Here is a 461,373-nt window from a genome sequence, read left to right on the forward strand (position 1 = left end):
TCGCCCCGGCACGGGCACGGGACGTGGCAGGGGGGGGGTGGAAGAGGGCCCCCCCCGGGGGGGGGTTTTTCGGCTCTCTCTTCCCGGGGGAGCCCCGGGGGGGGGGGGGGGGGGGGGGGAGGTTCGGGAGGCTGCCCGGGTCAAGAAAGCTGTGATTAAGGTTAAGCTGGATTAACGAAACTAAAATCTTACCAAACATAAGCTCCGGAATATGTCCTTGCGACGGTTCAGGAGCTTTTTGGCGTTTGCCAAGGCTCAAAAACGGTCATTTTGCCAGGTTAGTTATCAATTTGGGTATTTAATATGAGTCATAAATAACGAAATTAGAACAATAATATGAGTATTATATATTGATTAAATTCGATTGGTGACTTATATTGAAAATACATTAAATTCAACGAGGTGGTATTAATGTCGGGAATGGTCAATTATGATGACACAATATCTTCAAGTGTAACTTCTAATGAACTTGGAATCGTACTGTGTAAATATTGTTCGTCGATGATCGGCACGTTGCCGACGAACGGATTCAAGAAGCTCTACGGCGTATGCGATAGCGAGGAATGTCAAGGCGAGAATCGGAAGGGGAACGGGTATGAGCGTTAAGCAAGTGTTTGATTTTCATGAAGGCAATGCAAGCATGAAAAGCGTTCTGGGGGGCAAAGGGGCCCATCTCGCCGAGATGACGCGCGCGGGGCTTCAGGTGCCTCCCGGCTTTACAATTTCAACGGCCGCATGTCTGTCTTATTTTCAAGGGAATGAAGGATTGTCGGAGGAACTGTGGCAGGAGACGCAGTCCGCACTGAGGAGACTGGAGGAACGCAAAGGACAGAAACTGGGCAACGCGGACAATCCGCTGCTCGTCTCTGTCCGCTCGGGTTCCGTCACTTCGATGCCGGGAATGATGGATACGCTGCTTAACTTGGGGCTCAACGACGAGACGGTGCAAGGATTGGCTCGGCAGACCGGCAATGCTAGATTCGCCTACGATTGCTACCGCAGGCTGCTGCAGATGTTTGGCGAGGTTGTGCTGGGGATCGAGGGGTTCCGTTTCGAGAAAATACTAAGCCGGGTTAAGTCGGCGCGCGGAGCGGAGACGGACCAGCAGTTGTCGGCGGATGGGCTGTGCGAATTAATCGAGGAATACAAGGGATGCATTGTTGCCCGGGCCGGCCGGCCGTTCCCCGAGGATGTTCACGAACAGCTTCGCCTGGCGATTCAGGCTGTTTTCAGCTCGTGGCATAATCCCCGCGCGAAGTTTTACCGCCAATTAAACCGGATTCCCGACGATCAGGGAACGGCCGTTAACATTCAGAGCATGGTGTTCGGCAACCTGGGAAGCGACTGCGGTACCGGGGTCGTGTTTACGAGAAATCCGTCCACCGGAGAGAAAGACTTGTATGGGGAATATCTAATCGACGCCCAAGGCGAGGACGTAGTCGCGGGTTCGAGAACGCCTCAGCCTGTCGCTTCGCTGCGCAACGACATGCCGGATACATACGAAGAGCTGCTGCGGGTGGCGAAGCGGCTGGAGAATCACTATAGAGACATGCAGGATATCGAATTCACGGTCGAGAAAGGCAAACTCTATATTCTTCAGACGAGAAACGGCAAGAGGAACGCGCAGGCGGCTGTCAAAATCGCGGTGGATTTGGTCAAGGAGGGCGTCATCGCGAAGGAAGAGGCTCTCCAAAGAATCGAGGCGTCCCACCTCGACCAGCTCCTGCACCGCGGCATCGACGAGAGCGCGGTCGCTGACGTGCTGGCTACGGGACTGCCCGCTTCTCCCGGAGCCGCATCGGGGCGGGCGGCTTTCGATGCGGACACCGCGGCGCGGTGGAGCAGAGACGGGATCAAGGTACTGCTCGTTCGTCCCGAGACGACGCCGGAAGACATACATGGCGTACTGGTATCTGAAGGTGTGGTTACAAGCAGGGGAGGCATGACCAGCCATGCCGCCGTAGTCGCCAGAGGCATGGGCAAGCCGTGCGTATGCGGATGCGAAAGTCTCGATATCGATGAGGAGCGTGGACAGATGACCGTAGGTTCTCGAACGGTCAAGGAAGGAGATCTGCTAACGATCGACGGCGCCAGCGGCCGCGTAATCGTCGGAGAGGTCCCGCTTCGCGAACCGAAGATGACCGAGCAGCTGTCGGAGCTATTGGGCTGGGCGGATGCGATACGCACGTTGGAAGTGCGCGCGAATGCCGACAACCCTGACGATGCCCGGACGGGCAGGCAGTTCGGAGCGCAAGGCATCGGACTGTGCCGGACGGAGCATATGTTTTTTGCGCCGGACCGTCTTCCGGTCGTGCAACGGATGATCGTGGCGGACGACGACGCGGAGCGCAATAAGGCGTTGGCTCAGCTTCTTCCTATGCAGCAATCGGACTTCGAGGGAATGTTCGAGCAGATGAACGGACTGCCGGTAACGATTCGGCTGCTTGATCCTCCGCTTCACGAGTTTCTTCCGCAGGAGAAGGAGCTGCTGAAACGGCTGGAGGAACTGGCGGATACGGTCGAGCCCGGCGAAGCCGAGAAAGCCGAGAAAAAGGCGATTGAAGCAACGCTTCGTAAAGTCAGGTCATTGGCCGAAGTGAATCCGATGCTCGGTTTGCGGGGGTGCCGGCTCGGTCTCGTTCATCCGGAAATATACGATATGCAGGCGGAGGCGATCTTCAGAGCCGCTTCCCGCTGCAGGGAGCGCGGAATTTCGGTCGAATTGGAAATCATGGTGCCGTTGGTCGGCCATGTGAACGAACTGGAGATTCTTCGCAATCGTATCGATCATGCGGCTAGACGCGTGAAGGAAGAAGAGGGCGGAATAGACGCCGCGTACAAGGTAGGAACGATGATCGAAGTTCCGCGGGCGGCGCTGACCGCCGGTCAAATCGCCCGGCATGCGGATTTCTTCTCCTTCGGCACGAACGATCTCACTCAGATGACCTATGGCTACAGTCGCGACGATGCGGAAGGAAAGTTCCTTACGCATTACCTGGATCACAAGCTGCTGCAGGTCAATCCGTTCCAATCGCTGGATACCGACGGCGTAGGAAAGCTGATCGAATGGGGCGTCTCCTCCGGCAGAGCGGAGAAGCCCGAGCTCAAAACGGGAATATGCGGAGAGCACGGCGGAGACAAGGAGTCGATTTTCTTCTGCCACCGCGTCGGACTGAACTACGTGAGCTGTTCGCCGTTCCGCTTGCCGATGGCGCGTATTGCGGCGGCTCAGGCGGCGATCGCGTATGGCCGTCCGCAAGGAGACGCGGCGAAATCCTCGAGCTCGGTTTCATCGTTGCCCGCGGTTTGATAGAATATAGGGATGAAGGTTAGACGAGGGGGCAATCGCCATCGAACTGACATCCCGCCAACAGCAAATATTGAAGATCGTCGAGGAAGATCAGCCGATTTCCGGCGAGCAAATCGCCGAGCGGCTCAACTTGACAAGGCCCATGATCCGTTCGGATTTGGCTATGCTGGTCATGCTCGAATATTTAGAAGCCAAGCCCAAGGTGGGTTACACCTTGGGCAGCGGTTTTGTACATAAGAAAGGGGCGTCGTTGGAACGCCTGTTTGAGATGCGGGTAGGAGACTATCAGTCCGCGCCCGTTGTTATCCCCGAGACCGCGACGGTCGGAGACGCGGTCGTCTCGCTGTTCCTGGAGGATGTCGGCACCCTGTTCGTGATCGATGCGGCGGGTTGCCTAGCCGGCGTCGTATCCCGCAAGGACTTGCTGCGGATCACGATCGGCAACGCTGCCGCGGCTTCGATGCCGATCAGCCTTGTTATGACCCGCCAGCCGAATATTCACACGATCATGCCCGACGAGCGGCTGCTCGCCGCCGCCAGCAAAATGATTTCCTACGAGGTGGACAGCCTGCCTGTCGTGAACGCTGCAAGCGTTCCGGGCGATCCGCACAAGTTGGAAGTGATCGGGAGAATCACGAAGACGACGATTACGAAAGTGTTGCTGGAGCTTGCGCTCGACTAATTCGTTTTACGTATTCGCTTGGATTGCAGCCATATTGTTTGCGAAAGGTCGTTGTGAAATTGCTGGCGTTGCTATAACCGACAGAAGCTGCGATTTCGCCAATGTTCAATCGTTCTGCTTCTATATACGCAAGGGCCTTCTCCATCCTTTTTTGACGCACAAGCTCGAAGATCGTCATCCCAAACAATTCGCGAAACCCTTTTTTTAGCTTGAATTCATTCATTCCAACCCGCCTGGACAACTCCCTGATCGATAACGGTTGTTCGAAATGATGCTGCACTAATTCGCGGGTTTGCTGCAATTTGGCCCTATCGTCATGGCGAAGCGTCATGCTTCCGCCAACAGTCCCGTATTCGTCCGATTCGCCAAACAATGCAATAAATTCAAGCGCTTTGCTTTCCAGATATAGCCGTTTCATCGTTCCCAGATGCGTGCAATTCATCATGTCCGAAACGCATCTTTGGATGGCTGGAGTGTCCGGATAACGATCGATATTTCCGCGATAATGGCTAAGCCAGGTTTCCATTTTCCGTTTCTCCGTCAAATCCCCTGCATAATACAACAGCTCGTCCGGGGTCAGCCTGATTTCCACCATTTGATTCCGGATGCCTGCTTTCTTCTCCTCATAAACCCGAACATCTTCCAGAAAAGTAACATTGCCTGTTTTTGAGCTTGTAAGACTCCTCTTGCCGTTCCATTCGTAATTCATTTCTCCGCTTACGCAATAACTCAATTCAAACAGCTGGCAGGATTCTTGAAGCTGAAGCTTCATATCTTCTTCGAACGTAATATCCGTAATCATGATTTCCATACCCGGACGAATTCGCGTCCTGGTCATGAATCCTTTGCCTATATGAGCGGGAATGGTAAGCCGCTGTTCCTGATTGCTTTGCTGAACGTGTCCCTCGACCATTCTCGTAAATTGATCAAATAATTCATGAATCGTAGTGATATTTAATAACATCGCAAAATCACCTCCTTGGCATTTACATAATTGAATTCTACTGTATCCCGCAATTTACATTCAAGCAAGCTCCATCAATAGGGAATTGAAGTTTTCTCCCTTAGCAGGGAATCGGTCTCCCTCGGCAGGTAGAGAAAAAAATCAAGGTGAATGATAATGATAGTTGCCGGATTTAATAAACCGGTGGGCATTTGAGGAGGGAATACAATTTGGCAAATCATCCATCAATTACATTGCAAGCAGACGATAAACTTCAGCTGCAGGTTGATCCGCGGCGTTGGTACGCGCTGGCGGTTATTCTTCTGCCCGTACTGCTTAATTCCTTGAACACCTATATGATTCAGGTCGCACTCCCGTCTATACAAGATAGCTTGAATGCCAGTTTTTCCGATGCACAGCTAATCGTCGCCGGCTTTTCTCTCAGTTTGGCTGTAGCGCTTATTGTCGGCGGGAAACTTGGCGATATCTACGGGAGAAAACGGCTGCTGCTTATCGGAGTGAGCGGATTTACGATTATGGCCATGCTCGCTGGATTGACCTCGAACCCAACTTTGCTGATTGTCTTTCGGATTGTACAAGGGCTCGCCGCGGCACTTATCCAACCCCAGGTGTTATCCATGATGCAGGTTAATTTTCTGCCGCGGGAAAAGGGGCTTGTATTCAGTATTTACGGCGCTTTGATGGGATTCGGGTTCGCATTCGGTCTCATCCTGGGAGGAATTCTCGTCAATTGGAACGTGTACGATCTTGGTTGGCGGACCGTTTTTTTCTTCAATGTCCCCTTCGGCATCCTTGTCCTTCTGTGTTTGCCGCTTCTGTCGGAGTCGAGCGGCGGAAGGCCGCAAAAAATCGATTGGATCGGCACCTTATTAATTATAGGAGGATTGTTTCTGCTCGTTTATCCATTGTCCGAAGGGCAAAAACAGGGCTGGCCGTTTTGGATATGGGGCTGTCTGATCCTATCGCTTTTATTGTTGTCCGCCTTTATCGCATTTGAGATTCGCAAACAAAAAGGGGAGGGGACCGCGCTTGTTGATTTAACCATTTTCAAACGGCGTTTATTCGGGATAGGGATGATTTCGGCCGTTTTGACCTATTTCAGCATGTTCTCCTTCTTTTTTCTCTTAACCTATTATTTGCAGTTCGGCCTGCACTTTGATGCACAAGGGACGAGTCTCGTTTTTCTGCCTCTGGGCGGCGGCTTTTTCCTGACTTCTCTGCTGTCATCGCGAATGATAAACAGGTGGGGAATGATTGTGCTGAAAATAGGGGCCTTGGTATCGGGGATATGTTTTTTCTTATTTATTTGGTTGCTTCATATTGATTCGGTACATCTATTGAGTATTCAATACCTTGTGCTTCTGCTTGTGTACGGCTTGGGGCTTGGTCTTGTCACAACTCCTCTTACTCGAGTCGTACTGGGCACGGTTCCGTCCAAGGATGCAGGAACAGGCTCGGGTTTGTTTAATACGTTTATGTATTTGTCCAATTCGCTCGGAGTGGCGTTGATCGGTATTTTGTTTTCCGCTTCATTGGGACAGCCTTTGGGAAGTGCTGATTTGTCGGACTATGCAAGAGCGTTTGCCGTCTCTTTAGCTGTATGCGGAGTACTTGCAGTGGCTGCGTTTGTTTGCCTTTGTTTCCTGCGTGAGCGGAATTAAATTTTTGACGGCCCGTAAATCTTAACCCAGTTCATTTTTAATCCTTCCAAAAGCTGATAGGATAAAAACATGATCAACTTCAAACAACAATTTTGGGAGGTACAGCCTTGCAGACAAACCCAGTAGAGCAATCTAACGAAACTCGGATCCCGCAAAAAATATGTACGTTTAACGATGCATGGACGGAATGGTTGCAGGGAAGCAAGTTCCCGATTGCTTTTTTCGGAGACAGTACGGTCGACGGCGCGAATACGACGGGATGGGTGGCCAATACGATTGGAGTAGACGGCGCTTCGCCGAACGCCTTCTCGAAGAAGCTGGAGGAATTGCTTCGTCAAGCTGCGAACAACGAGGTATTGCGCATCTATAACTCGGGTTTTACCGGAACGAATGCTAGCTGGGCAGTAACGATATTGGAGGAACAGTATGGCGTAACGTCCGCTTATCATGACACGCGGATGATCGGAATTGGTTTTGGCATCAACGACCGGCTTCTCTATCCGAACGAAAAAGCCTATCGAGACGGGTTCAAAGGATCTATCGAACAAATCATTAACTGGTGCTACTCGAAGAACATCCAACCTTTTCTGCTGACAACTCAAGCGATACTCGAACCCGGGGTGAAAACGGAATATGCGGACGACTATCCGATGAGAACGAGCGAACATGTCGCGAGCATAGCCAACGAAGTGAAGAGGGAGCTAGCGGAGAAGTACGGACTCCAGCTCGTCGATATGAACAAATATACGGAATCCTTCCTACTGTACTCCTCTATCAGCGTGCAGAAGATCATTTCGGACCGGCTGCACTTCGGAGACATGGGTCATCGGTATGAAGCGGAAGTTCTGTTCTCCTGTCTGTCCCCTCGTACGATCGTCGCGGACGGGTACACCAAAATCGATTATTCCAGTCAGAAAATCAAAGACAGCGTACCCGACGACTGGTTGACAATACCCGAGGCGCCGACGGATAGTTTTAAAGTTTACGTGGAACATACGAAGGCGGACACAACCGATAGGAACATCATGTCCGCATGGGTTTTCGTTAACGCCAGACGGAAGCTGACGCTAAGGGCCTATAAAGGAAGTTCGCCGGATACTTATGTCAAAATAAACGGCAACAACCGAAGCTTGGACGGTGAGGAGACGATCATCGATCAATTGGATTTAGGCTTATATTATTTGGAAGTGTTCACGGGATCGTCATCAAAAGTGGACTTTAAAGGCTTTATTCTCGATTAGTGAAACTTGCAACGAACAGCTCCTATCTAAATTAGATTAGGAGCTGTTGTTTTTGTTGAGGACGAATTAGTCGCATATAAGACGGTTTGATAGTTTGCGCGATATTGCGATGGCGATAAACCTTCCAGCTTTTTGAATGTTTTGCTGAAGTACAGAGGGTTCTCGAAGCTTAATTCAAAGGCGATATCCTGCACGGACTTCTCGGTTTCCCGAAGCAAATACTTCGCTCGCTGTATGCGAAGCTGTTGCAGATACAGGTTAATCGTGATGCCGGAATATTTCTTGAAGATGTTGCAGAGATACTCGTATTTCCGGTCGAGCATTCTCTCGATCGACGCGGCGGTGCATTCCAGCATGTAGCTTTCGTTCAAAATTTCCACGAGCCGTTGGAAAGTCACGATGGATGCGGGCAGGTTAATGTCGGACATGACTTTCTCCAGCAAGTCTTCAGCGGATATTTCGATTAATTTAGCCAAGCAGCGATTTAAACGATAATGGTAATATCCTTTCGGTTTGGTGAATTCGTTGGTCATGATTTCGAACGTATGCATGCATTCATACCGACGAAACGGCGTATAAAGACGGGGAATGATCAGTTTCCCTGCCTGTTCGTTCGTGGAGGTGCGTAAAAAATTTGAACTCGTATGGCAAATCTTAAGCAGCGAGGTTAAATTATCGCCGGCATCTATTAATTCAAGAGGCGGATCGGACGTGAATTGAACCCAGAAGAAGCTTCCGCCTCCGGGCTTCCAGGCAAAATGCTCCTCCCAAGGCAATAAGAGCAGGCAGTCCCCGCCGTTCAAAGTATATTTCTCTTGTCCGACCTGAATGAATACAGGACCATCCGCAACCATGATCAATTCATAGTGCGGATTTGCTCGCGGGATCAAGAAGTTTGGGTCAATATTGTACATTCGCGACCATTTCACGTCTAGTCTGGAAAGTCCATTTAAGGAAAAGTAATCCATTCGCGACCCCTCCCTCTTTACACATTCTTCACCAAGGAAACATTAATCCAGACAATGTTGTTCTGAACTTGAAAGTCCTATAATGAAAACACTTACAATTCTACAGAAGAGTCGCCTGTTGAGTCAATCCATTCGACGAGATGGTGATGATGAGTTGTAAATAGTGAACATATAGGGAGGTGAGCGGATTGAAAAAAAGCGTATTAAATGAACAAGATTATTATCGCAAAGTATTCGGTGGATGGCTCGGCAAAAATGTCGGCGGTACTTTGGGAGGCTATGACGAGGGAAAGCCTGAATTGTTGAATTTGACTTTCTATCCTGAAATTCCGGATAAGCCCACTGCAAACGACGATCTCGATTTGCAACTCGTCTGGCTGCATGCGCTGGAGCAGTATGGCGCAAGAATCACTTCAAAGGAACTGGGACAGGAATGGGTCGAACACGTTTTCTTCCCCTTTGACGAATACGGTTATAGCCTCACGAACTTGCGCTATGGTTTGCAAGCGCCGGTAAGCGGATGGTTCAACAATCCGTTTACCGATTGCATGGGATCGCCCATTCGCTCGGAAATATGGGCAATGGTGGCGCCCGGGGCGCCGGGAGTGGCGGCGTATTACGCTTATCAGGACGCGATTGTCGATCATGCCGGAGGTGAGGGCGTATACGGCGAAATGTTCTTTGCGGCAATCGAGAGCGCTGCGTTTCTCGAATCCGACAGAGACCGACTGATTCAAATCGGCTTATCTTTTATTCCGGAACAATGCCGGATTGCGAATGCGGTTAAGGATATCCTTCATTGCAAGGAAATAGGGAAATCGTGGATCGAAGCACGGGAAATGATCGTGGGCAAATATGGGAATTACAATTTCACGGATGCCCCCCAGAATGTCGCCTTTACGATTCTTGGCTGGATCTACGGCACGGATTTCGGGGATTGTATCCTTAAGGCCGCCAACTGCGGCTATGATACGGATTGCACCGCCGCAACGTTAGGCGCGATTCTAGGAATCATTGGCGGAGCTGAAAGCATACCGGAACGATGGGTCAAACCGATCGGGCATAGTGTTGTCGTTAGCCCGCAGATTAAAGGGTTCGCCGTTCCCGCCGATCTCGATGAGCTTACTAGACGCACGCTTCAAGTCAGTAAAGAGGTCATCGCCATATGGAATATTCCGGTTACGATTGATAGTCGCAGTGCTACTTATGTTGAGGAGGATATCATACGCATCCCTGGCGAATGGATCGGCGACTATAATCCGCGCGGACTTCTGGAGCAGAGTGTGAGCGTTAATCGTTACCTGCTTCCGGAAGGAGCCGCGTTAAATCAAGGCTTGGAAGTTTCGATAGATTATGGGCACGGCGGGCCAACCGTCGGAATGACGGAGCGGAAAAAACTGATCCTCACACTAAGCAACCAATCGAAGGAAATGTGGGAGGGGAAGCTGGGGTTAGAAGCTCCGTCCTCATGGAGTACGGAAAAAGCCCCCCATTATCAGCTCCAGCCAGGTGAAAAGCTGGAATGGGAAACGGTCATCGAGACGGGCGGCGATAGACAGCCGTTCTACGAACTTTCGTTCCATATTCATCGTTGGCACGACAATTCTCTATGGAATAGTCATACCGTCCGCTTTATTTTACTATCGGCCGGCTATTGGAAGCTATGGGGGCCAAGCAGCACGCAAGCTATCGAAGCTGTCGTGCCCGGCAATCTGCTTTCTTTCTCCAAGCTGCTGGGAACGGAAGAGCCTGGAATTTATAAAGCGCAGACTCTGTTGATCAACCCGCGCAAGCGCAATGTCAGGTTAATCGTGGGTACCCCGTTCCCTGTTAAAGTGCATTTGAATGGTGAAAACGTGCTGGAAGATCATGAAATGAGAGATTTTGTCCCAGGCTATCATCGAAGCTATATGCACAGATTATTCGAGATTGAGCTTGCCGAGGGTAAACACGTACTGGACATTCAAGTCCAGAAGGGGGAAGAACTCTTGGAACTGTTCGTGCTCCCAGTAGCCTTCACCAAGACGAAGACACCCGGAGGCAATTATTATTTCACGGATATCCTCTTTGGATCAGCCGATGAGCAGTGGGATATATCCAACGTATATCAATAAAGGATAGGACGAATCTCGGTTATTTGGTAAGATCAATTCAAACGAAAAGGGGAGAGTAGACTATGACGAAGTACGGGTTATTCAATGTTATGAAAGTGCTTACAATTTGCTTGCTAACCGTGGTTATGGTGGCTTGCAACAGCAACAATGAACCGCAGCAAAGCACGGGTACGACGGAACCGACCAAGCCATCCGAGCCAAGTCCGGTAGAATCGCAAGCAACGTCTGAATCACATGAGCCCATTACGCTAAGAGTGGGTTGGGTCATTCCGCCGGAAAATCAGGATTGGCCTAAAATGTTCGAAGCGTTCACCAAGAAATTTCCTTGGATAACGGTAGAGGGCGTTTATGCCGAGAATGGCGAAGACGAGCTTATTAAAAGCATTGCGGCGGGACAACCGCTCGATGTGATCTGGAATACTTCACTGGATCGGGCAATTGAAGAGGAGCTAATCGAAGATTTAACGCCTTACGCCGAGAAGGATGCGGAATTCCAAAGCTATCCGTATCGCGAAGGGTATTTGGACAACTTCAAGAGAGACGGCAAGCTGTACGCGCTGAGCCGCGGCAATGACGGGTTCTTCATCCTTTACAACAAAGATTTATTGAAGCAGTACGGCCTGGAGAAGCCGAAGCTGGATTGGACGTGGGAAGACTTCAGAACGATGGCTAAAGCCGCTACCAATCCGGGGGCAGGCCACTTCGGCGTAGCGAACAGCGTATGGTGGTATAACTTCGTATCGATGGCAATGCCGATGGCAAATGGGCATGCGCCTAACATGGCGGCGATGAATGAGGATTTCTCGAAAAATCTGGCCGACGGTTCCGTACCCGAAGTATTGGATGATTTGAACTTCTTTCATGATTTGATGGTTAACGACGGATCCCTCTTAAATACGAAACGCGCAGCCGAAGTCAAAATCGAGATGAATTCGTTCCATATTGGCCAGTCGTTATTTTTCACAGCCATCGGCCCTGTTCTCCCAGGCTTCAAAGCACAATTCCCATTCGAATGGGATATTGCGACTATGCCTAAAGGGACAGCCAAGCAAGTTAATTTCGGCTGGTTGAGCCCGATGTCGATATCGAAAGCCAGTAAGCATAAAGAAGCGGCTTGGGAATTGATCAAATTCTGGGATGCGACCAAGGAAGGGCAGAAAACGTTGTTTGAATTCGGCGGCTCCTTCCCGAACTCCGATGACCCGGAATTGGTTGAAGCGTTCGCGAATGCGAAGGTATATGAAGGCTTCGATAAAGAGGTATTGAAGTATACGCCGGGAATTACCCGTTTCGATCCGGCAAGGTTCATCCCCGCGAGTCAAGAACTCTCGCAAACTTTCACAGATTTCGGAGCAAAAGCCTATGAGGAAGAGATCAGCGCGCACGACTTCTTCCCGTCCAGAATGCAGAAGGTAAACGAAATCCTGCAGCAAAAGCTGGCCAAATAAAGAAAAGCTTAGCAGCGGCGAAGATGACGTTAAGCTCCGGGTAAATCCGGAGCTTGGCGAAGCATAAGGGGGTAGCAACGGTGGCAAAAGTATTGTTTCAACACATTCATAAACAATACGCCGGGGAGAAGCGGGTAGCTGTTAAAGACTTTCACCTGGAAATTGAAGACGGCGAGTTTCTGGTGCTTGTCGGTCCTTCGGGCTGCGGCAAGTCCACCTTGCTCCGGATGTTGGCCGGCTTGGAGGATATAACGGAAGGAAATATTTATATCGGCGACAGGATCGTCAATTATATCTCTTCCAAGGAACGCAATATCGCCATGGTCTTCCAGAACTACGCGCTTTATCCGCATATGACTGTATACGAGAACATAGCTTTCAGCCTCAGACTGAGCAAGCTGCCGAAAGCCGAAATTCACGAGCGCGTGAACCGCGCCGCCAAAGTATTGGATATCGAATCGCAGCTGCATAAGCTGCCCAAGCAAATGTCGGGCGGACAACGACAGCGCGTTGCCTTGGGGCGGGCCATTGTCCGCGAACCCGAAGTATTCCTCATGGACGAACCCTTGTCGAATTTGGATGCGAAGCTTCGTATTCAAATGCGTGAAGAAATCGGGAAGTTATATCGCAGGCTGCGTACGACGACGGTATACGTTACACATGATCAAGTAGAGGCGATGACGATGGGAACGCGAATCGTCGCGATGAAGGACGGGGTTATTCAGCAGGTAGCCAAGCCGGAGGAAATTTACAAACGGCCTGCGAATCTGTTCGTGGCCGGTTTTATCGGATCGCCGCAAATGAATTTCATAGAAGGAACGGTACGGATTCGCGATGGGCTTTGTTTCTTTGAAACTCGCAAACACAGGCTGAGCGTACCGGAGGATAAAAGCGAATTCCTCCGCGACAACGGATTTATCGGCAAGCCGATCGTTCTTGGCATTCGGGCGGAAAACCTGCTCTATCGGAATGAAGATTTGGCGAAGCCCGAACTGCAGTTGAACGTATTCGAAGCCATTATTGAAATCAAGGAATTGTTAGGCTCGGATACTTATTTATATACAAACAACAAAGAGCAGAGAATCGTCGTGCGCGTCGATCCGAATTCCCGATTTGAAGAGGGAGAAAAGATTGACGTTGGCCTTGATATGAATCGGGCGCTTTTCTTCGATAAACACTCGGAGGCTTTAATATGCTGAAGCGTTGGAAATACCAGAAAGCCGCGTTATTGTCTATCATTCTCCTATTCTCGTTTACTAGTCCAACACCTATGCAGACCGTGAGGGGGGACCCTCACAAGGAACCCAAATCGCTGCCGATTGAGCAAGCCGACGGAATGCCTACCTATTTGCAATGGCTAGCGTTTCCGCCGTCGGGTGCAAAGAATTCAAGCTTGCTGAATCAGCCTCTCTTTCTGCATGCCGACGACAATTCGGCCATGTCCGATTCGCAGAAATACGAACCTTTGGCGGATGACGCAGGCTGGTTATCAAAGGGAGGAGAAGGTTGGATCGAATGGAAGGTGGATCTGCCGGAGAATGGCTATTACAACATAGGGTTGATCTACGATAGCGCCGATGATCATAAGACCGATTTAGGGCTTGGAATTCAGGTCGACGGAGTATCTCCTTATGTCGAGGCCCAACGTATCGTACTTAAACGGCATTATTCGGACAGCGTTTATCCACCGGTAAGAGATGAATTCGATAACGATCGGAGACCCACTTCCGTTGAGGAGAAAGGCTGGAAAAACGTTTTGCTCACCGACTATTCGGTTGACCCGAGACCCTTGAAATGGTATTTCACTCAGGGAACGCACACGATTCGGGTTGTATCCGGTCGGGATGCCATAAAACTGCAGGCACTCTATGTCGTATCGCCTCAGGATCCAGTAAGTTCAAATTCTCCAACTCAGGAAAAGGATCAATCCGAAGCAGTAACGCCAGCGTCAGGCGAATGGATGCAGAAAATTGAAGCCGAGCAAGTTTCGCTGAAATCGAATACGTCGATTCAATTGCAATCGACGGATAGCGCACTGATCTCTCCGGCAACGGATGGTCATATTCGTTACAACACGATCGGAGGCGACCAGTTCCGCAGAAGCGGGGAATGGATAGAGTGGGAATTCAATGTGCCTAAAGACGGCATTTACCATATCGGCTTTAAATATTTACAGGCATACTCCAATAATGCTTATGCTTACAGGACCATTACGATCGATGGCAAGTCCCCGTTCAAGGAGCTGCAGCAGGTCGGCTTCCCTTACAATTCATCATGGAGCTGGGACGGATTGACGCTGTCGGATGAAGAGGATCAGCCCTTGCCGATTCGTCTGACGCAAGGGAAGCACACGATCAGAATGACGGTTAGTTCCTCTCCGGTTATGCCGGTTTACGAAGGGCTGCTGCGCAACTTGCAGAAGATTGGCAAGTTGGAACAGACGATACGCAAGATTACGGGCAACTTCGAGAAATCTTATCGTACAGGGGGAAATACGGACCTTAATCGGGATTGGGATTTGGAGAAATACATTCCCGGTCTCCACGAGCAAATGGCGGTCATTATTGAGGATTTATCCGAATTGTCGGGCATGCTTGCCGATGTAACCGTGGGGCGATCGGATATCGAGAATGCGTTTAACGCGGCTGCCAGGGATTTGGCTGATTTGCGGGATCATCCGCGAACGATTCCGAATCGCTTGAATCTATTCGCGACGATACAGAACAATTTGGGGACGTGGACGTTTCGTATGCTCGATCAGCCGCTGTTGCTGGATTATCTCTGGATTGCCGAGCCCGGCGCGCAGCTTCCCAAGATCAAATCCAATTGGTCGCAACGTACAGGGCATTTGCTGGGGGGGTTCTTTCGATCCTTTACGAACGATTCCGATAATGTACGCGACAAGCCCGATGCGATTGACGTCTGGGTCAATCGAAATCGGGATTACGTTAACGTGATTCAACAATTGACGGATGAAGAGTTCACGGCCAAAACCGGCATCCCGGTTAATATCAATATCGTGCCTGATCCGCAGCTGTTTATTCTGGGCAATCTATCGGGCAGACAGCCCGATGTGGCGTTGGGCGTCGATGCGGCCATGCCGATCGACTTTGCCACGCGCGGAGCATTGACGGACTTATCCCAATTTTCCGATTATGACGAGGTCGCCAAGCGTTTCCAACCCGGCGCGTTATCGGTGTTTCATTACGACAAGAAAGATTATGCATTGCCCGAAATACAAGGCTTCAATGTTCTGCTTTATCGCACGGATATCATGGATCAATTGGGCTTAACTCCCCCGGATACATGGGAAGATGTCCTGCGGATGCTGCCGACGCTTCAGCAGAACGGATTCGATTTCTACATTCCGCCTAAGGACGGATTGCCGTTCCTGTATCAGCATGGCGCATCCTACTACACAGCCGACGGATTGAGCTCCGCGCTGGACAGCGAAGAAGCTCTGGAAGGCTTCGAGCAATGGACGGATATGTTCAATTTGTACCAAATGCCGAAGGAGGTGCCTAGTTTCTATAGTCACTTCCGAATTGGCGATATCCCGATTGGCGTCGTTGACTTCAATGCCTATCTGCAAGTTCAGTTCGCCGCCCCCGAGCTTGCGGGACGATGGAAGATCGCTCCGATTCCCGGCGTTAAACAGGCAGACGGGACGATTGTTCGATGGTCGGGCGGGGTTCTGCAGTCCGGCGTTATCTTTCAGAAGTCCAAGAAGCAGCAGGACGCATGGGAGTTTCTGAAATGGTGGACTTCCACGGACACCCAGCTGCGCTTTGGGAATGACATCGAAGCGTTGTACGGACCGGAGTATCGTTGGAATACGGCGAATAGGGAAGCCTTCCAGCTCCTGCCTTGGCCGGAGCAAGACCTAAAGACGATAAGCGAGCAGCTCCAATGGTATAAGGAAATTCCTCAGCTTCCAGGCGGGTATTTTACGGGCAGGCATCTGGAGATCGCTTGGAACAAAGTCGTGCTAGAGCGGCAAAATCCGCGCGTCGTCATGGAACAAGCGGTTATCGATATCAATCGGGAAATGATGCGGAAGCAGGTCGAGTTCGGGCTGAGGAACAGAGAGGGCGAAGTGCTGCGTACGCTTGATATTCCGCAGATTACTCAACCGTGGAGAGGAGGAACCCCATGAATTCCGGATCATCAATCAAACGAGGGCGGCAGGCGATACTGGCTACGCTATGGAAGCAGCGGGTTTCCTATCTTTTCATCGCTCCCTTTATGATCTGTTTCACGGTCTTTATCGTTATTCCCATCGTATTGGCGAACGGATTGGCGTTCTTCTCGTTCGATGCCATTTCTAGGCCGACGTTCCTTGGATGGGATAACTTTTTGGCCATTTTGACGCAGGACCGCATCTTTCTGCAAAATGCGATTCCGAACACGTTCAAGTTTGCGATTATCGTCGGTCCTTTAGGGTATGCGCTTTCTTTTTTACTGGCATGGTTGATTCATCAGCTTCCCAAGCGGATTCGCGATCTATTCACCATAGCGATTTACACGCCTTCCTTATCCGCAGGCGTTGCCATGTCGGTCGTATGGCTGGTCATCTTCAACGGCGACCGAATCGGCTACTTGAATAACTTCCTGCTGTCGGCCGGTATCGTGAGAGAGCCGCAATTATGGCTTCAGGATCCGCAATATTTCATGAACATTATGATCGTCGTTTCCTTGTGGGCAAGCATGGGCGTAGGATTCCTGGCTATGCTGGCCGGCCTGCAGACTGTAAATACCGAATTGTACGAGGCAGGCGCAATCGACGGAATTTCGAACAGGCTCCAGGAAATTTATTATATTACGATTCCGTCCATCAAACCGCAGATGTTGTTCGGAGCGATCATGTCGGTTGTCGGGACGCTGAAGGCGGGATCGATCGGAGCCTTGTTGGCCGGTTCGCCGATAACGCCGCAATACTCCGGTCATCTCATAACCAACCATATCGAAGACTATGCGTTTATCCGTTACGAGCTTGGATACGCTTCGGCGTTGTCCGTCGTGCTGCTTCTTCTCGTCTACGGAACCTCCAGGCTGTCTTTCCGGTTATTCGCCGCGAAGGGAGATGAATAAGGTGGAGCTGAGAAAGCTCGATCCGTTTCAAGCATTTACCATGCTGGGGCTCACTGTGCTGGCGCTGTTCATGCTGCTGCCGATCGTGTTTATTATCAATCATGCGTTTAAACCGATTAGCGAATTATTTCTGTATCCGCCCAGATTTTGGTCCAATCAACCGACGTTGTTCAATTTTCAACAGCTGATCCTGAAATCGCAGACGACGGTTATTCCGTTTTCCCGTTACTTGTTCAACAGCGTGCTGACGACCGTACTTACGGTAGCGGGAACGATTTTCGTCAGCTCGATGGCGGCTTACGCGTTTGCCAAGCAACGGTTCATAGGCCGTGAACTCTTTTTTTCCTTTACGATTATTGCCCTTATGTTTGCTCCGGAGACGGTAGCTATTCCGCGGTATTTGGTCATCGCTAATCTGGGGATTATGGATACCTACTTGGTTCATGTGCTGCCGCTTCTTGCCGCGCCCGTTGGCGTTTTCTTGATGAAGCAGTTTATGGATCAAATCCCTAACGAGCTGATCGAAGCCGCGAAAATCGACGGGGCGAAGGAATTCGTCGTATTTTTCCGAATTGCGCTGCCGATCTGCATGCCGGCGGTTGCCACCATCGGGATACTCGCGTTCCAAGGGTCATGGTCGCAGACGGAAACTTCGGCGCTATTCACCTTCACCGAATCCATGAAAACCCTCCCTTATTACACGTTGACGTTAACGAACGGGTTGGCCAACAACGTGGTCGGCCAAGGGGTTGCCGCTGCAGCGGGATTGATAATGTTCGTTCCGAATTTGGTCGTCTTCCTGCTATTCCAACGCAGAGTGCTGAATACGATGGCTCATTCGGGCATCAAATAGAGGAGTGGAACGATGCTTATAAGCAGCAAGACGCTCAGGCAAATGATAAGAATTGGGATAGCGGCAGTCTTGGGAGTCGTTCTTCTCCAGGGAGCGGATCGCCCGGTTTATGCCGAACTGCCCTATACGACCTATTCAAGCGATATGAACAAGTGGATAAGAACGCCCAATGCCTTCGTTCCGAAAGGGGTGTGGGGGGGCCTTAACCATCCGGAGGATTTATTCATAACTTCGAGGGACGAATTGTATGTCGCAGACACGGGAAACAACCGCATCGTGCAGCTTGACCTGGAAGGCCATACGGTTAGAACAATTCCTGATCCGACTGACCAGGATCCAAAGGCAAAGCTGCGGAAACCGGAGGGTGTATTCGTAACGGAAGATGGCGTCATTTATGTGGCGGATACCGGAAGCCGCAGAATCGCCATCTTCGACCGCGACGGGAGGTACATGCAAGAGCTGCTTGCCCCGTCTTCCGAGCTGCTGCCGGCAACGTTCGTGTATGCTCCGCTGAAAGTGGTCGTCGATCAGCGCGGTTATATTTACATGGTTACGAAAGGCGGATATCAGGGGCTGCTGCAGTTGGCTCCCGATGGATCCTTCGCGGGTTTCTACGGGGCTAATAAAGTTCCGACCAGTTGGTTGGACAGCTTGAAGAGAAAATTTTTCACCGAGGAGCAGCTGAAGGAAGAGCTATCGCGCTTGCCGGGTGCGGTTACGAATGTCACTCTTGACGCCCAAGGCTTTATGTTCACGGTTAACAAAGACTTGAAGAGCGGTCAGTTGAAGCGCCTTAATTTCGGCGGAGTCGATCTTCTGATGAATCGTAATTTCGCGCCTTGGGTGAAGCCTCTGGACAAGTTTTCATTTCAAGATGTACACGTGGATTCCCATGGGGTTATGTCGGCGGCGGAAACGACCGAGGGAAAAATATATCAGTATGATAAATACGGCGAGCTACTGTTCGTATTCGGAACGGCTTCCGTCGGCTCGGAGCAGCGGCTGGGGATGTTCAAACGGGTGACGAGCATCGTTGCGGACTCGCACGGCAGCTTATATATCGCCGACGGGGAACAGAATCGCATCCAAATCATGAAACGCACGCATTTTGGAGAACTGGTCCATCAGGCCTCTTATATGGATAACCAGGGAAAGTACGAAGAGGCTCGGGAGCTGTGGGAAGAAATTCATCGCCTGAACGGGATGTACGACAGGGCCTACTTGGGCATAGCCAAAGCCAAGTTCAAAACCGGGGATTACGAACAGGCTATGACGTATTTCGAACAAGCGAAGGATAAGGACGGCTATTCGGAATCGTTCTGGCAGGTGCGAATGAATTTCCTGCTGCGGTATTTCGGTACAGGAATGACGGTGCTGGCTATTGCTCTTATCGGCTTTTTCCTTTATCGGAGAATCATCCGAAGCCGCAAGAAACGTAGGCTTATTCGTGATCAGAGCGAGGACTCGTCGCAAATCCTTCCGCAGGAAAATAGGCGATGGGCGCATCGGGCGCGAAATTTGGCAGAGCCGTGGAAGATGATGCTCGGCATGCTGAGGCATCCGATGAACGGGATGTACGACATAGCCGTTTCGACGCAGGTAAGATGGCGATTCGCACTGTTCTTCGTCGTACTCGGGTTTATTCTCCTCATTGCCGGAAAAGCGGTCGTAAGTATGCTGTTCGCCGCCCAGCGGTTTGAGACCTTGAATTTGACTATGGAGGCAATGAAATACTTCCTGCCCTGGCTATCCTGGATCATTGCCAATTATTTGACGGGATCGGTCATGCGCGGCGAAGGCTCGTTCGGCAAAGTATTTGTCGTGAACAGCTATGCGTTGGCGCCGTATATTCTATTTATTTTACCGATTCAATGGTTGTCTAACGTGCTGACTTTGCAAGAGGGGATTTTTTACGCTGCGGCTAATTACGTGATTGTATTATGGGTGTTGATCCTGATCTTTGTCGGCACCCAGAATGTGCATAATTACAATTTGAAAGAAGCAATCGGCATGATGTCGGTTTCCATTGTCACGTTTCTCTGCCTGTGGGTATTCGGTTTCGTCCTGATCGGATTGATCTACCAGGCGACCGATTTTGTAGCTGGTTTTGGGCGGGAGGTGTGGTTGCGTGTTCGATAAAGCGAAGAAGATATTTGATCGGAAATATTGGAAAAAAGGGGTTGCGGCGGCCGTCATTCTGATTCTCATCGTTGTTGGAACGGTCTGGTGGATGAACCGTCCTCAATCCGTAAACGTGAATTCGGACATTCAATCCAAGGCGGATGCCGCGGCCTTTTTCTCAGGCTTGGACGTGACAGCGGACTTGCCTAAAGGAGAGTCGCGTAACTTCGATGGCGTGCCATGGTTCAAAGCATATGAGCAGAAGAAAACAGCCCTTTGGTTCGATCCGAAGAGCGGGCAAGTAGCCGTCGAGGATAAGAGCAACGGAAAGATTTGGCGCAGCAATCCGGATTCGGCAGCTTTGGCGAAGGATACAACCAAAGGATTATGGCGCTCCCATCTGGAGTCTCCCCTCGTTCTGAGTTACTTCAACGCCGAGCGGACATTAATCAAAGATACCAATCTGAAGGAATTTCCGACTACCGTAAAATGGCAAAGCATCGACGAAGGTGTAGCCTTGATGTACGTTGTCGAGGAACTCGGCTTCCAGTTTTACGTCGAATACCGTCTGGAGGACGATCAATTGGTTGCCCGTATCCCGGAACTAGGGATATTAGAAACGAAAGAGAGCTTGTTGATGGAGCTTCATCTCCTTCCGTTTATGGGGGCATCCCTGAATGGGACCGAAGGCTATTTGCTGGTGCCGGACGGTCCGGGAGGTTTGATCCGATTCAACAAAGCAGATCTCGATTTAATAAATGCCTATAATTACCCGGTATACGGATATGACTGGTCGATTCCCGCCAGTACTCCTTCAACGAGAAGAACGTCCGTTTCCTATCCGGTATTCGGTCTCAATTCGGGGCAGGGGGGATATGTTGCCGTTATCGAGGAAGGGGCCGCCAGGGCGAATATCATAGCAACACCGGCCGGTATCTCAACGCAATTCAACGAAACGCATGCGAAATTCGTGTACCGGCGAATGTACAATCAGCCGACAGGTCTAACATCGAGCATCCTATCCTATGAAAAAACGAAGCCGTACGAAGCTGTTTCGGTGCGCTATATTTTCCTCGATCAGATGGATGCCGACTATGTGGGAATGGCACAAGCCTACCGGGACTACTTGATGTCGCATCGAAAAATAGAGAGGCTCAATCCGAATGTCAAGCAGTCGCCATTGCAGCTTCAGTTCATTATCGGCGCAGGCGAAGCTAATCCACTGGGCGAGAAGCTGAGGATCGCAACGTCGTTCAAGCAGGTGGAGGAAATCGTTCGAAGCCTTGCTAGTCAAGGCGTCACCAACGTCGAAGTCGGATTGGCAGGCTGGCAGAGCGGCGGAGATCCCGGGAACTTGCCGAAGCGATTCCCGATGGAGGAGAAGGCGGGAGGAGAAGAGGGGCTTCGGAATCTAATAGCCGATTTGCGTGAGCAAGGCATTCAAGTAAATCTTAACGATCGTCTGGATTCGGCCTCCAACTCGCGTAATAATGGGTTTTCTCCCGACGAGGATGGGATTCAATCCATTGTAGGCACGCCGCTAATCTATTCTAATGCCGCAGACGAAATCATTTACAAGATCAGTCCGGTAAGAAATGTGCAGAAATACTTGCCCGACCTGATCGAGAATTGGAAGGGACTCGGGGTTGAGAGCGTCAATCTGGTTAACATGGGGACCGATCTGAATAGCGACTTTCATCCGAAGCGTAAGATCAGCAGGGAGCAATCCCTCTCTTACTCCCTTCAAATGACGGATACCGTACGCCAAGCGTTAGGAAATGTCAAAGTATCTGGAGGGTTCGATTATTTATTGGGTCACGTGGATCATATGTTCGACTTTCCCCTTGAATATAATTACGATCTGATCGTGGATGAGCAGGTCCCGTTTTATCCAATAGCCGTACATGGTCTAGTGCCTTATTCTTCAGGCCCTGCCAATCTGAGAGAAGATCAAGCCGTACAATTTTTGCGGGATATCGAATATGGGGCGGTTCCACGGTTTACACTGACTTCCGAGGATCCGCGGTTGCTCAAGAGGACATCGTACGAGAACCTGTTCAGTTCCCAGTATGAAGTGCTTGAACAACGAATTGTGGCCGAATACGAGGCGTTATCGAAGACGGGAGCCAGGAATAGCTTCATTACCGGACACGATAAGCTGGCCGAGGGCGTATTTGAGACCACCTACGAGAATGGGCGCAAAGTTCGGGTGAATTACAATGAAGTCCCCTATCGGGGGGAAGGATTTACGATTGAGCCTATGTTCTACCAAGTTGCGGGGGAGGGGGGGAGATGAGCCGAATGAACATGGGTTCCGTAATGACCAAAGAAGATCATGCGCGACAAAAAAGACTGCAGTCGTTTAAGGACGCCTTGCGCGGATATCTATTCCTCCTGCCCTGGATGTTGGGGATCGTTATGTTCGTCGCCTACCCGCTCATTTATTCCTTCTTTATCAGCTTTCAAAAAGTAGGCGTCAAAAATGACGGATCAGGCTTGAAATACGATTTCGTAGGGATGGACAATTATAAACATGCTTTTGTCGTCGATAACGTCTTTCCGGTCGAAATGTTTCTCTTTATGCGAGAAGTAATGCTGGTCGTGCCTATTACCGTCCTATTCGCTCTTCTGATCTCCATCCTGCTGAACCAGAAGTTCAAGGGGAGAATGCTGTTCCGAGCCGTTTTTTTCTTGCCCGTTATTTTCGCTTCCGGGCAGGTGCTGCTTGAACTGTTCAATCAAGGGCAGGGCACATTGCCTCTTGTGGAGAGATACAACCTGGCGGATGTGATCTACGATGTACTGCCGATAACCGCTGCAGGAACCGTTATGGACTTATTGGGCAAGTTCGTCATTATTCTCTGGTTCTCCGGCGTGCAGATCATTTTGTTTTTGGCGGCATTCCAGACCGTCCCCAGAACGACTTACGAAGCAGCGCAGATCGACGGGGCGACGCCATGGGAATCCTTTTGGAAAATTACGTTTCCCGCCATTTCTCCGTTTATTATTTTGAATCTCATTTATACGTTGGTGGAGCAGTCTTCCAACCCGTTTAATCCCGTTTTAAGCCATATTCTGAAAAATACGACGGATGCCAATACGGGATACGGTTATGCGAGCGCTTTAGGGTGGATTTACTTTGCGTTCATGATGTTGCCCATATTAGTACTTGTGTTTATTGCAAGACGCCAAAGCAAGAGAACGGGGGTGACGAGATGAATGCCGGACAGATACCGACTAGCGAAAAAAGAAGAATGGGGCATTCAACCGTAAAGCGTATGGCTGATTGGCGCGTTAGGCTAAGGTCAAGCGCGAGAATGCAGAAAGGCCGCATGCTGATATTCGGAAGGCATTTTAATGACGGATGGCTATTCAAGCTGGCGATCTACATCATCCTATCCGCAGCCGCGTTGCTGTATCTGAACCCCGTCGTCTATATGCTGACGACTTCCTTGAAGCAAGGAACCGATCTCGTGAATCCGATGATTCAGTGGATTCCGAGCAAGCTGGAGTGGTCCAATTATGCCTCGGCTATCATCGGCTTGCATTACTGGAAGTCCATCGTGCAGACGGGATGGATTTCGATAGCTGCTTCGCTCTTGCAAATGGGGTCTTGCGCGATCGCGGGATATGCCTTTGCCAGAATGAAGATTCCGGGAAAGTCTATCTTCTTCTTCATCGTATTGATGACCTTTCTGATCCCGCCGCAGACGTTGTCGATTCCGTTATATGTGCTTTATTCCAAGCTGGGATGGCTGAATACGCCGCTGCCCCTGCTCATTCCCGGTCTGTTTGCACAAGGGTTGAAGGGCGCGATATTTATTGTGATTTTTCGCCAGTTTTTCGCGACTTTGCCGAAGGAACTGGAAGAATCCGCCCGTATGGACGGAGCGGGTCCGCTAAAGACGTTCTGGAGAATTATGCTGCCTTTGGCCAGACCCGCTCTGCTGATCGTCTTCCTGTTTTCCTTCGTATGGCATTGGAACGATTATTACGAGCCGGCCCTGTATTTGAAAAACGGAGATTTCACTTTGTTGGCCCAAAGCATGCAGTTCCTGCAGGGAAACTTGAATGCGGCTGCCGCTACGGGTTCTTCGATGGGCGGAAGTTATTTCAGCTTGAACGAGTCGATTACGATGGCGGCAGCTTTCTTGATTGTTGCTCCGCCTCTAATCCTATACATGTTCGCGCAAAGATACTTTGTCGAAGGCATTGAACGTACGGGTATTGTGGAATGAGGGAAGAGGATGATTGGAAGAACGAGGAGGAGATGCGGGAATGAAGTCGGGTGTGAGCACTTACAGTTTGGTAGATAAAATTGCATCCAGACAGATGAGCGTGCTGGACGTTATCCAATGGATAGCCCATCAAGGCGGCGAGCATGTCGAGATTGTTCCTGCGGGGTACGACTTGGAAAACAACATGGAGCTTGTCGATGCCATTCGCGGCAAGGCGGAGGAATTGAAGCTGGACATCTCCAACTATGCGATCACAGCCAACTTCGTCGCGGGGGATGAACGGGCTTGCGAAGCTGAAATCGCGCGCGTCATGAAGCATGTCGATATCGCCGATCGGCTCGGCGCGAAGCTGATGCGCCATGATGTAGCGTTCCGCCCCGTTGGGGAAATGACCGAGGCTTACTTCGCTGCCGATCTGGATCGAATGGCGGATGCGTGTCGCCGGATTGCCGATTATGCCGTGCAATACGGTATAACAACAAGCGTTGAAAATCACGGCCACTACGTTCAGGCAAGCGAACGGGTGGAACGGCTGCTTCGCCATGTCGATCGGACTAATTTCAGAACGACCGTGGATATCGCCAATTTTATGTGTGTGGACGAAGATCCGGTCGAAGCTTGCAAGCGAAACGCGCCGTATGCATCGATGGTTCATGTCAAAGATTTCTACGTGCGTCCGTCAGGCTTCGATTATGGAGAAGGGTGGGGCCAATCCGTGGGAGGCAACGCTCTTCGGGGCGCTATTTTGGGCAATGGAGACGTTAACGTAAGGGAAATCTTGCGCATAATCAAGTCTTCCGGTTATGACGGCTACTTGTCATTGGAATTCGAAGGCATGGAGGATAGCCTGACTGGCACTAGAGTGGGGCTGGACAATCTGAAGCGGATTTGGGCGGAAGTATAAACTTAGTGGATTAAGAGAGGGATGGAGCTAGAGATGAGGATCAGAATCGGATTTATCGGCGTGGGCGGCATTGCCCAAGACCATATTCGCGTGCTTAAGAAAATGGAAGATACAGAGATTGTGAGCCTATTTGATCCGAATGCGGACAACGCAAGGCGGGCAGCCGAAGCGACCGGAGCCCAGATCATGGACAGTGCGGATCACGTGCTGGATAAGCAGCGCATCGATCTTGTCTTCATTTGTACGCCGCAGTTTGCCAGGGGAGACTTGGAGATCGTTGCGGCCCGCCGGGGAATTCCGTTCTTCGTCGAGAAGCCGCTTGGCGTTGACGCGGAGGTGGTCCGGCAGAAAGAAAAGCTCATCCGCGAGACGGGAATTATCCATACGGTTGGTTATGTGCTGCGCTATTACGATACGGTTCAGCAAGCGAAGCGCTATTTGCAGGGAAGACGCCCTCATCTCATTCAAGGCGTCCGGATAGGCGGCTCACATCCAGCCAAGTGGTGGAAGCAGCTCGATAGGTCAGGCGGACATTTGGTAGATACCGCCACCCATCAGGTCGATATGATTCGTTATGTCGGCGGCGAAATTCGCGAGGTGCAGGCTGTGTTCGGACGCGTGTCGTTCGAACAAATCGAGCCGGATAGCACGATTCCCGATGCCGGAGCGATGAACTTCGTGATGGACAGCGGGGCCGTAGGTTCGCTCACGGAATCCTGTTTGTCGCCGTTCCATGCCGGGTCGGACATTAAGTTTTTCGGGGCCGATTTCTTTGTCCATTTGAGTCAGAACGGCAGCCAGTTAACGCTGATCGACAATGAGCAGAGCCTGACGGTAACGGCTGAGCGGGATCCCGGCTATGAGCAGTGCAGAACGTTGGTCGACGCCGTGAAGTCCGGCAATCCGAGCTTGATCTTATGCGACTATGCCGATGCGCTTCGGACGTTGGAGGTTACGCTGGCCGCAAACAAATCCGAACAAAATCGGATTAAACCTTAACGAGGAGGAATTACGATGTCTATTTTGCGATTTGCGGTAGTGGGAACCGGTTGGGTGGCGGGTGAATATTTGAAAGCGATACATGCCCGCCAAGATGCGGAGGTGTATGCCGTCGTCAGCGCCCATCAGGCGCATGCTCAGCAGCGGCTTGCTGAGCTAGGCATAATTGCGCGAATCTTCGAACGTTACGAGGATGCGGTAGCGGATCCGCAGGTAGATGCCGTCGTTCTCTGTTCCACGCCCGGCATTCGTCCGGAGCAAGCGGTGCTGGCCGCGCGCCAGGGCAAACACATCGTCTTCGAGAAGCCGTTGGCCATGAATCGGGAAGGCTTATGGGCAATAGCGGAGGCGCTTGAAGCAAATCCGGTGCATACGGTCGCCGGATTTGTCTTGAGGTGGAACCCCTCCTTCAACAACACGAAAGCGTTGATCGAAGACGATGCGATCGGCCGGGTGTTCATGGCGCAGATTGATTACTGGCACAACATCGGTCCGCATTATCCGCAGTATCGATGGAGCAAGACGAGGGCGCTCGGCGGCAGCAGCATGCTGTCCGCCGGCTGCCATGCAGTGGATGCCGTCCGTTACTTCGCTGGAGAAATCGAAGAGGTGACCGCGTACGGCTGCCGGACCTGGGCGGATTCGGAATACGAATTCGATTCGAACGCGATTGCCATATTCAAGCTTAGAAACGGCGGTATCGGCAAAGTGTCGTCGTCGCTGGAATGCAAGACGACGTACAAGTTCAACATTCATCTGCTCGGCGAGAAAGGCGCCATTATGAACAACCAATTGTATAGCCACAAGCTGCCGGGGCAGACAGAATACGCGACAATCCCGACGATTCTGCCGGACAGCGGGGACGTTTCGCATCACCCTTTCGCTGAAGAGATCGACGATTTCATGCAATCGCTTCGAGGGAAAACCCGGTCGCGCTGCGATTTTTTCGATGCGATGCAAACGATGGAGGCGTGTTTCGCCATTGACGAATCCCTAGCGAGCGGACGGAAGGTTTCCTTGCCGCTGGTTAGATCGTAGAAGGAGCTGCATAAAGAAATGATAGAATCCCGTCAAACCGAACCCAATTGGAACCGCATTTCAGGCTTGTTTCCGCGAACTCGATCCAAACGCATCTATATTCATCCTCCCCTGTCGGACACTTTGGTTGAAGTTCGGCCGGATTTCACCTTGTTGATCAAGGATGCACTTGGTCGCAGAGGAGATTTACGACGAGGGCACGGCTTCTTTATCGGCGAGGAGCAGGGAGCAAAGCCGCGGTTTTTCGATTATCGGAACGTCGAGCAAGCGCTATTGGCACCCCAGGAGCCGATTCTGCATTCATCGATCAAGCAAGCGGATTTTGACCACAACCTGACCAGCTTAACGTTAAAAGCTTCGGATGGAGGCCTGCGCATCTATCAATTTTTGACGGTAACGAACCTGCATCCGACACAAGCGAGAACAGGCGAGTGGTACTTCCTGAACGTCGAGGCTAGCCATCGCGATTTCTATCGCCATGTAAACGAGGACTACGTGCCCTACGAAAGTAGGGCTGAGGCTTGGTTTAGCGGAATGCCTTTAGCGCAGCGTGCGATCAACGAAACGTCCGGTTGCTTGATCGGTGGGGAGGGCGAAACGATCCTTCGTTACAAAGCCGATCCGACCTCCCACGTGGAGTATGCAGCGGAAGCCGGCGATTACCGGAACGTCCTCCAATTCCAAATGCATCTCGCTCCAGGCGAGACCAAGCAAATCCAGATCGAGATTTTCGACACGTTTGTTCATAAGAGGGGCAGTCCGGAAGCAAGCGGGAATGACCGCTTCCTTGATGAGCCATCTGCGATTCGGCAAAGCCAGGAAATCTGGAGAAATGCCTTATCGGGAATGGCAGGCATTCAAGTTCCTGAACAGGTAATTCAGTCGATATTCGATACGGCCAAGACGAATACACTGCAGCTGATCGCCCAGCAGAACGACGGATCGGCTCTTCCGGGGCAAGGGGGCTTTAATGATTATACGGTTGTATACACGTGGGAAGTGTCCAACTATTTACGGATACTTAGTCGGTTAGGCGCCACGGATACCGTCAAGAAAACGATGCAATACTTCTTAAGCACGCAAGCCGGCAGTATCGGCCCGGAGGGGGACATCCTGTCGCCGGAAGGTTCGTTCCGCGCGCATATATTCTGGATGTGCGAGACGGGCTCGGTGCTAGGATTGCTGGCGGATTATTATTCGATGACCAAAGATCGGGAATGGTTGGAAGCCAATCTGTCCATCATTCTTAAAGCCTGCGACTGGGTCAGTCAAGAGCGCAATGCCACAAAAAAGTACGAAGCAGACGGCACGAAAGTGGCCCACTACGGTTTGCTGCCCAAAGGGCGCGTTCATGATTGGCCGGATAGCGGCTATTTCTTCTTATCTAATGCGGCGACGTGGCAGGGCTTGGACCTCATGGCTGCGGCTTTGGCCGATATCGACCATCCGGCTGCCGCCCGGTATATCGCCGAGGCTAACGATTACAAGCAATGCATTCTAGCTTCCGTGCAGCAAGCAACCTACGAGCTGCCCGAGGAGGGGCACGTTAGGTGGATATCCAACGAAGTGTACACGAAGCCCGATATCCGGGCAGCGGTCTATGCGATCGACGGTCCGACTTATTTAATGGATACGGGACTTATCGATCCTTCGGATGAGATCGTTCCAGAGATCGAATATGTGATGCGCAAGCGCTATGCCATGAGCGATTTGTTTGCCGTTAAGCTGCCGGAGATGGAGGATGCGGAGCTGGGGGAGCTGCAGAAGACATGGGCCGGGGCGCCAATTGATCTTTATTACGTGAACAATACGGAAAAGATATGGCACCGCGTCTGGAGCTTACGGGGCGAGAGGGAAAAAGCGCTGCGCTATTTCTATGCGACGATGGCTTTTTCTACGACGCTGGATACGATGCACGTGCATGAACGATTTAGCCCGCAATTGCAATGGCTGTCTCCGTGGCAGCCGAACGGCAGCGGGAATGGCCGGATTATGGAGATGATATTGAACTCCCTCTATGTATTGGAGGGAAATAAGCTTCAGCTTCTGCCCTGTATTCCTGCGGATTGGTTGGATGTGGGTAAAGCCGTGCAAGTCAGAGGAATGGCTACATTTTACGGAGAACTTTCGTTCCGCGTGGAAAGAAGTTCGCAGCTTTCAATTGACGTGGAGCTTCACCTGCCTGCCGGAATCAAGGAAATGATCATAAATCTATTTACGAAAGACGAGTACGTCATACAAGCGGTAGAAGCGTTAAGCATGGATGGTCAGGCAGCGGAGTGGAGCGGAAGCCTGAGCGCGAATGCGCTGAGTTTGACCGCTCCCTGTCGAGAACTGAATTTTAAGGTGGCGCTGTCGGGAAAGGCGGTGATGCCCCAATGATCGCGTTTGATCGCTGAAAACCGGATATTCAATGGGAAAGGAGGAAGCTTCATGGCGGGAATTGGGACGACAGGTTTGATCATCATCATCTTCGTGGCCTTGCTTTTGTTCGGTCCAAGTAAATTGCCCGAATTGGGAAAGGCATTCGGCCGAACGCTGAAGGAGTTTAAGAACGGTGCCAAGGATCTTGCATCGGACAATGAACTTAAGTCTGAGAGCAAAGAAATACCGCAAATCGAGAAATAGCAGGTTCCTTTTCGTACGATGGGGAGGGGAGCGAGTTCATCAAGATGCCGGGTATTGAGAAAAAAACCTTAACTTTGTTGGCGCATATGAATGAATTGCGCAGGCGTTTGATCTGGATATGCGCTTGCTTTACCCTAACTGTGATCGGGGGAATGTTTTTAGCCAAACCTATGTTTCAATTTCTGCTGGCTCAACCCCCGGCCAACGGGATGAAGATGAACGCATTTTCACCTTGGGACGCGATCGGGATATGGATGAAATTCGCCCTGCTCATTGGGCTGATCGTATCCTTGCCAATCATTATGTATCACGTATGGGCATTCGTGAAGCCCGGCCTGCACCGCTCGGAGCAGAAAGCAACCATGAAATACATTCCCTTCGGAGTGATTTTCTTTGTGCTGGGATTGGCTTTTGCCTATTATATCGTGTTTCCGATGGCGTTTTACTTCGCATCCCGTTTATCAAAAGAGATGGGGCTGCAAGAAACCTACGGGATAGGCCAATATTTGAGCTTCATGTTTAATCTTTTGCTGCCTATCTCCCTGTTGTTTGAATTGCCGATTATGGTTATGTTCTTGACGCGAATAAAGTTGTTGAATCCCAAGACGCTAAAGAAATTCAGGCGAATCGCCTATTTGGTCTTGGTCGTGATTGCAACGATTATTACGCCTCCGGATATCGTTTCGGATTTTCTCGTTATTATTCCGTTAATCGTTTTGTTCGAATTCAGCGTGCTGCTCTCCATTATGGTGCATCGCAAGCAGCACTCGGTTATTGGAGAGATTAATGCAGCGCCCATGAATGCAAATTGAAAAATGAACAATAAGGAGGATGTTAGATGAGAGAAGACAATCAGGATCAACGGTTATTCGAACAAGAGGGGAGTCAAGGTACAGGAGGGGAATTAATTAGCAGAAGGAAATTGCTAGGCGGGATTGGGGCGGTAGGCGCGGTCACGGCAGGCGCATGGCTCTTGGGATCGTTAGGGGGAAATCTGCCGACCGTACGTGCAATGGAGGACAAGAGCGGCGAGGAATTAGCAGATTGCTGCAAGATGGTTACGATCGCGCAGTTGAGAGCGCTAACATCGCCGGAAACCGATCATGTTTATTATGTGAAAGATCGCGACCAGGAAGGTCCTTTTTATTACGATAATACCGATACGACTTCTGCAGACAATACAGGGATCATCCTCGTATCGACTTCGGGCGCCAGATTCAGGCGGATTTTTGACGGACCTGCCCATGTCAAATGGTTCGGGGCGAAAGGAGACGGTACGACGGACGACACGGCGGCCATTCAATTGGCGATTGATTCGTATTCTCACCTTTATTTCTCCCCTTCCTCCTACAGAATAACGGATTATGTATTTTTGCAGGATAATTCCCGCATCGAAGGCACCCGAGCCTCCAAAATATTTATGTCGACGAACCCGGACGGCGTAAACCTAATATCCGCGAAGGACAAAGTGAATGTTACAATCGATAACCTCTGGATTGAGGGTGTATACGGCGTTGGCAATCCTTTTCCGGTTCGCGGGGTCATGGAAGGTCAGGGCGTTACGCTCGCAGTCTACGGATGCAGGAACGTGGTCATAACCAATTGCTATTTTACTTATAACGGATTAGGTTCAGGCAATGTTTACGTATCCAAATGCAAAGATGTCGTGGTTACGAATAACTATTTAGAGAAGTCGATGAATGGGATTTGTTTCGATAATTGGTACGGCGAGGATGACACGCCTGGCGGAACGCATGTGGAAAATGTGACTGTCGCGAACAACGTATTAAGCGATATGGGCGGCAGAGCTATCGCATGCGACTTGGATGAGGCTCCGGCCAGAAATTCTAACATCGTGATCGTTGGCAATACGATTAGGGGCGCTGCGTATGCGGCAATTGCCGTTAATGCCAGGGGCGTTTCGGTCGTAGGCAATATTGTCGATGGCAAGAGAGATGGCGGAATCACTACCGTGGGCGGTCAGCAGTCTTTGCCAACCTATTACGGAATTTTATCGAATTTCGATTGCGAGTATATTCATATAGCGGATAACGTATTTAAGGAAATGTTTATGAACGGCGTTAAAATTCTAAACGGATCCAATGTATCGATCATGAACAACACCTTTGATTTTGCGGTGAACTATTTGAATCAGAATAATAACCAGGTACTAGACTTAAATGAGCCTAATAATCAAATGATTTGCTTGGAATGGGATACGAATGCGTACATCGCGCCTTATACGATTCGAATCGAGGGCAATACGATCGTTAATGACAGAAATCCGACGGGCGTAGAGCCAATCGCTGAACTGATCTACTTAAAGGATACAACAAATAGCGAGGAAAAGGCAGCCGCTTCATTTATCCATGTGACCAATAATCAAATTCGGTCGAAGAAAATTTCTACCGCCATACAATATACCAAATCGTTGGCTCAAGACTGGGGAACAGGGAAGTTGTATATTACCGGCAATACCATCTATTCTCCCGTCAAGTCGGGAACCGCCATCACGGCTATGAGATTGGACGAGCTTCACATCGAAGGAAACAAAATCAACGGTATCGCCATCGCGATCGAGACGGGAATGGGGGGCCTTACGAACTTTAACGGCAACGTGATTCGTAATTACAACACGGCTTATTTCTTCTACGTTGCAAATCTATTAAACGAGATCGACCAGCTCATCGTTCAAGATACGATAATAGGCAATCCCGGGGAAGGATCGTACGTCTTTACCGGAACGGTGAATAATCCTTACATCGTAGCTTCATCGAATGGCGCCGGTATGAAATTTATCGATGTAAACGTGGATCAAATCAAGGGAACTTATTATCCGGCCAACCTTGTGGTCGAAGGCTCCGATTCGCCTCCTACGGCGGGGAGATGGGCCGTCGGCGATCGCATAACGATCCAAAACGTCACCGCGGGCGGCTATTCGGGATATATCTGCACGACGTTAGGTACGCCAGGTACGTGGAAACAGTACGGCGCGATACTAGCTTGAAAGAATGATTGTAGATAAAAGGATGGGAAAACATCTTTGGATTGAAAAAAGATGTTTTCCCGTACTCTAAATGAACGGTTAGAATTCGGATACCTCCTCCAAACCCCATTTTCTCCTGAAAGTTATATCATACCCGCTCAAAGACTTCTCTCCAGCAACGCGCCAGCTTGTTCGGCGATGACTTGGGGAGGATACGGCATGCCGTTTTTAATCCACCATTCAATAATCCCTACATAAGCGTTGCCGGCAAACTGCAAAATGACCTCTTCGTTTAAGCTCGTATTCCGGCCGCTGTCTCTGTCGATTTCGCCTCTGAAGCCGTCCATGAAGGAAGCGAGAAGCTGGGATCTAAACGAAGACGGAGCTTCTTTGCTGGCCAGCATCGTGGAAAAGAATAAATAATTTTTTTGAAAATATTCAAAATAAGGCACAAGAGCTTCTTTCCAATCCAACTCGCATGCCCATTTATCCATTTCCCCCAATTCGTTAAAATGCACTTCTATGAGTTTGTCCAGCAGATCGAATTTGTCTTGATAATGAAGGTAGATGGTGCCGCGATTTAAGTTTGCGCGATCCGCAATGTCCTGGATGGTGATTTCGTCGAATTTTTTTTCGCTCATCAATCCGATCACGGCCTGCTTCAAAGCTTCTTGCGTTTTAAGCACTCGCCGATCCGTTTTAGCCATAGTAAGCCCCCAATCTTCTGAAGATAATGAACATTTTCTGCTCATATGTTGATATCTCAACACAATCCGTGTTTTTAACTATTGCATACAACTTCTACAGCCCTATAATAATAAACACCCGTTGATTAAGCAATCATGTTTGATTATTTCATCTTGGAAGAGGTGTTGCATTGCCAAAGCAAAATCGTTTACTAATAGGGATACTAACGTTAGGAGTCTTCGGGATCTTAAATACTGAGATGGGGATTATCGGTTTATTGCCGTCCATTGCGGAGCGCTTCGAGGTGAGCGTGTCTCAAGCCGGATGGCTGGTGAGCGCGTTTGCTCTTGCGGTGGCTCTTTCTGGCCCGATCTTGCCCTTACTGCTTTCAGGGATCGACCGGAAGAAGGTCATGCTGCTTGTGCTGGGCGTTTTCGTGCTGGGAAATATGGTGGCCGTATTCACCTCCAGCTTTTGGGTGGCATTAGCCGCTCGCGTAATTCCCGCCTTTTTTCATCCGGTATACTGTTCATTGGCATTAACAGTTGCGGCGGCTTCTGTTCGGAAGGAGGAAGCTCCAAGAGCAGTTGCCAAAGTCTTTATAGGCGTATCGGCCGGGATGGTCGTCGGGGTGCCAATTGCCAGTTTTATTGCGAGCGCCGTTTCCTTACAAATGGCATTGGCCTTCTTTGCCGCTGTAAATATCCTGGTTTTCATAGCTACAGCGTTATTCGTTCCCTCCTTGCCCGTCGTGGAGAGAGTCGCATACGGAGAGCAATTATCCATCTTGAGGAAGTCGTTAACCTGGCTTTCCGTTGCGGCTATTATTTTTATCAATTCTGCTATATTCGGAGTATATAGTTACCTTGCAGAGTATCTCAAGACGGTTACTCATATGCCAGCCAACTGGATTAGTATACTGTTGTTCGTCTTCGGCGCGGCCAATATGATTGGCAACGTAATTGCCGGGAAGCTGCTTGCCAAGCAGGCGATGAAGTTTGTCTTTCTGTTCCCTTTTGCATTGGGGGCTGTGTATATTCTATTATTTTTTACAGGACAGCTTAGCTGGCCGATGGCGATTATTACTTTGGTCTGGGGGATATTGGCGGGGATCGGGGCGAATATGAATCAATATTTAATGATGTCCGCCGCTCCTAAGGCGCCTGATTTCGCTAACGGATTATTTTTGACGTCTGCTAATTTAGGGGTAACCGTTGGCGCGCCCGTAGGCGGATTGTTCATAGCGCAAATGGGTACGCCATACGTCGTGTTAGTAGGGATATTATCTTTAGTTTTCGGTTTTGTAACTATAGTTGCAAGAAATTCCCGGATTTTAGCTGGCAGACAGCTTTCAAGGTAAGTCCAATAAAACTCAACTTTCAGGAGGTAAAAGGATGATCGCTGTAAATGCACGCGCTGTTTTTAGTCCGGAAGGTCCGTTTAAGCTGACGACAATCGAGCGCAGAGACCTTAAGCCGCATGATGTCCTTATTGAGATCAAGTATGCGGGAATTTGCCACTCCGATATTCATACGGCTCGCGGCGATTGGGGACCGGTCGACTACCCGCTCGTACCGGGACACGAAATCGCGGGGATCGTCGCCCAAGTGGGGGCGGACGTTACCCGATATGCGGCCGGCGATCGAGTCGGGGTAGGCTGTATGGTGGATTCCTGCAGACAATGCGAGCCCTGTCAAAATGGAGAAGAACAGTACTGCGAAAGCGGAAATACGGGAACCTATGCAGCGATCGACAGGTATGGCCAATATACGCAAGGCGGTTATTCTACGCATATTGTGGTGACGGAGGACTTCGTTGTTAAAATACCCGACGGCATTGCGCTTGATGCCGCTGCCCCGTTGCTGTGCGCCGGTATCACAACCTATTCGCCGCTCCGCCATTGGGGAGCCGCTCCCGGCAAGAAAGTGGCTGTTATTGGGCTAGGCGGACTTGGGCATATGGCGGTGAAGCTTGCGCATGCGATGGGAGCGGAAGTTACCGTTTTATCGCAAACGTTGAAGAAAAAAGAAGACGGCTTAAAGCTGGGAGCAAGTCATTATTATGCCACTAGCGATGCGGAGACGTTTAAGAAGCTGGCGAATTCGTTCGACCTTATCATCAATACCGTAAGCGCCAAAATCGATATTAACGCCTATCTGTCGCTGCTTGCGCTAGACGGTACTTTGGTTAACGTCGGCGCGCCGTCGGAGCCTCTTCCAGTTCAAGTTTTCTCGCTAATTCCTTATCGTCGCTCTTTCGCAGGGTCGACGATCGGCGGAATTCGCGAAACGCAGGAGATGCTGGATTTTTGCGCTGAACACCGCATTGTTCCGGAAATCGAGATCATCTCCGCCTCGCAGATTGATGAAGCCTGGGAGCGCATACTGGCCTCGGATGTTCGGTATAGGTTCGTCATCGACATCGGCACGATGGAGAATGAATAATCCTTAATTGCAGAGGCTGTCCCATAAGCGTTTCAGGTTACCCTCAAAATTAATCGGTGAGTAAGATGCAAGATTTGAAGGACCGTCAGGGCGAATTTCCTGACGGTTTCTCGAAAGTCGAAGAAATGCTTGACCTAATCAGAGATATTGTGGTAAGATATTGAACGTTGACGCCAAACAACAAGCAACACATGCGGTCATGGCGGAATTGGCAGACGCGCTGGCTTCAGGTGCCAGTGGTAGCAATACCGTGGAGGTTCGAGTCCTCTTGACCGCACCACCTTACGAATGTACGAGCTCTTGAACTTGTCCTTGTGACGGTTCAGGAGCTTTTTGTTTGATTGGGATTTGCAACGTGCTGCTCATGACTTGCGCTGACGAAACCTTGGAGCTGTAATCCAGGTGAGCATAAATGTTAGCCGTCGTGGAGTAATGACTATGCCCGAGCCATTCCTGAATTTCTTTCAGGCTTACACCATTTGCAAGCAACAAACTCGCACAACTGTGGCGAAGATCGTGGAAACGAATATGCCTAAGCTCGTGGTTTTTAAGAACAATCGGAAAATGTTGCGTGATATATCCCGGCTTGATTCGATCTCCCAGTTTGTTCACGTAGATGTAATCGCTTTCCTTCATAGGATACGGGAATGACGGTATGGCGTATGGAAATCGTTTGATGCTGAAAGTCGATAGCGCTCCACTTCAATCCGACAATTTCGCTTCGTCTGATGCCGTAAAACGCGGCTAAATACACGCCCAATTCCACAGGATCATCTTTTACGACTTAAAATGGCTGATTAAGTTCCTCACAATTTTGCCCTTCATATTAAAGGAATAAGCCGCATGAGTAGTCACTTCAACCTGATACTTCATCACTTCAAGCCACTCCAACATGAAATCTGCGAACAGAATGCCGGCTGGACGTTGTTCATCAGTTGCTGCTTCTTCTACAACAGGTGGCGCTACTTCCTCCTCAACGGACTCAGAAGGAATTTCAAAGTTCTTTCGTGCATCTTGCAGCATCCCCTCTGCTCTCTTCTTATTGCCCTTTATAGGCAACCCTGTTGCTATCCACTTGGTTTTCCGTTTACCCTTTTCAACCTTGTAGTTTAGAACAATATAGTAATTGCCTTTTTTTTCTTGAAGGTGGCCTGCTACCATTTTGTTTCCCTCCCAGGATAGCAACCCTGGCTTACTACCATCGACACTTAGATTATAGCAACGGAATCAATAATGGTTCAAAGCTGCAAAGTGTCATGATCTCGCGGTGTGCCAAGGGCCATGATTTCCCGCAAATAATAGATGATGTTTAGCTTCGGGATTCTGTAAAAGCGACCGATGCGAAAGTGAGCGATACGCCCTGATGGAAGTAATTTGCGGCCTGTTTTGGTACTGATGCCGCCTAACATAGTACACATTTGTTCGACCGTTACGACATGGGGCATGGCCTGAAAGAGGAGCTGGTAAGCGTCAGTTTCAATAACATGTTGCTTTTCATCATTCGACATGGGCGATCTCCTTATTAAATGGCAAGGTACATAGAGGTTCTGAAATATTCCTCTATTACCGTTTCATTTTTTTGATGAAATCGGACGTCTCCAAGAAAGACTTTTTTCTGGATACACTGAAAACACTTTGTATTATGAATGAAAAACGATGGGGGGCTTGTAGTATGTGAATTGAAGAAATGAAAGCTTTTGGAGGAGAGAAGCACACAGGGAGAATTGGCTCTACGTATTTTAAGAAATCAACAAAAAGAAAGCTGGCTCAGCTATGGAATATATTCAGTTACACAGGGAGTGTTTCAATTTTATAATAATACTAAACAACCGTGCATGATGAAAAAAAGATTACAGAAACCTACATAGCGGTAATTGCTTTATAAGAAAAGGAAGTATAAACACTTTAGCTGTTATATAGCCGATTAAATAAAAAAAAGCGATGCCTACTCGAAAATTCGGAGTAAGTGTCGCTTTTTTCATATCCATAGCAGGAACCTACCGAAAAAAAGTTAGTTCTTCAGCGGCCTCGAAATTCCAGCGGGTGTCGTACTAACTTACGACAGATTAAACGCTACTATTTTCTCGGCCGACTCGATCAGTTTACCTTTTCCAGATAGGAGGAACACCTCGAGCTTCATCATCTGGCCGTTCATGCCTTCCGGTTTGATTAACGGAATCGAGAAGGAACCATTCTGGGCAATGCGGTCAAGATAGGCTGTCCCCGCTTCGAACAAATCCCCGTTTGCTTTGTAAATGCGATACCCGATCCAGATCGTCTGATCTTTCCATTTCTTCATAGCCTTCGAATTTACCGCTCCATACAACAGAAATTCGTTCGTGTTCAAGTTTTCTGTCAGCTTGGCAACCGAGAAATGCTTGCCCTTAAAGCCGTCTAGCGCTTTCTCGAGCACGGCATCGCCATCGGTCAGCTTGCCGACGATCCGCCAGATGTCGTAAGTAAACTCCGCTCTTCCGGTCAAATTCGGAGCAGCTTCGCTATCCGTAAAATACGCCCCGATCGAGTTCGGATCCGGAAGCGTGCCATGTACAGTGCGCAGCAATCCTCCGTTATGATTCCTCGGGAAACCCGTTGTCGAAGGGCTAATTGTCCCCTCGATTTTCCACTGTCCTCCCCCGCCCCATACCGATCCGCCGTCGATACTGACGATCTGCTGGCCATCGGTGATATAATTCGGATTCCCGGAAGGATAAGGATGCAGTTCTCTTATCGCGTAGAAGCGATCGCGGGTCGGATCATACGCGATATCGAAGTTGTTAAGAAAGTCGGGTTGATCGCTTGCGTTCCTTAACCCGTCATTAGTCAGCCGGATTGGGGGTCCGATAGACGGACTAGCCATTTGAATTAAGTTCATATCGATTCGATACGCCTCGGTAGCCGTCGGACCTCCTTTCGTGAAGAAGAGTAAGACCCTTCCTTGCCCGTCTACGCTTGTCGCCGAAGGCTGGCCAACTCCCCAGAAGCCGTCGTTCGGGTACTCCACGAGCGGATTCGGATATTTCACCCACTCGCCTGCCAGATCATCGGAGAAGGCGACGCCGATCTGATTGTGGGCACTTCCGTTCACGTCGTTGCCCAGATAGAACAACGCATAATCGTACTCCGCCCCGTTATAATTGAATTTCCCCGCTACGACGCTCGGATCGCATACGTGATTGCTGTCCCAGGAACCCGTGGGACCCGCCTGAAGTACGGACTTGGACTCGGTGACGACTCCATTCTCCGTTCTGGTATAGTAAATATGGTCTTTGATGACGCCATCGGCATCATTATGGCATGTCCACATATGCTCGACATCGCCCTCGCGAATGATGGAAGGAGCGTACGCATACCGGTCGCCTGCCGGATCGTATACCTTCGTTAACGTATGCTTATTCCATTCAACGGCAGCGCTTGCGCCCGTTAAAGGAATGGTGGCAACCAGGATCGTTAATAGTATAAGCAATAGCGGTTTTCTTTTTTCCACTATAAACATCCTCCTGACAGGACAACGAGATAGCGGCCCCGGGAACCGCTTGCTTATATCTTAGGTGCCGAATTTCGGAGCGGTCTACTTTGATCTTTTGACTGTCTTTTGTTTACCTCGGATATTAAATAAGATGTAAACAAAAGATAGAGGAAATAGCCGGCGACCGTGCAATATTGAAGTAGAGAGATAAGAAAGTAGGGACAACTATGAGATGGCTGCCTTTCAAGCGCCTGCCGACGTCAGGATTCAACATTTTCCAGAAACTTCTTGTCGCCTTCCTGCTCGCCATCATTCCGATTTTGCTCATCAGCATGCTTATCAATCGATCAGGGGAATCCTCTGTGTCTAAGGAGATCACGAACTCGCTGAAATCCAACGCCCGCTTCTACTTAAGCTCGTTCGAGCTGGAGATGGAACGGGTTATTCGAATGAAGCAGCAATACATTCTGGACAACGATGTCCAGGATTTGATGATGTTTCACATGATCTACTCCGATGCAGATATCGTGTACGCGATTCAAGATATTAAACGCAGGCTTCAGCAATTTCAAGACTCGAGCCTGTTCGTTCATGAACTGAAGCTATATATGCCCGAGCTTAATACAACGATTCACAACCGTCTCATCGATAAGGAGTTGCCCGAACTGGATTTGCAAGCGCTCGAGAAGCTATACGAATCGGACAAACGCATCTACCCGCTAGGAGATCACCTGATCCTGGGGGAGAGATATCCCCAGAGAGGTCCGAACGAGTTGCCGGCCAAGCTCTGGCTTGAGGTCGTGCTTTCGAAAGCAAACATGGAAAGTTCCTTAAGGGAAATTTCTACCTATAACGGAGGTGAGTCTTTGATCGTCGACCATGACGGAACATGGTCGCTCGGATCGCTTCCGCAGAAGGACATGCCGCTCGGCGAGCTTCTCCATCTGATTCCGGTGGGCGGGGAAAGGAAGGATCCGCAGAGGGGCTTCGGGAGATTTACGATCGGAGATAAACCGTATATTTACGCTTATGAATCCTCCAAGCTCCTCGATGCGTCGCTAGTCGTTTACGTACCTGAAAACAGCTTCCTAGGTCCGATCAAATGGTATAAGCAGCTATATTGGCTGCTCGCCGTCACTTCGCTCTTGGTCATGATCTTTTTCTCCACTTGGATTTACAAGCTTGTGCATCAACCGATGTATAGGCTGACCGGCGCATTCAGGCGACTTGAGAAAGGCGATTTCGACTCTCAACTGACTGACGATCGCAAGGATGAGTTCAATTATTTATATCAACAGTTCAATAAAATGTCGGGCAGACTGCAGCAACTGATCAAAGACGTCTTCGAGCACGAGCTACGTCTCAATCGGGCGGAGCTGAAGCAACTGCAAGCACAGATTAATCCGCACTTCTTGTACAACATTTTCTTCTTGTTGAATCGGATCATTCAATTGGACGACATGGACAATGCGAAGAAGCTTACGCAGCATTTGGGTCAGTTTTTCCGATTTATTACGCGCAATAAAGAGGACGAGATTCAGCTCGGCGAGGAAATGGCGCATATCGAAGCTTATACCGGCATCCAGAAATTAAGGTTCGGCAGTAAATTATCGGTCGAGATAGAGACGCTTCCCGACGGAGCCGGGAACCTGGAAGTGCCTAGGCTTATTTTACAGCCGATCGTGGAGAATGCGTTCGAATATGGCTTGGAAGACCATCTGGACAAAGGCGTTTTGCACATATGGCCGGAGCTGGAAGAACTCCATCTTACAATCCACGTCGAAGATAACGGCGAAAACCTATCGAACGAGAAGCTTGCGGAGCTGGATTTGCTGATCAAGGATACGAAACGGGATATCGAGACGACAGGCGTTGTCAATATCCATCGAAGGCTGCAGCTCAAATTCGGAGATTCTTCAGGGTTAACGGTGAAAAGAAGCTCGCTCGGAGGACTTCACGTCGCAATTCGATTGCCGCTCGGGACAACGTTAGAAACTTTAGGGGGAAACCTTCATGTACCGACTATTGATCGTTGACAACGAAGAATACGTCGTTAACGGACTCGTGGAATTGTTCAATTCGGACGAACATCAGGAACTGGAAGCAGCCGGAGCGTATTCTGCGGCGCAAGCATTAAACGTTCTAATGACGACCAAGATGGATATCGTCATCACTGACATTCGGATGCCGGGGATGAACGGTCTCGAGCTTCAGAAAATCATTGCCGCCAGATGGCCTTATTGCAAGGTCATTTTTCTGTCCGGCTATGACGACTTTAGCTATGCACAAGAAGCGATCCGAAACGGCTCAATAAATTATATTCTCAAGACGGAGCCTGACAACGTCATTATCGACGCCGTCTATCGCTCGATCGACGTCATCCGGGGCGAAAAAGAAACGCAGAATGTCATCGAGAAAGCCCAAAACCAATTGAAACAAGCATTGCCCGCTCTCCAGCGGGAATATCTCCAAAGCCTTCTGATCGGGGATAAGCAAGCCTACCAATCGTTGGATAGCCAGCTTGAACAGCTAAATATTCCTCTATCGCCGGACAAGCCGGTCTACGTCGTCGTCGGCAAAGTCGACGAGTGGCCTCAGGATTTCTCCCACTACTCGCGTTCGCTGCTACTGTATGCCGTTCAGAACATTTCGAATGAATACTTGTCGCTTTCCACAATACATTATTCTTTCATCCACGAAAGGTTTAGAATCGTTTGGCTCATTCAATCGAAAGCCGAGCCTTGGATGGAGAAGCTGCAAAGCGAAAATAAATTGACGATGACCGCTCATTTCGTATACGGCACTTTCGAGTGCGTCCAATCCTCGTGCTTAGACGTTCTTCATCTGCCGCTTTCCTTCGCGATCGGCAATCAAGCCGTGCCATGGCAAGAGCTCGGAGAAGAACTTGAGTCGCTCCTTGATCGGATCAAATCGACGGTCAAGAAGCAGCAACTGTTCATGGAGCAAGAGAATAAGCGGGAGGCTGAGACGAACAAGGTCTATTCCCTTCAGCACGAGGTATTCAAGCATTACGAGCATCTCAGTTATTGTTTGGAGCACAAGAACAAGGAAGATTTTTTCCGTAAACTCGACTTCCTGATCCAAGCCGGCGAGAAAGCCCGGAACTCGAATCAGCCGATGGTTTGCGTTCAGATCGCCAGCTCCGTGCTCTCCATCCTGTTCGGCTATTTGGAGAAGCTACGCATCGAAGACATCCCCGCGCCGATCGCGGATATTAAAGCAAGCTACGAATCGGGCAAGCTTGATCAATGGGAAGGACAGCGCGAGCAGCTGCGGACGATGGCGGAATACGTGTTCATGGAGCACGTACACGCGGAGGAGAGCGAAGAAAACCGGATCGTGCAGAACATTCACGCGTATCTGGCAACTAACTTGGGCGGCGATCTTTCGTTAAAGACGATGGCTTTCTCCATCGGACACAATCCTTCCTATTTGTCGCGCTTGTACAAGCAGAAAGCAGGCAAAGGACTATCCGAAACGATCATGGAGCTGAAGCTGTCGAAAGCGAAACAACTACTCGCGGAGCCGCAATACCGAATTCAGGATATTTCCAAAGCGGTCGGGTTCCTTTCCGATCATTACTTTTACCGCTTCTTCAAGAAAGCGATGAAGCTTACTCCTCAGGAATACCGGGAGCAGTTGAATGTAAACGGAAGATAGCCTTGGTAGTAAAAAGATCAAAGTAGATCGCCTTATAAAAAAGGACTTACAATTGAGGTACGGTTATAGGCCTAGCCGACAGCATCGAATACACAAGGGAGGCTCATGAATGAAAGCAATGAAATCCAAAAAAATATCGATAACGCTTCTATCTCTCGTAATGGCGATTTCCATCGTCCTTGCCGGATGCTCGGTCAATAAAGGCAACTCGAACAATGCCAAAGAATCGCAAGCCAATCCGTCTTCAAGCGCTTCTGTCGAAACCGCAGGCGCAAGTGGGGAACCGGCTAAGCAAGGTTATGACGACGTACTCAATATCGATTGGTACGTCAATCTGTCCTGGTGGAAATATCCCGGGGACTACGGGAAAGACAAGTTCTCGCAATACATTCGCGATCGGTTCGGGTTGAACATCAACTTCATCACGCCGGCCGGAGACGGTTCCGACCAAATGTCGGCGATGATCGCGACGGGAGAAATTCCCGATCTGGTCACGGTCGAATCTTGGCTGGACTACAAAACCAAACTCGCCAAAGGCGGATATTTGGTTTCGATCAACGAACTCATCGAGAAATACGTCCCCGACTTCAAGCCTTACCAGGACATCTTCAATTGGTACAAGGAATCCGACGGCAAGACGTACGCGCTGCCGAATTACGCTTACTCGAGTCAAGCCTTGAAGCCGGGCGAACAGCTAGAACCGAATAGCGCGTTCACGCTCCGCAAAGATATTTACGATAAGCTCGGCCGTCCGGATATTTCAACCGCCGACAAGTTCTTGGACGTTCTTGAACGCGTGAAGAATGAAGTGAAGACCTATGACGGCAAATCGCTCATTCCGCTGCAATTGTACGAGTTCACGGCAAACGGTAACGGCTCGGCGAGTTGGTTGAACGAGTATTTCGCCGTCCCTTACGAAGACGAGAACGGTAAACTGATTAACCGCACCTACAATCCGAAATATTGGGAAGTCATCAAATTCCTGAACGAAGCGTACCGCAGAGGTCTGATCTCCAAAGACAACTTTACGGACAAGCGGGATCAAATCAACGAAAAAATAGCGAGCGGACGCGTTTTTGCGAGTTTAACCGCGCCGCAGGATTTCTCCGATCCGATACGAACGCTATATACTGCCGACAACAATGCGCAGTATGAAGCGTTCGCACTGCGCAACTACGAAGGGGAAAATCCTGTTCTGACCGATATTCGCGGATTTGGATGGCTTGTCACTTTGGTCGGCAAAGACTCCAAAGCGCAAGAACGCATCGCGAAGCTGCTTTCTTTCCTTAACAGCAAGGAAGGTCAGCATATGGTCCATTTCGGCTGGGAAAACGAAACTTACACGTACAATGCGGATGGTACCATCCAATGGACCCAGGAGTATAAGGATGCGATCGCCAAAGGCGACAGCTCCGAGAAGAAGTGGGGAATGGGCTTCAATCTGCAGATGGATTGGTATTCTGTCAAGGACTTATTCCCGCAGCCCGAAAAGCCGGTAGACATTTATCTGGCCGAGAAAAACATGAAGAAACCGCTCGTTCAGTACAGTTTTGATACGAGCGCAGTAGGAGGCAAGCCGAACCCGGATCATCCGGATCGCGACAAAATGCTCGAAACGAGCAACCGTCTATCGTTGTACTGGGGCAAAGAGCTTCCGAGAATCATCTTGGCCGATTCGGAAGAGAAAGCTCGCGCCATCTTCGAAGATACGCTTAAGAAGATGGACGATATGGGCCGCGTTAAGCTCGATAAATACAATGACGAATTGTTCCAGGGAGCGAAGCAAGCGCTTGGCATCGAACGTTCTTGGCCGCCGTTCCGGAAGTAACATCCTAGTTCTCGTTCATGCCGGCGTCGTCTGAAGTCGGCATGAACTTTCATGAATCGGAAAGGGGAGCTTCTCCGTTGCATCCTGAAATGCACCCATCGGCGGCGCTTAAGAAACCTCGCCAAAATTTGATCTTTCGTCTGCTGAAGCAATGGCAAATTCAAGCGATGGCTTTATTCGGAATTATGTTCGTTCTCGTGTTCAACTACGCTCCCATGTTCGGAATCATCATTGCTTTCAAGAAGGCGGACTACTCCGTCAACCTGATGAGGAGCATAACCGAAGCACCTTGGGTCGGTTGGGATTATTTCAAAGAATTCATCCTCGATTATCAATTCCGGGATATTCTGCTGAACACCGTCGGCCTGAATTTGCTTCAGCTTCTGATCAACTTTCCCGCGCCGATTATTTTCGCGATCTTAATTAGCGAGATTGCTCATAAACGGTTCAAGAAGCTCGTACAATCGATCAGCTATTTCCCGCACTTCATTTCCTGGATCGTCTTCGGGGGCATTATCATCAACATGCTGTCCGTCGAGACCGGCGTCGTCGTATCGGCCCTGCTAAAGCTCGGGATCATCAGCGAGCCGGTATCGTTGCTTGGCGAACCGAATGCTTTCTGGCCGCTGATTATCATTACGTCGATTATTAAGGGACTCGGCTGGGGATCCATCATCTATTTGGCGGCGATTACCTCCATAGACCCTACCTTATACGAAGCGGCAACCATTGACGGAGCAGGTCGGTTCAGACGTATCTGGCACATTACTTTGCCCTCGATCTCTGGCACGATTATCGTCTTTTTCCTGTTATCCGTCAGCAATCTACTCAACTCGTCCTTTGATCAGTTATGGGTTTTCCAAACTCCGTTAAACCTGGAACGAAGCGAAGTGATCGATACGTTCGTCTACAAGATCGGAATCACGCAGATGCGTTATTCGTACACGACGGCAGTCGGCTTGTTCAAATCGGCTGTTGCGTTGATCTTGCTCGCGGGCGGCCATTTGATCAGCAAAAAAGTCGCCGGGCGCGGTATTTTCTAGGAGGGAACGCGTATGGCAACCAAGCGATTCGATTTATTTACGATTTGCAATTACGCCTTTTTGGCCATCTTCTGTCTGATTACGATTTATCCGGTGTATTTCGTCCTGATCGGCTCCTTCAATGATGGAAACGACTATATGCGAGGCGGCATTTTCCTGTTCCCGAGAGAATTCAGCCTTGCTAACTACCAAGTTGTTATTCAAGACGAAAGGCTATACACCGGGTTCAAGATCAGCATTCTGCGAACCGTAATCGGGACGATAACCAGCGTATTCTTCACAGCCATGGTGAGCTATGCCATGTCCCGCAAAAATTTGATCGCCCGTGGTCCTTACTATTGGATTCACTTGGTTACACTTTTTTTCGGGGGAGGACTTATTCCCTATTTCTTGGTGTTAAAGAACTTGCACCTCGTCAATTCCTTTTGGGTATTCGTCATTCCAACTATGTTCTCCGTCTTCAACATGATTATCTTCAGCTCCTTCTTCCGGGAAATTCCTGAGGAAATCCATGAATCGGCAACGGTGGACGGTGCGGGCGATTTTCGAATTTTCATCTCCCTGTTCATTCCGCTGTCGGCTCCGGTACTGGCAACCGTTGCGTTATGGAACGCGGTCGGGCACTGGAACTCGTTCTTCGACGCGATGATCTTCACGACCAAGGGGGATTTAATGCCACTGCAACTGTTCTTGATGAAAATGATTCGGGAAGCGGACGTGATCTCTAACAGTCAATACGTGCCTCCCCAAGTGCAGAAAAAAATCAGCGTACAGACGATTCGCATGGCCGCAATCATGATCAGCACGGTGCCCATTCTACTCGTGTATCCGTTCTTGCAGCGGTTTTTCGTGACGGGATTCATGGTTGGTTCTCTTAAAGGATAAGGCAATTAGGATTCGTTGAGGGGAGCTTGGAACATGCAGGCACAATTGGCCTACCGATTATTCGACGACGCGGATGGAATCTACAATTACTGCCCTTCTCCGGTGCTCATGGATGAAACGACAATGTATATTTTTTATTGCGCCAATGCGTGGCCGGGCCTCGTCATCGACGATATTTACGCGCGCAGGGGTAAGCTGGAGAACGGACGTTGGACGTTCGGAGACAGGTTTCGGGTGCTCCAGCCCGACCGGCTTGGCTGGGATTGCATCCATGTGTGCGATCCCGATGTGATCAAGGGAGAATTCCGCTATCGGGGCGAGACTTACTCCTGGATGATGGTTTACTTGGGGTGCGATATTCACCATTGTTATCACAATCAGGTCGGCATCGCCTTCGCGAAGGAAATAGACGGACCTTATATCAAATACGATCGCAATCCGATCGTTCGGTACGACGAATTGTTTCATTGGGGAGCCGGGCAAGCCAGCGTCGTATCGCTGGACGGCAAAGGTAAGTTCCGTATGCTGTATTCGCAGACGGTTCACGAATATGAGCGACGTCTGCAAGGGTGCCGTACGTTCTGGAAGGACTTCGATCTATCCGATGCCGAACGTCCGATCGTAGGCGAAGAAGTCGCCATGCATGTAGGCGGCATGGACAATCGGGACGGCGAAGGGGAAGTCGCCGCGTTTAACCCGACGATCGTGTGGGACAGGAACAACGATCTGTACTATTTAACCCGGGAAGGCACGCCTTTCGATAAGACCCGATCGCCGGACTTCATCGCTCCTTATACGCAAGTGTCGGTCATTTCCCGTTCCGATTTCGAGAAAAACGAAGGCGGCTGGCAAACGGTCTACAACGTCGACGGAAAGGATACCGGTTACGAACGCAACCATAATGCCGGCCTCGTGAAAGATGCCTATGGTTGGTTGGCCCGGCAAGGCGTATTGCCCGTGGCGACCACGATATCGGAGCTGACGGATCGAGATTTTCTGTGGACGTACCGGATTTACTATCAAGAATTGGCACTACCTACTTTATGAGCTTGGAGGCGAATCGCGATGTCTAGGATTTATGTTCTGCAATCGCCTAGAATGGCCGTGGCAGCCGCAAGGATGAAGGCTGACGTTAATTTCTTGGGAGCCGTTGACGATCAAACGGCAAATTGGCTCTCGGATAATCATGTTTTCCTTCGCGATTCATGGGCGCAAGGAGGTGTGACGGTAAAACGGCTGCAAAGGCTGTACCATCGTTTGTTTCCGGGAGATTTGCTTATAGTGGACGGCTCGTTACCGGACGAACTCATGATGAAAGCAGCCTTATATGCCCGGGAGTTGGGAGCTCGGGTGGTCATCGGGCTCAAGGGCGCGGGGATATCGTCCGAATCGAATGACGCGAAGGATGTCGGAGATCTAGCCGATATTCTGGTGCACGCCCCGAATGCAATGTGGAACGGTGATCCCAGAGCGATCGTATCACTCGAAGCCCCGGACAATCTCGAAGCGTGGGTCGGCGCCATGTCTCTGTGTTTGATGAACGGTCTGGGCTTAGAACAGTCGTGGTCTTTCTGCAAACGGGCCGCGGCTTCCGAAGAACTTCCTTGGTACGACGAGGTTGCTTACGGCTGATGTTTTATGATCACGTATCACGCAACAGACAGAAAGAATATCACATTTATTGGAGGGTATAATTTCATATGATCTCATTTCCGACTATTCCCGCGGACCAATTAGTCCGACGGCTGGAGCATCCCGGCCGCAAAATCCGTATGGTGCTCGATACCGACACCTTTAATGAAATCGACGACCAGTTTGCGATCGTGTATGCCTTGAAATCCCCCGAGAACATGACCCTCGAAGCCTTGTATGCCGCGCCTTTCTATAATGAGCTGTCGACGGGTCCAGCTGATGGAATGGAGAAAAGCTACCAGGAAATTCTCAAGATCCGAGGGATCATGAATAGAGAGGACATTCCCGTATACCGCGGCTCGACTGCTTACTTGCATGCTGCCGATCGCCCCGTAGAGAGCGAAGCTGCGCGCGATTTGGTCGAACGCGCGATGGCCAGCGATCCATCCGATCCGCTCTATGTCGTATCCATAGGCGCGATTACGAACGTTGCGTCCGCGCTGTTGATGGAACCCCGGATCATTGAGCGCATCGTACTCGTATGGCTCGGGGGCAATGCGCTGCACTGGGCGGATACTAAAGAATTTAATCTCATGCAAGATTTGCATGCCTCGCGTCTCGTATTCGATTGCGGCGCACCTCTTGTTCTCGTTCCTTGTCTCGGAGTCGCGACTCATCTTCAAACCTCGCTTTCCGAATTGCGGGATTATGTTAAAGGCAAAAGCGATATCGGGGACTATTTATATGAAACCTATCAGAACTGCTCGAAGGATCATTTCGGGTATTCCAGGGTCATTTGGGATATTTCAGTTATCGCTTGGCTTAATAACCCGGAGTGGTGTTGGAGCTCCCTCGCGCACAGTCCGCACATTTCGGAAGATCTCAGATGGAGCGCGGATTCATACCGGCATCTGATTCGTTGCGTGAATTTCATTCGCCGGGACGAAGTGTTCCGGGATCTGTTCCGCAAAATCGCGGATTAGTCGGTTGTCCGAGTAAAGAATAAGAGGTGTTCGTTATGAATCGACCCCGGATAGCGGTCGTAGGAAGCTTGAATATGGATCTGGTCGTTTCGACCGAAAGGATGCCGAGAGTCGGCGAGACGATATCCGGGAAGACGATTCATTATATCCCGGGAGGCAAAGGGGCCAACCAAGCCGTTGGATGCGCTAGACTCGGCGCAGAGGTGCATATGATCGGCGCGGTCGGAGACGATATGTTCGGATCGGTTCTGATGACCAACATGAAAGATAATGGCGTATGTACCGACGGAATCGGGATCATCGAACATACGCCTACCGGAATCGCCTCTATCCTGCACACGAGCGAAGATAATTGCATCGTCATTATTCCGGGAGCGAACGGCGCGATGACCCCGGCGAGGGTAGAGCAATCCGCTAGATTCATTGCACAGGCCGATCTTGTGCTCATCCAATTGGAGATTCCGTTGGAATCGGTTTATGCGGCTTTGCGAATTGCCAGGTCAGCCGGAGTACGAACGGTATTGAATCCAGCACCGGCACGGGATTTATCGGCGGATCTGCTTCAGCTAGCCGATTGTATTACTCCGAATGAGACCGAGTTCGCCAGTCTAGGCGGTTTCATGGAAACGGATGGGCAGGACGCTTGGCAGGACGGGTTATCGAATTGGGAGAAACGCCATGACCATAAGGTTATCTTGACTCGGGGGAAACATGGCGCATCGTATCGAAACAATGGACAGCCGGTGACGATCCCCGCGCCCGTCGTGGCGGCCGTGGACAGCACAGGGGCTGGAGATTGCCTGAATGCAGCGTTCGGGTTCGGTCTCGCTTCCGGTTGGAGCATTGAACAATCGCTTAAATTCGCCGTGAAAGCTGCCTCTTTGTCGGTAACCAAATTCGGAGCTCAGGCGGGTATGCCTACAATCGAGGAAATCGAGCGAATGGATATCTGACGCGGTCACCACTTTGCGCGAATGGTTGGTCAAGGAATCGGACCAAGGGGTAGTATTGATTGCTATCGGTCCGCAGCCTAACCTACGGAAATTGCTGCAATCAGTAGCGGAAGAGCATTCCGCTCTTAGCGGCATTGATCTCGTGAAGGAAAAAGTATCGCAAATTGTCATAATGGGTGGAGCCTTTCCAGAAGGGAAGGAGTGGAATTTCGAAATGTGCCCACAATCGGCTCAATATGTCGTGGCACATTCGCCGATCCCAATTATGTTTACTGGGTTTGAAATTGGATACGACATTATGACCGGTGCCCGCTTGTGCATGGAAGCGCCGGAGGACCATCCAGTGCGTAAAGCGTATGAACGTTTTTTAGGACAGGCGGGAAACAGACACAGTTGGGATCTGACCGCCATCTTATACGGCGTGCGCGGCTTGGCTAATTACTGGGAAACTACAGTAGCAGGAGGCTGTATTGAGGTTGATTCGAACGGCACGAATCGCTGGTTGAGTAATCCTGATAAAGGCCATCGCTATTTGCAGTGCAAGATGGCTCCACAAGCAATTAGTACAGTGTTGGATGAGTTGCTTGCGGGATATCTTCGTACATAGGCAGTGAGGTTTATGCTCCCAAGAGCGCGGAAAAGAGCAGTTTACGACTTGGGAGTATAGATTTTATTCTATTTTAAGGATGGAGCGAGATGACTTGAGCCGGTTTGCAGCTATGTGACTACCAAAAATAATTGTCATATTTATTGCACTCCTTATGCCGATCTACTTGATTAATTTAATGACGAATATGTCCAGCATGTTTCCCTTGAAAGAGCAGACGACGCACGCCGCGACATCGAATCCGCAGTTTTAAGCTAAGCAATCGGAGGATCAAATTGCCTTTATCCGCATTCAGCAGCACCAGCTGCTGAACGACTCCAGCCTACAAAAGCTTAACTTTATGGCGAATACGCAGATTTTGTCGATGGCAGTGGAGCAGGGGGGCTTGGTCATGTTCTCTCCGAATTCTCTCAAACATCCAATTTTGCTCACTTTTTAATGAATTCCCGAGACGCTTTGCGGTACTAGGGAATGGCGATGAAAAACCCAATACCCCTTGTTTTATCCACTGAGTTCCCTTTAGCACGCAAGTTTCAGGTCCGTGTGGGCTAATACCCCGTGGAGGTTCGAGTCCTCTCGACCGCACCATACCTAAAAAATCAGGCTCATAAATTGCGAAGACGCGAATTATGAGCTTTTTTTGTATGCCCGGAATTTTGTGGAGCAGGCAGGGCCAATGCATTTATTCAATTGGGGGATTGCCAGTCTTCACGAGAATACGTACGGCACGAACTTCTCGGATATTTACGGTAAATTAAAAATGGCGCCCTATAGCGACAAACAGTTCCTGGCCAAGCAGTTCACGGAGTCCCGCACTTTGTTTACCTTCGCTTCCAAGAACAAATTGCAGCTGATGGAGATGCATTTCCTGCCGGAGTAAGCAGCGTTCGAACGGGAAGAATGGCAATAGACGGAGAGCTGCGATGGGTAAGAGGAGGAGGGGGGCTAAGGCTAGCCGCCCCCGCCCCCGGTCTGCTCGCATATTTCCTCTTGGCTGAACAGCCTCTCGGCCCTCACCGAGCGTTGCCTCCCAAGCAATCGAATCACTCTTTTACGAACACTTGAACGATATGATACTTTTGAAGCAATGCCACCTTCGCCTCCGTTAACACCGTCCCCGATCTCATTAGGAGCACGCCTTTTTTGTCGGTAATGTCTTGTGCGACTTGTTTTCCGATTAACGCTTTTCCTAAAAACTTTTTTTCCATTGCCCTATGACCTCCACATCGCTCTATCGCTTCTCGGCATGCGCCGAGGTTTGCGGACAAGGATTTCCTTATACCGCCAAACTCGCCTTCCTCCTACTTGCGCTCAATTTCGAAAGACTACTTGAGCGTGATGGAAGAGAGGCTTCCATTTTTCGCGAAGTCTTCGGAGTAGGAAACCGTCGCCTTTGCCGTTATCGTGCCGTTCGGACTTTTAATCGTTATCGTGGGCGCCGAAGAATAGCCGGAGCCGGGGTTCGTGATGGAGATTCCCGTAACGACGCCGTTGTCCACGATTGCGGCGGCGGTTGCCGGAACGATCTTCCAGGTTTGCGATTGCTGTCCGTTATACCGATAGTAGTCGGATACTTCGTCCAATCTGTCGTTGGTGATGCCGTAAGGAGCCAGTACTTTTAGCAGCGCCGCCTTATTGCTTTGCGCCTCCTCGGCGGTCGGACCGCCGCTGCTCAGTTCGGCTGGCGTTACGCCGCTGAACGCTTCGCGGAATACTTCGGTCGGAACCCCGAGGGCGGCAGCGATGAGAACGACGGGGCGACCATGATCTTGCGGGTCGGTCTCATAACCCCCCGACACAGTGACGGAAACGGTGCCGTCCTTGGTAGTAGTGACCGTAGTCAAGTTGCCGGAGGCCGGGGCGGCAGCTTGTCCGCCTGCGCTGGCTCCGGATTGTTTAGGCGGGCGAGGGTGATCTGGATTGCGCTGCCCGTCGTGTCCGCTAGGCGGCGGTGGCGCTTTACCGGTGCCCCCCGAAACGCACTCGTTCTGTCCAGAAGGAGCGGCCATCGTGTGATTGGAACGATCAAGCGCCGTCCCCCCACCGATAATTACCGCTGCCGCCAACGTTGCCGCCATCCATTTTGCCGTCTTCTTCATGTTCATCCTCTTCCTTTCATCGTGGGTTTGTTGTTGCTTGATCCCGATGTTACCCGGAGTTGGTGAAAATATAGTGAAAGCGCGAGCTCTATCGAATATACTTTTTTTAGTAGAGTGATTCGGAAAGAGGGGAACCGCCTTGAAAATATTGCTGGCGGAAGACGATGTCCGGTTAGGCGAGTTGACCGCGCACCTGATCAGGAGGAAAGCCGGCTGCACGGTCGACTGGGTGACGACGGGCCGCGACGCTTACGAGTATGCGACCGCTTCCAGCTACGATGTAGTCGTCCTCGATTGGATGATGCCGGATGGGAATGGCCGCGACGCCTGCGCGAAGCTGCGCAAGCTCGGGTACGCCGGGGCGATTCTGATGCTGACGGCAAAGGATGCGCTGCAGGATCGCGTTGAAGGTCTCGATGCGGGGGCGGACGATTACTTAGTTAAGCCGTTTGAGATCGAGGAGTTGCTCGCGAGGCTGCGGGCATTGTCGCGCAGAACGTTCGTCCCCCTTCAAGAGGACGTTATCCGGATCGGCGATTTGGAGCTGCACAGAAACAACCAGATTGCCAAGATTGGCGGCGAAGAAATGAAATTGTCTCCCCGCGAGTTTCAAATCTTGGATTTGCTCGTACAGAATAAGGGGCTTACGTTGTCGCGGGAAGTGATATTGGACAAAGTATGGGGGCTCGACGCCGAGGTGAATTTGAAGACGATCGATGCCACCGTCAAATTAATTCGCAAGAAGCTCGGGTCGTCCTTTGCGCAGGAGCTCATCAGGAGCGTGAGAGGCGTGGGGTATCGAATTGAAGCCTAAATGGACAATCCAAAGGCGGACGGCGAACGGCGACCTGTTCGCCATGACGCGTAACAAGCTGACGCTTCAATACAGCGGCATGCTCATTTTATTTCTGAGCCTGTTCATTATCGGCGTGTATGCCCTGCTGTACGGGGTGATTTGGAGCGAGCAGCGATCCGCTCTGGGCGCAATCGCCGATAGCGAATTTCAAGCGCTGAAGCAATGGAGCGATCAAGGAGGCGATTCGACCCGTCCGCCCCCTCGCGACGTAGAGGATGCTTTCTCGATTAGCAACGATCAGTCGTTCTATTATTTGATCGGCGATGGCGGGCATGTCCAACTGGGCGGCGAAATTCAGTTTCAATTGCGCGAGCAAGTAATGCAGGCGATCTCGCAAGGACAATTCGTACGGGACGATTATACTCGAATGGCGATGCAGATCTTCAGCGGCTCGTCGGCCCGCGATGCGAAATTTTTGGTTACGGCCCGCGAATTGGCGTTTAACGGGGATCGGAGCAGCATGTTATACATCGGGAAAGAGGTTACGTTCCAACACAACTTGTTCCGCTGGCTGCTCATTCTGCTGGTCGGCATGGCGCTTTTGTTCTTTTTACTGGCTTTAGGGTTCAGTTATTGGATGTCTCGCAAAGCAATGGTCCCGATCGCTCGTTCTTACGCGAGACAGAAGGAGTTTGCAGCGGACGCTTCACATGAGCTAAGAACGCCGCTTAGCGTGCTTTTAACCTCGATTGAAGCGCTCCAACTGGAGCTGGAAGAAAGCGCCGCAGACCTTCCTCTCGCTCACAATCTCTTATCGGGAATGAAACAGGAAGTCGGATCGATTGCGAAACTAACGGGAGATTTACTGCAGCTTGCACGTTCCGATTCCGGAGAGCTTGCTCTTAACCGATCGCCATTTCATGCCGGCTTGGCGGCAGCGAAGGCCGTCGATCGCCTTCGGCCGTTGGGGGATAGCAAGCGCATCGCCATCGAGCTGGATGCTCCGACTGACCTCGTTGTGGAGTGGGACGAAGAGAGATTCGCGCAGCTGCTTATTCTGCTTGTCGATAACGCCGTGAAATATTCGCCGGAGAATAGGACCGTGCAAGTCAAGCTCGCCGAAAGGACGGTAAAAGGGGAACGGATGTTGACCGTCGAGGTCAAGGACAACGGGATCGGCATCGCAGCCGAAGCGCTGCCCCGCATCTTCGACCGCTTCTACCGGGAGGATCGATCGAGGACGCGGCAATCCGGCGGACACGGCCTGGGGCTCGCGATCGCTCATAATATTGTGAACGCCGGCCGTGGTACGATCCATGCGGAAAGCGTCGTCGGCAAGGGCACTACATTTACAGTGCGCCTGCCGCTGTAAGGGCGGCTGCCTATATCGGTCAGCGTTGCAAAAGCGTTGTCCCGCAAGCCGACTGATGCCTAAATTGATAGTTGTTTTTTCCTCGTTTTTTGGCAATGTACATCGCTTCATCGGCGAGTTTGATCAAATCTTGCACATCCTGGCCTTGATCGGGATACAGACTGATTCCTATGCTGCATGAGATTTCGATGCTGCAATCGTTGATTCGGTAGGGTTTAGATATCGTTGTAAGGAGTGCTTCCGCCAGACTCGCCGCCTCCCGTTCGGTATGGATTTCAGTAAATAGTATAAATTCGTCGCCGCCAAATCGGGCAATGTTATCGCTGCTGTCGGCTTGAGTGAATTTGATTCTTCCGGCAAACTCCTGCAGCAGTTGATCGCCGACAAGATGCCCGTAAGAATCGTTCACCCCTTTAAATCCATCCACATCCAAAAACATAACGGCAATTCTGGACTGGTTTTGCTTTGCTTCTTCGAAAGCCTGGATCAATCGGTTATGAAAGAATTCGCGGTTCGGCAAAGCCGTAAGCGAATCGTAATAAGCGCGATAACGCATTTTTTCTTCATTTAATTTCCGCTCGGTAATATCCTCCATGATTGCGGCGTAGCATTCCAGCTGTCCGTTGTCACTATAAATGGAATAAACCCGCATATTGAGCACATGAATGAGTCCGCTCCTATGCTTGTTTCGTATTTCTCCTTGCCAATATCCGCAGTCTATTAATTTTTCCCAGACTTCATTAAGGAAACCGGGGCTGAACTGTTCCGACAGGAGCAGCGACAAATTTCTACCCTGGGCTTCCTCTTCTCTATATCCGGTTAAACGAGTAAATGCCAAATTCGTGGTCATAATATTGCCGTTTAAATCGGTTACAATAACCCCTTCGTTCATGCACTTAATAATTTTAGCGGAAAGCTGCAGCCTCTTGTCCGATTCTTTTGGCGTTATTTCCAGAATTGTCGCTAGCCTCGTATGAACTGCCGCTTTGAAGACCAGAACTTGCGTCAAGACTTTCCATTTGTAAAAGAAAACGGCGAATAACGAAACAGAGACGAGCAAACTTGCGGCTAGCCAGAAAATGACGATCATATACGGTGAATGGTACGAAACAAGATGGGGCATCATTTTGTAAATAATCTTGGGATTAGAAGTTTCAATCATGATTATGTGAACCACATCGTTTCTTCATTTTTGAATAGCTCAAAAAAATACTCCGGAATTACTAGTTAATGGTTCTATTTGCCTACTCGATTGCTTGGTTGTTCTGGATTGTTGGGGTTTATTCTGCTGTTCGAGTCGTATTCCAGCTTCTCAATCCCAGTCGAATAGGAAGAAAGACTTAGTCAGACTGTCACAATATGTAGTCTTGTGGAAGATTATACCCCAAAGTATTTAAAGCTACAATTAGATAAACTGATTGTAGTTTAAAGACTCTCCAACCTTCAAAGTGGGTAAACTACACTTTATTTGGAGAGAGGTTGTGAGGTTTGAGAATGGGGACGTTAGCGGCGTTAATCGGAGCAAAAATACGTTTGCATCGTTTGGCACGTAACATGACGCTGGATCAGCTTGGGGAAACCATTGGGATGGCTGGCACATACCTCGCTCAAATCGAGCGCGGCGAGAAAAATGTCAAGTTAAGCACAATCGAAAAAGTGGCCACCGGTTTGCATATGACTGTTTACGATTTATTTGATGAGAAGGAGGGGAGCTTGCAAGAAAAGAAATGGGTATGGGCAAGCGTCCTTCTCCTGTTGCAGCATGATGAAGTCAAGCATCGTCAAGCTTATCGCATATTAAAGGCTTTGCTTATTGAGGATGAAGCCTAATAATGAGGTAATTTCAGGGAGCGGCCGGTTCACGGTTGCTCCTTTTTGCTTGCTCAGCCCGGTCCTGCGATCGTTGGGCACATCGTTCGGATAATATTCCAACTACATTTTTCGACAAATGAATTGACAAACGATCGTATCATGATAATATAATGTTATAACAGGTTAGAGGTTGACCTTTTCGCGAAAGGGGAGCTTATCGTGATCGATAAGAGCAATCCGCTGTCATTATACCATCAACTTAAGCAAATTATCTCCAACAAAATTCAGGAAGGCGAATGGAAGGTTGGGGACAAGCTGCCTTCCGAAGCCGAGCTATGCGATCTCTATCAGGTTAGCCGCATAACGGCAAGACGTGCGTTATCCGAGCTTGAACACGAGGGCATGATCGAGAAGAAGACAGGCAAGGGCACTTTCGTCCGCTTTTCCGGCATTAACCAGGAACTGAACCGGTTCTACAGCTTTACGAACGAAGTTAAGCTGCGGGGGTATACGCCTTCCTCCAAGCAATTATCTCTTGAAAGGGTTTTCCCCGACAACGAAGTTCGGCATGCCTTGACCTTGCCCGAGGGCGAGCAGGTTTACTTGATCAAGCGGCTTCGGATGGCCGACAACGAAGCGATCGTCATCGACCGCTCTTACTTGCCGTGCCGGCTGTTTCCCGGATTGGATCAATACGATTTCGGGCAGCGTTCCTTGTACGAGACGCTGAGCGAAGTCTATAACGTAGCCGCCAACATGGCCGAAGAGACGATCGACGCCGTATTGATCAGCAAGGAAGAGGCGGATTTACTCGATATTAAGAAAAGCTCTCCGTGTCTGTTAATTAAGCGGATTGCTTATTTCGGCACGCTTCCGGTGGAGTTCAACTATCGGATCGTCAACCGCGATAAGTATAAATATAAAATCCAGTTGAAGTAACGCATGTAGATTCGAACTAGGGGGGATGTACGCTCTACAAGCTCTGTTTTCAAAGGGGCGGAGCACGGTTTTAAAAGTTTGAAAAATCAGAATATTATGAAAATTGGAGGCAAAAAGTATGCGTAAAATGGTCTTTTTACTGCTTATCGTGGCAATGACGGCATTGACAGCTTGTTCAAGCACAAATGAAAGCGGAAACAATACGGGGGCCAAAGGAAGTCCGTCTGCCGAAACCGGCGGCGAAGCCGCAAACAAGAAGCTGAAAATCGGTTTTACGGTCGCCAATCTGGCGAATACGTATTTCGTCGACTTGTCGGAAGGCGTGAAGGCAAGGGCGCAAGAGCTAGGCTACGACGTCACCGTTCATGACGGCAAAGGCGACGCGGTGCAGCAAGTCAACGCGATCGAGAACTTCATTACCCAGAAGCTGGACGTCATCGTGATCAGCCCGGTTGACGACAAGGCTTTGGAGCCGGTAGTCAAGAAAGCCAAAGAAGCCGGCATCACCGTCGTCAGCTCTAACCAGAACGTAGCCGGCTCCGACGCTTTCCTTACTGTGCCGGAATACGAATACGGGATGGCGATCGGCGAACAGGCGGGACAATGGATTGCCGACAAGCTGGGCGGTACGGCGGAAGTTGCCATTATCGATTACCCCGAACTGAAAGTCATCATCGAACGGGCCAACGGAATCAAGGACGGCATTCTGAAGCATGCGCCGGATGCCAAAATCGTGGCCAATCAGTCGGCGAACACGGTTGAGAAAGGAATGCGGGCGATGGAAACGATTCTCCAGGCTCACCCGAACGTCAAAGTCGTCGCGGCCGTTAACGATGCCGGCGCGCTCGGCGTCTACGAAGTCGTGAAAGCGGCTAAGAAGGATACGCCGGACTTCTTTATCGGCGGATTGGACGCAACGCAGGAAGCGCTGAAGAAGATCAAGGAAGACGGCATTTACCGCGCGACTATCGACATCGCTCCGGTCGGAATGGGGCGGCAAATTGTAGATACGGCAGTGAAAGTCATCGCAGAAGGCCCGATTGCCGAACCGATCGCGGTGAATATGATTCCCGTAACGCTTAGCAACGTGGACGAATTTATCCAGTAACAGATGCGATTCCATCCGCAGACCTTCCTCCATAGGTACACCGCAGCAATTACGGGAGAGGGTCTGTGGAAGATAAAGGAGGCCGGCCGCGATGGGCGAACCCCTATTGGCTCTTCGGGACATCAGCAAATATTACCCTGGCGTTAAGGCGCTGGACGGCGTTTCAATCGATTTTCGGCCAGGAGAGGTGCATTCGATCGTAGGCGAGAACGGCGCGGGCAAATCGACGCTGATCAAGACGATCACCGGCGCCATCGAGCCGACGTCGGGCAGCATTAGGTACAATGGCGTTGAGATGAGCGGCATGAACCCGATCTATGCGTTAAAGGAAGGGATCAGCGCGATCTATCAGGAGTTCAACCTGATTCCGAGTCTGACGGTAGCTGAAAATATTTTTTACGGCAGGGAGCTTGGCGGCAGATTCATGATCGATAGACGCGAGATGAATGCCCGGTCGTCGCAAATTTTAAGTCAGCTCGGCGTGAACGTGCGGCCCCAGAGCTTGGTTAAAGATTTGAGCGTCGGTTTCCAGCAAATCGTAGAAATTGCCAAAGCGATATCCGGCAATGCCAAAGTGTTGATTATGGATGAGCCTACGGCCCCGCTGACGAGCAGCGAAGTCGAGAAGCTGTACGAAATCGTCGACAAGCTGAAGCGGCAGGGGATGACGATTATTTATATCTCTCACAAATTCGAGGAAATCTTCCGTCTCTCCGACCGGATTACAGTCATGAGAGACGGCAAATATATTCGAACGCTGCAGCGCGAAGACACGAACAGATCCGAATTGGTCAGCCTGATGGTCGGACGGGCGTTGGGACAGCATTATCCGCCCAAAGCTTCCCGGACGGGAGCTGCGGTGCTGGAGGTCAAAGGTCTCTCCAATCCCCAGGTCAACGACATCTCTTTCACCCTGAAGGAAGGAGAGATATTGGGAATCGCCGGCCTGGTCGGCGCCGGGAGGACGGAGCTGGTACGCGCCATATTCGGCGTCGATCCGATATCTGCAGGCGAGCTGCTGATCAGGGGGAAACGCGTCAAGATTCGTCATCCGATGGACGCCATCGGCTATAAGATGGGACTCATTCCGGAGGACAGAAAGCAGCATGGCGCGCTGTTGAACATGGACGTGAAATTTAACATCTCGTACGCTTCGCTTGATAAAATCGCTTCCTTCGGTTTTCTGCACAAGAAGAAAGAGAAAAATCTGGCCACGGATTATATCGCGGCTCTGGCCATCAAGACGCCCGGGGAGCTGCAGGCGGTCAAAAACCTGAGCGGCGGCAACCAGCAGAAGGTCGTTCTGGCCAAATGGCTGGCGACCCAGTGCGATATTCTGATCTTCGACGAGCCTACGCGCGGCATTGACGTTGGGGCGAAGCAGGAAATCTACGCCTTGATGCGAAATCTGGTCGGTGAGAATAAGTCGATTATTATGATTTCGTCCGAAATGCCGGAGCTGATCGGCATGTCCGACCGGGTGCTGGTCATGAAGGAAGGATCGCTAACGGGCGAAGTTGCAGGCGATGAAATGACGCAGGAACGCATTCTGACGATGGCTACGGAATAACGGCCGTCGTTCTTATCCCAAATGTAGAGCGGAGGTCAACCCGTGCCGATCAGAGCCATACTCGTAAAATACGGAATTTACATTGTGCTGCTGCTTCTCGTCTTCTTTTTCTCGGTCGCCTCGGATGCTTTTTTGTCCGTAGATAACCTGCTGAACATTTTAAGACAAGTATCGATAGTCGGAATCGTGGCCGTAGGCATGACGTTCGTGATTTTGACAGCGGGCATCGACTTGTCCATCGGTTCGATCATCGGCGTTTCCGCGGTATTGGCCGCGAAGCTGATGCTGTTCGGCGTCCATCCGGCGCTGGCGTTCGTACTGACGCTCGTTGCCGGTATCGTGATCGGTCTCGTCAACACGTATTTTATTCATGAGATTCAAATTCCGGCGCTAATCGTGACGCTGGCGACTTTAACGGCGCTAAGAGGGATCGCCTACATCATTACCGGAGGGTTGCCCGTATACGGCTTGCCCGAAGGCTACTCTTTCATCGGACAAGGTTACGTGATGGGGATTCCCGTTCCCGTCATCCTGATGCTTGCCTGCTTTGCGGTCGGTTACTTCGTGCTGGAGAAGACGCGGTTCGGCAGGTACGTCTACGGAGTCGGCAGCAATGAGGAGGCTTCCCGCCTGTCCGGGGTTAACGTTCGCAAAATCAAATATATCGCCTATTGTCTGAGCGGCTTCCTAAGCGCGCTTGCCGGACTGGTGCTGCTCTCCCGGGTAAACAGCGGCCAGCCTACGGCGGGAACCGGTTATGAGCTTGACGTAATTATCGGCGTCGTATTGGGCGGCGTCAGCATGAACGGGGGCGAAGGCCGGATTAGCGGCGTCATTACCGGCATTCTGATTATGGGCGTGCTCACGAACGGCATGATTCTGCTTAACATCAGCGAATATTACCAGCTTGTCGTCAAAGGAGCCGTGCTGCTGTTGGCTGTGAGTCTGGATTACGTATCGAAAAAACGGAGGGTTAAAGTTGCGCATACATGAACTTAAACGAGGATTATTCGTATCTTGTCAGGCACAGCCGGACGAGCCGCTGTTCGGATCGGAATATATGGCCAGAATGGCGGTGGCGGCGGAGATGGGCGGAGCGGTAGGCGTACGCGTCAACACGATTCCGGACATCGTAGCAGTCAAGCAAGCGGTCGCGATTCCGGTCATCGGCATCATCAAGCAGGAGTACCCGGATTGCTATCCCTACATTACGCCGACAATGAAGGAAGTCAGAGAGGTTGCCGCAACGGGAGCCGAGATCGTGGCGATCGACGCGAGCAAGCTGACCAAGCCGGACGGCAAAACGACGGAGCAGTTCATTCACGATATCAAAAGCGAGCTGGACATTCTGGTTATGGCGGACGTGTCGACGCTTGAAGAAGGCATCGCGGCCTGGAAAGCCGGCGCGGATCTGATTTCCTCGACGCTGTGCGGGTATACGCCCTACACGCGCAAGGAATCGAACGTGCCGATCGAGCTGCAGGAGCCCAATCTGGAAATTATCGCGGCGCTGGCCGATAAGATCGCAGCTCCAATTGTCGCGGAAGGCCGTTTCTGGGACTATCGCAATGCGGTTAAAGCGCTCGAGAATGGCGCCCATTCCGTAGTTATCGGGGCCGGCATTACGAGACCGCAGATCATTACTTTGAAAAACGTGACGCAGATCAACGCGTATTTGCAGACGGTATAAGCGATTGAAGACGAGGTGAGGACAATGATCGCGCTTGGCATAGACATCGGCGGAACGAAAATCGCCGGCGGAATCGTCGACGATAACGGATCGCTGCTTGACGTCGAGTATCGGGCGACGGATGCTTCCAAAGGGAAAGATTATGTTTTGGAAGGAATAGACGAGCTGATTACCGAGCTGTGCAGCCGCTGTAAGCCGGATGCGATCGGTATCGGCAGCGCGGGGCGGATCGACGTGGATTCGGGCAGCGTCTATTACGCCACATCGAATCTTCCGAATTGGACCGGGCTGAATCTGAAGCGGCATATCGAGGACAGGCACGGCATTCCGACGATCGTCGATAACGACGTCAACACGGCCGGCATCGGAGAGATGTGGCTGGGAGCGGGGAAAAACGAACAATCGACGGTGTGCGTGACGCTGGGCACCGGAATTGCGGCAGCGGTATTCGTCGACGGAAAAATCGTCAGGGGCGGCCGCTGGAGCGCCGGAGAGATCGGCCATATGATTCTATACCCCGGCGGCAGGCCGTGCAATTGCGGACAGCGGGGCTGCTTCGAGCAATACGGCTCGGGAACCGCTCTCTATAGAAGCTACAACGAGCGCCGCGGCGAGGAAGCGATCGCTTCGGGCAGACAGTTCTTCGAATTGCTGGCAACCGGCGACATTGCCGCACGCGATACGCTCGACGCCTTCATATCCGATTTGGCTGTAGCGTTTATCAGCTTGGCGAACGTGTACGACCCGGATCTGTTCATCGTTGGCGGCGGGCTGATCGACACCAAAGAATGGTGGTGGGAGAGACTAGAGCGGCACATTCGCGAACAGGCCAACCCGGCCGTGGCAAGCATGAAGCTCGTTCCCGCCGCCTTCAAAAATCAAGCGGGGATGCTTGGCGCGGCGAAGCTGGGCTTCGAGTATGTAGCAGAGCTGAACGCATCGAAGTAGACAGCGCAGCAGAAGGACGAAAAAGGGGCTGTCTCATAGGCTCTTCGAGTTGCTCTAAAAGATAATCGATAATAAAGGTGCAAGGTGTATATACCTCCCTCCGATGCTATACGCTCCTGAAATTTGAATGGGTAAACCCGTCACAATGTGATTTCAGGAGCGTATGAGGCAGTCTACGGGAGGTATATACACCTTACTTTACATATCGATCATCTTAAGCAGTTCTACCTATGAGACAGCCCCTTTTTGCCGATAGGTGCGGTTCCGCTAGTCAAAATTGCATTCGGCACAGCGCTCAATTCAGAGAATGCCATTTTTTGCGGAAGGCTAATGGCGTCGTTTCGACCCTGCTTTTAAATAAATTAATGAAATGCGTGACATTGTCAATCCCGATTCGAGCCGCGATTTCTTCCACCGGAACGTTGGAATACTTCAGCCATTCTTTCGCTTTGTTGATCCGCAGGTTGATGACGTATTCGTTCGGAGTATCCCCCATATATTTCTTAAACGTCTTGGCGAGATGGAATTTGTTAAGCGCAAACTGCTCGGCAAGCTGCTCCAGGCGAATTTTCTCCGTGTAATGCTTGTCCAGAAAGTCGACGATGGGCGCGATAAAATGAGGCAACATGTCCATATCCCCTTGAGGCTGGCTCGCCGACAACAGCAATTCCGTCAATAGAGAGACCAGCAGCCGCGAACTAAGCAGCTCGGTTCCGTAATCTTTCTGCTGATGAAGCCGGATCAGTTGCCCCAGCATGTCGGGAATCGGCGACGCCGCGTCCAGCGAGAGGATCGGGTTCGAGCTTTTGGCGAATTGTTCGTAATACCCCCGGCTCGTGCCCCCGTAGAAATGAACCCAGACCAGCTCCCACAGGTTTTGCCGATCCGTTGTATAGTAGTGGTGCTCCATACAGTCAATGAAAAACAGTTGGCCGGGCCCAAGCGTATAGGAACGATTCCGGTATTTCAAGGTTCCGGTTCCCGCAGCCGTATATACAATTAAATAAGAATTCAAATGCTCCCGTTCCGTAAAATATCCGGGCAGCGTCTGGAAATGGCCGACCTCCTGCACGTAGAAAAACGAGGATCTGGCGGTTTTGCTCGGCGTCGCAATAAGGCGCACGGACGATTCCGTCCAGAGGGAAGCGAAATTTTCGCTGAATGAGGTCATCTTATAACATCTCCGTCAAGATACTAGGATTTTCTCTCAACTTCCTGTGATGCGTTTTGGAATTAAACCGGATACACTTGAGTTGTCAAACTATTATTTCACAATCGCCGAATGGGTGCAAAGGAATTCAAAAGAGATTACGCGAGACGGAGGATGACGGAGATGAGCGAACGGAAAGAGATGGATTGGCGCGGCAAGTTTGTCGAGCCGACTTCGGAATATCGCCCGGCCCCTTTGTGGGTATGGAACGATGAGATGGAGCCCGAGTCTATTCGCCTTCAATTGCAGAAAATGGCGGACAAAGGCTACGGCGGCGCGTTCGTGCACCCGAGGCCGGGCTTGATTACGCCGTACTTGTCCGAGGAGTGGTTCTCCTTGTGGGGGATTGCTTTGGAAGAGGCGGAGCGTCTCGGTCTGAAGCTGTACATTTACGACGAGAACTCGTATCCTTCCGGCTTTGCCGGCGGACATGTGCCTTCGGAGCTGCCGGATTGTCTGGCCAATTGCGTTCTGTTCAAGGAATACAAGCTCGAAGAGCTGGATCGGCTCACGCGAGTGCCTTCCGCCATGCTGAACCGGCCCGGCAAGCCGATCCGCGCTTTCGCGATGCGTCGCAATGCGGAGACCTGGGAAATCGCCGAGGACGTCACGCTGCTGCCCGCCGCAGAGTGGGCGAGCCGCGGGGAAAGCTTCTGGGTGTTCGAGCTGGGCACGCCGGAGACGAACAACTGGCTCGGCGGCTTTGCCTATACGGACCTGCTGCGTCCGGAAGTGACCGAGCATTTCTTGCGGACGACGCACGAACAGTATCGAAGCCGGTTCGGCGACCGGTTCGGAACGTCGATTCCCGCTCTGTTCACGGACGAGCCGGAAATATCGCCGGGCAACCTGTTCCAAGAGGGAGCGGATTTCCTTCCGTTCAGCTACTGGTTTGCCTCCGAATTCGCCAAGCGGAACGGCTACGATCTGCTTGATTATTTGCCGTTCCTGTTCCGCGATGCCGTAAGCGCGAACCCGGAGAGGGACGCGGCCCCGGTGCGGTACGATTTCTACGCCACGATTCATCAGCTGTGGACGGACAATTCGGTGCGTCCGATTTCCGAGTGGTGCGAGCGGAACGGGATCGCCTACACCGGCCACTATCTGGAGCACAACTGGCCTCATCCGTTCCATCGGAGCTCTCCGGCCGTCATGTCCATGTACGAGTACATGCATTGGCCGGCGATCGATATGCTCCTGACTCATATGTTTCGCGATAATGCTCCGGCTGACGATCTCATGGCCGAGACGAGCCATCTGGCGATCGGGATCCGGGAGGTCCACAGCGCGGCCAACCAATTCGACCGTCCTCGCGTGCTGTGCGAAGCGTTCGGCGCGGGAGGCTGGGACGCTTCGTTCGAGGATTTCAAGCGAATCGGAGATTGGCTGTACGCCAACGGGATCAATTTTCTGAATCCGCATTTGACGTATTCGACGATTGTCGGCGCGCGCAAGCGGGACCACCCGCAATCGTTCGATTGGCGGCAGCCTTGGTGGGACGAGCTGCGCGGCCTGAACGATTATTTCTCGCGGCTATCCTTCGCGCTGTCGGAAGGCAAGACGTACAACCGGATTCTCGTGCTTAACCCGACGACGTCGTCTTTCCTGTTCACTCCGGGCGATCTGGAGAATAACGAAAGCTATAAGCTCGGCATCGTTCAAACCCGGGAGCTGGCCCAGCGCTTAATCGACGCGGGCTGGGATTACGACTGGTGCGACGAGTATATAATGGCGCGTCATGGCGCGGTTTCGGGAGCGCAAATCCAAGTCGCGAACCGGACATACGACGTCGTGATCGTGCCGCCCGGCATGCTGAATGCGAAGGGCGAGACGGTGGAGCTGCTGCGCGGATTTATGGCCGGCGGCGGCAGGGTGATCGCCTGGAACGACGGGCTGAGCCGGAAGGAAGGACGAAGCTGGCAGGCGTCCGAGCTAACGGGCATGCAGGGCTGGATCGCCGTCGACGGCTTCGCGCAGACGGATTCCGCTTTGCGGGAGACGCTTCGTCCACGGTCCATATGGCAGTCCGGTGTCCGGGAGCGAGCCGGGGTTACGCAGCTGCGGCGCGAGATGGACGACGGGAGCACGTTTCATTTTATCGTTAATAGCTTTGCGCAAGGGTTCGAGGACACCTTTGTCGTTCCGGGACGTTACGGAGAAATCTGGGACCCTCTTACCGGCTCGGTGACTTCGCTTTCGGAGGGGCTCGATATCCCCGCGGCTCAGGCAGATTACAGCCCGGTGGCTTCGTTAGCGGGGGCGGAGCAGGGACAGCTTGCGATCCCGGTTTCGCTGGCCGGTTCCGGTTCGCTGCTCATCCGCGTGTATCCTGAGAAAATTAACAATGCTTCAGCAGCCGTTGACGGCATGCATGCGTCGGGAGACGCAAACGCGGCGAGCAGCCGTCTTTCGACGGAACCATCGGTCGTCACGCCCGAGCAGCCGAACATTTTCCCCATCTCCTACTGCGATCTTACTTTGGGGGAAAAAACCTATTCGGGGCTGTACACGACGCAAGCGAACCGCTTCGCCTTTGAGTATCACGGCTTTTCAATGAATCCTTGGGACAACGGGGTACAGTTCAAGCGCCGGCTGCTCGACCGGGAAGCGTCGTTCGACGAGCGGACGGGGCTTGCGGTACAGTACCGTTTTCGCATAGCGGGGGAAGGAATTCCCGAGAAAATCGAGCTGATGGTCGAGCGTCCGGAGCTGTACGACATTCGCGTCAACGATGTTGCTATCGAAATGAGTCCGGGCACCTGCTGGCTGGACCACCATATGGGGCAAGCCTCGATTCGCGAAGCCGTCCGGGGTGGAGAGAATGTGATTCGGCTTGAGGCGAAGCCGTTCTCGATCTTTATGGAAATCGAGGCCGTGTATGTGACGGGCGACTTCGGTGTAACGGAGAATGAAGGGGAATGGGTCATCGGCAAACCTGAACGCGCGCCTGCAGCCGGTACATGGAAGGAGCAGGGATACCCGTTTTACGGTTCGGCGTTTACCTATACCAAGCAAGTACCCGTTCCGGACGCCGCCCGCGAGATCAAAGTCTCGTTGCCCGATTGGAGAGGAACGATTGCCAGCGTTCAAGTGAACGGCGAGAATGCCGGAATGATCGGTTTTGACCGCGAGAACAGCCTGGACATCACGCCATACGCGCAGCCCGGTTCAATCGCCGAGGTGACTGTCCGCGTCTGCGGATCGTTCAAAAACTTGATGGGGCCGCATTTCGATCCGATGAAGCCCCGCAATACCGCCTGGCCCGGCAACTGGAAGAAATCCCCGATGTTCGGCCCTCCACCGGCAGAGGAGTTTGATCTGATCGACTACGGATTGTTCGCCGACTTCGTTGTCGAGGTAATAGAGTAAACAGTGCGAAAGAAAGCATACGCAGGGGATGTTCTGTACAGTCATGTGAGACGGCTGGGGACATCCCTTGTTTGTTGGTTCAGCCGAAATGCTGTTCCAGCAACGAAATAAATTGTTTGGCAGCGGGGGAAAGGTGCTTGCTGCGATGATAAATATAGCTGATTCCGCGATGAAAACGAATGTCCGCCAACGGAATTTGGACTAATAATCCGCTTTTTAGCTCCTGCTGAACGGCAAAGTTCGAGACAAGCGATACGCCAAGCTCGTGGATCACCGCTTGCTTGATGCCCTCCGTATTGCTAATTTCCATATATTTCGGAGGGTTGAAGCCATACTCTTGGAACTTCATTTCCAAATAGGTGCGAGTGGCGGATTTGTCCGGTTTCATAATAAACGTGTCGTTGGCGAAATCCGTTAAGGTACACTCTCGTTCCCCGGCTAGCGGGTGGGACGGCGGCACGATCAGCACAAGCTCGTCCTCATAGAAAACCTTCTTTTCGAAGCTCGCTTCGTCCATGGCGATCCGGTCGGAGATGACGAGAAGCTCCACTTTGTTTGTTTCCATCATGCGAATCAGATGACGGGAAGAAGTGATGTTCATATTAATGTTGATGTTCGGGAAGGCTTTGGAGAAGCTTCGCAAAACTTGCGGGAGCAGATAGACTCCGACGAAGTTGCTCGCTCCGAAGGACAGCGTTCCGTAGCTCAAATCCTCCAATTGCCGGATATGGTCCTTCGCCGAATGGAGCAGGTTGACGATTTGCTCCGCATAGGTCTTAAAGTGCTCGCCCTGCTTGGTCAAGTACAGCTTTTTACCGATTCGGTCGAAGAGCGGAACGCCCAGTTCGTCCTCGATGCTCTGGATCTGCATGCTGACGGACGGCTGGGAGCAGTAAAGCAGCTCGGCCGCTTCGGTGAAGTTTAAGCACTCGGACAACGTAATGAAGGTTTGCAGCTTGTTGATATTCATTCCATTCGTCCCTTCTAACCATAACGTTTTGTTATGGTTATTAAAATTAAATCAAATTGTATTATACTACTCTGTCGGCTAAGATGAAAGCGATAACATCAGCGATATGAGGAGGATATTAGATGTCGGAAGTGCATGCGTCTGCGGATAAGAACGGGAAAGAGCCGTCTTCCGAGAAAAAAAGCAAGGTAGAGGAGACGATGAAGAAGATCGGAATTCCGCTCGCGATCCTCGTGGCGCTGCTGCTCTTCTTCATGCCGACACCTGAAGGACTTGGCGTGGAGGCGCAGCGCGCGCTGGCTATTTTTACCGGAGCGTTGATCCTATGGATTACGACGCCCATTCCGATTTATTTGACGTCGATTATTGCGATTTTGCTATTGCCTTTGGTTGGGGCGGTCAAAGATCAGGGAGTTGCATTCGGAACTTTAGGGTTCGACGTGATCTGGCTGATGGTAGCCGCATTTATTTTGACGTCGGCGATGGTGAAGTCCAATATGGGCAGAAGATTGTCCCTGTGGATGATAACGAAGTTCGGCAAAACGCCCAAAAGAACCTTGTTCCTGCTTGTAGTCATTAACTTTATTCTGGCCTTCTTCGTTCCGTCCACGACGGCAAGAGCAACGCTAATGGTGCCGATCTGCTTGATCCTGCTTGAGGTTTACAAAGCGATTCCGGGCAAAAGCCGTCTGGGCAAAACTATGATGCTTCAAGGCGTACAGGCGGATGCGCTGGCGACCTCGGGCGTTATGACGGCGACGTCCGGCAACATTATCGCGGTCGGGTTCATCAACGAACAAGCCGGAGGCCATATCGGATATATGGATTGGCTGCTGGCCTCCATGCCTACCGCGATCATTACGATGACCATTACGTTTTTTATTGGATTAAAGCTGTTCTCCGTGAACAGCGAGACCGGCATTAATAACGTCAGGGACACGCTGAAGGAGGAGCTGGACAAATTAGGCCGCTTCTCTCTGGCGGAGAAGAAAGCGCTGGCCATCTTCATCTTTACCGTCCTGCTGTGGGCTACCGGAGATTATCATCAAGGCTGGTTCGGATTCGAGATCAGCACCGAACAGACGGCCGTGCTTGGAGCGCTCCTGTGCTTGCTGCCCAGAGTCGGGATGATGACCTGGAAGGAAGCGAATATCAAGTGGGAGCTGATGATTTTTGCCGCAGGCGCGTATGCGGTCGGGAACGCGCTGGACAAATCGGGAGGCGCGGAATGGATCATCGGTAAAGTGGTCGACGCGCTGGGCCTGGAGCATATGAATCATGCGCTCGTCTATATTTGCGTCATTTTCCTAAGTATGTACAGCCATCTTATTTTCACGAGCAAAACGGTTCGCGTAACGATCCTGATTCCGGCGTTTATTGCGCTGGCCAAAACGTTGGGCATCGATCCGGTGCCGCTCGCCTTGGCGGCCGCCATGACGATGACTTACACGATTACGCTTCCGCCGCACTCGAAGGTGAACACGATTTATTTCGGAACCGGCTATTTCTCCGTATGGGATCAGGTAAAGTATGCCATCGTCACTTGCTTTATCGGCGCCAGCGTCATCAGCTTGGCCGTGTTTACCTGGTTCAAGGTGATCGGAATATAGAAGCATTCAGGAGGAGACCATGCTGCATAGAAAAGTCATTATAGCTATTGCCGACGGAATCGGAGACAGGCCGATTGCTGAGTTGGACGATAAAACGCCGCTGGAATACGCCGATACGCCCAACCTGGACCGAGTGGCATCCGCAGGGATTAACGGCATGATGGACCCGATCGCTCCCGGCATTCCGGTAGGCACGGATATGGGCCATCTGATTTTATTCGGTTACGAGCCGCAGGATTATCCCGGCCGCGGACCGATTGAGGCGCTGGGAGTCGGGATGGAGGTGCAGCCCGGAGATATCGTACTCCGCTGCAATTACGCCACTGTCGATTCCAGCGGAATCGTACTCGACCGCAGAGCCGGCAGAATTCGCGAAGGCACGGACCGGATCGCCGAGACCATAAGCGGGATAGAGATCGACGGCGTGACCTTTTATTTGAAATCGGCTACAGAACACCGGGCGGTGCTCGTGCTTCGCGGAACGGGGCTAAGCGATCGGATTGGCGATTCCGACCCGAAGGCTCCGAATGACGGGAGTCCGTACCATAAGGTCAAACCGCTGGACGACTCGGACGAGGCGAAACGGACGGCCGCGGTGCTGAATCGTTTTTTGCAGGAGGCTCATCGGCTGCTGTCCCGCCACCCGGTCAACGAAGCGCGGGTGCAGCGCGGAGAGAAGCCGGCTAATTTCATCCTAACGAGAGGAGTCGGACGGATGACGGAGCTGACGCCGATTAGCGAGCGGCTGAACATCCGCGGCAGCTGCATCGCAGGCGAAAGCACGGTGCTGGGCGTCGCTAAGCTGGCCGGCTTTAAGCCCGTCACGGATTCCCGCATGACCGCCAACATGGATACCGACATCGAATTAAAGGCCGAGCTGGCGCTCCGCGAGTTGGCCGACTGCGATCTGGTGCTCGTTCATATGAAGGCGCCCGATCTGAAAGGTCACGATAACGAACCGCTGGAGAAGGCCAAAGCCGTCGAGCTGTTCGACCGGCTGGTCGGCCTTCTGCTTCGGGATATGCCCGAGGACGCTTACTTGGCGCTGGCGGCCGATCACTCGACCCCTTGCGAAGTCGGAGAGCATTCGGGCGAGCCTGTTCCGATTGCGATCTGCGGGCCCGGAATTCGCAAGGACCGCGTTCTTCATTACAATGAATGCGATGGCGGTTACGGAGGGCTGGGACGCCTGTCCGGAATGGATTTTGTCCGAACGCTGCACGATTTGATGGGCAGGGTGAAAAAAAAGGGGAATTAACCAGAAGCGGACCAGAACGTCATCAAGGCAGGTTCGAACGGCGTCGGTCGGATTTTTGAATTTTGTACTAAACGTCATACAAATCAGCCGGAGTTGACCGTCAGAGGTTGATTTTATACGATTTATCGTCCAAAGCGCCGTAATCGGCGGCTCGAAACGGGATTTTTATACGGAAAATCATACAAAAAAGGTTTGGCGGCCAACCGAAGCCGGCACGCCCCGATGATCCTGCACTACGCGGGATTGTCGGGGCTATTTTATTTTAGTATGCCGACAAATTGTCCAAGGGGCTGCAAGGGATTTTGATCGGGTCGCGTCGAATTATGTTGAAAAGAGCTTATAGGGGGAGGCGGAACAGGCGATGATCAAGGGACAGAAGAGCGATGTGACGAAGGGGAGGAATGTTCGCGAGCTGGACGTTATTTTCGGCTGGCAGTGCGACAATCCCGGAATCGGCATCGATGCCGCCGGATTTGTGCTGTCGGAGCGGGGGCGGTGCGAGCGGGACGAGCATTTCGTTTTTTACGGCAATCCGCATGCGCTTGGCGGAGCGGTAACTCATTCCGCCTCGGGCGGAGAAGGTCGGGAGACGCTGCGAGTGTCGCTTCCCGATCTGCCGGAGGATGCCGATAAAATCGCGATGACGGTCACGATCTACGAAGGCGAGCAGCAAGGGCACACAATGAGCAATGTATCCAGCTTGTATATTCGGCTTGTCGATACGGCCGCCGGAGAGGAAATCTGCCGCTTCGACTTCGGCGCGGAGTTGGACAAGGAGACTGCGGTCGTGGCAGGCGAACTGTACAGACATCAGGGAGAGTGGAAGTTTCGCGCGGTCGGGAGCGGCTTCTTCGGCGGTCTGCGCGCACTGTGCGAAAGCTTCGGACTTGAGGTGCGCGAGGAGGAGAACGCAGTTTCCGAGGCTGCGGCTGCGGCCGAACCGTTAATGCTGTCGACCATCGATCTACGCAAAAAAACAGTCGGACTGCTGCTGGAAAAGAAGAAGCTGTCGGGTATCGTCGCCAGAGTCGGCCTGGTGCTGGATATCACGGGATCGATGAGAAAGTTGTACAACAACGGAACCGTGCAAGAGGTTGTAGAGCGAATACTGGCGATCGCCTGCAAGTTCGACGACAATGGCGAGCTGGACGTCTGGGTGTACGACCATGAGTTCAGCCGGCTGCCATCCGTTACTGAACGCGATTTCGCGGGTTACGTGCAGTCCCGCATACTTGGCGATCCGTCGATTCACAAGTTCGGGAGAAATAACGAGCCTCTCGTGATGGAGGACATCGTTCGCAAGTATACGAAGGAGGAGCCGGATTCCACGCCTGTCTTCATTATTTTCATTAATGACGGCGGCGTGGTGAACCCGACGAAAAAGACGCTGACGGAAGCGGCCGTTCATCCGATCTTCTGGCAGTTCGTCGGCATCGGCGACTCGGATTTCGAGGTGTTGAGTCAACTGGATACGCTGCCGGGAAGGGTTGTCGATAACGCGAATTTCTTCCCTATTGCCGACATTACTACGATTACGGATGAAGAACTGTACGGCAAGCTATTGAACGAGTTTCCGTTGTGGCTAAAGGAAGCGAAAGCGATAGGCATTCTCCGCTGAGACATGGGGTTCTCGGGAGTGACGGCAGGGTACGAATATGATACGACGGGATGAGGTTGACGGGATGGGGCGTAAGTCAGGGGAATGGAAAAAAGCAAACGGACTGATCAAATGGGCTCGCCTGTTGCTTTTGCTAGCTGCGACAGCGCTCTCGGGCTGCAGTCTTGAGGATGCAGAACCCGCGTTTTCGAGCGGAGCGGGGAGCGCTGTCGCGGGAACGTCTGTGGCGGCAGCAGAGGAACAGGATGCGGTTGAGCCGGAAGCGATAGGAACGGCAGGCTGCGAGGCTTACGAGGAGGAAGCGGAGCCCGGCGTCTGCAGCTATATCGTCGATTGCGGCGATGCCGACGAGTGCGAGCTTTGGTCCGAGCGTATGATCGGAGAAATGGAGGAGTGGTTAGGCGATCTGACGTATTCCGAGGAATGGGACGTGGACGAGTTGGATAGTCAGAAGGAGGCCGATGTGCTGGCTTCCTATGAAGTTGAGGGCAACGAGCTGGATTTGACGCCGTCTGATGAGGAAGAGGAATATTACGCCTGGCTGTGGGATCGCTTCGCCTGGATAATTCCTTCCGATCATAGACAGATGGTGAAGAACTTCGAGCTGTACGATCATGCCGATCTGCTCGCTTACGTCATTCAAGACGATGAGGATTACGAGAATTGGACCTATGCCGCCAATCAAATCCAATCGACCTACGAGACGGAACGCGTCATGACCGACATTCACGAATTCGGCCATCTGCTGTCGCTGAACGCGGAGCAGGTCGATCCGTACGCGGACGAAAGCGAATGCGATACGTACATGCTGGACGAGGGCTGCCCGTATCAAGACTCGTACATTTACCAGTTTTATAAGCAGTTCTGGAAAAAGGCCGTCAGCGAGGATGAGGAAGATTACGTGACGGGTTATGCCATGACCAGCGTATATGAGGATTTTGCCGAGTCGTGGTCCTACTTCGTGATGACCGTGCGCCCGGAAGGGGACTCGCTTGCGGATCGCAAAGTTCGTTTCTTCTATAATTATGACGAGCTGGTGCTGCTAAAGGCGAGCATCCTCGGACGAGCCGCCTCCTGGATCGACCGCAATGCCGTTTGGGAGTAACGGTTGAGCGTAGCTTCGCGGCCACGGCCTGTCTGCGGACGAGCCGTCGCCGAAGATTTCGATAATTGTCCATTGCGGATTTACGATTAGTGTATTGCTTATAGAGCACCGCTTGTTAAACTAGTAATCGAGAATGATTATCGTTATTACTATGTTTAGGAAGAAGGTAGCAGCAAGCGATGGCAAATAAGCAACTATGTATCGGATTTCATTTATCGGCAACCTGGATGAAAGGACACGGCTGGAGACATCCGGACAGCGGCGTGGAGCGAATGGACTCCATCGACTACTATATCGAGCTGGCCAAGCTGGCGGAGAACGCCAAGCTGGACTTCTTGTTCAGGGCGGATTATCTCTATATCAGTCCGCAGATGCTGGGGGATTCCGCCAACTACGGAAGTCCCGACCCTACGCTTATGTTTGCGGCGATTGCCCGCGAGACGAAGCGAATCGGACTGGTAACGACGGTGTCCACCACGTTTAATCCGCCGTATGTCGTAGCCCGGCAGCTTCAATCCCTGCATTGGCTCAGCAACGGACGCGCCGGCTGGAACATTGTCACTTCGATCGAAGGAGCGGAAAATTTCGGCGATTCGCCCATGCCGTCTCCGCAAGCGAGGTATGCGCGGGCCAAGGAATTTACCGATGTCGTGCGCAGGCTTTGGGCAAGCTTTCCGCGCGAAGCGATCGTGGTCGACCGCGAGTCGGGCCAATTCACCGATCCCGACAAAGTATCCGCGATTCATCATTCGGGCGAGTTTTACAATGTCAAAGGACCGCTCACGATGCCTGCCCATCAAGCGGGCGCCATTCCGTTGTTCCAAGCGGGCGCTTCGGATATCGGCCGCGATTTCGCCTCTTCCATAGCGGATGCCATCTTTGCGGCAATGCCGGATCTGGAGTCCGGGGTGGAGCTGCGCGGGGATCTGAGAAGAAGAGCGGAGGGGCACGGACGCAGTCCGGATGCGGTCAAGGTTTTGCCCGGACTGTACTTTTTCTTGGCCGATACCCGCGAGGAAGCGCAAGCCTTGTTCGCAACCGCCAACGCGCATTTAAGCACGGAGCGCAGGCATGCAGCGCTTAAATCCGTGCTGGGTCTCGATTTGACCGCTTGCGAGTTGAACGATCGCGTGACCGCCGAGATGCTTCCCGACCCGAATCTGCCGGTCCGCAGCCGAACGCATGCCGAGCTGCTGCGCAGATTTATCGCCAATAACGAGCCGACGGTGGCGGAGGTTCTAGCGAGGCCCGAGGTTGTCGGCTCGGCGCACTGGGTATCGGTCGGGACGGTCGAGGACGTTCTAGGCGATATTTTGCAGCGGTTCGAAGCCGGCGCTATCGACGGGTTTATCGCTCTGCCGGGCGGCTCGGAAAGGTCGATGGAGCTGTTTTTCGAGAAGTTGCTGCCGCAGCTGACGGAGCGAGGCTTGTTCAGAAGCGAATACGCCGGATCGACGCTGAAGGAGCATTTGGGTATTTAATATTCCGCGGTCGGAACCCGCGAAAGCTTCGGAATCCGCCAAGCTTTCGCGGGTTTTTCGTGCCGATATTCGCGGCTGCCGGATGTTGATAACAATTCTCATTGGTGTTACGATACAAACAACCGCTTTGAGTCGCCATTATTAACGGCATGTGAATGAGGTGTCACGGATGAAACAAATCATACAGTCGCGCAATGTACACGGCTATTTCGACGGGCTGGCCGATCTTTACGGAAGCAATACGGTAACGAGGGACGAGCAGCGGATCGTGCTGCCGCCTCTCGTAGGCGAAGGCGCGATAGCCCGAATGAAGATTAGGCCCGGGGTCGAAGTGGTCGCTTCCGATATGACCTTGGAGGAGGACTGGCAGCTGTGCATCGAAGAGGACAAGCTTTTTGAAATCACATACTGCTTCAGCGGACGCTCCGAAGGCTATTTGAAGGGCTGCCATTTCATCACTCGGGAGCAGGCCGGAAGCGCGTATTCGGTGGAGGATAGCGAGGTTAGAGTATCGATCGATTCGAAGACAAGGCATCAATGTCTGGAAATTCGCATGACGCCCGAGCAGGTGCTGGACTATTTAGCGGACGATTGCGCAAGACTGGAGAGCTGGTTCGCGCAAGAGGCGGGGAAGATCCGCCCGATTGGCGATTCCCTTGCGCTGAAGCGGGCCGTTCACGACTTGGCAGCTTCCCCCTATCGCGGCGCGTTAAAAAGGCTGTATATGGAGAGCAAAATCATGGAGATCATCGTGCTGGCTTTCGAAGAGCCTATGCGCGGTAGCGAGCCGGTTCGCGGCACTTGGCTAAAAAAGCGCGACATCGAAAGGCTCCATGCGACCAAACAACTCATCGTCGACTGCATCGAAAATCCGCTGTCGCTAAAGGAGCTGGCCAGAGCGGCGGAATTAAACGAATCCAAGCTGAAAAAGGGCTTTAAGGAACTGTTCGGGATGACGGTGTTCGAGTACGTTCGCGACCGGCGTCTGGAGAAGGGCGCAACCTTCATGCTGACCGGACAGATGAACGTGGGCGAGGCGGCCGTCGCCGTCGGGTACAGCAATCCCAGCAACTTTTCGGCCGCATTCCGCAAGAAGTACGGCTGCAAGCCGATTCAATATGTTAAAGATCGCCGCTGACCTTCCGCAATGAAGGCGGCGGCGTTTTTTTGTCCATTAGGGGCGATCGTACAAAAAAACCGTCCGCAGGTTAAAAAAAACCGCCTGCAGGTAGAGAAATAAGAGGTCGTAAATGATAATCGTTATCAGAGGGACAACACAACAGGAGGAGGAATCAAGGCATGGGAGAGAACGCCAATACGTGTTTCGATGTGACGATTATCGGCGGAGGTCCGACAGGGATGTTTGCCGCCTTTTACGCAGGGATGCGGGATATGAAGACGAAAGTGATCGAGGCCGCCTCTTTTCTCGGAGGGAAGCTGCCATATTATGCCGAGAAATTTCTGTACGACGTCGGCGGTATCGAAGCGATTACGGCTTGGAACTTAACGAAGCAGTTGGAGGCGCAGGCGCGCACGTTCGAGCCGGTCATCGTTTTATCCCAGTTGATCGACCGGATGGAACGGCTTGCCGACGGTACTTTTCGCTTGACGAGCCGGACCGGTGAAGTGCATCTCACCCGAACGATCGTCGTGGCGATCGGAGGCGGAACGCTTGTAAATCAGACGCTGGAGGCGGAAAACGCCGAGCGGTACGAAGGACGTCACGTTCATTACTCGGCCGATAGTGTGGAAAGGTTTCGCGGCAGGAGAGTGCTTATTTCCGGAGGAGGAGATTCGGCGGTGGACTGGGCGCTTACGCTGACTAACGTTGCGGAATTCGTCGGCATCGTTCATCGGAGGGAGACGTTTCGAGCTCATGAAGGAAGTGTGGCCCAAATGCGCAAATCTCCCGTTCACGTGATGACTTCATCCCGGATAAAGGAGATTCAAGGGGATGGCGACCGCGTCGAAGGCGTTACGGTCGAGCGGCTCGAAACTGGAGAGAACGTCTTGCTCCGCACGGACGAGATTATCGTATGCCATGGGGTAAGGCCAGACTTGGGAGGAATTAAAAACTGGGGGCTCGAAATCCAGCGCGATCGAATCGTCGTCGATAGCTGGATGCAGACGTCTATCCCGGGTATTTTCGCGGCGGGGGACGTCGCGGAATACCCCGGCAAATTGCCGGGCCTGATCGCGGGAGGCTTCATGGAGGGGCCTGCCGCGATTAACCGCGTCAAAGCGTATATCGAGCCGGGGAAAGAAGTATTGCCGATCTGGTCCACGGAGCATGACAAGTTTCGCGCGCGGTGACCTGCCGATTCGAGAAGCATCGGGCGCTAACGTTTGCTCGTATAGTTAAAGCCGCCGAATTTTGGCTCAATCGGAGAAGAAGGAGACGATTCGGTCCATGAACGCTTTGGCCGCCAGGCCGAGATAACGGTCGGAGCGGTACAGAATTTCCAGGCTTCGGTACGGCGTCTCCTCCACAATTGGAACGCAGATCAGCTGGGGATCGTTGATCTGCTGAATGAGCGGGTAAGGCTGGACGGTCGCTCCCGTATTCGCTTTAACCAGATTTAGCACCGAGGTGGCCGACGTCGTCTCCATCGTCGTATTCAGCGTAAAGCCGCGCTTTCGCGTGAAGCTCTCGACGATGTCCCGCCCGATGTAGCCTTCCGGGTACATGATCATCGGAATCGTCCTCAGCTCGTCGAGACGGAGCGGCTCTTTCCTGCTCTGGAGCGGGTGGCCGCCGGACACGACGATCGCATATTCCTCTCGGCATAGCGGAATTCTCACCAGCCGGTCGTCCGGCGGCCCTTCGAGACTGATGCCGATATCGACCTCGTTGTCCAGCACAAGCTGCAAAATGTCGACCGAGGCGAATACCTGCAGCTTGATTCCCGGAAATTGGCGGTGGAATTCCGTCAGCAGTCCGGTAATGCGGTAATCGAGATCCGACGGAAGCACGCCGATGCGCAGAGCGCCCCGCTGCGCTTTGCGCAGATCGGCAATCGCATCTTTGGCGTTCTGCAGATCGCGAGCGATCTGGGAGCTGTACTGAAGCAGCAGCGAACCCGCCTCGGTCAGCGCGATTTTTTTGCCCAGCCGATCGAACAGAGGCGTATTCAGCTCGTCCTCCAGCGCGCGAATCTGCTGGCTGAGCGTCGGCTGGGAAATTCCGATCCTCTCCGCCGCCTTGGTAAAGTGCATTTCCTCGCACACGGCCATAAAATACTGAAGCTGCCGGATTTCCAACAGGAATCGCCTCTTTATCATTGGTTTTACCAATGATAATAATAGAAATAATAGTATTGATCAATCGTATACTCCGCTATACACTGTTAACACCAACCTTAAGGCATTTGGCAACAAGATCGGATGGAGATGAGTATACGATGCGTTTCGTTTTTTTGCTTGCCGCCCTATTTCTTGCTTCTCTGAATTTGCGTCCCGCTATTTCCTCCGTATCCCCGCTGCTCGGAACGATCCGGGATTCGCTCGACATGAGCGGATCCGCAGCCAGTCTGCTTACTTCCCTTCCCGTGCTCTGCATGGGTTTATTTGCGCCTGCGGCCGTCAAGCTCAGCTCGCGCTGGGGCATCGAACGAACGGTCGCCTACAGTCTGCTGCTGATCGGCGCGGCGACGGCGGCGAGATACGCCGCTTCCACCGAATGGCTGCTGCTGGCGACCGCGCTCTTGGCCGGAGTCGGCATCGCCGTGACCGGGCCGCTGCTGTCCGGCTTCATCAAACGGCATTTCGCCAACCCGTCGGCGATCGTAGGCGTATATTCGATGTCGCTTGTCATCGGTGCCGCGCTTGGCGCATGGCTGGCCGTTCCGCTGCAGACGGCATTCGACTCCTGGCAGGCGTCGACCGCCTCTTGGGCGGTACTGGCATTCCTCGCTCTGTTCTTCTGGTGGAGGCCGGCAAAGTCGGCTCTGCCTGCGGGCGAAGCGGCCAACACCCGGAGCAAAGCCGGCGCCGGCAGCGACGCAAAGTCGCACGGACGGGCGTTGCTCCGCAGCAAACGGGCTTGGCTCCTGACCGCCTTCTTCGGCATCATGGCGATCATGTTCTATTCGATGACGGCTTGGCTGGCTCCGATCGTAGAGGAGATGGGCTTCGACAGGCAGACGGCGGCATCGGTGCTGACCTTGTTCACCCTGATTCAGATTCCGGTAAGTCTGCTTATTCCGTTGCTGATCGGCCGTTACGGGAGGAAGGCGGTATGGCTGGTCGCTTGCTCCGCCTTGGAGCTGATTGGCTTGCTTCTATTGTTGGCCCATGCTTCTCCATGGCTAATCGCGATTCTGCTCGGCATCGGCGCGGGCGGTCTGTTTCCGATCGCGCTAATGCTGCCCATCGACGAATCGGGAAGCGCGGAGGAGGCGAGCGCTTTGTCCGCCATGACGCAATCCGGCGGCTACACGATCGCCTCGCTGGGACCTTTGTTCGTCGGCGTTGTCCATGACGTCGCGGACAGCTACGTTCCAGCCATTGCGGGCTTGGCGGCGCTCGTCGTCATGATGATCATTCAACTGAGCATCGGACGAAAGTCGGATGTCCGCCCCCTAACGGCGAAGAGAGCCATTTGAGCGAACAAGCCGCGTCATAAGGAAGTCTGAGCGACATTGTAAATGCTCCCCATACGGTGAACAAGCGAAATCAGAAAACCCGTTCGGGCGAAGGGGGGAGATTAGCCGCGAATTTTCACAGGCTGTCCGGTCTTGACGGATTCGTATCCCGCAAGCGCCACTTCAGCGGACCGCATGCCGTCAACGCCGGAGATCGGAGCGGGACGGCATGCGATGAGCGCGTCGACAAAAGCTTGTATCATATAGAAATCCATCGAATCTCCCCAAGACAAATACAGGCCTTTGCCCGACTGCTCGCTGTAAAAGTCGTTCTTCGAATTGAAGCTGTCGACGGATATGGAGCCTTTAGTGCCTATGATTTCCAGCGTTACGTCGCCCCATGCCGGGAATGCTTTCGGCCGCGACCAGCTCGTATCGATGACTCCAAATACCCCGTTATCGAATTTGACGTGGATCATCCCGGTATCGTCAACTTCTAAATCCTCATGGAAAAGCGTCGCCGCATAGGCGTATACTTCATTGACCTGTGCTCCCGTGAACCAGTTCATAAGATCCATGACATGGACCGTATGGTCGAGCAGCGCTCCGCCGCCGGACAGCTCCGGCTTAACGAACCAACCTCCCGGCATAGAACCGCGGTTCGTTCCTTTGATGGACAGGATCTCGCCGATATCGCCGCGATCGATGGCCGCCTTTGCATCGATCACCGGAGCGATATAACGGCAAGGGAACGCGGTAAACAACGTCACATTGTTATCGTTACAGACGGAGATCATCCGCTCCATCTCGTCAATGGAGATACCCAGCGGTTTTTCGCAGATCACATGTTTGCCCGCTTGAGCGGCGTCGATTGTAAGCTTGGCGTGATGGATATTTTCCGAGCAGATAATAACTGCATCCATCTCACCGTCGGCAAGCAAATCTTTGTAATCCTCGTAATAGCGTAATCCGTTTGCTGTCGCGACTTCATCAACACGGCTCTTGATTTCATCGGCAATTCCGACCACCTCGACCTGCGGCAGCTTAAGCAGGACGTCTAGATAGGAGAAGGCGTGGCCGTGGGCGAAGCTGATCATTCCGACCTTTAGTTTATTCATTTCGAACCCTCCCGAACACCGTGATTCAATAAAATGGCTTGCCCGCTTTGCGAGGATTCCATGACGGCAAGGCCGATTTCCATCGCTTTATAGGCGTCGTGCGCCGTAACGACGGGCTTGCTGTTATTTTGAATGCAATCGAGGAAATGGCGGATTTCCAGCTCATACGGACTGTTAAACACCGGGCTATTAGGAACTTCAACGAACGGACCTGTGGAACCGGGGGAAGCGGCTTTGCGAATATGGAGCGAGACGGATTTGGAGCTGTCGCTGCGAATGACGCCGCCGCTGCCGGCAATATCCGCCGCTGTCGTGAACGGGCCGGGGTAGCCCCAATACGCCTCAACATTGGCAACCGCACCGCTTTCAAAAATAAGGGTTGCCAGCGCATGATCTACGTCTTCCTTGCGTTTGCGTACGCCATATACCGAGCGGACTTCGCCCAAGGACCAGCGCAGGAAGTCAAGGTCATGGACCATTAAATCCAGTACAACGCCGCCGCTCAAGCTGTCGTACGTATACCAGCTGCGAGCGTGGCCGGGATGACCGCCGATCCGTTTCAGGTGGGCGACGCCGATTCGGCCTAGAGCCTGACTCGCCACCTGCTCCTTCATTTGTACATACTCCGGGAAAAAGCGAACGACATGGCCGATGTATAAATGTACGCTATTTTGTTCACATACTCGCAGCATCTCCGCCGCATCCTCCAGATTTAAGGCCATCGGCTTTTCGCAGATGACATGCTTCCCCGCCTGTGCGGCTTTGCAGGTCATCTCTTTGTGCAGGTAGCTGGGCACGGTCACGCTAACCGCCTCGCAGCCGGATTGTTCCAGCATCTCTTCATAAGATGAATACGGCTTCGCACCGATTCGTTCGGCCATCTGCAGCATATTTGCCGTCTCGGTGTCGTAGACGCCGACAACAGTTACGCCCGCTATTTTCGCATAGGCGCTTGCATGAACGTTGCCGAGTCCTCCGCAGCCTACAATCGCGACTTTCATGGCAATCCCTCTTTTCGTAATCGTTATGAGATAGATATAATGAAAACGTGTTACCGTTACGATACAATTATTAAGATGGCAGGTATACGTCGGGTTTTGTCCGATTTATATCCAATTTCGCCATGCCGGTTAACGGAGGATGCTTTCGCCGATGGAAATCTTCAAAGAACCGATTCACTACCAGGATCCCGTATTGTGCCTCAAAGTATGGCAATTCGAGGAAAGGGATGGAACGGCTCGGCAGGAGGAGTCGATGCTGCCGGCTACCTGGCATTATCATAAAGAGGTTGAATTCCTCTTGGTAAAGCAAGGCGCCCACAACATGTTTACGCCAAACCGTTCCTATACGCTGAATGAAGGGGACGTGATGGTCATCGGCTCGTCCCAGCTTCACAGAGGACGGCCGATAAGTAAGGAACTCGTGTATATCGTACTTCACTTCGATTTGGAAACGTATTTCGATCCCTCTATGATGCGCTACTACCGTCATTTCTCGGAGGTTTCCTGCCCGCTGGAAGAACTGAACTACATCTTTCGGGAAAATGCCGCCTTGCGCGCCGAGGCAGGATCTATCATCGAACGCATTCATTCGGAAATCATGGAGAAACCGGTAGGTTACGAGATTGTGGCCAGTATGCAAATCAAGCATTTGCTGCTCACTTTGCTGAGAGGGGATTCACGCGGACTGCTTCAAGCCCAAGGCGGCTCGAATTCCGACGCCATGAAGCCGGTATTGGAATACATTGAGCAGAATTTCTCAGACAGGATCGAGCTGGAGGAAGTCAGCAGGCTTGCGGGAATGAGCTACTCGTATTTCTCGAAGGCGTTTAAGAAAACGATGGGATTGTCCTTCACCAGCTTCGTCAACCGCAAGAAAATCGCCAAAGCGGAGCGTTTGCTCGCTACCAGCGGCCGAAATATCGACGATATCGCCAGAAGCGTCGGCTTTGAGAACATGGCGCACTTTTTCAAGCTGTTCAAGCGATTTAACGGATGCACCCCGAAGGAATTTAAACAAAAGATCAATGCCATTGTGCCTGTCAGGGAATAGCGAATGAGATCATAAGCTTCATCCCCTAGCAACAAGATGCGGCGCCTTATCCGAGATTCGGAGCAGGTGCCGCATTTTTCATACGAGTGAGCCTCTTTCATTTGCCAACAAGAAAAGAGAGTGCCAAGTAGAAACTTTAGAGTCGATTTTCCGGTTCGTTCATTTTACGATTTGGACAGGCGCAATGTCTGATAGAGTCGCCTTAAACAAATCAATCAAGGAGGAGTAATCGTGACAAGGTTGAAGTTGTCGTTTGTGCTCGGACTTATTGTCGCATTAACGCTGGGGGGTCTCCCTTATTATGAAAGCGCAAACAAAGTTTATGCCAGCTCGACGGTCGACATTGAACTAAGGAACAATAGCCCGGCCTACGGCGGTACGACGCTCGGAATGGGCGGGACGATCATGCCTTTCGGCTATCATGCTTCTTGGCAGGTGAAGGATTTTAACGACGACGATCTGGCGGCGATCATGACGCAGTTTAAGAAGACGGGCACGACGGTCGCTCGCCTATGGCTTGACGGTTCATGGTGGGAGCCCGCGAACGACAACAACGATCCGGACGTGATGCTGGATTCCGGCTTTACGTGGGACAGCATCGAGATGCGTTCCCTGTACAAATATCTGGAGGCCTTCAAGGCTATGGGCGTCGACGTATTCGTCGATGTTATGGTGGACGACCCGAGAGTCATGTATCCGTGGCTGATCGCCGAAAATAAAGTCAATACCGGCCCTAACGTCGGTCGGATTCCCGAATATGCCGAACACATTGCGGCCATGGTGAAGCACTTGGTCGTGACGAAGGGGTTCACGAACGTAAAATACGTATCATTCTCCGGGGAGCCGAACAACTTCTTCCTTGCTCCTCCCGGCGTGAGCAAGCTGGACAATTACAAGGCTTCCATGACGGCGGTCCATGACCGGCTGCAGCTTGAAGGCATGTTGGCTTACGTCAAGCTGATCGGTCCGGAAATCGGCTACAGCGATCACGATACCGCCGCCTGGCTGGACGACTTGTCGCTGAATATTCCTTCCAGCCTCGACGCCTACACGATTCACTCCGGACAGACGAAAGCCGAAGCGACGGACGGCTCGTATGTCGCTCTGCTCCAAAGCTTTATCGATATCGTCAAGAGCAACGATCCGGACGGCGCCGACAAGCCGATCATGATTACGGATTATACGCCTACCGGCACGATTCGCAGGCCGGAGGACGGCCTGAATGCGGTGGCGCTAATCGCCAACGGCTTAAGGACCGGGGTGAGCGAGTTCGGCAGATGGTCGTTCGCGGACGATATTTGGACGTGGCCCCCCGGCTCCAACCAAACCTCGACCAGCTTCGGCGATTATGGATTCGGCATGATCGGCAGCAAACAGGAGAACTTCACGCCAAGGCCGAATTACAAGGCGACGGCGCTCGCCTACAAGTTTGTACCCAGAAGTTCGACGACGTATGAGGCCGTCACGAGCGACGAAGCAGTCATCCCCGCCATGATCCGTACGGCGGAAGGCAAGCATACGATTATCGCGGTGAACTGGTCGGACAACGATGCGAACGTCAGCTTCGCGCTGGACAGCGCATTGAATACAACCTTCAAGAAGTATCGTTTTTCTTCCGCCTCGCTGGACCTGGTGGACAAATTCGGCGAAATTCCGTCCAGCTTCGGGACGAAGACCGTTAACGGCGTTTCGTTCACCGATACGGTACCGGCCAATACGATTTATTTTTATACGGATATTCCCGACGATTCGGCTCCCGGACAAGTGACCGGACTCAGCGCCGCCTCCGCAGATTTCAAGAAGGCGACGCTGTCGTGGACGGCGGGAACCGAAGCGGATCTGTCCTACTACAGAATCTATCGGGGCAATACGAGCGGCTTCGCCCCGTCGAGGGACAACAAGGTCGGGGAGATCTGGATTCCGGCCGGAGACGCGCCTGCCTTCAACGATCGTAACGTCGAGCAAGGGCAGACGTATTATTACAAGGTTTCCGCCGTGGATACTTCGGAGAACGAGGGGGGCTATTCGTCGGAAGCTTCCGTAACGATTGGCTCTGAAACATACTCTAATACTTTGTCTATGACCGATTCGACGGACTACGATTATTACGAGATCGACTCCGATTACGAGAACGGATACAAAGTCAGAGTGTACAAGAATGCGGGAGTTATCGGTTATGTACAAGACAAGCTCGGTTACAATAGGCAAAACCTAGGCCTGGATATTTTCAGTGCTCCGATGGTTTTCAAATACGACGCCAACGCGTACTCCGATAAAATCGTGAACGGGGGTGCGGAGAACGGCACGACAGCTCCAAGCGATTGGCATTCATGGAACAATGCGAACGGCACGTTTACGTGGGACTCCTCCGTGAAACACAGCGGCAGCCGATCGCTTAAAATTCACAATTCGGCGCAGACAGCCAACTCTACTTGGTACCAGCAGACGACGAATTTCGTTCCGGGCAAGCACTATGAGGCTTCTTATTGGATCAAGACGGACAATCTTATCGGACCCAACAGCGCCGGACGAGGCGCCTATCTGAACATTCAATTTTTGGATTCCTCCGGCAACACGATCAGAGCGACTGGCGGCGCAGACGCTTATTCCAACGTGGGAACTCAAGATTGGACGTATTTCACCTCGGACGTGACCGTGCCGCTCGGTACGGCGACGATCCAAATCGGGGCGAACCTGTACGAGAACAGCGGCACGGTCTGGTTTGACGATATCCGGTTCGAGGAACAGCCGGAGGTGGCTCTGGCCGGCCAGCATGGCGGTTATTATGCCGCGGATTCGGTGACCGCCCAATCGATATCCGCAACGCATAAGCAAATCGTAACGGTAGCGGGCGACGAGACGATGGTCTACGATTTTTACCCGGATCGGATCGAGATGAAGGTCCAAGGTCCCAATCCGGGCGGTTATTTCGTCGAGGACGGGGGCATCGTGCCGCGGAATGTTACGACTGCTTACTGGTCGGACGGCAGCGCGAATACGTTGAGCGATACTTATGCCGGGACGTTAATCGAGAAAACGACGACAAGCCTTGCTTTCTATCAGCCGCCTTCGCCTCAGACGATTCGCTACGAATTTGGCTCGCCCAAGCCGTTAACTGTCAAGAACGGCGCTCGATTCAGAGGCTATTACCCGAGATTTCAGATCGACAGCAACGAAGCTTTTACATTGAAGTTTCCCAAGAAGATAGACAATCCGAACGGAGGCGCCGAGAACGGCTCTGGAGCTCCGGCGGATTGGACCATGTGGAACCAGTCGGGGCACGGCGCGTTGACATGGGATGCAGGTACCTTCCATTGGGGCGGCAAATCGCTGAAAATCAGTCATGCGGCAACCGATAATTCCGCTTGGTACGCACAAGTGGAGGTGTCTGCCCCGACGCCGTCGATTCAACTGTCGGCATGGATCAAAACGTCGGCGATCTCGGGCAGCCAAGGCGCTTTCATCTCGGTGGAAGCCAAAGATGCGGCGATGAACGTGCTCGCTACCTATCGGACGCCGTTCGTGACGGGAACGACCGATTGGAAGAGATATGCATTAAGCTTAAACCCGCCGGCCGGCACGGCATATCTGTTCGTGGAAGGCAACTTGTTCGCCGCGACGGGTACGGCCTGGTTTGATGATTTCGAGCTGAATTCGGCCGATACCGGCATCGCCAACCCGGGCACGGAGGTCGGTTCGGGAAGTCCTGCGGATTGGTGGAGCTGGACGTCCTCCGGCACGCCTTTCGAATGGGACGGTACAACTTATTATAGCGGGAAGAAGTCGCTTAAGATTACGAATACGGCAAACCAGACTTCGACCTGGTATACGAAAAGAAGCAATCTGCAAATGAGCAAGGAATACGAATTCGGAGGCTGGGTGAAGACGTCGGGCGTAAGTCCGGGCAGCATGGGGGCCCAGTTCCAGGCCATCGCGCTCGATTCGAACGGAAAGTGGCTGCAGGCGAACATTGCTCCGAACGTGCTGCACGGAACGAACGACTGGACGTACGTCAGCGGTAAGATCACGCTTCCTCCGATGGCAAGCTCCTTGCAACTTGAGGCGCAGCTATGGGGGGTCAACGGGACGGCCTGGTTCGACGATCTGTTCATCAGACTAGTTGACAAATCCTGATCGCCATTATAATCAAGGCAGAGATAGTCGACTATCTCTGCCTTGATTTCTCTATTGCCGGGCTAACTTGGAGGTATTCGCTTATGAACGCAATCTGGAATCCGCAACGGCTGTCCATCTATCCGAAGATCGTCTTTACCTTTCTGATCGTTGTCATTCCGGTATTCGCGGTCAGCCTAATCATCAATCAGTCTGCGGCGGGCAACATGCGCGAGGAAATTCGGGGCGCGATGCAATCGAACGTTCATTTCTACTTGAGCTCGTTTCAAGCCGAAATGAACCGCATCGAAGCGCTGCAGAGAGAGTATTTGTTCGACGACGATTTCCAGAAGATAAGCAATATGGCCCATTTTATGCCCGTGCTCGATCGGACGAACGCTTTTCTGCGAATCGAGAAAAAGCTCGAGCTGCTGAAAAACTCCAATCTTTACGTTAACGAAGCGAGCGTTGACGTTCCCTTGATCGGAAAAATTATTCATTCCACCCGGTATGATGAAACGCCGATGCCCCTTGAGAAGGTGGACGCTTTGTCGCGTAAAACCAGATCCCCGCTTATCCGCTGGGACGATCGTCTCTACTTAAGCAGCGCATACCCTGAAAGCGATGACGACGAGGTTGCGCCGGTGTTTCTCATTGCCGTCGAGCTTTCGGAACGGCAGATCAACGATTCGCTAGACCAGATAGCCGGCATGGAAGGCAGCGGAGCCGCGCTTCTGGCCGATGACGGCTCTTGGATCGTGGATGGCGGGGCAAAATCCGGATTGGACGAGGCGCTGGCCGCGGAACTGCCCTCTTTCGCTTACGATTCCTCAGGACGCGGACAAGCGAAAATAAAGCTGGAAGGCACCTCCTACTTAATCACCTACGAGCGGTCTCAGGCGCTCGGAGCTATATTGCTGCTCTATTATCCCGAACGGCAAATTCTCAATCCGCTAAATGTCTATAAAGTTCTAATGTGGGTTCTGTCCGCATTTTCATTGGCGGTTATTGTCGGCTTCTCCTATTGGCTGTATCGAATTATCCATCGTCCGCTGCGGCAGTTGGTTCGCGCGTTCCGGAGAGTCGAGCACGGCGATTTGGGCGTTAACGTGCATTATCGCAAGTTCGACGAATTCCGCTACTTGTATAATCAGTTCAATACAATGGTCAACCGCCTCAGGGTGCTGATTCACGAGGTGTACGAACAGCAAATTCGCAATCAGCGAGCGGAATTAAAACAGCTGCAATCCCAGATCAATCCTCATTTTCTGTACAATAGCTTTTACGCCTTGTATCGCATGGCCAAAGCGGAGGATCTGGGCAATGTCGTAAAGATGACGCAGCATCTCAGCAAGTATTACCATTTTCTGACGAGAACGGGGATGGACGAGGTTTCCCTGGAGAAGGAGATCGACCACGCCAAATCCTATGTTGAAATTCAAATGATCCGCTTCCAGGGCCAGATCGAGGTGATCTGGCAAGCTGTTCCGGAGGATTGCAAGACGATTGCCGTCCCGCGAATGATTCTGCAGCCCCTTATCGAGAACGCGTTCCAATACGGTTTGGAGGAGCGGAAGGACAACGGCCGGCTCCATATCGTCTTCGAGCGGGAGAAAGACTGCTTAATTATCGACATCGAAGACAACGGCAACAATCTGACCGATCGAAAGCTATCGGAATTGAAAAGCTTGATGCTGACCGAGGATTTCACCGAGACGACAGGCATCATCAACGTGCACAAGCGCCTTCGGCTCAGATTCGGAGAATCGGGAGGATTGTGCCTCGCTCGGGGAGATAGCGGCGGCTTGCGGGTCACTCTACATATTCCTTACCGGAAAGAAGGATAAATCTACATGTACCGATTGCTTCTGGTAGATAACGAACGTCATGTCGTAGACGGGTTGTACGAGCTTTTTACTCAGGAATGCCAGCTCGACTTGGAGGCATACCGAGCGTATAACGGCGAAGAGGCCTTGAACTGGCTGGAACGGACAAAAATCGATATCGTCGTGTCGGATATCCGTATGCCGGAGATGAGCGGCTTGGAGCTGCAGAAGGAAATCGCGGAGCGATGGCCGCGGTGCAGGGTCGTTTTTCTGACGGGCTACAGCGAATTCGACTACATTCAGGACGCAATGAGAAACGGCGCATGCCAATATTTGCTTAAGACGGAGGGAGACGAAGCGCTGCTCGAAGCGGTGGAACGAATCATCGCCGACATTGAAGCGGAGCTTCGGCAGGACATTCTGGTCGAGCAGGCGAAGCGTCGTCTGAAGCTGGCTCTGCCGACGCTGCAAAGACAGCATCTGCTGGACCTGCTTCAGGAGAGCGCCTCGTCCGCACAGGACTTGGAGCAGTTTAAAGCACTGGAAATTCCGCTGGACTGCAATATGGACGTTCTTATCGCGATCGGGCGAGTGGACGATTGGAACGGATACCGGAGCAACTACGATCGTGCCCCGCTGTTATTCGCCATTCAGAATATCGTGGAAGAGTACTTCGCCGAGTCCGTCAATCTGGTGACGGTACCGTATGAAAGAACCCGGCTCATCTGGCTTATGCAGCCCAAGCCGCTGCCCGACGGAGCCCAACCCTCGGCAGGGGAGTGGAATCGCGCGATTCGGTTCGTGCACGGCATGATGGAGAGCGTTCAGCGAACGTGCAAAAGCCTGCTGAAATTGCCGCTATCGGTTACAGTGGCAGGCAAGGCGGCGGAGTGGCGCCGCGCAGGAGAGAAGTTCGACCGGCTTAAGCTGCTGTCAAGCCATGGTCTCGGCATGGGGCAGGAGCTTCTGCTGATTGAACCGGAACGCGAAGAGACGCACCGCGGGGATGCAGACAACTGGACATACAGAAGCCGTTTGCAAATCCGTCGAATCGAATTGCTTGCGGAATATTTGGAGAATGGACAGCGGTATCAATTTTTTCAAGAGTTTCCGCAAATCGTCGCAATCGTTTCCTCCCTGCCTGCCGCCGCAGAGTCGCTGACGCTGGAATTAAAATACGCATTCGGCCTGCTGTTCGTCCGCTTCCTGAACAAGTGGAGCCTGTGGGACGAGCTGGGGAAAACAGTGGACGTCGGACGACTGGCCTCGCTTGGAAACGCCGCGCCTTGGCCGGATACGGCGGAGTACTACGCGGAAGTCGCGGAACGGATTTTCCAATACAAGTCCGCCGGAAGGCAGCAGCAGGAAAATGATGTAGTGCAGCAAATCCACCATTACGTGCAGATGAATATTGCGGGAGATGTGTCGCTCACCAGAATCGGCGAAGTCGTAGGCCATAGCTCCGCCTATGTTTCCCGCTTATACAAGAACATCACTCAGACGAACCTTTCGGATTATATCCATGAGATCCGAATTGGCAAGGCGAAGGAAATGCTGGGCCAATCCCGCTTCAAAATCCAGGAGATCGCCAAGCTGCTCGGGTTTGAGAACGATCGTTATTTTTACCGGTATTTCAAGAAGGCGACAGGTCTGACTCCGCAAGAGTTCAGAGAGTCGCAGGAGCGTCGGCACGGTTACGACCGACAAGAAAAGTGAGTAAGAAGTAGAATCTTTAGAGTCGTTTCGCCGGCTCTTTTTCTTTTATGCTGAATACAGGAAGAGCAACGCGAACTTCCAGATCAATCTTTTGGGGGACATGACATGAAGACAAGCAAAATCGCATTGACAGCAAGCGCTGTAATCATGACGTTATCGCTCGTCATGACGGCCTGCAGCTCGAACAACCCGGCTTCGACAGGGACGCCCTCGGCCTCGAGTACGCCCTCCGCTTCCTCGACAGCGGCTGAGCCGGGGGCGACATCGGAGGCAAGCGAGTCGCCGAATCCGCTTGGCAAGTACGATACGCCGATCGAAATTACGTCCGTTCGCAATTATAACCAGGGGACGAAATTTATCGAAGGGGACAACGAAAACGTCAACACGTGGACGAGAGCTTACGAGGAAGAGCTCGGCATCAAGCTGAAATACGACTGGATTACGACGGGCACCTCCGACCAGTACTATCAGAAGCTTAACCTCTCGATCGCATCCGGCGACTTGCCGGATACGTTCGCGGTCGACGCGAAAACGCTGAAGCAGCTCGTTGAGGCGGATCAGCTCGAGGACTTGACGGAAGCGTACGAGAAGTACGCCTCGCCGCTGTTGAAGGAAGCGATCGCGGAATACGGCGATGTCGGCCTGGGCGCTTCTACGGTTAACGGCAAGCTAATGGCGCTCCCCGTGACGGGCAGCGGCGACTATTCCGGAAGCGAAGTGCTTTGGGTTCGCCAGGACTGGCTGGATAAGCTCGGCCTTCCCGAGCCGAAGACGTGGGACGACGTCCTGAACATCGCCCAAGCGTTCACGGAGCAAGACCCGGACGGGAACAGCAAGAAGGATACGTACGGTATTCCGATCAGCAAGGACATTAACGGATATCCCGATCTGCAAGGCTTCTTCAATGCCTATCAGGGGAATCCGTCCAACGTGGCCTGGAAACAGTACATGTGGATCAAGGACCCTTCCGGGGATGGATTGGCGTACGGAAGCATTCAGCCGGAAGTGAAGACGGCGCTGGCCAAGCTGCAAGAGCTGTACAAAGCGGGCATTGTCGATCCGGAATTCGGCGTCAAGGATACCGCCAAAGCGTTGGAGGGCATTACCGGAGGCAAGGCGGGGATGTATTTCGGCTACGGATGGGCGATGAACTGGCCGCTCGGCGAAGCCGTGCAGAAGGATCCGACGGCGAATTGGGTCGCTTATCCGATTCCGACGGCGGACGGTCAGCCGTTGAAGCTGTCTTATTACTTCCCGTTGAACCAGTGGTACGTTGTGAAGAAGGGCTCGGCGAATCCGGAAGCGATTATCAAGATGGCCAATCTCTATCTGGAGAAGCTTGCTCCGCAAACCGTCACGGTCGAGAGCAACCTGAAGTACGGCAAGTCGGAGGACGGCATTGAAATCATCAACATGGCGCTGATCAATTCCGCTTTCGTTACGGCTAACATGAACTCCGCGGCAACGATTCGCGCGGCCGTTGAGGCGAAGGATTCCTCCAAGCTGAAGTCGGATCAAGCCGCAACCTACGACGAAATCATGAAATATATCGAGACCACGGACCCGAAGTATTGGGTTCAATATTCCTTCATGAAAACGATGGAAGTCGTGGACGGCTATATTGCCGGCAATCATTATAAAGCGTCGCTCTACGGCGGGCCTCCGACCAAGACGATGGTGCAGAAGCAGGCGATTCTCGACAAGCTGGAGCTGGAGACGTTCACCAAGATTATTATGGGCGCCGCCTCGATCGACGAATTCGACAAATTCGTGGCACAGTGGAAGCAACTGGGCGGAGATCAAATTACGGCGGAAGTCAACGAGTGGTATGCGGCCTCTCAGTGACGCACGGGAGGAGGTTGGAGGATGATCTCGGGAAAGCTGCGACGGGAAGTGCCGCTGTATCTCATGCTCGTTCCGGGATTGGCGATTATTCTGATTTACTGCTACGTGCCGATGGCGGGCATCGGCATCGCTTTCCAGCATTTTATTCCGGCTAAAGGCTTCTTTAGCTCCGAGTGGGCGGGCATGGACAACTTCGAGTATATCGTGAAGCTGCCGGATACGTTCCGCGTGCTGTGGAATACGGTAATTATCGCGGTCATGAAAATGATTCTCGGACTTATCGTTCCGCTAGTCGTGGCGCTGCTGCTCAACGAAGTGACCAGAAGCGGCTTCAAGCGAAGCGTTCAGACGATGATCTATTTGCCCCATTTTTTGTCCTGGGTCATATTGGGCGGCATTCTCGTCGATATTTTGTCGCCGTCCGAGGGTATCGTGAACGGGATCGTTACAGCGTTCGGAGGAAAGCCGGTTTTTTTCCTCGCCGATAATTCCTGGTTCCGGTTCATTATTGTCGTAACCGATATTTGGAAGGAGTTCGGATTCGGAACGATCGTGTTTTTCGCCGCCTTGACGGGCATTAACCCGACCTTGTACGAAGCGGCCGCAATCGACGGAGCGTCCAGATGGAAGATGACGTGGAACGTGACGATTCCGGGCATCGTGCCGATCATTATTTTGCTCGCGACTTTAAGTCTGGGCAACGTGTTAAACGCGGGGTTCGATCAGATTTTTAATCTGTACAGCCCGATCGTCTATGAAACCGGAGATATTCTGGATACGATGATCTATCGGATCGGTCTTGTCGACGCGCAGTACAGCTTGGCTACGGCCATAGGCCTGTTCAAGTCGGTCGTTTCTTTCGTCCTGATCTCGGTGTCCTATTGGCTCGCTTATCGATTCGCCAATTACCGGATCTTCTAACGCAACGAGAGGAGAGCAAGAGGATGAAAGGTCAACGCACGCCGAGCCGCCAGGCGTTTATCGTTTCGAATTACTTCTTTTTGTCGGCGTTGTCGCTGCTGTGCATTTTGCCGCTCGTGCATGTATTAGCCGTTTCCTTAAGCTCGAGCGCCGCCGCGACGGCCGGGCAGGTCAACTTATGGCCGGTCGATTTCACTTTGAAGTCCTACCGATTCGTGGCGAGCAATCCGGCTTTTCTGGAGGCATTCTTCGTTACGCTTCAACGGGTGGGGCTGGGGATAGCGGTCAATATGCTGCTTGTGCTTCTAACCGCTTACCCGTTGTCCAAGGAGACGAAATCTTTCCGGGCACGAACCTGGATGGTGTGGCTTTTCGTATTCACGATGCTGTTTAACGGCGGACTTATTCCGACTTACATGACGATCAAATATACGCATTTGCTGGATAGCATCTGGGCATTGGTCATTCCGGGGGCCGTCCCCGTGTTTAGCGTTATTTTGCTCATCAATTTTTTTCGCGGACTGCCCAAGGAGCTCGAGGAAGCTTCGTTCATCGACGGAGCGGGCCACTGGAAGGCCCTATGGTCCATCTATGCCCCTCTGTCGCTGCCGGCCCTTGCGACTATCGCGCTGCTCACGATCGTCGGTCATTGGAATTCCTGGTTCGACGGTTTGATCTATATGAACAGCCGACACAATTACCCCCTGTCAAGCTATCTGCAGACGATCATCATTCAGCGGGACCTGAGCAACGTGACTTTGCAGGAGATGAAGGAGTTAAGCGACGTATCCGATCGAACGATGAAGGCCGCGCAAATTTTCCTGGGCGCTTTGCCGATTTTGGTGTTGTATCCGTTCCTGCAAAAGTATTTCGTGAAGGGTATCGTGCTGGGCAGCGTCAAAGAATGAACCGTGCCGTTGGGTGGCGCGGGGAATCGATTGTAAGGGGAAGATGACGGGGATGAATCCGATCGACTGGGAATGGTTTGACGGTCCTACGGCCTACCGCGTCTATCAACGGGATGAAACGGGATGCGCGGATATAGCGTTGAAGCTGAAGGCGAAGACCGGCCGCGGCGAGTCCGGGACGATTACGTGCGCGCTTCTCCCCGAACCGTCGCGGCCCGGTGATACCGAGCGAACGATGCAATTGCACCGTGACGGGGAAATTCATCAAGGGACATTCGAGAAGGTGCCCGCAGGCAATTACAAGCTGGTTGTCATTGCGGAAGGAGCAGCGGGCTTCAGTACGACAATTTCTCATGTCGCCGTAGGGGATCTGTACCTGCTGGCCGGACAATCGAATATGGAAGGCGTCGGCAAGCTGATCGACCCCGAGAGACCGTCTCGGGCGGTAAGATGCTTCTATTTGGACGATCGTTGGGGCGTGGCCAAAGATCCGCTGTGCTGGTTTAACGAAGCGGTGGATGCGGTCCATTGGCGAGCTCCGAGGGAGCGCCGGGCGGATGAGGCAAAAATGGATAGGTATTTTCGCCGCTTCGGCGCGGGACTCGGCATTCGCTTCGGCAAGGAAATGTACAAGTACAACGGCGTTCCCGTAGGCTTGATCATGTGTGCGCACGGCGGCACGAGCATGAAGCAGTGGGAGCCTCCGGCCGGCGCTAAGCGGGAGTTGCCGAGCGAGTCGTCCATGACTTCGGACTCCTTCTACGGCTCGATGATGCGAAGGCTTGCGGCGACCGGAGGCAGGGTGAAAGCCGTATTGTGGTACCAAGGCGAATCCGACGCCGCCGACCGAGCTCAAGCAGCGGCTTTCAAGAAGCGTTTTCTTCGCTTCGTCGCGGCGCTGCGAGCCGATATCGGGCAGCCTTCGTTACCGATCTTGTACGCGCAATTGAACACCTGGCTCGGAGACGCGGCAGCTTTTCCGCATTGGAACGACATCCAGCTCGATCAAGCTCTCGTAGAAGCCGAAATTCCCGGCTCCGCGCTCGTATCGACGAACGATCTGTCGTTGGCCGACGCGATTCACCTGGATACGTCGTCGCTGAAGCGGCTGGGCAGACGATTTGCCGTATTGGCGAGAGGCTTTTGCTTCGGGGATGAGACCTGTGCCCGAGGGCCGAGACCGATCGACTGCCGCTTCGCCGATGCCGACAGGACGAAGCTTTACGTCGCGTTCGAGCAGGTAAACGGAAGACTGATGCCAGGCAAGCAGATTCAAGGCTTTCAGGTCGCAAATGGCGACGAAAACGTACCGATTGCGGAGTGCCGGCGGGATAAGCGAGACGGAAGCGTCGTCGTATTGACCTTTGCCCGTCCCGTGCCCCGGAGGAGCGTGCTCGGCTACGGATTGGGGCTGAATCCCGTGTGCAATTTGCGGGACAGCGCCGATCTGGCGGCGCCGGTATTCCGTTATCCGCTCGATTGACCGAAACCGTCAAGGAAGGTGTATAACCGATGATTAAAGTAACGGTATGGAATGAATATTCGCATGAGAAAATCAACCCTCGAGTCCGCGAAATCTATCCGGAAGGCATCCACAAGGCGATCGCCGCCGGTATCGCGGGCAATGGGATACAAGCTGAGACGGCGACTCAGGACCAGGATGAGCACGGTTTAAGCGAAAGCGTACTCGCGGAAACGGACGTGCTTATCTGGTGGGGACACCTGCTGCACGAGCAAGTGGACGACGCAATCGTCGAACGCGTGCATCAAAGGGTGTTGGACGGAATGGGGCTGATCGTGCTTCACTCCGGGCACTTCTCCAAAATATTCCGCAAGCTGATGGGGACCGGCTGCGCCCTGTCATGGCGCATTGCCGACGAGAAGGAACGGCTGTGGGTGATCGACCCGTCGCACCCGATCGCGGAGGGACTGGGGGCCTCGATCGAGCTGGAACGGGAGGAGATGTACGGCGAGCATTTCGATATTCCCGCGCCGGACGAATTGATCTTCGTCAGCTGGTTCGAAGGCGGCGAGGTGTTCCGCAGCGGCTGTACCTACCGCAGAGGGCTCGGTAAAATCTTTTATTTCAGGCCGGGACACGAGACGTACCCGACCTATCATAACGCCGAAATTTTGAAGGTGATCGCGAATGCGGTCAGATGGGCGGCTCCGTCGGCGGGAACGAAGCCGATTTACCAAGAGATTCCGGTTTCTCTGGAGCCGATTAGAAGCCGACCTGTATCGGGCGGCCAAGATTAAGGAGATGCCGGGAAATATGCTTCCGATAAGAGGTTCGCTTTATTACGTAGATAAATCGTTCGACGCCAAGCGCATCGAGAAGGAACTGGATGCGCAAAAGGCTGCTGGATTCGACCTTCTTTGGATCAACGGACCGCTACTTCATCCGGATTATCCGCGGGAAGCGGCCGCATTCGATCCAATCGAGGTCATCATGCGGGAAGCCGCCTACAGAAAGATGACCGTCTATTTGGAAGTGATGGCCAGAGAGGATTGGCATGAGCATTGGGATTTATCGGTCGACTTGCCGGCAAGCCGTGCGATCTTGGAGCATTTGAGCGCTAAATACAACCGATACGCTTCTATGGCGGGGTACTATTTGGGCAACGAGATTTATGTCGTCGAAGGTCGGGAACGGGAATACTGCCTGGCGCTGTGGAAGGAGGTCGCGGAGTGGTGCCGGGAGCTTACTCCGGGGTGCAGAGTGGTGCTGTCTCCGTTTTTCGTGACCGACCGCAGGGAGGTGCTCGGCTATCCCTATGCGGAGCCTTCCGTCTATGAATCGTTCTGGAATGACATATTCCGGGAAGTTACTCTCGACTCGCTGCTCCTCCAGGATTCCGGCGCGGAGCACGGAGCCTTCTTCGACCTTGACGAACGCGAGCCCTATTTCGCCGCCGTAAGGCGAGCGTGCGTTGCTAATGGCGTTGAATTGTGGGGGAACGTCGAGCTTGCGGAAATCGCCGTAGCCAATTACGAAGAATTAAAGGCATTCCGAGGAGAACTCGGAGCGAACGGTCCGGGATTCCAAGATACCCGATGGATTCAGGTGCCGATCGCCAAGCTGGAAGCAAAGATGGCGCTAGCCAGCCGCTACTGCAGTGAACTCGTAAGCTGGGGCTACCAACAATTTGTCAGCCCTTGCTCAGGCAAGACGGGGGCGAGGCCGTACGAACGACAATTTCGCAAGTTGAATAAGATGGCGGCCGCTTCGCAGGCCGGCAAATAGCGGGAGGTTTCCAGATGTTCGATGCCCGATCGGCCGTCCGCGACCTAGCGGGAGCCCGATGGATCAGTCACGGCGGGGAGAGCGCGGAACGTCTCCGCAGCAATGCTTGGTTCTGTTTTCGCAAAACTTTCGTATGTCCGGAAAGGCGCGACGACAGTCTGCTGCATATTACTGCAGACTACCGGTACACCGTATGGGTGAACGGAGAGTGGATCGGACAAGGTCCTATTAGAGGTTGGCCGCAAGCTTACTTTTACGATACCTACGACGTATCTCCTTATCTTCGCCAAGGCGCCAACGTCATTGCCGTATTGCTGCAGACGCTGGATGTGGCAACCTTCCAGTACGTCCCGTCGGACAATCCGGGCTTTGCCGCGAGGCTGCATGGAGGGGGAGCGGACGGAGAATGGTCCGTCGCGAGCGATGCCTCGTGGGTGTGCGGGCTTCACTCTGCGCTGATGGAGCTGACGCCTCGCATCTCGATCCAGCAAGCCTTCGCGGAGCATTTCGACGCTTGCCTGGAGCCGGTCGGCTGGAAGCTTCCAAGCGATGAGAACGGCGATGAGACGCTGATTCGCGAAGCCGGCTCGCAATGGAGACATGCCGTGGAGTCGGATGAACTGCCTGCCGTCCGCCCCCGAGATATCCCGCATCTTACCGACGAGGAGATGTATCCGATAAGCCTCGCGGAAGCGTCGATTGTACGGCTTCCGCTTCCCGCTTGGAGCGTGGATCTCAGGAGCTTGCTGCTGTCGGGCGCGGAGGCGCGGGACGCCAATCTGCACTTCGCTCACGGTATGTTGGCTACTACGCTGAACGTCGCTCGTTTCGTCTCTGTCCGTTTCCATTTTCAGGATAGAACGTCGGGATTGAATACGCGCATGGCTGTTAACGGTCAGGTTCTACAGCCGGTCGACGATTCCGGAAGCCACTGGAGCGGCCTGTTTCATTATGACGTTCGGCTGCAGCCGGGCGAAAACCTGCTGCTCTTCTGGTTCGATGGCTTGGCGCACGAATTCACTTTCCAGGCGGCACCGGAGATTGTCGGACAATTCGATTCAGCTGAAGAGTTGGACAATACAGCGCGCAACGAGCTTATCCCTCGTCTTCCGGATATCCCCGATAGCGGGTTTGCTTTTTACCGGATCGAGGGGCATGCGGATGTGCGCGAGGCGATCTTCGAAGCTTTAACTGCGGCGGCGGACTGGACCCAGTGGCAGAAGGCTGCGGATGGCAGATGGTTGAATATTCCATCTGCCGCGATACATGCCGACAACGTCTTCCTGCGCTTGCGGCATTCCGCTGCTGTTGATATTGGCGGCTCGTCCGATCGGCACTATGGCGAATTGGCCTCATTCGGGCATAACTGCTGCACCCGTAACGGCGATTGTACCGTCATTGCGGCTCCGCCCGCAGGGGAAGCGGTTCGACTGGTGCTGGAATTCGAGAAAATGACGTCCGGCTTGATCGAGTTCGAAATTTACGGCCGGCACGGCGCGATTGTCGATTTCTACGGCTTCGAAGCCTATAGCGGCGAAGAACCGGTTCATATGGATTCGATGCACAACACGATGCGTTATCAATGCAGGGAAGGCTGGCAAACCTATCGGTCGTTGACTCAGCGCAGCTTCAGATATTTGGTCGTTCAGCTATCCGGGTTTCAAGAATATATCAAGCTGAAGTACGTTCGTTGTCTCCTCCGAACATACCCTGCCCCAGCAATCGGCAGATTCCGCTGCGACGACGAAAGATTGAATCGCATTTTCGAGATGAGCCGTTGGACGGCCCGTTTGTGCAGCGACGACGTATTCGTGGATTGTCCGACGTACGAGCAGGCGTTTTGGGTCGGGGATGCTTATGTCATGTCGTTGGCGACATCATCGTTGTTCGGCGCCGAGCGCCTTATCGAAAGGTGCCTGTTGCTTGCCGCGGAGTCATTGAACCGCTCCCCCGTGGTGGAGTCGCAAGTGCCGAGCGGATGGGAAAACGTATTGTCCACCTGGAGTCTCTTATGGGCGCTCGCCTGCGCGAATCATGCGCGAAGAGGCGGATACGGAGAGTTTGCCGAACGGATATATCCTTCTTTGCGCCAACAAGCGCTTTATTATCGCGAGCATCTGACGGACGAGTCGACGGGTCTGCTGCGCTCTCCATACTGGAACTTGCTGGATTGGGCGGCTATCGATGCTCCGTCATCTGCGATTGTCACGCATGTGAACGCCTGGTATGCCGAGAGCTGCCGCGAAACCGGACAGATGGCCGCCCGGCTTGGGAGGGAGAACGATGCGGAAATCTTCCTGGGCATCGCGGAAGCCATCTGTGAAAAAATCAACGCTCATCTGTGGGACGAATCCAAGCAAGCGTTCGCGGATTGTCTGCACGATAACGGAGAGCTTAGCGCTACGGCGAGCGAGCAGACGCAGATCGTATGCTATCTGAACGACGTTGCGCTCCCGCAGCGGCGTTCGGCCCTTCTGCCTTACTTCAAGGGAGAGGTGACCGATACGGTGCGCTCGGCTACGCCGTTCATGCGATTTTTTAAGCTCCAAGCGCTGCAAAAGGCGGGTCTCATCGCTCCTCTTCTGAACGAGGTCCGTACAACTTGGGGCTATATGGCGGACGCGGGCAGCACGACTTGCTGGGAGGATCTCCCCGGCAGATGGGCGCCGGGTTACCCTACGCGAAGCTATTGCCACGGCTGGAGCGTGGCTCCGGCTTACTTCCTGCCGCATGGCATCGTCGGGATCGGGGAGCTCGATACGTCTTCCCGTAGCCTTGAGATTTCTCCGAAGCTGGGAGATTTGCGTTGGGCCGATTGCCAAGTCATGACCGTCAAAGGCGCCGTTGCCGTGCGGATAGAAGTTTCGGAGCATTCGTTCCGAGCAAAGGTGCGACTGCCCGAAGGCATTACCGGATGGCTTCGGTTGCCCATGGAAGCTCACCGGGTGGGATCGATCGCGATCGACGGCCAGACCGCAATCGGCGCCTATGTTCGGAACGGCTGTTGGATGATTCCCCTGCAAGGGGGCCGAGCGACGCGAGTCTGCGCCGATTCATAGCTTAACTGTTGGTGACGCTGTGCCGAGACAATAGGAATATCCAGTAACATATGATAAGGAGCAAAACGCCGTTTTTCCTTGCGAACCGCAGGGAAACGGCGTTTTTTTGCCTGCAAATCCGCGAAAAGGAGTGTTGCCACAAAAAAAGAAGGGTCCTTCTCGGAAGGATGGCGTAGCCCCGCAAAAAGTGTCCGTTTCGCCGAGGGAGCGCCCCGTGATAGGCTCAGGCCAAGACAACGACAAACCCTCCCGGCATACCGGAGAGAAAGGAGAAGCTTATGACGACGAACACGATGCCGACGACGAAGCAGCCCGTTGGAAAGCTCGCAGGGCGAGCGCCCGGTTTTCGGAAGCATTTTTCCCGTAACCGCTTTCTATATGCGATGCTCGTTCCGGTCGCGATCTATTTGATTCTATTTAAATACGCGCCGATGGCGGGGGAAATTATCGCGTTCAAAAACTATCGACTGTCCGACGGCATATGGGGCAGCAGTTGGGTTGGCTTCGGGCAGTTCGAGAAGCTGTTCGCCAGCCGCGACTTCTACGTCGTGCTGAGGAACACGCTGCTGCTGAATTTGTACCATCTCGTATTTGCTTTTCCCGTTCCGATCATCCTGGCCATTCTGCTGAACGAGGTGCGGGCGGAATGGTACAAGCGCACGCTGCAGAATCTGCTCTACATTCCTCACTTCATCTCGTGGGTCGCACTGGGCAGCATCGTGATCGCGCTGTTGTCGCCCTCGACCGGCTTTGTGAATTCGCTGCTGAAGGCGTTCGGCATAGAGCCGATCTACTTTATGGCCGACAAGTTTTGGTGGCCGGTCAGCTTTATCGTCTCGGGCATTTGGAAGGAAGCGGGCTTCGGCACGATTTTGTACTTGGCGGCGATGTCCGCGATCGACCCGACGCTGTACGAGGCGGCCAAGATCGACGGAGCGAGCAAGCGGAGACAAATCTGGCACGTCACACTGCCGGGCATCCGCAGTACGATCGCGATTCTGCTCATTCTTCAGGTCGGCAAAATGATGGACGTCGGTTTCGAGCAGGTGTACACGCTGCGTAACGACGCCGTGACGAGCGTGGCGGAAGTGATCAGCACATTCGTCTACACGAGGGGACTCGTCAATCTGCAATATAGCTACACGACAGCGCTCGGCCTGTTCCAGTCGCTGATCGCCCTCATTCTGATCGTGTCGGTCAACCGCATCATTAAAGCGATGGGAGAGCGAGGCCTATGGTAACGATGGCAAAACACAAGGGCGGACCTTCCGCATCCGCAAGGCGAAGCCGTCGAGGCTCGCTCGCCAGATGGCTGAATAACCTGCTTCTCGCGCTGTGCGCCTATGCCACGCTGTTTCCTTTCGTGAACGTGATTGCCACGTCGCTGAGCAGCAGCCGGGCGATCAACGCCGGGGAAGTGTTCATGTGGCCGGTCGAACTCAACTTCGATGCATACCACAATCTGATTCGGGACGGCCAACTGATCGTCGCGATGCAGAACACGGTGCTGATTACCGTTGTCGGAACGGCGCTCAACATGCTGTTTACGATTATGGCGGCGTACCCGCTGTCCAAAGCTCGGCTCAAGGGCCGGGGCCTCATGCTGATGGCGATTCTGTTCACGATGCTGTTCAGCGGCGGGCTCATCCCGAATTTCCTGCTCGTGAACAGCCTCGGTCTTGTCAATACGTACTGGGCGCTCTGGCTGCCCGCTCTAATCAGCGCCTACAACATGTTCGTGATGAAGGCGTTTCTGGAAGGGCTTCCGGAGGAGCTTGAAGAGTCCGCATCCATCGACGGAGCCGGCGAGTTCACGATTTTGACGCGTATTATCCTGCCTTTATCCAAGCCGGTTATCGCCGCCTTAACGCTGTTTTACGCGGTCGGCTGGTGGAATTCCTATATGAACGTGCTCATCTACATTCGCAGCACGAACAAAATGTCGCTGATGGTAAAGCTGTACCAGATGATCGATCTGGTTAGCTCGGAGCTGCTGCGCGGCGAAGGGGTCACGCAGGCGGTCATCACGCCGGAAAGTATTCGTGCCGCGGCCGTCGTCTTCGCCATCCTGCCCATTCTGTGCGTCTATCCGTTTTTGCAGAAGCATTTCATCAAGGGCGTACTGCTTGGCTCCGTCAAGGGGTAGGACGAGAAAAAGTAACATGGATATCCGAATGCGTCAATCAAACGCATTTTGATATAATAAAAAAACTAGGAGGGCGAACATGCAACAGAACAGAAGCAGTAATAAGTTCAAGGGGAGTTTCGCGTTGATTATGGTTGTGCTGGCGACGCTGCTGGCATCCGCTTGTTCAAGCGGGAATAACGGTGAGGGAGGCGCAAGCGCCAAGCCGGAGCAGAGCAGCGGCAGTCCAACGGCTGCAGCGACGCAATCGGCATCCGACGATCCGTATGCGAACGCGCCCAGAAAGATCAGCATCTCGACGTTCGACCGCGGTCAAGTATCTAGCGACGAAGGCACGTACGAGGACAATCGCTGGGTGAAGTGGATTCGCGAACAATCCGGTATCGACGTGACGATCGTTCCTGTGCCGCGCAATCAGGCCCAGGACTCGCTGAACGTTCTGTTCGCGTCCGGCCAGGCGCCGGATATGGTATGGGAGTACGATCGCGCCTACATCGGAAAGCTGGTCACGCAGGGCGTCATCCAGCCGATCGGAGATTACATTGAGAAATACAGCACGTCCTACAAAAAATATTTACAGGAAAATCCCGACTTACTGCCTCACATGACGTTTAATGGCGAGATCTACGCCGTAACCGCGAAGCGTCCGATTACCGCCATCGCCAACCACGGAATGTGGATTCGGCAAGATTGGCTCGACGAGCTGAAGCTGGAGCGTCCGACGACGGTCGAGGAACTGGTCGAAGTCGCCAAGGCGTTTAAGCAGCGCTATCCCGACAGCACTCCGATCGTCGGCCACACGACCGCCGACATCTATGCGGCGATGTTCGGAGCGATGAATTTCCTCTGGTACCTGGAGGACGGCAAGATGCAGTACGGCGCGACGTTGGACCGTTTTGCAGATGTCATCGCACTGGAGAAGCAGGTGTACGATCTGGGGCTCGTGGATCGGGAATATTTTACCGATAATAACAATCAACGGGCGGCCCAGCTGTGGACGACGGGCAAAGCGGGCATCTATTTGGGCCAATGGGGCAACGGCGCCAACGACATTATGATTCAGGATATGCTGGCCAACGTGCCTAACGCCAAGCCTGAGCCGCTGGAGATGGTGGCATCGAAGTACGGTAAATACGGCGCTTATCAGGAATCTTCTCCGAACATTCTCGTCGCGTTTAACAAAGAGATGAAAAATCCGAAAGCGGCGATCGAATATTTGGATTGGCTCATCGACAAAGGCTGGTACACGCTGGCCTACGGGGAAGAGGGCGTGCACTACAAGCTGGTCGACGGCGTGCCAAAGCGGCTGGACGAGGATAAATTCAACAAAGAGGTACTGTACGCAGGCGAGTATGCCGTCGTGCGCGATCAGGTCGTCAAGGCGGAGGATTTGATGGTCATGGCCGCGGATGACGAGCTGTCCCAGCGCATTGCCGCGCTTAAGGTGGAATCGTTGAAGCTGACGCTTAAAAACGAATTCCGCCGGGACATTCCGTACCAGCCGAGCTTTGACGAAATCAACGAGATTCGCGCGACGCTGGATAAGTTTATCCGGGAGACGAGAGCGACGGCGGTGACGCAGGGCGCCAAGTATACGGGAGAATGGGCGATCGGCGAGATTCGCAAGGAATGGGATCGCCTCGGCGGCGCGAAAGCGCAAGAAATCGCCCAGCAATGGTACGAGGAGAACAAAGGCAGCTTCTAATCGAAGACTGGGAGCAGCCGCAATCGGACGAAGGGGGAACAGGCATGAACCTGGCGAAAAATCGGAGGCTTGTGAAAGCGATCGGCATTTTATCGATCGTCCTGTTCCTTCTCGTCTCTTCCTCGTTTTTTTTCACCTATTCGGTTTTCAACAAGCAATTGAAGCGTCAACTGGTGAATACCAACATGGAGCTGCTGGGGCAACTGGATCATAAGTTGAAGCTCGCGCTGAAGCATATCGACAAGTCGGCCATTCAACTGCTGAACGGCGACGAGATCGTGCGTTTTTACGATTACGAGCTTACCGAGCAGGAGGCCCGTAACAACGCGTTCCGCATCTCCAAACAGATCTCGAACGCGATCCAGAGCATGGACAACGTATTTTCGATCGATGTTTACTCCTACGACAAGCAGCGGCTCGTCTCGGGCAACATTTTGACCGAGCAGGACTTGTCGGGCGAATTCCAATGGATATCCGGCTTCCAGCAATTCGAAGGGTTCGCGGAATGGATCTCGACTCGCAAGGTGATGCTGAACCGTTCCTCGTATCCGATCTATCGGAATGTCGTTACGCTCGTCCGCACGTATCCGCTCATCCATTCGCCTGGTGCGCGCAAGGGAGCGATCGCCGTCAATATCAAGGAGGACGCGCTATTCGCTCTCATACGCAGCACCGCGGAGAACGACGGGGGGCAGACGTTCGTCGTCGACGACGAAGGCATTGTCGTGCTGCATGCCGATAAGAGCAAGCCGGGGAAGGACATCAGCGAATTTCCCTATATCGGCCGTATTCTGGAAAGCGGGGAGGAAAGCGGCCATTTCGTGGCCGAGGTGGAACAGACGGCCTCCTCCGTCTTCCACGTCCGAGACGATTATACCGGCTGGCATATCGTTCGCGTCGTGCCCGAAGCGCAGTTTACGCGGCAGCTTACGCTGTTTCGCAATGCGGTAGCCGTGCTCGCGGCGGTGCTGTTCGTCGTGGCGACTGTTGCCGCAGCCGTGATCGGTCGTTGGACGTTTAAGCCGGTTAACCGTTTCGTGCATTCGATGAGGAAGCATCTGACCGCGTCGCCCAAGCACGGTGTTCGCAAATACAACGACGAATTCCATTATTTCGAGTCGACGGTACAGGATATTCTGGAGGACAGAGAGCTGCTTCACAAGCAGGTCGTCGAGAGCAAGCCGTTGATCAAGTGGCGGTTGATGAGCGAGTTGCTGTCCGAACGGCGGATCAACCCTGCGGTGCTGCAGCCTTATATGGACATGTTGAACGTCAGGCTGGACGGCGACCGTTATGTGGCCATGAGCATCGAATTCGACAATCGGGACCAGATCGCCTCTCCGCGGGATTTAAAGTTGTACGCCTACGCCTTATGCAACGTGGCTGAGGAATTGATGAACGCCGAGAGCCGGGGCATCGCGGCCGAGCTGGATAACGGCAAGTGCGCGGTCGTGATGATCTTCGCCGACGGGGACGACGGCGAACGGCATTTCATGAGGGCGGTCGCGGTGGCGGATTTGTTGAAAAAATTTGTTCAAGAATATTTGGGCCGCACGATCACCATCGGGATCGGAGACCCGACGGAGAGCCTGGACGCCATCCATGTCTCCTACAGGCAGGCGCAGGAGGCGCTGCGCTATAAGCTGGTCATGGGCGGCAACTCTATCATTACCCGGGAGGATATTTCAACCGATCCGTCTCCGCAATTTTACAGGCTGTTCGCCATGATCGACGGTATCGTCGCCTCGGTGAAGCTGCCTGACGCCGATAAAATGCAGACGCAGGTGCGCAGATGGTTCGACTCGATCGCCGACAACGGCGTTCCGACGGAGATGATCATGCAACTTGTCGTGCAGTGTCTGATGAAGACCGCCACCGCCGCAGCGGAAATCGGGGTCGAGGCGGAGGGCGTTTTTCCCGAACAATATTTGGTCGAAATGCTGAACCAGTACGAGCAATTGGAGCAGTTGGAGCAGTTCACGGTCGGAGCGCTGGACAGCTTCATCGAGCGGATCAAGGATAAACGCAGCAGCAGGGAGCGCAACGACGTCATCGACAGGGCGATGCTGTACATTCAGGACAATTACATGCGCAGCGATCTGTCCCTCAACCTGTTAGCCAGCGAATTTCATATTAGCGTCTCTCATCTGAGCAAGCTGTTCAAGGAACAGAAGGAATGCAATTTCATCGACTGCCTGATGGAAATCCGGATGAACCACGCGAAGCAGCGGCTTGCCGGCACGGAGGACAAAATCCGCGACATCGCGGAGCAGGTCGGCTACTCCAACGTGAACAGCTTTGTGCGAATTTTCAAGAAGATGACCGGCTTTACGCCCACAGAATACCGGGAGCGGTTCAGACCGCAGCAGTAGGTCTGCCGCCCCCCGATTTCAATTATGAAATTGGAGGGATATTCATGTCCGTTCAGAAGAGGTTATCTGTGTTTCTTGTAATCGCTTTATTATCCAATTTATTCATTTTATACAATCCGGGAAAAATCGCTGCGGAGGAGCAGGGAGCGGAAGATTACGTAGAAGAGTTTGCGGCGGAGCCTTCAGTCGCTAGTGCGGTTTACGGGTACTCGCTGGGCAATTTTGAAACCCCCGAGGACAAATGGGATTACTCTTTCGGCGATCAGCCGTCGGTTGTCGGCAGCCTTGAGTTCAAGGAGACGGGGGACGCCTACGAGGGCAGCTTCGTCGGCCGACTAAGCGGAGATTTCCGCAACACGACCGCCGATAAGCCGGCGTTCGTGGCCATGCGCAAAAATCTGGACGAAATCGACGTGCGCGCCCTCTCCTTCCGGGTCAGAACGTCGGACGTCAGATCGCTGGCCGTCCGCAGCACGGATTCGACCGGCCAGACGTTCCAGCAGCGCATTACGCTGCAGGAGACGGCAGGCTGGCAGGAGGTCGTCGTTCCCGCGCTGACGGCGAGCCTGTATTGGGGCGGCGCCAACGACGGGGTATGGCACGAGCCGGCCAGAAGCGTCGCGATTTTGTTCGACAGGGCCAGCATTCCCGGCGCCGCGAAGCTAGGGAGCATAGACGTGGACCAGGTCGAAGCGCAGCTTGGGGATTGGCTGCCGGAGCTGAAAATCAGGCAGAACGCGCTTGGCAACGTATTTCTGGACAATGAGCCGGCGTCGTTCCGCATCGCGACGAAATATCCGCAATTCCAATGGAGCGTGTACGACCTCTATGGTCGGGCGGTCGACGAGGGCGTCGGGCAGTCCCCGGGAGGGGAGGGCACGGTTCAATTGAATGGCGCGGAGCCGGGCTACTACGTTCTGCACGTAACCGTACAGCGTCCGGGCAGCGACCCGGCGACTCTGCGGACGCCCTTCGCCGTGCTGACGGATTACGATTGGAGCCAGGTCGACGATTCTCCCTTCAGCATTGCCGCCCATCTTCATCGTACATCGCTCGGCTGGAGCGAGGATCTGCCGCGATTAATTCACCTTATGGGCGCTCAATCCGCGCGCGGCGGCATGGAATGGACGATCGAAAAGACGAAGGGCGTCTATACGTATACGCCTCAACCGGAAAGCTTCATGCAGCGTCTGGAAGCGGAGGGCCTTAAGGGGATGTTCGTTGCCGGGTACAACAATCCGTTGTACGACAACAACGCGACTCCTTATACGAACGAGGGGCGGGAAGGATTCGCCAATTACGTCAACGACTATGTGACGCGGTACAAGGATCGGTTAAACGCCGTGGAAGTGTACAACGAGTTTAACGGCGGCTTCGGTCAACGCGGCAACAGCCCGGCCAACTCGCAGCCTTCCTACTATTACGAGCTGTTGAAAAAGACGTACGAGACGGTCAAGGCGAACCATCCCGATTTTACGGTCAGCGGAATGGTGACCGCCGGCATCCCTATGAGCTGGATGGAGTCGGTATTCCAGCTTGGCGGATTGAACTACCTCGACGTCGTCTCGGTGCATCCTTACCGTTACGGCCGAACGCCGGTGGAAGCGAGAGCCCCGGAAGGCATGGAAGAGGAGCTGGATGCGCTTAAGACGCTTATTCGCTCGTACAACGGCGGCGAGCTCAAACCGATCTGGATTACCGAAATCGGGTGGCCGACCCATCAATCCGCGACAGGCACGGACGAGAAAACGCAGGCCGATTATTTGGTGCGCGCCTATACGGTCGCGCTGGCCAACGGCGTGGAGAAAATGGTTTGGTACGATCTGATGAACGACGGGCTGCAGACGGATTACAACGAACATAATTTCGGGTTGATCCGCTTCAAGGACGACCCCCTCGGCGCTTATACGCCCAAACCGGCCTACGCGGCTTATGCGGCGATGACGCGCGAGCTGACGGGAGCGGAGTTCGAGCAGCGGGAGGATTACGGTCCGGACATTCGCAGCTATCTGTTCCGGAACAACGGCGAGCCGACACGCGTGCTCTGGGCGCTAGCGAATACGATTGTTGCGGTTCGGACCGATGCGCCGATTACGGTGACCGATTTGACGGGACGCTCGGAGACGTACGAACCGTTGAACGGCAAGGTGTATCTTTCCTTGACGGGGGAACCGCAATACGTGAAGGGCGAGATCGTCGGCATCGCCGCGGACGACGCCTTCGAGCTGGAAGGGGAATCGGCCGTGGCCGGAGAGCCGGCATCCGTCAAGGTCAAGCTGCGCAACGATACGTCCGCCGCTCTGTCGCTGGCGTTGGAGGTAGACGGACAACAGCATTCGCTGGCCGCAAGTCCGGGAGCGACGTCTGAACTGATCCTGCTTGCCGAGACGTCCGGGGAGGGCGCGAGACCGGTGCTTATCGAAGTGCGGGAAGGCGGCCGGAAAGTCGGCAAGCTGCGTCTCGATGTTGTCGCCTCGGCCGCCAAAGCGGTTACGATCCGACCGCTTCTGGAGTCCGACGGCGCAGCATACGCCAAGTCGCTCGGAATTCGCATCGAAAATTACAATTCCGCGCGAACGCTTGAAGCCGGGCCGATTCAATGGGCGATCGGAAGCCAGTCCGGAACGTATTCGGAGCCGGTCTCCGTCCCGCCACTGGGCGAGAGGACGATTGAGATTCCGCTGCCCGGAACGTTGACGGAAGGAACGGAGTACGCGGCTTCTGTGCGCGTCCCGTTCGTCGGCTTGGATACGTTCGAATACTCGGGCAAGCTGAGCTTTATACCGATCGCTCCTTATTCCGTTGCCGTGAACGGACAGATCGAGCCGGAATTGGAGGCGATGTCGCCGACAATCGACTTGGCGAAAGGGACCGTCAAGGTGACCAATTACCGGGGAGCCGACGATTTGAGCGGCCGGGTCTGGCTGCACTACGATCGGGATCATCTGTACGTAACGGCGAAAATCAAAGACGACGTTCACTCCGCGGCGGCGAAGGGGGCGGACATCTGGAACAACGACAGTATCCAGTTCGCTTTCTCAGACGGCATTCCCGGAGAGAACCCGGGCTGGTACGAATACGGCATCTCCGCTACGCCGGACGGGGCGCAGGTGTATCGCTGGAGCGCTGCCGGAGGCAACGCAGTCGGCGCGGTAAACAATGCCCAAGCGGTCGTGTCGAGAGCGGAGGCGGAGAAGACGACGGTCTATAAGCTTGCGCTTCCGTGGACGGAGCTTGCTCCGGTGAAAGCGGGCAGGGGAGAGGCGATGAGTTTCTCGTTGCTCGTGAACGACAACGACGGCAGCGGAAGAAGGGGATGGATCGAATGGGCTTCCGGCATCGGCTCCGAGAAGCGGCCTAGTTTGTTCAGGTCGATGCAGTGGATCGTTCCGCCGGGAGAACCGGAGCTTTATATCGAAGGCGTCGCCGACGGAGAGAGCTATCTGGATTCCGTGACGCCGGTCGTTCGTCTTGAGGACGAATCGGGCGGTTGGCGCATTGCAAGCATGACGTTGGACGGGGAAACATGGCCGGAGGGAACGGCGGTGACAACGAAGGGAGAGCATACGCTGGCGGTACGCGCCGAGAGCGCGAACGGTGTACCGATCGAACGCAGCGTGTCGTTCACGCTCGTGCACGGCACTAGCGTCGAAACGGTCAGCGGGGCTGCGCGATACGGCGGAGTAGCGCTGTTGAAGGCCGTGCTGCGGGATTCCGGCGGACAGCCGCTTGCCGGGGCGAGCGTCGGGTTTACTGTGAACGGCGTTCAGGCGGGCGAAGCGAAGACGGATGCGCAGGGCAGAGCATCGCTGCGGTACGCCGTCGAGATTGGCGTTGACCCCGGGGAAGACAGCCGGACGTTGGAGGTGAAAGCTCTCTATGCCGGGAGCAGCGCGAGCTTCCTTCGCGGGAGCGAGGGAATTGGCGCATTAACCGTGACGAAGGCAGAAGCGGTCGTCCGGTATACGGGAACGATCAAGGCGCAAGCGAACAAGAACGCTTCGCTGTCGGTACAGGCGACGAGGAAGGAGAGCGGCGGAAAAGGCACGTTGGCAGGCTTGCCGATTGCATTCGAGTTGTCGGCCATTCAGCCGGACGGAACGTCGAAGCCGTATCGGCCTCAGGACGGGCCGATCGTCGTCATGACGGGCGCGAACGGGAAGGCGTCGGCAACCGTCAAGCTTCCGGCAGGACTGTACGAAGTGACGGCGAAACTTGCGGCCAACGGATATTACGAGGAAGCTGCGGCTTCCGCCCATCTTGCCGTATACGATCCCAGAGCGGGCTCGCTTAGACTGAACGGACATTTCGAGCTGAACGGGAGCTCTTCGTTCTGGGGAGACAAAGCGAAGAAGATTCATCTGAACGTCGGCTCGAACGGTGCGCGGATTCAAGCGACGCCGAAGGGCAAGGACTGGACGTTGAAGAAAACCGATTGGACGATTACGAAGCAAGGCAGCGCCTACTGGCAGGGCACGACAACGTCGGGCGGAACGAGCTACACAGTCCGCATCATGGTCCAGGAGGGCAGCCGTGGGAAAGCTTATGTCTCGCTGCTTGTCTGGAAAGGCAAGGATACGGTTCAGACTCCCGTATTTCAGAAGTTGAACGTTGAATTGAAAGGCAGCTTCAGAGTAGTCAGATAAGCCGCGTTCGCGCGCTGTCATCCGGGTCCGCTGGTTTACCTCCTGCGGATGCCGGATGATCGCGAGGCGAGGAGGCGATTTTATTTTCCGGGTGAAGGGACAGGGTTGCGGTGCTAACGATAAGGGAATTCAAGGACCCGCTCACGGGCGTTGTGATTCGTGCCTTGGGCGCGGGTGGAACGAACACGGGCCATAACTATTTTACGGCGATGACTTGGTTGTCCGATAGCCGGCATCTCGTGCTGTATACGGGGATCGACGAGGAGAAAAAAGGCACTTGCGTAAAAGCGAATGCGACTGACGGGACCTTCGAGATTATCGTGGACCGAATGGAGTGGGGACGGGGGCTCGTATCGGCCCAGGATCGTTTCTATTATTTCGACGGACCGGAAATCTATGAATATGATCTGCGAACGGGGGCAAGCCGGACCGTCTGCAGCTTGGAGTCCGGTGCGTCCGTCTACGGACCGCTCTCGATTACGAACGACGGAAGGACGATGGGGATCTATTGGCGCGCGGACGACGAGTGGATCGTCGGGACGGTCGATACGGCAACGGGGAGCGTGACCGAAGCGGTGCGTCCGTCGTTTGCCGAGCCGTATCCGATTGCCAATCATGCGATGGTCAATCCGGAGGATGGGCGGCTGCTGTTCTTCGCCCATGAAGGCAAAACCGAGCATATCCCGGACCGTATCTATATGGCGGATGCGGATACGGGCGAAATGCGCAACGGCTACCGTCAGGCTCGGCTCGACACAGGCGAGCATGTGGAATACGTGGGACACGAGATGTGGGCGCCCGACGGGGAGCATCTTTATTTTGTCAAATATCCGCAAAGCCCGCTGAAGCCGACCGGCATTTACCGTGTCCATAAACGGACGGGGGAAGCGGAATTCATCAACGGCGACTACGCCTATTGGCATGTGGCGCTAAGTCCCGACGGGAACTGGGCGGTCGCGGATACGATCGAGGATTGGGAGACGAGCAAAATCGTGCTGATCGATCTGCGGGACCGATCGTCGCGTCTGCTGTGCGAGCAGCCGATGTGGGCGCAGCACCCGGGCCATCCCCATCCGTCGTTCAGTCCGGACAGCCGCAGCATCAGCTTTACGTTGGCGGACGAGGAGCGGAATTTGTGGGTCGGCGTCATCGAGAGAGGGGATTGAGGTCTCATGCATAGCAATCATGATGGAAGCGCAGCCGAAGACATAACCAACAAACCGTCGTCCGGGACGTTCGCCGATCGGGACGGCCTGAAGGAGCTGGCGCGGCGGGTTTATCGATATATGACGGACAGTAAGTCGCGGGACTGGGGAATGGATATCGAACAGTGGGACTGGGTGCCCGGCGTCGGTATTATCGCGATTGCGGAATACGGCGCCGCGTTGGAGCAGGAATCCGCCATCGAATACGTGCGGCAATGGGTGGATCGGAATCGCGAGCGGATGGCTGCGGCCGGTACGGTGAATGCGATGGCTCCGTTCGCCGCATTCCCCGAATTGTACCGCAGGACGGGACAGGAAGAGCTGCTGAAGCAAGCCGGACGGATCGCGTCATGGATGCTTGAGGAAGCGCCGCGAACCCGGGAAGGGGCATTCGAGCATACGGTGACGGAGCCGGAAAGCTTCCCCGAGCAAGTATGGGCGGATACCGTGTTCATGGCGGTGCTGTTCCTGGCCCGTTATGCCGCCTTGACGGGAGACAAGGCGGCGGCGGAAGAGGCGATGCGTCAGACGGTGCTGCATTTGCGGCTGCTGCAGGACGAGCGGACGGGCGTGCTGTTTCACGGCTGGGACTGCGAGGCGTCGGGACATCTGTCGGCCGCTCGCTGGTGTCGGGCCAACGCCTGGATAACGTGTGCCGTTCCCGAGATCGTTGCAGAATTGCGGAAGCTGGTCCCGATGCCGGCCGAGCTTGGCGAGCGCTACGTCCGCATGACGGAAGGGCTCCGCAAGCTGCAAGCCGCAGACGGACTGTGGCATACGGTCATGGACCGGCCGGATTTCTATAAAGAAGCTTCGGGCAGCGCGGGCATTGCTTGCGGCTTCCTCAAGGCGGTTCGGACCGGGCTGCTGCCGGAGGATTATCTGCAATCCGCCGAGCTTGCGATCGCGGGCCTGCTGCCGCTGATTACGCCGGAGGGCGAAGTGAAAGGCGTATCCGGGGGAACGCCGGTCATGCCTTCCGTCGAGGCCTACAATGAAATTCCCCGGTATCCTACATTATACGGACAAGGACTGACGCTGATGCTGCTGTCCGAAGCGGCTTCGGCCGGGAGGGAGTTTAGAAAATGACATCGACAATCGACCAACGCGGAATGCTGCTGAGAGCTATTGAGGCGAAGGAAACGAGCTATAATCCGGAGGTCCGAATGCTTCGTTCTCCATTTAGCAGTCCGGGCTACCATACGACGATCAAGCAAGCCGATTCGATCCACTCGACCTACAAATCGCTCGTATACGCCCTCGGCTTGCTGGATACGGAGGAGGAGCGTTACGCGCAGCGCGCGTTCGATATTATCGGGCAGCTCGCGTCGATGCAGGACAAAGACCCGTCCAGCGCGACGTTCGGCATTTGGTCCTGGTTTTACGAGGAGTCGCTGGAGCAAATGTCTCCGCCGGACTGGAACTGGGCCGATTTCTGCGGAAAAGTGCTTGTGCTCTCCGTTCTGCGCCACGGCCATCGGTTCCCGTCGTCGTTGCGGGAAGAGGTAAGAGAGACGATCGGGAACGCCTGCGACGCCATCATCCGGCGCAATGTCGGGCCCGAATATACGAATATCGCCATTATGGGAACGCTCGTCACTTTGATTGCCGGAGAGCTGTACGATCGGGAGGACTACGGCAGCTACGGGATGCAGCGGCTGGAGCGGATCGTAGCTTTTACGCGGGATCGGCAAACCTTCCAGGAGTATAATAGTCCGACATACACGTATGTCGCCCTGCTGGAGCTTAGCAAGCTGTTTACGTCGACGCGCAATCCTGAGGCGAAAAAGCTGGCAAACGAGTTGATCGATATGGCGTGGGGCAGCGTGGCCCAGCACTTCCATGCATCGACAAGAAATTGGGCGGGGCCGCATAGCCGCAGCTATCGAACGATGCTGAGCGACGAACACAAGGCGTTCCTGCAGCTTGCAACGGAAGGCGCCCTGAGCTTTTTCTCTTGGGAGGAGCTGCCTTACGACGAAGGATGGTATAGAGTCGGCTTCAGCTGCCCGGAACGTTTCAGAGAGCAGTTTCTGAAGGCGGAGATCCGGAACATTCGCGAATGCTATGAGCCGGCGAGCGACGGAGAGCCAGACAAGTGGGCGGTCACCTACATGACGGAGACGTACGTGCTGGGCAGCTTCAGTCGGGAAATTCTGTGGAACCAGCGGCGGGCGCTGCTGCTGTATGCGGACAATGGAGGCGAACCGACTTACGCTCATTTTCGCTGTCTGCACGACGGATACGATTTCTGCTCCGCCGTGATCCACGCGGTCCAGGAGGCCGGCGAAGTGCTGTTCGGCGTAAGCTTCCTTACGAACGGCGGCGATACCCACCCCAATCTGGATTGGACGGAAGGCGTTATCGAAGCTTCCGACTTCAGACTGCGGCTGGAGCTAGGCGGTTGCCTGGATGGAGTTGAAGCCGATGTGCAGGGCGATCGGGCGACGGTGCGAATCGGTGGGCTGACGCTGCGGCTGGATTGCGGGCACGCGGTTTTCGGCGAAGGGCTGCCCCGTGAGTGGAGCCTAGAGTCCGACGAGGAGGACGGCAGGCTGTTCGTCGATCTTCCGATCTATGCCGGCCAACCGAAACGAATCGATCTGCGCGCGTTGGATCAAGCGGCGTTTCTGTTCACGCTCTCCGTGGATGGCGAGGACAGTGGCGAGGCGCCGCAAATCTCGGCCAGCGCCGACCGGCTCGAGGCCCGCGTTCGGCGCGGCGACCGCGAATTGGCTGTGACGCTTCCGCTGCGTCCAGTGGAGCGTTAAACCGGCGGGCCTGTCAAGAACCAAAGATACGTCGAAGAGATAACCCAATGGAATGGAGAAAGGGAATGGTTTTGCCGCGAGTTTTGGCTTTGGGCTGCTTACCGCTGAAGGTCTTATCGATCCTAGCAGCCCAAAACAACCTGTCTGAAGTCGGCAAAACCATCCCTTTTGAAATGCAATGGGCTTCCCCTTCATTGGTTCAACTTATAGGTGATTTTCAAGAAATGAAATAACCTGACCGAGCGCCTCTTGAACAATCGGATCATTGAAATTTTTATCAAAGACATGCTCGCCGTCAGGTATCGTAATCAATCTGGCGGGTACGTCCTTTTTAAGGAGGGCAGCTCTCATAAATACAGATTGTTCGTAAGGAACATCCGTATCCATTGTACCGTGTAAAAATAAAGTGGGCGGATAGTCCGGATTCACTTGATGAATAGGGCATAGCTGTAAAAGCTCTGCTTGCTTAAAGGCGGGATCAAGACCGGTAATCTCTTGAACCCAAACTCCGTGTTGTCTGGCATATAAATAATAAAGATAACGCGTCTCAATCGGACCTTCTGAAATGATTTCATTCGATAAAAGCTTTAAAGCAAGTTCACGCGGTATTAAATCGTTTTGACGGTAAAATGCGCTCGGCTCGGCAGCCCATTTTGTACTAATATCCCCATATCCATAAAAAGAAACAATGGCACGGGGTTTCTCTGCAAACAATCCCGTATTTAGCGCAAGAAAACCGCCGGCAGAGCCGCCGAGCACGGCAATCCGCTTGGGATCAATAGAGAATTGACGCGCACCCTCCGTCTTTAACCAGCCAAGAGCATCTTGAACGTCCTCAAGTATGTCCTTAAGCTTTGATTCAGGAGCCAGCCTGTAATCGATAGACCAAATCGCAAAACCATTGTCCATAAAAAGCTTGATGAATGCCTCGCTTAGATCTTCTCTAGAACCCCAAATTAAGCCCCCGCCATGAATATAGACCACACAAGGAGCACGATCTATGTTTACTCCATAAAAGTCCGCTTTCAGTTTAAAACGAGGGTGATCCTTATATATAATCGTTTGTTTCTTCATACAAATCCTTCCTGGGTCAGGGGCGTACCCTGATTTTTATTCAACAGTCTAAAGATTTTTAGAGCCAATTGAATTTGCAAAAGTTCATCCGAGTTTTTCAAATCGCTGTTCAGGATCTCTTTAATCTTTTCAATCCGGTAGATCAACGTATTTCGATGCAAAAACATCGCTTTTGCCGTTTCGCTTATGTTGAGATTATTGTGAAAAAAGTTTTCTAAAGTGACGATATAGCTTGTCTCGTGTAGTCGGTCATGTTCATAAATTGCGCCAAGGCTTTTAATGAAAAACGCTTCCAATTCAATACCTTTAATATTGGAATCTAAGAGATGATAAACCGAATGATCTTCAAAATGGGAGACGCCGCCTTTTTCATCAAACTTTTGCATAAGTCGGATGGATTCATTCGCTTCTGAGAAGCTTTTGTGAAGCAAATGAAGGGTATCGTATTGACTGCCAATTCCGATTAAGAACGTTGTTTGCTGGGCATATTTATTAAGGATTTCGAAAATGTCATTTCCGTATTTTTTCGCTTCCTGAACGGAAATAGAGGGTCTGCTTTCATTTTGACCGATTAAAATAATGATGCGATTATTTCGGTGAAAACAAGTAATCTCTCCCGTAATAAATTTGGAATGTTCATAGACTAACTCCACACATTTCCTTGCTTTATTCTCTAAATGCACTTTTCTGGCAATGAAATCCTGGCTGACGCTAGGCTCCTGCGACTCAATATTAACGACCATACAAAGATACTTGTATTGATAATTTAATCCATGTAATTCACTGAGGGTCTGAATGGATTCGCTTGAAGTGATTTTTCCTGTTAATAAATCATCGAAGAAGTCCTGCCTGATTTTTAACTTCACTTCCTCGATTTCCTTTGCTTTAATTCTTTCCAGCGCCATGATGGTAGACGCCTTTTCTAAAATAATATAATCAAATTCTGTGAGCTCCCGTACCGTTTGCCAAACGACGATATAGCCATAGATCTGGTTAGCAACCGCAACAGGAAGAATGCGGCACTTAATTTCCATGCCCTCTATGTGATAAATACGTTTTATCGATTTTTTCATCTCGCTAATATCGTTCGGAATTGAATTCAGAAATGACTTATTAAATACCGACCGATTTTTCACGATATCGATGCAATAAGCTAATGGAACCTTATTATCCTGGTGCTCTGTGAAGTGCAGCAGCTTCCAATCCCGATCGACCAAAACAATGGGATTCCCAATGGTTGCAGACAATAGGGAAGAAATTCTTTCAATTCCTCCGCCTTCAAGGGTTATTCTAAAAAAAAGATTGTGCATGTCCAGCGCTTTTCGATTTAATAAGTCGTATCTTCCGGAGGCTTTCTCATTAATAATCGAAATCACTCTAGAAAGCGTATATTCAAAGGGCAACTCAAGGAGAGGGAGTCCTAGCTTGTTCGCCTCATCAATCATATTTTGCGGAATCTTATCGAAGTAGCGTTTCATTTTAATGACTAACCCAGCACAATTAATTTCGGATAATTCTTTAATAATACGATTTTGCAATTGTTCGTTATCTTTAAATATATAGCCTGTCGATAAAAGCAATTCATTCGGTGAGAGCCAGTCAAATGCTTCAGGGTTTTCGATGATGTTCACAATGGAAATCTCGTTATTAATCCCCTTCTCACCCGCGACGATTTTAAGGCCATCAATGGCTTTGATTTCAAACAAATCTCTAATGGTAAGCATTTGTCCTCACTCCCTTGTCAAAATTATATCACATATCATTGTACAAGTTGCACAAATGAGAACGAAGCTTTTTGGTATTGTTAAACAATGATTTATTCCTGCATCGAGACTAAAATGACTAGTGTAAAGCAAATTGCAATTGGTCAACTATCCATTTAAAGAATTTATTCCGAAATGTACAACATTAACAAGGGAAACTTTAAACATTGGAGGTCGATCATTTAAGAAAATGACACTCGTGAGGAATGCACGTTCGGGCGATGTTGGATTTATCGAGCGGATTAAAGCTTCAAGCTTTAAGGGATATATACACAGCACCTTTACTCGAACGATCAATATTCATTGCCTTGAAGATGATGAGCTTTATACCCTTGCATGCGACCAAATAGACAATGGCCCAAATACGCTTGTGATAGACAAGGAAAGACTTGACGATATCGAATTAGCCGTAAATGTCCCGATCTATGCTGAAAATCAAAAGCTATATATCGGCAATCAACTGGTCATATCGATTGACAAGGCAAGCTTATGGGAAAGTAAATTACCTGAATATCCTTCCAGCCTTGAGGCGTTGCATAGAAATATGTCCAAAATGAAGGGGTATATTGACCTTCATGGGAAGGGCGGGGGGATTAAGAAGGCACTTGAGCCTCAAAGCCCTTTTGATGCCGAGATGTCCAAAATGATAGAAGAAAGAACGCTAACCCTTCTGGCTCACATTTTGAGAAAAGATATGCCCGAGGCTTTGACGAGCGCGAGCAGATTAATCGGTCTTGGCCCTGGTCTAACGCCTTCAGGAGATGATTTTCTAGTCGGGTTATTTACTGTTCTGAATATTCCCAATAGTCAGTTATTTAGATATCGAATGTTGGCCCATCTAGTGGTTCAGGAAGCTAAAACTTTAACCAATGAGATTAGCTTTATGGCTCTAAAGAAAGCATCGCGAGGCCAGGTCAGAGAATCAATTATTCATTTGGTCAAATCCATTTTCACAGGTAACGATGAGGAGTTTACTCTCTCCTTAAATAAAGTATTAACGATCGGTTCTACTTCCGGAACAGATATCGCATTAGGTATTTACCGCGGATTAGAAGCCAATAGGAAGGTAGGAGGTCAAGTATGACTATTCAAGTATTAATTAAACCAAACACATTTTTTGATTCGGTTTCGTTAATGTCCTTATCCACCAAGGCCAACCAAATTGAAGGCGTTGAACAAGCCATCATTGCGATGGGAACGGAAATGAACAAAGAGGTGATCCGTAACGTCGGGTTAATGACCTCAGAGGTTGAAGAAGCGAAAACAAGCGATCTGATGATTGTTGTAAAGGCTGAATCCGATGAATTATGCGAAAACGCTTTTGTTGGAATTAATGAATTATTAACGAAGAAAAATTCGGCAGCTGTTGGTAAAGGCGAAGTGAAATATTCAACGATCTCGTCCGCTGCAAGCGCTATTCCTGAAGCCAATTTTGCGGTGATTTCAGTAAACGGCGCTTATGCGGCAAGGGAAGCAAAAAAGGCGCTGGAAAACGACCTTCACGTTATGCTTTTTAGCGACAATGTCAGCCTTGAAGACGAAATCGAGCTTAAGAAGCTTGCTCATGAAAAAGGTCTTCTTATGATGGGGCCAGACTGCGGAACCGCGATCATCAACAATGTCGGTTTAGCATTTGCCAATGCGGTTAGAAAAGGAAGCATTGGGGTTGTGGGTGCATCTGGAACAGGCAGCCAGGAGATGAGCGTCCGGATTCATGAATTTGGCGGCGGAATTTCGCAACTGATCGGTACGGGCGGCCGCGACTTAAGCGAAAAAGTTGGCGGAATGATGATGCTTGATGGCTTAAGAGCTCTAGAAGCTGACGAAGCAACTAAAGTCATCGTTCTGGTATCTAAGCCGCCGGCACCAAGTGTAGAAGATAAGATTTGCGAACAAATTAAACAGTGCACAAAGCCGGTTGTCGTATGGTTTATTGGCGGCAACGAAGAGAAGGTCACGAAAGCGGGCGGCCATTTTGCCAAAATGTCCAAAGAGGCTGCGCTTAAGGCTGTGCTATTAACAGGTGCCGATGAAAGCAAGATCAATAAAAAAGCACTGAACATTCCGTTAGTGAATGAAGTTCGTGCAAAACTAACCTCCGATCAAAAATACATTCGCGGATTATTCTGTGGCGGAACTTTATGTGACGAGGCTATGTATACGGCGATGGAAAAATTCGATAACGTCTATAGCAACATTCAGAAGAACCCGGATTATCTGTTGAAGGATATTAATGTCAGCCAGGAGCATACATTCATTGATTTTGGCGATGATGAATTTACCCAAGGCAAACCCCATCCCATGATCGATCCTTCTACTCGCATAGCAAGATTTAAGCAAGAAGCGAAGGATCCGTCTGTAGGGGTTATCGTGATGGATTTCGTTTTAGGCTTTGGCTCACACGAAGATCCGGTTGGCGTGATGCTCCCGCATATCATCGAAGCCAAGCAACAAGCGGAACAAGAAGGAAGACATTTGGAAATACTCGGATACATTCTTGGAACGGAGCTGGACCCGCAAAACTACCAAGAGCAAATTGACAAGTTAGTCGCTTCGGGGGCCACGCATGCCTCAAGCAGCCAAAACGCCGGATTGTTAGCTCGTGAATTCGTTGTGAAGGGGGAATAGACTGTGAGTAAAATTAACGAACTCTTTAAATCTAACATTCATGTGATCAACGTCGGAATCGAATTTTTCAAAGAGGATATTCTAAAACAAAATGCCCATGCAACCCATCTGGAATGGAAGCCGCCAGGCGGCGGGAAGCCGGAAATCATTGCCGCTTTGGATAAGCTTGAAAACCCTGCCCTCGCTGAAAAAATTGAAGAAGCGAATAAGCTTGCCGTTGAGAGAATTGTTAATTCTCAACCCGTGTTAATTGGATTTGATAAAGCGATTAACTGTGTTCCAGGCATGACCAAAACAACCATTCTTCATGCAGGTCCTCCCATCGCATTTGAAAATATGAGCGGTCCAATGAAAGGGGCCGTTACAGGGGCGCTCGTTTTTGAAGGATTGGCTAAAGACATCGAGGACGCGTTCAAGGTTGCGGCATCGGGAGAAATTACGTTCGCACCTTGTCACGAGCATAACTGTGTCGGTTCGATGGCTGGTGTAACTTCAGCTTCGATGTATATGCACATCGTCGAAAACAAGACTTATGGTAATATCGCTTATACAAACTTAAGTGAGCAGTTATCCAAGATTTTGCGTATGGGCGCTAATGATGAAAGTGTCGTCAATCGTTTGATTTGGATGCGTGATGTACTTGGGCCCATTTTAAGAGAGGCCATGCAACTCCATCCAACCGGAATTGATTTACGGTTGATGCTTGCTCAAGCTCTTCATATGGGGGATGAGTGTCATAATCGTAACGTTGCAGGCACGACATTATTAATCCAAGCTTTAACTCCTTATATTTTACAAACGGACTATACGACAGAACAAAAGCGCGAAGTATTTGAATTCGTAGCAAGCAGCGACTATTTCTCGGGTCCTACTTGGATGGCGTTGGCCAAATGTGCGATGGATGCTGCTCATGGCATTGAGAATAGTACAGTTGTAACAACAATGGCGCGCAACGGTGTGGAATTTGGTATTCGCGTAAGCGGCATGGCAGGCAACACTTGGTTTACCGGCCCGGCTCAGAAGGTTGTCGGACCTATGTTTGCAGGCTATAAGCCGGAGGACTCGGGACTCGATATCGGAGATAGCGCCATCACTGAAACCTATGGGATAGGTGGATTTGCTATGGCTGCCGCCCCTGCGATTGTCGCGCTTGTGGGGGGTACGGTAGATGAAGCGATCGGCTTCTCCACGCAAATGAAAGAAATTACGACAACTGAAAATCCAAACGTAACGATTCCGTTATTAAACTTCATGGGCGTTCCGACAGGGATCGATGTACGAAAGGTCATGCAAACAGGCATCAAGCCAATTATCAACACGGCCATCGCGCACAAGGATCCAGGGATCGGAATGATTGGCGCCGGTATTACGTATCCGCCGGTTGAAGCGTTTGAAAAGGCGTTGCTTGCTTTAAGCAAAAACATGAATTAGGGCGTGTCTGTGTCCTCTAAATTTCCCAAAAAATTAAGCAAAAAATAATCCATTCTAAGGAGAATTTTATATGGGAAAAGTAGCTCTATGGAAAAAGGGAGACATCGCGGCTTCCTTTGGCTTATTCGTTAACGTTTTGACAGACTTTTTGGTTATGATCTCCTTATTAATTGGCGTAGTGGGCATGCCGACAGAGTTTGTTTTTAAACGAATTGTTCCCGGCTTTGGATTAGCGGTATTGATATCCGGTATTATTTTCGCCTATTTTGCCTATAAATTAGCTAAGAAAACAGGTCGAAAAGATATTACCGCATTACCTTCGGGTTCGAGTTCGCCTGGTATTTTTCTTATCGTATTTGTGATTATGCTTCCTCTGTATCATCAAACGCAGGATCCTGTTTTCACAACTTCCGTCGCTGTGCTTTGGGGCTTTATTGAGGCGTCGATTCTATTTTTAGGCGCATTCATCGGCGAAACGATTAGACGGATTGTTCCAAGAACGGTCTTGTTAGCAGCTCTGGCAGGCTTGGCATTTGTTTTCTTAGGCATGAACCCCATGCTGCAATCCTTTGAAATGCCTGTAGTGGCCTTTGTTGCCTTAATCATCATTTTCATGAACTGGTTAAGTAAACATCCTATATTGAAGAAAATACCTACGGGTCTATTATTGATCGTAGTTGGAACGGCAATTGCTTGGATCGCTGGATATCAAAACCCTTCTGATGTGACAGAAGCGCTAAAATCATTTGGCTTTAATCCTCCTATGTTGCATTTGAATGGGCTGTTCGACCATATTAACGCTGCATTGCCTTATTTATTAACGGCTATTCCTCTAGGGCTATCCAACTTCATCTTTAATCTCGAAAACGTTGAAGCAGCTGCAGTTGTTGGGGATGAATACAATACGAGAGACGTTATGCTTGCAAACGGTTTCTCTACGGCAGTAGGCGGACTTTGCGGTAACCCGTTCCCAGTAACCGTATATGTAGGACATGCAGGGTGGAAAGAAGTAGGCGCTGGCTTAGGCTATTCCATTGCTAGCTCTGCCGCCATATTCTTTTTATCGATTTTCAGTCTAATGGGTCTGTTACTCGCTGTTGTTCCTATTGCCGCTATTGTTCCGATGCTCGTGTTTATTGCGGTTGTAACAGGTCATCAAGTCGTTAAAGAAAGTCCGAAATTTGAAGCTCCGGCCATCTTTGTCGCTTTCTTCCCCTGGGTTGCGAATTGGGCGCTAGTTGCTGTGAATAATGCGCTTTCGGCTGCGGGTGTGTCGGTAGGGGAGGCTGCCGGCGAAGTTTCTTCGGCTGCCCTGCATAATGCCGGACTGTTCTATGACGGATTGGTTGCTTTAGGTAATGGTGCTCCTATTACGAGTGTACTTTGGGGTTGTATAGCCGTATTTACGATTCGCAACACGCCTATTGGAGGCATCATAGCTGCATTGCTGGGAGCTCTACTAACTTTTGTTGGCGCCATTCATACAAATACTCTTGGAATTGCACAAGAGATCGCTATGCCTTTCGTTATTGGTTATTTACTAATGGCCGCGTTCTTAGTGTATAAACTTTATGTCAATAAGAAAGAAAATATTGGTCCTGTTACGGAATAACGAATGGAGGAATCTGGATATGGATTATATGAAATTAGCTGCGGAAGCAACGACTGTGGGGATGGCCAATAAAGTAGGCGGACCCTTCGGTGCAACAATCGTACGCGGGAATGAAATTATCGCAGTCGTAAGCAATACAATGATGAGAGATACGGATCCGTCTGCCCATGCTGAAATGGTCGCCATTCGCGAAGCTTGTAAAAAGCTTGGAACGATGGATTTATCCGATTGTGTCATCTACGCGACTTGCGAGCCTTGTCCAATGTGTGTGTCCGCGATCATTTGGTCAGGCATTAAAGAAGTCTATTACTGTAATACGAGAGAGGATGCTCATCAGCATGGCTTCTCTGACATGCATCTGCGTAAGTATTTAACCGGGGAGGACACAACTGTTCTTAACATGGTGAAAGTAGCACCGCGAGAAGATTGCGACCATTTGTTTGAGTTTTTCCATCAATTAAATAAATAACGTTCGATAGCGATTCACCATTCGGGGCTGTCTTATAAGCGGTTGTTTGAGATGATCGATAGACAAAGTAAGGTGTATGTACCTCCCGGAGACTGCCTCATACGCTCCTGAAATGACCTTGTAACGGGTTTGCCTATTCAGATTTCAGGGGCGTATAGCATCGGAGGGAGGTACATACACCTTGTACTCTTCTCTTCGATTATCTTGCAGAGAACTTGGATGGCTTTATGAGACAGCACCCGTATTTTTTAACGGGAAATGAGGTGTCAACGATTATGATGACGAATAACTTAAATCAAGATCTGATTGAGGCGAGTGAACAAGGGAATAGAGATGCAGTCCGTCGACTATTGGTAGAAGGCGCGAATGTTGAATATAAGGATGCGAATGGTCGCACGGCACTCATGGCCGCAACCCAAAGGAATCAAATCGAGGTTACTCAGGTACTGTTAGAGGCCGGAAGCGATGTGAACGCAAGAGATATCACTTTGTTGACACCCTTTATTTGTTCGGGTGCAAACGGCTTTCACGAAATATTAAGCTTAATGTTGAATTACGGGGCCGATTTAAAGAGTGTCAATCGATTCGGCGGAACGGCTTTACTACCTTCCAGTGAAAAAGGCTACTTAAAAACGGTCCAAAGATGTTTAGATGCCGGAATTCCAGTGAACCATGCCAATGATTTAGGTTGGTCTGCACTCTTAGAGTCCGTTATTTTAGGAAATGGCGGGCGCTTGTATTCCGACGTAATTCAATTACTTGTTGAAGCAGGAGCGGATGTAAATTTGCCCGACCGGGACGGGAAATCTTCGCTGCAGCATGCAATTGAACTAAAGCAAGCTAAGGTCGTGGAAATTTTAAAGAAGGAATTTGTTGAAAGCAATGAAACGATCAGGCAAGCAAAAGCGTTAGCTCGCGCGGATCAATATGAAGAAGCTATTAAATTAATCGATATAGCATTGGAAAGCGATCCGGAAAACCTTGATCTAATCTACTATAAAGGCTATTTCCTACAAGAGTTGAAGAGATTTGAAGAAGCGCTGGAACAGTATCAAAAGGCATTGGCTATTCATCCAAATGACTTGGATTTCTATTTCTATACAGCTAATTGCTTGCGGTTAATGAAAAAGCCGGAGGAAGCATTGGCGGAATACGATAAAGCTGTCTCCTTAGCTCCTAATGAAACGTTTTATCTGTACCATAAATCAAACTATTTAAGAGAGCTTGGCCGACATGAAGATGCAGTTGCGGCGATGGATCAACTATTAGCCATGCAGCCGAATCGCTATGATTTCTCTTTTCATAAAGCCAATAGCTTAAGATCCCTAGGAAGACATGAAGAAGCGATTGAAGCCATCGAAAATGCCATTAACAATGATCCAACCAATCCCTTGTATCATACGCATAAGCAAAAATCGTTGGAATTACTAGCAAAAGAATAGATGCATACCACTAGGAGGCTTTAAAAATGGAAAAAGTGGTCATTGTTGCCATTGGGGGCAACTCTTTAGTTCGTGATAATGGACGCGACTCGATTCAAGATCAATATGAGGCTGTCGTCGAAACAGCTGTAAATATCGCAGGCATGGTGGAGCAAGGCTATAATGTTGTCGTTACCCATGGTAACGGACCGCAAGTCGGCTTTGAGCTTAGAAGAGCTGAAATTGCCAATGAAGTAGCGGGAATGCCGGAAGTTCCTCTCGTAAATTGCGGTGCGGATACGCAGGGAGGGATTGGTTATCTTATTCAACAGGCTTTAACGAATGAGTTCGCCAAAAGAGGCATTAACAAAAAAGTGGCGACTGTCATTACACAGGTTGAAGTAAGCAAGGATGATCCTAATTTTAAAAATCCATCCAAACCGGTGGGATCATTTTTTACTTTGGAGCAAGCGGAAGAAATGAAAAAAGAACATCCGGACTGGATTTTCATTGAGGATTCCGGCCGTGGGTACAGAAGAGTTGTGGCATCGCCAAAACCCATTGACATTGTTGAAAAGGATGCCATTAAAACACTAATAGATTCAGGGTTTGTCGTTATCGCGGTTGGCGGCGGTGGAATCCCGGTTATCAAATCGGATAACACCTACAAAGGTATTGATGCTGTTATTGACAAAGACTTCGCCACCAGTCTCTTGGCTGAGCAAATTAAAGCAGATGCCTTAATTATTACGACTGGGGTTCCAAGAGTTTTTATCAACTATGGTAAACCCAATCAAAAAGCACTGGAAAAAATAACAGTCGAAGAAACAAAACAATATGTTGCAGAAGGTCACTTCCCGCCGGGAAGTATGCTGCCCAAGATTGAAGCCAGCTTAAGCTTTCTGGAACACAATGGCTCAAGAGTCATTATTACAAACCCTGAAAGCCTAAAAGATGCGATTAATGAGGAGGCGGGCACTCATATCATTGCGTAATAAACGCTATTGGGGATGTAGTTGGCTTTGACGTTTTGTGCAAAAATTCCGCGGAGAAAGTTCATTGAGAGTTCGGCTTCCTTTCCGTAATATTGTCCCTGTGGTAATTGAGAATGAATATCAATTACAATGAGACTACGGAGAGGGGATTCATCATGTTGGCAAAAACAAACAAAGCGACGGCGCTCGTCCTCGCTATTCTGATGATTGGAGTACTCGCTGCGTGCGGCGGCAAGTCGAACTCGGAGGGTTCGTCTTCGCCGTCTGCGTCAGCAACTGCGTCGCCCGCCACGGCTTCCGCTTCTGCTTCGTCCGAGCCTTCGCAGGAAACGCAAGGGAGCGCAGAAACGAGAATCGTCAAGGACGAATTCGGCGATGTCGAAATTCCGGCTCATCCTCAGCGCGTCGTCGGAGTGTACGTCGAAGATTACTTGAAGGCGCTTGGCGTAACGCCGGTCGCGCAGTGGTACCATCCGCTGTGGGGCAAGCAGGATTATTTGAACCTGGACGTGCCGCTGTTCGATACGACGGGAAGCATCGAGGCGCTCGTCTCGTACAACCCCGACCTGATCATCGTCGACGGAGGGGTGGATAAGGAGAAATACGACGTATACTCCAAAGTTGCTCCGACTTATCGGTTGACCGAAGACGTGCTGCAAAGCTCAGCCGAGATGTTGCGGGCCGTGGCGGACGTACTGAACATTCCGGACAAGGCGGAAGAAGTCATTGCCGACTATGAAAGCAAGGTTGCGGACGGGAAGGCTAAGCTGCAGGCGTCGGTCGGCAAGGAGAAAGTCGCCTTCATTCGCGTCAACGTAGGGGAAAAGACGCTTGCCCTGTTCGGAGTAAAAAATCGCTACACCGGCGTCATCTACTCGGAATTCGGGCTTGAGCCGATTCAGATGGCCAAAGATATGACCGAATACCAGAGCATCCTCTCCGAAGAGGTGATTCCGGAGCTCGGTGCGGACCATATCATTTTCATTCCTTCCAACGGAAGCTGGGATACTCCGGAGTATCAGGAGGATTTCAAGCTGCTGGACAGTCCGCTGTGGCAATCGGTTCCCGCAGTTCAGAAGGGCAACATTTACAAATTCGAGCGGAGCCACTGGCAAAGCGGCGCGATTACGGCCAATGGGATGAAGCTGGACGATCTGCTCGGGGCGATGGCGAAATAAGGAAGCGATTCGGGAGAAGCTTTTCAATGACGATCATTGAAGAGCTTTTCTTTTTCTTATACACTGATAGCATCAGGGTTGAAAATCATTCTCATTATCGGTTGTCGGGAAAAAGGGGAAGGAATTATGCTGGATGAAACGGTACGACTTCGACCCGCGGCGCGGCATGAGCTCCTATCCGTCGCTTTTGTAAGAGAAGAGGCGTTCAAGGAGCGTACGGCTTATTTGGACGCGCGTTTCGCGCTCGTTGCAGTCACGGCGGGAAAAGGACGGCTGATCGTTGATGGCGAGGGCTATGAGCTGAGACAGGGCAGCGTGCAACTGCTCGAACGCGGCAAAGCGCTTCGATTCGAAGCTGCGGACGGCGGGGTGAGCTTTTATTTGCTTGGGTTCGAGCGGGAGGACGAAGGGGGAAGCGCCGAAGGGCTCCAGCTTCCGCCGGGAGCGCTGGCCTGCACGCCGTTCTCTCAGGCTTTGCTGTTGCTTGACGCTCTCTACAGACAAAGGGAGACGGAAGACGAGCTGGAAGCGTTCGAGAACCAGGTTCGGTTCGGAGAATTGCTGCTTCTGCTCGGCAAACAGAACCGGTCCGCTACTTATGAAGCCAGAGCAAGGCGGGATGTGCTGCATACCGTGGAGGAGATGCAGACCAATTACGCTCATCCGTATACGGTGGATCAATTGGCGTCGTCGGCGGACATGACGCGCGCGAAATATACGCAGCTGTTCAAGGAGCTGACAAACCAGCTTCCGCTGGAATTTCTCAACGGGCTGCGGATTGAGAAGGCTCAACAGCTGTTGCTGCTATCGCAGGACAAGCTGGTCGAGATTGCGAATACAGTCGGCTATAACGACGAGTACTATTTTAACCGGCGCTTTAAGCAGGAGGTCGGCGTCACTCCGGGGCAGTTCAGACGTCAGCGCCGCGATCCGAACCGAGCGTTCGCGCCGTTCTTGGAGGATTTTCTTGTGGCGCTGGAGATGAAGCCGATCGTGCAATTTTACGATCGGATCTGGGGCAGGCAGGAGTATCTTGGACTGCACGACGTGCCCGAATTCGAATTGTCCACCGGGGACTGGGACGAGCTTGCGGATTACCGACCGGAGCTGATCATTCTGGACGCAGGCTATCGCCGCTGGAGTTTGGAAAGGTGCCGGGAAATCGCTCCCGTGTTCAGGCTGCCGTCAACCGGCGAGGACTGGCGGGCGACGCTGCATGCGATCGCGGCCGTATTCGGGATTCAAGACCGGGCGGCGGAGGCGATCAAGCAGTACGAGAACAAGGCGGGAGAAGCAAGGCAATCGCTGCTGGACGCGCTGGGCGGAACAATGCCCTCCGTCGCCGTGCTGCGTATTTCCGATCTTGCGGTCTACCTGTACGGCGGCAGACAGCTTGGGTATACGGGACCGGTGCTCTACGGGGATTTGGGCTTGCGCGAACCCGAGCTGATCGGCAGTCTGATGCCGCAAGAAAGACGGGTGGCGATCGATCCGCAGACGCTAACGCGACTGGACGCCGACCATCTGTTCATTACTTTCGATAAGAGGGAGGGCGAAGGTCGGGAACTGCTCGACTCTCCAGAGTGGAAAGCCCTGCCCGCAGTTCGCAACGGCCATGTGCACGAAATGGATTTCTTCGCCTGGATGAATTACGGCGTCATGTCCCATCTTCGCAAAATCGAAGATGTTCTTCGTGTATTTAGGATAGGAGCAGCAAACAAAGTGTAGCATTGACGGCCCTCAGGCCGCATGCTACACTTTTTCTATCGATAAAATTATCGATAATCTTATCGATAACTTAAAATGAGGGATGCGCCATTTCGTTTCGATTGGACGAACGGGGAACTTCGCTGAGCGAGCAAGTGTATTTGGGCTTGTTCGAGGCGATCGTCAGAGGAGAGCTATATCCGGGCTACCGGATGCTTGTGCTTGAGATTGCGAACGCGCTTGGCATCAGTCAAGCTCCGGTCAGGGAAGCAATGGAGCGGCTGAAGCAGGAAGGGCTGCTCGTGGGTAAGGCGAACAAAGGCTCTATCGTCGCGGAGATTAAGCAGGAGGAGATCGAGGAGATCTACGCCCTGCGCGAGCTGATCGAATGGGACGCTGTGCACAGATCGATTCCGCAGTTGGACGAGGAGGATTTTCGGCGTCTGTACGCGATCTACGAGGACTTGGTACGAGCAGCGAGGGAGGACGACTTGTTCCGGTTTATCGATCTGGACATGGCGTTCCATGACTACTTTTTCGAGAAATCGGGCAACCGGACGATTCTCCACATTTGGCGGCAGAGCGCGGTTAAGCTGAAGCGGTTTTTGGCTGTTACGAACAAGCTTTATTTTCCGAATCTGCTGTCGATCGCCGTTGGTCACGCGCCGCTGATTGAGGTGCTGAAAACCGGAGACGAAGAGGAGATTAAACGGCTGTATGTGCTCCACATGAAGGAAGTCTGGTGGAGGATGGGGCACGGAAACCGGCAGAAGGAATAGCGCGCAAGGGGGCAGGAACAGTGAGCACACAGTCGACAACAAACGAGGCGGCGCTTCGTCCCGAAGTCGTGACTTTCGGCGAAACGATGGGGCTGCTGATAGGCGGAGCAAAGGGCATTGAGCATAGCGCAAGCTTGGACAAGTCGTTCGGAGGAGCGGAGAGCAACGTGGCGATCGGACTAGCTCGGCTCGGTCATCGAGTCGGTTGGTTTGGCTTGCTCGGAGACGATCCGGTAGGGCGTCACATTCTAAAGACGATTCGGGGAGAAGGCGTTGACGTATCCCGGGCAAGTCTGACGGATGAAGCGGCGACCGGCTTAATGCTGCGAGAGCAGTTAGCGGGCAAAAGCTCTGTTTATTATTACCGCAAGCTGTCTGCGGCGAGCCGCATGCGGCCGGAGGAGCTGGATGCCGATTACATCGGGCAGGCCAAGCTGCTTCATCTGACGGGTATTACGCCCGCGCTAAGCCCGAATTGCCGGGATACGGCCCGCGAAGCGATTCGCGTCGCCAAAGCCGCCGGAGTGAAGGTCGTATTCGATCCGAATTTGCGGCTTAAGCTGTGGGGACTGGACGAGGCCAGGACGACTTTGCTGGAGTTGGCCGAGGAAGCGGATTATTTTCTGCCGGGCTTGGATGAATTGAAGCTGCTGTACGACACGGACGATTTCGAGGAAATTGTCGGTCGGCTGCGACGCTTGAAAGCCCAAACGATCGTCAAAGGCGGCGATCGGGAGACATACGTGATCTACCCGGACGAGGTTGTCGCCGTACCGTACTTCAAGGCGGAACACTTCGTCGATCCGATCGGGGCCGGAGACGGCTTCTGCGCCGGATTTCTATCCGGGCTTTTGCGCGGCTTCGACCCGGTCGAGGCCGTGCGGCTGGGCAACCTGGTCGGCTCGCTCGTCGTTCAGATGGCCGGGGATTGGGAAGGGCTGCCGACTCGCAAGGAAACGGATGCCGTGCTGAACAATGTAGCTCATGTTGAGCGCTAATTGAAATCGATCGGATGACCGCCTCTAACGGTCTGGCAGACCGTTAAGCGAGCGAAATCGATCGGATGACTGCCTCTAACGGTCTGGCAGACCGTTACACGAGCGAAATTGATCGGATGACTGCCTCTAACGGTCTGGCAGACCGTTACACGAGCGAAATTGATCGGATGACTGCCTCTAACGGTCTGGCAGACCGTTAAGCGAGCGAAATCGATCGGATGACCGCCTCTAGCGGTCTGGCAGACCGTTAAGCGAGTAGCAAAATCGTACCTGTCTAAAGCCAGCAAAGCCATCCCTTTCGGAGATGTAATGGACTTTTATTTTCAAATCACTTTAATAAAAGAGAGGCGGACAAATTAGATGAACAAGATTCACACGATTCAGCGCATTGTCGATCACGGAGTCGTCGCCGTGCTGCGCGGCAAGGACGCCAACGAAGTGGCCGAAATGGCGGAGCAAGCAATTGCAGGCGGAATCAAGGCGATCGAGATTACGATGACGGTGCCCTCGGCACTCAAAGCGATCGAGAAGCTGGCCGCAAAATATTCCAGCACGGCGAACGATCCGAGCAAGTTCGCGATCATCGGCGTCGGCACGGTGCTCGACCCGGAGACGGCGCGAGCCGCCATTCTAAGCGGGTCCGAATTCGTCGTAGGGCCTTCGCTTAATCCGGCGACCGTCGCGCTATGCAATCGCTATCGGATTCCGGTAATGCCCGGCGTCATGACGATCAAGGAAATTCAGGAGGCGCTGGAGCTTGGAGTCGATATCGTCAAGCTGTTCCCAAGCACGACTCCGTCGGCGATCAAGGCGATCAAAGGACCGCTGCCGCAGGCAAACATTATGCCGACGGGGGGCGTTACGCTCGACAATATCGGCGAATGGATCGCGGCGGGCGCCATTGCCGTCGGCATCGGATCGGACCTGACGAACGAGGCCGCGAAGAAAGGCGACTTAAGCCTGATCGCCGCGCGCGCCGCTCAGTATGTGCAAGCCTTCAAGGCCGCCAGGGGCCAATAGTTCGCGTCTAGACAGACCTGCCAGCCGTTCAATTACGGCTAGGCAGGTTTTTACGTTGCCGTCAATCGTCGGTCGCGAGGCGGAGGTTTATAATCATATAACGATGTGTTTATGGAAAATGGCGTCAATTTCTTTGATTTTTTCGCCCGATTTCGCTATTATAAAAAAGTGACGATAAATACGACTCTAATGAAGCGGAGGTGTCCATAGGATGGATATCGTAGAGCAAATCGACAAAATCAATCGGCAATTGACCGTGAACGGATATAAACTGACGCCGCAGCGCGAAATTACTTTGAAGGTGCTGTTGGAGAACGAGAGAGATCATTTGAGCGCCGAAGATGTGTTTATGCTCGTGCGACAGAAGTTTCCGGAGATCGGGTTGGCAACGGTATACCGGACTTTGGAACTGCTCGCGGAATTGAACATCGTGCAGAAGATGAACTTCGGAGACGGGGTCGCCCGTTTCGACCTTCGTCAGGAGGGGCACGATCATATGCATCACCATCTCGTATGCAGGGTATGCGGGGCGCTGGAGGAAATTCAGGACGATTGGCTGCTCGAGCTGGAGCAGCGTGTCGCTAACGAATACGGCTTTAAGGTGACCGATCACCGCCTCGATTTTATGGGTGTATACCAAACTTGCAAAAACGACAGCAAGACCTGCAAGAGAACGGGCAAAGCCGTTTCTTGAGCAGGGAACGCCAGACCTGCCGACCGCTTTAACGCGGTCGGCAGGTTTTTTTGCGTCTGCCGAGGGGATGAAGGGACTTGTGGCGATACTATTGGCGAGCAAGCGATGGAATGCGGGCAATAGAACTGTCGCGCTGTACGCAGCACTATGAGCGGGCAAGTGGGGTGGACGCACCATTTTGGCCTCGGTCGCGAGTGCGACTGGGCGTTCCCTAGGCGGGAAAGAGTGCGTTTTTACAAACAAAAGTGCCGGATTGTTACGTTGTGAGCTTCTTGAAAGCGCTTTACAATGAACATGTAAATCAAACAAGGGAGGACATCGGGATGAGAAAAAAATGGGCGGGCGCAATGGCGCTGCTGCTGGCGGGAAGCGTGATCGCGGCAGGCTGCGGCTCCGATAGCAAGGGTAAGGAAGGCGGAAAATCCGATTCGCTGACGCTGTACTATTCCCACGCGGCGGACTGGTCAGATCCGATCGTGAAGGAGTTTCAGGAGAAGACCGGGATCACGGTTAACCTCGTGGGTGCCGGCACGGGCGAGCTGATCGCAAGAATCCGCGCCGAGAAAGACAATCCGTTGGGCGACGTGTTATGGGGAGGCTTCGTAGACGGCTATGCGGTCGTCGACGATCTGCTCGAGCCGTACAAGAGCACCGAGCTCGACAAACTGATCCCCGAGGCGAAGAGCCCGAACAACACCTGGTACGGCTTTAACCTAGAGCCGATGGTCATCATTTACAATCCGAAGCTGGTGAAGGAAGAGGAAGCGCCGAAGAGCTGGGAGGATTTGACCGATCCGAAATGGAAAGGAAAAATCGCCCATGCCGATCCGGTCAAGTCGGGCTCGTCGTTTACGGCCGTGGTGAACATGATCCTGTCCAAGCCGGATCGCGAGCAGGGAATGGATCTGATCAAGCGGTTCGTCGACAACCTGGACGGCAAGCTGATCAGCAGCTCCTCCGGCACGTTCAAGGGCGTCGCGGACGGCGAATACAGCGTTGGCGTGACGTATGAGCAAGGCGCGCTCAAGTATATGGAATCCGGAGCGGATCTGGAAATTGTCTATCCGTCCGACGGCAATACGCTGCTAACGTCCGGTCTCGGTATCGTTAAGAACGCCAAGAACATGGAGAACGCCCAGAAGTTCGTCGATTTTGTGCTGGGCAAGGAAGTGCAGTCCCATATCGGCGATATTTACCGTCGTACGGTGAGGACGGATTTGCAGGAGCCTAAGGGCATGGTTCCGCTCAGCCAGCTCGTGAAAATCGATTACGACATGGAATGGGCCATCGCCAACAAAGAAATGATTACGAAGAAATGGAAGGAATTCGTGGTCGGCCAATAAGCCCAAGAAACTGGCTGAACGCAGAGGCATCAAGCGGCGGGAACCAGGGAAACTCTCTCGCGGTTCCCGCCTCAACGAGACAGGAGTGATCAGATGAGCCACAGCGTAACCTTCCGCAATCTGACGAAGAAATACGGGGACAACACGGCGGTAGACGGCATCGATTTTTCTATTAAGGAAGGCGAATTTTTCACTATTCTCGGTCCGTCGGGCTGCGGCAAAACGACGCTGCTTCGCATGATTGCGGGCTTCAATTCGATTGAGGACGGACAGATTTTGTTCGACGACCGGGTCATGAACGAGATTCCCGCTTACCAGCGAAATATCGGGATGGTATTCCAGAACTACGCCATCTTTCCACATATGACGATTCAGAAAAACGTCGCATACGGGCTGAAGGCGCGCAAGCTGCCGAAAGCGGAAATCGCGGACAGAGTGGGCGATATGCTGAAGCTGATGCACATCGAGAAGTACCGCGACCGCGATCCCTCTCAGCTCAGCGGCGGACAGCAGCAGCGGGTCGCGCTGGCGCGGGCGCTTGTCATCCATCCGACGATTCTGCTCATGGACGAACCGCTCAGCAATCTGGACGCCAAGCTGAGAATCGATATGCGCATCGCCATCAAGAAAATTCAGAAAGATCTGAATATTACGACGATATATGTGACGCACGATCAAGAGGAAGCGCTGGCGATGTCCGACCGGATCGCGGTCATGAACGCAGGTATTGTCGAGCAGATCGGCACGCCGCAGGAAATTTACTCGAAACCCGCGACGGCGTTCGTGGCCGGCTTTATCGGTACGACTAATTTCCTGGACGGTACCCTGATCGCTGTAGACGGCTCTGCAACAACCGGCACAGCAGAGCCGGGCAAGCCGGTCGCAGTCGACATCAAGGGCGTCGGGACGATCCCCGTCGGCGCAAGGAAGTCGACGACCGGCGATGTCCGTCTCGCCGTTCGTCCGGAGGATATTCATCTGACCGAGCCGGGAGAAGGCGAGCCGCAGGGACGCGTTGCGCTTGTCACATTCCTCGGCGACTACATCAGCTACGAGATCGAGCTGGGCGGCGGACAAACCGTCGAGGTGAACGAATACGCCAAGGACACCGCCGTACTGCGGGCCGTCGGCGACCGGGTCGGCGTTCGCTTCAATCTCGGCAAGCTTCATCTGTATCGCCACGGCGAGGGGGAGGCGATCGTATGAGCAGCCCTGCGACGGGACCGGCAATCGGACAGGGCGGGGCGCGTAGAAGATGGCGGAAGCCGTCGTTCTGGATCATCGTCAGCGCGTCGCTGCTGGCGCTGATGATCGTGTTTCTCGTCTATCCGTTCTCCTCGCTGTTCCTGAAGAGCTTCTATCACCCGGAGACGCACCGGCCGAGCTTCGTGAACTTCATCGACTTTTTCACGACGCCCTACTACTTCAACACACTTAAACACAGCTTGACGGTATCGGCGCTGACGACGGTGCTGGCGACGCTGATCGGCGTGCCGCTCGCCTACATCATGACGAGATTTAACGTATGGGGCAAATCGATTATCAATATTATGATCGTGCTGAGTCTGTTGTCCCCGCCGTTCATCGGCGCGTATTCATGGATTTTGCTGCTTGGGCGCAGCGGCTTCGTGACGAAGCTGTTCGAGAAAATCGGCATCGTGCTTCCGACGATCTACGGCTTTCAAGGGATGATTCTCGTGTTCACGCTGAAGCTGTTCCCGTTCGTCTACATGTACGTTTCCGGCGCGCTCTCCAACATGGACAGCTCGCTGGAGGAAGCGGCCGAGAACCTCGGCATGTCCCGCATCCGCAAGCTGCTGACGCTAACGTTCCCGGTCATCGTACCGTCTATAAGCGCGGGCGCTATCGTCGTGTTCATGACCTCGCTCGCCGATTTCGGCACTCCGCTGCTCATCGCCGAAGGCTACAAGGTGCTGCCCGTCGTCGTCTACGAGGAGTTCATGAGCGACATCGGGGGCGATGTCTATCTGGCCAGCACGCTGAGCACCGTTATCGTCCTATGCGCGCTGCTCGTGCTGTTCGTCCAGAAGTATATCGTCTCGCGCAAAAACTACCGAATGAGCGCCCTGCGCCCGCCCGCCGTTCAGAAGCTGAAGCTGGGCAAGCGCTCGCTGCTTACGGCGATCGCCTTCACGGTGTCGCTGCTGGCGGTCACGCCGCAGATCGTCGTGTTTATCACGTCCTTCATCAAGACGCGCGGTCCGCTGTTCGTAAGCGGCTTCAGTCTGGACAGCTACAAGGCGATCGGCTTTAAGCTGTCGAAGAATATCGCCAATACGTTTTATTTCGCCAGCATCGCCATCGTCATTATGGTCGTCGTCGGCCTGCTGCTGAGCTACGTCGTCGTCCGCAGAAGGTCGCTGCTGTCGTCGCTGCTCGACTCGCTGGCGATGTTCCCTTACGTCATTCCCGGCTCCGTGCTCGGGATCGGGCTAATCACCGCCTTCAACAAGGCGCCGCTTATTCTGACCGGAACGGCAACGATCATTATTGTGTCTTACGTCATCCGCAAGCTGCCGTTTATTCTAAGATCAAGCACGGCGATTTTGTACCAGATCGATCCAAGCATCGAGGAAGCCTCGATCAGCCTTGGCGTGCCGCCGATGCGCACGTTTTTCAAGACAACCGCGGTGCTGATGCTTCCCGGGCTGTTCTCCGGAGCCATTCTCAGCTGGGTGCAGACAATCAACGAACTCAGCTCCACGCTGATCTTGTTCTCCGGCAAGACGGGCACGATCTCGGTGGCGATCTTCACGGAAATTTTCAAGGACAGCTTCGGCACGGCGGCAGCGCTGGCTTCGATTCTGTCGGTGGCGACGGTCGTCTCGCTGCTCATTTTCAATAAATTTTCCGGCGGCAGAAGCGTTATGATGTAGAAGCAGGAAGGGACAACGAAGGGAGACAAAACGATGGAAGAGTTAATGGAGAAGACGATTGCCTGCGTGCGTGAGGCCGGCGAAATCGTTCGCGGCGGAAGCAAGGAGCTCAGCGTCGAGGAAAAAGGGTTCGCCAACTATGTCACGAATATCGACTTGGCCGTTCAGCGGGAGCTTAACGGGGCGTTAAACGCGCTGGATGCGGAAGCCGAGTTCATCTCCGAGGAGAACGAGACGAACGATTATGCGACACGGAAGGCGAAGTGGATTCTCGATCCGATCGACGGCACGACCAATCTGATCCACGGGTACCCGCACGTCGCGATTTCCGTCGCGTACGTGGGGCCGGAGAGACGCTTCGGCATCGTCTACAATCCGTTTAACGGAGAGCTGTTCACCGCGCTGTCCGGCGCGGGAGCTTGGCTGAACGGAGAGCGGTTGTCCGTATCGCGCAACGCCGCGCTCGGGGATTGCATTTTCGGGTTCGGGTTTCCGTACGAGAGGCGGGTGTCCGCCCCCAGAATGTTCCGCGCCGCCGAAAAAGTATTCGCCGAATGCCAGGACCTCAAGCGCAAAGGACCGGCTTCTCTCGATTTGGCCTACGTAGCGGCCGGAAGAATCGATGGCTACTTCGAGGTCGATCTGAACGTGTGGGACGTGGCGGCTGGCCTGATTCTGCTCGAGGAGGCCGGGGGACGGGCAACGGATTGGGACGGCAAGCCGCTGCCCGAAGCGCTGGACAAGACGGCTCTGATCGCAACGAACGGACATGTTCACGACGAGCTGACAAAGCTGGTTCGAGCAGCCGGGTAATCGCTCCGGCGAATCGCTGCCAGACGTTAACGGTTGCGTCCCTTCTTGCGGATGCGTTATCCTCTTCCTATGGAAGAAGAAGCGGACGACCGTTGCGTTAAGCAGCCTAGAATCGCCTAAGGAGATCATCCGCATGCGCAGAAAGTTAAGCTTTTACAACAAGCTGCTGATTTTTTTCGTCCTGGTCGGCGTCATCCCGCTGCTCATCATCGGATCGATGACGTACGGCTTCTCGAAGCGCTTTTTTCTCGAACAGTACCGCCAGCAGCTGCACGACAAAGTGGCGGGGGCGGCGGAAAGGTTCGACGCGCTTGCGGAGGAATACGACGGCATTATGAATACGATCGGCGAGCTGCCGGAGGTGCGGCAGGCGCTGCTGGGCGGGAACGCCGAGCTGAAGAAAAACGTCGAGCAGCGCATGCACCTGCTGCTGGCGGGCAAGAAAAACAAAGCGGCTATTTACCTGATCAACGCCGACGGCAGCGCCCGCTATTCGACCCGCGAGCTGCCGTCGATCTACAATCCGGTCAAATACCGCGGGTGGGGCATCTTCCGCACCGCCCATGAGGCGGAGGGGGAGATACGGGCTTATCCGCACGCTTACGAAAGCCTTCAGGGCGACAAAGTCGTGCTCAGCCTCGTGCAAACGGTTCATTCGGCCTCCGGCGAACTGCTCGGCTACCTGATCGTAGATTTTCCCCGATCTTTGATCGCCGATATCGTAAGCGCTTACGACGCTCCGTTCGCCATGGATTTCGTCGTGCTGGACGGGCATGCCTACACGGTGATCCATACGAAGCAGCCAGAGCGGGAAGGAACGCTGGAACGGGATCCCGCGGAGATCGGGAGCGGAGACCTGCTTCAGGTCGTAGCCTCGAAGAAGCTCGGATTGTCCGTCTACGGCTATTCTCCCGGCGCCATCGTGGAGCAGAGCATGGGGTTCATTCAGACGCTGTTCGCCGTCGCAGCTGCAGTCAGCTTCGTTATCTGTTTATGGTGTGCCTACAAGCTGTCGAAATACGTATCCAAGCCGATCTTCGAGCTCGCTCATTCGATGAAACGCATCTCGATGGGCGATCTCGCGGTTCGGATCGAGTCGCGGCGCGTCGACGAATTCGGCATCGTGGCCAGCGGCTTTAACGCCATGGCGACGCAGATCAAGGATTTGATCGCCAGCGCCAAGGATGAGCAGAGGCGGCTTCGCATCGCCGAGATTAAGGCGCTGCAGGCGCAGCTGAATCCCCATTTTATCTATAACACGCTCGATCTGATTAAATGGAATGCGAAGATGAACCAGACGAAGGAGATCGGAGGCATCGTCGTGCAGCTTGCCAGACTGCTGCGGGGGATGATTCATGTGGACGACGAGGAGACGACGCTGGGCGCGGAAATGGAGCTGATCGAGCATTATCTGTACATCCAGCGCATCCGGTTCGCAGACCGCCTGAGCATGGAGATCCGCATCGACGAAGAGGCGCTGGACGCCACGATTCCCCGTCTCCTGCTTCATCCGCTCGTCGAGAACGCCATCGTGCACGGCTTCGAGAATAAGGTCGGCAACGTGGATTTGAGCATCGTCTGCCGAAGGAGCGGGGACGAGCTTGAAGTCGAGATCAAGGATAACGGCATCGGCATGAGCGAGGAGACGTTAGCCGCCATTCGCGGAGGGACGCATCAAGGCGGCATCGGAATCAATAACGTGCATAACCGGATTCGGCTCTATTATGGGGAAGCCTACGGGCTTGATATCGACAGCGAATCCGGGGTTGGCACTCGCATATCGCTGCGAATTCCGTATCGCCGGAAGGAGGAGACCGCTTGATCAAAATCATGGTCGTCGAGGACGAACAGCTGCTGCGCAAAGGCCTGGTCATGACAACGCCGTGGCACGACTACGGCTGCGAGGTGATCGGAGAGGTGGGCGACGGATTGGAGGGCGCCAGATTGATCGGCAAGCTGCATCCGGACATCGTCATCACCGACATCCGGATGCCGGGCATGGACGGCATCGAGATGATGCGCAAAGTTCGGGAGACGAGCGACACGGAATTTATTCTAATTACCGGCTTCAGCGACTTCAAATATGCCAAGGCGGCCGTCGATCTCGGGGCGCAGGGCTTTATTCTGAAGCCGATCGACGATGCGGAGCTGGACGCCGTGCTGGCGAAGACGGTGGAAGCGATCGGCCGGAAGCGGAAATACGACCTGGCGCTGCGAGAGCGCTCGGCGGAAAGCGTCGGCTTGCCCGGCAAGCTGGCTCCCGTCGGAGGCGCGAAGCCGAACGATCGATATTTGGCCGAGGCGATCGCGTACATCGAGGCGAACCTGGAGCGCAATTTCTCGCTCCGAAGCATCGCCGACCATCTGCACATCAGCGAAAGCTACTTGAGCAAGCTGTTTAAGAGCAAAACCTCCTATACGTTCCTCGAATTTTGCACGACCTACAGGATCAAGAAGGCGGCGGAGCTGCTCATGGACGAGCGGAACAAGGTGTACGAGATCGCAGACAAGGTCGGCTACCCCGACTCCCGCTATTTCAGCACTCTGTTCAAAAAGCAGATCGGTCTGACGCCCACCGAATTTCGCCAATATCACGTTCCCGAAACGGCGGGAACGACCCGAGAGCCGTAAGCGGATTCCGCTTGCGGCGCTTTTGTTTGCAGACGACTTTTCCGCAAGAACTATTTTTCAGATGCATCCGTTCGTGTTAGTATACAAGATAAACTGCGAACAGGCAGGGGAGGTAACTACATTGCACAATGCTTATTGGCTGCTTAACGTACGTCTGGAGACGGGGCACGAGGTTGAGAGCGGGGCTGTAACGGAGACGAAAACCGGGTTGTTCCGACTTCGCATCAAGGACGGCAAAATTACGGCTATCGCAAACATGTTGGATGCGGGAGATATCGACGGACTGCCGCAGCTCGACGCTCGCGGCTTGCTGGCGCTGCCGCCTTTTATCGAGAAGCATTGCCATCTGGACAAAACGCTGCTGGGCGATCGCTGGCGTCCGGTTCGTCCTGCGGCAAGTTTGTTCGAACGCTTCGAGATCGAGGCTCGCACGCTGCCAACGCTGAGGACAACGATGAAGGAGCGGGCGGAGAAGCTGCTAGAATTGCTTCTTCGAGCCGGATCGACGCACATTCGAACGCATGTGGATTTGTATCCGGAGGCGGGGCTGCGTCATCTGGAGGCGTTGCAGGAGGCGCTGGCCTCGTTCGAAGGCAAGCTGACGAGCGAGATTGTCGCTTTCCCGCAGCACGGACTTCTGCGTACGCAAAGCGCGGGAATAGTCAGAGAGGCGCTGCGCGGCGGCTGCGGGCTCGTCGGCGGGGTCGATCCGCATACAGTGGACGGCGATATGGAAAAGTCGCTGCAGACGATGATGGAGCTTGCCGTCGAAGCGAACGCGGACGTCGACCTGCATCTGCATGACGGGGGACGCATCGGTCTGGACACGATTCGGAGATTGGCCCAGCTTGCGGACGAAGCGGGCTGGCAGGGCCGGGTTTCAATCAGCCATGCCTTCGCGCTGGCCGATATGCAAGGCGAGGAAGCGGAAGAAACGGCGCAACTGCTGGCGAACAGCGGCATTGCCATTATTACGAGCGTGCCGCTTGGCCGTGCGATTCCGCCGGTTCCGTTCCTTCACGACCGCGGTGTACATGTAGCGGTCGGCTGCGACAATATTTTCGATTCGTGGTCGCCGTTCGGCAACGGAGACGTGCTGGAGCGGGCGGGGCGATTGGCCGAGCGCTTCGGCCGCAAAACGGAACAAGAGCTGGCCGAAGCTTTGGGCTTTATTACGGGGGGAGTCACGCCGCTGGATAAGGACGGCCAACCAGTTTGGCCGAAGCTCGGGGACGAGGCGAGCTTCGTGTTCGCGGAGGCGAGCTGTTCGGCCGAGACGGTGGCCCGCAGGGCCAAGCGGCCTGCCGTCATGCATCGGGGAACGATAGTAGCGGGAGCGCTGGAAAGGACGTCTTTATGAACAAATCCGTCTATTGGCTTGTGAACGTTTTGCTGGAAACCGGTTACCGCTACGAGGAAGGCGATATCGTGGGCACGGATGCGCAGCTGCACCATATTCGCATCGAGGACGGGCGAATAGCTTCCGTCGCCTTCGGCGAGCTTCCCGAGGACGGGCTGCCGCGGCGCGATGCGGCGGGACTGCTGCTGCTGCCCGCTTTTAGAGAAATGCACATCCACATCGACAAGACCTATTACGGCGGGCCTTGGAAGGCGGTCAGGCCGGCGAACGGCGTATTCGGAAGAATCGAAGAGGAGCGGGAGCTGCTGCCGAAGCTGCTGCCGACCGCACAGCAGCGGGCGGAGAAAATGCTGGAGATGCTGCTCGGCTTCGGCTCGACGCATGTTCGGACGCACTGCAACATCGATCCGGTCGTCGGGCTGCGGAACATGGAGGCCGCCATGCGGGCGCTGGATACGTATTCCGGCAAGCTGTCGCATGAGGTCGTCGCTTTTCCCCAGCACGGTCTGCTTCGCTCCAATGCGGTAGAGCTTGTTCGCGAAGCGATGCGTCAAGGCGCGACGCATGTCGGCGCAGTAGATCCGGCGACCGTCGACGGCGACATCGATCGCTCGCTGCAGACGGTGATGGACATCGCGATCGAAGCGGACGCGGGCGTGGATATTCACGTCCACGACGGGGGCGACGCCGGACTCGCGACGATGAAACGAGTTGCCGAGCTGACCGAGCAGGCCGGCTGGCAGGGCCGAGTGACGGTCAGCCACGCGTTCGCCTTCGCCGGGGATGCTGCGGCCGCCGCCGAACTGGCGGGACGTTTCGCCGAGTTGGGCATCTCGATTACGTCTACCGTGCCGTTCGGGGGCTTGATTATGCCGCTGCCGATGATGCATGCCAAGGGCGTCGCCATCGGGCTTGGCAACGATAGCATTACCGACCACTGGTCGCCGTTCGGCATCGGGGACTGCTTGGAGAAAGCGGGTCGTCTGGCCGAGCTGTACCGGTTTGTGGACGAGCGTTCGCTGGCGCAATCGCTCGGCTATATTACCGGGGGCGTAACGCCGCTCGACGCCGAAGGACGCCGCGTCTGGCCGGCACCCGGCGATGCGGCCGACGTTGTGCTTGTACAGGCGAGCTGCTCCGCGGAAGCGGTGGCGCGGAGAGCGGAGCGCAAAGCGGTGCTGTTCGGAGGAGAGCTAGTGGCCGGGGCGTTGGAGAAGAGATGACTCCATGATAGGGAGAAATGGAAGGGCTTTGCCAGGGCCGGCGGCAAAGCCCTTCTCCGAACGCTTTTGCTTCGCCAGCGGAATAGCGGGTACTCTCTTTCGGCGCGGCCTAAATAAATCTACGGAAGCAGATCATTTTCCCTTTGCCGTTTTCAGCCAGCTCCAATGTGCACGACAATGAGTAGTTGGTGTCACACTTAAATTATGCAAGTCGCATAAGGACTGCTTAAATGTACTTGCACAAGATGCTGCCAGTGACAGGATCGTCGACGAAGTCCTGTCGAATCTTCAGCTTCACTCCCTCGATTTTTCATGCTTTGATCCGGTCGAGCGCCAAAATCGCAGAGGCGCGCCACATCATCCAAATCCATCATCACCTTGCGCTTTTCAGCATCCCTTGCAGCAGATCAATCCCAATCAACACTGACCAACTGGAGAAATTGTGCAAGGTGCCTAATTGAATCACGTACTTTTTAGTCTGGCTATACGATGATGGCAATATCCCGAAAGCCTACAATGTAATTATGGACTGTAAGTTGAACAACCTATTTTGAAGCCGACAAAGCGATCCCTATCGGATTGAAATGAGCTTCCTGTTAAGGAGATCGTTAATGAAATTCAAATCTGCATTTCCGTTATTGCTGCTCAACATGTTTCTCGCGAATTTAAGTATGGGGCTCGTCATTCCGATTTTGCCGGAGCTGCTCGAGCTGTTCGAAGCCGGAGGACAGGCTGCGGGTTATCTCGTGTCGTGCTTTGGTCTGACGCAGTTTCTATTCTCGCCGATGGCCGGCAATCTGGCCGACCGCTATGGCCGCAAACCGCTCATTATAGTCGGACTGATTCTGTTCTCGATATCCAACCTGCTGGCCGCTCTAGCTTGGGATATTTCTCTCTTGTTCGTATCGAGGCTGATCGGCGGAGTCGGTTCGGCCGCGTTAATTCCCGCCATTATCGCGTATGCCGCCGATATTACGACGGACGAACAGCGCGGCAAGGCGATGTCCTGGTCGGGGGCGGCGATGACGTCGGGCTTTATTATCGGACCGGGAGTCGGCGGGCTGCTGGCCGAACTGGGCCTGAAGACGCCGTTCTATGCATCTGCGACCGTAGGTTTGCTCGCTATGCTCTGCAGCCTGGCGCTGCTGCCGGAATCGCTTAATCCCGAAATTCGCCGGCTACGACAGCGAATGCAGGAGAAGAAAGCCAATCTGTTTCGCCAGATCGTGCTGTCCGTACGCTCGCGGTATTTCGTTTTGCTGCTGATCGTGTTCGCGATGACCTTCGGCTTGACGCACTTCGAGGCGATCTTCCCGCTTTACGTCGTACAAGCTTACGGCTTCAGCACGGGCGAGATCGCGATTTTGCTCACGCTGTGCTCGCTGATCGGCACGGTGAACCAGATCGTGCTGACGGACCGGATATGCCGGCGATTCGGCGAGAAGAAAATTATCGGCGCGATGCTGACGCTGTCGGCCGTTACGTTGGCGTGTTTACTGCTATCGGGCAACTATTTTTATGTCATGTTCGTCACGATGCTGTTTTTTACGTTCAACAATATTTTGCGTCCGACAATGAATACGCTGCTGTCCAAGGCGGCCGGAGAGGATCAAGGCTTCGTGGCGGGAATGAACAACGCCTATACGAGCCTCGGTACAATATTCGGTCCGCTGCTGGCCGGAATTCTGTTCGATATTCATCTTGATCTGCCGTATCTGTTCGGCGCATTCGTGCTGCTGGCAAGCAGTCTCATTCTGGTAAGGCGAATCGGCGGCAAACAGGCCGCATCCGAAGCGATACTTGGGACGAGGTGAGGTTCGTGTCCATCCGCATCAAGCTGCTGCTCTCCTATACGGGCATGCTGATCGTCAGTCTGCTCGTCGTCGCGCTGACCGCCGGTCTATTCGCAATTACGGCCACGGGAGACATTCGCAGCTTTCGCGATTTCTACAAGGTTCACTATCAGCTTAATCCCTTGACGGAACAGGAGGAGTCGATCTTCCTGGAGCTGAAGTATTTGGCCAAAAACGAACCGGACCGTCTGGAGGACGGCAAGCTGCTGGAGGAGTACGACTTCAAGCTCAAAACGGTGCGGGCCGGTCTCTACGTCCGCCGGGAAAGCAATCAGGTATTCGAATCGCGCACGTTTAACCAGCCTGAGCTGGAGCACTATTTGCCCGCCTACGATCTGGACAACAACCAGATTCGCAATACGTTTAACATCGGAGAACGGTTTTACGCCTACGCGAAATTCGATTTTCGGTTTTCCGACGGGGCCAAAGGAGGCGTATTCGTTATTCGCGAGCGCAGCCCGTTCGGCGAGGTCGTTCGCAAGCTGCTTCCCGTGCTCGTCATTCTGCTTGTCGCCGTCATCGTCGCGGCCAATCTGCTACTGTACCGGTGGATAACTCGCAGCGTCGTCAAGCCGCTCGAGCTGCTGCGCGGTTCGGCCGAACGGATCAAGGAAGGCCAGCTCCGGCATTCGCTCGACCTGCGCTCGAAGGACGAGATCGGCCAGCTCAACGAGACGTTCGAAAATATGCGCAAGCGGCTGCTGGAATCGGTAGAGCTCCGGCTGCGGGACGAGGAAAGCCGGAAGGAGCTGATCTCGAACATTTCGCATGATTTGCGTACGCCGATTACGAATATCAAAGGCTATATCGAGGGCATTCGCGACGGGGTGGCGGATACGCCGGAGAAGATGGACAAGTACGTCAACATCATCTATTCAAAAGCGAACGACCTGGACAAGCTCGTCGACGAGCTGTTCCTGTATTCCAAGCTCGACTTGAACCAGGTTCCGTTTCAATTCGAGCATGCGGACATTGTCGGTTTTCTCGACGATTGTATCGACGAACAGCGTTACGTGGCCAAGGAGAAGGGCATCGAGCTGGAATGGGACGAGCGTCCGAAGAGCGCCGTTCCGGTCGTGGCCGATTTCGAGAAGCTGAAACGGGTCGTGCTGAATATGATCGGCAATGCGCAGAAGTTTACGGACAAGCCGTACAAGACGATTCGCGTTTCCGTTCGGGGGGATTCGAACCAAGTCACCGTGGAAATTCGGGACAACGGCATCGGCATCTCGCCGGAGGACATTCCGCATATTTTCGACCGCTTCTACCGCGCCGAGAGATCCCGCAATTCCTCGACGGGGGGCAGCGGGCTCGGCTTGGCCATCGCCAGACAAATCGTCGAAGGACATGGCGGCTCTATATGGGCGAGCAGCGAGCAGGGGGTCGGCACGAGTTTTTATTTTACCTTGAAGCGGCCTACGAATAAGGAGGGAGCGGCAGTCGATGACGACACGCATTCTGATCATTGAAGACGAGACGTCGATCGCCGAGCTGGAGCGGGATTACTTCGAGCTGAACGGCTTTCACGTCGACTTGTGCCACTCGGGGAACGAAGGGCTGCGGCTCGCTCTGCAAGGCGATTACGCACTCGTTATTGTCGATTTGCAGCTTCCGGGAATGAACGGCTACGAGCTGTGCAATCGCATCCGGCAGGAGAAGGAGGTTCCGATTCTGGTCGTATCGGCCAAGAAAGAGGAGATCGACAAAATCCGCGCCTTTCATCAGGGAGCCGACGATTACATTACGAAGCCGTTCAGCCCAAGCGAGCTGGTGGCCAGAGCGAAGGCGCATCTAACTCGCTACGAGCGGCTGATGGGCAAGCGGGAGGCGGCGGCAAACACGGAGCTGCGTTTTCGCGGGCTTGTTATCGACAAGGCGTCCCGGCGAGTGCAGGTGCGCAATAACGAGGTCGTGTTTACGACCCGCGAGTTCGGTCTGCTGGAATTTCTGGCGAGCCATCCGAACCGCGTCTTCAGCAAGGAGGAGCTGTTCGAGCGGATCTGGGGCATGGATTCCAACGGCGACATCGCCACCGTAACGGTGCACATTCGCAGGCTGAGGGAGAAAATCGAGGTCGATCCGTCCGACCCGCAGTATATCGAGACGGTCTGGGGGGCGGGTTATCGGTTTTCGGTGTAGGTGGACATGGACATAGCCGTTTAGAATTTGTTAATCTTTATTTTCGAATTTGTTAATCCCGAGTTTCTAGGCAGTTTAGCTCTCTCCTTTAAGCTTATAGACAAGGCCACAACAAACCGATGGCTATAAGTTGAACGGTAGATACGGGGAAGAGAAGATCCCATGAAATGGAGAAAGGAAATGGTTTTGCTGCAAGTTTTGGCTTTGAGTTGCTGACCTATAGAGGTCTTATCAATCCAAGCAACTCGGAAACAACCTGTCTGAAGCCAGCAAAACCATTCCTTTCGGAATGCAATGGGCATCCCCTAATACTTCGGTACAACTTATATCACTTAGAGGAGGAATTATCGATGAACAAATATTCGAAGCAACTGGCTGTCCTGACGCTGACGGCCGCACTGGGAGCCGGAGCTCTGCCGCTGGCGGCGCAGCCTGCAGCCGCAGCGCCGATGACCGCACAAGCGATTCAAGAGGCGGTCGATCGTCTTGCCGATCTCAAGGTGATGAACGGCTACGAGGATGGCAGCATAAGAGAGAACAACCCGATTACGCGCGCCGAACTGGCGAAGCTGGTATCTCTGGCGTTCGGCATTCAAGGCGGCTCTGAGCTCGGCTTCGCGGACGTTAAGCCGCAAGCATGGTATGCCGGCTATGCGGCCGGAGTGGTGGAACAGCAAATTATGGATGCGGCTGACGGACGTTTTCAGCCGCAAGCGGTCGTAACGGACGACGAGCTGCTCCAGACTGTGACCAAGGCGCTGAAGCGTGACGCCAAGTCGGTCAGCTACTGGGCAAGGGATTTCTATGCGCAAGGCAGCAGTGCAACGCGCGGCGAGACGGCTTATTTGCTGGCGAATGCCCACGAGGCGATTCCTGCGGCCGACGCTCGTATCACAAACGTAAGCGTATTGAACGCCATTACGCTGATCGTGACCTTCGACAAGCCGCTGACGGCGGACAATGAAGCATTCGCTAAAGCGAAAGAGGATTTCGCCTTTAACGACGGTCTTGCGATCAGCAACATGCCGCGGCTGAAGACGGGCTCCGTTGCGACTTACATTGTACCGACGACTGTGCAGAAAGCAGGTACGGAGTACAAGTTGACCTATAAAGGTCAAGCGGCGGGCACATTCACCGGCAGCGCCGTAAAACCGAATATGACCGAAGCGAGACAAGTGACTAACGATACATTCGAGGTAGAGGCGCTGAAGGCAAACGGAGTAGTCGACTACGGTTACGTTATTGCCGCTTACAGCGGAGGCCGCGGCGCCAACGCTTTCGTACTGGACGAGGACAACAAGGACGAGAACGGCAAAACCTATCAGATCATTTCCTCCGGCCAAGCGCGCGAAGTCACGATTACGCCGGAAGGCGGACAGCCGATGATCGCCAAATACGTGCCGTTCACGCAATCGACGGACGGCAAGCAAGAGCCTAAATTCCGCCTGCCTGCAGGCGAGACGTTGAAGCCGGGCGTGAAGTACACCGTTGCTTCGGATTGGGCGCAGATCGCTAATCCGACCTTCGTTGCGAAGGATATCGCTTCGCTGCAAATGATCGGCGCAGAGGCAGTTAACGAAACGTCGATTAACGTTGTTCTGGCGACCGATCCGGGAGACGAGCTGTTCTCCGGACGCAGCGTGCAATTGACCGACGAGAGCGGCAACAAGCTGACTGCGACTTACCGTTTCTCCAGCCGCAAAGGCGCAACGGGCGTATTCGATCTTGCCGCCGAGTCGAAGCTGACTCCGGGCGCGGTTTATACGGTTATTCCGGTCGGAGACTGGGCGGGGCAATCCAAAGCGGAGCTTAAACTGTAAAATTGCAGGTGAAGCGAAATGAAGCGACAAGGAAGGCGGCGGCTTGCAATGCTGAACGGCTTGGGCTTGATCGTTCTGGCTGCGGCGCTCGCGGGCTGCGGGGTTCAGGTGAACTCCTTGCTGACGGACGGGGAACAGAAATCGACGCATGAGGTGAATCAAGAGATGAACAAGCTAAACAACGATTTGCTGCAAGCCGTTCAAGCCGGCGATGGACAGGCGGCCGAACGACTGCTCGATCAGGGCGCCGATATCGACGCCACGGACGGCAGAGGCCGGACCTCGTTAATGATTACGGTACATGAAGAGCGGCTCGATCTGTTTCATATGCTCATAGAGCGAGGGGCTAACATCAATATCAGAGACGGTCGCTCGGACAATCCGCTGCTCTATTCGGGAGCGGAGGGGAAAATGGACTTCCTGAAGGCCGCTCTTGCCGCCGGAGCCGACACGACGATTACGAACCGCTTCGGAGGAACCGCGCTTATCCCGGCGGCCGACCGCGGGCATGTCGAGATCGTGCGCGAGCTGCTGGAAACGTCCGACGTGAATATCGACCATGTCAATAATTTGGGCTGGACCGCTTTGCTGGAAGCCGTCATTCTTGGCGACGGAGGAGAGCGGCATCAGAAAATCGTAGAGCTTCTGATCGAACACGGGGCCAACGTCAACCTGGCCGACAATGATGGCGTAACTCCGCTGAAGCATGCTCAGAACCGCGGTTATCGCGAGATGGCCGAGGCGTTGATGAAGGCGGGAGGAAAGACTTAATCAAGCAGCAAAAAAGGCAGCGCTAGGGAGTTAAATATCCCTGCGCCGCCTTTTTTATAGATACAGAATCGTAAGCGTTTTCTTGCCGGCGCCGTCAGTCTGCGCCGCGCACGGCCAGCACCGGAAATAGCGGTCCCTTGAGCACATCGCCTTTTTCCAGATTCAATCCTGTTGTAATGGGATGAGATGCGCCGCTGAACGTAATGTCGTCCGGCATGTAGATGATGGCAAGCGCTCTGCGCGGCCGGTCTGTCTCGTTGGCATGCGCATAATGGAACGTCAGGCCGTTATGGAACGTACAGCTTCCGGCCTTCAGCGGTACGACAACCGGCTTGCGGTCGTCAAGCTGCTCACCCTCGACATAATCGAAAATATTTTGCGGGTCCAGGAAATCGATGCCTTTGAGTTTGCCGAGCTTATGGGATTTCGGAATGAAGGCCATGCAGCCGTTCTTCTCGTTGACGTCGTCCAAGGCAATCCAGATCGACAGCATGCCCTGATTGGACTCGTTGATCGGCCAGTAAGGCGTATCCTGATGCCACGGCGTCGGCTTGGAATCGTTCGGCATTTTCCATAATCCGTGATCGTGGAATAAACGGATTTGATTGGCTCCGGTTAATTGCAGAGCGGATTGGGCGAACCGTTCATGGAAGCTGAATTTGCCCATGCCCGCATGATCTCTCCAAGTATTCACCTTCTGATTCAAGACGCGATAATACAGTCCGCCTTGCTTGTCCGTCTGGACCGAACGATCGCTTGTCGTCTGCATAGCCTCTTCCAGATATTCCCTCAGCAGCTCCAGCTCTTCGGCTGTCAGCATGTTGTCTACTTTTACAAAACCGTTGTTGCGATAGAAGTCGATATGTTCTTGCGTAATTGGCGTAGTTGCACTCATTGTTGTTCCTCCTCGGCGGTGGTATGCTTCTATCCTACAACCGAAAGGCCAAGGTGAGGATGGAGAGAAATCCGAGGTTTTTGTAAAAAAGTCGAATCGCAATCGGGCAATCGGAACGCGGGCTGAAGATGTTATACTATAGTTAAAAGCGGATTTGGGCGAAAAGGGTGGAAGGGGCGGTTAGCTTTGTCGACGCGCGTAGATTATCGGACGATCTCTCCCTATGTTCGTTTCGTGCATGAAGTGGCGATCGCTGCGGGGGCGGTTAATCCAGAGCGGAACATCTATGATCACGAGTTTATTTATGTTGTGAAGGGAAGCGGAACTCTCCGAATTGAGGACAGGACGTATTCGATGGAGCCAGGGGATTTACTGTACATTCGCCCGCATCGGACGAACGAAATGTTTGTGTCGGAGACGGAGCCGATGCACTGCTTTGCCGTGCATTTCGACTATGTTTTTCTTGGAGAAGCGGCCGAATTTTCCCCTTATGCGGTTTATTTGGGACGCAAATCCGAAGAAGGCATGCCGGATGCAAGCTGGCTTCACGAGCGGCCCAATGCGGAGCTGATCGACATGGACATCCCCGAGCGGATGAAGCCGGCGCGGGTTCATGAGTTTTTCGACGCGTTTAAAGAGCTGTGCCGCGTATTCGAGGAGTCGAGGGCCGACGCGCAAATTTGGCTAAAGGCGGCGATGCTCAGGCTGATCGGACTGATCCACGGCGAGTTGATGACCGGAGAGGGCGTTCGGGTAAACCACACACATGCCGATATGATGCTGGACGCCATTGATTATATGAAGAGCAATTTTTCCGCCTCGATCGATCTGAAGAAGCTGGCGGCCAGAGCCGGCCTGTCGCCGAAATATTTCGGAACGCTGTTTAAGCAGGCGGCCGGGATTTCGGTTTCCGAATATTTGACGCGCATTCGCATTGAGGAAGCCAAACGGCTGTTGAGAAACAGCGCCTATACGATTGAAGCGATCGCCGACCAGGTCGGGATTGGAGATATGTACTACTTCAGCAAGCTGTTCAAAAAGACGGAAGGTCTGTCGCCCAAACGATACGCCGTTTCCTTACGCTGGACGGGCTCGAAGAACGATTAAAAAACAAAGCCCGCCGTCAGGTCGCGGCAGGCGCGACCAAACGGCGGGAAAGCTTGTTGTCATCCGTTAGCACCAGCCGGCGCGCAAGATGATTACCAAGAGGACGAAGAGTACAAGAGCGAAAGCCGCGGCTCCCGCAACTCCGCCTTTAGGTCCGCAAACTTCGCCTGCAACAGGATATCCCATATCTTTCACCACCTTGCGGTTTAATTATGACCAATCGTCACGTATGTAGCTTATGTCGGTAGTCGAATACGGACAGTACATTCACCTATATTGGCAAAAACGGGCGTAAGCACATGCCGCAGGATCGCGGCTGGGCTTAGGGCCGTTTTGCCGCGCGAGTTTCCTGCTTATGGCTGGCGAGCCGACGATCCTCATCGCATATTTCACTGGGCCGGGGACACCTTATTAGGGCAATCAAATTGCTTAAGGAGGGTTCAATTTTGAAGAAAATTGCGACCAGTCTGGCTCTCGGCACATGCATCGCGTTGGCAAGCGTTACTCCGGCATTCGCCGAGCACACGACGGGTACGACGGGTATGTCCGGCGACAGCAGGACGTTAAACGGCGCAACCGTGCCGAACAAAACGTACTATCCGAACGCGGGAAGAACGGACGGTACGATGCTCGATCGCACGATCAACGGAACTCTGGGGAACGGAACTTACGGCAACGGGATGTACGGCAACGGAAACTACAGCACTTATAATATGAACGGCACTCATGGGGTCAACGGAAATTACGGTACGTACGATTCGACCCGCATGAACGCATATCGTCCTTACAGCTCCACAAATATGACGACGCGGGCAAACAACACGGTTAGAAGAATGGAAACGACGACGGCGAGAACCGGCGGCTTTAGCTGGGGATGGCTAGGCTTGCTTGGCCTGTTCGGCTTGGCGGGCATGCGCAGCCGAAACCGCGAAGACGTGCGGTAATGATTTCGGATAATCCCTGCCGGGCTCACCTGGCGGGGATTTCTATGTCCGGAGGCATCGATGGCGCTTTTCGCTTGGTTATATTCGTTTCCAAAGTACCCCATACTAAGTCGGTAGTTCACTTGTATAGCAGAAGGAGACAGTTCGGATGAGGATAGGAAAAATATTTCTAGGCAAGCTTGCGCTTGGCCTTGTCCTTCTTGCGGCGGGACGGGATGCCAATGCTTCCGTCTCGTCGCCATCAGCGATTCCCGAGTCCGGTGGCAATGCAGTCGACAAACGTCAAATCGCAATCGTGATCGACGATTTCGGCAACGGCATGAAAGGCACGGAGCAAATGCTGAATTTGCCGATCAAGTTGACGGCCGCCATCATGCCGTTCCTGCCGACGACCAAGGAAGATGCGGAGAAGGCCCATCGACTTGGCCACGATGTCATCGTTCATCTGCCGATGGAACCGGTTAGAGGACAGAAAAACTGGCTTGGTCCAGGCGCGATCACAACCGATTTGTCGGATGGGGAAATTCGCAAACGGGTGGAGGCGGCGATCGCCGACGTGCCTCACGCAATCGGCATGAACAACCATATGGGCTCGAAAGCGACCGCCGACAAAAGGGTGATGAGAATCGTCCTGCAGGTGTGCAAAGAAAAAGGGCTCATTTTTTTGGATAGCCGTACGTCTTTTCGCACGGTCGTTCCAGCGGTTGCCAAGGAAGTCGGCATAGAAACCGTTCGCAACGACATCTTTCTCGACGACGTCTATACGCGACAGCATGCACTGAAGCAACTGCAAGAAGTAAAGAAGCTGCTCCAGAAGAACGAACGCTGCGTCGCCATCGGCCACGTCGGGCCGCCGGGCTTATCGACTTCGGACGCGCTGCGCGCCGTCATTCCCGAGCTGAAGGGAAAGGCTGAATTCGTTCCGCTGTCCGCTCTGCTGTCGCTTCCGGGACCTTTCACCGCTCAGGGGCTGCAAAGCCGGTAGGCCATAATGCCGCCGGCAATCGCTGCGGCGATGCGGTTCTGACCGGGAATGGAGGTCAACATCGCCCGGTCTCCCGGATCGCTCAGAAATGCCGTTTCCACGATGACGCTTGGCGCTTGAACCCGATTAAGCAAGTAAAATTGTTTGGCCTCCTGAGGCAGCCGGAACGTATTCTGCTGCCTGTTCAGGCTATCTTGAATATAACCGGCCAGCATTGCGCTGCGTCCCTCAACCTGATGAATGACCAGCGGTCCTTTTTTCGTTTTTTTGGGCGACCAATTGACATGGATGCTGACGAAAACGGCGGCACCGATTTCTTCGGACAAACCGCGGCGCTGGGACAGATCCCGGCGGTGACGCGAGCGGCTGAGATGCCAGCGGTTGTCGTCGCTCAGCGCGTAATCGCCGGTGCGATTCAAGATCACCTTCAGACCTCTGGCGCGCAGCAGCAGGTAGAGCTTGCGTGAGATTTCCAGGTTGATATCCTTTTCCAGAATTTCGTTCCAGTGCGTGCCCCCGTCGATTCCGCCGTGGCCTGCATCAATTAGCACGTCGGCGGCAGGAAGAGCGCGCTTCACGTTAGGCGGGGCTACCGTCGGCTGAAGCTGCGCTTGCGCCTGTGCTGCGCCGACTGAACCGGCAGCTAGGCTGCAAACAAGCAATACGATTGCGATACGTATACGAGAAACCAATTATTTTCTCCTCCGATCTCAAGCGCGACTATATCCGTTCTATAGCGTGACACAAATTGGGCTTCCCCATGCAGAAGGATTGAGCGTTTTCCGAAACGGGCATACTAGAGAAGAGGAGGCGAGCCAAATGGACGGATCGGAGTATTTGAAATATATGACGGAGCGGGTCGTAAGCTACATGGAGCGTCCCAAAGAGAAGGAGCAGCCTCGCGCTGCGCGGAGCAAGGAACTGTGGCTAACCAAATGGTTCGGCATGGCCCCGATGGGTCTGATGATCTGGTGGGGAGGGCGCGCGGAGAGAAAAAACAAAACGCGCCATAAGGCGCGTTCGGCTGATTCTTCTGTGAATTAACGATAAAAAAGACCTTGTGCGAGCAAATCGTCGAGTGGAATGAAGCGCGTTCCTTCCATGTCTAAAGCAACATCGATACGGCCGTTCGACCAGCTTTGATAGCCGATGACCGGAGCTGCATACAGCATCGCGTCCCCGAACGGCTCCGTTACATAACGCAGCTGCTTCCCTTCATCAAGACGTTTTTGCAGCTTCCGGGCGTCCTTCGCGGAGAAGGGCGCCTCTTTGGTGAGCCATGGAAGCCTCTCATAAGCGTCGAATAGCTCGTTCAGTCTCAAGTCGTCGATGCGAGACGAGACACCTTGTCCAATAACGGAAGATTTTCCGTCGAACAGGGAAGTCCATTGGCGCTTGTCCAAGGGTAGCTGTTCCGCCGTTTTGGCGTCCAGCCAATAAGTGTGCTCTCCCACGGAGACTTCCCAGGCGGCGGCAAACGGATGAATGTAGCGCTTGGCGGCGGTAATCAGGCCCAGTTCTTCTTCGGAGACCAGCCCGCTATAGATTAGCGAGCGCTTAAGCTGCTGCAGGGAGAACAAGGAATGGGGGCCGGTTCCGTATTCACCGAGCTGGAAGGAGCCGTCCATGACTGCGTGAACGACCATGTAACCAACATCGCGTCCTTCCTTCGAAAACAACACCAGCCAGCTGTGAGTGCCGGGACCGAGCGCTGAAATCTGGGGATCCGCGGCTTGCCAGTCTTGGAACGGTTTTTGCTTCGATAGAGTCGCCACCCAGCTTTCGACTTGGCGCTCAAGCTTGGACTTCGGTTCGGGCGCCGGGCTTTCGGCCGAAGCCGGCAGAGCCGCCGCGCTTGACCAGAGAAGGGCCGTGATCGCCACCGTTGCGGCAAAGCGGAGGCCCGCTCTGCGGCGGCTTCCGTTGCGGCTTTTGAGAAAAATCATTTCATCACCTGCTATTCGTAATCGAAATCGGCTCTTTGAACTTCTTTTGTGAGGTTTTGGCGCCGCTTGTCCATTGTAGCTAACGTACGGCGCCGAAGCTGTTGGAATGTGTCAGCAAGCGCCGGACTTGGCAGTTCTATTTTTGCCGATTTGCGGCGTATCGTTGTCTAGAGCGTGTCTGCAAACTCGCTCAGGGGCATCTTTCACCGCCTTTTTGCTCCCTGCTGCGTCACTTTTGCTTGACGTACCTCCGGTACGCCTTCACAAGTTCCTTGCATGGAACGAAAATTCGGCAATATCTGCTGCCCTCGGAGCATTCAGACACGGCCCTAATCAAGACCCGGCAGGTGAAAAATGCCGCAGTTCAGGACGGAGACGCTCACGCGCGGCTTGTACTGCCAATCGATTTCCGCTTCCCGCTGCTTGAATCTGGCGGTTACGGCTTCCTTCTGCTCCATCTGGTCGGGATGATTCATATGCTCCAGCATGGGATCATAATATTGCCGAATTCGCTCCAGTTCGTCCTGTCTTCGCGCTTCGGCTTCCACGGCCCAGGAGAAGTCGGCGGTGCGCAGTCTGCGCTCAAGCGCCGCTTCGAGCTGGGCCATCCCTTTTCTCAGGGATAGACCGTTTTTGAGCAGATGGACGTTGGCCGGAAGGCGCGGCGTCAGCCTGCGGTCCTTCAGCTTATCCATGAACCGCTCTTCGATGATTCCCGTGGCAAGGGAGACGCCCCACAAGTACAACTCCTCCCGTTTCATGTCGCATTCGTAACCGACTTTGAAGTTCACGCCTAACCAGGCTGTGTACGGCTGCGAAGCGAACGGGTCAAGCCTGCCGCGAGGAGGCTCCTCGAACAAGGTGACGCAGCGTCCGGATTGCTGAACGACGCCGAACAACTGGTGCAGCCTGCGGGAGCCGAAGTAGACATCCTCCTGGATAATGCGGCCGGATTCCGTCAGGACGTAAGAGACGTTCGAGGCGTTCATCCGATCGGACATCGCCGGATTTTCGAACGACCAGCGGTACGTCATCGTCTCCGGGGGAGAGCCGGTCCGGTCAACAAAGCTCCAGTAATACGGCCGGTTGGACAGCGCCCGGTCCGCGTCCGGAGACAGCTTAACCGTTACGCCGACAGGGCTTTTCTCGATAAAGTGACATTCTTTCGATTCCAGATAGGAAACGACGAAGCGATGAACCTGTTTCGAATTCATGTGGCGTTCTCCAATTGCATCCGTTTTTTCGTTTGCAGCAGCGTGTCCCCGAGGCCGTCGATTTTTTGGCGCAGCTCTTCGCCGTCCGCGGTTTCCAGCACAAGCTGGGCTAATCTGCGCTCCAGCGTATCTTCCTTCTCGAATTGCTGAATGATCTCGTCGAGTTCCCCGATGACCAGTTCGAACATGTTGATCTTCTCATGCAGTAGATGAACGATGTGCTCTTCGATCGTACCGAGCGTGCACAAATTGAAAATTTGGACGTCCTCCGTCTGGCCGAGGCGATGGACACGGCCGATCCGCTGTTCGACGCGCATCGGGTTCCAAGGCAGATCGAAGTTGATGACGTGGTGGCAAAATTGCAGGTTGATGCCTTCGCCGCCGGCTTCGGTGGCCACCATCACTTGAGCGCGCTTGCGGAACAGCTCCATCATCCAGTCTTTCTTGCCCCGGTTCATCCCGCCCCGGTAAGGGACGGCGGCAAGATTGTGCTCCTGGAAAAACTTCAGTAAATATTCCTGCGTCGCCCGGTATTCCGTGAAAATGATCGCCTTGTCGTCTAGGCTGCGAACCAGCTCCATCGTCTTCTCGGCTTTCGTATTCGCTTTGATGCGCTTGATCAGCTCGACGAGCTCCCAGATGCGGGCGCGCAGCGGAGAATCCTCCGTCGTCTTCTTGAACAGGTTGATCAGCGTCAGGAAGACGGCGTCGCGGCTGGAGCATACTTCGCGCTGCAGAGTGACGAGCGACAGCATGCTGGCCATATCGCCATTCTCGGAAGCGGCATGCTTGCGAACATAGTCGGTTACGCCCTCATAGAGCGCCATCTCCTCTGCGGATAGTTGGAGCGGGACGTTGGTGACGAGCCGCTTCGTGAATTCCACCCCGCCGCTGCTGCGGCGATTGCGGATCATCACTTGCCCGAGGGTCTCCTGCAGCTTGGACTCGTTCTTCGGCACGCGGCGTTCCGCGACGAAGTTGGCGGCGAAGTCTCCCTCGCCCCCGAGCTGGCCAGGCTTGAGCAGGGTGATCAGGTTGTATAGCTCGTTCAGATCGTTCTGTACCGGCGTGGCGGTGAGCAGCAGGCAGTATTTTTTGCGAAGCTCGTTGATGAATTGGTAGTTGCCTGTTCGTTTGTTTTTCAGCTTGTGGGCTTCGTCCACGATGATCAGATCGTATTCGCCGTCGAGCAGCGTCTGGCGGTGCGGATCCCGCTTGGCCGTATCCATCGAAGCGACGACGATGTCGTTGTCCCACGAATAAGACTTGCGCTGGGCCACGGCGGGAATGTCGAATTTGCCGTTCAGCTCGCGCACCCACTGCAGCACAAGGGAGGCGGGGACGAGCACGAGCACTTTGGTCACGAGGCCGCGGATCATATATTCTTTAAGAATCAAGCCGGCTTCGATCGTTTTGCCCAGGCCGACTTCGTCGGCGAGGATGGCCCGGCCTCTCATCTCGTGGAGCACGCGGCGGGCGGTATCGATCTGGTGGGGCATCGGCTCGAAGTGAGGCAGCAGCGACAGACAGCGCAGCGCATGGAAGTCGGTGACGAGATTCGCTTCCTCCGCTTCCAAGGCGAGCTGGTACAGCGCCCAATCGTCCCAAGGGCCGTTGCGTTCCGTCCGCCGCTCCAAATCTTCGAAAGCGCTGCGGTCCACATGCATGTCCACGAGCGGGTGAAGCTTGCGCGGGGCGTTGTCGGATGGAATAGAGGTGTTCAATCGGCAGTCCTCCTTGGCGATCTCGCAATTATCCATCTTCTAGTATGAGCAACTAGGAGGGATTCGAAACGGGGCGGGCATGGATTGATTAGAGGGAGGGACTAATGTTGCCGCCGAATGGCCTAAGGGTAGGCTTGAGACGGGAGGGGGCTTTTTGGGTGGGTATCCCAAAAAAAGTGTAAAACGAGGCCTGAAACTTGTCGGCTCGTGGCTTAGACGATTAGTTTGTGTTTTAGCGGACCGAAGCCTTGGGGGGAAGATTGCGAAAAGCGCCTCGGGCGCGCTCCGGGCTGAGAAGTGGAGGCCCAAAAAGTGTCTCGACGCTTCCCGCGTTGAGGAATGGAGGTCCAAAAAGTGCCTCGACGCGCCCCAAGCTGAGGAGTGGAGGCCAAAAAGGTGCCTCGACGCGCCCCAAGCTGAGGAGTGGAGGCCCAAAAAGTGTCTCGACGCTTCCCGCGTTGAGGAATGGAGGTCCAAAAAGTGCCTCGACGCGCCCCAAGCTGAGGAGTGGAGGCCAAAAAGGTGCCTCGACGCGCCCCAAGCTGAGGAGTGGAGGCCAAAAAGGTGCCTCGACGAGCCCCAAGCTGAGGAATGGAGGCCAAAAAAGTGCCTCGACGCGCCCCAAGCTGAGGAGTGGAGGCCAATAAGGTGCCTCGACGCGTCTGGCCTTCGGGATGGGTCTTAGAAGCATTAAGATTTGAGGTAAGGTCCAGCACTTTCTTTAAGACCAGGCTAGAGAGAAACGGACTAATTAGCTCGGGAATATCGTTTATAGTTACAGTTTTTGTTTATGGGTGGAACTGGTTGCAATAAATTCGTTGCCGAGACGGTAAGGCTTACAGGCCTTTGGTCTATGGAAATACAACATATAGGAGAGTATAATGATTAAGTGCACAATATATTGTACAATTTACATAGGATCAAAAAAGCCTATTCAACTTGGATTGCACATGGATTGTGCCCATATACTAAGCTTTCCGGGAGGGTGGTCACTGTGGCAACGATGCAGGAAAGACGTCTTGAGGGGCTGAGCGAGAAAATATTTCTCGATCGTTACGCTTGGAAAAACGCGGACTCCAATGAGACGAAGGTGGGCGACGTCGTGCTCGTTCTGACGAAGGACGATCCGAAGTTTCCTTCCAAGGATGTCGGAGAGGTCGTGGCGCGCGAGGGTAAAAATGTCACCGTCAAGCTTCGCAACGGAGAGTTGGTTGAATCGACGACCGAGAAGCTCACGCTAACTATCGAGAAGACGCCGGAGGAGATGTGGGATCGGCTCGCGAACGCGATGGCATCCGTCGAGGAGACGGCGGAGAAACAGAGGGTGTGGGCGGAGAAATTTCGCTGGCTGCTTGACGATTGGAAGCTCGTTCCCGGGGGACGGATCGCGGCTGGAGCAGGGGCAAGCGAAGAGCTGACGCTATTCAATTGCTACGTTATCCCGTCCCCTCATGACAGTCGGGGCGGAATTATGCAGACGCTGACGGAAATGACTGAAATTATGGCCAGAGGGGGCGGCGTCGGCATCAACTTGAGTTCGCTTCGTCCTCGCCGTTCGATCGTCAAGGGAGTAAACGGTTCATCCAGCGGCGCGGTGTCCTGGGGAGGATTGTTCAGTTACACCACAGGTTTAATTGAGCAAGGGGGGAGTCGGCGAGGCGCCTTGATGCTGATGATCAACGATTGGCACCCGGATGTCGAAGACTTCATTACCGTGAAGCAAACGATGGGCCAAGTGACCAACGCTAACCTGTCTGTCTGCGTGAGCAACGCATTCATGAAGGCAGTTAAAGAGGACGCAGATTGGGATCTCGTGTTCCCAGATTCGGCCGATCCCGAATACGATTTCCTTTGGGACGGCGATCTGGATAAGTGGAAGCAGCGCGGCAAAAAAATCGTGCATTATCGCACGGTGCGGGCCCGCGACGTCTGGAACACAATCATCGAGAGCGCATGGAAGTCCGCAGAACCCGGAGTAGTATTCATGGAATACTACAATCAGATGTCGAACAGCTGGTATTTTAATCCGATTATTTGTACGAATCCGTGTGGCGAGCAAGGCTTGCCTGCATGGGGTGTCTGTAACTTGTCCGCGGTCAATCTGTCCAAGTTCTACGATGCCGAGAAGCACGATGTTGCTTGGGACGAACTGTCCCGCGTCGTTCGTTACTCAACTCGCTTCCTGGACAATGTCATCGACAAGACGCCGTATCACTTCCCGGAAAATGAGAAAAACCAGCAGAACGAGCGCCGCGTAGGACTTGGCACGATGGGGCTCGCCGAACTGATGATCCAGTTGGAAATCCGTTATGGCAGTCCGGAAAGCTTGGAGTTTCTCGATAAGCTGTACGGATTTATGGCTCGCGAAGCGTATCTGGCCTCTACGGAGATTGCTGCGGAGAAAGGCTCGTTCCCGGCGTTTGAAGCCGATCCATTCCTGCAAAGCGGATTTATGAAAAATATGGTCGCGACTTACCCGGAAGTGGGCGAGGCAGTGACGAAGCGCGGCATGCGTAATGTCACTGTTATCACGCAGGCTCCGACTGGCTCCACTGGAACAATGGTGGGGACTTCAACAGGCATTGAGCCGTACTTTGCTTTTGAGTTTTACCGCCAGAGCCGACTCGGCTTCGATAAACAGCTTGTCCCGATCGCTCAGAAGTGGAAGGATGCGCATCCGGGCGAGGAGCTTCCTGAGTGGTTCGTTACGGCAATGGATTTATCCGCCAAAGATCATATCCGTGTACAAGCGGCCATTCAGCGTTGGGTGGACAGCTCGATCTCCAAGACGGCGAACTGTCCTTCGGACTTTACAGTGGAAGAGACCGCCGAACTGTATGAGCTTGCGTTTGAGCTGGGCTGCAAGGGCGTCACGATTTATCGTGACGGAAGCCGCGACGTACAGGTTCTGAGCACGGCAAAGGATGAGAAGAAGGAAGAAACGAAGACAGAGTCGGCTCCGTCAGCGACCGTTTTGAGTCAGACTGAGGTTTTGGATACCGCCCTGAACGCGAGCGTCACTCCGCAGCAAAAGCAAGTGTTCGACAAGGAGTACAAGAGCCGTCCGAAAATTCTTCGCGGTGCGACCTACAAATACAATACGCCGTTCGGCATGGCCTACATCACCGTCAACGATATGGACGGCACGCCGGGCGAAATTTTCTTGAACGTCGGCAAAGCCGGCTCGGATGTATTCGCAATGGCGGAAGCGCTCGGTCGAGTTTGTTCGTTGTTTCTGAGGTACGGAGATCACGGAAATAAAGTGCAATTACTCGTGAAGCATCTGAAAGGTATCGGTGGTTCCGGCGCCGTCGGCTTCGGTCCGAACCGTGTCGAATCGATCGCGGATGCGGTCGCTCAAGCGCTGGAGGCTCATGCAGGGCTCTCTTCAGAGCACGAGCAGGCCGCGGCATCCGAAGCGGTGACTGTTCAGACTGGTTCTACCGCTGAGAAGCCGAAAGTCGCCTACACCTCGAAAGACCTGTGCCCCTCCTGCGGCTCGGCTTCTCTGCTGAACGTCGAGGGCTGCAAAACTTGCGGGAATTGCGGGTATAGTAAGTGTTCGTAAAAGAATGGAACGATGAGGCGTTGACTCGACCAAAGTGTGCGCTGTTGTGAAATTCCATAATTCTTTAGATTTGTTCCATAATTGATTAGACGAAAAATTCCACAATTCAATAGAATGTATATTTATGCACTCAATTAAACAAAAGGCGACCATTCTGGTGGCTACTACCTGAATGGTCGCTTTTTGTGCGCTGGTCTCAGGGATAACTCTCCTTGTGTGAACGTACAGAAGATGGAGACTGATCCACGGAGATTTCGTATTGTTTGAACAAATGCATTTTCAAGCTGCCTGGATAAATCGAACCGGTAGAGCCGTGCCCGACGCTTCAAAGTATGCAAGGCAGTTTCGGTTACGATTTTTACAAGAGTAAGCTCCGAAATGCAATATGGGGAGGGCGTTATCCAAGAGACGGAGTCTGTAGGGGGTTTGAGGAGAAGTACCAGTCCACTGTGAAACGAGGTAACCCGAATTGTGAACTGGTCGGACAAATACCGGGCGGGGTAATTTAGTGGAAAGAACAAGTGAACCATCGCAAGGCAGCACCATATCAAATACGCTGTCTAGAATAACGAAATCTGGGTATAATCTTTGCTCTTTTTCACACCTAAAGCACCCCCTATAGTTTTCATTGATTTGATACAAGTTTCCCAATGTCCACTATAAGGAGAACTTTGCGAAAAAATGGGGGCTGCTTTGTTAGGCAGTCTCTGTACTACTCGAACTTTGAAGGCTTCCCGAAGGAAAATTCTTTCTTTTTGAACTTTCAATTTCATTGCCTGATTTAATTTCCTCTAGACTTGCCTGGAGTGCTGCCATTAGATCAACTACTATTGTGGCGGACGATTGAGGTTGACCTACGTACTCTTGACCAGCGATTTTCTGCTGAATATAAGAAATAAGGTTGTCGCGATTCATATCTTTATGCTCTGTTTGGGAGAAGGGTTTGCTCATGTGCTCAATTAGGTTCCGTGCTAGCGCCATTCCTTTTTGATCGATTGTTGAGCTCAGTTTAATATTTGGAACCGCATCAACTGGCCGGACCTCATCTGGATAATGCATTGTTGTCAAAGCAAGGCAATCGTCAACTACTCTAATTGTTGCTAGCATTTGTCTGGATCGAATTGATACTTGGCAAAGAGCTGCTTTATCCATTTGCTTCATCGATTCAATCAACAACTGATAACCATTTACACCAAATGTATCGGGAGAAAGGTAATAAGATTTTTGAAGATAGATTGGATTTATCTCATTTCGGTCTAAGAAGTGAAGAATCCGTATTTCTTTGCTTGATTCGGGAAGGATCATCTCCAGATCTTCTTTTTCAAGATGCACATATTTCCCCTTTATATATTCAAAACCCTTAACAATTTCGCTCGATTCTAGATGTTTTTCGCACACGGGACAGCAACGAACAAAATTCAAGTGGCTACCACATTCTCGATGTATCATTTTAAACGAAATCTCTCTTTCTTCTGCCACCGAGTGAAGTTTCACGGGTACATTTACTAATCCAAATGTAATAGCACCCTTCCAAATAGTATGCAATGAAATTCCCTCCATCCGAGTATATAATTAAAGAATGCCCGATTAAATCCCTTATTAAACGCATCTACATAAACAAGCGGCATTACCAAGAAAGGGAAAGCTCGCCCCATTAGTCTTGGAACGAACCGAATAGCCGCCCCGCCGAAGTACAACATATTTACTTTTCTGGAAATTACCATCCGAAGAGCATTACGATTTTTTGGGATAATTTTTGAAGATTAACTCAAAATCCCCGTGCTGGCTGGATTCGGCTTACATGAGCTTAATCGCGTTCAGTTGCATGTTCTAAGTGCGCTGGATGGGTTTTCCACGATCTGTATGAGATGGTGACGCTATTTCCAATCACCCGGTTCAAGTACAAAATCGTAAATGTGTCGCTAATATGTTAGAATGGTTTTAACCGCCACGGTCATTTACGAAAGGTGACCGATATTTTGCTCAGTTTCGTTATCAATTTGTTATTCAAATACATTAAATTGAGAATGAAGTTCCGGTATCTAAAGGAAACGAATAAGTACAAAATTAGACTAGTTCTATACATTCAAATTAATAATTAAATAATTTGAACCGTGGCGGGTTGTTTACCATAAAACCTGGTGACAACCCGCCATAAAAGTAAAAATATAATAAACTAATAAAATGAACGCTTCGAATAAATCGGAGCGTTTATTTTTATTTCATTAAAGACGGAGCGCGTACTACGATGAGGAAAGATACCTTATTACAATTGTCAGCGGCAAAAAAAATAAAAAACTGCTACCAACTGAGGGTCGGAATCAGAAGTTGCTGATTTTTTAATTGGGGCTTGACCACGTTAAGTTAACTTTAGAGAATCAGAAGAAAATCCTTTGGGATGAACTATTTATCAATGTATTTAAGTGAGAGATTTTTGTAACAATGATAATGATGAAAGATTAGTGAAAGAATTAAGGAATGGCGATGAAAATTGTGCTGTGGCCAATTCAACCAAGTTTTCATGAGAAAGAATCATTTTATATTTAACATCTGTCGGGCTTCTGAATTGAACCAACAGGATTTAAAGGCAATTAATAAATTGCTTGGGGTAAACAACTGGCGGTGCTCGTGGAAAACAGTCGGCCGGTTTGGGACCCAAAGTATGTCCTACCAAAAAAGTAACGGCCTGTGAGCCGTAACTCCATTATGGAGTACACAGTTTCACAAGCCTGTATATTTTCAGTGGCGGCCTCTAGGGCATGGTGTACTTCTGCCCCAACGCACAAGTAGCATTTTTGTTCATATTCCCTATAAATAACATCTCCCATCCCAAAACACCACTCCCATACTCCTACAATGTCTTCAGTCTTTCCATTTCAAATTTCGAATAGACTGCATTGGACAGGAAAAGGCCAATATTTGTCGAAATATTACTGAAACTGAAATATTTTAGAAGTACGACCGACTAAATCCCGAATAATCAATAAGGATAAGGGCAGTGTGAGGTGAAGCTAAAAACATGAATTTATTGAAGGAAATACCCGATGTATTCTGGAGTCTGTTTCGATCGAAAAATCGGGATGTCTTCATAGAAGCTTTATTACGAATCAATGAGGAATACCAATATAGCAACTATTTTTTGAGTAAAGATATCTGCATACAAGTTTTGGCCGACTATTTTACTCAGAAGAAGATCTCCATCGAGGCAGATGAGATTGAGGAGGAGCTGGATGAACTGGAGCCACCTGCGACCAGAATTTTGAACTGGTTGCTTCATACGCAATGGTTGCGGAAAGTCGATGATTACAGTTCAATGATTGTAAATATTGTAATTCCGGATTATGCGGCCATTTTTATCGATGCCTTTGTGCAATTGTCCAGCGATGAGGATGATGCCACGCAGGTGTATATACAGAATATCTACGCTATATTGTTCTCGTTTAAGAATGATACCAGAGCGAATGTGAGTTTATTAAATACGGCCCTGATTAATACAAGAAAATTAAATAAAACATTACAGGATATGCTTCACAATATGGATAAGTTTTTTGCTAGTCTACTGGATCAAAAGTTTTACGGGGAGTTGTTAAGGGATCACCTAGAAGGCTATGTGGAAGAGATTATAAAAAAAAAATATCACATTCTTAAGACCTCAGATAACTTCTATCTCTATAAAACAGACATTAAAAGATGGCTGGGAGATATGAGGGAAGATATTGATTGGATCATTCAGTTGTGCAGACGCAATGCAAATACCATGAATGAAGCGGACATTGTAGAGTTGTTAGATCTGATCGAACGAGGTTTTGATGATATTGAACATCGGATTGCGAATATGGATAAAGAGCATTCCAAGTATGTAAGGGCGACGGTTACAAGATTAAATTATCTATTGAGTGAAAAAGATAATATGAAGGGGTTGGTCATACAACTATTAAACCATCTATCGGAGTCTGATGATAATGATGTTAAAATTATTGAAATTGCGGGTAAGATGAACCTTTCGCAATTAACCGTGGTATCGGAAAAATCCTTATATAAGAGGAGAAAACCAAAACAGGACTTTTCGGAGCACTTGGAACCGGATGTAGAGACCGAGGAATTATCAAAAGAAGAAATTCTTAAGTTAAACAAAATAAAAAGCCGTTACAGCAAAAAAGAGATAGAAGCCTTTATTTCGGGTCGTATGGTGGACGGAAAAATGACAGTAACTGCAGACACTGTGCAATCTGATGAAGAATTTGAAAAGTTGGTTCTGGCATATGATTATTCTACTCGGCGAGACAGCCTATATAAGCTATTAGAACAAGAAGTTGAAGAAATCGATAATGGAAAATACATATATCCGAACATGGTTTTTGTACGAAAAACAAAAAAAGTTCATTAAGGAGTTTCTATGATACCCTATTACGAAAATTTAAGGGAAGAAGAAAAGGAAGAAGTTACCCAGTCGATACAGTTACTTTACAAGCAAACGTTCCTTTTGGAACGAAAGTTTGAGAAGAAATCAGGACGATTTCAATTTAGTAGAGATTTTCGAATCTGCGACAAGCATTTGGAATTTATACGTTCCTATTTTGCAATCAGTGGGATATCCGTAATAGAAAATAGTCAGATTGGAGTTATCTATTTACAAGGAGAAAATTTAATCGGGGAGAAGCTTCCTAAGCTGGCTACTCTATATCTGCTGACTCTAAAGTTAATTTATGATGAGCATATGGAGTCCGTTTCAACCAGCGTTAATATTTATACGAAGTTAAGCGATATCCACGAGAAGCTTGCTAACTACCGCCTGTTAAAGAAACAGCCTTCGGTGACTGAAGTGAAAAGAACGATTACGTTGCTTAAGAAATATCAGATCGTTGAACCATTGGACACACTGGAGGATTTTAACGGGAACAGCCAGATCATTATTTATCCGTGCATTAATGTGGTTCTCCTGGGGGATGATGCAAGGGCCTTGCTCGAATCGTTTAACGGAGGAGAAGAAGATGACGACGAATCAGAGATTTGAAGCATTGTCTAGAATATGCCTGAACAACTGGCATTACATCAATCGAAAGATATTGTCCTTCCATGAAGAAATCAACTTTTTTACTGGTCATTCCGGAAGTGGTAAATCCACAATTATTGATGCTATGCAAATTGTACTATATGCAAACACTGACGGAAGAAGTTTTTTTAATAAAGCTGCTGCGGACGACTCGGATCGCAACTTGTTGGAATATTTAAGAGGAATGATCAACATTGGAGAAAATAATGAACCCACGTATTTACGCAACTCTAATTTTTCTAGCGCTATAGTATTGGAGTTAACACGGACAGATACGAGGGAATGTCAGTGTGTGGGTGTGGTTTTTGATGTGGAAGTTGCAACAAATGAGATATCCCGAATGTTTTTCTGGCATAAAGGTCCTCTTCTGGAACATGCATATCGAAAGAATGGCCGAAGCATGACTACAGAAGAAGTGAAGGAAGACCTTAATAGCCATTTTTCTAAAGAAGAGTGCTATTACAATTCATACAACGAACGCTTTCGTAAGCAATTGTATGATATTTATTTGGGAGGATTAGACTCAGAAAAGTTCCCACAGCTTTTTAAACGGGCTATTCCATTTCGCATGAATATTAAGCTGGAGGAGTTTGTAAAGGAATATATTTGTATGGAACAAGACATCCATATTGAAGACATGCAAGAAAGCGTCATGCAGTATGGACGAATGCGTAAACAGATTGAAGATACATACATAGAAATTAATAAACTTAAAGAAATTCGCGAACGTTTCGAGGCGGTCATAGCGGAAAAAGATGAAAAAAGTAAATTTACGTACTTCGTAGAGAAGCTGGATATCCTTCAAATTGAAACCAAAATCAGTGGGATGAAAGATAAGATACAACTATCAAATCAAGATTTGGAATGGTTGGATAATCGGGCAAAAAGATTAGAAGAGCAGATCCTCGAGTTGACTGAACAAGGCGAGGGTTTATTAAAGCAAATTGCTGCAAGCGGATATGAAGATTTAAAGAATCAATTGAACAGTTTGAATCAGCTAATTGAACATCTGAATAAGAGTAAGGCGAATTGGATGAGAGTCGCTAATGGTCTGGAAGCATGGGCCGATCAGGAGATTACACCAAATCAGGTTCTTCGAGATATTCAGAAGTTTGTTGAGCAGAACATTTCGGAGGAGGAGTTATCCCGTTTACACCAAAGTTTAGCCGAGGTACAAAGAGATGTTGAACAGCAGAGGCAGGAAACTGATTCTGTCATACGTGAATTAAAGAAGAAAAGGCAGCAACTGCAAGAAGAATTACAGCAGTTAAAGGCTGGCAACAAGGCTTATCCCAAAGAATTGGAGCTGGCTCGTTCTTATATCCAAAGGCGGTTGTCCGAGGAGAACGGAGAACACGTTGATGTAGAAATACTGGCCGACTTATTGGATATTCGGGATGAAAAATGGAGAAACGCCATTGAAGGCTATATGGGGAATAACAAACTTGCACTTATTGTAGAACCTAAATACGCGCGGGACGCTTTGAAGATTTATCGGTCAATGGATAAGGAAAAGTACCATCGAGTAGCTGTTCTGGATACTGAAAAAGTCGGATTGGATGCTCATAAAGTATTGCAGAAGGCTTTGGCGGAAGAAGTGATAGCGGAACGTTCATATGTTCAATCCTATATTAATTTTTTGCTCGGCAAGGTGATGAAATGCGAGGGCATAGATGAACTGCGAAACTGCAAAATCGGTATAACAGCCGATTGTGTCCTGTATCATAGTTACCGTATGCAGCATATAAACCCAGACAGTTACACCCGATTCGCTTTCATAGGAAATAATAGTCTTCAACAGAGAATAAAGCTGCTGGAGAACAATTTGGATCGTATCAGCAAGCAAATAGAGCCGGAAGAGGCTATTATAAGAGAATGTGCAAAGATCAAATCTCTCGAAAGTCTCAGTTTTGATACTAAAGTATATATCGAGTGGCGGCAGGATATTGTGGATTGTAAGGAAAAACAGCGAGATCAGCAAATGCTCAAAGAAAAATTGGAAAAGTTAAAGTCCGGTAACGTTGGCATCTGGGAAAAAGAGCGTCAGGCTGTGCAGGAGCTTATAAAAGGTAAAGTGGATGAAAGACGTCAAAACGATTTGACCCTATCCTCCCGGAAGGAAGCTAAAGAGCGGGATGTTGAAGAAGTTAAACAATTAGAAGCAGAGTTGAGCGAGAAGAAAAGTGCCCTTGTAATCATAGAAAATTTCGATGATGAGGTGAAACGCTTCATAGAGGGACACCAGGCTACCAGGTACGATAAGTTAAGAGACCACTTTACAGGTAAGCTGAATAGCGCAGAACAAAGAAGACAAGAGGCTTTAAATCAGTTGATAAATATACGGTTAGAATATTTAAGAAAGAACTCGAATCGCAATTTCTCATCTACTTCTGAGGATAATCAACAGTACGATGAACTACTTCAAACGTTGGAATGTGACAGATTGGAGGAATATCGGAGAATCGCTGAAGAACAGGCGCGTTCTGCGGTAGAGCATTTTAAAGACGACTTCATTTTCAAAATTCGAAGCGCGATTAGAGAAGCTTTACAACGGAAAGACGAATTGAACAAGATTATAAGCAGATTGAATTTCGGCAAGGACAAATACCAGTTTATCATCTGGAAAAACAAAGGAATTGACGGCCGGTACTATAACATGTTTATGGATGAGTCTCTAGAGATCAGTCCAACACATCTGCTTGGATCAATGGACAAACAGATGGATCTTTTTACTTTGCAGCATGAGATTGACTATGGAGATTTGATTAATGATCTTATCAGTATTTTTATTCCACCTGATAACGCAAGTAGCGAACAGTTGGAAGAGGCCAAACGCAATATGGCTAAATACGCAGATTACCGGACTTATTTATCCTTTGACATGCAACAACTGATTGAAAATAAAGAGGAAACAATTAAGATTGGTTTGGGAAAAATGATTAAGAAAAATTCAGGCGGGGAGGGCCAGAATCCGCTGTATGTCGCGCTTCTTGCCAGTTTTGCACAAGCCTATCGGATCAACTTGTCGCCTAGAATCCAGAGAAAGCCTACCATTAGACTGGTTGTATTGGATGAAGCCTTTTCCAAAATGGATGCTGAAAAGGTAGCAAGCTGCATCGAACTTATTCGTGGCCTCGGATTTCAGGCGTTGATTAGCGCTACCAACGATAAAATTCAGAATTACCTGGAAAACGTCAATAAAATATTCGTATTTGCTAATCCGGACAAAAAATCTATTTCATTGCAGGAGTTTGAAAAGAAAGACTTCGATCAACTCATGAAGGAGTTGGATGAGAACGATGATTCTGATTGAAAAAATCATACAAAAATACGAAAATAGCGCACAAGATTGGAAAGGGGGGAATGCAGGCAATCGAAGTATTCGCATTCAGCAGAAAGATTACGACGAAGTAGGAAAAAGCCAGTTGCTTTGGGAAGCCGTAGAGTTGGAAGAGCAGGGATTAATTCGAGTCAAATGGTTCAATAACAAGACGGATATCGAAAAAATCATTTACTCGCTAGAAGATATAAATAAAATGCATCAATTAATCGGGAAAACACCAAAAATCGAGATATTAAGACAAATGAATGAATTCGTTGCCGAGCAGATGGAGGTTGTAAAGGAACGCTGGATTATGGCTTGTTATGAAGAGATGTTAAGGCAATTGGATAATGGCAGTATTCCGAAGAATTTAATGAATTATGAAGCTGTACACGAGGACGAAAGTGAATTGAATTCTAGTTTATTTTGCACATGCTTAAATGCCCTAGATGTATTAAGAGAGCCAATTTACAAGAGAATTTTTAGTAAGCACTACCTGGGAAATTCGAAAATATTCGAAAAAGTTTTCCAACTCAGAATCATATCACAGGCTAGAAAATATCATCCGGATATTGATGATAATATGAATGATTCTGAGGTGTTATCGCAGTTGTACATTGAGGAATACTCGCAGGAACTGGCTTTAAAAGGAGAGCTTATTTTAGAGTTGGCTGGAGAACAGATAGATTTATCCGTATTTATTTACGGGACTGTACTCACAAGTGAGATGTTGAAACATGCGCAAATAGCGGTGCATCAAAACATCCGTAAGATCATAACTGTTGAGAATAGGGCCAATTATATGTCAATGAAATATGAGCCTGGTACTTTAATTATCTACTCTCACGGATACTTTTCTCCTAAGGAACGGGATTTCCTGAAGGAATTGGAGCGAGTATTGTGTGAACGAGAGGTTGATTATTTGCATACAGGGGACCTGGATTATGGGGGAATTAAAATCTTCCAATATATTCGCAAATTTATTTTCCCCCAACTGCGCCCCTTTTTAATGGATGTGGGTCAATTCGAGGCGTTTCGATCCATGGGCGAACAGATGGGAGATTCCGCATGGGAGAAAATGCGAGTCTTAAAGGATCCCTTGATGCAGCCGTTGATTGATAAAATCGTAGAAGAAAAGATTGTCATTGAGCAGGAAAGCTTTTTATAAGTTGGCTTTTTTATTGCCTTTGGAATATAATAGAAAATACCAAAAAGTCTATAACCATGGTTTTCTTAACATGGTTTAGACCTGTTTGGTAGAAAGGAGCTACAAATAAAAATCAACAAGTAAATAAACAAACAAGAGAAAATCATATCGACTAATATGTACTTCTCTCTTTGTTTGTGAATTCCTGCATGTTCACATTTTTTTTCATAATATTTGAGAGAGGGATAAAACAATGACTCACTGTCAAAAGCAATTTGAGGAATATCACGGAAAAATAAAGCTTAGTGATGAAGATGAGATTCTACGCGAAAAGCGCGACACTATCATTAAGCGCTTAAATAATAAAATGCCTTCAGCTGCCAAGCCCTATTCTACATTTAACCAAGGAAGCTATGCGATGAAGACGGGGGTCAAACCATTAGACGGGAATTATGATATCGATCTAGGCTTATTTTTTGAAATGGCAACAAACGATGTCGACACCCCTGTAGAAGCGAAAAAATGGGTTTATGACGCCCTTGTTGACCATACGAATGATGTAGTTATGAAGACGCCTTGCGTTACTGTTAATTATGTGGCTGGGTATCATGTAGATGTAACTATATACGCAGCTCAGAACTCTGATAATAAAGTGTATCTGGCAAAGGGGAAGTTAAATTCATCAAAGGAAAATCAAAGTTGGGATGAGTCGAACCCCAAAGATTTAATCCATACAATCCGCAACAAGTATGCCGTGCAGGAAGACAGAAAACAATTTCGACGACTTATTCGGTACTTGAAACGCTGGAAAGATGAGCAATTTACTCAGTCCGGTAGTGGCAAGCCAACCGGAATCGCATTAACTGCAATTGTTTATCATCATATGCAAGTTAAAACGGAAGTTGTCGACGCATTCTCCGGAAAAAAAGAGTACCGAGATCTTGACGCACTGATTCATGTGCTTACTACTTTTTTGTCCACCTTTACAACAACGTATAAGATAGAAGACGGCAATTTTGTCGCATACCCTCATGTAGAAGTAAAGTTGCCTGCCTCCCCTTATCCTAATTTGCTTGTGAAAATGACGCCAAAGCAGATGAAGACTTTTAAAGAAAAACTTGAAGGTCTGAAAACTTCGCTCATCGAAGCGAAAAATGAAATAGAAAAGTCGGATGCTGCGCTTATTCTTCAAAAACAGTTTGGCAGTGATTTCCCGATTCCTCCGAAGGACGATGGTCAAAAGGCTTCCGTACGCGCGGTCATTCCAACAAATGAATCTGCATAAGGAGGAGCAGCTCTGGATATTCTTGATCAAACGATTCGTTATATAGAGAAATTTGGGGGAGCGCTTGCACATCAGATTACTCTTATCCCGGAGAGCGAACTGAAACATTATTACTATGTTAAGCATGCATTTCGAATTCAAACAGAAATACTGGATGGACCGGCCACGCTTGTGGTCGGTTTGCCTTTTGAATTTCCTTCCGTGCTACCACTCTTTTTTGATGCCCAGCGTCAATTTGGATTTGTTCCGCATGTCGAGGATAGCGGCTTTATCTGCTTTACCCGAAATGAGAATTTGGTTATTGACGAGCGATATCCAGGTAAAGTGGTTCTTGACTGTTTAGAGAAAGTAATTGGGATCCTTGAAATGGGGCAATTGGAAGCCAATAATCAAGATTTTCTAGAAGAGTTCGAAGTCTACTGGCAGAGGTCTGATGCATGTTATAGAGAAGCACATGTTCTTTTTGATGAAGAAAACAATACAATTCGTGAAATCGATCTATATCTAATGTCGTTAGATGGGGTTACTTATTTTGTATGTGAAAAATCGTTTAATCCGGATCACTATATTCAATCCGTTTTCAAAGAAGAGACTAAAAATGTAACTAAACGAAGATGCCTTTTCATCCCATTACGCGAGGGAACATTTATTAAGCCTTCTCAAGTTCACCAAAAATGGACTTTTAAAGAACTCAAAGAATTGGTCTATAGCAATATTACATCTGAGGATAGAAAAAAACTTGTTCAACTTATTCAGAGGAATCCAAAAAGCAATACTCGGTATGACTATGTCCTTTTCGGGTTGCCCATCAATCAGGAGAAGAATGCGCTCTTCGGCATGGTTATACATTACGAAGAGGGTATGATCAAGAGCAAGAAAACGAAAGTACAGTTGCATCCTTTAATACAAACGCCAGTTAAAATAGAAGTTTTTCCATTTGCAGTTACTCGCCATCATAAAGACTTTCTGTTAGCCCGCACAGGCGCAGATTCATCGTTCGTTGGAAAACATGCCATTGTAATCGGAGTAGGGGCCATTGGCAGCGTAGTGGCAATGGGATTAGCCAAGTCAGGATTCGGCACCATCACTCTCATTGACCATGATCGAATCGATATTGAGAATGTGTACAGGCATGTTCTAGGTGCGGATTTACTCTATAACCGAGATACTCCCAATGAACTTAATCGTTACAAAAAAGTCGAAGCATTGAAAATAGAAATAGAAAGAAAGTATCCATTAACGAAGGTCATTGCGATTGACAAGAAGTTTAACACCGTATTGGAGATGGAAACAATTGATTGGGATAAAGCGGACATCATCATTGTATGTATGGGTTCACCTAATGCTGAAATGGCAATCAACCGTCATTTCCATCAACTAAGCCAATCGCCGCCGCTCATTCATGCTTGGGTTGAACCATTTGGTGTAGGTGGACATGTGCTACTCACATTAAATCAAGAAAAACAAGGATGTTACCAATGTTTATTCCGACCGCTTAGTGACGAGGATTCCATTGAGAATTTGTCGGGTTTCGCACAGGCTGGTCAATCCTTTACGAAATCTCTTGGTGGATGCGGAACTTACTTTACTCCATATAGTTTCCTGGATAGCGAAGAAACAGCAAACCAGGTATTAAGAACAATCCATCGACTTTCACGCAAACAGATAAAAGGAAATCCTATTTTTTCATGGAAAGGCGACCCTACACTTTTTCTAAATGAAGGATTTAAATTGAGCGATAGGTTTCATATGACAGAAGAGCAATTAATGAAGAATAGCACCTTGTATTACGACCCAAACTGTCCCGTTTGCTCAAACAAGGAGACACCACATTAATGTCTAAATCCGTTTTTATTTTGCCAACAAACCAAAGGCTGAAAGTGAATGAAGAAGTCATCGAATTATTGTTTTCATTGGCTCAGGACTCTCTGGATGCACTGGAATCCGGTGGGATTTTAGTAGGAAGAATATTGGAGAGCTCTGCGGATTATGTGATTGATGATGCTTCAGTACCTATGGCGAAAGATGTCCAAAAAAGGAATAGCTTCGTGAGAGATTCGGAGGGACATCAAGAATATTTTGATCAACACTGGGCACATCAAGAAGGAAGGTGTTTCTATTTAGGCGAATGGCATACGCACCCGGAAAAAGTGCCGAAGCCGTCCTTTATCGATCAACGTGGCTGGAGAAACTTGCTAAATGCCAAAATCCAAGAGCAAACAACTTTATTTTTTATCATTGTTGGCATTCAACGGTTGGTCATTTGGCAAGGCGTAAATCGTAACGGTAGAATTCGGATTTTCAGAGTGGGGGATATTAACAGGTATGAATAACGTAGAAAGTTCAGGTGAACAAAAACGAGAACGTCGGCAGCTTAGAGCGGTTGAAAACTTTTACTTATGGGTTGTTTCAGGGGGACGTTGCTCATTTCAGGATTCGAAGAGCAAAGTTTGTAACAAGTTGCTGATCTTAAATGAAGATGGACGGCTGTCCAATGTAGGAGAGAAAGCGCATATTATTGGCCATAAGGGACCAAGATATGAGTTTGCTGAACAATACGGATATAAAGATGAGGATCTTGAAAACATAAGCAATTTGATGATGCTTTGCGCAGATCATCACAAGTTAATCGATGACCATGCGGAAGCATTTCCTCCTGATGATTTATTTAGAATGAAACGTGAGCACGAAGAAAGAGTCGTCTCTTTGGGAGAAATAAATAGAAAGTCAATTGCAATTATTCACAAACGATTAGCGCCTCCCATACGTAGTCTGGACTTAATAGAGGGGACAAACAAATTATTGCTTGAAGCAATAGAGCTCCAAGAAGAATTTGTCGATACCTCTTTAGAGGGTTGGGAAGAAGCTAAGGCGATGGATATTGCACTTCACAAACAATTTCTCGATGTCATGGCGTGTCACAAGGACATTGATGTTGAAATCTTTCCTTTGTCCCCGATCCCATTATTAATCCATTTAGGGACTCTAATCACCGATACAATCTCGGCAACTGTTTATCAATATGACAGGGATCAGCAATTATGGGTGTCTAATCAGCCGGGCACAAATCGTGCCCCATCGATCCAAACTAAATGTCAAAGCGCCTTCAATGAAGACGCCACTATATTAGTTGTAGCGGTGTCAGTAAGCGCCTCCATCGACACTCAAGATATTCATAATGTGGTAGAAAACGAATATGATCTTATGGATATCAGTATTGAGAACCCTGGGATTAACCGAGTTCTTTTTCAGGAGGATGTGCAAATCATTCAAAAAGAATTTAAGCTTGCTGTTGAAAAGCAATTACAACAAAAACGATATAAAGAAATTCATCTTTTTTACAGTGGGCCAGCAGGCCTTGCGGTTGAAATCGGTAGGGGCATTAACACAAGAATGTGGCCAAATGTTTATTTGTACCATTTTAATATTCGAAATAATCCTCGATATCAGCGGACTTTTTCAGTCTAGAGCAATTCGGAAAAAAACGGGGCCGATATCAATGTCGGTCACAATCATACCCGAAAATGTAAAGATTCATTTATAGCTATTGGTGAGTGAAATGTACATAGTCTATAGTTCAACAAACAAATAAAATTTTTAATAAGCATCGGTATATATTCCTGACACAGATTTTTGTCAAGTATATATACCGATGCTTTTCCAGACAGATAAAGTCCCGTTTCCACCTTCGGCTCAAATGGACGGAAGCAAAGAGTAGAATCCTTGCCGACTTGTATTGTATTTATTGTTTTAATATTTTCATTTCCTGATTAAAGCTATTCTAACACTTGCCTCTACATCCATCGGACTAAAGCGTGAGACTTTTTCAAAAGGGTATGGAACAAGAATTGCCGTTAAGTTTGACACATCTTTCGTGAAAGGCACTGTTTCACTTTTTACACTTATCAGTTTTTGCTGAGGTAAGACACCAAAAATCGCTTTTTTGTCATCCCTAATAGATAATTGAGTCCAATCTTGTAAAATAATTAATGCAAACGGTAGCTCTTTTTTATTCTTGTTACCAACATTAATAAAGAAATTGGTTACTTGACCTTTATCAACTTCTTCAACTGACCATTTATTTAGTGATGAACCTTTTGTAAGTAACATGCCATCCAATATGTTATTATCGATTAATTCAGTGCTGTGTATTCTAGGTATTACATTTTTCTGCTTTTCCTCTTCAACAATCAATGTTACCCTAACGCCTACCAAATGATTAAATTCAGTTGCATCTCTGTATTTTGTTGATGTTTCGGTATCATTGGGGTTTTTAATAAAAAAAACTATGAAATCATGGAGTCCCTCTTCTAATTCCTCACCAATTTTAACTTGAAAAAATCTAAGCTCCCTTGATTTAAGGCTAAAAGAAAAACTACTTTGGAATTTGTTTGAGATATCAATTGAATGTTGGCTATAGTCTAAGAATGGCAGCAATAAGAACTCAGTGGTCTCTTTTAAGCCATTTGCAACTACAATATTTAAGTCAATTGATTGTCCTTTTTTTAAGTAGAAAGTCCTTTCTTCAATTGTTTTCTGTTTATTTGAAGTAACAAGCCCATACTGAACACCGTTTCCTTCAGCAACATAAGAGTAATTATCAAAAGTTTCAATGTAAGTCTGATCATTTTTTTCAAAAAAGTAATAAATTGAGAGTGCTATGATAGTACTCACGCTGATGAATAAAATTGGCTTGGGCTTAAAATAATTTGCCATTTTCTTTTTCTCCGTAGTTATAATAGTTTATATATCTGGGCCCTTCAGAACAAATCTGAAGGGCCCTTGCTAGTGAATATTAATGTGCGGGTGTTGCAGAAGCTGTATTGGAATCAGATGTTTCATTATTAATATCAAGGTAGCCTGTATGCAAAGTTAGACTGAATGTATTTGCACCTGCATAACTTGCATTGTATTCGGTATCACTATTTGAATCAACCAATCCACCTTCTGAATAAAGTCGGCTTTTTGCATAGATATAATCTACTGTGACACGAGTGCTATCTTCACTGCAAAAAGCAACCGATCTTGAATGCCCTGACTTTCCACTATTAAAAAGGTCTGTAAAGCTATAATGTGAAAGGCTGCAAGAGCCAAGTCGCTCGGTACCTGAGGGGGCACGGTAGACGATATTTTCATTGATTGGTATTGCAGTACCAGTTATTTTAGAAGGTTTAGAGAGGACTGTGTCATTTGCCAATACCGACGGACTAACAAGAGCCAATACAACAATATTCAATGTAAGCACTCTAATCAACTTCAATCCGAATTCACTCCTTATTATGATATAGATTCCACATTTCAAGTGTACTTAAAATTAAAGATATCCCCTTTTCTGAATTGGTATTTAATTCATGTTTACCCATACGATGTATGAACATTATAGCAATTCACCATTATATAGGGTATGGGTATGAAACATTAACTTCAGATGCTTTTTTTTGATATTATTCGTTATTATTTGTAATATAAGGAGCTAATATGTCGATCGAAGCGCCAAAGTCCTTAGAAACCTTCAATCTGCCATGCCTATTGCGGTTCCCTATCAAAGTAAACTTTACGAACTCGTATTATAACTGCAGCAAGTGGTGAGAGCAGACGAAAGCGTGACCCAGAGCAGACATTAACGATTGCCTAAGGAAGTTTGGGCTTTAAAGTTTCAAAATAAAAGTCTTTTGAGCAGCCATGTATCTATATATGTATTAAAGTGAGATATTTTTGTAACAATGTTAATAAAAGATTAATGAAAAAAGGTGATGAAAAATTGTGCTGTGGCCAATTCAACCAAGTTTTCAAGATAAAGAATCATTTTATAGTTACATCTGTCGGGCTTCTGAATTGAATCAACAAGATTTAAAAGCAATTTATAAATTGCTTGGAGTAAGATATAGACCAAATAATCCCAACCCAGTTTATGTAGATGAGATGGATGAAGTAAGATCTACTAATCTAATAGTTGATAACTGTGTTAAGGATTGGTTGCTTTTTGAACGAGGGGGAGGAAATGCTGATTTCTGTACATTTGGGAAAAGATTTCCTAGGTATCTACTATCAAATAAAGTGAAGGTTTGTCCTTTTTGTTTGCGTGATCATAATTTAATCAATTCAGAATGGCATTTTACTCATATTACTACTTGCGTCGATCATCAATGTTTACTTCTAGACTCTTGTCCAAGGTGTAATGGATTATTTTCTTGGAGTGAGATGTTATTATCTCAATGTCCAGAATGTCATATACAATGGAGTGAAATCTGTAAGTACACGGAAAATTTCAAAAAAGTTGAGAAGTTAGACGTGCATAAACTTATATATTATCAAATTAATAAAAATAATAAGTTAGAACTAGAGCAATATCCTATAGAAGTCCTAAGATTAAGTTTTGTCGACTTAGTTCATGTCTTATCGTTTTTTTCATGGCTGTTGGATAGATACGATGATTGTTGGAATAGCAAATCCATTGAAAAACTTAACATTTTTGAAATTTATGAAGGGATTCAACATGCGGGAAATGTTTTGTTAACGTGGCCATTAAATTTCGATATATCTTCAGTAAAAATGAAGGTTGTAAAATTATTTGAAAAAACGAGGAGAATTAAATTTTTTCAATCTTGGGTTGATTCCGTTCCTTTTGATATTGAAAATTTGTTCCCGGAACTGAATACTCAATATCGGGTTGAAAGAACAAGTGTTTTACTCGAGAAACTAAACAAAAAGAAAATAGATGGTAAACTGGAACTTTCAGATATTACTTTTATTGCAACGCTTAACTATCTATATTAAATGGTTATATTTATAGACCGATGTCCTTAGCTGCATTCTCTGAGAATAAATCATCAGAATTGCTTTTGTATCTTTTCAATAACTTATCATTTGGTCTATGCCGTTGTTGTACTAAAGTATACAACTCAGGATTTATCAATGCAGAAACAGTGAGTCCTGAACGTATACTGTGGCCTGAAAATAAAGTGTCGTCAATTCCAATAACCGACAAGTGCTTTTTTAGGATCAGGGCTACTGATCTGTCTGAAAGTTTTTTGTCCGAAATATGACCATGTAAATTGATGGCTCTAAAAACTGGACCGACTTCAAGTCCCGAAGCTTCTTTCCAGGAGCAAAACGATCTAACCGGACAGATACTTTCATCGATTGAATAAGCTACTTGTACTGTTTCAGTTGGAATTGAGTTATTACTGAACAGTTCAATTGTGAGGCCACTTTCAGATACATGAATGTTCTCAAAAGTGAGGTTTACGAGTTCTGATCTTCTGAGTGCTCCGTAATATCCGATTAAAATAATGGCTCGATCCCTTTTTTCAGTTAGACTATTGGAATTTAAGGATCTAATAATTAAACGAAGTATTTGGAGAACCAACGGTAACTTATGATCAAGGACCCCATTTTGGATTTTAACAATTTCGAACCAAACCTTTTGAACATTTATTGTATAAGGGGAATTAAATCCTGCATTATTATTTGCCCAATTTATTGCATGTATTTTCATCTTTAATGTATTTATTTTGCTTCCTTTAAACAAGTGATGAGTCATGTAGAGAGAATATACTTGCTCATTAGTCGGAAGTGGAGGGAATTCATGTTTTTCGCACCATTCAACAAATGTAGTCCAATGGTAATGAAGTAAACGTTTAGTGGAATCAGATAGTTCTTTTTTGACGCCGGCTTCAAAATACTCATTTTGTTTAATTTTAATAGAGTTGAGTTCAAGTTCAATGTTGAAATTTTCCATTCATGCATTGCCTCCTCGTCATATGAAGTCTATTCACATCCGAAGATAATTAAATCAAGTCGCAGTTTGTGCTAAAAAAGATCAAGTCGTTATAAGATTAACGTCTTGATCTTTCTTAAGAGAGTAGCTCATTAATAATATTCCTTATTTTACTGAGTGGAACAACATCCTGACTAATAATCAAGTCGAATATTTCGAGGAGTTCTGATTCTTTATTTTGATCGATATACTGTTTAATCGAATCATTGTACCTTAACAAATCCGATAGGTGCACACCAAGAGTATTGCTAATGCGTGTTAAGTTCTTAAGTGTAATATTAGCTTCTCCACGTTCAACGCTACCTATATATGTGTAATGGAAGCCCGCCTTTTCTCCAAGTTCTTCTTGAGAAAGGGATTGGGCTTTTCTTATTTCTTTAATTCTTTGACCGACTAATCGTAAAACCAACTCGGTTTCGTTCATAATTCTTACACCTCTTTAGAAGAAGTGTAGACAAAAGACGTTCAACTAAAAATGCCTATATATTTAGTGATTCTTATATTGCTATATATATGTATTAATTCGACGGAAAAGGTCAATAAATAAATTTAAGGGATGCACCATTAAGAGACGATCCCGACAGATCAGTATAAAGGAGAGACTTTATATGCACTTTTTATTTTTACCAACCATTAAATCGAATGAAAGTCTAATTAGCTACCTTAATAGAATCGCAAATGTTAATCATTACTTAAATTCATATCAAATAACAGATGCACTTAAAATGAACCACAACACTGTAAGAACTAATCATTTTACTAGCTCTGAGATAACACTATTATCCAAACTCATAGATATGCCGAGTAAAAAGGCTGTTTCAATGACCAGCAATTACTTTGAAATGTTAATGGGAAAACAGCTATCCAATAAGATGGTACTCAAGAGTAAGTTTAAGTTTTGTCCATTATGTATAACCAAAGATTCTATCTATCAAATAAGTTGGTTTCTGCGTTCTATAACGATTTGTACAAAGCACCAAGTTGTTTTATGCGACCATTGCAAAGTTTGTGGATCCAATGTGTCTGTGGAATCTATAATGGCCAACAGCTGTAAATACTGTGATCATGCTTATTCAAGTAAGATTACTACAAAGGATGAATCAAAAGAATGGGCCAATCATAAAGTTTTTGACTGTGCAGATACTGGAGTAACCCGGTTTATGGGTTACAATATGACATTCAAGAATATTCATCAACTTTTATACTCCAGTACATTATTTCTTGAGGGTTGTCCTTCTCCATTGATCCCTGACCAGGTTCTTCGTATCTTCCATAATAGAAGGTCGGGAATGAGGGATAACGTGAGTTATTATAATGCAATAAAGAGTTTCTTTTGGATGTATGATCAATTTCCTAGTAATTTTTATAGGATCCTTGATTATCAATTAAAACTACCAGCGAAGTCTATGTATTATCGGACAAGAGAGTTTGAAAAGTTATTTGGAGAAGAAGCTTTTAATTGGATTAAATCTGCATATGAGTACTTTTGGTTAACAAAACTCGATGAAGGAAGAGTAAGAAAAGACATGTCGGTTTTCAAAAATAACACATCATTATTAGAACAAAGAGGATTTATAAGAAAAGAGGAGGCTAAAAATTACTTCTCAAACGAGAAGTTAATATCATTGGTTGAAGAGAATTTACTTATTCTCAAAGAAAACAATAAAAAATACTTGGTTGATAAGAAAAGTCTTAATAAACACCTTGATTCAACGTGTAGATTTGTTAGTAAAGTGAAATGTTCGCAATTATTGGGCTTGAATACAGCAATCGTTTATGACTTGATCGAAGCTGGAATACTACACGAAGATTCGATTGGCGGGGCTTACTCTAAACTAATTCGTAAAGATGAAATTGATCATCTTTTGGGAAAATGCCTAGCAACTATAGATAAAATTGACGAAAGATGGATTCCGTTTAGAAAAGCACTTAGAAAATACAATACTGTAGGCCTATCTGCGATCTTTTTAATAAAAAAAATACTTGTGGGGAAATTAGTCGCAGTTAACTTGAATACTATTGGCAGTTTTAAGAGTTGCTATGTAGATAGAAATCAACTACTGCTTATTATAAAAGAAATGAAGGAAAGGCGATCAGTTGAAAAGGGATTATATCGTGAAGAAATCATGAAAATCCTAAAAATTGGGGAAAAGGCCGTAGCCTCACTTGAATCTTCTGGCCAGTTGAAGCCTAAACAAATTGTCCAGTTAAAGGGAGGCCGTAAACGATACCTTTACGACTGGGAAAAAATTATGGAAATTGCACAAAGGAATAAATATGCATCTAATGCATCCTAAAAACATTATTACTTCATTATTTAAGCTGTCGAGAACATTTGCATTTTGTTCGATGTGTGTACATTTCTTTGTATTTATATACTTTTTTAAATAATAATATATATATGTATTAATTTTATGTTTTTGAGAATAATAAAGATATAAATTATAAGGAGGAGTAGGTTACGATGAAGGATTTTATATTTCAATTTAGTCCGCAACTAGCAGTTAAGTCAGGATATCATGTTTTTTACAATGGTTTTATTTATGAACCCAAACGCGATGTTATCGCCTTTGAACCTGTAACTCCAGTATTAATTGTAAAGCACACAACAAATGATGATGAAATTTATGTTAAGGTTTCAAGTAGTCTTCCGCTAATTGAGTATGTGAGAATTAATAGGGATGATCCTGATCTCAATAAATTAGAATATTTCTCACGGATGCAAAAGATGAAGTCGGAATACAATAAAAATCGTGTATTTAACAAAGGAAAAAAGTTAAAAGGGGCATAATTAGCGGATGCGTGATGCAAACATCTAGTTTTCAAGGAACGATGGATCATCCAGACTGCCGAGGAGGACTCGGCAGTCTACTTTTGTTATTCGTGTTTTCTCACGTATTTTCTGGGTATATATTATACTATATCAAATTGAAGAATGAACTATTGATTCCAAGTATCTCGAATATAGTAAAATCCGGCCCGCAAGGGTTGTCCGGCTGAAGGAGATTCACCTCTTTGCGAACGAGCCTGTGCGCTTGGGCGATCATCTGTATTGGGACTTTTTGCGGCTTTTTCATGAGATGAAGCGAGGACTAGCACTCGTTCGTCAAGAGTGCGGATTCGCTTCTGATTCTCTGGCCGTGGATACGTGGGGCGTCGATATCGCTTTCCTGGACAACCGGGGCAAATTACTGGCCAATCCTTATCACTATCGCGACAACAGGAATGACGGAATGCCGCAAATCGCGTTTGAGCACGAGAGGAGCTTTACGCGCTGACGGGTAGCAATCCATGGCAGTACAATACGCTGTTTCAATTGCTCGCAACGAAGAAGTCCGATCCGTACTTTGGGACAATGCGGCTACCATGCTATGGATGCCGGATCTGCTTCATTATTTTCTGAAAGGTGTGAAAGCGACCGAATATACGGTGGCCAGCACAAGCGGCTGCTTAATCCTCATTCGAGAAGTTGGTCGTCCGAGCTATTCTCTCGTCTTCAATTGCCAAAGCATTGGCTTGCGGAAACCGTTCAGCCCGGAACGAGGCTGGCTTCCGTACAAGCGTCAATCGCAAGCGAGCTTGGCCTGCCGCCGGTGCCGGTCATTACGACGGCTTCTCACGACTCCGCGGGGCTGTCGTTGCCACACCTTCCTTCCATCTGAATGCCGTCTTTATCAGTTGCGGAACCTGGTCGATTGTCGGCGTTGAGAATGACGAGCCGATTGTTGTGGTACACAGTCTGGAGCTTTCTTTTACGAACGAGGGCGCTCTGGAATTCCATATTGTAGGCGACGGAGTTCAGCATCGGCTGCTCTGCCAGTTGACGGCGAACGCCACTGGAAGACCGGTCATCGCCGGCCCTGTTGAAGCGACGGCTCTCGGGAATGTTTTGGTACAGGCGATGGCGCACGGGGAAAATCGCAATGTAGCCGAAGCGCGGGATGTGGCGGCTCGATCGTTCGATACCGAGCGCTACGAGCCGGAAGCGGCAGAGGAATGGAACAAAGCCTACCAACGCTATAAAGCGCATCACACAAGGAGCGAGAGCATAATGCCGACGAATAACAGCAAGCTTACATTATATATAGCGACTGAAGCTTCGGACGATCATCCCGGTACAATCGGTCGGCCGTTGCGCACTTTGGAGCGGGCGGTCTCTCTGCTCAAGATCTGCGAGCAAAAGCTGGACGAATTGGTTATTTATCTGAGATAAGGGATGTACGAATTGGCTCGACTGTCGAACTGAATGAAGAGACGCTGGGGTACAGCGATCTAAAGCTGACCATCGCAAGCATGGACGGAGAGGAGGTTGTCATCAGCGGCGCGGCTTGCCGTACAGCCGGCGTGGAATCCCTATAAGGACGGTATTTTTGTCGCTTCGATCGGCGCGGGTCGTCAAGTAGATGTTTTGTATGTCGGCAGCGAGCGGCGGATTATGGCCAGGTATCCCAAATACGAGGAAAATAAAACGTTGAACGGATACGCCGCCGATGCGCTTAGCAAGGAACGAGCAGCGATATGGAGCAATCCTGAAGGCGGTTATATTCGTGCGCTGCATTTTCGGGAATGGCTGCTATACTACTCCCGCTCGACAGTCATGAACTGGAACATGCCTCCTACAGCATTGTGACAACAGAAGAACTGATTCGGATTACCGGAGAATCGTGGCGGCGCCCGCTGAGCCATGTGACCCTTCAAGGAATCTCATTTGTCCGGACACATAGAACGCTGTTCACCCGGCCATTCGTCGTCCGCTGCGCGGAGACTGGGGAATGGTTCGGGCAGGAGCGATTTATCTCGATAATACGGAAAATATCCGCATTTGTCACTCGAAATTCGTAGACATCGGCGGTAATGCGATTACGATGTCGGGCTATAACAGCAACAATCTGGTTGATGGTAATGATTTTAGGCATATTGGGGCGATTGGTGTGCTGACCTTCGGTCAGATGTCGGCGGTCCGCGATCCGTCCACATACGATGGAGACAATCACTAAACCGAAATTCGCAATTTTGTGCCGGGCCCGCAAAGCGAGGAATACCCCCGTCATATTATGATCAGTAATAACTACTTCTACGATATCGGAACTCCTACTGGCCAGCTTGTAGGAACTTACACAGTTGCTGGGACAGGCGGTTGGCAAACTTGGACTACATCAACATGTAATATCAGTGGCGCTACGGGAAAGCATAGGCTCTATCTGAAATTTACTGGAGGAAGCGGATAATTATTTAATTTTAATTGGCTCAAGTTTAGTGAAATTGGCTATGCAGTCAGTAGATTTCTAACCTTTCGCTCTAAAATAAGAGAGAAGAGATCATGAGCCGTTCAAACATTGGGACGGCTCATTCTTGTGTACGCCCAGCAGGAAAACTGCTTACGAATAACGCCATAAAAACGGTAGTCGCTTTTCCTTTTGCGTTAGGGGCTGTGTACATCTTGTTATTCCTGTTTGGACAGTTTACTGTACCTATAATTGTCTCTACTTTACTTTGGGGAACCTTGTCGGGAATCGGGGGGGATATTATTCAGTATTGGGTCGTTTCCTCAGCGCCAGAAGCACCGGAATTTTCTAATGGCTTATTTCTAACAGTCGGCAACTTGGGAATTACAGTGGGAGCAGCAACAGGCGGTTTATTCATATCGGCACTAGGTATTCCGTATTTTGTATTCGTCGGCTTTTTATCGTTACTAGTAAGTTTGGTATTTATTCTAATAAGAACCCGCATCTATACTCCCCAAAATCGTTCTACCAATCTTTCTGCAAAACAGATTTCCGGCTAAATACGGTGACTCTACTCGAAGATTTTATAGTAACGGTAGTTATCAATACTAATTTTCCGTCTAGTTTTATTCAAGGTGAATACAAAAACTTCGCGGTCCAATCGTTGGAAACTTTCTTCAATATCATCTCGAATCGACTCGCTAATTTCTTTATGGAGAGAGGCCTTATGCAACTGACGGCTGGCATGTTGGTCTCGGGAGTTATTCGATACGGCTGTCGACCGGACGATCCAGTCTCTGCAGACGTTGGATCCATGGTTCATATTATATGTCTGCCAGTGTGTAGAGGCGGTCAATTGGTAAAGTCAAAGAGAAGCTGGAAAGCAACGGCTTGTCTAGGTCGAATCAAGATTGCTTATTCGCGCTTCGAGGATGGCTTCGTTTCGACAGACGCTGACCGTCGTTCATAGGCAAAAAAAAGCATCGCTACGCTCAAGATCGCACAAACCGTATACATGAAAGAATAGGAGGTAAGATCCGCAATCGGGCCCATAATGACACCGCCGAGCGATACTCCCAGGTCCGCCATGGCAATGAACAAGCCGACCAGCACATTTCGGCTTTGCTGCGGCAACACAAAAGTCAAAAAGGTCGTTAACGTAGGATAAAGCAAGGCTTGCGCGGCGCCCATCAGAATTGCGCCGGCATAGAAAAATACGGCTCCGCCGGTGATTGAAAAGCTTACAGATTGCGCCGCTATAACGAGCAGAAGCATTAACGTCATGATAAAAGCCGAATGCCACTTTCCATCCGAAGGAATTTTCTTTCTTAAGACAAAACGCGCCACGACAACTGTGCCTGCCTGAAGCATGAGATAAATCGCCGCATTGCCGTTTTGAATCTGTGCGGCGTATAACGGGATAAAGGTGGTCACTGCTCCGAATACAAGAGATGCCGTCAGCATCAGCAGGCTGCATCTGAACAAATAGGGGTTTTTCACCAATTGCCCGAAGGATTGCAGCATCGCTGCGCCCTGTTTGGTTTGGCCGTCATTGACGGGGGGGCTCGCACTTCGGTCTATTTTTGCGCTGTACCCCACAACACCCGTCAGGAGCGCGATCGTAATCATCGCCGCGGTAAAAATATAGGTCTCCTCCGACTGCCATATACCCAGAGCGAGCAGGGGACCAATGATGCTTGGAATGGAAGCGCAAAGGGAATACATCGAAATCCCTTGCGAGCGATCCTTGTCCGGCAAAGCGTCAATAATGCCGAGCTGCAAGGCCATAGAGAAGAACGCGGTACATACGCCTTGCAGGACACGCGCAACAAAGTAGCCTTCCAATCCGGTAAATGTATAGATGAGGAGGGCCAATCCGTTAATGGCGAGAATCGTTCGTAAAACCGGAATGGGTCCATATTTCTGAATCAGCAGGCCCGCCCACGGACGAAAGAGCATCGTCGTAAACAAATAGGCTCCCATGACGATGCCGATTGTGGTGTTGGTGGCCCCGAGCGACTCGCCTTTCAAGGGAATGATGACATTCAAAATCGCGTTGGCGCTAAAATATAAAAGCGTCAAACCATATAATCGCAAAAAGGGTAAAGACAACGCTCCCTTCAACACCTTGCTCCTTCCTTTCTAGGCAATGATCATTTGCAGCAATTTTCTGGCATACGGTGACTGAACCTCTTTCAAGTGCTCCGTACGAACGATTTCCTCAATTTGGCCGCTTCTCATAATGAGCACCCTGTCACATAGATAGGCTGCCGCCTGAATATCGTGCGTGATGAAGATATATCCCATGTTGTACATCGTTTTCAGTTCTTTCAGCAGATCAAGAATCTGAATTTGAACGGATCCGTCCAAGGAACTGATCGCTTCATCCAGCAGCAGGCAACGCGGTTCCGTCGAAACGGCTCTTGCAATACAAACCCGCTGCGCCTCGCCTCCCGATAATTCATGCGGGAATTTTTCGCGAAAGGAGGGATCCAAGCCAACTTGAACCAATAGCCGGCCGATCTTGTCGTGATGCTCGCGCCGATTGCGGCTTTGCAGCTTCAGGGGCTCGAGCAAAGCTTGCTCCACCGTGTAAAACGGGTTAATGGAGGAGGTGTAATCCTGAAAGACAGCACTTATGTTGCCTAATCGCGTTCTGCGATCGGCTATCCGTTTGCCTTCCCACAAAATGCTTCCGGCATCCGGCTTCTCGATACCGAGCAGCAATCGTCCCAAGGTGGATTTGCCGCAGCCGCTTTCCCCGATAATGCCGAGGCACTCTCCCGGCTTCCAATCGAAGCTGATATCGGAAAGGACTTGCAATCGGTCTTTGGAAAACAACCCGCCTTTTCGATACGATTTTTCCACACGATCAATGGTGAACAAGACGATCGCCTCCCATGATCTCCTTAAAATGCCGGTTCAGCGCCTGCTTGGTTGAGACCAGGAAGCGGGTATACTCGTGTTGGGCTGCGGAGAAGATGTTCCGGGTTGTCCCGCGCTCCACGATTTCACCGTCCTTCATAACGAGCACCTCATCCGCGATGCGTTTGACAATGCCCAGATCGTGAGAAACGAAGATCATCGAGCAACCCATTCTTTTCCGTAATTGAATGAACTGTTCTACGACCTCGTATTGCGAGATCGTATCGAGCGCCGTTGTGGGTTCGTCCGCGATCACGATATCCGGCTCCAGCACGAGGGCCAGCGCAATCATTACACGCTGCAGCATACCGCCGGATAATTGATGCGGGTAGCTGTTCATAGTAACGATCGGGTCTTTCAGCATCACGCTTTCCATGGCTTTTCGCATGCGAACCGTAATTTCCTCCCGCCCCCAACCGAAGTGCCAGGCAAGCGTTTCTTTTAAGTGGGCGCCGACGGTACAAGTGGGATCGAAGGCACGCATGCCATTTTGTACAATCATACAGAGCTGCTTTCCTCTTTTTTTGCGCATCTCTTTTTCGGAAAGCTTCGTTAAGTTGACCTCGCCGAGCAGAATATCGCCGGATTGGCGGATGCCGGCTTTGTTTAATCTCATGATGGCTCTGCAGGTTAACGACTTTCCGCTTCCGCTTTCGCCCACAATGGCCAGACAGCTTCCCTGCTTGACTTGAAAAGAACTATTCGGAATCAGGACTTTACCTGTACGGCTATCCCATACCTTTAACTCGGAGACGTTAAGGACGTTCACAGAATTAGGCCACCTCTTTTCCTATAAGCTTTGCAGCGGCGGCAGCGCTTTGTTTTTGCTTTTGCCGGGAGGTCATCAGTTTAGGGTCCAGCGCGATTTGGAGGGCATCGGATAAAAAGTTGACGGCCGATACGACCAAGATGGTCGCGATGCCGGGCGCCAGCATCAGTTCCGGCTTCGAGAACATCACGGCTCTTGCTTCGTTCAACATCATGCCCCATTCTGCGGTTGGCGCTTGCACACCCAAACCAAGGAAGGAAAAACCAGAAATTTGCAAGATCATGGAGCCGAACGAACTGCTTGAAATCACCGCGATGTCGGGAAGCGCGGCGGGAACGATGTGCTTGATCATAATGTTGATGTTGCGAATTCCAAGTGTTTTGGAAAACTTGACATAATCGGCGTCGGCATATTGCATAACAGACGTCCGGATGATCCGCGCAAACCAGGCCCACTTCATCAGAACAAAAGCAATTAAAATATTTTCAAGACCTACACCCAAAATTCCGATCACGGCTAAAGTCATTACGTAACCTGGAAAAGATAGCATGACATCACAAATTCTCATCAGTACGGCATCTGTTTTTCCTTTAAAGTAACCGGCAACAAAACCGATAATCGTTCCAATGCCTACGGATATGAACAACGCAATCAGAACCCATAACACGCTGGGACGGATGCCATATAGGATTCGGGATAAAATACATCTCCCCAGATGATCGTTTCCTAACCAATAGGCAGACGATGAACCCGCAAATCGAAGCTCCATAAGAACTTCATTCGGGTCGTTCGGGGTAATGAAGGGAGCCAAAAGGCCTGCAATAAGGACCGCAGAGATGAAGAACAGACAGGTGGCCGCCAATCTGTCTCTGCAGAGCTGTCTTAGCAGTTTCATCCTAGAGATCCCTCCTTAACTTGGGATTCAACGCAGCATTCATAATATCGGAAACGGTATTAAACAATACAAAAGCAACGGCGAGCACCAAGGCGTAGGCCTGGATAATCGGAAAATCCCGGCTCAATATGGATCTTACACTGAGCGTCCCTAAACCGGGCCAGGCAAACAGGTTTTCCACGACAACGGTACTTCCGAGAATAATCGGAATCGCCATACCAAACACGGAAATGGCCACCTGCAACGAATTTCGTATCATATGGATCGTAATTTTTCGCTCTGGTAGGCCGCAAGCTCTGCCATATAACACATAGTCTTCATTCAAATTGCTTAGCATAGAGCTTCGGATCACGCGAAAGTAAATGCCGGCATAACTGACCGTGATAACGGCAACCGGTAAAATATAACTTTGATAGCCGTCCATCCCGCTTGTCGGAAGCAAGTCCAGCTTGACGGAAAAATACCAGACCATAAGCGCTGCAAGCCAGTAGGAAGGCATGGAGGTCAGGAAAAAGGCGAACCCTCGAACGGACTTGTCCATCAATTTCCCTTCTTTTAAAGCACATAGGATGCCAAGCGCAATCGAAAGGACGACAATGACTGCAATGGAAACGAGCGTCAAAGCAAGCGTGTTGAGAAATGCCGGACCCAGTAAAGACCATACTGGTTTTCCCGTCACATAGGAGTTTCCAAAATCGAGTTGCAAACAGGAAACAAGCCAATGCAGGTATCTCTGGAACAGCGGCCGATCCATTCCGAGCTCAGCTTTCGTCTCGGCAATCAAGGCTTCAGTGATGTTCGGCACGCCTTGCGCATGCAATACGACTTCGGCTGGATCGAGAGGAGACAGATTGCTTAAAATGAACGCGATAAACGAAATGATGACGAGCAGCGGAATGGAGATCAATAATCGGTTAAGGGCATAACGGCCCATCGCGCTCTTCCTTTCTAATAAAGAAAAGGGGGGAGCCCCTTTTCTTTATTCAAAATACATTTGTTCAAACGGCAGCTCGTATTGCGTTTGCTTAAATGAAATGCCTTGTAAATTTTTGGGCGCCACGATAGTGACGTTGCCGTTGGTAAGTGGGATAAATACAGCTTCGTCATGGACGATTTTTTGAATATCCGAATATAACGACTCTCGTGTTGTTTCATCGGTAGACACAACTACAGCGTCAATTTTTTCGTACAGCTCGGCTGCGTTCGCGATACCTTTAGTCGTGTAGTAGTAGGGCGACTCGGCAGTGAAGGCGGCTATGGTGCTTTGCGGATCATAGGCCAGCCCCCAGGTTTGGTTGAACAGCAGGTCGTAGTCTCCTGACGTCCTTCTGTTGGCTATGGATGAAGATTCTTCACCGATCAGTTCCAGTCCGATTCCGACTTTTTTGGCTGAGCTTTGAATGAATTCGGCCTGCGTTTTTTGCGAAGATGAATTTGCGTCGTAGTATAGCTTCATGTTTAATTTGCCGCCTGCTTTTGTTCGAATATCGCCGCCGTTTTCTAAAGTCCAGTCCGCCTTTTCCAGCATCTGTTTTGCCATCTCCGAGTCATAGTCCCGTTTAATTAAATTCACGTTGGCATAGTTGACGTTAGCGGAGAAGAGGGTGTCGGCGGGCGTCTCCGTTCCATTTAAGATTTGCTTGCTGATCGTCTCCCGATCGATCGCGTACCAAAGCGCTTCTCGTACAGCCGTTTCCTTCACGGGACTGTCCGCGTTGCTGCTATTGGCTGCGATGATCTTCGTATTCATCGGCTCGCTTCTTACAATTTGATAATTGCCATTGTCTACTAATTGATTCATCGCCTGCACATCGATGCTGTCGGCGCCGCGATCATCCGTAAAGATGAAATTGACTTCTCCCTTTTGCAGCGCCAAAAACGTCGTTTCGCCGGCGGGGAGCACTTTTGCCGTTATCTTTTTCACCTTGGGAGCGCCGCCCCAATAACTTTCATTCGATTCGAAGACGGCATATTGATCGGTTTTATGCTCTCCCAACTTATAGGGACCGGTGCCGTGATATCCATTAACGCCGTCTTTAGTCTCGCCGTTAATAAAATCCTTGGGGGAGATAAATGCATAAGGTCTGGTCATTGCCAATTCCGTCAGTGTTGGATAATACGTTCCAGAGAGGACAAGTTGAACGGTATAATCATCTACTACGTCCACACTGACGATTTTGGTAGAAAGCTTAATCCAGGCATGCTTACTAGGATTGCTTTGGACCGCATCGATGTTCTTTTTCACCGCATCCGCGTTAAACGGAGTACCGTCATGAAATGCCACGCCTTTTCTCAGGTGAAAGGTATAGGTTTTTCCGTCCGCGGAGATGTCCCACGATTCGGCGAGCGACGGCTTGATGCCGTCTTTTGTGTTTTCGACCAATGACTCGTATACAATCCCCTGCGCCGGTATGGACCCCGCATATAAATGCGGATTCATATCATTGATATCCTTCGATGTTGCATAAACCAATTCCGTATTCTTGCCCGACTCCCCCGCGCTTTCCGCTTTGTCTTCGCCGCATCCTGCGAGCAGTAAAGCGCCAACAAGCAGTGTAGATAACAAAAGCAATAACCTTTTTTTCATTTTGGACCCTCCAGCAAACTTGGCTTTAATCGTAATTATTACTATTAAATTTTATCCAAGTCGTAGATATAAGTCAACAAACGATTGTGACTTCCATTGTTTCTTGATTAATACGAAGCAATCATTATCGACGGCATGCTCCGCCTGGCTCAATTAGCTATAAAGGAAGTGGTGTCATTAGAGGGGATGGAAATCGCAACAATATTCAGCATTTTTTGACGAAGAAACAGGTGATAACTCGAGAGAGAGGATCGGACTGTCAAGAAAGTCTCGCAGTCTATTTTTATATTCTATTAATTTAATGCGACACCACGTTAATATAATGTTGATATACAAGGTGGTGCGAATGAAAGCAGTTTTCAATATTGGGAACGACCTCATCTTACGGAACAATTGTCTAATTGACACGACCTGATATGGCTGTCAGTAGTAATTCCTCTATATACCTCAATACGTAAGTTTTATCACATCGCATGCATCGGACAACTGCTGAACTCATGAAATGATCGGAGCGGATAACTAATGTAAGTGTAAAACATCTATCAACTCTGCTATTCCTGTTTTCTTTATTAATCGTTATCATATCCGCTTCAGATTTATGTTATATACGATCGTTCTTTAGCCATCCCTGTGATCTAGTTATCGGGCAAACTTACTCTTCTCAGTTCCCGAATGCACGATGTTGAGTCGAAGGTCGATTTGGTCGATTGCCTTGGTCGAAATAAGCTCTTTCTCATTCCATTTTCCGGACTTCCAGAAGCGATAATGGTTGCGAAACAAATCGTGTTCGAGGTTGAACACATCCGTTTTACGGGCTTGACCATTGTGAATGAGCTGCCGGATTTCTCGTTCGATCGCTTTTTTCGTCTCATTGGCCAATTCGTCCAAGCTCGTATAATTCCCGCCTGCCCAATTTACGACATAGCCTTTGGCCTTCATCGAGAGCCGGAAGCGGGGATTCTCTCCCTCTTGAATTAGGTGGTATTTTGTCTTGGGATAATCGAATACGACTTGAACTTCCGGGTCCGTCCGGTCAGGAACTGGAATGGCGGCACGTACTGTACCGCTCCTTACCCATCGCAAGCCGGCCAACTCCTTGAGGGACATATAACTCTGATAGCGATCCCGCTTCATGAAGACCGCGCCTTCGACCATTAGCTTGGGATCCGGTTTCATATCCGCTTTCCATTGCTTGGTATTCACCGCGAGCGATGGAATGCACACGGTATACCCGGGCTCGTAAATGTTGCTCATCAAACGATGAAGCTTGATCGGTTTAATGAACGAGGTTTGGGTGTAGGCTTCCGTCGGCTCCTGCAAAATCGTGCTAAGCGTCGGTTGTTCGAAAAATCCGCCAGTGGTCAGAATCTCATCGACCCGGCCTCTCGTCGCGTAAACCCAGGGCGTTAACCTGAACTCGTAGTATCTGCTGATGCTGTCGTAAATGCTGTCAATCCCGCGCTTTAAAGCTTCCTCGCTAATGACGATCGCCGTAACGTGGCCCCAGAACACTCTTTCCTGAGCGGTGCGGTAGATATCGAACAGCGCCTCCTCGAACGAGGAGGCAATACCTTCTCCAACCCAGGTTTTCTTACCCTTCGGTTTGCCATCCGTCGACTTGCCGATTGATTGGAGATTAATAAACTGTACGTAGCCATGATATTGACCATCGAAATAATCGATACCCAAAGCAGTGGCATAGTTTAGCTTTTCAATATTTCTGGCATCAGCGGAGCATCCCGACAGGAGCAGCGTCAGAACGAGGATCGAACGGTAGAGGCGTTTCATGACCCTCCTCCTTTCCTGCGGTTCACCACCTGAGCGGAGTTCCGCCTTCTCCTGAACGGATTAACGAATAAGGCGGACAACCAATCTCTTACCTTTAATGATACAATTGGCTCAAGGTAGTCAATTCCGAAGGAACTCAAGCGGCATAAATAGATAAGAATCGCCAACAATGCGAGCATAAAACCGTAGATGCCTAGCGCTGCGGAGGCGAGCATCATAAAGAACCTAAGCAAGCTGACTGAGCCGGACAAAGACTGATTGACCAAAGTGAACGTCGCCACCGCCGAAATCGCGATGACGACCAGTAGAGTCGGAGATGCGAGGCCGGCGCGAATAAGAGCATCCCCGATTATGATACCTCCGACGATTCCGATCGTCTGTCCGACGGCTTTGGGCAGGCGAATTCCCGCCTCCCGGAGCAACTCGAACAGAAACAGCAGCAGTATGGATTCAAGAATCGTCGGCATCGGCACGCCCCCGCGGGAAACGACGACCGTCGCGAGCAGGTTAAAGGGAAGTTGGTCCAAGTTCACGGTCGCCAGTGCCAGCCAAAATCCGGGCAGCATAATGCTGATCGACAACCCAATGATGCGAAGCAACCGTTGGAGAATCACGTAATAATACGGAAAATGAATGTCCTCAGGCGTCTTGAGCAACTCCAGAAAGTTTGCCGGCCCGATCAGCACCATGGGGGAGCCGTCTACCACGATCGCAAATCTTCCCCGGAGCAGTGTCTCTACGATGAAGTCCGGCCGTCCGATATAATCAATCAATGGAAAAACGGAGAAGGTCCTGTCCGATAACCACTGCTCCAATTGTCCGCTGCTAACGACACTTTCCGTTTCAATCGTACTAAGACGTTCCCTCGCTTGCTCGATGATGTCTGGGTTGGCCTTATGCTGGAAATAGAGCAGAGCGACACGCGTCTTACTCAGGCTCCCGACGACAAATATTTCGGAATAGAGCAGACTGGTCTGCAATCTCTTTCGGATTAACGAGATATTTGTGTAGAGGTTTTCGGTGAAGGCGTCCTTTGGCCCTTTGATCGAGATTTCCGTATTGGATTCCTCCACAGGGCGCTGGGGAATGTCACAGATTTGCACGACCCAGAAGTCGGTGGCCCCATAGCTGTATAGTATTAAATTACCGGAAAACAGTTCGTTCATCATTTCTTCAGAAGAGGTTTTCACCGCGATCATCGGAATGCGAACCGACGGATCCGGTATATTGTCCGATTTCTGTTCTATAGACACCCGATAGCGGCATAACGCATTGAAGTAAAGATTCAATTGGGTTCGATCCGCCATGCCTTCGCAATAAAAAGCGATCAGCTTGTCCGCCAGTTCGGGCTGCGGAATAGGAGGGAAGACGACATCCGCATAAACGAATAAAAATTTTCTCAGTAAATCTTCATCCCATTTTCCTTCCGATAACTTGCGATCCAGCGCTTTATACGGAGTTTCGCCGGTTGTTTTCATTGCGTCTCACCTTTCCTCTCGCAGGCAAACGGGACACGATGAACAGGATTAAGATTACAGCGATTCCGAAGATGAACGAAGACATATAGAAATGATCATGAATTGTTCGTTGCACCCAGAGATCACTGAAATTCAACAACGAAGGTAAAGCCATGACCAAAGCTGCCACGATCATCGCAACTTGTTTCCACACGGGGCCGCGAATTCCGATTAGCTCGGAAATCAAGTAGAGCTGTAGCGCTGTTCTCGTGATACTGCCCGACATCATCTGAAACACAGCCAGAAAATCAACATGGGAAATATACTCTCCAAGCGAAACGAGTCTCCATTGCTCAAAAGCAGGGAAACGAAGGGTTCCAGCGATGTTCGGGCCGAATGCCGTCAAGGAGCCAACGCAAGGGCCGAAAGTCAGTGCGACCAGCAAGGTCATTGCAAGCAAGATCGTCCCATAATTCAACGGCTTTTTCAATTGATGCTGCATGACGACTAGGAGGAGCAATTCGATGCTGCCGCCGAATACAATGATCGCTCCGCGGAGATCCGCCGAAATCCCCTCTGAGAAAAACGGCTTCAAAATGCTGTAGTCCTTGCTGTCCATCGTCGAGAAGGAGACGAAGTGGCCCAATACCGACACGAAAGGCAGCAACAGAATCGACAAATAAACGATCGTTTTTAGTCCGAATCTTGCGGCGAAATAGGACAATGTCACGAAGCTGAGCACGATAATCGGGTTGGGGGTTTTAGGCAAGAAATAGATTTTCGTATTCAGGCTCATGTCGTACACGATCAATGTACCCAGAACCAGGAAGTATAAAGCCAGCCCCCAGTGTATTGCCGCACTTGCCGCTTTCCCGATCTTCTCGTTCAGCCACTGAGTTAAAGGAACCGTGCCCATCGATCTTAGGATGAGAAAGAGAACAAAGGTCCAAACGATCAGCGCCGGATACGCCATCAGGATGCTGATCCAGGCATCTCTTCCTGCATCTTTAATGAGATGGGGGATAATGAACACATGATTCGAGATGCTCAAGCACAAAAGAAGCATAAACATCAGTTGGGGTCTTGAAAACTGTGTTTTCAAAAGCATGCCTCCCGTTGCTAAAATGGATCGTTCGAGCAAATAGTATGTCCCGGTACCTTCCAAATATTCTCTGTGACCGGGTTTACTTCGAATATCGAAAGTTTTATTATTATGATTATTCTTGTGATTTTAAGCGATAGGGGTTTGATCTGATGATACCGGATCATGAAAAATCAGGATACAAATCGATTGCCCTTGATGTTGCCCAACGAATCGTTAGTGGGGATTTTCCGCTGAGCAGTAAAATTTCCGGTCGCTCGATTCTCGCAGGGCAATACCACGTCTCACCGGAAACAATACGCAAAGCTATAGGATTATTAAAGGAAGAAGGTATCGTTGCCGTTTCTCAAGGAAAAGAAGTCCGTGTTATTTCTAATGATCGCGCATTCGAATACATTACGAAAAACGATTATTTCAAGTCCGTTTATTCATTGAAACAAGACCTGCAGATATTGCTTGAAGAGAAAAGAAAAATTGACCGGAAATTCGATTCGCTATTGAGCGAGATTATTGAAGCATCTGATCGATTACAAAATCTAAAGCCTTATCACCCTGTCGAATTGAAAATTCAAGCGCATTCGCATGTCGTTGGACAAACCATCGGGAATCTTCAATTTTGGCAAAATACAGGCGCAACCATCATAGCTCTGCGTAGGGGAACGAATGTGGCCATTTCGCCTGGACCGCATGTCATCCTCGGAGTAGATGATGTATTGGTTGTGGTTGGAAATGGGGATTTTTTGAATAAAACCAATCGATACTTAAACAAAGATCGAGATATCTAAAACCAAATAAATAAACCGGTAATGGGGGAAATCCTTTACCGGTTTATTTATTTGGTTTTATCTAATATTTCACACATAAATATACATACAACTTAATCAAATACTATAGGTTGTCAGTTGGACGGTTATTTGTTATAGTCTTATGTAATCTATCGATACTCGGTACAAAAAAGGGGGAGCGGGGACCGATTAGGGTTTATTGGATTACATAAGATGACGTCCTTGAATTGTGTTTTAAGGATATAATCCAATTTGATTACGACACAGCCAGTCCGTATTGTTGCGGACCACATTTAATCCCATTAAATTAGCGAGCCTTATAGGGTCGCTATTTCGGTTTTTCCCCATATTCATCGAAAAACATCAATATTCCTTCATATTCGATCAGGAACAAAAAAAATTAAGCGTTTATTTCTGAATTACTTAAATTTGCTTAATAGGAAGAGATATTTCTAGGTTTTGAATTGCGTATTATTCGGGAGGATATGGGAGGATAAAGCTGGATGTTGCCGCTCAGTCCTTCTCATCCATGGTGAGCGGAGCTCTGCCTTCGATACGGCCTTATATCAAGGGTGAGCGCGAAAGACGCTCGTGTTACCATTATTTATGCAAACTTATTTCCCAATCGAAAGGAGTACAAAAATGAAGAAGTGGGGGCACACTGGTCTTTGCTTGATGTTATTCAGCGCATTAGTAGGATGCGCTAACGGAGGAAACGACTCAAACGAAGTAAGCTCTCCTGGCGGCACTGCCGCAACTGCTTCGGAAACGACACTAGCCAAGGCACAACAGGAAGGATATATTTCGGTAGGTTTTGCAAATGAGCGTCCCTATGCCTATGCGACGCCGGATGGGAAGCTAACCGGAGAAGCCGTTGAAATCTCGCGCAAAATCTTGTCCAATCTGGGAATCGCGGAGATGGACGGAGTATTGACGGAATTCGGTTCCTTGATTCCCGGCCTAAAGGCCAAACGGTTCGATATGATCACTGCAGGAATGTTCATCACTCCCGAAAGAGCGCAGCAGGTCGCCTTCGCGAATCCGGAATACAGCATAGGCGAAGCAATAGCAGTGAAGCAGGGAAACCCGCTAAACCTTCACAGCTATGAAGACATCAAAGCGAATTCCGAGGTCAAGGTTGCGGTCATGGTCGGCGCGATCGAAGTCGAGTACTTGAAAAAAGTTGGCGTCGCGGATTCTCAGATCCTGACCGTACCGGATCAGCCTTCTGCTATATCCGCTTTGCAGTCCGGTCGAGCAGACGTGATCACAATGACGGGACCTTCTCTTCAGGCCATGTTGGATTCCGCTAAGGACGACACGATCGAAAGGGTCATGGATTTCACGCAACCCGTCATTGACGGCAAGAACGTCCGCGGGTATGGAGCAGCCGTATTCCGGATAGGGGACGACGACTTTAGAGAAGCCTTTAACAATGAACTCCAGAAGCTTAAGGATTCCGGGGAATTGCTTCAAATCCTAAAAGAATTCGGCTTTACAGAGCAAGAATTGCCAGGAGACGTTACCGCGGAGGAGCTTGTGAAGTAATGGAATGGCTATCGCTGGACTTATTGCCACCTTTGCTTAAAGGCTTCAAAATCACGTTGCTGCTGACTTTAGTCAGCATTATCGTAGCTCTCTTCTGCGCCTTTCTTTCCGGGCTCGCTAGGATCTCAAGATTCGCCTGGTTACGCTCTCTCGCAACCGCGTACGTCGAGGTCTTCCGCGGAACGTCGCTGCTCGTTCAGCTTTTCTGGATCTATTTCGCACTCCCTATGCTGCTGAATATTCAGCTTTCCGCTCTGACAGCGGCCATTCTGGCACTCGGTCTGAACTACGGGGCATACGGTTCAGAAGTTGTGCGCAGCTCGGTTCTATCCGTTCCAAGAGGTCAGATCGAAGCGACGATAGCCTTGAATATGACCGCATATCAACGAATGAGAAGGGTGATTCTGCCACAAGCCTGGTCCATGATGCTGCCAGGATTCGGCAACTTGCAGATCGAATTGCTCAAGGGAACGTCTCTCGTCTATTTAATTACCTTAGCGGATTTGACTTACCAGGGCATGATGCTTAGATCGTATGATCTATCCCGGACAGGAGCTATTTTCGCTTGGCTATTGATTCTATACTTTATCGCCGCTTACACGTTGACATTAATCGTTCGATTCGCCGAGAAAAGAGCTGCGGCAGGGAGGGGATAACCCATGTGGGATTGGGAGTATGCGGAATATATTCTGCCGAAGCTGCTAGTGGTAATCCCTACCGCGCTCGCGGCAACTTTGGCCGGTTTCGCGTTAGCCTGTTTGCTCGGTCTGCCGATCGCCTTGGCGAGAAGGTCGCGCAGCAAGTGGATTGCATTACCCATGGCGACGATTACGGAATTTATCCGGAGCACACCTCTGCTCATTCAACTTTTCGTACTGGTCTTCGTATTTCCACAATCGTTCGGCATTACATTAACGCCATTTGCCGCTGGAGTTATCGGTTTAGGCGTTCACTACAGTACTTATCTATCGGAAGTATATCGCTCCGGAATCGAGGCCGTGCCTAAGGGTCAATGGGAAGCTAGCGTTGCATTGAATTTCGGCAAAGTTCAAACATGGACCCGAATCGTACTTCCTCAATCGATTCCGCCGACAGTCCCGGTTATGGGGAATTATTTGATCACCATGTTTAAAGAAACACCGACTTTGTCGGCCATCACCGTCGCGGAATTGCTAATGACTGCCAAAATCCTAGGTTCGGCTTCGTTCAAATACGTTGAAGCATTCACCTTGGTCGGCGTGATCTTCTTCCTCCTCAGCTATCCTTCAGCCTTGCTGGTACGTATGTTGGAGCGGCGGATGCAACGAAGCGAGAGGAGCACGACAATCAGATGAGTCTGAATATTCGAAAAAAAAGTAACGAAAAAGCGCTTGTTAGCTATCGAAAAATTACAAAATCGTTTGGGGATCGGACCGTTCTAAAGGAGCTGGATCTGGATATTTATCCTGGCGAGAAGATTGCCTTGATTGGACCGAGCGGGTCCGGCAAGACAACGATAGCCCGGCTGCTAATGACCTTGGAGAAACCGACCTCAGGTACAATTGAAGTGGGTGGAGAGATGCTGTGGCATATGCCGCACAAAGGTAAGTTCGCCCCCGCGAACGAGAAACATCTACACCGCGTACGCAGCAAGATCGGAATGGTCTTTCAGCACTTTAATCTGTTTCCCCACATGACAATTCTCCGTAACGTGACGGAAGCGTTGGTGCACGTATTGAAAATGTCGAAATCCGAAGCCGATGAACGCGCCATGCGTATGCTGGAACGGGTAGGCCTGCACGAGCACACGAAGCATTATCCGTCACAGCTGTCAGGAGGACAGAAACAGCGTGTCGCCATCGCGAGAGCTTTGGTTATGCAGCCTAGCGTTATGCTTTTTGATGAAGTCACTTCGGCGCTGGATCCTGAGTTGGTCGGAGAAGTGCTTGATGTCATTAAAGGAATCGCTTTACAAGGAGATATGGCTATGATTCTGATTACACACGAAATGGACTTCGCCCGCGATGTCGCGGATCGGGTATTGTTCACGGACGGTGGTATCATCGTCGAAGAAGGAACGCCCGAACAAATTTTTGAGAATCCAAGAAGCCCCCGGCTGCAGACGTTTCTTTCTCGATTCTTGCATGGGAACTCAGATGGTAAGATGGCGAGTCGAGTGGCTGCAGGAGAGGAACAATGACAGGGATCCATCACCGACATACGCCTCTCGTTTATCGAATTCCTAAACAAGAAGACGGTCCGCAAATCTGGCAAATGGTCAAGGATAGCCGAATCCTCGATTTAAATTCGACTTACTTTTATTTGACGATGAGTCGTTGGTTCTCAGAAAGCTGCAGAGTAGCCGTCGACGCCGAAAGTGGAAATCTGATCGGTTTTGTCATCGGCTTCCTTCAACCGGAACGTCCGGATACGCTGTTCATATGGCAGATTGCGGTGGACGCCCGTTATAGGGGAAGAAAAATCGCCAGGAAGCTGCTCGACGAGGTGGCGGAGAGGTCGGATATCCGGTTCGTGGAAACCACCATTGCCCCCTCGAATTTCGCCAGCCGTTCCCTATTTTTGAAATGGGCGCTATCCCGTGAATCGTCCGCCGTTCTTTGCTCCGGTTCCGGCTTCAGCGAGGATTCTTTTCCCGGAAACGTGCACGAACGGGAGGATTTATATCGAATCGGACCTTTAGGGGAAAGACGAGATCCAAGGAGGAGAAGCATGAATGAATCACGCGATTAGGAAAAGCAACGATTTGGGTACATTCGAGCACTACGAGTCATCCGTAAGAAGTTATTGCCGTTCATTCCCAACAAAGTTTCACCGGGCTTCCGGATACCAAATGTGGGACGTCGAAGGTAAATCCTACATCGATTTCTTCGCTGGAGCCGGGGCGCTGAATTACGGCCACAATCCTCCGGAAATGAAGAAAAAACTGATCAATTACCTGATGGAGGACGGGATCTCCCATACGCTGGATATGGCATCGGAGGCTAAAGAAGCTTTTCTTGTGCAATTCAACAAAGCAATCCTGAAACCCCGAGGGTTAAATTATAAAGTAATGTTTCCAGGTCCCACCGGGACCAATTCGGTGGAAAGCGCCTTGAAGCTGGCCAGGAAAGTGACGGGCAGGCAGACGATTATGAGTTTTACGAACGCCTTTCACGGGATGACGCTTGGCGCCCTTGCAGTTACCGGGAATAAGTTCAAGAGAAAAGGCGCCGGAGTCCCTCTGAATCATGCCGTTTCCATGCCTTACGATGGGTACATGGGAGCCAATACGGATACACTCGCCTATATTGAAAGCTATTTGAAAGATAGCGGAAGCGGCATTTCTCTTCCAGCAGCCGTCATCGTGGAGACCTTGCAGGGCGAAGGAGGCATCAACGTCGCTTCCAACGAATGGTTAACTGGTTTGTCCGAAATCTGCAAGCGCTATGGAATGTTTCTTATCGTAGATGACGTACAGATGGGTTGCGGCAGAACGGGGTCCTTCTTCAGCTTCGAACGTTGTGGCATTGTTCCAGATATCGTCTGCATGTCCAAATCCATAGGCGGTTACGGGCTCCCCATGGCAATTACGTTAATCAAGCCGGAATTGGATCAATGGAGTCCTGGGGAGCATAACGGGACCTTTCGCGGAAATAACTTAGCTTTTATTACCGCCACGGAAGCACTCTCCTATTGGGAAACCAATCAGTTCGCCGAGGATATCGCAGCCAAAGGAGCATTGCTTCGAAATGAGCTTGACGAAATCGTAGCCAAGTTTCCCGAATTGAAGGGCGAAGCAAGAGGGATCGGAATGATGCAAGGCATTGCGTTTGAACCCGGAATCGCCGAGAGAATTTCGATTGCCGCCTTTGAACGGGGGCTTATTATGGAAACCTCGGGAACGGACAGTGAAGTCATCAAAATTATGCCTCCTTTAATGATTGACAGAGACGGGTTAATGGAAGGTTTGCTCCTCCTTAAAAATAGCGTGGAGAATGTCGTCGACAACAAAAACACAGTACTCAGCCATTAACGAAAGGGAGAATCGGACCATGATTGTTAGATACTTGGAAGAGCGGATCGATACCGAATACGACGTCGCGGCTGCTACGTGGAACAGCCGCAGATTGTTGCTGGAGGAGGATGGAGTCGGATTTTCTTTGCACGATACCGTCATTAAGGCGGGGACCGAAACGTTGATCTGGTATAAGCATCACGTTGAAGCCGTCTACTGCATCGAAGGAGAAGGGGAGATCGAACTGACGGAGACCGGAGAGAAGTATCCGATTCGAGCAGGCATGATGTACGTCTTAAACGCACACGAAAGACATTATCTGAGGGGAACGACCGATATGCGGATGGTGTGCGTGTTCAATCCGCCCTGTACCGGCCGAGAGGTGCATGATGATGAGGGCGCTTATGCGCCATCCAAAGCCTAAAATACTTTTCAAGGAGCGTGATTTCATTTGTCAAATTTTCAGGATTCCTACCCGACTCGCAAACAGTCTGAGCCTTCTTGGGTTGAACGCCAAGATCCCGTCGTCTACGATTACGAAATCAAGCAAGCCGAAATCGACTTAGCCCAATTGGCTTTCTATGAAGAAAACGGTTATTTATTTCTGAACGAATTCTTCAGTGAAGGGGAAGTAGAAGAATTCAAAGCCAACACACACCGGTTGCTCGATACCTGCCGCTCTTCGACTGCCCCCGAGGTTATCCTCGAACCTGGCGGACATGAAGTCCGTTCAGTGTTCGCGGTACACGAGAATCAACCCTTTTTCAAAGAACTCGCTGTTCATCCTAGACTTAGCGCGATCATTCGGCAAATCCTCGGAGGCCCGGTCTACGTGCACCAGTCCCGTATTAATTTCAAACCGGGTTTTACGGGAAAAGAGTTTTATTGGCATTCCGACTTTGAGACCTGGCATGCGGAAGACGGGATGCCAAGAATGAGAGCATTGAGCTGCTCAATCGCCTTGGAAGACAACACCCTGTTTAACGGAGCATTAATGGTGATTCCTGGCTCACACCGCGTATTCGTCGGATGTGTAGGTCTTACTCCAGACAATCACTATAGAGATTCCCTTAGAAAACAAGAGGTAGGCGTCCCTGATCAACAGAGTTTGTCCCGGCTCGTCGAGCAAGGAGGCATTCAAATGCCGGTGGGGAAAGCAGGGTCCGTTCTGCTGTTCGATTGCAATCTCATGCACGGTTCAAGCAGCAATATTTCGCCATTTCCACGTAGCAATGCTTTTTACGTATTTAATAGCATGGATAATCGTCTTCAAAATCCATTTTCAGCAAGTAAACCTAGACCAACATTTATTGCCTCGCGATAACGCATTAAGAATAAGTGATAAATTAAGGCTGCTCCTTGAGAGCAGTCTTTGCTCGTCTCCAACGTAATCGAACTGCCTTATAATCTATCGTTCCAACTTTTAACATTAAGGTTATCCAGTAAAAATAAAGTTTTAGACTGCCTTTTGCTTAATAACCTTCGCACTATCCTGCCCCGTTAGTTCAACGGCTACGGCCAGCCTACAACTTTATTTTCTCAGTTTATCAAGATCTAACTTTAAGAAAGTGATCGAGGTGTGTAATGGGAAATATCCGTCAACATTTTGATGAGGAGTTTAACGTCAGACAGTCAAGCACATGATGGAAATTGGAAAGACACCAGCGGAAGTTTCTAAGGAGTTAGATGTTCTTGTCAGCAGTATTCGAGATTGGCGAAAAATGTATGGGAATAACATTTAGTATACTCCCCTCATCCCCTTGAACTTTTGCATTAAGTTCAATCGCAATTTCTTTCATCTTACCAATCACATCAACAAAAATGGCGTCTTTTCATCTTAACCATAAATAAAAAGCCGCATAATTAGCGGCTTCTAATGTAATATATTGTTATTAGCCTCTTCGTTTTTGAAACACGGAGAAACCATTGGCCATAGTAAACTTCAATAGAGAGAGCCATACGCTATAGTTAGGATTTGGACGTTTTCCTCTACTTATTCTTTCTAGTTGTTGTTCATACCAACCAATTTCTAGCATTATAACTTTAGAATCTATCCATTTAACTCCTGTCCGGATAGGTTTAATCTGTACCGTTTTATATCTACCTTGGAAAATTTGATTAGGAAGATCTGGTACCAATACAAATCCTTTACCTATTCCCACCATATCGATTGCTTCACTAGCAATCGCTTCTATCATTCCTTCTTCAGAACGAAACCCTCCTGTCACTACCAATGGAGTAGAGATTATTTTTCTCGCCTTATCGGCATAATCTAAAAAATATGCTTCGCGTTCTCTGGTTCGCTCACTCGCGGCATTTGATATGAACGCTGGATTTTCATAATTCCCCCCTGAAATTTCAATAAGATCAATTCCAACTTCGGAAAATACTCGAATCACTTGCATTGATTCCTCTTCTGAAAACCCGCCACGTTGAAAATCGGCAGAATTCAATTTGAGGCCAACCGGAAATGTATCACCGACTTGTTTCCGGATTTCTTTATAAATCTCTAACAAGAATTTCATGCGGTTCTCTAAGTTTCCTCCCCATGAGTCCATACGTTGATTATGATATGGAGATAGAAACTGATTAATTAGGTAACCGTGCGCAGCATGAATCTGAACACCTGTAAAACCAGCTTCTTTTGCAATCCTAGCTGCATTGCCAAATCGATATATTATTTCTTTGATTTCTACTTCACTCAGAGCACGTGGTTGATTAAAAAAACTTTTAAAATTTCCCGTAAGAGGAATTGCACTTGGTGCTACTGGTTGACTAGACAATGTCTTTGGTGATTGCTTCCCAGGATGATTAAGCTGCATCCAAAGATGTGTTCCGTTTTTTGTGCCAGCTTTCGCCCATAACTTTAGCATGTCCAGGTTAGTCAGATCATCGACAACAATATTACCTGGTTCACCTAAAGCATTTCTGTCAATCATTACATTCCCTGTCATGACAAGACCAGCTCCGCCATTAGCCCATGTTTCATATAAAGTAACAAGAGATCGCGTTGGATTATGATCTTTTGTTGCCAAGCTCTCACTCAATGCAGCCTTGAAAAAACGATTCTTAATGATCGTCCCATTGGGTAGTTGCAATGATTCCGCCAGCACAATATTATGTCTCATTATTATCACTCCTGGTTCTTATTTTGAGAAGGCCAGTAAATTGTCATAAATCCTTCTATATGATCAACTAAGCTCTTAAGTAGCCTGATCGAGCTTTGGTTTGGATCTAAATAGTAGTAATTCTTAGTTCCCACGCGATGAAAACTAACGATTTTTGCATCTTTCAAGATCTTTAGATGATGCGAAACGGATGGGCGGGATAAGTGAGTTCTCTGCATGAGTTCACCGACGCGCATGCCTTCTTCACATCCTATAGCCAGTAAAGAAATGATTATCGATTGTCTTGTCAGATCACCTACTGCAGCAAAGATATCTTGGCATTGTCGAAATTCTACAGCAAGTGTATCAAGCTCTTCTGCATTTTTCACTGACACACCTTCCTTCCAAAATTCATTCGTTCAAACGATTGAACGAATAAATCCTAACATAAAATTTGCAGAAAAAATCATTGAGAAAGAAAATCGAGTCCATTCAGAACCCATTCACGTTCATGTCTTTGTTAGATATACTACCCATTTTCAATTCCCCTTATTAAGCGCCTGCCATTTACATCAAAGAAAAAACGGCAGCCGATCGTTTGACCGGCTGCCGCTAAATCATAATTCAACTTTCGTGTCCCGTTAGGATTACTGTAGAGCGTTAATTTTGCGCTTTGCACAAAAACAAGCGCCTCCGGTACAATGGGATAGTCACGGGGTCATAGCCCTTTAGCCATTTTAAGGAGGTCGCTCTGCAACAATTGCTGGCGGAATATGATCTGGCTACGGAGCAACCGCAGCTCATCGAGGGTGAAGTGGCGGCTGTACTGGCTCGGATCCCGATGGCGAAGCCTCTGGCTGCGATGAAGAGCATGAGCATCCTGTCTGTCGCCAGTATTCTGGGTGAAGCTGCCGACCTCAGCGGCTATGCTCATGGCAACGCATTGCTGCGGCATGCCGGCCTCAACCTGGCCGGAGCGAGCTCAGGCAAGTGGAAAGGCCAGATGTCCATCAGCAAGCGTGGGTGACCAAGGCTTCGGCATGCCCTGTTTATGGCAACCATGGCCCTCATTCTGAACGATGAATCGTTTAAACGACAATACGAAGCGAACGTAAAGATAAAAAGCATGAAGTCGATGCGCTCCGTGATGAAGCTATGCGGCAAGTTGGCACGCCTTTTGGTTGCCATGGCACAAAGTGGTGAAACTTACGAACCGGAACAAAAGGGCACCGACTCGTACCGTTAGGATAACCGGCCTCCACCCACCGGATAGGCGTAACGAAGGAATGAAAGGGCGTCGACCCGTCGAGAAATGGGAGTGAAAGCCTCCGATGGTACACGGTATTATATTATTGCATGCGTGTGCCGCAGCAAGTGAGGGTGAATGTGCATCCCTGTTTTCTTACACAGCACTTTAAATAAGGCGCGTACATCGCGGTCATTCATCGGTTTTCCAATTCGGTTTCCCCTCAGTTTAACAAATACAAAGTTCGTATCGATTTCAAGATCATCAATCACGTTGTATAGGTAGTCGTCGTATAAATCAATGAGTTCCTGTGAATCATGCAATTCACGTTCACTGTTGGCCTTGTCATACTCTGCAAGAAATTTAGAATACCCATCATTTTAGCGGGTATATCTTCATTCCGGCATGATTAATATTCACTTTGACCATGATAGCAGAGATAGAATCCGCGTTTACTACGGGCTCGTTAGAACGTTTTAATTCCTTCCAGATAGCGGTCTTTCGTCGAAATAAGAGATGCTCCAAACTATATATATCCGATTTTATCGTCAAGCCATTTTGGAATGTATTCATCACTTCGTTTCTGACCACTTCTTCGGCAGTGCTTTCCATTTTGCGTTTGGATACTTTTTGAAGGGTTTCTATTACATTTCCGTTTAATTTGATATGGAAGTGATATTTCGGCAACCCGTTAATGACACTTATGGACATATGAACTTCAGGACTTTCTAGAGATAAAACAGCCGCATCTTCACCTTGATGCGAGATGACAATCGGGGACCGAATCGTGCTTTTATCAATCCATCTTACGCCCAATAATTTTTGGTTGTCGAGTTTTCCAAGAAGTTTCCCTTCATCGATGATGTAAGCTCCATCTATAAACATTTTGGAGTCTTCTTTTTCGTCTTTTTTCCAAGTCGTCGAATTGATCGACAACGAAGGCAACAATATGTTGGTGCCAGGTTCCCATAAACGAGACAAAAATTGAAAGTATCGAACGGGTTCGATCAAGGATCTCTGATCAAAGGCTTCAATTGGTTCTTGAGCAAGTGTATTCCTTTGGGAAAAGTTGAAAAAGGCGGGTACGGTAAGAAGACGTTGAATCGGTTCACGAGTTCCGAACACCCAAGGTGTCAAGCGAATTTCCCAAAATCGACCGATTAAATCGTCAACTTTGAGCACGTTAGCTTTTAGCGCATTTTCTCCGATGATAATGCTTGAAACATGACTCCATGATGTTCGTTCTTGAGAAGATGCATAGAGATCATTCATGGCGAGATTCAACGTCTTTGCTTTGGCTTTTCCAATCCATACCTGAGGTGTTTTATCGGTTTTACCCGACTCAGTCTTAGCTATAGCAGTAAAATCGAGTAATTGGGCATATAACACGAAGGAATCGTCAATATAATCGATTCCGATAGTCGTCACATAATTGATATTTTCGATTTCTTTAATGTCCCAGCAACCAGATATAATTCCTAACGATAATATGGTGCAAATCAGTTTGATATTTTTAAGAAAATTCTGCATCTCAGTCGGTGTCCTTTCTTTCGCCATGCGGTACTAACCAGTATTCTCCATTTATCTGGATTTATGTGCGCAGGTTTGGAAAAGCGACTATGAAAGTAACGGGCATCTGTTTTCCTCGGCATTCTCGGCCAAAAGCCGAATAAGGGGGCGGCTCCCTGAAAAAGGGAGCCCCAATCTCACTATTCGATACGGTTAAGGAAGCGTCTCAATAAACCGTAGAGTAGCAGCGAATGAACGACAAGCCCAGCTCCGAAAATGAGCACTTGCCGCTGCCATCCGATTTCCGCCGATAATTGCTCTAAAAGCAGCTTGGAGGGCCAATAAGTCGGAAGTAAACCAGCAAGCCATTGCCATGGTTCCGTCACAAAATAAGCGCTTGCGGGTCCGAGTAAAGTCAAGGTGATCAACTTGGACAACGCCAGCCCTTCGACCTTGTTGGCTGAGAAGGCAACCAGAAACAAGGCGAATAGGGGAGCTTCCATTACGAACAGGAGGAGGGGAAGCATCCCTGTGGCTGTTAGTTCGGAAATCCCGGAAAAGACAACGAACGCTAGGGACATGCCGGAACCGACGAAAACCGGTACGATTAGACGGTAGACGAGGTACCCGCTCTTACGAAGCGGAGAAACGGCATAATATTCAACGATGTGTTCGTCCCGTTCATCCAGCATTAGCAAACCTGCCGCGACGCCGATTAGTTGAGGAATCAGAACCAGCATGAACAAAGAAATGAACGTCGTATGCTCTGCCAATTCATAGCCGCTTCTGTCCGCGAGCCACTCCGATAACGACGGTAATCCCAGCCTGGTCATCAGGATGAGCAGCAGGGGGCCGATAAGAATCAGCAGGAGCATCGGGTCCCTGGTCAAGCTTCTCATGTCGCTATGGAGCAGCGTTCTATACTTGTTCATGACGATGTCCTCCATCCGCGTATCGTACCGTTGCGCTTAACAGGCGTATCGTTAGAAATCCGGCTATTGCGATCCATACGATCAGAATAGCGATAGCGTATGCCCCTTCTCCATGCGAGAGAGGATATAGAGAACCGGACATCAGCAGCAAGGAGCCGTGCGTTGGCAATAACCGGTATAGAGGCATATCGAATACGTTCAGATAGCCCAGAACGGGAAAAATGAAAACCAAGGAGTACGCCTGCGAGCGGATCAGGAAGCCGTTGATCGATTGGCTAAGGATCGAGGTGGCAATGCCAATCAGGGTAAACAAACACGAAGTCAGCAAGACTCCAAGAGAGAAATAGATCGGAGCCGTCGGCCATCCGCCCACCGGAAGGTGAATCGCGAACGCCGCCGCCAGCGATAGCAAACCGAGGGAGAGGCATTTGGCCAGCAAATACTCCGCTAGTTTAATAGGCGTTGCAAAAAGACTACTCCATATGCCCATATCTCGTTCAAGCAAAACGATGCCTCCCGCAAGCAGCAGGCCCAGTGCGGACGGGTCCGAGAACGTGAGCAATACCAGGGTCGTGTCAACATAAGAATCCGGTATCGTATGCAGAAGGCCGACGTAAACAGCGCAAATGAATACATAAACGAAATAAAATCGTTGTTTCCACTGAAAGCGTACGTCGAACAAAAACAGTTTCCAGGGCCTCATTGGAGAGTTTTTCCCGTAACCGTCATAAATACATCCTCCAAAGACGCCTCCATCGTATGCATGGTTACGATACGATGCGAGCGAATTAATGTCGAAAATTTATCGTTGTCTCCAATGCCTTCTAGCTGAAAATCCTCGGACAATCGCTTGTTCCCTTGTTCATACTCAACTCGTACCTTTCTTTCTCCGCCAAGGAGCTTCAAATTGCGAGGAGTGTCTATGAGGCGGATTTCCCCGTCTACGATAAAGGCAACCCGATCGCACAATTGTTCGGCTGCCTGCATGTTATGCGTCGTGATCAAAATGGTTGTACCGCTAGCCTGTTTGGCTTGAATGAGGCGTTTCAGCATGTCGGCGTGAGCCGGATCAAGCCCGGAAGTAGGTTCATCAAGAAAGAGCAGATCCGGATCGTTCAGAATGGAACGACAGTAGTTCAGCCGCATCTTCATCCCTTTGGAAAATTGTTCGACCTTCTTGTGGGCCGCTTCTTGTAATCCGACTTGCTCGAGCAGCAGCATGGGGTCGACGCACCGGGTTTGATACAGAGAGCCGAAGTGGTTTAAGTTCTCCAATGCGGTGAACCGGCTATAGAAATGGGGAAATTCGAATGCAACGCCGATTCGTTCATAATAATCGGAGCCGACGGAACGGATTTCCCTCTCAAATACACGTACGGAGCCGCCATATTTCCGAAGCTTGCCAATCAGCACATTCTGAGTGGTGCTCTTGCCTGCGCCGGAAGGGCCGAGGAAGCCGAATATTTCCCCTCGACCAATGCGAAAGTCGAGTCCTCGCAGCGCGTGCTGCGGCGAGGCTGGATAAGCGTAAGTTAATCCGTTAACTTCGATCATAGGCGGTCACACTCCTTTCTTCGCGGCAAGCCCGTCTGCGACAGTAGTAATCAGAGCATCCATCGTCGCTTCGTAGACCGCATCTCCTATGGTTTGCTTGTGAAGCGAGAGCAAAATAATAGAACGCAGCATGCTGACGATGAGCTCCGGGGTCATGTCTGTGCGCAAAATGCCCTCCGCCTGCCATTGCCGGATCAACGGCTCCAGCTTCCGGACATCCGTTGCGTAATTACGTTCCAATTTATCAGGGGGCAGTTTGCGAACAATGGCTTCAAATTGCTCGGGAAGAAGAACTTCGCGAAGAATCGGATTTTCCGTCATGAGCCGAAACCCCTCCTTAAAAAACAAACGAAAAGCTTCCTTGCTCTTCGAAGCGTTCTCGAGCTGTCGAAGCACGATCTGTTGGATAGCCTGTTCTTCCTCTTCCATCAGATCGAAGAACAGCTCCTCTTTGGAACGGTAAAACAGATAAAACGTGCCTGAGGCAATTCCTGCAGCCTTCGCCAATTCTCCAACATTCGTTTTTTTGAAGCCGTATCGGGAAAAGAGCGAACGGCCAGCTTCGAGCAATTTTTGCTGAATTTGCGATTTTTCGTCCGTGTCGAATTTTCTGGGCATAATCCTCACCTTTTTATGAATGTATGAATAATATTATAATTCATTCATTAAAATATGCAACAAAAAACCGCCTGATATCTGCGGTTACGTTGGGGATCGGTATCGGAGTCGCACACGCGAGCCTATTTTTTTATGCGAATGTACTCTCTTGGCAAAAAAGGCGCCGGTTCCTTAGGTTCGTTCGAGTGTTGGGTGAAGTAGCCCGAGGGTAAAGGATCGTGCGGTTCAACCCCGGGATTATCCACAATGTGAGAGTCGAGGCAGTAGGCAGCGATGAGCAGCGATGCGAAAAGGAGCAGACTGAAAACGATTTGCCGCAAAGGCATGGGAGATTCCTCCGTTTGATTCGTCGGGCGGGACTGCGCCTATTCGGAACGTTCATGGGATTATAGAAAAAGTGTTCCCTTGCCGGGGAGAACAATATACTCAGACCAGCTCGTTTTCGAAAAAGCTTTACAAATGAATGTGAAAGAAGTATTCTTGTTAAGGAAAACATTGAGAACAAAATAATAATGCTTTAATCGGAGGAGCCTGCCAAAAGCGGGCTCCTTTTGTTTGCGTACGAGTCTGTTGGTGTAAAAAAGGAAACAATAGTCCATGTATCGGATAGAAGGAGGAAACACGATTGTCATTGCTTCATAGCGCTATACTGATTCCTTTGGCTTGGGCCGTACTAATGCCGTTATTAGGCAGACGACTCGGGAATCTGCATGCGGGTTGGCTCGTCTTGCCGATTCCTATCGTCCTTTTCGTTTATTTCTGTATGCAGCTTCCGCTTGTAAGCTCCCAGACCATGATGGAGACGTTACCTTGGATGCCTTCGATAGGTCTTGATTTTACGGTTTATCTTGACGGGCTATCCCTGATGTTTGCCTTGCTTATCAGCGGGATCGGGGTCTTGGTCGTCCTTTATTCCACTTTTTACTTGGATAAAAACAAGGAAGCGATCATTTCTTTCTATACGTATTTGCTTATTTTCATGGGAGCCATGCTGGGCATTGTTCTTTCAGACAACTTGATCGTTTTGTACGGATTTTGGGAATTGACCAGTATTTCTTCGTTTTTGCTGATCGCATTCTGGCATCAGCGGCAAAAATCCCAATACGGCGCACAGAAATCGATGCTGATTACAGTGTTCGGCGGGTTGGCGATGCTCGCCGGGATTATTCTGCTGTACGTCATGACGGGAACCTTCAGCACTAGGGAGATCATATCTCAGGTCGCACATCTTGCGGACGACCCGCTGTTCGTTCCGGCCCTTGTGCTCATTCTGCTCGGAGCCTTTACCAAATCGGCTCAATTTCCTTTCCACATCTGGCTGCCGGATGCGATGGAGGCGCCGACCCCCGTCAGCGCATATTTGCATTCGGCCACGATGGTGAAGGCCGGGCTATATTTGGTCGCCAGGCTAACGCCCGTATTCGCCGTGCAGGAGCAATGGTTTTGGCTCATATCGGGCGTCGGGCTGGTCACACTAATCTACGGCTCCTTACAGGCAATCAAGCAGAAGGATTTGAAGGCGATGCTCGCCTATTCGACAATTAGTCAACTAGGACTGATCATGTGCTTGCTCGGACTAGGTTCGGCCGCCGTTTTAAACCCGGATGGGGCGGGAGGAGAAATGTACGCTAAGGCCACGGTTGCTGCCTTGTTCCATCTGCTGAATCATGCGATGTTCAAGGGGGCGCTGTTTATGGTTGTCGGGATCGTAGATCACGAGACGGGAACACGCGATCTGCGCAAGCTTGGCGGTCTGATGGCGCTGATGCCGGTTACATTTACGATCGCCGTTATCGGCGCAGGTTCAATGGCGGGTCTGCCTCCTTTTAACGGATTTCTGAGCAAGGAAATGTTTTTTACGGCGGTGCTGCAAATTCGGCAGATGAGCATTGGCCATTTGTCCGCATGGGGAGGGCTTGTGCCTGTTATGGCGTGGATCGCGAGCGTGTTTACGTTCATCTACAGCATGGTTCTCCTTACTCGCACATTCGGCGGGAAGCTGCAGTCGGATCAACTGGAGGTCCAACCGCACGAGGCTCCGATGGGCCTGCTCTTTTCTCCTGTCGTGCTGGCCTCTCTCGTTATCGTAACTGGTCTGTTTCCTAACTTGCTTGGCGCTGCCCTGGTTGAGCCGGCAATGGAGGCGATTCATCCGACGCTGCTCTCTGCGGGCGAGAGATTTGACGTCCATCTCCAGTACTGGCACGGCTGGACACCCGAAATATGGATGACGATCGGTGTCGCTGCTGTCGGAACGGGCGGCGTGCTGCTTTATCGGCGACTGAAGCTTCAGAACAGGCTGTGGTCTAACGCGCTGAACGCAAACCTGTTGTACGACGGTGGTCTTCGCTTGCTAGATGGGTTATCTCGCCAAATGACCGACCGCTATATGACCGGCTCGATCAGACGGTACCTGATTTATATTTTCGTCTTCTTCATAGGCGCGCTTGGGATTACGTTGTTATGGGCGGGCGAAATCGGATGGACGGAGATGGAGCTCGCGTCGGCCTCGGCGTATGAAACGATTGTCGTATGCGTAATGGTCGGCGCGGCATTAGCCATTCCGTGGATCAAAAGCCGAATTGCCGCCATATTGGTGACTGGGGCAGTCGGGTATATGGTTACTCTGCTGTTTGTTCTGTATCGCGCTCCGGATCTTGCTTTGACACAGATGATTGTCGAGACGGTGTCGGTTGCATTGTTCCTGATGTGCTTCTATCATTTGCCCAAGAGCGATCTGGCAAGCAGCGCTTCTCGTGGCAAATGGCTTAATCTGGCGATTGCAGGAGGAGCTGGCTTGATTGTGACCCTTATCGTCATCGCCGCCAGCGGTCCGCGGAATTTCGAATCGATCTCTAACTTTTTCGTTCAGGAAAGCTATCGTCTAGGTGGCGGCAAAAATATGGTTAACGTCATCTTGGTCGATTTTCGCGGCTTCGATACGTTGCTGGAAATTACTGTGCTGGGCATTGCCTCGATAGGTATCTATTCGATGATACGCTTGCGTCTTGCGGAGACGAAGCAGCGGGGGAAAATAGAGGGGAATCGTCTGCCTTTAAACAGGATGTCGAATTACAGAAGCAACGATGTCATCCTAAAAACGATTTCCAAGGTGGTCGTGTTTATTATCGTCGCCTTTTCGCTTTATTTGTTTCTAGCCGGACATAACAATCCCGGCGGCGGTTTTATCGGAGCCTTGATGACTTCGGCAGCGCTTGTACTTCTGGCTGTTGCGTTCGGCCTTGATGTCATCGAGAAGGTGCTGCCGATCAACTTCCGTCTGCTGACGGCGGCAGGTTTGCTGATTGCCGCGCTGACTGGCGTGGGCTCCTTCTTGTTCAATGTTCCGTTTCTCAGTCACACATTCGGTCATTTCGAACTACCTCTGCTTGGGGATACGGAATTGGCTACTGCTGTACTGTTTGATCTGGGCGTGTACTTGGCCGTCGTCGGCGTCACGATGACCATTATACTGACGATCGGGAAGGAGGAGCGTTAATGGAGTTGATTATGGCGATTGCCATCGGCGTATTATTTGCGGTTGCGGTATATCTCATGTTGTCCAAAACGATTTTTCGCATTATTCTCGGCACGATCGTGCTCTCGCACTGCGTTCATTTGTTGTTAATGACAATGGCTCGGTTAAAACAGGGAGCGGCTCCGATTATGGGGGAGGGGAAGAGCGCATTTACCGACCCTCTTCCTCAGGCGTTGATTTTGACCTCCATCGTCATCAGCTTCGGCGTCACTGCTTTTTTGTTCGTGCTTGCTTATCGCGCTTATCAGACACTAGGTACGGACGATATGGAAGAGATGAAGGGGGAGCCGGACAATGAACAATAGCGTAGTGCTCCCGTTGATCATTCCTCTGCTGACAGCCATCGTGCTCGTCTTTCTGCCCAATAGGGTAAGAGCCCAGCGGATTGTTGCCGTCATCGGCGTGTTGGGCAACCTTGTCGCTGCTCTTGTGCTAATCGGGCAGATTGATCGGAACGGTATTCAGACGCTCCATTTGGGCGGCTGGGCTCCGCCGTACGGTATCGTCTTCGTGGCCGATATGCTGAGCGGTTTGCTTGTTCTAACGACATCCGTCATTAGCCTTTTTTGCTTATGGTTTATGTTCAGGAGCGTCGAAAAGCAGAGAGAAAAGATGTATATATATCCACTGTTCCAGTTTCTGCTCGTTGGCGTATACGGTTCCTTCTTGACCGGAGACTTGTTTAATTTGTTTGTCTGCTTCGAAGTGATGCTGATCGCTTCCTATGCGATGATGGTATTGGGCGGATCGAAGCGGCAGCTGCGAGAGACGCTCAAATATATGATGGTCAATATTTTGTCTTCGGCGCTGTTCGTCGCGACGATGGCCTACCTGTACGGTGCTGTCGGCACGCTGAATATGGCTCATCTGTCACAGCGCGTGGCAGAAATCGGCCAGGGCGGCATGCTGGACGTGATCGCGGTGCTGCTATTGCTCGTCTTTTCCTTAAAGGCAGGCCTGTTCTTGTTCTTCTGGCTGCCCGGCTCGTACAGCGCTCCGCCCGCAGCCGTTCGCGCTCTGTTCGGCGGCTTGCTGACCAAGGTGGGCCTGTATGCGATGATTCGCGTATTCAGTCTGATCTTTTATCATGAATCGCAGGTCACGCATACTTGGATAGCGGCGATGTCGGCGGCTACTATGATTCTTGGCAGTATCGGAGCATCGGCCTACAGAGATGTGCCTCGCATTATCAATTACAATGTGATTATCGGCGTGGGCTTCGTCGGCTTTGGTCTGTCTCTAGGCGCCGTCCATGCGTGGGACGGAATCATCTTCTATTTGCTGCACGATATGCTGGCCAAAACCTTGCTATTCGTCCTGGCAGGCATGCTCATAGCCGCAGCCGGCACTGAACGTTTGCAGGATATGGGCGGCTTGATCAAGCGATATCCGCTTCTAGGCTGGCTGGTCTTCGGCACGATGCTGGCTCTTGTAGGTATCCCGCCGCTCAGCGGCTTTCCGGGCAAATTGCTGCTTCTGCGCAGCGGGATTGAAGCGGAGGCGTACTGGCTGTTCGGGATTGGGCTAGCCTCCAGTTTTTTTGTCCTCTATTCGCTGCTGCGTATTTTCCGTATGGCCTTCTGGGGAGCGGAAAAGGATACCAAGGGGGACAAGGGTGCGGGTGAAGAGGGTACAGCACAGCGGGCGGTTACCGGCATGGCTCCCGCTATCTTGGGGATGTTTGCGCTGCTTATCGCCATGGGGCTGGCCGGGGAACGGGTGTACGGTCTAGTGAGGCAAGCAAGCGAGGTGCTGGGCAATGCCGCACTCTATATCGATGCTGTCATGAAAGGATAGTGGCCAAATGGCTTTTCAACTTCTGCTTAATATGTTGTTGTCCATTACCTGGATGTTTTTGAACAACGATTGGACGGCTGCGGGCTTTATTATCGGCTTTGCTCTGGGACTGTTGATTTTGATCGCTTTCCGTCGTTTCTTTCATCAACCGCTGTATGTCAAAAAAATGTGGGCAATCGTGAAGCTTCTATTGATCTTTACGAAGGAACTGTTCGTTTCCAGCTTCGCGGTCGCCAAGCACGTCGTATCTCCCAAGCTCAACATGCGTCCGGGTATCTTCACTTTTCGAACGGTCCTTCAATCCGACTGGGAGGTTACAATTCTTGCCTGTCTGATCTGCCTGACCCCCGGAACGTTGACGCTGGAAATTTCGCGAGACAGCCGAACACTGTTTATCCATGCGATGGACATAGAGGATGCGGATGAACTTGCAGAGCAGATCAAGCTTTCCTTCGAGCGTGCGATACTGGAGGTGAGACATGCATGATCGTTTATTTGCTGCAGCTTAGTCTGGTTCTTCTTGCTATAGGAATGGCAGCCTGCCTGTATCGTTTGCTGAAAGGTCCATCGCCGGCCGACCGGATTGCTGCGCTGGACACGATTGGAATCCATATGCTGGCAATGGTGGCGGTATTCAGTTTGCTGCAGCGGACGCAGGTATATCTGGATTTGATTCTGGTGATCGGTATTTTGACCTTTATCGGAACGGCCGCCTTTGCGCGATATATCGAAAGGGGAGTGGTGATGGAACGTGGAGACGCTGACAACGATCGTTGAATACGCCGTTGTGCTGGCCGTTCTTTTTGGCGTCGTATTTTGCTTGCTTGGCGCATTGGGGCTCGTACGTATGCCCGACGTATATTTACGATCCCATGCCGCCACCAAGAGCGCTACGCTCGGCGTGCTTTGTGTGCTTGCGGGAGCGTTTCTGTATTTTGCGCTTTTCGAGGGCCACATCAGCGCGAAACTTCTGCTAGGTATCCTGTTCGTGTTTTTGACTTCCCCGGTTGCGGGGCATTTGAATGGCCGCGCAGCATACCGCAGCGGTGTCAAGCTGTGGAGAAGAAGCGTGAGGGACGACTGGGAGAAAGCACTGCAGCAAAAGGAGAAAGGCGCTTCGTCTCAAGAGAATGTTCGGCAGTAAGGCGGAGATTTACGAAATCGGGGACAGCAGGACGGCCATGGGCCGATAGGCTGTCCCCGATTTATTCAGCCGAATGGTGACATTTCGCTTGTCAGCTCTCGATGTCGATGGAATTAAAACTGAAGCTTCTGGGCTTCGCACCATGAAAACGAAAAGGGACAATCATACTAACCATGCATGTCGCGTTGCCGAAATCCTAAGCACCGAATCCATGCAAGAACCACAGCGATCATCGTTAGAAGCAACAACGGCGTCCATTCAAATGAGGCGGCGGGCAGCCTCGGAACATGGTAAAGCGGGGAGAGGCTCATCACCCACTCGGACAACTGCAAAATTCCCCCAAGATAAACAGCAATAAAAGCGTAAACCACGATGATCCAGCTTAGTGCCGAAGCTCTCGGAAACCAGCCCGTCAGGGCGGCAGCCAGGCCAACGGCAACCCACAACGCAGGTACAAAGTTTAATCCCGCAATGATCAGTTCAGGCAAATAGGTATATTTTCGTTAAAATGTTGGCGGTACCCCATATAAAGCTAGCAGCTTACAGTTCCTCCTTGGATATTTCACAAGATGCGATGCCCTCACAAATACGATATTTCAATCCACCATCATCTACTTTAAAAACGCCATTGTTGAAGTCCGTATGAACACTTCGGTAAAAGACGCCTTCGACACTGTCAGGAACAAGGGAATCCAGTCGCAGCTCAAAGCGATTCCCTTCTCTTACGAGACAGGCCTTGACCCCCCTCTCATAGTCTTCGTACTGTTTTTGTATCTCGCGCTGTACGGATACGATATGAATATCTACCTCTTTGATCAAATGAAGAAGCTGATTAATGATTGAACCTTTTGCAATCTCTTCCCATTTGGTGCGAGCCGACTGCCCGATAATAATTTGTGTGATTCGCCTTTCCTTTGCATTTTCTGCAATGACTACTGCGACATTCCTGGAATCACTTTTTGCGACAATCAGATCAGCCTGTAGTGTCTCGGCCATGGAGTTCCAAAAAGCCATGTTTTTCTCCCGCGCCTCACTAAACCGGTTATCATCAGTCGGATCTACCGTAAGCAAGGTAAGCGGCGCTCGAAGAGCTGTGGCAAGCTTCCAGCCGCGGCGAATCAATAACTCTGAATTCGGTCCATAGTACAAACAAACGAGTATTCTTTCATCGGTTTCGGTTGATTCGGAGTAAGAAGTTGTGATCATTTCACTCAGCCCCTGTCTATATAATATGCGTAACAACAAGCACAAGCTCGCTTCCGGTTGCTCAAATATGGATGATGAAAATCAGAATAAAAAAACGAAAAGAAGCCGGAAGGAAGAGGGAACTTTCCTGTCGGCTTCTTGATTGGTATAGCAAAAAAAAGCTATAACATAAGCTGCATGGCTGGACTGCTCTCTCAGTACGCTTACGAGGTTAGCTGTCGGATTCGGGCGCGAGAGTCGCCCTACCTTGGTTCAAGGATTCACCCCATGAGACAAGCAAAACGGAAGCTTGCTCTCGATTGGTTCCCCCGTTTCCCGCGATGGGAATTCAGCGAATGAAACGCAATATATTGTTGTTGATGGAAATAATACGTCATTCCTGCTGCAAAGTAAATCTTCAAAACAGACTGGTTTTAAATCAAATTCTGCCTAGTATCACGATCCGAATCATATTTCAATGCGGTTACGTTCATTTTCGACAGTGTACTTGCGGCTTGCTTGACTATTCACATTCGAAAATGTTCGCGGTCATTCAGCAGCGAGAAAGCGATATCCAACGCCGGGTTCTGTTACAATGTATTTGGGTTCTGCGGGATTGTCTTCAAGCTTCTTCCTCAAGTGCCCGATGTATATGCGCAAATAATGCCGATTGGAATCATCGTACTCGTTCCAGACTTGCTTCAGCAATTGGCCTTTTGTAATGACTTTTCCTGCATTTAAGGCCAGAATTTTCAACAAATCAAACTCAGTCGGAGATAGCTTTATCGGTTCTCCCTTCAATTCCACACTTCTTTGGGAAACATTGATCGTTAGTTCCCCATGGTGCAGGACCGGCTCTTCTTGAGGCCTGGCTGAGTGTCGCAGCGCTACGCGAATCCGCGCCACAAGCTCTCCCATTCCGAAGGGTTTGGTCACATAATCGTCGGCCCCATGATCCAGCGCAAAGATTTTATCCGCTTCCCGGTCAATGGCAGTGAGGACGATTACTGGCAAATTGGACCGTTCCCGAATACTCTTCAGTACATCCAGGCCGGATTGATCCGGCAATCCCAGGTCGAGTATCACGAGATCCGGTGTGGCAAGAGAAGCTTGCTCCAGTCCCTCTTCCCCAGTTGACGCTTCGTATACGTTGTATTTATGGGCTTGCAGCGTCACCTTGAGTAACTTCCGTATTTGAGTGTCGTCTTCCACAACAAGAACTCGAACTTGATGTTCATGGTTTGACATTCGTCTCATCCTCCTATAGTTGGCTAGCCTATTAGTTATTTTGGACAAGCGGAAGCGATATCGTGATGATGGCTCCTTTTGGCGCATTAGGATGGGCGGAGATGGTTCCTCCATGCAGTTCGGCGATCCCTTTGCTGATGGCCAGCCCCAAGCCCGTTCCCGTGAGGTACCCAGTTTGTTCAGAACGATAAAACTTTTCAAAAATGCGCTCCAACTCATCTTCCTTCAGCCCGACCCCTTCATCGGCAACAGTTAGTTGGATGAATTCACTGCCTGCTTTGACAGACAGGATGATCTCACTGTAGTCGGGGCTATATTTGATCGCATTGCTGATCACATTGATCAGCATTTGCTCAAGCAGAGCTTCATCGCCAAGAACGATGGGGATTTCATCGGTCAGGTCAAGACGGATCGTGCGATGCTCCTGGTAGTCTTTCAACTGCATGAAGGTAGAGCCGATGATTTCCTCCAATTCGCATTCATCTTTCCGTAAGGTAAGCATGCCGCCTTCGAGCCGGGCCATGCCCAGCAAATTTAAAACCAACCGATTCATACGAAGCGCGCCATCGCGAATGGTCGCAAGAAGTTCCATTCGTTCCTCGGCGGTAAACAGTTTCTCGCCATCGATCAGCCCGGTTGCCGAACCGATAATGGCTGCGAGCGGTGTACGAAGCTCGTGCGAGACGGAGTTCAATATGGCGTTGCGAAGCCGCTCGGATTCGGCGGTCAGATGAGCCAGCTTTGCCTCTTCCTCAAACTTGACGCGTGCGACTGCACTGGCCGCCAACCCGCCAATCGCTTCAAATAACAAGGCTTGTTCCGGTAAGGTTTCGCTTCGCTCGTGCTTAGAAATAAGAACCATAACTCCGAATCTGTGTTCCTCAATCTGAAGCGGGATAAAATGCCCGATGAGTCCGCCCGTATGGGAAATTCTTTTTTCCAATGACTTACCTTGTTTGTAGACGCGTTTAGCAAGCACAAGCTCGGCTTGTTCCTGTACATGATGGGAAAATGGGCTGGAACGACGGGCGAGCGTAAGCTTATTGTTGTTCTCAGCGAGATAGATCGTGACGTCCATTTTCAGGATTTCAGATAGCTGTCGGGAAAAACGGTCCAGCAATGACGGCATATCGACGGCAGAGCTAATCTGTTTACTGAGCGCATAGAGCGTGGCGGTTTGCTTCTCTTTTTGCTTGGAATAAAGTACTTGTTGTTTGAGCCGCGCGGCCAAGCTGGCTGTTAAAACCGCAACCACCAAATAAACGGCGAAGGATATCAGATACCTTAAATCCGCTACCGTGAAACTGAGTACCGGTGGAATATAAAAGAAGTCAAAGGACAGTACACCAAGAAAGGCAGCAAAAAATGCTGGTCGCAGTCCCCAAACTGCGGCATTTAAAAGAACGGGGAGTAAGAAGATCAGCGCAATATTGGCCGTTTCAAACGTGAGCCCAAATGGCTTTAATAGGATCGTCATCCCTGCAATGAGCAGTGCGGTGATGGCGTAAGGATGCCAACGGAATGTTGAAAGGGACTTTGTCAAAGTTTTGCCTCCAATACAATCATGACTCACTTTTACCATAAGCGTACTGTAAATAAAGCGTAAAAGAAACGGTTTCCGGGGGTAAAAGTTCCGTAAAAATCACGAAAATGATAGAAAACAAGAGAAAAGAGAAGAAAATCAAAGATACCGTGTGATGGAGTATCCAGTTGCAACTAGACAATAAAAATTAAACTTATACCCGCCGTGCATTGCTTTACAATTATTTGCATACGGCGTAACATACGATTCATGAATTCAATGATTCACCATTTTATTCGCTGAATTGCCTTACAGGCAATCGGGGGAACCAATTGCGGAAGCTTGTGTGAGAGCAAGCTTTCGTGCGGGGTGAATCCTGCCACCGGGATCCGACTCGTTGGCAGGTAGGGCGACTCTCACCGCCCGAATCCGTCAGCTAACCTCGTAAGCGCAGAGCAACTCTTTGCCAGATTTCGTTGCTAATGGAGAGAGGATGATGAAGCTTGTGATCGTAACCTTCGACCACAGGGCTTAGACCTCATGTGGTTTTTACAATTTTCGCTGAATTCTTTGCTGTGCCAAAGAAGCGGGGGAACCAACGAAGCAGGAACAATCGGCTTTATGGGGTGAATCGCCGGAAGTACCGGCGTAGGGCGACTCTTACGCCCGAATCCGACAGCTAACCTCGCAAGCGACATAAGAGAGGCAACATTAATCAAAACTAGACACGGTTTATTCGCTGTGCCTTGGAAGTTGATGAAAAGTGACCTCTTTTCGTTAGCTTCTTTTTTGTTGCCTCCGCGTTTATCGACAGGAGGGACAGAAGTGATTATACAAGAGGATTATATTCTTGTTTCAGCGCCAACGGAAGCCGGTCAAGCATTTCTGCGGACGTTGGCGATGAAGGGATTGCCATTTGTGGCACTTACAAATAATAGAGCTGATAAGCAAGCTCTGGAGGAAATCGGAGTAAAGGAAATCCTTATGATGGATACAAGAGACAGTCGTCCACCGATGATCCCCGAGTTGCCAATCGGAAAGGTTTACTTATTTGAACGTAGCTTCAATTTATGCTGCAGGTACATTCATACATGCCGCTCATGGACGGGAAAACCGATTTATGTCATTACACAGGGAAATAACAGTCGGCTCATTTATAAGGGGCTTGGCGCCAATTATGTGATCCATTCACAGGGGAATGATCTGTCCTTTCTGTTAAGTGAGAACCAGTAAAGCTTCAAAAGGAGATGTGAAAGATGTTGGATATTGGAATGATTGCTTTGGTGATTGGACTGGCGGCAGCCATGATTGGCCTTGCCGTTTGGTCAGGCAAAGTGGTGGAGGAAGGGCGTGAAGAAGCATGATGTGGGCATTGGGGGGCGTCATCGTCCTGTTGTTTGTCTATCTGGTATATGCTTTGGTAAAGCCGGAGAAATTCTAAAAAACCGTTTGTTTTCAGGAAGGAGTATCGTCATATGGCCGGAATGATTGCCATTGTTGTTACATTGTTGTTGGTCTTGCTGTTAGCTCGACCTACTGGACTATATATGGCCAAGGCATTTGATTACATCCCATCAGGACTGGATCGATTTTATGGTCCATTGGAAAAAATGATTTATGCTATCGGAGGCATTCACCAAGAAAATCAAACTTGGAAGAGATACGCTGCGACCTTAGTCATTAGTAATAGCGTAATGATCCTGCTCGTATATCTCGTGTTTCGAACACAGGCGTATTTGCCGCTAAATCCGGCCGGTATTGCCAATATGGACCCGAGCCTGGCATTTAATACGGCAATCAGCTTTATGACAAACACCAATTTGCAGCACTACAGCGGGGAGAGCGGATTATCGTACTTGTCGCAAATGATTGCTATCGTCTTTATGATGTTTACGGCTCCGGCTACTGCGCTTGCAGCGGTGTTCGCTTTTATGCGCGGGCTGGCAGGAAAACCGTTAGGCCATTTTTTCGTCGATATGACTCGTGCCATTACACGGGTATTGCTGCCGATTGCTTTTGTCACGGCACTCATTCTAATTGCGCAGGGTGTTCCGCAAACACTGGAGCCTGCAGCAGTTGCTCAGACGCTTCAGGGCGGGGAACAAACCATTGCCAGAGGGCCAATGGGCTCATTCTTGTCCATCAAGGAACTTGGGAATAACGGTGGCGGCTTTATGGGCGTCAACTCGGCTCACCCGTTTGAAAACCCCAATGTGATTAGTAATTTGATTCAGATCCTGCTAATGATGTTGCTTACGACATCCCTACCTTTTGCATACGGCAAGATGGTCGGGAATGCCAAGCAGGGACGGGTACTGTTTGTTTCTATGGCCATGCTCTTTATTGTTTTGCTGGGCGTTTCGCTGACGGCTGAAAAGGCCGGCAATCCGGCTCTGAATGCAATCGGCATTCAGCATGAACAAGGCAGTATGGAGGGTAAGGAGGTTCGATTCGGAGTTGCACAATCTTCCTTGTATTCAGTCGTAACAACGGCATCCGAAACGGGAGCGGTCAATACGATGCATGATACGCTGACGCCAATCGGTGGTATGATTACCATTGCCACTATGATGCTGAATACGGCTTTCGGAGGTGTTGGAGCCGGATTTATGAATGTACTCATGTATGCCATAATCGGTGTGTTTCTTTCGGGGTTAATGGTAGGGCGTACACCGGAGTTCTTGGGCAAAAAAATAGAAGGCAAGGAAATGAAGCTGATTGCCGTCACGATGCTGGTTTCGCCTTTTCTCATTCTGGTTCCAACGGCAATTGCGCTCTTCAGCTATCCCGATACGCTATCCAATCCGGGCTTTCACGGCCTGACGCAAGCGATGTACGAGTATACCTCGTCTGCGGCGAACAACGGTTCCGGATTCGAAGGGCTAGGTGACAATACATTGTTCTGGAATATGACAACCGGAATCGTTATGTTCTTAGGCAGGTATTTCTCCATTGTCGCTTTGCTTGCTGTAGCCGGGTCGCTTGCTGCCAAGAAGACGGTGCCGGAAACAACAGGTACCTTCAGGACGGACACAGGATTGTTCGCGATTGTATTTTTGGCTGCTGTGCTAATCGTTGGTGCGTTGACGTTCTTCCCAAGTCTCGTACTCGGCCCAATTGCAGAACAGTTAACATTGAAACCATAAGTTTGATTGTAATGGAGGTTCTCACGATGCAAACTAAAAAATCCATGCTTAGCGGGCCGATTATTCGGAAGGCTGTCAAAGAAGCGTTCATGAAGCTGGACCCTAGAGTCATGTTTCGTAATCCGATCCTGTTTGTAGTGGAGATAGGATTTATCATCACATTATTTCTATGCTTTTTACCCGGAGCGTTCCAAGGCTCGACACCGGTTTGGTTCAATATAGCGGTTGCCGCCATTTTGTTGGTGACATTGTTGTTTGCGAACTTTGCGGAGGCATTAGCTGAAGGAAGAGGCAAGGCGCAAGCGGATTCGTTAAAACAGACGAAAAAAGACATTATTGCAAACAAATGGGTAGACAGAGAGATCAAGCAGGTGGGTTCAACGGATCTTCGTAAAGGAGATATTGTCGTCATATCACAAGGAGAAATGATTCCGGGAGATGGGGAGGTCATCGAAGGGCTCGCGTCAGTAGACGAATCGGCTATTACGGGGGAGTCCGCGCCTGTCATTAAGGAAGCTGGCGGCGATTTCAGTTCCGTAACAGGAGGAACGCGTGTCATTAGCGACCAGATCAAAGTGAGGATCACCAGCGATCCTGGCGAATCGTTTTTGGATCGCATGATTTCGCTTGTCGAAGGGGCAAAACGGCAAAAAACGCCGAATGAAATTGCCCTGAATACGGTTTTGATCAGTTTGACCCTGATTTTCCTGATTGTCGTTGTGACACTGCCGTTTTTCGGGGACTACTTGAATATTGAAATTGATGTCCCCGTCCTGATTGCCCTGCTCGTTTGCCTCATTCCGACTACAATCGGAGGATTATTGTCTGCGATCGGAATCGCGGGAATGGATCGGGTGACCCGGTTTAACGTGCTTGCCATGTCGGGAAAAGCCGTGGAAGCTGCGGGCGATATTAATACGATCATTCTGGACAAAACGGGTACGATCACGTACGGCAACCGGATGGCGAGCGAATTTATCCCGGTTGGCGGCGCCAAACAGATTGAAGTAGGCGAGTGGGCGGCGATTAGTTCAATGAAGGATGAGACACCTGAAGGGCGTTCCGTCCTGGACTTGATGAAAAAGCTGGAACTCGGGTATCACGAATCATTGGCTACCGGTGGAGAGTTCATCGAATTCAAAGCGGAAACACGAATGAGCGGGATCGATTTGACGGATGGCCGCAAAGTGCGCAAAGGGGCCGTAGACGCCATTAAAAAATGGGTAGCTGCACAGAACGGGACTATACCGAACGATTTGGATGTGGCAGCTGATAAAGTCGCTACTGCTGGGGGCACGCCGCTGGCCGTGGCAGTTGATAACCGAATTTACGGCGTCATCTATTTAAAAGATACGGTCAAGCCCGGCATGCGTGAACGTTTCGATCAAATGCGCCAAATGGGCATTAAAACGGTGATGTGTACAGGCGATAACCCGCTCACTGCCGCTACAATAGCGAGAGAGGCTGGTGTAGATGACTTTATCGCGGAGAGCAAGCCGGAAGATAAAATAGCCGTTATTCGACGGGAGCAGGCAGAGGGCAAGCTGGTCGCAATGACGGGAGACGGGACGAACGATGCGCCTGCATTGGCGCAGGCGGATGTGGGAATCGCCATGAATAGCGGCACGGTAGCTGCCAAGGAAGCAGCGAATATGGTCGATCTAGACTCCGACCCATCCAAAATCATTGAAGTTGTGGCGATTGGAAAGCAGCTTCTGATGACGCGCGGCGCACTTACGACGTTCAGCATTTCCAACGATATTGCCAAATACTTCGCCATCCTGCCTGCTATGTTTATGCTCTCCATTCCGGAGATGAATACGCTGAATGTCATGCAGTTGGGATCGCCGATGTCGGCCATTCTATCCGCGCTTATTTTCAACGCGATCATCATCCCGATGTTAATTCCGTTAGCGATGAAAGGCGTCGGCTATAAAGCAGTCAGTTCAGCGCAACTGTTAAAACGCAATTTGTTTATATATGGCTTAGGCGGTGTGATTGTCCCCTTTGCCGGCATCAAGCTCATTGACCTTGTTATCCATTTATGGGTATGACGAAAGGAAGGACCGGAGATGAAAGTATTGGCATCAAGCTTGCGAATCAGCCTGCTATTCATGGCATTATGCGGACTTGGTTATAACCTGGCGGTTACCGGGATCGCACAGATCTTATTCCCCGAACAAGCCGATGGAAGCCTGGTTCAAGACGATGCTGGAACCGTAATCGGCTCCAGGTTGATTGGACAATTGTTTAGCGAACCCGAATTTTTCCATGGCCGTATCTCCAGTATTGAGTATCAGGCGGATGGATCGGGATCGCCGAACTATGCGCCGTCACATCCCGAATTGATGGAACGGGTGACAGCTTCTATGGTGGAATGGAAAAGGAATAACCCGGAAGCTTATGTACGTGATCTGCCAATTGATCTTCTGACCAACTCCGCATCAGGCTTGGACCCTGATATCAGCCCGGAGGCGGCGCGTGCTCAAATTCCGCGGATCAGCCGCTTGACCGGTATTGAACAGCAACATTTGGAAAGACTTGTGCAAGAACAAACGAGCCAGCGGACGTTTGGTTTCTTGGGCGAACCTGTGGTAAATGTATTGCAACTCAATATCGAACTGCAGCGTTTGCTTGCGAGGTAAACGAAATATGAATCTCCCTGCCTGCTTAAATGGGGCAGGGAATTTCCGTTTGTTATTTGCTCAAGGGAACGAGGTGAGGACATGGAGCCATTCAAGCGAAAAACGCCGGAAGAAATTTTATATTCCATTTACCGACTTCACCGAGGCCGATTGAAAATATACATTGGCGCTGTGAGCGGTTCAGGCAAAACCTATCATATGCTCCAGGAAGGACAAATGTTACAACGGCAAGGGGTTAATGTGGTGATCTGTGCGGTTTCAACCGGACAACGCCCCGAGACGTTGGAGCAGATTGGAGATTTGGAGAGGATTCCAAGCATTCATTGGATAAAGGATGGCGTCGAATATAAAGATTTAAATATGGATTCGTTGCTAGAGCGCAATCCGGAAGTGGTTCTGGTGGACGGCTTGGCCCATCGGAACAGGGAAGGAGCGCAGCACCTGACTAGGCTGGATGACATTCGTTATTTACTAGATCGGGGAATCAGTGTCATTACAACGGTTAATGTCTATGAGCTGGAGGGGGTGTTCGAGCTCGCTCATAAATTAACGGGCATCACTGCGGAGCATACGATTCCTTCCGATATACTGGATTCCGCAGATGAGGTTCGTTTGATCGATGTAACGCCGGAGGCGATACTGGAGCGGTTATCTGATGGCCGTTTCCATCATCCCGATCCAAGACTGTTCAAACGGGGCAATTTAGCGAAGCTTCGGGAGCTTGCTTTACGGCTTATGGCTGAAGGCGTGAACGAATCGCTGGAAAAGCATCGGGAAGCTGCTGGCTTGTTCGGCCCATCCGGTGCGGCAGAGCGTATCCTTGTTTCGGCGCAGTACCATTGGAACGGCTCGATCTACGTGCGCAGAGGCCAGCAGGTGGCCAAACGGCTCGGCGGCGACCTGCTAGTCGTCACGTTCGTCAATCCGAAACAAACGATGTCCAAAGAATCGCTGACCTTTAAGCGCTCGTTGCTTCAATTGGTTGAAAAAGTAGAAGGAGTATTCGAAGAAATTCCGATTGCTTCCCGGCGCGAGCTATCACGTAAATTAGGCCATTACGCAGCTAGCCACAACGTTACCCGAATCGTGATGGGACATTCCAAGCTGAGCCCATGGCAAGAGTTTTGGAGGGGGTCATTGGCAAACCGACTATTGAGCAAAATCAAAAATGTCGATCTCTTGTTTATGGCCGACAGCTCAGAACGGGAAGGCAGACGAATATTGCCTACCAGGACGCACCAAAATCAGGAATCGAGCGCCTATCATCGCCTTACGGACCAGGAAATGGAGGAACAAATACAGAAAATCAGGCGAGGGAAGTTTAAAGTATACATTGGCGCAGCTCCCGGCGTTGGGAAAACGTACACGATGCTTAGGGAAGGGAAGGACCTCCTTAAAAAACAAATCGATGTAGTCATCGGTCTTCTGGAGACACATGGCCGCGCTGAAACATTGGAACAGGTAGGCGAACTGCCGATCATCCCTAGAAACAAAACACCTTATCGAGGAACAGAGCTCGAAGAAATGGATGTTCCGGCGATTATAAAGCGTAATCCTGAGGTCGTGTTAATCGATGAGTTAGCCCATACCAATGTTCCCGGCAGCCAAAACCGGAAACGCTATACCGATGTCCTGGAAGTCCTGAATGCCGGCATTTCGGTGATTTCCACTATGAACGTTCAGCATCTGGAAAGCTTGAATGACGCTGTTGAGCAAATTACTGGCGTTAGGGTACGGGAAACTGTTCCGGACCATATCCTGCATTTGGCGGACGAAGTCCAACTCATTGATGTATCGCCTGCGTCCTTGCAGCGGCGCATGAGAGAAGGAAGGATCTATGCAGCTAATAAAATCGAACAGGCACTAGGTTCCTTTTTCAAAACAGGAAATTTGATCGCACTGCGTGAGCTTGCACTTCGGGAGATAGCGGATGATGTAGATGAGCGATTGGAATCCTGGGAGCGCAAAGCTTCGCTTCGGGGACCATGGCGAAGAAAAGAAACGATTTGTGTGGGAGTAACGGCAAGTCCTAACGCAGAGCGTTTGATTAGAAGAGGATTTCGAATCGCATATCGTTTGAAAGCCGAGTGGTACGTGATTTATGTTCACAAGGGCCATTTGATTTCGGATGAGCTGAACAAGCGTCTCGAACGATTAAAGGAATTGTCCATGCGTTTGGGAGGCATATTCGAAGTGCAATTTACAGCAAGAGAACGAGACGTTGCTTCCATACTGATCGGAAAATCGGACGAGAGAATGGCAACGCAAATGGTTTTGGGGCAATCCGGCAGGAACATCTGGAAGCTTGTGCGCCATGGATCCATCGTCAAGACTGTACTGCGGCATGCCCGACATATGGATGTTCTGATTGTTGCGGACTTTGAGCCTCATGCCAAACCGTTGGACGAGTCATAATTCATTTCTTGTAGAGGTCGAGGTGAAAGAGAATGCCGCAAATCATGCGAAGAAATTGCTCTATCTATTACGAATCCCGTGGGAATGGTCTGCCTCTGATTTTTATACCAGGCCCTTCATTTTCGCATCGTTTGTTTGAGCCGCAAATTGAATATTTCAGGCATTATTACAGAGTAGTTGCTATGGATTTGAGGGGGAACGGACAATCCGGAAAGCTTGGTGTTTCGGGCAAAGAAATCATCGAAGAACAATGCCGAGATATTTCTGCATTATTAAACCACCTCGGTATAACAAATGCTGTTTTCATAGGATTTTCTGGAGGTGGTTTTGTAGTGCAAAAATTTGCACATTTGTATCCTGATAAAGTCCGCGCAGTTGTTGCTGCCGATAGTCATCATTGGTCAATCACCCAAAATCGAATAGTTCGTTTTTTTCAGTCTCTTGCCGCATTGTCCCATTTTATTCCTGAAGATATGGGAACACGAACAATAAGAATCATATATTCCCAGTGGCTACTGGCCTATAAAATTTTAAAAAAAGAAGGGCTTCAGAAAAGGCCGACAGAAACGATTAAACAAGAATATGCGCTTCATCGCTTGAATTACAGAGAATTTGCCCCTTTTCTTCAAATTCCGGTCTTGCTTGTTGCCAGCGAAGGAAACGCATATTTGGTTACGGAAGCACAGGAAATGAGGAGGCTATTGCCGTGTTCCAAAGTTGAAATTATCAATGATTCTCTTGATCCAAGCCACCTGTGCCAGCCTTTAAAGTTTAATGCTGTTGTTCGAGATTTTTTAGTTTGTCATGGGTATCATTAACTTGCTCTTCAGACGAACGAATATGGGCGATACCTGTGATGCTTCCAACCTGGATGAAAAGGGGACAGCCGAAAGGTCTTAGGCCGCCAAGCTGTCCCCTAATTATTTCAGCCAATCAGTACATGGTCTTCTGCGTAACCGATTTTGGAGGTGTGCTTTTTTTGTGCCAATGCAAAGGCTAGCGTCAGCGGGCCGAGTCGCCCTACAAACATCGTGACTGTAACGATGATTTTGCCGAGCGGAGACAATTCGCTAGTTAGCCCCATCGATAACCCGGTTGTACTGAAAGCGGATGTCGCTTCGAACAGCACCTCCAGAAAGTGATCCTCCAGCATTCCTTCTGACAGCGTAAGCAGCAAAGCGACCAACAATACGACAGCCAACGAGCTCATAACGACGGCGAGTGCTCGCATAACCGTATCGACCCCGATCTTGCGTTTGAAGGCATGTATCTGGCTGCCTCCGCGAAATGTATTGATCGTTGCCAGGACAAGCACAACAAACGTATTAATTTTGATTCCGCCACCCGTTCCACCGGATGCAGCCCCAATAAACATCAGAATGATAAGAAGGAACTGCGAAGTGGTGAGCATGCTTCCAATGTCGATGGTATTAAAACCGGAGCTTCTGGGTGTAGATCCTTGAAATAGTGCGGCCCAGAGCCGTTCTCCGATGTTCAGATCGCCAAACGTTGCCGGATTCCAGCTTTCTAACAAGAAAAGCAGCAAAAATCCCGCCACATACAAGATTCCTGAGCCGAGCAGCACCACTTTAGAATGGAGCGACAGCTTTCTCCAAGAACGTTTGCGAAACAAATCAACCACGACTATGTAGCCAAGCCCTCCGATAATAAAAAGAGCCACAATCGTCATATTTACGATTGGATCGCCAACGAAGGACGACAGGCTGTCCGACCACAGGGCAAACCCGGCATTGTTAAATGCGGATACCGAATGGAAGAGAGCGTAATAAGCGGCTTGGCCCCAGCCCATTTCGGAATGCCAGCGAACTGTCAGCAATAAGATCGCTAGCATCTCAAACGCGAACGCGATCAGAACCATATAGATCGACAGCTTAACCAAGCCTTGCGCTGATGTAGAATGGGTTGCCTGTTGAATGACGAGTCTCTGCTTCAAACCGATTTTTTTTCCTAATAGAATGGCGACCATTACGCCCAGAGTCATAAAACCAAGTCCGCCCACTTGTATCATAATCATGATAACCACTTGTCCAAATGTGGAAAAGACACTACCTGTGTCCACCACAACGAGACCATTCACACAAATCGCGGAGGTGGCTGTAAACAAGGCATTCAATAACCCGATCGATTCCCCGTTCGAGGACGAATAAGGGAGAGAGAGAAACAGGGCACCGATCCAGATGAGACAGAAAAAAATGATCATGATCAATTGGGGAGGGCTCATCTTGTTTTTCAACAGGTTTACGATCGCCACTAGAACGCGGAATACCGAAGAGTGCAACGTGCGTCTGTCATTTCCGTTCATAGTCGACTCCCAGATGGCGGACGTCCTCATTGCTACCGATCACAAGCAGGATGTCTCCGGTATAAATTTCGTCCTCAGCTTTGGGTGATATATTGAATTGGTCGCCGGTTTTGATGGCCATAATCGTACAACCGTATTTTGCACGAATGTTTAATTGCTTTAGTGACTTTCCGTTCATGGCTGGTGGAGCTTTAATTTCCACCAGATTGTAGTCGGGGGACAGTTCGATATAATCGATCAAATTATCCGAACTTAATTGGTTTCCGAGACGGATCGCCATATCCCTTTCAGGGTATATGATATGGTCTGCACCGATTTTACTCAGTACATGTCCATGCATTTCATTTTTTGCTTTAGCTGTTACTTGGGGAATTTGGAGTTCTTTTAACAACAAAGTCGTTAAAATGCTGGCTTGCAAGTCTTCCCCAATCGCTACAATCGCGTGGAGGAAATTACGGGCGCCCAGTTCTCTAAGAACCGTTTCATCGGTGCAGTCAGCCTGCAAAGCATGCGTGGCTATGGAGGAAATATCTTGAACGGGCTGCTCGTGTTTATCAATAGCCAGCACCTCATGACCGTTTTGAATCAAGGTGCGCACCAGGCTTGAACCGAAGCGGCCTAATCCGATGACAATAAATTGTTTTTGCAAATCGATCGCAGCCCCTTTCCGTTATTCTCCGTTTTCTTCATCATTGACTTTCAAGCTGCTAGCCATTCGTTGAGCCGAGACGATGTGCATGTCGACCTCTACAATTCGTTTCATCAACTCAGTTACGATAGAGCCATTCATGATTTCCTGTAAACGCGTTTGTCCGGGCTGTCCGAGAATCAGCTGCGTGATTTCCAACTCTTTGACGGTTTCGGCGATTACCTCGGCGGTTTTGCGGCTTTCGCGCGATTTGATTATACAAGTTGCCCTCCATTTGTCACATTGGGTTTGCCACAGCGACATGTTCTTTTTCTGCTCCGAACCGGGCGACTCCAGCCGTTCCGGAATCACTCCCAGTACATACAAGGGGCAGCGTATCATACTGGCCAGCTTACCGCCACGCCGGATGAGGTTCTCGCTATTAGGGCCATGATACACGCATACCATAATCTTTTCGCTGCTGATCATTGTTCTTACTCCTTTGCCTACAAGTGAGGGTTTACTATAAATATCCAAACAAAAAAAGCCTGAAGCAGAGAAGGTCCGCTACCAGGCTTTGGAGTGTTGTTCTAAACGTCAAACCAAAGATGCATGAAGGCCTCTCTCAATGTCGCTGACGAGGTTAGCTGTCGGATTCGGGTCTGAGAGTCCCCGTTCTCTCCGTATTTCAAAGAGAATTCACCCCTGAAGCGCTGCCGCTTCTATGGTTCCCCCGCTCCTCATAATAAAAGAGGATTAAGCGATGCGAATATGAATTTGTCGATTTCATACTAAGCCAGTTCATGTAAAAAGTAAATACATCGGCGTAAAATAAAGAATGTAAAAATCAGCAAGTCTCAGTTGATTGCTCGACCGGATATAGGTAATAATACGGAGACAAGGTTGGAAGGTTTCATTCGACTTGAAGCCACAGGAAGGAGAATCTCTTTCGATGCGAAGAGACTCGTTGTCTTCGAAGAGCCAATTTCATTTAACCTCTTCACGGCTCATTCTTTTAAGCTTTGCATGCCCTATCGTTTTGGGGGCGATCCTGTTGTCTTTGCCGATCTCAGCTTCATCGGGTGAAGGAATAGGCTGGTTGAACGCGTTATTCACGTCGACGTCCGCCGTATGCGTGACCGGACTGGCTGTGGTAGATACAGGAACGGATTTTTCTATATTTGGTCAAACCGTTATTATGTGTCTCATTCAAATCGGCGGACTTGGGTTCATGACCTACAGCGTTCTGGTGGCCGTCGTGTTAGGTAAGAGAATCGGCCTGAAAAACCGTTTGCTGATTCAGGAGTCTACAAACGCGCTGTCGACGCAAGGCGTCGTAAGACTATCGCTTGGTATTTTTACGGTTGCTTTGGTTATCGAAGTCGTGGGAGCGGCCTTGCTTACCATTCGCTGGTCAGAGCATCTGGGACTGAAGAACGCAATTTACTATGGCATTTTTCATTCCGTTTCATCTTTTAACAATGCAGGATTCGGACTGTGGTCGGACAGTCTGAGCCGTTACGTCGGCGATCCACTAGTCAATATCGTGATAACGCTGCTGTTTATCATTGGAGGACTCGGATTTACCGTAGTTCTTGATATTATCAGAAACAGAAGCTGGAAAAGGCTTTCCCTTCATTCCAGAATCGTCCTGGCTTTTTCGGGAATCTTGTGCCTAACCGGTTTTCTTGTTATCTTCGCGCTCGAATCGTTCAATTCAGAGACCTTCGGGAATATGTCCTGGTGGGAAAGAATCTGGGCCGCTTATTTTCAGGGCGTAGTAACCCGAACAGCAGGCTTCAACACGATAGATATCGCTTCGATGATGACGGCATCCCAATTTTTCATGATCTTTCTTATGTTCATTGGCGCTTCCTCCGGCTCGACTGGAGGGGGGATCAAAACAAGCACATTTGCCGTTTTGCTGTTCACCCTTATCAGTATCGTAAAGGGGAATCCGGACGTTCAAATCATGCACCGGCGAATCCCTCAATCTATTATATTGAGATCATTGGCTGTAATGGTCATTTCGGTCGGGGTAGTGACGGTGGCCACATTTCTTTTGACGTTGAGCGAACATAGTCTAAGAAAGGATTTCATGGAAGTGCTCTTTGAAGCGACTTCCGCCTTCGGGACGGTCGGATTGTCCATGGGATTGACCCCCGAGCTTTCGCCCCTCGGAAAGTTCATCGTTATCTTTACCATGTTTATTGGCAGGCTTGGACCATTAACAATAGCTTTCGCGCTGTCGCAAAGGGTTTCCAGACAGAAGTACCGCTTTCCTGAGGAAAAGGTTCTAATCGGGTAAAAAGGCCTTTTTTCCTAGCGTGCTAAAATGTGTACAGATCCGGCATTTGGATGTAACGTAATATAAAGAAGTCATGGTAGATCGAATTCAACAAAGCGGGGGCATAGTCGACAGAATATTTGATGGTCGAGTATTTTGTTGGATTTCAATTAAACCTTATGATCAAAATGATGAGATCATACGGACTTGTACTTTACTCACCCAGGATGCAGCGGGGAATAAATAAGCGAGACGAAAGCTACGGATTCTCTTCTCTTTGATTTTTGCCAACTTGCGAAAGTTCATGTCTATCCAGTATAGAAGCAAACAACGACAATTCGCCTAGAGGCGGGAGTGGCAGTATGTCCGCCGTTGATCTAGCACTTTGGGTATGTCTTGTTTCCAAGCAATTGTTTGGTTGTCCAGAAATGTTTTTAGTGACCGTTAGATCGGCATTGCTTGAACTTCGGAGTTCGCCCTCGAGTGGATCAAGTCAAGCTTCTGATACGCGGATTTTTTGATCTTGACGATATCAATCGACACGGATTTTTACTCTGTCGAATTTGCGAATGATAAATTTATGTGCTACCATTCGGATATGCATTATCGCAGTAATATCAAATTTCTACTGAGACTTTGCTATTCTCGATGAATTGTACTGGGAGATTACGACAATACTATACTGTCTTTTTGAGGGCGGAGTTAATGAGCCAACCGCATGATAAAAAACCACCTGTTACTATTGGCACGAAGTCAGTTATAAAAGTGAAGTTGATGGCACCTTCGAGTGACGGCGGCGCCGATCGCGAAGTTAGTGTTGTTTATGAACGTAAAGCTGAATATGGCCTTCCATCCTTCCTTAAGACGAAAATGTAAATTCTCTGCTAGGTGCAACACGCCTTTCAATGGGCGTGTTTTAGTTTTAAATAGAGCAAATAATTTTCATTATTAATTCCTTGGATTTCTTACCTTAATGGGACTATGGCCTGATATCTTTTTTAAAGACAGCACATCGGAAACCAGTTAAGGGACTTCGTGGACTTCTTTAGACTTAAAGCCCTCATATAAGGTGTGGTACAAATTCGAACATTTTGGGCGTAATTCATTAGAGTCTAATTATGACTCTTTACAACGAGAATCACCTACACCTGATGTTGTTGGAGTTGGACAATAATTTTGTGAAATGAGAAAATTAAAAGATGGAATGATGTCGCCTTTCGCATCTTATAATCATTTAGCGGAAGAGGAGAAGAGGACTTTTGGAGGGACGTAACTTTAATGGTTATGGTAAAGGCAAATCATCAAAAATGAGTACGGCCAACGTAAAGAACGAACAGAACAGAAAAATCAATCTAATTGCAATTCGCTGTAAGTACTGTTTAGTTAAAGTTGAATCCGTTAGCATACATGATATAAAATCCTGCCAATGTGGTCGCGTTGGTGTTGATGGGGGAAGAGAGTATTTAATACGTTCTGGTTCTATTGATGATTATTGGGAGCTCTCTGAATGGGAGACCTAGTTATGATGGGAATATTTCTGCAAGTACCTGTGTGCTACCCTATAGCAGTACTAAAATGCACCAGTGTGAAAAATGGTAAATGGAATTACGCCTACAAACCAAGGTGATCTGGCAATGGTCCATGTGCATTGTCACTCATGCATACCGTGGATGACTGCTGTTGTGTAGACCTTAAAAAAGACAACTGCCTTGGATATATGCATACAGGCGAAGCCAGCAACTTGGTTTCGAAGCATTAAAGACTAGGCCCAAACACTAGGCTCTGTTGCGATATTATTACACTAACTAAGGAGTATTTCTTATGAGAAGACCAAAAAAAAAGTCGTTTGGTAAATCTTTTGATGACGCTGCTCGTCTATCAGGCGGATATGTAAAGCAGTCTATCCCTTCTCATGATCAAGAGCGTGATCGTATGATTTCAGAAGTTCTCTCCAGTCGCAAGAATAAAGGTAAGGTCCGCTCTTAGTAGAGGACCTTATTTACTTTTCCGTCGTCCTATCCAACGTGGTTGCGTTCAGAAGATCCCTTTACGGTGTCATTTGCATGATTTGGGCCTTCCCAATAATCGTTTTGGGCTATTTACTTCTCAAACAATTGATCGATGAGCACCTGTGTCTTCTTAAGATCTGTAATTGACATATCACTTAACCTAAAGACAATTTCATTCATTAATGATCTTTATCCGTCTTCGCACGTTCAATTCCACCTATCTAAGAAAAATGAAATTCAAATATAGTGTAAAATGGTAAACGTGTTCCCAAAATTCGTATATAAGAACCCGATGTAAAGATACGCCTCTAAACGTCTACACTAGGCTACTCCATTCAACGGTGAAGCCCAGCATAGACGTTTTTTGAATATCTAGATAATTGACAGACGGGTAGTCTTGATTTACAGTTCAATTTCTTCAGCCCTTACTCTATATGATAGTGTTTACGATGATCCGGTATAATTACAATTCATATAGGAAAAGATGATATCTAACCGATTATGGAACGAGGTTGAGAGTAACATGCGTAAACCGGTTCGAAAGATCAGGCCTTCTCGGGGAATGCATTATAGAAGCAAAATACCCCGGTCAAAAAGTTTGAAAATAGTACATACGGAAAGTCTATTAGAGCGAGATTTCGTTAGGTTAAGTAACTACGATCGGGCAGTAAAGAATATTTTCTTCCAATGTGTTTCTTTAAAATACAATTATAAAGGCAAATCTCATAAGTACTATCCTGATTTTTTATTACAGTTGCATGACGGAAGGTTTCTATTGATTGAAGTAAAACTCAAAAAATACAAGGACACTGACGAGAATAAAGCAAAATATAAGGCCGGCGAAGCTTATTGTAAAAAAGAAGGTTGGACCTTCATAGTGGTAACGGAAGATGAGATTCGTCCCGGATTTTTGCAACCGAACTTGAAATTACTTTTAGGGGTTAAAGTGCATAAAGAAACACCAATTATTACGGAGTATATTCTTTCTGTAATTAGCCTATATCAAGAAATAAAGATCAAAGAACTAATGGATGCATGTAGGCTTGTAACACAATCTCTGTTCCTGATCAACTTGTACAAACTAATTTATTCAGGAATAATATATACCGATTTAATTGGCTCTAGATTAACAATGGATTCGATTTTGAGGATAAGGAATGGTCAAGATGTCTCGTAACTTTTTTAATAATGGTACTAAATTTATGATGGATTTTAAGGAATGTATTGTACTTCATAAAGACCAACAAAATGTTGTTGTTGAGATGATTGAATATAAACAGCAAAAATCTTACTCAATAAATGAGCTTTTGGTTGCTTTTGATGAAGAAAGACTTGTTTTCAAAGATCCTAATAACCGCTTCCCAACTGTAAGGTCAAATAATATTCCTGAAGAAGATGAACAACTCAAAACAAAGTTAGATGTATTGGCTCCAGTAATTCAAGGGTATTTCAAAAACATCAATTTGGATAAATATTTGAAAGAGCTGGAGGTAGAAAAGGGAATAAAGGTATCTCGAGCTTCTTTTTACAACTGGAAGAAGACTTGGGAAAGATATGGTGATTCGAGGTTTCTTCTTAACAAGAAAAGCGGGCCCAATAAACGGAGGACTGAAGAAGAAGTATTAGAAACACTTAAGCATATCATGGATGAAAATCTCTACAACGGCCCTGATATTCCGTACCTCTGGATTTACCGAGAATATAAAAAAAGTATTAAACTGGTGAATGAAATGAGGGGCGTTAATGACCCAATTAACATAAGGTCATTCCAAACGATATGGAGGATTATTAAAGAAAAAAGGGATATTTATAAACAGCAAAAAGCAAAAGAGGGGCATGTAGCAGCTAAACTTCAAAGAGACGGGGCGAAAAGTGTTGCTGAGAAGCCAACTCGTCCTCTAGAACGCGTTGAAATCGATTGGACCCCCACTGACTTGCTTCTGGTTGATCCTCATACATTAAAAAGGAAGAAAGCTTGGCTAATTTATGCAATCGATGTCTTCTCGGGAAATCCATTAGGATTTTACATCTCTTTCGATAATCCAGATAGCCATGCAGTTAAACAATGCTTACTTCATTGTTTTCTTCCAAAAGTGTACCTGAAAAGACTTTATCCTGATGTTGAAAATGAATGGACTGCGTATGGCATTCCAACCGAAGTAGTAATCGATAATGCTAAAGTTAATGATTCTTATGAGTTAGAAAGGGTTTTTCAGATCTTCGGTATTAGCCCGATTTACCCAGAAGTCGCAGCAGGTCATAAAAAAGGAACAGTCGAAAGGGGGCAAAAAACATTTAACGATATTGTTCATACATTGAAGGGGACGACGTTCTCAAACATATTTGAGAGAAAGCAATACGACTCTGACGGTGAGGCATGTATTACATTACAAGCATTTTACTATATTGCACACTTTATTTTTGTGGACATTATTTCTCATAATCTCAGTCATAGTCGTATTGGTGGAACACCTCATCAGATATGGGAGTCAGGAATAAGCGAGCATCCAAATTTATTGGCATTACCATTCTCAAAAAAAGATATTCGCATTACGTTGTGCGGAGGATCCGAGAGGAGAAAAATACAATCCAAAGGTATTTTATTATCTCGGGGATGGTATCAAAGTCCAGAATTGATGGTACTTCGATCAAGATTGAAACAAGAAGGTAATGAGGATTCTGATGTAGTTGTACGATTTGATTTCACAGACGTGAGAAAGGTGTTTGTTGAAAATCCTTATGATTTTAGTTTCATTGATGCGGGGTTAGATCCAAATAAACGCAGGATACTTCGAAATAAAGTTGTTTGCAAGCATTGTTTAGTCGAAGTAGAATCAAGCACAATACATGACATGAATTATTGCAAATGTGGGAGGGTGGCGGTTGATGGTGGTAAAAATTATTTGGGGCGAACTGGGGATGTTAGTGATTACTTCGAACGCTCCATTTTGGAGAAATTGAAATAGGGGCTGTCAGGGACGGTATTGGGGATATTACGTTTAAGTTGGCCACGGATTCAAGGAACCTCGGATGGGGTGTATAATTATACAAAGTTGCTCATATCCGAAGAATAAATATTCTAATGAATTCGGGAATAATCAAATTTTTATGGGATTTTTAAGAAGGTTTTCTAATGAATTGTGGAATAAGCTAAACGTGACCACGCGGTTTCTGAGCGTTTTTGTCTAATTAATTATGGAATTTCACACAAAGTGTGCGCTGTAATTAAATTTGTCACCACATTTGAACATAGCTGTCATAAGCCCGAACCCGTGATGGTTCGGGCTTTTTGTGTTCTACAAAGTGAAACAAATCGTTCGGCAACAAGGCACCAAATCGATATTCCGATTTCCAAGAAGTTATACAACTATTTAAGTTGTTAACCAGTTCCATTGTTACGATCGCGCCATTCGCTAGGACTCATGCCGTTTTTCAACTTGAACGCTTGACTGAAATAGTGGAGGCTATTGTACCCGGAAGCTTGCGCGATGTCCTGAATGGATAGGCTACTGTTCTGCAAATAACTGGTGGCCGCATTCATCCGTAACTCGCTTAAATAATGAAAAGGCGTTTTCCCCTGAAGCTTCTTGAACAGCCGAATGAGGTAGGAGCCATTAAGATGGACAAGGTCGGAAAGGTGCTGAAGCGATAGCTCCTCCCTGTAATGGGATTCCATATAGCGCATGATAGCTTCGATTGTTCGGTATTGGGATTGCTGAACGGACTCTATGTAGCCTTCCATTCGATTGGCATTGTCGAGCAAATAGCGAACGAGAACAATCGCTTTGCGCATATCGTTCATAAGGGCCTCCTCCAGCAGGGGGCTTTTCTCATGCGCGTATTGCTTGACCAGTTGCTCAAGGACTTGCATGGATTGGCGAAAAAGCTCGACCTCCGATTGCATTGTTTCCATGCGGCCTTGTAAGCTGTTCCATTGTAATAATTGAGGCAGTGCCGGGAATATCGTAGCATCGATAATCTCGAACTCAACGTAAAGGTATCGCAAGGAGGTGGATGAGCTCAATAATTTATGAGGACTGTTCGGTGATAACAAGAATGCCGCCGGCTCTTCTACCGTATAGAGTTGGCCTAGCCATTCCAAATTTGCGTGACCTTGCTGGATGACGAGAAGCTCGTAACAACCATGGATTCCGCCGCTTTCGGGAACTTGGTCATCGGGATTCGGATAGTAGCCCACTTTACGGATTTTCACCGGGAAAGCCTCCTTGTTAATGAGAAGGTCAATATATCGCAAATGAATTTTGGAATCATGTGCCTTAATTATAAGAGGGGATAAGTGTATTCATCAATCATGTAGATTGAACATAAATACTTGACCTTCAATTGGTTATAAGATGAGAGTAGTTAAATCAGTAACTAATCTGGAGGAGATGAATAGGATGAGTCATCGTTATTCCGTTATTTTGTCCAATGTAGGTTCGTCGGCTGACCGCTTTTTGACTACGGGGTATAGCACGCCGTTTACCATTCCAGAATTGTTTGCCCGGGTGAAACAGATTCCGCAAGTGACCGGCGTAGAGCTCATCGGCAACTGGCATGTTACCGAACGCAATGTGAAGGAAATCAAACAGCATTTAGAGGAAAACGAGCTGAAGCTCGTATCGATTATTCCCGATCACTTCGGTCAGATGAAGTGGAAGAATGGCAGTTTTGCCGCCAAAGATCCATCGATCCGTATGGAAGCTGTCGTGCATACGAAGGAAATGATCGACGCTGCCATTGAGCTTGGGGGAGATTTGATCAGCTTATGGCCAGGACAGGATGGTTACGATTATTTGTTCCAAGCCGATTATATTCAGGAACGGGATTGGTTCGCGGAAGGGGTTAAGGAAGCCTGCTTGTATCGTGATGATGTTAAGATCAGTCTGGAATACAAGGTCAAAGAACCGAGAACCCATAGTTATTTAAGTACGGTCGCAACTTCGTTGTTGATTACGCAAGAAATCGGTACGGATAACGTTGGAGTTACGATCGATTTCGGCCATGCACTTAATGCTTATGAAACCCCTGCGGAGTCTGTCGCTCTGTTGAAAAAGTACGGGAATAAGCTGTTCCACGTTCATATGAACGATAATTTCCGCCACTGGGACGATGATATGATCGTAGGCAGCATTCACACGATCGAGACGCTTGAATTTTTCTACTGGCTGAAGCGCACGGAATACAAAGGTTGGTTATCCATCGATCAGTATCCTTATCGGGAGGATGGGCTTGAGGCCGTTCGCGAAGGCGTGAACGCGATGGAGGCGTTTGCCGAACTGGTTGATTGCATTCCGAGCGGAGAACTTGATGGATTGATCCGGAACGGGAACGCGCCGGAAATTACGGCTTATTTAAGAAAGCTGCTGTTGCCTGTTCGTTAAGCGGGGGTATGTGAGTTGAATGCCGTATGGTAAGCGCCACCGTACACTGAAGAGGAATCCACTAAAAAAGAAGTCTCCATGTTCGCTTGAAGGAAGATATGGAGGCTTCTTTTATTTTTTTGTTTGACGACAACATTCATCCGGGCCCTACACCAATGAATATATCGGTAAAATGCTAGCGGAAATTATTGCACGAATATCGGTAGTATTTTTGCGGAAATAAACGGTCCCCGTTCCGGTATATACGTACATGGTCCAGCCCGACTTCTTGTTCGTATTCGAAGCTGTCGACATGTATTCGCCCGTTGTATCCACGTTTAAGGCCAGGTTAGTGTAATCATCCTGATCATTGACGATACGAACATAAGAAGCGGCACTGGAATCCGTATAGCTGAAACGGGTATTGCGAATGTAGACTCTTTCCCGATGGGTGCTGGCGATGCGATACTCGGCCCATTCCCTGAATATGGAATTATCAATGGAAACCGAATAATTCGGCGCGTTATTCAAACCGTCGATGAGGTGTGCCGTAGAAGTGCCGCCAACGCCGATTCCTTCCGCACGTTTAGCGAAAAACCCGTTCAGATTTAACCTGCCGGCCGATCCGGGCGCGATTTCGAACGTGCAGTTGGTCAGTATAAATCTGCTTCCTTTAAAGCAATAGCCTTCTTGGGAAGCGACTTTGAGAATGGCACAGCTATCGATAACCAAGTTGTTGTTGTTGTCTTTATTATAGAAGCAATAAGCATTTTTGTGAGAGTTCTGGGGGGCGTCTAGCGGATTGGGGTCGTCCAGATAGGAGCCGAATTGGAGTCCGATCAGAAAACGATTGATTTGCAGTCCGTATATCTTGATATGCTCTGCTGGCCGAAAGGTGCTTTCAGAGCTGATGAGCGCTTTTTTTATTAATGACATTTGATGATACAGCATTCATATTAAGTGTCAAATGTTATTACGGCGGGTGTCATTTTGATCATACAATAAGTCTTCAATTGATCACGTTTAATGACAAAACTAAATACAACGGACACAAAGCCTTCGGAAAGAAAAAATGAGGAGAAGTCCACACGGTAACATAAACAAAACCGACAAAATCCTGAGGAGATTTTGTCGGTTTTGTTTAATATCGGTTTTTCAACATTTCGACTTCTGTCTTTATCATCAACTGTTCGCGATTGAGAATTTCGATGCTTGCAGCGTGCGTGTTGAATTGAAACGTAAACTTCCGTTCCAAGGTATCTTGCCGTTCCGCGATGTCCGTTACCGTTTCTTTGACCGATTTGACCATGCCAATTAATTGGGCATACATTTTCTCGTGGCTATTTAGCCGGGTTAAGATAATTTGCTGGTCCTTCTTAATACTCTGGAGCTCCGCCTTAAACTCCGACCTCACTGCCCCAAGCTCTTGATTAAACTCCGATCGAACTGCCTTGAACTCTTGATTAAACTCCGATCGAACTGCCTTAAACTCTTGATTAAACTCCGATCGAACTGCCTTAAGCTCTTGATTGAACTCCGATCGAACTGCCTTAAACTCTTGATTGACTTCCGACCTAAAACTCCTCAGTTCATCAAAGATCATTTCCAGCGTTGCTTGGCTCATTGAATGCTTCTCCTCCTCCGGGATTGGGATAATCGAACAATGATTCTTTTCCGCTCAACGTATCAATGCCGACCTGCGAAATCGGATCCGGAGGCACGAGGGACGTATATTAAATCAATTATATCAGATTGGGCTAGGAAGAAAGAGGTATTATTACAATTTCTCGATGAAGTCCGGAAGCCGATTTCCATGAGGGCCACCACAAGTAGGAGATTGAACTAAGCGTTTTAACCGCTGTACGTTAACGAACTTATCATCGTGTAAAAGACGTGGTAATATTAGGTTTCCAACATATGCAACTAGACACATAAGGAGAATTCACCCGATGAAGAAACACATTATTACTTTAGTGCTATTTGCTGTCTTGATCTCATTAGCATCCCCTCCGGCGTCTGCGGCAACTGGTTTTACTGACGTTGGCCCGAACGAGTATGCTTGGGCGCAGGAAGCTGTTGCTTATATGGCTGACAATGGTTACATGAAAGGAGACGGCAAGGGGAATTTCAAACCTGCCAAACCTATAACGAAAGCGGAGTTAGGCGTATTGCTGTATCGGATGTTTCCTGAGCTTCGTTCGAAGTTTCCGCCCAACCGTGCGATTATACCGTCCGATCTACCCGCCAAGCACTGGGCTCGGGAAGAGCTTCTCTCTGTTTTCGTTTACACGGATCATCGGAAATATAATATTGGGAATTATGGGAGTGGGGATAAATATACGCTTCAACCCGATGCTAAAGTGAATCGTTGGAAGACGATGATCATACTCAATGAGATGTTTCCGCTTAATGAAGATGAAGTGTTGCCTATGGCTGTCTTAAACCCTGTGCTTAAGCGGATTAAGGATATTAAACGTGTAGCCATAAAAGAAGGCGGCGGGTATTCCCAAAATAATTGCGCTCGTATGGCCAATCAACCGATTATCTGTCTTTTTTCCAGTCGTACTGAGCTTGACGGGGGCGGCGATGACGATGCGGATCTGGCTCTTGCTCTCTATAATATGGTCTCGCACGGGATTCTCACGCCAGATAAGAATGGGAAGTTCCGGCCCAAAGCGACGATTACGAGGGCGGAGATTGCCACGATTCTGTATCGCATCAAGCAACTAGTCGATTCGAAGACAATAAACGTGTATCAAAGTCCGTGCTGGGCGCCTTTAGCTATACCCTATCCGGAGGGTTACGCTATTAATGGCAAAACCGAGGAAGAAGCGGTTAACGCTGGGTATTGTCCATCGTCTTCTGGCACATCTACGGAGGCAGTTTCTCCTGCTTCTAATGAAGAAATGTCCGCCTCTGACGATGAGATTCCTGCTCCTCACACCGTCCCGGGCAGCGAAACGAATGATCAGGAAGTTGTCATTAACACTACAGGGCATAAACTGCTCAAAATCAGCGTCACGTCCAGTCAGACGGTAGACCTTAACCTATGGTTGGACGGGAATTTTCAGTATGTCTCGGCCAAACAACTCCCGTATGAACTGGACGTATCGAAGAGCAGCAGCGTGAAGGTCAGAGCGGTTACCCGTACCCTGCAAGGTTATCAGAACAAACCGTTCGACACTAAACTTATCGTAGAGTGGGCTGACTAACCCTGTAGTTTCAAGGGGATTCGAAGTCCTATTCCTCGATCCGAATGAGATTAACCTCTTTTTTCTGCTTTGTTTTTTCAGTTGTAGCGCGAGCCGAAATATCTAAAATAGCTTCCATCTTCTCTACATATTGCTCAGGAATTTCATCCAGCAGGGAGAATATTTTTTTGAAGGATTTTTCATAAGCGAATTGTACATATTGGCGATATACTTCTTTGCCTGATGTAGAAACCTTTATGATAATGTTTTTCTTATTATCGGAAGTATGGTACTTTTCGAGCAGCCCTTTTTCCACCATTTTTTTGACGTGTTTTGAGAAGGCGCTCTTGGATATTCCCAACCGTTTTGCGATTTCCAGCATGTTTTGGTTTTTATCTTCATTTTCCAATAAATATTCCAGCACTTGAATTTGGGCGGCAGAAAATAAAAAAGCAGTATTGTAGGCGTATTCTTTTTTGTAGGAATCCGCGTAGGAATTGCCGAACTTCACAAGCTTCTCCACGAATACTCTATATTTCCCCATCCATTCCAGTGACATAAAACCACTCTTCCTCTTCAAATTATCTCCTAAAATTATATCAAAAAAAATAATTTTAACATAGCAAGAGACAACCATTGCTATCGTCCATAAAGTGTAGTATAAAAACTATATAGTTTCCATTGGAAACTATATACGTTAAAAGGGGTGTGTATATTGAAAAAGAGGATAAGAAGATTGCTTGTCGTTTCCGTGTTGATGGTTTTTGTAAGCGTTTGTTTTTCCGGTTTATTGCAAACTTCTTTTGGAAAGGTTGAAATCATTAATTTTAAGCTGCCTACCGAGAATGGACAGTGGTTGTCCGGGCAAGTTTTTAAACCTAAACAATCGAGTACTGAGCATAAAGTTCCTTTAGTGATTACCGAGCATGGCTATCTCAACAATAAACACATGCAAGATCTAAACGCAATTGAATTATCGCGCAGAGGAATTGCGGTTATGACATTTGACGCCTACTATCATGGCAAATCAAGCTCTGCGAGCGAGCCGGTCATGCAGGCGGTAGCGGCAAATGGCGTGGGAATGATCCCTTTAGTGGAATTCGCCTATCAAAGTCTTGATTACATTGATAACCAAAGGATCGGGGTTATGGGGCATTCAATGGGGGGAATGTCCGCATGGTTGACGTTAATGCACTATGGTTCGCAATATAATGCGGCGATTGAAAAAGCGAAGGCGCCGGATTCGGAAGGCGGCGAGACGATAACGGACGGCGAACAGGCATATGCGAATTCGTTAAACAAGGTCGCAGCAGGATTGTCTGTGGGAAATATCCGTTTATCGAGTGAAAAGGCATTTAGTCAAATTCGCGCAAATATGGGGATTATTTATGGTCAATATGACGAGGGAAATTACGACTTGTCTCAAGGCAACGGCGACCTCTCCAACAACGCTGCTGAGGGCTTATTCGCAGTAAACTCGATTTTTTCAGAAGCCGAGCGGCAGATGGACTTTCATGTAGGTCAATATTATGGAGATGCAGGCAATCAAACGCTTAGAGTCGTTTATAATCCGAAACAAACACATGAATGGGCACATTTTTCAAAGGAAACCGCTGCTTACACAGTCGACTTTTTCAGCCATGCCTTTGAGCTTTCGCCACAGATCGCAAATACGAATCAAATATGGATCTGGAAAGAGCTTGTAAGCTTTATTGGATTGTTAGGCATTTTTCTATTGATTGTTCCAGCAGCCTATTACATGTCGGAAATTCCGTTCTTTAAGCAAATAAAATTCGCCAAAGAACAATGCGGTTCTATAGCCGATACGTCGCAAACGGAAAAGAGCACAAAGAGAGTAAGAGTTTTTTGGATCGGCTGGACGCTTAATTGGATCTTTTCTGCGGTTGGCGTAATTGTTGCTTTAAATCTAGATAAAGTCATTTTTAAGAGTACGTCCAATTTTATGTCTGTTAAATGGTTTGCGCAGCCCATTACAAACTATATTTTGATATGGGCTATGTTTAGCAGCCTTGTTGGAGCGGTGCTATTCATCTGGAAGTACAAATTGGAGAAAAGAAATAACGCTGAGCTTTCTATGGAGCAACTAGGGATAAAAATCGGTCTAAGCAATATAGTAAAGACTTTTATGCTTGCTGCATGCATTTTTGGAATCTTTTTCGGCATTGTATATGCGGCGGAGTATCTCTTGAACGTTAATTTTAAATTTTGGATACTCGGAGTATTTACCTTTAGTGCGGATAAGTTAGGGGTTTGGTTGAACTATTTGCCGTTCTTCTTCCTGTTCTATCTCATCCATGCGCTCTTCATAAACAAGTTGAGTTATAGCCCTATCAAGTCCGAAAAAGCAAATAGCATTGTCGCGGGACTGGGAAGCGTACTTGGCATTGTGCTGATTAACGGAATCCAGTATGCGGTATTATTTACGACGGGCAATGCCTTTTGGCAGGAAACGAGACTTTATCCGATGGTGCTGCTTCCGTTTATTTTCCTGCTGTTTGCAGCCGCACTCATTAGTCGCAGCTTGTACAAATTAACGGGGAACGTCTGGCTTGGCGCTGTGGTGAATACGTTGATCATCACGATGATTGGAGTTGCCAATACGGCTACCTTGACGCTTTAAAGAAGGTGTCCTTATCGACGCTGAGCGCAATATTTCATTGCGCTCAGCGTCTGTCTCATAAAGAGACCTAATCATGACCTATAGCACTTCCGGATAATTCCTGAGAGCTAACCATATAATCGTCGAAGACGCCTTATTGACATGCAATCCCTCAGCTTGACTTATACGGTTTTTCCTACAAACATCCGTCGTTTAAGCCTGAATCGAGTAGATTTGTATGATTTTTCGAACAAAAGTTCGCCTTTTAAGCCTTGTTCGAGCTGTGTTGTACGATTTTCCGACTAATTTCTCTGCGTAAACTTTTGTATGAAAATAGATCCGCCGTAAGGCAATGTAATCGGAATAAGGCTCGAAGCTTAACGTTACTTTGTGGGGTGTCTCGCATCGTAAGGAGATATATGCACGAGCTAGTTTATTTTAACCAGCAATGGAATGCCTTTTTCCATGCGAGCTCTTATACAGAACCGGTATTGCCGCTGCTATGAGGATCATGCCCATAAAAGCGGGGGCGGCATGACCGAGCGATACATAGATTTGGCCTCCGAGGATTGGCCCGATCATTCTTGCTAAAGCCTGAATAGATTGACTGCCACCTTGAATTCTACCTTGTTCGCCGGAAGCGACTGACTTGGACAGCATCCCGTTAAAGGAAGGCCCGAAGATCGAGTCGCCAAAACCGAATATGAACATCCCGGCGATTAGAAGGGGATAGAAGGAGAACAATGCCGATGCTGCAATCAGACCGTAGCCTATAATTTCTGAACCCATTCCGATGATTGCGATTTGCTTATCGGTAAACTTCTTTAGAAGCTTCGGCATGATAAGGCCCTGCGAGACGATGTCCTGAACGCCCATAATCGAAAACATAAGTCCGATCACGGCAGGCTTCCAACTGAAAGTGTCAATGGTAAATTGGGAGAAAACGGCCTGCAAAGATCCGTTGGGCACCCAAAGCAAGAACGCGGCGACGAGCAGCCTTTTCAGGCTTTTCATAGAAAGTATGCCGGCAAGCTGTGTAAAGGGATTCAGCCTGATTAAGGTAAGCTCTTTCAGTCTATTCTGCCGGGCAAGGCTCTCAGGCATAAACAAGAAGCCATACACGACATTTAATAAAGTGACGATCGCTCCGAAATAGATCGGCGCAGAATAGCCGAATTTGGCAAGGAATCCGCCCAGAGTCGGGCCGATGACGGAGCCTGCTCCGGCAACCGCGCTCACCCATCCGAAGTATTTGGTTCTCTGCTCCGGAGGGATGATGTCTGCAAAATAGGCGAAGATCGCGCCGATGCTCCCGCCTGTAACGCCTTCTAGAATACGACCGACGAATAATACCCATAATGCCCCGCCAATGCCAAAAATGAAGTAACCGACGGCCGAGCCCAGAAGGCATACCAAGAGCAGCGGACGACGGCCGTATTTGTCGCTCAATGCGCCAAGAGCCGGGGCCGCAAAAAACACGCAGACGGCATAGACGGAAGTCAGCAGCGTAACGACGGTAGCTTGCTCACCCGAGTTGCCGACATAAGGCTGCACCAGGAAGGGGACAACAGGAAGGATGATACTGAAGCCGATTCCGCACAGAAAGACGGAGATCAGACCGAATATTAAAGCATGTTTATCTACGGGATGTTTAGTGGACATTTCAATTCTCTCCTCAAATTTCGTTTCCTAGTCAACAAAACAATACCCCTATTTTGTTTCCTTGTCAACAAATATGGAGAAATAAAAAAACAGCCCGTTCTCCGTAGAGTTGGACTGCATGTGTTCTCATCGACTTTTACGCTATTCCGGTTTATTCCGATTTCATTTCCAAACCCAGCTTTTTTATTTCTGCATCCAAGTGCTTTCCGTACCGTTCCAAGAAGTCCAGCATACTGCCAAATTGCTCCTCGGTGATCTGTTCAAATACGGCTTTGTCCCGCTCGTGAAACTCTCCGTGCAGGTCCTCATGGATTTTATAAACGACTTTCCCTCGCTCTGTAAGCCTGAAGTAGATTTCTTTCTTGTTATCCGACTTCTGGTAGCTTTCGATCAAGCCTTTTTGCATGAGCTTCTTCGTTAGCTTGCTTATGGCGCCGCGGGTCATATAGAAGAATTCCGCAAGCTTGGTCACGTTGGAATCCGCATTTTTTTCAACATATTCGATACAGTGGACTTCGGAGGACGTATAGCCTTTAAGCGCTGCCTCCATTTTATCCTTATTGAGCCAATTCAGCTTGTTATAGATGTCCCTGACACCCATTAAGATCCGTTCTTCTTTGTTCATGGCCTGCCCTCCACCTGTTGGCGCATTAAAGCTATTATAGCGCCTAACCTATCGCCAAGTCATCTTGAGAACACGAGAGTAGTCCAGTAACGCGAAGCGAAAGGAGTCGAAGTCGAGGCCGATGGAGCGAATCAGAGCCTTGACGATAACATCTGTTTGAGTCCCATGAGGCGCTCGCCAGCGTGCCGTATTTTGATTCCAGAACAATCGCGCCATAGAGGACTGCATGATTTTTTCCATTTCGTTGTTGTTGCTTAATCGGAGGGAGCTCAACAATAGCTCGTACTCAAAAGCGATAAGCGCATGCGGTTCAGTTGGGTCGGCGCTTCTTAGCGATTGATAGGCTTCCTCCTTCTCCCGAGCTAGTCGACGCAATTCCGTTTCCCGGGATATAAACGCATCGCTGACGCAAAATAGCGCCAGAGAAGCGATAATATCGAGCAAATCCCCGACTCTCTGGGACGAAGAATCCAGAATGATAACGCCGTGCTTGGAGGCGATTCGGACGAATCCTTCCAGTTCCAGCTGCTGAAGCGCCGCCCTGATCGGCGTTCGGCTCATGTCGAGCTTCTGGCTGAGCTGGATTTCGGAGGTGACTGCGCCTTTCGGGATTTCTCCGTTCACGATCATAGCGAGAATTTGCGTATATGCCTGCTCGCGCAAGGATGGACCGGCCATTATTCGTACCTTCCTTCTCGATTAATTCGAAATATCGAGTATGATAATCATAGAACAAGAATCGGCGGAAAGGAAGTTGCCAAACATGTCTATGAGCGGAATAACGCTAAGAGACTCGGCTTTTCAACGGATTAAGAGCCGGATCGTTCAGGGAGAATGGGGCGGAGGGACGTTCCTGTCGGAGAAGCGCCTCAGCGAACAGCTGCAGATGAGCAAAACCCCGATTCGCTCGGCGTTGGACCGGCTTGAGATGATGGGGCTGGTCAAGTTGATCCCCAATCAGGGCTTTGTCGTTCAGGAGATTTCCCTAAAGCATATTTTGGATATTTACGAGCTGAGATTGGCGCTTGAGACGTTTGCGGCCGGCCGCCTTACCGGCAAGATGGACAAGCTGTTTTTCGAGATTCTCGACGAGAACCTGCATAAGCAGACCGAAGCGATTAATCGCGAGGATATTATCGGTTATGTGGAGTTGGATCGGCAGTTTCACGAAGCGATTGTTGCCGGAATGGCGAATGAAGAATATTCGGACGCCGTTTCGCGGATGCAGGATAAGTTTTTGATCGCCGTAAGGACGACATTTTACAAGAACAAGGATCGGCTGTGGAGCAGCTTGGATGAGCACAAACAGATCAGGGATGCGCTCGCGGGCGGCGATCCGGCGTTAAGCGAACAATTAGTGCGCAATCACATCGAGTTCGTTAAACAGGTCATGCTTTGATGTATACAAGTGAGACATCTTGAGCATCTCACTTGCTCGTGCTAACTTTAACTCATCTTGGTGAGGAGGTTAGCCTGCATGAAAATTACGGATGTGCGCACCTATATTGTCGGAAACCCGTGGAAAAACTGGCTGTTCGTTCAGGTGGATACGGACGAGGGGATCAGCGGCTTGGGAGAAGGAACGTTAAACGGACTCGCGAAAACGGTCGAGACGGCTATTCACGAGCTGAAGCATCTCGTAATTGGGATGGACCCTTTCGACGTGGAGACGATTTCGCTTAGAATGATTCGCGACGTTTATTCCGATGGGGGCCAGGTGCAGGGCTCGGCGCTTGCTGCAGTTGAGACGGCCTGTTGGGATATTATGGGCAAGGCCACGGGGCAGCCGATCTATAAGCTGCTTGGCGGCAGATGTCACGATAAGCTGCGCTGCTATGCCAACGGCTGGTACAGAGGCGGCTCGGATGAAGAAAGCTTCTATACGCAGGCGAAGGAAGTCGTGGATAAGGGATATACGGCTTTGAAGTTCGACCCGTTCGGCGCGGCTTGGCGAACGATGGAGAGGGCCGACTTTGCAAGCGCGATCCGCAATATTGCCGCCGTTCGGGAAGCGGTAGGGCCGGACGTCGATATTCTGATCGAAGGGCATAACCGCTTCAGCGTTCATACGGCTTTGCAGTTCGCCGAAGCGATGGCTCCCTATCAGCCGACCTGCTTCGAAGCGCCGGTTCCGCCTTATCGGGTCTCCTCGGTCGTCGAAGTGGCGAAGCGCAGTGCGGTGCCGATCGCGTGCGGAGAGGATTATTACAACCGCGAGCAATTCGCCGAACTGCTGAAGCACGATGCGGTGCATATCATTCAGTTGGAACCGCAGTTCCTGGGGCTCACCGCCTCCAAGCAAATTTGCGGGATGGTTCATGCGCACAACGGGGTAACGGCGCCGCATAGCGCGCAAGGCCCGATCTGCTCCATCGTCTGCTCTCATTTGAATATGGCGACGCCTAATTTCTTCATTCATGAGATTTTCGACGACTTTAATCATTCTTGGGCTCAGGATATCTTCACGCCGCCGTTCAAAGTCGAGAACGGATACTTGCAGCCTCCGGAGCGTCCAGGCCTTGGTGTCGAGATCAACCTGGAGGAAGCGGCCAAATATCCGTATCATCCGGGTCATTGGCTGCCGCTCTTTAAGCAAGGATGGGAAAAACGGGAGCCGGTGCAGTGAGAGGAGCGCTTGAGATGAGCATGAAGGCACTTGTATATGAAGGACCTAGAGAGATGAACGTACGAGAGGTTCCCGTTCCGGAGCTGAAGCCGGACGAGGTTCTGATCCGGGTGAAGCGGGCGGGAATTTGCGGCTCCGAGCTTGGCGGCTATCTTGGTCATAACTCCCTCCGCAAGCCTCCGTTGATTATGGGCCATGAGTTTTCCGGAGTGATCGAACAAGTCAGCGAGCAGGTCAGCGGCTTCAAGACGGGGGATCGGGTAACGGCCAACCCGCTCGTTACCTGCGGGACTTGCCGGTATTGCCGGAACGGCGCATCCCAGCTATGCGGCAGCCGCCAATTGCTGGGCGCCCACCGTCCGGGAGCGTTCGCGCAATTCGTCGCCGTTCCGGCTCGCAACGTCTATCGCCTTAAGGAAAATATCTCGTTCGAAGAAGGCGCGCTTGCCGAGCCGTTCGCATGCGCGATCCACGTCTGCCGTCTGCTGCAGCTGGTGCCGACGGATCGCCTTCTGATCTACGGCGCGGGGCCGATCGGTTTGTTTGCGCTTCAGGCGGCGAAAGTGTACGGCGTACAGGATGCCGTTATCGTAGATTTGAATGAAGCAAGGCTTGAAATCGCCAAGGAGCTGGGCGGAATAACGGCTGCGAGCTTGAACGAGCTTCCGGAAGAGAGCCGAAGCGGTTTCGATGCGGCGATCGATGCCGTCGGGGCGCAGGCGACGAGACAGCTTAGTCTTGCGGCCGTTCGGGCCGGCGGCAAGGTTGTTTTTACGGGTTTGCATGAGGCGGACAGCACGCTGCCAATTAATGATATGATTCGAAGTGAAACGACGGTGAAGGGGGCATTCGCCTATTCTCAGGAGGACTTCGAAACGGCGCTGCTCTGGATCGGACAAGGCCGAACGAATCTGCTGCCATGGGCGGAGACGACGCCGCTAGGCGACGGCGCATCCGCGTTCGAGAAGCTGATCGGCGGTCCCGGCAAAATTGCCAAAATCTTTTTAACTCTGGAAGGAGAGGCCTTGTAAATATGAAGCTTGTGCAATTTTATCAACGAGAGGATCAGGAAAGAAAGCTTCAAGTCGGCGTCGTAAAAGGAGATAAGGAAGTCGTTGCCTTAAACGTTGCAGGAACGATGCGGGACGTCATTCAAACGGCTAATATTCGCTCGCTAGAAGAGGGAGCCGCTTATCGTCTGGATGAAGTGAAGCTGCTGTCTCCCTTGACCGATCCGGAGAAAATCATTTGTATCGGGCTTAACTATCACGATCATGTCATCGAGTCCAATATGCAGGTTCCGAAGGTTCCGGTGCTGTTTCCTAAGTACAACAATTGTTTGATCGGGCAAGACGATGAAGTGGTGATTCCAAGCGAAGTTACCCAATGCGATTATGAAGTGGAGCTGGCGGTCGTAATCGGCAAAACGGCCAAGAAGGTACCGCTTGAAAACGCGATGGATTATGTGTTCGGCTACACCGTTCTGAACGACGTAAGCGCGCGGGACATCCAACTGAATGAACCGCAGTGGACTCGGGGCAAAGCGATTGACGGCTTCGCACCGACGGGACCTTGGATTGTTACTGCCGACGAGATCGATAATCCGGGCAATCTCGGCATCTCGCTTACGCTGAACGGGGAGACGATGCAGAATTCCAATACGAAGGAACTGATCTTCGATATTCCGTATCTGGTTTCTTTTCTGTCCAACACGATTACGTTACGTCCAGGCGATATTATTAGCACAGGCACGCCACCGGGAGTCGGAATGGGCAAAAAACCGCAGGTGTGGCTAAAACATGGAGATGTTGTGGAAGCGACGGTAGAAGGCATCGGAACTCTTCGCAATACGTTTGCGGCGGAATGAGACTAACAATCGATGAGGTGCTGCGATGACCTGGGAAAATAAAGTTGTGATCGTGACGGGAGCCGGAGGCGGGATCGGACGCTCCGTCGCGCAGCGATTTGCAAGCGCAGGCGCCGCCGTTGTCGCGGTTGGGCGTACGCATAGCAAAGTACAAGACGTTGCCGACGAGATTGCGAATGCCGGCGGGCGCGCTGTCGCTATGGCGGCGGATGTGTCCTCCGAAGAAGACGTTACAAGGGTCATTGGGGATACGTATCGCGCTTTCGGGCGAATCGATGTGATGGTGAACAACGCGGCGGTCTGTCCGCAGGTGAGGCTTACGGATATGAGTCTGACCGAATGGAACGGCGTGATTACGAATAATTTGACGTCCGTGTTCCTGTTTTGCCGCGGGGTCATTCCTTATATGCTGGAGCAGGGCGGCGGCGCAATCGTGAACGTCAGCTCCGTTCATGCGTTGGCAACGCTGGACGGCTATTCCGCTTACTCCGCTTCAAAAGCGGGGATCGTCGGGCTGACTCGGGCCATCGCGCTCGATTACGCAAAGAATAATATTCGCGTGAACGCGGTGCTGCCGGGAGCCGTCCGAACGCCGATGCTGGAGAGCAGCGTGAAGAACCTGGATACGCCACGGGACGAAATTATGAAGCAGTGGGATCAGTCGCAGCCGATCGGCCGCGTCGGCCAGCCGGAAGAGATTGCCTCCGTCGTCCTGTTCGCCGCAAGCCCGGAAAACTCTTTTATGACAGGAACGACCTTGGTTGCCGACGGAGGAATGACGGCGGAGCTGTAGGGGAGAGTGCTTGGTTACATGACGTGAGGTTACCAAGTGCTCGCTGTTCCGACGAGACAAGCGTTTGATGAAAAAGCGACACCTATTCCGAATTTTCGGACGGTGTCTTTTTTTATGCATGGTTCCCATCCATTGTGATTATTACATTGAAAATTAATGTTGCGTTTACACAACCCAATTAGTAGTGTGTTTCATTAAGTTATTATGGTATTGTTTCCCTTGTAAACAAAATATTTGGGTGGTGGAGTGAACCGATATGATGTTGCCAGAGCCACAATCGAAAACATTTACTTCAATCATTAGCGAAATTGAAACGGGTCAAATAAAAATCCCTCAATTTCAACGAGACTTCGTATGGGATATTCAAAAGTCAGCTCAATTAATGGACAGCATTGTTAAAGGTTATCCGATAGGGACCTTTATTTTTTGGCGAACGAAAGAACGCTTAAGATCGGTTCGGAATCTTGGCAATATAACGCTTCCTGACCCAGTTGAAGGTGAGTTTGTAAGCTTTGTTTTGGATGGACAGCAACGATTAACAAGTTTGTTTGCGAGCCTAAAAGGGTCTCAGATTCAACGCGAAAGCGGTAAGGTAGATGATTACTCAGAAATTTATCTTGATTTGACCGCTACCGAGGACGATCAAATAGTGACTTTAGAGATCGTCGATAAAGAACCTGACTCATATATTAGATTGACCGATCTGTTATATGGCGGTTTTACACTGCTTGCCAAGTTTCCAGAACGATATCTTCGTCTACTTGAAGAATACAAAAGACGCATTGAAGCGTACAATTATTCTATTGTTCAAATAAAAGAGGCACCCATTGATATTGCAACGGAAATATTTACTCGGATTAATGTTGGAGGAAAACCACTCTCGGTATTTGAAATCATGATTGCGAAAACATTCGATGCGGAGAAAGATTTCGACTTATCCGAGAAATATAAAGCATTAATTGATGAATTACGTCCACTTGATTATGAAACGATTTCTGATGCAACCATACTTCAAACAGTGTCTGTAATATTGGAGAAGGAATGTCAGAAAAAAGTGATATTGAAACTGAATAAAGATCAATTTATTGCGATTTGGGACAAAGCTGTTGATGCAATTCAAAGGACAGTTGAATACTTCAAGTCCTTCTACCGCATTCCAGTTTCGCAACTACTGCCTTATAACGGTTTGATAATACCGTTCGCATATTTCTTTTCTAAACATCCGGATAAGCCGACTGGCGACATGCAAAAACGTCTTCAAGATTTTTTCTGGCGCGTCTCTCTTTCGGGAAGATACTCATCAGGCCTTGAAAGTAAAATTTCACAGGACATTAAACGAATCGATCAGATACTACAAAATGAGTTGCCTAAATATGATTGGCCGATTAACATCTCAGAGAAGTTTCTGATTGATAACGGTTGGTTTAGTGCAGGAAGAAGTTTTATTAAAGCGATTCTTTGTCTCTATACTTTCCACAAACCTGAATCTTTTAACGATGGATCACTCGTAAACATCAGCAATTATTGGCTTAAACAAGCGAATAGCAAAAATTATCATCATTTCTTTCCTCGTGCTTATCTGAAGAAAAAGGGAGAAGAGGAGTTTTACATCAATCATGTGTTGAACATTACGATCGTTGATGATTACCTGAATAAGCGAGAAATTGGCGCTCTCGCACCTTCTAAATATATGGCCAAGTTTAAAAAAGTGAATGCCGAACTAGATAAAACGATGGGGACGCATTTGATAGGTAACTTGGATGAGTTTGGAGTATGGTCAGATGATTATGAAAAGTTCTTTGAAGCAAGGGCCGTTGCTGTATGTAAAGAGCTAAGGAAGCGAACCATTTCACAAGCAATTGATGACAGCCAACTCATGGAGTTACCTTCAGAACAAGAAGAAGCAAATGTAGATGACGAATAAGGGACTCGTTTAAGGAGATGCAACGATAACCCGAATCGCAATGAGCAGAATAAAAAATCAGTGTGGACAAGCTTGTATCACGGCAGATCATGGGCTCCATGATACCAAAAGGAGAATCTCCGAGCTATGACGAATAATTCCAAACGAATCGATGTCATCCGTCTGGATGAGAACATGACTATCAAACCAACCGTTCATGATTCGTTGCAGTGGCTATCGCCGCTTGAGAAGCCGTTTCACATTGCAGGGTTTGCGTGGCTTGGTCAAGACAAAAGATATCGGCGATTGCCAACGTCCCCAACGCTGTCGCTGCCTCATGCCGTTGACGAACTGGCGAACTGCACGGCAGGCGGGCAAATCCGGTTCCGCACGAATTCTTCCAGATTGTCGCTTAGAGCGAAGCTGAGAGGGCCTAGCGATATGTATCATATGCCGGCGACAGGGCAGAGCGGATTCGATTGCTACTTGGGAGAGCCGGGAGACCAGCATTATCTCAGCACGGCGCGCTTTGACCCGGCCAGCACCGAATATGAAGCGGAGCTATACAATTGGGGCGAAAAAAGAGAGTTTTGCGTGACTTTGAATTTTCCTCTGTACCAGGGCGTGGAGGAAGTGTGGATCGGCGTGGAGCCCGATGCGGCAATCGGTTCCGCTCCAAGCTATGCCGACGACAAGCCCATCGTTATCTACGGCACGTCAATTACACAAGGCGGCTGTGCGACCCGCCCTGGAATGGCGTATTCGAATATTTTGAGCCGCTCAATTCCGTTGGAGTTTATGAACCTCGGTTTTTCCGGGAACGGCAAGGGCGAGCCGGAGGTTGCCCGGACGATTGCCGAGATTCCGAATCCGGCCATGCTTATTCTCGATTATGAAGCAAATTCGGGAACGATCGAAGATATTTCCACGACTTTGCCGCAATTTATACCTATTTATCGCGAACGCCATCCCGACGTGCCGATTGTGGTCGTATCCAAAATCCGGTTTGCGGGGGATCGCTATTACGAAGAGATGCGGATACTGCACGAGGGGAGAAAAAAAGTCCAGGAAGAGACGGTCATGCGGCTGCGCCAGCGGGGGGACGTTAATGTCCACTTTGTGGACGGGTCGAATCTGCTCGGCGAGGGGGCGGAAGAATGCACGGTAGACGGCGTGCACCCGACAGATCTTGGATTTCTGCGAATGGCGACGTCGTTAGAGCCTGTTATTAGGGAGCTTCTAGCTCAAACGAAGTACTGAGTTGACCAGGCTGCGCTCGGAGTGAAAAGGCGGTGAAAGATAAAGATACCCCTGAGCGGGTTTTCATACACGCCCTAGCGTTCGGCGCAAAAAAAAGCGGCACACGTTCCGAATACATTCGGACGGTGTCGCTTTTTTTTCATAGCATTTCGACTACGCAGCAGATCACTCCACATATCGCTTGCGCCCGGATGCCATGCCGAATATCGTCATGGCGCAGCCTATCGTTACCATAACGGCGATCGGCCACTTCCAAGATCCCGTTGCGTCATGCAGCAGGCCAAGCCCGATCGGGCCGAGGGCGGCTAGTACATAGCCCATCGATTGAGCCATACCGGACAAGGCGGCGGCGTCCGCCGCATGTTTCGTTCGCAATGCAAACAGCATAAACAACAGACTGATCGAAGCGCCTTGTCCGAGGCCCATGAGGACAACGGCTGCTGTGAGCGATGCCGCTTCATTGGAGAACAGCCCGATATAGCCGGTAATCGAGACCAGTCCCGCCGCAACGATCGCTAGCCGCTGATCCTTCATTCTCTCGGCGATAATCGGAATCAACAGGTTAACCGGGATCCCCATAATTTGCATCAGCGACAGCATGTAGCCGGCATGCTCGGAAGTAAATCCTTTGCTGATGAGCATATCGGGAAGCCAAGCGACGGCAATGTAGAAATTGAACGATTGCAGGCCCATAAACAGCGTAATTTGCCAAGCGAGGCCGGAGGTCCATACGTTCGTGCGGCGATGGCCGGATTCGGCTGTGCCGACGTTGGCGCGAGTTCTGGCGGCTCGCGCTTGAATCAGCCATGCGCAGAAGCCAAGCATGGATACAGCGCCCCACACGAGCAGTGTATTGCTCCAGCCGAGACCTGCTCTCTGAGCGAGCGGAACGCTTGTGGCGGCGGAAATCGCACCCACAAGCCCCATTGTCATACTATATAAGCCCGTCATCAGCCCGATGGAGTTGGTGAAATTTTTCTTCACGATACTGGGCAGCAGGACGTTGCATACGGCGATGGCAATGCCGATGCCGATCGTTCCGACGAACAGCATCGGGACTGAAGCGGCGCCGCGAATCGCGATTCCGGCTGTCATGATCAGTAAGCTGGCGGCAAGCGTGCGCTCAATGCCGAATTTACGAGCAAAGGCAGGGGCGAGCGGAGAGAAGATTGCGAACCCGATGAGCGGGATCGTCGTCAGCCAGCCCATCGCGCTCGTAGACAATCCTGTACTTTCGCGAATCATTGTCGCTAAAGGGGGCACAGAAGTAATAGCCGCCCTCATGTTGGCGGCGGCTAGAAGAATTGCTGAAATTAGTAGAATAAATGTTGAGCGGGACGGCGTCGCAGCGGCACGGCTCCTCAAATCGGTCGTATGCATGTTCAAAGTAGAGTTCTCCATTTGTTAGGCAAGATAAGACGGTTCTTGCTTATTAGTCATGTGAAGAATCATACCCCTGTGCGCAAAAGGTTGTCAAATACAGCAGAAACGACCTGCTCGGATACTTGCTCGGAAGAAAGCAAGGGGCCCGGAGGGCCGCAGCCCGCTTATCCCTTCCCTCAGTCTGATCATCGTCGCGCTCACCGAACAAGCTCCTTCTGGCGGAACCGGGAAGGAGCTATCCCTTTGTACTGCTTAAAAAGCTTGGTGAAATAGTTCGGGTTGTCACAGCCGATCCGACCGGCAATCTCTGTAACGGACAGCTCGGTCCTCAGAAGCAGCCGCTCGGCTTCGTTGACTCGGCAGAGATTGACGTACTCGATGAATGTGCGTCCGGTCAGCCTTTTGAACAGCTTGCAGAAATGATAAGGATTCAAGTTCAACTGTTTGGCGGCTTTGTCGACCGTGTGCCTCTCCGATAATTGGTTTTCGATTGATTGGATAAGAGTCTTGAAGCTTTCGCTATTATGAACGGGCCTGCGGCCCAATCGATCCAGCTGCTGCTGCGGGAAAAAGATTCTAGCAAGATAGGTCAGCAGCATATGAAGCTGAGAGACGATGATCGTCTGATAACCGGGTTGCTTGGCGACGAACTCTGTAGCGGCTTGATCCAGCAGAGAATAGTATTTCGCGCACGAAGCTTCGATTGCCGCGGGCTTAACCGGCAAGGAGGCGCGGCCCTCCAAATAAGGAAGGACATAACGAGCGTGAATTGTATCCTGAACCCAATGGTGAAAAAGCGAGGCGTTGAACACGATCGAGATATAGGCGATATGTCCCTCGCAAGTACTGAAGCCGGTATGCAGACCTCCGGCAGGCACGAACAACACGTCGCCGGGTCCAGCCTCGTAAGGTTGACTGTTAATATGGAAAATGCCGGAGCCTTGCTGCATGACAATGATTTCAAAGTGCTCGTGCCAGTGTAAAAAGAGGATGCAATCGTCTGTTTTCGCATGGCCGCAGTCGTTGAAAAAGAAATGAATCGGATAATCCTTGTCGGCGATATGGGTCATTTCCCGTAATTCCTGCGGGTAGGCCATTGTAAGCTCAACTCCCCAAAATACTGCGATTATTGCACAAGATAAGAAAGGTTGTAACCTGAAACAAACGATATAATGAGCCTATGCTCTATCCATTATAGCAATATAAGAGTGATCTACAAACAGGAGCTGTATCAGATTTTTAGACGTAAATACTCAAAATAAGGAGGCATTTGTTCATGGCTTCAAAATATAAAGTTGTTGTCGCAGGGTGCGGGGGAATGTCCAACGTCTGGATCGATTATGCGATGAAGCGACCGGATACGGAGATCGTGGCCTTGATCGATATTCAACTTGAGTTTGCGGAGAAAATGAGGGAGAGGAAAGGGCTGAAGTGCGGCGTCTTCTCCGATCTGCAGAGCGCTATCGAGCATACGGGAGCTAATCTGGTTTTTGATGTCACGATCCCTTCCAGTCATTTTCACATAAGCAAATCCGCTATGAGCTTAGGCTGCAACGTCTTTAGCGAGAAGCCGCTGGCCGAAACGATGGAGCACTGCAACGAGATTGTCCGGATCGCCGAGGAAACGGGACGCACGCATGCGGTGATGCAAAATCGCAGATACGATCCTCGTATTCGCTCGCTGCGACAGATGGTCGCTTCCGGGCAGATCGGCAACGTGGGGTTCATAGGCGCAGATTTCTTTATCGGCGCGCATTTCGGCGGATTCAGAGACGCAATGGCAAGCCCTCTGCTGCTCGATATGGCGATTCATACATTTGACCAAGCAAGATTGATTACGGGGGCCGTTCCGGTTTCCGTGTACTGTCACGAGTTTAACCCTAAAGGCTCATGGTACGCGGGTAACGCGGCGGCGATCTGCATTTTCGAAATGTCGGACGGCTTGGTGTTTAACTATCGAGGCTCGTGGTGCGCCGAAGGAGCGCCGACGTCATGGGAGGCGGAGTGGCGAATTGTTGGGGACCGGGGCACGGCAATCTGGGACGGCCTTAACCCGCCTTATGCGGAAGTCGTAGCGCCGGGACAGGAAGAAGGCCAATTCATCAAGGACTGTATTCGGATCGATCCGGAAATGAGCGCGTTCGAGAGGCGGACGACCGGGCATGATGGCTGTCTCGACGAGATGTTCCTTGCGCTGGAAGAGAGCCGGCCGGCGGAAACGGATTGCCGGGATAATCGGTATAGTATGGCGATGGTGCTGGCAGCTTTGGAGAGCGCAAGCAGCGGCCGAAAGGTGATGCTGGATACGATGCTGAGGCTGTAGCCGCTTCAATTCCGCTGAGAATTCAGAGGAGGATTTTGGTATATTAGTTGAGAGAGTCGAATGCATATCATGCGGAAAGAGGTCAAGCAATGAGGAAGCTTTTACAGATTTTGCTCGCAATAGCGCTCGTATCGGGAGCTAGCGCAGCTTTAGAGCCTAACGCCCGCTATGCGGATGCGGCTGGCGCAACTCCGAAAATCGTGGAGATTATCGGCAAAGATACGATGCTAATGGACGATGGAACATTATGGACAACCCTTTACGGCTTTAAGAAATTCCGTTTTTCCTCGGATCTTGCGACGATTTCGGAACGCGGCCTGGGAATTTCAAAAGCCGGGAGATTAATGGAGTATTACGATGACTCCGAACCGCTGCTCGCGCCGGATCCATCCGCCATCAAAGAGATAGCCGGCGGCTACTGGCTGAGGAGCGACGGAACGGTATGGGGGAACTATGAGCAGCTAAAAGGAATCGAGCGGGTACTGCATATTGCTTATGGAAACGACGATTCCGAAGGCTTAACGCGTGCCAGCTTCGCCATGCTGCAGCAAAACGGGGACTTGCTGCTTAAAGATCACTATGCCCAAGGCAAGAACCTTAAGCTTGGAACGATTGCCAATCCGACAGCCGTTGCCTCTATGGTCGCGATGGCTGGCAAGGTGGCTCTGCTCTTCGATTCGGGAGAAGTCGTCGTTTACGAGTCGACGAATTTCGACGACAACGGCACAATCCTTCCGGTTACGGTGGCGCAAGGCGTCAAACATATTGCATACACGCCCGGCACACCGACGCAAGTACTGCTCGTTACCCTCAAGGACGGAACCGTATGGCAAACGGGCGACTATCAGGGACGCTGGAAGCTGGATCATCAAGTTTCCGGCCTGACAGCCATCGCGAGAACGGTGCATTACGCGGATTCGAAACAGTTTTACGCGCAACGCGAAGACGGAAGCTGGGTCCTGTTCAACAACGGAGATATCGTTCCGTTTGAAGGGCCGGAGGTCGAAGCGGTGGATGTCTCCCTATCCGAGCTTAAGCCTCTCGTCGGAGATACGCTGAAGCTAGGCATTCAGGAGACGTATTCCAACGGCGCCAAGATCAAGGTGGAGCCGAACAAAACGAACGTTAAGGTGGACAAGCCGCACTTACTGCGTGTGAGTTCAGACGGAAAGCTGCAGGTGCTTGGGGTAGGCGAGGCTCAAGTTACTGTGACGACCGGCGGCATGGAAAAAACAATGAAGGTTTCCGCCAGCCTGCCGAACAATCTCACGTATGCCAAGCTCGTTGCCGGCAACGTATTCGTTCCGGTGAAGGCCGTCGTGAAAGCGCTGGGAGGAACGGTGTCCTCCGCAAGCGGAGCGATGGAAGCGAAAATCGGCGATACCGCCTTTTCCTTCAAGCCGGGGGACAAGAACGCCAAGCTGAACGGCGAAACGATTGCGCTTCCTGCAGCGCCGTTCTCGGAAAAAGGGGAGACGTATATTCCCGACTCCTTGCTGAAAGCGGCTGTTGGCGTAAAGGTTAAATGGGATAACAAATGGAAGTCGGCTGAAATCTCCTTCGGCGCCGATGCCAGGATGACGGTCGTATCCACCGAGACGGCAGGTCTCGTCAAGAAAGCGATGCAAGGCAGCTTGGCCGGTTTTATCGGCAAAAGCTACTGGGTTAATTATTTTGAAGGCTGGGATCGCTTCTCCAAAGTAACGGTCGTCGATGTCGTTCCGCAATCGTCGGGAGATTTCGTCGTCCAGTTCAAGAACGCGGCGGGCAAAACGCTGAAAGGTTATCCGATGTCTTCCGAATTCGTCAAGGAATTGTTTACGAACGAGGATTATCTCTTCAATTATGATCCGAAGAAGAAATACAAGTGGTCTACGGCGACATGGAATCAGATTAAAGCGGGTAAAGTGACGCTCGGGATGAACAAGGATCAGGTGAAAATGGCATGGGGCCGCCCGGCGGGAACCAGCATTACGACCGCGTCCGGGAAGAAAATTGAAACGTGGGTCTACTATAATTTCGATACGGTAGGCTTCGTGAACGGCAAAGTCATCTTGATTATCAATTAAAGTTGGAATACGCTCCTGAAATCTTAATGGTAAACCCGTGACAAGGTGATTTCAGGGGCGTATGAGGCAGTCTCCGGACTAATCACATGACCCATGGAGCTTCTAGATAATTACCACTCCCCTCGACTAACTTCCATTCGATTGGAAACGAAGCGGGTCATGTCTCCGATGTAGACGAATTAGCCCCTCTACCGTACTCTTTCATAAACATGAAAATAGTAAACGTACGGATTTCGCTCGTCTTGAATGCCTCCTTCAACCGATATTTCCTTCCATTCGTTGCGATCCAGTTCAGGGAAGAAGGTGTCTCCTTCAAACTCATGATGGATTTTTGTTATGTACATCTTGCTGACGTACGGCATGAACATCTTGTAAATCTGCTCGCCGCCAAAAATGAAAATCTCGGCTTCGTTTGCGCATAGATCGAATACGTCTTGAATCGAATGCGCGATTTCACAGCCTTCAATGGTCAGCCCGGTATCTCTTGACAAAATAATATTGCGACGTCCAGGCAAAACTCTGCCTATGGATTCAAAGTTTTTTCGTCCTAAAATGATAGGACGCCCCTCAGTCGTCTTCCTTACAAACTTCCAATCGTTAGGAATTCTCCACGGAATATCGTTCTCTTTTCCAATGACCCTGTTTCTGTCCATAGCGGCAATTAATGAAATTTGCAACTTAAAGCCTCCGCTCTATCCAATCTCAGCTTAGTTGATATGAATTCGACATGCAGCGCGATAATCTTGCCGGCGGTTACAAGATCTCGGAAAAAAGGTTGCGATTTTAGCAATCCGCTTTTATTATGGAATTATGATTAATGTAATTATGATTTAATTAATTAAAATATTAATCCTAAAGGGCGGATTTAAGATGGCCAACCGAATTGTCATTCACGCAGACCGAGCGAAGGGCACGATCAACCGCAACATTTACGGACATTTCTCCGAGCATCTCGGACGATGTATTTACGAGGGGCTCTGGGTTGGGGAGGATTCTCCGATTCCGAATACCGATGGAATTCGCAATGACGTACTGCAGGCATTGAAGCAGCTCCAAATTCCGGTTCTAAGATGGCCGGGAGGCTGTTTTGCGGACGAATATCATTGGAAGGACGGAGTCGGTCCAAGAGAAAACCGCAAGCGTATGGTCAACACGCATTGGGGAGGAGTTGTAGAAAACAATCATTTCGGAACGCATGAGTTTATGAGGCTTTGCGAGCTGCTCGAATGCGAGCCTTACATTAACGGCAACGTAGGCAGCGGCACCGTTCAGGAAATGTCCGAATGGGTCGAGTATTTGACGTTCGACGGCGTATCGCCGATGGCTGAGTGGCGCAAGGGCAACGGACGGGAGCAGCCGTGGCAGGTGAAATATTTCGGCGTCGGCAACGAGAACTGGGGCTGCGGCGGCAACATGCGCCCGGAATATTATGCTGATCTCTATCGTCGCTTCCAAACCTATGTCCGCAGCTACGGGGACAACCGGATTCATAAAATCGCTTGTGGACCGAGCGATGCCGACTATCCGTGGATGGAAACGCTGATGAAGCAAGCCCATCGTTTTATGGATGCCATCACCCTGCATTATTATACGATTCCGGGCTCCTGGTCGGAGAAAGGCTCCGCCACCGGTTTTCCCGAATCCGAATGGACGATCACGTTGCGTAAGGCTCTGCATATGGAGGAACTGATCACCAGGCACTCCGCGATTATGGATCAGTATGATCCGGACAAGCGCATCGGTCTGATCGTGGACGAGTGGGGGACGTGGTACGATGTCGAGCCGGGCACGAATCCGGGCTTCCTGTATCAACAGAATACGATACGAGACGCGCTTGTCGCCGGAATCACGCTGCACGTCTTTCATCGTCACAGCGACCGCGTACGCATGGCGAATATCGCGCAGCTCGTCAACGTACTGCAGTCCGTCGTGCTCACGGAAGGAGAGCGCATGCTTCTGACGCCGACCTATCATGTTTTCGACTTGTTTAAGGTTCACCAGGATGCGGAATTGCTGGACCTGCACGAGGCTGTTGATCAGATCGGAAGCGGCCGCGAAGGTTTGCCGCAAATTTCCGCATCCGCTTCGCGAGACGCCGAGGGCCGTATCCACTTGAGTCTGTGCAACTTGGATCATCAATCGAGCGCAACCGTTGCAATTGAGCTGAGAGGCTGGGCAGAAGAGGTTATTCTGGTGAATGGCTCGATTCTCGCCTCGGAGCAGACGGACGGTCACAATACGTTCGACACCCCCGATCGGGTTGCGCCGGCTACATTTACCGACTTCACCGTTGCAGCTAATCGACTGACGGCTAATCTGCCACCGATGTCTGTCGCTGTTCTGGAACTGACTTCGCGTCAATGAGGACGGCGATGGTCGGCGATCCGCTGTGCAAGGGCTGCCGGGACGACTACCGGGTATCCGAGGAACGAATAGACAAGATGTTGGCCACGCCGCTGTTCCGTTCCGATAGCGGTGTCTGCGTTCCGGACGACGTCTATCAAGAGCGGTTAAGCCTGTGCCGCGATTGCTCGAAGCTGATTGGAGGGCATACGTGCGCGTTGTGCGGATGCTTCGTCAGAATCGCCGCCAAGCTCAAGGACAAAAGCTGTCCCGCGCCTGGAGGAACCGGCTGGCGGCGTTACTCGGATGGATCATAGATTGCGGTATTCCTGCGGCGTCATGTTCATCTGCTTTTTGAAAAAACGAATGAACGACAAAGCCGAGTCGTAACCTACCATTCCGGCGATTTCGTATATTTTGTGGTGACTGCTTTTGAGCAGCTCCTTTGATCGGTTTAAGCGGCACATGTTCACATAGTCGGAGATGCCGACTCCCGTTGCTTGCATGTACAAACGGGACAAATATACCGGGTTCAAATGGACGACTTCCGCGAGCCGAGTCAGCGACAACTCCTCGGAAATATGCTGCTCGATATAATCGTTAAGCCAGTGGATTAGATTTTCTTTGCCCTCGTCCTTGGCTTCGGCCGCGTTGGACTCAAAGATACGTTCAGACATTGACGCGAAGATAAGCTTCATTTCCTCCCAGGATAGATCGGGATTCGCCTTCGTCAGCTTGTCCACGTTCACCTGGGCCAACAAAGAAGGCGTCGGAGGATGAAGGCGAAGATAGGACAGAAATACGGAAGCCAAGTTGTGATGGACCTCCAGCTTCAGAAAGCCGGAGTCGGAGTGTCTGATCATGTCGGTCATAATCTCTGCAAATAACTGATCGAATTCCGCTTTTGCTCCGCTCTTCAGATAGCGGCCAAGCAGCTCGATTTTTTTAATGACAAAGCCTTGCAGTTTATACTGCGCCGCCGCTGCGGCTGACGGATTGTCCAAATCGGCAAGCATACGATCCGTCAGCCGCAGTTCTTTGCCCGCGCCTAGCCGGCTTAGGAACAGGGAGAGCAGCCGGTCGAACAGCTCCGTCAGCCGGCCTGCCGGAACCGGCTCCTCGCCCAGCGCGAAGGAGAACGATAGCTTAAACAGATCGCGGCAAGTGGCTTGGATGGTCATCACGGTTTCGAACACGAAGATGAACGTTCGGGCCCATATCTCCTGGTCCGGCTGCTGCTCGCGTTCCGCGGTCAGGATTTCTTTGGGCTGAAGCAGGCAGACCAGCTTGGATTGTTCGACTGTCGCGGATACGAGAATGACGGAGACATTCAGCAGCTCTTCGATCACGTTCCGTGCGGCATACAGCAGCAGCTTGCGTTCGGACGTATCCGTAATTGACGCCCAGTCGTCGACTTTGCCGACAAGCACATACATGGGCAGCTCGCTCCGCAATGGAATGCCAAGCTCACGGAACTGCTCGTTGGTGTTGCGAACATCCGCTTTGCCGTACAGCATATTGTGCAAATATTGCTCCTGAAGCAACGGGATCATCTGCCGTTTCTGCATCTGCGCTTCGTGAAGCTGCTTCATTGCGGCATATTCGTCGTTAAGCGCGGCGACCGCCCTATGAATGGCATTAATAATCGCCTCATCCTGCTCGAATTTCAGGATGAAGTCGAAGCCGCCGCCGGAAATCGCGCTCTTGGCATAATGGAACTCATCGTAGCTGGTGAGGAAGATCACCTTGCAGCGCGGCCAGTATTTGCGGATTTCGTGAAGCAGCTCGATTCCTTCCATTCCGGGCATCTTAATATCGGTCAGCACGATGTCGATTTTGATCCGCTTGAGCGTGTCCAACGCCTCGAAGGCCGAATACGCTTTGTACATCTCCAGCTTCAACTGCTCCTGCTCGCCGATCAGCCGCTCCATTCGATCGACAATATAGGGCAGATCATCCACCACCATCATTCGATACATGCGCATCCTCCGTCTCATCTATATAAGTTGAACCAATGGGGGGAAGCCCATTGCATTCCAAAAGAGATGGTTTTGCCGACTTCGGACAGGTTGTTTTGGGCTGCTGGGCTTGATAAGACCTTCAGAGGTAAGCAGCTCAAAGCCAAAACTCGCGGCAAAACCATCCTCTTTTTCCATTCCATTGGGTTACTTCTTCGATGTATCTTTGGTTCAACTTATATTTTTTAATTTAATTGAAATCATCACGCATAACCCGCCAAGCTGCGATCGGCACAGTGTCAGACCGCTGTCCGAGCCGTACATCAGCCGCAAACGGCGATGAACGTTAATCAGGCCTGTAGGTTCCTCCCCCTTGATCTCCGTCGTGTCAAGCTGCTCAGACAAAGCGGCGATTGCGGCATCGTCCAGGCTTTGTCCGTTGTCCTCGACTAGAATGGTTAGACAGCCGTTTTCAACCTTGTGGTGAAGCCATAGTTCTCCGCGCTCGCTATGGCGGACAAGTGCATATTTATAGGCGTTCTCGATAATCGGCTGTACGATTAGGCGGGGGACGGGGATAGCGTTGAGAAATTCAGGAAGCGGTTCCATCTCGACGTCGATGCGATCCCCGTAACAGACCGTTTGAATATCTACATAGGTTCGCGCATGACGCATTTCTTCTTGAAGGAGAATGAGATCCTCGGCATTTTTGGTGATAAAGCGGTAGTAATCGCGCAAGTAATTGACGAAGCCGAACGCTTTGTTGTATTCCTTGTCAGAGATTAGGCCGCCCATGATGAAGAAGCAATTGTACAGAAAGTGCGGGTTGATCTGTGCCTGAAGCCGCTTAAGCTCCGACCTCTGCGTGCTAATCTCCTTCTCGTACACCTCATGAATCAAAACGTTCAGTTGAGAGACCATACGGTTAAAGCCCTCGAACAAATAGCGAAATTCGTCCTTGGCCTCCGTCTCCGCAATCGGCACGAACCGGCCTTGCTGCACGATACGGAAAGCGGAGACGAGTCTTCGCATCGGGTTATGAATAAGGCGATACAGCGCCAGAGCAAGCAGCAGAATGACGGCGATCGAGACGGCCAGAATGACCCATACCCATTTTTCGTAACTTTTTAATTCTCCCAGCACTTTCTCGTCCGGAATAAAAACAAACAGGGAGAGCTGCAGGGCTTCGGAGGAGACATAGGATTCCCAGTACGTCGTGCCGCCCAGCTTGACCGACCCGGCGCCGGATCGGTTCGTTTTGCCGGCGGCGAGCGACTTGAGACTTTGCACCGTTTGCTCGTCTCGGGAGCTGGAGAGCGCCCAGTGCTCCTCTGTATGGACAAGCAGAAAATCTCCCTGCTGCGGGTTCACGATATTTTGCAGGCTGTTTTTCAACTGGGAGGCGGACAGCTCGAACATTACGACAAACAGAGGCGGCCGATCCAAAGAAGTGGACATCGGATAGCGCAAGCTCAGATAGAAGCGGCCGTCCTGTAATTGCACGATCCGGTTGGGGTCTACGCTTCTGGATAATTTGTCGATTTCGTCCGGATTTTGCAGCTTGTCCTCGTCGGTCAAGCCGTTTGGCGTAATGACTCTGTCCATTGAAGGGAAATAGATCATCGGTTTTTCCACGAACAGACTGGACGCTTTGACCATTTGCAACCTTTTCTGTAAAACCTTCACCTTATCGAGAAGGTCCGGATCGCTAAAGTCATGGGAAACCCCTATGAGCATCGGGTCGTTATCGACCAATAGTTCATAAAAAATTTGCGAAAGGCGCTTAATTTCCTGCTCGAGATTTTGCATATAAAACTGATCGCGACTGCTCACGGAACGAGTAATTTCGCTGCGAATGCTGTCCGAGCCCTGCTTATTCAGCAGCATTGTCAGCCCGTAGAACGGCAGCAATACGCTCAAAAACGTCAACGACAGCCTCGTAAAAATCGACATTTTCACGAACACAGCCTCCCGCCAGCTTAAGTAGAACCTATCATATAGAGTTCCCAAGCGAATCGTCAAGTCAAACGGCGTCTGCTACCGATGCAGAAGTTTACAAATGTATATAAAAGTTGAGGAATGCCTGTGGTTGCCCGTTTGCCTGGACGGTATAGTGAATTCAGGCAAACCAATTCAACATAATGAGGGGGCAGACAAATGAGCTTCACGATGAAAAAAGGGTTAGCGCTTTCTTGCGCGGCAGCTTTGCTGCTTGCGTCTGCGGCGTGCAGCAGTGCCAAGAATAATGCGCAGACAGAGGGCTCCGCATCACCTCAGGCAACGGCGACGACATCGTCACAGCCATCGGATAGCGCGGCTGCGACCGGCAAATACGATCCTCCGATCACGCTTACGACGGTTAGAGCAAACGATACGGCCTTGTTCACCGAAGGACAGACGATGGACAAGAACGCGATCTACGACGCTTACGAACAAGACTTGGGCATTACGCTCAAGAACAATTGGGTTGTCGACACCAAGGAGTATGATTCCAAGCTGAAAATCAGTATTGCCGCCAACGATCTGCCGGATTTCTTCAAGGTGTCGGCCGAGGATTTGCCGCGTCTGGTCGAATCCGATATGGTGATGGATCTGACGGAAGTATTCGAGCAATATGCCAGCGAAGAGACGAAAAAGCTGGTCGTGTCCGACGGCGGCAAGCAGATGCAATCCGCTACGTTCGACGGCAAGCTGATGGCGATCCCCCAGACGAACAGTCCATTTAACGCTGCGTCATTCGTCTGGGTGCGTCAGGACTGGCTGCAGGAAATGAATCTGCCGGAGCCTAAGACGATGCAGGACTTGCTGCAAATTTCCGAGGCGTTCGCATCGAGAAATACGGGCGGCAAAGGCAAAGCGTTCGGACTGGGATTGGACAAGGATCAGATCGGTTCGCCGATCGGCTTCCTTAACGGCTACCATGCCTATCCGGGGCAATGGGTGAAGGACAGCTCGGGCAAACTTGTCTATGGCAGTACCCAGCCTGAGGTGAAGACGGCGCTTAAGCAGCTCCAGGATATGTACAAAGCCGGGCAGATCGATCCGGAGGTTGCGGTCAACGACAATGCGAAAATGCTGGAGCAGGTCTCCAACGACCGCGTAGGTATGCTGTTCGGAGCTTTCTGGTACAGCGCGGCGATGCAGGATGCGGTGGTCAAGGACGGCAAGGTAACCCAGGAGTGGGGCGTATATACGATTCCGTCCGTTGATGGCGATCCCGCAATGTCGCAGGTGTCGGCTTCAGTCGCTTCGTACTATGTCGTCAATAAAAATGCGGAGCATCCGGAAGCCGTAATGAAGGTGCTGAACCAATGGGTAGATGCGCTGCTGGGAGGGAAGCCGGCGGATGGAGATCCGCGCGCTGTCTACAGCTTCGGCAAAGAGCTGAAGGACATGGGCAACGAAGCGTGGGCGATCAATCCGCTCACGATCTTTATCCAGGATCTATACGTCCAAGGCGGTCAGCATTTAGGCAAAGCGCTGGACACGGGAGACACCTCGGCGATCGAATGGAGCGGCGACCTGAAAAACCGCTACGACCAGGTCAAGAAATTCGAAGCCGGCGATACGACGTTCTGGTACCAGGTCGATATTGCGGGCAAAGGCGGGGCCTTCGAGAAAATGTACGAGTATTCCCAGCAGAACAGATATCATTTCGATGAGTTTTACGGAGTTGCAACACCGACGATGGCCGAGCGGGGCGATTTGTTGAAGACGAAGGAGCAAGAGGTTTTCACTAAGATTATTATCGGTGCTGCATCGATCGACGAGTTCGACAAGTTTGTTGCCGATTGGACCAAGCTGGGCGGCGACAAGATTACGGAAGAAGTGAACGAGTGGCACGCATCAAGACAATAGATAAGAACTGAGAATGGGGCTGTCCCATAAGCATAGTTGCTTGAGATGATCGATGACGCTTTAATGACATACAACTCTTGATTTTGGTCGTTTTGTGGGGAATCTCGCATCGGGGGGTACAGACCGTACGCCTATTACTCTTACCATCGATTATCTTGTAGAGCAACTTGAATGGTTTATGGAACAGCCCCTATAAATTCAGCAGTTAGAAAGGAGGGGAAGGGAATGGTCGCCGCACTGCGGAAATATTGGCCGCTGCACCTGATGATTCTCCCCGGGTTTCTGTTGGTGCTCGTTTACAGCTACGGTCCGATGGCCGGACTGGCCATTGCATTTAAGAAGTTTATGCCGTCCAAAGGCATCTTCGGATCGCCCTGGATCGGAATGGATAACTTTCAATTCGTCTGGTCGCTTCCGGATACCCCTCAGATTATTCGCAATACGATTATTATTGCCCTGCTGAAAATGATCGCCGGGCTGGTCGCGCCGATTATCGCGGCTCTCCTGCTTAACGAGGTTCGGAAGGCGGTGTTTAAGCGCACCGTTCAGACGCTGATTTATTTGCCGCATTTCCTGTCATGGATTATTCTGGGCGGCATTCTAATCGATCTTTTGTCTCCTTCACAGGGGCTGGTAAATAGAGCGTTGGGTCTACTCGGCATTGAGCCGATTTTTTTTCTGGGCGACAATCGCTGGTTCCGTTTTACTTTGGTTTTCTCTGATGTGTGGAAGGAATTCGGCTTCGGTACAATCGTCTATTTGGCGGCGCTGACAAGCATTAATCCGACGCTGTACGAGGCTGCGGAGATTGATGGAGCCAACCGCTGGCGTCAGACATGGCATGTGACCTTGCCGGGCATGCTGCCGATCATCGTACTGCTCGCCACGCTCAGTCTCGGTAGCGTGCTTAATGCCGGCTTCGATCAAGTATTCAATTTGTACAGCACGCCTGTGTACGAGACCGGCGACATCATCGATACCTATGTGTACCGGATCGGTATCCAGAAAGCGCAGTACGGCATCGCCACGGCGATTGGTTTGTTTAAGTCCGTCGTTTCGCTCATTTTTATTTCTATTTCTTACTTTCTGGCCTATCGATTAGCCAACTATCGCATTTTTTAATATAGAAATGGTATTAAGGAGGGGGTACAGTGGGCGTTAGGATGTCACGCGGTTATCGCCTGTTCTCCGTTATGAATCATTGCTTTCTGTTGCTTCTGGCTATTGCTTGCGTTCTTCCGCTCCTTCATATTCTGGCTCTGTCTTTCAGTTCGGCTTCCGCCGTTACCGCCGGCGAGGTGACGTTCTGGCCTGTCGATTGGACGTTGGCCTCTTATGAGAATGTGTTTGGTAAAAAAGAATATTTGGTCGCCTTCTGGGTATCGATTAAGCGTGTATCCATCGGCGTGTTCCTGAATATGCTGCTGACGATTCTGATCGCTTACCCGCTGTCGAAGGAAAATAGTCAATTTCCGGGAAGAACGATGTACGCCTGGTACTTTGTATTTACGATGCTGTTCAGCGGCGGTTTGATTCCGTGGTACATGGTCATTAAGGATACTGGATTAATCGGCTCGATCTGGGCGCTGGTTATCCCGTCTGCCGTACCTATCTTTAATGTGATCATCCTGCTCAATTTCTTCCGCGGCCTACCTAAGGAACTGGAGGAGTCGGCCAAGCTGGATGGGGCCGGATATTTCCGCGTACTCTGGCGGATTTTCGTGCCGCTGTCGATGCCTGCGCTGGCTACGCTGCTGCTCTTTGCCGTTGTCGGCCACTGGAACAGCTGGTTTGACGGTCTCATTCTCTCTACCCGCACGGAGCAATATCCGCTGCAAAGCTTCTTGCAGACGATTATTATCAAGCTCGATCCGGCCTATCTGAGCTCGCGCGATGCGGAATTGTTCGCGCTGATGAACGATCGAACGAGCCGCGCCGCGCAGATTTTCGTCGCCGCGTTTCCGATTCTGATCGTCTATCCGTTCCTGCAGCGTTTCTTTATCAAGGGGATTGTGCTGGGCAGCGTTAAAGAATAACACCGGATGCGCGATGCGTGCATCTGCGAAGAAGGGGAAATCGGCTTTGATGAATAAAACGAGTTTACAACCCGAGAAGGTCCAATATATGCTGCGCCCTTTGCTGACGGTTTTGCAGGACGATGCGCTCTGGGCTTCGTTTATGGCGTATGCCCGGAGCATTCGCGCCGATGCGGTCATGGCGTTCAGCACGCATCTGGAAGCGAATCATCCCGATCTGGACACGCTTCGCGAGCGGATGCCTTTGTTCGCCAAGCGGTTCGCCGAAGTTCGAGCGGCGGGAATGAGTCCGATGGTCAACTACTACGTGACGATGGGGCATGCCCATATGCTGCCTGCCGAGCATGCCCAAGCGTTTACGGATATGGTCGACGCACAGGGAAGGAAGGAAACCGGCTGCCCTTGCCCGCTTTGTCCGGAGTTTCGCCGTTACATCGTGGAGGCATATAAGCTGTTCGCTTCGCTCGATGTCGACGCGATCTGGATCGATGACGATTACCGACTGTTTGGTCGAGAGGATACGAATGCGTTTTTATGCTTCTGCGATCGCCATCTGGAAGAGTTCGGCGAGAGAACGGGCGTATTGTACAGTCGTGAGGAGATCCAGGCTGCGCTGCTGAAAGATCCGCAGAGCTGCACGGCCGAGGAGCTGCAGCTTCGCCAAGATTGGCGGCTGTTGCAGGAAGACGTCCTTGTTGAGCTTGGCGCGCTGCTGCGCGATGCCTCCGAATCGGTCAACCCGAACATCCGCATGGGGCTGATGACCAATACGCTTGAGATGATGCTGCGCAACGGCCGGCATCTCGACGCCGAGATCCGAGCGCTGCGAACGGAGCGGCAGCCGGAGCCTTACGTCAGGATTGGCGGCGCGAGCTACACCGATGAGCATTTGCCGGGGATTCTCGATCGCTGCGTGACGTTCGACGCCATGGCTGCCATGATTACGGAGCCGAGCCGAATCGGTTCGGAAATCGAGCAATTTCCTTGGACGATTGGAGGCAAGTCTGCACGCGGTCTTGCTTTGGAGTTGTATTTGCTTACTGTGAGCTTCAGTCCGCTTCTGACGCTAAGCATCAATGACGGATTTCTCGGTTTTGACGACGTTTCGGGCAATTACCGGAAGGAGCTGTGGCCGCTCAAAGATTATTTGCAGGCGGTCACGGACGCTCTGACGGGCAAGACCCGCAAAGGTGCGTCGCTGCCGTTCCCCAATGATCCGGCAGTCACGGCCGGTATGAATCTGAACGGAGCTCCGCTGCCGCGGTTCCAGCATGCGCTGACCCGCATCGGAATCCCTGTTGCGCCTGACGACCGTACGCCGACGCTGCTCACTATAAATGAAGCGACGGCTTACGCGGAGGAGACGATAACGGCTTGGCTGAAGCAAGGCGCGATCGTGACCTCCGAGGCGTTCTACCATCTGTGCGCACGGGGAATCGTGCACGACTGTCCGATTCGCGCGGAGAAAGGCGATATGTCGCAGCGAACAACCTTGGAACGGATCACGGCTCCTCATGCCCCGGATTGGCTGCGCAACAAGGATGTCGTTTCCTGGCTTTATATCCCGCTGCACACGAATTATATCCTTTCGGCCGGAGAAGGAGCCGAGGTATGGTCCGAGCTTTACGATAATTTGGGCGGGCTGCAGTCTCCCGGTGTGATTGTGACGAAGCAGCCGTATCCGATGGCGGTTGTGGCTCATACAGGGGATCTGCTGAAGGAGACGGGACGGCAGTGGTTATACCAACATCTCATGTCCTATCTGACTGATGGAGAGTACCCGGCCATGGTGGAGCAGGGAGTCAACTTGTATCCCGTCTGGTGGGAGGGCGGTACGGAGGCGCTGCTGGGCTTGACGAATTTCAGTCTGGAGACGTATCCTTCACTCCAGCTATGGATTCCTACGCGTCGAAAGCTGGCGCGCGTCGAGCGGCTGACGCGTGCCAGCACTTGGATTGAGGCCGATGCCAGCGCGGCTGCGCATCCGGACGGCGGCATTCGGCTTACGCTGCACGGAGAAAGCGTGCCGGCTCCGGTTTCTTTTGCAACGTTTCGCTTAACCTTTGCGGAATGAATCGGGTTGTTTGAGGAGAGGGATGCGATGAAGATCGGCTGGGGTAGAAAAGAGATCACTCCGCCGGAGCCTGCGGCGTTGGCCGGCCAATTTTACGAGCGGATTGCCCGCGAAACGCGCGATCCGCTGATGGCGACCGCGCTTGCTTTGGAAGGTGCGGACGGAGAGCAGGCGGTTCTCGTTAGCTGCGATCTTATCGCGATAGAGAAGCATGTGCAGATCGGCGTGCGCGAGCGGGTGCGGCAGATCGTCCCGGAGCTTGATCCGAGCGCGATCCTATTGAACGCCACCCATACACACACGGCGCCGTACACCTATAGCGAATCGCTATGGATTCCGCTGTTCTGGACGCGCCAGCCGCCGGAAGCGATGACGCCTGAGACATACGCAAGCTTTGCGATTGGGCGGATCGCCGAGGCGGTTGCAGAGGCGTGGACGAGCCGAAGCGCCGGCGCGATCAGCCGCGGAGAAGGTCATGCCGCGCTCGGGTATAACCGCAGAGTCCTGTACGACGACGGTACGGCCAGCATGTACGGCAAGCTGGATGCGACGCATTTTTACGGCTTCGAAGGGCCGGAGGATCATCGGGTGGACATGCTGTTCACCTGGGATCGCAGCGGCGAGCTGACCGGCGTCGTTGTGAACGCTGCCTGTCCGGCGCAGATTAACGAGGGCGACCGGCGCGTGTCCGCCGATTATTTCGGCGAAGTACGTCTGCTGATCCGAGACAGATGGCAGCGGGACGTGCATGTGCTGGGTATAATCGGCGCAGCTGGGGATCAAGCGCCGTTTGACCTGATCCGTCGCCGATATTCGCAGCTTAGCGTCGACGATGAGCTGAGGTCGGCGGCCCGCAAGCTGGTCGGCACGATGGAAGATGCGTTTGAGCAGGCGCGGCTAGGGCGGGAGGATACGCCCGTGTTTCGGCACAAGATCCGAGAGGTGGAGCTTCCGCTGAGGATGGTTCCCAAGGTGGAAGCTGAATACGCGCTTGAGGAATGGGAGAAGTTCTGCAAGCGCTGCGAGTCGGAGGAGGAACCATCGGCGTACTTCCAATCTCTTGGCTTCGAACGACAGAACGAACTGCTTCAAGCCTGGAGCGTGCAAAACCGGTACAAGCAGCTGCAGCGGATGAAATTTTTCCGCTTTGAAATGCACACGCTGCGAATCGGGGAGGCGACGCTGGTCACCAATCCGTTCGAGCTGTTTACGGCCTACGGCCTGCAGCTCAGGGCTCGCAGTGCGGCTAAGATGACGCTTGTGTCGCAGCTGACTTGCGACTCCGGCGGCTATTTGCCAACGGCTGAGGCAGTGGTCAGCGGAGGATACAGCACACAATTGTTTAACGGGTTGGTTGGACCCGAGGGAGGTCGGCTGCTGGTGGAATATACGCTTCAGTCCATTCAGGAGCTGTGGGACCGGCCGGAAGGGGATGGACAGTGAACGCGATAACAATCAAGAGCATTGGCGATTGCACACTGGCGGAAATTACGGGGCTGTGGAACGTCGGCTTCGAGCAGCTCCACGGGTTAACGATTTTCCGGCGGTCGGGCGCATTTGATTGCGTGCCGTTCCGGCGGGAGAGAAGCGATCGTTACTTGTGTGTGCTGGGGATGGCCGAGGCGGTGAGGGCGCTGCCGCACTGCGAGGCGAATCCAGCGCGCGAAGATGGCCGGGACGTTGTCCGTTTTATGCTCGGGGAAGTGTATGGACCCTATGATGCGCCGATTGAGCGCATGCCGCATTATTTGCGTTCGACGAACGAGGCGGCGATGGAGGCTTTGGCAGAGGCGGGCTTCGAGAAGGTGTTCGAAGAATACCTGATGGTGCTCGGTTTTGGTGCGCAGTCCGGCCGAACGCCGCAATGACGGAGAAGGGGGCGCAAGCCCCTCATTTTCCAGCAGGCTGCAATGCGGTCAAAGTCTTTCATTCGATAGAGGGAGGTTATTGGGTGACAAGTATAGTCAATAGACGTGTACTGCCGATTGTAATTGCGATGAGCATAATGGTTTCTTTCTGGGGAGGAGGGGGAGCGGTTCGCGCGGAAACAGGCAAGAGCATGGCTGAAAAAGTAAGCGCTTTATTGGACTTGTCGGGACATTGGGCGGAGGATACGATGCTGCGTTGGGCAAGTAACGGACTGCTGACCGGAGACGGAGCGGGACGATACCGTCCGAACGATGAGATATCGAGAGCGGAGTTTGCAGCACTGATCGATCGTGTACTGAACTTGCCGCAGCAGGGTGCGGACGCTTATGCATTCTCAGATGTAGAGAGCGGCGCATGGTATGCCAGCGCGGTTGCCAGCGGCTATGCAGCCGGTATCGTTCAAGGTACGGACAAGGGCAAGTTCAATCCGACAACTGCGATTACGAGGCAGGATGCGGCAGTCATCGTTGCCCGCGCTTTCGGGCTGGAGGAAGAAGTGGCGGAGGAGGCAGGATTCAGCGACAAATCGCAGATTTCCGCTTATGCGTCCGCGTCCGTTGCCGCGCTGCAAAGCCGCAAGTACATCAGCGGTAGAAGCGGCAATCGCTTCGCTCCGCAAGAACATATCACCAGAGCGGAAGTTGTACGTATGATCGACAATGTGATGGGAGCGCTCGTTCAGGAGCAAGGAACCTACGAACGGGATTTTACCGGCAATGTGGTTGTAAATACTGCAGGCATAGAGCTGAAAAATCTCGTGATTGCCGGAGACCTTTACATTGCACAAGGCGTCGGTGAAGGCGATGTCCTGCTGAACAACGTGACGGTCAAAGGGAAGACGTATGTATTCGGCGGCGGGATTGACAGCGTGAAGCTTAAGGATTCCCGTTTGCTGGGTACGCTTATTGTCAATAAACGGAGCGGTCCGGTTCGCGTCCTCGTCTCCGGCGCGACTGCTATTGCTCGCGTCGTGATGCAAAGCGGGGGCATTCTGGAGGAAGGGGAATTGACCGGCGAGCAGATCGGCTTCCGCAATGTGGAAATCAATATAAGAGAATCGGCCAAATCGCGAGTAGTGACACTGAGCGGTCAATTCGAGGAAGTGCGCCACATTGGCGTTACCGTCAAGGTAGAGCTGAAGCAGGGGGCGGTCGTTGAAACGTTCGCCTTCGACGCGATTGCAGCCGTTACGGGAGCCGGAACGATTAGACTTGCAAACATTCGTGTTAGCGGTTCCAATCTGAGCAAATGGCCGGACAAAGTGAATTTCGGCATTCAGGTTACTGCGACGATCGAAGCGAAGTTGGTAGACAGGGAGCAGACGGGAGGCAATACGTCCGGTTCGGGCACAACTTCTCCAACAAATCCGAATCCGAACTCAAGTCCAAGTCCAAGCCCGAGCCCTAGTCCAAGTCCAAGTCCGCAACCAAGCCCTGAGCCGGACACCGAGCTGACAATTGTGCATGAAGGAAGCGCCGAGGCCGCGGTGGTCGTCAGCGGCACGGCCGACGATCAGACGCTGGCCGCTGCCAGCAAGCTGATCGGCTATATTAGAAAATCGACGGGGGTCGAGCTGTCCCTCCTAGCCGATCGTCTGAACTCGGATAGAGTGACAGCGGAGAACGGGACGATTCGGATTGAATTTGCCGAAACGCCTCTAGTTCAGCCTGCTTCGACGGATTTCAAGGTGCAGACGATCATTGACGGCATTGCGTCTATTAACGAGCAGCCAGCCAATGTAAGCTGGGACGAAAATACGAAGACGGCGACACTGACCGTTACGCGCGTCGAGAAATCGACGGTGCAGCAATCCTTGAAATATCAAATCAGATATAAAGGCGGGGAACCTTTTTCCGGACGGACGATTCTCATTCCTGCCAATCCGCGGGGTTCCTTGCTTAAGAACGGCTCCTTCGAGGCGGGGTATACCGGATACGCCAACGCCAAGCCATGGGAATATTGGAACGGAGGCTTCGAAGCGCCGTCCAGTCTGGTGGCAAGAAGTGCCGAACAAGCCAGAACCGGAGCGTACAGCTTGAAATTGTCCGGAACGAGTCTGGTATGGCCGAATCAAAGCGCCGCGTTGACCGGTTATGGACAGTATGAATACACCGCTTATTTGTATAAGCCGCAGGGCATGACGACAAACGGGACGGTTCAGATGTTCGTCAACTTCTTTGCGAACGACGGAACGGAATTGCAAAAGAATACAGGGCCGATCACGCCTGCGACCGTCAGCAACGGCGACTGGGTGCAGATGACATGGACGTTAAACGTTCCTGAGCAGGCTAACGGGAAGCAGGTAACCAAAGTGCTGGCCGGGTTCGAGGGCGCGAATTTCGCTGCGGGTGAAACGGTCTATATCGACGATGCGGCGTTGATCAATACCGATGCCGTCGACCAGGACGCGCCAGTGACCGGAAGTGAGGACGAGACGCTGCAAGACTTGCCCGAAACGTACGAAGGCGTTCAAATTTATCTAGGGAAAAAAGGGCTGACCGAGCAGGAGCAAGCACAATTGCTGGATGGGACGGTCGAGGATGGCTTTGTCATTCATCAGAATGGCCGCAGAATTACGATTGCCGGTCCGACGGCTTGGGGAACTGAGTTTGGCGTCGACGAATTTCTGGAGCGTTACGTCGGCGTGCGGTGGCTTATGCCTGGAGAGGATTGGGAGGATGTTCCGCAGGCGGCAAGTCTAGTCGTCCCGGTCGGCGATGAGGTGCAGCAGGAACCGGCCTTCTTCTCTCGCGCATTTGAAGAGCAGCTTGTGGAACTGCCCGTTCGCGCCGAGTGGGCGCAAAATCTGCGTATGCACGATACGATCAAGTTCACGCACAACCTGTTTCAAATGTTCCCGGTAGCGCAATACCCGCAATTTTACAGGCCGGGAACGATAGACAAAAGATGGGAGACGGAGCATCCCTGCTTGCAGGCGAACGGCATTGTCGACGAGGCCGTTCGCATCATCAACGACTATTTCGCTGCGAATCCGGATGCCACCTCTTATTCGCTAGGAATGAACGACACAACGGAGTGGTGCGAGGCGGACTCTTCCGATCCTGCGGCAAAGCTGAATTCCATCGGCATGGTGGATATGTCTGATATTTATTTCGATTGGGTGGACAAAGTGTCAGAGGGCGTCTTCGCCGTGCATCCGGACAAATATCTTGGCGCCTATGCCTATTTTAACGTGTACGATCCGCCGGTTCATGTGCAGCTCGATCCGAGGGTGGTCGTCTATATTACCGATGAGCGCGTATCATGGGGAGACCCGGACATGAAGTCGCAGGCGCAGGCTCTGTCGGAAGCATGGGCGCAAGTGGGCGCGACGGTAGCCTTCTACGATTATGTGTACGGTTCTCCTTACGTATTGCCAAGAACGCCGTTCCAACTGCTCGCGGACGAATACCGCTATGCGGCCTCTATTGGAGTCGGGGCTTATTACAGCGAGCTTTATGCGAATTTTGGGGAGGGGCCGAAGCCTTATTTGTCGGCCAAGCTGCAATGGGATCCGCAGCAGGATGCGGTAGCGCTGCTGGACGACTGGTACGAGCGGGCGGTCGGGCCTGAGGCGGCGCCCGATCTTAAAGCCTACTATGCCATTTGGCAGCGTTTTTGGGAGCAGGACATCTACGACACCGAATGGTACAGCTCGTGGAAAAACCTGCCTGTCAGAACGAACTTTATGCCCTTGAATTCACCGGATTACTTAAGGGACGTATCGCTGGCGGAAATTGCCGTAAGCCGACAGCTTCTCGAATCCGTCGTCGCCAAGGCGCAGACGCAGCGGCAGAAGAAGCGGGCGAACGACTTGCTGCGTATGTTCGGATATTATGAATTGTCAAAGATGAGCTATACGGACATGATTGCCGAGGTCGCCGTGCCGACAAACGATGCCGAAGCGGCGGACATACTGGACAACATTCTGGACAGAAACGCCAAGATGGATCAGAGAAAGGCGCTTTTTGCGGACCTCCAAACGCACGAGCTGTACTTCCAATATCGGGGGGCGCTTAATTGGGGAGGCGTTTCGAGCAAAGAAATCAAGGCACTGTCAAGCTGGATAGCGGATCACCCGGATAGCGAGATCGTGGAACGCATGGAACAATTGTCCGTAACCTCGCCTTTTTCGGCCGTGCGGAACGCAGTGAAGCTGATTTTGCTGTCACGGGACGGAACTACGGTCAAGAACCCCGGCTTTGAGACTGGAATGGCGGAATGGTTCAGCTTCTCCGACACCATTGCCGAGCTGACGAATGAGGCTAACTCCGGCAATCAGGCGGTAAGGGTGCAAGCGAGCAGCGTTGAGCAAGACGTATTCGTGGAGAGCGGCAAAACCTATAAGCTGGTCTTTTATGGAAAAGCTTCGGGAGGGGCAAATGCGAATCTGGTCGGCATGAACTTCTGGGACGTTCCGGGAGTTGGCCTGACAGGGGCGCACGTGACGGTGAATTCGGATCAGTATCGGAAGTATTCGGTTACGTTTACGCCGCCTGAAGGATTCTCGCATGTGACGATCGTCATTTACAAGCCGGCAGGCGCAGGCTGGGTTTATGCGGACGATTTCGTTTTGACGGAATTGTCGGCTGACGATCCGACGCTAATCGCAGTAACCGGGGAGAACGGAACGGTGCAAGCTGTCTTCGACGACTCTCCGGATGCAGTGCCTGCCGCTGCGGACTTCACGATACGGGCGATTGTGGATGGGGAGGAGGCGACGGTCGAGCAACCAATCGCAATTAGCTGGAATGACGCCGCGCATACGGCAACGTTAACTGTACAGAGTGTCACCCCGGCTCATATGGCCCAAACGGTCCAGTACCGGGTGACGTATAAAGGCGAGAATACATTACTGAGCCCGGAAATCACCATTGCGGCCGATGCGCAAGCCTCCGCGCTGAGGAATTCTTCTTTCGAAATCGGATACGGCTCAGAAGTCCATGCCCGGCCTTGGGAATACGGCTGCGGGGGCAACCAGGCCTGCGTCACGGCAAGAAGCAGCGAACAAGCCAGATCCGGGCAGATCAGCCTTAAGCTGTCGGGAGCAACCTGGGCGATCTGGCCGAGCCAGTCCGTCTCGCTAACCGGTTACGGAGATTATGAATTTACCGCCTATCTGTATAAGCCGCAAGGCTTGACGACAAACGGGACGATTCAGATGTTCGTCATCCCTCAGTCGGCGGACGGTGCGAATTTACAGAGTGCGTATGCGGGGCCAATTATATCCGCTACCGTCAGCGATGGGGATTGGCATGAGATGAAATGGACCGTTCCTATTCCGGAGCAGATCAACGGGACGCCGGTCGCCAAAGCGATGGTCGGGTTTGAAGTAATGAACTTCGGGACCGGCGAGACGATTTATTTGGACGATGTCACATGGGTTCGTAAGTAAGCGGGAGACTAACATCCAAGCGCAGTCTGCATCAAGAGAAGAGCCCATGCCGTTGCGCATGGGCTCATTATTGTTCGAGCAGAGATTGACATTTCGCTGAATAGATAATATCTTTTAAACGAAAAGATATTATCTTGATAAAAGTGGCGAGATGAAGATGAAAAAGCTGGCTCACGAAGAAGTTTTGCGGTTGATGGAAGAGAGAATACGCTCCGGTGCGTGGAAGGCTGGCGAGCGACTGCCGACGATGCGCCAACTTGGCGAGGACTTCGGCTACAGTGTGACTGCGGTGCGGGAGGCGCTTCGCGTGCTGGAGAGCCGTCGGGTCGTCAGCATCGAGCATGGTCGAGGCCTATTCGTTAGTACCGATCCGGAATTGCTGAGCGATCCCGGCGACAGACTGCGGGGGATGGAGACCCATTCGCTGCAGCGGCTGCTGGAGGCGCGGCTGGCGATCGAGCCGGAGCTGGCGGCTTATTGCGCCGTGCGGGGTACCGTTCCGCAAGCCCGGCTGATCCGTGAGTTAGCCGATCGGATGGAGGCGCAGCTTGCTGCCGGAGAGGATCATTTTACGACCGATATGCAGTTCCATCAGGAGATTGCGCAAGGGGCGGACAATCCGCTGCTGGCGCAGATGCTGGGCGTTGTGGCCGAGCTGTCCGCGCAGGGACGAAGGGAAACGGACAAGCTGCCCCATATGCGGGAGAAGGCGGCGGGTTATCATCGGCTGATCGCCATCGCCATCCAGGAAAGGCAGCCGGAGCAGGCGCGCGCATTAATGAAAGCCCACATTCAAGACATGCTGAACGCGATTCAGGAGAGAGGAAGCGGACAATGAAAATCACGAAAATGGAAACGTTTGTCGTACCGCCAAGATGGTTGTTTCTCAAAATCGAGACGGACGAAGGCATCTCAGGCTGGGGAGAGCCGATCATCGAGGGCAAGGCGCGAACCGTGCAAGCGGCGGTCGAGGAACTAAGCGGCTATCTCATCGGGAGAAATCCGCTCGACATCGAGGACCATTGGCAGACGATGTACAGAGGCGGCTTCTATCGCGGCGGTCCGATTCTGATGAGCGCGATCGCCGGGATCGATCAGGCGCTGTGGGACATCAAAGGCAAGTTCCATCAAGCTCCGATCTATCAACTGATGGGCGGAGCCTGCCGCAATCGAATGAAGGTATACTCCTGGATCGGCGGAGACCGTCCGTCCGATGTCGGCGAGGCGGCTTTGCTCGCACAGGCGGCGGGCTTTAAGGCGGTTAAGATGAACGCGACGGAGGAACTCCAATACGTCGATACGCACGAGAAAATCGACGAAGTGTTGGCTCGAGTCGCAGCGGTTCGAGAAGCCGTCGGTCCTCATTTTGGCATCGGCATCGATTTTCATGGCAGAGTTCACAAGCCGATGGCGAAAATATTAGCGAAGGAACTGGAGTCGTACCGTCCTCTGTTCATCGAGGAGCCCGTGCTGCCGGAAAACAACGAAGCGCTTCGGGAGATCGCCCGCGCCTCGCAAATTCCAATCGCTACCGGGGAACGGATGTTTTCGCGTTGGGATTTCAAGCATCTGCTCTCGGACGGTTATGTCGACATCATTCAGCCGGACGTCTCCCATGCCGGCGGCATTACCGAATGCAAGAAAATCGCGAGCATGGCGGAAGCCTATGACGTGGCGCTGGCTCCGCATTGCCCGCTCGGACCGATCGCGCTAGCCGCTTGTCTTCAGGTGGACGCAACGTGCCATAACGCCTTTATTCAGGAGCAAAGCTTGGGCATTCATTACAATCAAGGCAACGATCTGCTCGATTACGTGACCGATTCCTCTGTTTTCGCCTATACCGACGGCTATGTCGCGATTCCGAATGGGCCGGGGCTTGGCATCGAAATCGACGAGGCGCATGTTCGCAAAATGGCGGAGGTCGGACACGACTGGAAAAATCCGCTTTGGCGCCATGCGGACGGCAGCGTCGCGGAGTGGTGACGAAGAACCGGGCGCGTCGATTTCTGTTGTTGCGGAAGGCGAGCGTTTAGCCGCTGTGGAAATAAGGGCTGTCTCCTAAGCCAAGCAAGTCGCCGTGAAAATAATCGACAACAAAGTCGATTATCTCTCGCAGCGCTGCTTAGGGGACAACTCTTTTTTGTTTTTCATAAGGGGAATAGGCTTTCTTAGTTACCGCAAAGTAGTGTTATTTTTGTACAAAGTAGTATCACTTGCTGCCGATCATCCTTGATATGCTTGACGAGACGAGATGTTACGATACGCAAGGAGGCTAACTGAGTTGCTGAAGGTAGCTGTCATTGGAGCGGGAGCGATTTCGGGAGCGCACATCGAAGGCTATTTGCGTTTTCCCGAGCGCTGCCGCATTGTGGCGATCTGCGATATTTATCCGAACAAGGCGCAGCAGCGGATCGAGCAGTACGGTCTAAATGCGAGGGCGATCGGTGATTATAAGGAGCTGCTGCAGGAAGACGTCGATTTGGTGTCGATCTGTACGCCGCCTTATACGCATGAGACGCTTGCAACGGAATTGTTGGAAGCGGGTACACATGTAATTGTAGAGAAGCCGATGGCCTCCTCTCTGGAGGAGTGCGACCGGATGATCGAGGCTCAACGAAGGACGGGAAAACGGTTGTCTGCGGTTGCCCAGAATCGGTTCAAAACGCCGATGATGAAATTGAAGGCGGTACTGGACAGCGGCTTGATGGGCAAAATCGGCCATGTTCAGGTCGACTCATTCTGGTGGCGAGGCCACTGCTATTACGATCTCTGGTGGCGCGGCACATGGGAGAAGGAGGGCGGCGGCCCGACGTTGAACCATGCCGTACACCACATCGACGCCCTGCTGTGGATGATGGGCAGTCCGACGGAGGTTCAGGCGTTCATGAGCAACGTGGCGCACGATAACGCCGAGGTAGAGGACATTTCCATCGGTATGCTGCGATTCGCCAACGGATCTCTTGGTCAAGTGACCAGCTCCGTCGTTCATCATGGAGAGGAACAGCAGCTCATTTTTCAGGGGGAAAAGGCAAGAGTGTCGGTTCCATGGAAGGTGAAGGCGTCGAACTCGACTTCTAACGGCTTTCCCGAACCGAACGAGGAGCTTGAAAATCGACTGCAGGCGCTATATGACGGATTGCCGGAAGTGGAGCACGAAGGGCATGCCGGGCAGATCGACAATATGCTGACGGCAATTGAGACGGGTGCGCCCCTGCTAATCGACGGCGCCAACGGCCGGCAAACGCTGGAGCTGATTACGGCGATCTATAAATCTGCCAGCACAGGCGAGCTAGTCAAACTGCCGCTGGGGAACGAGGATGCGTTCTATACGAGAAGCGGCGTTCAGGCGAAGGCGACGCACTTCTATGAGAAGAAAACATCGCTCGATAATTTTACGACGCAGACGATTACGACCGGCAGCAGCTATACCGACCGTTCGTGACGTAAGAGCGATCAAGTGTCGGAGCGACGGTTACGGAGGACATCCTCAGGTCAGCTTCCGATATTGGTGCGGCGTGTAGCCGTAATGGGATTTGAACAGTCGGCAGAAGTAAGAGCAGTTTGCGATGCCGACGGCTTCGCCGATCAGAGCGACGGACAGATCCGTCGAGTTCAGCAGCATAACCGCCTGCTGCATGCGTCTGGCCGTCACATAGTCGGAGATGCTGGAGCCGGTGCATTCCTTGAACAGATGCGACAGATGGTAAGGCGACAGGTGCAGATCTCCGGCCAGCTGCTTCAGGCGAAGCGGCTCCGTGTAATGATTCTCCAGCCATACGAGGATGCGCTCGGCCTGATGAACCGTGCGCGTAAGACTCGTTTCGGTTTTTCCGGACCGCTGCTCCCAGATCGGCTTGAAGGCATGGAAAAACGCGACGAGAAACAGGGAGAACTCCTCCAGCTCGTTGTTTTTGCCGAGAGCGTGGCGCTTCTTCTCCAAGCGCTCAATCAACAGGTGAAACGGCTCGTCCCCACTCAAGCCATAGACGCATGGGGAAGGCAGCTTGCTCGTATGGATCTGCTTGAAGAAGGCTAACAGACTCGGCCACTTCTCGAAATAATTTTCATAGAGGGAGGGCTCGAACTGGATCACCGATCGTACGAAGGGCTTGCCCGGTTGAATGTTCATCTGGATATGATGGAGCTGATACGGTTGGAAGACGCACAGCGTTCCGGGAGCCACTTCATAGCTTTTCTGGTCGACGACAAGCGTGCCGCTTCCTTCGTGTACGATCAGAATTTCAATGCCCTGATGCGCATGGAAGGTGCCCTGGTATTGAACGGAATCTAGACTTGTATGGCGGTAAGTCAAGTAGAGCTTCAGTTCATTTAATTTGAAGGCTTGAACATGAGACATTCGAGTTTGCTCCTTCCTGTCCGAAGCTTGCGCGGGGCGTTATGCCCGATGGAGATTAAGATACCATAAGAAGCCCGCGAATAGGAGGGAGAATCATCCTATTCGCAACGTGAGGATGCACGAAAACGGCGATTTTGTGGGACTCTGAGGAGAGGACGAAGCGCAATAACGAATGGGGGATCTGAAAATATGGCGGACAAAGAGCACCTGAAAGGCCGCGTCGCCGTCATTACCGGTGGCAGCGGCGTTTTATGTTCGGCGATGGCGGTCGAGCTGGGCGGCTGGGGCGTAAAGGTTGCGGTTCTGAATCGCACTGCCGACAAAGGAGAGGCGGTTGCCGAACGAATCCGCCAAAATGGCGGAGAAGCAATCGCCGTCGCCTGCGACGTACTGAATTCGGACAGCGTTCGGGCGGCGGAGGAGCAGGTGGCGAAGGCGCTGGGGGCGTGCGATATTTTGATTAACGGGGCAGGGGGCAATCACCCCGACGGCATTACGACGAAGGAAACCTTTGAAGCTGCGGACTTGCTGCAGCCGGACGTTAAGACGTTTTTCGATCTGACTGTGGACGGTTTTTCCTCTGTCCTCAACCTGAACTTCCTGGGCACTCTGATCCCGACGCAGGTATTCGCGAAGCGGATGGCCGGCAAGCCGGGCGCGACGATCGTCAATCTCTCGTCCATGAGCGCGCCGAGCCCGATGACGAAGGTGCCCGCGTACAGCGCGGCCAAGGCGGCTGTCGATAACTTTACGCAGTGGCTGGCGGTGCATATGGCGGAAGCGGGCATACGGGTGAATGCGATCGCTCCGGGCTTTTTCCTGACCGAACAGAATCGCAGGCTGCTGACGAACGAAGACGGTTCGCTGACGGAGCGTTCTCACAAAATAATCTCCCATACGCCGATGAGGAGATTCGGCAAGCCGGAGGACCTGCTAGGCGCGCTGATGTGGCTCGTGGACGACTCCGCGTCGGGCTTTGTCACGGGCGTTACGATACCGGTAGACGGCGGGTTTATGGCGTACTCCGGAGTCTAGCTTAAAGAAGAAGAGCAAGGAGCGTCCCTAATACGCGCCCTGCTCTTCTTCTTTCTTCGTATAATATAATGAAAGAAACAAACAGCGCTTGGCTCAAGCGGAAGGAGTTGCGCGATGGGAAAATTCAAAATCAAGCGGGTCTATGAACAGACGGAAACCGGCGACGGATTTCGAGTGCTGGTGGACAGGCTGTGGCCGCGGGGAATGACGAAGGAGCGGGTTGGTGCGGAAGTGTGGCTGAAGGAGGTTGCGCCCAGCCCGGAGCTGTGCCGCTGGTTTGGCCATGTGCCTGAGCGATTCGAACAATTTCAGGCGAGCTATGCAGCCGAGCTGCGAGACGAAGCGGCCCGGCCTCTTGTCGATCAGCTGCGGTCATGGGTCAAGGAGCAGGACGTTACGCTGCTATACGCGGCGAAGGACGAACGGCACAATCAGGCGATTGTGCTGAAGCGGTATTTGGAAGGGGAGTTGCCACGCGAGTAGATGTCGCGAGCGGCCATCCATTTTCAACGTTAGAAATAATAAGGCTGTCTCCTAAGCATTTCAGGTTGCTCTGAACGATAATCGAGACTAAAGGTACATAAGTTACATACGCCTTTATTTGTCTATCGATCATCTTAAGCAGCTGTGCTTATGGGACAGTCCTTTTCTGTCTACACAAACCTAGCTCCGCACCCTCTTGCTCATGTTCAATGTTATAGCTCGGCAGGAAAAATCGAAAAAATGTCGAATTATAATTGTTTGCATAAAATGTGATTCATACTAACGACGTTTAAAGGGGTAAGGCAATGTTTTGTTTGAAATGTGGTACGGAGCTTCCGGAGGGAAGCAAGTTTTGCAATCATTGCGGAGCTTCTCTCGCAGCCGTCGGGCAGACGGAGGAAATGAAGGAGAGAACGGATCCTGCAGGGATCCCCGAGGAGAACGAGACGGCGGTCGCCCTTGATCCTGCTTTGAACGGCAGAGGCATTCAAGATTATATCGGCGATACGACGGCCAATCCGGCTTCGCGCAAACGAGTCCCTATTCTTGTATATGTGCTTCCCATTGTCAGCCTGGTTATCGTAGCGGCGCTGCTGGGATCAATTTATGCGTATCAAAAATCGGTTAACCGCCAGGTCGAAGAGCTGCTGCAGCAGGGAGAGCAGCTTGCGCTGGACGGCAAGCTGGCCGAAGGCAAGGCCGCGATCGAGAAGGCGCTGGAGAAGCGGCCGGACCACCGTGTGCTGTTGGCGGATCAGAAGCTGCTGACGGACGCGATCGCTCTGCAGGCCCGCTTGGACGACGCCGACAAGCAGCGGAAGGGCAAGAAGTTCGACGAGGCGATCAAGGAGATCGATTCGTTGCAGAAGGAGCTGGCAAGCCGTTCCGGCCCCGTTTTCCAGAAGCTCGTCGCCGCTGTCGATACGAAGAAGGAAGAGGTCGTCGTAGAGCAGGTTGTCGCCGGCTTGCCAGCGAAGAAAGCGGTCGAGGAACTGGCTCCTCTGTTTAATGTCATCAGAGATTACAAGGGCGAGGCGGCACAAAAGGCGGCTAATCAAATCAAGCAGAAAATCGCAGACATCGCTTACGAAAAAGCGTCTGCCGAGCTCAGCGACAAGCAGTTCGCAAATGCGCTTGTCACCCTGGAAGAGGCGCTGAAGTTCGACGAGAGCAACAAGAAGCTGACAACGCTGAAAACGACCGTCGAGCAGAAAAAGCAATCGTTCGAAGAGGCGGAGAACCGCCGTATCGAGGAAGCGATCGAGAAGGCGAATCAGGAGGACCTTGCCAACAGAACGGAAGCGGTAGAGCTGGTCTCGGTCGATGCGTTCACGGACGAATACGGCTACTTCATCGTGGAGGGCACGATCAAAAATCGCGCGACGCGTTCAATCAGCTCCGTTCTCCTTTATTTCGATATTTTGGATGAATCCGGAGAAGCCGTGGATCAAGCCTCCGTCTATGTCTCGCCGGAATTTCTCGCTTCCGGGGACGAGGGAGATTTCTATGCGGAGTTCTACAACTACGAGGACAACATGAGCTCGGTGAATGTGAACCGCGCCGAGTGGCAGCTTAACTAACCGAAAGGCAGGACCGCAGATTATGAAAAACTGGATTGCGTTCGTCATCTCAGGTTTAATTCTCGCCTCTGGGGGCTTCGCCGCCTACGAGCTGAACGATCGCTGGAGCGCCTCTGTCGTGCATGCGGAATCGCAGCTTGGCAGTCCCGATATTGCATTGAAGGAAGACGCCAAGCCCAATCTTAAAGAAATGATTCGCGAAAGCCAGAAGCACGTTGTTTCGATCGAAGTGGCTTTGGAGGACGGCACGTCGCTTGGCTCGGGTTTTCTCTATAATGACAAGGGAGACGTCGTTACTAACGCCCACGTCGTCACCGGCGCTCTCAGCGTTCGGGTGAAGACGAGCGACATGAGCATTCATCCCGGCAAGGTAATCGGCATAGACGAGGAGAAGGACATCGCCGTCGTTCGGGTCGAAGCGTTGGTCGGCAAGGAGCCGATGGCGGTCGATAAGGAAACGAAGATCGAGATCGGCGATCAGGTCATGGCTTTCGGCAGTCCTTTAGGTCTGGATAATACGGTTACGACCGGCATCATTAGCGGCGTCGACCGCGACATGGACATCGATTCGACCAAATATCGCGGCGTCTATCAAATCTCCGCGCCGATTACGCACGGCAACAGCGGCGGGCCGCTTGTGCTGGAAAGCAACGGCAAGGTGATCGGAATCAATTCCGCGGGCAACGATCAGGGAAGCATCGGCTTTAGCATTCCGTATCTTCAAATCGCCGGCATGATCGAGGATTGGAGCTTGAATCCGGACGAGGAGCTGGCGAAGCAATCGTCCAGTCTGGGCACCGACGCCGTCTTTACGACGGGATATACGAAAGAAACGTTTGCGGCGGACGCCCAGTATATCGTCCAATACTTTTACGAGTCGTTGAGCAGCGGCGATTATGTGTCGGCGTACAGCGTTCTGGGCAGCGACTGGCAGACAAAAACGACCTACGAGAAGTTCCGCGAAGGCTACCTGAACACGGAGAGCGTAACGGTGACCAGCAGCTCGGTTCTGTCGGGGACGGAAAAAGAGGCGCAAATCTCCGCGACCATCGAGGCCTGGGAAAACCGCGACGAAGGAACGGTGCTTAGCAAGTACAGTCTGACCTACAAGGTTAAGCTGGAAAACGATATGGTCAAAATCATCTCGGGCAAAGGGAAGAAGCTGTAAGCGGTCGTTTGAAAAATTCGATGGTTAATTCGATTCTCGAGTCTAGTCTTTCGTCTCCATGTAGAATAGAGGCGGAAGACTGTTTTCTTTTATCGCACCCGTGAAGAAGGAGGCCACATTAATGAAGATCATTACGCAGGCGCCCCGCAGCTCCATCTTCATGAAGATCGTCTTGACGTTCCTGGCGCTGCTGATTCCGCTATACACGTTAAACCTGTATATGAACGAGTCCGGCCAGGAGACGGTCCGCAAGGAAATCGTCAGCTCGATGAACGCCAAGGTGGAGCTGTACGTCAACCTGATCGAGTCGGATTTCGAGCGGGTCATCAAGCTGATCGAAGCCTATGTGAACGATGTGGATCTGATGAAGCTAAGCACTGCGGTCGACGTCATGTCCGACATTGAGCGGACGGATGCGATTCTGGCGCTGAAGAGCAAGCTGAACTTGGTGAAAACGTCGAATAGCTTCGTGCAAAATGTAATCGCATTCATTCCGCGGTTGGACCGCAGCGTCACCTCGAACGACAACGCGATCGTCGCCTTCGACGAAGAAGCGTTCCTCGCGCTATCCGTAGCGACTAACCGCTATGAATCTCCTTATCTGCTATGGAAAGATCGGCTGTTCATCAGCGTTCCCTATCCCGACCCCCCATCCGGCAACAAGGCTCCGGTATTTCTGCTGGCGGTGGAGGTGTCTAAGCCGGCGCTGCGGGAAGCGCTTCGTCAATTCACGAACAACGGAGAGACGGCCGTGTTGACCGGTAACCGCCTGCCTTGGAGCATTGTCGACGACAAAAGCTTGCCGGAGGCTGAGGCGGCCGTTCTTCAGCGGCAGAGCGGCTCCGCTCCCGGCCAGACGCTTAATGTAGGCGGGGAAAAATATTTGGTCATCGACAAATCGTCGGCTAAGCTGGATACGACGCTATCGATTCTGATGCCGGAAAGCGCGGCCTTCGGCTCGCTCGAACGGTATCGCTGGTGGATGCTGCTGCTGACGCTGATGTCGGTCGTGATCGTCATTTTCTTCGCGCTGAGCCTTTACCGAATCATACAGCGGCCGCTGCGCACGCTAATTCGCTCCTTCAACAAAGTCGAGCAGGGGAATCTGAACATTGTCGTCCAATATCCGCTTAAGGACGAATTCGGAGTGCTGTTCAACCGGTTTAACACGATGGTCAGGGAGTTGAACGTGCTCGTTCACGAGGTGTACGAGCATAAGTATCGGGTTCGTCTCGCCGAGCTTCGGCATCTTCAGTCCCAGATCAATCCGCATTTTCTGTACAATAGCTTCTTTATCCTCCATCGCATGGCGAAGCTGCGGGACCATGACAACATCGTGCGGTTTACAAAATATTTGGGAGATTACTTCCAGTTCATTACTCGGGACGGGAAGGATGAAATCTCGCTGCAGCTTGAGGTGAAGTATGCACGGACATACACGGAAATCCAATCCTTTCGCTTCGGGAGCCGGATTCGCAGCGAATTCGCCGAGCTTCCTGCGGAGCTGGAGCGCTACCTTGTACCGAGGCTGATCCTACAGCCTCTAATTGAGAACGCGTACAACTACGGGCTGGAAAATAAAATGACGGACGGCTGGATCGCCGTCGCCTTCCGGCAGGAGCCGGATATGCTCATCGTGTCCGTGGAGGACAACGGGGAGGAACTGGACGAGCGCAAGCTGCAGGAGCTGCACCAGATGATGCTCGATCCGGAGCGACAGACCGAGAGCACGGGGCTGATCAACGTTCATCGCCGCGTGCAGATCAAGTACGGGCCGGAGAGCGGATTAATCTTATCGCGAGGCGAGGGCGGAGGCTTGCTTGCGGAGCTGAAGCTGCCGCTGAAGAAAGGAGAGGAAGACGATGCATCGACTGTTAATCGTTGACGACGAGCCGTATACGGTAGACGGGCTGTACGAAATGCTGGAGGAAGCCGACTTGCCCGAGCTCGAACTGTACCGCGCCTATTCGGCGATCGAAGCGATCGAATGGCTGAACCGGATCAAGATCGATATCGTGCTCAGCGATATTCGGATGCCGGGAATGGACGGGCTGCGGCTGCTGAAGGAAATTCGGGCCAGATGGCCAAGATGCAAGGTGATTTTCTTGACGGGGATCAACGAGACGAGCTATGTCCAGCAGGCGATGAGGGACGGAAGCGTCGATTATATTTTGAAGACGGAGGGAGACGAGCCGATCGAGCGAGCGATCGGCACCGCCGTAGCGGCGTTGCAGGAGGAATGGCGCAACGAGCAGATTATGCGCGACGCACAGGAGAGAATTCGCCAAGCGCTGCCTTCCCTGCGTAACGAATGGTTTCGCCGCGCGTTGCTGCATGGGATCGAAGATGCCGGACTGTCGGCGGTCCGTCTTGAAGAGCTGGGCTGTTCGCTTGATGCGGAAGCGCCGCTGCTGCCGGTTCTGGCAAGGGTGGATCGCTGGCCGGAGGAGATGAAGGGCGGCGGGCGAACTTTGCTGCAGTTCGCGATTGAGAACATTATGGGCGAACTGTTCGAGAAGGTGCGAATGCAAGCCGTACATGTGGACGAGCATTATTTAATGCTGCTGCTGCAGCCGAACGAGAATGAGCAAGTCGTCGGTTCGCTAAAGGACGCCGAGGCGATGACCGCTTTTGTCGCCGGCACGCTGGAGACGGCCCAAACGGCCTGTACGCAGCTTCTGCGGCTGCCTCTGTCCGTCATCAGCAGCCGGGGATTCGTGCCGTGGTCCGCACTCGCCGACTCTTACTACCTGATGAGGCGCAGGTTGGTCGTCGGCGTAGGCTTGGGCGAGAACATGCAGCTGCTGTCCGGCGCGGGTAGCGAACCCGAGCGCGGAGAGGCATGCTGGCCGACGCAGCTGTCCCGACAGCGCGAGCGGCTCGAAGCCGCACTGGAGAGCGGGCGCGAGGAAGAGGCGATAACGGCGATCGCGGCAATGGTCGGTCACGGAGGAGAGTATTCGCGTTATCTGGAGGCGTATTATACGGCCGCGAATCTGATGATCGGGCTAATCAACCGCGCGGGCTGGGCGGAGGAGATGGAGGACGATCTGCTGGAACGGCTGATGGACGCGAAGGGGCACCCCGCACGGGAGCAGGCGGTCAGATTTCTGCAAGATACGGCCGCGCGATTAATCGCCTTCAAGCGGGGCGCTCAGGAAGAACGTACGGACAGAATCGTCGAACGGGTCAACCGTCATATCCGCGAGCGGGTCGGGGGCGATCTGTCGCTTACCGCTCTTGCCGAGCTCGTCTATTTGAACCCGGCTTATTTGTCGGTGCTCTATAAGCAAACGACTGGACAAAATTTGTCCGACTACATTGTCGGCGTTCGTCTGGAGAAGGCGAAGGAGCTGCTGCAGCACTCCCACCTTAAGATTCACGAGCTGGCCGCTGCCGTCGGCTTCGAAAACGCTGGCTATTTTACCCGCTTCTTCCGCAAACATACCGGGCTTGGGCCGCAAGAATATCGCGAGCAAGCGGGGCGTTGAACGTTCAGCGCTCCCCTTTGCCCGAATTTCAAAATAAAAGAGAACAAATCTATACGTTGTTCCATTTCATCGTTCGGCGCTCCGACCTATACTGAACACAGGCAAACTACTACGTTAAATGAGGAGGAGTAATATGAAGAGATGGAAGGGGACGTCGGGAGCGGCTGCAGGGCTTGCTGCTTTAATGTTATTTGTAAGCGCTTGCTCCGGAACTGAGAACAAGGAGACCAACGGTGGTCAGGCATCCGCGTCTGCGTCAAGCTCCAGCAGCGCGACCGAGCAAACAGAGAATAGCGCCGCTCCGAACGGGCCGCTGGACAAGTACGATCCTCCGATCGAGATTACGACCGTTCGGATCGTTAACGATACGTACAAATACGATGAAGGGGAATCGATCGACAATAACGTCTGGACGCGGACGATTCAAGACAAGCTGGGCATTACCGTGAAGAACAATTGGGTCGTCAGCGGCGACGCGCCGGGCGGCCAGGGCGAGCAGAAGATGAACGTCTCGATCGCTTCGGGAGATTTGCCGGACTTTATCCCGGTTAACTCCCGTCAGCTCAAGCAACTGGTGGAGGCCGATCTGCTGATGGATTTAACCGATGTGTACGAGCAATTCGCCTCGCCGTTCACGAAGGAAATTCTGAATCAGGACGGACCGAACGCACTGGCGTCGGCCACATTCGGCGGCAAGCTGATGGCCATTCCGAATACGACCTCGTCGATGGACAATGCGATGCTGCTCTGGGTTCGCAGCGATTGGCTGAACAAGCTGAACCTGCCCGAGCCGCGAACGATGGAGGACGCCTATGCGATTTCCGAAGCATTTACGACGCAGGACCCGGACGGCAACGGCAAGCCGGATACGATCGGAATTTCGCTGAACAAGGATCTGTACGGCGGTTACGCAGGCGTAGACGGCTTTATGAATGGCTTCCACGCTTATCCGCGCCAATGGATTCAAGACGGGTCGGGCCGGCTCATATACGGAAGCATTCAGCCGGAGATGAAGCAGGCGCTGGCCAAGCTGCAGGAAATGTACAAGAAAGGCGAGATCGATCGCGAGTTCGGAGTGAAGGATTCGGGCAAAGCGGCGGAATTCGCGGCGGCCGGTCGGGCCGGCATGCACTTCGGTCAGATGTGGAATCCGCTCTGGCCGCTCGTAGACAACAAGAAAAACGACAGCGGCGCAGAGTGGCAAGCGTATCCGCTCGTATCGGTGGACGATCGCGTCGCGCAGCCGAGAACCGATCTGGCGGTCGGCACGTATTACGCGGTGCTGAAGAAAGCGAAAAACCCGGAAGCGCTGCTTAAAATCATCAATCTGTTCGTCGAAACCGGATGGGGCGAGTCGACCACTCCCGACAATTACGCGGAGCACTTTACGAAGGGCGGCGTCGAGCGCCATAAGTATATTCCGTTCCAGGCGTGGCCGGCGCGCAAAAACTTGGACATTCACCTGCACCTGCTGGAAGCGGCCAATAGCGGCGACAAGAGCAAGCTGAATCCGGAGGAGCAGGAAAACGAGCGGCAGATTAACGAATACTTGTCCGGCAAGGAAGGCACGGAGCTGGGCTGGGCGTACGAGCGCGTATTCGGCAAGGACGGTTCGTTCAAGGTTATTAACCAATATGTGTCGGGAAATCTGATTTTAGCGAACGAATTTTACGGTGCGCCTACGTCCACGATGGTAGAGAAGGATGCCACGCTGCAGAAGATGGAGCTGGAAGTATTCTCGAAAATCATCATGGGAGATTCGATCGACAACTTCGATAAGTTCGTAAGCGACTGGAAGAAGCTCGGCGGCGACGCGATTACGGCGGAAGTCAACGAATGGAAGGCAGCCAAGTAGTCCGGAGGCTGGCGGATCATAGGTAAGTCATGAAAGATTGTCGATGAAAAAAGTGCATGTATCTCCCGAAGATTGCCTCATACGCTCCTGAAATCACCTGATCCCGGGTTAATCGTTCTCCATTCGGGATCGTATAGCATCGGAAGGAGATACATGCGCGGCAACATTGTCTATCGATCATCTTTTCCGCCTTACACGATAACGAAAGCAGGAGGGGGCAGCGATGCTGCGTAACATGAAATCGCCTTATTGGCCGCTGCATCTGATGCTGCTGCCGGGCTTGATTCTGGTGCTGATCTACAGCTACGGTCCGATGGTCGGAATCGTCATCGCTTTCCAGAAGTTCATGCCGGCCAAAGGGGGATTGTTCGCTTCGGATTGGGCGGGGCTGGATAATTTCCGCTATGTGCTCGATATGCCCGATTCGATGCGGGTGCTTAAAAACACGATCCTCATCGCGATGTTCAAAATCGTCGTCGGCCTGATCGTGCCGATTACCGTCGCGCTGCTTCTGAACGAAGTGCGCAAGGAGCTGTTCAAGCGCGGCGTGCAAACGCTGATCTATTTGCCGCATTTTCTATCGTGGATTATTCTCGGCGGCATTCTGATTGATATTTTGTCGCCTTCAAGCGGCATCGTGAATCAATTTCTCGGTCTCTTCGGCATCGAATCGATTTATTTCCTCGGCGACAATTCCTGGTTTCGGCCAGTTCTCGTCCTGTCGGACGTATGGAAGGAATTCGGATTTAATACGATCGTCTACCTTGCCGCTTTGACTGGCATCAATCCCGCGCTGTACGAAGCGGCCATCGTGGACGGGGCAGGGCGCTGGAAGCAGACGCTGAACGTGACGCTGCCGGGCATGATGCCGATCATCGTGCTGACGATGACGCTGGCGCTGGGCAACGTTCTTAACGCCGGATTCGACCAGGTGTTTAATCTGTACAGCCCGCAGGTATACGAAAGCGGCGATATTATCGATACGTTCGTATACCGGATCGGCCTCGTCGACGCGCAGTACGGTGTGGCTACGGCGGTCGGATTGTTCAAATCCGTCGTGTCGTTCACGTTTATTACCGCATCCTATTATTTGGCCTATCGATTCGCGAACTATCGGATTTTCTGAAAGGAGGGGCAATATGGTCGAGTCTTACTCCCCGGGCAGGAAAGTGTTTATCGGCGCAAACTATGCGGCGCTAGCCTTGTTATCTCTGCTCTGTCTCATCCCGCTGATCCATGTGCTGGCCGTCTCCTTCAGCTCCAGTCAAGCGGCGACCGCCGGGCTCGTGAAGCTGTGGCCCGTCGATTTTACGCTAAGCTCTTATCGCTTCGTGCTGGCTAAGCCGGAGTTTCTGAAGTCGATCGGGGTGACGCTGACGCGGGTTGCAATCGGGCTGACGGTCAACATGGCGTTAACCATCCTTGTCGCCTATCCGTTGTCCAAGGAGGTTGGCCGGTTTCCTTACCGCACGCTCTACGTCTGGATATTCGTCGTCACGATGCTGTTCTACGGCGGTCTTATCCCGCAATATATGATCGTAAAGTATACAGGCATTATGGATTCGATCTGGGCGCTTGTGCTTCCGGGGGCGGTTCCTATCTTTAACGTCGTGCTGCTGCTCAACTTTTTTCGAGGGCTGCCCCGCGAATTGGAGGAAGCCGCATTCATCGACGGCGCGGGCCACTGGACGACGTTGTGGCGCATTATGGTGCCGCTGTCCGCGCCCGCACTGGCGACGCTTACGTTGTTCGCGACAGTAGGCCATTGGAATTCCTGGTTCGACGGCCTTATTTTCATGAACTCACCGGACCATTATCCGCTTCAAAGCTATTTGCAGACGGTCGTCATCAACCGCGATCTCAGCCTCGTCTCTGCGGCGGACATGAAGTCTCTCGCCGAGGTGAGCGACAGAACGGCCAAGGCGGCTCAGATTTTCCTCGGCGCGCTGCCGATTCTGCTTGTCTATCCGTTCTTGCAGCGCTTCTTCATGAAAGGCATCGTGCTGGGGAGCGTCAAAGGCTGACGATATCGGTCATATGCGGTGTCATCGGCGCTCCGGCAGAGGAATGAAGGGGCTGTCCCCGAAGTAAAAAGAGTCGTACAAAAAGATAATCGATAGAGAATGTTGTCGTACATGTATCTCCTTCCGATGCTATACGATACTGAAATCTGAATGGGTAAACCCGTTAAGAGGTGATTTCAATACCGTATGAGGCGTCTCCAGGAGATACATGTACTTTTTCTTGATCGATTATCCTGTACGATCTTACTTAGGGGGACAGCCCCTTCTTTGTTGTATTTGTCCGCCATAGTAAGATTTTCAACCCAATAAAGAAATTTAACACATTGTTTGCCGGGGCATTCGTCATGTAAAGTTAACATCAAAGGCTCATCTTCCGGCATCTCGCCGGAGCCTGATCGTTGACGACATTCGCGAATGGCACGGGGGTGCAGCATCCATGTACAAAATTATGCTCGTGGACGACGAGAGCGAAGTCAGGGAAGCGATTCGCGAAAGCATCGATTGGCCCCGCCACGGCTACGAGTTCGTCGGCGGCTATGCGAACGGCGCGGAGGCGCTGGAGGCGATATTGGACCATCGTCCGGACCTGGTGCTGTCGGATATTTGCATGCCGCATATGGACGGCATCGAGATGACGAAGCAGGTCGCGCAGGCGGCGCCCGATACGAAGGTCGTCATTCTGACCGGACACGATGAATTCGACTATGCCCAGCAGGCGCTGCGGTTGAAGGTACACGACTTCGTAATCAAGCCGATTACGCCGCGGGAGCTGCGGGCTTTGCTCGACAAAATCAAGATAGAGCTGGACCGGGAGGCGGAGGAGCGCGACAATATGGCCCGGCTGCGCGAACAGCTGCAGGAAAGCCTGCCTCTGCTTAAGGAGCGGTTTCTGGAATGTCTCGTACAGGGGGCGATCGGCGAAGAGGAGGCGGAGCGCAGGTTTGCGTACTTCGGCCTGGTCAAGCCCGTTCCGCCGCTGGTTGCGCTTGCCGTCGATATCGATCAGTTAAACGACGGTTCTCGTGAACGCTGGGAGAACAATCCCGAGCTCCAGCGCTACGCCGCTTACAAAATTGCCTCGGAGACGACGGAAGGCCGGGACGCTCTTGTGTTTCGGACAAAAGAGGAACGGGTCGTCGTACTTCTGTACGGTTTCCCGGAGGAGGGCGGCGAGGCGGAAATCTCTCAGCTGGCGGAATCGATTCGCCGCAGCATGGAGAAGTATATGAAGTTTACGGTAACGATCGGGGTCGGTGCGCCATGCTCCTCGCTTAGCGATATTCCCTGGTCTTACGAAGCGTCGTTGTCCGCGCTCGACTATCGTTTTCTGCTTGGCAACAACCGGGTCATTCGTTTGCAGGATTTGGAGCGACCTTCGTCGTACTCCTGCCCGCCCGACTATGAATGGAATCGCAAGTTCGCCAGCGCGCTGAAGACGGGAACGCATCGGGAAACGCATCTGCTGATCGAACAATTTATCGGCCAGCTCAAGTCGTCGCCGCTGCCGCTGGAGGTGTGCTACGTGCGCATCCAGTCGATGATGATCGACGTCGTCAGTTCGATTCACGAGCTGCTCGGAGAGAGCGGGAATTGGCTGCGCCAGTTAGGCTCGGCGCTGCAGCACATCGATAAATTCCACCGGCTGGAGGATGTGGAGGCATGGCTCAAAAATATATCCTGCGAAGCGATTGAACTGATTGCGGATCGCCGCAGCGACCTGTCGCAGCTTCAGGTGCGCAGCGCAATTGAATACATCGAACAGCACTATCGGGAAGAGAGTCTGTCGCTGATGGATATTTGCAATCACGTCCATATGAGCAAAAGCTATTTCAGTACGTTGTTCAAGCAGCATACGGGGCAGACGATGATGGAATACGTCACGCGCATCCGGCTTGAAACGGCGAAGACGCTGCTGCAGGCCAATCCGCCGATTAAAACGTACGATATCGCGGCCGGCGTCGGTTATGGCGATCCGCAATATTTCAGCGTACTGTTCAAGAAGCACGTCGGCGTCACTCCTACCGAATACCGCGACGCGATGGCGAAGGAGTCGACGGCATGATCAAAGGCTGGACAGCCGACACCTTTAAATTCAGAAGCATTCAAGTGAGTCTATCCGTCGCCTTTCTGTGCCTGATTTTATTTTCCATTCTGGTGACCAGTCTGATCTCCTATCGTCTATCCGCGCAGTCGGTCGAACGCAATTCGGAGCACTATATCTCGGAAATCGTGCAACAGGTCAATCTCAACCTGCAATCCTACATTAATAATATGGAGAACATCGGAATTCTCGCGCTCACGAACAAAGATTTGAAATATTACATCGAAAGCACGAGCTTTCTGTTGGAAGAGGACGTCAGGCCGTACGAGAAAAAAATATCCGATTTGTTCCAATCCATACGGGTTACGCGCAAGGACATCGCATCGATTATGGTGTTTGGTTACAACGGCCGCATCGTCTCTGATCGTCGTATCACGAGCCTGAACCCGAGCAGCCGAATCGAGGAGCAGCCGTGGTACAGAGATGCCAAGAAGGGAGGCGGCCGCTCGGTTTTGTCGTCCCCGCACGTGCAGAATCTGATCCAGAACGAGTACCGCTGGGTTGTATCGCTTAGCCGCGAGCTGAAGAGCGCGGACGGCATTACGGGCGAAGGTATTTTTCTAGTGGATTTGAATTTGAGCGTCATCAAGGAAATTTGCAGTCAGATCAATCTGGGCAAAAGGGGCTACGTGTTCATTCTCGACTCGGAGGGCGGCATCGTTCACCATCCGCAGCAGAAGCTGATCGCCAGCAATCTGAAGACCGAGCTGATCGACAGGGTGATGACGACCGGAACCGGCAGCTTTACGGCGGGAGAGGGCGGCAGCAAGCGCATCTACACGATCCAGGAAACCCATTTCGGCTGGAAAATCGTCGGCGTCGCCTATGCGAACGAGTTGATTGTCAATCAGGAGCAGATTCGGATGTCCTATCTACTCTGGACCGTGCTCGCTCTCGTCATCGCGCTGCTGCTGTCCTTTTACTTCTCCGGGCGTCTATCCAGTCCGATCAAACGGCTGCAGCTTCAGATGAAGAAGGTGGAAAAAGGGGATTTCAACGTCCGCACCGAAGCGCTGCCGGAGAACGAGATCGGCCAACTGGGCCGTACGTTTAACGTGATGGTCGGCCGCATTAAGGAATTGATGGACCAGATTATCCAGAACGAAGACTTTAAACGGAAAAGCGAATTAAAGGTGCTGCAATCGCAAATTAATCCGCATTTTCTGTACAACACGCTCGACTCGATCATCTGGATGGCCGAACGCCGCAAGCACGAAGAGGTGGTGGAGATGACTTCTTCGTTGGCCAAGCTGTTCCGGGCCATCATTAACCGGAACGACGAGACGGTACCGGTACGCATCGAACTGGAGCACATTACGCATTACCTGTCGATCCAGAAGATGAGATATAAGGACAAGCTTGATTTTCAGATCGAGGCGGATCCCGCGATGATGAACTATAAGGTGCCGAAAATCATTTTGCAGCCGATTATCGAGAATGCGATCTATCACGGCATCAAGAACAAACCGGGGCTCGGGATGATTCGCATCGTCGGCAGCGTTCACGAACAGCATCTCGAATTCGTGATCGCGGACAACGGCATCGGCATGGAGCCGTCCCGTCTGGAACAGGTGCTGAAGCCAACGGAAGGGCCGGCGGCAAGCATTGGCATTCGCAACGTCAACGAGCGAATTAAGCTGTTCGGCGGCGAGTACGGAATTCGGATCAAGAGCGAGCTATCGATCGGCACCGAGGTGACGGTCGTGCTGCCAAAGCTGACATAGAGGGGGAGCCGCATGAGTCCGGGAAAACGATCGTTGACGGCGGTGCTGCTGCTTCTGGTTACGGCGCTGCTCATTGTCTACGGCATCGATACGCTGCGGCTGACAAGCGATCGGGGCAAGAAAATCGCCGTTGTGCTGAAGACGTCGGACATCCGTTCCGAATATTGGCGGACGGTGCGCGAGGGAATGGAGCTGGCGGCCAAGGAGTTCGACATCGACATCGAGATTACGGGGACGCTGTCCGATACGGACGCGGAAGGGCAAATCCGGATGATCGGAGAAGCGCTGGCCAAGAAGCCCGCCGCCCTCGTGTTGGGCGCGACGGAGCCGCTCAAGCTCGAGGCTGCGACGCGCGATGCGAGGCGGGCCGGGGCGAAGCTGATTCTGATCGATACGGACGTTCCGGGCAGCCAGCCCGCCAGCCTGGTCGCGACCGATCATGTGGAGGCAGGCCGGCTGGCCGGACGGAGCATGATTGCACCGCAGGACAAAGAGACGTTCCAGGTCGCCGTGCTCGGAGACCGCGTCGAAACTTCTGCGCAGGTGGATCGGCTTAGAGGGCTGGAGGAGGCGTTCGCGGAGACTCCTGTCGTCGAATTTCTCGGCAAGCACGAATTCGGAGGGCAAGAGGACGACGCGTACGAGCGGACGGGAGAACTGCTCGACCGCTACCCCGCTCTTCGGGGCATCGTCGGCTTGAACGAACAGGCGACAGTTGGAGCCGCGAAGGCGATCAAGGAGCGAGAGTTGGTCGGGAAGGTCAAGCTGGTCAGCTTCGACAGCTCCATCTACGAGATCAAACTGCTGGAGGAAGGCGTCCTGCAGGCGACGGTTGTTCAGAAACCGTTCAACATGGGCTATCTGGCGATCGAATCGGCCGCGCGGGCGCTGCGGGGCGTCAAGCTTGATCCGAGGCTGAATATCGAAGCTCAGGTCATTACGAAGGACAATCTGTATACGCAAGGCAATCAAGAGCTGCTGTTCCCGTTGGTGGATTAAGCGGTTTTGAAAGGGGCAACCGAGCGGATGAGTAAATCGTCGATGGCGACAATCGGGCTGTCGCTGCTGCTGGCGATCGGGCTGATCGTCCGATACGCGGGCATGGGCGATACCGCCCCGGCAGCGTCGAATATCGAGAAGAAATCGCTGATCAAATTTGTCGCCGCGGAATACAGCACCGCGACCAAGCCGTACTTCGAAAATCTGGTCAACGAGTTCGAATCCGAATATCCGCACATCGACATTGAGCTGCAGGTCATCAACTGGGACATTATCGACAGCGTCTACAAAACGATGATCAGCCGAGACCAGCCTCCCGACCTGATGCTGTCGAATTTGTATGCGCATTTCGCCCAGGACGGGAAGCTTAACCGCATGGACGAATTGCTGTCCTCCGAGCTGTCGGCGAAGCTGTATCCTTTTCTGGCGTATCCGCATAAAGTCGGCGGCGTGCAGTATTCGATTCCGTACGTGTCCACCGTTCGGGAGTTGTATTACAACAAGGATTTATTCGATGAGGCCGGCTTGTCCGAGCCGCCCGCAACCTGGTCCGAGCTGGAGCAAGCGGCGCGTCGGATCAAAACTAAGCTGCAGATCGAAGGCTTCGGCGTCGATCTGTCCGACAACGAGATATGGGCGTATTTGACGTATTTCTTCATCGGCGCCGGAGGGGGCTGGATGAAGGACGGCAAATGGGCTATCAACTCCGAGGCTAACGTCGAGGGACTGGAGTTTCTGAAGCGGCTGTACGAGGAGGGCTTGACGGACGCCGATCCGACCGTGACGACGCGCGACGAGAAGCAGCGCATTCTCGGCAACGGGAAGCTGGGGATGATGATCTCCGGCAACTATTTCGAATCGGTCGTCCCTTACGAGTATAAGGGCCTGAAGTGGGGCAAGGGGCCGATTCCCGTCCGCGATGGCGTCGAGCCGTTTGTGTTCGGCGTCCAGGACGTGTTGATCTCGTTCAAGACCGACCATACCGATCGTGAGGCGCTATCCCTGTTCCTTGACTTCCTCTACGAGGATGACAGATACGAGGAACTGATTCTTAGAGAAGGCTTCCTGCCGGTTACGCGTACGGTCGGCGACAACCTGAGTCTGAATAACCCGACGATGACGAAAAATCTGGACGCCTTGAAGCGGGCGATGTTCTATCCGATTCACGATCCGGCTTGGTCTACTGTGCAGGACGCGACGAGAAATATGGGACCGGCAGTGCTGTCCGGACCGATGAGCCCGCGCCAGGTGCTCGACAGACTGCAGGAAATCGCACTCAGTCGCAAACCGTAACGCAGTACTTTTTTCCATGTTTTACAGAAATATATTCGATTCGGATCCTCCTTGATAACGATTATGATGAACATGCAAGCCATCAAACATCGAAATCAAGGAGGTTTTATCGTGTCGAGATTTTTTAGAAAAACGATGACATGGGGTTCTGTACTGCTGATGCTTACCCTTGTTCTGTCCGCATGCGGAGGAAACAAGGACAAAGGAAACGACGCCTCGCCGTCGGCAAGCCCGAAATCGTCCGAAAGCGCGAAGCCGTCTGAAAGCGCTTCAGGGTCGGAGAGCGCAAGTCCCGAAGGCGTCAAGCTGACCGGAGATTTCGAAATTCAGTATTTTGTCGGCGGATACGGCGACGCTTGGTGGAAGGAAGTAATCGGAGAATTCCAGCAGCTTCATCCGGACTTGAAAATCAAAGAGTCTGCCGGTCCGAAAATCAACGATCAGATGAAGCCGCGCTGGATTCAAGGCAGCCCCCCGGATTTCGTCTACATCGACGGCGCAGGCTCCAACACGAGACAGATGGTGACGGACGACCAGTTGCTGGACATTACAGACTGGTTCAAAACGGCGCAAAACACCGACGGCAAGCTGCTCAGCGACATGCTGATCGCCCAGCCGGAGGAGTATCAGGCGGGCAAGGTTCATGCGGTTCCGCTCGTATTCGGCTCCTGGGGCACGTTCTACGACAAGGCGCTGTTTAAGGAAAAAGGCTGGGAAGCGCCGAAGGACTTCGAAAGCTTCCTGGCGCTCGGAGACAAGATCAAAGCGGATGGCCAGATGAGCGTCTACATCCATACCGGCGTCTATCCGTACTACATCAACGGCGGCCTGCTGGATCCGGCGATCGTCGCAATGAACGGCTACGATACCTCCATTGTGAAGAAGATCAACGCTCTCGAAGCGGGGGTATGGAGCAGCGAGCCGGTCAAGAAGGCGCTCGACAAAATCGTGCAAATGCGCGACAAAGGCTTCTTCGACCAAGGGTCGCCGGCGCTTAACCATACCGACTCCCAATCGCAATGGCTGCAGCACAAAGCGGCGTTCATTCCGAACGGTCTGTGGGTAGAGAGCGAAATGGCCAACGATACGCCGGCCGGTTTCGAATTCGGCTTTCTGCCTTCGATTACGCAGGACAATGGCGGCAAATATGTTGCCAACCCTTACGTCGCTACGGTGGCGATCGCGAAGAAAGCGAAAAATCCGGATGCGGCTAAAGCGTTCCTGCAGTTCCTCTACACGGAAGCTCACGGCAAGTCGTGGGCGGAGCTGTCCAAGGCGCCTTCGAACATCAAGGCGGACTTGGAAGCGACAAACGCGCCTGCGCTGACGAAGGAAGCTTCGAGATTCTATAACTCGGACAGCACGGTCGTTTCTCCGGAGGTCGTCATTCCGGAAGAGTTGGTCACCGAGCGCAACAATGCGACGCTGGCGCTGACGAAGGGCGACATTACGCCGGACGAGTGGGTTGACCGCATGGAGAAAGCGACGGAGAAAATCCGCGCGAAGGAAAATAAATAGGCTGCCGATGAACGGAGCGGCGGACGGGAGAGGCTCCCGGCCCCGCTTCTCGGGCAACCAACGGAGGTCTCTATGAACAACGCCAAACGTACCGGCTCCGCGAAGATGAAGCGCAACGCGTTCATTCTTACATTTATTTTACCGACGTTGCTGCTCTATCTCGTCTTCGGCATCTATCCGCTCCTTAAAGGCATCTACCTTAGTCTGTTCGACTGGTCCGGCGGATCCGAGACGTACAATTTTATCGGGCTGGACAACTTTAAGGAGATGATGAACGACGACGTCATTCCGAAGACGATCCGTAACGACTACATTCTTGTGTTCGGCAAAATTATCGGCTTTATGCTCATTTCCGTCTTTTTCGCGGTGGCGCTCACTCGCTTCAACATCAAAGGCTCGGGCTTCTACCGGACAATTTTCTTCATTCCCAACGTATTGTCGGTCGTTGTCGTCGGGGTGTTGTGGCGCTATGTGTACAACCCGAACGTCGGCTTTCTGAATTCAGCGATTACCGCGATTACGGGGAAAACGTACGATTTCGCCTGGCTCGGCGACAAATGGTCGATTTTCGCCTTGCTGCCGCCTTCGATCTGGGCCGGTGTCGGCTTTACGATTATTCTCATTATCGCCGGCATTCTCGCAATTCCGTCCTCGCTGTACGAGGCGGCCGAGATAGACGGAGCATCCCAATGGCGACAATTCCGACTCATTACGCTGCCGCTGTCGTGGGAGCAGATCAAGACTTCGGTGCTTTGGATCGTCATGACGACGTTGAGCGGCTCGTTCGTCATCGTCTCGATTATGACGTACGAGGGCGGAGTCGACAACGCTACGCAGGTCATGGGCTCCTATCTGTACATGAACGCGTTCAAGTTCGGCAAGTTCAGCTACGGCTCGGCGATCGGCGTCCTGATTCTCATTCTGTCGTTTATTACGACTGTCGCACTGCAAAAGCTGATGAACCGGGAAAATATAGAATTAACATAGAGGAGCATATGCCATGAAGACGCGAACGAAGTTCAGCGGCGCCCGCTGGCTGATGAAAGTCGGCCTTTTCCTCTGGGCTGTGGGCGTACTGTACCCTGTCATCTGGACGATTATGAGCGCGCTTAAGGACAACCCGCAATTTCTGCTCGGACGGCCGTGGAAGCTGCCTGACCTGCCGCTGCTCTGGTCCAACTTCACCTACGTTTGGGAGAAATACAGCTTCGGTCATTATTTTGTCAACTCGCTGATCATTACGATCGCAAGTACATTGCTGGGCGCTTTCCTGTCCGCTTCGACCGCCTACGTCATCGCCAGATACGCATTCAGAGGAAGCGGCTTGCTGTATTATTCCTATCTCGCGTATATGATGATTCCGGCGTTTCTCGGAATTATCCCGCTGTTCTTCCTGATGGACGATTTGTACTTGACCAACCGGGCGCTCGGGCTTATTCTCGTCTACACCGTAACGGCCGTTCCGTTTGCCGTGTTCGTGCTGGTCGGATTTTTCAAGCAGCTGCCGAAGGAGCTGGAGGAATCGGCTGCCATCGACGGCGCTTCCCATTACGGAACATTCTTCCGGATTATGCTGCCTCTTGTGAAACCGGGACTTGTCTCGGTGTCGATCATCACCGTTCTGAACATCTGGAATGAATATATATTCGCGCTTGTGCTCGTGAACGACCCGACGAAATATACGATCCCGGTCGCCATCGCCGTCATGCAGAGCGAAATGCAATACCGCACCGAATGGGGACCGTTATTCGCTTCCCTGCTCGTTTCGATGGGGCCCGTGCTGCTCTTCTACATGATTTTCCAACGGCAAATCACCGGTGGCATTACGGCCGGCGCGGTTAAGGGGTAGGTTGCAGGCGCCTCCTGAGATTTTCAACTTGATAGGTTTCATGATTTTAGGTATAGTTGATATATCATGATACATCAAGGGATGGTTGAATGGACGGTCCATTGTACGAGCAAATCTATCACTACCTGTTGGAGAAAATCAAAAGCGGCGAGCTGCCCCGGGGCGGGCGAGTTCCATCGGAGAAGGAGCTGGCCGACCAGTTCAACGTCAGCCGCATCACCTCGAAGAAGGCGCTCGAAATGTTGTCCGCGGACGGCCTGATCGAGCGAGTGCAGGGCAAAGGCTCTTTCGTCGCCGAGACGCTGCCCGAGCCGGAACAGATTCAGGGGGCGCGGAAGTCGTATCCGCAAAGCTGGAAGCTGGTCGGTCTGATTTTGCCGGACTTTGCCGACTCGTACGGGCTGCGGATGATTCACGGCGTCGAGGAACGGCTGTCCGAGCTAGGTTGCCGAATGCTGGTGAAAATTACGTACGACAAACGCGAGGAAGAGGAGGAAGCGATTCGTTCGTTCCTCCAGCTCGGCGTGGACGGTTTTATCATCTTCCCGGTGCATGGGGAGCATTACAATTCGGAGCTGCTTCGCCTCGTTCTTGACAAGCATCCGCTAGTGTTCGTTGATCGTTACTTGAAAGGTTTGGCCGCCTGCTCCGTGTATACGGACAACCGTCTGGCGGCGTTCGAGCTGACGAAGCATCTGCTTGACCGCGGACATGAGGAGATCGGCTTCATCTCGCTGCCGGTGGAGAATACGTCGACGATCGAGGATCGCATTCAGGGCTACACGGACGCGTTGATTCAGCACGGGCTGCGGATGAATCCGCAGCATCTGATGACGAACCTGTTCAGCTCCGTACCCCGTTCGTTCGAGGAACGCAACGTGCAGGTCGACTTCGCCAACGTACAAAAATTCGTCGAGATGAACCCGGACTTGACCGCATTCGTCGCCGTTGAATACAATCTGGCGCTTATCCTGCGGGAGGTGCTGTTGTCCATGAATAGGCGCATCCCCGAGGACTGCAGCATTGTCTGCTTCGACTCCCCGCACAGCGCGTTCAACAAGTATTTGTTTACGCACGTCAGTCAGGACGAATTTGCAATGGGACGAGGTGCGGCGGATCTGCTGCAGATGCAATGGGACATGAAGGAGATTTCCTTCAACAACACTGTACCGTTCTCGATCGTCCAAGGCGACTCTACGACAGCGTAGTTCTACGTTTTCTCTTCCTTACTCCCTAAAACGAAATAGTACCTTTCCGGAAAAAGCTCGAATGCGTATTCGGGCTTTTTCCTATTTGTTCTTTTACTTTTCGGCGAGGAAGAGAGAGAAGATGAGAAAATCATTATGTTGATATATAAGATATTCGTTAAATTTATGTTGACATATTATGTTCTTGGAATTAATATACTATGTGTAAGCGCTTAATAACTGAGGATAAGGGGCTGTCAAAATGAAAAAGTGGATAGGCATCCTAATAACCTGCGCCATGGTGCTTGCCGTACTGGCCGGGTGCAGCGGCAACAACTCCGGCAACGGAGGAGGAGGGACGGCGTCGTCTTCGAACGGGGGCGGCCAGTCGAGCTCCGGAAGCGGGGACGTCGTAGAGCTTACTTTCTGGGGCGACTGGGGCGGCGAAGGACAGAAGCAGTTCGAAACAATGGTCGACGCGTTCAATAAGTCGCAGGACAAAATTCGCGTGAAGTACGTGCTGCAGCAGGACATGATCACGAAGTTTCTGACGGCGGCAACCTCCGGCGGTTCGCCCGACGTTATGTTCTGGGATCGCTGGCGTACGAACCTGTACGCGCCGAAAAACGTTCTGCACCCGATCGACGAATATATGGCCAGAGACGGCATCTCCACGGCGGATTATTACGACGAAGCGCTTAAGGAGCTTTCCCACGACGGCAAGCTGTACGGACTTCCGTTGACGGTAGATGCGCGGGCGCTCTTCTACAACAAGAAGATGTTCGCGGATGCCGGACTGCAGCCTCCGACCAACTGGGAAGAGCTGGCGACCGCCGCCAAGGCGCTCACGAAATGGAACGGAGACAAGCTGGAGGTAGCCGGCTTCTCGCTCGGCGATGCCGGATTGTTCAATATGTATCATCAGCAAGCGGGCGGCCAGATGCTGAACGCAAGCAACGACGCCACCGATTTTAACAACGACAAAGGATTGTCCGTCCTTAACCTCTGGGACCGAATGCTGAACCAGGACAAGGTGTACAAGATCGGTTTCGAGCAAGGGCTGGGCGAAGGCACCGACGCTTTCGTCACCGGCAAGCTGGCGATGAACTATACGGGACCTTGGATGCTAAGCACTTATAAAAAATACGGCCAAGATCTCGACTTCGGCATCGTTCCGCCTCCTGCGGGTCCGAACGGGGACAAAGGAAGCGTCATGGGCGGCTTCGGTCTCGTCATCGGCGAAGGCTCCAAGCATAAAGAAGAAGCGTGGGAGTTCGTCAAATGGTGGCTGGCCAATAAGGACAACGTACTGCTGTGGGCCAAGACGAGCTTGAACATTCCGGGCTACAAGCCTGCGCTCGACGATCCGTTCTTCAAGGACGATCCTTCGTGGCAGCCGTTCCTCGATACGCTCGAGTTTGCCAAAATCCGGCCTCAGCATCCGGGCTACTCCATTATGGAAGGCGACGGTCTCGTGCCGAACCTGCAATTGTTCCTGGAAGGCAAGCAGGATGCGGCGACGACGCTCAAGAAGGCGCAGGAGCAGGGAGACAGATTGCTGAAGGACAATGCGGACGTGAAATAAGCGGCTGCCAAAAAGGAGAGGGAGGTTCGCCTCCCTCTCCTCTATAGAGAGACGACATAAGGGAGTGTGGGGAAATGAAGGTTCAAACGACCGACATGCTGGCAGCGCTGCAGCAATGGATCGCATCGGTGCAGCGGCAATTGCCGCACCGCCCGAAGTCGCAGGCGATGTTCGACGCCTGCATTCGCAATACGATAGAGACGACGTTTCGACAGTTGCAGGACGACACGACATTCGTCATTACCGGCGATATCCCGGCGATGTGGCTCAGAGATTCGGCGGCGCAGGCGAGACCCTATCTGCTGCTTGCGAGATCCGCGCCGGAATTTGAGCATCTGCTGCTCGGAGTCGTGGAGAGACAGCTTCGTTACGTTATTCACGATCCTTACGCCAACGCGTTTAATGAAACCGCTAACGGCCACGGTCACCAGAACGACGAGACGGAGATGACGCCGCTCGTCTGGGAGCGCAAATACGAGATCGATTCGCTCTGCTATCCGCTTCATCTGGCTTACCTGCTCTGGCAAAACGCCGGAACGACAACCCAATTCAACGGCACGTTCAGGAAGGCGGCGGCTCTTATTATCGAGCTGTGGAGAAAGGAACAAAACCACGAACAAGATTCGGACTATCGCTTCGTCAGAAGAAACTGTCCGGTTACCGATACGCTTCCCCGCGACGGCAAGGGCACGGTTACGGGTCCGACGGGCATGACCTGGTCCGCTTTTCGGCCGAGCGACGACGCCTGCGATTACGGTTATCTCATTCCCTCCAACATGTTCGCGGTCGTGGCATTGCGCGAACTGGCCAAGATCGCCCGGGATGTGCTGGACGACGTCGAATTGGAGACGGAGGCGGAGAGGCTGGCAGCGGAGATCGATGCGGGCATTCGCGCCTTCGGCATCGTGAACCATCCTCAGTTCGGCGACATCTATGCCTACGAGACGGACGGGCTGGGCAACTACAAGCTGATGGACGACGCGAACGTGCCCAGCTTGCTCTCGATTCCGTATCTTGGCTATACGGGCAATGACGATCCGACCTACGTTCGCACAAGGAATTTTATTTTGAGCGAGCACAATCCTTACTTTTTCTCGGGGAAGGAAGCAGCTGGCATAGGCAGTCCGCATACGCCGCATCGCTATATCTGGCCGATCGCGCTGGGGATGCAGGGGCTAACGGCGCGGGAGCCCGAAGAGAAGCTGCGACTGCTCGACCTGCTGGAACGCACCGACGGAGGCGCCGGCATGATGCACGAAGGCTTCGATGCGGACGATGCGTCGAAGTATACGAGGCCGTGGTTTTCATGGGCGAACATGATGTACTGCGAGCTCGTGCTGGACGTATGCGGCATTCGCGTAGCCGGATGAATTCGAGAAGAAAGGAAGAGCGCACATGATTCGATCCCGCAAGCTGCACGCCCACCAGGCGCGCATGGCGTATCTGTTCATCTCGCCGGCCATTTTGCTGTTCTCCGTTTTTACCGTTATTCCGGTGTTCATGGCCTTTTACTTGAGCTTTACGAATTACGACGTGCTGAGCCGAATGGATTGGGTTGGACTTTCCAATTACCGAAAGCTGTATACGGACAGTCTGCTGTGGCAGACGTTTCGCAACGTGCTGTTTTATACAGTGGTGTTCGTGCCGCTTAACATTCTGACTTCGCTGCTGATCGCGTTGCTGCTGAACAAGGCGATCAAGGGCGTCAAGGTGTTCCGCACGCTGAACTACTTGCCGACGCTGACTTCGGCGGTGGCCGCGGCAACGGTATGGCTGTGGGTGCTGCATCCGGAATTCGGCTTGTTGAACGGCTTCCTGTCCTATTTCGGCGTCACCGGTCCGGCCTGGCTGTCGGAGACGAGAACGGCGATGGCCTCCGTCATTATGGTGACGCTGTGGCAGGCGGTCGGCTCCAACATGGTCATCTATTTGGCCGGTCTTCAGGGCGTGCCGGACTACTTGTACGAATCGGCCAAGCTGGACGGCGCAAATGCGGTTCAACGGTTCCGCTACATTACGTGGCCGCAGCTTAGACCGACGACTTTCCTCGTCAGCACGATGTCGATCATCGGCGCTTTGCAGCTGTTCGACCAAGCGTTCGTGCTGACCCAGGGCGGACCGGCGAACGCAACGAAGACGCCCGTGTATCTCATCTATCAGCAAGGCTTCAATCAACTGCAGATGGGCTATGCATCGGCTCAGGCGTTCGTGCTTGCGCTGGCGATTCTCATTTTCTCACTGATCAACATGCGGCTATCCAAAGCGGAAGAGCCGATCGTATAGGGGGGGATGAAAGGTGATGAAAACGACATCCGCCGCCGGCGGCTACAATCCGGGCATTAGCCCGGCGCTGCGTTTGACCGTATTTTATGTGACGGCTACCATCGTATCGCTCGTCATGTTCCTTCCTTTCTTATGGAGCGTGCTCACTTCGTTTAAGCCGGACAATGAAATTTTCGCGTTTCCGATCCGTTGGCTGCCTTCGCATTTCACGCTGGACCACTACAGAGATGCGTTCACGACCGTTCCGTTTCTGAGATATTTCGGCAACTCCTTTTATCTCGCGATTATGGGCGTGCTGTCCAACCTGTTCCTCGGTTCGCTGGCCGGCTACGCGTTCGCCAAGCTGACGTTCCGTCTTAACAAGCCGCTGTTTCGCGTGCTGCTGGCGGCGATGATGATTCCGGGCGTCGTGACGATGATTCCGAGCTTTTATGTGCTGATGCATCTGCCGTTCTTCGGCGGCAACGACTGGACGGGGGCGGGCGGACGCGGCTTGCTGAACTCGTTCTGGGCGATCATCCTTCCCGGTGCGGCGGGCTCGTTCGCAGTGTTCTTCATGCGGCAGTTTTTCCTGACGCTGCCGAGCGACATGATGGAAGTAGCGCGGATCGAAGGGGCGGGCGAGTTCCGGATTTTCTGGCAAATCTACCTTCCGCTGACGAAGCCGGCGCTGGCGACGCTGGGAATTTTCACCTTCCAGGCGGGCTGGAACTCGTTCCTCTGGCCGATGATCGTGCTGAACGATCCGATGAAGCATACGATCCAGATGGGGCTGCAGGCGTTCTCCTACAACCATCAGACCGATTTCGGGCCGATGATGGCGGGGGCGCTCGTAGCGACGCTGCCGATTCTTGTGCTGTTTATTCTGCTGCAAAAATATTTCGTGCAAGGAATTGCGTTCAGCGGCGTTAAAGGGTAGGAGGTGGCGAACATCGCAACAAAGCGTATCGTGTGGTCAGGGGGCGCCGTTCTGGCGCTTGCGCTGGCCGCCGTACTCCTCTGGCGGTTGCCCGGCTGGCCGGGAGGCGGCGCGGACAGAGAGGTGTGGGCCGTCCGGGCCGACGAGGCGGGAGCCGAGCTGGATCTCTCGTTCTGGGACGATAAGCGCGGCATGTTTAACAATGCGTCTCCGTGTATTTTGCAGGCATGCACCGACCCGTTTAATTACTGGTGGCAGGCGCACGCGGCCGACGCTCTTCTCGATCGCTACGAGCGAACGAAGGATGGGGACGTAAGGAAGCGGGTGGGCGAGCTGTTCGACGGTATTCGGGACCGCAATGCCGGCGTATGGACGAACGGCTATTACGACGATATGGAATGGATGGCGCTCGCCTGGCTGAGAGCGTATGAGCTTCTGGGCGACGACAAGTATAAGGAAGCGGCGCTTGAGCTATGGGCGGATATTCGCGGCGGCTGGAACGAGGAGATGGGCGGCGGTATCGCTTGGCGCAAAGAACAGCTTGATTACAAGAATACGCCCGCCAACGCGCCGGCCGTTATTTTAGCTGCAAGATTGTACCGGAATTTCAGTTCTCAGGACGATTTGGAGTGGGCGCTGAAAATCTACGATTGGCAGAAGCGCACGCTGGTCGATCCCGAATCCGGCCTCGTATGGGACGGAATCAACCGGACGGGAGACGGGGCGATCGACAAGGATTGGAAGTTTACTTACGGTCAAGGCGTGTTTATCAGCGCGGCGATGGAGCTATACGAGGCGACCGACGAGGAGAAATATCGGGAAGACGCAAATAAGACGGCCGACTACGTGCTTGACGCGATGGCCAGTCCGGCGACCGGGCTGCTTCCGAACGAAGGAGACGGCGACGGCGGTTTGTTCAAGGGTGTGCTTGTCCGTTATTTGACTGAATGGGCGGTTCGCGAGCCAGAGCGGGGAGGCCAATACGGCAGCCTGATCTTGACGAATGCGGCCAGCCTATGGGATTACGGTCGAACCGGCGAGGAGGCAAGGTTCGGAACGTCGTGGGCGCAGCCGCCGGAGACGGTCGTACAGCTCAGCTCGCAGCTTAGCGGCGCGATGCTGATCGAGCAGGCGGCCAAGCTGGAGAAATTGGGTTACAAATCATGAAACGGAGCGGTGATCATACTTATGAGACATCAACAGGAAGCAAGGGCCGCCCGGGCCGACCAAGCGCAGCAGGCGCTGGTAGAACGTTACTGGAATGCCGGAATCGGCATGTTCGACATTGAGACGCCGTGCCCGAACGGCGAATGCAATACGATTTTCCACTATTGGTGGATGGCGCACGCGGTCGAGGCGTTGACGGACGGACTGGAACGCACGGGGGATTCGCGATATTCCGAGCTGCTGGACGCCCTGTACGAAGGATTGCTCAGAAGGAACGGAGGCGCATGGCCGAACGCGTTGTACGACGATATGGAGTGGATGGCGATCGGCTGGCTCAGGGCCTATAATGCGACCGGAACCGAGAAATATAAGGAAGCGGCGCTTCTGCTCTGGCAAGATATCCAAACCGGTTGGAACGAGCACATGGGCGGAGGTATCGCCTGGCAGAAAAGCCAGCTCGATTATAAAAATACGCCGGCCAACGCGCCCGCGGTTATTCTGGCCGCACGTTTGCATGCGCGATTCGGCGATGAAGCCGATCTGGGTTGGGCGCTGCGAATCTACGATTGGCTGAAAAGCAACCTCGTCGATCCCGCAAGCGGCTTCGTCTGGGACGGCATGAACCGGCTCGGCGACGGGGCGATCGACAAGGAATGGGAATTTACGTACTGTCAGGGCGTATTTATCGGCGCGGCGCTTGAGCTGTATCGGGCGACGGGGAACGACGCGTACCTCCAGGACGCCAGGCGAACGGCCGAAGCGGCCGCCCGCAAACTAGCCGAGTCGGAGACGGGGCTACTGCCGAACGAAGGCAACGGGGACGCCGGCCTGTTCAAAGGCATTTACGTCCGCTACTTGGCGCAGCTTGCGCTTGCCGATCCGTCCGGCAGTGGGGAGGCGGCCAAGCTGGTCGCGGGCAATGCCGAACTGTTGTGGTCCAAGGGGCGGGACGCCGAGCGGACGCTATTCGGCCCGAACTGGAGCGAGCCTCCCGGCGGTACGGTGGAGCTGGGGACGCAGATCAGCGGGGTGATTTTGCTGGAGGCGGCCGCGCGGCTTGAAGCTGCGGAGCTTGCCGGACGTACGGAGGCGACCGCATGAGCGGCTGGACGGAGAGAGCTGAGGAGCTTCAGGAGGTTTTCTACCGGCATTACTGGAACGAGCGAACGGCCATTATGAACCAATGGTATCCGGAGAAGGAAGGCTCGGAAGGCGAGAACTATTACTACTGGTGGCAGGCCCATGCGATCGACGCTCTGGTCGACGGGTGGGAACGGAGCCGGAACGGGAAGTATTTGGAGCGCGCCCGTCGGCTGGCCCGCGGACTCAAGGCGTCCAACGGCGGCACGTATCGCCACGATTATTACGACGATATGGAATGGACGGCGCTGGCGCTGCTGAGAATGTACGATCATACCGGCGAAGAGGAATACAAGCTGGCTGTGCTCGATCTGTGGGCGGACATCCAAACTGCCTGGAACGGACATATGGGCGGCGGCTTGGCATGGAATAAAAATCAACTGGACTACAAAAACACGCCGGCCAACGCACCGGCCGCCATTCTCGCGGCCCGGCTTTACGTCCGTTTCGGAGCGGAGGACGACTTGGCTTGGGGTAAACGAATTTACGAGTGGAACCTGGAGAACCTGGTCGACCCGGAGACGGGTTTCGTCTGGGACGGTATGAACCGGCTGGGCGACGGTCGCATCGATTACGACTGGGATTTCACTTACTGTCAAGGCGTCATGATCGGAGCGGGATTGGAGCTGCACGCCATTACGAGTGAAAACCGCTACTTGCGCGAGGCCGAGAGAACGACGCGGGCGACGATCGACCGTTTGGTTGATTCGGCGACTGGAATGCTGCCGGACGAGGGAATCGACGACACCGGCTTGTTCAAGGGCATTCTCGTTCGATACATCAAGCTGTTGATCGATCGTAAGGCGGAAGGCGCCGGGGAGTGGGCGGACATTTTGCGACAGAACGGCGAGGCGCTATGGAATCGGGGGATCGATCGCGCTTCCGGATCGATCGGCCCGTCATGGTCGGAGCCTCCGGCCGGCCCGATCCAGCTTAGCGTCCGTCTGAGCGGCGTTATGCTGGCGGAGGCTTTGGCGGGGCTTGGGGAGTAAGGCATAGGGAGAGGCATTTGCGAGGTGCTGTCATGGCCGGACGCTTTTCGGAGTCTATTAGACCCGGAGAGCGTTCTTTTATATTTCTTCGGAAAGTTCAGCCTCAACGAAAATGCCTTGACGCTGCTCAGGCTGTGGAGCGGAGGCCAAGAAAGTGCCTTGGCGCTGCTCAGGCTGTGGAATGGAGACCCAAAAAGTGTCTTGACATCGGCCAAGCTGAGGAGCGGAGGCCAAAAAAGTGCCTCGACGCTGCCCAGACTGTGGAGCGGAGGCCAAAAAAGTGCCTTGGCGCTATCTGAGTCGAGTGTGAAGGCCAAAGATGCCAAGTGTCCAGCGGCTGAAGTCGCATAGTCCGCTGATAACATTGGGAGAGGCACCGCGACCTTGCCCATTAAGTATTATTTGTATTACAATATATAATACTTAATGCGAGCGAAGGAGCGCGATCTTCATGGTCATTACGCTGCAATTGGATAGCGAAACGCCGCTCTACGAACAACTGCGCAATCAGATCGTGATCGGCATTGCGACAGGCGGACTGAAGGAACAGGAGAAGCTGCCGACAGTTCGCCAACTGGCGGAGGATTTGGGCATTAATACGATGACGGTAAACAAAGCATATGCGCTTCTGAAGCAGGAAGGGTACATCGTCATCGATCGGCGGCATGGGGCGAAGGTCAGTCCGAAAACGCAGATGGATGCCGTCCACAACGAGCAACTCGAAGCTCAACTTCAGCTGATTATCGCGCAGGCAACGATTAAGGGCGTCGACCAATCCGTGTTCCAGTCGATGATCTCCAACATTTTCTCCAAGATGACCTACCGGCATCAGCCATCCTAAAGAAAAGAGTTGATCGCTATTCTTACTCCCGTTTTTTTGATTACGGCCGCTATTTGCTTTATCGTCATGATCGTTACCTATAGACCGCAAGCCAGCTACAGGAAGGGAATGCTATTTGCTATAACCTTGCCCGAGCATGCCATAGTCCATGACGGAATCCGTGAAATTCAGGCCGGTTTTAAGCGGCGTTTCGCGCGTGCGAACTGGCTTATGCTGCTTTTACTCGTTCCTGTGGCGATCCTTTATGCGTTGCCGGCCTATCAAACGATTTATTATTTGTTGTGGATTTGCGTCTATTTTGTGGTCGGGACTGTGCCGTTCAGACGGGCATTCCGGGAGATGCTGGCGCTTAAGCGGGATAACGATTGGTTTGTCGGAGAGAAGCGGGTCATTCAGAGCGATCTGCGCGTCGCCCAGCTAAAAAACCGCCGTTCGGCGCCCGTGGCGCTGTTCGCGATTCCCGCGGCAATGTCGGCGGGGCTGATGGTATGGATGGCACAAGAAGGCTCCGATTTTATCGGTCTTGGGGTTGATGCCGGGTTGGTTACCGTCTTATTCCTGCTTATCTCTCTCGGAACTAGAAGAGCGAAAGCCAGAGTATACAGTATGAACAGCGATGTCAACGTAAGCCTTAATCAGGCGAGGCGGCGCGCCTGGTCTTATTTGTGGCTGATGATGGCCATTGTCGAAAATATCCACGTTGCGCTCATCTATCAGGCCGCCGCTAACGGCAGCGAGGATGGGTTGGGCGTGTGGCTCACGATTACGCTGGCTTTTACGGCAATTCCGCTTGGTTCAATCTTGTATGTACATCGCAAAGTACGCGCTCTCGAACAAGAGCTGCTGGAGCAGGACGACAAAATCGTCTACACGGATGACGACGAGTATTGGGCTAACGGTTTCACCTACCATAATCCTAACGATAAAAGCTTGCTTGTCCCGAAAAGAATCGGCATAGGCGAAACGATCAATACGGGCACGTTGGCGGGCAAGCTAATTGCAGGAGGAGTTTTGGGGCTGCTGGCGGCAGTCGTTGTCGGAGTGTCGTTTATGCTTATTCGATCGGAGCTGACTTCCCCGACGATGACTTTGATGCCGGACAGTACGGTAAGCATCAATTATCCGATGTACTCCTTCGACTTCAGCCTTTCCGACATACAGGAATTATCTCTGGTAGATGAAATTCCATCCGGCACTAAATTAAACGGGGAAGCGACAGGTACGCAAGCGCGCGGACATTTTCGCCTGAAAGGGCTTGGCAAAACACGGCTGTACGTGTTCAAAAACAATCCGCCCTACATCCGCATCAAGCTGGATAAGGTCTACATTTTCTACAATGACAAGGATCCGCTTCGTACGGCGGAGCTTTTTGAGGAGCTTGCACGATCGGTTCCCTCCTCAAAATAAAAACTATTATAAGAGTATATGGACGACTGGCGCATCTAAATGGAATTCCGAGATTGTTGCTACATTTAGGTACAGATACTTATGCTCCTTTAACAGCAGGAAATAAATCTGTCTCTGATGTTACGCAAGATATCATGGAACAACTAGTAATGAGGTCTTTACTGAGTCGAAATTAATAGAAGAATCAGGGTTGAAACGATAATTGAATTGGAGAATGAAAACAGCGGCTTCAAGCCGTTGTTTTCATTCCATCCATTTTTAATGCTTTTAAGAAGGTATCATCTTTCAATACAGCGATCGATTCGTTTGCCTCAATATTTTTAATTTTGAATAGTTTGGTTCCTTTCTTATACTTGTTAGAAAATAAATTCGGTAAATGATCGCTTTCATGGGTAGAATATTTCTTTATAGTTCCAATTTGTTCCTCAACTTCATAAACAATTTCATTTGTTACTTTGTATACCGCATTATCCCACGTTACAACATCGAATGCCCAACTGTGAAGATCATCTTGTTTTGCGTTTGAACATGACGCGCAAAATAACATGGCAACAATCAATATTAATATTTGAATCTTTTTCAAATTATCCTCCTGAAAAGGATTATTGTCTTTATGTCACTCTGCTCCGTATTTTTTTAATATGCCTCATCTGCAGGGGGCGACGACAATTTAATAATGAACTGTCACTTCAATCTCCTGATCGTAGTTGCCGAATTGCCGGCCGAACAAGCTGACACCGCCGGGATGCTCGGCGTCCTCGCGGCTGGCGATGCGGAAGCGAAGGTCTTCTCCGTAGCGTATGCCTAAATCGGAGAGGGTCGTACCGGACAGATATATCCCGTCCAGATAAGTGCCGTCCGACCGGACCGCGAGCGTCTTCAACAATCCGTGCTGCGTGCCCATATTCCACCAAGCCGGCGTGTGCGCTCCGCGCTGGCTTCCATAGTCGCCGGGACAGGTCCATACGCCAATGACGACGCCGTTGATCGAGAAGGTAATGTCGGAGGGCCAATTCTCGTTGTAGCCGGGAGCCTCGGAGCACAGCTCCAGCGACAGGCTGAGGCTTTGCGCGTTCTGGCTGCCGACGAGATAGTTGGGAATCCGGTATTCGACGAAGCCGCTGGCGAACCACAGATGTTTGGCTTTCACGCGTTCCGGATCGGAGAAGTAGCGGGGGTCGTCCACCATTCCGATCAAGGCTTGCTCCGAGGTTAACCCGCAGGTAGGCTTCACTTGAAAATCGGAAAACTGGCCGATCGGTACGGATACCGAATACTGACGGAGGTCCTTCGCTTCCGGCGTTCTGAACTGCAGCGTTACCGTATCGGGCAGCAGGCGGCATACTTTCTGTCTCCCTCTCAGCCCCGATAGGCTTTCCGTCCCTACAATCCCCGCGTCTTCAAGCTTCTGAATATGCTTGGTAATAATGGCCGAAGAAAGCTCCAATTCAGCGGCAAGCTCCTTGATGTTCATCGGTCTTACGTTCAGCAATTCGATCATGCGCAGCCGGGTCTCGGAGGCGAAGCATTCGAAATAAGCCGTATTGCCGGAATGGACTTGTATGATCATAACAATCTCCTCGCATGTATTCCTTTCATTATATAACTCAAAAGTTAATTAAACAATTGAGTATTGACTAAATTAGCTGATTATTCGATAATATGAGCTGTATAATGAATCGTTAAGTTATTTAGTTAATTAAAATGTTAATGATATGGAGGATGAGAGCATGACGACAAAATATCGACAGGAGCATCCGCGCCCGCAATTCGAGCGCGCGGGTTGGATCAATCTGAACGGCGAATGGGAGTTTGAATTCGACGACGGTCGTATCGGCGACAAGGAGCATTGGCATACGGGCGACAAGGAGTTGTCCCGTCGCATTCAAGTTCCGTTCGCGTTCCAAAGCAAGCTGAGTGGCATCGGCGATCCCGATTTTCACGATACGGTCTGGTACAGAACCTCCTTCGAGCTATCCGCGTCCTTCTCCGGCAAACGCACAATTTTGCATTTCGGAGCAGTTGATTACGAGGCGTCGGTATGGGTGAACGGGAAGCTGGCGGTAAAGCATGAGGGCGGCCATACGCCTTTCAGCGCCGATATCACGGATATGATTAATCCGAGCGGCGCCAATGCGCTTGTCGTCAAAGCGGTAGACTACAGCCGCGACGTTACGCTTCCTCGGGGCAAGCAGTACTGGCTCAAGGATTCGGCGAGCATCTTCTATACGCGAACGACCGGCATTTGGCAGACCGTATGGCTTGAGGCGGTCGGACAAACCTATATGGACAAAGTGCGTTACACGCCGGACATCGATCGCAACGATATCGAAATGCGGGTGTTTTTCGGCGGCTTGGCGGACAAGCCGGAAAACCTCACGCTTGAAATCGACATTTCCTTCCAAGGCGCTCTTGTCGCTCGCGACATCGTAAAGGTAAACAACGAGGAGGAGACGAGAACGATCCGGCTGACGGATTTCAACGATCATTCCCAAGGCCGCTGGTGGTCGCCTGAACGTCCGAACCTGTACGACGTCCGTTACACGTTGCGGGACGGCGACGTTGCGATCGACGAAGCTTCCAGCTATTTCGGCATGCGCAAAGTATCCGTCGAGGACGGAAAGTTCTGCTTGAACAATCGGCCATATTTTCAGAAGCTGGTGCTCGACCAAGGGTACTTTCCCGACGGCAATCTGACGCCGCCTAGCGACGAAGCGATCAAGCGGGACGTCGAGCTGGCGAAGGAGATGGGCTTTAACGGGGCGCGCAAGCACCAGAAGCTGGAGGACCCGCGCTATCTATATTGGGCTGATAAGCTGGGACTGCTCGTCTGGAGCGAGGCGGCTAACGCGTATCAATATTCGGAGAAATACGTGCGCCGTTTCGTGAACGAATGGCAGGAGTCGATGGAGCGCGATTACAACCATCCATCCATTGTTGCATGGGTGCCGCTTAACGAAAGCTGGGGCGTGCCGAACATTCAGATCGACAAACGTCAGCAGCAGCACGCGTTAACGATGTATCATCTGACGAAGTCGCTGGACCCGATGCGGCTTGTCGTCTCCAACGACGGCTGGGAGCTTGTCGCAACGGACTTGTTCAACATTCACGATTACGAGTGGCGTCGCGAAGTGCTTGAGGAGCGCTATAGCACTCCGGAGAAGGCGATAAGCACGATGCCGGCGAATCGCAGGCTGTCCGTCAGCGGGCATGATTACGCGGGTCAGCCGATTCTCGTTACCGAGTTCGGCGGAATCGGCTACAAGAAGAGCGAATGGGAGGGCTGGGGCTACTCCGGAGCCGAGAACGACGAGGACTACGCGGAGCGGCTTCGCGCTGTCATTCATCCGCTGTTGAAATCGGGCGTCGTGCAGGGCATCTGCTATACGCAGCTGACCGATGTGGAGCAGGAGATTAACGGGCTGCTGACGTACGATCGCGTGCCGAAAATCCCGGTCGAACTGATCAAGCAGATTAACGAAGGAAAATAATCATCGGCGCCCCCAGATGGGGGGACGGCAAGTCGGAAGAGGCCGATTTACAAACAGAGTTGCATGAAATGCTTGTAGATCAGCCTCTTTCCCATTTCAGCACTACGGCTTAGGTACTTGAACGCTAAGCATCGAGCGCATGCCCGAGAAGCGAGGATCGAAAATACGGATTTCGTCGCCCGACTCTTGCGTCACTACGAACGGAGCGAATAAAAGCAAGCTTTTGGCGGACGGGTACTTCATTAAAGCTTCGACGTCCACCGGATCGATCCGGTGAGTGCGGACGGTCTCGTTTGCGCCGCCGATTTCGTGCCGACCTTCGACGACCTCGAGGTCTTTTTTCGCATAATACGATAGGCCTCCGGGATACCGATCCGCGCGAATGGCTACCCGATCGAAGCCTTCTTGCTTCAAATCCGCGTATACGTAGGCGGAATGGGCGATCTGAAATCCGGCATAAAGCGCGGCCATCCCCCAAAATAGTCGAAACAGCCTCGTTCGCTGCTTCTCTCTGCGGAAAAGCAGCAGGAAGGGGACGATCGCGGCCGCCATCACCCAGAACACATTCCCTTTGTTCGGAATAATGCCGATCGCATATCTGCGCGAGGTGAACGGCTCAAGCAATCCCGTCCCCCAGGCGTTCGTCCAATCGCTTATAATGTGCAGCAGCACTCCTGCGATAGCGGTCCAGAACAATCGTCGATCCTTCACGCGGAATATGGCCCAGGCCAGCAGAGAAAACATTCCCGCCCACACGGGGACCATGGCGAAGGAGTGGGTAATTCCCCTGTGCGACATTAAGTAGTCCGCGCCGGCGCGCGCCCATTGAATATCGATGTCCGGAATAACGCTTGAGCCGACGGAAGCTCCGAAGAAAGCCCACTTCGTCTTGACATCCATGTCCGTTTTTTTCAACGCTCCATAGATGGCGACTCCAAATAATGTGTGAGTCATATAATCCACTTTGCCGGCCTCCTCGTTGCTTTGTTCTTCTTCTTATATTCGCGTATTTGCCAAACTTATTCAATCTTGTGCGCCAGCTTGAATTTTTTTGCAATTTCTCTATTGACATGCTTATTTCCTATGTCTATAATTTCATATGTAATTGAGAATAATTATCATCTAGTGTGAGAAATGTCACATTTGCATCAGGCAAGGAGGCAGTCGAGATGGCCAAATCCGGCCGTATGTCCGCCAGAACGTTGTTGGCGGCAGTAAGGGCGATCCTGCTGGTCGCGCCTTTATTCGGCGTGCTTTCTTTTGCAATCGGCGCGGAAGCGTCGGCCGAACAAGACGCTTCCGCAAAGCAGGCGGTCGCAAGCGTCGAAGAGATGATTTCCGGATTGGAGTCGGACGATTCGGAAGGGGCGGCCGACAGCTTCAGCCGCGTCAAGAAATGGTGGACCGCCAATAAGAAGACGGTGAAAGCAAGCTCTCTCGATCTGTCGCTGGAGATTGACCGGCAGATCGCTAATCTTTCCCTTGCTTTGCTGAATGGGGAGATGCAGAGAGCCGCTGACGAAGCAGGGGCGCTGCGGTTCTCGCTGCGCAACTACGAGGATGGGGCCTACACCGGCAACGACGGCAAAGGGCGTATGTCGTTAGGCGCATACGTGCTGAAGCTTCGCGGGGCCGCGGATTTAATGAAGGGGGAGCATTGGACGGAGGCGCAGGAGGAAGTGCGTCTGCTGCAGCGCCAGTGGCTGTCGGTCGAGGGAGATGTGGTCAGCCGTTCGCAAACCGTATACAACCATGCCGAGAGGGATCTCGTGCTTATGGACGCGTACTTGACGAATCCGTCCCAACGCGGGCAGGCGTTTCCGGTCGCGCAGCGGATGATCGATTCGCTTAATCCGCTTGTCGACGCGAGCTACTCCTGGATTGATGCGGCTCTGATCCCGTTGAGGGAAGGGCTGGAGGCGCTGCTTGTTGTCGGAACGCTGCTGCTGTACGCGCGAAAATCGGAATCCGGCAGAGCGAAAAATTGGGTTGTAGGAGGCTCGGCCGCCGGCGTGTTGACAAGCATCGGAATCGGCTTGGCGGTGTCGCTTCTGTTGACCTCAGGGGCGTTTGGACGCAACAACTCGCTAATCAACGGTTGGACGGGCGTGCTTGCCAGCCTGCTGCTGCTCTATGTCAGCTATTGGCTGCATCGCAATTCCGACGCGAAACGCTGGGGGCAATTCCTGAAAAACGAGAGCGCTCGAGCGATGACAAACGGAAAAATGGCCTCCTTGGGGCTGCTTGCTTTTTTCGCTATCGTGCGCGAAGGGCTGGAAACCGTCATATTTCTTGTCGGGATGGTGGGTAAGTTGCCGGCGGGCGAGCTTCTCGGAGGAATTGCCGCAGGCTTTGGCGTTCTCGGCGTCTGCGCGCTGCTTATGATCCGGCTCGGGACGAAGCTTCCGATTCGGCCCGTCTTTCTCGTTTCCAGCGTCATTGTGTTTTATCTATGCTTCAAGTTTATGGGATCGGGCGTTCACAGCTTGCAGATGGCCGGCGCGCTGCCGGCGACCGTGCACGATTATTTGCCGGAATACGGCGAGATCGGACTGTTCCCGTCCTGGTACAGCACGCTGCCGCAATTGTTGTTTGTGCTGGCTGCCGTCTCCGTCCTTGTCTTCCGCCGTTTGATCGGCGCGAGCGGCAGGTCGGAACGCAAAGCCGAAATTATAAAGACGCCGATAGACGTCGAATAGTCGAAAATGGGGGAAACCGTACGATGAACAGAAACATCAAATTGACCGGCCTGCTGCTGGCTACAGGATTAGCTTTAAGTGCATGCGGTAATTCAAACAACGAGGGCGAGCCGTCAAAGACGGCGCAGGCGACCGCTCCGGCGACTGCCTCCGCAACGTCTGCGGCTTCAGGCGAAGCCGCAGGCAATGCGCTTACTCCGATTCAAGAAGAGACGATCAAGCTGCAGGAGGAAACGAAGAAGCTTCAGGAAGCGATCCAGAAGCAGGATACGGCTGAAGTGAAGAGCCTCGGCAAATCGATCAACGACATTTGGCTGGCATACGAGAACTCCGTTCGTCAGTCGTTCCCGCTCGAGTACACGGAAGTCGAGAAGTATGAGATGCCCATTTTCTCCGCGTCCGCCTATGATAAGATTGATTTTGCCGCGCTGGGAACGACGGCTGAGAAGCTGCAAACGGCGCTGGACAATCTGCTGAACGCCAAAGAAACGACAGGCAGTACGTCCGAACTGCTCACGAAGGCAGTAGCGAACTATAAGAAGTACGTCGAGGAACAGGCCGATCAACTGGTTATCCATACCAAAACGTTCGTCGAAGCGGTGAAGGCGGGTGACGCCGAGAAGGCGATGCTCGAATATCCGCAAGCCCGCGTCTTCTTCGAAAATATCGAGCCGATCGCCGAAAGCTTCGAGGACCTCGATCCGCGAATCGACGCGCGTCTCGCCGACGTCGAAGACGAGAACGAATGGACGGGGTTCCACCGGATCGAGAAGGCGCTGTGGCTGGACCGTTCCCTTGAAGGCATGGAGGTCTATGCGGATCAGCTGGTTAAGGATACGGAGGAGCTGCAGGCCAAAGTTAGAACGCTTGAGCTGGAAGCTCCGGCAATGGTCGCCGGTGCGATGGAGCTGCTGAACGAAGCGGCCATCTCCAAAATTACGGGCGAAGAGGAAATTTACTCCCACACCGATCTGGTCGATTTTGCGGCTAACGTCGACGGTTCGAAAAACGTTTATCTGGCCATCATTCCGGCGCTTAACGAGAAAAATCCGGATTTGGCCAACCAACTGGACAAACAATTCCAATTGCTTGAACAGACGCTTCGAGGCCACCAGACTGACGGGATCTATGTTTCTTACGACAAGCTTACGACTGAGCAGATTCGCGAGATCAGCGATCAGATCAGCCAGCTGTCCCAGCTGATGTCGCAGACGGCGAGCATTCTGTAAACGGGGGAGAAGCATGGAACGGGAGAAAGGAATGTCGAGGCGGGATTTTCTGAAAATATCCGCCTCTCTCGGCGCCGGACTCGCGATCGGCGCTTCCGGCATGGCGGCGATCGGCAAGGCGGTTCAACCCGCCGAGCTGGCTATCGCCGATAACGGAGGCTTGACGACGGAGGAACGGATTCCAATGTACGGGGAGCACCAGGCGGGTATCGTCACGCCTCAGCAAACCTATATGTATTTAGTAAGCTTTCGGATAACGGCCGCAGATCGTGCGGCCGTTATCCGGCTATTTCGCGACTGGACGAAATTTGCCGACCTCGGCACCGCCGGAAGCTCGATGAAGTCGGGAAGCAATCCGCAGCTTCCTCCCAGCGATACGGGCGAGACGCTCGATCTTCCGGCCGCGAAGCTGACCGTAACGTTCGGTTTCGGGTCTTCGTTGTTTCTTCAAGACGGCAAGGACCGGTTCGGACTCGCAAGCAAGCTTCCTCTCTATTTGCAGGATATTCCGCGGATGCCTCGGGACAATCTCGATCCGCTGATGTCCGGAGGAGACGTCTGCATCCAAGTGTGCGCGGAAGACCAGCAGGTGGCCTTTCATGCGGCCCGCAATTTCATCCGACTGTCGACCGGCTCGGCGGCGGTTAATTGGCTGCAGGAGGGATTTATTAGCGGGGGCGGCGGGAAAACCCCGCGCAATCTGTTCGGCTTCAAGGACGGAACGGCCAATCGCTTGCATGATACGCCCGGAGGTTACGACAGCGTCGTATGGGCGGGGGACGGGGAGCCGGATTGGATGCGGGGCGGCAGTTATATGGCTTATCGCAAGGTGCGTATGCTGCTCGAGGTGTGGGACCGGTCGTCTCTCGCCGACCAGGAGGATACGTTCGGAAGATACAAGGAATCGGGCGCGGCATACGGGCGTAAAGAGGAGTTCGACGAGGTCGATCCGTCGCAGCTGCCGGATCGGTCTCATGTGCGGCTGGCGAAGGAAACGAAGCAGCTTATTCACCGCAGAGGCTATTCGTATACGGACGGAGTCGATCCTCGCACAGGCAATATCGACGCGGGGCTCCTGTTCGTCAGCTACCAGCGCAATCCGGAGGAGCAATTGCTGCCGATGCTTAAGCTGATGCAGAGTCGCGACGCCTTGAACGAATATGCGGTTCATGTGGCCAGCGGCATGTTCGCTTGCCCAGGCGGCTTGCGTGAAGGCGAATATATCGGCCAACGCTTGCTGGAATCCTAAAAAAGATGCCCTTTGCTCATTCGCGTCGCAGAGTAAACACGGTCAGCTCTGGAGCGCAGAACAGCCGGATGGGGATGCGCGTCGTTCCGATTCCACGATTCACGTACAATCGGTAAGGTCGCTTGTCGCGGTGTCGACCGCCGATCCGGTACATGCCGCCGACGTATTTGCTTCCGAGCTTCGTACGCACGAGCGGACCGAGAAGCGGCAGGCGCACTTGCCCGCCGTGGCTATGTCCGGACAGCTGCAAGTCGATCGGATAACGAATCAGCCGATCCGCCATATCCGGCTCATGAACAAGAAGCACATGGAAACGATCGTCCTCCAAGCGGGCGATCGTTTTAGCTGCGTTAGGCTTGCCTAGTACGTAATCGTCCAGACCGGAGATCGTAATGTAATCCCCATCGGTATGCTCTATGCGCTGGGTCGAGTTAATCAGTACGGAGAACCCTCCCCGGCTCAGGAACGCTCCCGAGGAGCGGAGCTTGCGTTCGTAGCCGAAATCGTGATTGCCGTAGACGGCGAACTTGCCGAGGCGCGCCTGAATTCCCGCAAGTAATGGCGACGGGTCGTATTTCGCGATGTTGTCGTTTCGCCGCGCATCGTGCAAATCCCCGGTGAATACGACCAGGTCGGCATGCAGCGAATTGACGGCCTCTACGAGCTTGCCCAGCCGTTTAAGAGAATACGCCGGACTGAGATGAATGTCGCTGAACTGCGCGATCGTGACTCCGTCGAAGCTTGGCGGGATGCGAGGAGAACGGATCGTATGTCTAACGATGCGCAATCGTCCCCGTTCTATGAAGAATCCGTATGCGCCTATGGCCGAAATAAGCAGTGACGCCGCGATGACTGCAATGATCATATCGCCTTCCTCCCTATCCTCTTAAACTTACCACTGATGCCGCTTCGATAAAAGCGGAAGACGACGGCTGGCAGCTGGAAGCGTTCTAGGCTAAAATGTGAAGTAAGTCACAGTATCCATGTCGAATGCATGCTTCAATGAAAGCATATTAAGGCCACGAGGAGGAAGCTCATGAAGTCGAAGTTCGGAATCGTCAAAAAAATGGTAATCGGAATTACCGCGGTATCGGCAGTTACATATGCGACCAGCGCTTTCTTTCTCTTAGTACTTAAGGATATGTTCGACTTTATGTCGGGATGGCTGTTTGTTCTTCTGACCCTGCTGCTCGGCATATTCTGGACGGGCCTGTTCGGCTTCTTCGCGGCGAAATGGCTGCTTAAGCCGCTTGTATCCCTGACCGATGCGGCGAGAGAAGCGGCGAAAGGGAATTTGCGAGCCAACGTATCGCCGCCCGCTTCGGGAGATGAAATGCAGGAGCTTGGCGAAGCGTTCGATAAAATGCTGGCGCAGCTGCGAGAGATGATCGACGGAATCAAGGAAAATACGCGGCTTACGGATTCTCACGTCAGGGAGCTGCAGGAAGCGGTCGGACAAGCAACCGGGCAGATCGAGCAGATGACGAACGAATCGGAAGCGATTACCTCCGGCACTCAGACTCAGGCCGAGTCTGCGGAACGGCTGCATCTCGACGCGGAGACGCTGTCGGCGGCCGCCGACCGGATGAGCGACGAGGCGGCCGTCGCCCGCGAGCGCGTCACGCAGATGAACCGAGCGGCCGCGCAAAGCGAGGAAGTGTTCAAGTCGCTTATCGGCGGCATGCGGCAGCTGTCCGAGCTGAACAGGGAAGCGATGGACGTCGTCGAGAAGCTGAGCGATTACGCCAAGCAGATCGGCACGATCTCCGACGTCGTAGGGGATATTGCGGATCAGACGCATTTGCTGGCGTTAAACGCCTCCATTGAAGCGGCAAGAGCGGGGGAAGAGGGACGCGGCTTTGAGGTCGTCGCTCAAGCGGTCAAATCGCTTGCGGACGAGAGCGCCGGATCGGTCAAAAACATCCGTACGTTGATTCGCCACATTCAGGAGGAAGTCGGCAGAGCAGTCGGCCATATCCGTTCCCAATACGAGCTGTCCGAACGCGAGGCGGAGGGCGGACAGAAGTTTGCGGCGGCCTTCCATGACGTGAACGAGGAGGCCCAGCAAGTGGTCGGCCTCGTCGAATCGATGGCGGCCGGCATTTCCCGTCAAGCCGAGCAGGCGACCATGCAGCTGAACGAAGCGCGTCGCGTCGCGACAGTGGCCGATCGTATACGGCTCGGGGCGCAGCAAGTATTCTCCGCGTCTCAGGAGCAGACGGCGGTTATGCAGGAAATTGCCGCTTCCACGGACTCGCTAAGGGCCAAATCCGCCGAACTGAGAACAAAGACGGAATTTTTCCGTTCGTAGGGGATTTTGCTCATTGACAAATGCTTTATAAACGGTCATTATGATATTATCAAATTGATCATATCAAGAGAGGCAGGTGCGTTGCGTTGAACGCCGCTATCGAGGACGAGAATGCGTCCAACTATTCGACCGCTCGCTACCGTACTCCGGACGGCGCGCCTGCCGACATCGTCATCTTTACGATCACTTCCTCCTCGCGCAATCAGACGAAGAAGTCGCTGCCTATCCGCGAGCTGCAGGTGCTGTTGATCCAGAGGAAGAAGTGGCCCTTCGAGGGATGCTGGGCATTGCCGGGGGGCTTCTGCAACGAGGACGAGTCGGTCTACGAATGTGCGAAGCGCGAGCTGGAAGAAGAGACGGGCGTAGGGGAGATACATCTCGAGTACTTTAATGTGTACAGCGAACCGGGAAGGGATCCGCGAGGGTGGATGATCTCTCACGCCTTCTTCGCTCTGGTGAACGAATCGCGGCTGATCAACCGTAAGGCGGCGGACGACGCGTCCGACGTTCGGCTATTCCCGGTATCCGAGGCGCTGAAGCTGCCGCTCGCGTTCGATCATCTGAAGATCTTGCAGGATGCCGTGGAGCGCGTGCGGGATCGGATGCTGACGACGACGATCGCGAAGCAATTTCTGCCGGAGGAGTTTACGATCAGCGAGCTTTATCAAGTAATCGAGACGGTCGTGCCGGATTTTGAGGAAAAAAACTTTATTCGCAAAATTACGTCGACGCAAAGCCGAAAAGGGATACTGGAAGAGGCGATAGACGGCAGCGGGGAACGAAAGATGTCCAATCGTTATTCTCAGCGATCCGCTCAATTGTACCGGTTTACGGACAGTCAGCCGAAGCTGTCCATCTATGGCTGAGGGCGCCGAACGGCGCCTCGGCCGACGGGCTACATGAGTTGAACAATGCGTCCTCTCTTTGGGGGTGCCGCAAGCAGCCTAATCTGCGTCTTTTTGCTTCCTTTGATATTGTCCATTTAATATTATCAAAATAAAACTTTAGGGGATGAGCCTATGAAAGCTTTGATCGTAATCGATTATACGGTAGATTTTGTCGTCGGCAAGCTTCCGGTTGGCGAGCCGGGGGTGGAGATTGAGATTCGGGTGTGCGAGCTTGCGCGGCGTTTTGCGGAGCAGGGGGATTGGGTCGTAATGGCGGTCGACCTGCACGAGGAAGGGGATGCGTTCCACCCCGAAACTCGACTGTTCCCTCCCCATAACCTTCGAGGAACGGACGGCCGACGGCTGTACGGCAAGCTGGACGAATGGTTTGCAGAGGCGGAAGGAGCCGTCTACTGGATGGATAAGACGAGATACAGCGCCTTCTGCGGAACGGATCTGGAGCTGAGGCTGCGCGAGAGAGGCGTCGACGAAATTCATCTGATCGGCGTCTGCACCGACATTTGCGTGCTGCACACGGCCGTGGATGCTTACAACAAAGGCTTTCGCACCGTCGTCCATGCCGATGCGGTCGCCAGCTTTAACCCGCAAGGCCACGAGTGGGCGCTCGGACATTTTGAGAACGTGCTTGGCGCCGAAGTCGTGCGGGACTACTGACATCCAGGAATAATAAAGGAGCTGCAGCCATGAGCGAGCCGAATTTGACGCTTCACACGGATAAATATCAGATCAATATGATGTACGCGCATTGGAAGCGAGGAACGCAGAACGACCGGGCCGTATTCGAGGTTTACTTCCGCAAGCTGCCGTTCGGCAATGGCTATGCGGTGTTCGCCGGACTGGAGCGAATGATCGGTTACTTGAGCAAGCTGTCTTTTGGCGAGGAGGAGCTTCGCTATTTGCAGACGCAGGAGGAAGGCTACGACGAGGCTTTCTTCGACGAGCTGCGCAGCTTCAAGTTTAACGGCAGCATCGACGCGGTTCCGGAAGGGACGCTCGTATTTCCGAACGTGCCGCTTGTGCGCGTAGAGGCACGGGTGTTCGAGGCCCAACTGATCGAGACGGCGCTGCTCAACTTCGTGAATTATCAGACGTTGATCGCCACGAAGGCGTCGCGGGTTAAGCAAGTAGCGCCGAACGAGCTGCTGCTCGAATTCGGCACGAGGCGGGCACAGGAGGCGGACGCCGCGATCTGGGGGGCGAGAGCCGCTTATATTGCCGGCTTCCATGCGACGTCGAACCTGCGCGCCGGATTGCGATTCGGCATTCCGACCGCAGGCACGCATGCGCACGCTTGGGTTCAAGGTCACGACAGCGAGGAGGCGGCATTCCGCGATTACGCCGAAGCTCTGCCCGATCATGTCACATTACTGGTCGATACTTACGATACGCTGAAGAGCGGAGTTCCCAACGCTATTCGTATCGCGCAAGAGCTGCAGGAGCGGGGCAAGCGTCTGAAAGGCATTCGTCTGGACAGCGGCGACTTGGCCTACTTGTCCAAGCGAGCGAGAGAGATGCTGGACGAGGCGGGCTTCCCGGACGTGAAGATCGTCGCGTCTAACGATCTGGACGAGAATCTGATCGCCGAGCTGAAAGCGCAAGGCGCGAGAATCGACAGCTGGGGAGTGGGAACGCAGCTCATTACCGCATTTGATCAGCCTGCATTGGGCGGAGTCTACAAGCTGGTGGCGAGAGAGCACGAGGGAGCCATGGAGCCGGTTATCAAAATCTCCGGAAACCTGGAAAAAATTTCGAATCCCGGCGTGAAAGAGGCTTATCGCATCGTGAACGCGGACAACGGCATGGCGGAAGCCGATTACGTGACGCTGCCCGGGGATAAGGACATTGCCGAGGGAAGGCCGCTCCGGCTGATCGATCCGCTCCATCCTCACCGGATCAAGCGGGTTGATCGCTATCGGGCGATTCCGCTGCTGCAGCCCGTCTACGCGAAGGGCAAGCTGGTCTATGGCCTGCCGAAGCTGGACGACATTCGCGACGAACACGTCAAGCAGCTCGCATTATTTTGGCCCGAACACCTTCGCAAGCTGAATCCGGAACCGTACCGGGTCAATTACAGTCCGGCCGTGCTGGAGCTCAAAGCCGAGCTGATCCGCAAGCATTTATCGGAATAAGGCGCGGAGCCGTCCCATTCGGACGCCAGCCTGCTCTTCATTGCTTCAACCTACTATAAAATGATAGACTACTTAAAAAGCTGCGGCCCAGGTCCGCCATGAAAGCAGGAAGCGTATTGAGCAAAATCAAGATAGTTACGGACTCGACCGTCGATCTGTCCAGCAGCGATTTGCGCGAGCATGGGATCGAGGTCGTTCCGCTATCGATCAGCATCGGCGGCGCGACTTATTTGGATAGAGTGAATATCAGCCCGACAGAATTTATCGAGAAAATGCAGGCGTCCCCCGAGCTTCCGAAGAGCTCGCAGCCGCCTGCGGGAGCATTTCTGGAATTATACGACCGTCTTGGCAGCGACGGCAGCGAGATTTTGTCGATTCATATGACCGGGGAGATGAGCGGAACCGTCCGTTCGGCCGAGATGGGGGCGGACATGTCGGAGGCGAACGTCACCGTCGTCGATTCCCGCTACATTTCGAAAGCGCTCGGTTTTCAAGTCGTCGAAGCGGCCGAGATGGCCAAAGCCGGCAAAAGCGTGAGCGAGATCGTGGAACGGCTGGACCGAATCCGTCGCAACACGCGGCTGTTCGTCGTCGTGGACACGCTCGACAATCTGGTCAAGGGCGGTCGAATCGGCAAAGGAAAAGCGTGGATCGGGTCGCTGCTGAAGATCAAAATCATCGCCAGCCTCGATGGAGGCGAATATACGCCCGTCGCCAAAGTTCGAACCAAGGCGCAGATCGTCGAATACTTGGCGAAGCAGTTCGCCGACGATGTCAAGGGCAAGGTGATCCGGGGAGTCGGCCTCGTTCATGCCGCCGGGCACGAATTGGCTTCCAAGCTGAAAGAAACGATCGTCGAGATGACGGGCTACGACAAAATCGGCATTGAGGATACGACGCCGATTATCAGCACGCACACGGGCGTTGGCGCAATCGGATTTATGTATTACTGCGAGTAGCTCGGAATGCGCTTCGGCAATAATGGTTGCATTCCCCTGCTTCCCCGGGCTATAATTCCAAGTGATTGGTAGCTTGCGGCAATTGAATAGACTCTAAATCTTAAGGTGCCCGATGCGGAAATCGCAACGGGTTAAAAGGGAAGCCGGTGCAAGTCCGGCACGGTCCCGCCACTGTGAAATAGGGACGGCCTCGATATGCCACTGTCCGATCGGACGGGAAGGCGGGGCGCGTCGCGAACCTATAAGTCAGGAGACCTGCCTTAAGATGCAGCAGACGAAATCCTTCGCGGATAAGGATACGGCTCACTCGGGAATGCATCACGTTCTTATGCGTATCGATTTCCCTGTTTGCTGACCCTCTCTCCGGATTTATGCGCAGAGAGGGTTTTTCGTGTCAGTCGTTCAATCGGTCAAGCTCCTCTTAAATAGAAATCGGGGAGAGATGGATTGTAATGGAGAACAAACGGATATGGAGTAAAATGGGATTGTGGCTGGCGGCAGCCCTGCTGGTGCTGGGTCTTGCCGCATGCGGCAGCAACGAGGACAAGTCGAGTCCGTCGCCTTCCGCTACCGAATCGGCTTCGCCAAGCGCTTCGGCCTCGCCGGAGTCGTCGCCTTCCGCGTCGAGCTCCGAGGAAACAGCCGCTTCGTCCGAGACGGTATATCCGCTGACGCTGAAGGACAGCACGGGAACGGACGTCGTGTTCGAACAAGCGCCCGAGCGGGTCGTTACGCTCGCACCTTCCGAGACTGAAGTGATGTTCGCGATCGGAAGCGGAGCGAAGGTTGTCGCGGTAGACAACTACAGCGATTATCCGGAGGAAGCGCAGTCGCTCGAGAAGGTCGGCGACATCAACACGAATCTGGAAGCTTTGCTTGCCGCGAAGCCTGACGTTGTGCTGGCGCATAGCGGGATGCAGGCAAACGTAATCGAGGAATTGCGCAAGCTGAACGTCAAAGTGTTCGCGTCCGATCCGAAGACGCTGGAGCAGGTAATGGAGAAGATAGGCACGGTCGGGCAAATCATGAACGCTCAGGAAGGCGCGGCTCAAGTGGTCGCAACGATGAAGGACGAGCTGAAGCGGGTAACCGACGCTCTGCAAGGCGTTGCCGCCAAGAAGGTTTATATGGAATTTTCGCCCGGCTGGACAGTGGGCAGCGGCGAATATATGGATGAGATACTGACGCTTGCCGGCGGAGACAACGTGTCCAAGGAGAAGAGCGGCTGGTTCGAGGTCGATCCGGAAGCGGTCATCAAGTCGAATCCGGAAGTCATTCTTTACGCGCTTAACCCGAACTACGATCTCGGCATTCTGCAGGCGATCAAGGACCGTCCGGGCTTTGACGCAATCGACGCTGTGAAAAACAATCGGATGTTCGCTGTGGACGACAACTCGATCAGCCGCGTCGGCCCGCGTCTGACGAAGGTGCTGTACGATATGGCGAAAGCGATCCATCCCGACAAGGTGAAATAGGATGCGCGGCAAATTAACGATCTATATGGGAGGAGCCCTTGCGCTCCTCCTTTGTTCGATTATATTGAGTCTCTCCTTTGGCGGCGCGAGCGTGCCGATCGGCAAAGTATGGAGCATCCTGCTTCATCATATTCCGTACGCGAGCGAACTGCTGGGTCTGTCTCCCGTCGCGGCGGGCGCGGCCGATCCGGACGAGACGATCATTATGAAGGTTCGCTTATCGCGGGTCGTGCTGGCCGTGCTCGTCGGAGCGGCGCTCGCGCTGGCCGGGGCGGGCTTCCAGGGCGTGCTTCGCAATCCGCTGGCCGACCCGTATACGCTCGGCGTGGCGACGGGCTCTTCGGTAGGAGCGGCGCTGCTGATTTCGTTCGGCCTGCAGGTGTGGATCGGCCAATGGACGATTCCGGCGGTATCGTTTCTGACCGGCTTATGCACTTTATTTATCGTTTTGCGTCTGGCCTACCACAAAGGCAGAATGGAGCTGGAGACGCTGATTTTGTCCGGCGTCGTCGTACAGGCTTTTTTCGGATCAATGGTATCGTTCATGGTGTCGCTCTCGAAAAATACGATAAACGAGATCGTCTTCTGGATGATGGGGAGCTTGTCGATGCGCGGCTGGAATCATTCCTTGATCGTTCTTCCCTACGTCATCCTCGGTGCTATCGTGCTGATCTCGCTGAGCCGGGAGCTTAATCTGTTCGCGCTCGGAGAGAGGCAGGCCATGCATCTGGGCGTTAACGTGCAGCGGACAAAGCTGATTGTGCTGATCGTCTCTACGCTGATGACGGCGGCGGCGGTCTCGGTATCCGGCGTCATCGGCTTCGTCGGCTTGGTCGTGCCCCATCTCGTGCGGCTGGTCGTCGGACCGGACAACCGGATCGTCGTCCCCCTGTCGGCGGTCATCGGCGGCGTTTACGTGCTCGGGTCGGATACGATCGCTCGGCTGGCGCTCAGCCCTAAGGAAATTCCGCTGGGCGTCGTGACGGCGTTTATCGGCGCTCCCTTTTTCGCTTATTTGCTGTGGAAAAGGAAAACGAAGGGCGGGGAGGCGAGAGCATGATCGAGGCCAAAGCGCTCGATTTTCGGATCGGCGGAACGGATATTTTGCGCGGAGTGGACATTTGCGTAAGCAAAGGACAATTTTTTGGCATTATCGGCCCGAACGGGAGCGGCAAATCGACGTTGCTTAAGCTGTTGTCGGGGATCGAGCGGCCGCTGGCGGGAACAGTCGAGTTTGCGGGACGAGATCTGAACGCTTATCCCCGCAAAGAGCTGGCCAGATTGCTGGCCGTTCTGCAGCAGGATGCGCTGCCGCCGCTCGGCTACACCGTTCGCGAGGTCGTCGAGATGGGGCGCTACCCGTATCAGAGCTGGCTCGGCAGCGAGAAGGAGGATCCGGCGCAGCTCATCGACAAGGTGATGGAGCAGCTCGATCTGAAGAGGCTGTCGTCGCGGCAGGTCGCCGAGCTGAGCGGGGGCGAGCGGCAGCGGGCGGCGCTGGCCAAGACGCTTGTTCAGGAGCCGGGTGTTCTAATGCTGGACGAGCCGACGACGTTCCTGGATATCGGTTTTCAGCTACAGATGATGGATTATGTTCGCGAGTGGCAGCGGGACAACGGGCTAACGGTCGTAGCGGTGCTGCACGATCTGAATTTGGCCGCGCAATATTGCGACAGGCTGCTCGTTCTCCACGGCGGCCGAGTGGCCGCCGTAGGCGCGCCTGCGGAGGTGCTGGTTCCAGAGCTGGTGGAAGAGGTATACGGCACGATGCCGATCGTGCTTCCGCACCCGGACAACGGCGTGCCGCAAATTTTGTTGAGAGGGAGATTGGACGGATGACGAACATGGCGAACGAAATCCGGGAGATCGCGGAGCGCATTCTTCCGCTTGACGAAGAGGCGATGCGGGCGGCGCAGGCGCGATTGGACAGCCTGACGAAGCCTCCGGGCAGTCTGGGCAAGCTAGAGGCGGCGGCTGCGCAGGCGGCCGGCGTTACCGGCGAAGCGATGCCGGATCTGTCGCGCAAAGCCGTTATCGTGATGGCGGGAGACCATGGCGTCTGCGAGGAGGGCGTCAGCGCCTTCCCGGCGGAGGTGACGCCGCAGATGGTGCTGAATTTTCTGAGCGGCGGGGCCGCGGTGAACGTGCTGGCGCGTCACGCCGGAGCGGACGTCGTCTGCGTGGACGTGGGCGTGAACGCCGACTTGTCGCATCCCCGGCTCATATCCCGCAAAATTCGCCGAGGAACGGCGAATATGGCACGCGGGCCTGCGATGTCGCGGGAAGAGGCGATTGCGGCGATCCGCGTCGGGTACGACGTTGTCGCCGAGCTGGCCGAAGCCGGCACGCGGGTGTTCGCGACCGGAGAGATGGGAATCGGCAATACGACGCCTAGCGCGGCGATTCTAATCGCTCTCGGCGGCCTGACGCCGGAGCAAGCGGTCGGGCGCGGCACCGGCATCGACGACGAGCGACTGCTGCACAAGCAGCGCGTCGTCGAGCGGGCGCTGGCGGTCAACGGCGCCGATCCGGCCGATCCGCTCGACGTGCTCGCCAAGCTGGGCGGGCTCGAGATCGCGGGCCTCGTCGGCGTCATTCTGGGTGCGGCGGCCCATCGTTCGCTTGTCGTCGTCGACGGCTTTATATCGTCGGCCGCCGCCTTAGTCGCCGCCAGACTCGCCCCGGCTTGTACGCCTTACATGCTTGCTTCTCATTTGTCCTTGGAACAGGGACATCGGAGCATGCTGGAGACGATCGGGCTGTCGCCGATGATTCATATGGATATGAGGCTGGGAGAGGGCACCGGCGCGGTGCTCGCTTTTCATTTCCTCGACGCCGCCGCGAATATTATGCGCGAGATGGCGACGTTCGAGAGTGCGGGAGTGTCGCAGGGATGACGAGCGGGAAGCAGAAGCGAGCCGGTGGGGGAGTCGAAAACGGGGGCCGGGATAAGAAGGCCGTCTCCCGGGTGCTGATGGTACAGGGAACGGCGTCGGACGTCGGCAAGAGCGTGCTGGCCGCGGCGCTATGCCGGATATTCGCCCAGGACGGCTGGAAGGTCGCGCCGTTCAAGTCGCAGAACATGAGCTTGAACAGCTATGTGACGCCGGACGGCAAGGAGATCGGCCGGGCGCAGGGCATGCAGGCCGACGCCTGCGGCATCGCGGCCACGACGGATATGAATCCGATTCTGCTCAAGCCTTCGTCGGATAGAACGTCGCAGGTCGTCGTTCACGGCAAACCTTATCGGACGATGGACGCTTTCAGCTATCGCAGCGAATATTTGACGGAAGCGGGGGAGATCGCCCGCGCGGCGCTAGCCCGGCTGCGCGAGCGGTACGAGATCGTCGTCATGGAGGGCGCGGGCAGCCCTGCGGAGATTAATCTGAAAGATCGCGACATCGTCAACATGCGAATGGCCGCTTGGGCGGACGCTCCGGTGCTGCTGGCGGCTGATATCGACCGGGGAGGCGTGTTCGCCGCCATCGTCGGCACGCTGGAGCTGTTGGAGCCGGAGGAGCGAAACCGGGTAAAAGGCTTTGTCATCAACAAATTCCGCGGGGATGTCGAGCTGCTCAGGCCGGGGTTGGATTGGCTCGAGCAGCGCACCGGCAAGCCGGTCGTCGGCGTGATACCGTATATCCCGGAGCTGCGGCTGGAAGCCGAGGATTCGCTCTCTTTTCGCGCTCCTGCAACAGACGCCAGGAGGAACGGCGAGCAGCTCGATATTGTGGCGATCCGCATGCCGCGCTGGTCGAACTTTACCGATGTCGATCCGCTGCTTGCCGAAGCGGACGTCTCCGTGCGCTTCGTAACCGGGAAGGAGCAGTTTGGGTCTCCCGATGCGGTTATCGTGCCGGGTAGCAAAAATACGGCGGAGGATCTGCTGTTTCTACGGGAAACCGGTCTCGATCGGCTTATTGTGGAGCATGTGGAGCGAGGGGGCTGGTTGACCGGTATTTGCGGAGGCTATCAAATGCTGGGAGAACGGCTTAACGATCCGGACAGGATTGAATCGGCTCATATGTCGCTTCCGGGACTGGCGGTGTTTCCGCTCGAGACGACGTTTGGTCAGGACAAGGTTACCGAGCGCGTGAGCGGTCGGGCGCAAGGCTGGGGAGAAGGAACGGCAGGTTCCGGCGCTGAACGGCAGGCGACTTTCGAAATCGAAGGTTACGAGATTCATATGGGGCGGACCGTCTTCACCGGTCCTGTCGCTCACCCCTTCAGCCTGGTTTCCGCAGCAACCGGTGAGGGCGCCTCGTACTTGGAAGGAGCCCGTTCGCCGAACGGCAGAGCTTGGGGAACGTACGTGCACGGCATCTTGCATAATGACGAATTCAGGCGCGATTGGCTCAATGTGATCCGCCGCTCGAAGGGCTGGTCGCCTGTGGCCGGAGAGCTGATCTACAGCCGGCTGCGGGAGGAAGAGTTCGATCGGCTGGCCGACCATGTAAGGCGGCATCTGGACGTCCGCAAGCTATACGAAATTATGAACGAAAGCATGAACGAAAGCATGGGGGGATCGCAATGAAGACGAGCGACGGCGTTTTGGAGGCCTACGGACACGGGGGAGATCTGTGGACCGCCTCGGCGAAGTTCGGCGTTCGCCCGGGCGACTGGCTAGATTACAGCGCTAACATCAACCCGCTCGGTCCGCCGCCGCAAGCTTTGGAAGCGCTGCGGAGCGGACTGGCCGCAATCGTCAATTATCCCGATCCCGGTCATCGCGAGCTAAAGAAGAAGCTTTCGGCGAAGCTCGGCGTCGAACAGGAGAACTTGCTGATCGGCAACGGAGCCGCCGAGTGCATTGCGCTTGCGCTGTCCGGGCTGGACATTCGCTCGGTCGGAGTTGTTGCGCCGTGCTTCTCGGAGTACGGACAGCTTGCCGAAGCGTACGGGGCGGAAGTGCGAACAATTATCGGACGGGAAGAGAACGGGTACAGGGCCGAGCCGGCCGAGCTGGAGCCGCTGCTCAAGCAGGTCGATTTGCTGTTCCTAGGCCATCCGAACAATCCGACCGGCCTAACCTATTCCTTGCCGCAGCTGCGGCAGATCGCCGAGCTGGCGGCAGAATGCGCGGCTTACGTTGTCGTAGACGAGGCATTCATCGACTTCATCGCGCCCGAGGAGCGTCAAACGCTGCTGCCGGAGCTGCAAAGCCATCCGCATGTTCTGCTGCTGCACTCGATGACAAAGTTTTATGCGATTCCCGGCCTGCGGCTCGGCTATGCGATCGCCGCCCCCGAGCTGATTCGCAGAATGGCGCGCAAGCAGGTAACCTGGAGCGTCAACGGCCTTGCGTTGCTTGCCGGACAAGCTTGCCTGCAGCCGGAAACCGCGGAGTACGACCGCAGGACGAGGGAACTGGTTGCGGCAGAGCGGACTTATTTGCGGGGGGAAATCGATTCCCGGCTCGGGTGGCGGACCTGGCCCGGCGAAGCGAATTTTCTGCTGCTTGAGCTGTGCGAGAAGTGGACGGCAGAGCGGCTGCAGGACGCACTGGGGCCGAAAGGTCTGCTTGTGCGAAGCTGCGCCAAGTACGACGGGCTGACGGAGAGGCATATCCGAATCGCCGTGCGCGACCGTGCGGATAACGATCGGCTGCTGGCGGCGCTGGCGGAGGTTCATAAGGAGGGGGGGCAGCGATGAACATCGTGATGGTCAGCGGAGGCGTTCGCTCGGGCAAAAGCGCCTATGCCGAGCGACTTGTGCTTGAGCGTTCGTCGGCAGCCCCCGCCAAAGTGCTGTACGTCGCCACAGGTCTGCGTTGGGACGGGGAGATGGACGAGCGCATCGACAAGCACCGGGCTCGTCGTCCGGCCGAGTGGGATACGCTGGAAGCTGCAAGCGATTTGTCCGTATCGCCTTATGAAGATTACGACTTTGTGCTCGTTGATACGCTGTCCGCCTGGATCGCCAACCGGCTGATGGAGATCCCGGAAGAGCGGCTTGGGGACAAGAGCCTGGCACAGCGTATTTTGACCCGAGTCGATGAGTATATCGAGGCACTAGGAGCATCACGTCTGCGCGAAGCGGTTATCGTCACCGACGAGGTCGGCTGGGGAGGCGTGGCGCTGTCACCGCTAGGACGCCGGTTTCAAGACATTGTCGGCGAGGCGAACCAGCGTCTCGCCGCTCGGGCGGACGAGGCGGTCGTTGTCGTAAGCGGGCTGCCGTGGAGGCTAAAGGGATGAGCGCATTTTGGCAGGCGGTCGGATTTCTAACGCGTTTTCCGGTGCCCAAACGGGCGCAAACGCTTGAAGGTTGGGAAGGCAGTCCAAAGTTTTATCCGCTTGTCGGCCTGCTGCTGGGCGCTGCCATTTGGTTGGCAGGATGCCTGGGGGGCTGGCTGTTCGGGCAAGTTTCTCTGCCGCTTGTCGCAGTCGTTGTCGTCGCTTTCTGGGTATACGCGACCGGGGCGCTTCATCTGGACGGCTGGATGGATCTCGCCGACGGGCTGGGCAGTCAGCGCAGCCGCGAGCGGACGCTGGAAATTATGAAGGACAGCCGCGTCGGGGCGATGGGCGTAGTGGCGGCGATTGTGCTCATACTGCTTAAAGTCGCCGCCGTTCAGCAGTTGGCCGCAGCGGGAGCGTTGGCCGCGATTGCCGTTATCCCGGCGATGGCGAGGGCGGCGCTGCTCGCGGCGATTCGCTTTTTTCCGTATATTCAGCAGCAGGGGCTGGGCAGCAGATTGCGCGCCGGGGTTACTCCGGCCGTTCTGCTCGTCAACGGTTTGCTCGTCGCGGCGGCATCCTTCGGTTTTGCAGATTGGCGCGGCGTTGTCGTCTTCGTCTTTGCGTTGCTTGCGGTTTGGCTGTTCGGCAGCTATATTACGCGCAGGCTCGGCGGATTTACGGGCGACGTTTACGGTGCGCTGATCGAAGGCGCAGAGACGCTTGCGCTGCTTGCTTTACTCGCATTAATGACCGGGAGGCACTTATGACACAACCTTTTCGCGGAGGCGCCGCCTCTTACTTGTCTCCGTTATGGCCGGAATTGAAAATCCGGTTCGAACGGGACCATCTGTCTGTCGAATGCGGCCGCAGCTATCAGACGCTCAGCAACGCCCCCTTCAGAGGAGGGCCGGTTCACGGAGAGCGCTTCGTCAATTGGAAGGTTCCGCTGAACTACGATTGCACCGATCCGGCGGAAATGATGCGCCAGGCGCTGAACGGCTGGGGCTACGATCCGCAGACGACGGTCGGGCTGCAGACGGCCGCGCATCTGACCCACGCCTCCTTCGCCGAGGAGGAGGGAGACGAATGTCGTTTGTTTGTCTGTGCCTCGGCCGGAACGGGCAATGCGGCAAGAGCGGGAGTGCTGCGCGAGACGTTCTCGGCTTATGAGCCGGGGACGGTAAACATTATTCTCCTGATCGACGGCCAAATGACGGAAAGCGCAATGGTCAACGCCATCATCAGCGCTACGGAAGCAAAAAGCGCCGCTTTCGCCGATCTGGATATTCGCGATCATAGTCACGGATGCACGGCGACGGGAACGTCGACCGATGCCGTGCTGGTCGCCGTCAGCCAGTCGGAGAGCTACGGGCGCGTTCACCGCTACGCCGGAGTCGCGACGACGATCGGCAACGCTATCGGCAGGCTGGTCTACGCTGCCGTTCACGAAGCGGTCCGCACGCAAGGAGAACGTTAAATGAACATTGAGATGGCCATCGTGTTTTGCGCGTTTATGATCGACTTGGCGATCGGAGACCCGCGAGCGCTGCCGCATCCCGTCGTCGGAATGGGCCGCGTTATTTCCAAGCTGGAGCGACCGCTGCGAGCGGCTGCGGCCAGCCCGCTGCTGCAATGGCTTGTCCGTCCGTTCGGCGGCTCTTGCGAAGATAGAGCGCTGAAGCTGGCCGGCCTGATCTATCCGCTCGTTCTTGTCGGAGGCTCCTTCTGTCTCGGATGGGCGATCTTATACTTGCTGAGCTTGCTTCATCTCTGGCTTGCCTACGGAGCGGCCGCCTGGATGATCTCGACGACGATCGCGGCCAAAGGGCTGGGAGACGCCGGGATGGACATCTATCGATTGCTTAAACAGGGCAAGCTGCCGGAAGCCCGGTATGCATTGTCGATGATCGTGGGACGGGATACCGATCAACTCGACGAGAGCGAAATTACGCGCGGCGCAGTGGAGACGGTGGCGGAAAATATCGTGGACGCTATTATATCCCCGCTGTTCTATGCGTTCATTGGAGGGGCGCCGCTCGCCCTCGCTTACAGGGCCGCGAATACGCTCGATTCCATGGTCGGCTACAAAAATGAGAAGTATCGTTATCTCGGCTGGGCGTCCGCCCGGTTCGACGATGTCGCCAACTGGATTCCGGCCCGACTGACCGCGCTCGCCATTGCGGCGGCTGCGGCGATACTCGGGCTAAAGGCGGGCGGAGCGCTTAGCACAGTTCGCCGCTATGCACGTCTGCATCCGAGCCCGAACAGCGGCTTCCCGGAATCCGCCGTCGCCGGAGCTCTAGGCGTGCAGCTCGGCGGCTTGAACTATTACAAAGGCATTGCATCCGACCGCGCTAGAATGGGGGAGCCGCTGCATTCGCTGAAAGCCGAGCACATCCGTCTGACGGTGCGAATCATGTACGTCTCCTCGATTATTTTTGTTATCGTCGCTTCCGGAGCAGTCCTTGCTGTCGCTCGTCTATTTTCACATACATAATCTTCCTGCCGTAAGCCCATACTGAGAACGAATAAATTCTCGGAAATGGGCTGATGCACATGTGTAACCGATATTCGCTTACGGCGGAGCTTGCGGATTTAACGGAGCGATTTCGCATCGACAGAGTTCACGTGCCTTACTTGATGCGGTACAATATTGCTCCGACGCAGCAAATTCCGATCATTCAACAGATCGGAGAAGAACGCTGCCTCAATCAGCAGCGCTGGGGATTAATGCCTTACTGGGGCAAAAATTCGATCAACGCCAACGTCGATACGCTGACCGACAGACGATATTTGCGCAATATGCTGACGAAGAAGCGGTGCGTCGTGCCATGCAGCGGGTTTTACATTTGGAAAATCGAAGGGAAGACGAAAAGCGCGTGGCGCGTCGTGCACCGGACGAAGCCGACATTCGCCATGCCCGGTATATTCGACGTCTGGCTCGATTCGGAGCGGAACGAGTATCCGATGTGTACGGTTATTACGCGCGGCAACGCCTTCGGCACGAATCACCCGCTGCCGCTCGTGTTGGACGAGGAGGCGATAGAGCTGTGGCTGAATCCGAAGGAGACCAGAACGGAAGTGCTGCAGGCGACGCTTTGCTCGCTGGAGGATGCCGATTTCCGAATCTACCCGGTGACGCCGTATGTCGAGAATAGGGCCTGGGAAACGCCGGACTGCATCGCAGAAGTGCCGCCATCGCTGGCGCTTACTAAAATATAAAAGGCTCGGGTTGCAGGGAGCTTCACTTGCGCCGGGTCGACTTATATAGCCTGCATAATCGATCGATCGCAGAGGCAATCCTAAGGGGAATTCGATTCCCGAAAGGAGATGATGGCTCTGTCAGACGTCAAATTAGCGGTGATCTACTATAGCTCGACCGGAACGAACTATCAGCTGTCGCAATGGGCCGTGGAAGGCGCGAAGCAGGCCGGGGCGGAGACGAAGCTGCTGAAGGTTCCCGAGCTTGCCCCCGAGGCGGCGATCAACGCGAACCCGGCATGGAAGGCTCATATGGACGCGACCCGGGACGTTCCAACCGTCTCGACCGGCGATCTTGAATGGGCGGACGCTTATATTTTCTCGGTGCCGACCCGTTTCGGGAATATGGCTTCGCAAATGAAGCAGTTTTTCGATACGCTCGGCGGGCTGTGGTTTAACGGCAAACTGGCGAACAAGGTCGTCAGCGCCATGTCCAGCGCCAGCAATTATCATGGCGGACAGGAAGCGACGATTCTGTCGCTATATACGTCGATTCACCATTGGGGAGGCATTATCGCCGCCCCGGGGTATACCGATCCGGTTATTTTCGCCTCCGGCGGCAATCCGTACGGCACAAGCGTCACGGTCGACCAGTCCGGCAAAATGCTCGAGGATGTACGTCCGGCGGCGATTCACCAAGGCAAGCGCACGGCGACGGTGGCCGGCTGGATGAAGAAGGGCATGCAGGGCTAGTGCAACGACGTTAAGGAGATATCGCAAGGGACGCTCTCGACCATCAAGCGGATGGCGCGGGCAGTCCCTTGTTTTCATTTTCGCCGGAAGGGGAATTGCCGCTACTGTATCCGTGCTATCTGTTGTATAATGTTTGCTGTCTATAACTTGATTGCGGAGGTAGCGCATTGGCTCAGTTGTACTTCAAATACGGCACGATGAACAGCGGCAAGTCGTTCGAAATTATTAAGGTCGCGCACAATTATGAGGAGCAAGGCAAGCCGGTCTTGATCTTTACGCCCGTCATCGATACGCGCAACGGGACCGACAAGGTCGGGACGAGAGCGGGTTTTACGCGCCCCGCCATTCCCGTATACGAGGACACGAATCTGTACGACGCCGTCAAAGCTCAGCTTGACGAATCGGGCCGCTATTACTGCGTGCTCGTCGACGAGGCGCAATGGCTGAACAAACGACATATTATCGAGCTGACCCGAATCGTCGACGAGTTGGACGTGCCGGTGATGGCTTTCGGATTAAAGAACGATTTTCAGAACCAACTGTTCGAAGGCAGCTACAATTTGCTCGTGTACGCCGACAAGATCGAGGAGATCAAGACGATCTGCTGGTACTGCGACCGCAAAGCGACGATGGTCATTCGCTTCAAGGACGGCATCCCGGTCAACGAGGGAGAGCAGATCCAAGTCGGAGGCAACGAGGACTACAAGCCGGTGTGCCGCCGGTGCTATAATGAAGCTTTTAAGCGGAAATGAAAAGAGCCGACGGCGAGGGGCAGAGCAGATGCCCGCTTGCCGTCGGCTTTTTGACGAATCGGGGAAGAGCCTAGGAAGCTAAGCGCCCGAGTCGAAGTTTGTTGTCCGGTCGAGTTGAGAAATCGCTTGACGATCCTGCTTGCAAGGCAGTCTTATCCTCACCTGAGTTCCTTCTCCTACCTTGCTTTTAATGGTCAGGCTGCCGCCGTGGTTCTCGATGATCTTGAAGCTGATCATCATGCCCAGCCCGTTTCCTTTCTCTTTGGAGGTAAAAAAAAGCTGTCCGATCTTCTCCAATTGGTCGTCCGGAATTCCGTTCCCGCGATCGCTCACGACAAATTCAACCTCATTTCCCAACAGCTGCAAATCGATGTGCACTTCTCCCCCTTCAGGCATGGAGTCGATCGCGTTTTTGACGAGATTGATCGTGACCTGCTTGATCTGGTTTTCGTCGCAGTCTATATAGATCGACGGCTGGGAACAGGTAAACCGGATGCGCACATTGCTCATGATCGACTGGGATTCCATCAGCGTCGTTACGTCCGTCAGCAGTTGTTTAAGATCCTTGGATTCCATTTTGGCTTCATGCGGTTTGGCCAGCACGAGCAGCTCGGTCAAGATCAGTTCAATGCGGTGGAATTCCGAGAAAACGATATCGTAATAATGATCCTTAACCCCGTCGGACCTCATTAATTGCAAAAAACCTTTGACAGCCGTTAACGGATTGCGGATTTCGTGGGCGACGCCGGCGGCCATCTGGCCGACCAACGATAGTTTGTCCGAATTGTGCAGCAGCAGCTCGGTCTTTTTTCTGTCCGTAATATCTTGAATTTGAGCTATGTAAAACAAGGTATTCGTCGTTTCGCTGATCACCTTCGATACGTGCAGCGATACCCAAATCGCACGGCCGTCTTTATGGACATAACGTTTCTCCAGCTTAATAATATTTATTCTGCCTGCGGCCAGATTTCCGAAATATTCCTCGCTCAGCCCAAGATCTTCAGAAAACGTAATGTCGTAAAAGGTAAGCCTCATAAACTCGGTTTCCGTGTAGCCTAAAATCTCGCACAGCGATCGATTGACGCGCAGCCAGTGTCCGGAATCAGATACGAGCGCCATTCCAATTGGGGCATGGTTAAATGCTGTTGAAAAAAACAAGGTATCATTCGACTTCAACAATTAGGGCACCTCCAAGATGAATGTATGCTTTGTACTTATCTAGTTCTATAGTCCGATATAGAAACCTTCCTGAGAGAAAGTTAATTTCAACTGCGGATTTGCATCGATGCATGGTCGAAAGCGAGCATTCGCGCAGCCGGAGACCTAAAAAAAACACAAGCGGTATTAAAGCGATTCCATTGTGTTGGTTGTTGGATTGTCCGGGAGCCATTAGAATAAGAGAGAATAGAAGACAATCAGGGGGAACCGCGAATGAGTACGGAGAGAGAATGGATTCAATTATGGACCGAGAACGCTCCGGGAGCGCAGGGCGGCGGAGACGAGGATGTTCCGGCGCTTCAAGCCTATCCGGTGCAGGAGAAGGGAAGAGGGGCGGTTATCGTCGTTCCCGGAGGAGGATACGGCATGCGTGCCGACCATGAAGGGGAGCCGATCGCCCTGTGGTTGAACGATGTAGGGATTCCCGCATTCGTGCTGCGCTACCGGGTCGCTCCGTATCGCCATCCGAGCCCGCTAACCGACGTGCAAAGGGCAATCCGCTATGTGCGACACCATGCCGGGCAATGGGGGATCAATCCGGCCAGAATCGCCGTGCTCGGATTTTCGGCGGGCGGTCATTTGACCGCATCGGCAGGGACGCTTTACGATAGCGGCAATCCGGATGCGACCGACCCGATTGATCGCGAGAGCTGCAGACCGGATGCATTCATCCCTTGTTATCCGGTCATTACGATGAAGCTTCCTCACGTACACGAGGGCTCCCGGCTGAATCTGCTCGGCGATAATCCCGATCAGGCTCTGGTGGAATCGCTTAGCTGCGAGACGCGGGTTACGCCGGACACGCCCCCCGCTTTCATCTGGCACACAGCGGACGATGAAGTCGTTCCGGTCGAAAACGCGCTGCTGCTTGCCGGAGCGCTGAGCCGGAATAAAGTGCCTTACGAGCTGCATGTCTATGAATCGGGAAGACACGGACTGGGGCTTTCCGAGGGAGACCCGCACGTGGCGACGTGGACGGACTTGTGCGGCACTTGGCTGACTAAGCGAGGCTGGTAGCGGAAGTTGTCAAGAGCTCGGCGACGCCGCAGCCAATCGCGATAAGATAGGAGCTTTGACATGTTATTCGTCTGGATCGCGTTATGGGCGGTTGCGCTGATTTTGCTGCTCGCAGATCCGCGTTCCGCCGTAAATCGCAGGCTGAGCGCGGTCGCCTTATGCGGAGGAGCGGGAGCTCTTGCGGCGACGCTTTCGGAAACTTTTATCCCGTATATTCACGAGTATCGTCCCCATGTCGGTCTGGAGAATACGCTGTACTCCGTGCAGGCGGCCGCTTCTTTGACCTCCTATTACGGTTTGCCGTATTTTTTTCTGTTGTTCGCTTTGGCCTATCGACCCGTCCGACTGCAGGGAGTATTGCGTTGGAGCATCCCACTGCTTTTGCTACTGCCTGTCGCGTATTGTCTCGCTTTCACGCCGCCATACAATGAAGTTCGACCGATCTCCCATTCGCTCGTTGTCTGGTGGGCCGTGCCTTATTTTCTGCTTGCAGCCGTGATCGTCCTGTTCAAAAAAACAGGTTATCGTTCGCTGTCCCACACGCATTGGACCATCTGTCTGGCGGTGCTGCCCACTGTGCTGATGTCGATGGTGATGAGCTACGTGCTTCCGAGTCTGGGCATGCTGCGGATGTGGCGATATAACGTGTGGTTCGTAGGGATTGGCGTCGCGGTGTTTCTGATCGGGCTGTTTACTTACGGCTTTCTCGGGATGAGGCTGCTCGTCGACAGGCGGCGGCTCGATTCCACGCTGCGAGCGGTTACCTCCGGGACGGCGATTCTTCACCATGCGATCAAGAACGATGTCGGGAAAATGCGGCTTTTTACCGAGAAAATGAAGAGCTACGCAGAGTCGACGAATCAGCCGGAATTAGTGGAGGATCTTGGGGTCGTGCAGGCGGCTTCGAGCCATATCCAAGAGATGATCTCCCGAGTGCATCGGCGTACGGAGGATCTGGAGATTCGGCCGCAGGACGTCAGGCTGGACGAGCTTGTTCGCGAGACGATTAAGCCGCTCGTTCCGCGTCTTGGACAGGTTCGATTGGAGCTTGATCTGGCGGAAGGCTGGCGCTGCCTGATCGATCCGGCGCAGACGGGCGAGGCGCTTGGCAACGTCGTCTCCAATGCGCTGGAAGCGATGAACGGGCGAGGCGTGCTAGTTGTAGCGTTGAAGGAAGGCAAGCGGGAGCTTACGCTTGAGGTGCGCGACTCGGGGCCGGGAATGAGCAGAGCCCAGGCGGTGCGTGCGCTGGAGCCGTTTTATACGACGAAGGGCGGAATGGGCGGATTCGGGTTAGGATTGCCTTACGCCTACCATGTCGTGCGCAAGCACGGAGGAGCGCTTCATCTTCGCAGTAAGGCGGGCGAGGGGACGAGCGTGTATATGGTCTTTCCGAAGAAGCGCGTTCAGGCGGTTAAAGCTTCTTCTATATCTTCGCTTTCGTCGTCTTTGTCGGTATCCCGTTCGATCAGGGAGTTTCGGGAGGAAGGCTAACCGCTCCGGGATGGGCTTAGTTATCCCTTACACTCAGATGTAGTGCGGATGTAAGGATTGTAGGTTGAGAAAAAATGACGATGAGGAGGCGCGGGGGCATGGACGCGATTAAAGTGGGGATTGTGGAGGATGACAAGGATTGGCTTCGCGGTCTGCGCGCCTATCTGGAGAAACAACCCGACATCGAAGTCGTATTTGCCTCGGACGATAAGGTCGAGACGAGGGAGGCGCTTGCTTCTGGTCGGCTGGAAGTGGACGTCGTGCTGATGGACATTATGCTTCATGGGGAGCCGGAGGGCGTACAGTTGGCGGAGGAAGTGACGGCGGCTACCGGAGCGCGGGTCGTCATGCTCACCTCTATGGAAGAGAAGGAGCTGATTTTCCGCTCCTTCCAGGCGGGAGCGATCGACTATCAGATTAAGAGCGATTTTGAGGCGCTACCGAATGCCGTCCGCGCCGCTGCTCGGCGCGAAGCTCCCATCAGCCCGGCGGCTGCGGAACGGATGCGCGAGGAATTCCGCAGATTGAAGCAGCTTGAACGGGAATTCGAAAAGAAAAAGCTGCAGGACCTGATCACTCCCTCCGAGCTGGAATTGCTGAAGCTGATCGACAAGGGCTACACCCAAACCGAGATTGCCAACAGGCTCGTTCTGTCAATTCGAACGATCAAAAACCACGTCAACCACATCCTGAAAAAGCTCGGCTCCAAAGGATCAAAGGAGGCCGCTCGCGAGGCTAAGGAGAAGGGTTTGTTTTAACTCGCCAGCCCGTTCCTTCTCCTAGTAGCGCGTACGTGCTTGATGTCTCCAATCCGTTCGCTTCCACCAGAATAGAACCGCCACACGCGCTTAAAGCCACCATCATTTCCGTTTCCCACGCAATAGAACCGCCACACGTGCTTAATGCCGCCAGCCTACCCATTAGTTTGCGACAAGGTACCAAACAAAGTTGGTACTTTTTTTTGCGTGTGGATTTTCTAGAATGAAGTTGTAACAACTAACACACAATTTCCAAATAAACCCTTCGGAAATGAGGATGGCGAATATGGCTGCAATGGTTTTCGAACCTTACACGGCGGGGCACGCACTGGGGCTCGCGATGGCGGCGGCGATCATTGGCGGCATAATACTGTTCCGCAAACGGCTGAACACTCCCCGTGCGAACCGCGGCGCCAGATATGCTCTTGTCGCGATCCTGATTGGCTGCGAGCTGGCGCTGCAAGCATGGTACGGGGTTACGCAAAATTGGGGCCTGCATTCCTTGCCCCTCCAGTTATGCAGCGTCATGATGTGGCTGTCGGCGATCGTGCTGCTCACGCGAAGTCGCAAGCTGTACGAGGTGACGTTTTTTATCGGCATTCTCGGCGCGCTGCAAGCGCTGCTGACGCCCAATCTGGATGCAGGATATCCGGAGTTCCGCTTTTTTCATTTCTTCATCGCCCACGGCGCGATTATCGGAGCGAGCGTGTTCCTGACCTCGATTGAGGGCTATCGTCCGACAATAGCATCGGTATTCCGGGCGCTCGGCTGGCTTCACGTCATCGCGATTCCCGCCGCTATCGCCAACGCGCTGACGGGAGAAAACTTTATGTTTCTTGCCCGTAAGCCCAGCACGCCTTCTTTGCTCGATCTGCTCGCGCCATGGCCGTGGTACTTGTTGCAACTTGAACTCGTTGCGCTCGCGTTATGTTTTCTCATGCTGGGCGTCGTAAGGCTTATCGATCGTTTGCTCCAAATCCGCGCCGACAAGGCGCCCCAATCCTAGGAGGCTGATGAAGATGGATATGCTCCTTCGCAAGCACTGGACTTCCCTGCTCGGCGTGCTGTTTGTATTGGCCGCATTCATAACGCTCTTCAAATATTCCATAGAGCAAGGCTGGATTACCGACGGCATGAAGATTGCCGCAGGCTTGCTCAGCGGCGCAGGTCTGTGCATCGCCGGACAGGCGATGACCGGACGCGGATCCAAATGGGCTTCGGGCGTACAGATCGCCATCGGCTTGGGCGCCTGTTTGCTCTATGCGACGTTCGCGTTCGCCGGCGTTTACTATCGGCTATGGAACCCGATGACCGTTCTCATCGGGATGACTGCGGTCACGGCTGGCGTCTCGTTCTATGCCTACCGCTTCGATTCGCGGCTGTTGATGAACATCGCCCTGGCCGGCGGCCTGCTCTCTCCGCTGATGATGCAGCCGGCAACGGACCAGGTGTTTACCCTGTTTCTCTATTTGTTCGTATTGAACTCGGCCTTCTTCTTCCTGAGCATTGCGAAAGGGTGGAGCGAGCTGCGAATAGGCGCATTTGTCGGTACATGGATCATCTATGCGGCGTATTACGTACACTTCGATCCGCCTACAGACGGGCTGTGGAGTATGCCTCTTCGCTACGCAGTCGCCGCCTTCGTCTTTTACCTGGTTGGTTTGCTGGTCGCTTCGTGGCGGAACAATCGCTGCTTCGACGGCTGGAACCTGTATATGACTTTGGCTAACGGGGTATTGTTCGGTACATGGTCGATCTTCATTCTGAATGGGGAGCTTCATTACGCATACGTGTTGTCGCTGATCGGGTTATGCTATCTTGTCTCAGGCGCCATCGTGCTCCAGCTCACGCGGCGTTTCCAATCGGCATCCGCCAGTCAATTGATCGGAGGAGGGGCGCTGCTGCTGCTTGCATTCTCCAATCTCGGAAGCGGCATGGACGTTAAGCCGATCGTTAACGTGTTTTTCTGGGGCGGAATCGCGGCAGCGCTGGCAATGCTGGGACATCGTAAAAAATACGGAGTCGCGAGTTTGGCGGCAATCGCTGTCTGGACCGTCGTCGGCGTCTACTGGTTTCTCGTGACCTGGGATGCGCCAAGAGGAGACTGGTTCGGCACATTCATTCCTTTTCTGAACTGGGGAGCGCTGTCCTGGGTGCTGCTTGCATTCGTCGGCTTCTACTTGTCCGTTACGGGAATTTGTTTCAGAATGACGAAGGAAACGACCTCGTTTCTGTCGAATTTGTTCGCAGTGCTCTCTCATCTCATCGTAGGCGGCCTGTTGACCGTGCAGATTGAAAACGTATTTCTCGTCTACGCCGAGGATGCTCCGAACCGGTTGGTGCAGCTGTCGCTGAGCGTATCTTGGGGCGTTTATGCGCTGTTGCTCACTTTATGGGGCACCGTCGCCCGCCAGCAGCTGTTCCGCATTTTCGGCGCCGTCGTATTGCTGCTCGTTGCCGGTAAGGCGATTTTCCTGGACCTGGAAGGGGAAGAGACGTTATACAAGTGCGCAGTGCTGCTTGTGCTGGGAGGCATCTCCTTCTTGATTACGTGGATTAACGGTAAGAAACGGGAGCAAAAAGGAGAGCCGGAATCCGTGCCTGCCGATCCGGAAATGTGAATCGTTTTACATTCCAAAGCGGCGAAAATATGGTATATTCTTTTTTATACGCAAGGCAACAGGAGGGAACATCTGTGGAAACAGAAGCGCTGCTCAAGGTAGAGCAATTGGCTCTCAAAAAATCCCGAGTCTACGAGCAGAGCCTGCTTCGTTACATCGCCCGTTCCATGCTGGCCAGTATGTTCATCGGTTTCGGCGTTATCGTCGCCTTTAAGACGGGGAGCTATTTTTACAACGTGGAATCCCCGTTTACCTACCCGATGGCGGCGATAACGTTCGGCTGCGCGATCATTCTGATTTCCTACGGCGGCGGCGATTTGTTTACGGGCAACACGTTCTACTACAGCTACGCGGCTCTGCGCCGCAAAATGACCTGGAAGAGGACGGTCAAGCTGTGGGGGCTCAGTTACTTTGGCAATATTCTCGGAGCGGCGGCGTTTGCATTGCTTATTTTTACGACAGGGCTGTTCGAGGAATCGTCGGTCAACGGATTTCTGCTCAGCGTCGTGGAGAAGAAGATGCACGCACCGGCAATGGAACTGTTTTTCCGCGCGATTCTGTGTAACTGGCTCGTCTGTCTGGCGTTTTTCGTGCCGATGTTCATGCAGTCGGACGGAGCGAAAATGTTCGCGATGATGCTGTTCGTCTTCTGCTTCTTCATCTCGGGCTACGAGCACAGCATCGCTAATATGTGTACGTTCGCGATCGCGCTTGTGTTGAACCATCCGGGGACGATTTCCTGGTACGGGGTGGCGCACAACCTGATCCCGGTCACGCTAGGGAATATGATCGGCGGGGGATTGCTGCTGGGCTACATGTATTACTACGTTAACAAACCTTATTTGGACAAATAGAGAAAATCGGAGGCTACACACAGTATGGCTGAAAACGGTATGGCTAAAAAGACAAGAGTGGTTATTATCGGAGCGGGAGCGGTCGGATCGACGACGGCGTACACGCTGCTGTTAAGAAATCGGATGGATGAGCTCGTGCTGATCGACGCCAATCATAAGAAAGCCGTCGGGGATGCGCTCGATATGAATCACGGCATGCCGTTCCTCGGCGGAGCCAAGGTATGGGCAGGTACATATGAGGATTGCAGAGAAGCCGACGTTATTATCATTACAGCGGGAGCGGCGCAGCGCGAAGGAGAGACTCGCGTCGATCTGCTTAAGCGCAACGTCGCTATTTTCGATAGCATTGTTACGGAAGTGCTCAAGGTTAACTCTCACGGCATTTTGCTGATTGCATCGAATCCGGTCGATATTATGAGTTATTTCTCTTGGAAAAAATCGCAGTGGCCGGTGAATCGGGTTATCGGTTCGGGTACTCTGCTCGACAGCGCCCGGTTCCGCTATTTGATCGGCGACAAGCTCGACATCGACCCTCGCAGCGTGCATGCGCACATCATCGGCGAGCACGGCGATTCCGAGCTTCCGCTCTGGAGTCTCGCGAACGTTGCCGGGGCGGAAGTGAAGTTGAACGACGCCGAGCGGGAAGAAGTATTCGTTAATACGCGCGACGCGGCTTACCAGATCATTAGCGCCAAAGGGGCGACCTATTACGCGATCGCTCTCGCGCTTGATCGTATCTGTACCGCTATTTTGCGCGACGAAGGCGCCGTGCTGAACGTTTCGACGCTGTTGAACGACTATCACGGGGTATCCGACGTCTATCTGGGCGTTCCTTGCGTCGTGGATCGCTCCGGCGTGCGCGAAGTGATGGATATCCCGATTACCGCAGAGGAGAAAGAACTGCTTCACCGTTCAGCCGACAAGCTCAAAGGGCTGATCGAGTCGATCCAGTAAGGAGGACTAGCGGCGATGCAACTGCAAAAAGGACAGAAACTGCTGTTTATCGGAGATTCGATTACGGATTGCGAACGGGCCAGACCCGATGGGGAAGGGCTGTTCGGGGCGCTGGGCAAAGGTTATGTGTCCTTGGTCGACGCGTTCCTGCAGGCGGTATACCCGGAGCTTGGCATTCGCGTCGTCAATATGGGCTGCAGCGGGAACAACGTCGTCCATCTGGAGGAAAGATGGCAGGAGGACGTGCTGGATCGGAAGCCGGACTGGCTGTCGATCATGATCGGCACGAACGACGTTTGGCGGCAGTACGACATGCCGTTCATCAAGGAAAGCCACGTCTACCCGGATCGTTACGAAGCGACGCTGCGCGCTTTGGTAGAGCGGACGAAGCCGCACGTAAGCCAGCTTGTGCTGATGACGCCGTTTTATCTGGAGAGCAACAAGCAGGATGCGATGCGCAGCTCGATGGATCAGTACGGCGCGATCGTAAAGCAAGTGGCGGAGGAGACGGGCGCTCTGTTCGTTGACACGCAGCTTGCGTTCGACGCTGTACTGAAGGAGCTGTATGCGGCGACCCTGGCTTGGGATCGCGTTCATCCGACGCAAGCCGGTCATGTCGTGCTCGCCAGAGCGTTCCTGAACGCTGTTGGTTTTGATTGGAATAAGGGGTAAGAACATAAGTAATGGGCTGTCTTATAAGCAGAACTGCTTGAGATGGATCGATAGACAAAGTAAGGGGGATGTACCTTCTGTAGACTGCCTCATACGCTCCTGAAATCACCTTACCACGGGTTAGCCTATTCAGGTTTCAGGAGCGTATAGCATCGGAAGGAGGTACATCCCCCTTGCATCTTGTTCATCGATTATCTTTCACAGCAGTTTGAAGCGCTTATGGGACAGCCCATTTAAGGTTTATTCCTGATTCAGCCCGAATCGCTCCAGGTGAAGGAAGAGCTTTTCTTTAATCAGAATTTCCTTCTGCTTCGCGCCCAGCAAGTCGAAATGCGGGAACATCGACCGGGCGTGGATATACTTCGGGTTTAAGCCGTTGTCGCGGCACCACTTGGCCAGCCGCTCGTAATCGGCGTTGCCGACTTTAGTGACGGTACGAAATTGCGGAAACCTCGGATCGTACCAATAATGCGTTAGGAACGCGGTTTCCCCGCGGGAGACGGCGGCCTTCCACGCGTTCAATTCCGCCCTGTCGATGCCGAAAGCCACTTCACTTCATCTCCTGTCCGTGTTAGATTAGTTTAATCATACTTTATCAAGCTGCCAATGGGAATTGGCGGTTTGGCAGCATGGAAAGGCAGACTCGGCACAGTGGACATTTTATTGCACATTTTATGGAACAATGTACTTCCTTTGTCGCTTGTTATCGGTTTGGGGATTGTGCTGCACCGCATTTTTTCGCTTGATATCAGGACGCTGTCCAAATTGAACTTTTACTTGTTCTCGCCGGCGATCATGTTCGAGCTGCTATACGGAACGGCCATCTCCATGCAAATGTTCGGACAGGTGCTGCTCTTCTTCGTGTTGTTCATGCTGCTGCAATACGCGGTGCTAGAGGTCGTCGTGAGAGTTCGCAAGTACAAGGGCGGCATGCGCGCAGCGATGAGAAACAGCGTGCTGTTCTACAACAGCGCCAATTACGGCATTCCGATCAATCAGCTTGCGTTTGCGGGCAATACGTACACGCTGTCGGTGCAGATTATCATCATGATGATGCAGTCGCTCATTCCGAACACGTACGGCATCTACAGCGTTAATGCGCACAAAGCGGATTGGCGCGCCATTCGCAAAGTGATTTTGTCGATGCCGGTCATCTACGTCATTCCGTTGGCGTTGCTGCTGAGAGGCTTGCAAGTTCCGCTTCCCGGATTTGTAGACATCTCGGTCGGTTACTTGTCGGATGCTTTCATCGGCATGGCGCTATTTACTTTGGGGGTTCAACTCGGCGATATGAAGGGTTTTCTGACCCGCAAGCTGGCGGCGGACGTCGGCATCGCCACAGGGCTGCGCCTGATCGCCGGACCGCTGTTGGCCTGGGGAGTCGTCGTAATACTGGGCATCGACGAGCTGATGGGCGCCGCGCTGATCGTCTCTTCGGCTGTCCCGACATCGCTGTCCAGCGTGCTGCTGGCCGTCGAGTTCGACAACGAGAAGGACTTTGCCTCGCAGAGCGTGCTCGTGTCCACGGCGCTCAGCATCGTTACGGTGACGGCGGTTATCTATTTGCTGCGGATATGAGATGTGCGGTTGCAATCCTTGTTGTGCCATATTTTGCTGATTATCTACTGGAGCGGCGCATGCCGCTCTTTTTTTGTCGTTTGCATGCCAAACAACCTGTCTGAACCCGGCAAAGCGATCCCATTCGAAATGCAATGGGCTTCACTTCATTCGTCTATCTAGTAGACTCAGAGTTAAATCAGAAACCAATTTCAAGCCTAGGAGTGAAGTTCATTCACAGTCAACATGTTACAATGAACCAAGAAGGCGATTATAATCGGAATGGAGCGAATCTCTGTTGAGCACAGTGAGAATCGGTATAGTCGGTCTAGGGAACATGGGCAAGGGCCATGCGCAATATTTGATTGAAGGTCAAGTTAAAGGGGCGGTTCTAGCGGCGGTTAGCGATGTGCGCCCGGAAAGTCTGGAGCTGGCCAAGCAAACGTGGGGAGATCAGCTTCTAACGTATGCAAGCGCTTCAGAGATGTTCCGATCGGGAGAGATTGACGGCGTGCTGATCTGTACGCCGCATTACGACCACCCGAAAATGACAATCGAAGCGCTGGAGGCGGGACTGCACGTACTGGTGGAAAAGCCGGCAGGCGTCTACACGAAACAGGTACGGGAGATGAACGAGGTCGCGGCGAAGAGCGGCAAGGTGTTCGGCATTATGTACAATCAGCGCACCAATCCGCTGTATGCGAAGCTGAAGGAACTGATTTCGTCGGGTGAGTTGGGAGAGGTGCGCCGCACGAACTGGATTATTACGAACTGGTATCGTCCGCAAGCGTATTACAATTCCGGAGGCTGGCGAGCGACTTGGGCCGGCGAAGGCGGCGGCGTGCTGATCAACCAGGACCCGCACCAGCTCGACCTGTGGCAGTGGACGACCGGACTGATGCCGAAGCGCATTCGCGCGTTCTGCGGCTTCGGCAAGCATCGGAGCATCGAGGTGGAGAACGACGTGACGGCTTACGTCGAGTACGAAAACGGAGCGACAGGCGTATTCGTCACTTCGACGTACGAATGCCCGGGCACGAACCGCTTCGAGATTTCCGGCGATCGCGGCAAAATCGTCATCGAGAACGACCGGATGACGTTCTGGCGTCTCAGACAGCTCGAATCCGAGTTTAATCGGACGAATACGGAATCGTTCGCGCAGCCGGAATGCTGGCAGTTCGACATTCCGATCACGCCGGGAGGAGCGCAGCATAAGGAGATTACTCAGGATTGGACAAATGCGATTTTGCACGGCAAGCCGTTGCTCGCTCCGGGCGAAGAAGGCATTAAAGGGCTCACGATCTCGAATGCGATGCTGCTGTCTACATGGATCGATGACTGGGTGGAGCTGCCTATTAACGAGGATCTGTTTTACGAGAAGCTGCAGGAGCGGATCGCGTTATCGACGGTCTCCTCCGGACAAGGAGAATCGCGATGAGCAACGCTAACGGAATGAATTATGCGCCGCAAGGCAAACCGCGGCCAGTCGTCACCGATGGTGAGTTCGTCTTCGCGGCGATGGCGCTGAACCACGGCCACATCTACGGGATGTGCAACGGTCTGATCGAGGCGGGGGCGACGCTCAAATGGGTATACGATCCCGATCCGGACAAGGTCCGCCAATTCGTGGAGACCTACCCGCAAGCGAAGGTCGCCGACTCCGAGCAGCAGATTTTGCAGGACCCGGAGGTGGCGCTGATTGCGGCCGCGGCCATCGCGTGCGACAGGGGACCGCTCGGCGTGAAAGCGATGGAGCACGGCAAAGATTATTTTACCGACAAAACGCCGTTCACGACGCTGGAGCAATTGGAGCTCGCGAAGCGGACGGCGACGAAGACGGGGCGGAAATATGCGGTGTACTACAGCGAACGGCTGCACGTGGAAAGCGCGGTGTTCGCGGGACAACTAATTGCGGACGGAGCGATCGGAAGGGTCGTGCAGGTGCTCGGGCTCGGACCGCACCGGCTGAACGCCGCCCAGAGGCCGGCATGGTTTTTTGAAAAAGCCAAGTACGGCGGTATTTTGTGCGATATCGGCAGCCATCAGATCGAGCAGTTTCTGCATTTTGCCGGCTGCACGAACGCCGAAGTGCTGCACAGCAAGGTGGCGAACTACAACTGCAAGGCGTACCCCGAGCTTGAGGATTACGGAGATGCGACGCTCGTCGGGGATAACGGGGCGACGAACTATTTTCGCGTAGACTGGCTCACGCCTGACGGGTTGTCGACCTGGGGAGACGGCCGTACGGTTATTCTCGGTACAAACGGGTATATCGAGCTGCGCAAATATGTCGATATCGCCCGCAGCAGCCAAGGGGATCATCTGTACCTGGTCAACGGCGAAGGCGAGGCGCACATGGAGCTGGCGGGAAAAGTCGGCTTTCCGTTTTTCGGAGAGCTCATTCTGGACTGCATCAACCGGACGGAAAAAGCGATGACGCAGGCCCACGCCTTCAAAGCGGCTGAGCTGTGTCTGCTAGCCCAGGCGAAAGCGGTTAAAATTGAGTAGTCAGCGATAGGAGGACGTACGAATGATGAAGCTTTCTGTATTCACGGTGGCGACGCCGGAGCTTGGTCCGGAGGAACTTGCCGCGGCGGCCAAAGAAGCGGGACTGCACGGCGTGGAGTGGCGATATACGGAAGTGCCGGAGGAGGTGCGGGAGCAAGCGCCGTCCTTCTGGGGAAATAACCGCTGCACGATCTCTCCCTCGAAAGGCTTGGCCGAGGTCGATAGATTCAAGCAGGCGGCGCTGTCGCACGGTCTTGAGGTAGTGAGCGTCACGCCGTATTTGCGCGCGGGCGATTTGCAGGCGACAGAGCGCGTATTGGAGGCGGCGCGCCACGCCGGAGCTTCGATGATCCGGCTGGGCGTTGCCGGATACGACCGCAGCAGGCCGCTCGACGAGCTGCTGGAGGAAGGGCGGGCCTACTTGCAAGAGGCGCAGCAATTATGCCGCAAGTATGGCGTAAAGGGAGTCGTGGAAATTCATCACGGCACGATTGCGGCTTCGGCTTCGGGAGCAAGGCGGCTGGTCGAAGGGCTGGATCCGCAGTGGGTCGGGGTGCTGCTGGATCCGGGTAATATGATTCACGAGGGCGTTGAGAATTATCGCATGGCTGTAGAGCTGCTCGGCCCTTATCTGGCGCACGTACATGTCAAGAACGCCGGCTGGCGCCGCATCGAAACGAACGAAGCGGGAGAAGCGGTCTGGAAATGCGAGTGGGTCGGCTTGAAGGAAGGGGCCGTACCGTGGCGCCAAGTGCTGTCCGATCTGCTGGCGGCCGGTTATGACGGCTATTTGGGCGTCGAGGATTTCAGCGGACAGTTCGCCGAATCTCCGGCCATGCTCCGCCACTTCTCCGAATACATCGGAGGGCTGCTGCGGGAGCTGAGCCCGAATGTTTGATTTTTCTTACCGTTCGACAGGAGCGTTCGATCCGGTATTTCATTCGCATCCCTTTTACGAGGTGTATTACTTTCACGAAGGCAGATGCAATTACCTGATCGGAGACCGCATCTACAATCTGGCTCCCGGGGATCTCATTCTCATGTACGGAATGACGCTCCACTGTCCGAAAATCGATTCGTCCGTGCCTTACATTCGTTCTATCGTGCATTTCGACCCGGCGATCCTCCGGTTTTATACGGAGCTGCCACAGGCGGTCCCGATCCTGCAGCCGTTCGAGCAGTTCAAGAATTATCGGCTGTGCTTGCGGGGGACGGACAAGGAGGAGGCGGAGCGGATTCTGCTGCTCATGCGCGACCATCAAGCCCGGGGAGACCAGGTAGGCTCCAGCCGTCTGCTGCTGGCTTTCATCGATCTGCTGCACTTCGTCTATGATCGCTGCCAGACGCAGCTGAACGAGAAGAGAGAGCTGCCTTCCGACAAGGAGAAGACGGTGCAGGATATCGTAGCGTTGCTGGAGCGAAAGTATACGGACGACGAACTGGACATGGAGAGCCTGCAGCGGGAGCTTCATCTGAGCAAATCTTATTTGGCGAAAATATTCAAGGAAGTGACCGGAGCGACGATCTTCGAGTACGTGTACCGCAAGCGGATCAACGAAGCGAAAATTTTGTTTCTGCTGCAGCCGGAGCTGGCTGTGACGGAGGTCGGTTTTCGCCTCGGCTTTAAACATCTCGCGCACTTCAGCAGACTGTTTAAGCAGCAGGTCGGCGTGACGCCGGAGCGGTACAAGAGACAGCTTAAGGACGATCGTTCCGGGCTTCCGGCGACGGGGGTGCAGCATGAATCTGTTTGATTTAAAAGGCAAAACGGCGGTAGTCATCGGCGGCTCTTCCACTCTTGGAGGCGTGATGTCCGAAGCGCTGGCGGCATACGGCGCCAAGGTGGCGCTAACGGGGCGCAAGGCGGATAACGCGGAGCCAATTCGCGAGCGTATCGCGGCGGCCGGCGGTCAGGCGCGCTGCTACGGGGTCGAAGCGACCTCCCGCAGCGATCTGGAGAAGCTGCTTGCCGAGGTGGAGGCGTGGACCGGAGGAGCGGATATTTTGCTGAACTGCCCCGGCGTGAACAGCGCAACGCCGTTCTTCGACATTACGGAAGAGGAATGGGACCGCATAATCGACGTGAATGCCAAGAGCGTGATGATCGCCTGCCAGGTGTTCGGCAAGCATATGGTCGAACGGGGCCAAGGGGGCAGCATCATTAATTTGTCATCGGCTTCGTCCGTTACGCCGCTGTCACGGGTGTTCTCGTATTCGGCCTCCAAGGCTGCCGTCAACAATATGACGCAGTTTCTGGCGCGTGAATTCGCTCCTGCCGGCGTGCGAGTGAATGCGATCGTACCGGGCTTCTTCCCGGCCGTGCAGAATCGGGCGATTTTGTCGGAGGAAAGGATCGCTTCGATTATGGGACATACGCCGATGAAGCGCTTTGGCGAGCCGGCGGAGCTGCAGGGGGCTGTTGTGTATTTGGCGTCGGAGCGCGCGTCCGGCTTTGTGACCGGCTCGCTGCTGCGCGTTGACGGCGGTTTTGGTGCGATGACGATCTAACGTAGATGAGAATGGAGAGGAGAATCGTAAGATGCAAATGACATTTCGCTGGTATGGCGACGACGATCCGGTGAAGTTGTGGCAAATTCGGCAGATTCCCGGTGTGACCGGAATTGTAAGCGCGGTCTACGACATTCCGGTAGGCGAAGAATGGCCGCTGGAACTTATTTTGGAGCTGAAAAGAAAGATCGAAGCGGCGGGCCTGCAGCTGAGCGTTATCGAAAGCGTGCCCGTGCATGAGCATATCAAGCTGGGACTGCCCGGCAGGGACCGGCTGATCGAGAACTACAGACGCACATTGCGCAATCTCGGACAAGCCGGCATCGGTATCGTTTGCTACAACTTCATGCCGGTGTTCGATTGGACGCGTTCGCAGCTCGACTACGAGCTTGAGGACGGCTCCACCGCCCTCATATACGAGGAAGAAGTCGTGCGGCGAATGAATCCTCTAACCGGCGAGCTGCAGCTTCCCGGCTGGGATAGCAGCTATCGCAAGGAGGATCTGCAGCTCCTGTTCGAGCAATATGCCTCGGTGGACGAGGAGAAGCTATGGGACAACCTTTCGTATTTCGTTAAGGCGATAATGCCTGCTGCCGAAGAAGCCGGAGTCCGCATGGCGATTCATCCGGACGATCCGCCATGGCCGATCTTCGGTTTGCCGCGTATCATTACGGACGAAGCGGCATTGGACAGATTTTTGCGGCTGTACGACAGCCCCGTCAACGGGCTCTGCCTGTGCAGCGGTTCGCTTGGGGCGAATCCGGCGAACGATTTTCCGGATATGGTACGGCGGTTCGGTCGGGAAAGCCGCGTTAACTTCGTTCATGCGCGCAATGTCAAGATTACGGGGGAGCGTTCGTTCGAGGAGTCGGCGCATTTGTCCTCGGCCGGATCGCTTGACATGGCGGAAATTATTCGCGCACTGCGGGATATCGACTACGCCGGGCCGATTCGTCCCGATCACGGCCGGATGATCTGGGGAGAGACGGGCAAACCGGGTTACGGTCTGTACGATCGGGCGCTTGGAGCGGTGTACTTGAACGGAATGTGGGAAGCGATCGGCAAGGAACGGGCGGCTGGACAGCAATAAAGAGCGGTTTCTTCGCGGCGGCGTCGGTGGTACAATAGGAAACGACAGTGACCACAACGACCGACAAAGGAGCTAGCCGAATGCCTTCTGAACTGTTAGGGCAATTGACCAGAGAGAAAATCGTCGCGATCGCTCGCGGCTTTACGCTTGAAGAGACGCTGTCGGCGGCGGAGGCGCTCGCCGACGGCGGTGTTGTGTTTCTTGAAGCGACTTTGAATACCGACGGCGCGCTGAACATCATCTCCAAGCTTCGCGAGCGATTCGGAGACCGGATGCGCATCGGCGCGGGAACGGTGCTCGACATCGGGCAGGCGAAGGAAGCGATCGCCGCGGGAGCGCAGTATTTGATCTCGCCCAATGTGGACGAGGAAGTGATCTATCATGGCGTCGAGCAGGGGCTGGACGTCTGGCCGGGCGCGATGACCCCGACGGAAATCGTCAACGCGTATAAGGCGGGCGCTTCCGCAATCAAGCTGTTTCCGATGGGCACGCTGGGCATCGGCTACTTGAAGGAGATTCGAGCTCCGCTTAATCACATTCCGTTTATTGCGACTGGCGGCGTCAATCTGCAAAACATTACCGAAGTGCTCGATGCCGGGGCCGTCGCCGTCGGCATGGGCGGCAAGCTGCTAGACCCGACTTTCGTGAGAGCGGGCAAGTTTGACGAGCTTCGCGATTTGGCGAAAGCTTACGTCGATCGGGCTCACGGAGCCAGCTTGGCCTAAGCCGGGTCTGCCATTTATGGCGATATCAAAGCGCCGGCGCGCAAGGGAGTGAGCGAATCATCGAACTTACGGCCAGGCAAGTCGCGATTATCGATCTTGTCAAGAAGCATGCGCCCATTACGGGAGAGCAAATCGCGGAGAGCTTGGGCGTCAGCCGCCCGACTATCCGCTCGGATTTGTCCGTGCTCGTCATGCTCGGCTATATCGACGCCAAGCCGAAGGTCGGATACTTTCTGGGCAAAGTTATGACGACGGAAGGCCGGCAAAGCGAGAGAGCTTTGAGCCTCAAAATCAAGGACGTGATGAACCGTCCGGTGGTCATCGTCGAGACGGCGACCGTTAATGACGCCGTCATTGCGCTGTTTGTGGAAAATACGGGGTTTCTGACCGTGACGGACGAGCAGGGGGCGCTTGTCGGAACCGTATCGCTTAAAGATTTGCTTAAAGTGACCTTGGGCAATCCGAATGCGGCGTCGATTCCGATCAGCATGGTGATGACCCGCGTAACCAGGCTCGTATACGTGACTCCGGAGGATTCGCTGTTGGACGCGGCCAGGAAGATGCTGGACCACCAGGTCGGCGGATTGCCGGTCGTGAGCGCAACGGGAGAACGCTCGAGGCTTGAGGTTGTCGGAAGGATTACGAAAACCAACATGACGCTGGCTTTGTTGGATTTAACCTCCGGGTATATCGCGGAGTAGGGGGAGCAGTTGATGTCGGAGGAACGGCAGAAAATCATATTCGTATGCTCGGACGCGGTAGGGGAAACCGCCGATGCGGTCGCACGGGCGACTTCCCGGCAGTTTGCCGCCGAACAGGTAAAGATTAAACGTTACGGCAACATCAAGCAAGAGGACGAGGTTAAAGCGATCATTACGGAAGCGGCGCAGGTCGGAGGGTTTATCGCTTATACGCTTGTTCAACCGGAGCTTCGCGATACGATGCGGGAAGAGACGATTCGGCTTGGAGTGCGCGCGGTTGACGTAATGGGGCCGATGATGCAGGCCTTTATCGATACGTTTAACGATTCGCCCAAGTACAAGCCGGGCCTGCTGCACGAGATGGACGAGAATTACTACCGAAAGATTGAAGCAATCGAATTCGCGGTCAAATACGACGACGGCAAAGACGCCCGAGGATTGCTTCAGGCTCAGGTCGTGCTGGTCGGGGTGTCCCGGACGTCGAAGACGCCGCTCAGCATCTATCTCGCGCATAAAGGGATCAAAACCGCGAACTATCCGCTTACGATCGAGGTCAAGCCTCCTCAGGAGCTGTTCGCGCCGTCGAACCGGCTGATCGTCGGCTTGACGATGCAGCCGGAGCGGCTGCTCAAAATCCGGACGGAACGGCTGAAGGCGCTGGGGCTGCCCAGTCAGGCCAACTATGCCTCTATGGAACGAATCGCTAAGGAGCTCCAATTCGCTTCCGATATTATGGAGCGCTTGAAATGTCCGGTCATCGACGTGTCCGAGAAGGCGATCGAAGAGACGGCCGGTCTGATTATAGAACTGCTCGTTCCTTGAAATCCCGAATGCAAGAGAAGACTCGCAAAAAAACAGCAAAGCCTGAGTCGTCCGGAGGAGGTTGCTCCTGCGGATCGCTCAGGCTTTGCTGTTCTCCTGATCTCGTCGCAATAAAGGATGTAGGTGGACTTAGCCGAGAAGCTGGCGAATCATCTGTTGCTTGCGTCCGGAGCAAGGCAGTCGCTTCGTGGTGTCCTCGAAGAAGAGATGGTGTTCCCCGATGTCGGAAATGTTTTTGATGTTGACGTAGCAATCGGAAGAAACGCGGAAGAACGTCGCGGAGTCCGCGATGAGGCGGTTTCTTTCATCGGCGGACAGTCTTTTTTTGATGTTGTAGTTCCGTCCGTGAAAGCTGATCAACCCGTGTGCCCCGACTTTGAAGAACAACGTGTCCTGACATGGTTCAAAATCCTCGTACACATTTTTCTCCTGAAGCGCTGCATTCATCGTTTCAATCCCCCTTAGAATGGCTTTGCTTTGGTAGCGCTTTCAGTATAACACACTTTTTTGAGTTTTGGGAGTCCCTCCTAAAAAAATTATGAAAAATGACAACCCGAAAAAGATAAGCCGCAGAAGACTGCCCGTCAAGTCAACTGAATGACTTGCGAGACATTCTCCGGCGGCTCTCTTGTCGGCTTGCCGAGCGGTTAGTCGCTAATGCGAACGCGAATGACGTTCCAGGAAGCTTTGCCTAGAGTTGCGGTTATTTTGGAGCCGTCGACGGACGCGTTTCCTCCATCGCGCGGCGCAACGCGGTTTGGGGAAGCGGCCGTATTGGCTGCCTTCAAATCCTCATGCTCCAGCACGAGGTGGGCGATCAACTCGCAGCGGCTGAAGCTTCTCAAGTCGACCGTCAGCGGCAGCGCATTATCGAGATCGCGATTGACGGCGAACAGGGTTACCTCGCCATGCTCCTCGTTATAGACGGCGATCGATTCCAGGTAAGGGATGTCCGTAATTTCCTTCGTATCGTATTTCGGCGATTGCACGAGCGGCACAAGCGCTTGTCCGCGGCCGTAAATCGAGGCGTGCAGATAAGGATAATAAATCGTTTGGGCCCACGCTGCACCGCCGTTAACCGTCATGATCGGGGCGATCACGTTGACGAGCTGGGCGAGACAAGCGATTCTAACGCGGTCGGAGTGCTTTAGCAGAGCTATCAGCAGGCAGCCGACGACCAGCGCGTCCTCCATCGTATAGACGTCCTCCAGCTGCGGCGGGGCGACCTGCCACGGCTCGAGTTTCCGGTCGGCTTCATTGGAGTGGAACCAGACGTTCCATTCGTCGAACGAGAGCATCATCGTTCTTTTGCTTCTTTTTTTGGCCTTGATGTAATCGCATGTCGCGGTTACGCTGCGGATAAAATCCTCCATCTCAAGAGAGCGGCCCAAGAAGGTGGGCGTATCGTTCTCGGCGTTGCCGTAGTAGGTATGCAGCGAGAGATAATCGGCATGCTCGTAGGTGTGGTCGAGAACGGTTGCTTCCCACTCGGGATAGGTCGGCATGCCTCTGCCGGAGCTGCCGCAGGCGACAAGCTCGATGGACGGATCGACCCATTTCATCACCTTCGCAGATTCGGCGGCGATTCGCCCGTATTCTACGGCTGTCTTGGCGCCGATCTGCCAGGGGCCGTCCATCTCGTTGCCCAGACACCAGGTTTTAATGCCGTGCGGCTGTTTGTAGCCGTGGCTGATCCGCAGATCGCTCCAATAAGATCCGGAAGGGTGGTTGGCGTATTCGACGATATTGCGCGCTTCGTCCGCTCCGTGCGTGCCGAGATTGATTGCCCACATGACGTCGGAACCGGCGGCGCGCGACCAGTCCGCGAATTCGTTTAAGCCGAACAAATTCGGCTCGACGGTGCGCCAGGCCAGCTCCAGCTTGCGCGGACGCAGCTCCTTCGGCCCGATGCCGTCCTTCCAATCGTAGCCGGAGACGAAGTTGCCGCCGGGATAGCGAATAATCGGAACGCGAAGCCCGCGAACGAGCGCAAGGACGTCTTGTCTGAAGCCTTGATCGTCCGCCTGCGGATGGCCCGGCTCGTAAATGCCTCCGTATACGGCCCGGCCCAGATGTTCGATGAACGAGCCGTAGAGGCGGTCGTCAATCCGGGAGATAACGAAGTCTTTATCGACGATCATGGAAGCTTGTCGTGCGGTCATGCGGATCATCCCTTCTCATTAAATTAACAATATAATTAATCGATAAATAAAAATAGTACTTCAATTAGTATTTAACAGGAGAGAAGCTAAAAATGCAAGCTAGAATTAAGGATTTGATTTGCATTTTTATGAATTTATATTTATATTAATTGAAGCGATGAAATGGGGGAGGACTGCGTCGATGATTAAAGCGAGTACGGATCGCAAATGGCTTCCTCTCTACGAGGCGCTTGCGAGCGACGTCCGCTTGACGATAATGGAGCTGCTTGCCGAGAATCCGATGAACGTGAAGGAGCTTGCCGAACGGCTTGAGCTGAGCAGCGCAATCGTAACGATGCACGTGCGCAAGCTTGAGCAAGGCGGCCTGATCGCGACGAAGATGGTCCGCAAGCAAGGCGGTACCCATAAGATGTGCTCGTTGGCCGAATCGACGATCGAGATCGTGCTGCCGAACGCAAGCGCGGAAGAGAGGGAGTATTACGAGCAATCGATTCGCGTCGGCCATTATACCTCCTTCGAGGTTTTTCCGACATGCGGACTAGCTACCCGCGAGAGGCAAATCGGCCAATTCGACGATCCGCGCTATTTTCTCGATCCCGAGCGGGTGAACGCGGCGATTCTTTGGTTCGGTCGGGGGTACGTGGAGTACAAGACGCCCAATTACATTTTGCCGAGCCAGCGGCTTGAGGAGCTGGAAATTTCCTTCGAGATCGCATCGGAAGCGCCGGGGGCGAACGATCATTGGCCCTCGGACATCCGTTTTTACTTAAATGGTACTTATCTTGGAGAGTGGACGAGTCCCGGCGACTACGGCGCGAACGCGCGCGGCAGGTTTACGCCTGAGTGGTGGGGGATTCAGCTTAACCAGTACGGGCTGCGTAAAATCATTCGCGTGAACGACGAAGGCAGCTTTATGGACGGCCAGCGCATTTCGGACACGACGCTTGACGAGCTTCGGGCGGACGAGCCGTTTTGGACGCTGCGTTTTGCCGTCGAGGAGGATGCGCGGCATATCGGGGGACTGACTTTGTACGGCGCCGGCTTCGGCAACTATAATCAAGATATTGAATTTCGCGCGTATTACAGCCAGAGGAGAGAGACGACTCGATGATCAACCGTACCATCAAGGCTGCCGAGAGCGGCAAGAGGCTGCACCGATTTTTGCGAACGCTGATGCCTAACCTGCCGCTCGGCCAGATTTACAAGATGATCGACAATGGCAAAGTAAAAGTGAACGGCAAACGTAAAAATCAAAACTACGAGCTGGCGGCGGGAGACGAACTGGTCCTCTATGTGGAGGAGGATGCGTATAAGGAAGCGAGCATCGGTCAGAAGAAAGCCAAGTATGTCGGCGTTAACGCCAATGTGGACGTGCTCTACGAGGACGCCGAGCTGATGGTCGTCAACAAGCCGGTCGGCATGCTGACGCATCCGGATCAGGCGGATCAGAAGGACACGCTCATCAATCGCGTGCATGCTTATATGTACCGCAAGGGAGAACTGGACAGCCCGCTGTTCATGCCGGCGACGGCGAACCGGTTAGACCGCAATACGAGCGGCATCGTGCTGGTCGGCAAGACGGCGGGCATGCTGCACCAGCTCAATCAATGGATCCAGAAGCACGAAATGCAAAAGTATTATTTGACGATTGTGGAAGGACGACTGACCGGCGAGGGGGAAGTGACGGGCGAGCTTGTCCGGGACGAGAAGAGCAATCGGACGAAAGTGGCGGCTGCGGGCACTGAGCAGGCCAAATCGGCCGAAACCCGGTACAGGACCGTGCAGACCGGAGACTCCTATTCGCTCGTGGAGATCGAGCTGATCAGCGGGCGTACGCATCAGATTCGCAGCCATTTCCAGCATATCGGCCATTCTCTGCTCGGCGATATTAAATACGGGGGCAAACGGTTCGGCGACGTCAACCATCAACTGCTGCACGCTTGGCGAATCGTGCTGCCGGACGGACGCGAGTTCAAGGCGCCGCTGCCGGCGCGTATGCGCGAGGTTGCGGTAAGGCTCGATTTAGGCACAAGCTTATAAAATCGAAGACGTTGCGAGGGTGGATCGTTATGGAAGATTACACGGCCGAGCTGGCAGCGTGGTTTCGCAGCCATGCGGCCCCGGAGAAGGCTGCCCCGATGGCCGCTTACATGCGCGACAAGTTTCCATTTCTGGGCATCAAATCGCCTGAACGCAAACAGTTGACCAAGGAGTTCTGGGCCAACCACGGGATTCCGACCGGGGATGAGCTGCTGGAAGTGGTCAGACGGCTGTGGGAGCTGCCGGAGCGCGAATTTCAGAACGTAGCGATGTCCTTTCTCGACAAGCATGGCAAACGGGCCAAGGTGGAAGACATCGATACGTTCGAGCATCTGATTGTCACGAAATCCTGGTGGGATACGGTCGATTATTTGGCAGCCCACTCGATGGGCGATCATCTGACGAAATATCCGGAGCTGATCCCGGACTATGCCGATCGTTGGATCGTCTCGGACGATTACTGGCTGCGCCGCACTGCCATTCTTTATCAGCTTCGCTACAAAGGGCGGACGGATGTCGACAGAATGTTTGCGTATATTGAGCGCTGCAAGGACGAAAGCGAGTTTTTCATTCGCAAGGCGATCGGTTGGGCGCTTCGCGAATATTCGAAAACGGACGAGGACGCCGTTCGCCGGTTTGTGGAGCGAACGCCGCTCTCGCCTTTAAGCGTCAAAGAAGCGCTCAAGCACGTGTCTACTTAAAAACGGACACAGGATGGACATGGTTTTCCTCGCAAACGGTTGGTAAGATGGAATAAACATAGACCTATGCGGAGGTAACCTGCTCGATGCTGAAAACCCCCCTCGGAAGATTGCGGGCGATCGGGACGGTAGAGGCGATCTCGTTCCTTGTGCTGCTTCTTATCGCGATGCCGCTGAAGTATTTCGCGGACATTCCCGAACCGGTCACGATTGTCGGCATGGCTCATGGCGCATTGTTTGCCTTGTATTTGTTAGCCATCGTCAATGCTTTTGCGGCGCGCAAGCTGAGCTGGCTCATGTCCTTGCTTGCCGTTATCGCAGCCTTCGTTCCGTTCGGCCCCTTTCTTATCGATCGTAAAATTCGTTAATTCGTCCAACCATCGCCCCCGGCGAACGCGACCTCAAGGTCCGTCCGCCGGGGGCGATTTATTTTGGCGCGAGCCGGAAACGGAAATCTACGAGCCGTTCTTTGCTGTTGCACTAAGTGTATTAAGTGATATAATACACTCATAACAATTTCGGAGGAGGAAGTCGCTTGGAGGAAGTGCGGGTCGGCGGGATGCGTTTCGCGTTGGATCTCAGTCAGCCTCTATACGAACAGGTGCTGGACCAAGTCCGCAGCTCCATTGCGAAAGGCGAGATCGCCTTGGGTGACAAAATCCCTTCCGTCAGGGAGCTGGCGCAGGCTTTGAAAATCAATCCCAATACGGTCATGAGGGCGTACCAGGAGCTGGAACGGGATCGGCTTACGGAAACCCGGCGAGGACAAGGAACTTACATCACGACGGACATGAATGTTGTCGAGGGCATTCGCAGCCGGATCGCGGAGCAGGCAATCGACGAATTTTTGACGAAAATGAGCAGCCTTGGCTTTGATGACGGTGAGATCGATCAATTGCTGCGGAAGAAAAGAGGCATGGACGATGAACGTAACGGCTAACATGGCGATTCGTGCGGATCGTCTGAGCAAGAGCTACGGAAAGAAACTGGCGATCGAATGCCTTAGCATGACTGTTCCGGAGCATTCGATCACCGCCGTTCTCGGCCCGAACGGGGCGGGGAAGTCGACCTTGATGCGCATGATTGCCGGCCAGGCAGCGCCGGATGAAGGGATTCTGACGGTGCTAGGGCGGACGCCCGATCGGGAAGCAGGCCGCAGGGTGGCATATTTGCCTGACCGCGCGCGATGGTATCCGCATCATACGGTAGAACAGGCAGCGGAATGGTTTGGCAAGCTGCAGGAAGGCTTCGATCGGGAGCGGGCTTGGGAGCTGTTCGATTCGTTCGGCCTGGAAGCCGAGATGAAGGTGTCGGGGATGTCGCGAGGACAGGAAGCCCGCCTGATGCTCGCTCTCTGTCTTGCGCGCGATGTACCGCTGCTCGTGCTGGACGAACCGTTCTCGGGCATCGATATGATTTCCAGGGAGAAGATCGTAGGAGCGCTCATCGATTCATTCGCGGAACGGATGCAGACAGTGCTGATCAGCACGCATGAGATCGCCGAGACGGAGAGCCTGTTCGATCGAGCGATCTTTATGGACCGCGGAACGGTCGTGCTGGAAGGGGAGGCCGAACGGCTTCGCGCCGAGCGGGGCTCGCTACAGCAAGTGTACCGGCAATTATTCGGTTAGGAGGACGAAGGATGCCTCAGGGAACTTTTTTCTTCCTGGTCAAGCATGAACTTGCCGCTAGGGGCAGTAAGCTTCGACTGGGCAAGTGGCTATGGATTTACGGCGGATTGCTTCTCCTGCTTGCCGCTGTGGCGGTTGCGATCTGGGGAAATAACGCCGATTACGATCCCTCTTATTTTATGTTCACGGCATACGTTTTTCCGTTTATGATCTTCGGGTTCGCAGTAGAAGCGCTGAAACGGGAATGGGCCGAAGGGACGATCGGATGGTGGCTGTCGCTGCCCCACTCGCGGGTGCAGTTGTTAGGCGCCAAGGCGATCGCTGCGTGGATTCGTTTTACGAGTTACGTTCTGCTATATTTCGCGGTCGTGCTATTGCTGGATGTGTATTCTGTCGCCATGTACGGCGATCGGGTCACTTCCGTTAAGGGAATGCTCGTGCTGGAGGCCCAGCTATTCGGCATTCTGGTCGGCATATCTCCGGTGATGCTGGCAATCGGCCTGCTGTTCGTCGCTGTCAGAAGGTCAGGGTTGAAGCCGCTGCTTCCTCTGCTGTGGCTGTTAATGGGAATCGGAGGCAATGTGTTCGGCTGGATGACCGGGGGAGGTCAACTGACCGTGTACGGATCGGACGAAAATTTGGGGCCGCTCGTCTACCCGATTTGGATCTGGCTGTGGCTGATTCCGATCTGGGCGATCGCCGCGCTATTGTTCGCCGCGACCATTAAAGTATGCGACAAGCATCTAGAGCGTTAACAGGAAAGAAAACAAGGGAGAGAGTCGGATGAAAGCCGCAATTGCAGTAAAAGAACTATTCAAACAATACGGCAGCAAGACGGCGCTGGACGGAATCACATTCGACGTGTCGGCCGGCGGCTGCTTTGGGCTGCTTGGCCCGAACGGAGCAGGCAAATCGACAACGATGAAAATCCTATCCGGGCTGCTGGAGCCCGATCGAGGGAGTGTCGCTATTTTCGGCAAAGCCGCGGGAAAGGAACGGGATTCGATCAAGGAGCTGATCGGATATGTCCCCCAATCGATTACGTTGTACGAGAAGCTGTCGGCAAGAGACAATTTGCGATTTTTCGGCGATATGTACAAGGTGCCTAAGCGCGAGCTGACTTCCCGGATCGGCGAGGTGCTCGAACAAGTCGGCTTGGCCGACAGAGCGAAGGACGCGGTGTCGACGTTCTCGGGCGGGATGAAGAGGCGCGTCAATATCGCGGCCGCTCTGCTGCATCGGCCTAAGCTCATCATTATGGACGAACCGACCGTCGGCATCGATCCGCAGTCTCGCAATCATATTTTCGAAATGATCCGCTCCCTCAAGCAGGGAGGAGTGACCGTGCTTTACTCCACGCACTATATGGAAGAAGTGGAGGCGTTGTGCGAGGATCTCGCCATCGTGGATCATGGCCGGGTCATTGCGAGCGGCTCCTTGGACGACGTTCTTGAGAAGCACGGTACGCAAGCGGTGTATCTGGAGCTTCAGGACGGCTCGCGGCCTCCGATACCGAACGGCTTCGGCGCTCCCGTTCCAAAAGGGCGCGGCTGGACGGTCGAAACCTCGTCTCCGTTGGACGCGCTGGCCTCGTGGGCGCAAGCTTGCCGCTCCGCTTCGCTGGGCGTAAAGCAGCTCGAAATCGTTCGGCCTTCATTGGAAGCCGTATTCTTAAGCTTGACGGGGACGACGCTCAGAGACAATTAACTGCGAATGAGTCCGTTTAAAAGGGGAAATCGAAAATGGTATGGAAGATCGCAAAAAACGAATGGAAGCTGCTGCTGAAGGAAAAAGGCACTTTTTTCTGGCTGCTCGGGATGCCGATCCTGTTCATCGTGTTGTTTGGATCCGTGCTCGGCAGCGTAGGGAAGACGGAAGTTACCGTTCCCTATGTGGACAACGACCGGTCCGAGGCTTCAAAGGCGTTCTTGGCTACAGTTGAGGAAAAAAGCGGATACGTGCTTGAGGAGAAGCAGCCTGCCGATATGGAGGAGCAGCTCGATAAAATCCGCGACGGCAAAGGCACCGGGCTGCTGGTTGTGCCTCAAGGTTTCGGTCAAAGCCTGAACGGAGCGGGAGGAGAGACGTCCGCCGTCGAGCTTTACCGGGAAGCAACAAACGAATCGGTCGTCGCGCCGCTGCGCGCCGTGCTGGAAAACTTGGCGAACGGCTACAGGGAGACGAAAATCGCTTCTGCGCTCGCGGCTGCCGGCTTGTCCGACAAGGAACGCGAGAACGCGCTCTCCGCAGCGTTCTCGATTGACGACCGGCTGGAGAACGGCACCGGCTATAATGTAATCACGCAGATCGTGCCGGGTTACACGGTTATGTTCGTTTTCTTCGTCATTATTTCAATGCTTAAGCGGTTCTTGGGCGACAAAGAGTCCGGTATGACGGCTCGTCTGCGCAGCACCCGGATGAGTCCTCTAAGCTACTTGCTTGGCATGTGGCTTGCCTTTTTGGTTGTGGCTCTTGTGCAATGCTGCGCGCTGCTTGCCTTCGGGCATTTCGCATACGGCCTTCAGCTCGGCGATCCGCTCGCCGTTGCCGCGCTCGTCGTGCTGCTGTGCGCTTGCGGTACGGGCATTGGCCTTGCGGTCTGCATGATCGCCAAAAGCGAAAACCAGGGCATGGCGTTCACGCAGCTGTTAACGATGGGCGGAGCCGTGCTCGGGGGCCTGTGGTTCCCGATCGATCTAATGCCGGAAGCCGTCCAGACGATCAGCCGCTTTACTCCTCAATATTGGGCTCAGAAAGGCTTCCAAGATATCATGCTGCGCGGTGCGCATGCGAGCGGTATCGGCTATTCGCTTCTTGTGCTGGCCCTGGTTGCCAGTGCGGGATTAATCATTGCGTTGCTGCGTTACCGCCGGTTTATCCGGACTGCGCTCGGATAACGCATAGAGGCAAGTGTTGCATCGAAACATAAAGATGGCCAATTAGGGCTATTCAGACACGCCCTAGCCGTCTTTATGTTTTTTTTTGCACCGATTGCGCGCCAATTGTCTTTCGTTCATATTGAGTTCATAATGTCGTCATATGATCTTTTTTACATAGGTTGAGGTTAACATTTATTTCATCATGAACGGAGTTGATGACAAATGCTAAAGTTGTTTCGCTTCCTGCAGCCGTATCGCTGGCAGGTGGCGACCGTAATGCTGCTCATTCTCATTCAGTCGCTCAGCGAGCTGTATTTGCCGACGCTGATGGCGGACATCGTGAACGATGGCGTTGTCCAAGGGGACATCCCTTACATTTGGAAGATCGGCGGCTTGATGCTTGCGGTGACGGCAGCCGGAACGCTCGTCTCGATTGCGGCCAGCTATTTATCGTCGCGCATCGCGGCCGGCTTCGGCAAAGACGTGCGCAGCAAGACATTCCGCCAAGTCGAAAACTTCTCCTTGCTGGACTTCGACAAAATCGGAACGGCGTCGCTCATTACCCGTACGACGAACGATATTACGCAAGTGCAGACCGTGCTGATCATGATCATGCGGATGATGGTCGCTGCGCCGATGATGTGTATCGGCGGTTTGATTATGGCAATCTCGAAGGATGCGCATCTGTCGCTCGTATTCGTCGGCGCGATTCCGGTACTGGCTCTGACCATTTACTTAATCGCTAGCAAAGGCATTCCTTATTTTAAGGCGATGCAGAAAAAAGTAGACAAATTGAATCTGGTTCTGCGCGAAGGCTTGACCGGCATTCGGGTCATCCGCTCCTTCAACAGGTTCGATCACGAGACGAAGAGATTCGATGAAGCGAACCGGGATCTGACGCAAACCGCGATCAAGGTCAATCAGATTATGGCGTTTATGATGCCGATGATGATGCTGATTCTGAACTTCTCATCGCTGGCGATCATCTGGTTTGGCGGCATTCGGGTCAGCGAGGGGCATATGCAGGTCGGCGACCTGATGGCGTTCCTGCAATATGCGATGCAAATTATGTTTTCGCTGTTGATGGTATCGATGATGTTCGTAATGGTGCCGCGCGCTTCCGCGTCCGCCGTTCGGATTAATGAGGTGCTGAACCTGAAGCCGGCGGCAAGCGAAACGAAACGCAGCGGCGGAGCGGCCGGAAGTATGCCGGCGAAGCGGCAAGCGGCTACGGGACCAAGCGGCCGCCTCGAATTCGAGAACGTCTCGTTCCGTTATCCGGGAGCGGAAAATGCCGCTATCTCGGGGATCAGCTTTAATGCCTCTCCGGGAGAGGTGACGGCGATTATCGGCGGCACAGGCTCGGGCAAGTCGACGTTGATCAGCATGATTCCGCGTTTCTACGACGCCGAGGAAGGCGTTGTCCGCATTGACGGGACCGACGTACGCGAGCTGTCGGTCGAACGGCTTCGTTCGATGATTGGGCTTGTTCCTCAGAAGGCTCAGCTCTTTACCGGCACTGTGGAGGATAATATCCGCTATGGCAAAGACGACGCAACCGATGAAGAAATTCGCCGTGCGGCGGAAACGGCTCAAGCCGGGGACTTCATCTCGGAGCTTGCGAACGGCTATTCGGCGGAAGTGTCGCAGGGCGGCTCGAACCTGTCGGGCGGCCAGAAGCAGCGGCTGTCCATCGCGCGTGCGCTGGTGAGAAAGCCGTCGATCTACGTGTTCGACGATAGCTTCTCCGCGCTGGACTTCAAGACGGACGCAAAGCTGAGAGCCGCATTGAAAGGCGAGACGACGGACGCGACCGTGATTATTGTCGCACAGCGCGTCAGTACCGTTATGGACGCCGACCGGATCATCGTTCTGGATGAAGGTAAAATAGTCGGCAGCGGCACGCATCAAGAGCTGATGAAGAATAACGAAGTGTATCGAGAAATCGTGTCTTCGCAGCTGTCCGAGGAGGAGATTGCATGAGCGAGCAACGAGGAAGCGGCAAAATGCCCGGCCGCGGCGGCGGGCCCGGAATGGGCGGTCCCGGCGGTATGGGCGGTATGGGCATGCCCGTTCAGAAAGCAAAAAACTTCAAAGGCACGCTTCGTCGATTGGTCGGCTATTTGCGGCCTCAACGCTTTAAGCTGCTGGCCGTCTTTTTTACAGCGATTCTAAGCACGGCTTTCGCCATCTATAGTCCGAAGGTGCTCGGAGAAGCGACAACCAAGCTGTTCGAGGGTATGATGGGTAAAATCAACGGAGACCCGAACGCGCACTTCGATCTGGCCGGCATCTGGCAGATTGTGCTCTTCTTGGCGTCTCTGTACATCATAAGTTCGCTTTTCAGCTATATTCAGCAGTTTCTGATGGCCGGCGTCGCGCAGAAAACCGTATACGGGCTGCGCAACGAAGTGAACGCCAAGCTGGGCCGGCTGCCGCTAAAATATTTCGACGGGCGGACGAACGGAGAGATTCTCAGTCGCGCGGTTAACGACGTAGACAACATCAGCAATACGCTGCAGCAGAGTTTGACCCAGCTAATTACATCCGTGATTACGATCGTCGGCGTCATTATTATGATGCTGACGATCAGTCCGTGGCTCACCTTGATTTTGCTGCTGACTTTGCCGCTGTCCATGATCGTCATTCGAGGTGCGGCCAGCAAATCGCAAAAGTACTTCAAGACCCAACAGATGGAGCTTGGACAGCTGAACGGTCACGTCGAAGAAATGTATTCCGGCCATAAAATTGTGAAAGCTTACGGACGCGAAGAGCAATCGGTCGCCAAGTTCGATAGCATCAACGAGCGGCTGTACGAATCCGGCTGGAAGGCGCAGTTTGTATCCGGGAACATTATGCCGCTCATGAGCATGGTCAGCAACATCGGCTACGTGTTCATCAGTGTCGTTGGCGGCATTATGGTGACAAAGGGTTCGATTACGATCGGGAACATCCAGGCGTTCATTCAATATGCGCGCCAATTCTCGATGCCGCTGGTGCAGACGGCAAACATCGCCAACGTGATCCAGTCGACGATCGCTTCGGCGGAACGGGTATTCGAGCTGTTGGACGAGGAGGAAGAAATTCCGGAAGTTGCGGACAACGCTGCGGTCACGCTCATTGAACCGCGCGGAGACGTGGCGATGCACGGCGTCAGCTTCGGCTACAAGGAAGACGCGCTGCTCATCGAGAACATGGATATCGACGTTAAGAGCGGTCAGATGGTCGCGATCGTCGGGCCGACCGGTGCGGGCAAAACAACGCTCGTTAATCTGCTTATGCGCTTCTACGAGTTAAACGCCGGACATATTACAATCGATGGCCAGGACATCACTCGGATGAAACGAGGCCATCTGCGCAATCTATACGGCATGGTGCTTCAGGATACCTGGCTGTTCAACGGGACGATTCGCGACAATATCGCGTATGGTCGGATCGGAGCGACAGAGGACGAAATCGTCGAAGCGGCGAAAGCGGCTCATGCCGATCATTTTATCCGAACGCTGCCGGAAGGCTATGAAACGGTGCTCAATGAAGAAGCGTCCAACTTGTCGCAAGGACAGAAACAGCTGCTGACCATCGCGCGGGCGATACTCGCCGACCCTTCGATCCTCATTCTAGACGAGGCGACGAGCAGCGTCGATACACGGACGGAAATCCACATTCAAAGGGCGATGCACGAGCTGATGAAGGACAGAACAAGCTTCGTCATCGCGCACCGGCTGTCCACGATTCGGGACGCGGATTTGATCCTCGTCATGAATCACGGCAGCATTATCGAAAAAGGAACGCATACCGAGCTGCTGGCTCAAGGAGGCTTTTACGCCGACTTGTATTACAGTCAGTTTACCGGCGGCGTCGCAAAGGCGAGCGCGGGGTAAGCCCTCACGATTCCTTTGTCGGTATCCCGTCGGTTCAGGCGAATGGATGAGCGGAGAGAATGTGCGACTTCCGCATCTTTTGTCGGTATCCCGTCGGCTCAGAAGTATGGTATGATTTTGGATAGGTTGTCGGTTAGTTGGAGATTTGAGGGGAGCAGTGAGATAGCATATGGCAAGTTTTGATGAAGTGGTGCGCGGCAGACGCAGTATCGGTAAAGTGAAGGACGAGCCCGTACCGCGGGAACTGGTGGAGAAGCTGATCGAGGCGGCTGTCTGGGCGCCTAATCATTTTAGGACCGAGCCTTGGCGGTTTATTGTCATGACAGGAGAAGGCAGACGCATACTCGGCGAAGCGTACGTAGCCATAGCCTCGCAAGGCTGGACGGAGCTGACGGAAGAGGAACGCGTCAAGAAATACGATGCGGAGATCGCGAAGGCGCTTCGTTCTCCGGTTGTCATTGCCGCCGTTTGTTCGCCTTCCGATGACGCGCGTGCGGTGCCGCAGGAAGAATTGGCCGCGGCGCATGCAGCGGTGCAAAACCTGCTGCTGGCCGCTCACGACAACGGGCTCGGCGCAGTATGGCGCACAGGAGCTCCGACCTATCATCCGAAGATGAAGCAGGCGTTTCAACTCGGTGAACGTGAAGAACTGGTCGGCTTCATTTACGTCGGTTATCCCGATATGCCGCAGCCGGCAGCTACGCGGACGCCCGGCACAGAGAAGACGACCTGGCTGGAAGGCTAGGGCGTGTCTTCAGACCCGCTCAGGGGCAACTATCATCCCCTGCTGCGTCACTTTTGCTTGACGTTCCTCCTGTACGTCAAGCAAAAGTTCCTGCATGGAACGAAAATTCGGCAATGTCTGCTGTCCTCGGAGTATGCAGACACGCCCTAAGCGAACATCAACAAAGGATCGGTGATCAACATGGATTTCGATGCGGTCATGCAGCAGTTGGAAGCTCTCGGCAAGGAGCGGACGAAGAAGATTTACATGTCTAACGGCGCTCGCGAGCCGCTGTTCGGAGTTGCCACGGGCGAGATGAAGCCGATGTCCAAAATCATCAAGATAAATCAACCGTTGGCCGAGCAGCTCTATGCTACCGGTAATTACGACGCGATGTATTTTGCGGGTGTGATCGCCGATCCGAAAGCGATGACAGAGGCGGATTTCGATCGTTGGATGGAAACCGCGTATTTTTATATGATATCGGACTTTATCGTGGCAGTGACGCTTGCGGAAACCGACATTGCGCAACAGGTGTCGGACAAATGGATCTCTAGCGGGGACGAGTTGAAAATGTCGGCGGGCTGGAGCTGCTACTGCTGGCTGCTGGGCAATCGTCCGGATCATGAATTTTCCGAGGACAAGCTGAGAGGGATGCTGGAACACGCGAAAAGCGCAATCCACGATAGTCCCGAACGGACCAAATACTCGATGAGCAACTTTATTTATACGGTCGGCGTATCCTTCCTGCCGCTTCACGATCAAGCGCTGGAGACTGCCAAGGCGGTCGGCCAGGTCGAGGTCAAGAAGAAATTCCTGAACGCTTTGGGGAACATCGAAAAGGCGGCGGCCAAAGGACAGATTGGGTTTAAGCGTAAGCATGTTAGGTGCTGAACAGGCCTTGCGAGTAACCGGATGGTTGCTTAAGAAGGCGACAATAGGAGATTAAGCTATAAAATGGCGGCGGTACAGGGAGGGCAACCCCGTGCACCGTCTTTTTTTTCTATAAGAATGGTCAAGCTATTTAATAATTTCTTAAGATATACCCCTCCGTAATTTTAAAAAGTCCCCTTTATTCTTGAGGAAGATTAAAGGAGGATGCGCAGCATGAAGAAACTGTTGTTCGGAATCGCGATTTTGCTGCTGCTCGGATACGGGTGGAATGCGTTGAAGTCTGCAGGGTCGGAGGAAAATAAGGTCGTTGTGCGGGAAGGTACGGCAGCGGCTTGGGAAGGTGCGGAGTCCGAAAAGCCGGGAGCGGGACGGCAGATGATGTTGGAAATCGATTCCGGTGAGATCTACAAGGGAGATTTGCTGCTCATCAATTCTCGCCACCCCGTGCCGAAGGGAGCGAAGCTGCCCGACGTGGTCAATTTGTTCGAGCGGCCGGAGCTGGCGGAGGGGATCGGCATTTTGGACGACAGCGTCGAGCTGCCGCCGGAGCTGCTGAGTCGGTTCGTGGAGATGATCAAGGCGGCCGAGACCGACGGCGTCGATCGTTTTCTGATTACTAGCGGATACAGAAGCGTGGAGAAACAAGCCGAGCTATATGATAAAATGGGAGCGGACTATGCCAACCCGCCGGGCCATAGCGAACATAACCTCGGGCTAGCGCTTGACGTCGGGTCTGCGCTCGGATTAATGAAGGAGGCTCCGGAAGGCAAGTGGCTGGAACGTAACGCTTGGAAGTACGGCTTTGTGCTGCGCTATCCGGAGAACAAGACGGAGATTACGGGCGTTAAGCATGAGCCTTGGCATTTTCGCTACGTCGGACTGCCTCACAGCGCGATTATGCAGAAGATGGACTTTGTGCTGGAAGAGTACGTAGATTACTTAAAGGAACAAGGGCAGATTCAGGCCAAAGTGGACGGTACAGCGTACGTTGTGTCCTACTATGCCGTGAAGGGCAAGCGCTCGCTTTCGATTCCGATCGCAGGCAGCTACTTTCTGTCAGGAAACAATATGGACGGAGTGATCGTCACGACCTGGGGCTCGGATGCATCGGGCGCGAAGGAGGTCGTTCCTTTATGAAGCGATCAATAACCAAGCGACCGCTTATCAACGGACAAACCGTCCTGCTGTGCGCAGTGCTTGCTGTCTACTTATATGTTTTGGTGAAGATCATTCTGTTCAAGGGCCATTTCGCAGAGCCGGCCTATCTGATGCGACAGCTGCAGATCAGCGTTCAAGATCCGGCGCTTATTCTAACGAGAATGAAGCAAGGAAATCTGATTCCTTTGCATGAAATTACGAGCGCGCTGAAAGCGGCCACGAGTCACAGTCAGGTGAATGTATACGGCAATATTGCTATTTTTGTGCCGTTTGGCCTACTGCTTGGGTGGCTTGGGGCACATAAAGGAAAGGGAGCAATCGTCGTTGTGGCGCTGGCTTTTGCGCTCAGCTTGTCGCTGGAAACAGCCCAGGCGCTCTTCTCCATCGGGAGATTCGACGTAGACGATCTCATTTTGAACACGACCGGAGGATTTGCCGGATATCTCTTGTCCGCTCTGTTCTTCAAGTTCGGGAGGGAAAAGATCAGTGGAACGGATTACGATACTGATAGCGGACGACGAAGCGGAAATCGCCGACCTCGTCGAACTGCACCTGATCAAACAGGGCTATCATTGCATCAAGGCGAAGGACGGGCAGGAGGCGTTGGACGCGATTCTGAAGCATCCGATTCAGCTAGCCATTCTCGATATTATGATGCCGAAGCTCGACGGCTACGAGGTGACCCGACAAATCCGGGACAAACACCATATGCCAATCATCTTTTTGAGTGCGAAGAGCTCCGACCTCGATAAAATTACCGGCCTCGTTCAAGGAGCCGACGACTATATGACCAAGCCGTTTAATCCGATGGAATTGGTCGCGCGAGTGAACGCCCAACTGAGGCGTTCGTTGCAGTTCAACCGTCCGGTCGAGGCGGACAAGCCGGCGGTCGTCGAGGTCGGAGGCGTCGTGATTCATCCGGAGGAGCGGACGGTTATCGTCGACGGTTTGCCCGTGAACCTGACTCCTAAGGAGTTCGATATTTTGCATCTGCTCGCCTCGCATCCGAAGAAGGTATTCAGCACGGAAAATATTTTCCAGCAAATATGGGGCGAAGCGTACTACACGGGCAACAATACGGTGATGGTGCATATTCGTACGCTGCGCAAGAAGCTTGGCGAAGATTGGAACAAAAACAAACGGATCAAAACCGTATGGGGAGTAGGGTATTCCTTCGATGGCTAAACCAACCCGCAGCTTCAGGTTTAATATGGTCGCCTTGTTTGGACTTAGCATGCTGCTTGCCGCTGCGGTCACGTTCGGTATCTATAAAGCTGCCCAGATGTATTACTATACGACCAAGCTGGAAGACCCGTCGACGCAGGTTCGCATTTTAATTAGACAGATCGGCGACATCAACTTTTTTCTCATTTTCTTCGTCCCGCTTGCCATCTGGTTTTTCTTCCTGCTCACCAAGCGGTATGCTCGATATTTTCGCGATATTTCCGACGGGATTAATCAACTTGCCTCCGGTAATTTCGACGCGCGGCTGGAAATTCCATCCAATGACGAATTCGGCGATATTGCCCGGGATATCAATCTGGCCGGGGAGAAGCTGCGTCAGGCGCTGGAAAGAGGCGATTTTGCCGAGAACAGCAAGGAGCAGTTGGTGTTAAATCTGGCGCACGATCTGCGCACGCCGTTGACTTCGGTTATCGGCTATTTGGATTTTATACTGAAGAACGATCAGTTGCCTTCGGAGCAGGTCAAGCATTATACGACGATAGCCTATACGAAGTCGCAGCGTCTGGAACGGCTGATCGACGAATTGTTCGAAGTGACCCGCATGAATTACGGCAAGCTGAAAATCGATCGCAATCCGATCGATCTGAGCGAACTGCTGCTTCAACTGAACGAAGAATTGTATCCGATGCTGGAAAACCATCATCTGACCTCGCGACTGCATGTCACTCCGGCGGTGACGGTGAGGGGCGATGGCGAACTGCTGGCCCGCGTGTTTGAGAACTTGCTGAGCAACGCGGCGCGTTACGGCAGAGAAGGGGAGTACATCGATATTCACTGTTTGCCCGAAGGAGGCGATGCGGTCATTCGAATCGTCAATTACGGCGATAGTATCTCTCCCGTGGACCTGCCGCATATCTTCGATATGTTCTATACAAGCGACAAAGCCCGCACCTACCATGAAGGCAGTACGGGACTCGGTCTATTTATCGCTAAAAATATTGTAGAACAGCATCAGGGCGTCATCTCGGCGGAAAGCAGCGTAGTCCGCACGATTTTCGAGGTTCGTTTGCCTCGAGAAGTGCCTCCTGAGCATACGGGATAGGGATAAGACGGGCGACGGCTGATTTAAGCCGTAGACTGGAAGCTTTACATCGTAGAATTGAGGTGGTTATATGCCAACGAGCATGGCCAAGAGACTTCGACGCATTCAGGAAAATAACGATTTCTCGGGAACGATTTTGGTTAAAGAAGAATCGAATTCTTTGGCGGAGCTGAGCTTCGGATATGCGAATCGATCCGAGCAAATAGAGAATCAAACAGGGACACGATTTGGAATTGCTTCAGGATGCAAGGTTTTCATTGCGGTCGCCATTTGTCAGCTTGTAGACAGCGGGAGGCTTTCCTTCGATTCCAGGCTCAAAGACTGCGTTGATTTTGACTTTCCGAATTTCGATCAAGAAATAACCGTCCATCATCTTCTAACGCACACTTCAGGAATACCGGACTACTTTGATGAAGAGATAATGAATGACTACGAAGAACTGTGGCGCTCGAAGCCGATGTACCATATTAGAAAACTCAAAGATTTTTTACCGCTGTTTCAGGACAGACCCATGAAATCTGGAAGTGGGACGCGATTTAGCTATAACAATGCAGGCTATATTTTGTTGGGCTTGATCGTTGAGGCAGCGAGCGGTCAAAGCTTTTCCGAGTTTGTTCAGAATCATATTTTCAACAAGGTTGGGATGAGCGGGTCGGGTTATTTCGAGTTTGACCGACTTCCAGCGCAGACAGCGCAAGGATATATTGACTTCCAGGACGGTACGTGGAAAACAAATATTTACTCTTTGCCTGCCAAGGGCGGTTCCGACGGCGGAGCATTTGTAACTGTCCATGACATGGTCAAGTTCTGGGAAGCGCTTATGACATATGAGTTATTAAGCCCTTCAACCACAGAGAGAATGATTGCCGCTCATGCAAAGGTGGATAACGGTGACAATTATTACGGATATGGTGTCTGGATCGCGAAAAATAAAAATGACGAAATCGTAAAGTATCACGTGATGGGCTACGATCCTGGCGTAAACTTCCACTCTTCCTATTATCCGCGTAAATCGATTAAAGCCGTTGTATGTTCAAACCGGTCGTCTGGTGCGTATGACATGATGAAGTGTATAGAAGAAGAGTTTTTATAGGTCGCCGAAAGGGGAGGGGGGGCAGACGTATCGGAAAAGTCCTTCCCAGGTACCTATTAGCATGGCACCCGCTCGGACGCATCAGATAAGTCCTTCCCAGGTACCTATTAGCGTGGGATCCGCTCGGACGTATCGGATAAGTCCTTCCCAGGTACCTATTAGCGTGGCATCCGCTCGGACGTATCAGATAAGTCCTTCCCAGGTACCTATTAGCGTGGCATCCGCTCGGACGTATCAGATAAGTCCTTCCCAGGTACCTATTAGCGTGGCACCCGCTCCGACGTATCGGATAAGTCCTTCCCAGGTACCTATTAGCGTGGCATCCGCTCGGACGTATCGGATAAGTCCTTCCCAGGTACCTATTAGCGTGGCACCCGCTCGGACGTATCAGATAAGTCCTTCCCAGGTACCTATTAGCGTGGCACCCGCTCCGACGTATCGGATAAGTCCTTCCCAGGTACCTATTATCGTGGCATCCGCTCAGACGTATCCGATAAGTACTTCCCAGGTACCTATTATCGTGGCATCCGCTCAGACGTATCCGATAAGTACTTCCCAGATACCTATTCACGCTGCATCTACTCAGACGGACCGTTAGGATACAATGGAGACAATTCAATGCCAACTTTATCGGCGATCAGAGTATAAAACTCTGGAAATCGTCGATCCGCGGGGCTGGGAATTTCTTCGAATGCCCGTATAAATAACCCCGCTGCCCCAATGGAAGTAAGGATGTCGCCGACAGTCCAGCTTCGCACCAACACCTTCCCCAAATCAGAGCGCTCCTCTTCAGGCAGCAATTTAGCAAAAGCGACTTCTCCTTCTCTGATCTCATCGTCAAAGTAATTCCCGGTTGGTTGTTTTAAGTTATTCGTGTTTAGCCAAGCACGGGCGAAAGGATGAAAGTCAGTCAGGATAAGCCGGCCGTTGTCCCGTAATCTGCGACGAACTACGGAAAAGATCGAGTTAAGCTCCGCAAAATAATGCAAAATTCCGAATTCCATCAACACGATATCGTATTTGCCCAAGCTCTCTTCGTCCGGGATGGACAAGACGTCCGAGCAAATATAGTGGAGTTCAACACCGGCGGCAGCGGCTGTCTGGGTGGCATATAGTCGGTTTTCTACGGAGATGTCGACTACGGTAACCTCGGCGCCAAGCAATGCGAGAGAAATGGCCTTTCGCCCGTGCGAGCCCAGCAGGTTAATCACTCTTTTGCCTTTCGGATCGCCGATGTACTTTAGCCAATATCGAAGATGATGCCGGTGTTCCCGCTTCAGCTCGATCGCGAGTTCATCGGGCGTTCCATACTGTTGAACCCAAGCCCGATAAGCCTTTGTTTCCCATGCGGCTTTGTTCGCAATCGCCAATTTATCTTGCATTCATATTCCTCCCCCGATTCGTTTTTCGTCCTTGGACGGTACATATTACCATTTGCGAATCGAGTTGTCCACGATGCGCTTCCTACTTGTTAGCTAAATGAGACGAGCCGCTAGCGGTGTTCCTTGCTTGGCTTTCTTTCCTATTTTCTACAAGCGCACGATAAAGTGGCGGAGAGCAGCCTATTCCTTTCGACTAAAAACAAAAAGAAAATGAAAACGAAACAATAAAGAAACAAATTGACAAGTAAATCGGAATAAAATAGAATGAAATCACAACATCGAAGAAATTTGAACAACTGGAAAGCGAGGTGGAATTATTGAATTCCGTTAAAATGTCTTTATCTCAATTGCTAGGAAATCAATACATGACTGCCGTAATCTCCGCGGCGACATCGCTGTTAGAGCTGGACAACGAAGAAGCCGAACGTCTTGCAGCAGATGAAATCGAGTTTTTGCCGGAGGCATACGTAAGCAAAATGAACGGTTTGCTGGAAAACGTAGGCAAGCCATTTGTTCCGGAGATGAAGAAGGCGCTTGCCGGAGCTCCGACGGATGCTTTCAAAAACGCAAGCAATACGAAAGCCAGTCCGATCGGCGGATTCGGTTTCTTCCGATTAGGCGAAGACGGCAGGCTTTACTTGGCGGCGAAGAGCGAGCACTATCATACGCCGCTCGGACATAATTTCCCCGGCTATACGCTGATTGATCGCGCAAGAGCTCTCGGAATAACGAATGCATCCCACAACAATACGCGCGGCTATATTACCCGCTTGCTTGAGAGAGAGCTCATCAGGTTAATCAACGGGCTAAGTCTGGCGGATACGGACAGTCTGGACTCCATATTGGCCTCGCGCGAGGCGCAAGTGCTGAATCGCGTCATCAACCTGGAGACCGGGTCATTGGCCTGCGAGGCCGGCATCAAAATGATGCTCGCGCGGTTTTATCAGCTTGACGGGACGTTTCCGCAATCGAAGTACGCAGATCGGACACCGGTATTTTTCGTCATGGGGGATCATGACGGCGGCGCGAAAGCGAACTATCACGGAACGACGATTTTTGCTCAATTGATGCGCGACATGTGGCCCGGTATTTACGAAAAGATGGAAGCAGCGGGGATCTTGAAGGTTTGCCCGGTGAAAATTAATGATTGGGAAGATTTCCGGGAGAAATTCGAACACTACAATAAGCCGCCGTTCAAGGTTGCCGGATTTATGCACGAGATTATATTGATGAATTACGGGGGCATCAAGCTCGATCGAGACTACTTGCACAAGGCATACGCATTGTGCCATAACAACGATGTCCCGATCATGTGCGACGAAATTCAATCCTGCATGTGGTATCCTACGATCTATTTGTTCCGCGAGTATGGACTGAATCCGGATTTCGTCGTGATCGGGAAGGGCTTCCCGGGCGGCCAATATCCGGCTTCCCGCATCATTACGACCGCCGAGATGGACAACTTGAACCAGTTCGGGGCATTGGTTACGAACGGTCAGGAAGAGCTGGCGGCATTGGCTTATTTGATTACGATGAAGTTTACCGAAGAGAACGAATCCTTTATTCGTGCCATGGGCGAATATTACGAAGATAATCTTCGAGAGCTGGCGTCTCGTTATCCCGCTCTTATTGAAAGGACAGAAGGAATGGGCCATCTTACAACCCTATTCTTTTATGAGGCACAGACAGTCTCGCGATTTACGGGTATGCTTAATGATGCGTGCATCGACGTGAGCGCTCAAACGTACAAAGCCAGCTGTCCTCCCGCCGCGCTTACGAAGCCGCCGATCATTGCAACCAAAGAAATGATAGATTACGTGTTGAAGATCATGGGGGAAGCGCTGCAGACGATTGAAGCGCAAGAGTCGGGCTGATTGTCGGATCGCATTAGCGAATTTGGAGGGATGATGATGTACGAACCCGTCGGCGGAGATATAGACATCGAAGAGAGAAGAAAACGAATATTGGACTTGCTTCAGAGGGACGGCAAAGTCAAGGTGACGGATTTAAGCAAGCTGTTCGGCACTTCGGAAGTGACGATTCGCGGAGATCTGGACGGACTTGAAGGGCAAGGGCTGCTGCAGCGCGTTCATGGCGGCGCGATCAGCAACTACAAAAACTATTACAATATGACATTCCATGATCGAACGGAAACGAACGAAGAAGAGAAGAGAAGGATAGCGACTGAAGCGGCTTCGATGATCTCGGACGGAGACACGGTGATTATCGGTTCCGGGACGACTCCTCTCTATGTCATGAGGGAATTGAAAAATCATAAAAATCTGATTGTGATTACCAACTCCCTGCCCGTAGCCCATGAAGCCGGCTTCAATCGCAACTTGAACGTCGTGATTATGCTCGGAGGCACGATCAATTTGCAGTACGGTTTTGTTTCCGGGGACGATGCCATCAACCAGTTGAACAGATATAAGGCGGATAAGCTTATTCTCTCGTCGGACGGCGTAAGCTCCGAGTTCGGGGTAACGACCTATCATCACCTGGAAGCGGAACTGTATCGTAGAATGATCGCTCTTGCGGACCAAAGAATTCTCGTGGCCGACTATACGAAAATCGGGCGAGCCAATTTCGCTCGAATCGAAGATATCGATAAAATCGACTGTCTCGTCTCCAATCACAACGCGAACAAGGACGAGATCGCAGCAATTAAGGAAAAAGGCGTTGAAGTAAGAATAGTCTAACGGTGAAATCGGGCCAAGCCTGCTACCGAGAAAGGGGATCGCGATGTCAGGCGGAACGAACCGAGAGCATGCCTATCTGATCGGACTTGACATTGGAACGTCTGCCGTCAAAGGAGTATTGATGTCGGTTGAAGGTTCGATTAAATCTCGGGAAAAAAGCGAGACGGCCTATCAAAGGATGGATGACGGCGGGATTCAATTTGACGTTCGCCAGTTGTACCGTTTGACGGTTGACGTCATCCGCAGACTGGCTGACGCTTTGCCTCAAGGAGGCTCCATTGCCGGGCTCAGCATCGCTTCGGCCAGCGGGAACACCGTGCTGGTGAACGAGCGGGGCGAGCCGATGATTCCGGCGTTTAGCTGGATGGATCAGCGCGTAAACGACGAGATGAACGCGGTGTTCGGGAAGCTGGATGCCGACGAAGTACACGATACGGTTGGCTGGCCGCTGCTTGATACTTTCCCGCTCGCGCATCTCGCCTGGCTGAGATGTCATGAACCGAAGCTGTTGGATGCATCGTCCGTCATCTGCATGAGCACGGATTATCTTCATTTCAGATTGACGGGCAACTGGAGTATCGATCGCTCGACCGCCACCACTTTTTATTTGCAGGATCAGAAAACGGCGCAGTGGCATTCGCCCTATTTGCAACAATTGGGCATACCGGAGAGCAAGCTGCCGCCGATTCGTTCCACAGGGGACGTCATTGGCTATATTACTTCAGAGGCTGCGGACGAGACTGGTTTAGTACAAGGAACGCCCGTCGTGCTTGGCTCTTTCGACCATCCTTCCGCGGCAAGAGGAACCGGAATTCTCGACGAGGGGCAGCTGCTCATTTCCTGCGGTACTTCCTGGGTTGGGTTTTGGCCGGTAAAAGACAGACGCCAATCCGTGTCGCTGCGAATGCTGACGGATCCTTTTCTTCAACCTGCGGGACCGTGGGGCGCGATGTTTTCGCTTCCCGCGATCGCAACTTCAATAGACGACTACATCCGTAAGTATATTGCCGACGGACCGGATCGTTATCGCGAATTCGACCGTCTGGCCGAATCCGTCAGTGCCGGGGCGGGCGGACTTCTCGTCAATCCGAGTGCGGAGGAGATTCCCGGCGATCTTGTGCAGGCCGGGAAAGCACAAATCGCAAGAGCGCTTATGGAAGGCACCGCGTTCCTCTTGAAAGCGCAAATCGACAAGCTCGAAGCGAACGGCACAAGGTTTGCCGCCGCGACAATGGTAGGGGGGCCGTCCGAGACGTTTCCATGGCCGCAAATCGTGGCCGACGTGCTTGGCATGGATATTCGCACGGTCAACGGTTCCTGCGCGGGAGCTGCCGGAGCCGCGATGATAGCGGGGATAGGCGCGGGGCTGTATTCCGATGAGCGGGATGCGCTAAAGCAATTGTCTTTCCCCGAGCTTGTTCGGAAGCCGGACCCCGGTACGACCGCGATCTATCAGGCGCAGTACAGGCAATTTATGAACAAGTATATGAATCTCGGGAGCGATGCAAAGTGAAAACGTTGTTTGAAGTGAAGGACGTCGACCAAAAGTTCTACGAGCAGAAACTGAGAGATTTTTTGCCGGATAAAATTATAGATATCCATACGCATGTATGGTTGGACAGCATTCGAAAGCCCTCCTCTTCCGTGCCTGTGAGAGCGGTAACATGGCCGACGCTGGTCGCCAAGGACAATTCCATCGAGGACCTTTTCGAGACTTATCGGCTGATGTTTCCCGGCAAGGAAGTGACGCCGCTTCTCTTCTCCCAAGTCAGCATGGACTATGACATTGCCGGTGGAAACGAATATGTCAAGAGCTGCGCGGAACGGCATCGTTTGCCGTCCTTGATGGTCGCGAGACCGCAGCAGAGCGCCGCGGAATTCGAAGAGGGGATAGAGCGCGGCGGTTTTCTAGGCTGCAAGGTGTACTTGAATTTTGCCGATCCCTACATCCCGGAGAAGGAGATCCGGATTTTCGATTTTCTGCCGCACCATCAGCTGGAAGTGCTGAATCGGCATGGCTGGATGGCGATGCTGCATATCCCGCGGGACGGCCGACTGAAGGACCCGGTCAATTTGGCGCAGATGCTGGAAATCGAACGCAACTATCCGTCGATAAAGCTCATTATTGCCCACGTAGGAAGAGCATACTGCCCGGAGGATGTAGGCGATGCCTTTGATATTTTAGCAGAAACGCGAAACATGGTATTCGACTTCAGCGCCAACACGAATACCGAAGTATTCCGCCAGCTGATCCGGGCGGTCGGACCGAAGCGAATTTTGTTCGGCAGCGACTTTCCAATCTTGCGAATGCGTACGAGACGGATTTGCGAAAACGGCAATTATGTGAATTTGGTTGCGAAAGGGATGTACGGGGACGTGTCGGGAGATTCCCACATGCGCGAAGTCGAAGGAGCGGAGGCGGATTCCCTGACGTTCTTTATGTACGAGGAGATTGAAGCTTTTCGCGCAGCTGCGACAGCGGAAGGATTAAGCAAATCCGACATCGAGAATATTTTCTACGGTAACGCCCGATCCCTCATCGATAGCATAGAGAAGGAGCAACGCAAATGAACAATCTGAAAATCGGACTGCTGCCTTTATATGTCAAGCTCTATGACGATATCTGGCCGGAAGCAAGAGAACGGGTTGATGCATTTTGTCTTACGATTGTCTCCGAAATGGAAAAAAGAGGATTGGAAGTCGAACAAGCGAAGGCGTGCAGAATCAAGCCGGAATTCGAAGCGGCGGTTCGAGCGTTCGAGCAAGCCGAAGTGGACGCTATCGTAACCTTGCATTTGGCCTATTCGCCTTCTCTTGAATCCGCCGACGTCTTGGCAGCTACCGAGCTTCCTTTGATTGTGTTGGATACGACGCCAACCTACGATTTCGGTCCTTCGCAGCACCCGGACGAAATTTTGTACAACCATGGCATTCATGGCGTTCAAGATATGTGCAACCTGCTCATCCGCAAGGGCAAGAGCTTTCGGATCGAAGCCGGTCATTGGGCGGATTCCGACGTCCTGGATCGGGTCGCAGACAACGCGAAAGCCGCGAAAATCGCTAAAAAGCTTAGAAACGCCAAAGTCGGCTCGATCGGCAAACCGTTTGACGGTATGGGGGATTTCCGGGTGCCGACGGACGAGTTGCGCAGCGGGATCGGGATCGAAGCGATTTTCGTAGATTCTCTTGATTCCGGTAACGCGTTCGACTCGATCTCCGAGGAGCGTATAGACCGGGAGATGGAATTGAACGCGGTTCGTTTTCACTCCGGTACGCTTGATCCGGAAACCCATCGGCAATCGACAAAGGCGGATCTTGCGGTCAGAGATTGGATCGAACGGAATGAACTGACGGCATTCACCGCCAACTTCCTGGAAGTGACCCGTGCGTCGGCGCTGCCTTGCATGCCGTTTCTAGAAGCGAGCAAAGCGATGGAACGAGGCATCGGCTATGCGGGAGAGGGCGACGTGTTGACCGCCGCGCTAGTAGGCGCGCTGCTGTCCGTCTACCCGGACACTTCATTCGCGGAAATGTTCTGCCCGGATTGGCACAACAACCTGATTTTTCTGAGCCACATGGGCGAAATGAATTTGCGAATCGCTGCGGGAAAGCCCGATCTTATGGAAAAAAGCTTTCCGTTTACGGATGCCGGCAACCCCGTCGTCGCATACGGCAAATTCCGCGGCGGTCAAGCGGTCTACGTCAATTTGGCTCCGGGACGAAACAACTCCTATTCGTTGCTTCTGTCGCCAGTGGAGATGGTGGAAGGAGATGGCGAGGACAGAATGAGAGATGTCATTCGCGGATGGTTCCAACCCGTCATTCCGGTCGCCGATTTCCTAACCGCATATAGCGAGCATGGAGGGACGCATCACGGCGTAGTCGTGTATGGCGACACGATCCGAGTTTTGGAACGGTTTGGAAAGATAATGGGCTGGAATACCGTCATTATTAAGTAATAGCGAGTTCCGAGCAATGAAGTGAATCGGTCTGATTAAAGGATAGAGGAGACCTAGCGACATGATGGAATGCGTGAGATTGGCAGTTGTAGGCGGAGGAAGAGGTTCGGCTTTTAGCGAAGCGCTGAAAGCGTTGACAGATAAAGTACGACTAGTCGCCGTATGCGATACGAACGAAGCGGTATTGAATAAGTGGAAGGGCGAATATCCAGGCGTTAAAGCGTATCTCGACTACGCGAAGCTCCTAGAGGACGCTTCAGTAGACGCCGTATTTCTGGCAACGCCTCTGTTTTACCATGCCCGGCAGGCGATAGCGGCGCTGTGTGCCGGCAAGCATGTTATTAGCGAGGTGATCGCTTCCACGTCCATCGAGGACAGCTGGGAGCTGGTCGAGACGGTACGGCAAACGGGTCTCACGTACATGATGGCCGAAAACTACTGCTTTATGCGCCCGAACATGATGGTTGGCCATATGGCGGAACACGGCGTGTTCGGGGAGATTACGTATGCGGAGTGCGGCTACATCCACGACGTTCGCGAATTGCTTCATGCCTCCGACGGCAGCTTGACTTGGCGCGGGAATCTGTTCCGCGATTATAATGGCTGCACTTATCCGACACATTCTCTCGGACCGGTAGCGAAGTGGTTGGCAATCGGCCGAGAGGGCGGGGATGAACTGGAAAGTTTATCTACATTCGTGTCCAAAAGCCGTGCGTCGGCCAAGTATTTCCATGAACATTTCGGCGATGAGCACCCCGGCTCCAAGCCGGAATATTGGGGGCTGGGCGATTCGACCGTCACGATGCTGCGTACAAAGAAAGGCGCGCTGATTACCTTGAAATACGACGTTCAGTCCGCGCGCCCTCACAATATGACGCATTATTCGCTGCAAGGAACTTCAGGAGCTTATTTATCGGGAAGGCACGATCAGGATGAGCCGTTGATTTGGCTGGAAGGCGCATCCGAAGCCGCTCATCCGGAGTGGGAGTCGTTGTGGCTGCATAAGGACCGGTGGGAGCATCCGGTATGGCGGCGTTGGAGAGAAGAGGCGGAGAGAACCGGCCACGGAGGCGGCGATTTCCTGGTGCTGGAGGAATTCGCGACGGCGATTCTGGATGGGAGAAAACCCGCCATTGATGTGTATGACGCGGTGGTGTGGAGCTCGGTGTTCCCGCTGTCGGTTGAGTCCGTCGCCGGAGGCGGCAAAACCGTTCCGTTCGTCGATTTCAAGAAGCCGAGGAACGAAGGTAGATCATAAACTGTTCGGGATCGATCCGCAAGTTTACGAAACGTTCTGAAGCTGCCTGAAGGAAATTGCGGCGTGATTCAGGGAGGCTGTCAGTTGGCCGGATTGAGAAAATGGAATAGAGCTGCTGGCGCGAGCCGGCAGCTTTTTCACGTTTATGGGGTATGGATCGAAGCTACCGATCGACGAACGATCATGTCGGCGGGGAGTACGATTTTTTTCCATGGAAGGCCGGTGACGTCGCGCTCCTGAATGCGGTCGATGAGCATTTGCGTGCCGAGATAACCGAATTGGTACGCCTGCTGGGCAATGACGGTCAGGAACGGGTCGATCTCGGAGTAGGGACCGAGATCGTCGAAGCAGACGACCGATACTTGCTCGGGAACCCCGAGCCCTCGCGCATGCAGCGTTCGGATGACTTCGACGGCAAGCACGTTGTTGCCTGCCACGATAGCGGTCGGAGGGGCAGGCATGCGGTCGAGCCAGCCTTCGATCTCGCTTAGGTCGCTGCGGGGCTCGAATGCGGTTTCCAGCACATAATTCTGATCGAAGGGGATATCGTTCAACTTCAACGCCTCGCGATAACCCTCAAGTCGCAGCCGCGCGCTGGAAATCAGCGGCGAGCCGTTGATCAAAGCAATTCGTCGATGTCCACGGGACGTTAGATGGTCGACGAGCTTGCGCGCGCCTTCCTTGCTGTCCCCGAGCACGACGTCGCTGTCCATGCCCGGTACTTCGCGATCGAGCAGCACGAACGGGACGCGATGCAGCCGCAGCGTCTCCAAGTGGGGCAGCGACAGATCGCTGGCCGGGGCGACGAGCACGCCGTCCGCTCTTGTCGCAAGAATGGTGTCGATATAATCCTTTTCCTTCTCGACGCTCTCGTCCGAATTGCCGAATAGCAGGCGGTAGCCGTGTTTCTTGGCTGCATCTTCCGCGCCTCTGGCAAGCGTCGTATAGAAAGGGTTCGTAATGTCCGTAATGAGCAGGAACAGCACGTTGCTCTGCTGAAGCACGAGACTGCGCGCCATCTGGTTGGGCACGTAGTTCAGCTCCTCCATCACGCGGCGCACCTTGTTGCGAGTTTTGTCGCTGATTTTGCCGGTGTTATTGATAACCCTGGAGACGGTCATCGCCGACACTCCGGCTTTGGCGGCGATATCGTAGATCGTAACCATGGAATTAAGCTCCTTGTCGTCATACTGTTCTTTTATCTTACAAAATTAAAGAATTGACAGCAAGCGTTTTCCTTGGTAACTTGAGGTTATCGATAACATTTTTTTTATTTCATTGGAGGCTGATCACATGGCAGACCAACAGTTCAGGTGGAAAGGCGAATTCCCGAAAATCGGCATTCGTCCAACGATTGACGGCCGACGCAGAGGCGTCCGCGAGTCACTGGAAGAGCAAACAATGAACATGGCTAAAGGGGTTGCCAAGCTTCTTTCCGATCACCTTCGCTACCCGGACGGTACGCCGGTCGAGTGCGTGATCGCCGATTCGACGATCGGCGGCGTGGCGGAATCCGCGGCTGCGGCAAGCAAGTTCGCTAAGGAAAATGTAGGCGTTTCAATTACGGTTACGCCTTGCTGGTGCTACGGCACGGAGACGATGGACATGGACCCGGCGATTCCGAAGGCGGTATGGGGCTTTAACGGTACCGAGCGTCCGGGCGCTGTATACTTGGCCGCCGTATTGTCCGCTTATGCGCAAAAAGGGCTGCCGGCATTCGGTATCTACGGCAACGACGTACAGGACGCGGGCACGACGGACATTCCCGAGGACGTCAAGGGCAAGCTGCTCGGCTTTGCAAGAGCGGGACTGGCCGTTGCGCTGATGAAGGGCAAGTCGTACCTGTCGATGGGTTCGGTCTCGATGGGCATCGCGGGTTCGATCGTTAACGACGCGTTCTTCCAGGAGTATCTCGGACTGCGCACGGAATACATCGATATGAGCGAATTCGTTCGCCGTTTCGACGAGCTGATTTACGATCCGGTAGAGTATGAGAAAGCGCTTGCCTGGGTGAAGGAAAACTGCATCGAAGGCCCGGACAACAACCCGCCGCATCTGCAAACTTCTCGCGAGCAGAAGGACAAGGATTGGGAGACGGTCGTCAAAATGACGATAATCGCCCGCGATCTGATGATCGGCAATCCGCGTCTGGCCGAGCTAGGCTTTGGAGAAGAGGCGCAAGGCCATAACGCGATCGTCGGCGGCTTCCAAGGACAGCGTCAATGGACCGATCACTTCCCGAACGGCGACTTCATGGAGACGATTCTGAACTCCTCGTTCGACTGGAACGGTATCCGCGCTCCTTATATGGTGGCGACCGAGAACGACAGCCTGAACGGCGCGGTCATGCTGTTCGGCAACCTGCTAACGAATACGGCGCAAATTTTCGCGGACGTTCGCACGTACTGGAGTCCCGATTCGGTAGAGCGCGTAACGGGCCACAAGCTGTCCGGCGCGGCTGCTGGCGGCATTCTGCATCTCATCAACTCCGGTTCGGCAACGATGGATGGCACGGGCGAGCAGACGAAAGCCGGCCAGCCGGCAATGAAGCCATTCTGGGAAATTACAGAAGAGGAAGCGCAGAAGTGTCTCGACGCGACCTCCTGGCGTCCGGCGTCGGTCGAATATTTCCGTGGGGGCGGCTACTCCTCCGACTTCCTGACTCGCGGCGGCATGCCGATGACGATGTCCCGTCTGAATATGGTCAAGGGTATCGGACCGGTGCTGCAAATCGCGGAAGGCTATTCCGTCGACCTGCCTTCGGAAGTGCATGACGCGCTCGACAAGCGGACGGATCCGACTTGGCCGACGACCTGGTTCGCTCCGACTCTGACGGGCAAGGGCGCATTCAAGAACGTATACGACGTCATGGATAACTGGGGCGCGAATCACGGCTCGATCAGCTACGGCCATATCGGCGCGGACCTGATCACGCTCGCTTCGATGCTGCGCATCCCGGTCAGCATGCACAACGTGCCGGATGAGCAGGTTTTCCGTCCGCGGGCATGGGGACTGTTCGGCACCGACAATCCGGAAAGCGCGGACTATCGCGCATGCAACAACTTCGGACCGCTGTACAAATAATAAATCAGACAAAGCTGTCGCAAGGGCGTGTCTGAATACTCCGAGGCAATCGGGTGTTCAGACACGCCCTAGCTCCCTGCCGGGAGGGCGGCAGTCGTTTGTCCATAGAATGGAGTCAAGCGAATATGAGCAGCCAGGAAATTCGTCAGGAATTGTGCAAGTACGCGCAGAAAACAGTCGCCAACAAGCTGGTCGTCGGACCGGGCGGCAACCTTAGCGCGCGCCACGAAGGCAAAATGTATTTATCCCCAAGCGGCTTCGCGCTGGATGAAATCCAGCCGGAGCAATGGGTAGAAGTCGACATCGAGACCGGCGAGATTACCGATATCGGACTGCGTCCGTCCTCGGAAGTGCTGATGCACTTATATGCGTATCGCCAAAATCCGAACATCGGCGCGATGGTGCATACGCATCCGCCATATTGCATCGCTTTTACGCTGGTGGAGAAAGACCTGCCGATCATGTTCCCGGATCAGGCCGCGCTCGTCGGGAAAACCGTATACGTAGATTACGTGCTGCCGACGACCGACAGATTGGCCGACGCGGTTGTGGAGAAAATCGAGCATTCGTCGATTTTGCTCGGCAACCACGGCCTCGTAACGACCGGACGCAACCTGCGCGAAGCATATTATCGGACGGAAGTCGTAGAGGAAAGCGCGAAAATTTTCCTGATCGCCAAAGCGATCAAGGAGCCTAAAGTGTTGACGAAGGAAGAGTTCGAGGAGATCGCGTCGCTGGAGAGCGAGGCTTATCGGATACAACTGCTGCAGAAAATGAAATAAAACGGACGCCGCGAGCAGAGAAGGAGGAACCGCGATGACACAAGGAGCCGCCGTACTGGCCTTTGATATGGGCGCCAGCAGCGGCCGCGCGCTTGTCGGCCGACTGACCGAAGGGGATACCGGCAAAAGCAGCCTGGAAGTAACGGAAATCCACCGTTTCCCCAATCACGCGATCCAGGTCGGCAAGCATCTGCACTGGGATACGCTCCGGCTGCTGCACGAGATGAAGAAGAGCATCCGCTTCGCGTTCCAGAAGGGCTTCGAGCCGGCGACGTTCGGCATCGATACGTGGGGCGTCGATTTCGGGCTGCTTGACGCAAACGGCGAGCTGCTCGGCAGCCCGTACCATTACCGCGACCCTCAGACGGAAGGGTTGATCGAAGAGGTAAGCGGCTTGATCGGACAGCGCGCGCTGTTCGAGCAAAGCGGCTTGCAGTTTATGCCGTTTAATACGCTGTATCAGCTCTACGCAATGGTTAAGGCCGCTTCTCCGAAGCTGGAAGTCGCCAAGACGCTGCTGCTGACGCCCGATCTGTTGGCATACTTGCTGACCGGAGTCAAGTCGTGCGAATTCACGATGGCGACAACGACGCAGCTGTTCGATCCGGCCCGACAGGCGTGGAATACGGAGCTGATGGAACGGCTTGGCATTCCGTCGCATCTCTTCCTTGAACCGGTGCAGCCAGGGACGATAGTCGGCCCGCTCTCTCCGGAAGTGCAGGAGGAACTGGGAGTGCCGGCGATTCGAGCGGTAGCGGTCGGCACGCACGATACCGAGTCGGCGATTGCCGCCGTACCGGCCGGCGAGGAGCCGTTCGCCTTCCTCGTATGCGGAACGTGGTCGCTGCTTGGAACGGAGATGGACGGCCCGCTGCTGAGTCCCGAGACGATGGAGCTGGAGTTTTCCAACGAAGGCGGCGTCGGCGGCACGTATCAGCTGCTGAAAAACATCATGGGCCTGTGGCTGCTGCAGGAATGCAAGCGGGAGTGGGACGAGCAGGGCAAGGAGCTTGGGTTCCCGGAATTGGTCCGTTTGGCGGAACAAGCCGCGCCGTTTCGCAGTCTTATTCATCCCGACGATCCGCGGTTTTTCTCACCTGGCGGCATGGCCGACAAGATCCGCTCGTTCTGTGCGGAGACGAAGCAGCCGATTCCGCAAAGCGAAGGCGAGATCGTCCGCTGCATCCTCGAAAGCTTGGCGCTGAGGTACCGTCAGGCGCTGGAACAGGCGGAGAAGCTGACTGAACGCGTATACGGCGGCTTGCACATGGTCGGGGGCGGTATTCAGAACGAGCTGCTGTGCGGGTTTACTGCTAACGCGATCGGCAAACCGGTGTGGGCCGGACCGGTCGAAGCGAGCGCGATCGGCAACATGCTGATGCAACTCGTCGCGCTTGGAGAGTGCAAGGACTTGAAGGAGGCGCGCAAGCTTGTCGCTGCCTCGTTCCCTGTTGATATCTACGAGCCGGAGTCCGATTCCGGATGGGCGGAAGCCTACGAGAAGTTTCTGGGCTTCGGACGGGTATGATCCGGTTATGATCGATTCGAAAGGAGTTGGCGGCGGATGCTAAAAGGAATATCAAGCCTGATTTCGCCCGAATTGCTGAAAATACTGATGGAGATGGGCCACAGCGACGAAATTGTGCTGGCGGACGGCAATTTTCCGGCGGCCAGTCACGCGCGGCGGCTTATTCGCGCCGACGGACACGGCGCTCCCGAGCTGTTGGATGCAATACTGGAGCTGTTTCCTCTGGACCAATACGTGGACAAACCGGTCGCGCTGATGCAGGTTATGCCGGGAGACACGGTCGAGACGCCGATCTGGAACGCTTACGGGGAGATTATCGAAGCTCGTACCGGTCTGACAGCGCCGTTCGAGGAGGTCGAACGGTTCGCTTTCTACGAGCGCGCGAAGAATGCGTATGCGATCGTCGCCACGGGTGAGGGGGCGCTGTACGCCAACCTCATATTGAAGAAGGGCGTTATTGCGGACTGATACGAACTGAATTTCAGTTGAAGCGTTCCGAGCCTTCTGCAAGGCTGCTGAAGTCGAACGGGTTAGGCAGGAACGGGGCCGAAATTGCAACGGAAAGCATTACAGTTTGCAATTTCGGTTTTTTTACGTTAGAATACTGAATAAACGTTCAGTATAGATGGCGGTGACAGTATCGGAATGAATAAAAAGAAGCTGCAAAGCGAGCAGACGAAAAAAAGGTGGCCGATGCGGCGAAGGCGTTGTTTGCGCTCAAAGGGTACAAAGCGACTTCGATCGAGGACATCGTAAGCGCCACCGGCTGCAGCGCGGGAAATATTTATTATCATTTCAAGAGCAAGGAAGGGCTCTTCCTCCACTTGCTGCAAGAGTGGGATCGGGAGTGGGAAAGCGGCTGGAAGGAGAAGGAGCGGCTGTACCCGACATCGAAGGATAAGCTGATCGGCATGGCGGGGCAGCTCTTTACCGACAATTTAAACCATCCGCTGACGAAGGCTTCGGACGAATTTTTCAACAATTCGGAAAAAGCGAACGACGTCGAAGAGCGAATTGCCGAGATGATTGCTGGGTATGTTAGCTTTAACCGCAAACTGCTTCAGGAAGGCATCGACAACGGAGAATTTAAGCCGTTCGACACGGAGAAGATGGCTGTGATTTTGGACAGCGTCATTTACGGACTGAGTCAGCATTCGCGCAAATTAAACCGCCAAGAAGCGCTCTCTCTGTATCGCACTGCGATGGAGACGTTTCTGTACGGAATTGCCAAGCGAGAAGGGTGAAGCTAACGCCGTATCCCTTTTTTTATACCCTCATTTAGAATGAATATTCAGTATTATTTTGGAGGATTTTCATCATGGAACTGCTTCTTAGAAAAAGAGGGGCGATCTTGCTCCTTATGCTCAACATTTTTCTTATTTTTATGGGGATAGGGCTCGTTATTCCGGTTATGCCCAAATTCATGACGCTGCTCGATATCAGCGGCTTCATTGTCGGTTTGCTGGTAGGGGCATTCTCGCTGACTCAGCTGTTGTTCTCGCCCTTTGCGGGTCGATTGTCGGACTCGTTGGGACGGAAAAAGATTATTATCGCGGGCATGCTCGTCTTCGCTTTGTCGGAGTGGATGTTCGGGATCGCGCATTCGTCCGTCTTGCTCTTCGCGGCTCGTTTTCTCGGCGGACTCGGCGCAGCGCTGATCATGCCTGCGGTTATGGCCTACACGGCGGACATGACATCGAACGAGGAACGGGCGAAAGGCATGGGGTTGATTAACGCGGCGATCACGACCGGGTTCATTATCGGACCGGGCATCGGGGGATACTTGGCGGAATTCGGCATACGCGTGCCATTCTATGCCGCTGCGATTGCCGGTCTCGGAGCTGCGGTTTTGACCGCCTTTATTTTGCCGGAATCGCTCGTGCCTGCTAAATCCGCAATCAAGGAGGCAGCTCCCGAGGAGCGGGAAAGCTTGTGGAGCATGCTGCGGAATTCGTACAAACAGCCTTATTTTCTCAGTCTCATTCTCGTGTTCGTTATTTCCTTCGGCCTGGCCAACTACGAGACGATCTTCGGTCTGTTCGTCGATCACAAATTCGGATTTACGCCGAAGGACATCGCCTTTATTTTGACGTTTGGCTCCATTTCGGGGGCTGTCGTGCAGTTGACTGCTTTCGGCTGGATTATGAACCGGTTCGGGGAGCGGAATGTGATTACGTTTTGCCTGCTTTCATGCGGCTTGTTTATTTTGCTTACGATTTTCGTCAGCGGCTTCTGGATGGTGTTCGCGGTTACGTTTATCGTCTTCCTGTCGATCGATATTTTGCGTCCGGCGATCGGAACGCAAATGTCGAAGATGGCGGAGGAACGGCAGGGCTACGTTGCGGGTCTCAACTCGGCGTTTACGAGCCTCGGCAACATCGCCGGTCCGGTTATCGCCGGATTTCTGTTCGACGCGGATGTCAACTACCCTTACGTGCTGGCTGCAGTCGTTCTGATTATCAGCTTCATTATGGCTGCCAGGGCGGGCGCTCGGGCAACAAAAGCTGCGGTCGCGAGGTAATTTGAATAACGCGGAAATTTACGCAACCCTGACAGACAGTTGTCAGGGTTGTTAGGATATAGTGGAGTTATCGCGACGGAGGTGAAGAAGTTGTGAATGGAAAGATAGATTATAAAAAGGATTTCAAAACGCTCTATATGCCGAAAACGGCGCCGGAAATTGTAGATGTGCCGAGTATGCCGTTTTTTACGCTGAGCGGTTCCGGAGACCCGAATAGAGAGGCATTTGCCGAAGAGACCGCAGCATTGTACAGTTTGAGCTATGCGGTGAAGATGTCGTACAAAAGCGATAATGTACCGGCGGGCTACTACGAATATACGGTTTTCCCGCTTGAAGGCGTATGGGATTTGCTGGATCGCTCCAAGCCTGCGACGGATAAAAGCAATTTGAAATACAAGATTATGATCCGTCAGCCCGATTTTTTGACCGAGCCGATGTTTGAGCGCTTCCTGGAACAGACGAAGAAGAAAAAGCCGAATCCGTTTCTTGGACAGGTCCGGTTCGAGCGCATTTCGGACGGGCTTAGCTGTCAGATGATGCACTTGGGCAGCTTTGACGACGAGCCGCAAAGCTTTGCGCGTATGGAGACGTATTGCGAAGAGCAGGGCTTTATTCGTACAAGTCTGCTCCATCGGGAAATTTATTTGTCGGATCCCCGCAGGGTTGAGCCGGCCAAGATGAAGACGGTGCTGAGGTTTCCTGTGAGGAAAAGCTGAATCGGCAAAACTTTAACCAAGGAGCGAATGAGAAATGAATAGCGGAGCGGGAGACAAAATGGTTAGTTTGGATTCGTTTAAACTGATCGGAATCGATGTGCGCACGACCAATCAAGCGGAAGTGAGCGGGCAGGGGAAAATCGGCGAGCTGTGGGGGCGATTTTGGAGCGCTGACGTACAGGGAGCGCTGGCTAAAGCTGCGCAAGAGGGAGACGCGCGCGTCTACGGCTGCTATACGGATTACGAGAACGGCGCAGCCGGAGAGTATACAATTTTGATCGGCCGCATGGCGGGACAAGCCGAAGACGTTCCCATAGGGCTGACGACGGTCCACGTTCCCGCGGCGAAATACGCGGTCTTTACGACAAGGCGCGGTCCGTTCGGAGAAGTCGTTCACGAAGCTTGGCAGCGCATCTGGGAATGGGCGTCGTCTTCGTCCGAATGGGAGCGAACGTATACTGGCGATTTTGAGCTGTATGACGAGCGCAGCGCCGATCCGGAGAACGCCGTAGTCGATATCTATATTGCCGTAAAATAGTTTGGCACGGGGGGACTGTTGATCGAGACTGTCGATCGACGGTTCCTTTTTTCGCTTCAAAGACAGTTCTCCGCTTTTTTTGACGATGTAAGCGTTGTTAGGTAGGTATTTCCAAACGGATGTCGAAATAACAGGGGTGAACCTATCCTCAGGAGGAATACGATGGAAAACCAACCGATCTACAAAGACAACAACTTCACGATCACAAGAGAACTGTTCGTCAGCGGCAATGCCCGGTTTGCCATCCAACACCTGTGCTCGATTCGGCTCGTCAAGTCAAGAAGGCAGATTCCGTATGCGCTGCTCGTTCTCGAGCTGATTTTGATCGCAACCGGTTTGATCTTGGACTTCCGGTTTCATGAGTATGTATCGCTGCTCGGCGGCGCGGGACTGATCGCCAACATTCTCGTCTATATTTTGGTTAAACCCGTCCATAAGCTGACGCTTGTGTTCTCCTCGGGAGAGAAGGAGATTATCGGCGTCACCGATTATATGTATCTGGAAGGGCTTGCGAATGCGTTCAGCCGCTCGATCACGGAAACCCGGCACAAAAATTTAATGGTGGGTTAGACCGTTAAACACAACATCGATGGATGAAGATGTGGGCGTCTATCTCTTTAGCATGCTATACGATCCTGAAAGTTGAACGCTAAACCCGTGATAGGGTACTTTCAGGATCGTATGGGGAGTTTGCGCTGGGAAGCTAGGTGGAAAATCGTACAAAGCAGCTCGAATCAGGCCTAAACGGCGGACGTTTGTTCGAAAAATCGTACAATGCCTGCCCTGTTCAGGCTCAAACGACGAACATTTGTAGGGAAAACCGTACAAATAGACCGCAATCAGGGATGTCCCTAGAGTGTCTGCGAATTATTTGGATTCGCCTTGCAAGTAGTTATAGAACGGACCGTCGACCCAAAAGTTGTAACTGACGACTTTCGCGGACGGATCAAGCTTCTTGAAGCCTTCGGTTACGGAAGCGGATTGATCTTTCAGCGAGAAGGACTGCGCATAGTACTTGCCCGCGGAAATTTTGTTGTTGGCAATTTCTTTATAGCCGCCCAGCTCGGTCAACGAATAGTAGAGCGGCTGCCACCACGAGCCATAGATCAGACCGGGTTGATCGTCTTCGTTTTTCTTCGCGTACGACAGGATAATTCGGTCGAAGCGCTCCTTATCGTAAGTCGATTCGAATTCGAAAGCCAGATCGTACTCTTTGGCATACTCGATGTAATTGCCGTTCTCGATCTGGACGACCTCGAACAGATCGGACTGCCCCGGATCCCCCCACTCCTTCAAATAAATAAAGGCGGAAGTTTTCGGCTCGAACTGAACCTTTGCTTTGATTTTCTCGCTGCGCAGCAGACCGACAAGCTGGAGCGCGTGCTTGAAGTCCGAATGTCCGTACACGACCGACAGGGAATCGAGGAAATTGGCGTCGAAGCGGCTGTCCTTCAGGTTGTACCCGGTGACGAGATTTTGCTTCAGCGCCTTGTCGACGATTTGGCGAAGCTCGGGAGCCTGAATAATGTCCGAGGTCCGGTAAGCGTCGCCGAGCTTCACGAGAATGTCTGCGTCCGTCGTAGTGCCGAGATAGCGTTTGTATAGCCCTTTCGCTTCAAGCACCTTGCCGAGCAGGACGGCAGCCAGCGAAGAAGGGGCGACGGCATCGTTGCGGATTTCCGGGTAGTAACTGGAGACGAGAAGGCCCGTGTTGACGGCTGCGGCCAAAATTTTGGCCTTGTCGGCAGCGTATTCCTCGGATGTCCAGCCGAGCTTGACCCAGGCCAGAGAGACTTTGGCTTTGTTCGCCGAGTATGTATAGGCGAGCTCTTCGAGATCGGCCGCCTTAAGCGCAAGCGATACGGCTTCGATCGCCGTCAATGGCTCCGACGTATTGCCGGTCAGAACGATCGCTTTCTCCGTTCCCGGCGACACGACGGCGTTCAGGGCGTCTGCGAATTGTCCGCGAGTCCATGAAGCTGCGACGGCGATGCCGTATTTCTCTTGCAAGTAGTCGGCATATTCCTGCGCTTGCGGCGACAGTACGGAGTCGGCAAACGTCGCGATTTCTGCCGCAGCGGCGCGCTGCGGCAGAAAGGCGGCCGGAGTGGTCCAGACTAGAGCCGCGGCCAGAGAAAGCGCGACGATCGATTTCGAACGGTGTTTTGCCATTATAAATCCCCCTATGCAGATCGGATATTAAGAAATAATAAAACCGATCATATCACCAGGTTTAATGGCTGTCAATCCATGGGTTGCTGTCGGTCTGACATAAGCTTTAGCCTTGAAGCTCTCGGCCGACCTCAGCGACCAGCTCGTAGGAGCGAAGGCGCGCGTCGTGATCGTAGATTTGCGAGGCGATGATTAGCTCGTCGGCCCCGGTCGACTCGATTATGCCCTTGAGCCGCGCTCGAACCTGCTCCTTGTCGCCGACGACGGCGAAGCCAAACTGCCGGGTCAGCGCCGCTTCCTCATACGGGGTCCACAGGCCGTCCATACTGTCGACCGGTGGCGGGAGTTGGGCGAAGCGCCCGCGGATCATATTCAGGAACGCTTGCTGCTGCGAGGTAGCAAGCCTTTTTGCTTCCTGCTCGGTATCGGCGGCTGTGACGTTGACTCCGATCATCGCGCATGGCTTATCCAGCACCGCCGAGGGGCGGAAGTTCTCTCGGTACAGTTCAAGCGCAGGCATCAGATAGTCCGGCGCGAAATGGCTGGCGAACGCGAAGGGAAGGCCGAGCTGCGCGGCGAGCTGCGCGCTGAAGCCGCTGGAACCGAGCAGCCATATCGGCACGTTCAGTCCTTCGCCGGGGATGGCGCGTACGATCCCGTTGCTCGGCGCGTCGTCCGGCTGAAAATAGGCGCGCAGTTCCGCGAGCATGGCCGGGAAATCCTCTCCGGCGCCGCCGTGCTCCCGCCGCAGCACCCGAGATACGGCCTGATCGGAGCCCGGAGCGCGGCCCAGTCCAAGATCGATGCGTCCCGGATAGAGCGATTCGAGCGTGCCGAATTGCTCGGCGATCACGAGCGGGGCGTGATTGGGCAGCATGATGCCGCCCGAGCCTACGCGAATCGTGGACGTGCCTCCGGCGACGTGGCCGATCAGCACGGAAGTGGCCGAGCTGGCGATGCCGGGCATGCCGTGGTGCTCGGCCATCCAAAAGCGGCGGTACCCCCATTTCTCGGCTTGACGGGCAAGATCGAGCGTATGGCGGAAGGAAACGGAGGCCGAGCCTCCCTGTGTAATCGAAGCAAGATCGAGGACGGAGAAGTTAAGGGTATTCGAATGTGTCATGATAAGTTATTCCTCCTTAATATTGTTAAGTTTGGTCAATAAATGCGAAGCCCAGCGGGGGTACGTCAAGCAAAAGTGACGCAGCAGGGGGGCGAAAAGGCGGTGATAGATGCCCCAGAGCGGGTTTTCAGACACACCCTAATTGCCTTGCATTTCGTCAGGGTCAAAGACCGGCGCGAGGGCCGCGAAACTGCTCCGGGCTTATGCCTTCTATTTTCTTGAACACGCAGCTGAAATAGCTCGGACTGTCGAAGCCGGTTCTCAGCGCCACTTCCCTGAGCTTAAGCTGGGGCTCCTGCAGCATCAGCTTCTTGCTCCGGTTGATCCGTTCCCGATTGACGTATTCCATCGGCCGCAGTTGGAAGGCGTGGCGGAACAATTGGCACAAATATTGGGAGCTGACGTCGATCTGCGCCGCCAGCTCGTCGATCGATACGACTCGATGGCAGTTGTCCTCGATGAAGCGGATAACCGGTTGCAGCTTCAAACAAAGATGAGGAGCGGCAGCAGCGTTTGTCCTTACGTTCCGGGACAAGTCCAGAAGCAGGCCGTACAGCAGCTTGGAGCACTCCGCCCCGAGAAAAGGGCTGCCGGTAAGCGACGTCGCATAGATCGCCTTCATCTGTCCGATCAGACTGTCGGAGTCGGACAACGCGTACACGCCGGAGCGGCGAATGCCCGACATGCTCATCCACAACGGCATCAGACTGCCGTTAAAGGCGATCCAATGAAGCCCCCAAGGCTCGACAGTCGGATAATAATCGTGCGCCTCATTAGGAAGCAGGAGGAAGCCCTGGCCGGGCTTAACCTGCCAGCGCGTTCCGTCAACCTCCAGTTCGCCGAGGCCCGTTGCCGACTGCAGCCATTGGTAATCCGGGAAGCCGTCGGGCCGCCTTGTACGTTCTTGAAATTCCCAGTGGCCGATGCTCGTCAAATAGAGCGGAAGACGCGAATCGGATTCGGTCACAATCGGAAAAGAAGGCTGAACCACCGGTGATACTCCTTTCATATTTTGATAGAAAGATGAAAATGTTGAGATAGGAATAGGGAAGGAACGAATTTATAATACGAATATAGTGATATTATAACCGAAAAAACCGCCGACGGCACGTCGGGCGAAGAGGAGAGACGGGAAGAATGGGAATCCGCTATCGCGAACAAGAAAGGGCCTTTCATTTGCAAGGACCCCATACGAGCTACATCATTCAGTTGAATCAAAAAGGAGTTCCGATGCATGCGTACTGGGGTCGTAAAATCCGCGAAGAGAATTTACAGGGGCTGCTCGTCTATACGGAGCGTTCGTCGTTCTCGCCGAATCCGTATCCCGAGGATCGTACGATATCGTTCGACACGCTGCCGCAGGAGTATCCCGCATATGGAGGCGGCGATTTTCGCCACCCCGCCTTCCAGGTGCAATTGGAGGACGGTTCGACCGTATCGGAGTTCGCTTGCACCGCTCATCGCATATTCTCGGGCAAGCCTGAGCTGGAAGGTCTGCCTTCCACCTATGCCGAGCGGGAGGACGAGGCGCAGACGCTCGAGCTGACGCTGAAGGACGAGCTGTCCGGCCTCGAAGCGGTACTGAGCTACACCGTATTTGCCGCTCACGACGCGATCGCGCGCTCCGTCAGACTGACGAACGGAGGTCGCTCTCCGCTTCGCCTGCTTCGGGCGATGAGCGCGAGCGTAGACTTCAACCGCGACTCGTTCCGTATGCTGCAGCTGTCCGGATCGTGGGCAAGGGAACGGGACTTGTACGCACGGGAGCTTGTCCCCGGCATTCAGTCGATCGAGAGCCGCAGAGGCTCCAGCAGTCATCAGCACAATCCGTTTATTGCGCTTGTTGCTCCCGGCGCCGACGAGCAGCAAGGAGAAGCGTATGGATTCAGCCTTGTGTACAGCGGCAGCTTCGTTGCTCAAACGGAGGTCGACCAATTCAAGACGGCAAGGGTGTCTATCGGCATCAACCCGTTCGATTTCGAATGGCGATTGGAGCCGGGGGAAAGCTTCCAAACTCCCGAAGCGGTTATGGTCTACTCGTCGGAAGGACTCGGCGGCATGTCGAGAACCTATCACCGACTCTATCGGACCCGTCTCTGCCGCGGCGTTCATCGCGATCGGGCAAGGCCTGTTCTTGTGAACAACTGGGAAGCGACTTATTTTCAGTTTAATGCCGACAAAATCGAGAGCATCGCCAAGGTAGGCCGCGAGCTCGGCATCGAGCTGTTTGTGCTGGACGACGGCTGGTTCGGCCGCCGGGACAGCGACAATTGCTCGCTAGGCGACTGGAAGGTCGACTATCGCAAGCTGCCCGGAGGACTGGAGGATCTGGCCGCGCGCGTCAACCGGCTGGACATGCGATTCGGCCTCTGGTTCGAGCCGGAGATGGTGTCCCCGGACAGCGACTTGTATCGCGCTCATCCGGATTGGTGTCTTCACGTTCCGGGACGGCGCAGAACGGAGGGGCGTCAGCAGCTCGTGCTCGATTTGTCCCGCGAGGACGTATGCGACTATTTGATCGAATCGATCGGATCCGTGCTTCGTTCGGCGCCGATCACCTACGTCAAATGGGACATGAACCGCAATATGACGGAGATCGGCTCGGCGCTGCTCCTGCCGCACCGGCAGCGCGAAACCGCTCACCGGTACATGCTCGGCCTGTATCGGGTACTGGAGGCGATCACGTCGCAGTTTCCCGATATTCTGTTCGAGAGCTGCTCCGGCGGCGGCGGACGCTTCGATCCCGGTATGCTTTATTACATGCCGCAGACGTGGGCGAGCGATAATACGGACGCGATACACCGTCTGCGCATTCAGTACGGGACGAGTATGGTCTATCCGGTCTCTTCGATGGGAGCCCACGTCTCCGCCGTGCCGAACCATCAGACCGGACGGTTGACGTCGCTCCAAACGCGAGCGGACGTCGCGATGTCGGGCAATTTCGGCTACGAGCTGGATCTGACCCAGATGACGGACGAAGAAAAGGAGGAGGTAAAGAAACAGGTCGAATTTTACAAGGAAATCCGCCATGTGGTCCAATTCGGCGAGTTCTACCGTCTGCGCAGCCCGTTCGAGGGCAATGACGCAGCCTGGATGTCCGTAACGGAAGATGGGACTGAAGCGTTCGCCGTTCATGTGAACGTGCTTGCCGAACCTAACGGACCTCTCGAATGGTTGAAGCTTCAAGGTCTCGATCCGGCAGCTCGCTATCGCGTCGAAGGCAGCGGAGAAGTCTACGGCGGAGATCAGCTCATGTATGTCGGCCTGCCGATCCCGCGCGCGCATGTCGATTACAAGAGCCACGCGTGGAGACTCGTTCGTCTGTAAGCCCGGTCGGTGTCTGCATAATTTTCCCACAGCTGCGGACACTATGTATCGGAGGTGGTCTTATGGAACAACAAGACGGCAAACCGCACGTCACGGCCGTCCGTAAAAACGGAGACGGAGACATCGTAGAGCTTCAGTTGTCTTCCGGACAAGTCGTCGGCTACAAGGAAGCGCAGCAGATGGCCAAGAGCGATCAAATCGCCAACGTCAACGTGTTTAAGGGGCGCGACGGAGACGAACATCTTCGTTCCGATCCCGACGGCCGCGAGGACAACAATTTGGACAACCTGCCGACTTTCTAAGCCTGACACCCGCGCCGAGCGCAGCCCGACCCGAATTTATCGGGAAGGGCTGCGCTTTTTGATATCCCGATCGGCTGGCGGAAACCCACTTGTGCCGGAACCGTGGACGATAGGATCTTTTCCTCTGCCTCCGCCACTGCGTATCTATAAGGTGCCGTACCTATCGCGCAACTCCGCGCGAAGCGTCTCCATTCTACAGCTGTGGGAATAGCCGCGCATCGCAAATTGCCCGGTCAAAGAAACAGTTGTATTCTTCAAACAGTTCCCCTACAATAAACGAGTAAACATGTACGTACAAGTTATTATCTATTCTTATTCCTGGCAGGAGGATTGTGCAATGTTAAAGCTACATCCTTATGAATTTTGGTTTGTTACCGGTAGTCAGCACTTGTACGGACCGGATACGCTGGAAGAGGTGGCCGGCCACTCGCGGGAAATGGCGGAGGCGCTGACTGCGGATTCCGCCGTTTCTTATCCGATCGTATTCAAGCCGGTTGTGAAAACGCCGGAAGAAATTCGCCAGCTGTGCGCGGACGCAAATGCGAGCGTTGCTTGCGCGGGCATTATTACGTGGATGCACACGTTCTCGCCGGCGAAAATGTGGATCGCAGGCTTGTCCGAGCTGCGCAAGCCGCTGCTTCATCTGCATACGCAATACAATCGCGACATTCCCTGGGACACGATCGATATGGATTTTATGAACACGAACCAGGCCGCTCACGGGGATCGCGAGTTTGGTTTTATCGGAGCTCGGCTGGGCATTTCCCGCAAGGTCGTCGTCGGTCATTGGCAGGACCCGCAAGTTCGGCGGCGGATTGCCGGCTGGGAGCGGACGGCAGTGGCAAGCGTCGAGAGCCGCAAGCTCAAGATTGCCCGCTTCGGAGACAATATGAGGGAGGTCGCCGTGACGGAAGGCGACAAGGTCGAAGCGCAGATCCGTTTCGGATGGTCGGTGAACGGCTACGGCGTTGGCGATCTCGTCCAACGGGTAAACGCGGTAACGAAGGAACAGGTCGAACAACTGCTTGCGGAATATGACGCGGCCTACGAGATCGTCGAGGAGGGACGTCGCCCTGGCGCTGTCAGGGACGCGATCGCTTACCAGGCGAAGCTCGAAATCGCGCTGAAGTCGTTTCTGGAGGAAGGCGGATTTACCGCGTTCACGACGACGTTCGAGGATTTGCACGGGCTGGAGCAGCTTCCCGGGCTTGCCGTGCAGAGGCTGATGGAGCAGGGCTACGGATTTGCCGGAGAAGGGGATTGGAAGACGGCAGCCCTAACCCGGATCGTGAAAATTGTCGCAGGCGGCGTCGATACGTCTTTCATGGAAGATTACACTTATCATTTCGAACCCGGCAACGAGCTCGTGCTCGGCGCGCATATGCTGGAGGTATGTCCTACGCTAGCGGCCGCGAAGCCGCGCATCGAGGTGCATCCGCTCGGCATTGGCGGCAAGGCCGATCCGGCGCGCATCGTATTCGACGGAAAGGGCGGGTCGGCGCTCAACGTGTCCGTCGTCGATATGGGCAGCCGCTTCCGCATGATCGTCAATGAGGTGGAGGGCGTCGCCGTGAACAAGGCGATGCCGAAGCTTCCCGTGGCGCGAGTGCTGTGGAAGCCCCAACCTTCGCTGCAGATCGGCGCGGAGGCGTGGATTTTAGCCGGAGGAGCGCACCATACTGTCTATTCGTTCGCGGCGACGACCGAGCAAATGCTTGATCTCGCCGATATTTTCGGCATCGAATGCGTTGTGATCGACGAGCATACGAGCCCCGTGCGGCTGCGCAACGAGCTGCGCTGGAGTCAGGCCGCCTGGAAATAAATATTAACTTTGGCGAAGAGAGGCTGTCCCTAGGCAGAGTTGGTCCGGATTATCGATAGACGAAGAAAGGGGGGACATCCCTCTTGTTCATCGATAATCTCCGGAGCAGCTTGAAGCGCTTAGGGCAGCCTCTCTTCGGCGTCCAACGATTCGTTGGACGCCCGGGATAATTGCAGATCTCCGGCAGGAAACGAACGGTCGGAATGCGAATTATTGAAAGAGCATAGATATAGTTCCACGCAGGGGAGGGACGACTTCTATTAAAGGGGGACAAAAGGTCCGATTTTGATTGCGAAATCCGTGTATGGAGCGGAATCGACTTCGCGCTTTTTGAATGCTCGTTCCCGGTAAATTAGGGTGATTAATTGTGAGGTTTTCGTTATAATGGATGTAACCTATATGTAAGTTGTCAGCGAAGTTGACAGAAAATTCTCGAAATTTGTCGACAACTTACAGGATAAGGGTTTGAAAGCCTTGGGGGAGGTGACGTTGCATGCAGGAATCGCCGGCTTTTGTATCATCCGACGACCTGTACCTGTTTAATACTGGGCAGCTATTTCGAGCTTACCTTACCTTTGGCGCACATGTGATGGAAGTTGAAGGGGAGCCTGGCGTACGCTTTGTTCTCTGGGCGCCTAATGCGCGCGCCGTATTCGTCATCGGTGATTTCTGCGATTGGAGCAGCTCCGATCGATCCCGGGCAATCGAGCTGGAGCGGATCGGAACGACCGGCGTATGGGTTGGATTTGGCCGCGGGCCGGGCGACGGCAGCCGCTACAAGTACGAGCTGATCGACGCCGAAGGCGAGCGCCGGTTGAAGAGCGATCCGTTTGGATTCCGCTCAGAGCTGCGACCGAATACGGCCTCCGTCGTGACGTCGCTCGCTCGCTACGACTGGCAGGATGGCGAATGGATGCAGCTTAAACGGCAGCGCCTCCCGTACGACAAGCCGATGCTCATCTACGAGGTGCATCTCGGCGCCTGGCGAATGGACGCGCCGGAGCAATTCCGGAGCTACGCGCAGCTGGCGCGGGAGCTTGTCGATTACGTCGTCGACATGGGCTATACGCACATCGAGGTGCTTCCGCTGGCCGAGCATCCGCTGGATCGCTCGTGGGGCTACCAGACGACCGGCTATTATGCCGCCACCAGCCGTTACGGACCGCCGGAGGGCTTGATGGAGCTTGTCGACTGCGCCCATCGGCGCGGGGTTGGCGTTCTGCTCGATTGGGTCAGCGGCCATTTCTGCAAAGACGAACACGGACTGAGGCTGTTCGACGGAACGCCGCTCTATGAGCCCGCCGATTACCGCCGTGCCGAGAAGCCGCTGTGGGGCACGCTGGCCTTCGATTTCGGCAAGCCCCAGGTGCAGAGCTTCCTGATCTCCAACGCGCTGTTTTGGCTGGATATGTACCATATCGACGGACTGCGCGTCGACGCGGTGGCCAGCATGATCGACCTCAATTTCGATAAACCCGACTCGATGCGCACGACGAACCGCTACGGCGGAACGGAGGACATCGAAGCGCTCGCTTTTTTGCGCAAGCTGAATGAAACCGTCTTTCGCTATTACCCCGAGAGTCTCATGATGGCTGAAGATTCTTCTTCCTACCCGGCCGTCACCTCGCCTACCTATCTTGGAGGCCTTGGGTTCAATTACAAATGGAATATGGGCTGGATGAACGATATGCTCCGCTACATGGAGACGGACCCCGCCCGCAGATCCGACCGCCATTCTCTAATCACGTTTTCCATGCATTACGCCTATTCCGAAAATTACGTGCTGCCGCTGTCGCACGACGAGGTCGTACACGGCAAGCATTCGATGCTGAACAAGATGCCGGGAAGCTACGAGGAGAAATTTGCGAATCTCAGACTGTTTTACGGCTATTGGATGAGTCATCCCGGCAAAAAGCTGCTTTTCATGGGAGGCGAGTTCGGCCAGTTCGACGAATGGAAGGACGACTCGGGACTCGATTGGAGCCTGCTGCGTTATCCGCTGCACGACAGCATGCGCAGTTACGTTCGCGATTTGAACCGGATCTATCTGGACCGGCCCGCTCTCTGGGAGAACGATCATGCGCCCGCCGGCTTCGAGTGGATCGACGTCAACAATGCCGACCAGTGCATGCTGTCGTTTCAGCGCCGGGACAAATCCGGCCACCGTTCCGTCGTTGTCGCCTGCAATTTCTCCCGACGAAGCTATGACGTCTATCGCATCGGAGTAAGCCAATCCGGTATATATCGGCTTCTGCTCAGCAGCGACCGCGCCAATTACGGAGGTTCGGGGGCGCCGATGCCCGAACGGGTCCAAGCGACCGACATCCCTATGCACGGCAAAGCGTACAGCATCGAAATTCCCGTCCCCGCTCTCACCGTCTTAATGTGGGAGACTGAGGAGCCCGCTTCGCGTTTCTCTAACTCATATGAGGAGGTTTGATGTGCATGCGCAAAAACGAATGCATCGCCATGCTGCTCGCCGGAGGCGAAGGACGCCGATTGGGCGTTCTCACGAAAGATCTGGCGAAGCCCGCCGTTCCCTTCGGAGGGAAATACCGCATTATCGATTTTACGCTCAGCAACTGCGTGCATTCCGGGATCGAAACGGTCGGCGTGCTGACGCAATACCAGCCTCTCGTGCTGACGCAGCATTTGGGCATCGGCTCTCCTTGGGGGCTCGACCGGCGCGACGGAGGGATGCATGTTCTGCCTCCTTACGTCCGCCAGAAGGGAGGGACCTGGTACAAAGGCACGGCCAACGCCATCTACCAAAACCTCGGGTTCCTTGAAAGCTACGATCCCGAATACGTATTGATCATTTCTGGGGACCACATTTATAAAATGGATTACGATCTGCTGCTAGAGGCCCACAAGAAAAACAACGCGGATGCGACGATTGCCGTCATCAGCGTGCCGTGGGCGGACGCCAGCCGCTTCGGCATCATGAAGGTGAACGAGGAAGGACGCATCGTCGAATTCGCGGAGAAACCGAAAAATCCGACGAGCAACCTGGCGTCGATGGGCGTCTATATGTTCAACTGGTCGGTGCTGAAAGAATCGCTGATTCGCGACGAGGCAAATGCGCAGTCGTCCAACGACTTCGGCAAGGACATTATTCCGACTCTGCTTGCGGAAGACGCGCGGCTGTTCTCCTACACATTCAACGATTATTGGAAGGACGTCGGCACGATCGACAGTTTGTGGGAAGCGAACATGGATTTGCTGGAGGAGCGTCCATCGCTGCAGCTAAACGATCGTTCGTGGCGCATTTTCACCTCGAATCCGAACCAGCCGGCGCAATACGTGTCGCCGTCCGCCAAGGTGCAAAGCTCGCTGATCAACGAAGGCTGCGTCGTCGAAGGCGCGATTAATCGCTCCGTACTGTTTAACGGCGCACGCGTCGGAGAGGGCAGTCTCGTCGAGGATTCGATTCTGATGCCGGGAGCGGTCGTCGGCCGCAATGCCAAAATCATCCGCGCGATCATCGGCGAAGGCGCGATTGTCGGAGACGGCTGCCAGCTCGGCAGTGTCGACGCAGTGGACATCGCGGTTGTAGGAAGCGGAGAGACGATATGCCTGACGGCAGACGACAAGGAGGCTGAAACGGTATGAAGCTGCCAATGATGGGCGTCATCAATTTGATTCACGAAGCGGACGAGATGGAGGCGTTGACGGCCAATCGCTGTCTGGCGTCGGTGCCGTTCGGCGGCAGATACCGGCTCATTGATTTCGCGTTGTCCTCCATGGTCAATTCCGGCATACCTAACGTTGCCGTATTCGCCCACCGGAAGTTTCGTCCGCTGATGGATCACCTCGGCTCCGGGGCGAACTGGGATTTGCATCGCAAGATGAGCGGACTGTTCGTGCTTCCGCCGTCGATGGATGACCAGACCGATTTCGGCAAGGGCGATCTGTATCACTTTTACCGCAATCGCGATTACTTTACCCGTACGCCGCTGGAATACGTCGTCATCTCTCGCAGCCATATGGTGTCCAACGTCGACTTCGCGAAGGTGTTGGACCAGCACCGGGAATCCGGGGCGGATATTACCGTCGTCTGCAAACAGACGCCGGAGGGGACGCCGGGCCTCGCTCGCAAAGCGAAGCTGGACGACACGGGACGAATCGTGGAGATGCAGGATCACTTTGGCCGTTTGGACAGCGACATTGTGTCGATGGAGATGTACGTGCTCAGCAAGGAGCTGCTGCTCGATCTGGTGGAGACCTCGCTGGCTCAAGGACGCGATCATTTCGTCAGACATTCGATTCTAACCAGATTGCACCAACTGAACGTTCGCGCCTATATGCATGAAGGAGTGCTGGGCGTCGTTAACAACATCGCCGCTTATTATCAGCACAGCATGGAGCTGCTGCGGCCGGAGGTGTGGCGGGAGCTGTTCTTCAAGCCGGGCTCGATCTATACGAAAGTCAAGGACGAGCCGCCTACGCATTATCGAGGCGGGGCGGACGTGTCGAATTCGCTCATCGCCAACGGCTGCGACATCGAAGGCGAAGTGACGGGCAGCATTCTGTTCCGCGGGGTTAAAGTCGCTAAGGGAGCGGTCGTTCGCAACAGCATCGTCATGCAGAACGGCATTATCGGAGAGAACGGCGTGCTGGAAAACTGCATACTCGACAAAGAGGTGGAGATCCGTCCGCAGGTGCAGCTTCGAGGCTCGTCGGAAGTGCCGTTTATCGCGTTGAAGCGCAAAGTGATTTAAGCCGTCGGGAGTCAACGGGCATGTCGATCGAAGCAAACAATGGAGGTAGACGAATGAGAGTGATGTTCGCGGCGTCGGAGGCGATGCCGCTCGTCAAAACCGGAGGGCTGGCCGACGTCGTCGGCGCCCTCCCCAAGGCGCTCGCCAAGCTGGGGGCGGAGGTGACGGTCGTTCTGCCCAAGTACGAGACGATTCCGCAAGAGATCGCGGAGGCCGCCAAGACGATCGCCGTCACGGAGGTGCAGCTTGGGTGGCGTAGACAGTATTGCGGCATTCAGGAAGTAGTCGTCGACGGAGTTCGCTTCCTTCTAATCGACAACGAATTTTACTTTAAGCGGGGACAGCTGTACGGCTACGGCGACGAGGCGGAGCGGTTCGTCTTCTTCAGCGTCGCCGTGCTGGAAATGCTGGACAAGCTGGGACGGATGCCCGACATTCTGCACTGCCACGACTGGCAGACTGGGATAATTCCGTTCCTGCTGAAAACAAGATACGCGAATCGTCCGGGATATCGGAACATTCGAACCGTATATACGATTCATAATCTGCAGTATCAGGGCGTGTTTTCCCGCGAGCTGCTGCAGGAGCTGCTGACGACCGGCGACGATTCTTTTACGGAGGACAGCCTGGAGTTTTACGGCGCGGCGAGCTGCATGAAGGGGGGGCTGCGCTTTGCGGACAAGCTGTCTACGGTGAGCTTCACGTACGCCCGGGAGATTCAGTCCGAAGAGTACGGAGAGAAGCTGGACGGCGTCATTCGCCAGCGCTCGCACGACCTCTGGGGCATTCTGAACGGCATCGACACGGAAGTATACAATCCGATGACCGATCCTAATCTGGCGGTCAATTACCGCGACTCGCTCGAGAAGAAGCGCCGGAACAAGCTCGCGCTGCAGCGCGAGCTGGGTTTGCCGGAGGACGCCGGCGTGCCGCTGATCGGGATCGTCTCGCGATTGACGCAGCAGAAGGGCTTCGATCTGATCGCAGAGGCGCTGTCGGAGCTGCTTAAGGAGCGCATCCAGCTCGTCGTCCTCGGCTCGGGAGAGCCGGGCATCGAGGACATGCTGCGCGGCGCGCTGCCCGCCAACCGGGACAAGATGGCGATCTGGTTCGGCTTTAACGAAGGCTTGGCGAGACGGATTTATGCGGCTTCGGACTTGTATCTGATGCCTTCGCGCTTTGAGCCGTGCGGTCTCAGCCAACTGATCGCCTTGCGTTATCGGTCGGTGCCGATCGTGCGCGAGACGGGCGGGCTGAAAGACACGGTTGCGCCGTATAACGAATATACCGGTACGGGAAACGGTTTTACGTTTGGCCCGCCGACGGCGCACGATATGCTGTACACGATTCGCCGCGCGCTGTCGTTCTACGGCGACGCCGAGCATTGGGAACGAATCGTGGCTAACGGCGCCAAGAACGATTACGGATGGGAATCATCTGCTGAACTTTATTGCAAATTATATCGCGAGCTTGTCAGCTAAGAGGGAGAGGATAGCATGGCACGTCATCTGGTCATCGGAAATGGAAAAATGCTCGTTAATCTGGATAATCGCTGCTTCATTCGGGACGTTTATTTTCCGTATGTGGGACAGCTTAATCACGTCGGCGGACACGCCTGCCGGTTTGGCGTATGGTGCGACGGCCTGTTCGCCTGGCTGGACGATCCGGAGTGGAGCATCGAGCTCGGCTACGTCGAAGACTCGCTTGTCACGAACGTCACGGCCCGCCACGAGCGGCTGGGACTGGAGCTGCAGCTTAACGACGGCATACACCAAAGGGAGAGCATTTACTTAAAACGCGTCGTTGTGCGGAATTTGCGGGAGTACGAACGGGATGTCCGGGTGTTTTTCCACCATGACCTGATGATCGACGGCAACGAGGTCGGGGATACCGCCGCGTTTTATCCGAGCAACCGCACCGTTTTTCACTATAAGAGATCGTCGTATTTCATGTTTAACGGGCGTTCGGATCAGGGCGGCATCTACCAGTTTTCCACCGGCATCAAAAGGTTTCACTCCGCAGAGGGAACTTGGAGGGACGCCGAGGACGGAGAGCTGATGGGCAACGCGATCGCGCAGGGATCGGTCGATAGTACGATCAGCTTCCGCACGTCGGTTCCGGTCGGCAGCGAGCGCACGATCTATTATTGGATGTCTGTGGGCGAGAGCATGGAGGAGGTCAAGCGGCTGGATCAATACGTGCAGGACAGCCATCCGGAGAAGCTGCTCAGCCGCATCGTCATCTACTGGAATCAATGGCTGTCGCGGGCCGGCGGCAGCTTTGGCGATTTGCCGACGGCCGTCGTCCGCCAATTCAAGCACAGCCTGCTGATCGTCAAGACGCAGACCGACGAGCGCGGCGCCATCATCGCGGCGAACGACACGGACATCCTGCAATACAACCGCGACCACTACAGCTATATGTGGCCGCGGGACGGGGCGTTGATCGCGGACGCGATGTCGCTAGCGGGTTACCACAGGACGATAGCTCCGTTCTTCCAGTTCTGCGGGCGCAACCTGTCTCCGGAAGGCTATCTTCAGCATAAGTACAACCCGGACGGCACGGTCGGCTCAAGCTGGCACCCTTATGTCGTGAACGGAGTTCCGCGACTGCCGATTCAAGAGGACGAGACGGGACTTGTGCTGTACGCGCTCTGGAAGGATTACGCGCGACACGGTGAGATCGAGCTCGCGCAGTCGTTGTACAGTACGCTGATCCGCAAAGCCTCCGCCTTTCTGTGCGACTACATGGAGCCGGAGCTGGATTTGCCGAAGCCGAGCTACGATCTGTGGGAGGAGCGCTACGGCATCTGGACGTATACGGTTGCTTCGGTATACGGAGGCCTGATGGCGGCCGCTTATTTCGCCGACCTGTTCGGGGACTACGACCGCAGCGATCAATATCGCGAGGTTGCCGAGCGCATCAAGCGCGGCATCGAAGAGCGGCTGTGGGACGAAGAGGCGGGACGGTACGCGCGAGGGCTTGTACAGCAGGACGGCCATTGGGTGAAGGATATGACGGTGGAGAGCAGCCTGTTCGGCCTGTTCGAGTTCGGCGTATTCCCGGCGGACAACGACCGGGTCGCCAAGACGATGCAGGCGATCTCGGAGAAGCTGCGGATCAACACCTCCATCGGCGGTATCGCTCGCTATACGAACGACTACTATTTCCGCCAATCGGACGACATCGAGCGGATTCCGGGAAACCCGTGGATCATCTGTACGCTGTGGGTCGCGAACTTCCAGATCGAGACGGCCCAAGACCCTGCAGCGCTGGGGGAGCCGCGCCGCACGCTGGAGAAGGTCGCGGGCTTCGCGCTCGCTGGCGGCAATCTGCCGGAGCAGCTTCATCCGGAGACGGGCGAGCCGTTGTCGGTCGCTCCGCTCACCTGGTCGCACGCCACCTATGTGGCGACTGTGTGTAAATACGTACGTAAGCTGGAGCAGCTGAACGCGGCCGGTACAGGCGGATAAAACGCAAGCGAAGGAATATGTATTACGAAAAGAAGCCGATCCTTGGTAGAATGGAAGGCGTGAGCCGCCGTTCGCCTTAGGTATCGGTTTTTTCGCGATTCAGTGAGGGGAGGCAGGCTGATCTTATCGAAGCGTCTACGGAGGAACCATGATTCCATTTTTATACGAACTGATCGAAGCAAAGCTTGTGACGGGACATGATTATCCCCTTCGCGCTATTTCGAATTCGCTAGCGCTGCTTATTCCGACCGACGACGTGCAGGTGAAGTTGGGCGATCGAACATACGATCTTCGCTGCAAACAGATGATGATGCTGCGCGATCCCGATTGCGAATTTCGTCTGCTTCCGACGGAGCCGGGGGAGCTTGGAGAGGTGTATGCCCTCGTTTTTAGGTGCTATCGCTTGTCTGCCAAAGATGACGATCAACTGCGTTATTCGGCGGACAGCGAGCACTTGCCCGAACACGGGCGCATTCTCGATTTAACCCGCCATACGACCGACTTGTTGCAAACCGCGCTTCATTCCGCCAATCAAGACGCTCATCATTCGAGCTCCCGCAAAAAGCATGAAGATTTGCGCAGCTTAATGGAGGCGCTGACGGCCAACGATTTGTACGGCGCGGCTTTTCCCCAGCGCGATCGCGCGATCCGCCAAGCGGCGGAGTATATTGAAAGCAACTATGACAAGCCGCTTTCCCGCTCGACGGTCGCCCGGTTGACAGGCTTTAACGAAAGCTATTTCTCATCCCTGTTCCGCAAGGAAACGGGGTGGAGCTTTGGGGACTATGTCAGCCGGGTGCGAATCGACGAAGCGAAGCGTCAATTGCTTAGCTCGTCGGATATCGCGGGAGACATCGCGTTTAAGGTCGGGTTTTCGGACAGCTCGTATTTCGGGAAGGCGTTCAAGAAGTGCGCGGGGATGTCGCCCTCCCGATTCAGGACGCTGCGAGGCGCGACGCGGATAGCGGCCATGCAATTTTACGGGGCCCTGCTGGCGCTGGATATCGTTCCTTTGGCGGGAACGAGAGAGGTGCTTCGCTCCAGTCTCCTGTTGCGCGAACAATTGACGAAGATGACGGTAATGGAAGAGATCGGTCAAATTGAACTGCTGATGGCTCTGAAGCCGGAGCTCATTCTCGTTCCCTCTTACTACTACAACATCCCCGACGTTCTTCATGCGCTGGAAGCCGTTGCGCCCGTCGTTTCTTTTCCATGGGGCAGGCTGAATAAGCTTGAGGAAATAGACGAGCTTGGAAAGCTGCTGGGCAGAGAGGTTCAGGCAAAGCGGTGGATCGATGTCTATCGACGACAAGCGAAAATTGCGAAGGAGAGAGTCAGGGAGCTTCTTTCCGCGAACGAGACAGTCGGTTTATACGAGCTATGGAACGGAAATCAATGGATGCTTCCGCATTGGCCCGTTCGCTCGGCGTACAACGTCTATTCGTCGCTTGGGCTAAGCCCGCAGGCTCGCATCGAGGAAGAGGTGCTGGGGCCGAACGAGCCGAGTCACATTCAAGAAGACGAGCTTGCGGACTATGCCGCCGATCATATGTTTCTCATTGTTCCTTCGGACGAGCCGGAAAGCTATCGGGAGCGGCTTATGCAGCGCGAAATCTGGCGAGAGCTGGTCAACCGCCGCGGCTGCCGTTTATACCTGCTAAGCTTGAACGAATTTTGGCTGGACGACGGCGCAGCGCTGCTAAAACAGCTGGCTATTCTTGTCTCGCTGATAGAAAAAGAGGTCGAAATCCAACGATTTTACCATAAGGATATCCAATAGAAATACATCGACTTTCCTGAAGACCAACCGTTACAATGAAATTCATTCGAGAATGATTATCATTATTAATGGAGGGTCAAGAGTTGAAACATTCTTTGGTATGGAAAACGATGATAGGTTTGATGTTGGTTGCGTTATTCGTCACGGCATGCGGTAATGGCGGGAACGAGGGGAATCGACAAGCGGGCACTGCGACGCCGGTTGCGTCCTCTGCGGCTCCAAGCGAGAGTGCTGAAGCCGAAGCGACTACGAAGAAAGTGGCCGCGCCTCTGGGGGAGATCGAAATTCCGACGCATCCCGTAAAAATTGTGACCGACGGCTATTTGCCGGAATTGCTCGTTCTTGGCGTGAAGCCGGTAGGAGCTACGCAATGGGAACTGGAGAATAAAGTCATTCAGGACCAAATTGCCGGAATCGCCAACACGGGAGAGCGCTCCTTGGAAGCCATATTGGCGTTGGAGCCGGATTTGATTGTCACGTGGGTGTCCGATAAGGCGATTTTGGAGCAATACGAGAAGATCGCCCCGACGCTAGCGATTCCCTACGGTCATTTCTCAAGCATTCACGAGACGTTGAACTTCCTTGGTGACGCCTTGGGCAAGCAGGAGGAAGCGAAGACGTGGTTGGCGGACCTGGATCAGACTGCAGCGGATGCGCGGGCGAAGCTGGAAAAGGTGATCGATCCCGCTGCGACGTTCTCCTTAATGGGCGTGTTCGTAGTTGATAAGGGGTTTTACGTATACGGCGACGGCGGGTACCGCGGCGGCGAAGCGATCTACACTCATTTGCAGCTGACGCCTCCTGCAAAGCAGAAAGAGGAGATGATCGGCAAAGAGGCATACAGACAAATCTCCTACGAGGTGGTCGACGATTACGCCGGCGATTATATTTTCCTGGATCAGGGTCAGATGATATCCGAGGTTTGGGGAAGCGATGAAAAGCTGTGGAAATCGTTGGATGCGGTGAAAAACGATCGCGTATTTCAACTGGACCCCGAGTTGTTCTGGGGGAACGATCCGATTTCCCTCAAGTTGCAAATCAATGAAATCGCCCGAATGCTGCTAGAGAAAGCCGGTTCGTAAAAGAGAAAGGTTCGACGGATGGCGTTAAGCTTGCAAACATGCAGGCTTAACGCCATTTTGGCATTCGCTGCGACAACTCGATCGAATTGCGGGCTTGAAGTGAGAATCATTATCGATTACAATAACCCCAATTCCGAAACGGCAGGGCGAGGTGCAGGCATTGAATTGGGACGAGCAGAGGCTGCTGTGGAGCAGCGCGGCCGTAAATGTATGGGATATTCGTTATAACACGCTGTGGGAAGGGCAGGATTGGCTCTCCTATCGGCTTCCCGCGAACATCTTTTTGTTTGCGGTCAGCGGCAGCGCCTATGTGCAGATCGACGACCGCAAATACTACTTGAAGAAGCACCATCTGCTGCACGCCGGTAAAGGAATGGGGATGGACATTATGCCGGCCAAGCATGAGTTTTCGTTTTATCTCATTTACTATAAGGCGACTCTGCCCGCAGTAGCTGCAGGCTCCGCCGTTAATAGATTGCTTGCGGAATCGCGGGCATTTGACAAAGTCTATCCTATTATTTTGCCAGAGCCCGGTTCTGTGCACAGTCTAATTCGTCGAATGTACGAGGAATGGCGGCAGTCCGGCGTATTGGTGCAAATTCGGATGAAATCGATGCTGTACGAAATGATCTACGAGTTGCTCAGCCAATTGCACCATTCCAAAGACAGAGGAAGTCCTTCGGATCTTGTGGCCTACGCGCTTCGTTATATCCACGAGCATTACGCCGACGCCGTAACGATGGAGCAATTGGCCGAACTGCTCGGCTGCAGCAGCAGCTATATGTACAGACTGTTCAAGGCGGAGATCGGCAAAAGCCCGAACGAAATAATAATCGGAATTCGAATGGAGCACGCCAAGCGTCGTTTGTTGACCACAAAGCTTAATCTGCGGGACATTGCCCTATCCGTAGGCTACTCGGATGTATATTATTTTAGCCGGTTATTCAAAAAACAGTTCGGAGTTTCCCCGCTGCAATTTCGTAGGCGCGAATACGGAACCGACGCTCTCCATCTTAGTCCATCAAATGCGTCAGTATCCTCCATTGTTCCGGCCGGGTCGCTCTCCTATAATCGTAATGTAAATGATAATCATTATCATAATGAGGGAGAGAGACAATTGATTTTAAGCAACCGCCCCAAATCTTCAATGACCGCCTTGGTCATGCTATGTCTATCGCTGCTCGTCAGCGCCTGTCAAACGAACAACAACGCCAATTCGGCGAGCGAAGGCAGCTCCGCGCCAGCGGCGGCCAGCGCTGTCAATTCCGCTTCCGCTACCGCCAGTCAGAGTTCCGAGACATCCTCCGAAACTCGAGTGTACAAGCATAAGCACGGAGAGACGGAAATTCCGACGAATCCGAAGCGCGTCGTCACCGCGTACCATCTTGGACATATGCTGGCTTTGGGGGTGCGCCCGCTCGGCGCCGCGACCTATATTTTGCAATATTCCGAGAAGGCTATGGACACGACGGGCGTCATCGACCTGGGCGCTCCGCTGAATCTGGAGGTCATTGCCGGCTTGGAGCCGGATTTGATCATTCTGATCGAAGCCTATCTGGAGCCAAGCGGAGGGTACGAGAAATTCAGTAAAATCGCGCCGACCGTCGTTCTCGAAGCCAATCAGGACCCGGTGAAGGATATTCGGCTGGTTGGAGATTTGCTGAACAAGAAGGATGAGGCCGAGCAATGGATTAAGCAGTATGAGGATAAAATCGCGCAAACGAAGGAGCGCGTGCTGCAAAAGTTCGGTCCTGACGAAACGTTTACGATTCTGAACGTACGGAGCGAGAAGCTGCAGATGATCTACCGGGATCGCAATATGGGAGGCAATATTATTTATTCCTACTGGGGCTTAAAGCCGCAAGAGAAAGTTCTCACAGACCTCATTAACGGCATTGACGACGAATCGTCCTATCTGAACATTTCCAAAGAAGCGATACCGGACTTTGCAGGCGACCATCTCATTTTGGCTTCCGATGCCAGCGCAGAGGATGCCGTTGGCCAACTGCTGGACAGCGGGCTGTGGAAATCCCTCGACGCCGTTAAAAACAATCATGTCTATCGCATCGACTTCGATCAATTTTTGTTTAACGATCCGATCTTCGCGATGAAGCAGGTGGATCTATTGGCAGACGTGCTAACCCGCAAACAATAGAGCGGTTCTCATCCAAACCTTGAGGGACTTGAATCCTTCAAGGTTTTTTAGTGTAATTATGAAGAAAGCGAATCGAGGGATTCGGCAAGGAGGAGCAAAGTGGAGAAAACGAGAAAAACGAGAGTCGCTCCGGAGATCGTCGAACCGCTGTTTTACGCGTTGGCGGCGACGTCGGTCTTATGCGCGGTGTTAATCGCCATTAGGACGCTGCGTATGGAGGATGTGCAGTACCGGTTTCTGCTGTGGAATTTGTTTCTGGCCTGGCTTCCGTTGATCGTATCGATGACCGCCTTGACGTTCGTTCGCGTCGCCCGGGGAGCGATGCTGGGAGCCGGACTGATCGTGCTCGGCGTCGCCTGGCTGCTCCTGTATCCGAATGCGCCCTACTTGACGACCGATTTTATTCATCTGATCTTCGATACCTACTACATTCGCTACGATAAGGACGGCTTGCTGCTGTGGTACGATCTCGTTTTGTTTTTTCTGTTTTCCTGGTGCGGGCTGTTGCTTGGCTATTTGTCGATGCGGCACTTCCATGAGCTTGTCAATCATTACTTCGGGCTGCTGACGGGATGGATATTCATTCTGACGGTATCCTTCCTGGGCGGCTTCGGCGTCTATCTGGGCAGAATCGTCCGACTGAACAGCTGGGACGTGCTGTTCAGCCCGTTCCGGTTGCTTGAAGGCGTATTAGAGGGGATCAACAGGCAGGCGGTCGGATTTACGCTGTTGTTCGGGACGCTGATTCTGATCGTCTACGTATCGCTATTTCTCGGATGGAGCCGGAGATCCTCCTCATCGTCCGCAACGACAGGAGAAGGGCCGTGAAGCCTGCGATACTGCTCGGGCGTCAGCCCCTCCTTCTGCCTGAAAGTAGCGACAAAATGGCTCGGATCGCGAAAGCCGACCGCCTCGCCGATCCGGCGCACGCTCCAATCGGGGCGGGAGGGCAGCCATTCCTTCGCTTTGCGCAGACGGAGCTGGATGAGGTAGGCGTAAGCGGTCTGGCCGAACGATTGGCGGAACCTCTCATTCAGCTGCCGCTCGCCGATGCCCAATCTCTCCGCCATAGCCGCCAGCCCCAAGTCGGGGTTGGCGTATTCTTTTTCCAGCCACTGCAGCAGGTCCTGCACGCGCTCCAACCGTTGATTCAACGAAGGGAGATGGTTGCTTCTGCCATTTGTTCGCAGCAGCGTCAGAAATCGATACAGCTCCGCAGAGCTCTGCCAGCCCGACGCGTCGACACCCAATTCCGCCAGCCTTAGCATGCTGTCTACTTGTTCCGTGATCGCGTTGTCGTCGCCATCCCATTGGATTTTGCCGGGAAGCGCTCCGATCAGCTCGGAGACAAGTCCGTCGGCCAGCGTTCCCGTGAATGTGACGTAAGACGTTTTCCATAGAGGGCTTTTGGCGGAATAGAAATGGCGTCTCCCCGGCGGCAGCAAAATGCCGGACCGTTCGGGAAGCTTAAAGCTCCGTCCTTCGGCCCGCAGCTCCCCTTCTCCTTCGAGCGTAAGCAGCCAGTGGTAGCAGGGATAACCGCGGGGCCGTTGAATCGGCTCCTGCTCGGGGTTGATGCCGATCGTTTCCATCTGCAGCGGCAGCGCATCCGTCGGTACGGGCGGGACGACTCGTCGTATCACTCTGAGACAACCTCCATATTCTTATATGCCTAAACCATTTTATTATATAGGATAAGGATAAATATTGCTTATATAATTTAATGATAAACGACATTTTACAATATGATGAGGTGCTTTCCATGATCAATGAACGGAAGCCGAAAATATGGTACGGAGGAGATTACAACCCGGATCAATGGGAGAAGCCGGTCTGGGACGAGGATCTGAGAATGTTTAAGCTGGCCGGCATCGACGTTGCGACGCTTAACGTGTTCGCATGGGCGCGCAATCAGCCCGACGAGGATACGTACGAGTTCGGCTGGCTCGACGAGATGATGGACAAGCTGCACGCGGACGGCGTCGGCGTCTGTCTGGCGACGAGCACGGCGGCTCATCCGGCTTGGATGGCCAGAAAATATCCCGACGTGCTAAGAGTCGATTTCGACGGGCGCAAGCGCAAGTTCGGCGGCCGCCACAATTCCTGTCCGAACAGTCCGACCTACCGGAAATACTCGGTGCGGATGGCGGATAAGCTGGCAGAGCGCTACAAGGATCATCCGGGATTGCTAATTTGGCACATTTCCAATGAATACGGCGGATACTGCTACTGCGACAATTGCGCGGCGGCTTTTCGCGAGTGGCTGCGCAAGCGGTACGGGTCGCTGGAGAGAGTCAACCGGGCGTGGAACACGGCTTTCTGGGGTCATCAATTTTACGATTGGGAGGACATTGTTCCGCCAAGCTCGCTCAGCGAGGAATGGCGCGGCCCGAACGGGCGGACGGCGACCAGCTTCCAAGGGATTTCCCTGGATTATTGCCGCTTCCAGTCGGACAGTCTGCTGGAGTGCTATAAGCTGGAATACGACGCAGTCAAAAAGCATACGCCCGACATTCCGGCGACGACGAATTTAATGGGCGCCTTTAAGGAGCTGGATTACCACAAGTGGGCGAAGGAGCTGGACGTTGTCTCGTGGGACAACTATCCGGGCCTCGATACGCCGCACAGCTATACGGCGATGATGCACGACCTGATGCGCGGGCTGAAGGACGGCCAGCCGTTTATGCTAATGGAGCAGACGCCGAGCCAGCAGAACTGGCAGCCTTACAATTCGCTCAAGCGTCCCGGCGTCATGCGGCTGTGGAGCTACCAAGCGGTGGCGCGCGGCGCGGACACGGTCATGTTCTTCCAGCTGCGGCGCTCGATCGGCGCGTGCGAGAAGTATCATGGCGCGGTCATCGAGCACGTCGGCCACGAGCATACACGGGTGTTCAAGGAGTGCGCGGAGCTTGGGCGGGAGCTGTTCGAGCTGGGAGACGCTTTGCTAGACGCGCGCGTGAAGGCGAAGGTGGCGATTCTGTTCGACTGGGACAACTGGTGGGCCGTCGAGCTGTCCAGCGGTCCAACCGTCGCGTTAAAGTATGTCGAAGAGCTGCATAAAGCGTACGACGCGCTGTACAAAGCGAACATTGCGGCCGATGTCGTCTCGTTGGAGGCCGACTTGAGCGGATACGACCTCGTTATCGCACCGGTGCTGTATATGATCAAGCCGGGAATTGCGCAGAAGCTTGAGGAGTATGTGTCGGCCGGAGGGACCTTCGTCACGACATTCTTCAGCGGTATCGTGAACGAGAGCGATCTGGTCACGCTCGGGGGGTATCCGGGAGAGCTGCGCAAGCTGCTGGGCATCTGGGCCGAGGAAATTGACGCGCTGCTGCCGAGCCAGAGCAATACGATCGTCGTCCGAAATCCGGGGGATGGCCTCCAGGCCTCGTATGCTTGCGGAATGCTCTGCGATCTTATTCATTCGGAGGGGGCCGAGGTTGTCGCCGAGTATGGGGAAGATTTCTACGCGGGCATGCCGGCGTTGACAGTCAACCGTTTCGGAAACGGGGAAGCCTGGTATTTGGCTACAAGTCCGGAGGCGGCGTTCCTGCAGGATTGGCTGCCTAAGCTGTGCGCCTCTCGCGGTATCGCGCCGCTTGTCGCCTCCGCTCCGGAGGGCGTCGAGACGACGGTTCGCGAGAAAGACGGAACGAGTTATCTGTTCGTCCTGAACCATAATGCCGAGGCTGTATCGGTAGCCTTGGGAGTACAGTCGGGTGTGGACATGTTGAGCGGACGCAACCTGAGCGAAGCTGCGGAGCTGGCCGGCCGGGATTTATGGATTGTGAAGCTGGACCGATAAACCTGATCGCGGGCTATGGGAGCATGCGCATTTTCTCGCCGTAAGGCGGGGGAGAGCCATGCTTCTTTGTCATTGATCGGCGCGGTTGCGGCATAGGTTTGAATAAGTGCGCGGAACCCTGTAAAATTGTCGAAGTATGAGATAAAATAATGAAATGAGCTACTTCATTACATGGGTTTCAACTTATGCAAGGCATAGGGAGGAGAGATTGGGATGAGCTTTTTCAAAAAAATTACGGATTCGGTCAGCAAAGGGGTTACGACGGCAACGGAGAAGGCGCAGCAGACCGTGGAAATCACCAAGCTGAACAATCAAATTTCCGGCAAGCGCAAGGATATCGATAAATTGTACGCTGCTATCGGCGAAGTTGTATACGACGCTTACTTGGCGAACGATGTGTCCGTTTCCGAGGAGCAAGTTAAGCCGAAGTGCGAGGAGATTTCCGCAATTCGCGAGGAGATCGCTGGGCTAGATGCCAGAATCAAGGAGATTCGCAACGAGAAGGATTGTCCGTCCTGCGGCAAGCGGGTGTCCGATGAAACGAAATTTTGCCCTTCCTGCGGCCACGCTTTTCCTCCGCCGGTCATTGATAAAGAGCCGATCCAGGTCGATCTCCACGTACCGGATGAGTCGGAAACGTCTGTAGAGACGGATGAGCCGAATGCGGCGTTAGAGGGAGACGCTGAGTCGCCGCGTGCAGATCAACGGCAGATTTGCCATAGCTGCGGTACTCCGCTTTACGCGGATAGTCATTTTTGCCCGGCATGCGGGCAGTCGACCCGCGCGTAAATCGCGCAGCGCTTCTTAAGACGGAGGGCGTCCTTAAGTCGTTACAAGACGACTTGGGGGCGCCTTATTTTTATTTCTGGAGCGCTCATCGTTAGGGGAGAGATTGGTCATCAAGTATTTGATGTTAAGTAACGTTACTTTAAATAAGCGGAGATCGCAAAATAATGGACGATTTTAGCTGTGATCATTAGATTTTTAACAATTTTAAGTGAAAATGCTTCTGTTTATGTGTTATTATATATGACATAATAAGATGTTGGGTCTGTTTTTAATGTGAGATAAGTTGTTTGTGTCATCTTAATTGGCATTTTGTTGAGGGAGGCTGGTTCATGACCATCATGCCGTGCAATGAAATGGATATCGGTCGCATGGGAGGGAGAATCGCCGTTCACGGTAGCGGAATTGCTGACACAGCCGATCATGAGGGTAAGGAGACCGATTGGGAACAAAGGGTCGAAGCGTACGAATGCTTCGTTCCGAACGAGTTGGCGTTCGTCGCCGTGCTGGTCGAATTGCCCTCGGATGGCTGTATGGCGTGCTGGATTCGGGAGGTTCGCCGCGTTCTTCGCTCGGAGCAGGAATGCGAGCCCGGAATGCTCGTCTGTACCGTCGGCAAAGATCTAGCCTTCATCCTGCCGGTTGCTCAAGGGCAGCCGACCGAGGCGGAGCGCGAGTCCGCTCTGCTGTCCGAGTTATACCGACTGAAGGAAAAGCTGAAAGATCGGCTCGATACATTCGGGTTAAGGCTCTATGCGGGAAAGGCCGTTTCCCGCCCGGAAAGTCTGCAGGGCAGTTGGGCGCAGGCGAAACATGCGCGACAGGTTGCGAAAGTATGCGGATTGACGGCAGAAGTCGTCGCTTATGATAAGCTAGGCGTTTATTCGCTTCTCTATTTGATTCCTTCGGGAGAAGAGCGGGAGCAATTTATCCGGCGGTATTGGATGCCGCTGCAGTTGGCGGACCGCAAAGGAAGCGGAAGGCTGGCGGAGACGCTGGAAATGTTTTTCCGCTGCAACGGGAACGTTAAGTTGACTTCCGAGAGGTTGCTCGCCCACTATAATACGATTGTCTATCGGTTGGAGAGAGTTCAGGCGATTTTGGGCGTTTCCCTCGATGATCCCGAAGATCGGCTGCAGCTTCAATTAGCGTTAAAGCTAGGCCGGATTTCGCCTGCTTCAGCATCAATGTGAGCGACATGCCCGCTGGGGCGGTCTTGTGAGTCGCTGGCAATTTGGGGCGGTCCTAAAAGTTGATCCAAGGTACAGCGAATGTGCAAAGAAACCGCTCCTTTCTTAGATGGGTTACGACTCCCATTTACTAAAGGGCGGTTTCTTTTGACTTATTCGTAGTCTCGATGAAAAGAGGGGGGGATACCCCCCGCTAAAAACCTTATCGAGTAAATAAATCAAGGCTGCTCATAAGTCACTTATGAGACAGCCCCCTGAGGTAGAGACGATCCGTTTCACGCGAACCTTCTGGAACGAATCTGCTATTCGGCGCTTGATTAAAATCCTGCGCGGAGGATGATGACCAACAGAATGAACAGAACCAGGGCGAATGTAGCCGTTCCGAATTGGCCGCCGTGAGTCGGCCCGCAACCGCAGCCTGCTGCACCTGCTACCGGATAACTCATTGTTAAACCCTCCCGTACTCATAGGTTTGTGATGGCGAATCACAATGTCAGCATATGACGGGGGACATACGGAATCTTGGACGTTTGTACCGTCAGGACGAATATTCTCTATATTTCCGGCTCTTGCCCGGGTTGATTAAAATTCCGAATGTGCTTGATCCGGGAAATTCCTTGAACCGGGCCGCTGCAGCCGACGCGGAGCGTGGAGGAGCTGGATACGCCGAGCGAGTAAATGCAGCCGACGCGAAGGACGGGGAAAGGCGAGTCGCTCGTAAAGCGCACGGGAACTTGGGCTCCCGGAACAAGCTTCGGCAAATAAAAAAGAGGGTACGACTCAAAGAAAAACTCGTCCTTCTGAACGTTCGCGACGGCCCGCTGCACGGCAAGCGCCTGCGAAGTCATATCGGTGTTGTCTCCGTCCCCGAGCTGTACGATTCCCGACGAACTGACGGTGTTCACGAAGAGAGAGAGCAGAACTGTACTTCTGCAGTCATGATTCATTTTCTCCCTCCTCTTCTTCGGGCAGCGGAAGCGGCGCTAACGGCGAGACGATCACCGACTCCGGCGGCGTATCGAAGTAGGAGTACAGCGTAATCGACTCGGTATCGCCGAGCAGCAGCGCCGACGAGCTGGACACTCCGACAAGATTAATGCACCCGACGGATACGGGGCCGTTGGTAACATGAAGAGACAGCGGCGACGACAAGCTCTCTCACCTCCTTGTATCGGATTGCTGAAGCTGCTGTTGCTTGGTCAAGTACGCGGTAAAAGCGCCCTGGACGTCTCGCATCGTTTTCTCTTTGACGGTATCCCGCCATTTTCGTTTCTCTTCTTCCGTTCCAGAAGCCGGGTATGCTTCGGAGCGGACATAATAGTGCACGCGTTCGTCCAACTGCCGCTTAACGTCCGCGACAATTCTCCTACGATGCTCCTCGTTCAGGGGGACTCCAAGCTGTCGCTCCAGCTCGGTCAGGTCGACGTACGCTTCCCTGTCCATGTACGCCGCGACCTCCTGCTGAAGCTGCCGCATCGGTTGAAGCGCCTCGTCGGCGCTTCCTTCCGCGGCCTTCCACCCGACGAAGTTGGGTGTCTCCAGAGATTCGAGGCCGGGGATGCTCTGCGGGGAAATTCCAACGTTCAGCGTTCCTTCCAGACGGTTGACTTTTAATTGGTCGAAATGATACTCGACGTGCAGAGGGGGTTTGCTCTTTATTTCATCCAGTTGTTTCTGCATCGAAGCGATTTGTTCCGACATCTGTTTGAGCGAGAGTTCGGCCTGGTATAAGCGCTGGGCTAAGCTGGAGCAGAAATTCGGAGCCGTTCCCGCCGCCTGCGAAGCATGCGGATAAGGCGCGGGTTGCGTCGATTGATAGACGCCGTCCCATACATTCGGTCGCTGCTGCTGCATCGTCACTGCCCCTCTCTTATGTCGGATTCGGCAAAGGCACCAGCGATAAGGCGTTGAGTTCCTCGCCCAGCTCCGGGGCGGCCTCAGTGAAGCCGCCGGTATTGTAGAGCTGCGAAAGAGCTTGGATGCTCCCCGCGCTTCCGATCTGCAGGACGGAGGAGTTGGTAATGCCATCTATTCGAAGCTGGCCGATCGTTATCGTCTGCTGCACGTTCCAGGTCATGTCAGACAACCCCCGAGTTTCCGACGTTGTTTTCGCTGGAATCTTGCACGTCGGGATCGTTCGTGTTCGTGGCGCTGATGGCGTTATTGGTGCGCGATAAATCTCCTGTCAGAAACGAGCCGGCGCCGGCATAAGTTTTGTTCGTGCTTGAAGGAGAGATTTGAATCGCGTCGCCGAATTGCACGACGCCGCTGCTGCCGATGCTCAGGATTTTGACATTGCCGACGATGCAGGGCATGGGCATAACGCCTCCTTCGCTGTAGGCTCTTAAACAGTGTATGAAGGCAGTAGCCCAGAGGTTCTCCCAAGACGGGCGGGAACGAGCGAGACTTCGCTCTCATATGCTGAAGGAAGGTGTCTGGGCGCTGGCCCGGTTATCGGACTATCGGGCAGGGGGGAGAAGGCGTTGAAATCTTTTTTCGATAGCGGACCGCTTCCGGATTGGCAGGAGCTTAGGAAGTGGCTCGGCAAGGATATCCCTTGGAAGCTGGCGGAAAACTGGGATCGGGCGGGGGACGACGATTGGATGAACAACTATGTCAAGCAGATTTTGCAGAACGCCAAATCCGGTGCGAACGCTCCGGACCGCTCGGCGGTACGGACGGAAATCAAGCAGGACGGGAAATATGTCAGGGTTGCAATTCGGCTGGCGCCGGAGGTTGATCTGCGCGCGTTGCAACTGATGGCGACTTCCGATCGGCTCAAAATCAACGGACTGCCGGGAGACAAGAAACGCGTGATCCGGTTTCCGGGGCTCGTCTACCCGCGCACCGGCAAAGCCGTAATGAAAGCGGATCGTCAGATTCTCATTCGTTTCAAGCGGAGGCCTCCGGAAAAGTCCGAATATGAATTGTTTATCCAGACGTAAAACGTTATAATTCTAAAGGAAGCTAGCATTGGAAGTTTCGGATCAGTTCGTTGCGAGGGGGCAAGGAAGTGGAAATTACAGACGTGTCGGGAGTGTCGCCCGGCTTGTTTATTGCAGGAGTCATTTTCATTACGATGATCGGTTCGTTCTTGAGCATGGGGGTGCTGCGCTTTTTTCAACTGAAAAAGCGTCAGGGAGGCATTTACTTAGGATTGTCTGCGGTTTCTTTCGTGACGATGGTGCTTGTGGTCAATACGTGGTTTTCTTCTTAAACGAGGAAGTACGAGCCGCTCGCGCCGGATGAAAGGCAGGGCGGCTTCTTTGGTATGGGGATTTGTGCGGAACTTTGCGATAATTCCGGGCTGTCCGAGCGACTGTCCGAATAAAGGAGCCCGCCCGACCGCGGAGGCGGCGATCGGGGAGGCCGGCGATCAGGGCAGGTTTAGCGGCGTTTGTTTCTCCAGCTGGACGTAGTGGCGCTGCCTTCGCGGCCGTTACCGCCTTCGAAGTCTCCGCAATATACGTCTTTGACGGATACGCTGGTCTTATGATGATAGCACGGGACGCAGTGATGACGTCTAATGACTTGGATTTGATGAATAACGTCGACATGCTGCGGATGGTAGTAATCTTCGTACACCGTTTGCGGAGGATCGAAGACGGCTTTGCTATTGCATTTCGGATGATCGGACACTTAGATCATTCTCCTTCCTTGGGATGTTGTACATTATACGGCATCCATCGCGCGTTGCCTGTTCAAAGGCCTAAGGGCTCGCCCACATCTTGTGCGGTTTGACGAGAGCCCAGGTTTCCTGCATAGTAAGAGTAGGTGTTCGATTATAAGAAAAAGCTTTGCGGGAGGTGATCTCGTGAGTACGACTGAGCACATTATGCAGAGGATGTCCCGGAACGGACTTCGCATCACCGAACAGCGCAAGACGATGGTCCGGCTGTTCGACGGAGCCTCCGGCTATTTGACGCCTAAAGAAGTGTACGAGCATATGCAGAGGGTATACCCGGGTCTCAGCTTCGATACGGTCTACCGAAATTTGCGGCTGCTGCTGGATATGGACGTTGTGGAACAGGTTGTGTTCGAGGACGGTGTCAAATTCAAGCTGAGCTGCGAGGAGCAGCACCATCATCATCATATGATTTGTTTGCAATGCGAGAAGACGCTTCCGATACGCTTCTGTCCGATGTCGGAGACGGACGTGCCGGGAGACTTCAAGGTCGTCAAGCACAAATTCGAAGTGTTCGGCTATTGCGGCGAATGCCAGGAGGCGGCTTCGGGCGCCGCGCCGGAAGCGCGATGAACGTCGCTCGGCGGGTGCTGCAGGCGCCGATCCATGTGTACCGCAAATTCATCTCTCCGCTAAAGCCTCCGACCTGCCGTTTCCTGCCGACTTGCTCGGCGTATGCGCTGGAGGCGATCGAGGTGCACGGCGCGGCTAAAGGCTCGTATCTCGCCGCCAAACGGATCTGCAAATGTCATCCGTTCCATCCCGGCGGCTTCGACCCCGTGCCGGAACGTAAAGCTGAGAAATAGCTTGCAGAGGCATTCAAGGGGGACAGGCCGTGAAGAAGACAGTGATGGCGCTATGTCTCGTGTTTCTGTTGACCGCGTGCGCTGTCGGCAGCGGGAAGAGCGCCGAAGCGGAGTATATCCGGGAGGATAAGTACGCGGGAGATGAACTGGACATCGTCCGGTTGATCAATCAAAGAATAAAATATTTGCAAGAAGAAAACGAAAGCGAATACATGAAGCTGTTTTATACCGACAGTCCGATCAACGGAATGTCGAAGTTTAAGCTGAAGGCCGTCAGGCTGACTGAGGACATTAGCATTCAGCAGCAAAAGCAAGCGGTTGTTGCTTTGGCGCGGGCTGAAGATGTCGTATCGACGGGAGAGACATTCAACAGCCAATACGTTTTTATTAAGTCGAAACGTACCCATGACGAATGGAAGATCCTCGATATTGACTAACTAGAGGACGACTGCGGGAGCGGCACCTGACATGAAAACGGCGCTCGACTTGACACGAACCGTTCGTTCGGCTATATTGCGGAAAGAAGATCATATTGTTTCCAATGAAGGGATAAGTACAAGGAATCGCGATCTATCGCAGAGAGCCGGAGAAGCTGCGAACCGGCATAGGGCGACCTTGGAAGATGGTCCTGGAGGAATTGCTTTCGAGCATGGCGCGGCACTCAGCAGCCGCATCGGTAAGAGGGCGACGCGGAGATCAGCGTTAAAGATCGGCTTAATGAGCTTTCGCGGGGGATTTTTTTCGCGGGAGGAATTTGGGTGGTACCGCGTGAGCGCAGCTCTCGTCCCATACGGACGGGAGCTTTATGTTTTTTAAACGTAAAGGAGATGAGCAGGATGACGGAAAAAGCAAAATCGTTTTACATTACGACGCCGATTTATTATCCGAGCGACAAGCTGCATATCGGGCATGCGTATACGACGGTAGCGGGCGATGCGATGGCTCGCTACAAAAGGCTGCGCGGCTACGACGTTCGCTATTTGACCGGAACCGACGAGCACGGGCAGAAGATCGAAAGGAAAGCGCAGGAAGCGGGCAAAACGCCGCAGCAATTCGTCGACGATATCGTCGTGGGCATCCAGGATTTGTGGAGAAAGCTGGAAATTTCCAACGACGATTTCATTCGCACGACGGAGCCTCGTCATACGAAGGTCGTACAGGATATTTTTGCGAAGCTGCTGGAGCAGGGGGATATCTATAAGGGCGAGTACGAAGGCTGGTACAGCATTCCGGACGAAACGTATTATACGGAATCGCAACTGGTCGACGTGGAGAGAAATGCCGACGGCGTTGTCGTAGGCGGCAAAAGCCCCGACAGCGGCCATCCGGTGGAGCTGGTCAAGGAAGAGAGCTACTTCTTCCGGATGAGCAAATACGCCGACCGCCTGCTTCAACATTACGAGGATCACCCGGACTTCATCCAGCCGGAGTCGCGGAAGACGGAGATGATCAACAACTTCATCAAGCCCGGATTGGAAGATTTGGCCGTGTCGCGGACGACGTTTAACTGGGGCATCCCTGTTCCTGGAGATTCGAAGCATGTCATTTACGTCTGGATCGACGCGCTGTCCAATTATATTACCGCGCTCGGCTACGGGACGGATACGGATGAGGCCTACCGGAAGTATTGGCCGGCCGACGTTCACTTGGTGGGCAAGGAAATCGTTCGATTCCATACGATTTATTGGCCGATTATGCTGATGGCGCTTGGCGTGCCGCTGCCGAAGAAGGTGTTTGCCCACGGCTGGCTGCTTATGAAGGACGGCAAAATGTCCAAATCTAAGGGCAACGTCGTCGACCCGGTGAAGCTGATCGATCATTTCGGTTTGGATGCCGTGCGTTACTACTTGCTGCGGGAAGTGCCTTTCGGAGCGGATGGAGCGTTTACGCCGGAAAATTTCGTGGAGCGGATCAACTACGATCTCGCCAACGATTTGGGCAACCTGCTTAATCGAACAGTGGCGATGATCGACAAGTATTTTGGCGGCGAGGTTCCGCAATTCGAGCTTGGCGTAACGGAATTTGATGGAGATTTGGAGCGCACGGTGCTGTCTGCAGTGGAAAAGGTAGAGGCGGCGATGGAGAACATGGAGTTCTCGGTCGCGCTGTCCGCGATCTGGACGTTGGTCGGGCGGACGAACAAGTACATCGACGAGACGAAGCCTTGGACGCTGGCGAAAGAGGAGGCCGATCGGGCGGCGCTCGCTTCTGTCATGGGGCATTTGGCGGAAAGCCTGCGGGTCGTGTCGATTTTGATTCAGCCGTTCCTGACGAATACGCCTCGTCTCATCTGGCAACAGCTCGGTTTGACGGAAGGCGGGCTGACCGAATGGGAGAGCATTCGCAAGTTCGGGGCACAGCTGGCCGGCACGAAGATCAGCAAAGGCGATCCGATATTCCCGCGTCTGGATCTGGCGGAAGAGGTTGCATGGATTTCCGGCTCAATGGGCGGAGCTGCGGCTGCAGTGAGCGCGGACGAAAACGCGGAGGCTGCAGTTCCCGCGAAGGCGGAAACGGAGGAGGCTCCGGAGCTTGCGCCGGAAATTACGATCGACGATTTTATGAAAGTCGAGCTGCGGGTCGCGCAGGTGGTCGCCTGCGAACCGGTTCCGAAGGCCGACAAACTGCTTAAGCTGCAGCTAGACTTAGGTTTCGAGCGGCGCCAGGTCGTATCCGGCATCGCCAAGTTCTACAAGCCGGAAGAGCTTATCGGCCGCAAAGTGATTTGCGTAACCAACCTGAAGCCTGTTAAGCTGAGAGGCGAGATGTCCCAGGGCATGATCCTCGCCGCGTCGAAGGACGATCAGCTGACGCTGGCGACGGTGCCGGACGGCATGCCGAACGGCGCGATCGTTAAGTAGGACTCGAAACGAGTCGTCTATCGAGTCGTCTGATGAGCGATTGAGACGAATAGGGCAGTTCAGAAAGAAGCATCGAACCCTTCTCCGCTCCTGGAGCGAGCTACAGAGAAGGGGCGATGCTTTTTTTCCAGGTTCAGCGTAAAATTGGCGATCCTGTTCTGAAAGACGCTGCCCAATTTGAGTTCACTTGTACGATTGATCATACAATGTCGCTAACTTATGGGGGCGCGTCTATTTTGTAGGATTTCCCATGCAAAAAACGGTGGTGGAGAGGTCGAGGTGGCAAATTTGTACGATGAATCGTACAAGTCGGCTTCCAATAAACGATGAGGGATGAATTTTGTCCGAAATTTCACCTAAATGGTTTGTGACGACGAACGGCCCACACCACATCCACACCCGCATCCACACCGCATCCATACCACCCAACACAACCTAGCCTGGTCAATTCTACGAGAAATATAAAGTTGACAGAGGGCGGATAGCGGCCTATAATCGGATCTGTTAATAAAAACGATTACGATTAAGGGGTCTATCATGAAGAAATTATCTTTTCAGCTAACATTGATCATAGCGTTGAGCGTTTCCGTAGCGCTTTTGGCCGGGTGCGGCAAGGACGATACCTATGCGCAGGAGGAAGGCAAGGTCAATGTGGTTACGAGCTTTTACCCTCTGTATTTCTTTGCGAAGGAGATTGGCGGAGAGCACGCCCACGTCGTGAATCTAATCGCAGCAGGAGTCGAGCCGCATGAATGGACGCCGAAGAGTCGCGATCTGGACGCCGCCTCTAAGGCGCAGCTATTTCTTTATAACGGTGCGGGCCTGGAAGGCTGGGTCGACGGCTTTCTGAAAGGGCTTGGATCGGGCAGTCAGGTGCTGACGGTGGAGGCAAGTCAAGGAATCGAGCTGATCCAGGGCAACCCGGAGCACGGGCATAAGCACGAAGGCGAGCAAACGGACGCAACGGGTACGGAGGCCGAACACAGTCACGAGGGAGAAGAAACGGACCACGATCATGAGGGAGCGGCGGAGGACGATCACGATCATGAGGGCGAGGATGCCGAGCACAGCCACTCCGATCTGGACGTCGATCCGCACACATGGACCAGCCCTCGCTCGGCGCTGGTGATGGCAGCCAACATTCGCGACGCGTTTGTGAAGGTGGATCCGGAGAACGGAGCGGCGTATGAGAGCAACTATTCCAATCTGGAGAAACAGCTGCGCGAGCTGGACGATAAATTCACTCAGGAGTTGGCCGGATACAAGCGTCGCGACATCGTCGTCTCGCACCAAGCATTCGGATATCTGTGCCGGGATTACCAGCTGAACCAGATTGCCATTATGGGGCTGTCCCCAGAGGCGGAGCCAAGAGCGCAGGATTTGCTGGAAATCGCCAAGTTCGTGAAGGATAACGGCATTCCGTACATTTTCTTTGAGGAGCTTGTATCCGAACAGCTTGCCGATACGTTGGCCAGAGAGGCGAAGGTGGATACGCTTGTGCTTAATCCGCTGGAGGGTCTCACCCCGGAGCAGGAAAAAGCGGGAGACAATTACTTTACGCTGATGGAGCGCAATCTGAAAAACTTGCAGAAGGCGCTGCAGTAAACTAACATAAAGGGACGGATACAAGCAGGAAGGAGGGGCTGCGCATGGAAGCAGCAGCAAGCATGGCGCAAACTGGTTGTCACCGCGAGATCGTCAATCTAAGCGGGGTATCGTTCTCGTACGACAACCAGCCGATTTTGCAGGATGTGAACTTCCGCATTATGGAGCGCGATTTCGTCGGACTGATCGGCTCCAACGGAGCGGGCAAAACAACGCTGCTAAGGATGATTGTCGGCCTGACCCGTCCGCATAAGGGCGCAGTCTCGCTGTTCGGAACGCCTGCGGCTCGATTTAAGGACTGGAACCTGATCGGCTACGTTCCCCAACGAAGTCATTTTAACCCGTTGTTTCCCGCTACGGTTAAGGAAGTCGTGTTGTCCGGACTTTACGGTAGGAAGAAGCTGTTCCGCCGCGTAACCAAGGAAGACGTTGCCCGCTGCGAGGATGCGTTGAGAGCGATGAAGATCGAGGAACTTGGCAACAAGCGGATCGGCGCGTTATCGGGCGGACAGCAGCAGAGGGTGTTTCTGGCGCGTGCGCTGATCAACAATCCGAAGCTGCTTATTTTGGACGAGCCGCTTACCGGCATCGATGTCGAGACGCAGCAGAACTTTTTCCAGATGATCAAGCATATGCACCAAAGACACAATATTACGTTCCTGATGGTGTCGCACGATATGGACATGGTTCGCTCCTATTTGGGCGAGGAACCGAAGGGAAGAAGCGGCAAGCTCAGCTTCTACGTGCGTCACTCCCATGACCTGGAAGATTGCCAGGGGACGGATTTGCTGCACTCGTTGCGGAAAGAAGGGTAACCGGGATTGGAACTTTTATCGGCTGAATTTTTCCAGAGGGCTTTGATCGGAGGCGCCTTGATCGCGATAACCGCTCCGCTGATGGGGCTGTTTCTCGTGCTCAGGCGCTTGGCCATGATCGGGGACACGCTGGCCCATGTTAGCATTGCGGGTGTCGCGCTCGGCTTCTTGATAAACGTATACCCGGTCGCGGTAGGGCTGCTGTTTGCGATTGCCGCCTCGTTCGGGATCGAAATGCTGCGCAAGATGTACCGGACTTATGCGGAACTGTCGATCGCCATCATTATGTCGGGAGGAATCGCGCTCGCCTCGCTGCTGTTTACGATGGGAAAAGGGTTTAATCTTAGCGTAACCTCCTATTTATTCGGAAGTATCTACACGCTTGATTATACGGACATTTATGTCATTATGGGCGTGACGGTTATCGTGCTATCGATGGTGCTCATTCATAAGAAAGAGTTGTTCCTGCTGACGTTCGACGAAGACGCAGCGGCGGTGAGCGGTTTGCCTATGAAGTATTTTAATATTATGCTAAGTATATTAACCGCTCTCGTCATCAGCGCGGCAATCAAGATTGTCGGCGCACTGCTCGTGTCCGCCCTGCTCACAATACCGGCCGCGTGCAGCCTGGCGCTGTCGCGCAGCTTTAAGCAAGCCGTCATTCTTGTCGTAATCATCGGTGAAGCGGCGGTGCTTGCCGGGCTGTGGATCGCCGGCGTCGCCAACCTTGCTCCGGGAGGAACGATCGTGCTGCTGCTTATCGGCATTCTGGCGGTGTCGGTGGCTTCAACGAAGTTAATTAGAACCTAGGTTCAGGAGGGGATATACGCAATGGCGGACTTAAACGTCGGAATCGCCTTCGCCGCCGGCTTGGCCTCATTTATCTCGCCGTGCTGCCTGCCGCTCTATCCAGCGTATCTATCTTACATAACCGGCGTATCCGTCAATCAGATTAAGACGGATACGAGCCGGAGCATGCGAATGAAGACGATGACCCATACGTTTTTTTTCATCCTTGGCTTTTCCGTCGTGTTCTTCGCGCTGGCATACGGCGCCAACGCGTTTACCGATGCTTTCCGGGATTATCAGGATACGATTCGTAAAGTTTCAGCCATCTTCATTGTGCTGATGGGCTTATTTCTTATGGGGATTTTTCAGCCGCAGCTGCTGATGAAGGAGCGGAAGCTGAATATGAAATGGAAGCCCGGCGGCTACTTGGGCTCGTTCGTCTTCGGAATCGGCTTCTCCGCCGGCTGGTCGCCCTGCGTCGGTCCGATTCTCGGCTCGATCTTGCTGCTGGCCGCCAGCAATCCCGGAACCTGGGTCGGACTGACGACGGCGTATTCTCTTGGTTTCGCCCTGCCGTTTTTCGTTCTGGCTTTCTTCCTCGGCACGGCCAGATGGATTCTGAAATATTCGAACATGCTTATGAAAATCGGCGGCGTGCTGATGATCGTGATGGGCGTATTGCTGTTCACCGACAAAATGACGCAAATTACGATTTGGCTGCAGAGCATTACCCCGAAATGGCTATTCGATATTATGTGAAGTATTCGATCCGAGCTTGGGGAAAATGCTCAAAGATGCGCTCCGTGATCCATTCGCGGAGCGCTTCGGCTTGTTCGTCGGGGTACACATATTTGTGTTGTCCCCAGCGTCCCCACTTTTTTTTGCGCTTCGCCTCGTCCATCTCCAGCTTGGACTTCGGGTATCTCTTCTCGATGACCGTCTTGGCCGTCTTGGTGAAGCGGTGCTGAATGAGCTCGAAAGTCAAGTCTTTCGTCGCTTCGGTCGGCAGCTCCTTCGCAAGCTTATCGAACAGCTCGGCGTAGCCCTCGGGCCAGCCCTCGTACCAAATAATCGGCGCGACGATAAAGCCGAGCGGATAACCGGCCTTGCCGATCCGGCCGGCGGCCTCAATCCGTTCGTGAAAACGGGAGGTTCCCGGCTCAAAGTTGCGGATGACGTAATCCGCGTTGACGCTGAAGCGGATGCGCGTATGGCCGTTATGCCGCAAGGGAAGCAGCGAATCGATATGGTGATATTTGGTTACGAAACGGAGTCTGCCTAACGGCTGATCGGCCATGAATTCGATCGTTTCCGCCAGCGAGCCGGTCAGATGCTCCAACCCGACGGGATCTGACGTGCAAGCAGCCTCGAATCGGGTAAGCTCGGGGGCGCGCTCGTCAATGTACGTTTTGGCGGCCGCGAAGATGTCCTCCGTATTCACGTAAACCCGAATATAGGGCTTGGCTCCCAGCGTCGTCTGCAAATAGCAATAATGGCAGTGTCCCATACACCCCGTCGCCAAGGGCAGGGCGTATTCGGCAGACGGCTTGGACGTGTCGAATTTGAGCGTTTTGCGGAGACCGACGACCAGCGTACGCTTGGCCGTTTTGTACTGCTCCAGCTCCGTGTCGCCGGGCAGGTTCGTGATCCGGTTGTGGGACGCCGTCGTGCGGTAGGGCAATCCGCGCTCCTTGACCCAGTCGAGAATGCGTTGTCCTTTCGGGTATTCGAGCGCCGCCGGCTCGAAGTAGACGAGCTCGGGCACGAACAGGGCGGTTTCTTTGGCACGGCGGGAAGGGGTATCGGTTGAGGGCATCTTATAACCTCCGTTTCTGTCGGAACGATTCGATCGGTTTATTATGCAATGCGCAAGGCAGCTTAATACTTTCCCTGCCGGGAAACGAGTTCGGACTTGCTCGGTTTGCGTCAAACGGTGTATGATATGGAAGGAAAGGGGGACTAGCGTTGCCTACCCCAAGTATGGAAGATTATTTGGAGAAGATTTACCGCTTGATCGACGAGAAGGGCTACGCCCGCGTCTCCGATATTGCCGAAGGCTTGGAAGTGCATCCATCCTCGGTGACGAAGATGATTCAAAAGCTGGATAAGGACAATTATTTGATTTACGAGAAATACAGGGGCCTTGTGTTGACCAACAAGGGTAAGAAGATCGGCAAGAGACTCGTCGACCGCCATCACCTTCTGGAGACGTTCCTGTCGATTATCGGGGTCCAGGAGGATAAGATTTACGCCGACGTGGAAGGGATCGAGCACCATTTGAGCTGGGATTCCATTACATGCATCGAGTCGCTTGTGGAATTTTTTAACCGCGATCCGTCCCGAGTGGAGGATCTGGTCAAGATTAGGTCCGAGATGGACAGCGAGTAAGCGAAAGTTACGAAGATTCAGCCAAGCAGCCATGCCCGCACGAGGCTCGGCTGCTTTTTGAATGCGCGGAAGTCGGCGTGTTGCTGTATTAGGGAGGTCTCCGAACGCATAGGAATGAAAGCGAGGGCTGGAAGGTAAGGCCGAACAGGCGCGAAGTCCGCGAGGAGGCGGGGCAGTTGGAGACGACCCGAGTAAATGCGGTATTCGAAGGCGGAGGCGTAAGGGGAATATCGTTAGTAGGCGCGGTTTGCGCGGCGGAGCGGCACAACGTCGTTTTTAATCGGGTCGCAGGCGCGTCGTCGGGAAGCATCGTCGCCGCGCTGCTGGCTGCCGGTTATACGGCCGCCGAAATGAAGGCGGCGATCGAACGCACGCCTATTAGCTCTCTTCTGAAGAAAAGCGTCTTCCCCGCAGTCCGTCTCTTCCTACGCAAAGGACTCTATTCCGGCAAGTGGCTGGAGCTCTGGATCGCGGAGCTGCTCGAGGCCAAAGGCGTTCGGACGTTCAGCGACCTGCCGGACGGCAAGCTGCGGATTATCGCTTCGGATATTACGAACGGCAGACTTCTCGTTCTTCCCGGCGACATTGCGCAGTACGGCGTCGCGCCGGAGCTATTCTCCGTCGCCAGAGCGGTGCGGATGAGCACGAGCATTCCGTATTTTTTCGATCCGGTTATTTTGCGTCAACCGTTTAAGGAGCGTCAAAAACAGGCGGCGCTTTCGAAGTTTTCCTATGTCGTCGACGGAGGCTTATTAAGCAATTTTCCACTGTGGTTGTTTCAGCACGACACTTCGTCCGATCCGGCCGTTCCGGTGATCGGCTTCCAAATGGTCGGGCGCTCCGATGCGCATCCTCATCGAATCAACGGTCCGGTTTCGATGTTTCAGGCGATATTCGAAACGATGCTCAGCGCGCACGATGAAAGATATATTGAGAAGAACAAAGCGATCCGCACGATTAAAATTCCTACCTTGGGCGTCGGAGGTACGCAGTTCAATTTGTCTCCGGAGAAAAGCGAGGCGTTGTACCGTTCAGGACTGGAGGCGGGGGAAAAGTTTTTTCAAAGCTGGGATCGCAAGCTGGGAATGCTGAAGGTGACGATATCCAAAACGAAGTAAGTTGCGCGTCAGAGTTTGTTAGATAGGTTGGAGGGTAAGACAAAGGGGCTGCTCGATCGGCATTGGATCCCGCACGGGTTCCGGCCGATCGAACAGCCCCTTTATCTGTTTAGTGATAGCGCGGAGGTTCGTCATCCCGGTTTTTTCGGCCTTCGATGACGGTGAACGGAGAGGCGCGTCTTCGTTCCGACTTAGAGGCAGCGCTGCGAAAATCCGGACGCGGTCTCTTGGAGGGCGGTTGTTTCTTCTGAAGCAGCTTCCTCCATCTATCCGGCGGAAACTTGTACAGCAGAAACACGATTGCCGCGAGTCCCAGCGGAATTGCCCACGAATCGACGGAGCCCTGCAGTAAAGTCGTGATCACTCCGATCGCCATAAATGCGAGCACGACGGCAAACCAGGGTTGAATTCGATTTCTCATGCGCATCCTCCTCAGGATACCTCAATGATCTTAACTGGCGAACAGCAGAATCAAGCTTGCTTCGCAAGCGCAACGCGAGGGGTGGAAATCTCTGCGTCGAGCTCTCTCATCCGGTTGAACGAAGCGATGGAGACCGCTACCTGCTCGTCGTTAGGCTCCTTGGTCGTCAGAAGCTGCAGCCACAAACCGGGGGCTCCCAGCCACTTCAAAACCGGAATGTCCCGAAGCGCATTCGTCCATCTCAGTACTTCGTAAGAGACGCCAAGCACGAGCGGAAGCAGCAGAATGCGTTGGATAATGCGTTCGGCCATCGTGTCCCACGTAAAGAAGGAATAAATAATGACGCCGACGATGACGGTGAAAATGATGAAGCTGCTGCCGCATCTGTAGTGAAGCCGGCTGAACTTCTGAACTTTCTCGACCGTAAGTTCCGATCCCGCTTCGTAAGCGCTGATGACCTTGTGCTCGGCGCCGTGATATTGGAACAGTCGCTTGATCATTGGAGTTTGCGAAATGAACCATAGATAGGCGAGCAACAGGATGATTTTAATGACGCCTTCAAGCAGGTTATGCATAATTTTATTCTCAAAAGCTTGGCTGAAGATCAGTCCTTCCACGAAAGCCGGAACGACAGTGAAGATGAGCTTGCCGACGACGAAGGACAGGATGCCGACAACGGCAACGCCCAGAATCATCGTCAAGTTCCAACGCTGATCTTTCTCTTTTTCCTTCTGCTTGGCCGCTTCTTCCGGCCCGGTCTCGTCTTCTGCGTAGGCTTCGGCGGAATAGGTCAAATGCTGAGAGCCTTTGGCCGCCGATTCGACAATGCCGACGATGCCGCGCACGAACGGAATTTTCTTAATCTTGTTGAGGACGGGTGTGGGCTTCTTGGGCACCTCGAGAAAGGTAATTTGCTGATCCTTGCGGCGAACCGCAGTCACATGGACATGCTTGCCGGCGAACATGACGCCTTCTATGACGGCCTGTCCTCCATAGATCGAGGTAGATGGTTTTGACATGACGGGTCACCTGCTTTGCGAATAACTCTGGAAGCGTACGAAGCTGCGCCCCAAGTAATTCTATTTTACAGGATCGGGGAATAGAAAGCCACTGGGAATGGGGAAAGCTCGTCCCGGCACGGAGTAGCGGGAAGTAGACGGGGCTATACTAGGGCGTGTCTGGATACTCCGAAGGCAGCAGATGTTGCCGAATTTTCGTTCCATGCAAGGAACTTTTGTGAAGGCGTACCGGGGGTACGTCAAGCAAAAGTGACGAAGCAGGGGGCGAAAAGGCGGTGATAGATGCCCCTGAGCGGGTTTTCTGACACGCCCTAACCGGGAATCCGCAATATGACGCGAAGGATGGGATCGCATGACGGGTAGGAACGACCCGGCTCCGACAAGGCCGGTCTTGTACAGTCTGAAGATCGGTTTTTTCGCCGGACTGATCTGGGGATTGCTCCGCTGGTTGGCAACGGGACTCCATTTTACGAAAGTTTCGCAGGCTTTTTTGCTTGATCCGTTCGTTCCGCGCGCTTGGCTTGGCGGGTTTTATTGGCAGTTGGGCGGACTTGGCGCGTTTATCGCGATGTCGATACTGGCGGCGGTCCTCTACGTAGCGCTGCTGGGCAAGCTGACGGGGCCATGGCCGGGACTTGCTTTCGGAGCGGTCTGGTGGGCGCTCGTATACGCATGGGCCGGGCCCTTGGTCGGAGCTCTGCCGCCGCTTAACCTAATCGGCTGGGATAGCATTGCAACCGATTTCTGCCTGTTCCTGCTTTGGGGCTTGTTTATTGGATACAGCATTTCTTTCGAGCTTCATGACGAAGCCGCGCGGGAGCCGTCTCCCAAGAAGACGCAAGGCTCTCCGCAGCCGTCCTCCTGACCAGAAATGTCGGAAAAAACTGTAATCCCCCGTTTTCTTGGAAGCCGCAGATATGTTACAATGTCTGATGTACTTGGCCCGTCGGCCCCGGCCGATCCGGTCAACCGGTTGGACGGCGACGGCTGCGAGCGGGAGGAGCGGGACAATGGCAAGCATATTGGTACTGAACGGTCCGAACTTGAACATGCTCGGCATTCGCGAGCCGGACATCTACGGCGCCGTAACGCTGGCGGAGATCGAGAAGCGGCTGCGAAAGCTGGGCGAATCTCTGGGCGTGGAGTTAAGCTTCTTTCAGTCGAATCACGAAGGGGCTCTGCTGGACGAAATTCATGCCGCCTACGGCAAGCACGACGGTATTCTGATCAATCCGGGCGCGCTGACGCATACGAGCTATGCGCTAAGGGACGGGCTCTCATCCGTCGGGCTTCCCGCCATCGAGGTTCATCTCTCGAACATTCATAAACGCGAAGCCTTCCGCCATACTTCGGTGACGGCTGCTGCGGCGCTCGGCCAGATCGCCGGATTCGGAGCGGACAGCTACGAGCTGGGACTTCAAGCGTTATGCCGTCACATCCGGGGAGGGATAACGAATGCCTAATCAGAGGGTCGCCCGTTTGCGCGAAGCAATCGCCCGAACGGAAGCCCAGGCGATTCTCATCACCAATCGCCACAACGTTCGCTACTTGACCGGCTTTACCGGGACATCCGGAGCGGCGCTCATTTCGACCGACAAGGCCGCGTTTATCACCGATTTCCGCTACACCGAACAGGCGGCGGAGCAGGCGCAAGGCTTCGATATCGTGAAGCACGGCGCCGACATGAACGCGACGATCGCCGGGCTGCTGAAGGATTGGAATACGGAGAAGCTGCTGATCGAGGAGCAAGACGTTACGTATTCGGCTTATCTGAAAATGGAAGAGGCTTTCCGACCGGCGAAGCTGCTGCAGTCGAATGGCATCGCAGAGAAGCTGAGGATGACGAAAGACGAGGCCGAGCTGGCTATCTTGCAAGAAGCGGCCGATTTGGCGGACCGGACCTTCGATCATATTCTCGCTTATTTGAAGCCTGGCGTCGCCGAGCGGTCGATCGCCCTGGAGATGGAAATGTTCATGCGATCTCAAGGCGCGGCAAGCTCGTCCTTCGATACGATCGTCGCTTCCGGCGAACGTTCGGCTCTGCCGCACGGAGTGGCCAGCGACAAGATCATCGGGACAGGGGAATTCGTAACGCTCGATTTCGGCGCGTACTACAAGGGCTACTGCTCGGATCTTACTCGTACGGTTGTCGTCGGCAAAGCGAGCGATAAGCACAAAGAGATTTATGCGATCGTACGGGAAGCGCAGCAGCACGCGCTCGATCACCTGCGCCCGGGGATGACCGGAAAAGAAGCCGACGCCTTGACGAGAGATATCATCGCACGTTATGGTTATGGGGAATATTTCGGTCATAGTACGGGACACGGAATCGGATTGGAGATTCACGAATTGCCTAGGCTGTCGCTTACCGGCGATGTCGTGCTGACCCCCGGAATGGTCGTGACGGTTGAGCCGGGCATCTATCTTCCCGGCTTCGGCGGGGTTCGGATCGAGGACGACGTCGTGATGACCGAACGCGGAATCCGCGTTCTGACAAGCTCGCCCAAGCAGTTGATCGAGTTGGACTAATCAAGAGCAGTGTCTCTACAGGAGGAGTATCGAAGTGATTTCTGTCAACGATTTTAAAACAGGCTTGACCATCGAACTGGACGGGGCTCCGTGCACCGTTGTTGACTTCCAGCACGTTAAACCGGGCAAAGGCGCCGCGTTCGTGCGCTCCAAGCTCAAAAACCTCCGCAACGGCAACGTCGTAGAGAAGACGTTCCGCGCAGGCGAAAGCGTCGTTCGCGCCCATGTTGAAAACCGTGCGGTGCAATACCTGTACAATTCGGGCAACGAGTACACATTCATGGACAACGAGACGTTCGATCAGTTCGAGCTGTCCAAGTCGCAGCTGGAGTGGGAGATCAACTTCCTGCTCGAGAACATGACTGTTAACATCTCCAGCTACCAGGGCGAGCTGATCGGCATTTCCATTCCGAACAGCGTCGATCTTAAAGTCGTGGAAACAGAGCCCGGCATTAAGGGCAACACCGCGACGGGCGCTACGAAGAACGCGAAGCTGGAAACCGGCTTTAACGTCCAAGTTCCGCTGTTCATCAACGAAGGCGACGTGCTGACGATCGATACGCGCGAAGGCAGATACGTTTCCCGCGCCTAAGTCGCAGAATGCACCGAATTCCCGATTACGCCTTGCCGGCGGGTCGGGGATTTTTTTTCTTTTTGGGCCAATCGACTTGTGCTATAATATAATGCTGTATGCAGAGGTTCTTCAATAGCTTGGAAAGTTAACTGGGGGAGTGACTACCGGTGTCATTGATAGTGATGAAATTCGGCGGAAGTTCCGTAGGCACGACGGAGCGGATGAGCCGTGTCGCGCAGCGGATCGTGGACAAAAAGCTGCAGGGCGACCGGGTTGTCGTGGTCGTGTCGGCGATGGGAGATACGACGGACGATTTGATCGACAAAGCAAGCGAAATTAACGCCAATCCGCCTGCGCGCGAGATGGATATGCTGTTGACGACGGGCGAGCAGATTTCCGTAGCTTTGCTGTCCATGGCTATTCATAAGCTGGGGCATGAAGCGAAATCTTATACAGGCTGGCAGGCCGGAATCGTTACGGAGGCAACCCATGGCAAGGCGAAGATCAGCGACATTTCGCCGGAGCGGATTTTCGCTGCGCTTGACGACGGCAACATCGTCATTGTCGCCGGCTTCCAAGGGATGAGCGAGGCGGGAGAGATTACGACGCTTGGCCGGGGCGGCTCGGATACGACGGCGGTTGCGCTGGCGGCGGCTCTGAAGGCGGACATGTGCGAAATCTATACGGATGTCGACGGCATCTATTCCACCGATCCCCGCATTGTCAAATGCGCGAGAAAGCTGGATGAAATTTCGTATGACGAAATGCTGGAACTGGCTCATCTGGGAGCTGCGGTGCTGCATCCCCGTGCGGTCGAATACGCGAAGCACAATAAGGTGAATCTGGTCGTACGCTCGAGCTTTACGAATAACGAAGGCACGCTCGTGAGGGAGGAAGCGGAAATGGAACAAGGAATCGTCGTAAGAGGGATCGCTGCGGATAAAAATGTGGCCCGCATCAGCGTGCTAGGTGTCGAAGACACTCCCGGCGTATTGGCCGATATGTTCGGGGCGCTGGCTCGTAACGACATCAATGTGGACATCATCGTACAAAGCGGCGTACAAGACGGAGGAGCGGACTTCTCGTTTACGGTGTCGGTGGCCGACCGTCAGAAGGCGCTCGACGTTCTTGCCAGCATCAAGTCGGAAGTGCCTTATCGCGAAGCAACGTTCGAGGAAGGTCTCGTCAAGGTGTCGATCGTAGGCGCAGGCATGGTGTCGAATCCCGGGGTAGCCGCGCAAATGTTCGAGGCGATTTCCGACGTTGGCGTCAATATCAAAATGGTGAGCACTTCCGAAATCAAAGTTTCCTGCGTGATCGCTGCCGAGCCGCTGCAGGACGTGATTCGCGCGCTTCATACCGCGTTCGGGCTCGATACGGCGGACACCGCGTTCGTCGGCGGACCGTCCGAGCGTCGCTAACGGACAGTAGGGAATTCCGTAGATAGCAGAGTTGTGCGAATTGATTATCGATGAGTTAGCGTTGTGTGCATCTATCTCTCTCCGATCGCTCCGGGAGCTAGATGCACTTTCGCTTTTTTGATAATCATGTACGACTCTGCTTTTTTTTCTTACAGTCTCGTTTATTTTCCCGCAAGCAGTTGGACCAGCTTCACAAGGACGGCGGTAATGCCGGCTGCCATCAGCGGGCCGACGGGGATGCCTCGCAGCAGCACTACGCCGACGATCGAGCCGATGACGATGCCGACGATCAGCTGCGGGTCCGATTTGAGCGTGTCCAATCCTCGGCTGTTCAGAAAAGCGCCGATCGCTCCTCCAAGCAGGGCGACCCAGCCGACCCAGCCGGAGAAGGCGTCGATAATGTCCTTGGGCTGAATGCGCCCGGCGGCGAAGGGAACAAGCACGGCCAGCGTCAGGAAAAGCAGACCGAGCTCGATGCCTCTTCTTTCGATGACCGGCAGGTAACGATCGAGGTGGGTAAGCTTAACGATTAGAAGGAGGCATGCCGCGGTCGTGATGATCGACGATCTGCCGACCAATCCGATAACGATCAGCGCAACAAGCACGATTTCTCCATATAACACCCGCGTCACACTCCCGATGAACTCCAGATGGTACACGATATGGAACAAGCCTCGCGTTTAGAACGCGAGGCTTGTTCCGGCTGGGGCGACCGAGCGCCTTCAAATCATGTAATCGCTATATGGAGCGCGCTGTAGCTCGAACGTATCCGACCGCAGCCCTCGGCGCATAGCCTCGAGCGCAAGAACGTCCTGGAACGGGACGTTGCCCAGATTGACCTCCGAGCCGAGCGCCTTCAACAGTGCGACCTGCTGGTCCTTCAACGGCGCTTCCCAGAGAATGCGCTCTAGGTTCGGCAATGTTTTCCGAATGTAATGAAGGTCTTCCTCCCGACAATCTCCCTTCTCGTCGAACAGGCCGACCCCAAGGCCGGATTCTCGCGCCTCCACCGTTACCAAGTCCGCTCCGCAGGCCAGATCTTGCTCGGCGACGGCTGCGAAGTCGGCGAAGTCGATGCGCGAACCGGGCTGCTTTTTGCCATATTCCGTGAACACTTGCAAGCCGTAGCTTTTCGCTTCCCTGATCAGCTCGCTGCGCTGGCCCCGTTCGAGATAAATCGTGCCGTCCGACACTTCGATTCCGTTAAACCGCAACGCCAGCACCTGGCGGAAGAAACCCGGAACGACATCGAGCTTAACCGCCGCTTCCAGCAGCGTGCCTCCGGGAATAACAACGATTCCGCGTGCGGCGGCGAGCTCGATTTTTTGCCGGATCACGGGAAGCGGGTAGAGCGGCGATGTGCCGAAGCCGAGTTTAACGATATCGATATAATCTCCGGACAAGCTTAGCAGATCCTCAAAGGCGTTCAAGCCCAAGCCTTTGTCCAGCACCATCGTCAGCCCGGTCTGGCGGGGCTTGGCGGCCCTTCGTCCGCTAGGATCGGCCAGCCCGGCGGGCCACTCCGGTTGCAGGGTCGTATTCCGCATGCTCAACTCTCCTCGTTCGCACCAAAGTTGGATAATACCCGAGCAATATATGCGTTAGCCCAGTAAATGGTGCTCCCCTCTTATTCTCGCAAATCAAGAGACAAGTTATGATGCGAGCCGGCATAGAGTAGAGTAGCGCGAAGAGACCTGGCAATCGATAAGGAGGAATGTTCTGTGGATAAAGCGGCATTCAGCATGGCGATGCTGCGGGTGTTGTCCGGCAGCATCGAATTGATCGCCGCGATTGTCATGCTGCGGCTTAACGACGTTCAGAAGGCGCTGGCGGTCAATTCGATGCTCGCCCTGGTCGGTCCGCTTGTGCTGATTTCTACGACGACGATCGGACTGGTGGGTTTGGCGGACAAGCTGTCGCCTTCCAAGTTCGTCTGGATTCTCGCAGGGGTCGGCTGTCTGATGATAGGAATATTAAGGAAATGAGATTTTCCCGGCGAGGCGGCCAAGCAGGCATAATCCCGCTGTCCAAGCATACATTTGAACAAGCAATGATCCACTGCCGGCGAGAGGGGGAGTCATGTTGCCGCAATTGATCATGGAGCTGTTTCCGGCCTCCTTGCGCTCGATTCTGGAGCGAATGCCGGAGGCGGTCAAGATGTCTCTGGAAGAGATTCGCATTCGCGAGAATCGCCCGCTGGAAATCGGATACGCAAGCCGCTACTCGTTCGCGCGCGAGGACGGCTCGCTAACGGAGCGCAGCGAGGAAGCCTATGCTCCCGGACGCGATCAGTGCCGAGCGCTGCTCGAGAGGATCACCAATCACTCCATCTATGCGGCGGAGGAGGAGCTTCGCAGAGGTTATATTACGGTAGCCGGAGGGCACCGCATCGGGCTTGCCGGCCGAGCGGTGCTGGACGGAGGCGCAGTCTCCCACTTGAAGGATATTGCGGGCTTTAATGTTCGGATTGCGAGGGCTCGCGACGGATTCGGCGCACAAGTGCTGCCGGGACTGCTGGACGTCCCGGCCAGGACGATCCGTCATACGCTGATCGTTTCCCCGCCGCAGCAGGGCAAAACGACGCTGATTCGAGACTTGGCCCGCTGCATCAGCTACGGCAGCTGGCATCATCCTGCGGCGAAGGGCTGGGGCAGTCGCAAGGTCGGCATCGTGGACGAGCGTTCGGAAATCGCCGCCAGCGAGCGTGGAGTTCCGACCTTCGATCTGGGCCCGCGCTGCGACGTGCTGGACGCCTGCCCTAAGGCGGAGGGCATGATGATGATGCTTCGCTCGATGTCCCCCGAGGTGCTCGTCGTAGACGAGATCGGCCGGCCGGAGGATGCCGAGGCGATTCGCGAAGCGATTCACGCCGGCGTGCGCGTGCTGGCGACCGCCCATGCCGCCGATATGGCCGACGTCCTGGCTCGGCCGGCGCTTGGCAGGCTGGCGGCGGAAGGCGCGTTTGGCGCTTACGTCCTGCTGAACAAATCGGGCGGCGGCGTGGCGCATCGGATCGTCGCCGCGGAGGATGCGGAGCGCGAGGCCGCACGAAGCCGACCGCGAGCGGCGGCGGCCATGCCGAGAGACGCTCCCGGATTCGCGGACGCGGAAGCGCTTCGGCCCGATGGAACGGTTGCGCCTGGCACGGCGGCGTTGGGAACGGCCGCACGGGTGACGGTCAAATCCCGTCCGATGCCGGTCATCCGTTCGCCGAACGGCTTGAAGGGAGGGGGCGGCAATGCTTAAGTTCGTTGGCGTGCTGCTCGTGCTGTTCGCCGGAACGATGATCGGGCTGGTGCAATCGGCGCGTTATGCCGCCAGGCCAAGGCAAATTCGCGAGCTGCTCCACGCTTTCCAGCGGCTGGAGACGGAGATCGGCTATGGCCGAACCCCTCTGCCCGAAGCGCTGGCCCGCATCGCGGCGGCCATTCCCAAGCCGTTGTCGGCGATGTTCGCTAGCGTGTCCGCATCGCTTGCGGGAGAAGAGGCGCGTTCGGGCGAGACAGTGAGCGAGTGCTGGGAAAGGGCGGTTCGCGATTTCTGGCCGGCGACGGCGATGAAGCAGCCGGAGCGGGAGGCGGCGCTCAGACTTGGCGCGACGCTTGGCGGAAGCGGCCGAGAGGATCAGTTGAAGCATCTGAAGCTGGCGTTCCATCAGCTACAGGCCGAAGAGGCGACCGCCCGCGAGGAACAGCGCAAATACGAGAAGCTGAGCCGCAGCTTGGGCATGCTGGGAGCGGCGCTGATCGTCATTCTGATGATTTAGCGGGAACGGACGGTTGCGGCGTGGCGCACTTCGTTGTCGCGGGACAATTTAGGAGGCCATAGCGATGAACATCGATATCAGCACCATTTTCCAAATCGCCGGCATCGGCATTATCGTGGCGATGATCCATACGGTGTTGAAGCAGATGGGCAAGGAAGATATGGCGCACTGGGTTACGCTGATCGGATTCGTGGTCGTGCTGTTCATGGTCGTGCGTATGCTTAACGACTTGTTCCAGGAAATCAAGACCATTTTCCTGTTCCAGTAGGTGGGTTGGGATGGACATACTGCAAATCGTCGGAATCGGGTTTCTCGCCACGGTGCTCATTCTCGTCATCCGGGAGCAGAAGCCGATGTTCGCTTATCTGCTCGCCGCCTTCGTCGGGGTAGGAATTTTCCTTGCTTTCGTGGGCAAGATCGGCGACGTCATCTCCGTCTTGGAGGAGCTTGCGGATCGCTCGGGCATTCCTTCGGTTTATTTGAAGACAATGTTGAAAATTATCGGGATCGCCTACATCGCGGAATTCGGGGCGCAGATCGTCCGGGACGCGGGACTGGAAAGCATTGCGACGAAAATCGAATTTGCCGGAAAAATGCTCATTCTCGTCATGGCGGTGCCCATCATCAGCGTGATCGTCGAAA

The 461,373-nt window shown here is 52.4% G+C and carries 396 protein-coding genes, 1 tRNA gene, 4 pseudogenes and 5 riboswitches (1 of these 406 only partly in view); of the genes and pseudogenes, 311 read left to right on the forward strand and 90 right to left on the reverse strand.

Going from position 1 to position 461,373, the window contains the following annotated elements; translation table 11 throughout:
* The first annotated feature begins 595 nt into the window (after window positions 1-595).
* Both ppdK and DFP98_RS00020 read left to right on the forward strand, forming a co-directional pair.
* On the forward strand, window positions 596-3,310 hold the full coding sequence (gene ppdK / locus DFP98_RS00015; protein ID WP_116058508.1) for a pyruvate, phosphate dikinase: 2,715 nt from the start codon (window positions 596-598) through the stop codon (window positions 3,308-3,310).
* A 34-nt stretch (window positions 3,311-3,344) separates the two neighbouring features.
* Window positions 3,345-3,992 carry a helix-turn-helix transcriptional regulator gene (locus DFP98_RS00020; protein WP_116058509.1) on the forward strand — a complete coding sequence of 216 codons (648 nt, stop codon included), beginning with the start codon at window positions 3,345-3,347 and terminating at the stop codon, window positions 3,990-3,992.
* Here DFP98_RS00020 and DFP98_RS00025 read toward each other — a convergent pair.
* Entirely contained in the window at window positions 3,958-4,956 is a 999-nt protein-coding gene (locus tag DFP98_RS00025; RefSeq protein ID WP_116058510.1) for a helix-turn-helix transcriptional regulator, read from the reverse strand. The genes DFP98_RS00020 and DFP98_RS00025 overlap by 35 nt on opposite strands.
* Window positions 4,957-5,165: 209 nt before the next feature.
* Between DFP98_RS00025 and DFP98_RS00030 the strand changes: the two genes are divergently transcribed.
* Window positions 5,166-6,617, forward strand: a complete 1,452-nt coding sequence (locus DFP98_RS00030; RefSeq protein ID WP_116058511.1) for an MFS transporter — start codon at window positions 5,166-5,168, stop codon at window positions 6,615-6,617.
* Window positions 6,618-6,724: 107 nt separating this feature from the next.
* Window positions 6,725-7,858, forward strand: a complete 1,134-nt coding sequence (locus DFP98_RS00035) for an SGNH/GDSL hydrolase family protein (protein WP_181917394.1) — start codon at window positions 6,725-6,727, stop codon at window positions 7,856-7,858.
* Window positions 7,859-7,884: 26 nt separating this feature from the next.
* Here the strand turns inward: DFP98_RS00035 and DFP98_RS00040 are convergent, their stop codons facing one another.
* Window positions 7,885-8,826 (reverse strand): AraC family transcriptional regulator, encoded by a 942-nt coding sequence (locus DFP98_RS00040; protein WP_116058513.1) that lies wholly within the window; start codon window positions 8,824-8,826, stop codon window positions 7,885-7,887.
* 188 nt (window positions 8,827-9,014) lie between these two features.
* Here DFP98_RS00040 and DFP98_RS00045 point away from each other — a divergent pair, with 188 nt between their 5' ends.
* From DFP98_RS00045 to DFP98_RS00125, 17 genes are all read left to right on the forward strand, one after another.
* The gene (locus tag DFP98_RS00045) at window positions 9,015-10,940 is read left to right on the forward strand and encodes an ADP-ribosylglycohydrolase family protein (protein ID WP_181917395.1); all 1,926 of its coding nucleotides are present in this window, start codon (window positions 9,015-9,017) and stop codon (window positions 10,938-10,940) included.
* A 62-nt stretch (window positions 10,941-11,002) separates the two neighbouring features.
* The gene (locus tag DFP98_RS00050) at window positions 11,003-12,388 is read left to right on the forward strand and encodes an ABC transporter substrate-binding protein (RefSeq protein ID WP_116058515.1); all 1,386 of its coding nucleotides are present in this window, start codon (window positions 11,003-11,005) and stop codon (window positions 12,386-12,388) included.
* Between the two features lie 80 nt (window positions 12,389-12,468).
* Window positions 12,469-13,587, forward strand: coding sequence for an ABC transporter ATP-binding protein (locus DFP98_RS00055; RefSeq protein WP_116058516.1), 1,119 nt, complete (start codon window positions 12,469-12,471; stop codon window positions 13,585-13,587).
* Window positions 13,581-16,544 carry an extracellular solute-binding protein gene (locus DFP98_RS00060; RefSeq protein WP_116058517.1) on the forward strand — a complete coding sequence of 988 codons (2,964 nt, stop codon included), beginning with the start codon at window positions 13,581-13,583 and terminating at the stop codon, window positions 16,542-16,544. The genes DFP98_RS00055 and DFP98_RS00060 overlap by 7 nt, the downstream gene beginning before the upstream one ends.
* Complete coding sequence (locus tag DFP98_RS00065; RefSeq protein WP_116058518.1) at window positions 16,541-17,479, forward strand: carbohydrate ABC transporter permease; 939 nt, start codon at window positions 16,541-16,543, stop codon at window positions 17,477-17,479. The genes DFP98_RS00060 and DFP98_RS00065 overlap by 4 nt, the downstream gene beginning before the upstream one ends.
* Window positions 17,472-18,332 carry a carbohydrate ABC transporter permease gene (locus DFP98_RS00070; RefSeq protein WP_116058519.1) on the forward strand — a complete coding sequence of 287 codons (861 nt, stop codon included), beginning with the start codon at window positions 17,472-17,474 and terminating at the stop codon, window positions 18,330-18,332. The genes DFP98_RS00065 and DFP98_RS00070 overlap by 8 nt, the downstream gene beginning before the upstream one ends.
* 12 nt (window positions 18,333-18,344) lie before the next feature.
* Entirely contained in the window at window positions 18,345-20,471 is a 2,127-nt protein-coding gene (locus DFP98_RS00075; protein WP_116058520.1) for a YIP1 family protein, read from the forward strand.
* Window positions 20,461-22,749, forward strand: coding sequence for a DUF5696 domain-containing protein (locus DFP98_RS00080; protein WP_116058521.1), 2,289 nt, complete (start codon window positions 20,461-20,463; stop codon window positions 22,747-22,749). The genes DFP98_RS00075 and DFP98_RS00080 overlap by 11 nt, the downstream gene beginning before the upstream one ends.
* The gene (locus tag DFP98_RS00085; RefSeq protein ID WP_246016351.1) at window positions 22,746-23,672 is read left to right on the forward strand and encodes a carbohydrate ABC transporter permease; all 927 of its coding nucleotides are present in this window, start codon (window positions 22,746-22,748) and stop codon (window positions 23,670-23,672) included. Before DFP98_RS00080 ends, DFP98_RS00085 begins: the two co-directional genes overlap by 4 nt.
* Window positions 23,673-23,785: 113 nt before the next feature.
* Complete coding sequence (locus tag DFP98_RS00090; protein WP_220377034.1) at window positions 23,786-24,691, forward strand: carbohydrate ABC transporter permease; 906 nt, start codon at window positions 23,786-23,788, stop codon at window positions 24,689-24,691.
* Between the two features lie 40 nt (window positions 24,692-24,731).
* On the forward strand, window positions 24,732-25,595 hold the full coding sequence (locus DFP98_RS00095) for a sugar phosphate isomerase/epimerase family protein (RefSeq protein WP_116058523.1): 864 nt from the start codon (window positions 24,732-24,734) through the stop codon (window positions 25,593-25,595).
* 33 nt (window positions 25,596-25,628) lie between these two features.
* Window positions 25,629-26,594 carry a Gfo/Idh/MocA family protein gene (locus tag DFP98_RS00100; RefSeq protein WP_181917398.1) on the forward strand — a complete coding sequence of 322 codons (966 nt, stop codon included), beginning with the start codon at window positions 25,629-25,631 and terminating at the stop codon, window positions 26,592-26,594.
* Between the two features lie 15 nt (window positions 26,595-26,609).
* On the forward strand, window positions 26,610-27,632 hold the full coding sequence (locus tag DFP98_RS00105; protein WP_116058525.1) for a Gfo/Idh/MocA family protein: 1,023 nt from the start codon (window positions 26,610-26,612) through the stop codon (window positions 27,630-27,632).
* 18 nt (window positions 27,633-27,650) lie between these two features.
* Complete coding sequence (locus DFP98_RS00110; protein WP_116058526.1) at window positions 27,651-30,014, forward strand: hypothetical protein; 2,364 nt, start codon at window positions 27,651-27,653, stop codon at window positions 30,012-30,014.
* A 51-nt stretch (window positions 30,015-30,065) separates the two neighbouring features.
* The gene (tatA, locus tag DFP98_RS00115; protein WP_116058527.1) at window positions 30,066-30,260 is read left to right on the forward strand and encodes a twin-arginine translocase TatA/TatE family subunit; all 195 of its coding nucleotides are present in this window, start codon (window positions 30,066-30,068) and stop codon (window positions 30,258-30,260) included.
* Window positions 30,261-30,346: 86 nt separating this feature from the next.
* A complete protein-coding gene (gene tatC, locus DFP98_RS00120) occupies window positions 30,347-31,072 on the forward strand; it encodes a twin-arginine translocase subunit TatC (protein ID WP_342772444.1) in 726 nt (241 codons plus the stop codon).
* A gap of 26 nt (window positions 31,073-31,098) precedes the next feature.
* On the forward strand, window positions 31,099-33,267 hold the full coding sequence (locus tag DFP98_RS00125; protein WP_116058529.1) for a glycosyl hydrolase family 28-related protein: 2,169 nt from the start codon (window positions 31,099-31,101) through the stop codon (window positions 33,265-33,267).
* A gap of 137 nt (window positions 33,268-33,404) precedes the next feature.
* Here the strand turns inward: DFP98_RS00125 and DFP98_RS00130 are convergent, their stop codons facing one another.
* On the reverse strand, window positions 33,405-33,953 hold the full coding sequence (locus DFP98_RS00130) for a TetR/AcrR family transcriptional regulator (RefSeq protein WP_116058530.1): 549 nt from the start codon (window positions 33,951-33,953) through the stop codon (window positions 33,405-33,407).
* A gap of 170 nt (window positions 33,954-34,123) precedes the next feature.
* Between DFP98_RS00130 and DFP98_RS00135 the strand changes: the two genes are divergently transcribed.
* From DFP98_RS00135 to DFP98_RS00145, 3 genes are all read left to right on the forward strand, one after another.
* On the forward strand, window positions 34,124-35,293 hold the full coding sequence (locus DFP98_RS00135; RefSeq protein WP_116058531.1) for an MFS transporter: 1,170 nt from the start codon (window positions 34,124-34,126) through the stop codon (window positions 35,291-35,293).
* A gap of 34 nt (window positions 35,294-35,327) precedes the next feature.
* Complete coding sequence (locus DFP98_RS00140; RefSeq protein ID WP_116058532.1) at window positions 35,328-36,377, forward strand: NAD(P)-dependent alcohol dehydrogenase; 1,050 nt, start codon at window positions 35,328-35,330, stop codon at window positions 36,375-36,377.
* Window positions 36,378-36,570: 193 nt separating this feature from the next.
* Window positions 36,571-36,657: transfer RNA gene (locus DFP98_RS00145), tRNA-Leu, on the forward strand.
* 2 nt (window positions 36,658-36,659) lie between these two features.
* Here the strand turns inward: DFP98_RS00145 and DFP98_RS39400 are convergent.
* The 4 genes from DFP98_RS39400 to DFP98_RS00160 all read right to left on the reverse strand — a co-directional run bounded on the left by DFP98_RS39400 (window position 36,660) and on the right by DFP98_RS00160 (window position 39,864).
* Window positions 36,660-36,989 (reverse strand): tyrosine-type recombinase/integrase, encoded by a 330-nt coding sequence (locus DFP98_RS39400; protein WP_246016352.1) that lies wholly within the window; start codon window positions 36,987-36,989, stop codon window positions 36,660-36,662.
* 165 nt (window positions 36,990-37,154) lie between these two features.
* Window positions 37,155-37,538 carry a hypothetical protein gene (locus tag DFP98_RS39405; RefSeq protein ID WP_220377035.1) on the reverse strand — a complete coding sequence of 128 codons (384 nt, stop codon included), beginning with the start codon at window positions 37,536-37,538 and terminating at the stop codon, window positions 37,155-37,157.
* Between the two features lie 77 nt (window positions 37,539-37,615).
* Window positions 37,616-37,885 carry a helix-turn-helix domain-containing protein gene (locus DFP98_RS00155; protein ID WP_116058533.1) on the reverse strand — a complete coding sequence of 90 codons (270 nt, stop codon included), beginning with the start codon at window positions 37,883-37,885 and terminating at the stop codon, window positions 37,616-37,618.
* 548 nt (window positions 37,886-38,433) lie between these two features.
* Entirely contained in the window at window positions 38,434-39,864 is a 1,431-nt protein-coding gene (locus DFP98_RS00160) for a glycoside hydrolase family protein (protein WP_116058534.1), read from the reverse strand.
* Between the two features lie 344 nt (window positions 39,865-40,208).
* Here DFP98_RS00160 and DFP98_RS00165 point away from each other — a divergent pair, with 344 nt between their 5' ends.
* The 11 genes from DFP98_RS00165 (at window position 40,209) to DFP98_RS00215 (ending at window position 52,338) form a co-directional block, all read left to right on the forward strand.
* Entirely contained in the window at window positions 40,209-41,882 is a 1,674-nt protein-coding gene (locus DFP98_RS00165; protein ID WP_220377036.1) for a sensor histidine kinase, read from the forward strand.
* Window positions 41,860-43,527: a response regulator transcription factor gene (locus DFP98_RS00170; RefSeq protein WP_116058536.1), complete on the forward strand. Its 1,668-nt coding sequence runs from the start codon at window positions 41,860-41,862 to the stop codon at window positions 43,525-43,527. The genes DFP98_RS00165 and DFP98_RS00170 overlap by 23 nt, the downstream gene beginning before the upstream one ends.
* A gap of 109 nt (window positions 43,528-43,636) precedes the next feature.
* A complete protein-coding gene (locus DFP98_RS00175) occupies window positions 43,637-45,355 on the forward strand; it encodes a type 2 periplasmic-binding domain-containing protein (RefSeq protein WP_116058537.1) in 1,719 nt (572 codons plus the stop codon).
* A 77-nt stretch (window positions 45,356-45,432) separates the two neighbouring features.
* Window positions 45,433-46,398 (forward strand): ABC transporter permease, encoded by a 966-nt coding sequence (locus DFP98_RS00180; protein WP_246016353.1) that lies wholly within the window; start codon window positions 45,433-45,435, stop codon window positions 46,396-46,398.
* A 12-nt stretch (window positions 46,399-46,410) separates the two neighbouring features.
* On the forward strand, window positions 46,411-47,283 hold the full coding sequence (locus DFP98_RS00185; RefSeq protein WP_116058538.1) for a carbohydrate ABC transporter permease: 873 nt from the start codon (window positions 46,411-46,413) through the stop codon (window positions 47,281-47,283).
* 33 nt (window positions 47,284-47,316) lie between these two features.
* The gene (locus DFP98_RS00190) at window positions 47,317-48,330 is read left to right on the forward strand and encodes a glycoside hydrolase family protein (RefSeq protein WP_116058539.1); all 1,014 of its coding nucleotides are present in this window, start codon (window positions 47,317-47,319) and stop codon (window positions 48,328-48,330) included.
* An 18-nt stretch (window positions 48,331-48,348) separates the two neighbouring features.
* On the forward strand, window positions 48,349-48,915 hold the full coding sequence (locus DFP98_RS00195; protein ID WP_116058540.1) for a carbohydrate kinase family protein: 567 nt from the start codon (window positions 48,349-48,351) through the stop codon (window positions 48,913-48,915).
* Between the two features lie 68 nt (window positions 48,916-48,983).
* A complete protein-coding gene (locus DFP98_RS00200) occupies window positions 48,984-49,898 on the forward strand; it encodes a nucleoside hydrolase (RefSeq protein WP_116058541.1) in 915 nt (304 codons plus the stop codon).
* A 35-nt stretch (window positions 49,899-49,933) separates the two neighbouring features.
* Window positions 49,934-50,851 carry a ribokinase gene (gene rbsK, locus DFP98_RS00205; RefSeq protein ID WP_116058542.1) on the forward strand — a complete coding sequence of 306 codons (918 nt, stop codon included), beginning with the start codon at window positions 49,934-49,936 and terminating at the stop codon, window positions 50,849-50,851.
* Between the two features lie 13 nt (window positions 50,852-50,864).
* Complete coding sequence (locus tag DFP98_RS00210) at window positions 50,865-51,458, forward strand: nucleoside hydrolase (protein WP_181917399.1); 594 nt, start codon at window positions 50,865-50,867, stop codon at window positions 51,456-51,458.
* A 676-nt stretch (window positions 51,459-52,134) separates the two neighbouring features.
* Window positions 52,135-52,338: a hypothetical protein gene (locus tag DFP98_RS00215; protein ID WP_116058544.1), complete on the forward strand. Its 204-nt coding sequence runs from the start codon at window positions 52,135-52,137 to the stop codon at window positions 52,336-52,338.
* A 163-nt stretch (window positions 52,339-52,501) separates the two neighbouring features.
* Here DFP98_RS00215 and DFP98_RS38805 read toward each other — a convergent pair whose 3' ends face one another.
* Both DFP98_RS38805 and DFP98_RS00220 read right to left on the reverse strand, forming a co-directional pair.
* Window positions 52,502-52,666 (reverse strand): hypothetical protein, encoded by a 165-nt coding sequence (locus DFP98_RS38805; RefSeq protein WP_181917400.1) that lies wholly within the window; start codon window positions 52,664-52,666, stop codon window positions 52,502-52,504.
* A 117-nt stretch (window positions 52,667-52,783) separates the two neighbouring features.
* On the reverse strand, window positions 52,784-53,557 hold the full coding sequence (locus tag DFP98_RS00220) for a hypothetical protein (RefSeq protein ID WP_116058545.1): 774 nt from the start codon (window positions 53,555-53,557) through the stop codon (window positions 52,784-52,786).
* A 139-nt stretch (window positions 53,558-53,696) separates the two neighbouring features.
* Between DFP98_RS00220 and DFP98_RS00225 the strand changes: the two genes are divergently transcribed.
* Together DFP98_RS00225 and DFP98_RS00230 are read left to right on the forward strand one after the other, a co-directional pair.
* Window positions 53,697-54,371, forward strand: a complete 675-nt coding sequence (locus tag DFP98_RS00225; protein ID WP_116058546.1) for a response regulator transcription factor — start codon at window positions 53,697-53,699, stop codon at window positions 54,369-54,371.
* A complete protein-coding gene (locus DFP98_RS00230) occupies window positions 54,361-55,725 on the forward strand; it encodes a sensor histidine kinase (RefSeq protein ID WP_116058547.1) in 1,365 nt (454 codons plus the stop codon). Before DFP98_RS00225 ends, DFP98_RS00230 begins: the two co-directional genes overlap by 11 nt.
* A gap of 19 nt (window positions 55,726-55,744) precedes the next feature.
* On the opposite strand, the gene DFP98_RS00235 is transcribed toward DFP98_RS00230, so the two are convergent.
* Complete coding sequence (locus tag DFP98_RS00235; protein WP_116058548.1) at window positions 55,745-56,887, reverse strand: sensor domain-containing diguanylate cyclase; 1,143 nt, start codon at window positions 56,885-56,887, stop codon at window positions 55,745-55,747.
* A gap of 332 nt (window positions 56,888-57,219) precedes the next feature.
* Here DFP98_RS00235 and DFP98_RS00240 point away from each other — a divergent pair, with 332 nt between their 5' ends.
* The 7 genes from DFP98_RS00240 to DFP98_RS00270 all read left to right on the forward strand — a co-directional run bounded on the left by DFP98_RS00240 (window position 57,220) and on the right by DFP98_RS00270 (window position 63,792).
* Window positions 57,220-57,555, forward strand: a complete 336-nt coding sequence (locus tag DFP98_RS00240) for a helix-turn-helix domain-containing protein (protein WP_147310106.1) — start codon at window positions 57,220-57,222, stop codon at window positions 57,553-57,555.
* 201 nt (window positions 57,556-57,756) lie between these two features.
* A complete protein-coding gene (locus DFP98_RS00245; RefSeq protein ID WP_116058550.1) occupies window positions 57,757-58,476 on the forward strand; it encodes a GntR family transcriptional regulator in 720 nt (239 codons plus the stop codon).
* Between the two features lie 118 nt (window positions 58,477-58,594).
* Entirely contained in the window at window positions 58,595-59,584 is a 990-nt protein-coding gene (locus tag DFP98_RS00250; RefSeq protein WP_116058551.1) for a sugar ABC transporter substrate-binding protein, read from the forward strand.
* A 91-nt stretch (window positions 59,585-59,675) separates the two neighbouring features.
* On the forward strand, window positions 59,676-61,154 hold the full coding sequence (locus DFP98_RS00255; RefSeq protein ID WP_116058552.1) for a sugar ABC transporter ATP-binding protein: 1,479 nt from the start codon (window positions 59,676-59,678) through the stop codon (window positions 61,152-61,154).
* 42 nt (window positions 61,155-61,196) lie between these two features.
* Window positions 61,197-62,147, forward strand: coding sequence for an ABC transporter permease (locus DFP98_RS00260; protein WP_116058553.1), 951 nt, complete (start codon window positions 61,197-61,199; stop codon window positions 62,145-62,147).
* Entirely contained in the window at window positions 62,134-62,844 is a 711-nt protein-coding gene (locus DFP98_RS00265) for an N-acetylmannosamine-6-phosphate 2-epimerase (RefSeq protein ID WP_116058554.1), read from the forward strand. Before DFP98_RS00260 ends, DFP98_RS00265 begins: the two co-directional genes overlap by 14 nt.
* A gap of 24 nt (window positions 62,845-62,868) precedes the next feature.
* Window positions 62,869-63,792, forward strand: coding sequence for an ROK family protein (locus DFP98_RS00270; protein ID WP_116058555.1), 924 nt, complete (start codon window positions 62,869-62,871; stop codon window positions 63,790-63,792).
* A 295-nt stretch (window positions 63,793-64,087) separates the two neighbouring features.
* Here DFP98_RS00270 and DFP98_RS00275 read toward each other — a convergent pair whose 3' ends face one another.
* Window positions 64,088-64,963, reverse strand: coding sequence for a helix-turn-helix transcriptional regulator (locus DFP98_RS00275; protein WP_116058556.1), 876 nt, complete (start codon window positions 64,961-64,963; stop codon window positions 64,088-64,090).
* 162 nt (window positions 64,964-65,125) lie between these two features.
* Between DFP98_RS00275 and DFP98_RS00280 the strand changes: the two genes are divergently transcribed.
* Window positions 65,126-68,371: a glycosyl hydrolase gene (locus DFP98_RS00280; RefSeq protein ID WP_181917401.1), complete on the forward strand. Its 3,246-nt coding sequence runs from the start codon at window positions 65,126-65,128 to the stop codon at window positions 68,369-68,371.
* 79 nt (window positions 68,372-68,450) lie between these two features.
* Here DFP98_RS00280 and DFP98_RS00285 read toward each other — a convergent pair whose 3' ends face one another.
* On the reverse strand, window positions 68,451-69,341 hold the full coding sequence (locus DFP98_RS00285; RefSeq protein ID WP_116058558.1) for a LysR family transcriptional regulator: 891 nt from the start codon (window positions 69,339-69,341) through the stop codon (window positions 68,451-68,453).
* A gap of 122 nt (window positions 69,342-69,463) precedes the next feature.
* On the opposite strand from DFP98_RS00285, the gene DFP98_RS00290 reads away from it, so the two are divergent.
* The 8 genes and pseudogenes from DFP98_RS00290 (at window position 69,464) to DFP98_RS00320 (ending at window position 78,726) form a co-directional block, all read left to right on the forward strand.
* Window positions 69,464-70,951 carry an SLC13 family permease gene (locus tag DFP98_RS00290; protein ID WP_116058559.1) on the forward strand — a complete coding sequence of 496 codons (1,488 nt, stop codon included), beginning with the start codon at window positions 69,464-69,466 and terminating at the stop codon, window positions 70,949-70,951.
* Between the two features lie 19 nt (window positions 70,952-70,970).
* On the forward strand, window positions 70,971-72,209 hold the full coding sequence (gene apgM / locus DFP98_RS00295) for a 2,3-bisphosphoglycerate-independent phosphoglycerate mutase (RefSeq protein ID WP_116058560.1): 1,239 nt from the start codon (window positions 70,971-70,973) through the stop codon (window positions 72,207-72,209).
* 361 nt (window positions 72,210-72,570) lie between these two features.
* Window positions 72,571-73,080: pseudogene (locus tag DFP98_RS39605) on the forward strand (TerD family protein); the annotation flags it as partial.
* A 78-nt stretch (window positions 73,081-73,158) separates the two neighbouring features.
* Window positions 73,159-73,827, forward strand: a complete 669-nt coding sequence (locus DFP98_RS39610) for a vWA domain-containing protein (RefSeq protein WP_246016371.1) — start codon at window positions 73,159-73,161, stop codon at window positions 73,825-73,827.
* Window positions 73,828-73,864: 37 nt separating this feature from the next.
* Complete coding sequence (locus DFP98_RS00305; protein ID WP_147310107.1) at window positions 73,865-74,932, forward strand: hypothetical protein; 1,068 nt, start codon at window positions 73,865-73,867, stop codon at window positions 74,930-74,932.
* 179 nt (window positions 74,933-75,111) lie between these two features.
* On the forward strand, window positions 75,112-76,413 hold the full coding sequence (locus tag DFP98_RS00310; RefSeq protein ID WP_116058563.1) for an NtaA/DmoA family FMN-dependent monooxygenase: 1,302 nt from the start codon (window positions 75,112-75,114) through the stop codon (window positions 76,411-76,413).
* 169 nt (window positions 76,414-76,582) lie between these two features.
* Window positions 76,583-77,551 (forward strand): helix-turn-helix transcriptional regulator, encoded by a 969-nt coding sequence (locus DFP98_RS00315; RefSeq protein ID WP_116058564.1) that lies wholly within the window; start codon window positions 76,583-76,585, stop codon window positions 77,549-77,551.
* A 161-nt stretch (window positions 77,552-77,712) separates the two neighbouring features.
* Entirely contained in the window at window positions 77,713-78,726 is a 1,014-nt protein-coding gene (locus DFP98_RS00320) for an NAD(P)/FAD-dependent oxidoreductase (protein WP_116058565.1), read from the forward strand.
* Window positions 78,727-78,792: 66 nt separating this feature from the next.
* Here the strand turns inward: DFP98_RS00320 and DFP98_RS00325 are convergent, their stop codons facing one another.
* Window positions 78,793-79,674: a LysR family transcriptional regulator gene (locus DFP98_RS00325; RefSeq protein ID WP_116058566.1), complete on the reverse strand. Its 882-nt coding sequence runs from the start codon at window positions 79,672-79,674 to the stop codon at window positions 78,793-78,795.
* A 140-nt stretch (window positions 79,675-79,814) separates the two neighbouring features.
* Here DFP98_RS00325 and DFP98_RS00330 point away from each other — a divergent pair, with 140 nt between their 5' ends.
* Window positions 79,815-81,017: an MFS transporter gene (locus DFP98_RS00330; protein ID WP_116058567.1), complete on the forward strand. Its 1,203-nt coding sequence runs from the start codon at window positions 79,815-79,817 to the stop codon at window positions 81,015-81,017.
* Window positions 81,018-81,118: 101 nt separating this feature from the next.
* Here DFP98_RS00330 and DFP98_RS00335 read toward each other — a convergent pair whose 3' ends face one another.
* Both DFP98_RS00335 and DFP98_RS00340 read right to left on the reverse strand, forming a co-directional pair.
* Complete coding sequence (locus tag DFP98_RS00335; protein ID WP_116058568.1) at window positions 81,119-82,114, reverse strand: Gfo/Idh/MocA family protein; 996 nt, start codon at window positions 82,112-82,114, stop codon at window positions 81,119-81,121.
* Window positions 82,111-83,115: a Gfo/Idh/MocA family protein gene (locus DFP98_RS00340; protein ID WP_116058569.1), complete on the reverse strand. Its 1,005-nt coding sequence runs from the start codon at window positions 83,113-83,115 to the stop codon at window positions 82,111-82,113. Before DFP98_RS00340 ends, DFP98_RS00335 begins: the two co-directional genes overlap by 4 nt.
* A 151-nt stretch (window positions 83,116-83,266) precedes the next feature.
* Between DFP98_RS00340 and DFP98_RS00345 the strand changes: the two genes are divergently transcribed.
* The 20 genes from DFP98_RS00345 (at window position 83,267) to DFP98_RS38560 (ending at window position 116,879) form a co-directional block, all read left to right on the forward strand.
* Window positions 83,267-84,166, forward strand: coding sequence for an AraC family transcriptional regulator (locus tag DFP98_RS00345; RefSeq protein ID WP_116058570.1), 900 nt, complete (start codon window positions 83,267-83,269; stop codon window positions 84,164-84,166).
* 231 nt (window positions 84,167-84,397) lie between these two features.
* Window positions 84,398-88,300, forward strand: coding sequence for a carbohydrate binding domain-containing protein (locus DFP98_RS00350; RefSeq protein WP_116058571.1), 3,903 nt, complete (start codon window positions 84,398-84,400; stop codon window positions 88,298-88,300).
* 83 nt (window positions 88,301-88,383) lie between these two features.
* A complete protein-coding gene (locus tag DFP98_RS00355; RefSeq protein ID WP_116058572.1) occupies window positions 88,384-90,126 on the forward strand; it encodes a sensor histidine kinase in 1,743 nt (580 codons plus the stop codon).
* A gap of 6 nt (window positions 90,127-90,132) precedes the next feature.
* Window positions 90,133-91,821, forward strand: a complete 1,689-nt coding sequence (locus tag DFP98_RS00360) for a response regulator transcription factor (RefSeq protein WP_116058573.1) — start codon at window positions 90,133-90,135, stop codon at window positions 91,819-91,821.
* A 105-nt stretch (window positions 91,822-91,926) separates the two neighbouring features.
* Window positions 91,927-93,666: an extracellular solute-binding protein gene (locus tag DFP98_RS00365; protein ID WP_116058574.1), complete on the forward strand. Its 1,740-nt coding sequence runs from the start codon at window positions 91,927-91,929 to the stop codon at window positions 93,664-93,666.
* 21 nt (window positions 93,667-93,687) lie between these two features.
* Window positions 93,688-94,587 (forward strand): ABC transporter permease, encoded by a 900-nt coding sequence (locus tag DFP98_RS00370; protein ID WP_116058575.1) that lies wholly within the window; start codon window positions 93,688-93,690, stop codon window positions 94,585-94,587.
* 23 nt (window positions 94,588-94,610) lie between these two features.
* Entirely contained in the window at window positions 94,611-95,495 is an 885-nt protein-coding gene (locus DFP98_RS00375) for a carbohydrate ABC transporter permease (RefSeq protein ID WP_116058576.1), read from the forward strand.
* 52 nt (window positions 95,496-95,547) lie between these two features.
* Window positions 95,548-96,978, forward strand: coding sequence for a sialate O-acetylesterase (locus tag DFP98_RS00380; protein ID WP_220377037.1), 1,431 nt, complete (start codon window positions 95,548-95,550; stop codon window positions 96,976-96,978).
* A gap of 29 nt (window positions 96,979-97,007) precedes the next feature.
* Entirely contained in the window at window positions 97,008-97,754 is a 747-nt protein-coding gene (locus tag DFP98_RS00385; RefSeq protein ID WP_116058578.1) for a ThuA domain-containing protein, read from the forward strand.
* A gap of 16 nt (window positions 97,755-97,770) precedes the next feature.
* Entirely contained in the window at window positions 97,771-98,742 is a 972-nt protein-coding gene (locus DFP98_RS00390; RefSeq protein ID WP_181917402.1) for a DUF4434 domain-containing protein, read from the forward strand.
* A gap of 14 nt (window positions 98,743-98,756) precedes the next feature.
* Complete coding sequence (locus DFP98_RS00395; protein ID WP_116058580.1) at window positions 98,757-101,801, forward strand: alpha-L-rhamnosidase-related protein; 3,045 nt, start codon at window positions 98,757-98,759, stop codon at window positions 101,799-101,801.
* 278 nt (window positions 101,802-102,079) lie between these two features.
* Entirely contained in the window at window positions 102,080-103,042 is a 963-nt protein-coding gene (locus DFP98_RS00400) for an ABC transporter permease (RefSeq protein ID WP_246016354.1), read from the forward strand.
* On the forward strand, window positions 103,036-103,947 hold the full coding sequence (locus tag DFP98_RS00405; protein WP_246016355.1) for a carbohydrate ABC transporter permease: 912 nt from the start codon (window positions 103,036-103,038) through the stop codon (window positions 103,945-103,947). The genes DFP98_RS00400 and DFP98_RS00405 overlap by 7 nt, the downstream gene beginning before the upstream one ends.
* Window positions 103,948-104,026: 79 nt before the next feature.
* Complete coding sequence (locus tag DFP98_RS00410) at window positions 104,027-105,652, forward strand: extracellular solute-binding protein (RefSeq protein WP_116058581.1); 1,626 nt, start codon at window positions 104,027-104,029, stop codon at window positions 105,650-105,652.
* 44 nt (window positions 105,653-105,696) lie between these two features.
* Window positions 105,697-108,024, forward strand: a complete 2,328-nt coding sequence (locus DFP98_RS00415) for a helix-turn-helix domain-containing protein (protein ID WP_181917403.1) — start codon at window positions 105,697-105,699, stop codon at window positions 108,022-108,024.
* A gap of 44 nt (window positions 108,025-108,068) precedes the next feature.
* The gene (locus DFP98_RS00420; protein ID WP_116058583.1) at window positions 108,069-112,670 is read left to right on the forward strand and encodes a sugar-binding protein; all 4,602 of its coding nucleotides are present in this window, start codon (window positions 108,069-108,071) and stop codon (window positions 112,668-112,670) included.
* A 110-nt stretch (window positions 112,671-112,780) separates the two neighbouring features.
* On the forward strand, window positions 112,781-113,836 hold the full coding sequence (locus tag DFP98_RS00425; protein WP_116058584.1) for a TolB family protein: 1,056 nt from the start codon (window positions 112,781-112,783) through the stop codon (window positions 113,834-113,836).
* Between the two features lie 6 nt (window positions 113,837-113,842).
* Window positions 113,843-114,964, forward strand: coding sequence for a glycoside hydrolase family 88/105 protein (locus DFP98_RS00430; protein ID WP_116058585.1), 1,122 nt, complete (start codon window positions 113,843-113,845; stop codon window positions 114,962-114,964).
* On the forward strand, window positions 114,961-116,646 hold the full coding sequence (locus tag DFP98_RS00435) for a hypothetical protein (RefSeq protein WP_116058586.1): 1,686 nt from the start codon (window positions 114,961-114,963) through the stop codon (window positions 116,644-116,646). The genes DFP98_RS00430 and DFP98_RS00435 overlap by 4 nt, the downstream gene beginning before the upstream one ends.
* A 47-nt stretch (window positions 116,647-116,693) precedes the next feature.
* Window positions 116,694-116,879 (forward strand): hypothetical protein, encoded by a 186-nt coding sequence (locus DFP98_RS38560; RefSeq protein ID WP_147310108.1) that lies wholly within the window; start codon window positions 116,694-116,696, stop codon window positions 116,877-116,879.
* On the opposite strand, the gene DFP98_RS00440 is transcribed toward DFP98_RS38560, so the two are convergent.
* Both DFP98_RS00440 and DFP98_RS00445 read right to left on the reverse strand, forming a co-directional pair.
* A complete protein-coding gene (locus DFP98_RS00440; RefSeq protein WP_116058587.1) occupies window positions 116,851-117,720 on the reverse strand; it encodes an alpha/beta hydrolase in 870 nt (289 codons plus the stop codon). The two genes, DFP98_RS38560 and DFP98_RS00440, sit on opposite strands and share 29 nt — an antisense overlap.
* The gene (locus tag DFP98_RS00445; RefSeq protein ID WP_116058588.1) at window positions 117,717-119,444 is read right to left on the reverse strand and encodes a PucR family transcriptional regulator; all 1,728 of its coding nucleotides are present in this window, start codon (window positions 119,442-119,444) and stop codon (window positions 117,717-117,719) included. Before DFP98_RS00445 ends, DFP98_RS00440 begins: the two co-directional genes overlap by 4 nt.
* Window positions 119,445-119,577: 133 nt before the next feature.
* Between DFP98_RS00445 and DFP98_RS00450 the strand changes: the two genes are divergently transcribed.
* From DFP98_RS00450 to DFP98_RS00500, 11 genes are all read left to right on the forward strand, one after another.
* Window positions 119,578-120,567: an oxamate carbamoyltransferase subunit AllH family protein gene (locus tag DFP98_RS00450; RefSeq protein WP_246016356.1), complete on the forward strand. Its 990-nt coding sequence runs from the start codon at window positions 119,578-119,580 to the stop codon at window positions 120,565-120,567.
* Window positions 120,564-122,111 carry an acyl-CoA synthetase FdrA gene (gene fdrA / locus DFP98_RS00455; protein WP_116058589.1) on the forward strand — a complete coding sequence of 516 codons (1,548 nt, stop codon included), beginning with the start codon at window positions 120,564-120,566 and terminating at the stop codon, window positions 122,109-122,111. The genes DFP98_RS00450 and fdrA overlap by 4 nt, the downstream gene beginning before the upstream one ends.
* A 3-nt stretch (window positions 122,112-122,114) precedes the next feature.
* Complete coding sequence (locus DFP98_RS00460) at window positions 122,115-123,542, forward strand: YlbE family protein (protein ID WP_116058590.1); 1,428 nt, start codon at window positions 122,115-122,117, stop codon at window positions 123,540-123,542.
* Between the two features lie 70 nt (window positions 123,543-123,612).
* Window positions 123,613-125,154 (forward strand): xanthine permease, encoded by a 1,542-nt coding sequence (locus DFP98_RS39615; RefSeq protein WP_116058591.1) that lies wholly within the window; start codon window positions 123,613-123,615, stop codon window positions 125,152-125,154.
* Window positions 125,155-125,173: 19 nt separating this feature from the next.
* Window positions 125,174-125,623 carry a nucleoside deaminase gene (locus DFP98_RS00470; RefSeq protein WP_116058592.1) on the forward strand — a complete coding sequence of 150 codons (450 nt, stop codon included), beginning with the start codon at window positions 125,174-125,176 and terminating at the stop codon, window positions 125,621-125,623.
* A gap of 275 nt (window positions 125,624-125,898) precedes the next feature.
* Window positions 125,899-127,065: an ankyrin repeat domain-containing protein gene (locus tag DFP98_RS00475; protein ID WP_246016357.1), complete on the forward strand. Its 1,167-nt coding sequence runs from the start codon at window positions 125,899-125,901 to the stop codon at window positions 127,063-127,065.
* A 26-nt stretch (window positions 127,066-127,091) separates the two neighbouring features.
* A complete protein-coding gene (gene arcC, locus DFP98_RS00480; protein ID WP_116058593.1) occupies window positions 127,092-128,039 on the forward strand; it encodes a carbamate kinase in 948 nt (315 codons plus the stop codon).
* Window positions 128,040-128,194: 155 nt separating this feature from the next.
* Window positions 128,195-129,217: an ABC transporter substrate-binding protein gene (locus DFP98_RS00485; protein ID WP_181917404.1), complete on the forward strand. Its 1,023-nt coding sequence runs from the start codon at window positions 128,195-128,197 to the stop codon at window positions 129,215-129,217.
* Window positions 129,218-129,343: 126 nt separating this feature from the next.
* Complete coding sequence (locus DFP98_RS00490) at window positions 129,344-130,945, forward strand: helix-turn-helix domain-containing protein (RefSeq protein ID WP_116058594.1); 1,602 nt, start codon at window positions 129,344-129,346, stop codon at window positions 130,943-130,945.
* A 101-nt stretch (window positions 130,946-131,046) separates the two neighbouring features.
* Window positions 131,047-131,703, forward strand: coding sequence for a GntR family transcriptional regulator (locus tag DFP98_RS00495; protein WP_116058595.1), 657 nt, complete (start codon window positions 131,047-131,049; stop codon window positions 131,701-131,703).
* A gap of 20 nt (window positions 131,704-131,723) precedes the next feature.
* The gene (locus DFP98_RS00500) at window positions 131,724-132,701 is read left to right on the forward strand and encodes a sugar kinase (protein WP_281275116.1); all 978 of its coding nucleotides are present in this window, start codon (window positions 131,724-131,726) and stop codon (window positions 132,699-132,701) included.
* Here DFP98_RS00500 and DFP98_RS38565 read toward each other — a convergent pair.
* The gene (locus DFP98_RS38565) at window positions 132,698-132,988 is read right to left on the reverse strand and encodes a hypothetical protein (RefSeq protein ID WP_220377038.1); all 291 of its coding nucleotides are present in this window, start codon (window positions 132,986-132,988) and stop codon (window positions 132,698-132,700) included. The two genes, DFP98_RS00500 and DFP98_RS38565, sit on opposite strands and share 4 nt — an antisense overlap.
* Before the next feature lie 73 nt (window positions 132,989-133,061).
* Here DFP98_RS38565 and DFP98_RS00505 point away from each other — a divergent pair, with 73 nt between their 5' ends.
* From DFP98_RS00505 to DFP98_RS00575, 15 genes are all read left to right on the forward strand, one after another.
* Window positions 133,062-133,721 carry a bifunctional 2-keto-4-hydroxyglutarate aldolase/2-keto-3-deoxy-6-phosphogluconate aldolase gene (locus DFP98_RS00505; RefSeq protein WP_116058596.1) on the forward strand — a complete coding sequence of 220 codons (660 nt, stop codon included), beginning with the start codon at window positions 133,062-133,064 and terminating at the stop codon, window positions 133,719-133,721.
* Window positions 133,722-133,932: 211 nt separating this feature from the next.
* Window positions 133,933-134,415, forward strand: a complete 483-nt coding sequence (gene fur, locus DFP98_RS00510; protein ID WP_116058597.1) for a ferric iron uptake transcriptional regulator — start codon at window positions 133,933-133,935, stop codon at window positions 134,413-134,415.
* Window positions 134,416-134,738: 323 nt separating this feature from the next.
* Window positions 134,739-135,758: an ABC transporter substrate-binding protein gene (locus DFP98_RS00515; RefSeq protein WP_116058598.1), complete on the forward strand. Its 1,020-nt coding sequence runs from the start codon at window positions 134,739-134,741 to the stop codon at window positions 135,756-135,758.
* A 93-nt stretch (window positions 135,759-135,851) separates the two neighbouring features.
* Entirely contained in the window at window positions 135,852-136,964 is a 1,113-nt protein-coding gene (locus DFP98_RS00520; protein WP_116058599.1) for an ABC transporter ATP-binding protein, read from the forward strand.
* Complete coding sequence (locus tag DFP98_RS00525; protein ID WP_116058600.1) at window positions 136,961-138,655, forward strand: ABC transporter permease; 1,695 nt, start codon at window positions 136,961-136,963, stop codon at window positions 138,653-138,655. The genes DFP98_RS00520 and DFP98_RS00525 overlap by 4 nt, the downstream gene beginning before the upstream one ends.
* A 33-nt stretch (window positions 138,656-138,688) precedes the next feature.
* Window positions 138,689-139,468: an inositol monophosphatase family protein gene (locus DFP98_RS00530; protein WP_116058601.1), complete on the forward strand. Its 780-nt coding sequence runs from the start codon at window positions 138,689-138,691 to the stop codon at window positions 139,466-139,468.
* Between the two features lie 133 nt (window positions 139,469-139,601).
* Window positions 139,602-141,290, forward strand: a complete 1,689-nt coding sequence (locus DFP98_RS00535; protein WP_116058602.1) for a cache domain-containing sensor histidine kinase — start codon at window positions 139,602-139,604, stop codon at window positions 141,288-141,290.
* Window positions 141,287-142,099: a response regulator transcription factor gene (locus tag DFP98_RS00540; protein ID WP_116058603.1), complete on the forward strand. Its 813-nt coding sequence runs from the start codon at window positions 141,287-141,289 to the stop codon at window positions 142,097-142,099. Before DFP98_RS00535 ends, DFP98_RS00540 begins: the two co-directional genes overlap by 4 nt.
* 121 nt (window positions 142,100-142,220) lie before the next feature.
* The gene (locus DFP98_RS00545) at window positions 142,221-143,459 is read left to right on the forward strand and encodes an amidohydrolase (RefSeq protein WP_116058604.1); all 1,239 of its coding nucleotides are present in this window, start codon (window positions 142,221-142,223) and stop codon (window positions 143,457-143,459) included.
* Window positions 143,456-144,682: an amidohydrolase family protein gene (locus DFP98_RS00550; protein WP_116058605.1), complete on the forward strand. Its 1,227-nt coding sequence runs from the start codon at window positions 143,456-143,458 to the stop codon at window positions 144,680-144,682. The genes DFP98_RS00545 and DFP98_RS00550 overlap by 4 nt, the downstream gene beginning before the upstream one ends.
* 611 nt (window positions 144,683-145,293) lie before the next feature.
* Window positions 145,294-146,496: an MFS transporter gene (locus DFP98_RS00555; RefSeq protein ID WP_116058606.1), complete on the forward strand. Its 1,203-nt coding sequence runs from the start codon at window positions 145,294-145,296 to the stop codon at window positions 146,494-146,496.
* A gap of 5 nt (window positions 146,497-146,501) precedes the next feature.
* Window positions 146,502-148,004, forward strand: coding sequence for a sensor histidine kinase (locus tag DFP98_RS00560; RefSeq protein ID WP_116058607.1), 1,503 nt, complete (start codon window positions 146,502-146,504; stop codon window positions 148,002-148,004).
* Window positions 147,979-148,674, forward strand: coding sequence for a response regulator transcription factor (locus tag DFP98_RS00565; RefSeq protein ID WP_116058608.1), 696 nt, complete (start codon window positions 147,979-147,981; stop codon window positions 148,672-148,674). The genes DFP98_RS00560 and DFP98_RS00565 overlap by 26 nt, the downstream gene beginning before the upstream one ends.
* A gap of 350 nt (window positions 148,675-149,024) precedes the next feature.
* Window positions 149,025-150,494, forward strand: coding sequence for an S-layer homology domain-containing protein (locus DFP98_RS00570; protein WP_116058609.1), 1,470 nt, complete (start codon window positions 149,025-149,027; stop codon window positions 150,492-150,494).
* A gap of 18 nt (window positions 150,495-150,512) precedes the next feature.
* A complete protein-coding gene (locus DFP98_RS00575; protein ID WP_425455499.1) occupies window positions 150,513-151,265 on the forward strand; it encodes an ankyrin repeat domain-containing protein in 753 nt (250 codons plus the stop codon).
* Window positions 151,266-151,359: 94 nt separating this feature from the next.
* Here the strand turns inward: DFP98_RS00575 and DFP98_RS00580 are convergent, their stop codons facing one another.
* Entirely contained in the window at window positions 151,360-152,160 is an 801-nt protein-coding gene (locus DFP98_RS00580; protein ID WP_116058611.1) for a phytanoyl-CoA dioxygenase family protein, read from the reverse strand.
* A gap of 186 nt (window positions 152,161-152,346) precedes the next feature.
* On the opposite strand from DFP98_RS00580, the gene DFP98_RS00585 reads away from it, so the two are divergent.
* From DFP98_RS00585 to DFP98_RS00600, 3 genes are all read left to right on the forward strand, one after another.
* On the forward strand, window positions 152,347-153,267 hold the full coding sequence (locus tag DFP98_RS00585; protein WP_116058612.1) for an AraC family transcriptional regulator: 921 nt from the start codon (window positions 152,347-152,349) through the stop codon (window positions 153,265-153,267).
* Between the two features lie 446 nt (window positions 153,268-153,713).
* Complete coding sequence (locus DFP98_RS00595) at window positions 153,714-154,211, forward strand: WGxxGxxG family protein (protein WP_116058614.1); 498 nt, start codon at window positions 153,714-153,716, stop codon at window positions 154,209-154,211.
* Between the two features lie 148 nt (window positions 154,212-154,359).
* A complete protein-coding gene (locus tag DFP98_RS00600; RefSeq protein WP_116058615.1) occupies window positions 154,360-155,196 on the forward strand; it encodes a divergent polysaccharide deacetylase family protein in 837 nt (278 codons plus the stop codon).
* Here DFP98_RS00600 and DFP98_RS00605 read toward each other — a convergent pair.
* The gene (locus DFP98_RS00605; RefSeq protein ID WP_246016358.1) at window positions 155,175-155,888 is read right to left on the reverse strand and encodes an N-acetylmuramoyl-L-alanine amidase family protein; all 714 of its coding nucleotides are present in this window, start codon (window positions 155,886-155,888) and stop codon (window positions 155,175-155,177) included. The genes DFP98_RS00600 and DFP98_RS00605 overlap by 22 nt on opposite strands.
* 127 nt (window positions 155,889-156,015) lie before the next feature.
* Between DFP98_RS00605 and DFP98_RS00610 the strand changes: the two genes are divergently transcribed.
* A complete protein-coding gene (locus tag DFP98_RS00610; protein ID WP_116058616.1) occupies window positions 156,016-156,240 on the forward strand; it encodes a YqzE family protein in 225 nt (74 codons plus the stop codon).
* On the opposite strand, the gene DFP98_RS00615 is transcribed toward DFP98_RS00610, so the two are convergent.
* From DFP98_RS00615 to DFP98_RS00625, 3 genes are all read right to left on the reverse strand, one after another.
* Window positions 156,237-157,142, reverse strand: coding sequence for a hypothetical protein (locus tag DFP98_RS00615; protein WP_116058617.1), 906 nt, complete (start codon window positions 157,140-157,142; stop codon window positions 156,237-156,239). The genes DFP98_RS00610 and DFP98_RS00615 overlap by 4 nt on opposite strands.
* Window positions 157,143-157,471: 329 nt before the next feature.
* Complete coding sequence (locus DFP98_RS00620; RefSeq protein WP_116058618.1) at window positions 157,472-158,356, reverse strand: YqhG family protein; 885 nt, start codon at window positions 158,354-158,356, stop codon at window positions 157,472-157,474.
* Window positions 158,353-160,023, reverse strand: coding sequence for a DEAD/DEAH box helicase (locus DFP98_RS00625; RefSeq protein WP_246016373.1), 1,671 nt, complete (start codon window positions 160,021-160,023; stop codon window positions 158,353-158,355). Before DFP98_RS00625 ends, DFP98_RS00620 begins: the two co-directional genes overlap by 4 nt.
* Window positions 160,024-161,083: 1,060 nt before the next feature.
* On the opposite strand from DFP98_RS00625, the gene DFP98_RS00635 reads away from it, so the two are divergent.
* Window positions 161,084-163,648: an adenosylcobalamin-dependent ribonucleoside-diphosphate reductase gene (locus DFP98_RS00635; protein ID WP_246016374.1), complete on the forward strand. Its 2,565-nt coding sequence runs from the start codon at window positions 161,084-161,086 to the stop codon at window positions 163,646-163,648.
* Window positions 163,649-164,344: 696 nt separating this feature from the next.
* Here DFP98_RS00635 and ku read toward each other — a convergent pair.
* The gene (gene ku, locus DFP98_RS00640; RefSeq protein ID WP_181917406.1) at window positions 164,345-165,193 is read right to left on the reverse strand and encodes a non-homologous end joining protein Ku; all 849 of its coding nucleotides are present in this window, start codon (window positions 165,191-165,193) and stop codon (window positions 164,345-164,347) included.
* Between the two features lie 1,474 nt (window positions 165,194-166,667).
* On the opposite strand from ku, the gene DFP98_RS00645 reads away from it, so the two are divergent.
* From DFP98_RS00645 to DFP98_RS00680, 8 genes are all read left to right on the forward strand, one after another.
* Window positions 166,668-168,035, forward strand: coding sequence for a Wadjet anti-phage system protein JetA family protein (locus DFP98_RS00645; RefSeq protein WP_116058623.1), 1,368 nt, complete (start codon window positions 166,668-166,670; stop codon window positions 168,033-168,035).
* 9 nt (window positions 168,036-168,044) lie between these two features.
* The gene (locus DFP98_RS00650) at window positions 168,045-168,662 is read left to right on the forward strand and encodes a DUF4194 domain-containing protein (RefSeq protein WP_116058624.1); all 618 of its coding nucleotides are present in this window, start codon (window positions 168,045-168,047) and stop codon (window positions 168,660-168,662) included.
* Window positions 168,640-172,014: an ATP-binding protein gene (locus DFP98_RS00655; protein WP_116058625.1), complete on the forward strand. Its 3,375-nt coding sequence runs from the start codon at window positions 168,640-168,642 to the stop codon at window positions 172,012-172,014. Before DFP98_RS00650 ends, DFP98_RS00655 begins: the two co-directional genes overlap by 23 nt.
* Window positions 172,001-173,191: a Wadjet anti-phage system protein JetD domain-containing protein gene (locus DFP98_RS00660; protein ID WP_116058626.1), complete on the forward strand. Its 1,191-nt coding sequence runs from the start codon at window positions 172,001-172,003 to the stop codon at window positions 173,189-173,191. The genes DFP98_RS00655 and DFP98_RS00660 overlap by 14 nt, the downstream gene beginning before the upstream one ends.
* 232 nt (window positions 173,192-173,423) lie before the next feature.
* Window positions 173,424-174,455, forward strand: a complete 1,032-nt coding sequence (locus DFP98_RS00665; protein ID WP_116058627.1) for a nucleotidyltransferase domain-containing protein — start codon at window positions 173,424-173,426, stop codon at window positions 174,453-174,455.
* Window positions 174,456-174,554: 99 nt separating this feature from the next.
* Entirely contained in the window at window positions 174,555-176,291 is a 1,737-nt protein-coding gene (locus DFP98_RS00670; RefSeq protein ID WP_281275119.1) for a ThiF family adenylyltransferase, read from the forward strand.
* Window positions 176,291-176,788, forward strand: coding sequence for a Mov34/MPN/PAD-1 family protein (locus DFP98_RS00675; protein WP_116058629.1), 498 nt, complete (start codon window positions 176,291-176,293; stop codon window positions 176,786-176,788). Before DFP98_RS00670 ends, DFP98_RS00675 begins: the two co-directional genes overlap by 1 nt.
* Entirely contained in the window at window positions 176,781-177,923 is a 1,143-nt protein-coding gene (locus DFP98_RS00680) for an SAVED domain-containing protein (protein ID WP_116058630.1), read from the forward strand. The genes DFP98_RS00675 and DFP98_RS00680 overlap by 8 nt, the downstream gene beginning before the upstream one ends.
* Window positions 177,924-178,214: 291 nt before the next feature.
* Here DFP98_RS00680 and DFP98_RS00685 read toward each other — a convergent pair whose 3' ends face one another.
* Window positions 178,215-179,171, reverse strand: a complete 957-nt coding sequence (locus DFP98_RS00685; protein WP_116058631.1) for a hypothetical protein — start codon at window positions 179,169-179,171, stop codon at window positions 178,215-178,217.
* A gap of 79 nt (window positions 179,172-179,250) precedes the next feature.
* Window positions 179,251-179,715 carry a hypothetical protein gene (locus DFP98_RS38570; protein ID WP_147310110.1) on the reverse strand — a complete coding sequence of 155 codons (465 nt, stop codon included), beginning with the start codon at window positions 179,713-179,715 and terminating at the stop codon, window positions 179,251-179,253.
* 503 nt (window positions 179,716-180,218) lie between these two features.
* On the opposite strand from DFP98_RS38570, the gene DFP98_RS00690 reads away from it, so the two are divergent.
* Entirely contained in the window at window positions 180,219-181,232 is a 1,014-nt protein-coding gene (locus DFP98_RS00690) for a TniQ family protein (protein ID WP_181917407.1), read from the forward strand.
* 10 nt (window positions 181,233-181,242) lie between these two features.
* On the opposite strand, the gene DFP98_RS00695 is transcribed toward DFP98_RS00690, so the two are convergent.
* Both DFP98_RS00695 and DFP98_RS00700 read right to left on the reverse strand, forming a co-directional pair.
* Window positions 181,243-182,196, reverse strand: a complete 954-nt coding sequence (locus tag DFP98_RS00695) for a site-specific integrase (protein WP_116058633.1) — start codon at window positions 182,194-182,196, stop codon at window positions 181,243-181,245.
* A gap of 115 nt (window positions 182,197-182,311) precedes the next feature.
* Entirely contained in the window at window positions 182,312-182,659 is a 348-nt protein-coding gene (locus DFP98_RS00700) for a helix-turn-helix domain-containing protein (RefSeq protein ID WP_116058634.1), read from the reverse strand.
* A 184-nt stretch (window positions 182,660-182,843) separates the two neighbouring features.
* Between DFP98_RS00700 and DFP98_RS00705 the strand changes: the two genes are divergently transcribed.
* The 8 genes from DFP98_RS00705 (at window position 182,844) to DFP98_RS38575 (ending at window position 188,020) form a co-directional block, all read left to right on the forward strand.
* Complete coding sequence (locus DFP98_RS00705; protein ID WP_116058635.1) at window positions 182,844-184,532, forward strand: TniQ family protein; 1,689 nt, start codon at window positions 182,844-182,846, stop codon at window positions 184,530-184,532.
* A 167-nt stretch (window positions 184,533-184,699) separates the two neighbouring features.
* On the forward strand, window positions 184,700-185,026 hold the full coding sequence (locus DFP98_RS00710; protein ID WP_116058636.1) for a hypothetical protein: 327 nt from the start codon (window positions 184,700-184,702) through the stop codon (window positions 185,024-185,026).
* Between the two features lie 244 nt (window positions 185,027-185,270).
* A complete protein-coding gene (locus DFP98_RS00715; protein ID WP_116058637.1) occupies window positions 185,271-185,513 on the forward strand; it encodes a hypothetical protein in 243 nt (80 codons plus the stop codon).
* Window positions 185,514-185,704: 191 nt separating this feature from the next.
* Window positions 185,705-186,448: an FGGY-family carbohydrate kinase gene (locus DFP98_RS00720; protein ID WP_116058638.1), complete on the forward strand. Its 744-nt coding sequence runs from the start codon at window positions 185,705-185,707 to the stop codon at window positions 186,446-186,448.
* Window positions 186,449-186,544: 96 nt separating this feature from the next.
* Window positions 186,545-186,865, forward strand: coding sequence for a hypothetical protein (locus DFP98_RS00725; RefSeq protein WP_116058639.1), 321 nt, complete (start codon window positions 186,545-186,547; stop codon window positions 186,863-186,865).
* Between the two features lie 142 nt (window positions 186,866-187,007).
* Entirely contained in the window at window positions 187,008-187,232 is a 225-nt protein-coding gene (locus tag DFP98_RS00730; RefSeq protein WP_116058640.1) for a hypothetical protein, read from the forward strand.
* Window positions 187,233-187,289: 57 nt separating this feature from the next.
* Window positions 187,290-187,463: a carbohydrate-binding protein gene (locus DFP98_RS00735; protein ID WP_116058922.1), complete on the forward strand. Its 174-nt coding sequence runs from the start codon at window positions 187,290-187,292 to the stop codon at window positions 187,461-187,463.
* Between the two features lie 92 nt (window positions 187,464-187,555).
* On the forward strand, window positions 187,556-188,020 hold the full coding sequence (locus DFP98_RS38575) for an MFS transporter (RefSeq protein WP_147310111.1): 465 nt from the start codon (window positions 187,556-187,558) through the stop codon (window positions 188,018-188,020).
* 355 nt (window positions 188,021-188,375) lie between these two features.
* Here DFP98_RS38575 and cntE read toward each other — a convergent pair whose 3' ends face one another.
* The 9 genes from cntE to DFP98_RS00780 form a co-directional block, all read right to left on the reverse strand.
* Window positions 188,376-189,584, reverse strand: a complete 1,209-nt coding sequence (gene cntE, locus DFP98_RS00740) for a staphylopine family metallophore export MFS transporter CntE (RefSeq protein ID WP_116058923.1) — start codon at window positions 189,582-189,584, stop codon at window positions 188,376-188,378.
* Between the two features lie 18 nt (window positions 189,585-189,602).
* On the reverse strand, window positions 189,603-190,346 hold the full coding sequence (locus DFP98_RS00745) for an ABC transporter ATP-binding protein (RefSeq protein WP_116058641.1): 744 nt from the start codon (window positions 190,344-190,346) through the stop codon (window positions 189,603-189,605).
* A complete protein-coding gene (cntD, locus tag DFP98_RS00750; protein WP_116058642.1) occupies window positions 190,333-191,154 on the reverse strand; it encodes a staphylopine uptake ABC transporter ATP-binding protein CntD in 822 nt (273 codons plus the stop codon). Before cntD ends, DFP98_RS00745 begins: the two co-directional genes overlap by 14 nt.
* A gap of 4 nt (window positions 191,155-191,158) precedes the next feature.
* Entirely contained in the window at window positions 191,159-192,049 is an 891-nt protein-coding gene (cntC, locus tag DFP98_RS00755) for a staphylopine uptake ABC transporter permease subunit CntC (RefSeq protein WP_116058643.1), read from the reverse strand.
* A gap of 1 nt (window position 192,050) precedes the next feature.
* Complete coding sequence (opp1B, locus tag DFP98_RS00760) at window positions 192,051-192,983, reverse strand: nickel/cobalt ABC transporter permease (RefSeq protein WP_116058644.1); 933 nt, start codon at window positions 192,981-192,983, stop codon at window positions 192,051-192,053.
* 45 nt (window positions 192,984-193,028) lie between these two features.
* A complete protein-coding gene (cntA, locus tag DFP98_RS00765; RefSeq protein ID WP_116058645.1) occupies window positions 193,029-194,636 on the reverse strand; it encodes a staphylopine-dependent metal ABC transporter substrate-binding lipoprotein in 1,608 nt (535 codons plus the stop codon).
* 639 nt (window positions 194,637-195,275) lie between these two features.
* Entirely contained in the window at window positions 195,276-196,424 is a 1,149-nt protein-coding gene (locus DFP98_RS00770) for a Ger(x)C family spore germination protein (protein ID WP_116058646.1), read from the reverse strand.
* Entirely contained in the window at window positions 196,421-197,902 is a 1,482-nt protein-coding gene (locus tag DFP98_RS00775) for a spore germination protein (RefSeq protein WP_116058647.1), read from the reverse strand. The genes DFP98_RS00770 and DFP98_RS00775 overlap by 4 nt, the downstream gene beginning before the upstream one ends.
* The gene (locus DFP98_RS00780) at window positions 197,874-198,983 is read right to left on the reverse strand and encodes a GerAB/ArcD/ProY family transporter (protein ID WP_181917409.1); all 1,110 of its coding nucleotides are present in this window, start codon (window positions 198,981-198,983) and stop codon (window positions 197,874-197,876) included. The genes DFP98_RS00775 and DFP98_RS00780 overlap by 29 nt, the downstream gene beginning before the upstream one ends.
* A gap of 152 nt (window positions 198,984-199,135) precedes the next feature.
* Here DFP98_RS00780 and DFP98_RS00785 point away from each other — a divergent pair, with 152 nt between their 5' ends.
* The 9 genes from DFP98_RS00785 to thpD all read left to right on the forward strand — a co-directional run bounded on the left by DFP98_RS00785 (window position 199,136) and on the right by thpD (window position 206,634).
* Window positions 199,136-199,768: a GntR family transcriptional regulator gene (locus DFP98_RS00785; protein WP_116058649.1), complete on the forward strand. Its 633-nt coding sequence runs from the start codon at window positions 199,136-199,138 to the stop codon at window positions 199,766-199,768.
* A gap of 642 nt (window positions 199,769-200,410) precedes the next feature.
* On the forward strand, window positions 200,411-201,316 hold the full coding sequence (gene ehuB / locus DFP98_RS00790; RefSeq protein ID WP_116058650.1) for an ectoine/hydroxyectoine ABC transporter substrate-binding protein EhuB: 906 nt from the start codon (window positions 200,411-200,413) through the stop codon (window positions 201,314-201,316).
* Window positions 201,316-201,972, forward strand: a complete 657-nt coding sequence (gene ehuC, locus DFP98_RS00795; protein ID WP_116058651.1) for an ectoine/hydroxyectoine ABC transporter permease subunit EhuC — start codon at window positions 201,316-201,318, stop codon at window positions 201,970-201,972. Before ehuB ends, ehuC begins: the two co-directional genes overlap by 1 nt.
* 3 nt (window positions 201,973-201,975) lie before the next feature.
* Window positions 201,976-202,650, forward strand: coding sequence for an ectoine/hydroxyectoine ABC transporter permease subunit EhuD (gene ehuD, locus DFP98_RS00800; RefSeq protein ID WP_116058652.1), 675 nt, complete (start codon window positions 201,976-201,978; stop codon window positions 202,648-202,650).
* Window positions 202,647-203,495 carry an ectoine/hydroxyectoine ABC transporter ATP-binding protein EhuA gene (ehuA, locus tag DFP98_RS00805; RefSeq protein ID WP_116058653.1) on the forward strand — a complete coding sequence of 283 codons (849 nt, stop codon included), beginning with the start codon at window positions 202,647-202,649 and terminating at the stop codon, window positions 203,493-203,495. Before ehuD ends, ehuA begins: the two co-directional genes overlap by 4 nt.
* Window positions 203,492-204,046 (forward strand): diaminobutyrate acetyltransferase, encoded by a 555-nt coding sequence (gene ectA / locus DFP98_RS00810; RefSeq protein WP_116058654.1) that lies wholly within the window; start codon window positions 203,492-203,494, stop codon window positions 204,044-204,046. Before ehuA ends, ectA begins: the two co-directional genes overlap by 4 nt.
* A complete protein-coding gene (gene ectB / locus DFP98_RS00815) occupies window positions 204,030-205,328 on the forward strand; it encodes a diaminobutyrate--2-oxoglutarate transaminase (protein WP_116058655.1) in 1,299 nt (432 codons plus the stop codon). Before ectA ends, ectB begins: the two co-directional genes overlap by 17 nt.
* A gap of 19 nt (window positions 205,329-205,347) precedes the next feature.
* Window positions 205,348-205,734, forward strand: a complete 387-nt coding sequence (locus DFP98_RS00820; RefSeq protein WP_116058656.1) for an ectoine synthase — start codon at window positions 205,348-205,350, stop codon at window positions 205,732-205,734.
* A 27-nt stretch (window positions 205,735-205,761) separates the two neighbouring features.
* Window positions 205,762-206,634, forward strand: a complete 873-nt coding sequence (gene thpD / locus DFP98_RS00825) for an ectoine hydroxylase (RefSeq protein WP_116058657.1) — start codon at window positions 205,762-205,764, stop codon at window positions 206,632-206,634.
* Between the two features lie 568 nt (window positions 206,635-207,202).
* On the opposite strand, the gene DFP98_RS00830 is transcribed toward thpD, so the two are convergent.
* Both DFP98_RS00830 and DFP98_RS00835 read right to left on the reverse strand, forming a co-directional pair.
* Entirely contained in the window at window positions 207,203-208,438 is a 1,236-nt protein-coding gene (locus DFP98_RS00830) for an NADH:flavin oxidoreductase/NADH oxidase family protein (RefSeq protein WP_116058658.1), read from the reverse strand.
* Window positions 208,439-208,443: 5 nt separating this feature from the next.
* Window positions 208,444-208,806: an ArsR/SmtB family transcription factor gene (locus DFP98_RS00835; RefSeq protein WP_116058659.1), complete on the reverse strand. Its 363-nt coding sequence runs from the start codon at window positions 208,804-208,806 to the stop codon at window positions 208,444-208,446.
* Between the two features lie 371 nt (window positions 208,807-209,177).
* Here DFP98_RS00835 and DFP98_RS00840 point away from each other — a divergent pair, with 371 nt between their 5' ends.
* Window positions 209,178-209,444 (forward strand): transposase, encoded by a 267-nt coding sequence (locus DFP98_RS00840; RefSeq protein ID WP_116058660.1) that lies wholly within the window; start codon window positions 209,178-209,180, stop codon window positions 209,442-209,444.
* A gap of 320 nt (window positions 209,445-209,764) precedes the next feature.
* Here DFP98_RS00840 and DFP98_RS00850 read toward each other — a convergent pair.
* The 6 genes and pseudogenes from DFP98_RS00850 to DFP98_RS00875 form a co-directional block, all read right to left on the reverse strand.
* Window positions 209,765-210,001, reverse strand: a pseudogene (locus tag DFP98_RS00850) (tyrosine-type recombinase/integrase); the annotation flags it as partial.
* Window positions 210,002-210,038: 37 nt separating this feature from the next.
* The gene (locus DFP98_RS00855; RefSeq protein ID WP_116058662.1) at window positions 210,039-211,220 is read right to left on the reverse strand and encodes a Ger(x)C family spore germination protein; all 1,182 of its coding nucleotides are present in this window, start codon (window positions 211,218-211,220) and stop codon (window positions 210,039-210,041) included.
* Window positions 211,221-211,372: 152 nt separating this feature from the next.
* Window positions 211,373-212,104, reverse strand: coding sequence for an ABC transporter permease (locus DFP98_RS00860; protein WP_116058663.1), 732 nt, complete (start codon window positions 212,102-212,104; stop codon window positions 211,373-211,375).
* On the reverse strand, window positions 212,091-212,807 hold the full coding sequence (locus tag DFP98_RS00865) for a fluoroquinolone export ABC transporter permease subunit (protein WP_116058664.1): 717 nt from the start codon (window positions 212,805-212,807) through the stop codon (window positions 212,091-212,093). Before DFP98_RS00865 ends, DFP98_RS00860 begins: the two co-directional genes overlap by 14 nt.
* Window positions 212,804-213,658, reverse strand: coding sequence for an ABC transporter ATP-binding protein (locus DFP98_RS00870; protein ID WP_116058665.1), 855 nt, complete (start codon window positions 213,656-213,658; stop codon window positions 212,804-212,806). Before DFP98_RS00870 ends, DFP98_RS00865 begins: the two co-directional genes overlap by 4 nt.
* Window positions 213,659-213,664: 6 nt before the next feature.
* Window positions 213,665-214,276, reverse strand: a complete 612-nt coding sequence (locus DFP98_RS00875) for a TetR/AcrR family transcriptional regulator (protein ID WP_116058666.1) — start codon at window positions 214,274-214,276, stop codon at window positions 213,665-213,667.
* 625 nt (window positions 214,277-214,901) lie between these two features.
* On the opposite strand from DFP98_RS00875, the gene DFP98_RS00885 reads away from it, so the two are divergent.
* From DFP98_RS00885 to mnhG, 6 genes are read left to right on the forward strand one after another with little or no spacing between them, the layout of a single operon-like run.
* On the forward strand, window positions 214,902-217,775 hold the full coding sequence (locus DFP98_RS00885) for a Na+/H+ antiporter subunit A (protein WP_116058668.1): 2,874 nt from the start codon (window positions 214,902-214,904) through the stop codon (window positions 217,773-217,775).
* The gene (locus tag DFP98_RS00890; RefSeq protein ID WP_116058669.1) at window positions 217,775-218,119 is read left to right on the forward strand and encodes a Na(+)/H(+) antiporter subunit C; all 345 of its coding nucleotides are present in this window, start codon (window positions 217,775-217,777) and stop codon (window positions 218,117-218,119) included. The genes DFP98_RS00885 and DFP98_RS00890 overlap by 1 nt, the downstream gene beginning before the upstream one ends.
* Entirely contained in the window at window positions 218,109-219,611 is a 1,503-nt protein-coding gene (locus DFP98_RS00895) for a Na+/H+ antiporter subunit D (RefSeq protein ID WP_116058670.1), read from the forward strand. The genes DFP98_RS00890 and DFP98_RS00895 overlap by 11 nt, the downstream gene beginning before the upstream one ends.
* Before the next feature lie 7 nt (window positions 219,612-219,618).
* Window positions 219,619-220,098 carry a Na+/H+ antiporter subunit E gene (locus DFP98_RS00900; protein WP_116058671.1) on the forward strand — a complete coding sequence of 160 codons (480 nt, stop codon included), beginning with the start codon at window positions 219,619-219,621 and terminating at the stop codon, window positions 220,096-220,098.
* Complete coding sequence (locus DFP98_RS00905) at window positions 220,095-220,388, forward strand: Na(+)/H(+) antiporter subunit F1 (protein WP_116058672.1); 294 nt, start codon at window positions 220,095-220,097, stop codon at window positions 220,386-220,388. Before DFP98_RS00900 ends, DFP98_RS00905 begins: the two co-directional genes overlap by 4 nt.
* Window positions 220,372-220,755 carry a monovalent cation/H(+) antiporter subunit G gene (gene mnhG, locus DFP98_RS00910; RefSeq protein ID WP_116058924.1) on the forward strand — a complete coding sequence of 128 codons (384 nt, stop codon included), beginning with the start codon at window positions 220,372-220,374 and terminating at the stop codon, window positions 220,753-220,755. The genes DFP98_RS00905 and mnhG overlap by 17 nt, the downstream gene beginning before the upstream one ends.
* A 540-nt stretch (window positions 220,756-221,295) precedes the next feature.
* Here the strand turns inward: mnhG and DFP98_RS00920 are convergent.
* The 3 genes from DFP98_RS00920 to DFP98_RS00930 form a co-directional block, all read right to left on the reverse strand.
* Window positions 221,296-221,961 (reverse strand): universal stress protein, encoded by a 666-nt coding sequence (locus DFP98_RS00920; RefSeq protein ID WP_116058674.1) that lies wholly within the window; start codon window positions 221,959-221,961, stop codon window positions 221,296-221,298.
* Window positions 221,962-222,145: 184 nt separating this feature from the next.
* Window positions 222,146-222,305: riboswitch (cyclic di-AMP (ydaO/yuaA leader) on the reverse strand.
* Between the two features lie 184 nt (window positions 222,306-222,489).
* On the reverse strand, window positions 222,490-223,188 hold the full coding sequence (locus tag DFP98_RS00925; protein WP_116058675.1) for a response regulator: 699 nt from the start codon (window positions 223,186-223,188) through the stop codon (window positions 222,490-222,492).
* A gap of 31 nt (window positions 223,189-223,219) precedes the next feature.
* The gene (locus DFP98_RS00930) at window positions 223,220-224,731 is read right to left on the reverse strand and encodes an ATP-binding protein (protein WP_246016359.1); all 1,512 of its coding nucleotides are present in this window, start codon (window positions 224,729-224,731) and stop codon (window positions 223,220-223,222) included.
* 266 nt (window positions 224,732-224,997) lie between these two features.
* Window positions 224,998-225,175, forward strand: a riboswitch (cyclic di-AMP (ydaO/yuaA leader).
* 84 nt (window positions 225,176-225,259) lie between these two features.
* Window positions 225,260-225,420: riboswitch (cyclic di-AMP (ydaO/yuaA leader) on the forward strand.
* A gap of 115 nt (window positions 225,421-225,535) precedes the next feature.
* On the opposite strand from DFP98_RS00930, the gene DFP98_RS00935 reads away from it, so the two are divergent.
* The 7 genes from DFP98_RS00935 to DFP98_RS00970 all read left to right on the forward strand — a co-directional run bounded on the left by DFP98_RS00935 (window position 225,536) and on the right by DFP98_RS00970 (window position 233,734).
* Entirely contained in the window at window positions 225,536-225,943 is a 408-nt protein-coding gene (locus DFP98_RS00935; RefSeq protein WP_116058677.1) for a DUF4218 domain-containing protein, read from the forward strand.
* A 130-nt stretch (window positions 225,944-226,073) separates the two neighbouring features.
* The gene (kdpF, locus tag DFP98_RS40160; RefSeq protein ID WP_425455501.1) at window positions 226,074-226,151 is read left to right on the forward strand and encodes a K(+)-transporting ATPase subunit F; all 78 of its coding nucleotides are present in this window, start codon (window positions 226,074-226,076) and stop codon (window positions 226,149-226,151) included.
* Between the two features lie 43 nt (window positions 226,152-226,194).
* Complete coding sequence (kdpA, locus tag DFP98_RS00950) at window positions 226,195-227,856, forward strand: potassium-transporting ATPase subunit KdpA (RefSeq protein ID WP_425455502.1); 1,662 nt, start codon at window positions 226,195-226,197, stop codon at window positions 227,854-227,856.
* A gap of 26 nt (window positions 227,857-227,882) precedes the next feature.
* On the forward strand, window positions 227,883-229,910 hold the full coding sequence (gene kdpB, locus DFP98_RS00955) for a potassium-transporting ATPase subunit KdpB (RefSeq protein ID WP_116058681.1): 2,028 nt from the start codon (window positions 227,883-227,885) through the stop codon (window positions 229,908-229,910).
* 18 nt (window positions 229,911-229,928) lie between these two features.
* Complete coding sequence (gene kdpC, locus DFP98_RS00960) at window positions 229,929-230,501, forward strand: potassium-transporting ATPase subunit KdpC (RefSeq protein ID WP_116058682.1); 573 nt, start codon at window positions 229,929-229,931, stop codon at window positions 230,499-230,501.
* Between the two features lie 81 nt (window positions 230,502-230,582).
* On the forward strand, window positions 230,583-232,916 hold the full coding sequence (locus DFP98_RS00965) for a universal stress protein (protein WP_116058683.1): 2,334 nt from the start codon (window positions 230,583-230,585) through the stop codon (window positions 232,914-232,916).
* A 32-nt stretch (window positions 232,917-232,948) separates the two neighbouring features.
* A complete protein-coding gene (locus DFP98_RS00970; RefSeq protein ID WP_116058684.1) occupies window positions 232,949-233,734 on the forward strand; it encodes an alpha/beta fold hydrolase in 786 nt (261 codons plus the stop codon).
* Window positions 233,735-233,841: 107 nt separating this feature from the next.
* Here the strand turns inward: DFP98_RS00970 and DFP98_RS00975 are convergent, their stop codons facing one another.
* The 3 genes from DFP98_RS00975 to DFP98_RS00985 form a co-directional block, all read right to left on the reverse strand.
* Window positions 233,842-235,158: a TrkH family potassium uptake protein gene (locus DFP98_RS00975; protein ID WP_425455503.1), complete on the reverse strand. Its 1,317-nt coding sequence runs from the start codon at window positions 235,156-235,158 to the stop codon at window positions 233,842-233,844.
* 67 nt (window positions 235,159-235,225) lie between these two features.
* The gene (locus DFP98_RS00980; protein WP_116058686.1) at window positions 235,226-235,888 is read right to left on the reverse strand and encodes a potassium channel family protein; all 663 of its coding nucleotides are present in this window, start codon (window positions 235,886-235,888) and stop codon (window positions 235,226-235,228) included.
* A 21-nt stretch (window positions 235,889-235,909) separates the two neighbouring features.
* Complete coding sequence (locus tag DFP98_RS00985) at window positions 235,910-236,356, reverse strand: universal stress protein (protein ID WP_116058687.1); 447 nt, start codon at window positions 236,354-236,356, stop codon at window positions 235,910-235,912.
* 128 nt (window positions 236,357-236,484) lie between these two features.
* A riboswitch (cyclic di-AMP (ydaO/yuaA leader) is annotated at window positions 236,485-236,640 on the reverse strand.
* A 179-nt stretch (window positions 236,641-236,819) separates the two neighbouring features.
* Here DFP98_RS00985 and DFP98_RS00990 point away from each other — a divergent pair.
* From DFP98_RS00990 to DFP98_RS01005, 6 genes are all read left to right on the forward strand, one after another.
* Complete coding sequence (locus DFP98_RS00990; RefSeq protein ID WP_116058688.1) at window positions 236,820-238,175, forward strand: TrkH family potassium uptake protein; 1,356 nt, start codon at window positions 236,820-236,822, stop codon at window positions 238,173-238,175.
* Window positions 238,176-238,859: 684 nt separating this feature from the next.
* The gene (locus DFP98_RS38810) at window positions 238,860-239,030 is read left to right on the forward strand and encodes a hypothetical protein (protein WP_181917410.1); all 171 of its coding nucleotides are present in this window, start codon (window positions 238,860-238,862) and stop codon (window positions 239,028-239,030) included.
* A gap of 383 nt (window positions 239,031-239,413) precedes the next feature.
* Window positions 239,414-239,674 (forward strand): DUF7695 domain-containing protein, encoded by a 261-nt coding sequence (locus DFP98_RS00995; protein WP_116058689.1) that lies wholly within the window; start codon window positions 239,414-239,416, stop codon window positions 239,672-239,674.
* A 301-nt stretch (window positions 239,675-239,975) separates the two neighbouring features.
* A complete protein-coding gene (locus DFP98_RS38815) occupies window positions 239,976-240,140 on the forward strand; it encodes a hypothetical protein (RefSeq protein ID WP_181917411.1) in 165 nt (54 codons plus the stop codon).
* Between the two features lie 585 nt (window positions 240,141-240,725).
* Window positions 240,726-241,340: a TnsA endonuclease N-terminal domain-containing protein gene (locus DFP98_RS01000; RefSeq protein ID WP_246016376.1), complete on the forward strand. Its 615-nt coding sequence runs from the start codon at window positions 240,726-240,728 to the stop codon at window positions 241,338-241,340.
* Window positions 241,321-243,129, forward strand: a complete 1,809-nt coding sequence (locus DFP98_RS01005) for a DUF7695 domain-containing protein (RefSeq protein ID WP_116058691.1) — start codon at window positions 241,321-241,323, stop codon at window positions 243,127-243,129. Before DFP98_RS01000 ends, DFP98_RS01005 begins: the two co-directional genes overlap by 20 nt.
* Before the next feature lie 413 nt (window positions 243,130-243,542).
* Here DFP98_RS01005 and DFP98_RS01010 read toward each other — a convergent pair whose 3' ends face one another.
* Window positions 243,543-244,376, reverse strand: coding sequence for an AraC family transcriptional regulator (locus DFP98_RS01010; protein WP_147310112.1), 834 nt, complete (start codon window positions 244,374-244,376; stop codon window positions 243,543-243,545).
* A gap of 187 nt (window positions 244,377-244,563) precedes the next feature.
* On the opposite strand from DFP98_RS01010, the gene DFP98_RS01015 reads away from it, so the two are divergent.
* Complete coding sequence (locus tag DFP98_RS01015) at window positions 244,564-245,547, forward strand: sugar phosphate isomerase/epimerase family protein (RefSeq protein ID WP_181917414.1); 984 nt, start codon at window positions 244,564-244,566, stop codon at window positions 245,545-245,547.
* Window positions 245,548-245,694: 147 nt separating this feature from the next.
* Here DFP98_RS01015 and DFP98_RS01020 read toward each other — a convergent pair whose 3' ends face one another.
* On the reverse strand, window positions 245,695-246,462 hold the full coding sequence (locus tag DFP98_RS01020; protein ID WP_116058694.1) for a hypothetical protein: 768 nt from the start codon (window positions 246,460-246,462) through the stop codon (window positions 245,695-245,697).
* A gap of 205 nt (window positions 246,463-246,667) precedes the next feature.
* The gene (locus tag DFP98_RS01025) at window positions 246,668-247,150 is read right to left on the reverse strand and encodes a hypothetical protein (protein ID WP_116058695.1); all 483 of its coding nucleotides are present in this window, start codon (window positions 247,148-247,150) and stop codon (window positions 246,668-246,670) included.
* A 325-nt stretch (window positions 247,151-247,475) separates the two neighbouring features.
* Here DFP98_RS01025 and DFP98_RS01030 point away from each other — a divergent pair, with 325 nt between their 5' ends.
* The gene (locus DFP98_RS01030; protein WP_116058696.1) at window positions 247,476-248,738 is read left to right on the forward strand and encodes an S-layer homology domain-containing protein; all 1,263 of its coding nucleotides are present in this window, start codon (window positions 247,476-247,478) and stop codon (window positions 248,736-248,738) included.
* Window positions 248,739-248,766: 28 nt separating this feature from the next.
* Here DFP98_RS01030 and DFP98_RS01035 read toward each other — a convergent pair whose 3' ends face one another.
* Window positions 248,767-249,276, reverse strand: a complete 510-nt coding sequence (locus tag DFP98_RS01035; protein WP_181917415.1) for a MarR family winged helix-turn-helix transcriptional regulator — start codon at window positions 249,274-249,276, stop codon at window positions 248,767-248,769.
* A 156-nt stretch (window positions 249,277-249,432) separates the two neighbouring features.
* Between DFP98_RS01035 and DFP98_RS01040 the strand changes: the two genes are divergently transcribed.
* Window positions 249,433-251,358, forward strand: coding sequence for an alpha/beta hydrolase family protein (locus DFP98_RS01040; RefSeq protein ID WP_147310113.1), 1,926 nt, complete (start codon window positions 249,433-249,435; stop codon window positions 251,356-251,358).
* A 417-nt stretch (window positions 251,359-251,775) separates the two neighbouring features.
* Here the strand turns inward: DFP98_RS01040 and DFP98_RS01045 are convergent, their stop codons facing one another.
* The 3 genes from DFP98_RS01045 to DFP98_RS01055 form a co-directional block, all read right to left on the reverse strand.
* Window positions 251,776-252,999 (reverse strand): MFS transporter, encoded by a 1,224-nt coding sequence (locus DFP98_RS01045; RefSeq protein ID WP_116058699.1) that lies wholly within the window; start codon window positions 252,997-252,999, stop codon window positions 251,776-251,778.
* Between the two features lie 151 nt (window positions 253,000-253,150).
* Entirely contained in the window at window positions 253,151-253,624 is a 474-nt protein-coding gene (locus DFP98_RS01050; protein ID WP_116058700.1) for a MarR family transcriptional regulator, read from the reverse strand.
* 48 nt (window positions 253,625-253,672) lie between these two features.
* Window positions 253,673-254,302: a GntR family transcriptional regulator gene (locus tag DFP98_RS01055; protein ID WP_116058701.1), complete on the reverse strand. Its 630-nt coding sequence runs from the start codon at window positions 254,300-254,302 to the stop codon at window positions 253,673-253,675.
* Window positions 254,303-254,387: 85 nt separating this feature from the next.
* Here DFP98_RS01055 and DFP98_RS01060 point away from each other — a divergent pair, with 85 nt between their 5' ends.
* The 7 genes from DFP98_RS01060 (at window position 254,388) to DFP98_RS01090 (ending at window position 262,073) form a co-directional block, all read left to right on the forward strand.
* Window positions 254,388-255,023 (forward strand): GntR family transcriptional regulator, encoded by a 636-nt coding sequence (locus DFP98_RS01060; RefSeq protein WP_209075005.1) that lies wholly within the window; start codon window positions 254,388-254,390, stop codon window positions 255,021-255,023.
* A 78-nt stretch (window positions 255,024-255,101) separates the two neighbouring features.
* Window positions 255,102-256,250 carry a mandelate racemase/muconate lactonizing enzyme family protein gene (locus DFP98_RS01065; RefSeq protein ID WP_116058703.1) on the forward strand — a complete coding sequence of 383 codons (1,149 nt, stop codon included), beginning with the start codon at window positions 255,102-255,104 and terminating at the stop codon, window positions 256,248-256,250.
* Between the two features lie 14 nt (window positions 256,251-256,264).
* The gene (locus DFP98_RS01070; RefSeq protein ID WP_246016360.1) at window positions 256,265-257,281 is read left to right on the forward strand and encodes a galactitol-1-phosphate 5-dehydrogenase; all 1,017 of its coding nucleotides are present in this window, start codon (window positions 256,265-256,267) and stop codon (window positions 257,279-257,281) included.
* A gap of 2 nt (window positions 257,282-257,283) precedes the next feature.
* Complete coding sequence (locus DFP98_RS01075) at window positions 257,284-258,117, forward strand: fumarylacetoacetate hydrolase family protein (protein ID WP_116058704.1); 834 nt, start codon at window positions 257,284-257,286, stop codon at window positions 258,115-258,117.
* A gap of 25 nt (window positions 258,118-258,142) precedes the next feature.
* The gene (locus tag DFP98_RS01080; RefSeq protein ID WP_116058705.1) at window positions 258,143-258,910 is read left to right on the forward strand and encodes an SDR family NAD(P)-dependent oxidoreductase; all 768 of its coding nucleotides are present in this window, start codon (window positions 258,143-258,145) and stop codon (window positions 258,908-258,910) included.
* A 256-nt stretch (window positions 258,911-259,166) separates the two neighbouring features.
* The gene (locus tag DFP98_RS01085) at window positions 259,167-260,834 is read left to right on the forward strand and encodes a DUF262 domain-containing protein (protein ID WP_116058706.1); all 1,668 of its coding nucleotides are present in this window, start codon (window positions 259,167-259,169) and stop codon (window positions 260,832-260,834) included.
* 126 nt (window positions 260,835-260,960) lie between these two features.
* On the forward strand, window positions 260,961-262,073 hold the full coding sequence (locus tag DFP98_RS01090) for an SGNH/GDSL hydrolase family protein (RefSeq protein WP_116058707.1): 1,113 nt from the start codon (window positions 260,961-260,963) through the stop codon (window positions 262,071-262,073).
* A gap of 165 nt (window positions 262,074-262,238) precedes the next feature.
* Here DFP98_RS01090 and DFP98_RS01095 read toward each other — a convergent pair whose 3' ends face one another.
* Window positions 262,239-263,453, reverse strand: coding sequence for a CynX/NimT family MFS transporter (locus tag DFP98_RS01095; RefSeq protein WP_116058926.1), 1,215 nt, complete (start codon window positions 263,451-263,453; stop codon window positions 262,239-262,241).
* 200 nt (window positions 263,454-263,653) lie between these two features.
* Entirely contained in the window at window positions 263,654-264,553 is a 900-nt protein-coding gene (locus DFP98_RS01100) for a helix-turn-helix transcriptional regulator (protein WP_116058708.1), read from the reverse strand.
* A 179-nt stretch (window positions 264,554-264,732) separates the two neighbouring features.
* Between DFP98_RS01100 and DFP98_RS01105 the strand changes: the two genes are divergently transcribed.
* Both DFP98_RS01105 and DFP98_RS01110 read left to right on the forward strand, forming a co-directional pair.
* A complete protein-coding gene (locus tag DFP98_RS01105) occupies window positions 264,733-265,779 on the forward strand; it encodes a Gfo/Idh/MocA family protein (RefSeq protein ID WP_116058709.1) in 1,047 nt (348 codons plus the stop codon).
* Between the two features lie 89 nt (window positions 265,780-265,868).
* Entirely contained in the window at window positions 265,869-267,848 is a 1,980-nt protein-coding gene (locus tag DFP98_RS01110; RefSeq protein ID WP_116058710.1) for a copper amine oxidase N-terminal domain-containing protein, read from the forward strand.
* A gap of 188 nt (window positions 267,849-268,036) precedes the next feature.
* On the opposite strand, the gene DFP98_RS01115 is transcribed toward DFP98_RS01110, so the two are convergent.
* Window positions 268,037-268,525, reverse strand: a complete 489-nt coding sequence (locus tag DFP98_RS01115) for a dihydrofolate reductase (protein WP_116058711.1) — start codon at window positions 268,523-268,525, stop codon at window positions 268,037-268,039.
* Window positions 268,526-268,718: 193 nt separating this feature from the next.
* Between DFP98_RS01115 and DFP98_RS01120 the strand changes: the two genes are divergently transcribed.
* Together DFP98_RS01120 and DFP98_RS01125 are read left to right on the forward strand one after the other, a co-directional pair.
* A complete protein-coding gene (locus tag DFP98_RS01120) occupies window positions 268,719-270,212 on the forward strand; it encodes an alpha-N-arabinofuranosidase (RefSeq protein ID WP_116058712.1) in 1,494 nt (497 codons plus the stop codon).
* An 8-nt stretch (window positions 270,213-270,220) separates the two neighbouring features.
* On the forward strand, window positions 270,221-270,508 hold the full coding sequence (locus tag DFP98_RS01125) for a DUF6171 family protein (RefSeq protein ID WP_116058713.1): 288 nt from the start codon (window positions 270,221-270,223) through the stop codon (window positions 270,506-270,508).
* On the opposite strand, the gene DFP98_RS01130 is transcribed toward DFP98_RS01125, so the two are convergent.
* Both DFP98_RS01130 and DFP98_RS01135 read right to left on the reverse strand, forming a co-directional pair.
* Window positions 270,503-272,170, reverse strand: coding sequence for a response regulator (locus DFP98_RS01130; RefSeq protein WP_220377040.1), 1,668 nt, complete (start codon window positions 272,168-272,170; stop codon window positions 270,503-270,505). The two genes, DFP98_RS01125 and DFP98_RS01130, sit on opposite strands and share 6 nt — an antisense overlap.
* A gap of 210 nt (window positions 272,171-272,380) precedes the next feature.
* A complete protein-coding gene (locus DFP98_RS01135) occupies window positions 272,381-274,102 on the reverse strand; it encodes a sensor histidine kinase (RefSeq protein ID WP_246016377.1) in 1,722 nt (573 codons plus the stop codon).
* Window positions 274,103-274,306: 204 nt separating this feature from the next.
* On the opposite strand from DFP98_RS01135, the gene DFP98_RS01140 reads away from it, so the two are divergent.
* The 10 genes from DFP98_RS01140 to DFP98_RS01185 all read left to right on the forward strand — a co-directional run bounded on the left by DFP98_RS01140 (window position 274,307) and on the right by DFP98_RS01185 (window position 290,883).
* Complete coding sequence (locus DFP98_RS01140) at window positions 274,307-276,007, forward strand: type 2 periplasmic-binding domain-containing protein (protein ID WP_116058716.1); 1,701 nt, start codon at window positions 274,307-274,309, stop codon at window positions 276,005-276,007.
* Between the two features lie 225 nt (window positions 276,008-276,232).
* Window positions 276,233-277,129, forward strand: coding sequence for an ABC transporter permease (locus DFP98_RS01145; protein ID WP_116058717.1), 897 nt, complete (start codon window positions 276,233-276,235; stop codon window positions 277,127-277,129).
* Window positions 277,130-277,170: 41 nt separating this feature from the next.
* Window positions 277,171-278,043, forward strand: a complete 873-nt coding sequence (locus tag DFP98_RS01150) for a carbohydrate ABC transporter permease (RefSeq protein WP_116058927.1) — start codon at window positions 277,171-277,173, stop codon at window positions 278,041-278,043.
* 49 nt (window positions 278,044-278,092) lie between these two features.
* Window positions 278,093-280,117 carry a hypothetical protein gene (locus DFP98_RS01155; RefSeq protein ID WP_147310114.1) on the forward strand — a complete coding sequence of 675 codons (2,025 nt, stop codon included), beginning with the start codon at window positions 278,093-278,095 and terminating at the stop codon, window positions 280,115-280,117.
* Between the two features lie 27 nt (window positions 280,118-280,144).
* Window positions 280,145-281,560 carry a hypothetical protein gene (locus tag DFP98_RS01160; RefSeq protein WP_116058719.1) on the forward strand — a complete coding sequence of 472 codons (1,416 nt, stop codon included), beginning with the start codon at window positions 280,145-280,147 and terminating at the stop codon, window positions 281,558-281,560.
* Window positions 281,557-281,985 carry a hypothetical protein gene (locus DFP98_RS01165; RefSeq protein WP_116058720.1) on the forward strand — a complete coding sequence of 143 codons (429 nt, stop codon included), beginning with the start codon at window positions 281,557-281,559 and terminating at the stop codon, window positions 281,983-281,985. The genes DFP98_RS01160 and DFP98_RS01165 overlap by 4 nt, the downstream gene beginning before the upstream one ends.
* Before the next feature lie 83 nt (window positions 281,986-282,068).
* A complete protein-coding gene (locus DFP98_RS01170) occupies window positions 282,069-287,441 on the forward strand; it encodes a DUF4838 domain-containing protein (protein ID WP_181917417.1) in 5,373 nt (1,790 codons plus the stop codon).
* 157 nt (window positions 287,442-287,598) lie between these two features.
* Window positions 287,599-288,279 (forward strand): FadR/GntR family transcriptional regulator, encoded by a 681-nt coding sequence (locus tag DFP98_RS01175; RefSeq protein ID WP_181917418.1) that lies wholly within the window; start codon window positions 287,599-287,601, stop codon window positions 288,277-288,279.
* Complete coding sequence (dgoD, locus tag DFP98_RS01180) at window positions 288,276-289,424, forward strand: galactonate dehydratase (RefSeq protein WP_116058723.1); 1,149 nt, start codon at window positions 288,276-288,278, stop codon at window positions 289,422-289,424. The genes DFP98_RS01175 and dgoD overlap by 4 nt, the downstream gene beginning before the upstream one ends.
* 298 nt (window positions 289,425-289,722) lie before the next feature.
* Entirely contained in the window at window positions 289,723-290,883 is a 1,161-nt protein-coding gene (locus tag DFP98_RS01185) for a Gfo/Idh/MocA family protein (RefSeq protein ID WP_116058724.1), read from the forward strand.
* Window positions 290,884-290,928: 45 nt separating this feature from the next.
* On the opposite strand, the gene DFP98_RS01190 is transcribed toward DFP98_RS01185, so the two are convergent.
* Window positions 290,929-291,798 carry an AraC family transcriptional regulator gene (locus DFP98_RS01190; protein ID WP_116058725.1) on the reverse strand — a complete coding sequence of 290 codons (870 nt, stop codon included), beginning with the start codon at window positions 291,796-291,798 and terminating at the stop codon, window positions 290,929-290,931.
* A gap of 189 nt (window positions 291,799-291,987) precedes the next feature.
* Between DFP98_RS01190 and DFP98_RS01195 the strand changes: the two genes are divergently transcribed.
* From DFP98_RS01195 to DFP98_RS01320, 26 genes are all read left to right on the forward strand, one after another.
* Entirely contained in the window at window positions 291,988-292,833 is an 846-nt protein-coding gene (locus DFP98_RS01195; RefSeq protein ID WP_116058726.1) for an SDR family oxidoreductase, read from the forward strand.
* Window positions 292,834-292,947: 114 nt separating this feature from the next.
* A complete protein-coding gene (locus DFP98_RS01200; protein ID WP_116058727.1) occupies window positions 292,948-293,316 on the forward strand; it encodes a DUF488 domain-containing protein in 369 nt (122 codons plus the stop codon).
* A 305-nt stretch (window positions 293,317-293,621) separates the two neighbouring features.
* Complete coding sequence (locus tag DFP98_RS01205) at window positions 293,622-294,896, forward strand: zinc-ribbon domain-containing protein (RefSeq protein WP_116058728.1); 1,275 nt, start codon at window positions 293,622-293,624, stop codon at window positions 294,894-294,896.
* A gap of 22 nt (window positions 294,897-294,918) precedes the next feature.
* A complete protein-coding gene (locus DFP98_RS01210; RefSeq protein ID WP_116058729.1) occupies window positions 294,919-296,064 on the forward strand; it encodes a S1C family serine protease in 1,146 nt (381 codons plus the stop codon).
* A gap of 121 nt (window positions 296,065-296,185) precedes the next feature.
* The gene (locus DFP98_RS01215) at window positions 296,186-297,949 is read left to right on the forward strand and encodes a sensor histidine kinase (protein WP_116058730.1); all 1,764 of its coding nucleotides are present in this window, start codon (window positions 296,186-296,188) and stop codon (window positions 297,947-297,949) included.
* Window positions 297,927-299,555, forward strand: coding sequence for a response regulator transcription factor (locus DFP98_RS01220; RefSeq protein ID WP_116058731.1), 1,629 nt, complete (start codon window positions 297,927-297,929; stop codon window positions 299,553-299,555). Before DFP98_RS01215 ends, DFP98_RS01220 begins: the two co-directional genes overlap by 23 nt.
* A 133-nt stretch (window positions 299,556-299,688) precedes the next feature.
* Entirely contained in the window at window positions 299,689-301,410 is a 1,722-nt protein-coding gene (locus DFP98_RS01225) for an extracellular solute-binding protein (RefSeq protein ID WP_181917419.1), read from the forward strand.
* Between the two features lie 223 nt (window positions 301,411-301,633).
* Window positions 301,634-302,536 carry an ABC transporter permease gene (locus DFP98_RS01230; protein WP_116058733.1) on the forward strand — a complete coding sequence of 301 codons (903 nt, stop codon included), beginning with the start codon at window positions 301,634-301,636 and terminating at the stop codon, window positions 302,534-302,536.
* 13 nt (window positions 302,537-302,549) lie between these two features.
* Window positions 302,550-303,434: a carbohydrate ABC transporter permease gene (locus tag DFP98_RS01235; protein ID WP_116058734.1), complete on the forward strand. Its 885-nt coding sequence runs from the start codon at window positions 302,550-302,552 to the stop codon at window positions 303,432-303,434.
* Between the two features lie 436 nt (window positions 303,435-303,870).
* Window positions 303,871-305,496: a response regulator gene (locus tag DFP98_RS01240; protein ID WP_116058735.1), complete on the forward strand. Its 1,626-nt coding sequence runs from the start codon at window positions 303,871-303,873 to the stop codon at window positions 305,494-305,496.
* Window positions 305,493-307,259 (forward strand): cache domain-containing sensor histidine kinase, encoded by a 1,767-nt coding sequence (locus tag DFP98_RS01245; protein WP_116058736.1) that lies wholly within the window; start codon window positions 305,493-305,495, stop codon window positions 307,257-307,259. The genes DFP98_RS01240 and DFP98_RS01245 overlap by 4 nt, the downstream gene beginning before the upstream one ends.
* Window positions 307,260-307,271: 12 nt before the next feature.
* Window positions 307,272-308,258 carry a substrate-binding domain-containing protein gene (locus tag DFP98_RS01250; RefSeq protein WP_116058737.1) on the forward strand — a complete coding sequence of 329 codons (987 nt, stop codon included), beginning with the start codon at window positions 307,272-307,274 and terminating at the stop codon, window positions 308,256-308,258.
* Window positions 308,259-308,285: 27 nt separating this feature from the next.
* The gene (locus tag DFP98_RS01255) at window positions 308,286-309,551 is read left to right on the forward strand and encodes an extracellular solute-binding protein (protein WP_116058738.1); all 1,266 of its coding nucleotides are present in this window, start codon (window positions 308,286-308,288) and stop codon (window positions 309,549-309,551) included.
* A gap of 111 nt (window positions 309,552-309,662) precedes the next feature.
* Window positions 309,663-311,069: an ABC transporter substrate-binding protein gene (locus tag DFP98_RS01260; protein ID WP_246016363.1), complete on the forward strand. Its 1,407-nt coding sequence runs from the start codon at window positions 309,663-309,665 to the stop codon at window positions 311,067-311,069.
* 72 nt (window positions 311,070-311,141) lie between these two features.
* A complete protein-coding gene (locus tag DFP98_RS01265) occupies window positions 311,142-312,056 on the forward strand; it encodes a carbohydrate ABC transporter permease (protein ID WP_116058739.1) in 915 nt (304 codons plus the stop codon).
* A 13-nt stretch (window positions 312,057-312,069) separates the two neighbouring features.
* On the forward strand, window positions 312,070-312,918 hold the full coding sequence (locus tag DFP98_RS01270; RefSeq protein WP_116058740.1) for a carbohydrate ABC transporter permease: 849 nt from the start codon (window positions 312,070-312,072) through the stop codon (window positions 312,916-312,918).
* 89 nt (window positions 312,919-313,007) lie between these two features.
* A complete protein-coding gene (locus DFP98_RS01275; protein WP_116058741.1) occupies window positions 313,008-314,126 on the forward strand; it encodes a GntR family transcriptional regulator in 1,119 nt (372 codons plus the stop codon).
* A 241-nt stretch (window positions 314,127-314,367) separates the two neighbouring features.
* Window positions 314,368-315,690, forward strand: a complete 1,323-nt coding sequence (locus tag DFP98_RS01280) for an ABC transporter substrate-binding protein (RefSeq protein ID WP_116058742.1) — start codon at window positions 314,368-314,370, stop codon at window positions 315,688-315,690.
* A 74-nt stretch (window positions 315,691-315,764) separates the two neighbouring features.
* Window positions 315,765-317,060 carry a glycoside hydrolase family 125 protein gene (locus DFP98_RS01285; RefSeq protein WP_116058743.1) on the forward strand — a complete coding sequence of 432 codons (1,296 nt, stop codon included), beginning with the start codon at window positions 315,765-315,767 and terminating at the stop codon, window positions 317,058-317,060.
* Window positions 317,061-317,085: 25 nt separating this feature from the next.
* A complete protein-coding gene (locus DFP98_RS01290) occupies window positions 317,086-317,973 on the forward strand; it encodes a carbohydrate ABC transporter permease (protein ID WP_116058744.1) in 888 nt (295 codons plus the stop codon).
* A gap of 16 nt (window positions 317,974-317,989) precedes the next feature.
* A complete protein-coding gene (locus DFP98_RS01295) occupies window positions 317,990-318,892 on the forward strand; it encodes a carbohydrate ABC transporter permease (protein WP_116058745.1) in 903 nt (300 codons plus the stop codon).
* Window positions 318,893-318,895: 3 nt separating this feature from the next.
* Window positions 318,896-320,059, forward strand: a complete 1,164-nt coding sequence (locus tag DFP98_RS01300) for a glycoside hydrolase family 76 protein (protein WP_246016364.1) — start codon at window positions 318,896-318,898, stop codon at window positions 320,057-320,059.
* Window positions 320,060-320,080: 21 nt separating this feature from the next.
* Entirely contained in the window at window positions 320,081-321,160 is a 1,080-nt protein-coding gene (locus tag DFP98_RS38820) for a glycoside hydrolase family 76 protein (RefSeq protein ID WP_181917420.1), read from the forward strand.
* A complete protein-coding gene (locus DFP98_RS38825) occupies window positions 321,157-322,191 on the forward strand; it encodes a glycoside hydrolase family 76 protein (protein ID WP_181917421.1) in 1,035 nt (344 codons plus the stop codon). The genes DFP98_RS38820 and DFP98_RS38825 overlap by 4 nt, the downstream gene beginning before the upstream one ends.
* Before the next feature lie 451 nt (window positions 322,192-322,642).
* Window positions 322,643-323,032: a GntR family transcriptional regulator gene (locus DFP98_RS01315; protein WP_116058747.1), complete on the forward strand. Its 390-nt coding sequence runs from the start codon at window positions 322,643-322,645 to the stop codon at window positions 323,030-323,032.
* A gap of 108 nt (window positions 323,033-323,140) precedes the next feature.
* Window positions 323,141-324,439, forward strand: coding sequence for a DUF5808 domain-containing protein (locus DFP98_RS01320; RefSeq protein WP_246016365.1), 1,299 nt, complete (start codon window positions 323,141-323,143; stop codon window positions 324,437-324,439).
* A gap of 229 nt (window positions 324,440-324,668) precedes the next feature.
* Here DFP98_RS01320 and DFP98_RS01325 read toward each other — a convergent pair whose 3' ends face one another.
* Window positions 324,669-325,022: a hypothetical protein gene (locus DFP98_RS01325; RefSeq protein WP_116058748.1), complete on the reverse strand. Its 354-nt coding sequence runs from the start codon at window positions 325,020-325,022 to the stop codon at window positions 324,669-324,671.
* 87 nt (window positions 325,023-325,109) lie between these two features.
* Window positions 325,110-326,009, reverse strand: coding sequence for an ArsR/SmtB family transcription factor (locus tag DFP98_RS01330; protein WP_116058749.1), 900 nt, complete (start codon window positions 326,007-326,009; stop codon window positions 325,110-325,112).
* Between the two features lie 160 nt (window positions 326,010-326,169).
* Here DFP98_RS01330 and DFP98_RS01335 point away from each other — a divergent pair, with 160 nt between their 5' ends.
* Window positions 326,170-327,930 (forward strand): glycoside hydrolase family 2 protein, encoded by a 1,761-nt coding sequence (locus DFP98_RS01335; protein WP_246016366.1) that lies wholly within the window; start codon window positions 326,170-326,172, stop codon window positions 327,928-327,930.
* 102 nt (window positions 327,931-328,032) lie between these two features.
* On the opposite strand, the gene DFP98_RS01340 is transcribed toward DFP98_RS01335, so the two are convergent.
* Window positions 328,033-328,884 (reverse strand): metal-dependent hydrolase, encoded by an 852-nt coding sequence (locus tag DFP98_RS01340; RefSeq protein ID WP_246016378.1) that lies wholly within the window; start codon window positions 328,882-328,884, stop codon window positions 328,033-328,035.
* 215 nt (window positions 328,885-329,099) lie between these two features.
* On the opposite strand from DFP98_RS01340, the gene DFP98_RS01345 reads away from it, so the two are divergent.
* From DFP98_RS01345 to efeB, 3 genes are read left to right on the forward strand one after another with little or no spacing between them, the layout of a single operon-like run.
* Entirely contained in the window at window positions 329,100-330,629 is a 1,530-nt protein-coding gene (locus tag DFP98_RS01345; RefSeq protein ID WP_116058752.1) for an FTR1 family iron permease, read from the forward strand.
* Window positions 330,630-330,652: 23 nt separating this feature from the next.
* Window positions 330,653-331,858: an iron uptake system protein EfeO gene (efeO, locus tag DFP98_RS01350; RefSeq protein ID WP_116058753.1), complete on the forward strand. Its 1,206-nt coding sequence runs from the start codon at window positions 330,653-330,655 to the stop codon at window positions 331,856-331,858.
* A gap of 13 nt (window positions 331,859-331,871) precedes the next feature.
* On the forward strand, window positions 331,872-333,107 hold the full coding sequence (gene efeB, locus DFP98_RS01355) for an iron uptake transporter deferrochelatase/peroxidase subunit (protein WP_116058754.1): 1,236 nt from the start codon (window positions 331,872-331,874) through the stop codon (window positions 333,105-333,107).
* Between the two features lie 16 nt (window positions 333,108-333,123).
* Here the strand turns inward: efeB and DFP98_RS01360 are convergent, their stop codons facing one another.
* Window positions 333,124-333,972: a metallophosphoesterase gene (locus tag DFP98_RS01360; protein WP_116058755.1), complete on the reverse strand. Its 849-nt coding sequence runs from the start codon at window positions 333,970-333,972 to the stop codon at window positions 333,124-333,126.
* A gap of 171 nt (window positions 333,973-334,143) precedes the next feature.
* Here DFP98_RS01360 and DFP98_RS01365 point away from each other — a divergent pair, with 171 nt between their 5' ends.
* The 18 genes from DFP98_RS01365 (at window position 334,144) to DFP98_RS01450 (ending at window position 351,777) form a co-directional block, all read left to right on the forward strand.
* On the forward strand, window positions 334,144-335,418 hold the full coding sequence (locus DFP98_RS01365; RefSeq protein ID WP_116058756.1) for a methyl-accepting chemotaxis protein: 1,275 nt from the start codon (window positions 334,144-334,146) through the stop codon (window positions 335,416-335,418).
* A gap of 86 nt (window positions 335,419-335,504) precedes the next feature.
* Window positions 335,505-336,284, forward strand: coding sequence for an NUDIX domain-containing protein (locus DFP98_RS01370; protein WP_116058757.1), 780 nt, complete (start codon window positions 335,505-335,507; stop codon window positions 336,282-336,284).
* Between the two features lie 153 nt (window positions 336,285-336,437).
* Window positions 336,438-336,980, forward strand: a complete 543-nt coding sequence (locus tag DFP98_RS01375) for a cysteine hydrolase family protein (protein ID WP_116058758.1) — start codon at window positions 336,438-336,440, stop codon at window positions 336,978-336,980.
* 29 nt (window positions 336,981-337,009) lie between these two features.
* The gene (locus tag DFP98_RS01380; RefSeq protein WP_116058759.1) at window positions 337,010-338,455 is read left to right on the forward strand and encodes a nicotinate phosphoribosyltransferase; all 1,446 of its coding nucleotides are present in this window, start codon (window positions 337,010-337,012) and stop codon (window positions 338,453-338,455) included.
* 116 nt (window positions 338,456-338,571) lie between these two features.
* On the forward strand, window positions 338,572-339,414 hold the full coding sequence (locus DFP98_RS01385; RefSeq protein WP_116058760.1) for a DegV family protein: 843 nt from the start codon (window positions 338,572-338,574) through the stop codon (window positions 339,412-339,414).
* Window positions 339,415-339,500: 86 nt separating this feature from the next.
* Window positions 339,501-339,691: riboswitch (cobalamin riboswitch) on the forward strand.
* 175 nt (window positions 339,692-339,866) lie between these two features.
* Window positions 339,867-340,889: an ABC transporter substrate-binding protein gene (locus DFP98_RS01390; protein ID WP_116058761.1), complete on the forward strand. Its 1,023-nt coding sequence runs from the start codon at window positions 339,867-339,869 to the stop codon at window positions 340,887-340,889.
* A 1-nt stretch (window position 340,890) separates the two neighbouring features.
* A complete protein-coding gene (locus DFP98_RS01395) occupies window positions 340,891-341,949 on the forward strand; it encodes a FecCD family ABC transporter permease (RefSeq protein ID WP_116058762.1) in 1,059 nt (352 codons plus the stop codon).
* Window positions 341,946-342,728, forward strand: a complete 783-nt coding sequence (locus DFP98_RS01400; protein ID WP_116058763.1) for a heme ABC transporter ATP-binding protein — start codon at window positions 341,946-341,948, stop codon at window positions 342,726-342,728. Before DFP98_RS01395 ends, DFP98_RS01400 begins: the two co-directional genes overlap by 4 nt.
* Window positions 342,729-342,733: 5 nt before the next feature.
* Window positions 342,734-343,786 (forward strand): nicotinate-nucleotide--dimethylbenzimidazole phosphoribosyltransferase, encoded by a 1,053-nt coding sequence (gene cobT / locus DFP98_RS01405; RefSeq protein ID WP_425455504.1) that lies wholly within the window; start codon window positions 342,734-342,736, stop codon window positions 343,784-343,786.
* Entirely contained in the window at window positions 343,783-345,423 is a 1,641-nt protein-coding gene (locus DFP98_RS01410; protein ID WP_116058765.1) for a cobyric acid synthase, read from the forward strand. The genes cobT and DFP98_RS01410 overlap by 4 nt, the downstream gene beginning before the upstream one ends.
* The gene (cobD, locus tag DFP98_RS01415; protein ID WP_116058766.1) at window positions 345,420-346,541 is read left to right on the forward strand and encodes a threonine-phosphate decarboxylase CobD; all 1,122 of its coding nucleotides are present in this window, start codon (window positions 345,420-345,422) and stop codon (window positions 346,539-346,541) included. Before DFP98_RS01410 ends, cobD begins: the two co-directional genes overlap by 4 nt.
* On the forward strand, window positions 346,538-347,086 hold the full coding sequence (locus tag DFP98_RS01420; protein ID WP_116058767.1) for a bifunctional adenosylcobinamide kinase/adenosylcobinamide-phosphate guanylyltransferase: 549 nt from the start codon (window positions 346,538-346,540) through the stop codon (window positions 347,084-347,086). Before cobD ends, DFP98_RS01420 begins: the two co-directional genes overlap by 4 nt.
* Window positions 347,083-347,838 (forward strand): adenosylcobinamide-GDP ribazoletransferase, encoded by a 756-nt coding sequence (gene cobS, locus DFP98_RS01425; protein ID WP_116058768.1) that lies wholly within the window; start codon window positions 347,083-347,085, stop codon window positions 347,836-347,838. Before DFP98_RS01420 ends, cobS begins: the two co-directional genes overlap by 4 nt.
* Window positions 347,835-348,548: an adenosylcobinamide amidohydrolase gene (locus DFP98_RS01430; protein ID WP_116058769.1), complete on the forward strand. Its 714-nt coding sequence runs from the start codon at window positions 347,835-347,837 to the stop codon at window positions 348,546-348,548. The genes cobS and DFP98_RS01430 overlap by 4 nt, the downstream gene beginning before the upstream one ends.
* Window positions 348,549-349,568 carry an adenosylcobinamide-phosphate synthase CbiB gene (gene cbiB / locus DFP98_RS01435; RefSeq protein ID WP_116058770.1) on the forward strand — a complete coding sequence of 340 codons (1,020 nt, stop codon included), beginning with the start codon at window positions 348,549-348,551 and terminating at the stop codon, window positions 349,566-349,568. It abuts the gene before it with no gap.
* Between the two features lie 59 nt (window positions 349,569-349,627).
* Window positions 349,628-350,293, forward strand: coding sequence for an SOS response-associated peptidase (locus DFP98_RS01440; RefSeq protein ID WP_181917422.1), 666 nt, complete (start codon window positions 349,628-349,630; stop codon window positions 350,291-350,293).
* 117 nt (window positions 350,294-350,410) lie between these two features.
* Window positions 350,411-351,025, forward strand: coding sequence for an NAD(P)H:quinone oxidoreductase (gene wrbA / locus DFP98_RS01445; protein ID WP_116058931.1), 615 nt, complete (start codon window positions 350,411-350,413; stop codon window positions 351,023-351,025).
* A 167-nt stretch (window positions 351,026-351,192) separates the two neighbouring features.
* Window positions 351,193-351,777: a thymidine kinase gene (locus DFP98_RS01450; RefSeq protein ID WP_116058772.1), complete on the forward strand. Its 585-nt coding sequence runs from the start codon at window positions 351,193-351,195 to the stop codon at window positions 351,775-351,777.
* Between the two features lie 78 nt (window positions 351,778-351,855).
* Here the strand turns inward: DFP98_RS01450 and DFP98_RS01455 are convergent, their stop codons facing one another.
* Window positions 351,856-352,956 carry an ATP-binding protein gene (locus DFP98_RS01455; protein ID WP_116058773.1) on the reverse strand — a complete coding sequence of 367 codons (1,101 nt, stop codon included), beginning with the start codon at window positions 352,954-352,956 and terminating at the stop codon, window positions 351,856-351,858.
* A 252-nt stretch (window positions 352,957-353,208) separates the two neighbouring features.
* On the opposite strand from DFP98_RS01455, the gene DFP98_RS01460 reads away from it, so the two are divergent.
* The 8 genes from DFP98_RS01460 (at window position 353,209) to DFP98_RS01495 (ending at window position 361,365) form a co-directional block, all read left to right on the forward strand.
* On the forward strand, window positions 353,209-354,012 hold the full coding sequence (locus DFP98_RS01460; protein WP_116058774.1) for an alpha/beta hydrolase: 804 nt from the start codon (window positions 353,209-353,211) through the stop codon (window positions 354,010-354,012).
* A 60-nt stretch (window positions 354,013-354,072) separates the two neighbouring features.
* Entirely contained in the window at window positions 354,073-355,506 is a 1,434-nt protein-coding gene (locus DFP98_RS01465) for a sensor histidine kinase (protein WP_116058775.1), read from the forward strand.
* A gap of 98 nt (window positions 355,507-355,604) precedes the next feature.
* On the forward strand, window positions 355,605-356,264 hold the full coding sequence (locus DFP98_RS01470; RefSeq protein ID WP_116058776.1) for a response regulator transcription factor: 660 nt from the start codon (window positions 355,605-355,607) through the stop codon (window positions 356,262-356,264).
* A 286-nt stretch (window positions 356,265-356,550) separates the two neighbouring features.
* Entirely contained in the window at window positions 356,551-357,270 is a 720-nt protein-coding gene (locus tag DFP98_RS01475) for a YwaF family protein (protein ID WP_181917423.1), read from the forward strand.
* A 13-nt stretch (window positions 357,271-357,283) separates the two neighbouring features.
* Window positions 357,284-358,885 carry a DUF2339 domain-containing protein gene (locus tag DFP98_RS01480; protein WP_181917424.1) on the forward strand — a complete coding sequence of 534 codons (1,602 nt, stop codon included), beginning with the start codon at window positions 357,284-357,286 and terminating at the stop codon, window positions 358,883-358,885.
* A gap of 74 nt (window positions 358,886-358,959) precedes the next feature.
* On the forward strand, window positions 358,960-359,739 hold the full coding sequence (locus DFP98_RS01485) for a formate/nitrite transporter family protein (RefSeq protein WP_116058779.1): 780 nt from the start codon (window positions 358,960-358,962) through the stop codon (window positions 359,737-359,739).
* A gap of 24 nt (window positions 359,740-359,763) precedes the next feature.
* On the forward strand, window positions 359,764-360,693 hold the full coding sequence (locus DFP98_RS01490; RefSeq protein ID WP_425455500.1) for an L-lactate dehydrogenase: 930 nt from the start codon (window positions 359,764-359,766) through the stop codon (window positions 360,691-360,693).
* 15 nt (window positions 360,694-360,708) lie between these two features.
* The gene (locus DFP98_RS01495; protein ID WP_116058780.1) at window positions 360,709-361,365 is read left to right on the forward strand and encodes an SGNH/GDSL hydrolase family protein; all 657 of its coding nucleotides are present in this window, start codon (window positions 360,709-360,711) and stop codon (window positions 361,363-361,365) included.
* Window positions 361,366-361,605: 240 nt separating this feature from the next.
* Here the strand turns inward: DFP98_RS01495 and DFP98_RS01500 are convergent, their stop codons facing one another.
* Window positions 361,606-361,914 (reverse strand): hypothetical protein, encoded by a 309-nt coding sequence (locus tag DFP98_RS01500; RefSeq protein WP_116058781.1) that lies wholly within the window; start codon window positions 361,912-361,914, stop codon window positions 361,606-361,608.
* A gap of 102 nt (window positions 361,915-362,016) precedes the next feature.
* Between DFP98_RS01500 and DFP98_RS01505 the strand changes: the two genes are divergently transcribed.
* The 10 genes from DFP98_RS01505 (at window position 362,017) to DFP98_RS01550 (ending at window position 371,276) form a co-directional block, all read left to right on the forward strand.
* Window positions 362,017-362,943, forward strand: coding sequence for an AEC family transporter (locus DFP98_RS01505; RefSeq protein WP_116058933.1), 927 nt, complete (start codon window positions 362,017-362,019; stop codon window positions 362,941-362,943).
* Window positions 362,944-363,220: 277 nt separating this feature from the next.
* On the forward strand, window positions 363,221-364,360 hold the full coding sequence (locus DFP98_RS01510) for a Gfo/Idh/MocA family protein (RefSeq protein WP_116058782.1): 1,140 nt from the start codon (window positions 363,221-363,223) through the stop codon (window positions 364,358-364,360).
* Window positions 364,357-365,430 (forward strand): Gfo/Idh/MocA family protein, encoded by a 1,074-nt coding sequence (locus tag DFP98_RS01515; protein WP_116058783.1) that lies wholly within the window; start codon window positions 364,357-364,359, stop codon window positions 365,428-365,430. The genes DFP98_RS01510 and DFP98_RS01515 overlap by 4 nt, the downstream gene beginning before the upstream one ends.
* Window positions 365,431-365,455: 25 nt before the next feature.
* Window positions 365,456-366,328 carry a sugar phosphate isomerase/epimerase family protein gene (locus tag DFP98_RS01520; RefSeq protein WP_116058934.1) on the forward strand — a complete coding sequence of 291 codons (873 nt, stop codon included), beginning with the start codon at window positions 365,456-365,458 and terminating at the stop codon, window positions 366,326-366,328.
* Window positions 366,321-367,184, forward strand: coding sequence for a helix-turn-helix transcriptional regulator (locus tag DFP98_RS01525; protein ID WP_116058784.1), 864 nt, complete (start codon window positions 366,321-366,323; stop codon window positions 367,182-367,184). The genes DFP98_RS01520 and DFP98_RS01525 overlap by 8 nt, the downstream gene beginning before the upstream one ends.
* Window positions 367,171-367,938, forward strand: a complete 768-nt coding sequence (locus DFP98_RS01530) for an SDR family oxidoreductase (RefSeq protein ID WP_116058785.1) — start codon at window positions 367,171-367,173, stop codon at window positions 367,936-367,938. The genes DFP98_RS01525 and DFP98_RS01530 overlap by 14 nt, the downstream gene beginning before the upstream one ends.
* Before the next feature lie 31 nt (window positions 367,939-367,969).
* A complete protein-coding gene (gene uxuA, locus DFP98_RS01535; RefSeq protein WP_116058786.1) occupies window positions 367,970-369,028 on the forward strand; it encodes a mannonate dehydratase in 1,059 nt (352 codons plus the stop codon).
* 80 nt (window positions 369,029-369,108) lie between these two features.
* Window positions 369,109-369,753: a bifunctional 4-hydroxy-2-oxoglutarate aldolase/2-dehydro-3-deoxy-phosphogluconate aldolase gene (locus tag DFP98_RS01540; RefSeq protein WP_116058787.1), complete on the forward strand. Its 645-nt coding sequence runs from the start codon at window positions 369,109-369,111 to the stop codon at window positions 369,751-369,753.
* 56 nt (window positions 369,754-369,809) lie between these two features.
* Window positions 369,810-370,454, forward strand: coding sequence for a helix-turn-helix transcriptional regulator (locus DFP98_RS01545; protein WP_116058788.1), 645 nt, complete (start codon window positions 369,810-369,812; stop codon window positions 370,452-370,454).
* A gap of 12 nt (window positions 370,455-370,466) precedes the next feature.
* Entirely contained in the window at window positions 370,467-371,276 is an 810-nt protein-coding gene (locus DFP98_RS01550; protein WP_116058789.1) for a pyruvate, water dikinase regulatory protein, read from the forward strand.
* A 129-nt stretch (window positions 371,277-371,405) separates the two neighbouring features.
* Here the strand turns inward: DFP98_RS01550 and DFP98_RS01555 are convergent, their stop codons facing one another.
* Window positions 371,406-371,723, reverse strand: coding sequence for a LytTR family transcriptional regulator DNA-binding domain-containing protein (locus tag DFP98_RS01555; RefSeq protein ID WP_116058790.1), 318 nt, complete (start codon window positions 371,721-371,723; stop codon window positions 371,406-371,408).
* Between the two features lie 200 nt (window positions 371,724-371,923).
* On the reverse strand, window positions 371,924-373,438 hold the full coding sequence (arfA, locus tag DFP98_RS01560) for an arabinosylfuranosidase ArfA (protein ID WP_116058791.1): 1,515 nt from the start codon (window positions 373,436-373,438) through the stop codon (window positions 371,924-371,926).
* Window positions 373,439-373,619: 181 nt separating this feature from the next.
* Between arfA and DFP98_RS01565 the strand changes: the two genes are divergently transcribed.
* The 18 genes and pseudogenes from DFP98_RS01565 to DFP98_RS01650 all read left to right on the forward strand — a co-directional run bounded on the left by DFP98_RS01565 (window position 373,620) and on the right by DFP98_RS01650 (window position 390,726).
* The gene (locus DFP98_RS01565) at window positions 373,620-374,549 is read left to right on the forward strand and encodes an ArsR/SmtB family transcription factor (protein ID WP_116058792.1); all 930 of its coding nucleotides are present in this window, start codon (window positions 373,620-373,622) and stop codon (window positions 374,547-374,549) included.
* On the forward strand, window positions 374,546-375,478 hold the full coding sequence (locus DFP98_RS01570) for an RluA family pseudouridine synthase (protein ID WP_116058793.1): 933 nt from the start codon (window positions 374,546-374,548) through the stop codon (window positions 375,476-375,478). The genes DFP98_RS01565 and DFP98_RS01570 overlap by 4 nt, the downstream gene beginning before the upstream one ends.
* 29 nt (window positions 375,479-375,507) lie before the next feature.
* Window positions 375,508-376,179 carry a DNA alkylation repair protein gene (locus DFP98_RS01575; RefSeq protein WP_116058794.1) on the forward strand — a complete coding sequence of 224 codons (672 nt, stop codon included), beginning with the start codon at window positions 375,508-375,510 and terminating at the stop codon, window positions 376,177-376,179.
* Between the two features lie 86 nt (window positions 376,180-376,265).
* Entirely contained in the window at window positions 376,266-376,547 is a 282-nt protein-coding gene (locus DFP98_RS01580; protein WP_116058795.1) for a DUF3817 domain-containing protein, read from the forward strand.
* Between the two features lie 167 nt (window positions 376,548-376,714).
* Complete coding sequence (locus DFP98_RS01585; protein ID WP_116058796.1) at window positions 376,715-377,119, forward strand: GntR family transcriptional regulator; 405 nt, start codon at window positions 376,715-376,717, stop codon at window positions 377,117-377,119.
* Entirely contained in the window at window positions 377,103-377,810 is a 708-nt protein-coding gene (locus DFP98_RS01590) for an ABC transporter ATP-binding protein (protein WP_181917425.1), read from the forward strand. Before DFP98_RS01585 ends, DFP98_RS01590 begins: the two co-directional genes overlap by 17 nt.
* A gap of 11 nt (window positions 377,811-377,821) precedes the next feature.
* Window positions 377,822-378,565, forward strand: coding sequence for an ABC transporter permease subunit (locus tag DFP98_RS01595; protein WP_116058797.1), 744 nt, complete (start codon window positions 377,822-377,824; stop codon window positions 378,563-378,565).
* Window positions 378,566-378,593: 28 nt separating this feature from the next.
* Entirely contained in the window at window positions 378,594-379,517 is a 924-nt protein-coding gene (locus DFP98_RS01600; protein ID WP_116058798.1) for an ABC transporter ATP-binding protein, read from the forward strand.
* Window positions 379,518-379,552: 35 nt separating this feature from the next.
* Window positions 379,553-380,707 (forward strand): ABC transporter permease, encoded by a 1,155-nt coding sequence (locus DFP98_RS01605; RefSeq protein WP_116058799.1) that lies wholly within the window; start codon window positions 379,553-379,555, stop codon window positions 380,705-380,707.
* A 204-nt stretch (window positions 380,708-380,911) separates the two neighbouring features.
* Complete coding sequence (locus DFP98_RS01610) at window positions 380,912-382,672, forward strand: ABC transporter ATP-binding protein (protein WP_116058800.1); 1,761 nt, start codon at window positions 380,912-380,914, stop codon at window positions 382,670-382,672.
* Complete coding sequence (locus DFP98_RS01615; protein ID WP_116058801.1) at window positions 382,669-384,570, forward strand: ABC transporter ATP-binding protein; 1,902 nt, start codon at window positions 382,669-382,671, stop codon at window positions 384,568-384,570. The genes DFP98_RS01610 and DFP98_RS01615 overlap by 4 nt, the downstream gene beginning before the upstream one ends.
* 169 nt (window positions 384,571-384,739) lie before the next feature.
* On the forward strand, window positions 384,740-385,315 hold the full coding sequence (locus DFP98_RS01620; protein ID WP_116058802.1) for a nitroreductase family protein: 576 nt from the start codon (window positions 384,740-384,742) through the stop codon (window positions 385,313-385,315).
* Between the two features lie 180 nt (window positions 385,316-385,495).
* Window positions 385,496-386,188 carry a DNA alkylation repair protein gene (locus tag DFP98_RS01625; RefSeq protein ID WP_116058803.1) on the forward strand — a complete coding sequence of 231 codons (693 nt, stop codon included), beginning with the start codon at window positions 385,496-385,498 and terminating at the stop codon, window positions 386,186-386,188.
* Window positions 386,189-386,401: 213 nt separating this feature from the next.
* Entirely contained in the window at window positions 386,402-387,325 is a 924-nt protein-coding gene (locus tag DFP98_RS01630) for a M15 family metallopeptidase (RefSeq protein ID WP_116058804.1), read from the forward strand.
* A pseudogene (locus tag DFP98_RS40165) lies at window positions 387,322-387,795 on the forward strand (VanZ family protein); the annotation flags it as partial. The gene DFP98_RS01630 and the pseudogene DFP98_RS40165, both read left to right, overlap by 4 nt.
* A gap of 37 nt (window positions 387,796-387,832) precedes the next feature.
* A complete protein-coding gene (locus DFP98_RS01640) occupies window positions 387,833-388,531 on the forward strand; it encodes a response regulator transcription factor (RefSeq protein ID WP_116058806.1) in 699 nt (232 codons plus the stop codon).
* The gene (locus tag DFP98_RS01645; protein WP_116058807.1) at window positions 388,524-389,633 is read left to right on the forward strand and encodes a sensor histidine kinase; all 1,110 of its coding nucleotides are present in this window, start codon (window positions 388,524-388,526) and stop codon (window positions 389,631-389,633) included. Before DFP98_RS01640 ends, DFP98_RS01645 begins: the two co-directional genes overlap by 8 nt.
* Before the next feature lie 70 nt (window positions 389,634-389,703).
* The gene (locus DFP98_RS01650) at window positions 389,704-390,726 is read left to right on the forward strand and encodes a serine hydrolase domain-containing protein (RefSeq protein ID WP_116058808.1); all 1,023 of its coding nucleotides are present in this window, start codon (window positions 389,704-389,706) and stop codon (window positions 390,724-390,726) included.
* 578 nt (window positions 390,727-391,304) lie between these two features.
* Here the strand turns inward: DFP98_RS01650 and DFP98_RS01655 are convergent.
* Window positions 391,305-392,108, reverse strand: coding sequence for a class I SAM-dependent methyltransferase (locus tag DFP98_RS01655; RefSeq protein ID WP_116058809.1), 804 nt, complete (start codon window positions 392,106-392,108; stop codon window positions 391,305-391,307).
* A 365-nt stretch (window positions 392,109-392,473) separates the two neighbouring features.
* Between DFP98_RS01655 and DFP98_RS01660 the strand changes: the two genes are divergently transcribed.
* The 6 genes from DFP98_RS01660 to DFP98_RS01685 all read left to right on the forward strand — a co-directional run bounded on the left by DFP98_RS01660 (window position 392,474) and on the right by DFP98_RS01685 (window position 400,024).
* Window positions 392,474-393,982 carry an aminotransferase class III-fold pyridoxal phosphate-dependent enzyme gene (locus DFP98_RS01660; protein ID WP_246016367.1) on the forward strand — a complete coding sequence of 503 codons (1,509 nt, stop codon included), beginning with the start codon at window positions 392,474-392,476 and terminating at the stop codon, window positions 393,980-393,982.
* Complete coding sequence (locus tag DFP98_RS01665) at window positions 393,983-394,807, forward strand: DeoR/GlpR family DNA-binding transcription regulator (protein ID WP_116058811.1); 825 nt, start codon at window positions 393,983-393,985, stop codon at window positions 394,805-394,807.
* Window positions 394,808-394,850: 43 nt separating this feature from the next.
* Complete coding sequence (locus tag DFP98_RS01670) at window positions 394,851-396,320, forward strand: xylulokinase (protein ID WP_116058812.1); 1,470 nt, start codon at window positions 394,851-394,853, stop codon at window positions 396,318-396,320.
* The gene (locus DFP98_RS01675) at window positions 396,317-397,378 is read left to right on the forward strand and encodes an amidohydrolase family protein (RefSeq protein WP_116058813.1); all 1,062 of its coding nucleotides are present in this window, start codon (window positions 396,317-396,319) and stop codon (window positions 397,376-397,378) included. Before DFP98_RS01670 ends, DFP98_RS01675 begins: the two co-directional genes overlap by 4 nt.
* A complete protein-coding gene (locus DFP98_RS01680) occupies window positions 397,375-398,766 on the forward strand; it encodes an L-arabinose isomerase family protein (RefSeq protein ID WP_116058814.1) in 1,392 nt (463 codons plus the stop codon). The genes DFP98_RS01675 and DFP98_RS01680 overlap by 4 nt, the downstream gene beginning before the upstream one ends.
* A 61-nt stretch (window positions 398,767-398,827) precedes the next feature.
* On the forward strand, window positions 398,828-400,024 hold the full coding sequence (locus DFP98_RS01685) for a Gfo/Idh/MocA family protein (RefSeq protein WP_116058815.1): 1,197 nt from the start codon (window positions 398,828-398,830) through the stop codon (window positions 400,022-400,024).
* Between the two features lie 143 nt (window positions 400,025-400,167).
* Here DFP98_RS01685 and DFP98_RS01690 read toward each other — a convergent pair whose 3' ends face one another.
* Window positions 400,168-401,190: a LacI family DNA-binding transcriptional regulator gene (locus DFP98_RS01690; RefSeq protein WP_116058816.1), complete on the reverse strand. Its 1,023-nt coding sequence runs from the start codon at window positions 401,188-401,190 to the stop codon at window positions 400,168-400,170.
* 127 nt (window positions 401,191-401,317) lie between these two features.
* On the opposite strand from DFP98_RS01690, the gene DFP98_RS01695 reads away from it, so the two are divergent.
* The 9 genes and pseudogenes from DFP98_RS01695 (at window position 401,318) to DFP98_RS01735 (ending at window position 409,763) form a co-directional block, all read left to right on the forward strand.
* Window positions 401,318-403,108, forward strand: a complete 1,791-nt coding sequence (locus DFP98_RS01695) for an L-fucose isomerase (protein WP_116058817.1) — start codon at window positions 401,318-401,320, stop codon at window positions 403,106-403,108.
* 125 nt (window positions 403,109-403,233) lie between these two features.
* Complete coding sequence (locus DFP98_RS01700) at window positions 403,234-403,890, forward strand: class II aldolase/adducin family protein (protein WP_116058818.1); 657 nt, start codon at window positions 403,234-403,236, stop codon at window positions 403,888-403,890.
* A gap of 34 nt (window positions 403,891-403,924) precedes the next feature.
* Window positions 403,925-405,418 (forward strand): rhamnulokinase, encoded by a 1,494-nt coding sequence (locus tag DFP98_RS01705; RefSeq protein ID WP_116058819.1) that lies wholly within the window; start codon window positions 403,925-403,927, stop codon window positions 405,416-405,418.
* A gap of 36 nt (window positions 405,419-405,454) precedes the next feature.
* A complete protein-coding gene (fucU, locus tag DFP98_RS01710; protein WP_116058820.1) occupies window positions 405,455-405,886 on the forward strand; it encodes an L-fucose mutarotase in 432 nt (143 codons plus the stop codon).
* A gap of 177 nt (window positions 405,887-406,063) precedes the next feature.
* Window positions 406,064-406,662 (forward strand): annotated as a pseudogene (locus DFP98_RS01715) (TetR/AcrR family transcriptional regulator).
* A gap of 74 nt (window positions 406,663-406,736) precedes the next feature.
* Window positions 406,737-407,939 carry an MFS transporter gene (locus DFP98_RS01720; RefSeq protein ID WP_116058821.1) on the forward strand — a complete coding sequence of 401 codons (1,203 nt, stop codon included), beginning with the start codon at window positions 406,737-406,739 and terminating at the stop codon, window positions 407,937-407,939.
* Window positions 407,940-408,031: 92 nt separating this feature from the next.
* Complete coding sequence (locus DFP98_RS01725) at window positions 408,032-408,655, forward strand: GyrI-like domain-containing protein (protein WP_246016368.1); 624 nt, start codon at window positions 408,032-408,034, stop codon at window positions 408,653-408,655.
* A gap of 34 nt (window positions 408,656-408,689) precedes the next feature.
* Entirely contained in the window at window positions 408,690-409,193 is a 504-nt protein-coding gene (locus DFP98_RS01730) for a GyrI-like domain-containing protein (protein WP_246016369.1), read from the forward strand.
* Window positions 409,194-409,355: 162 nt separating this feature from the next.
* Entirely contained in the window at window positions 409,356-409,763 is a 408-nt protein-coding gene (locus DFP98_RS01735) for a DUF6232 family protein (protein ID WP_116058822.1), read from the forward strand.
* Window positions 409,764-410,060: 297 nt separating this feature from the next.
* On the opposite strand, the gene DFP98_RS01740 is transcribed toward DFP98_RS01735, so the two are convergent.
* From DFP98_RS01740 to DFP98_RS01750, 3 genes are all read right to left on the reverse strand, one after another.
* On the reverse strand, window positions 410,061-411,365 hold the full coding sequence (locus DFP98_RS01740) for a hypothetical protein (RefSeq protein ID WP_116058823.1): 1,305 nt from the start codon (window positions 411,363-411,365) through the stop codon (window positions 410,061-410,063).
* 106 nt (window positions 411,366-411,471) lie between these two features.
* A complete protein-coding gene (locus tag DFP98_RS01745; RefSeq protein WP_116058824.1) occupies window positions 411,472-412,488 on the reverse strand; it encodes an LLM class flavin-dependent oxidoreductase in 1,017 nt (338 codons plus the stop codon).
* Between the two features lie 163 nt (window positions 412,489-412,651).
* Window positions 412,652-413,479, reverse strand: coding sequence for an AraC family transcriptional regulator (locus DFP98_RS01750; protein ID WP_181917426.1), 828 nt, complete (start codon window positions 413,477-413,479; stop codon window positions 412,652-412,654).
* 146 nt (window positions 413,480-413,625) lie between these two features.
* Between DFP98_RS01750 and DFP98_RS01755 the strand changes: the two genes are divergently transcribed.
* From DFP98_RS01755 to DFP98_RS01810, 12 genes are all read left to right on the forward strand, one after another.
* Window positions 413,626-415,815, forward strand: a complete 2,190-nt coding sequence (locus DFP98_RS01755) for an alpha-galactosidase (RefSeq protein WP_116058826.1) — start codon at window positions 413,626-413,628, stop codon at window positions 415,813-415,815.
* Window positions 415,816-415,877: 62 nt separating this feature from the next.
* Window positions 415,878-416,117 (forward strand): DUF3892 domain-containing protein, encoded by a 240-nt coding sequence (locus DFP98_RS01760; protein ID WP_116058827.1) that lies wholly within the window; start codon window positions 415,878-415,880, stop codon window positions 416,115-416,117.
* A gap of 337 nt (window positions 416,118-416,454) precedes the next feature.
* A complete protein-coding gene (gene araA, locus DFP98_RS01765) occupies window positions 416,455-417,939 on the forward strand; it encodes an L-arabinose isomerase (protein WP_116058828.1) in 1,485 nt (494 codons plus the stop codon).
* 493 nt (window positions 417,940-418,432) lie between these two features.
* A complete protein-coding gene (gene glgB, locus DFP98_RS01770) occupies window positions 418,433-420,379 on the forward strand; it encodes a 1,4-alpha-glucan branching protein GlgB (protein WP_116058829.1) in 1,947 nt (648 codons plus the stop codon).
* Window positions 420,380-420,384: 5 nt separating this feature from the next.
* Window positions 420,385-421,551 carry a glucose-1-phosphate adenylyltransferase gene (locus DFP98_RS01775; RefSeq protein WP_116058830.1) on the forward strand — a complete coding sequence of 389 codons (1,167 nt, stop codon included), beginning with the start codon at window positions 420,385-420,387 and terminating at the stop codon, window positions 421,549-421,551.
* Complete coding sequence (gene glgD, locus DFP98_RS01780; protein ID WP_181917427.1) at window positions 421,548-422,660, forward strand: glucose-1-phosphate adenylyltransferase subunit GlgD; 1,113 nt, start codon at window positions 421,548-421,550, stop codon at window positions 422,658-422,660. The genes DFP98_RS01775 and glgD overlap by 4 nt, the downstream gene beginning before the upstream one ends.
* 53 nt (window positions 422,661-422,713) lie before the next feature.
* Complete coding sequence (gene glgA, locus DFP98_RS01785; protein WP_116058831.1) at window positions 422,714-424,141, forward strand: glycogen synthase GlgA; 1,428 nt, start codon at window positions 422,714-422,716, stop codon at window positions 424,139-424,141.
* A 15-nt stretch (window positions 424,142-424,156) separates the two neighbouring features.
* Complete coding sequence (locus tag DFP98_RS01790) at window positions 424,157-426,133, forward strand: glycoside hydrolase family 15 protein (RefSeq protein WP_116058832.1); 1,977 nt, start codon at window positions 424,157-424,159, stop codon at window positions 426,131-426,133.
* A gap of 148 nt (window positions 426,134-426,281) precedes the next feature.
* On the forward strand, window positions 426,282-427,913 hold the full coding sequence (locus DFP98_RS01795; RefSeq protein ID WP_116058833.1) for an AraC family transcriptional regulator: 1,632 nt from the start codon (window positions 426,282-426,284) through the stop codon (window positions 427,911-427,913).
* Window positions 427,914-427,996: 83 nt separating this feature from the next.
* Window positions 427,997-428,995, forward strand: coding sequence for an ABC transporter substrate-binding protein (locus DFP98_RS01800; protein WP_181917428.1), 999 nt, complete (start codon window positions 427,997-427,999; stop codon window positions 428,993-428,995).
* 151 nt (window positions 428,996-429,146) lie between these two features.
* Window positions 429,147-431,150 carry an AraC family transcriptional regulator gene (locus DFP98_RS01805; RefSeq protein ID WP_147310115.1) on the forward strand — a complete coding sequence of 668 codons (2,004 nt, stop codon included), beginning with the start codon at window positions 429,147-429,149 and terminating at the stop codon, window positions 431,148-431,150.
* Between the two features lie 99 nt (window positions 431,151-431,249).
* Window positions 431,250-431,978, forward strand: coding sequence for a DUF1361 domain-containing protein (locus tag DFP98_RS01810; RefSeq protein WP_116058836.1), 729 nt, complete (start codon window positions 431,250-431,252; stop codon window positions 431,976-431,978).
* Here DFP98_RS01810 and DFP98_RS01815 read toward each other — a convergent pair.
* A complete protein-coding gene (locus tag DFP98_RS01815) occupies window positions 431,906-432,793 on the reverse strand; it encodes a helix-turn-helix domain-containing protein (RefSeq protein WP_246016370.1) in 888 nt (295 codons plus the stop codon). The two genes, DFP98_RS01810 and DFP98_RS01815, sit on opposite strands and share 73 nt — an antisense overlap.
* A gap of 119 nt (window positions 432,794-432,912) precedes the next feature.
* Here DFP98_RS01815 and DFP98_RS01820 point away from each other — a divergent pair, with 119 nt between their 5' ends.
* From DFP98_RS01820 to DFP98_RS01830, 3 genes are all read left to right on the forward strand, one after another.
* Window positions 432,913-434,958 (forward strand): beta-galactosidase, encoded by a 2,046-nt coding sequence (locus tag DFP98_RS01820; protein WP_116058837.1) that lies wholly within the window; start codon window positions 432,913-432,915, stop codon window positions 434,956-434,958.
* Between the two features lie 213 nt (window positions 434,959-435,171).
* Window positions 435,172-435,747, forward strand: a complete 576-nt coding sequence (locus tag DFP98_RS01825; RefSeq protein WP_116058838.1) for a zinc-ribbon domain-containing protein — start codon at window positions 435,172-435,174, stop codon at window positions 435,745-435,747.
* Window positions 435,748-436,076: 329 nt separating this feature from the next.
* Entirely contained in the window at window positions 436,077-436,937 is an 861-nt protein-coding gene (locus tag DFP98_RS01830) for a PucR family transcriptional regulator (protein WP_116058839.1), read from the forward strand.
* Window positions 436,938-437,251: 314 nt separating this feature from the next.
* Here the strand turns inward: DFP98_RS01830 and DFP98_RS01835 are convergent, their stop codons facing one another.
* From DFP98_RS01835 to DFP98_RS01860, 6 genes are all read right to left on the reverse strand, one after another.
* A complete protein-coding gene (locus DFP98_RS01835; RefSeq protein WP_116058840.1) occupies window positions 437,252-437,380 on the reverse strand; it encodes a sporulation protein YjcZ in 129 nt (42 codons plus the stop codon).
* Between the two features lie 108 nt (window positions 437,381-437,488).
* Window positions 437,489-437,881, reverse strand: a complete 393-nt coding sequence (locus DFP98_RS01840) for a spore germination protein GerPE (RefSeq protein ID WP_116058841.1) — start codon at window positions 437,879-437,881, stop codon at window positions 437,489-437,491.
* The gene (locus DFP98_RS01845) at window positions 437,871-438,086 is read right to left on the reverse strand and encodes a spore gernimation protein GerPD (RefSeq protein WP_281275118.1); all 216 of its coding nucleotides are present in this window, start codon (window positions 438,084-438,086) and stop codon (window positions 437,871-437,873) included. The genes DFP98_RS01840 and DFP98_RS01845 overlap by 11 nt, the downstream gene beginning before the upstream one ends.
* 6 nt (window positions 438,087-438,092) lie before the next feature.
* The gene (gerPC, locus tag DFP98_RS01850) at window positions 438,093-438,788 is read right to left on the reverse strand and encodes a spore germination protein GerPC (RefSeq protein WP_116058842.1); all 696 of its coding nucleotides are present in this window, start codon (window positions 438,786-438,788) and stop codon (window positions 438,093-438,095) included.
* A 16-nt stretch (window positions 438,789-438,804) separates the two neighbouring features.
* Window positions 438,805-439,011: a spore germination protein GerPB gene (locus tag DFP98_RS01855; RefSeq protein WP_116058843.1), complete on the reverse strand. Its 207-nt coding sequence runs from the start codon at window positions 439,009-439,011 to the stop codon at window positions 438,805-438,807.
* A gap of 1 nt (window position 439,012) precedes the next feature.
* On the reverse strand, window positions 439,013-439,249 hold the full coding sequence (locus DFP98_RS01860; RefSeq protein WP_116058844.1) for a spore germination protein: 237 nt from the start codon (window positions 439,247-439,249) through the stop codon (window positions 439,013-439,015).
* Window positions 439,250-439,417: 168 nt separating this feature from the next.
* Here DFP98_RS01860 and DFP98_RS01865 point away from each other — a divergent pair, with 168 nt between their 5' ends.
* The gene (locus tag DFP98_RS01865; RefSeq protein WP_116058845.1) at window positions 439,418-439,879 is read left to right on the forward strand and encodes a hypothetical protein; all 462 of its coding nucleotides are present in this window, start codon (window positions 439,418-439,420) and stop codon (window positions 439,877-439,879) included.
* 68 nt (window positions 439,880-439,947) lie between these two features.
* A complete protein-coding gene (locus DFP98_RS01870; protein ID WP_116058846.1) occupies window positions 439,948-440,151 on the forward strand; it encodes a hypothetical protein in 204 nt (67 codons plus the stop codon).
* Window positions 440,152-440,321: 170 nt separating this feature from the next.
* On the opposite strand, the gene DFP98_RS01875 is transcribed toward DFP98_RS01870, so the two are convergent.
* Window positions 440,322-440,573 carry a hypothetical protein gene (locus DFP98_RS01875; protein ID WP_116058847.1) on the reverse strand — a complete coding sequence of 84 codons (252 nt, stop codon included), beginning with the start codon at window positions 440,571-440,573 and terminating at the stop codon, window positions 440,322-440,324.
* A 175-nt stretch (window positions 440,574-440,748) separates the two neighbouring features.
* Between DFP98_RS01875 and DFP98_RS01880 the strand changes: the two genes are divergently transcribed.
* From DFP98_RS01880 to DFP98_RS01920, 8 genes are all read left to right on the forward strand, one after another.
* Window positions 440,749-441,192 carry a Fur family transcriptional regulator gene (locus DFP98_RS01880; protein ID WP_116058848.1) on the forward strand — a complete coding sequence of 148 codons (444 nt, stop codon included), beginning with the start codon at window positions 440,749-440,751 and terminating at the stop codon, window positions 441,190-441,192.
* A complete protein-coding gene (yidD, locus tag DFP98_RS01885; protein ID WP_116058849.1) occupies window positions 441,189-441,425 on the forward strand; it encodes a membrane protein insertion efficiency factor YidD in 237 nt (78 codons plus the stop codon). Before DFP98_RS01880 ends, yidD begins: the two co-directional genes overlap by 4 nt.
* Before the next feature lie 29 nt (window positions 441,426-441,454).
* Window positions 441,455-441,862 (forward strand): membrane lipoprotein lipid attachment site-containing protein, encoded by a 408-nt coding sequence (locus tag DFP98_RS01890; RefSeq protein WP_116058850.1) that lies wholly within the window; start codon window positions 441,455-441,457, stop codon window positions 441,860-441,862.
* 399 nt (window positions 441,863-442,261) lie between these two features.
* The gene (gene metG / locus DFP98_RS01900; RefSeq protein WP_116058852.1) at window positions 442,262-444,286 is read left to right on the forward strand and encodes a methionine--tRNA ligase; all 2,025 of its coding nucleotides are present in this window, start codon (window positions 442,262-442,264) and stop codon (window positions 444,284-444,286) included.
* Window positions 444,287-444,823: 537 nt separating this feature from the next.
* Entirely contained in the window at window positions 444,824-445,891 is a 1,068-nt protein-coding gene (locus DFP98_RS01905; RefSeq protein WP_116058853.1) for a metal ABC transporter solute-binding protein, Zn/Mn family, read from the forward strand.
* A 44-nt stretch (window positions 445,892-445,935) separates the two neighbouring features.
* Window positions 445,936-446,706, forward strand: a complete 771-nt coding sequence (locus DFP98_RS01910; RefSeq protein WP_181917429.1) for a metal ABC transporter ATP-binding protein — start codon at window positions 445,936-445,938, stop codon at window positions 446,704-446,706.
* A gap of 6 nt (window positions 446,707-446,712) precedes the next feature.
* On the forward strand, window positions 446,713-447,516 hold the full coding sequence (locus tag DFP98_RS01915; RefSeq protein ID WP_116058854.1) for a metal ABC transporter permease: 804 nt from the start codon (window positions 446,713-446,715) through the stop codon (window positions 447,514-447,516).
* A gap of 21 nt (window positions 447,517-447,537) precedes the next feature.
* Complete coding sequence (locus tag DFP98_RS01920) at window positions 447,538-448,254, forward strand: cytochrome c biogenesis CcdA family protein (protein WP_116058855.1); 717 nt, start codon at window positions 447,538-447,540, stop codon at window positions 448,252-448,254.
* On the opposite strand, the gene splB is transcribed toward DFP98_RS01920, so the two are convergent.
* Entirely contained in the window at window positions 448,247-449,311 is a 1,065-nt protein-coding gene (gene splB / locus DFP98_RS01925) for a spore photoproduct lyase (RefSeq protein WP_116058856.1), read from the reverse strand. The two genes, DFP98_RS01920 and splB, sit on opposite strands and share 8 nt — an antisense overlap.
* 149 nt (window positions 449,312-449,460) lie before the next feature.
* Between splB and mntR the strand changes: the two genes are divergently transcribed.
* Together mntR and DFP98_RS01935 are read left to right on the forward strand one after the other, a co-directional pair.
* Window positions 449,461-449,883, forward strand: a complete 423-nt coding sequence (gene mntR, locus DFP98_RS01930; protein ID WP_116058857.1) for a transcriptional regulator MntR — start codon at window positions 449,461-449,463, stop codon at window positions 449,881-449,883.
* Between the two features lie 176 nt (window positions 449,884-450,059).
* On the forward strand, window positions 450,060-451,001 hold the full coding sequence (locus tag DFP98_RS01935) for a patatin-like phospholipase family protein (protein WP_116058858.1): 942 nt from the start codon (window positions 450,060-450,062) through the stop codon (window positions 450,999-451,001).
* A gap of 109 nt (window positions 451,002-451,110) precedes the next feature.
* Here DFP98_RS01935 and DFP98_RS01940 read toward each other — a convergent pair whose 3' ends face one another.
* Both DFP98_RS01940 and DFP98_RS01945 read right to left on the reverse strand, forming a co-directional pair.
* Window positions 451,111-451,422 (reverse strand): hypothetical protein, encoded by a 312-nt coding sequence (locus DFP98_RS01940; RefSeq protein WP_116058859.1) that lies wholly within the window; start codon window positions 451,420-451,422, stop codon window positions 451,111-451,113.
* A gap of 50 nt (window positions 451,423-451,472) precedes the next feature.
* Complete coding sequence (locus tag DFP98_RS01945) at window positions 451,473-452,441, reverse strand: DUF1385 domain-containing protein (RefSeq protein WP_116058860.1); 969 nt, start codon at window positions 452,439-452,441, stop codon at window positions 451,473-451,475.
* Window positions 452,442-452,793: 352 nt separating this feature from the next.
* Between DFP98_RS01945 and DFP98_RS01950 the strand changes: the two genes are divergently transcribed.
* From DFP98_RS01950 to DFP98_RS01970, 5 genes are all read left to right on the forward strand, one after another.
* On the forward strand, window positions 452,794-453,306 hold the full coding sequence (locus DFP98_RS01950) for a YqhR family membrane protein (RefSeq protein ID WP_116058861.1): 513 nt from the start codon (window positions 452,794-452,796) through the stop codon (window positions 453,304-453,306).
* 145 nt (window positions 453,307-453,451) lie between these two features.
* The gene (gene aroQ / locus DFP98_RS01955) at window positions 453,452-453,904 is read left to right on the forward strand and encodes a type II 3-dehydroquinate dehydratase (RefSeq protein WP_116058862.1); all 453 of its coding nucleotides are present in this window, start codon (window positions 453,452-453,454) and stop codon (window positions 453,902-453,904) included.
* On the forward strand, window positions 453,897-454,970 hold the full coding sequence (locus DFP98_RS01960) for a M24 family metallopeptidase (protein WP_116058863.1): 1,074 nt from the start codon (window positions 453,897-453,899) through the stop codon (window positions 454,968-454,970). Before aroQ ends, DFP98_RS01960 begins: the two co-directional genes overlap by 8 nt.
* 34 nt (window positions 454,971-455,004) lie before the next feature.
* Entirely contained in the window at window positions 455,005-455,562 is a 558-nt protein-coding gene (gene efp / locus DFP98_RS01965) for an elongation factor P (protein WP_116058864.1), read from the forward strand.
* A 149-nt stretch (window positions 455,563-455,711) separates the two neighbouring features.
* Window positions 455,712-456,965 (forward strand): aspartate kinase, encoded by a 1,254-nt coding sequence (locus tag DFP98_RS01970; protein WP_116058865.1) that lies wholly within the window; start codon window positions 455,712-455,714, stop codon window positions 456,963-456,965.
* A gap of 161 nt (window positions 456,966-457,126) precedes the next feature.
* Here DFP98_RS01970 and DFP98_RS01975 read toward each other — a convergent pair whose 3' ends face one another.
* Both DFP98_RS01975 and comA read right to left on the reverse strand, forming a co-directional pair.
* The gene (locus DFP98_RS01975; protein WP_116058866.1) at window positions 457,127-457,588 is read right to left on the reverse strand and encodes a DUF441 domain-containing protein; all 462 of its coding nucleotides are present in this window, start codon (window positions 457,586-457,588) and stop codon (window positions 457,127-457,129) included.
* A gap of 99 nt (window positions 457,589-457,687) precedes the next feature.
* Window positions 457,688-458,512 carry a phosphosulfolactate synthase gene (gene comA, locus DFP98_RS01980; RefSeq protein ID WP_116058867.1) on the reverse strand — a complete coding sequence of 275 codons (825 nt, stop codon included), beginning with the start codon at window positions 458,510-458,512 and terminating at the stop codon, window positions 457,688-457,690.
* Window positions 458,513-458,686: 174 nt separating this feature from the next.
* Between comA and DFP98_RS01985 the strand changes: the two genes are divergently transcribed.
* From DFP98_RS01985 to spoIIIAD, 5 genes are all read left to right on the forward strand, one after another.
* Window positions 458,687-458,950, forward strand: a complete 264-nt coding sequence (locus DFP98_RS01985; RefSeq protein ID WP_371822842.1) for a YqhV family protein — start codon at window positions 458,687-458,689, stop codon at window positions 458,948-458,950.
* Window positions 458,951-459,044: 94 nt separating this feature from the next.
* On the forward strand, window positions 459,045-460,211 hold the full coding sequence (spoIIIAA, locus tag DFP98_RS01990; RefSeq protein WP_116058868.1) for a stage III sporulation protein AA: 1,167 nt from the start codon (window positions 459,045-459,047) through the stop codon (window positions 460,209-460,211).
* The gene (gene spoIIIAB / locus DFP98_RS01995; protein ID WP_116058869.1) at window positions 460,204-460,731 is read left to right on the forward strand and encodes a stage III sporulation protein SpoIIIAB; all 528 of its coding nucleotides are present in this window, start codon (window positions 460,204-460,206) and stop codon (window positions 460,729-460,731) included. Before spoIIIAA ends, spoIIIAB begins: the two co-directional genes overlap by 8 nt.
* A gap of 64 nt (window positions 460,732-460,795) precedes the next feature.
* A complete protein-coding gene (gene spoIIIAC / locus DFP98_RS02000; RefSeq protein ID WP_094050916.1) occupies window positions 460,796-460,999 on the forward strand; it encodes a stage III sporulation protein AC in 204 nt (67 codons plus the stop codon).
* Between the two features lie 10 nt (window positions 461,000-461,009).
* Window positions 461,010-461,373 carry the 5' portion of a stage III sporulation protein AD gene (gene spoIIIAD, locus DFP98_RS02005; RefSeq protein ID WP_094050917.1) on the forward strand. The gene runs 26 nt beyond the window's last position, so only the first 364 of its 390 coding nucleotides appear in the window; the start codon lies at window positions 461,010-461,012; its stop codon lies off the right edge, out of view.

It is taken from the genome of Cohnella phaseoli (assembly GCF_003386235.1).
Classification (GTDB): domain Bacteria; phylum Bacillota; class Bacilli; order Paenibacillales; family Paenibacillaceae; genus Cohnella; species Cohnella phaseoli.

Excerpts from the sequence above, each read along its gene's own strand:
- ppdK (WP_116058508.1), top strand. The coding sequence starts at position 596 with ATGAGCGTTAAGCAAGTGTTTGATTTTCATGAAGGCAATGCAAGCATG.
- DFP98_RS00025 (WP_116058510.1), bottom strand. The coding sequence starts at position 4,956 with ATGTTATTAAATATCACTACGATTCATGAATTATTTGATCAATTTACG.
- DFP98_RS00040 (WP_116058513.1), bottom strand. The coding sequence starts at position 8,826 with ATGGATTACTTTTCCTTAAATGGACTTTCCAGACTAGACGTGAAATGG.
- DFP98_RS00050 (WP_116058515.1), top strand. The coding sequence starts at position 11,003 with ATGACGAAGTACGGGTTATTCAATGTTATGAAAGTGCTTACAATTTGC.
- DFP98_RS00060 (WP_116058517.1), top strand. The coding sequence starts at position 13,581 with ATGCTGAAGCGTTGGAAATACCAGAAAGCCGCGTTATTGTCTATCATT.
- DFP98_RS00065 (WP_116058518.1), top strand. The coding sequence starts at position 16,541 with ATGAATTCCGGATCATCAATCAAACGAGGGCGGCAGGCGATACTGGCT.
- DFP98_RS00070 (WP_116058519.1), top strand. The coding sequence starts at position 17,472 with ATGAATAAGGTGGAGCTGAGAAAGCTCGATCCGTTTCAAGCATTTACC.
- DFP98_RS00075 (WP_116058520.1), top strand. The coding sequence starts at position 18,345 with ATGCTTATAAGCAGCAAGACGCTCAGGCAAATGATAAGAATTGGGATA.
- DFP98_RS00085 (WP_246016351.1), top strand. The coding sequence starts at position 22,746 with ATGAGCCGAATGAACATGGGTTCCGTAATGACCAAAGAAGATCATGCG.
- DFP98_RS00090 (WP_220377034.1), top strand. The coding sequence starts at position 23,786 with ATGCTGATATTCGGAAGGCATTTTAATGACGGATGGCTATTCAAGCTG.
- DFP98_RS00095 (WP_116058523.1), top strand. The coding sequence starts at position 24,732 with ATGAAGTCGGGTGTGAGCACTTACAGTTTGGTAGATAAAATTGCATCC.
- DFP98_RS00100 (WP_181917398.1), top strand. The coding sequence starts at position 25,629 with ATGAGGATCAGAATCGGATTTATCGGCGTGGGCGGCATTGCCCAAGAC.
- DFP98_RS00105 (WP_116058525.1), top strand. The coding sequence starts at position 26,610 with ATGTCTATTTTGCGATTTGCGGTAGTGGGAACCGGTTGGGTGGCGGGT.
- DFP98_RS00110 (WP_116058526.1), top strand. The coding sequence starts at position 27,651 with ATGATAGAATCCCGTCAAACCGAACCCAATTGGAACCGCATTTCAGGC.
- tatA (WP_116058527.1), top strand. The coding sequence starts at position 30,066 with ATGGCGGGAATTGGGACGACAGGTTTGATCATCATCATCTTCGTGGCC.
- tatC (WP_342772444.1), top strand. The coding sequence starts at position 30,347 with ATGAATGAATTGCGCAGGCGTTTGATCTGGATATGCGCTTGCTTTACC.
- DFP98_RS00125 (WP_116058529.1), top strand. The coding sequence starts at position 31,099 with ATGAGAGAAGACAATCAGGATCAACGGTTATTCGAACAAGAGGGGAGT.
- DFP98_RS00130 (WP_116058530.1), bottom strand. The coding sequence starts at position 33,953 with ATGGCTAAAACGGATCGGCGAGTGCTTAAAACGCAAGAAGCTTTGAAG.
- DFP98_RS00140 (WP_116058532.1), top strand. The coding sequence starts at position 35,328 with ATGATCGCTGTAAATGCACGCGCTGTTTTTAGTCCGGAAGGTCCGTTT.
- DFP98_RS39405 (WP_220377035.1), bottom strand. The coding sequence starts at position 37,538 with ATGGTAGCAGGCCACCTTCAAGAAAAAAAAGGCAATTACTATATTGTT.
- DFP98_RS00155 (WP_116058533.1), bottom strand. The coding sequence starts at position 37,885 with ATGTCGAATGATGAAAAGCAACATGTTATTGAAACTGACGCTTACCAG.
- DFP98_RS00170 (WP_116058536.1), top strand. The coding sequence starts at position 41,860 with ATGTACCGACTATTGATCGTTGACAACGAAGAATACGTCGTTAACGGA.
- DFP98_RS00175 (WP_116058537.1), top strand. The coding sequence starts at position 43,637 with ATGAAAGCAATGAAATCCAAAAAAATATCGATAACGCTTCTATCTCTC.
- DFP98_RS00185 (WP_116058538.1), top strand. The coding sequence starts at position 46,411 with ATGGCAACCAAGCGATTCGATTTATTTACGATTTGCAATTACGCCTTT.
- DFP98_RS00190 (WP_116058539.1), top strand. The coding sequence starts at position 47,317 with ATGCAGGCACAATTGGCCTACCGATTATTCGACGACGCGGATGGAATC.
- DFP98_RS00195 (WP_116058540.1), top strand. The coding sequence starts at position 48,349 with ATGTCTAGGATTTATGTTCTGCAATCGCCTAGAATGGCCGTGGCAGCC.
- DFP98_RS00200 (WP_116058541.1), top strand. The coding sequence starts at position 48,984 with ATGATCTCATTTCCGACTATTCCCGCGGACCAATTAGTCCGACGGCTG.
- rbsK (WP_116058542.1), top strand. The coding sequence starts at position 49,934 with ATGAATCGACCCCGGATAGCGGTCGTAGGAAGCTTGAATATGGATCTG.
- DFP98_RS00215 (WP_116058544.1), top strand. The coding sequence starts at position 52,135 with ATGCATTTATTCAATTGGGGGATTGCCAGTCTTCACGAGAATACGTAC.
- DFP98_RS38805 (WP_181917400.1), bottom strand. The coding sequence starts at position 52,666 with ATGGAAAAAAAGTTTTTAGGAAAAGCGTTAATCGGAAAACAAGTCGCA.
- DFP98_RS00220 (WP_116058545.1), bottom strand. The coding sequence starts at position 53,557 with ATGAAGAAGACGGCAAAATGGATGGCGGCAACGTTGGCGGCAGCGGTA.
- DFP98_RS00235 (WP_116058548.1), bottom strand. The coding sequence starts at position 56,887 with ATGATTGAAACTTCTAATCCCAAGATTATTTACAAAATGATGCCCCAT.
- DFP98_RS00240 (WP_147310106.1), top strand. The coding sequence starts at position 57,220 with ATGGGGACGTTAGCGGCGTTAATCGGAGCAAAAATACGTTTGCATCGT.
- DFP98_RS00250 (WP_116058551.1), top strand. The coding sequence starts at position 58,595 with ATGCGTAAAATGGTCTTTTTACTGCTTATCGTGGCAATGACGGCATTG.
- DFP98_RS00255 (WP_116058552.1), top strand. The coding sequence starts at position 59,676 with ATGGGCGAACCCCTATTGGCTCTTCGGGACATCAGCAAATATTACCCT.
- DFP98_RS00270 (WP_116058555.1), top strand. The coding sequence starts at position 62,869 with ATGATCGCGCTTGGCATAGACATCGGCGGAACGAAAATCGCCGGCGGA.
- DFP98_RS00275 (WP_116058556.1), bottom strand. The coding sequence starts at position 64,963 with ATGACCTCATTCAGCGAAAATTTCGCTTCCCTCTGGACGGAATCGTCC.
- DFP98_RS00280 (WP_181917401.1), top strand. The coding sequence starts at position 65,126 with ATGAGCGAACGGAAAGAGATGGATTGGCGCGGCAAGTTTGTCGAGCCG.
- DFP98_RS00285 (WP_116058558.1), bottom strand. The coding sequence starts at position 69,341 with ATGAATATCAACAAGCTGCAAACCTTCATTACGTTGTCCGAGTGCTTA.
- DFP98_RS00290 (WP_116058559.1), top strand. The coding sequence starts at position 69,464 with ATGTCGGAAGTGCATGCGTCTGCGGATAAGAACGGGAAAGAGCCGTCT.
- apgM (WP_116058560.1), top strand. The coding sequence starts at position 70,971 with ATGCTGCATAGAAAAGTCATTATAGCTATTGCCGACGGAATCGGAGAC.
- DFP98_RS00305 (WP_147310107.1), top strand. The coding sequence starts at position 73,865 with ATGATACGACGGGATGAGGTTGACGGGATGGGGCGTAAGTCAGGGGAA.
- DFP98_RS00310 (WP_116058563.1), top strand. The coding sequence starts at position 75,112 with ATGGCAAATAAGCAACTATGTATCGGATTTCATTTATCGGCAACCTGG.
- DFP98_RS00315 (WP_116058564.1), top strand. The coding sequence starts at position 76,583 with ATGAAACAAATCATACAGTCGCGCAATGTACACGGCTATTTCGACGGG.
- DFP98_RS00320 (WP_116058565.1), top strand. The coding sequence starts at position 77,713 with ATGGGAGAGAACGCCAATACGTGTTTCGATGTGACGATTATCGGCGGA.
- DFP98_RS00330 (WP_116058567.1), top strand. The coding sequence starts at position 79,815 with ATGCGTTTCGTTTTTTTGCTTGCCGCCCTATTTCTTGCTTCTCTGAAT.
- DFP98_RS00335 (WP_116058568.1), bottom strand. The coding sequence starts at position 82,114 with ATGAATAAACTAAAGGTCGGAATGATCAGCTTCGCCCACGGCCACGCC.
- DFP98_RS00340 (WP_116058569.1), bottom strand. The coding sequence starts at position 83,115 with ATGAAAGTCGCGATTGTAGGCTGCGGAGGACTCGGCAACGTTCATGCA.
- DFP98_RS00345 (WP_116058570.1), top strand. The coding sequence starts at position 83,267 with ATGGAAATCTTCAAAGAACCGATTCACTACCAGGATCCCGTATTGTGC.
- DFP98_RS00355 (WP_116058572.1), top strand. The coding sequence starts at position 88,384 with ATGAACGCAATCTGGAATCCGCAACGGCTGTCCATCTATCCGAAGATC.
- DFP98_RS00360 (WP_116058573.1), top strand. The coding sequence starts at position 90,133 with ATGTACCGATTGCTTCTGGTAGATAACGAACGTCATGTCGTAGACGGG.
- DFP98_RS00365 (WP_116058574.1), top strand. The coding sequence starts at position 91,927 with ATGAAGACAAGCAAAATCGCATTGACAGCAAGCGCTGTAATCATGACG.
- DFP98_RS00370 (WP_116058575.1), top strand. The coding sequence starts at position 93,688 with ATGATCTCGGGAAAGCTGCGACGGGAAGTGCCGCTGTATCTCATGCTC.
- DFP98_RS00375 (WP_116058576.1), top strand. The coding sequence starts at position 94,611 with ATGAAAGGTCAACGCACGCCGAGCCGCCAGGCGTTTATCGTTTCGAAT.
- DFP98_RS00380 (WP_220377037.1), top strand. The coding sequence starts at position 95,548 with ATGAATCCGATCGACTGGGAATGGTTTGACGGTCCTACGGCCTACCGC.
- DFP98_RS00385 (WP_116058578.1), top strand. The coding sequence starts at position 97,008 with ATGATTAAAGTAACGGTATGGAATGAATATTCGCATGAGAAAATCAAC.
- DFP98_RS00390 (WP_181917402.1), top strand. The coding sequence starts at position 97,771 with ATGCTTCCGATAAGAGGTTCGCTTTATTACGTAGATAAATCGTTCGAC.
- DFP98_RS00395 (WP_116058580.1), top strand. The coding sequence starts at position 98,757 with ATGTTCGATGCCCGATCGGCCGTCCGCGACCTAGCGGGAGCCCGATGG.
- DFP98_RS00400 (WP_246016354.1), top strand. The coding sequence starts at position 102,080 with ATGACGACGAACACGATGCCGACGACGAAGCAGCCCGTTGGAAAGCTC.
- DFP98_RS00405 (WP_246016355.1), top strand. The coding sequence starts at position 103,036 with ATGGTAACGATGGCAAAACACAAGGGCGGACCTTCCGCATCCGCAAGG.
- DFP98_RS00410 (WP_116058581.1), top strand. The coding sequence starts at position 104,027 with ATGCAACAGAACAGAAGCAGTAATAAGTTCAAGGGGAGTTTCGCGTTG.
- DFP98_RS00415 (WP_181917403.1), top strand. The coding sequence starts at position 105,697 with ATGAACCTGGCGAAAAATCGGAGGCTTGTGAAAGCGATCGGCATTTTA.
- DFP98_RS00420 (WP_116058583.1), top strand. The coding sequence starts at position 108,069 with ATGTCCGTTCAGAAGAGGTTATCTGTGTTTCTTGTAATCGCTTTATTA.
- DFP98_RS00430 (WP_116058585.1), top strand. The coding sequence starts at position 113,843 with ATGCATAGCAATCATGATGGAAGCGCAGCCGAAGACATAACCAACAAA.
- DFP98_RS00435 (WP_116058586.1), top strand. The coding sequence starts at position 114,961 with ATGACATCGACAATCGACCAACGCGGAATGCTGCTGAGAGCTATTGAG.
- DFP98_RS38560 (WP_147310108.1), top strand. The coding sequence starts at position 116,694 with ATGGAATGGAGAAAGGGAATGGTTTTGCCGCGAGTTTTGGCTTTGGGC.
- DFP98_RS00440 (WP_116058587.1), bottom strand. The coding sequence starts at position 117,720 with ATGAAGAAACAAACGATTATATATAAGGATCACCCTCGTTTTAAACTG.
- DFP98_RS00445 (WP_116058588.1), bottom strand. The coding sequence starts at position 119,444 with ATGCTTACCATTAGAGATTTGTTTGAAATCAAAGCCATTGATGGCCTT.
- fdrA (WP_116058589.1), top strand. The coding sequence starts at position 120,564 with ATGACTATTCAAGTATTAATTAAACCAAACACATTTTTTGATTCGGTT.
- DFP98_RS39615 (WP_116058591.1), top strand. The coding sequence starts at position 123,613 with ATGGGAAAAGTAGCTCTATGGAAAAAGGGAGACATCGCGGCTTCCTTT.
- DFP98_RS00470 (WP_116058592.1), top strand. The coding sequence starts at position 125,174 with ATGGATTATATGAAATTAGCTGCGGAAGCAACGACTGTGGGGATGGCC.
- DFP98_RS00475 (WP_246016357.1), top strand. The coding sequence starts at position 125,899 with ATGATGACGAATAACTTAAATCAAGATCTGATTGAGGCGAGTGAACAA.
- arcC (WP_116058593.1), top strand. The coding sequence starts at position 127,092 with ATGGAAAAAGTGGTCATTGTTGCCATTGGGGGCAACTCTTTAGTTCGT.
- DFP98_RS00485 (WP_181917404.1), top strand. The coding sequence starts at position 128,195 with ATGTTGGCAAAAACAAACAAAGCGACGGCGCTCGTCCTCGCTATTCTG.
- DFP98_RS00490 (WP_116058594.1), top strand. The coding sequence starts at position 129,344 with ATGCTGGATGAAACGGTACGACTTCGACCCGCGGCGCGGCATGAGCTC.
- DFP98_RS00505 (WP_116058596.1), top strand. The coding sequence starts at position 133,062 with ATGAACAAGATTCACACGATTCAGCGCATTGTCGATCACGGAGTCGTC.
- fur (WP_116058597.1), top strand. The coding sequence starts at position 133,933 with ATGGATATCGTAGAGCAAATCGACAAAATCAATCGGCAATTGACCGTG.
- DFP98_RS00515 (WP_116058598.1), top strand. The coding sequence starts at position 134,739 with ATGAGAAAAAAATGGGCGGGCGCAATGGCGCTGCTGCTGGCGGGAAGC.
- DFP98_RS00520 (WP_116058599.1), top strand. The coding sequence starts at position 135,852 with ATGAGCCACAGCGTAACCTTCCGCAATCTGACGAAGAAATACGGGGAC.
- DFP98_RS00525 (WP_116058600.1), top strand. The coding sequence starts at position 136,961 with ATGAGCAGCCCTGCGACGGGACCGGCAATCGGACAGGGCGGGGCGCGT.
- DFP98_RS00530 (WP_116058601.1), top strand. The coding sequence starts at position 138,689 with ATGGAAGAGTTAATGGAGAAGACGATTGCCTGCGTGCGTGAGGCCGGC.
- DFP98_RS00535 (WP_116058602.1), top strand. The coding sequence starts at position 139,602 with ATGCGCAGAAAGTTAAGCTTTTACAACAAGCTGCTGATTTTTTTCGTC.
- DFP98_RS00550 (WP_116058605.1), top strand. The coding sequence starts at position 143,456 with ATGAACAAATCCGTCTATTGGCTTGTGAACGTTTTGCTGGAAACCGGT.
- DFP98_RS00555 (WP_116058606.1), top strand. The coding sequence starts at position 145,294 with ATGAAATTCAAATCTGCATTTCCGTTATTGCTGCTCAACATGTTTCTC.
- DFP98_RS00565 (WP_116058608.1), top strand. The coding sequence starts at position 147,979 with ATGACGACACGCATTCTGATCATTGAAGACGAGACGTCGATCGCCGAG.
- DFP98_RS00570 (WP_116058609.1), top strand. The coding sequence starts at position 149,025 with ATGAACAAATATTCGAAGCAACTGGCTGTCCTGACGCTGACGGCCGCA.
- DFP98_RS00575 (WP_425455499.1), top strand. The coding sequence starts at position 150,513 with ATGAAGCGACAAGGAAGGCGGCGGCTTGCAATGCTGAACGGCTTGGGC.
- DFP98_RS00580 (WP_116058611.1), bottom strand. The coding sequence starts at position 152,160 with ATGAGTGCAACTACGCCAATTACGCAAGAACATATCGACTTCTATCGC.
- DFP98_RS00600 (WP_116058615.1), top strand. The coding sequence starts at position 154,360 with ATGAGGATAGGAAAAATATTTCTAGGCAAGCTTGCGCTTGGCCTTGTC.
- DFP98_RS00610 (WP_116058616.1), top strand. The coding sequence starts at position 156,016 with ATGGACGGATCGGAGTATTTGAAATATATGACGGAGCGGGTCGTAAGC.
- DFP98_RS00615 (WP_116058617.1), bottom strand. The coding sequence starts at position 157,142 with ATGATTTTTCTCAAAAGCCGCAACGGAAGCCGCCGCAGAGCGGGCCTC.
- DFP98_RS00620 (WP_116058618.1), bottom strand. The coding sequence starts at position 158,356 with ATGAATTCGAAACAGGTTCATCGCTTCGTCGTTTCCTATCTGGAATCG.
- DFP98_RS00625 (WP_246016373.1), bottom strand. The coding sequence starts at position 160,023 with ATGCATGTGGACCGCAGCGCTTTCGAAGATTTGGAGCGGCGGACGGAA.
- DFP98_RS00635 (WP_246016374.1), top strand. The coding sequence starts at position 161,084 with ATGCAGGAAAGACGTCTTGAGGGGCTGAGCGAGAAAATATTTCTCGAT.
- DFP98_RS00645 (WP_116058623.1), top strand. The coding sequence starts at position 166,668 with ATGAATTTATTGAAGGAAATACCCGATGTATTCTGGAGTCTGTTTCGA.
- DFP98_RS00650 (WP_116058624.1), top strand. The coding sequence starts at position 168,045 with ATGATACCCTATTACGAAAATTTAAGGGAAGAAGAAAAGGAAGAAGTT.
- DFP98_RS00655 (WP_116058625.1), top strand. The coding sequence starts at position 168,640 with ATGACGACGAATCAGAGATTTGAAGCATTGTCTAGAATATGCCTGAAC.
- DFP98_RS00660 (WP_116058626.1), top strand. The coding sequence starts at position 172,001 with ATGATTCTGATTGAAAAAATCATACAAAAATACGAAAATAGCGCACAA.
- DFP98_RS00665 (WP_116058627.1), top strand. The coding sequence starts at position 173,424 with ATGACTCACTGTCAAAAGCAATTTGAGGAATATCACGGAAAAATAAAG.
- DFP98_RS00675 (WP_116058629.1), top strand. The coding sequence starts at position 176,291 with ATGTCTAAATCCGTTTTTATTTTGCCAACAAACCAAAGGCTGAAAGTG.
- DFP98_RS00680 (WP_116058630.1), top strand. The coding sequence starts at position 176,781 with ATGAATAACGTAGAAAGTTCAGGTGAACAAAAACGAGAACGTCGGCAG.
- DFP98_RS00685 (WP_116058631.1), bottom strand. The coding sequence starts at position 179,171 with ATGGCAAATTATTTTAAGCCCAAGCCAATTTTATTCATCAGCGTGAGT.
- DFP98_RS00695 (WP_116058633.1), bottom strand. The coding sequence starts at position 182,196 with ATGGAAAATTTCAACATTGAACTTGAACTCAACTCTATTAAAATTAAA.
- DFP98_RS00700 (WP_116058634.1), bottom strand. The coding sequence starts at position 182,659 with ATGAACGAAACCGAGTTGGTTTTACGATTAGTCGGTCAAAGAATTAAA.
- DFP98_RS00705 (WP_116058635.1), top strand. The coding sequence starts at position 182,844 with ATGCACTTTTTATTTTTACCAACCATTAAATCGAATGAAAGTCTAATT.
- DFP98_RS00710 (WP_116058636.1), top strand. The coding sequence starts at position 184,700 with ATGAAGGATTTTATATTTCAATTTAGTCCGCAACTAGCAGTTAAGTCA.
- DFP98_RS00730 (WP_116058640.1), top strand. The coding sequence starts at position 187,008 with ATGGTTCGGGCAGGAGCGATTTATCTCGATAATACGGAAAATATCCGC.
- DFP98_RS00735 (WP_116058922.1), top strand. The coding sequence starts at position 187,290 with ATGATCAGTAATAACTACTTCTACGATATCGGAACTCCTACTGGCCAG.
- DFP98_RS38575 (WP_147310111.1), top strand. The coding sequence starts at position 187,556 with ATGAGCCGTTCAAACATTGGGACGGCTCATTCTTGTGTACGCCCAGCA.
- cntC (WP_116058643.1), bottom strand. The coding sequence starts at position 192,049 with ATGAAACTGCTAAGACAGCTCTGCAGAGACAGATTGGCGGCCACCTGT.
- opp1B (WP_116058644.1), bottom strand. The coding sequence starts at position 192,983 with ATGGGCCGTTATGCCCTTAACCGATTATTGATCTCCATTCCGCTGCTC.
- cntA (WP_116058645.1), bottom strand. The coding sequence starts at position 194,636 with ATGAAAAAAAGGTTATTGCTTTTGTTATCTACACTGCTTGTTGGCGCT.
- DFP98_RS00770 (WP_116058646.1), bottom strand. The coding sequence starts at position 196,424 with ATGAAACGCCTCTACCGTTCGATCCTCGTTCTGACGCTGCTCCTGTCG.
- DFP98_RS00775 (WP_116058647.1), bottom strand. The coding sequence starts at position 197,902 with ATGAAAACAACCGGCGAAACTCCGTATAAAGCGCTGGATCGCAAGTTA.
- DFP98_RS00785 (WP_116058649.1), top strand. The coding sequence starts at position 199,136 with ATGATACCGGATCATGAAAAATCAGGATACAAATCGATTGCCCTTGAT.
- ehuB (WP_116058650.1), top strand. The coding sequence starts at position 200,411 with ATGAAGAAGTGGGGGCACACTGGTCTTTGCTTGATGTTATTCAGCGCA.
- ehuC (WP_116058651.1), top strand. The coding sequence starts at position 201,316 with ATGGAATGGCTATCGCTGGACTTATTGCCACCTTTGCTTAAAGGCTTC.
- ehuD (WP_116058652.1), top strand. The coding sequence starts at position 201,976 with ATGTGGGATTGGGAGTATGCGGAATATATTCTGCCGAAGCTGCTAGTG.
- ehuA (WP_116058653.1), top strand. The coding sequence starts at position 202,647 with ATGAGTCTGAATATTCGAAAAAAAAGTAACGAAAAAGCGCTTGTTAGC.
- ectA (WP_116058654.1), top strand. The coding sequence starts at position 203,492 with ATGACAGGGATCCATCACCGACATACGCCTCTCGTTTATCGAATTCCT.
- ectB (WP_116058655.1), top strand. The coding sequence starts at position 204,030 with ATGAATCACGCGATTAGGAAAAGCAACGATTTGGGTACATTCGAGCAC.
- DFP98_RS00820 (WP_116058656.1), top strand. The coding sequence starts at position 205,348 with ATGATTGTTAGATACTTGGAAGAGCGGATCGATACCGAATACGACGTC.
- DFP98_RS00830 (WP_116058658.1), bottom strand. The coding sequence starts at position 208,438 with ATGAGACATAATATTGTGCTGGCGGAATCATTGCAACTACCCAATGGG.
- DFP98_RS00855 (WP_116058662.1), bottom strand. The coding sequence starts at position 211,220 with ATGGCGAAAGAAAGGACACCGACTGAGATGCAGAATTTTCTTAAAAAT.
- DFP98_RS00860 (WP_116058663.1), bottom strand. The coding sequence starts at position 212,104 with ATGAACAAGTATAGAACGCTGCTCCATAGCGACATGAGAAGCTTGACC.
- DFP98_RS00865 (WP_116058664.1), bottom strand. The coding sequence starts at position 212,807 with ATGAGGCCCTGGAAACTGTTTTTGTTCGACGTACGCTTTCAGTGGAAA.
- DFP98_RS00870 (WP_116058665.1), bottom strand. The coding sequence starts at position 213,658 with ATGATCGAAGTTAACGGATTAACTTACGCTTATCCAGCCTCGCCGCAG.
- DFP98_RS00875 (WP_116058666.1), bottom strand. The coding sequence starts at position 214,276 with ATGCCCAGAAAATTCGACACGGACGAAAAATCGCAAATTCAGCAAAAA.
- DFP98_RS00890 (WP_116058669.1), top strand. The coding sequence starts at position 217,775 with ATGGAGTTGATTATGGCGATTGCCATCGGCGTATTATTTGCGGTTGCG.
- DFP98_RS00895 (WP_116058670.1), top strand. The coding sequence starts at position 218,109 with ATGAACAATAGCGTAGTGCTCCCGTTGATCATTCCTCTGCTGACAGCC.
- DFP98_RS00900 (WP_116058671.1), top strand. The coding sequence starts at position 219,619 with ATGGCTTTTCAACTTCTGCTTAATATGTTGTTGTCCATTACCTGGATG.
- DFP98_RS00905 (WP_116058672.1), top strand. The coding sequence starts at position 220,095 with ATGATCGTTTATTTGCTGCAGCTTAGTCTGGTTCTTCTTGCTATAGGA.
- DFP98_RS00920 (WP_116058674.1), bottom strand. The coding sequence starts at position 221,961 with ATGATCACAACTTCTTACTCCGAATCAACCGAAACCGATGAAAGAATA.
- DFP98_RS00925 (WP_116058675.1), bottom strand. The coding sequence starts at position 223,188 with ATGTCAAACCATGAACATCAAGTTCGAGTTCTTGTTGTGGAAGACGAC.
- kdpF (WP_425455501.1), top strand. The coding sequence starts at position 226,074 with ATGTGGGCATTGGGGGGCGTCATCGTCCTGTTGTTTGTCTATCTGGTA.
- kdpA (WP_425455502.1), top strand. The coding sequence starts at position 226,195 with ATGATTGCCATTGTTGTTACATTGTTGTTGGTCTTGCTGTTAGCTCGA.
- kdpB (WP_116058681.1), top strand. The coding sequence starts at position 227,883 with ATGCAAACTAAAAAATCCATGCTTAGCGGGCCGATTATTCGGAAGGCT.
- kdpC (WP_116058682.1), top strand. The coding sequence starts at position 229,929 with ATGAAAGTATTGGCATCAAGCTTGCGAATCAGCCTGCTATTCATGGCA.
- DFP98_RS00965 (WP_116058683.1), top strand. The coding sequence starts at position 230,583 with ATGGAGCCATTCAAGCGAAAAACGCCGGAAGAAATTTTATATTCCATT.
- DFP98_RS00970 (WP_116058684.1), top strand. The coding sequence starts at position 232,949 with ATGCCGCAAATCATGCGAAGAAATTGCTCTATCTATTACGAATCCCGT.
- DFP98_RS00975 (WP_425455503.1), bottom strand. The coding sequence starts at position 235,158 with ATGAGCCCTCCCCAATTGATCATGATCATTTTTTTCTGTCTCATCTGG.
- DFP98_RS00985 (WP_116058687.1), bottom strand. The coding sequence starts at position 236,356 with ATGATCAGCAGCGAAAAGATTATGGTATGCGTGTATCATGGCCCTAAT.
- DFP98_RS00990 (WP_116058688.1), top strand. The coding sequence starts at position 236,820 with ATGCGAAGAGACTCGTTGTCTTCGAAGAGCCAATTTCATTTAACCTCT.
- DFP98_RS38810 (WP_181917410.1), top strand. The coding sequence starts at position 238,860 with ATGAGCCAACCGCATGATAAAAAACCACCTGTTACTATTGGCACGAAG.
- DFP98_RS38815 (WP_181917411.1), top strand. The coding sequence starts at position 239,976 with ATGAGAAGACCAAAAAAAAAGTCGTTTGGTAAATCTTTTGATGACGCT.
- DFP98_RS01000 (WP_246016376.1), top strand. The coding sequence starts at position 240,726 with ATGCATTATAGAAGCAAAATACCCCGGTCAAAAAGTTTGAAAATAGTA.
- DFP98_RS01005 (WP_116058691.1), top strand. The coding sequence starts at position 241,321 with ATGGTCAAGATGTCTCGTAACTTTTTTAATAATGGTACTAAATTTATG.
- DFP98_RS01015 (WP_181917414.1), top strand. The coding sequence starts at position 244,564 with ATGAGTCATCGTTATTCCGTTATTTTGTCCAATGTAGGTTCGTCGGCT.
- DFP98_RS01020 (WP_116058694.1), bottom strand. The coding sequence starts at position 246,462 with ATGTCATTAATAAAAAAAGCGCTCATCAGCTCTGAAAGCACCTTTCGG.
- DFP98_RS01025 (WP_116058695.1), bottom strand. The coding sequence starts at position 247,150 with ATGAGCCAAGCAACGCTGGAAATGATCTTTGATGAACTGAGGAGTTTT.
- DFP98_RS01030 (WP_116058696.1), top strand. The coding sequence starts at position 247,476 with ATGAAGAAACACATTATTACTTTAGTGCTATTTGCTGTCTTGATCTCA.
- DFP98_RS01035 (WP_181917415.1), bottom strand. The coding sequence starts at position 249,276 with ATGTCACTGGAATGGATGGGGAAATATAGAGTATTCGTGGAGAAGCTT.
- DFP98_RS01045 (WP_116058699.1), bottom strand. The coding sequence starts at position 252,999 with ATGTCCACTAAACATCCCGTAGATAAACATGCTTTAATATTCGGTCTG.
- DFP98_RS01050 (WP_116058700.1), bottom strand. The coding sequence starts at position 253,624 with ATGAACAAAGAAGAACGGATCTTAATGGGTGTCAGGGACATCTATAAC.
- DFP98_RS01055 (WP_116058701.1), bottom strand. The coding sequence starts at position 254,302 with ATGGCCGGTCCATCCTTGCGCGAGCAGGCATATACGCAAATTCTCGCT.
- DFP98_RS01060 (WP_209075005.1), top strand. The coding sequence starts at position 254,388 with ATGTCTATGAGCGGAATAACGCTAAGAGACTCGGCTTTTCAACGGATT.
- DFP98_RS01065 (WP_116058703.1), top strand. The coding sequence starts at position 255,102 with ATGAAAATTACGGATGTGCGCACCTATATTGTCGGAAACCCGTGGAAA.
- DFP98_RS01070 (WP_246016360.1), top strand. The coding sequence starts at position 256,265 with ATGAGCATGAAGGCACTTGTATATGAAGGACCTAGAGAGATGAACGTA.
- DFP98_RS01075 (WP_116058704.1), top strand. The coding sequence starts at position 257,284 with ATGAAGCTTGTGCAATTTTATCAACGAGAGGATCAGGAAAGAAAGCTT.
- DFP98_RS01080 (WP_116058705.1), top strand. The coding sequence starts at position 258,143 with ATGACCTGGGAAAATAAAGTTGTGATCGTGACGGGAGCCGGAGGCGGG.
- DFP98_RS01085 (WP_116058706.1), top strand. The coding sequence starts at position 259,167 with ATGATGTTGCCAGAGCCACAATCGAAAACATTTACTTCAATCATTAGC.
- DFP98_RS01090 (WP_116058707.1), top strand. The coding sequence starts at position 260,961 with ATGACGAATAATTCCAAACGAATCGATGTCATCCGTCTGGATGAGAAC.
- DFP98_RS01095 (WP_116058926.1), bottom strand. The coding sequence starts at position 263,453 with ATGCATACGACCGATTTGAGGAGCCGTGCCGCTGCGACGCCGTCCCGC.
- DFP98_RS01100 (WP_116058708.1), bottom strand. The coding sequence starts at position 264,553 with ATGGCCTACCCGCAGGAATTACGGGAAATGACCCATATCGCCGACAAG.
- DFP98_RS01105 (WP_116058709.1), top strand. The coding sequence starts at position 264,733 with ATGGCTTCAAAATATAAAGTTGTTGTCGCAGGGTGCGGGGGAATGTCC.
- DFP98_RS01110 (WP_116058710.1), top strand. The coding sequence starts at position 265,869 with ATGAGGAAGCTTTTACAGATTTTGCTCGCAATAGCGCTCGTATCGGGA.
- DFP98_RS01120 (WP_116058712.1), top strand. The coding sequence starts at position 268,719 with ATGGCCAACCGAATTGTCATTCACGCAGACCGAGCGAAGGGCACGATC.
- DFP98_RS01125 (WP_116058713.1), top strand. The coding sequence starts at position 270,221 with ATGGTCGGCGATCCGCTGTGCAAGGGCTGCCGGGACGACTACCGGGTA.
- DFP98_RS01130 (WP_220377040.1), bottom strand. The coding sequence starts at position 272,170 with ATGTATCGAATGATGGTGGTGGATGATCTGCCCTATATTGTCGATCGA.
- DFP98_RS01135 (WP_246016377.1), bottom strand. The coding sequence starts at position 274,102 with ATGTCGATTTTTACGAGGCTGTCGTTGACGTTTTTGAGCGTATTGCTG.
- DFP98_RS01140 (WP_116058716.1), top strand. The coding sequence starts at position 274,307 with ATGAGCTTCACGATGAAAAAAGGGTTAGCGCTTTCTTGCGCGGCAGCT.
- DFP98_RS01145 (WP_116058717.1), top strand. The coding sequence starts at position 276,233 with ATGGTCGCCGCACTGCGGAAATATTGGCCGCTGCACCTGATGATTCTC.
- DFP98_RS01150 (WP_116058927.1), top strand. The coding sequence starts at position 277,171 with ATGTCACGCGGTTATCGCCTGTTCTCCGTTATGAATCATTGCTTTCTG.
- DFP98_RS01155 (WP_147310114.1), top strand. The coding sequence starts at position 278,093 with ATGAATAAAACGAGTTTACAACCCGAGAAGGTCCAATATATGCTGCGC.
- DFP98_RS01160 (WP_116058719.1), top strand. The coding sequence starts at position 280,145 with ATGAAGATCGGCTGGGGTAGAAAAGAGATCACTCCGCCGGAGCCTGCG.
- DFP98_RS01175 (WP_181917418.1), top strand. The coding sequence starts at position 287,599 with ATGAAAAAGCTGGCTCACGAAGAAGTTTTGCGGTTGATGGAAGAGAGA.
- dgoD (WP_116058723.1), top strand. The coding sequence starts at position 288,276 with ATGAAAATCACGAAAATGGAAACGTTTGTCGTACCGCCAAGATGGTTG.
- DFP98_RS01190 (WP_116058725.1), bottom strand. The coding sequence starts at position 291,798 with ATGTCTCATGTTCAAGCCTTCAAATTAAATGAACTGAAGCTCTACTTG.
- DFP98_RS01195 (WP_116058726.1), top strand. The coding sequence starts at position 291,988 with ATGGCGGACAAAGAGCACCTGAAAGGCCGCGTCGCCGTCATTACCGGT.
- DFP98_RS01200 (WP_116058727.1), top strand. The coding sequence starts at position 292,948 with ATGGGAAAATTCAAAATCAAGCGGGTCTATGAACAGACGGAAACCGGC.
- DFP98_RS01205 (WP_116058728.1), top strand. The coding sequence starts at position 293,622 with ATGTTTTGTTTGAAATGTGGTACGGAGCTTCCGGAGGGAAGCAAGTTT.
- DFP98_RS01210 (WP_116058729.1), top strand. The coding sequence starts at position 294,919 with ATGAAAAACTGGATTGCGTTCGTCATCTCAGGTTTAATTCTCGCCTCT.
- DFP98_RS01215 (WP_116058730.1), top strand. The coding sequence starts at position 296,186 with ATGAAGATCATTACGCAGGCGCCCCGCAGCTCCATCTTCATGAAGATC.
- DFP98_RS01220 (WP_116058731.1), top strand. The coding sequence starts at position 297,927 with ATGCATCGACTGTTAATCGTTGACGACGAGCCGTATACGGTAGACGGG.
- DFP98_RS01225 (WP_181917419.1), top strand. The coding sequence starts at position 299,689 with ATGAAGAGATGGAAGGGGACGTCGGGAGCGGCTGCAGGGCTTGCTGCT.
- DFP98_RS01230 (WP_116058733.1), top strand. The coding sequence starts at position 301,634 with ATGCTGCGTAACATGAAATCGCCTTATTGGCCGCTGCATCTGATGCTG.
- DFP98_RS01235 (WP_116058734.1), top strand. The coding sequence starts at position 302,550 with ATGGTCGAGTCTTACTCCCCGGGCAGGAAAGTGTTTATCGGCGCAAAC.
- DFP98_RS01240 (WP_116058735.1), top strand. The coding sequence starts at position 303,871 with ATGTACAAAATTATGCTCGTGGACGACGAGAGCGAAGTCAGGGAAGCG.
- DFP98_RS01245 (WP_116058736.1), top strand. The coding sequence starts at position 305,493 with ATGATCAAAGGCTGGACAGCCGACACCTTTAAATTCAGAAGCATTCAA.
- DFP98_RS01250 (WP_116058737.1), top strand. The coding sequence starts at position 307,272 with ATGAGTCCGGGAAAACGATCGTTGACGGCGGTGCTGCTGCTTCTGGTT.
- DFP98_RS01255 (WP_116058738.1), top strand. The coding sequence starts at position 308,286 with ATGAGTAAATCGTCGATGGCGACAATCGGGCTGTCGCTGCTGCTGGCG.
- DFP98_RS01265 (WP_116058739.1), top strand. The coding sequence starts at position 311,142 with ATGAACAACGCCAAACGTACCGGCTCCGCGAAGATGAAGCGCAACGCG.
- DFP98_RS01270 (WP_116058740.1), top strand. The coding sequence starts at position 312,070 with ATGAAGACGCGAACGAAGTTCAGCGGCGCCCGCTGGCTGATGAAAGTC.
- DFP98_RS01275 (WP_116058741.1), top strand. The coding sequence starts at position 313,008 with ATGGACGGTCCATTGTACGAGCAAATCTATCACTACCTGTTGGAGAAA.
- DFP98_RS01280 (WP_116058742.1), top strand. The coding sequence starts at position 314,368 with ATGAAAAAGTGGATAGGCATCCTAATAACCTGCGCCATGGTGCTTGCC.
- DFP98_RS01285 (WP_116058743.1), top strand. The coding sequence starts at position 315,765 with ATGAAGGTTCAAACGACCGACATGCTGGCAGCGCTGCAGCAATGGATC.
- DFP98_RS01290 (WP_116058744.1), top strand. The coding sequence starts at position 317,086 with ATGATTCGATCCCGCAAGCTGCACGCCCACCAGGCGCGCATGGCGTAT.
- DFP98_RS01295 (WP_116058745.1), top strand. The coding sequence starts at position 317,990 with ATGAAAACGACATCCGCCGCCGGCGGCTACAATCCGGGCATTAGCCCG.
- DFP98_RS38820 (WP_181917420.1), top strand. The coding sequence starts at position 320,081 with ATGAGACATCAACAGGAAGCAAGGGCCGCCCGGGCCGACCAAGCGCAG.
- DFP98_RS38825 (WP_181917421.1), top strand. The coding sequence starts at position 321,157 with ATGAGCGGCTGGACGGAGAGAGCTGAGGAGCTTCAGGAGGTTTTCTAC.
- DFP98_RS01315 (WP_116058747.1), top strand. The coding sequence starts at position 322,643 with ATGGTCATTACGCTGCAATTGGATAGCGAAACGCCGCTCTACGAACAA.
- DFP98_RS01320 (WP_246016365.1), top strand. The coding sequence starts at position 323,141 with ATGCTATTTGCTATAACCTTGCCCGAGCATGCCATAGTCCATGACGGA.
- DFP98_RS01330 (WP_116058749.1), bottom strand. The coding sequence starts at position 326,009 with ATGATCATACAAGTCCATTCCGGCAATACGGCTTATTTCGAATGCTTC.
- DFP98_RS01335 (WP_246016366.1), top strand. The coding sequence starts at position 326,170 with ATGACGACAAAATATCGACAGGAGCATCCGCGCCCGCAATTCGAGCGC.
- DFP98_RS01340 (WP_246016378.1), bottom strand. The coding sequence starts at position 328,884 with ATGACTCACACATTATTTGGAGTCGCCATCTATGGAGCGTTGAAAAAA.
- DFP98_RS01345 (WP_116058752.1), top strand. The coding sequence starts at position 329,100 with ATGGCCAAATCCGGCCGTATGTCCGCCAGAACGTTGTTGGCGGCAGTA.
- efeO (WP_116058753.1), top strand. The coding sequence starts at position 330,653 with ATGAACAGAAACATCAAATTGACCGGCCTGCTGCTGGCTACAGGATTA.
- efeB (WP_116058754.1), top strand. The coding sequence starts at position 331,872 with ATGGAACGGGAGAAAGGAATGTCGAGGCGGGATTTTCTGAAAATATCC.
- DFP98_RS01360 (WP_116058755.1), bottom strand. The coding sequence starts at position 333,972 with ATGATCATTGCAGTCATCGCGGCGTCACTGCTTATTTCGGCCATAGGC.
- DFP98_RS01365 (WP_116058756.1), top strand. The coding sequence starts at position 334,144 with ATGAAGTCGAAGTTCGGAATCGTCAAAAAAATGGTAATCGGAATTACC.
- DFP98_RS01375 (WP_116058758.1), top strand. The coding sequence starts at position 336,438 with ATGAAAGCTTTGATCGTAATCGATTATACGGTAGATTTTGTCGTCGGC.
- DFP98_RS01380 (WP_116058759.1), top strand. The coding sequence starts at position 337,010 with ATGAGCGAGCCGAATTTGACGCTTCACACGGATAAATATCAGATCAAT.
- DFP98_RS01390 (WP_116058761.1), top strand. The coding sequence starts at position 339,867 with ATGGAGAACAAACGGATATGGAGTAAAATGGGATTGTGGCTGGCGGCA.
- DFP98_RS01395 (WP_116058762.1), top strand. The coding sequence starts at position 340,891 with ATGCGCGGCAAATTAACGATCTATATGGGAGGAGCCCTTGCGCTCCTC.
- DFP98_RS01400 (WP_116058763.1), top strand. The coding sequence starts at position 341,946 with ATGATCGAGGCCAAAGCGCTCGATTTTCGGATCGGCGGAACGGATATT.
- cobT (WP_425455504.1), top strand. The coding sequence starts at position 342,734 with ATGGCGAACGAAATCCGGGAGATCGCGGAGCGCATTCTTCCGCTTGAC.
- DFP98_RS01410 (WP_116058765.1), top strand. The coding sequence starts at position 343,783 with ATGACGAGCGGGAAGCAGAAGCGAGCCGGTGGGGGAGTCGAAAACGGG.
- cobD (WP_116058766.1), top strand. The coding sequence starts at position 345,420 with ATGAAGACGAGCGACGGCGTTTTGGAGGCCTACGGACACGGGGGAGAT.
- DFP98_RS01420 (WP_116058767.1), top strand. The coding sequence starts at position 346,538 with ATGAACATCGTGATGGTCAGCGGAGGCGTTCGCTCGGGCAAAAGCGCC.
- cobS (WP_116058768.1), top strand. The coding sequence starts at position 347,083 with ATGAGCGCATTTTGGCAGGCGGTCGGATTTCTAACGCGTTTTCCGGTG.
- DFP98_RS01430 (WP_116058769.1), top strand. The coding sequence starts at position 347,835 with ATGACACAACCTTTTCGCGGAGGCGCCGCCTCTTACTTGTCTCCGTTA.
- cbiB (WP_116058770.1), top strand. The coding sequence starts at position 348,549 with ATGAACATTGAGATGGCCATCGTGTTTTGCGCGTTTATGATCGACTTG.
- DFP98_RS01440 (WP_181917422.1), top strand. The coding sequence starts at position 349,628 with ATGTGTAACCGATATTCGCTTACGGCGGAGCTTGCGGATTTAACGGAG.
- DFP98_RS01460 (WP_116058774.1), top strand. The coding sequence starts at position 353,209 with ATGAGTACGGAGAGAGAATGGATTCAATTATGGACCGAGAACGCTCCG.
- DFP98_RS01465 (WP_116058775.1), top strand. The coding sequence starts at position 354,073 with ATGTTATTCGTCTGGATCGCGTTATGGGCGGTTGCGCTGATTTTGCTG.
- DFP98_RS01470 (WP_116058776.1), top strand. The coding sequence starts at position 355,605 with ATGGACGCGATTAAAGTGGGGATTGTGGAGGATGACAAGGATTGGCTT.
- DFP98_RS01475 (WP_181917423.1), top strand. The coding sequence starts at position 356,551 with ATGGCTGCAATGGTTTTCGAACCTTACACGGCGGGGCACGCACTGGGG.
- DFP98_RS01480 (WP_181917424.1), top strand. The coding sequence starts at position 357,284 with ATGGATATGCTCCTTCGCAAGCACTGGACTTCCCTGCTCGGCGTGCTG.
- DFP98_RS01490 (WP_425455500.1), top strand. The coding sequence starts at position 359,764 with ATGGCTGAAAACGGTATGGCTAAAAAGACAAGAGTGGTTATTATCGGA.
- DFP98_RS01495 (WP_116058780.1), top strand. The coding sequence starts at position 360,709 with ATGCAACTGCAAAAAGGACAGAAACTGCTGTTTATCGGAGATTCGATT.
- DFP98_RS01515 (WP_116058783.1), top strand. The coding sequence starts at position 364,357 with ATGAGCAACGCTAACGGAATGAATTATGCGCCGCAAGGCAAACCGCGG.
- DFP98_RS01520 (WP_116058934.1), top strand. The coding sequence starts at position 365,456 with ATGAAGCTTTCTGTATTCACGGTGGCGACGCCGGAGCTTGGTCCGGAG.
- DFP98_RS01525 (WP_116058784.1), top strand. The coding sequence starts at position 366,321 with ATGTTTGATTTTTCTTACCGTTCGACAGGAGCGTTCGATCCGGTATTT.
- DFP98_RS01530 (WP_116058785.1), top strand. The coding sequence starts at position 367,171 with ATGAATCTGTTTGATTTAAAAGGCAAAACGGCGGTAGTCATCGGCGGC.
- uxuA (WP_116058786.1), top strand. The coding sequence starts at position 367,970 with ATGCAAATGACATTTCGCTGGTATGGCGACGACGATCCGGTGAAGTTG.
- DFP98_RS01540 (WP_116058787.1), top strand. The coding sequence starts at position 369,109 with ATGCCTTCTGAACTGTTAGGGCAATTGACCAGAGAGAAAATCGTCGCG.
- DFP98_RS01550 (WP_116058789.1), top strand. The coding sequence starts at position 370,467 with ATGTCGGAGGAACGGCAGAAAATCATATTCGTATGCTCGGACGCGGTA.
- DFP98_RS01555 (WP_116058790.1), bottom strand. The coding sequence starts at position 371,723 with ATGAATGCAGCGCTTCAGGAGAAAAATGTGTACGAGGATTTTGAACCA.
- arfA (WP_116058791.1), bottom strand. The coding sequence starts at position 373,438 with ATGACCGCACGACAAGCTTCCATGATCGTCGATAAAGACTTCGTTATC.
- DFP98_RS01565 (WP_116058792.1), top strand. The coding sequence starts at position 373,620 with ATGATTAAAGCGAGTACGGATCGCAAATGGCTTCCTCTCTACGAGGCG.
- DFP98_RS01570 (WP_116058793.1), top strand. The coding sequence starts at position 374,546 with ATGATCAACCGTACCATCAAGGCTGCCGAGAGCGGCAAGAGGCTGCAC.
- DFP98_RS01575 (WP_116058794.1), top strand. The coding sequence starts at position 375,508 with ATGGAAGATTACACGGCCGAGCTGGCAGCGTGGTTTCGCAGCCATGCG.
- DFP98_RS01580 (WP_116058795.1), top strand. The coding sequence starts at position 376,266 with ATGCTGAAAACCCCCCTCGGAAGATTGCGGGCGATCGGGACGGTAGAG.
- DFP98_RS01590 (WP_181917425.1), top strand. The coding sequence starts at position 377,103 with ATGAACGTAACGGCTAACATGGCGATTCGTGCGGATCGTCTGAGCAAG.
- DFP98_RS01595 (WP_116058797.1), top strand. The coding sequence starts at position 377,822 with ATGCCTCAGGGAACTTTTTTCTTCCTGGTCAAGCATGAACTTGCCGCT.
- DFP98_RS01600 (WP_116058798.1), top strand. The coding sequence starts at position 378,594 with ATGAAAGCCGCAATTGCAGTAAAAGAACTATTCAAACAATACGGCAGC.
- DFP98_RS01605 (WP_116058799.1), top strand. The coding sequence starts at position 379,553 with ATGGTATGGAAGATCGCAAAAAACGAATGGAAGCTGCTGCTGAAGGAA.
- DFP98_RS01610 (WP_116058800.1), top strand. The coding sequence starts at position 380,912 with ATGCTAAAGTTGTTTCGCTTCCTGCAGCCGTATCGCTGGCAGGTGGCG.
- DFP98_RS01615 (WP_116058801.1), top strand. The coding sequence starts at position 382,669 with ATGAGCGAGCAACGAGGAAGCGGCAAAATGCCCGGCCGCGGCGGCGGG.
- DFP98_RS01620 (WP_116058802.1), top strand. The coding sequence starts at position 384,740 with ATGGCAAGTTTTGATGAAGTGGTGCGCGGCAGACGCAGTATCGGTAAA.
- DFP98_RS01625 (WP_116058803.1), top strand. The coding sequence starts at position 385,496 with ATGGATTTCGATGCGGTCATGCAGCAGTTGGAAGCTCTCGGCAAGGAG.
- DFP98_RS01630 (WP_116058804.1), top strand. The coding sequence starts at position 386,402 with ATGAAGAAACTGTTGTTCGGAATCGCGATTTTGCTGCTGCTCGGATAC.
- DFP98_RS01645 (WP_116058807.1), top strand. The coding sequence starts at position 388,524 with ATGGCTAAACCAACCCGCAGCTTCAGGTTTAATATGGTCGCCTTGTTT.
- DFP98_RS01650 (WP_116058808.1), top strand. The coding sequence starts at position 389,704 with ATGCCAACGAGCATGGCCAAGAGACTTCGACGCATTCAGGAAAATAAC.
- DFP98_RS01655 (WP_116058809.1), bottom strand. The coding sequence starts at position 392,108 with ATGCAAGATAAATTGGCGATTGCGAACAAAGCCGCATGGGAAACAAAG.
- DFP98_RS01660 (WP_246016367.1), top strand. The coding sequence starts at position 392,474 with ATGACTGCCGTAATCTCCGCGGCGACATCGCTGTTAGAGCTGGACAAC.
- DFP98_RS01670 (WP_116058812.1), top strand. The coding sequence starts at position 394,851 with ATGTCAGGCGGAACGAACCGAGAGCATGCCTATCTGATCGGACTTGAC.
- DFP98_RS01680 (WP_116058814.1), top strand. The coding sequence starts at position 397,375 with ATGAACAATCTGAAAATCGGACTGCTGCCTTTATATGTCAAGCTCTAT.
- DFP98_RS01685 (WP_116058815.1), top strand. The coding sequence starts at position 398,828 with ATGATGGAATGCGTGAGATTGGCAGTTGTAGGCGGAGGAAGAGGTTCG.
- DFP98_RS01690 (WP_116058816.1), bottom strand. The coding sequence starts at position 401,190 with ATGGTTACGATCTACGATATCGCCGCCAAAGCCGGAGTGTCGGCGATG.
- DFP98_RS01695 (WP_116058817.1), top strand. The coding sequence starts at position 401,318 with ATGGCAGACCAACAGTTCAGGTGGAAAGGCGAATTCCCGAAAATCGGC.
- DFP98_RS01700 (WP_116058818.1), top strand. The coding sequence starts at position 403,234 with ATGAGCAGCCAGGAAATTCGTCAGGAATTGTGCAAGTACGCGCAGAAA.
- DFP98_RS01705 (WP_116058819.1), top strand. The coding sequence starts at position 403,925 with ATGACACAAGGAGCCGCCGTACTGGCCTTTGATATGGGCGCCAGCAGC.
- fucU (WP_116058820.1), top strand. The coding sequence starts at position 405,455 with ATGCTAAAAGGAATATCAAGCCTGATTTCGCCCGAATTGCTGAAAATA.
- DFP98_RS01720 (WP_116058821.1), top strand. The coding sequence starts at position 406,737 with ATGGAACTGCTTCTTAGAAAAAGAGGGGCGATCTTGCTCCTTATGCTC.
- DFP98_RS01730 (WP_246016369.1), top strand. The coding sequence starts at position 408,690 with ATGAATAGCGGAGCGGGAGACAAAATGGTTAGTTTGGATTCGTTTAAA.
- DFP98_RS01735 (WP_116058822.1), top strand. The coding sequence starts at position 409,356 with ATGGAAAACCAACCGATCTACAAAGACAACAACTTCACGATCACAAGA.
- DFP98_RS01740 (WP_116058823.1), bottom strand. The coding sequence starts at position 411,365 with ATGGCAAAACACCGTTCGAAATCGATCGTCGCGCTTTCTCTGGCCGCG.
- DFP98_RS01745 (WP_116058824.1), bottom strand. The coding sequence starts at position 412,488 with ATGACACATTCGAATACCCTTAACTTCTCCGTCCTCGATCTTGCTTCG.
- DFP98_RS01755 (WP_116058826.1), top strand. The coding sequence starts at position 413,626 with ATGGGAATCCGCTATCGCGAACAAGAAAGGGCCTTTCATTTGCAAGGA.
- DFP98_RS01760 (WP_116058827.1), top strand. The coding sequence starts at position 415,878 with ATGGAACAACAAGACGGCAAACCGCACGTCACGGCCGTCCGTAAAAAC.
- araA (WP_116058828.1), top strand. The coding sequence starts at position 416,455 with ATGTTAAAGCTACATCCTTATGAATTTTGGTTTGTTACCGGTAGTCAG.
- glgB (WP_116058829.1), top strand. The coding sequence starts at position 418,433 with ATGCAGGAATCGCCGGCTTTTGTATCATCCGACGACCTGTACCTGTTT.
- DFP98_RS01775 (WP_116058830.1), top strand. The coding sequence starts at position 420,385 with ATGCGCAAAAACGAATGCATCGCCATGCTGCTCGCCGGAGGCGAAGGA.
- glgD (WP_181917427.1), top strand. The coding sequence starts at position 421,548 with ATGAAGCTGCCAATGATGGGCGTCATCAATTTGATTCACGAAGCGGAC.
- glgA (WP_116058831.1), top strand. The coding sequence starts at position 422,714 with ATGAGAGTGATGTTCGCGGCGTCGGAGGCGATGCCGCTCGTCAAAACC.
- DFP98_RS01790 (WP_116058832.1), top strand. The coding sequence starts at position 424,157 with ATGGCACGTCATCTGGTCATCGGAAATGGAAAAATGCTCGTTAATCTG.
- DFP98_RS01795 (WP_116058833.1), top strand. The coding sequence starts at position 426,282 with ATGATTCCATTTTTATACGAACTGATCGAAGCAAAGCTTGTGACGGGA.
- DFP98_RS01820 (WP_116058837.1), top strand. The coding sequence starts at position 432,913 with ATGATCAATGAACGGAAGCCGAAAATATGGTACGGAGGAGATTACAAC.
- DFP98_RS01825 (WP_116058838.1), top strand. The coding sequence starts at position 435,172 with ATGAGCTTTTTCAAAAAAATTACGGATTCGGTCAGCAAAGGGGTTACG.
- DFP98_RS01830 (WP_116058839.1), top strand. The coding sequence starts at position 436,077 with ATGACCATCATGCCGTGCAATGAAATGGATATCGGTCGCATGGGAGGG.
- DFP98_RS01835 (WP_116058840.1), bottom strand. The coding sequence starts at position 437,380 with ATGAGTTATCCGGTAGCAGGTGCAGCAGGCTGCGGTTGCGGGCCGACT.
- DFP98_RS01840 (WP_116058841.1), bottom strand. The coding sequence starts at position 437,881 with ATGAATCATGACTGCAGAAGTACAGTTCTGCTCTCTCTCTTCGTGAAC.
- gerPC (WP_116058842.1), bottom strand. The coding sequence starts at position 438,788 with ATGCAGCAGCAGCGACCGAATGTATGGGACGGCGTCTATCAATCGACG.
- DFP98_RS01855 (WP_116058843.1), bottom strand. The coding sequence starts at position 439,011 with ATGACCTGGAACGTGCAGCAGACGATAACGATCGGCCAGCTTCGAATA.
- DFP98_RS01860 (WP_116058844.1), bottom strand. The coding sequence starts at position 439,249 with ATGCCCTGCATCGTCGGCAATGTCAAAATCCTGAGCATCGGCAGCAGC.
- yidD (WP_116058849.1), top strand. The coding sequence starts at position 441,189 with ATGAACGTCGCTCGGCGGGTGCTGCAGGCGCCGATCCATGTGTACCGC.
- metG (WP_116058852.1), top strand. The coding sequence starts at position 442,262 with ATGACGGAAAAAGCAAAATCGTTTTACATTACGACGCCGATTTATTAT.
- DFP98_RS01905 (WP_116058853.1), top strand. The coding sequence starts at position 444,824 with ATGAAGAAATTATCTTTTCAGCTAACATTGATCATAGCGTTGAGCGTT.
- DFP98_RS01910 (WP_181917429.1), top strand. The coding sequence starts at position 445,936 with ATGGAAGCAGCAGCAAGCATGGCGCAAACTGGTTGTCACCGCGAGATC.
- DFP98_RS01920 (WP_116058855.1), top strand. The coding sequence starts at position 447,538 with ATGGCGGACTTAAACGTCGGAATCGCCTTCGCCGCCGGCTTGGCCTCA.
- splB (WP_116058856.1), bottom strand. The coding sequence starts at position 449,311 with ATGCCCTCAACCGATACCCCTTCCCGCCGTGCCAAAGAAACCGCCCTG.
- DFP98_RS01940 (WP_116058859.1), bottom strand. The coding sequence starts at position 451,422 with ATGAGAAATCGAATTCAACCCTGGTTTGCCGTCGTGCTCGCATTTATG.
- DFP98_RS01945 (WP_116058860.1), bottom strand. The coding sequence starts at position 452,441 with ATGTCAAAACCATCTACCTCGATCTATGGAGGACAGGCCGTCATAGAA.
- DFP98_RS01950 (WP_116058861.1), top strand. The coding sequence starts at position 452,794 with ATGACGGGTAGGAACGACCCGGCTCCGACAAGGCCGGTCTTGTACAGT.
- aroQ (WP_116058862.1), top strand. The coding sequence starts at position 453,452 with ATGGCAAGCATATTGGTACTGAACGGTCCGAACTTGAACATGCTCGGC.
- DFP98_RS01960 (WP_116058863.1), top strand. The coding sequence starts at position 453,897 with ATGCCTAATCAGAGGGTCGCCCGTTTGCGCGAAGCAATCGCCCGAACG.
- comA (WP_116058867.1), bottom strand. The coding sequence starts at position 458,512 with ATGCGGAATACGACCCTGCAACCGGAGTGGCCCGCCGGGCTGGCCGAT.
- spoIIIAA (WP_116058868.1), top strand. The coding sequence starts at position 459,045 with ATGTTGCCGCAATTGATCATGGAGCTGTTTCCGGCCTCCTTGCGCTCG.
- spoIIIAB (WP_116058869.1), top strand. The coding sequence starts at position 460,204 with ATGCTTAAGTTCGTTGGCGTGCTGCTCGTGCTGTTCGCCGGAACGATG.
- spoIIIAC (WP_094050916.1), top strand. The coding sequence starts at position 460,796 with ATGAACATCGATATCAGCACCATTTTCCAAATCGCCGGCATCGGCATT.